373 protein-coding genes, 37 tRNA genes, 1 other RNA gene and 1 pseudogene (2 of these 412 cut by a window edge) are annotated in these 461,373 nt (G+C 43.9%); 290 read left to right on the forward strand and 122 right to left on the reverse strand.

All coding sequences use genetic code 11. The annotated features are described in order from the left end of the window. From SPEA_RS06030 to ettA, 6 genes are all read right to left on the reverse strand, one after another. Window positions 1–175 carry the 5' portion of a hypothetical protein gene (locus SPEA_RS06030; RefSeq protein ID WP_041410862.1) on the reverse strand. 14 nt of this gene lie to the left of the window's left edge, so the window shows 175 of its 189 coding nt (coding positions 1–175); the start codon lies at window positions 173–175; the stop codon falls past the left edge of the window. Window positions 176–340: 165 nt separating this feature from the next. Beyond that, entirely contained in the window at window positions 341–3,451 is a 3,111-nt protein-coding gene (locus SPEA_RS06035) for a multidrug efflux RND transporter permease subunit (protein WP_012154410.1), read from the reverse strand. Next, window positions 3,452–4,564, reverse strand: coding sequence for an efflux RND transporter periplasmic adaptor subunit (locus SPEA_RS06040; RefSeq protein WP_012154411.1), 1,113 nt, complete (start codon window positions 4,562–4,564; stop codon window positions 3,452–3,454). Between the two features lie 438 nt (window positions 4,565–5,002). Further along, a complete protein-coding gene (locus SPEA_RS06045; RefSeq protein WP_012154412.1) occupies window positions 5,003–6,085 on the reverse strand; it encodes a metallophosphoesterase in 1,083 nt (360 codons plus the stop codon). An 88-nt stretch (window positions 6,086–6,173) separates the two neighbouring features. Then, window positions 6,174–7,331, reverse strand: coding sequence for an acyltransferase family protein (locus tag SPEA_RS06050; protein WP_012154413.1), 1,158 nt, complete (start codon window positions 7,329–7,331; stop codon window positions 6,174–6,176). 250 nt (window positions 7,332–7,581) lie between these two features. Beyond that, window positions 7,582–9,249 (reverse strand): energy-dependent translational throttle protein EttA, encoded by a 1,668-nt coding sequence (gene ettA / locus SPEA_RS06055; RefSeq protein WP_012154414.1) that lies wholly within the window; start codon window positions 9,247–9,249, stop codon window positions 7,582–7,584. Window positions 9,250–9,526: 277 nt separating this feature from the next. Between ettA and glyA the strand changes: the two genes are divergently transcribed. The 9 genes from glyA to SPEA_RS06100 all read left to right on the forward strand — a co-directional run bounded on the left by glyA (window position 9,527) and on the right by SPEA_RS06100 (window position 17,190). Next, window positions 9,527–10,783, forward strand: coding sequence for a serine hydroxymethyltransferase (glyA, locus tag SPEA_RS06060; RefSeq protein ID WP_012154415.1), 1,257 nt, complete (start codon window positions 9,527–9,529; stop codon window positions 10,781–10,783). 186 nt (window positions 10,784–10,969) lie between these two features. Next, window positions 10,970–11,419, forward strand: coding sequence for a transcriptional regulator NrdR (gene nrdR, locus SPEA_RS06065; protein WP_012154416.1), 450 nt, complete (start codon window positions 10,970–10,972; stop codon window positions 11,417–11,419). A 68-nt stretch (window positions 11,420–11,487) separates the two neighbouring features. Continuing rightward, complete coding sequence (gene ribD / locus SPEA_RS06070) at window positions 11,488–12,609, forward strand: bifunctional diaminohydroxyphosphoribosylaminopyrimidine deaminase/5-amino-6-(5-phosphoribosylamino)uracil reductase RibD (protein ID WP_012154417.1); 1,122 nt, start codon at window positions 11,488–11,490, stop codon at window positions 12,607–12,609. Window positions 12,610–12,612: 3 nt separating this feature from the next. Then, window positions 12,613–13,278 (forward strand): riboflavin synthase, encoded by a 666-nt coding sequence (locus SPEA_RS06075; protein WP_012154418.1) that lies wholly within the window; start codon window positions 12,613–12,615, stop codon window positions 13,276–13,278. A gap of 137 nt (window positions 13,279–13,415) precedes the next feature. After that, the gene (gene ribBA, locus SPEA_RS06080; RefSeq protein WP_012154419.1) at window positions 13,416–14,519 is read left to right on the forward strand and encodes a bifunctional 3,4-dihydroxy-2-butanone-4-phosphate synthase/GTP cyclohydrolase II; all 1,104 of its coding nucleotides are present in this window, start codon (window positions 13,416–13,418) and stop codon (window positions 14,517–14,519) included. Between the two features lie 145 nt (window positions 14,520–14,664). Then, the gene (gene ribH, locus SPEA_RS06085) at window positions 14,665–15,141 is read left to right on the forward strand and encodes a 6,7-dimethyl-8-ribityllumazine synthase (protein ID WP_012154420.1); all 477 of its coding nucleotides are present in this window, start codon (window positions 14,665–14,667) and stop codon (window positions 15,139–15,141) included. Between the two features lie 14 nt (window positions 15,142–15,155). Then, window positions 15,156–15,563, forward strand: a complete 408-nt coding sequence (gene nusB / locus SPEA_RS06090) for a transcription antitermination factor NusB (protein WP_012154421.1) — start codon at window positions 15,156–15,158, stop codon at window positions 15,561–15,563. 173 nt (window positions 15,564–15,736) lie between these two features. Next, window positions 15,737–16,696 (forward strand): thiamine-phosphate kinase, encoded by a 960-nt coding sequence (gene thiL / locus SPEA_RS06095; RefSeq protein ID WP_012154422.1) that lies wholly within the window; start codon window positions 15,737–15,739, stop codon window positions 16,694–16,696. Further along, window positions 16,696–17,190, forward strand: coding sequence for a phosphatidylglycerophosphatase A family protein (locus SPEA_RS06100; RefSeq protein WP_012154423.1), 495 nt, complete (start codon window positions 16,696–16,698; stop codon window positions 17,188–17,190). The genes thiL and SPEA_RS06100 overlap by 1 nt, the downstream gene beginning before the upstream one ends. 97 nt (window positions 17,191–17,287) lie before the next feature. On the opposite strand, the gene recN is transcribed toward SPEA_RS06100, so the two are convergent. Continuing rightward, complete coding sequence (recN, locus tag SPEA_RS06105) at window positions 17,288–18,949, reverse strand: DNA repair protein RecN (protein ID WP_012154424.1); 1,662 nt, start codon at window positions 18,947–18,949, stop codon at window positions 17,288–17,290. 1,150 nt (window positions 18,950–20,099) lie between these two features. Next, a complete protein-coding gene (locus SPEA_RS06115; protein ID WP_012153491.1) occupies window positions 20,100–21,116 on the reverse strand; it encodes an IS110-like element ISSpe2 family transposase in 1,017 nt (338 codons plus the stop codon). Window positions 21,117–21,638: 522 nt separating this feature from the next. On the opposite strand from SPEA_RS06115, the gene SPEA_RS06120 reads away from it, so the two are divergent. Then, complete coding sequence (locus tag SPEA_RS06120; protein ID WP_012154425.1) at window positions 21,639–24,179, forward strand: ATP-binding protein; 2,541 nt, start codon at window positions 21,639–21,641, stop codon at window positions 24,177–24,179. A gap of 865 nt (window positions 24,180–25,044) precedes the next feature. On the opposite strand, the gene SPEA_RS06125 is transcribed toward SPEA_RS06120, so the two are convergent. From SPEA_RS06125 to SPEA_RS06135, 3 genes are all read right to left on the reverse strand, one after another. After that, the gene (locus SPEA_RS06125) at window positions 25,045–25,806 is read right to left on the reverse strand and encodes a pirin family protein (RefSeq protein ID WP_012154426.1); all 762 of its coding nucleotides are present in this window, start codon (window positions 25,804–25,806) and stop codon (window positions 25,045–25,047) included. Window positions 25,807–25,920: 114 nt separating this feature from the next. Beyond that, a complete protein-coding gene (locus SPEA_RS06130) occupies window positions 25,921–26,904 on the reverse strand; it encodes a glutathione S-transferase family protein (protein WP_012154427.1) in 984 nt (327 codons plus the stop codon). Between the two features lie 62 nt (window positions 26,905–26,966). Then, window positions 26,967–27,416, reverse strand: a complete 450-nt coding sequence (locus SPEA_RS06135) for a DoxX family protein (RefSeq protein WP_012154428.1) — start codon at window positions 27,414–27,416, stop codon at window positions 26,967–26,969. 216 nt (window positions 27,417–27,632) lie between these two features. Between SPEA_RS06135 and SPEA_RS06140 the strand changes: the two genes are divergently transcribed. Continuing rightward, on the forward strand, window positions 27,633–28,547 hold the full coding sequence (locus SPEA_RS06140; RefSeq protein WP_012154429.1) for a LysR substrate-binding domain-containing protein: 915 nt from the start codon (window positions 27,633–27,635) through the stop codon (window positions 28,545–28,547). Between the two features lie 140 nt (window positions 28,548–28,687). On the opposite strand, the gene SPEA_RS06145 is transcribed toward SPEA_RS06140, so the two are convergent. Both SPEA_RS06145 and SPEA_RS06150 read right to left on the reverse strand, forming a co-directional pair. Next, window positions 28,688–30,310 (reverse strand): response regulator, encoded by a 1,623-nt coding sequence (locus SPEA_RS06145; RefSeq protein ID WP_012154430.1) that lies wholly within the window; start codon window positions 30,308–30,310, stop codon window positions 28,688–28,690. A gap of 71 nt (window positions 30,311–30,381) precedes the next feature. Continuing rightward, a complete protein-coding gene (locus SPEA_RS06150) occupies window positions 30,382–32,622 on the reverse strand; it encodes a hybrid sensor histidine kinase/response regulator (RefSeq protein ID WP_012154431.1) in 2,241 nt (746 codons plus the stop codon). A 234-nt stretch (window positions 32,623–32,856) separates the two neighbouring features. Here SPEA_RS06150 and SPEA_RS06155 point away from each other — a divergent pair, with 234 nt between their 5' ends. Continuing rightward, window positions 32,857–33,759 (forward strand): LysR family transcriptional regulator, encoded by a 903-nt coding sequence (locus SPEA_RS06155; protein ID WP_012154432.1) that lies wholly within the window; start codon window positions 32,857–32,859, stop codon window positions 33,757–33,759. 96 nt (window positions 33,760–33,855) lie between these two features. Here the strand turns inward: SPEA_RS06155 and SPEA_RS06160 are convergent, their stop codons facing one another. Continuing rightward, complete coding sequence (locus SPEA_RS06160; RefSeq protein ID WP_012154433.1) at window positions 33,856–34,461, reverse strand: YjaG family protein; 606 nt, start codon at window positions 34,459–34,461, stop codon at window positions 33,856–33,858. Window position 34,462: 1 nt separating this feature from the next. Beyond that, the gene (gene barA, locus SPEA_RS06165; RefSeq protein WP_441295995.1) at window positions 34,463–37,234 is read right to left on the reverse strand and encodes a two-component sensor histidine kinase BarA; all 2,772 of its coding nucleotides are present in this window, start codon (window positions 37,232–37,234) and stop codon (window positions 34,463–34,465) included. Between the two features lie 115 nt (window positions 37,235–37,349). Between barA and rlmD the strand changes: the two genes are divergently transcribed. From rlmD to rpoS, 13 genes are all read left to right on the forward strand, one after another. Next, entirely contained in the window at window positions 37,350–38,687 is a 1,338-nt protein-coding gene (gene rlmD / locus SPEA_RS06170; protein ID WP_012154435.1) for a 23S rRNA (uracil(1939)-C(5))-methyltransferase RlmD, read from the forward strand. Between the two features lie 216 nt (window positions 38,688–38,903). Beyond that, window positions 38,904–41,111, forward strand: a complete 2,208-nt coding sequence (gene relA, locus SPEA_RS06175) for a GTP diphosphokinase (protein WP_012154436.1) — start codon at window positions 38,904–38,906, stop codon at window positions 41,109–41,111. Between the two features lie 98 nt (window positions 41,112–41,209). After that, window positions 41,210–42,013, forward strand: coding sequence for a nucleoside triphosphate pyrophosphohydrolase (mazG, locus tag SPEA_RS06180; protein ID WP_012154437.1), 804 nt, complete (start codon window positions 41,210–41,212; stop codon window positions 42,011–42,013). A gap of 115 nt (window positions 42,014–42,128) precedes the next feature. Then, window positions 42,129–43,769, forward strand: coding sequence for a CTP synthase (gene pyrG, locus SPEA_RS06185; protein ID WP_012154438.1), 1,641 nt, complete (start codon window positions 42,129–42,131; stop codon window positions 43,767–43,769). Between the two features lie 124 nt (window positions 43,770–43,893). Continuing rightward, window positions 43,894–45,189: a phosphopyruvate hydratase gene (eno, locus tag SPEA_RS06190; protein WP_012154439.1), complete on the forward strand. Its 1,296-nt coding sequence runs from the start codon at window positions 43,894–43,896 to the stop codon at window positions 45,187–45,189. 90 nt (window positions 45,190–45,279) lie between these two features. Further along, the gene (gene ftsB, locus SPEA_RS06195) at window positions 45,280–45,576 is read left to right on the forward strand and encodes a cell division protein FtsB (protein ID WP_012154440.1); all 297 of its coding nucleotides are present in this window, start codon (window positions 45,280–45,282) and stop codon (window positions 45,574–45,576) included. A 51-nt stretch (window positions 45,577–45,627) separates the two neighbouring features. After that, a complete protein-coding gene (gene ispD, locus SPEA_RS06200; protein ID WP_012154441.1) occupies window positions 45,628–46,323 on the forward strand; it encodes a 2-C-methyl-D-erythritol 4-phosphate cytidylyltransferase in 696 nt (231 codons plus the stop codon). Between the two features lie 52 nt (window positions 46,324–46,375). After that, on the forward strand, window positions 46,376–46,855 hold the full coding sequence (gene ispF / locus SPEA_RS06205; RefSeq protein WP_012154442.1) for a 2-C-methyl-D-erythritol 2,4-cyclodiphosphate synthase: 480 nt from the start codon (window positions 46,376–46,378) through the stop codon (window positions 46,853–46,855). Window positions 46,856–46,953: 98 nt separating this feature from the next. Next, window positions 46,954–48,018 (forward strand): tRNA pseudouridine(13) synthase TruD, encoded by a 1,065-nt coding sequence (gene truD, locus SPEA_RS06210; protein WP_012154443.1) that lies wholly within the window; start codon window positions 46,954–46,956, stop codon window positions 48,016–48,018. Continuing rightward, window positions 48,015–48,767, forward strand: a complete 753-nt coding sequence (surE, locus tag SPEA_RS06215) for a 5'/3'-nucleotidase SurE (RefSeq protein WP_012154444.1) — start codon at window positions 48,015–48,017, stop codon at window positions 48,765–48,767. Before truD ends, surE begins: the two co-directional genes overlap by 4 nt. Before the next feature lie 477 nt (window positions 48,768–49,244). Then, complete coding sequence (locus SPEA_RS06220) at window positions 49,245–49,880, forward strand: protein-L-isoaspartate(D-aspartate) O-methyltransferase (protein WP_012154445.1); 636 nt, start codon at window positions 49,245–49,247, stop codon at window positions 49,878–49,880. Between the two features lie 87 nt (window positions 49,881–49,967). Then, window positions 49,968–50,858 carry a peptidoglycan DD-metalloendopeptidase family protein gene (locus SPEA_RS06225; RefSeq protein WP_012154446.1) on the forward strand — a complete coding sequence of 297 codons (891 nt, stop codon included), beginning with the start codon at window positions 49,968–49,970 and terminating at the stop codon, window positions 50,856–50,858. 76 nt (window positions 50,859–50,934) lie between these two features. Beyond that, window positions 50,935–51,903, forward strand: a complete 969-nt coding sequence (gene rpoS, locus SPEA_RS06230) for an RNA polymerase sigma factor RpoS (RefSeq protein WP_012154447.1) — start codon at window positions 50,935–50,937, stop codon at window positions 51,901–51,903. A gap of 112 nt (window positions 51,904–52,015) precedes the next feature. Here rpoS and mutS read toward each other — a convergent pair whose 3' ends face one another. After that, window positions 52,016–54,595 (reverse strand): DNA mismatch repair protein MutS, encoded by a 2,580-nt coding sequence (gene mutS, locus SPEA_RS06235; protein WP_012154448.1) that lies wholly within the window; start codon window positions 54,593–54,595, stop codon window positions 52,016–52,018. 320 nt (window positions 54,596–54,915) lie between these two features. On the opposite strand from mutS, the gene recA reads away from it, so the two are divergent. From recA to aguB, 20 genes are all read left to right on the forward strand, one after another. Continuing rightward, window positions 54,916–55,983, forward strand: a complete 1,068-nt coding sequence (gene recA, locus SPEA_RS06240; RefSeq protein WP_012154449.1) for a recombinase RecA — start codon at window positions 54,916–54,918, stop codon at window positions 55,981–55,983. A 431-nt stretch (window positions 55,984–56,414) separates the two neighbouring features. After that, window positions 56,415–59,042 (forward strand): alanine--tRNA ligase, encoded by a 2,628-nt coding sequence (gene alaS, locus SPEA_RS06245; RefSeq protein WP_012154450.1) that lies wholly within the window; start codon window positions 56,415–56,417, stop codon window positions 59,040–59,042. 469 nt (window positions 59,043–59,511) lie between these two features. Beyond that, window positions 59,512–59,709: a carbon storage regulator CsrA gene (csrA, locus tag SPEA_RS06250; protein ID WP_006082602.1), complete on the forward strand. Its 198-nt coding sequence runs from the start codon at window positions 59,512–59,514 to the stop codon at window positions 59,707–59,709. 913 nt (window positions 59,710–60,622) lie between these two features. Then, a tRNA-Ser gene (locus SPEA_RS06255) sits at window positions 60,623–60,714 on the forward strand. A 21-nt stretch (window positions 60,715–60,735) separates the two neighbouring features. Continuing rightward, a tRNA-Arg gene (locus SPEA_RS06260) sits at window positions 60,736–60,812 on the forward strand. 30 nt (window positions 60,813–60,842) lie between these two features. Beyond that, window positions 60,843–60,919: transfer RNA gene (locus SPEA_RS06265), tRNA-Arg, on the forward strand. Between the two features lie 32 nt (window positions 60,920–60,951). Next, window positions 60,952–61,028, forward strand: a tRNA-Arg gene (locus SPEA_RS06270). A gap of 30 nt (window positions 61,029–61,058) precedes the next feature. After that, window positions 61,059–61,135 (forward strand) — tRNA-Arg (locus SPEA_RS06275). 33 nt (window positions 61,136–61,168) lie between these two features. Next, window positions 61,169–61,245: transfer RNA gene (locus SPEA_RS06280), tRNA-Arg, on the forward strand. Between the two features lie 9 nt (window positions 61,246–61,254). Beyond that, window positions 61,255–61,346: transfer RNA gene (locus SPEA_RS06285), tRNA-Ser, on the forward strand. A gap of 76 nt (window positions 61,347–61,422) precedes the next feature. Beyond that, window positions 61,423–61,499: transfer RNA gene (locus tag SPEA_RS06290), tRNA-Arg, on the forward strand. 35 nt (window positions 61,500–61,534) lie between these two features. After that, window positions 61,535–61,611 (forward strand) — tRNA-Arg (locus SPEA_RS06295). A 9-nt stretch (window positions 61,612–61,620) separates the two neighbouring features. Then, window positions 61,621–61,712: transfer RNA gene (locus SPEA_RS06300), tRNA-Ser, on the forward strand. 1,058 nt (window positions 61,713–62,770) lie between these two features. After that, on the forward strand, window positions 62,771–63,016 hold the full coding sequence (locus SPEA_RS06305) for an OadG family protein (protein WP_012154451.1): 246 nt from the start codon (window positions 62,771–62,773) through the stop codon (window positions 63,014–63,016). Between the two features lie 20 nt (window positions 63,017–63,036). Beyond that, on the forward strand, window positions 63,037–64,848 hold the full coding sequence (oadA, locus tag SPEA_RS06310; protein ID WP_012154452.1) for a sodium-extruding oxaloacetate decarboxylase subunit alpha: 1,812 nt from the start codon (window positions 63,037–63,039) through the stop codon (window positions 64,846–64,848). Window positions 64,849–64,856: 8 nt separating this feature from the next. Further along, entirely contained in the window at window positions 64,857–65,987 is a 1,131-nt protein-coding gene (locus SPEA_RS06315) for a sodium ion-translocating decarboxylase subunit beta (RefSeq protein WP_012154453.1), read from the forward strand. A 140-nt stretch (window positions 65,988–66,127) separates the two neighbouring features. Then, window positions 66,128–67,069: a LysR substrate-binding domain-containing protein gene (locus tag SPEA_RS06320; protein WP_012154454.1), complete on the forward strand. Its 942-nt coding sequence runs from the start codon at window positions 66,128–66,130 to the stop codon at window positions 67,067–67,069. 231 nt (window positions 67,070–67,300) lie between these two features. After that, window positions 67,301–68,407, forward strand: coding sequence for an agmatine deiminase (aguA, locus tag SPEA_RS06325; protein WP_012154455.1), 1,107 nt, complete (start codon window positions 67,301–67,303; stop codon window positions 68,405–68,407). Window positions 68,408–68,451: 44 nt separating this feature from the next. After that, complete coding sequence (locus SPEA_RS06330) at window positions 68,452–69,537, forward strand: polyamine ABC transporter substrate-binding protein (RefSeq protein ID WP_012154456.1); 1,086 nt, start codon at window positions 68,452–68,454, stop codon at window positions 69,535–69,537. Window positions 69,538–69,619: 82 nt separating this feature from the next. Continuing rightward, window positions 69,620–70,492: an N-carbamoylputrescine amidase gene (gene aguB, locus SPEA_RS06335; protein ID WP_012154457.1), complete on the forward strand. Its 873-nt coding sequence runs from the start codon at window positions 69,620–69,622 to the stop codon at window positions 70,490–70,492. A 119-nt stretch (window positions 70,493–70,611) separates the two neighbouring features. Here the strand turns inward: aguB and SPEA_RS06340 are convergent, their stop codons facing one another. Next, the gene (locus tag SPEA_RS06340; RefSeq protein ID WP_012154458.1) at window positions 70,612–70,797 is read right to left on the reverse strand and encodes a hypothetical protein; all 186 of its coding nucleotides are present in this window, start codon (window positions 70,795–70,797) and stop codon (window positions 70,612–70,614) included. Between the two features lie 102 nt (window positions 70,798–70,899). Then, entirely contained in the window at window positions 70,900–72,150 is a 1,251-nt protein-coding gene (locus tag SPEA_RS06345; RefSeq protein ID WP_012154459.1) for a dicarboxylate/amino acid:cation symporter, read from the reverse strand. A gap of 742 nt (window positions 72,151–72,892) precedes the next feature. On the opposite strand from SPEA_RS06345, the gene SPEA_RS06350 reads away from it, so the two are divergent. From SPEA_RS06350 to SPEA_RS06380, 7 genes are all read left to right on the forward strand, one after another. Further along, window positions 72,893–75,730, forward strand: coding sequence for a M16 family metallopeptidase (locus tag SPEA_RS06350; RefSeq protein WP_012154460.1), 2,838 nt, complete (start codon window positions 72,893–72,895; stop codon window positions 75,728–75,730). Window positions 75,731–75,906: 176 nt separating this feature from the next. Further along, a complete protein-coding gene (gene gshA / locus SPEA_RS06355) occupies window positions 75,907–77,475 on the forward strand; it encodes a glutamate--cysteine ligase (protein ID WP_012154461.1) in 1,569 nt (522 codons plus the stop codon). A 2-nt stretch (window positions 77,476–77,477) separates the two neighbouring features. Beyond that, window positions 77,478–77,918 carry a hypothetical protein gene (locus SPEA_RS06360; RefSeq protein WP_012154462.1) on the forward strand — a complete coding sequence of 147 codons (441 nt, stop codon included), beginning with the start codon at window positions 77,478–77,480 and terminating at the stop codon, window positions 77,916–77,918. A 123-nt stretch (window positions 77,919–78,041) separates the two neighbouring features. Then, entirely contained in the window at window positions 78,042–78,659 is a 618-nt protein-coding gene (locus tag SPEA_RS06365) for a transglycosylase SLT domain-containing protein (protein WP_012154463.1), read from the forward strand. 548 nt (window positions 78,660–79,207) lie between these two features. Beyond that, the gene (gene purE / locus SPEA_RS06370; RefSeq protein ID WP_012154464.1) at window positions 79,208–79,711 is read left to right on the forward strand and encodes a 5-(carboxyamino)imidazole ribonucleotide mutase; all 504 of its coding nucleotides are present in this window, start codon (window positions 79,208–79,210) and stop codon (window positions 79,709–79,711) included. A 209-nt stretch (window positions 79,712–79,920) separates the two neighbouring features. Beyond that, window positions 79,921–80,478: a sigma-70 family RNA polymerase sigma factor gene (locus SPEA_RS06375; protein ID WP_049767993.1), complete on the forward strand. Its 558-nt coding sequence runs from the start codon at window positions 79,921–79,923 to the stop codon at window positions 80,476–80,478. After that, a complete protein-coding gene (locus SPEA_RS06380; protein WP_012154466.1) occupies window positions 80,468–81,034 on the forward strand; it encodes a hypothetical protein in 567 nt (188 codons plus the stop codon). The genes SPEA_RS06375 and SPEA_RS06380 overlap by 11 nt, the downstream gene beginning before the upstream one ends. Before the next feature lie 159 nt (window positions 81,035–81,193). Here SPEA_RS06380 and SPEA_RS06385 read toward each other — a convergent pair whose 3' ends face one another. Further along, window positions 81,194–81,610, reverse strand: a complete 417-nt coding sequence (locus SPEA_RS06385; RefSeq protein ID WP_012154467.1) for a hypothetical protein — start codon at window positions 81,608–81,610, stop codon at window positions 81,194–81,196. A gap of 218 nt (window positions 81,611–81,828) precedes the next feature. Here SPEA_RS06385 and SPEA_RS06390 point away from each other — a divergent pair, with 218 nt between their 5' ends. The 4 genes from SPEA_RS06390 (at window position 81,829) to SPEA_RS06405 (ending at window position 88,440) form a co-directional block, all read left to right on the forward strand. Beyond that, window positions 81,829–85,107, forward strand: coding sequence for a S41 family peptidase (locus tag SPEA_RS06390; RefSeq protein WP_012154468.1), 3,279 nt, complete (start codon window positions 81,829–81,831; stop codon window positions 85,105–85,107). Window positions 85,108–85,358: 251 nt separating this feature from the next. Then, the gene (locus SPEA_RS06395) at window positions 85,359–86,504 is read left to right on the forward strand and encodes an HlyD family secretion protein (protein ID WP_041410865.1); all 1,146 of its coding nucleotides are present in this window, start codon (window positions 85,359–85,361) and stop codon (window positions 86,502–86,504) included. Further along, window positions 86,494–87,564 (forward strand): DUF2955 domain-containing protein, encoded by a 1,071-nt coding sequence (locus SPEA_RS06400; RefSeq protein WP_012154470.1) that lies wholly within the window; start codon window positions 86,494–86,496, stop codon window positions 87,562–87,564. The genes SPEA_RS06395 and SPEA_RS06400 overlap by 11 nt, the downstream gene beginning before the upstream one ends. A 291-nt stretch (window positions 87,565–87,855) precedes the next feature. Then, window positions 87,856–88,440 carry a lipid-binding SYLF domain-containing protein gene (locus tag SPEA_RS06405; RefSeq protein ID WP_012154471.1) on the forward strand — a complete coding sequence of 195 codons (585 nt, stop codon included), beginning with the start codon at window positions 87,856–87,858 and terminating at the stop codon, window positions 88,438–88,440. Between the two features lie 79 nt (window positions 88,441–88,519). On the opposite strand, the gene SPEA_RS06410 is transcribed toward SPEA_RS06405, so the two are convergent. The 5 genes from SPEA_RS06410 to SPEA_RS06430 all read right to left on the reverse strand — a co-directional run bounded on the left by SPEA_RS06410 (window position 88,520) and on the right by SPEA_RS06430 (window position 92,293). Continuing rightward, entirely contained in the window at window positions 88,520–88,963 is a 444-nt protein-coding gene (locus SPEA_RS06410; protein ID WP_012154472.1) for an OsmC family protein, read from the reverse strand. 276 nt (window positions 88,964–89,239) lie between these two features. Continuing rightward, on the reverse strand, window positions 89,240–89,767 hold the full coding sequence (locus SPEA_RS06415; RefSeq protein WP_012154473.1) for a hypothetical protein: 528 nt from the start codon (window positions 89,765–89,767) through the stop codon (window positions 89,240–89,242). A gap of 249 nt (window positions 89,768–90,016) precedes the next feature. Further along, on the reverse strand, window positions 90,017–90,343 hold the full coding sequence (locus tag SPEA_RS06420) for a DUF3325 domain-containing protein (protein ID WP_012154474.1): 327 nt from the start codon (window positions 90,341–90,343) through the stop codon (window positions 90,017–90,019). Between the two features lie 3 nt (window positions 90,344–90,346). Then, on the reverse strand, window positions 90,347–91,990 hold the full coding sequence (locus SPEA_RS06425; protein WP_012154475.1) for a PepSY-associated TM helix domain-containing protein: 1,644 nt from the start codon (window positions 91,988–91,990) through the stop codon (window positions 90,347–90,349). A 3-nt stretch (window positions 91,991–91,993) separates the two neighbouring features. Beyond that, window positions 91,994–92,293, reverse strand: coding sequence for a hypothetical protein (locus SPEA_RS06430; protein WP_041410866.1), 300 nt, complete (start codon window positions 92,291–92,293; stop codon window positions 91,994–91,996). Window positions 92,294–92,891: 598 nt separating this feature from the next. Between SPEA_RS06430 and hpf the strand changes: the two genes are divergently transcribed. Then, on the forward strand, window positions 92,892–93,248 hold the full coding sequence (gene hpf / locus SPEA_RS06435; protein WP_012154477.1) for a ribosome hibernation-promoting factor, HPF/YfiA family: 357 nt from the start codon (window positions 92,892–92,894) through the stop codon (window positions 93,246–93,248). 104 nt (window positions 93,249–93,352) lie between these two features. Here hpf and SPEA_RS06440 read toward each other — a convergent pair whose 3' ends face one another. Next, the gene (locus tag SPEA_RS06440; protein ID WP_012154478.1) at window positions 93,353–95,281 is read right to left on the reverse strand and encodes a monovalent cation:proton antiporter-2 (CPA2) family protein; all 1,929 of its coding nucleotides are present in this window, start codon (window positions 95,279–95,281) and stop codon (window positions 93,353–93,355) included. Window positions 95,282–95,283: 2 nt separating this feature from the next. Continuing rightward, window positions 95,284–95,904: an NAD(P)H-dependent oxidoreductase gene (locus tag SPEA_RS06445; RefSeq protein WP_012154479.1), complete on the reverse strand. Its 621-nt coding sequence runs from the start codon at window positions 95,902–95,904 to the stop codon at window positions 95,284–95,286. A 360-nt stretch (window positions 95,905–96,264) separates the two neighbouring features. On the opposite strand from SPEA_RS06445, the gene SPEA_RS06450 reads away from it, so the two are divergent. The 5 genes from SPEA_RS06450 (at window position 96,265) to SPEA_RS06470 (ending at window position 102,975) form a co-directional block, all read left to right on the forward strand. After that, window positions 96,265–97,476: an NnrS family protein gene (locus tag SPEA_RS06450; RefSeq protein WP_012154480.1), complete on the forward strand. Its 1,212-nt coding sequence runs from the start codon at window positions 96,265–96,267 to the stop codon at window positions 97,474–97,476. A 92-nt stretch (window positions 97,477–97,568) separates the two neighbouring features. Then, window positions 97,569–98,978 carry an ammonia-forming cytochrome c nitrite reductase subunit c552 gene (locus SPEA_RS06455; RefSeq protein WP_012154481.1) on the forward strand — a complete coding sequence of 470 codons (1,410 nt, stop codon included), beginning with the start codon at window positions 97,569–97,571 and terminating at the stop codon, window positions 98,976–98,978. Between the two features lie 264 nt (window positions 98,979–99,242). Continuing rightward, complete coding sequence (locus SPEA_RS06460) at window positions 99,243–99,731, forward strand: nuclear transport factor 2-like protein (RefSeq protein WP_012154482.1); 489 nt, start codon at window positions 99,243–99,245, stop codon at window positions 99,729–99,731. A gap of 75 nt (window positions 99,732–99,806) precedes the next feature. Beyond that, complete coding sequence (locus SPEA_RS06465) at window positions 99,807–100,829, forward strand: AraC family transcriptional regulator (protein WP_041411313.1); 1,023 nt, start codon at window positions 99,807–99,809, stop codon at window positions 100,827–100,829. Between the two features lie 133 nt (window positions 100,830–100,962). Then, window positions 100,963–102,975 (forward strand): alkyl/aryl-sulfatase, encoded by a 2,013-nt coding sequence (locus SPEA_RS06470; RefSeq protein WP_012154484.1) that lies wholly within the window; start codon window positions 100,963–100,965, stop codon window positions 102,973–102,975. 665 nt (window positions 102,976–103,640) lie between these two features. Here the strand turns inward: SPEA_RS06470 and SPEA_RS06475 are convergent. From SPEA_RS06475 to SPEA_RS06500, 6 genes are all read right to left on the reverse strand, one after another. After that, the gene (locus tag SPEA_RS06475; protein ID WP_012154485.1) at window positions 103,641–104,441 is read right to left on the reverse strand and encodes a hypothetical protein; all 801 of its coding nucleotides are present in this window, start codon (window positions 104,439–104,441) and stop codon (window positions 103,641–103,643) included. After that, a complete protein-coding gene (locus SPEA_RS06480; protein ID WP_012154486.1) occupies window positions 104,434–105,285 on the reverse strand; it encodes a nucleotidyltransferase domain-containing protein in 852 nt (283 codons plus the stop codon). The genes SPEA_RS06475 and SPEA_RS06480 overlap by 8 nt, the downstream gene beginning before the upstream one ends. 926 nt (window positions 105,286–106,211) lie before the next feature. After that, window positions 106,212–108,449, reverse strand: a complete 2,238-nt coding sequence (locus tag SPEA_RS06485; protein ID WP_012154487.1) for an acyl-CoA dehydrogenase — start codon at window positions 108,447–108,449, stop codon at window positions 106,212–106,214. Window positions 108,450–108,892: 443 nt separating this feature from the next. Beyond that, window positions 108,893–110,080, reverse strand: coding sequence for a ribosome small subunit-dependent GTPase A (rsgA, locus tag SPEA_RS06490; protein ID WP_012154488.1), 1,188 nt, complete (start codon window positions 110,078–110,080; stop codon window positions 108,893–108,895). Window positions 110,081–110,691: 611 nt separating this feature from the next. Further along, complete coding sequence (locus SPEA_RS06495; RefSeq protein ID WP_012154489.1) at window positions 110,692–111,219, reverse strand: hypothetical protein; 528 nt, start codon at window positions 111,217–111,219, stop codon at window positions 110,692–110,694. 11 nt (window positions 111,220–111,230) lie between these two features. Then, window positions 111,231–113,390 carry an LruC domain-containing protein gene (locus SPEA_RS06500; protein WP_012154490.1) on the reverse strand — a complete coding sequence of 720 codons (2,160 nt, stop codon included), beginning with the start codon at window positions 113,388–113,390 and terminating at the stop codon, window positions 111,231–111,233. A gap of 435 nt (window positions 113,391–113,825) precedes the next feature. Here SPEA_RS06500 and bshA point away from each other — a divergent pair, with 435 nt between their 5' ends. From bshA to SPEA_RS06515, 3 genes are read left to right on the forward strand one after another with little or no spacing between them, the layout of a single operon-like run. Then, complete coding sequence (bshA, locus tag SPEA_RS06505) at window positions 113,826–115,010, forward strand: N-acetyl-alpha-D-glucosaminyl L-malate synthase BshA (protein WP_012154491.1); 1,185 nt, start codon at window positions 113,826–113,828, stop codon at window positions 115,008–115,010. Beyond that, window positions 115,000–117,210: a cation:dicarboxylate symporter family transporter gene (locus SPEA_RS06510; protein ID WP_012154492.1), complete on the forward strand. Its 2,211-nt coding sequence runs from the start codon at window positions 115,000–115,002 to the stop codon at window positions 117,208–117,210. Before bshA ends, SPEA_RS06510 begins: the two co-directional genes overlap by 11 nt. Before the next feature lie 48 nt (window positions 117,211–117,258). After that, the gene (locus SPEA_RS06515; protein WP_012154493.1) at window positions 117,259–118,080 is read left to right on the forward strand and encodes a hypothetical protein; all 822 of its coding nucleotides are present in this window, start codon (window positions 117,259–117,261) and stop codon (window positions 118,078–118,080) included. Between the two features lie 36 nt (window positions 118,081–118,116). Here the strand turns inward: SPEA_RS06515 and SPEA_RS06520 are convergent, their stop codons facing one another. Further along, entirely contained in the window at window positions 118,117–119,070 is a 954-nt protein-coding gene (locus SPEA_RS06520; protein ID WP_223296572.1) for a lipid A deacylase LpxR family protein, read from the reverse strand. Window positions 119,071–119,532: 462 nt separating this feature from the next. Between SPEA_RS06520 and SPEA_RS06525 the strand changes: the two genes are divergently transcribed. Then, window positions 119,533–120,234, forward strand: a complete 702-nt coding sequence (locus SPEA_RS06525) for a hypothetical protein (protein ID WP_223296573.1) — start codon at window positions 119,533–119,535, stop codon at window positions 120,232–120,234. Between the two features lie 4 nt (window positions 120,235–120,238). Next, entirely contained in the window at window positions 120,239–121,765 is a 1,527-nt protein-coding gene (locus tag SPEA_RS06530) for an EAL domain-containing protein (RefSeq protein WP_012154496.1), read from the forward strand. Window positions 121,766–121,933: 168 nt separating this feature from the next. Here SPEA_RS06530 and SPEA_RS06535 read toward each other — a convergent pair whose 3' ends face one another. Further along, window positions 121,934–122,494, reverse strand: a complete 561-nt coding sequence (locus SPEA_RS06535) for a CBS domain-containing protein (protein WP_012154497.1) — start codon at window positions 122,492–122,494, stop codon at window positions 121,934–121,936. Between the two features lie 311 nt (window positions 122,495–122,805). Between SPEA_RS06535 and nfsA the strand changes: the two genes are divergently transcribed. The 4 genes from nfsA to SPEA_RS06555 all read left to right on the forward strand — a co-directional run bounded on the left by nfsA (window position 122,806) and on the right by SPEA_RS06555 (window position 126,251). Then, on the forward strand, window positions 122,806–123,528 hold the full coding sequence (nfsA, locus tag SPEA_RS06540) for an oxygen-insensitive NADPH nitroreductase (protein WP_041411317.1): 723 nt from the start codon (window positions 122,806–122,808) through the stop codon (window positions 123,526–123,528). A 216-nt stretch (window positions 123,529–123,744) separates the two neighbouring features. Continuing rightward, a complete protein-coding gene (locus SPEA_RS06545) occupies window positions 123,745–124,272 on the forward strand; it encodes a YbhB/YbcL family Raf kinase inhibitor-like protein (protein ID WP_012154499.1) in 528 nt (175 codons plus the stop codon). Between the two features lie 64 nt (window positions 124,273–124,336). Continuing rightward, on the forward strand, window positions 124,337–125,146 hold the full coding sequence (locus SPEA_RS06550) for a helix-turn-helix transcriptional regulator (RefSeq protein WP_012154500.1): 810 nt from the start codon (window positions 124,337–124,339) through the stop codon (window positions 125,144–125,146). 763 nt (window positions 125,147–125,909) lie between these two features. Next, window positions 125,910–126,251: a zinc ribbon domain-containing protein YjdM gene (locus tag SPEA_RS06555; protein WP_012154501.1), complete on the forward strand. Its 342-nt coding sequence runs from the start codon at window positions 125,910–125,912 to the stop codon at window positions 126,249–126,251. A gap of 476 nt (window positions 126,252–126,727) precedes the next feature. Here the strand turns inward: SPEA_RS06555 and SPEA_RS06560 are convergent, their stop codons facing one another. After that, the gene (locus SPEA_RS06560; RefSeq protein ID WP_012154502.1) at window positions 126,728–127,540 is read right to left on the reverse strand and encodes an AraC family transcriptional regulator; all 813 of its coding nucleotides are present in this window, start codon (window positions 127,538–127,540) and stop codon (window positions 126,728–126,730) included. Window positions 127,541–127,641: 101 nt separating this feature from the next. Between SPEA_RS06560 and SPEA_RS06565 the strand changes: the two genes are divergently transcribed. Beyond that, window positions 127,642–128,175, forward strand: coding sequence for a carboxymuconolactone decarboxylase family protein (locus SPEA_RS06565; RefSeq protein WP_012154503.1), 534 nt, complete (start codon window positions 127,642–127,644; stop codon window positions 128,173–128,175). Window positions 128,176–128,193: 18 nt separating this feature from the next. Next, window positions 128,194–128,631, forward strand: a complete 438-nt coding sequence (locus tag SPEA_RS06570) for a DUF417 family protein (RefSeq protein WP_012154504.1) — start codon at window positions 128,194–128,196, stop codon at window positions 128,629–128,631. Between the two features lie 85 nt (window positions 128,632–128,716). On the opposite strand, the gene SPEA_RS06575 is transcribed toward SPEA_RS06570, so the two are convergent. Further along, window positions 128,717–129,415, reverse strand: a complete 699-nt coding sequence (locus tag SPEA_RS06575; RefSeq protein WP_012154505.1) for a RepB family protein — start codon at window positions 129,413–129,415, stop codon at window positions 128,717–128,719. A gap of 188 nt (window positions 129,416–129,603) precedes the next feature. Here SPEA_RS06575 and SPEA_RS06580 point away from each other — a divergent pair, with 188 nt between their 5' ends. Both SPEA_RS06580 and SPEA_RS06585 read left to right on the forward strand, forming a co-directional pair. Next, a complete protein-coding gene (locus tag SPEA_RS06580; protein ID WP_150102209.1) occupies window positions 129,604–131,046 on the forward strand; it encodes a hypothetical protein in 1,443 nt (480 codons plus the stop codon). Between the two features lie 164 nt (window positions 131,047–131,210). Beyond that, on the forward strand, window positions 131,211–131,837 hold the full coding sequence (locus tag SPEA_RS06585) for an inovirus Gp2 family protein (RefSeq protein ID WP_012154507.1): 627 nt from the start codon (window positions 131,211–131,213) through the stop codon (window positions 131,835–131,837). Between the two features lie 54 nt (window positions 131,838–131,891). On the opposite strand, the gene SPEA_RS06590 is transcribed toward SPEA_RS06585, so the two are convergent. The 5 genes from SPEA_RS06590 to radC all read right to left on the reverse strand — a co-directional run bounded on the left by SPEA_RS06590 (window position 131,892) and on the right by radC (window position 134,531). Next, window positions 131,892–132,452: a tyrosine-type recombinase/integrase gene (locus SPEA_RS06590; protein WP_012154508.1), complete on the reverse strand. Its 561-nt coding sequence runs from the start codon at window positions 132,450–132,452 to the stop codon at window positions 131,892–131,894. A 133-nt stretch (window positions 132,453–132,585) separates the two neighbouring features. After that, window positions 132,586–132,999: a DUF2787 domain-containing protein gene (locus tag SPEA_RS06595; protein WP_012154509.1), complete on the reverse strand. Its 414-nt coding sequence runs from the start codon at window positions 132,997–132,999 to the stop codon at window positions 132,586–132,588. A 178-nt stretch (window positions 133,000–133,177) separates the two neighbouring features. Next, complete coding sequence (locus SPEA_RS06600) at window positions 133,178–133,519, reverse strand: type IV toxin-antitoxin system YeeU family antitoxin (RefSeq protein ID WP_012154510.1); 342 nt, start codon at window positions 133,517–133,519, stop codon at window positions 133,178–133,180. Between the two features lie 113 nt (window positions 133,520–133,632). Further along, window positions 133,633–133,995 carry a hypothetical protein gene (locus SPEA_RS06605; protein ID WP_012154511.1) on the reverse strand — a complete coding sequence of 121 codons (363 nt, stop codon included), beginning with the start codon at window positions 133,993–133,995 and terminating at the stop codon, window positions 133,633–133,635. Between the two features lie 59 nt (window positions 133,996–134,054). Beyond that, window positions 134,055–134,531, reverse strand: a complete 477-nt coding sequence (gene radC / locus SPEA_RS06610) for a RadC family protein (protein ID WP_012154512.1) — start codon at window positions 134,529–134,531, stop codon at window positions 134,055–134,057. A gap of 194 nt (window positions 134,532–134,725) precedes the next feature. Between radC and SPEA_RS06615 the strand changes: the two genes are divergently transcribed. Further along, window positions 134,726–134,929: a helix-turn-helix transcriptional regulator gene (locus tag SPEA_RS06615; RefSeq protein ID WP_012154513.1), complete on the forward strand. Its 204-nt coding sequence runs from the start codon at window positions 134,726–134,728 to the stop codon at window positions 134,927–134,929. A 1,329-nt stretch (window positions 134,930–136,258) separates the two neighbouring features. Here SPEA_RS06615 and SPEA_RS06620 read toward each other — a convergent pair. Then, on the reverse strand, window positions 136,259–137,122 hold the full coding sequence (locus tag SPEA_RS06620; protein WP_012154515.1) for a helix-turn-helix transcriptional regulator: 864 nt from the start codon (window positions 137,120–137,122) through the stop codon (window positions 136,259–136,261). Between the two features lie 155 nt (window positions 137,123–137,277). Here SPEA_RS06620 and SPEA_RS06625 point away from each other — a divergent pair, with 155 nt between their 5' ends. The 15 genes from SPEA_RS06625 to SPEA_RS06695 all read left to right on the forward strand — a co-directional run bounded on the left by SPEA_RS06625 (window position 137,278) and on the right by SPEA_RS06695 (window position 166,924). Next, on the forward strand, window positions 137,278–138,555 hold the full coding sequence (locus SPEA_RS06625) for an MksB family condensin complex protein (protein ID WP_012154516.1): 1,278 nt from the start codon (window positions 137,278–137,280) through the stop codon (window positions 138,553–138,555). Continuing rightward, window positions 138,545–139,114, forward strand: a complete 570-nt coding sequence (locus tag SPEA_RS06630) for a condensin complex protein MksE (protein WP_012154517.1) — start codon at window positions 138,545–138,547, stop codon at window positions 139,112–139,114. The genes SPEA_RS06625 and SPEA_RS06630 overlap by 11 nt, the downstream gene beginning before the upstream one ends. Further along, window positions 139,108–141,900 (forward strand): Mks condensin complex protein MksF, encoded by a 2,793-nt coding sequence (locus SPEA_RS06635; RefSeq protein WP_012154518.1) that lies wholly within the window; start codon window positions 139,108–139,110, stop codon window positions 141,898–141,900. The genes SPEA_RS06630 and SPEA_RS06635 overlap by 7 nt, the downstream gene beginning before the upstream one ends. Continuing rightward, entirely contained in the window at window positions 141,897–142,775 is an 879-nt protein-coding gene (locus SPEA_RS06640) for a DUF7281 domain-containing protein (protein WP_012154519.1), read from the forward strand. Before SPEA_RS06635 ends, SPEA_RS06640 begins: the two co-directional genes overlap by 4 nt. 439 nt (window positions 142,776–143,214) lie before the next feature. Continuing rightward, window positions 143,215–144,447, forward strand: coding sequence for a DUF6361 family protein (locus SPEA_RS06645; RefSeq protein ID WP_223296604.1), 1,233 nt, complete (start codon window positions 143,215–143,217; stop codon window positions 144,445–144,447). Continuing rightward, complete coding sequence (locus tag SPEA_RS06650) at window positions 144,434–146,257, forward strand: phospholipase D family protein (protein WP_012154521.1); 1,824 nt, start codon at window positions 144,434–144,436, stop codon at window positions 146,255–146,257. Before SPEA_RS06645 ends, SPEA_RS06650 begins: the two co-directional genes overlap by 14 nt. 41 nt (window positions 146,258–146,298) lie before the next feature. Next, window positions 146,299–149,544, forward strand: a complete 3,246-nt coding sequence (locus SPEA_RS06655; protein ID WP_012154522.1) for a DEAD/DEAH box helicase — start codon at window positions 146,299–146,301, stop codon at window positions 149,542–149,544. 639 nt (window positions 149,545–150,183) lie between these two features. After that, window positions 150,184–151,428 carry a DNA cytosine methyltransferase gene (locus SPEA_RS06660; protein ID WP_223296575.1) on the forward strand — a complete coding sequence of 415 codons (1,245 nt, stop codon included), beginning with the start codon at window positions 150,184–150,186 and terminating at the stop codon, window positions 151,426–151,428. A 38-nt stretch (window positions 151,429–151,466) separates the two neighbouring features. After that, entirely contained in the window at window positions 151,467–155,000 is a 3,534-nt protein-coding gene (drmD, locus tag SPEA_RS06665; protein WP_012154524.1) for a DISARM system SNF2-like helicase DrmD, read from the forward strand. 10 nt (window positions 155,001–155,010) lie between these two features. Further along, window positions 155,011–159,072: a DNA methyltransferase gene (locus SPEA_RS06670; protein ID WP_012154525.1), complete on the forward strand. Its 4,062-nt coding sequence runs from the start codon at window positions 155,011–155,013 to the stop codon at window positions 159,070–159,072. Between the two features lie 65 nt (window positions 159,073–159,137). Next, window positions 159,138–162,704, forward strand: a complete 3,567-nt coding sequence (gene drmA / locus SPEA_RS06675) for a DISARM system helicase DrmA (RefSeq protein WP_012154526.1) — start codon at window positions 159,138–159,140, stop codon at window positions 162,702–162,704. Then, the gene (gene drmB / locus SPEA_RS06680; protein WP_012154527.1) at window positions 162,701–164,524 is read left to right on the forward strand and encodes an MrfA Zn-binding domain-containing protein; all 1,824 of its coding nucleotides are present in this window, start codon (window positions 162,701–162,703) and stop codon (window positions 164,522–164,524) included. The genes drmA and drmB overlap by 4 nt, the downstream gene beginning before the upstream one ends. Next, window positions 164,521–165,360, forward strand: coding sequence for a DISARM system phospholipase D-like protein DrmC (drmC, locus tag SPEA_RS06685; protein ID WP_012154528.1), 840 nt, complete (start codon window positions 164,521–164,523; stop codon window positions 165,358–165,360). The genes drmB and drmC overlap by 4 nt, the downstream gene beginning before the upstream one ends. 90 nt (window positions 165,361–165,450) lie before the next feature. Next, a complete protein-coding gene (locus tag SPEA_RS06690; protein WP_012154529.1) occupies window positions 165,451–166,536 on the forward strand; it encodes a type II toxin-antitoxin system RnlA family toxin in 1,086 nt (361 codons plus the stop codon). Further along, complete coding sequence (locus tag SPEA_RS06695; RefSeq protein ID WP_012154530.1) at window positions 166,529–166,924, forward strand: type II toxin-antitoxin system RnlB family antitoxin; 396 nt, start codon at window positions 166,529–166,531, stop codon at window positions 166,922–166,924. The genes SPEA_RS06690 and SPEA_RS06695 overlap by 8 nt, the downstream gene beginning before the upstream one ends. Window positions 166,925–167,042: 118 nt before the next feature. Here the strand turns inward: SPEA_RS06695 and SPEA_RS06700 are convergent, their stop codons facing one another. Together SPEA_RS06700 and SPEA_RS06705 are read right to left on the reverse strand one after the other, a co-directional pair. Continuing rightward, complete coding sequence (locus tag SPEA_RS06700) at window positions 167,043–167,393, reverse strand: hypothetical protein (protein ID WP_012154531.1); 351 nt, start codon at window positions 167,391–167,393, stop codon at window positions 167,043–167,045. Between the two features lie 232 nt (window positions 167,394–167,625). Beyond that, on the reverse strand, window positions 167,626–167,982 hold the full coding sequence (locus SPEA_RS06705) for a helix-turn-helix domain-containing protein (protein WP_012154532.1): 357 nt from the start codon (window positions 167,980–167,982) through the stop codon (window positions 167,626–167,628). A 118-nt stretch (window positions 167,983–168,100) separates the two neighbouring features. On the opposite strand from SPEA_RS06705, the gene SPEA_RS06710 reads away from it, so the two are divergent. After that, window positions 168,101–168,595 (forward strand): hypothetical protein, encoded by a 495-nt coding sequence (locus SPEA_RS06710; RefSeq protein WP_012154533.1) that lies wholly within the window; start codon window positions 168,101–168,103, stop codon window positions 168,593–168,595. 44 nt (window positions 168,596–168,639) lie between these two features. Here SPEA_RS06710 and SPEA_RS06715 read toward each other — a convergent pair whose 3' ends face one another. From SPEA_RS06715 to smpB, 3 genes are all read right to left on the reverse strand, one after another. Continuing rightward, a complete protein-coding gene (locus SPEA_RS06715; RefSeq protein ID WP_012154534.1) occupies window positions 168,640–169,872 on the reverse strand; it encodes an integrase domain-containing protein in 1,233 nt (410 codons plus the stop codon). A 165-nt stretch (window positions 169,873–170,037) separates the two neighbouring features. Next, window positions 170,038–170,393, reverse strand: a transfer-messenger RNA (tmRNA) gene (gene ssrA, locus SPEA_RS22670). 110 nt (window positions 170,394–170,503) lie between these two features. Then, entirely contained in the window at window positions 170,504–170,998 is a 495-nt protein-coding gene (gene smpB / locus SPEA_RS06720; protein ID WP_012154535.1) for an SsrA-binding protein SmpB, read from the reverse strand. Between the two features lie 193 nt (window positions 170,999–171,191). Between smpB and SPEA_RS06725 the strand changes: the two genes are divergently transcribed. Next, complete coding sequence (locus SPEA_RS06725; protein WP_012154536.1) at window positions 171,192–171,623, forward strand: SRPBCC family protein; 432 nt, start codon at window positions 171,192–171,194, stop codon at window positions 171,621–171,623. Beyond that, a complete protein-coding gene (locus SPEA_RS06730; RefSeq protein ID WP_012154537.1) occupies window positions 171,620–171,952 on the forward strand; it encodes an RnfH family protein in 333 nt (110 codons plus the stop codon). The genes SPEA_RS06725 and SPEA_RS06730 overlap by 4 nt, the downstream gene beginning before the upstream one ends. Before the next feature lie 107 nt (window positions 171,953–172,059). On the opposite strand, the gene SPEA_RS06735 is transcribed toward SPEA_RS06730, so the two are convergent. Continuing rightward, the gene (locus SPEA_RS06735; protein WP_012154538.1) at window positions 172,060–172,554 is read right to left on the reverse strand and encodes an outer membrane protein assembly factor BamE; all 495 of its coding nucleotides are present in this window, start codon (window positions 172,552–172,554) and stop codon (window positions 172,060–172,062) included. A gap of 465 nt (window positions 172,555–173,019) precedes the next feature. Between SPEA_RS06735 and SPEA_RS06740 the strand changes: the two genes are divergently transcribed. From SPEA_RS06740 to SPEA_RS06765, 6 genes are all read left to right on the forward strand, one after another. Continuing rightward, the gene (locus SPEA_RS06740) at window positions 173,020–173,823 is read left to right on the forward strand and encodes an SAM-dependent methyltransferase (RefSeq protein WP_012154539.1); all 804 of its coding nucleotides are present in this window, start codon (window positions 173,020–173,022) and stop codon (window positions 173,821–173,823) included. A gap of 135 nt (window positions 173,824–173,958) precedes the next feature. Then, window positions 173,959–174,123, forward strand: a complete 165-nt coding sequence (locus SPEA_RS06745) for a hypothetical protein (RefSeq protein ID WP_012154540.1) — start codon at window positions 173,959–173,961, stop codon at window positions 174,121–174,123. Between the two features lie 255 nt (window positions 174,124–174,378). Beyond that, window positions 174,379–174,591 (forward strand): hypothetical protein, encoded by a 213-nt coding sequence (locus SPEA_RS06750; RefSeq protein WP_012154541.1) that lies wholly within the window; start codon window positions 174,379–174,381, stop codon window positions 174,589–174,591. Window positions 174,592–174,895: 304 nt separating this feature from the next. Continuing rightward, window positions 174,896–176,389 carry a tetratricopeptide repeat-containing diguanylate cyclase gene (locus tag SPEA_RS06755; RefSeq protein WP_223296576.1) on the forward strand — a complete coding sequence of 498 codons (1,494 nt, stop codon included), beginning with the start codon at window positions 174,896–174,898 and terminating at the stop codon, window positions 176,387–176,389. Between the two features lie 1,178 nt (window positions 176,390–177,567). Further along, window positions 177,568–179,205, forward strand: a complete 1,638-nt coding sequence (gene aceB, locus SPEA_RS06760) for a malate synthase A (RefSeq protein WP_041411322.1) — start codon at window positions 177,568–177,570, stop codon at window positions 179,203–179,205. A 429-nt stretch (window positions 179,206–179,634) separates the two neighbouring features. Continuing rightward, window positions 179,635–181,110, forward strand: a complete 1,476-nt coding sequence (locus SPEA_RS06765) for an HDOD domain-containing protein (protein ID WP_012154544.1) — start codon at window positions 179,635–179,637, stop codon at window positions 181,108–181,110. 52 nt (window positions 181,111–181,162) lie between these two features. On the opposite strand, the gene SPEA_RS06770 is transcribed toward SPEA_RS06765, so the two are convergent. The 4 genes from SPEA_RS06770 to SPEA_RS06785 form a co-directional block, all read right to left on the reverse strand. Beyond that, on the reverse strand, window positions 181,163–181,648 hold the full coding sequence (locus SPEA_RS06770) for a nuclear transport factor 2 family protein (RefSeq protein ID WP_012154545.1): 486 nt from the start codon (window positions 181,646–181,648) through the stop codon (window positions 181,163–181,165). 57 nt (window positions 181,649–181,705) lie between these two features. Further along, the gene (locus SPEA_RS06775; RefSeq protein ID WP_012154546.1) at window positions 181,706–182,530 is read right to left on the reverse strand and encodes a M90 family metallopeptidase; all 825 of its coding nucleotides are present in this window, start codon (window positions 182,528–182,530) and stop codon (window positions 181,706–181,708) included. Window positions 182,531–182,774: 244 nt separating this feature from the next. Further along, a complete protein-coding gene (locus SPEA_RS06780) occupies window positions 182,775–183,218 on the reverse strand; it encodes a hypothetical protein (RefSeq protein ID WP_012154547.1) in 444 nt (147 codons plus the stop codon). Next, on the reverse strand, window positions 183,178–183,921 hold the full coding sequence (locus SPEA_RS06785) for an AAA family ATPase (RefSeq protein WP_012154548.1): 744 nt from the start codon (window positions 183,919–183,921) through the stop codon (window positions 183,178–183,180). The genes SPEA_RS06780 and SPEA_RS06785 overlap by 41 nt, the downstream gene beginning before the upstream one ends. A gap of 565 nt (window positions 183,922–184,486) precedes the next feature. On the opposite strand from SPEA_RS06785, the gene SPEA_RS06790 reads away from it, so the two are divergent. The 4 genes from SPEA_RS06790 to SPEA_RS06805 all read left to right on the forward strand — a co-directional run bounded on the left by SPEA_RS06790 (window position 184,487) and on the right by SPEA_RS06805 (window position 186,529). Next, the gene (locus tag SPEA_RS06790) at window positions 184,487–184,711 is read left to right on the forward strand and encodes a DUF3820 family protein (protein WP_012154549.1); all 225 of its coding nucleotides are present in this window, start codon (window positions 184,487–184,489) and stop codon (window positions 184,709–184,711) included. A 207-nt stretch (window positions 184,712–184,918) separates the two neighbouring features. Beyond that, window positions 184,919–185,221, forward strand: coding sequence for a hypothetical protein (locus tag SPEA_RS06795; protein ID WP_012154550.1), 303 nt, complete (start codon window positions 184,919–184,921; stop codon window positions 185,219–185,221). A gap of 180 nt (window positions 185,222–185,401) precedes the next feature. Continuing rightward, a complete protein-coding gene (locus SPEA_RS06800) occupies window positions 185,402–185,902 on the forward strand; it encodes a GNAT family N-acetyltransferase (protein ID WP_012154551.1) in 501 nt (166 codons plus the stop codon). A gap of 84 nt (window positions 185,903–185,986) precedes the next feature. Then, on the forward strand, window positions 185,987–186,529 hold the full coding sequence (locus SPEA_RS06805) for a GNAT family N-acetyltransferase (protein ID WP_012154552.1): 543 nt from the start codon (window positions 185,987–185,989) through the stop codon (window positions 186,527–186,529). Window positions 186,530–186,593: 64 nt separating this feature from the next. On the opposite strand, the gene SPEA_RS06810 is transcribed toward SPEA_RS06805, so the two are convergent. Together SPEA_RS06810 and SPEA_RS06815 are read right to left on the reverse strand one after the other, a co-directional pair. After that, complete coding sequence (locus tag SPEA_RS06810) at window positions 186,594–188,372, reverse strand: bifunctional metallophosphatase/5'-nucleotidase (RefSeq protein ID WP_012154553.1); 1,779 nt, start codon at window positions 188,370–188,372, stop codon at window positions 186,594–186,596. 507 nt (window positions 188,373–188,879) lie between these two features. Then, a complete protein-coding gene (locus SPEA_RS06815; RefSeq protein WP_012154554.1) occupies window positions 188,880–189,950 on the reverse strand; it encodes a CNNM domain-containing protein in 1,071 nt (356 codons plus the stop codon). Window positions 189,951–190,110: 160 nt separating this feature from the next. On the opposite strand from SPEA_RS06815, the gene rlmN reads away from it, so the two are divergent. The 8 genes from rlmN (at window position 190,111) to der (ending at window position 198,973) form a co-directional block, all read left to right on the forward strand. Then, window positions 190,111–191,232, forward strand: coding sequence for a dual-specificity RNA methyltransferase RlmN (rlmN, locus tag SPEA_RS06820; RefSeq protein WP_012154555.1), 1,122 nt, complete (start codon window positions 190,111–190,113; stop codon window positions 191,230–191,232). Window positions 191,233–191,275: 43 nt separating this feature from the next. Then, window positions 191,276–192,064, forward strand: a complete 789-nt coding sequence (pilW, locus tag SPEA_RS06825) for a type IV pilus biogenesis/stability protein PilW (protein ID WP_041411325.1) — start codon at window positions 191,276–191,278, stop codon at window positions 192,062–192,064. Beyond that, window positions 192,064–193,029 (forward strand): RodZ domain-containing protein, encoded by a 966-nt coding sequence (locus SPEA_RS06830; protein WP_012154557.1) that lies wholly within the window; start codon window positions 192,064–192,066, stop codon window positions 193,027–193,029. The genes pilW and SPEA_RS06830 overlap by 1 nt, the downstream gene beginning before the upstream one ends. 21 nt (window positions 193,030–193,050) lie before the next feature. Beyond that, entirely contained in the window at window positions 193,051–194,166 is a 1,116-nt protein-coding gene (gene ispG / locus SPEA_RS06835; protein ID WP_012154558.1) for a flavodoxin-dependent (E)-4-hydroxy-3-methylbut-2-enyl-diphosphate synthase, read from the forward strand. A 139-nt stretch (window positions 194,167–194,305) separates the two neighbouring features. Then, on the forward strand, window positions 194,306–195,580 hold the full coding sequence (hisS, locus tag SPEA_RS06840) for a histidine--tRNA ligase (protein WP_012154559.1): 1,275 nt from the start codon (window positions 194,306–194,308) through the stop codon (window positions 195,578–195,580). 14 nt (window positions 195,581–195,594) lie between these two features. Further along, a complete protein-coding gene (locus SPEA_RS06845) occupies window positions 195,595–196,215 on the forward strand; it encodes a tetratricopeptide repeat protein (RefSeq protein ID WP_012154560.1) in 621 nt (206 codons plus the stop codon). Between the two features lie 11 nt (window positions 196,216–196,226). Further along, window positions 196,227–197,414: an outer membrane protein assembly factor BamB gene (bamB, locus tag SPEA_RS06850; protein WP_012154561.1), complete on the forward strand. Its 1,188-nt coding sequence runs from the start codon at window positions 196,227–196,229 to the stop codon at window positions 197,412–197,414. A gap of 86 nt (window positions 197,415–197,500) precedes the next feature. Further along, a complete protein-coding gene (gene der, locus SPEA_RS06855; protein WP_012154562.1) occupies window positions 197,501–198,973 on the forward strand; it encodes a ribosome biogenesis GTPase Der in 1,473 nt (490 codons plus the stop codon). A gap of 78 nt (window positions 198,974–199,051) precedes the next feature. Here der and SPEA_RS06860 read toward each other — a convergent pair whose 3' ends face one another. The 3 genes from SPEA_RS06860 to xseA form a co-directional block, all read right to left on the reverse strand. Beyond that, window positions 199,052–199,759 carry a hypothetical protein gene (locus SPEA_RS06860; RefSeq protein WP_150102211.1) on the reverse strand — a complete coding sequence of 236 codons (708 nt, stop codon included), beginning with the start codon at window positions 199,757–199,759 and terminating at the stop codon, window positions 199,052–199,054. Window positions 199,760–200,001: 242 nt separating this feature from the next. Next, the gene (locus SPEA_RS06865; RefSeq protein ID WP_012154564.1) at window positions 200,002–200,904 is read right to left on the reverse strand and encodes a hypothetical protein; all 903 of its coding nucleotides are present in this window, start codon (window positions 200,902–200,904) and stop codon (window positions 200,002–200,004) included. 814 nt (window positions 200,905–201,718) lie between these two features. Continuing rightward, a complete protein-coding gene (xseA, locus tag SPEA_RS06870; RefSeq protein ID WP_012154565.1) occupies window positions 201,719–203,056 on the reverse strand; it encodes an exodeoxyribonuclease VII large subunit in 1,338 nt (445 codons plus the stop codon). A gap of 120 nt (window positions 203,057–203,176) precedes the next feature. Between xseA and guaB the strand changes: the two genes are divergently transcribed. The 3 genes from guaB to tadA all read left to right on the forward strand — a co-directional run bounded on the left by guaB (window position 203,177) and on the right by tadA (window position 206,970). Continuing rightward, window positions 203,177–204,649 carry an IMP dehydrogenase gene (gene guaB / locus SPEA_RS06875; RefSeq protein WP_012154566.1) on the forward strand — a complete coding sequence of 491 codons (1,473 nt, stop codon included), beginning with the start codon at window positions 203,177–203,179 and terminating at the stop codon, window positions 204,647–204,649. A gap of 123 nt (window positions 204,650–204,772) precedes the next feature. Then, window positions 204,773–206,350, forward strand: coding sequence for a glutamine-hydrolyzing GMP synthase (gene guaA / locus SPEA_RS06880; protein WP_012154567.1), 1,578 nt, complete (start codon window positions 204,773–204,775; stop codon window positions 206,348–206,350). A gap of 86 nt (window positions 206,351–206,436) precedes the next feature. Beyond that, the gene (gene tadA / locus SPEA_RS06885; protein WP_223296577.1) at window positions 206,437–206,970 is read left to right on the forward strand and encodes a tRNA adenosine(34) deaminase TadA; all 534 of its coding nucleotides are present in this window, start codon (window positions 206,437–206,439) and stop codon (window positions 206,968–206,970) included. Here tadA and SPEA_RS23420 read toward each other — a convergent pair. Further along, window positions 206,967–207,098: a hypothetical protein gene (locus SPEA_RS23420; protein ID WP_263053339.1), complete on the reverse strand. Its 132-nt coding sequence runs from the start codon at window positions 207,096–207,098 to the stop codon at window positions 206,967–206,969. The genes tadA and SPEA_RS23420 overlap by 4 nt on opposite strands. Window positions 207,099–207,384: 286 nt before the next feature. Continuing rightward, complete coding sequence (gene mltF, locus SPEA_RS06890) at window positions 207,385–208,824, reverse strand: membrane-bound lytic murein transglycosylase MltF (RefSeq protein ID WP_012154569.1); 1,440 nt, start codon at window positions 208,822–208,824, stop codon at window positions 207,385–207,387. A 292-nt stretch (window positions 208,825–209,116) separates the two neighbouring features. Here mltF and purL point away from each other — a divergent pair, with 292 nt between their 5' ends. The 4 genes from purL (at window position 209,117) to cydX (ending at window position 217,067) form a co-directional block, all read left to right on the forward strand. After that, window positions 209,117–212,998, forward strand: a complete 3,882-nt coding sequence (gene purL / locus SPEA_RS06895) for a phosphoribosylformylglycinamidine synthase (protein ID WP_012154570.1) — start codon at window positions 209,117–209,119, stop codon at window positions 212,996–212,998. A 1,225-nt stretch (window positions 212,999–214,223) separates the two neighbouring features. Next, entirely contained in the window at window positions 214,224–215,780 is a 1,557-nt protein-coding gene (locus SPEA_RS06900) for a cytochrome ubiquinol oxidase subunit I (protein WP_012154571.1), read from the forward strand. A 15-nt stretch (window positions 215,781–215,795) separates the two neighbouring features. Continuing rightward, window positions 215,796–216,935, forward strand: a complete 1,140-nt coding sequence (cydB, locus tag SPEA_RS06905) for a cytochrome d ubiquinol oxidase subunit II (RefSeq protein WP_012154572.1) — start codon at window positions 215,796–215,798, stop codon at window positions 216,933–216,935. A gap of 15 nt (window positions 216,936–216,950) precedes the next feature. Next, on the forward strand, window positions 216,951–217,067 hold the full coding sequence (gene cydX, locus SPEA_RS22680; RefSeq protein ID WP_012154573.1) for a cytochrome bd-I oxidase subunit CydX: 117 nt from the start codon (window positions 216,951–216,953) through the stop codon (window positions 217,065–217,067). 502 nt (window positions 217,068–217,569) lie between these two features. On the opposite strand, the gene SPEA_RS06915 is transcribed toward cydX, so the two are convergent. Then, window positions 217,570–218,142, reverse strand: a complete 573-nt coding sequence (locus SPEA_RS06915) for a hypothetical protein (protein WP_012154574.1) — start codon at window positions 218,140–218,142, stop codon at window positions 217,570–217,572. A gap of 222 nt (window positions 218,143–218,364) precedes the next feature. Next, window positions 218,365–220,368, reverse strand: coding sequence for a methyl-accepting chemotaxis protein (locus SPEA_RS06925; RefSeq protein ID WP_012154575.1), 2,004 nt, complete (start codon window positions 220,366–220,368; stop codon window positions 218,365–218,367). 290 nt (window positions 220,369–220,658) lie between these two features. On the opposite strand from SPEA_RS06925, the gene SPEA_RS06930 reads away from it, so the two are divergent. Then, complete coding sequence (locus SPEA_RS06930; RefSeq protein ID WP_012154576.1) at window positions 220,659–220,913, forward strand: HP1242/YdcH family protein; 255 nt, start codon at window positions 220,659–220,661, stop codon at window positions 220,911–220,913. On the opposite strand, the gene SPEA_RS06935 is transcribed toward SPEA_RS06930, so the two are convergent. Both SPEA_RS06935 and SPEA_RS06940 read right to left on the reverse strand, forming a co-directional pair. Next, window positions 220,897–224,013, reverse strand: coding sequence for an efflux RND transporter permease subunit (locus SPEA_RS06935; protein WP_012154577.1), 3,117 nt, complete (start codon window positions 224,011–224,013; stop codon window positions 220,897–220,899). The two genes, SPEA_RS06930 and SPEA_RS06935, sit on opposite strands and share 17 nt — an antisense overlap. A gap of 5 nt (window positions 224,014–224,018) precedes the next feature. After that, window positions 224,019–225,131, reverse strand: coding sequence for an efflux RND transporter periplasmic adaptor subunit (locus SPEA_RS06940; RefSeq protein WP_012154578.1), 1,113 nt, complete (start codon window positions 225,129–225,131; stop codon window positions 224,019–224,021). Between the two features lie 186 nt (window positions 225,132–225,317). On the opposite strand from SPEA_RS06940, the gene SPEA_RS06945 reads away from it, so the two are divergent. Further along, window positions 225,318–225,935 carry a TetR/AcrR family transcriptional regulator gene (locus SPEA_RS06945; RefSeq protein ID WP_012154579.1) on the forward strand — a complete coding sequence of 206 codons (618 nt, stop codon included), beginning with the start codon at window positions 225,318–225,320 and terminating at the stop codon, window positions 225,933–225,935. Between the two features lie 62 nt (window positions 225,936–225,997). Here the strand turns inward: SPEA_RS06945 and SPEA_RS06950 are convergent, their stop codons facing one another. Continuing rightward, window positions 225,998–226,573: a chalcone isomerase family protein gene (locus tag SPEA_RS06950; RefSeq protein WP_012154580.1), complete on the reverse strand. Its 576-nt coding sequence runs from the start codon at window positions 226,571–226,573 to the stop codon at window positions 225,998–226,000. Between the two features lie 31 nt (window positions 226,574–226,604). Next, on the reverse strand, window positions 226,605–227,084 hold the full coding sequence (locus SPEA_RS06955) for a DUF2947 domain-containing protein (RefSeq protein ID WP_012154581.1): 480 nt from the start codon (window positions 227,082–227,084) through the stop codon (window positions 226,605–226,607). Between the two features lie 299 nt (window positions 227,085–227,383). Between SPEA_RS06955 and SPEA_RS06960 the strand changes: the two genes are divergently transcribed. Next, complete coding sequence (locus tag SPEA_RS06960; protein WP_012154582.1) at window positions 227,384–228,136, forward strand: class I SAM-dependent DNA methyltransferase; 753 nt, start codon at window positions 227,384–227,386, stop codon at window positions 228,134–228,136. Window positions 228,137–228,488: 352 nt separating this feature from the next. Further along, window positions 228,489–229,742 carry a dicarboxylate/amino acid:cation symporter gene (locus SPEA_RS06965; RefSeq protein WP_012154583.1) on the forward strand — a complete coding sequence of 418 codons (1,254 nt, stop codon included), beginning with the start codon at window positions 228,489–228,491 and terminating at the stop codon, window positions 229,740–229,742. 107 nt (window positions 229,743–229,849) lie between these two features. Here the strand turns inward: SPEA_RS06965 and SPEA_RS06970 are convergent, their stop codons facing one another. From SPEA_RS06970 to SPEA_RS06980, 3 genes are all read right to left on the reverse strand, one after another. Then, window positions 229,850–230,680 carry a sterol desaturase family protein gene (locus SPEA_RS06970; RefSeq protein ID WP_012154584.1) on the reverse strand — a complete coding sequence of 277 codons (831 nt, stop codon included), beginning with the start codon at window positions 230,678–230,680 and terminating at the stop codon, window positions 229,850–229,852. 581 nt (window positions 230,681–231,261) lie between these two features. Further along, window positions 231,262–231,337, reverse strand: a tRNA-Arg gene (locus tag SPEA_RS06975). Window positions 231,338–231,513: 176 nt separating this feature from the next. Beyond that, complete coding sequence (locus SPEA_RS06980) at window positions 231,514–232,683, reverse strand: flagellar assembly protein FlgT (protein ID WP_012154585.1); 1,170 nt, start codon at window positions 232,681–232,683, stop codon at window positions 231,514–231,516. 307 nt (window positions 232,684–232,990) lie between these two features. Between SPEA_RS06980 and SPEA_RS06985 the strand changes: the two genes are divergently transcribed. Next, window positions 232,991–233,620, forward strand: a complete 630-nt coding sequence (locus tag SPEA_RS06985) for a FlgO family outer membrane protein (protein WP_012154586.1) — start codon at window positions 232,991–232,993, stop codon at window positions 233,618–233,620. Next, on the forward strand, window positions 233,621–234,067 hold the full coding sequence (locus SPEA_RS06990) for an LPP20 family lipoprotein (RefSeq protein ID WP_012154587.1): 447 nt from the start codon (window positions 233,621–233,623) through the stop codon (window positions 234,065–234,067). Between the two features lie 387 nt (window positions 234,068–234,454). Here SPEA_RS06990 and SPEA_RS06995 read toward each other — a convergent pair whose 3' ends face one another. The 3 genes from SPEA_RS06995 to flgA form a co-directional block, all read right to left on the reverse strand. After that, window positions 234,455–234,880 carry a flagella synthesis protein FlgN gene (locus SPEA_RS06995; RefSeq protein ID WP_012154588.1) on the reverse strand — a complete coding sequence of 142 codons (426 nt, stop codon included), beginning with the start codon at window positions 234,878–234,880 and terminating at the stop codon, window positions 234,455–234,457. Between the two features lie 96 nt (window positions 234,881–234,976). Next, on the reverse strand, window positions 234,977–235,294 hold the full coding sequence (gene flgM / locus SPEA_RS07000) for a flagellar biosynthesis anti-sigma factor FlgM (protein ID WP_012154589.1): 318 nt from the start codon (window positions 235,292–235,294) through the stop codon (window positions 234,977–234,979). Between the two features lie 97 nt (window positions 235,295–235,391). Next, entirely contained in the window at window positions 235,392–236,165 is a 774-nt protein-coding gene (gene flgA / locus SPEA_RS07005) for a flagellar basal body P-ring formation chaperone FlgA (protein ID WP_012154590.1), read from the reverse strand. Window positions 236,166–236,375: 210 nt separating this feature from the next. On the opposite strand from flgA, the gene SPEA_RS07010 reads away from it, so the two are divergent. The 36 genes from SPEA_RS07010 (at window position 236,376) to fliR (ending at window position 273,696) form a co-directional block, all read left to right on the forward strand. Continuing rightward, window positions 236,376–237,296: a chemotaxis protein CheV gene (locus tag SPEA_RS07010; RefSeq protein WP_012154591.1), complete on the forward strand. Its 921-nt coding sequence runs from the start codon at window positions 236,376–236,378 to the stop codon at window positions 237,294–237,296. 139 nt (window positions 237,297–237,435) lie between these two features. Next, window positions 237,436–238,269, forward strand: a complete 834-nt coding sequence (locus tag SPEA_RS07015; protein WP_012154592.1) for a CheR family methyltransferase — start codon at window positions 237,436–237,438, stop codon at window positions 238,267–238,269. A 165-nt stretch (window positions 238,270–238,434) separates the two neighbouring features. Next, window positions 238,435–238,833 carry a flagellar basal body rod protein FlgB gene (gene flgB / locus SPEA_RS07020; RefSeq protein ID WP_012154593.1) on the forward strand — a complete coding sequence of 133 codons (399 nt, stop codon included), beginning with the start codon at window positions 238,435–238,437 and terminating at the stop codon, window positions 238,831–238,833. Between the two features lie 2 nt (window positions 238,834–238,835). Beyond that, the gene (gene flgC, locus SPEA_RS07025; protein ID WP_012154594.1) at window positions 238,836–239,252 is read left to right on the forward strand and encodes a flagellar basal body rod protein FlgC; all 417 of its coding nucleotides are present in this window, start codon (window positions 238,836–238,838) and stop codon (window positions 239,250–239,252) included. A 25-nt stretch (window positions 239,253–239,277) separates the two neighbouring features. After that, window positions 239,278–240,090 carry a flagellar hook assembly protein FlgD gene (gene flgD / locus SPEA_RS07030; RefSeq protein WP_012154595.1) on the forward strand — a complete coding sequence of 271 codons (813 nt, stop codon included), beginning with the start codon at window positions 239,278–239,280 and terminating at the stop codon, window positions 240,088–240,090. A gap of 85 nt (window positions 240,091–240,175) precedes the next feature. Further along, the gene (flgE, locus tag SPEA_RS07035; RefSeq protein WP_012154596.1) at window positions 240,176–241,537 is read left to right on the forward strand and encodes a flagellar hook protein FlgE; all 1,362 of its coding nucleotides are present in this window, start codon (window positions 240,176–240,178) and stop codon (window positions 241,535–241,537) included. A gap of 656 nt (window positions 241,538–242,193) precedes the next feature. Next, entirely contained in the window at window positions 242,194–242,937 is a 744-nt protein-coding gene (gene flgF, locus SPEA_RS07040; protein WP_012154597.1) for a flagellar basal-body rod protein FlgF, read from the forward strand. A gap of 10 nt (window positions 242,938–242,947) precedes the next feature. Then, the gene (gene flgG, locus SPEA_RS07045; RefSeq protein ID WP_012154598.1) at window positions 242,948–243,736 is read left to right on the forward strand and encodes a flagellar basal-body rod protein FlgG; all 789 of its coding nucleotides are present in this window, start codon (window positions 242,948–242,950) and stop codon (window positions 243,734–243,736) included. A 22-nt stretch (window positions 243,737–243,758) separates the two neighbouring features. Next, entirely contained in the window at window positions 243,759–244,433 is a 675-nt protein-coding gene (gene flgH, locus SPEA_RS07050) for a flagellar basal body L-ring protein FlgH (protein WP_041410871.1), read from the forward strand. 42 nt (window positions 244,434–244,475) lie between these two features. Then, window positions 244,476–245,567: a flagellar basal body P-ring protein FlgI gene (locus tag SPEA_RS07055; RefSeq protein WP_041411330.1), complete on the forward strand. Its 1,092-nt coding sequence runs from the start codon at window positions 244,476–244,478 to the stop codon at window positions 245,565–245,567. Between the two features lie 28 nt (window positions 245,568–245,595). Continuing rightward, a complete protein-coding gene (gene flgJ / locus SPEA_RS07060; RefSeq protein ID WP_012154601.1) occupies window positions 245,596–246,687 on the forward strand; it encodes a flagellar assembly peptidoglycan hydrolase FlgJ in 1,092 nt (363 codons plus the stop codon). Between the two features lie 43 nt (window positions 246,688–246,730). After that, the gene (gene flgK, locus SPEA_RS07065; RefSeq protein WP_012154602.1) at window positions 246,731–248,653 is read left to right on the forward strand and encodes a flagellar hook-associated protein FlgK; all 1,923 of its coding nucleotides are present in this window, start codon (window positions 246,731–246,733) and stop codon (window positions 248,651–248,653) included. Between the two features lie 84 nt (window positions 248,654–248,737). Then, the gene (flgL, locus tag SPEA_RS07070) at window positions 248,738–249,940 is read left to right on the forward strand and encodes a flagellar hook-associated protein FlgL (protein ID WP_012154603.1); all 1,203 of its coding nucleotides are present in this window, start codon (window positions 248,738–248,740) and stop codon (window positions 249,938–249,940) included. Between the two features lie 306 nt (window positions 249,941–250,246). Beyond that, window positions 250,247–251,431, forward strand: coding sequence for a flagellin (locus SPEA_RS07075; RefSeq protein ID WP_012154604.1), 1,185 nt, complete (start codon window positions 250,247–250,249; stop codon window positions 251,429–251,431). 746 nt (window positions 251,432–252,177) lie between these two features. Further along, entirely contained in the window at window positions 252,178–253,359 is a 1,182-nt protein-coding gene (locus SPEA_RS07085) for a flagellin (protein ID WP_012154605.1), read from the forward strand. 224 nt (window positions 253,360–253,583) lie between these two features. Next, complete coding sequence (locus SPEA_RS22385; protein WP_083766707.1) at window positions 253,584–254,045, forward strand: flagellar protein FlaG; 462 nt, start codon at window positions 253,584–253,586, stop codon at window positions 254,043–254,045. Window positions 254,046–254,139: 94 nt separating this feature from the next. Next, window positions 254,140–255,501 (forward strand): flagellar filament capping protein FliD, encoded by a 1,362-nt coding sequence (fliD, locus tag SPEA_RS07095; protein WP_012154607.1) that lies wholly within the window; start codon window positions 254,140–254,142, stop codon window positions 255,499–255,501. 146 nt (window positions 255,502–255,647) lie between these two features. Then, a complete protein-coding gene (locus SPEA_RS07100) occupies window positions 255,648–256,025 on the forward strand; it encodes a hypothetical protein (protein ID WP_012154608.1) in 378 nt (125 codons plus the stop codon). Window positions 256,026–256,031: 6 nt separating this feature from the next. Continuing rightward, window positions 256,032–256,433 carry a flagellar export chaperone FliS gene (fliS, locus tag SPEA_RS07105; RefSeq protein WP_012154609.1) on the forward strand — a complete coding sequence of 134 codons (402 nt, stop codon included), beginning with the start codon at window positions 256,032–256,034 and terminating at the stop codon, window positions 256,431–256,433. Window positions 256,434–256,746: 313 nt separating this feature from the next. Beyond that, entirely contained in the window at window positions 256,747–258,180 is a 1,434-nt protein-coding gene (locus SPEA_RS07110) for a sigma-54 dependent transcriptional regulator (protein WP_012154610.1), read from the forward strand. 557 nt (window positions 258,181–258,737) lie between these two features. Then, on the forward strand, window positions 258,738–259,853 hold the full coding sequence (locus tag SPEA_RS07115) for a sensor histidine kinase (protein WP_012154611.1): 1,116 nt from the start codon (window positions 258,738–258,740) through the stop codon (window positions 259,851–259,853). Continuing rightward, a complete protein-coding gene (locus SPEA_RS07120) occupies window positions 259,846–261,198 on the forward strand; it encodes a sigma-54-dependent transcriptional regulator (protein ID WP_012154612.1) in 1,353 nt (450 codons plus the stop codon). The genes SPEA_RS07115 and SPEA_RS07120 overlap by 8 nt, the downstream gene beginning before the upstream one ends. 513 nt (window positions 261,199–261,711) lie before the next feature. Next, window positions 261,712–262,044, forward strand: coding sequence for a flagellar hook-basal body complex protein FliE (fliE, locus tag SPEA_RS07125; RefSeq protein WP_012154613.1), 333 nt, complete (start codon window positions 261,712–261,714; stop codon window positions 262,042–262,044). A gap of 42 nt (window positions 262,045–262,086) precedes the next feature. Beyond that, window positions 262,087–263,787 carry a flagellar basal-body MS-ring/collar protein FliF gene (gene fliF / locus SPEA_RS07130; protein ID WP_012154614.1) on the forward strand — a complete coding sequence of 567 codons (1,701 nt, stop codon included), beginning with the start codon at window positions 262,087–262,089 and terminating at the stop codon, window positions 263,785–263,787. Continuing rightward, a complete protein-coding gene (gene fliG / locus SPEA_RS07135; RefSeq protein WP_012154615.1) occupies window positions 263,777–264,826 on the forward strand; it encodes a flagellar motor switch protein FliG in 1,050 nt (349 codons plus the stop codon). The genes fliF and fliG overlap by 11 nt, the downstream gene beginning before the upstream one ends. Further along, window positions 264,826–265,776: a flagellar assembly protein FliH gene (gene fliH / locus SPEA_RS07140; RefSeq protein WP_012154616.1), complete on the forward strand. Its 951-nt coding sequence runs from the start codon at window positions 264,826–264,828 to the stop codon at window positions 265,774–265,776. The genes fliG and fliH overlap by 1 nt, the downstream gene beginning before the upstream one ends. Then, a complete protein-coding gene (gene fliI / locus SPEA_RS07145; RefSeq protein WP_012154617.1) occupies window positions 265,748–267,088 on the forward strand; it encodes a flagellar protein export ATPase FliI in 1,341 nt (446 codons plus the stop codon). The genes fliH and fliI overlap by 29 nt, the downstream gene beginning before the upstream one ends. A 54-nt stretch (window positions 267,089–267,142) precedes the next feature. Further along, a complete protein-coding gene (gene fliJ, locus SPEA_RS07150; RefSeq protein ID WP_012154618.1) occupies window positions 267,143–267,589 on the forward strand; it encodes a flagellar export protein FliJ in 447 nt (148 codons plus the stop codon). 217 nt (window positions 267,590–267,806) lie between these two features. Further along, window positions 267,807–269,333, forward strand: coding sequence for a flagellar hook-length control protein FliK (locus SPEA_RS07155; protein ID WP_012154619.1), 1,527 nt, complete (start codon window positions 267,807–267,809; stop codon window positions 269,331–269,333). A 76-nt stretch (window positions 269,334–269,409) separates the two neighbouring features. Continuing rightward, window positions 269,410–269,928 (forward strand): flagellar basal body-associated protein FliL, encoded by a 519-nt coding sequence (gene fliL, locus SPEA_RS07160; RefSeq protein ID WP_012154620.1) that lies wholly within the window; start codon window positions 269,410–269,412, stop codon window positions 269,926–269,928. Window positions 269,929–269,996: 68 nt separating this feature from the next. Next, window positions 269,997–271,025, forward strand: coding sequence for a flagellar motor switch protein FliM (gene fliM, locus SPEA_RS07165; protein WP_012154621.1), 1,029 nt, complete (start codon window positions 269,997–269,999; stop codon window positions 271,023–271,025). A 12-nt stretch (window positions 271,026–271,037) separates the two neighbouring features. Further along, on the forward strand, window positions 271,038–271,418 hold the full coding sequence (gene fliN / locus SPEA_RS07170; protein WP_012154622.1) for a flagellar motor switch protein FliN: 381 nt from the start codon (window positions 271,038–271,040) through the stop codon (window positions 271,416–271,418). Window positions 271,419–271,445: 27 nt separating this feature from the next. Further along, window positions 271,446–271,820, forward strand: a complete 375-nt coding sequence (gene fliO / locus SPEA_RS07175; protein WP_012154623.1) for a flagellar biosynthetic protein FliO — start codon at window positions 271,446–271,448, stop codon at window positions 271,818–271,820. 10 nt (window positions 271,821–271,830) lie between these two features. Beyond that, window positions 271,831–272,580, forward strand: coding sequence for a flagellar type III secretion system pore protein FliP (fliP, locus tag SPEA_RS07180; protein WP_012154624.1), 750 nt, complete (start codon window positions 271,831–271,833; stop codon window positions 272,578–272,580). 7 nt (window positions 272,581–272,587) lie between these two features. Then, window positions 272,588–272,857 carry a flagellar biosynthesis protein FliQ gene (fliQ, locus tag SPEA_RS07185; protein WP_012154625.1) on the forward strand — a complete coding sequence of 90 codons (270 nt, stop codon included), beginning with the start codon at window positions 272,588–272,590 and terminating at the stop codon, window positions 272,855–272,857. Between the two features lie 38 nt (window positions 272,858–272,895). Continuing rightward, complete coding sequence (fliR, locus tag SPEA_RS07190; protein ID WP_012154626.1) at window positions 272,896–273,696, forward strand: flagellar biosynthetic protein FliR; 801 nt, start codon at window positions 272,896–272,898, stop codon at window positions 273,694–273,696. On the opposite strand, the gene SPEA_RS23425 is transcribed toward fliR, so the two are convergent. Then, window positions 273,689–273,817, reverse strand: coding sequence for a hypothetical protein (locus SPEA_RS23425; protein ID WP_263053340.1), 129 nt, complete (start codon window positions 273,815–273,817; stop codon window positions 273,689–273,691). The two genes, fliR and SPEA_RS23425, sit on opposite strands and share 8 nt — an antisense overlap. A 20-nt stretch (window positions 273,818–273,837) precedes the next feature. Between SPEA_RS23425 and flhB the strand changes: the two genes are divergently transcribed. The 14 genes from flhB to SPEA_RS07260 all read left to right on the forward strand — a co-directional run bounded on the left by flhB (window position 273,838) and on the right by SPEA_RS07260 (window position 289,362). Further along, window positions 273,838–274,971, forward strand: a complete 1,134-nt coding sequence (gene flhB, locus SPEA_RS07195; RefSeq protein ID WP_012154627.1) for a flagellar biosynthesis protein FlhB — start codon at window positions 273,838–273,840, stop codon at window positions 274,969–274,971. Between the two features lie 266 nt (window positions 274,972–275,237). Continuing rightward, window positions 275,238–277,337: a flagellar biosynthesis protein FlhA gene (flhA, locus tag SPEA_RS07200; protein WP_012154628.1), complete on the forward strand. Its 2,100-nt coding sequence runs from the start codon at window positions 275,238–275,240 to the stop codon at window positions 277,335–277,337. 11 nt (window positions 277,338–277,348) lie between these two features. Continuing rightward, a complete protein-coding gene (gene flhF, locus SPEA_RS07205; RefSeq protein ID WP_012154629.1) occupies window positions 277,349–278,761 on the forward strand; it encodes a flagellar biosynthesis GTPase FlhF in 1,413 nt (470 codons plus the stop codon). 4 nt (window positions 278,762–278,765) lie between these two features. After that, window positions 278,766–279,647, forward strand: coding sequence for a MinD/ParA family protein (locus SPEA_RS07210; RefSeq protein ID WP_012154630.1), 882 nt, complete (start codon window positions 278,766–278,768; stop codon window positions 279,645–279,647). Next, window positions 279,640–280,359 carry an RNA polymerase sigma factor FliA gene (locus tag SPEA_RS07215; RefSeq protein WP_012154631.1) on the forward strand — a complete coding sequence of 240 codons (720 nt, stop codon included), beginning with the start codon at window positions 279,640–279,642 and terminating at the stop codon, window positions 280,357–280,359. Before SPEA_RS07210 ends, SPEA_RS07215 begins: the two co-directional genes overlap by 8 nt. 60 nt (window positions 280,360–280,419) lie before the next feature. Next, window positions 280,420–280,803: a chemotaxis response regulator CheY gene (cheY, locus tag SPEA_RS07220; RefSeq protein ID WP_083766708.1), complete on the forward strand. Its 384-nt coding sequence runs from the start codon at window positions 280,420–280,422 to the stop codon at window positions 280,801–280,803. A 13-nt stretch (window positions 280,804–280,816) separates the two neighbouring features. Continuing rightward, entirely contained in the window at window positions 280,817–281,554 is a 738-nt protein-coding gene (locus tag SPEA_RS07225; protein ID WP_012154633.1) for a protein phosphatase CheZ, read from the forward strand. A gap of 12 nt (window positions 281,555–281,566) precedes the next feature. Beyond that, entirely contained in the window at window positions 281,567–283,792 is a 2,226-nt protein-coding gene (locus tag SPEA_RS07230; protein WP_012154634.1) for a chemotaxis protein CheA, read from the forward strand. Between the two features lie 89 nt (window positions 283,793–283,881). Continuing rightward, window positions 283,882–285,063, forward strand: coding sequence for a protein-glutamate methylesterase/protein-glutamine glutaminase (locus SPEA_RS07235; RefSeq protein WP_012154635.1), 1,182 nt, complete (start codon window positions 283,882–283,884; stop codon window positions 285,061–285,063). Continuing rightward, on the forward strand, window positions 285,056–285,742 hold the full coding sequence (locus tag SPEA_RS07240) for a hypothetical protein (protein WP_012154636.1): 687 nt from the start codon (window positions 285,056–285,058) through the stop codon (window positions 285,740–285,742). The genes SPEA_RS07235 and SPEA_RS07240 overlap by 8 nt, the downstream gene beginning before the upstream one ends. Before the next feature lie 140 nt (window positions 285,743–285,882). Beyond that, window positions 285,883–286,674: a ParA family protein gene (locus tag SPEA_RS07245; RefSeq protein WP_012154637.1), complete on the forward strand. Its 792-nt coding sequence runs from the start codon at window positions 285,883–285,885 to the stop codon at window positions 286,672–286,674. Continuing rightward, on the forward strand, window positions 286,658–287,575 hold the full coding sequence (locus SPEA_RS07250) for a chemotaxis protein CheW (protein ID WP_012154638.1): 918 nt from the start codon (window positions 286,658–286,660) through the stop codon (window positions 287,573–287,575). Before SPEA_RS07245 ends, SPEA_RS07250 begins: the two co-directional genes overlap by 17 nt. 508 nt (window positions 287,576–288,083) lie before the next feature. Beyond that, a complete protein-coding gene (locus SPEA_RS07255; protein ID WP_012154639.1) occupies window positions 288,084–288,575 on the forward strand; it encodes a chemotaxis protein CheW in 492 nt (163 codons plus the stop codon). Window positions 288,576–288,957: 382 nt separating this feature from the next. Further along, window positions 288,958–289,362 (forward strand): DUF2802 domain-containing protein, encoded by a 405-nt coding sequence (locus SPEA_RS07260; RefSeq protein WP_012154640.1) that lies wholly within the window; start codon window positions 288,958–288,960, stop codon window positions 289,360–289,362. Window positions 289,363–289,779: 417 nt separating this feature from the next. Here SPEA_RS07260 and SPEA_RS07265 read toward each other — a convergent pair whose 3' ends face one another. Then, a complete protein-coding gene (locus tag SPEA_RS07265) occupies window positions 289,780–290,088 on the reverse strand; it encodes an EscU/YscU/HrcU family type III secretion system export apparatus switch protein (RefSeq protein WP_012154641.1) in 309 nt (102 codons plus the stop codon). A 26-nt stretch (window positions 290,089–290,114) separates the two neighbouring features. Next, window positions 290,115–291,719 (reverse strand): hypothetical protein, encoded by a 1,605-nt coding sequence (locus SPEA_RS07270; protein WP_223296578.1) that lies wholly within the window; start codon window positions 291,717–291,719, stop codon window positions 290,115–290,117. Window positions 291,720–292,113: 394 nt separating this feature from the next. Here SPEA_RS07270 and SPEA_RS07275 point away from each other — a divergent pair, with 394 nt between their 5' ends. The 3 genes and pseudogenes from SPEA_RS07275 (at window position 292,114) to SPEA_RS22690 (ending at window position 294,516) form a co-directional block, all read left to right on the forward strand. Next, on the forward strand, window positions 292,114–292,881 hold the full coding sequence (locus SPEA_RS07275; protein ID WP_012154643.1) for an MlaA family lipoprotein: 768 nt from the start codon (window positions 292,114–292,116) through the stop codon (window positions 292,879–292,881). Between the two features lie 95 nt (window positions 292,882–292,976). Further along, complete coding sequence (locus tag SPEA_RS07280) at window positions 292,977–294,083, forward strand: response regulator (protein ID WP_012154644.1); 1,107 nt, start codon at window positions 292,977–292,979, stop codon at window positions 294,081–294,083. 79 nt (window positions 294,084–294,162) lie between these two features. After that, window positions 294,163–294,516: pseudogene (locus SPEA_RS22690) on the forward strand (four helix bundle protein). A 124-nt stretch (window positions 294,517–294,640) separates the two neighbouring features. Here SPEA_RS22690 and SPEA_RS07285 read toward each other — a convergent pair. Further along, window positions 294,641–296,146, reverse strand: coding sequence for a peptide MFS transporter (locus tag SPEA_RS07285; RefSeq protein ID WP_012154645.1), 1,506 nt, complete (start codon window positions 296,144–296,146; stop codon window positions 294,641–294,643). A 444-nt stretch (window positions 296,147–296,590) separates the two neighbouring features. Here SPEA_RS07285 and rfaH point away from each other — a divergent pair, with 444 nt between their 5' ends. From rfaH to SPEA_RS07395, 22 genes are all read left to right on the forward strand, one after another. Continuing rightward, on the forward strand, window positions 296,591–297,112 hold the full coding sequence (rfaH, locus tag SPEA_RS07290) for a transcription/translation regulatory transformer protein RfaH (RefSeq protein WP_012154646.1): 522 nt from the start codon (window positions 296,591–296,593) through the stop codon (window positions 297,110–297,112). Window positions 297,113–298,601: 1,489 nt separating this feature from the next. Beyond that, entirely contained in the window at window positions 298,602–301,397 is a 2,796-nt protein-coding gene (locus SPEA_RS07295; RefSeq protein WP_012154647.1) for an SLBB domain-containing protein, read from the forward strand. A gap of 90 nt (window positions 301,398–301,487) precedes the next feature. Continuing rightward, window positions 301,488–301,847 (forward strand): four helix bundle protein, encoded by a 360-nt coding sequence (locus SPEA_RS07300; RefSeq protein WP_012154648.1) that lies wholly within the window; start codon window positions 301,488–301,490, stop codon window positions 301,845–301,847. Window positions 301,848–301,946: 99 nt separating this feature from the next. Next, a complete protein-coding gene (locus SPEA_RS07305; RefSeq protein ID WP_012154649.1) occupies window positions 301,947–302,924 on the forward strand; it encodes a Wzz/FepE/Etk N-terminal domain-containing protein in 978 nt (325 codons plus the stop codon). Window positions 302,925–303,167: 243 nt separating this feature from the next. Continuing rightward, on the forward strand, window positions 303,168–304,265 hold the full coding sequence (gene rfbB / locus SPEA_RS07310; protein ID WP_012154650.1) for a dTDP-glucose 4,6-dehydratase: 1,098 nt from the start codon (window positions 303,168–303,170) through the stop codon (window positions 304,263–304,265). Next, complete coding sequence (rfbA, locus tag SPEA_RS07315; protein ID WP_012154651.1) at window positions 304,265–305,137, forward strand: glucose-1-phosphate thymidylyltransferase RfbA; 873 nt, start codon at window positions 304,265–304,267, stop codon at window positions 305,135–305,137. The genes rfbB and rfbA overlap by 1 nt, the downstream gene beginning before the upstream one ends. Then, entirely contained in the window at window positions 305,134–305,532 is a 399-nt protein-coding gene (locus SPEA_RS07320; RefSeq protein ID WP_012154652.1) for a sugar 3,4-ketoisomerase, read from the forward strand. The genes rfbA and SPEA_RS07320 overlap by 4 nt, the downstream gene beginning before the upstream one ends. Then, complete coding sequence (locus SPEA_RS07325) at window positions 305,517–305,975, forward strand: GNAT family N-acetyltransferase (RefSeq protein WP_012154653.1); 459 nt, start codon at window positions 305,517–305,519, stop codon at window positions 305,973–305,975. The genes SPEA_RS07320 and SPEA_RS07325 overlap by 16 nt, the downstream gene beginning before the upstream one ends. Before the next feature lies 1 nt (window position 305,976). Then, window positions 305,977–306,903, forward strand: a complete 927-nt coding sequence (locus SPEA_RS07330; RefSeq protein WP_012154654.1) for a hypothetical protein — start codon at window positions 305,977–305,979, stop codon at window positions 306,901–306,903. Further along, window positions 306,900–308,015 carry a DegT/DnrJ/EryC1/StrS family aminotransferase gene (locus SPEA_RS07335; RefSeq protein ID WP_012154655.1) on the forward strand — a complete coding sequence of 372 codons (1,116 nt, stop codon included), beginning with the start codon at window positions 306,900–306,902 and terminating at the stop codon, window positions 308,013–308,015. The genes SPEA_RS07330 and SPEA_RS07335 overlap by 4 nt, the downstream gene beginning before the upstream one ends. Before the next feature lie 12 nt (window positions 308,016–308,027). After that, window positions 308,028–311,000 (forward strand): PEP/pyruvate-binding domain-containing protein, encoded by a 2,973-nt coding sequence (locus SPEA_RS07340; RefSeq protein WP_012154656.1) that lies wholly within the window; start codon window positions 308,028–308,030, stop codon window positions 310,998–311,000. Then, on the forward strand, window positions 310,997–311,626 hold the full coding sequence (locus tag SPEA_RS07345) for a gamma-glutamyl-gamma-aminobutyrate hydrolase family protein (RefSeq protein WP_012154657.1): 630 nt from the start codon (window positions 310,997–310,999) through the stop codon (window positions 311,624–311,626). Before SPEA_RS07340 ends, SPEA_RS07345 begins: the two co-directional genes overlap by 4 nt. After that, complete coding sequence (locus SPEA_RS07350; protein ID WP_012154658.1) at window positions 311,623–312,414, forward strand: phosphocholine cytidylyltransferase family protein; 792 nt, start codon at window positions 311,623–311,625, stop codon at window positions 312,412–312,414. The genes SPEA_RS07345 and SPEA_RS07350 overlap by 4 nt, the downstream gene beginning before the upstream one ends. Beyond that, entirely contained in the window at window positions 312,404–313,696 is a 1,293-nt protein-coding gene (locus SPEA_RS07355; protein ID WP_041410876.1) for a CDP-glycerol glycerophosphotransferase family protein, read from the forward strand. The genes SPEA_RS07350 and SPEA_RS07355 overlap by 11 nt, the downstream gene beginning before the upstream one ends. Window positions 313,697–313,707: 11 nt before the next feature. Then, on the forward strand, window positions 313,708–315,156 hold the full coding sequence (locus tag SPEA_RS07360) for a lipopolysaccharide biosynthesis protein (protein WP_012154660.1): 1,449 nt from the start codon (window positions 313,708–313,710) through the stop codon (window positions 315,154–315,156). A gap of 107 nt (window positions 315,157–315,263) precedes the next feature. Beyond that, window positions 315,264–316,334: a glycosyltransferase gene (locus tag SPEA_RS22390; RefSeq protein ID WP_012154661.1), complete on the forward strand. Its 1,071-nt coding sequence runs from the start codon at window positions 315,264–315,266 to the stop codon at window positions 316,332–316,334. 60 nt (window positions 316,335–316,394) lie between these two features. Then, window positions 316,395–317,618 (forward strand): hypothetical protein, encoded by a 1,224-nt coding sequence (locus tag SPEA_RS07370; RefSeq protein ID WP_041410877.1) that lies wholly within the window; start codon window positions 316,395–316,397, stop codon window positions 317,616–317,618. Then, window positions 317,608–318,558: a glycosyltransferase family 2 protein gene (locus SPEA_RS07375; protein WP_012154663.1), complete on the forward strand. Its 951-nt coding sequence runs from the start codon at window positions 317,608–317,610 to the stop codon at window positions 318,556–318,558. Before SPEA_RS07370 ends, SPEA_RS07375 begins: the two co-directional genes overlap by 11 nt. Window position 318,559: 1 nt before the next feature. Further along, the gene (locus SPEA_RS07380) at window positions 318,560–319,327 is read left to right on the forward strand and encodes a glycosyltransferase family 2 protein (RefSeq protein ID WP_012154664.1); all 768 of its coding nucleotides are present in this window, start codon (window positions 318,560–318,562) and stop codon (window positions 319,325–319,327) included. 57 nt (window positions 319,328–319,384) lie between these two features. After that, on the forward strand, window positions 319,385–320,548 hold the full coding sequence (locus SPEA_RS07385) for a DegT/DnrJ/EryC1/StrS family aminotransferase (protein WP_012154665.1): 1,164 nt from the start codon (window positions 319,385–319,387) through the stop codon (window positions 320,546–320,548). Further along, entirely contained in the window at window positions 320,541–321,137 is a 597-nt protein-coding gene (locus tag SPEA_RS07390) for a sugar transferase (protein ID WP_012154666.1), read from the forward strand. The genes SPEA_RS07385 and SPEA_RS07390 overlap by 8 nt, the downstream gene beginning before the upstream one ends. A 1,154-nt stretch (window positions 321,138–322,291) precedes the next feature. Further along, entirely contained in the window at window positions 322,292–324,235 is a 1,944-nt protein-coding gene (locus tag SPEA_RS07395; protein ID WP_012154667.1) for a polysaccharide biosynthesis protein, read from the forward strand. A gap of 568 nt (window positions 324,236–324,803) precedes the next feature. Here the strand turns inward: SPEA_RS07395 and SPEA_RS07400 are convergent. Further along, a complete protein-coding gene (locus tag SPEA_RS07400; RefSeq protein ID WP_012154668.1) occupies window positions 324,804–326,312 on the reverse strand; it encodes an MBL fold metallo-hydrolase RNA specificity domain-containing protein in 1,509 nt (502 codons plus the stop codon). A gap of 452 nt (window positions 326,313–326,764) precedes the next feature. Between SPEA_RS07400 and SPEA_RS07405 the strand changes: the two genes are divergently transcribed. The 3 genes from SPEA_RS07405 to rfbC all read left to right on the forward strand — a co-directional run bounded on the left by SPEA_RS07405 (window position 326,765) and on the right by rfbC (window position 330,146). Further along, entirely contained in the window at window positions 326,765–327,931 is a 1,167-nt protein-coding gene (locus SPEA_RS07405; protein WP_012154669.1) for a nucleotide sugar dehydrogenase, read from the forward strand. Window positions 327,932–328,288: 357 nt separating this feature from the next. Continuing rightward, window positions 328,289–329,299, forward strand: a complete 1,011-nt coding sequence (locus SPEA_RS07410) for an NAD-dependent epimerase (protein WP_012154670.1) — start codon at window positions 328,289–328,291, stop codon at window positions 329,297–329,299. Window positions 329,300–329,579: 280 nt separating this feature from the next. Then, complete coding sequence (gene rfbC, locus SPEA_RS07415; RefSeq protein ID WP_041410878.1) at window positions 329,580–330,146, forward strand: dTDP-4-dehydrorhamnose 3,5-epimerase; 567 nt, start codon at window positions 329,580–329,582, stop codon at window positions 330,144–330,146. Between the two features lie 289 nt (window positions 330,147–330,435). Here the strand turns inward: rfbC and SPEA_RS07420 are convergent, their stop codons facing one another. The 12 genes from SPEA_RS07420 to SPEA_RS07475 all read right to left on the reverse strand — a co-directional run bounded on the left by SPEA_RS07420 (window position 330,436) and on the right by SPEA_RS07475 (window position 345,730). After that, the gene (locus SPEA_RS07420) at window positions 330,436–331,692 is read right to left on the reverse strand and encodes a CDP-glycerol glycerophosphotransferase family protein (RefSeq protein ID WP_223296579.1); all 1,257 of its coding nucleotides are present in this window, start codon (window positions 331,690–331,692) and stop codon (window positions 330,436–330,438) included. Continuing rightward, window positions 331,689–332,144, reverse strand: coding sequence for a glycerol-3-phosphate cytidylyltransferase (tagD, locus tag SPEA_RS07425; RefSeq protein WP_012154673.1), 456 nt, complete (start codon window positions 332,142–332,144; stop codon window positions 331,689–331,691). The genes SPEA_RS07420 and tagD overlap by 4 nt, the downstream gene beginning before the upstream one ends. Window positions 332,145–332,213: 69 nt before the next feature. Continuing rightward, entirely contained in the window at window positions 332,214–333,641 is a 1,428-nt protein-coding gene (locus SPEA_RS07430; protein WP_012154674.1) for a sugar phosphate nucleotidyltransferase, read from the reverse strand. 10 nt (window positions 333,642–333,651) lie between these two features. Continuing rightward, the gene (locus SPEA_RS07435; protein WP_012154675.1) at window positions 333,652–335,823 is read right to left on the reverse strand and encodes a WecB/TagA/CpsF family glycosyltransferase; all 2,172 of its coding nucleotides are present in this window, start codon (window positions 335,821–335,823) and stop codon (window positions 333,652–333,654) included. Between the two features lie 252 nt (window positions 335,824–336,075). Beyond that, window positions 336,076–337,149: a glycosyltransferase family 2 protein gene (locus tag SPEA_RS07440; RefSeq protein ID WP_012154676.1), complete on the reverse strand. Its 1,074-nt coding sequence runs from the start codon at window positions 337,147–337,149 to the stop codon at window positions 336,076–336,078. Then, window positions 337,139–338,506 carry an oligosaccharide flippase family protein gene (locus SPEA_RS07445; RefSeq protein WP_012154677.1) on the reverse strand — a complete coding sequence of 456 codons (1,368 nt, stop codon included), beginning with the start codon at window positions 338,504–338,506 and terminating at the stop codon, window positions 337,139–337,141. Before SPEA_RS07445 ends, SPEA_RS07440 begins: the two co-directional genes overlap by 11 nt. Window positions 338,507–339,099: 593 nt before the next feature. Beyond that, a complete protein-coding gene (locus tag SPEA_RS07450; RefSeq protein WP_012154678.1) occupies window positions 339,100–340,347 on the reverse strand; it encodes an O-antigen ligase family protein in 1,248 nt (415 codons plus the stop codon). Next, a complete protein-coding gene (locus SPEA_RS07455) occupies window positions 340,305–341,711 on the reverse strand; it encodes a GumC domain-containing protein (RefSeq protein ID WP_012154679.1) in 1,407 nt (468 codons plus the stop codon). Before SPEA_RS07455 ends, SPEA_RS07450 begins: the two co-directional genes overlap by 43 nt. A 27-nt stretch (window positions 341,712–341,738) precedes the next feature. Then, a complete protein-coding gene (locus SPEA_RS07460) occupies window positions 341,739–343,046 on the reverse strand; it encodes a polysaccharide biosynthesis/export family protein (protein ID WP_012154680.1) in 1,308 nt (435 codons plus the stop codon). 11 nt (window positions 343,047–343,057) lie between these two features. After that, window positions 343,058–343,423 (reverse strand): STAS domain-containing protein, encoded by a 366-nt coding sequence (locus SPEA_RS07465; RefSeq protein ID WP_012154681.1) that lies wholly within the window; start codon window positions 343,421–343,423, stop codon window positions 343,058–343,060. Between the two features lie 678 nt (window positions 343,424–344,101). Beyond that, window positions 344,102–344,491 (reverse strand): ATP-binding protein, encoded by a 390-nt coding sequence (locus tag SPEA_RS07470; RefSeq protein ID WP_012154682.1) that lies wholly within the window; start codon window positions 344,489–344,491, stop codon window positions 344,102–344,104. A gap of 15 nt (window positions 344,492–344,506) precedes the next feature. Then, window positions 344,507–345,730, reverse strand: coding sequence for a SpoIIE family protein phosphatase (locus SPEA_RS07475; RefSeq protein ID WP_012154683.1), 1,224 nt, complete (start codon window positions 345,728–345,730; stop codon window positions 344,507–344,509). Window positions 345,731–345,924: 194 nt separating this feature from the next. On the opposite strand from SPEA_RS07475, the gene SPEA_RS07480 reads away from it, so the two are divergent. The 5 genes from SPEA_RS07480 (at window position 345,925) to rfbD (ending at window position 353,975) form a co-directional block, all read left to right on the forward strand. Further along, on the forward strand, window positions 345,925–346,788 hold the full coding sequence (locus tag SPEA_RS07480) for a phosphate/phosphite/phosphonate ABC transporter substrate-binding protein (RefSeq protein WP_012154684.1): 864 nt from the start codon (window positions 345,925–345,927) through the stop codon (window positions 346,786–346,788). Continuing rightward, window positions 346,788–350,348, forward strand: coding sequence for a PAS domain S-box protein (locus SPEA_RS07485; RefSeq protein WP_012154685.1), 3,561 nt, complete (start codon window positions 346,788–346,790; stop codon window positions 350,346–350,348). The genes SPEA_RS07480 and SPEA_RS07485 overlap by 1 nt, the downstream gene beginning before the upstream one ends. A 108-nt stretch (window positions 350,349–350,456) precedes the next feature. Further along, the gene (locus SPEA_RS07490) at window positions 350,457–351,953 is read left to right on the forward strand and encodes a sigma-54-dependent transcriptional regulator (RefSeq protein WP_012154686.1); all 1,497 of its coding nucleotides are present in this window, start codon (window positions 350,457–350,459) and stop codon (window positions 351,951–351,953) included. Between the two features lie 129 nt (window positions 351,954–352,082). Then, window positions 352,083–352,832 carry a phosphatase gene (locus SPEA_RS07495; RefSeq protein WP_041410879.1) on the forward strand — a complete coding sequence of 250 codons (750 nt, stop codon included), beginning with the start codon at window positions 352,083–352,085 and terminating at the stop codon, window positions 352,830–352,832. A 51-nt stretch (window positions 352,833–352,883) separates the two neighbouring features. Next, on the forward strand, window positions 352,884–353,975 hold the full coding sequence (gene rfbD / locus SPEA_RS07500; RefSeq protein ID WP_012154688.1) for a dTDP-4-dehydrorhamnose reductase: 1,092 nt from the start codon (window positions 352,884–352,886) through the stop codon (window positions 353,973–353,975). Between the two features lie 310 nt (window positions 353,976–354,285). Here the strand turns inward: rfbD and SPEA_RS07505 are convergent, their stop codons facing one another. Continuing rightward, window positions 354,286–355,752, reverse strand: a complete 1,467-nt coding sequence (locus SPEA_RS07505; RefSeq protein ID WP_012154689.1) for a capsule assembly Wzi family protein — start codon at window positions 355,750–355,752, stop codon at window positions 354,286–354,288. 289 nt (window positions 355,753–356,041) lie between these two features. On the opposite strand from SPEA_RS07505, the gene SPEA_RS07510 reads away from it, so the two are divergent. The 5 genes from SPEA_RS07510 to SPEA_RS07530 all read left to right on the forward strand — a co-directional run bounded on the left by SPEA_RS07510 (window position 356,042) and on the right by SPEA_RS07530 (window position 362,463). Next, on the forward strand, window positions 356,042–358,594 hold the full coding sequence (locus SPEA_RS07510) for a glycoside hydrolase family 3 protein (RefSeq protein WP_012154690.1): 2,553 nt from the start codon (window positions 356,042–356,044) through the stop codon (window positions 358,592–358,594). Between the two features lie 138 nt (window positions 358,595–358,732). Then, window positions 358,733–359,521, forward strand: a complete 789-nt coding sequence (gene cysQ / locus SPEA_RS07515) for a 3'(2'),5'-bisphosphate nucleotidase CysQ (protein WP_012154691.1) — start codon at window positions 358,733–358,735, stop codon at window positions 359,519–359,521. Window positions 359,522–359,625: 104 nt separating this feature from the next. Then, complete coding sequence (gene mak, locus SPEA_RS07520; RefSeq protein WP_012154692.1) at window positions 359,626–360,531, forward strand: fructokinase; 906 nt, start codon at window positions 359,626–359,628, stop codon at window positions 360,529–360,531. A 164-nt stretch (window positions 360,532–360,695) separates the two neighbouring features. Continuing rightward, window positions 360,696–361,466 carry a YdcF family protein gene (locus tag SPEA_RS07525; protein WP_012154693.1) on the forward strand — a complete coding sequence of 257 codons (771 nt, stop codon included), beginning with the start codon at window positions 360,696–360,698 and terminating at the stop codon, window positions 361,464–361,466. A gap of 322 nt (window positions 361,467–361,788) precedes the next feature. Then, window positions 361,789–362,463 carry a DUF2982 domain-containing protein gene (locus tag SPEA_RS07530; protein WP_012154694.1) on the forward strand — a complete coding sequence of 225 codons (675 nt, stop codon included), beginning with the start codon at window positions 361,789–361,791 and terminating at the stop codon, window positions 362,461–362,463. Window positions 362,464–362,583: 120 nt separating this feature from the next. Here the strand turns inward: SPEA_RS07530 and SPEA_RS07535 are convergent, their stop codons facing one another. The 4 genes from SPEA_RS07535 to galU form a co-directional block, all read right to left on the reverse strand. Then, entirely contained in the window at window positions 362,584–363,009 is a 426-nt protein-coding gene (locus SPEA_RS07535) for a bactofilin family protein (RefSeq protein ID WP_012154695.1), read from the reverse strand. Between the two features lie 101 nt (window positions 363,010–363,110). Then, window positions 363,111–363,590: a ferredoxin-type protein NapF gene (gene napF / locus SPEA_RS07540; RefSeq protein ID WP_012154696.1), complete on the reverse strand. Its 480-nt coding sequence runs from the start codon at window positions 363,588–363,590 to the stop codon at window positions 363,111–363,113. A 175-nt stretch (window positions 363,591–363,765) separates the two neighbouring features. Continuing rightward, window positions 363,766–364,785: a UDP-glucose 4-epimerase GalE gene (gene galE / locus SPEA_RS07545; RefSeq protein WP_012154697.1), complete on the reverse strand. Its 1,020-nt coding sequence runs from the start codon at window positions 364,783–364,785 to the stop codon at window positions 363,766–363,768. A gap of 83 nt (window positions 364,786–364,868) precedes the next feature. Next, window positions 364,869–365,777 (reverse strand): UTP--glucose-1-phosphate uridylyltransferase GalU, encoded by a 909-nt coding sequence (gene galU, locus SPEA_RS07550; protein ID WP_012154698.1) that lies wholly within the window; start codon window positions 365,775–365,777, stop codon window positions 364,869–364,871. 514 nt (window positions 365,778–366,291) lie between these two features. Here galU and phhA point away from each other — a divergent pair. From phhA to maiA, 5 genes are all read left to right on the forward strand, one after another. Beyond that, a complete protein-coding gene (gene phhA / locus SPEA_RS07555) occupies window positions 366,292–367,083 on the forward strand; it encodes a phenylalanine 4-monooxygenase (RefSeq protein WP_012154699.1) in 792 nt (263 codons plus the stop codon). Between the two features lie 82 nt (window positions 367,084–367,165). Then, the gene (locus tag SPEA_RS07560) at window positions 367,166–367,504 is read left to right on the forward strand and encodes a 4a-hydroxytetrahydrobiopterin dehydratase (RefSeq protein ID WP_012154700.1); all 339 of its coding nucleotides are present in this window, start codon (window positions 367,166–367,168) and stop codon (window positions 367,502–367,504) included. Window positions 367,505–367,784: 280 nt separating this feature from the next. After that, a complete protein-coding gene (tyrR, locus tag SPEA_RS07565) occupies window positions 367,785–369,326 on the forward strand; it encodes a transcriptional regulator TyrR (protein ID WP_012154701.1) in 1,542 nt (513 codons plus the stop codon). Window positions 369,327–369,606: 280 nt separating this feature from the next. Next, entirely contained in the window at window positions 369,607–370,593 is a 987-nt protein-coding gene (locus SPEA_RS07570) for a fumarylacetoacetate hydrolase family protein (protein WP_012154702.1), read from the forward strand. Window positions 370,594–370,709: 116 nt separating this feature from the next. Beyond that, window positions 370,710–371,360: a maleylacetoacetate isomerase gene (maiA, locus tag SPEA_RS07575; protein WP_012154703.1), complete on the forward strand. Its 651-nt coding sequence runs from the start codon at window positions 370,710–370,712 to the stop codon at window positions 371,358–371,360. A gap of 91 nt (window positions 371,361–371,451) precedes the next feature. On the opposite strand, the gene SPEA_RS07580 is transcribed toward maiA, so the two are convergent. Further along, on the reverse strand, window positions 371,452–372,333 hold the full coding sequence (locus SPEA_RS07580; protein WP_012154704.1) for a LysR family transcriptional regulator: 882 nt from the start codon (window positions 372,331–372,333) through the stop codon (window positions 371,452–371,454). Window positions 372,334–372,541: 208 nt separating this feature from the next. On the opposite strand from SPEA_RS07580, the gene SPEA_RS07585 reads away from it, so the two are divergent. Then, window positions 372,542–373,771: an MFS transporter gene (locus tag SPEA_RS07585; RefSeq protein ID WP_012154705.1), complete on the forward strand. Its 1,230-nt coding sequence runs from the start codon at window positions 372,542–372,544 to the stop codon at window positions 373,769–373,771. A gap of 125 nt (window positions 373,772–373,896) precedes the next feature. Here SPEA_RS07585 and SPEA_RS07590 read toward each other — a convergent pair whose 3' ends face one another. The 12 genes from SPEA_RS07590 to SPEA_RS07645 all read right to left on the reverse strand — a co-directional run bounded on the left by SPEA_RS07590 (window position 373,897) and on the right by SPEA_RS07645 (window position 375,589). Further along, the gene (locus SPEA_RS07590; protein WP_041410880.1) at window positions 373,897–374,124 is read right to left on the reverse strand and encodes a hypothetical protein; all 228 of its coding nucleotides are present in this window, start codon (window positions 374,122–374,124) and stop codon (window positions 373,897–373,899) included. A 257-nt stretch (window positions 374,125–374,381) separates the two neighbouring features. Continuing rightward, window positions 374,382–374,457, reverse strand: a tRNA-Val gene (locus SPEA_RS07595). A gap of 37 nt (window positions 374,458–374,494) precedes the next feature. Then, window positions 374,495–374,570, reverse strand: a tRNA-Val gene (locus SPEA_RS07600). 37 nt (window positions 374,571–374,607) lie between these two features. Then, window positions 374,608–374,683: transfer RNA gene (locus tag SPEA_RS07605), tRNA-Val, on the reverse strand. A 37-nt stretch (window positions 374,684–374,720) separates the two neighbouring features. Next, window positions 374,721–374,796: transfer RNA gene (locus tag SPEA_RS07610), tRNA-Val, on the reverse strand. 37 nt (window positions 374,797–374,833) lie between these two features. Beyond that, window positions 374,834–374,909 (reverse strand) — tRNA-Val (locus SPEA_RS07615). A 37-nt stretch (window positions 374,910–374,946) separates the two neighbouring features. Then, a tRNA-Val gene (locus tag SPEA_RS07620) sits at window positions 374,947–375,022 on the reverse strand. A gap of 37 nt (window positions 375,023–375,059) precedes the next feature. Continuing rightward, a tRNA-Val gene (locus tag SPEA_RS07625) sits at window positions 375,060–375,135 on the reverse strand. Between the two features lie 37 nt (window positions 375,136–375,172). After that, window positions 375,173–375,248 (reverse strand) — tRNA-Val (locus SPEA_RS07630). A gap of 37 nt (window positions 375,249–375,285) precedes the next feature. After that, window positions 375,286–375,361: transfer RNA gene (locus tag SPEA_RS07635), tRNA-Val, on the reverse strand. 37 nt (window positions 375,362–375,398) lie between these two features. After that, window positions 375,399–375,474: transfer RNA gene (locus SPEA_RS07640), tRNA-Val, on the reverse strand. A gap of 39 nt (window positions 375,475–375,513) precedes the next feature. Next, window positions 375,514–375,589 (reverse strand) — tRNA-Val (locus SPEA_RS07645). Window positions 375,590–376,294: 705 nt separating this feature from the next. Here SPEA_RS07645 and gltX point away from each other — a divergent pair. The 16 genes from gltX to SPEA_RS07725 all read left to right on the forward strand — a co-directional run bounded on the left by gltX (window position 376,295) and on the right by SPEA_RS07725 (window position 380,450). Next, window positions 376,295–377,704: a glutamate--tRNA ligase gene (gene gltX, locus SPEA_RS07650; RefSeq protein ID WP_012154707.1), complete on the forward strand. Its 1,410-nt coding sequence runs from the start codon at window positions 376,295–376,297 to the stop codon at window positions 377,702–377,704. A 104-nt stretch (window positions 377,705–377,808) separates the two neighbouring features. Then, a tRNA-Ala gene (locus tag SPEA_RS07655) sits at window positions 377,809–377,884 on the forward strand. 80 nt (window positions 377,885–377,964) lie between these two features. Further along, a tRNA-Glu gene (locus tag SPEA_RS07660) sits at window positions 377,965–378,040 on the forward strand. Window positions 378,041–378,142: 102 nt separating this feature from the next. Next, window positions 378,143–378,218: transfer RNA gene (locus SPEA_RS07665), tRNA-Glu, on the forward strand. Window positions 378,219–378,320: 102 nt separating this feature from the next. Beyond that, window positions 378,321–378,396 (forward strand) — tRNA-Glu (locus SPEA_RS07670). Window positions 378,397–378,498: 102 nt separating this feature from the next. Then, window positions 378,499–378,574 (forward strand) — tRNA-Glu (locus SPEA_RS07675). A 102-nt stretch (window positions 378,575–378,676) separates the two neighbouring features. After that, window positions 378,677–378,752: transfer RNA gene (locus SPEA_RS07680), tRNA-Glu, on the forward strand. A gap of 102 nt (window positions 378,753–378,854) precedes the next feature. Next, window positions 378,855–378,930: transfer RNA gene (locus SPEA_RS07685), tRNA-Glu, on the forward strand. 102 nt (window positions 378,931–379,032) lie between these two features. Then, a tRNA-Glu gene (locus tag SPEA_RS07690) sits at window positions 379,033–379,108 on the forward strand. Window positions 379,109–379,210: 102 nt separating this feature from the next. After that, a tRNA-Glu gene (locus SPEA_RS07695) sits at window positions 379,211–379,286 on the forward strand. Between the two features lie 253 nt (window positions 379,287–379,539). Beyond that, window positions 379,540–379,615: transfer RNA gene (locus tag SPEA_RS07700), tRNA-Glu, on the forward strand. Between the two features lie 102 nt (window positions 379,616–379,717). Continuing rightward, a tRNA-Glu gene (locus tag SPEA_RS07705) sits at window positions 379,718–379,793 on the forward strand. Window positions 379,794–379,895: 102 nt separating this feature from the next. Beyond that, window positions 379,896–379,971, forward strand: a tRNA-Glu gene (locus tag SPEA_RS07710). Window positions 379,972–380,073: 102 nt separating this feature from the next. Then, window positions 380,074–380,149 (forward strand) — tRNA-Glu (locus tag SPEA_RS07715). A 102-nt stretch (window positions 380,150–380,251) separates the two neighbouring features. Continuing rightward, window positions 380,252–380,327, forward strand: a tRNA-Glu gene (locus SPEA_RS07720). A 47-nt stretch (window positions 380,328–380,374) separates the two neighbouring features. Continuing rightward, window positions 380,375–380,450: transfer RNA gene (locus SPEA_RS07725), tRNA-Ala, on the forward strand. Between the two features lie 977 nt (window positions 380,451–381,427). Here SPEA_RS07725 and SPEA_RS07730 read toward each other — a convergent pair. Beyond that, entirely contained in the window at window positions 381,428–383,257 is a 1,830-nt protein-coding gene (locus tag SPEA_RS07730) for an ABC transporter ATP-binding protein (RefSeq protein ID WP_012154708.1), read from the reverse strand. A 175-nt stretch (window positions 383,258–383,432) separates the two neighbouring features. Here SPEA_RS07730 and SPEA_RS07735 point away from each other — a divergent pair, with 175 nt between their 5' ends. The 7 genes from SPEA_RS07735 to sstT all read left to right on the forward strand — a co-directional run bounded on the left by SPEA_RS07735 (window position 383,433) and on the right by sstT (window position 391,642). Next, window positions 383,433–384,947, forward strand: a complete 1,515-nt coding sequence (locus SPEA_RS07735) for an AlkA N-terminal domain-containing protein (RefSeq protein WP_012154709.1) — start codon at window positions 383,433–383,435, stop codon at window positions 384,945–384,947. Continuing rightward, window positions 384,944–385,507: a methylated-DNA--[protein]-cysteine S-methyltransferase gene (locus tag SPEA_RS07740; RefSeq protein WP_012154710.1), complete on the forward strand. Its 564-nt coding sequence runs from the start codon at window positions 384,944–384,946 to the stop codon at window positions 385,505–385,507. Before SPEA_RS07735 ends, SPEA_RS07740 begins: the two co-directional genes overlap by 4 nt. 144 nt (window positions 385,508–385,651) lie before the next feature. Continuing rightward, entirely contained in the window at window positions 385,652–386,980 is a 1,329-nt protein-coding gene (locus SPEA_RS07745; protein WP_012154711.1) for a DEAD/DEAH box helicase, read from the forward strand. A gap of 222 nt (window positions 386,981–387,202) precedes the next feature. Continuing rightward, window positions 387,203–387,673 carry a dual specificity protein phosphatase family protein gene (locus tag SPEA_RS07750; RefSeq protein ID WP_012154712.1) on the forward strand — a complete coding sequence of 157 codons (471 nt, stop codon included), beginning with the start codon at window positions 387,203–387,205 and terminating at the stop codon, window positions 387,671–387,673. 26 nt (window positions 387,674–387,699) lie between these two features. Beyond that, window positions 387,700–389,244: a phospholipase D family protein gene (locus tag SPEA_RS07755; RefSeq protein WP_012154713.1), complete on the forward strand. Its 1,545-nt coding sequence runs from the start codon at window positions 387,700–387,702 to the stop codon at window positions 389,242–389,244. Between the two features lie 92 nt (window positions 389,245–389,336). Then, window positions 389,337–390,239, forward strand: coding sequence for a chemotaxis protein (locus SPEA_RS07760; protein ID WP_041410881.1), 903 nt, complete (start codon window positions 389,337–389,339; stop codon window positions 390,237–390,239). 179 nt (window positions 390,240–390,418) lie between these two features. Continuing rightward, entirely contained in the window at window positions 390,419–391,642 is a 1,224-nt protein-coding gene (sstT, locus tag SPEA_RS07765) for a serine/threonine transporter SstT (protein WP_012154715.1), read from the forward strand. A gap of 120 nt (window positions 391,643–391,762) precedes the next feature. Here the strand turns inward: sstT and SPEA_RS07770 are convergent, their stop codons facing one another. Continuing rightward, window positions 391,763–393,133, reverse strand: a complete 1,371-nt coding sequence (locus SPEA_RS07770; RefSeq protein WP_012154716.1) for a Gfo/Idh/MocA family protein — start codon at window positions 393,131–393,133, stop codon at window positions 391,763–391,765. 284 nt (window positions 393,134–393,417) lie between these two features. Between SPEA_RS07770 and SPEA_RS07775 the strand changes: the two genes are divergently transcribed. Beyond that, entirely contained in the window at window positions 393,418–393,828 is a 411-nt protein-coding gene (locus SPEA_RS07775) for a hypothetical protein (RefSeq protein ID WP_012154717.1), read from the forward strand. A gap of 169 nt (window positions 393,829–393,997) precedes the next feature. On the opposite strand, the gene SPEA_RS07780 is transcribed toward SPEA_RS07775, so the two are convergent. Together SPEA_RS07780 and SPEA_RS07785 are read right to left on the reverse strand one after the other, a co-directional pair. Then, window positions 393,998–394,651: an RluA family pseudouridine synthase gene (locus tag SPEA_RS07780; RefSeq protein ID WP_012154718.1), complete on the reverse strand. Its 654-nt coding sequence runs from the start codon at window positions 394,649–394,651 to the stop codon at window positions 393,998–394,000. 136 nt (window positions 394,652–394,787) lie between these two features. Then, window positions 394,788–395,381 (reverse strand): acyl carrier protein phosphodiesterase, encoded by a 594-nt coding sequence (locus tag SPEA_RS07785; protein WP_012154719.1) that lies wholly within the window; start codon window positions 395,379–395,381, stop codon window positions 394,788–394,790. 155 nt (window positions 395,382–395,536) lie between these two features. Between SPEA_RS07785 and SPEA_RS23240 the strand changes: the two genes are divergently transcribed. The 10 genes from SPEA_RS23240 (at window position 395,537) to SPEA_RS07830 (ending at window position 404,384) form a co-directional block, all read left to right on the forward strand. Next, window positions 395,537–395,710, forward strand: coding sequence for a hypothetical protein (locus SPEA_RS23240; protein WP_190272096.1), 174 nt, complete (start codon window positions 395,537–395,539; stop codon window positions 395,708–395,710). 117 nt (window positions 395,711–395,827) lie between these two features. Continuing rightward, entirely contained in the window at window positions 395,828–396,865 is a 1,038-nt protein-coding gene (gene queA / locus SPEA_RS07790) for a tRNA preQ1(34) S-adenosylmethionine ribosyltransferase-isomerase QueA (RefSeq protein WP_012154720.1), read from the forward strand. 185 nt (window positions 396,866–397,050) lie between these two features. Then, window positions 397,051–398,184: a tRNA guanosine(34) transglycosylase Tgt gene (gene tgt, locus SPEA_RS07795; RefSeq protein WP_012154721.1), complete on the forward strand. Its 1,134-nt coding sequence runs from the start codon at window positions 397,051–397,053 to the stop codon at window positions 398,182–398,184. A gap of 30 nt (window positions 398,185–398,214) precedes the next feature. Continuing rightward, a complete protein-coding gene (gene yajC / locus SPEA_RS07800) occupies window positions 398,215–398,547 on the forward strand; it encodes a preprotein translocase subunit YajC (RefSeq protein ID WP_012154722.1) in 333 nt (110 codons plus the stop codon). A gap of 17 nt (window positions 398,548–398,564) precedes the next feature. Beyond that, window positions 398,565–400,415, forward strand: a complete 1,851-nt coding sequence (gene secD / locus SPEA_RS07805; RefSeq protein WP_041410882.1) for a protein translocase subunit SecD — start codon at window positions 398,565–398,567, stop codon at window positions 400,413–400,415. Window positions 400,416–400,427: 12 nt separating this feature from the next. Beyond that, complete coding sequence (gene secF, locus SPEA_RS07810; protein WP_012154724.1) at window positions 400,428–401,375, forward strand: protein translocase subunit SecF; 948 nt, start codon at window positions 400,428–400,430, stop codon at window positions 401,373–401,375. Between the two features lie 265 nt (window positions 401,376–401,640). Next, on the forward strand, window positions 401,641–401,958 hold the full coding sequence (locus SPEA_RS07815) for a putative signal transducing protein (RefSeq protein ID WP_012154725.1): 318 nt from the start codon (window positions 401,641–401,643) through the stop codon (window positions 401,956–401,958). Then, window positions 401,958–402,317: a rhodanese-like domain-containing protein gene (locus SPEA_RS07820; protein ID WP_012154726.1), complete on the forward strand. Its 360-nt coding sequence runs from the start codon at window positions 401,958–401,960 to the stop codon at window positions 402,315–402,317. The genes SPEA_RS07815 and SPEA_RS07820 overlap by 1 nt, the downstream gene beginning before the upstream one ends. 83 nt (window positions 402,318–402,400) lie before the next feature. Then, the gene (locus tag SPEA_RS07825) at window positions 402,401–403,312 is read left to right on the forward strand and encodes a precorrin-2 dehydrogenase/sirohydrochlorin ferrochelatase family protein (protein ID WP_012154727.1); all 912 of its coding nucleotides are present in this window, start codon (window positions 402,401–402,403) and stop codon (window positions 403,310–403,312) included. Between the two features lie 526 nt (window positions 403,313–403,838). Continuing rightward, window positions 403,839–404,384: a YaeQ family protein gene (locus SPEA_RS07830; RefSeq protein ID WP_012154728.1), complete on the forward strand. Its 546-nt coding sequence runs from the start codon at window positions 403,839–403,841 to the stop codon at window positions 404,382–404,384. A gap of 94 nt (window positions 404,385–404,478) precedes the next feature. On the opposite strand, the gene SPEA_RS07835 is transcribed toward SPEA_RS07830, so the two are convergent. The 3 genes from SPEA_RS07835 to SPEA_RS07845 form a co-directional block, all read right to left on the reverse strand. Beyond that, window positions 404,479–405,918: a carbon starvation CstA family protein gene (locus SPEA_RS07835; protein ID WP_012154729.1), complete on the reverse strand. Its 1,440-nt coding sequence runs from the start codon at window positions 405,916–405,918 to the stop codon at window positions 404,479–404,481. A gap of 167 nt (window positions 405,919–406,085) precedes the next feature. Beyond that, window positions 406,086–406,796, reverse strand: coding sequence for a two-component system response regulator BtsR (btsR, locus tag SPEA_RS07840; RefSeq protein ID WP_012154730.1), 711 nt, complete (start codon window positions 406,794–406,796; stop codon window positions 406,086–406,088). Between the two features lie 3 nt (window positions 406,797–406,799). Next, window positions 406,800–408,473 carry a sensor histidine kinase gene (locus SPEA_RS07845; protein ID WP_012154731.1) on the reverse strand — a complete coding sequence of 558 codons (1,674 nt, stop codon included), beginning with the start codon at window positions 408,471–408,473 and terminating at the stop codon, window positions 406,800–406,802. Between the two features lie 185 nt (window positions 408,474–408,658). On the opposite strand from SPEA_RS07845, the gene SPEA_RS07850 reads away from it, so the two are divergent. Further along, the gene (locus tag SPEA_RS07850) at window positions 408,659–408,901 is read left to right on the forward strand and encodes a YecH family metal-binding protein (RefSeq protein WP_012154732.1); all 243 of its coding nucleotides are present in this window, start codon (window positions 408,659–408,661) and stop codon (window positions 408,899–408,901) included. A gap of 71 nt (window positions 408,902–408,972) precedes the next feature. Here the strand turns inward: SPEA_RS07850 and SPEA_RS07855 are convergent, their stop codons facing one another. The 3 genes from SPEA_RS07855 to suhB all read right to left on the reverse strand — a co-directional run bounded on the left by SPEA_RS07855 (window position 408,973) and on the right by suhB (window position 411,277). Continuing rightward, a complete protein-coding gene (locus SPEA_RS07855; protein WP_012154733.1) occupies window positions 408,973–409,269 on the reverse strand; it encodes a PilZ domain-containing protein in 297 nt (98 codons plus the stop codon). A gap of 216 nt (window positions 409,270–409,485) precedes the next feature. Then, on the reverse strand, window positions 409,486–409,893 hold the full coding sequence (locus SPEA_RS07860) for a phosphate-starvation-inducible protein PsiE (RefSeq protein ID WP_012154734.1): 408 nt from the start codon (window positions 409,891–409,893) through the stop codon (window positions 409,486–409,488). 583 nt (window positions 409,894–410,476) lie between these two features. Continuing rightward, a complete protein-coding gene (gene suhB, locus SPEA_RS07865) occupies window positions 410,477–411,277 on the reverse strand; it encodes an inositol-1-monophosphatase (protein ID WP_012154735.1) in 801 nt (266 codons plus the stop codon). 155 nt (window positions 411,278–411,432) lie between these two features. Here suhB and trmJ point away from each other — a divergent pair, with 155 nt between their 5' ends. The 14 genes from trmJ to SPEA_RS07935 all read left to right on the forward strand — a co-directional run bounded on the left by trmJ (window position 411,433) and on the right by SPEA_RS07935 (window position 425,690). After that, window positions 411,433–412,197, forward strand: a complete 765-nt coding sequence (gene trmJ, locus SPEA_RS07870; protein ID WP_012154736.1) for a tRNA (cytosine(32)/uridine(32)-2'-O)-methyltransferase TrmJ — start codon at window positions 411,433–411,435, stop codon at window positions 412,195–412,197. A 27-nt stretch (window positions 412,198–412,224) separates the two neighbouring features. Continuing rightward, complete coding sequence (gene cysE / locus SPEA_RS07875) at window positions 412,225–413,046, forward strand: serine O-acetyltransferase (RefSeq protein WP_012154737.1); 822 nt, start codon at window positions 412,225–412,227, stop codon at window positions 413,044–413,046. Between the two features lie 194 nt (window positions 413,047–413,240). Then, the gene (gene iscR / locus SPEA_RS07880) at window positions 413,241–413,702 is read left to right on the forward strand and encodes a Fe-S cluster assembly transcriptional regulator IscR (RefSeq protein ID WP_012154738.1); all 462 of its coding nucleotides are present in this window, start codon (window positions 413,241–413,243) and stop codon (window positions 413,700–413,702) included. Between the two features lie 83 nt (window positions 413,703–413,785). After that, a complete protein-coding gene (locus tag SPEA_RS07885) occupies window positions 413,786–415,000 on the forward strand; it encodes an IscS subfamily cysteine desulfurase (RefSeq protein ID WP_012154739.1) in 1,215 nt (404 codons plus the stop codon). 40 nt (window positions 415,001–415,040) lie between these two features. After that, window positions 415,041–415,424 carry a Fe-S cluster assembly scaffold IscU gene (gene iscU, locus SPEA_RS07890; protein WP_012154740.1) on the forward strand — a complete coding sequence of 128 codons (384 nt, stop codon included), beginning with the start codon at window positions 415,041–415,043 and terminating at the stop codon, window positions 415,422–415,424. Window positions 415,425–415,438: 14 nt separating this feature from the next. Further along, on the forward strand, window positions 415,439–415,762 hold the full coding sequence (gene iscA / locus SPEA_RS07895; RefSeq protein WP_012154741.1) for an iron-sulfur cluster assembly protein IscA: 324 nt from the start codon (window positions 415,439–415,441) through the stop codon (window positions 415,760–415,762). Between the two features lie 18 nt (window positions 415,763–415,780). After that, window positions 415,781–416,305, forward strand: a complete 525-nt coding sequence (gene hscB, locus SPEA_RS07900) for a co-chaperone HscB (protein ID WP_012154742.1) — start codon at window positions 415,781–415,783, stop codon at window positions 416,303–416,305. A gap of 69 nt (window positions 416,306–416,374) precedes the next feature. Further along, on the forward strand, window positions 416,375–418,237 hold the full coding sequence (gene hscA / locus SPEA_RS07905) for a Fe-S protein assembly chaperone HscA (protein WP_012154743.1): 1,863 nt from the start codon (window positions 416,375–416,377) through the stop codon (window positions 418,235–418,237). A gap of 8 nt (window positions 418,238–418,245) precedes the next feature. After that, window positions 418,246–418,581: an ISC system 2Fe-2S type ferredoxin gene (gene fdx, locus SPEA_RS07910; RefSeq protein WP_012154744.1), complete on the forward strand. Its 336-nt coding sequence runs from the start codon at window positions 418,246–418,248 to the stop codon at window positions 418,579–418,581. Window positions 418,582–418,693: 112 nt separating this feature from the next. Beyond that, window positions 418,694–419,928, forward strand: a protein-coding gene (locus SPEA_RS22710) for an IS3-like element ISSpe1 family transposase (RefSeq protein WP_086024287.1) whose coding sequence is annotated in 2 segments (ribosomal slippage) — window positions 418,694–419,051 and window positions 419,051–419,928 — 1,236 coding nt in all. Because the reading frame shifts where the segments join, the coding sequence is not laid out codon by codon here. A gap of 712 nt (window positions 419,929–420,640) precedes the next feature. Then, window positions 420,641–420,838, forward strand: a complete 198-nt coding sequence (gene iscX / locus SPEA_RS07925; protein WP_012154745.1) for a Fe-S cluster assembly protein IscX — start codon at window positions 420,641–420,643, stop codon at window positions 420,836–420,838. Between the two features lie 181 nt (window positions 420,839–421,019). Continuing rightward, window positions 421,020–421,184 (forward strand): hypothetical protein, encoded by a 165-nt coding sequence (locus tag SPEA_RS23245; protein ID WP_012154746.1) that lies wholly within the window; start codon window positions 421,020–421,022, stop codon window positions 421,182–421,184. Window positions 421,185–421,412: 228 nt separating this feature from the next. Further along, the gene (gene ndk / locus SPEA_RS07930) at window positions 421,413–421,844 is read left to right on the forward strand and encodes a nucleoside-diphosphate kinase (RefSeq protein ID WP_012154747.1); all 432 of its coding nucleotides are present in this window, start codon (window positions 421,413–421,415) and stop codon (window positions 421,842–421,844) included. A 1,161-nt stretch (window positions 421,845–423,005) separates the two neighbouring features. Continuing rightward, the gene (locus SPEA_RS07935) at window positions 423,006–425,690 is read left to right on the forward strand and encodes a TonB-dependent receptor (protein ID WP_012154748.1); all 2,685 of its coding nucleotides are present in this window, start codon (window positions 423,006–423,008) and stop codon (window positions 425,688–425,690) included. A 123-nt stretch (window positions 425,691–425,813) separates the two neighbouring features. Here SPEA_RS07935 and SPEA_RS07940 read toward each other — a convergent pair whose 3' ends face one another. Continuing rightward, entirely contained in the window at window positions 425,814–426,170 is a 357-nt protein-coding gene (locus SPEA_RS07940; protein WP_012154749.1) for a TraR/DksA C4-type zinc finger protein, read from the reverse strand. Between the two features lie 118 nt (window positions 426,171–426,288). After that, the gene (dusC, locus tag SPEA_RS07945; protein WP_041411343.1) at window positions 426,289–427,233 is read right to left on the reverse strand and encodes a tRNA dihydrouridine(16) synthase DusC; all 945 of its coding nucleotides are present in this window, start codon (window positions 427,231–427,233) and stop codon (window positions 426,289–426,291) included. A gap of 383 nt (window positions 427,234–427,616) precedes the next feature. Between dusC and SPEA_RS07950 the strand changes: the two genes are divergently transcribed. The 7 genes from SPEA_RS07950 (at window position 427,617) to SPEA_RS07980 (ending at window position 434,715) form a co-directional block, all read left to right on the forward strand. After that, a complete protein-coding gene (locus SPEA_RS07950) occupies window positions 427,617–428,099 on the forward strand; it encodes an HvfA family oxazolone/thioamide-modified RiPP metallophore (RefSeq protein ID WP_012154751.1) in 483 nt (160 codons plus the stop codon). 79 nt (window positions 428,100–428,178) lie between these two features. Next, window positions 428,179–429,030 (forward strand): HvfB family MNIO-type RiPP peptide maturase, encoded by an 852-nt coding sequence (locus SPEA_RS07955; RefSeq protein WP_012154752.1) that lies wholly within the window; start codon window positions 428,179–428,181, stop codon window positions 429,028–429,030. Continuing rightward, window positions 429,030–429,776, forward strand: a complete 747-nt coding sequence (locus SPEA_RS07960; RefSeq protein ID WP_012154753.1) for an HvfC family RiPP maturation protein — start codon at window positions 429,030–429,032, stop codon at window positions 429,774–429,776. The genes SPEA_RS07955 and SPEA_RS07960 overlap by 1 nt, the downstream gene beginning before the upstream one ends. Window positions 429,777–430,062: 286 nt before the next feature. Next, window positions 430,063–430,431, forward strand: a complete 369-nt coding sequence (locus SPEA_RS07965) for a YbaN family protein (protein ID WP_012154755.1) — start codon at window positions 430,063–430,065, stop codon at window positions 430,429–430,431. Between the two features lie 257 nt (window positions 430,432–430,688). Next, complete coding sequence (apt, locus tag SPEA_RS07970) at window positions 430,689–431,240, forward strand: adenine phosphoribosyltransferase (RefSeq protein ID WP_012154756.1); 552 nt, start codon at window positions 430,689–430,691, stop codon at window positions 431,238–431,240. Between the two features lie 198 nt (window positions 431,241–431,438). Continuing rightward, the gene (dnaX, locus tag SPEA_RS07975; RefSeq protein ID WP_012154757.1) at window positions 431,439–434,285 is read left to right on the forward strand and encodes a DNA polymerase III subunit gamma/tau; all 2,847 of its coding nucleotides are present in this window, start codon (window positions 431,439–431,441) and stop codon (window positions 434,283–434,285) included. A gap of 100 nt (window positions 434,286–434,385) precedes the next feature. Beyond that, a complete protein-coding gene (locus SPEA_RS07980; protein ID WP_012154758.1) occupies window positions 434,386–434,715 on the forward strand; it encodes a YbaB/EbfC family nucleoid-associated protein in 330 nt (109 codons plus the stop codon). Between the two features lie 225 nt (window positions 434,716–434,940). Here SPEA_RS07980 and SPEA_RS07985 read toward each other — a convergent pair whose 3' ends face one another. Then, complete coding sequence (locus SPEA_RS07985) at window positions 434,941–435,501, reverse strand: acyltransferase (RefSeq protein WP_012154759.1); 561 nt, start codon at window positions 435,499–435,501, stop codon at window positions 434,941–434,943. Between the two features lie 468 nt (window positions 435,502–435,969). Between SPEA_RS07985 and SPEA_RS07990 the strand changes: the two genes are divergently transcribed. From SPEA_RS07990 to SPEA_RS08010, 5 genes are all read left to right on the forward strand, one after another. Continuing rightward, window positions 435,970–436,653, forward strand: coding sequence for a tetratricopeptide repeat protein (locus SPEA_RS07990; protein ID WP_012154760.1), 684 nt, complete (start codon window positions 435,970–435,972; stop codon window positions 436,651–436,653). Window positions 436,654–436,655: 2 nt separating this feature from the next. Further along, window positions 436,656–437,576, forward strand: coding sequence for a hypothetical protein (locus SPEA_RS07995; RefSeq protein ID WP_012154761.1), 921 nt, complete (start codon window positions 436,656–436,658; stop codon window positions 437,574–437,576). Between the two features lie 584 nt (window positions 437,577–438,160). Beyond that, a complete protein-coding gene (locus SPEA_RS08000; RefSeq protein WP_012154762.1) occupies window positions 438,161–441,055 on the forward strand; it encodes a TonB-dependent receptor plug domain-containing protein in 2,895 nt (964 codons plus the stop codon). A gap of 117 nt (window positions 441,056–441,172) precedes the next feature. Further along, window positions 441,173–442,357 (forward strand): cyclically-permuted mutarotase family protein, encoded by a 1,185-nt coding sequence (locus SPEA_RS08005; RefSeq protein WP_041410883.1) that lies wholly within the window; start codon window positions 441,173–441,175, stop codon window positions 442,355–442,357. Between the two features lie 523 nt (window positions 442,358–442,880). Then, complete coding sequence (locus SPEA_RS08010) at window positions 442,881–445,730, forward strand: exo-alpha-sialidase (protein WP_012154764.1); 2,850 nt, start codon at window positions 442,881–442,883, stop codon at window positions 445,728–445,730. A 90-nt stretch (window positions 445,731–445,820) separates the two neighbouring features. On the opposite strand, the gene SPEA_RS08015 is transcribed toward SPEA_RS08010, so the two are convergent. Continuing rightward, on the reverse strand, window positions 445,821–446,633 hold the full coding sequence (locus tag SPEA_RS08015; protein WP_012154765.1) for an alpha/beta hydrolase: 813 nt from the start codon (window positions 446,631–446,633) through the stop codon (window positions 445,821–445,823). 200 nt (window positions 446,634–446,833) lie between these two features. Between SPEA_RS08015 and SPEA_RS08020 the strand changes: the two genes are divergently transcribed. The 5 genes from SPEA_RS08020 (at window position 446,834) to nagB (ending at window position 453,031) form a co-directional block, all read left to right on the forward strand. Beyond that, window positions 446,834–447,538: a transcriptional regulator NanR gene (locus tag SPEA_RS08020; protein ID WP_012154766.1), complete on the forward strand. Its 705-nt coding sequence runs from the start codon at window positions 446,834–446,836 to the stop codon at window positions 447,536–447,538. A 254-nt stretch (window positions 447,539–447,792) separates the two neighbouring features. After that, a complete protein-coding gene (locus tag SPEA_RS08025) occupies window positions 447,793–450,471 on the forward strand; it encodes a sodium:solute symporter (protein WP_012154767.1) in 2,679 nt (892 codons plus the stop codon). A gap of 23 nt (window positions 450,472–450,494) precedes the next feature. Then, on the forward strand, window positions 450,495–451,250 hold the full coding sequence (locus SPEA_RS08030; protein WP_012154768.1) for an N-acetylmannosamine-6-phosphate 2-epimerase: 756 nt from the start codon (window positions 450,495–450,497) through the stop codon (window positions 451,248–451,250). After that, complete coding sequence (locus tag SPEA_RS08035) at window positions 451,247–452,119, forward strand: ROK family protein (protein ID WP_012154769.1); 873 nt, start codon at window positions 451,247–451,249, stop codon at window positions 452,117–452,119. The genes SPEA_RS08030 and SPEA_RS08035 overlap by 4 nt, the downstream gene beginning before the upstream one ends. A gap of 105 nt (window positions 452,120–452,224) precedes the next feature. Next, window positions 452,225–453,031, forward strand: a complete 807-nt coding sequence (gene nagB / locus SPEA_RS08040) for a glucosamine-6-phosphate deaminase (RefSeq protein ID WP_041411347.1) — start codon at window positions 452,225–452,227, stop codon at window positions 453,029–453,031. 412 nt (window positions 453,032–453,443) lie between these two features. Here the strand turns inward: nagB and SPEA_RS08045 are convergent, their stop codons facing one another. Continuing rightward, a complete protein-coding gene (locus tag SPEA_RS08045; RefSeq protein WP_012154771.1) occupies window positions 453,444–454,349 on the reverse strand; it encodes a dihydrodipicolinate synthase family protein in 906 nt (301 codons plus the stop codon). Window positions 454,350–454,367: 18 nt separating this feature from the next. After that, window positions 454,368–455,504, reverse strand: a complete 1,137-nt coding sequence (gene nagA, locus SPEA_RS08050) for an N-acetylglucosamine-6-phosphate deacetylase (protein ID WP_012154772.1) — start codon at window positions 455,502–455,504, stop codon at window positions 454,368–454,370. Window positions 455,505–455,922: 418 nt separating this feature from the next. Between nagA and SPEA_RS08055 the strand changes: the two genes are divergently transcribed. The 5 genes from SPEA_RS08055 to adk form a co-directional block, all read left to right on the forward strand. Then, entirely contained in the window at window positions 455,923–456,906 is a 984-nt protein-coding gene (locus SPEA_RS08055; protein WP_012154773.1) for a DUF4862 family protein, read from the forward strand. Between the two features lie 236 nt (window positions 456,907–457,142). After that, window positions 457,143–457,742 carry a recombination mediator RecR gene (gene recR, locus SPEA_RS08060; RefSeq protein ID WP_012154774.1) on the forward strand — a complete coding sequence of 200 codons (600 nt, stop codon included), beginning with the start codon at window positions 457,143–457,145 and terminating at the stop codon, window positions 457,740–457,742. Window positions 457,743–457,967: 225 nt separating this feature from the next. Next, complete coding sequence (gene htpG, locus SPEA_RS08065) at window positions 457,968–459,884, forward strand: molecular chaperone HtpG (RefSeq protein WP_012154775.1); 1,917 nt, start codon at window positions 457,968–457,970, stop codon at window positions 459,882–459,884. 88 nt (window positions 459,885–459,972) lie between these two features. Continuing rightward, entirely contained in the window at window positions 459,973–460,818 is an 846-nt protein-coding gene (locus SPEA_RS08070) for a tetratricopeptide repeat protein (protein WP_012154776.1), read from the forward strand. Between the two features lie 178 nt (window positions 460,819–460,996). Beyond that, on the forward strand, window positions 460,997–461,373 hold the 5' portion of the coding sequence (adk, locus tag SPEA_RS08075) for an adenylate kinase (protein ID WP_041410885.1). The gene runs 268 nt beyond the window's last position; the window shows 377 of its 645 coding nt (coding positions 1–377); the start codon lies at window positions 460,997–460,999; the stop codon falls past the right edge of the window.

Below are 461,373 nucleotides of genomic sequence, written 5' to 3' on the forward strand. Positions count from 1 at the left end.
CGACACTAGGCATGCGTCTTTGATTTGTTTGACGTCTTTCATACAGATCTAAGTAACCGGTTTGCTCGTTTACTCTTCTGTCTAGGGACGTTCGGCGCTCGGTAATATATTGGCCATTGATATTAAAAGTTTCATACAGCATTGGCTCAAGAGTTTTTGGCTGTGGCTTTTGCATAGATATAACCTATGACGATGGCATACATGTGATTAACATAATTATAGATAAGAAAAACGGACTCGTTTGAGAAGCATCTATCGAATAGCAAAGTAGTATCAGAGGGGATTTGACTGGGAGGAAGTCAAGTCAAAGACTTTGACTCCCACCAGTCATAGACTCGCGTTACTGTTTAGCGGCTAAGTTTTGCTGATCTGCAATAGCTTGATTAAGCTGAGACTCAACAAAACCAGGTGACTTTGTCGCAGCAGAGATTAAGCGATACATGGCTGGGATCACCAGTAAGGTTACGAAAGTCGCAAACGCCATACCAAAGAAGACCACAGTACCCACTGATATTCGGCTCTCAGCGCCAGCACCCGTTGATAGAATAAGCGGGATAGCGCCAATCAGTGTGGTAAAGGCCGTCATCAAAATAGGGCGTAAACGTCTTACCGAGGCATCGATAATAGCTTGCTCAATTTCAAGGCCTCTGTCCCGCAGTTGGTTAGCAAACTCGACAATTAAGATGCCGTTCTTGGTTACCATACCAATTAGCATGATCATACCAATCTGGCTGTAGATGTTCAGCCCTTGGCCGGTTAGGTACAAGCCTAAAAATCCTCCGAATACGCCCATAGGCACGGTAAACATCACCACTAGCGGGTTGATGAAACTTTCAAACTGAGCAGCTAATACAAGATAGGCAACCAACAAGGCTAAACCAAATACAATAAAGATACTGCTTTGATTTTCCTTAAAGTCTTTAGACTCGCCGGTATAAGCCACCGAAATATCGCTTGGTAACATCTCAATCGCTTTTTGATCTAAGAAGTCCAGCGCTTCACCTAAGGTATAACCTTCAGCTAAATTCGCCTTTAAGGTGATCGATTTCTGCTTGTTGTTATGGCTCAGTTTGAGCGCCGATGCCACCTCTTCAATATGGGTAATGGTATCTAAAGTAATGAGCTCGCCTTTAGCTGAACGCATATAGATCTGGCTTAAATCAGCCACGTTATTGAAGCTATTCTCATCGCCACGAAGGTAGACATCATACTCTTCACCACGCTCAACAAAGGTGGTTTCACTGCGGCCACCTAGCATGATCTCGAGTGTTTCAGAGACTTCTGCCACGCTAATTCCAAGCTGGGCGGCACGCTCTTTATCGACCGTGACGACAAGCTCAGGTGAAGTTTCTTTATAGTCGATCTCTGGGCTGTCCAGAATAGGGCTATAAAGGGCTTCCTCTTCTAGCATTTGCGCCCATTTGAATAGCTCTTGATAATCTGAGCCGCCGAGTACAAATTGCACCGGCTCACTTGAGCCGCCTCTAAAGCCAGGCAGTAATGGACGCACCATCACATCGGGAATGCCTTTTAATGCCTTGGCCACTATGCCTAATGCTTGCTGAGCATTAACAGTACGTTCATTCCAATCTTCAAGTTGAATAATTACAAAGCCGGTCTGATCGCCTGCACGGCCACCAAAAGCAGGAGCTTGAATGCTGAATGATTTCACTACGCCTTGACCAAGTAACGGCATTAGCTTGTCTTCGACTATCTCCATATTGGCAGCCATACGGTTATAGCTAGTGCCTTCGGCGCCTTTAATAAAGGCAAAAATCACCCCTCTATCTTCTTGTGGCGCAAGTTGCGCAGGTACCTGCTGCATTAACCAGCCGCTTCCCAAGATACAGGCGATAATCACCAGTGGCGCAGCGAGTCTAAGGGTAACGGCTTTAGTCACCATCTTGCGGTAGAAGTTTTCAAGGCGAGTAAAGATTGATTCTACCCAAACGTTAAAACGATTCGGTTTAACGTTCGCCTTGAGAATTTTACTGCCGAGTACCGGGGTTAAGGTGAGGGCAATCAGCGATGAAAATAGCACCGATACGGCCAGCATGACCGAGAATTCAGTGAAGAGCAGGCCGACCATGCCTTCCATAAAGGAGATAGGTAGGAACACCATCACCAAGACGGCAGTTGTCGCCATCACCGCAAAGCCCACTTCTCTTGTACCGTTATAGGCGGCCAAGATTGGCGGCTCGCCCTTTTCAATATGATGGAAGATATTCTCGACAACAACGATGGCATCGTCCACCACTAGGCCGATCGACAAGATAAGTGCCATCAGGGTCAGTAGGTTAATAGAGTAGCCAAACACGTTCGCTGCGATAAAGGCTGAAATCAGTGATACTGGAACCGTGACCGCAGGGATCAGCGTGGCTCTGGCTTGGCCGATGAAGATATACAGCACTAAGATCACCAGCAGTGCCGTTACTGCTAAGGTACTAAAAACCTCATCGATGGAGCGGTCGATAAATACGGTCGAGTCATAGTCGACAATCAGTTTTGTGCCTTCGGGGAGGAACTTCTGTATCTGATCGACCTCTTTATGTACATCTTGTGCGACCTCAAGCGGGTTAGCATCAGATTGAGGCACAATGCCTAAGCTAATATTAACGACGCCATCGCTCTTAAAGGTCGAGTTTTCGTTCTCTGCACCAATAAACACATTGGCGACATCTTTGAGATATACCTGTGAGCCATCGGCGGCGGTGCGAAGTACCAAGTAATTAAAGTCATCTGGAGTTTGATATAAGCGCGCTGTACGCACTGCCATCACAGTGGTGTCGTTACGCACTTCACCGCCAGGCGTCTCAACGTTTTCTCTATTTAATACACTGACAATATCGCTAGCGGTAATATTGCGTCCCGCCATCAGCTCAGGATTGAGTTGCACATACATGACCTTGTATAAACCACCTGATATATCGACGCTACTAACGCCTGAGATAAGGCTAAATCTGTCTTCTAGTACCCGCTGGGCGTAATCGGTTAATTGGGTTCTATCCATAACCGATGAGCTTAAATTGACATAAACCGCAGGCTCACCAGAGCCGTTGTCTTTAGAGACGATAGGATCTTTGGCTTCGTCAGGCAGGCGGCGCTGAGCACGGGCCACTGCGTCACGCACATCGCTGACACCTTCGGTGAGATCCCAGCCCAGCAGGAAGGTCACGGTAATACGTGACATGCCGTTACGGGTGACAGATTCAATTTGATCAACACCACTAATACCGGTCAATTCCGATTCGAGTGCCGTGGTGATCTGACTCTCCATGATGGTCGCCGATGCGCCCTCATAGGTGGTCATCACAGTTACCACAGGGCTTTCTACATCGGGCATCTCGCGCACGGCAAGCTTAGTAAATGACACCGCGCCAAAAACACACAGCAGCAAACTCAGTACGATGGCGACGACAGGGCGTTTTACTGAAACATCAGACAACCACATTTAGATGTTTCCTCTTGCTTGTTGCTCGTCAGCTTTTTTATCTGCGTCTTTTTGTGCCAGTGCTGATCCGCCCAGATCATCGACGCGCAGACCATCACGCATATTGACTAAGCCCTGCACTACCACTTTATCGCCAATAGTGAGGCCATTGCTAATTAGTACTTGGTCTTCGATGCGAGCACCTAGCGTCACCTTGGTACGCTTGGCGATGCCGTCTTTACCAACCACATAAACGAAACGGTTGGTACCCGAATACTCTAACGCTTGCACTGGGATAACTGGCTCCGCAACACTTGGGAACATCAAGGTTGCCGACATCATCATGCCGGGTTTGAGTCGATGGCTAGGGTTGTCAAATTGCACACGAACTCTCAAGTTTAGGGTGTCTTGATTGACACGGGAATCGATGGCTATCACCTTGCCGATAAACTGTTTTTGTGGCCAAGCACGGCTACTAGCCGTTACAGACATGCCAACACTAAGCTGTGAGAGGTAATTCTCCGGTATCTGAAGGTCGAGGCGCATACTCGAAAGGTCATCGAGGGTGAGTAGCTCGGTACCTGCACTGACCATTTTGCCTTGGCTAAAGTCGATAAGACCAGCTGTACCAGAAAAGGGCGCGCTGAGGTAGTGATAATCGAGATCGGCTTGGGCGGCAGCTAAGCGAGCTGTAGCCATATCGACACTGGCTTTTTGAGCATCGATCTCTGTCTTAGTGATCGCGTTTTGATCGATTAGCTTGAGGAACTCTTTGAGTTTACGCTTTTCATCGGCTAGGTAAGCGGCTGATTCGGCTAGGGCGGCTTGTGCTTTAGCATCATCGAGCTGGATTAGGATTTGGCCTTGGGCTATCTCTTGCTCGGTGCTGACTTGAATCGATTTAATCTTGCCGGCAATTTGCGGCGAGATAAATACTGACTGCTCGGCGTCGAGTTTACCAATCAGGGAGAGAGACTGAGTGAGATCATGTTGTTCAACGATACCCGTGACCACTGGAACGGTTCGAACTGGCCTATCTTTTGAGTCGGCACGCTTAGCTTCAGACAGACTACTGAAGGTAAATGCTCCCGCAATAATTAATGCCAGGGGTAAAAGGAAATAGGATGATCTCATGAGTGATTACTTAAACAGCCAAAGTTGGGATTATTCTAGATAAAAATCCAAGCCAGTAGGGTAAAGCAATGTAAAGTAAAGAAAATTAGCATCTGATAATTTACAATTGTCGATCTTATTTTTATCGAATTTTACACTTTGAGTGCTTTTGTGAACATTCTGCTATCAATGTTTGCGCTCGTGTAGTGAGAAGATGGATCAGTTAGACAAAAATAGGCATTGAGCTTGTGGTTAAACCTAGCTAGATGTTAAAGGCTAAATATTAATTGCTAGATATTATTAGCTAGTTAATAGAGAGTCAGTTACTAAGGGCCTCTAAATAAGGACCGCTAAATAAGAACCACTAAATAAGAGTCTGCCGGGTTTGCTGGCTGACTGCGACTCGATGCTATAATAAGTTCTTATTAATAGGCTCTTATTAATAGCCTCTATGCAGATTTATAATGCTTCACGTTCGCCATTAAAAAGACCACGAATAAGTTTATTGTTTTCAATCAGTAGTAACTCTCCCTGTTCACCAAGCTTTATGCTGCTGTCGATTGCGATGAGCTTATTATCAAACAGGCCTAAAACCTGCTTTTGTGAGGTGTGGCCGACGGTGATGTGTTTGACGTCAAAATAGGCGAGAATTTTATCGAGCTCAGCTTCGCTAAAGGCATCTGAAAAATAGCCGCGATACCAAGTCGGGCCGTTACCGTAAAACAGGAAGCTTAATAGCTCGTCCTTTTTTAGCTCGGCCTTAGGTCTGCCAATATTAGCGCGAAATAGCCGGTTAGCCTCTGCGATAGTTAACTGACGCTCTAGCCACTCACTGCTTATACCGCCGTGCATATATAGCACATCATTAACCTTAACTAAGGTGTTCTTGCTTCTTAGCCACTGACCAATCTCAGTGTCTTCACCATAGAGGGCGTCATTACTTCTATCGAGTAATTTACTGGCTAAGTCATAACGTTCATGCACATACCTTAAGTCACCACCGAGTACCATCTGTTCATGGTTGCCCATGAGTAGATGTACCATACCGCCTGCGGCTTTGGCTTGTCTGTCTAGCTGATACATAAACCACAGCACTTCGTTTATCTGATCGCCGCGGTCAAACATGTCGCCAGTCATCACCATATGCCCATCACCAAAGGCCCAGTTGTTATCGGCATTTATAATATCTTGGTTCTTAAGTAGGGTGAGCAGCACGTCAAACTGGCCGTGGACATCACTTAGGGCGACGACTTTTTTTACCTCTGTATAGCTGTCTGGCATCACCTGTTTAACGTCATCTGTGAGGATTGGCTCTGGCAAGTTGCCACAGTTTTCTGGTCGTTTAAGCGAGTGCTCACTAACTTGAGAGCTTGTCAGTTTACTATTACAGATCCAATAAGCAGTTTGTTGGGGGGAGCTTTCAACTGCGCTCTTGTCTTGAATAACATAGGGGCCATCAAACGAATAGTTGCTAGCTTCATTAGCACTAAGCTGGCTTGATAGGCCTGTTAGTACTGCGGCGTAGAGTAGGGCTTTAAACATAATCTTTAGTTTCTTATTAATCGTTATTATTGAGAGTTCTAGCTCTAGTGCTAGTCTATCTTTAGATTTAATTGGTTAATGCCTTGCTTTACCAACCAATCAGATAGCGGCTACGTTTACTTAGCATCTTCTTTATCATTACCGCGATTACGTAAGAGATAGCCACCACTACTAAGGTGACGATTAGTGTAGTGAAGATATTGCCTTTACCGGCTAGACCCAATAGATCCGGGCTATCATAGATCATCCACCAAGGGGTCGTGATCCAAGGGTGAATAAAGTAGATGGCAAAGCTGACCTCGGCCAGTTTTTGCAGAGGCGCTATCGAGATATGCTCAAACTTATTTAAAATCGCCAATATGACTAAGGTCAGTAATATCTTTTGCGGTAGCATCAAGTCAGGCACAGTCATCTCAAACGGTGCCTTATTGAGTACGCCTGCACCAAAATATTCGGCTTGAATCAGTGCCAAGGCAACACCCACAAAAAACATTGGGATCCAATATTTATCGATAAACGGAAACAGTTTATCGCGGTGAGCCGATCCCCAAACGCCTAAAAGATAGACTGGTAAGAAATAGACTAAAGATTGGATAGCATTGAGGTTTGAAATCGGTCTATGCACCATGATGGCAATTAATAACAATGGAATGGCGTAGTAGAGTATTTGCTGCTTTTTAATGAGGTACATGACCCAAGGTGACAAGGCAAACAGCATCATGCCCATGGGAATATACCAATATGCGGTAAGCGTACGGCCGGTGATCACATACCAGCTCGCGGCCTGTGCGGGAGCCGTGATATTGGCAAGCGCTTGATGCATCATAGGATCCGTACCGACGGTCAGGTGCCAGACAATCCAAGGTAGGGAAAGAAGCAGATAGGGCAAAAACACAAATTTGGTTTTACTCTTCATGTATTTCTTGTAATCCCAGCGATGATAAAACACATGGTGGAACAGAAAGCCTGAGATAAATACAAAAAATACCGTGCCATTCATCATCAAATTAAACCAAGCCTTGTCGGCAAAGGTTTCTATCTCCCAGCCTGCAGGTCGGTAGCAGTGGGCCATGACGATAAAGATAATCGCGATGCCACGAAAGTGGTTGATGCTGTTTAAGAAGCCGGTAGATTTTTTCTGCTGGGCTTGAGTTGTTGTGGCTGCCGCCGCTGTTTGTATCTCACTCGACGAGGCATCACTTACGGAACTGTGATTCACCTGAGAGGGGCTCGCTTTATCGTCCATAGCTTTGTTGTCCGTTAGTCACTTTCAAATCTGTTGAAAGCGTTTTTATTATTGTTAGCGATAGCGTCACGGTGTGATTGGCTAATTTATACCAAACGGCATTTTGGCATAATTATCAGCTCTTTTGTTATTGAAATGCGAAATATTTGTGTGATTTAGGGGCGGGATTTTAGATCGCTCCCTGCAGATGTATGGCTTTTGAGGCAATAAAAAAGGAGGCCGAGGCCTCCTTTCTATAGGTGTGATTAATTTACTTAACCATACGCTTGTACTTTAAGCGATGTGGCTCAACTACATCGGTACCCATGGTCTCTTTCAGCCAAGTAGAGTATTCGGTGTAGTTACCTTCGTAGAAGTTAACTTTACCTTCGTCGCGATAATCTAAGATATGAGTCGCGATTCTATCTAGGAACCAACGGTCGTGTGAAATAACCATGGCACAACCAGGAAACTCTAATAGTGCTTCTTCTAGTGCGCGTAAGGTTTCAACGTCTAGGTCGTTAGTTGGTTCATCGAGTAACAGCACGTTGCCGCCTGCTTGCAGCAGCTTAGCCAAATGCACACGGTTACGCTCACCACCCGATAGAGTGCCGATGATTTTTTGCTGATCGCCACCACGGAAGTTAAAGCGGCCAACATAGGCACGACTTGGAATTTCAGTGTTGTTGATACGCATGATATCTTGGCCGTCAGAGATCTCTTGCCAAACCGTGTTCTTATCATTCATCGAATCACGGAACTGCTCGACAGAAGCAATCTGTACCGACTCACCCAGTTCTACTGTGCCGCTATCAGGCTGCTCAGCACCAGAGATCATCTTAAACAGGGTCGATTTACCCGCACCGTTAGCACCGATAATACCGACGATGGCGCCCTTAGGCACAGAGAAGGTCAAGTCATCGATCAGTACGCGGTCGCCATAAGATTTGGTCAGGTTAGTGATTTCAATAACCTTGTCACCTAGGCGTGGCCCAGGTGGAATAAATAGCTCGTTAGTCTCGTTACGCTTTTGGTAGTCGTTGGTATTAAGCTCTTCGAAGCGAGCCATACGCGCCTTACCCTTAGATTGACGGCCTTTAGCACCTTGACGTACCCACTCCAATTCTTTGGCAATGGTTTTTTGGCGTGCGCTTTGAGTGGCTGACTCTTGGGTCAGACGCGCATCCTTTTGCTCAAGCCATGAAGAGTAGTTACCTTCCCATGGAATACCTTCACCACGGTCAAGTTCTAAGATCCAGCCTGCAGCGTTGTCGAGGAAGTATCTATCGTGGGTAATCGCCACAACAGTACCCGTGTACTCTTGTAAGAAGCGCTCTAACCAAGCTACAGATTCCGCATCCAAGTGGTTGGTTGGTTCGTCTAGTAATAGCATGTCAGGCTTTTCAAGTAGCAGACGACAAATCGCCACACGGCGACGCTCACCACCCGATAGAACTTCGATTTTTTCATCCCAATCAGGAAGACGTAAAGCGTTAGCCGCCCTGTCTAATACCACATCTAGGTTGTGGGCATCTTGAGACTGAATAATCGCTTCTAATTGACCCTGCTCTTTAGCTAGTGCGTCAAAATCGGCATCTGGCTCGGCATAAAGTGCATAGACTTCATCTAAGCGTACCAGCGCGTTTTTCGCCTCGGCAACCGCTTCTTCTACCGCTTCGCGCACGGTTTGGTTTGGATCTAGTTTTGGTTCCTGTGGTAGGTAACCAATCTTAAGATCTTGCATTGGGCGCGCTTCACCCTCAATTTCAGTATCTAGACCCGCCATGATGCGCAGCAGGGTAGATTTACCTGAACCGTTTAGACCTAAGACACCGATTTTAGCGCCAGGGAAAAAGCTTAATGAGATATCTTTAAGGATCTGCTTCTTTGGCGGGACAATCTTGCCCACTCTAAGCATGCTATATACAAACTGAGCCATGTTAGTTCTCTTTGACTGTGTTTTTGAATCGGGAATGGGGGCAATTCTACAAGATCCGTTGCAGAACTTAAATCTGAATTAGCACTGTTTAGCGCGAACATGTAGCCGAATTCTATCGAGTTCAAATGAGTCACTCTGTGTCCCGATTAACCCGTTTTACGAAACTCACTCATCTAGAAATGCAAGTAATTTCATGTTGTAAATGCTGGGATTGTGATCGAATGCGCTGTAGAATACCGCGCAACCCTATTACAAGACTTTACAGCTGGAGTGAGTAATGCTGAAAAAAGATATGAATATCGCGGATTATGATCCACAACTATTTGCAGCAATTGAAGATGAAACGCGCCGTCAAGAAGAGCACATCGAACTTATTGCTTCAGAAAACTACTGTAGTCCTCGCGTAATCGAAGCACAAGGTACTCAGCTTACTAACAAGTATGCTGAAGGCTACCCAGGTAAGCGTTACTATGGTGGTTGTGAGCATGTAGATATTGTTGAAGAGTTAGCAATTTCTCGTGCTAAAGAACTATTTGGCGCGACTTATGCCAACGTTCAGCCACACTCAGGCTCTCAAGCTAACGCAGCCGTATTTATGGCACTACTTCAAGGCGGCGACACGGTTCTAGGTATGAGCCTAGCACACGGTGGTCACCTAACTCACGGCTCTCACGTGAGCTTTTCAGGCAAACTATACAACGCAGTTCAGTATGGTATCGACGAAACAACAGGCCAGATTGACTACGCCGAAGTTGAGCGTCTAGCCGTTGAGCACAAGCCAAAGATGATCATCGCAGGTTTCAGTGCCTACTCAGGTATCATCGACTGGGGTAAGTTCCGCGAAATCGCTGACAAAGTTGGCGCATACCTATTCGTTGATATGGCGCACGTTGCAGGTCTTGTTGCTGCAGGTATCTATCCAAACCCAATGCCACACGCGCACGTTGTAACAACAACGACTCATAAGACGCTAGCTGGTCCACGTGGCGGTTTGATCCTTTCATCAATCAATGATGAAGATATCTACAAGAAGCTAAACTCTGCAGTATTTCCAGGCGGCCAAGGCGGTCCTTTGATGCACGTTATTGCTGCTAAAGCAGTTGCATTTAAAGAAGCCCTAGACCCAGAGTTCACGACTTATCAAGAGCAAGTAGTTGTTAACGCAAAGGCAATGGCTCGTACGTTTATCGAACGTGGCTATAATGTAGTTTCTGGTGGTACTGATAACCACCTATTCTTGCTTGATTTGATCAGTAAAGACATCACAGGTAAAGATGCTGACGCGGCCCTAGGCAACGCTAACATCACAGTGAACAAGAACTCAGTACCGAACGATCCACGTTCACCATTTGTGACTTCAGGTCTACGTATCGGTTCTCCTGCAATCACGCGTCGTGGTTTTGGTGAGGAAGAGAGCGTGCAGTTAACTCACTGGATGTGTGATGTACTGGATGATATTTCAGATCTAGCCGTTAGCGAGCGCGTTAAAGGACAGGTTCTGGAATTGTGCGCTAAGTTCCCTGTTTACGGTTAACCTTAAGCGTTAAATAAGTTAGACTCCAATGGCCGCATCTATGCGGCCATTTTTGTATGTAAAGAACATACTTTCTGAGTTTTTAAGTCGTACCAATCACATTTTAATATTTGTCAAAGGTGACATGATTAATAGGTTAGGTATAAATCCAGTGAGTCGTAACATTTTTTTCTAAACGGAGGCTAAATGCATTGTCCATTTTGCAGCGCAACTGACACAAAAGTGATTGATTCGCGATTAGTCGCTGACGGCCATCAGGTGCGTCGACGTAGAGAGTGTGTTCAGTGCCACGAACGTTTTACCACTTTCGAAGGGGCCGAGCTTGTGATGCCTCGTGTGGTGAAACAAGATGGCAGTCGCCAGCCGTTCGATGAAGAGAAGCTGCGCGGCGGTATGTTAAGAGCCGTAGAGAAAAGACCTGTCTCTATGGATCAAATTGAGCAGGCATTGACTAAGATTAAGTCGACTTTGCGCGCCACCGGTGAGCGTGAAGTGAAATCTGAAATGATTGGCAACTTGATGATGGACCAATTAGTTAACCTAGATAAGGTTGCCTATATTCGTTTCGCGTCTGTTTATCGTGCCTTTGAAGATGTTTCAGAGTTTGGTGAAGCGATCGCTAAACTGCAAAAATAAACTACGCAACCGGGGCTAAGCGCTGCGCCTAGCCCTTCATCAATCGAACAATCGGAATTGCCGCCAATATGTGGTCTATCGAAGACAGTCAAATGATGAGCCTTGCCATTGAATTGGCACAAAAGGGCATGTACACCACTCGTCCAAATCCTAGCGTGGGGAGTGTTATCGTTAAAGACGGTGAGATCGTTGGTGAGGGCTACCATATTCGAGCCGGCGGTCCTCATGCGGAAGTTTACGCCTTGAATATGGCGGGCAGTGACGCTAAAGGCGCCACCGCCTACGTAACACTTGAACCTTGTAGCCATTACGGTCGTACGCCACCTTGCGCCAAGGCGTTAATCGAACACGGCGTCAGCCGAGTGGTTATTGCGGTGACCGACCCGAATCCTGAAGTCTCTGGCCGTGGTATTGCTATGTTGCGGGATGCGGGTATTCGAGTCGATGTTGGGCTGATGACCGAAGAAGCTAAGCAGGTCAACCTAGGCTTTTTAAAGCGTATGGAAAAAGGCCTGCCTTGGGTGACAGTTAAACTTGCCGCCAGTCTCGATGGCAAAACGGCCTTGTCTAACGGCGTATCCAAGTGGATTACCGGCCCTGAAGCCCGCCGTGATGTACAGCGTCTTCGTGCTCGCCATTGCGCTTTAGTCACTGGCGTTGAAACCATACTTGCCGATGACCCCAGTTTAAATGTGCGTCACAGTGAGTTAGGCTCACTTGCAAGTCAACTCGCCCCAGCCGAAATTCACCAGCCACTTAGGGTGGTATTAGACAGTCAGGCGCGTTTAGGTCATGAATTAAACCTGTTTAAAATCGACAGTCCGATTTTACTGGTGTCGACTCAAGCTTATCCCGAGAGCGTGCAGGCCGCATGGCCGCCTCATGTGCAGAGTCAGGTATTAGCGGCGGTTGATTCACGTATCGACTTAAATGCGTTATTAAGCCTACTGGGTGAGAGTTGTAACTCTGTGTTGGTTGAAGCTGGTGCGACGCTTGCGGGGGCCTTTGTTAATCAAGGGCTAGCCGATGAGATTGTACTGTATCAGGCGATGAAGATTTTAGGCTCGCAAGGGCGAAACCTGCTGACACTTGATGATTTTCAAGCCATGTCAGAGGTGCCAAAGATTAACCTAATCGATGAGCGCAAAGTGGGGCCAGACACCCGCTTAACGTTAAGAGTGAGTAATTAATTTATGTTTACTGGGATTATTGAATCAGTCGGACACCTACGAAAAGTTGAGCGTCGCGGCGATGATATTCGCTTAACGGTAGCCAGTGGTAAACTGGATCTGTCAGACGTAAAACTGGGTGACAGTATCGCCACCAATGGTGTGTGCCTAACAGTGGTTGAGCTGATGAGCGACGGTTATGTGGCAGATATTTCTGCAGAAACTGTCACTTTGACGGGCTTCTCTCATTATCAAGTAGGAAAAGCCGTTAACCTTGAGAAGGCCGTGACCCCTACAACTCGTTTAGGCGGGCATATGGTCAGTGGTCACGTAGATGGTATCGCTCATGTGGATGATAGACAGTTTCGTGGCCAAGCCATCGAATTTTGGCTAAGCCCACCTGAGGAACTTGGCCGTTATATCGCCCATAAAGGTTCGATTACCATCGATGGTGTGAGTTTGACGGTTAATGAGGTGCAAGGTCATCGTTTTAGACTGACTATCGTGCCGCACACCGCAGGCGAAACCACTTTAGTGAATCTGAAAGCCGGTGATAGCGTGAATATTGAAGTGGACTTGATTGCACGTCACTTAGAAAGGTTGATGAGCTACGGCAGCCAAGAGCAAGACAGCGCTCCTAAGTCGGAAGTGACGATGGAACTGTTAGCTCGCTCAGGATTTTTACGATAAACACTGGCTTAAGATTAGTTTGTCAGTAAAATTTGTCTTATATAAAGAATAGAATAATCATTACATTTACCGCTGATTTTCATCGTGTCTTTAACAGGCGCCCAGTGAGAATACAGTGAAAAAATAAAGGTCTGAACATGGCGTTACATAGTATAGAAGAGATCATTGAAGATATTCGTCTAGGTAAGATGGTCATCTTGATGGATGACGAAGACAGAGAAAATGAAGGCGATCTCATCATGGCAGCCGACATGGTGACGCCAGAAGCGATTAATTTCATGGCGACTTTTGGCCGTGGCCTGATTTGCCAGACATTGACCAAGGCTCGTTGTCAGCAACTTAGCCTGCCTTTGATGGTGACTAACAACAGCGCGCAATTCTCGACTAACTTCACCGTTTCAATTGAAGCGGCCGAGGGCGTAACTACCGGTATTTCGGCGCAAGACCGCGCGGTAACAGTATTAGCGGCGGTAGGTAAAGATGCTAAGCCATCAGATATTGTTCAACCAGGACATATCTTCCCATTGATGGCACAGGAAGGCGGCGTACTCATTCGCGCAGGCCACACCGAAGCTGGCTGTGATATTGCACGTCTTGCAGGCTTTGAGCCTTCATCGGTTATCGTTGAAATCCTTAATGACGACGGTACCATGGCGCGTCGCCCAGATCTTGAAATCTTTGCACAGAAGCACGGTTTGAAGATGGGCACCATTGCCGACCTTATCGAATACCGTAATACCAAAGAAACCACAGTCATTCGTGAAGCCAAATGTAAACTGCCAACTCGTTTTGGTGAGTTTGAGATGCTGACTTACCGCGATACTATCGACAACCAGTTGCATTATGTGTTGGTTAAAGGCGAAGTTTCAGACAACACTTTAGTGCGTGTACACCTGCAAAATACCTTCAATGACTTATTGCACTCAGAGCGCGATCAGCAACGCAGCTGGCCGCTAGAGAAAGCGATGAAGCGCATCAGCGAAGAGGGCGGTGTGTTGGTGTTACTGGGTCATCAGGAACATAGCAGCGATATTCTCGCTAAAGTTAAAGCGTTTGAAGCCGAAGACAACGGCAGTACGCCAGCTGCAGCACCGTGGAAGGGGACTTCGCGCCAAGTAGGTGTTGGCTCGCAAATCTTAGCTGACGTAGGCGTGACATCTATGCGTCTATTGAGCTCGCCGAAGCGTTATCACTCTCTTTCAGGCTTCGGATTAGAAGTAACTGAATATATTGCAGATTAAATTCCTGCCTCAGGTTGTTTTTCAGCCTGAGGCTTAAATTCACACTTTTCTTATTAATTGCATAGAGATCAGTAGGGAGTGCTGTGGTATCATACCGCCTCTTCCGTCCCTATGTAGGGTAATTAAGCTAATTTAGGTAAGATAAATGAACGTAGTTCAAGGTAATATCGAATCGAAAAACGCCAAAGTTGCGATCGTAGTTTCACGTTTTAACAGCTTTGTTGTTGATAGTTTACTCGATGGCGCGGTTGACACTCTTAAGCGTTTTGGCCAAGTTGCAGATGAAAACATCACTGTAGTTAAAGTGCCAGGCGCTGTTGAACTGCCACTGGCTGCACGTCGTGTTGCGGCGAGCGGAAAATTTGACGGAATCATCGCACTAGGTGCGGTAATCCGTGGTGGTACACCTCATTTCGATTTTGTAGCAGGTGAATGTAATAAAGGTTTGGCTCAGGTTGCACTTGAGTTCGATATCCCAGTTTCATTCGGCGTATTAACCACAGATACCATTGAACAAGCTATTGAGCGTTCGGGTACTAAAGCAGGTAACAAGGGCGGTGAAGCTGCACTTGGTCTGCTAGAGATGGTTAACGTTCTGCAAGCACTTGAAGAACAGCTGTAATTTAGGACAATTTAATGAAGCCTTCAGAGCGCCGTAAGGCACGCCGTTTAGCCGTTCAGGCCATCTATTCATGGCAGCTAAGTGGTAACAATATTGCTGATGTTGAGCATGAGTTTCTAACTGAACAAGATGTTGCTGGCGTTGATATCGCTTACTTCCGTGAGCTATTAGGTGGCGTTGCAACTAAGAAGAGTCAATTGGATGAGCTAATTACTCCATTCGTGACTCGTCCACTCGATGAAGTGGATCCAGTTGAAAAAGCGATTGTACGTATCGCAACTTATGAACTGACATTCCGTAAGGATGTGCCTTACAAGGTAGCGATTAACGAAGCTATCGAGCTTGCAAAAGCATTCGGCGCAGAAGATGGACATAAGTTTGTTAACGGCATTCTAGATAAGCTGGTAGCACGCAATAAGTAGTAGAAACGGCATCTTCGGATGCCGTTTTTGTTATATCCGCTAGGGAGCGAAGAACAGTCCGCGTATTCCCACTTTGAGCAAGCCTTATGGCTTCCTTTTTCGCTTGAGTGACGGCCTGAACTACACTTATCTCATTTCTCCCTGAATACTTACTCTTATTTGTGATTGGTATTGTGAAAGAATTTCAATTAATCGAAAGTTTCTTTACTGGGCGTGCCCAGTCCCGCAAAGATGTCGTTGTTGGTATTGGCGATGATTGCGCCATTGTTCAGCCAGCAGACAATAAATCTATTGCCATCTCTTGTGACACCTTAGTGGAAAATGTCCACTTCTTCCCCGATATGCCAGCAGCCGATCTCGGTTATAAGTCCTTGGCGGTGAATCTATCAGATCTAGCCTCTATGGGCGCAGAGCCTGCATGGATGACATTGGCACTGACACTACCTGAGGTCGATGAAACCTGGCTGGCTGAATTCAGTAGCGGCCTGTTTGATATTGCCGAGTATTACGGCGTGGCATTGATAGGGGGGGATACGACGCGTGGTCCTCGCTCAATTACCATCACCATCAACGGCCAACTTCCAAATAATATCGGCTTGACCCGCAGCGGCGCTAAAAATGGTGATTGGATCTATGTGACGGGCACTTTAGGTGATTCAGCACTGGGTTTAGATCTACTGAGAAATAAAGCCGAAGCGAATGCAGAGGACAGAGCCTATCTTATTCAACGTCATTATCGACCGACACCGAGAGTATTAGCTGGTCAGTCGCTTAGAAATATCGCCTCAAGTGCCATCGATATCTCAGATGGCATCATGTCAGATATTCAGCACGTGCTGAAAGCCTCTAATGTGGGCGCAGTAATAAACGTCGACAATATTCCATTGTCTGAGCCACTTAAAGCCAGTGTTTCACCAGAGATGGCACTCAGTTATGCGCTGACAGGCGGTGAAGACTATGAGTTGTTGTTTACCGTCAATGAAGCGCAAAAAGGCATGCTAGAAGTCGCCTTAGCCGAGTCAGGAGTTAAGTTTACTCAGATAGGGCAGGTGTGCACGGGTGGCCAGTTAAAGCTGCTTAGCGACAATAAACCGTTTGAACCGATAAACTTAGGTTTTGAGCACTTTAATTAATGAATCTACTCTCTAAAGACCCAGTGCTTGCAAAGCTATCACTGAAGAATCCTATACACTTCCTTGCGCTGGGTTTTGGCTCAGGCTTAGCAGCCAAAGCGCCGGGTACTTTTGGCACCTTGGCCGCTATTCCTGTTTTTCTGCTGATGGCACCGCTAAGCTTGCCTTGGTATATCGCCCTAACGGTATTGAGTGTGCTGGCGGGTTTTTATATCTGCGACAAAGCCTCGAAAGATATGGGGGTACACGATCATGGCGCCATAGTCTGGGATGAAGTGGCTGGGCTACTGATCACCATGATAGCCGCGCCAGCGGGTTGGCAATGGTTAGTTGTGGGTTTTGTACTGTTTCGTATCTTCGATATCTTAAAGCCATGGCCAATTCGCTGGCTTGATGCCAAGGTTCACGGTGGCTTCGGCATTATGATTGACGATGTCTTAGCGGGTATTTTTTCCATGCTATGTCTACAAGGCTTAGCCTACTACTTTGCTTAATCGCATCTGTTAGCATCAAATAGTTAGCAACATAAAAAATGCAGAGCTTAGCTCTGCATTTTGTTTTATGGGTTTTAGTTTTTATAAGTTTTAAAAATTAACTTAGTAGCAACTCTTTGGCGTTAGCCAAGGTGTTGTTGGTGATGGTGTCGCCGCCTAATAAGCGCGCTAACTCTTCGATACGCTGGGTTTTATCTAGCGCCACCATAGAGGTCTCAGTTTGACCAGCCTTGCTACTCTTATTGACGAACATATGTTGATGGCCGTTACCGGCAACTTGTGGCAAGTGAGTCACACAAAAGACCTGAGTCGACTCGCCAAGGCTACGCAGCATACGCCCAACAACCGCTGCGGTTGGCCCTGAAATTCCCACATCGACTTCATCGAAGATTAACGTAGGCGTCGAGACTTTCTTGGCGGTGATCACCTGAATACCTAAGCCGATGCGTGATAGCTCACCACCAGAGGCAACTTTAGCGATAGGCTGTAGCGGCTGACCAGGGTTCGTTGACACTAAAAACTCAATGCTGTCACAACCTGTTGGGGTGATAACTGCCTCATTGAAGTTCACTGCAATGGTAAACTTGCCCTTAGGCATGTTGAGCTCATGGATAGACTGAGTCACCTGTTTATCTAACTCTTTAGCGTAACGGCTACGGCTTTGGCTGAGCTTTCTAGCGTGTTGCAGGTAAGCTTCGCGATTTGCGTTTAGCTGCTCACGAATATCATCTAGTTTGTCAGAGTCTGAGCCTAAGTCTTCAAGCTCTTCCAATAAACTTTGGTGATGCGTATAAAGCTCATTTGGCATTACTTGATGCTTACGGGCAAGTTGCATGGTCTTAGACAGGCGCTGCTCTAGATGAGCAAAATACTCGGGGTCCAGCTCTAAGCCATCTAAGTAACGCTCAATTTCGCTGCTGCTCTCTTGCACCTGAATGAGGGCGTCATTAAGCATGGCAAGTACACTAGCAAGCTCAGGATCATAACTCTCAAGATCTTGACCCTGACTGATAGAGGTGTTGAGCAACGACTCAACGCTGCCATCATCGTTGTCTTGCAATATATGAAGCTGATTACGGCACAGTTCGATTAATGCAGTGCTGTTAGCCAGCTTCTTATGTTCGGCCTCAATCGACTCAAATTCGCCTTCATTGATAGCAAACTCGTTTAGCTCTTCAACTTGATATTGCAGTAGCTGTTTACGGGCTAAGCGTTCCTGCTGCGACATCTCAAGTTGGTGCAGTTGCTTCTCAGTGGTTTTACATCTGTGGTAACTGGCAGCGACACTGTCGAGCAGCATTTTATGGTTAGCATAGCTATCTAACAGGATCAGTTGATGCTCACTCTTTAGCATAGCGTGGTGAGCATGTTGGCCATGAATACCAATAAGCAACTGACCAAGGGACTTTATCTGCGCCAAAGGTACAGGGTTACCATTGATATAGGCGCGTGAGCGGCCGTCGCTGCTTATGGTGCGGCGCAGGATACATTCATCTCCGAGCTCAAGGTCGTTATCTTCAAGCCAGCGTCTTGCCGCTGGGGTATCATCTAATAAAAAGCGGGCACTTACTTCGGCCTTAGTGGCACCAGGTCTAATGGTATTGGCGTCGGCTCGGTTACCTAAACATAGGCCGAGGGCATCGATAGCAATCGATTTACCCGCACCGGTTTCACCAGTAATACTGGTCATGCCGGCTTTAAAGTCGAGCTCTAAGAAACGCACAATAGCAAAGTTGTTGATGCTGAGTTGGCAAAGCATAGTGATGTCCTTTATCAAAACACTGTATGGTTAAACAGTATATACTGTTTATTCATACAGTAAATACCCTGTTGGTAAATCCGTTGAGGTGAATCACGTTTTCATTCTGGTTTAGCTTTTGGTTTGGCTTTTGGTATTAGCTCAGATTTATATTAGTTTGCAGATGGCGTCTATGGGGTATTTGAAACAGATCTTTGTTATCTTTTTATGAGTGTAGGAATAAAAATTCGGTTTTTCAAAAAACGAAAAGGGGAGGCTAGCCCTAGAACTATCAAGCTTCGTTTGACGAAAGTCGTGGCGCTTTGCCCACACATGAGACTTAAAGCATCAGGCTGGCGCCAGACCAAAATCGTGAGCTTCCAGCTCACACTCGGCCAAGAAGGGGGAAACAGCTACCCCCTCTTGCCTATTTCCTTCATAAAGAGTCCCTAGCCGCCCCGACGAAGTTGTTGATCCTCATACTCCAATAAAAATTGACTAACGGCTCAGATGGGACATCTGATGTGAATGGATTCACAAATGCCGTGATGGCATGGATGCCAAAGAGCGGCCATGTCCCTCCGAGCCTGAGCCATCATCCATGATGGCTCTACAGCATTCTTTTAGGTAATGTGTCATCTGCGTACTTCGGCAACTCCGATGGGGAATGGGTGTTTCCTGTGAGTTTTGTAACTCACTTTTGCCCCAAAGTTGGTTAGTCTTGGAACTATCAAGCTTCGCTTGACCAAAGTCGTGGCGCTTCGCCCACACCCGAGCAAGGAGGACTGCTCGTCCTTATCCTCCTTGCATCCACCATGACGCCCCGACGGAGTTACATGCATTAGAAACGGGCCTCACTCATTTTCGAAAATCGCTATCGCTTCAGAATCGCCATATATGGACCCATCCGGTTTGCAAGATATTTAATATCGACTTTGAGAAGAGTTCATTGCACCCATATATTCGGCCTGTTATTGAGGTACTCCTCTGGCCCTGATGGATATTTGCTTCTACTTTCCTTATCATCCTTACGGCTTCTTTAGAGCCTGTGGCGAAGCAAGGTTTTAAGCAGAACAGTCTGACTGTCTCATCATCAAATCAATTATCTTGGCAACTTGGTGGTTAGCAAAACTTATGATTATCTCGTTAAGTTGACGCGTTAATGATTAATTTATACTGTGATACGGTATTCATCTTCTCTTGCTGCTATAACCCACGCTATTCGTGCAAGCTTATTAGCTACGGCAACACAAGCTCTGTTAAAGCCACGCCTTTCTGCAAGTGCGCTAGCCCAGCAACTAAATCTGTCAGTTTTATTAGAACTATGCTGTAAGACAGTTCTTGCCCCGTGGATAAATAGCGTTCTCAAATAAGCGTTTCCTCGCTTACTAATACCAAGCAAATTATTTTTCCCGCCACTACTATGCTGTTTGGGTACTAGACCGCACCATGCTGAAAAATGTCTCCCATTGGTAAAATCTTTACCTTGCCCAACAGCTGCATAAAATGCTGTGGCAGTCACAGGGCCAATGCCTGGTACGCTTTCTAAGCGCTGGCATACTTGGTTACTTTTCACCTCTTGTTGAACTTGGGCATCACAGTTTTTAAGTCGCTTCTCAATGTCATTAAACTCTTCATATAGTTGATAAAAAACACTTCGGCCTTTGACTGTTAATTCGTTATCGGCATTTTCTAGAATATCTGGTAGCTTTGTCCTAAAAGACGCTTTTCCTTTTGTGATGACAATGCCGTACTCAGCGAGCATACCTCTCACTTGATTTATCAGTGCAGTAGATTGTTTGTTTAGTCTTTCTCTCATTCGATGCAGCATCTGAATATCTTGCTGCTCTACTGGCTTAGGCTCTACAAAGCGCATGTTGGGGCGTTGTGCTGCTTCAGCTATCGCAAGTGCATCGTTATAGTCATTCTTATTTCCTTGTCTGTAGGGAACGACATACTGGGGTGCTATTAACTTAACTTGATGGCCAACTTTCTCGAACTCCCTAGCCCAATAGTTTGCACCGCCACAGGCTTCCATCACAACAAGGCAAGGTTCTATTTGAGCAAGAAAAAGCACTAACTCTTTGCGCTTAATTATCTTCTTTTTGACAAGCTTTCCGGCTTTATTAACGCCAACAAAATGAAAAACGGACTTTGCGATATCAAGACCAATTGTAGTAATGTTCATAGTGGACCCGTCCTCTTTCTGATGAGTTTAAGCAACTACATCGTGGCCCATTGCGAGGCCGATTAAAAGTGGATGGGTCCATTCCATTATCCATGGCTCTACTAAAGCTACCTCGGCATCCCTGCCTCGCTCACGCAGCTAATGTTTACAAGAGTTCTTCAATGACCTCGGCAACTCCGATGGGGGATTAGTGTTTCATGTGAGTTTCGTAACTTTATTTTGCCCCAAAACGTGTTTCAGGTGATAGATCACACTGATAAGTAACAAGCTAGTTGACCGACTTTTACTAATCGTTACAGATTGCTTTCAGCAATACATCACATTTCATACTTACTTTTCAGCTTCTGCTCGTTTATTGAGTATGACTTTGCTAGAGTGTTTATTAATCAATAGCTTCGATAAACTGAAACTTAAACATTAGCTTTACTAAATGTGCATGTGCGTTCAGTCAAACTTTCTACGTATGCTCATTATAGATAGTTACGTGCCGAAGCATCGTTCAAAACTTATTTAGAGGCCAATATGGATGTTAGTAAAATAAAAAAAGAAATTTATGAGGGAATACTAAGTGGTAATGTCTCGAAATCTATTATCGATAACCTTGTTAGGCCAGACGGTTCATTTCTTTCAAAAGAATGTGAGCTTTGGGACTATAAAAAAACTTTCGAAGATACTAAGGATGCAACTCTAAAAACTCTAAAATCAATAATTAGCTTTCATAATACTTATGGGGGCTACTTAATTTTTGGTGTAGATGAGGTTGAGAAGGATACTTCTTTCGTTCTGAGTGGCGTGGAAAAGAATCTAATTGATCAGCAAAAATTGCGAGGACAGTTTGATAGATACTTCAATCAAAGACTTGATCTCACATATGAAGAAATCGTCATTTCTTCCGATAAAGGTGATTTGATTATTGGTTTGCTTCATATCCCTAAAAGAAGTAAAAAAAACCATTCAATAGCTTCGATAGTTGATGGTGTTAACTCCAAGGGAAAAGTGATTTTAGAGAAAGATACCGTCTATATTAGAAAGATAGATGAGTGTAAAAGAGTTGTCTCCCAAGCAGATTTCGAATTTCTTGTTTCTGATAGACATTTTGACGCTGAACACGGTGTGCCAAAGAAAATAAGAAAAAATATAATTGAACACAACCTCCCCGACAAAAACTTCATTTGCCCTGATTTCATCGGGAGATTTGAAATCCTCCAAGAGCTTTGGTCTTGGCTATCTGATGACTTTAAATATACGAATGTCTTAGCAGCTGATGGTGGTAAAGGAAAAACATCAATTGCTTATGAGTTTTCGCAACTGATCATTCAGTCTGGTACTGATCTTTTTGAACAAGTAATATGGCTTACCGCAAAAAAACAACAGTTCAAAGCTGTTTATAATCAATATGTTGGTGTTCCAGAGACACACTATAAAGATCTCGAAACTCTTCTTAAAGAGGTGTGTTTAAGAACTGGATATTTACAAGATGAAGTAAGTGAATTTACTTTGCAGCAATTGCAAAGGGCTGCAAGAGATGGATTAGCTTTGATTCCATCATTTGTTGTTGTGGATGATATTGACTCCAATTCACCTGAAGAGCAAAAGCGTATTATGGAGATCGCTCGCTCTATTTCAAGTACATCATCTAGAGTGTTAATGACCACACGAGCCAATAATATTTACTCTAGTGATTCTTCTATATTAGTCCCAGGCTTAAGAGGTAAAGAGTATATAGAGCTCGTTAACACTTTATGCGATGCTATCGGTCTGCCAAATTTTAATGAGAAAAACATTGGGAAATTGAATGTAGCCTCAGAAGGCTCACCATTGTTTACGGAATCAATACTTAGGTTATGTAAGTTAGGTCTCTCGCTCGAAGGAGCTATTGAAGATTGGTCAGGAAAGAGTGGAGATACCGTTCGCGAAGCTGCATTAAGAAAAGAAGTATCAGAGTTATCTCCAGAAGCAATAAAAATATTATTAACCATTTGCTACGTAGGTGATTTATCCCGTAGCGAACTACATCAATACACTGATTTTGAGAATTCAGAAGTTAACATTGCACTTGAACAGCTCGGAAATCTATTTCTCGTAAGTAGCATGGGATTTATTGAAGAGGAACCTCGGTTTGAAAGTACATCATCAATAAGTAAGTTAGTACTATCAATAGCAAACGAGATCGTTCCCAATTCTGAAGCATACATAAAGAGGATTCGAGAAATTGGTGAAGGTTTAGAAGCAAATACTCGGGTTCACATTCCAGAGGTAGGGGCTGCCGTGAGGCAATGCAATTCTCTTCTTGCAGCAGAAAGATTTAGTGATTCGAGAAATACCGTACGCGCACTTATAAAGAAGCCACGCTTTAAAGAAAATAGTGATCTTTACTTTATTCTTGCTAAAACAGATTATGAAGACCCTTTAGTTAGTGATGAGGTTGCAAGAAAGTCTTTCGTTGAAGCGTTTATTAAAGGGCAAAGGAAGCCTGCTTTTTTTGAAATGTGGTATCAGACAGAAGTTAACAGTGGAAGTAGCCGTTCGATATTGGAAGTTTGTGAAAGTGCGCTTCGTAGTATTGGTAAATTTGATTCTCAATGGGCTGAAAGGTGTGCTGTTGCGAATTACAACCAAGCAAGTAATACTAAAAATTATGAAAACAAGGTTAGATATCTTGTTTCTTGCTACGGACAGCTATCCAAGCTTCTGAAAATTTCAAAGAGAGGTAAGTGGGAAGAACATAAACAATTAAGTGTAAAAGTAGTTGATGCTTTATGGGATGAATCGATGAATAACTCCAAGTATGAAATAGCTGGCAGCGCAATAATAAACGCTGTTAATGGAGGAGATATTAGAAGTGTAAACTTTAACCGAATGATTGAGGTATCCCATTTTTTTGTAGATGAAAAATTGGTTTCTGAGACTGCTTTTCGTGAACTTAGAGATAATCTGGAGTGGGCACCTCAGATTTTACGAAGTGGTGCTGGAAACAGAGAGCCGCTAGCAATAAAGCTTGAGCAAACATATAGAAATATGAAAGGGTCAATGCGTAACAAGAAACTAAAGGTAACAGCCTAGCAGCAATTGATTTGGATGTTAGTGTATGGTTCAACACCATACACTGACTAATCCTACTATGCAGCTCCTAAGTATAAATCCAAGATTAATTGATCAAGGAGCGGAGTGAATAAGGGAGTTTGAGATACTTTTTCTCATCTGAGTCACTAGCGCTAGAGTCAGTACTCTAGCGCATTTTTGTCCAAAAACGAGCTAGGGCTATAGTCATAACTCAAAACCCTAATAGCGCATTTAGGCCTGCAGAAAACACCCTTTCCCCATCGAAGTTGCCGAAATACGTTGAAGAAATAGTCGTAATGCCCACATGGATGTGGGCATAGCTTTCGCGGGGCAGGATGCCCCATCGGAAGCGTTAGACTATTTCGAATAAGTATAAGGCTCGTATCTAATGCATGTAACTTCGTCGGGGCGTCATGGTGGATGCAAGGAGGATAAGGACGAGCAGTCCTCCTTGCTCGGGTGTGGGCGAAGCGCCACGACTTTTATCAAGCACCGCTTGATTGCTTAAAACGCTTTAGAGGTTTTCGAACTAAAAACTTTAAGTCACTTTTGTCCAAAAGTGCGTTAGCGAGAAAGATGAGGTCACCGCATAGCAGCGTATATTGCTTTATCCTTTAGAATCAATTGAATCTCTTTTAATACTGATTAACTCACTGTTTATTTAATAATTAATCCATTTGCTGAGGCTTGCGTTATCGGGGGCTGTATTAGCGAGGCTTATATTAGTGGGGTTAGGATTAGTGAGGCGGTGTCATTTAAGAAGGCTCAATTCCTAAGGGAAATTGAGCTGATAAGGGAGCACTCTTATATGCTGCAGGCAGGTCATGGGCCCGCGGCCGTAAAGTTTAGGCCTGTAGTAACTTGGCTATTCGATTGTATCAATAATGATGATTTCACAATCAGTTGTAGCGCTTAAATTAATGGACTTTGACTGAGTCACTTCAGCACCATCACCTTTATTCATGGTTATATTGTCTATTTGACTACCGGTGGCCGAGGCATCTTCAATGTCGAACATACCATTAGAGGCTAAAATATACGCTTGATGGTTAATGTTATGTTCAATTACTGTACCTTTGGCTAACTTGCCCCCGTAGATACGTGCTTCTTGGTTGATAAAAAGCGCCTGGCTATCTTTCTTACCATCAGCCTCAGTATCGGTTTTGCTCGTATCTTCACTATAGCCTGATGCCAATAGCGTCAGTTCCTCTGTCTGCTGCGTAGGGAATTTTTTACTTTCCCAGCGAGGTTCGACGTTTTGCTTATTGGTCTCAATCCAAATTTGATAAAGGGTTAATGGGTCTTTGGTGCGATTATATTCCGAGTGCACTATGCCTTTGCCTGCACTCATCACTTGTACTTCACCCGCTTCGGTGATGCCTATATTGCCTGTACTGTCTTGATGGGTAATTGCGCCTGAGCGAATAAAGCTGATAATTTCCATATTCCGGTGTGGGTGCGATGCAAAGCCGGTACCTGCTTCAACCCAATCATCATTGACCACACGTAATTTACCAAAGCCCATGCGCGTAGGATTATAATAATTGGCAAAGCTAAAGTGATGTTTAGATTTAAGCCAACCGTGGTTAGCATGACCTAAACGGTTATAGGGATAATGTTTGATCATAAGATTTCCTTGCGCTGTAAATATAAGCCTCATTGATAAATAGCCGCTAACGTCTGCTATCAATGAGCTGTATGAGCATCGAATATTTAAATATGAGCGTTTGCTCGCCAGTTGTTAGCTAAATTGCTCGTCTCTAGTGTGAGCAACCGTCCAATCCTGTTTGTGGGATATTGGCACAATACCGTAGGGGTTGATTGCTAGATGGCTTGCATAGTAATGGCGTTTTATATGTGCTTGATTAACTGTTTTAGCAATATTAGGCATTTGGTACAGCTCTAACATAAAGTGATAAATATTGTTGTATTGCTCAATTAGTTTTAGGTTACATTTAAAGTGCGTATGGTAAACAGAATCGAAACGCACCAAGGTAACCCACAAGCGCCAGTCCGCTTCGGTCAGTTCATTTCCGGTTAAATAACGTTGTGTCGAAAGCTTCTGGTCAAGCTGTTCGAGTGCTGCAAATAACGCAGTGACATTCTTATCGTATGCTTCTTGGGTCGTCGCAAAGCCTGTTTTGTACACGCCATTATTAATCTTGTGGTAAACCAGCTCATTCTCGATATCAATTTTTCCCCGTAAATGCTCTGGGTAAAAATCGAGTGTATTGCCGCTAATGTCATTAAAAGCACTATTGAACATACGAATAATTTCAGATGATTCATTGTTAACTATGACGTTATTTTTCTTGTCCCATAAAATAGGTACGCTGTTCACGCCGCTGTAATCAGGATCTTGAGCCAGGTACTTTTCACCAATAAAGTTATCCCCGTATAAATCATCACCCGTTGTGCCATAAAGCTGTGCTGATGCTTCATCATGCTTAAAGCTCCAACCTTTATCATGCATATCAGGGTGTACAACACTCACGGTAATTAAATTCTCTAAACCTTTTAGCTGACGGAAAACTAAGGTGCGATGCGCCCATGGGCAAGCTAGCGATACGTATAAATGATAACGGTCAGCTTCCGCTTTAAACCCTTCTCGCCCGCTAATACCTGCACTGCCATCGGGGGTTATCCAATTTCTAAATTGTGACTCTTTACGCTGATACTCGCCATTTTTGATACTGCTGTTCCAACTATTTTTTACAGATGTCATGGTCGGTGCCTTTAATTCTGGGGATGAGCAATGTGCTATTTTGGGGGGGTACTCTGTATTGATTAAGCTAAACGCTGCGCGATTGCACTATCTAGAGATAGCTTACCTGCGCCACTAAACATTAATGAAACTGATATAGCGACCAATGTAAGCGCGAATTCATAGCCATTGGTTGCCATGAATAGGCCGTTATCAATATGGACACTAAAAATGGCGACTATCATTGTGATGGCTAAAACAAAGCTGGTTGGTCTGGTCAGCAATCCGACAATTAATAATATACCGCCGAAAAACTCAACGCTGCCAGCCATTAATGCCATTAAGTAACCTGGTGCCAGTCCAATAGATTCCATCCATTGTCCCGTTCCTTCTAAGCCATAGCCACCAAACCAAGCAAAAAGTTTTTGTGCGCCATGAGCCATGAAAAGCATTCCAGCAATTAATCTAAGTGGTAGTGCTGATACTGACTGTTCTGTTTTAGTGACGATGTTAGCAATGTTTTTAATGTTCATATTCTTTTACCTTAGTATTCATCCAATATGGGTTATTAGTGGCGTGTTGATAATGGGTTCTTGTTAATATGTTGCTATTGTATAAGTTGAAAAAATATTGAATAACCCCTAATGTTTGTTCGATATGTTCAAAAAATTTGAACAATTAATGGGTGCTATAAGTGAGTCGCTCATTGTCGACATAAAACTTGGCTTAAAAAAATGAAGGGTTCAACAATGAATACACCTCCGCTTAGTATTGAAGCATTATTGGTCTTAGATGCGATTGAACATCGGGGCAGTTATGCCGCAGCAGCGGAGCAATTAAATAAAGTCCCTTCAGCACTTTCTTACATAGTGCAAAAGCTAGAAGAACAATTAGGCGTAACATTATTTGTGCGACAAGGACGGCGAGCGGTGCTTACACCCGCGGGTAAGCATTTATTAGTGGAAGGCCGTAAGGTCTTATCTGTAATCAATACTTTGTCAGAGCAAACCCAAACCATCGCCAATGGCTGGGAGCCTAAAATTCGCATCGCTTGCGACTCAATTATTGATATCAATCCTATTTTCACTGTCATACAGCAATTTTTATCTGAACATCAAAACATTGAGGTGGATGTGCAAGAAGAGGTCATGAATGGCACTTGGGAAGCGTTAATTGAAGATAGAGTCGATTTAGTGATTGGTGCCCCAGCTCCGGTACCTAATCAAAAAGGGATCAGAGCAATAAAGACTGGGGAATTAAACAGTGTATTGGTTGTTAGCAAATCGCATGAGCTGGCAACCGAGGCGTTGCGCGCTAACGAGCAGACTCAAACAAGCGAACTAAGCAAATATCGAAGCGTGATTGTTCATGATACGGCGAAACATGAAATTCCATGGTCAGCTAATTTGCTCGAAGGCAGCCAACATTTTTATGTGAGCTCTATTACACAAAAGATTGCCGCCATTCTTGCTGGAATAGGAATTGGTCATTTACCAACATCTATGGCCCAGCCATATATTGAGTTAGGCGAGTTGGTTGTGATTGAATTAGAAAATAAACCCGCACCTCAAGATTTATTTATGGCGTGGAAAATCACAAATAAAGGGAAAGGGTTGAACCGGTTAAAGGCGATGTTACTAGAGGAAAATAACCCTAATGCTTAAGTGAGCAAATGATTAAATTCATATGAAATATCATGTATTGCATCTCCCATAGCGTGAATCTCACCACGAAGCGCCACGACGTTAGCTGTTAGATACAGTCTAACGTTATTAGAGGGATTATCAGCGTTTATCCTAAGCGCTTATTTAACTCTGCCTTTGCATTTATCTATCGCCGCTAGGTAGTAATCTTGATAATTGATGTTTACTAATTCCTGTTCTGCGTAAAGCTGTCTGACGACGTTATCGCAGCGGCTTATTATCAACTTTACCTGCACGACACCGGCTCCCTGGGGCCAGACGTAGGAGAGTGACTTGATGATATTTAAGCACACCATCTTCAGCAGTGGTGCTTTCTCGTGGATCGCGAGATAAGTTTCTAGCAACGTTGAGTTGTCTATTTGGTCTTTTTTAATGGTGAGATACTTCTCTTTAAGCCAAGATTTCTTAGACTCATTGCTATTTTTTAATCCGTCCAGCATGGTGACTTTACTCGAAAACACTATCTGACTCTGCTCATAGCCTAAGGTCTGACTACACCACTGTATGGCTTGATTAAACTCATTTTCAACGCTCATGGCATTGAGTAGCCATGCGTAATGATACGCGGCATAAAAATGGCTGAAACATTCCTTGCTATGTAGGTTTTTTAGGATATTAATCGCCGAGCGAAAGAAGCCCAGCTCAAGTGATATATGCGCCTTAATTAGCTCTATCTCATCCTGAATAGATGCATCTTTTGACTCCATTAGTAGCCTGAAGTGATGCTTGGCTTCCTCGATAAGATTGGCCTTATTAGGGCTGGTTTGGCAAGCATATAGCAACACTCTTATAAGGGTGAGTTTGGCAAACTCATTATTGCGATAGGTGTCTTTGTTTATCTCCAGATACAGGCGATAGCGATTTAGCGCCTGTTGGTAGTCCTCAACCGATAGACACAAGTTGACTATGATGAGCTCTCGCTCTGAGTTGCCGGGCACCAGTTGGCTAGCTATTTCTAGATGCGAAATAGCGGCAGGCGTATCGTGGCTTTTCAGTTTTAGATAGGCGGCCTCGGTTCTAATTCGTGTATCGTTAGGCGATGACATGAGTAGCTGGTTGATGATCTTTTCCGCTTCATCGGTTTGACCTAGATTGGCTAAGGAATTTGCTAAGCCGACCTTAGCCCAGTCGAGCTCTTTCTTTGCAAGTGTCGATTCGTAAACCTGTTTAGCCTGTTCATGGCGCTGTAACATGGTGAGAAAAGAGGCGCGAAACCTTTTAACCACGAAGTAATACTCAGGATGAAACGGGGCGAGATCATCACATAGCTGCAAACCTTTCTGAGCATCTAAGGTGCGCTCTGCTGCGTAGAGGCCTGACAATTTTTGTCTGCGCCTAATGGCTACCGAGATCCGCTCTTTTAGAGAAACAGCATTGAAAGGTTTTAATAAGTACTCATCGGGCTTGAGCTCTATGATAGGTCTAACCGTTGCCGCTGAATTATCTCCAGTAACGAGGATAAAAACGGCTTCGTCAGACAATAGATTCAGATGCTTAAACTCTTCAAACAACTGCTTGCCATTCATACCTGTACCAAAGTTATAGTCGCAGATAATTACGTCGAACGGCTTATTGGATACAAGTTCGAGGGCTATCTTGGCCGACTTGCAGGTCTGCACGCTGTTTTCTAAAAAGCCTAGCTTCACCAGCATACTCTTTATGGTAAAGAGGAAGGTCGGTGCGTCATCTACGACTAGCACTTTTAATGATTGAAAAGATTGCATAAAGGGTATTGTCCAAAAAACGAAAGTGTTGATGAGCGGGCTTAATCACTAAGCCTGCGAGCATCAAATAATCATAAATATTGTTTACTGAGCCAGTTGTTAATCGCTGTGATGATGCAGTCAATCTCATCGACGAGTCGCTTAGTTGCCAACGAGGCATTAGCAGCCGACACGGTTTCACAGGCGTAGGCGAGGGAGGCTAACTCATGGAGATTGAGTGCATTCGCGGCCCCTTTGATACGATGACAGATTGCCGCAAGTGGTATCGCTTGTTCTACAAGCTGTGCTTTATCTGCAATGAGCGAGTCTCTAACAACGGCTGAAAACTCAAGTTGCTCTTCTATCTCATATTCATTTAACCAGTCGAGTTTATCCTGACCAGCATCTGTTGGTTGCAATCGGCAATAGCGCCCTAATAGCGTGCTAAGTGTATAGAAGGAGTAGGGCTTATAGATGAGCTCATCCATGCCTACACATTGGGCTTTTTCGGCGACTAAGCGCGAGTCTTCTGCGGTGCAACCTATTATAGGTAAAGCTTTAAACTCGCTTTTAGCTCTAAGCTTGCGCACTAAGTCATAGCCATTTAGGTTAGGCATATGGCAGTCGGTAATAAGCAAGGTTATGGCTCCTAAGTGATGAGTTAAGTAATCGAGTGCCTCCAGGCCATCATTCACTGTCACCACCTCTAAGCCTAACTTTTTAAGTTGTTTCTGAAACAGGAAACGGTTGATGGGATCGTCATCGGCGACTAACACTTTTCCTGCATACTTTAGATTTGTAGGCGTATTGTGCTGCTCGAGCTCATTTGGTAAACAAAGCGCGTTTAACAATAGATCCGGGTAGATATTGCTCGACAGATTAAACTCATCAAGGGGGAGTCCACATGCACCTTGTTGATGTAAGTTCACTCCCCACTGCATGAGCCAGCCTGTTAGCTTGTCATTTTGAGTTTGGACGTCGGGCACGATAGCCTGTGTTAAAGGGTGAAATACAGCGGGTAGGCTCACACAAACTTGAGTACCTTGACCGTGTTGGCTCTGCACCTTTATCTCTCCACCCATTAGCTGCACTAAATGCTCAACGATAGACATGCCTAATCCACTGCCGCCATAGTTTCTGTTAATGCTTGGGTCACCTTGTACAAAGGGTTGAAATAGCGTGAGCAATTGCGCCGACGTCATGCCGCAGCCGCTGTCTTCAATCGACAGGTACAGCTGTTGCTCAGTATTCGATACCGAAACCTTGACTAAGCCCTGTTGGGTGAACTTGATGGCATTACTCACCAAGTTGTTGACCAGTTGGCTGAGTCTGAGCCAATCGAGCTTTGCATGACAGAGCCTTGTGGGTTGCCAGTCGACAATAAACTCGAGCCCTTTGACTCGAGCGCCGGCTTCGAGTGTTCTGAGCATAGAGCCGAGTTCATCAAAGATATTGCCTTGATAAATATCGAGCAGTAACTGATCCGCCTCCATTTTGGAGAAGTCTAAGATATCGTTAACTAAGGCTTTTAAGCGCTCGGCAGAGGCCTGAGCATTTTTCATTAACTCTTGATTTTGCGTCGATTTAAGCTCAGGTTTTAGTAGCTCCATTAAACCTATCATTGCAGCGAGAGGCGTTCTCAGCTCATGGCTGATAATCCCTAAAAATGACTCTCTTGCCTTTAATGCGTCGACAGCCTGTTGCTGAGAAAGCTTGAGTTCTTGCTTGCGCTGCTTTAATTCGGTGAAGTCGGCAAACACTGTGATGTGGTATTCATGACCATCATTATGACGGATGACTTCACGGGAGATGCGGTAATATTTATCTGCTATCGCGTACTCATCACTCTGGCTATTGCCGACACTGATAATTGAGTCGGGATTGGTCGCTGAGCCGCTCTGTACGCAGGTGTTATAGGCCTTGTTGGCTAACATTGGTTTGCCGTTGGCGTCAGAGATCAACACCATGCCGGGAAAATTATCCAGTACGGCCATTAACCACTGCATCTGATCATGACTGGCTTGGCCACTGGCAAGGGCTTGTGATAAAAACACTTTACGTTTTTTACTCCGCAAGAAGTTAAGCGCTAGCACTAGAGAAATAAGCGTAAATAAGATCAACTGGAAAAACCTTGATAGGGTTTCGTCGTACTTAAGTTGGCTAGTGAGTGCGATAGACTCTTGACCTGCCGTAACGGTGGGCGCTGTAACCAGTGTTTTTGGCTGTAGCTGCTCTTGTGGTTTGAGTTCAAAAGAATGTGCTAATAGCGAGCTTGATAAGCCAGTGAATAGCAACAGAAAGACAACAGGTTTAGCCATTTGTTGAGCGGTCATTGAAAAAGGTTGCGCATAATAGTCTAAAACGAGTTTTTGACCAATTTATTTTTATGGCTATTTTTTGTTTAGCCAAATTCAGGGCGATTTATCGCTAACTTCGTATTGACGTTTGTCGATTTTGCCATAGGTCAAAAGCCGATAATATTGAGCTAGAACACTATCCCATTTATGCTTTGGTATAATATTACGGCTAGCTTTAGCTCACTTTTTTTAGTAGCAGGATATATATTGATGAGTACCAACTTTGGATTGGAATTGCAGCTGATCTATCAATTTGTGCATCTGGTGAATGCAGGCAGTTTTTCTCAAGCTGCTAAAGAGCTAGATATGCCAATAGCGACAGTTAGCCGTAAGTTGACCAAGTTGGAAACTGTGTTAGATAAACAGCTGCTGATGCGCAATACCCGTAAGCTTAGGCTAACCGAGGAGGGCATAGCACTGTTTCAGCAATATCAGTCGATTATCTCTCAGTTTGATAGCATTAGCGGGCTCAGTGTGGATAAGCCTGAGGGCACGCTACGCATAGCAGCACCAGTATCGATTGTCTCGATGATTTTTATTAAGACGCTCAATGAGTTCTGCGAGCAGTATCCCGATATTCAGCTACATATTGCACAAAACAATAACGTGATTGACTTGATTGATGAGGGCGTGGATGTCGCCATCGTCGGCGGTACTCAGCCAGATTCTTCTTGGATCTCTAGCTCCTTGGGCGTACTGAATTACGGCTTATTTGCTTCACCTGAGTATATCAACAAGGCGCCGGTATTAACGCATCCTGGTGAGTTGGAAAACCACGATTTGATTAAGGTGTGGCCTCTGTATAACTGGTCGCTTAAGCACCCATCTGGGGAGTCATTTTACTACGATGGTAAGGCTAAGCTGACCTTAAGTGACTTGCATGGTGCGGTTGAGGCTACGGTTGACGATGGTGGCATTCTCTATGGCCCCGAGCTTTTCGTTAAGAAAGAGCTTAAATCGGGCGCGTTACAAGCCTTGCTGCCTCAGTGGATTGGAGAGAAGAGACGCATTTCAATTTTGTATCATCAGCGCAGTCATCAGCCATTAAAGGTGAAACTGTTCATCGAGTTTATGCAGTCAAAGGCTGGTAGTCTGTTTTCGATGACAAGTTAACGGGCTTAAACCTGTTACAAAAAAGCGCACAAGGTGATTAACCTTATGCGCTTTAGAGTGATCGTGCTTCAGACATTTAAGTATGGCTGATTAGACTTATCGGCTCGCTTCGATACCAATATTTGATACACCGATCTCAACGATTTCTTTACGCAAACCTTTAATGAAGTCGGCCTTCATTGATGGGTTTTCCTCGATGATTTGTAAAAGAGATTCTTGCATCTCTTTCTCTTCCTGCATCACTTCGTGGCCGAAGATATAGTCATCGAGCTCGTCTTCGTTTTTGAACTCCTGCTCACAGGTTGCTTCGATGTAGTTAGCAACTGTGGATGAAGATAGTTTACTAATGTTAGTAATATCTTCTTCGACTTTGCTCTGTAGCGCACTGATAAGTGAGGTTAATGCAACTGCGGCATCCATAGCTGGATACACACCGTAAACATCAAAGTCGCTTGGTTCAGGGGTATTGTCTTCAAGGCGTTCAAGGTAGATATCTATGTTCAGCTTGAGCTTGTTATCGTACATCGATTGCCAAAGTAGATTAAGCAAGGTGTCGAGTACTTTTGGATCGCCAAATTCGCACACTTCAGAAAAAAGCTGATAGTTAGGTAGCATGCGTTGGCATAGGGCAACCGCAAAAAGCTTTTTCTGGGGTAACTCTAATGCTTTTAAACGTTTAAAAAATCCCTGTTTGTTTGTCATCTTATATATCCACTGATAGCTGGGAGATCACTTGATTAGCGGCAGATTCTACCTTAGTTAGCTCGTCAAGTAACTCTAGTATTTCCGGTTCTACATCTTCCACCGATACGCCGCGCTTTAAGCTCGACTCAATTTCTTGGCAAAGTGATTGGGTCGTTGGTACCCCGCAGTAACAGCTGGCACCATGAAGCTTATGGATGCTGGCAAGCATTTTGTCATTATCTGAATTCGAGAGTGCTAACTCTATGTGCTCAACAGTCTCAGGTAGCGACTTTAACAACATCTTTAGCATATCCAGTGCTAAGTCTGGCTTGTTATTCGCTTGGGTCAAACAAAGTTCCCAATTAAGTGTGCGCTGTTCGAAATGGGTAAACTTAGGTTTGGTCTTCCAGCGAGTAATGACGCCTTTAAGGGCTGCTTCATCGATAGGCTTTGGCAAGTAACCATCCATGCCGCTGGAGGTGATCCTTTCTCTTTCTTCGGCGATAGCATGAGCGGTGACCGCAATAATGGGGGTGTTACGGTTTGCCGAGTTGGCTCGGATCTGTTTGGTCGCCGTAATTCCATCTGTGCCGGGCATCTGAATATCCATAAAGATTAAGTCGTAGCTGCGCTCTTTTGCGAGCTTTACGGCTAGCTCTCCAGTATCTGCAACCTGTACCTGTGTCACTAATTCTTTTAGTAAGGTATCAATCAGTTTTAGATTAGCCGGATTATCATCGACAGCAAGTACGCTTAAGTTCTCCTGTTTTATAGGGGCGGATAGAGGTGTTAATGCTATTAAGTTATCGTTTAAAACCGAGGAGTGTGGATCCAATAGTGAGCTCGATAATAACTTTTCGCCGACGGGCATCGAAAGCTGTTTATCTATATAAGGCCGAATCTGGGAGAAAACATCCTCTTGTTCGATACAATCGGAGATAAGCAGTAGGTAATCGATCTTTGACTTTGCCAGCTTCAGTGCATTCGCTGGCTGTGAGGTTGTAGTGACAGCGCGGCAGCTCATTAGGCCGAAATCAAAGACATGATTAGATTGAGTAAGGACAAATTCTAATTGTTTGATATTTTTTGCAATAGTGACTTTTAGGCCCCAGCGCAGCAACATACGTTCAATCGCATGCTGTGTAAGGCCGTTAGGCTCAAATAGCATGATACTTTTGCCTTCAAGCGTCGACAGCGGCAAAGTGTCATTGATTGAATATTGGCTAATATTAAGCGGTAGCGAGAACCAGAATGTAGAGCCTTGGTTAGGTTCTGAATAACAGCCTATTTGGCCGCCCATGCGGTTAACTAATCGTTTGGTGATCACCAGCCCTAATCCTGTACCACCGAAACGACGTGATATCGAGGAGTCTGCTTGACCAAAGGCCTGGAATAGAGAGGATTGTTGCTGCTCATCGACCCCTATGCCTGTATCTATGATCTCACAACGTATATGTACCTTTCCGTCTTTGACCTCTTCAAGCTGTAGCTTTAATTGCACGCTGCCTTTATCGGTAAATTTAATCGCATTACCCACTAGGTTGGTAATGATTTGGCTAAAGCGCATGGCGTCGCCAGAGACATCCTCTGGAATACGAGCGTCGACATCGATGACCAAGGCTAACTCTTTCTCCCGTGCGCTGCTCGACAGCATGGTTACCGTTTCTTCTATGGTTTCACGCAGCGAGAAGGGGATATTTTCTAGCACCATCTTACCCGCTTCCAACTTAGAAAAATCGAGAATGTCGTTAATGATACTCAGTAGGTTGGTAGCGCTGCGCTCTATGGTGCGAATATAGTCTTGTTGACTCGAGTGAAGTGGGGTTTTTAGTAGCTGTTTGGCAAAGCCAATCACACCGTTAAGGGGGGTTCTCAGTTCGTGTGACATATTCGCCAAGAACTCAGACTTGATACGACTCGCTTCTTGAGCGCGTTTCTTTGCCATATCCAGTTCGACGTTTTGGATCTCTATCTGTTCCAGTGTTTCACGCAAATCAGAAGTGGCCTGATCGATGTTTTGCTGCATCTCATCGTGGTACTCAGACAAAGAGCCTGCCATGGCGTTAATACCGCGCTTAAGCAGATCCAGCTCACCAATCAAGTTACCCGTTAACCGGGTATCGAGTTTTCCTTCTCGAATTTTGGCCACCACGCGAACCATGTCGGTAATAGGCTGGGTCACGTTTTTAAGTAGGCGGAAGGTGAAGAAGAGGTTTAGCTGCACACCAATTAATACAATAATAAAGGCGGCTACGGCAGCTCTGTGCTGCTGCAGTAGTGCATTTTCCTTATTAATAAGGATGGCGATATAGCCAATTTTTGCGATGTCAGGATTAGCTTGTGGATCCCTATCTAAGTCTTGAACTGGAATATTACTGCTCTTAAAAATGGGAGAGCGCAAAATCATACTGTCGCCGACTTGTTCAAGTTCGGTGCGTAGCATCGAGTCTAAGGGTTTGTCGAAGCGCATGACTTCGTGATTTTTATAATGATGAGAGGTGATGACAACCCGGTTATTAGCATCGAAGATAGCGATAAACTGTACTAATGATGCCTTATTCAATTGTGCAGAGGTGATTAGTCTCTTGGTGGTTTCGAAATCTTTGCTTTCAAGCCCCACCTCGGAGGCAATTGCCAAGGGCTCGATGATATTACTTGCTTGTTCTATGAGCGTATCTTCAAGTTCATAGAATCTATTTATGGTAAAATAGCCACCCAATAAGATACCCACTAAAATTGTAGGGGCTAACGCCAATACCAGAACCCACGAACGAAGGCTGTACTTGGTCATATTCTTGGCATCATTCATTCTTTGTATGGGTTACCATTTAATATAATGTGAGTTATCGATAGACTGCCAGATATTAACCTGTTTTGGCCAGTTTTTTATCTATTTAGAGAGCAAAATGGCACAATTTTTTAAAGCAAAACCAAATAGATCTAAGCAATTATCGTCGAAGTTATCGTTAAAGGTAACGCAGCTGGATCACCTCGGGGCTGGCATTGCTCATCACGACGGTAAGATTGTTTTCATCAATGGCGCCTTGCCAGATGAGACGGTATCGGTGCAGTTAACTGAGCAGAAGAAGAAATTTTCTCGAGGCAAGTTACTCAAAATAGAGAAGCGCTCTACCGAGCGTGTCACTCCGCCGTGTCCACACTTTGATAAATGTGGTGGTTGCGACCTGCAGCACCTCGACATTGAGGCTCAGCGCAAACATAAGGCTAATACGCTCGTCGACTTAGTGAATAAATTTGCTCAAACCCAGGCCAGTGAAGTCTGCGCTCCACTCAGCGGTGACGCTTGGCATTACCGCCGCCGTGCGCGCCTAGCGACCTGGTTCGATAAGAATACTAAGCACATTAGTTTGGGCTTTAGGGCGAGTAGCAGCAGCGATGTGGTGGAGATCCAGTCTTGTGCGGTATTAGCTGAGCCCTTATCGGCCTTAATTCCAGACTTGGCTTTTATGCTTAATCAGTTAAGCGGTAAAAAAGCCTTAGGCCACGTTGAGCTGACTCAAGCCGATAACGGCAATTTTGTTGTGCTACGTGTGACTAAGGTTCTGTCAGATAAAGATAAGGCTCGATTAGTTGAATTTGCGAATAAGCATGAGGTTATTGTGCTGCTGCAAGATGATGATGCTCAGTGCGAACACCTAAATGGCGCGGGTGAGCAACCATTTTATGCCTTATCGGGCAGTGACATTAAGCTTAACTTCTCCCCGGGTAACTTTATTCAAGTAAATGGTCCGGTAAACCAAGCTATGGTGAGCCAGGCTGTTGAATGGTTGTCGCCAAAAGCGGGTGAGCGAGTGCTAGATCTTTTCTGTGGTATTGGTAACTTCAGTTTGCCACTTGCCAAAGATGGCGCCGAAGTGATTGGTGTCGAAGGGGTTGTGGCTATGGTCGAGCAGGCAAGAGTTAATGCCAAGCAGAGCGGTTTAGATAAAGTTGCTTTCTATCATGCCGACTTGAGTGCCGATCTGTCAAAAGAGCCATGGCTAGGCAAGGTCGATAAGATGTTAATCGATCCCGCTCGTGCGGGGGCTTATGAGAGCATGCAATCACTGAAAAAGCTAAAACCTAAAGCCTTAGTCTATGTTTCTTGTAATCCTGCGAGTCTTGCCCGCGACAGTGAAGTGATATTAAAGCAAGGTTACCAGCTTAAAAAAATTGGTTTAATCGATATGTTCCCACAGACACATCACTTAGAGTCGATGGCGTTGTTTGAGTTAGGAAATTAAGCCAAAAGACACAAACAGATACATTTAATGAAACCTTTTGCTTAAATATAACTCATACACTTCAAACTCAGGCGTTATAAGCGTTTTTAGTCGCAATTGTCAGCTTTTGTACATTGACAATAACTGCTGAATGACGAATATAGTGGGTATAAATTAAAAAGATATGGTTAAGCGGCTGTTAACCTCTATCTTGGGTATGTAAAGGAATTAAATACGATGGTATCTGTTCGTGAAGCACATTTTAGCGACCCTGATTTTCAACTTGAAGAATGGGTGCAACGTTATATTAGTGATGCTTCGGAAGCTCAAATTCTTTTGGCCTTAATTGAGCGGGTCGAACTGCTCGTGGGACAAAAGAAAGACGCGAACGTTACTGTCTTAAAACGTGCGCGCGAGATGATAGAAATTCTTGCGCCGCTGAATATGGATATTGAAACACTGCAGGCCGCCATCTTGTTTGTGGTGTTTGATGCTGGGCTCATTACTCAAGAAGATATTGAAGAAGAGTTTGGCGCTAAGCTAGCCGTGTTGGTGTCGAGTGTTGAGACCATGAACGCTATTGGCGCCCTGAAAGTTGATAATCAGACTCGTAGCGGCGAGCCGCAGATCGATAATATTCGTAAGATGTTATTGGCGATGGTGGAAGATGTGCGCGCGGTGGTGATTAAACTTGCCGAACGCATCTGTTTACTTCGTGAGATTAAAAATGCCGATGAGGAGGTAAAAGTCCTTGTCGCCCGCGAGATTGCCGATATCTATGCGCCACTGGCTAACCGTCTTGGTATTGGTCAGCTTAAGTGGGAACTAGAGGATATCTCATTCCGTTACCTGCACCCGCAAACTTATAAAGATATCGCCAAGCAGCTCGATGGTAAGCGCCTCGATAGAGAAACCTTTATCGATGACTTCGTCAGCCAGTTGCAGGCGCGACTCGATAAAGATCTGATCCGCGCAAAGGTCTACGGCCGCCCTAAACATATCTACAGTATCTGGAAGAAGATGAAGGGCAAACAGCTCAAATTTGATGAGCTGTTTGACGTGCGGGCCGTGCGTATCGTGACTGACCGCCTACAAGATTGTTACGGCGCATTAGGCGTAGTGCATACACTTTGGCACCATATTCCACGTGAATTTGATGACTACGTTGCAAACCCTAAGCCAAACGGTTACCAGTCTATTCATACCGTGGTGGTTGGGCCTGAAGATAAAACAGTCGAAATTCAAATTCGCACCGAGCAGATGCATGAAGATGCTGAGCTTGGGGTTGCGGCGCACTGGAAATATAAAGAAGGTAGCGCCAGCGGTAAACAAAGCGGTTATGAAGAAAAGATTAATTGGCTGCGCAAAATCTTGCAGTGGCAAGAAGATGTGGCCGAAAGCGGTAACTTAGTCGATGAAGTTCGTAGTCAGGTATTTGAAGACCGTGTCTATGTGTTTACTCCAAGCGGCGAAGTGGTTGATTTGCCATTAGGCTCAACGGTACTGGATTTTGCTTATTACATTCACTCTCATGTGGGTCATAAGTGTATCGGTGCCAAAGTTGATGGCCGCATCGTGCAATTTACTTATCAGGTTGAGACGGGCGAGCGCATAGAGATCATTACCTCTAAGCATCCTAATCCTAAGCGAGATTGGTTAAATCCCAACTTGGGCTATATTCGTACTTCTCGTGCAAGGTCAAAAATTCTGCACTGGTTTAAACAGCAAGATAGAGATAAAAATATCATTGCTGGGCGTGAGATGCTTGAAACCGAATTAACCAAGAGTCAGTTGCATATTAAAGATGCGCAATCTGCGGTTGAGCGATTTAATCTAGTTAGTATGGACGATCTGCTCGCGGGGATTGGTGGTGGTGATATTCGCCTTAACCAAGTGGTAAATCATGTTCAGAGTCGCCTGCGGACTAAAGAGCTCAGTGATGAAGAGGTGGTTGAAGATTTAGTCAAGAAGAGCCAAAGCAAGTCGGTTAAAAAGGCCAAAGGCCAAGTTGAGGTTAGCGGCGTTGGTAACTTGATGAGCCATATCGCTAAATGTTGTCAGCCCGTACCAGGCGATGAAATTTTTGGCTTTATTACTAAAGGCCGCGGTATTTCAGTACACAGAGCCGATTGTGACCAAGTTAAAGAGTTAGTTCGGGCCTCACCAGAGCGTTCAGTTGAAGTGGTGTGGGGCGAGAACTATTCCGGTGGCTATAAAATTCGCTTAAGTATTTTGGCTAATGACCGCTCAGGACTGCTGCGAGACTTAACCTCAGTGCTAGCGGCAGAGAAAACCCACGTGATGGCGATGAGTTCGACCTCTGATGTGAAAACACAAACCGCCACCATAGAGTTAGAGCTTGAACTATATAATCTAGAGGGTTTATCAAAAGTGTTATCCAAGATAAATCAGGTTGATGGGGTCATGCAGGCCAGAAGACTGTAACTTAAAGATAACGGCAACCATAAGGTTGCCGTTTTTATATGTAATTATTAATCGTGACTTTAGCGTGACAGCGTTAAAGCACTGTATAGGAAAGTGGAATGACTCAACTAGTTGGCGATACCCGCCCTCTACTTAATATTATGCAAAAGCTGCGCGACCCAGAAACAGGTTGCCCTTGGGACAAGGCACAAGACTTTCAAACAATCGTGCCATTTACTATAGAAGAAGCCTATGAGGTCGCCGATACCATAGAGCGCATGGCGCTCGATGAACTGCCTGATGAACTCGGTGACTTGCTGTTTCAGGTGGTTTTTTATTGTCAGCTGGGTAAAGAGCAGGGGCTTTTCGATTTCGATACAGTGGTTAACCGTATTTGTGACAAGCTCACCCGTCGCCATCCCCATGTATTTGAAGGCTTAGCGGCCACTAGCACGGCAGAGATAAAGCATAATTGGGAGCAACTGAAAGCAGATGAACGCAGTCAGCGCGCGTTAAACTCTGTTCTTGATGATATTCCATTGGCGCTACCAGCGTTATCACGCTCGATAAAAATCCAGAAACGAGTGGCTCGGGTTGGATTTGACTGGGCAGAACTTGATCCTGTAGTCGCAAAAATCCATGAAGAGATCGATGAAGTGCTTTATGAAGTGAAGCAAGACACGGTGGATGCAGACAAAGTAAAAGATGAGATGGGGGACTTATTGTTCGCCGTGGTGAATCTTGCTAGGCACTTAGGTGTAGAGCCAGAACAGGCATTAAGGCAAGCAAATCAAAAGTTTGAAAGGCGCTTTCGTGGCGTTGAAGCCTATGCGCAAGCCGACGGTCGATTGATGACCGAACACACATTAACAGAGCTTGATGGCTACTGGGATAAGGTTAAACAGGATGAAGCAAATAAATAACTTAGCTTTTAAGTTAATTGTAGTTTGTCGAATCAAGCTTGCTTTGGTATAATATTGCCCCGTCCTAGTGCTTTCTTACAAGCACATATTTCCAACTCATTTTCTCAGGTTCAGCATGACTACAAGGTATATCTTCGTTACTGGTGGCGTTGTTTCATCACTAGGTAAAGGCATTGCAGCAGCTTCTTTGGCTGCAATATTAGAGGCTCGCGGCCTAAACGTAACCATTATGAAGCTGGATCCATACATTAACGTTGATCCAGGTACCATGAGTCCAACACAGCACGGTGAAGTGTTTGTGACTGAAGACGGCGCTGAAACTGATCTAGATTTAGGTCACTATGAGCGTTTCATCCGTACTAAGATGAATCGTCGTAATAACTTTACTACGGGTCGTATTTACGAAGAAGTACTTCGTAAAGAACGTCGTGGTGACTATTTAGGTGCAACCATTCAGGTTATTCCACACATCACTAACGCTATCAAGGAAAAAGTTCTTGCTGGTGGTGAAGGTCATGATGTGGCTATCGTTGAAATCGGCGGCACGGTAGGTGATATTGAATCTCTACCATTCCTAGAGTCTATCCGTCAGCTAGGCGTTGAGCTTGGCCGTGATAGAACCCTATTTATGCATCTAACGCTTGTACCATTCTTGGGCGCAGCTGGCGAAGTAAAGACTAAGCCTACTCAGCACTCTGTTAAAGAGCTACGCTCAATTGGTATCGCTCCAGATGTGTTGGTTTGTCGTGGTGATCGCGCTATTCCTGCAAACGAGAAAGCTAAGATTTCTCTATTCTGTAACGTTGAAGAACGTGCAGTTATCTCACTAAAAGACGTAGACAGTATCTATAAGATCCCTGCGTTGTTGAAAGCACAAGGTCTAGACCAACTTGTGACTAAGCGTTTCGGCATCGATTGTAAAGAAGCCGATTTAGCCGAGTGGGAAAAGGTTGTATACCAAGAAGCAAACCCTGTGGGTGAAGTGACTATTGGTATGGTTGGTAAGTACATTGAACTACCAGATGCCTATAAGTCGGTTAACGAAGCATTAAAGCACGCGGGTCTATTTAACCGCGTATCAGTTAACATTAAGTATATTGATTCACAAAACGTAGAAGCTAAGGGCGATGAAGTCTTACAAGGCTTAGACGGTATCTTAGTTCCTGGTGGATTCGGTGAGCGTGGTGTTGAAGGTAAGATCATGGCGGCTAAGTTCGCACGTGAAAACAACCTTCCATATTTTGGTATCTGTTTAGGTATGCAAGTTGCGTTGATCGAGTTCGCTCGTCACGTTGCAGGTCTTGAAGGTGCGCATTCAACAGAATTTAAGCCAGAGACTCCACATCCAGTGGTTGGTTTGATCACTGAGTGGATCAACGAAGATGGCCAAGTTGAAGAGCGTCATGAAGAGTCTGACCTAGGCGGTACAATGCGTCTTGGAGCCCAGCTATGTCACCTTGAAGAAGGTACTAAAGCGGCTGCGGCTTATAAGTCTACCACTTGTGTTGAACGTCACCGTCACCGTTACGAAGTGAACAACAACTACAAAGAGCGTCTTGAGAAAGCAGGCCTTATCTTCAGTGGCCTATCATCAGACCGTTCATTGGTTGAAATGATTGAGCTACCAAACCACCCATGGTTCGTAGCTGGTCAGTTCCATCCTGAATTTACATCGACTCCTCGTGATGGTCAGCCGTTATTTGAAGGGTTTGTTGCCGCTGCAGCAGCCTACCAAAAACGTGATTTAGAAGACTAATTACGACAACGCCGCTTCCATTTAATGGGAGCGGCTTTTTTGTTTCTAGCGATGTAATAACTGCACAGAATTTCGTTTTACTTTTATCTTTAAATTTATCTTTAAAACTTAAATCGAGGGCATTATGGCTAAGATTATTAACATTATCGGTCGCGAAATCATGGATTCTCGCGGTAACCCAACTGTTGAAGCTGAAGTTCATTTAGAAGGCGGATTCATGGGAATGGCGGCTGCACCATCAGGCGCATCGACTGGTAGCCGTGAAGCACTAGAACTACGTGACGGCGATAAAGCCCGTTACATGGGTAAAGGTGTATTAAAAGCTGTTGAAAACATCAATGGACTTATCCGTGATGCTTTGATGGGTAAAGACGCAACAGCCCAAGCTGAACTTGATCAAATCATGATCGACGTAGACGGCACTGAAAACAAAGATAAGTTAGGCGCTAACGCGATTCTAGCTGTGTCTTTAGCTGCGGCTAAAGCGGCTGCTGCATTTAAAGGTGTTCCTTTATATGCACATATCGCCGATTTAAATGGCACGCCAGGCCAGTACTCTATGCCAGTTCCTATGATGAACATCTTGAACGGTGGTGAGCATGCAGATAACAACGTCGATATCCAAGAGTTTATGGTTCAGCCTGTTGGCGCTAAGAGCTTCCGTGAAGCACTACGCATGGGCGCTGAAATTTTCCATAGCCTAAAGAGCGTGCTTAAGTCTAAAGGCTTAAGCACTTCAGTGGGTGATGAAGGTGGCTTTGCACCAGATTTGGCTTCAAATGCTGACGCACTTGCAATCATCAAGGTTGCTGTTGAGCAAGCAGGTTACACGCTAGGTACTGACGTAACTCTAGCGCTAGACTGTGCGGCATCTGAATTTTACAAAGATGGCCAATATGACCTATCTGGCGAAGGTAAGGTTTTCTCTGCTAACGGTTTCTCTGACTTCCTTAAGTCGCTAACTGAGCAGTACCCAATAGCTTCAATCGAAGATGGCTTGGATGAGTCAGATTGGGATGGTTGGGCTTACCAGACTCAAATTATGGGTGACAAGATCCAGCTTGTTGGTGACGATCTGTTTGTAACTAACACTAAGATCTTAAAGCGCGGTATCGACAACGGTATTGCTAACTCAATCTTGATTAAGTTTAACCAAATCGGTTCACTAACTGAGACTCTAGCAGCGATTCGCATGGCGAAAGAAGCGGGTTACACAGTTGTGATTTCACACCGTAGTGGTGAAACTGAAGATGCAACGATTGCCGATCTAGCGGTTGCAACTTCTGCAGGTCAAATCAAGACGGGTTCACTATGCCGTAGTGACCGTGTTGCTAAGTACAACCAGCTGCTTCGTATCGAAGAGCAGTTAGGCGAAAAAGCACCTTATAACGGTCTTAAAGAGATCAAAGGTCAAGCGTAAATCGCTATAAACTTTAAAAAGGCCACCACTCGGTGGCCTTTTTTGTTGTACTATCTGTCTAATATTCTCAATTTCTTTCTACTTTGAATCATGAAACGGCTTCTTTTTGTATTAATTGCTCTACTTGCCATGCTTCAGTATCGCCTTTGGTTGGGGGATAAGAGCCTAGCTGACTCTTTTCATCTGCAGGAGCAGATAAAGTTGCAGCAGCAAAGTAATGCGCAATTGGTTGCTCGAAACCAAGTCTTAAGAGAAGAGATCAGTGATCTTCGTAGTGGTACCGAAGCATTAGAAGAGCGTGCTCGCAACGAGCTGGGCATGGTCAAAGAGGGCGAAACCTTCTTTCGCGTCGTTGGAGGCGAACGTGGGGGCGTACCTGAGAACTGATTTTAGCTTAACCAATCTTAGAAAGATGCCGCTATTACATGGAGCTCTATCATGAGCCAAACACCCAAGCACATAATCTCGATAGTCCCCGCTGCTGGTATAGGCAGTCGTATGGGCGCAGAAATTCCAAAGCAATATTTACAACTTAATGAACAAAGCATTTTAGGGCATACGCTGGACTGCTTATTATCGCATCCTAGTATCGAAAAGGTGATCGTGGCGCTTAACCCTGAAGATGAGTTCTTTGCGCGCTTGCCTCAAGCTCAGCATGCCAAACTACAGGCTGTAATTGGTGGTAAAGAGCGCGCAGACTCAGTGCTGTCGGCTTTAACTGTGGCACCAACGGATGCCTGGGCGCTAGTGCATGATGCGGCGCGTCCGTGCTTAAACCATCAAGACATAGATAAGTTAATCGAGTCAGCATCTAGCTTTCCACAAGGCGCTATTCTAGGAGCCCCTGTGCGTGACACCATGAAGCGTAGTAATGCACAGGGCTTAATTACCGAAACGGTTTGCCGCGAAAAGCTGTGGCATGCACTCACACCGCAGTTTTTTCCTGTGCAGAATCTAAAGCAAAATCTCAGTAATGCTTTAGCCGCAGGCGCATTAATTACCGATGAGGCTTCGGCTATGGAGTGGGCTGGTGTTGCTCCAGGCATTGTTGCTGGTCGCGCCGACAATATTAAGGTGACCCATCCAGACGATCTGCAGCTAGCCTCGCTATTTCTTAAAAGTGCAGCTCAATAGGCTAACTTAGAAACTAATTCGCTAAGAATTTAATAGATAAATAGGAACACCGATGAAAATTAGAATTGGTCATGGCTTTGATGTTCACAAGTTTGGTGGCGAGCCACCACTTATTCTCGGTGGCATCACGGTGCCTTATGAGGTCGGTTTAATCGCACACTCTGATGGTGATGTGGTTTTGCATGCTATCTCGGATGCGATTCTTGGCGCGATGGCGCTTGGAGATATCGGTAAGCATTTTCCCGATACTGACCCCGACTTTAAGGGCGCCGATAGCCGAGTGCTATTGAGGCACTGCTATAAATTAGCGATGGATATGGGCTATAGCTTATCAAACCTTGATGTGACCGTAATTGCTCAAGCGCCTAAAATGGCGCCGCATATCGAAGCCATTCGCGCTGTGCTAGCCGAAGATTTGGCATCGGAGATTTGCGATATTAATGTTAAAGCGACCACCACCGAAAAATTAGGTTTTACCGGCAGAAAAGAAGGCATTGCAGTAGAAGCTGTGGTGTTGATGATTAAATCATAATAAAGCTAAGCCATAACAAAGCTAAGTTATAAAAAGATTAAGTCATAAAAAGATTAAGTCATAAAAAGATTAAGTCATAGTAAGAAGATAAACAGATTATGAGCGAACTACATTATTTATACGGCAAGCCGACATCGACAGCCGACCTGCGCACCCACAATAGTGACTTTCAGGTACAAGAAATTCTACCATTTGCCCCTACGGGTGAAGGTGAGCACCATTTACTGCATATTCGCAAAGAGGGACTCAACACAGTTGAAGTGGCTAAAATGCTATCTGGCTTTGCTCATGTGCACCCGAAAGAGGTGACCTACGCAGGGCAAAAAGATAAGCACGCGATCACCGAGCAATGGTTTGGCGTACGTATTCCCGGAAAGGAAACACCAAACTGGGAGCAACTAAATAGCGAACAGATCACTGTACTTAGCTCCTCTAGACACAGTAAGAAGCTACGTATTGGTGCGTTGGCTGGTAATCGTTTTACCTTAACCTTGCGCAATGTCTCTGATATGAGTGATGTGGTTGCGCGCATTGAGAAGATTGGTGAGCAGGGTGTTCCAAACTACTTTGGTGAGCAGCGCTTTGGCCATGACGGCAAAAACCTTATATTTGGTCGTCAGATGTTTACAGGCCGTAAAGTGAAAGACAGAAACAAACGTAGTATGTATCTTTCTGCTGTGCGCTCAAATCTATTCAATATGGCTGTATCCACGCGTTTAGCCCAACATGGTACAGGCACTCTTACTGGCGACTGTGTCATGCTTGCTGGGAGCAAGAGTTATTTTGTGGCTGAGCAGTGGGATGAAACTTTAGTCGAGCGTTTAGCTAAAAAAGACATACAACTGTCGGCGCCATTATGGGGACGTGGTTTACCGCTTGCACAAGCTGAGGCTGCCGAGTGTGAGGCGCAAGCGCTTGAATCACTTGCAACTGATAAAGATGGTTTAGAGCATGCGGGGCTTAGCCAAGAAAGACGCGCATTGTTACTTGAGCCACAACATCTGCAATATGAAGTAGACGAAGATACCATTATTCTAAAATTTGCATTACCATCAGGTTCTTATGCTACATCGGTACTACGAGAGTTATTTGTTTACCAGGATGTTCAGGAAGTCGCTCGAAAGCAGATGCTAGCCGCACAAAATAGCGGCGAGGCACAATGATGAAGATCCTTATCAGTAATGATGATGGAGTGAATGCGATAGGCATTGTTGCTCTGACTCGGTCTTTGAGCCAAATAGCAGAAACACTCACTGTCGGGCCTGATAGAAACTGCTCTGGTGCGAGTAACTCGTTAACCTTGACCAACCCGCTTCGACTCAATACCTTAGACAATGGTTTTATCTCGGTAAGTGGTACACCGACCGACTGCGTTCATTTAGCCATACGAGAATTATATCAAGATGAGCCTGATATGGTGGTATCAGGTATTAATGCTGGGGCGAATATGGGCGATGATACCTTGTATTCAGGCACCGTAGCGGCGGCGATGGAAGGACGCTTTCTTGGTTTTCCTGCGATAGCTATTTCTTTGGTTGGCCATGAGCATTACGAAACTGCGGCTCATTATGCGTTAAAAATCGTTAAAGCCTTGCAGGATAACCCTGTTGCTCAGGATAAGATCTTGAACATCAATGTACCTGACTTGCCATTGTCTGAAGTGAAAGGGATGAAAATCACTCGTCTCGGTGCAAGGCATAGAGCCGAAGGCATGGTGAGAACTCAAGATCCTGCCGGAAAAGAGATTTTTTGGTTAGGACCACCGGGTGATGAACAAGACGCCAGTGATGGCACTGATTTTCACGCTGTCGCTAATGGTTATGTGTCTATCACTCCACTAACTGTTGATTTAACCGCTTTTGAGCAACTCAAGGCTCTGGATAATTGGTTAGCTAACATCAGTGAAAAATAGTGATTATTCGTGGTTAATAGTGGTTTACAGTAGTTAGCCACTCGTCCGTTATATATCACGTGACGCTGAACTTAACCGCTTTTGAACAACTCAAGGCACTGGATAATTGGTTAGCTAACATCAGTGAACAATACTGATTATTCGTGGTTAATAGTGGTTTACAGTAGTTAGCCACTCGTCCGTTATATATCACGTGACGGTGAACTTAACCGCTTTTGAACAACTCAAGGCACTGGATAATTGGTTAGCTAACATCAGTGAACAATACTGATTAATAGTGGTTTACAGTGGTTAGCCACTCGTCTGTTATGCATCTCGTGACGGCGGACCTAACTGCTTTTGAACGGCTCAAGGCATTGGATAAGTGGTTAGCTAAGATCAGCGTTTAACTGTCGAGTGAAAACCTTTATAGATTGCCCTATAGAAACGGGCAATCGAAGCGTTAACAAATTTATTGAAATATTGGAAAAGAGATTTATGAACCCTGTCGCCTCAACATCAGCATTGAACCTTGCAAGAAGTCTGTATGAGGCTGGGATCCGTAATGAAGCTGTATTGCGTGCGGTCGCAAATACTCCGAGGGAGCAGTTTCTTGAACCTGCACTTGGTCATAAAGCTTATGAGAATACTGCGCTGCCGATAGGGCAAGGTCAGACTATTTCTCAGCCTTATATCGTTGCCAGAATGACTGAAATTATCTTGCAGAATAAGCCAAGTAAAGTGCTTGAGATAGGTACGGGATCAGGCTATCAAGCTGCGGTTTTAGCACAGCTAGTTCCACAACTTTGCACGGTGGAACGAATTAAAAGTTTACAGATCCAGGCCAGACAGAGGCTTAAAAAGCTCGATTTACATAATGTCGCTTTCAAATATGGCGATGGTTGGCAAGGATGGCCAAGTAAAGGCCCTTACGACGCGATTATGGTGACTGCAGCTGCAAGTTCAGTTCCTGAAGCCTTAGTGGCGCAATTAGCTGACGGTGGTGTATTAGTCATTCCTGTTGGCGAGTTATCGCAACAGCTGTTGAAGCTTACCCGAGTTGGCAATCAGTTTACCTCCGAGGTGATTGAGAATGTGCGCTTTGTGCCGCTAGTGAGTGGCGAGCTGGCATAGGCATTTTTACACGGGCTTATCGAGCCAGCAATCAAGTAATAATTAAATAGTGTCGACAACAGGGTAATTTGGGGTGAAGAGTTAACAATGAGGTTCGTTTACTATTATTGTGTCTACGTGGTGCTGCTTTCTGGCTGTAGTTTTCAGGCAGATAGACCTGCACCTGTAGAATCTATTAACGGTCCCCAAACTCCGTCGATCACCAAAGGATCGATTACAGGAAGTCGTTATATCGTAAAAAATGGTGATACTCTCTACTCTATCGCCTGGGGAGCAAATAAAGATTTTGTTGATATTGCAAAGCAAAATCGTCTGCCAAAGCCTTATACCATCTACCCTGGACAAGTATTGAGTCTTAGCTCTAAAAGATATGTTACAAATAGCCAAAGCGCCAAAAAAACGACGAATTCAAGCATTAAAACCACTGCCGTTAATAGTAATAATACACAAAAACAAGTGGTTAGTGCTAAACCATCTACCGTCTCCAGCCAGAATCAAGGGTCAAAAAAACAACTTGATCCTGTCGCCAAGCCTGCGTACTCTGTAACAAGTAGTCAACAAGATGCTAACCGAATTATCCACAAGCCTGTCGAGCTTCCAAAGAAAGTAAGCCGCTGGTCATGGCCTGTGAAAGGTAAGGTGATTGGAACTTTCTCCGCCAAAGAGCAGGGAAATAAAGGGATAAAGATCGCAGGTAACCGAGGTGATGTGATTCGAGCTGCTGCAAGTGGTCGAGTCGTTTACGCTGGTAGTGCACTTCGGGGGTACGGTAACTTAGTTATCATTAAGCATAGTGATGATTATCTAAGTGCTTATGCTCATGCTGATAAGATCTCAGTTAAGGAAAAGCAACTTGTTAGTGTTGGACAGACAGTTGCGACAATGGGTAGTACTGGTACAAATCGGGTCATGTTACATTTTGAGATCCGATATCATGGAAAGTCAGTTAATCCTGTTAAATTTTTGCCTAAACAATAGTTGTTGGGCCGCCATTTTGGCAAATCGGAGGATAGTGAAGTGCAGTAATTTAATGTGAAAATTTGGGAGAAATATTATGGGCAGATTAAATAGTGCCGTTGTTGCAGAGCAGCCAAAAAATGACTCTGTAAAAGATTCATCGAATACTCTTACTAAACAGGATGTGAAAGAAGCTGAATTAGAGCAGCAAGTGCAAGATGATTTACAAAAAAACTTAGATGCCACACAGCTGTATCTAGGTGAGATTGGATTTTCCCCTCTCCTCAGTGCCGAGGAAGAAGTGTATTTTTCACGTAAGTCCCTTAAAGGGTGTGAAAAATCTCGTAACCGTATGATTGAAAGTAACCTCAGATTAGTCGTAAAAATTGCACGTCGATATAATAATCGTGGCTTAGCGTTACTCGATCTTATCGAAGAGGGCAATTTAGGCCTTATCCGTGCAGTAGAGAAGTTCGATCCTGAGCGTGGCTTTAGATTTTCAACCTATGCAACATGGTGGATTAGACAGACGATTGAGCGAGCAATTATGAATCAGACTCGTACCATTCGTTTACCCATCCATGTGGTAAAAGAGCTGAATGTTTATCTGCGTACCGCAAGAGAGCTAGCGCATAAATTAGATCACGAGCCTACGGCAGAAGAGATTGCAGATAAGCTAGATTTACCTAGTGCGGATGTAAGCCGTATGCTAAAGCTTAATGAAAGAATCACCTCTGTTGACACCCCCTTAGGTGGCGAAAGTGATAAAGCATTACTAGATGTGCTTGCCGATGATGATAACGTAGGGCCTGACTATAAGGTGCAGGACGAAGACATGTCCAAGTCTGTAGTCAAATGGTTAGATGAGCTTAATACCAAGCAAAGAGAAGTGTTAGCGCGCCGATTTGGTTTATTGGGCTACGAGCCATCTACGCTTGAAAACGTAGGTAAAGAAATTGGCTTAACCCGTGAAAGAGTTCGTCAAATTCAAGTCGAGGCTCTCAAGCGTCTGAAAGATTTACTGGGGGCACAAGGCCTTTCTGTTGAAGCCATTTTTAAAGCATAAAATTAAAGCATAAAATACTGTCTCGTTCTGAGATAAATAAAAAGCGCAGTTGAAATCAACTGCGCTTTTTTTGTGCCTATTGTCTAGTGCCCTAGAGGCTTAATCTTAAATGCTATAAAGCCAATTTTTTAAGATTATATAAGTAGTCCAGTGCTTGTCTTGGGGTCAACTCATCTGGGTTTAGCTTTTGTAGTGCTTCTACAGCTGGGGATGGAGCACTAGGCACAAAGCTCATGTTTTGCTGGGTACCTTGTTGTTCGGTATTTTGTTGTACATCGTGATCGCGGCTCTCAAGTTGATGTAACTTGTGTTTCGCTGCGCTGATGACACAATTTGGCACTCCTGCAAGTGCTGCTACCTGAAGGCCATAACTGCGGCTTGCTGCTCCCTCTTGAACGGCATGCATAAATACTATGCTGTCACCATGTTCGACGGCATCAAGGTGCACATTTTCCACATTGCTAAGCTGTTCAGGTAGTTGTGTTAGCTCAAAGTAATGAGTGGCAAACAGTGTCATTGCCTGTAACTGTTTAGCCAAATACTCGGCAGCAGACCATGCCAGAGATAGGCCGTCATAGGTCGAGGTTCCTCGGCCAATCTCATCCATTAAAACTAAGCTGTTTGGCGTAGCGTTATGCAAGATGTTAGCGGTTTCAGTCATCTCAACCATAAAGGTTGAACGACCCGAGGCCAAGTCATCTGATGCACCAATACGGGTAAATATTCTGTCTACAGGGCCAATGACGGCCTGCTCTGCAGGGACATAACAACCGATATGAGCCATAAGGGTGATCAAGGCTACTTGACGCATATAGGTAGACTTACCGCCCATATTCGGACCTGTGACGATCAGCATCTTACGCTGGGCGTTTAAAGTTACCGGGTTGGCGATAAATGGACTCTGGCTTACTTGTTCTACTACAGGGTGACGACCCGCCTCAATGTGAATACCTGATATGCTCGATAGTTCTGGGCAATGGTAATTAAGGCTCTCGGCTCGTTCGGCAAAGTTACATAATACATCTAGTTCGGCCGATGCTTGGGCGAAGTCTTGTAGTTCATGCAGCTTAGGCAATATAAGATCGAATAGCTGTTCCCATAACTGTTTCTCTAGCGCTAGGGCTCTGCCTTGGCTAGATAGCACTTTTTCCTCATGCTCTTTTAGCTCGGGAATGATATAGCGTTCGGTATTTTTCAGGGTTTGTCTGCGCTGATAGCTCAGTGGCACAAGATCAGACTCACGACGACTGACCTCGATATAGTAGCCATGGACTCGGTTGTAGCCGACTTTTAGTGTTGAAATTCCGGTTTGCTCTTTCTCTCGGGCTTCCAGTTCATGCAAGTAATCTGTGGCGCCTTCGCTCAACTTACGCCATTGATCTAGCTCTTCATTGTAGCCCTCGCGGATCACACCACCATCGCGAATAAGCATGGGTGGATTATCGACAACCGCACGCGAGAGTAGATCAACCTCCTCAGGGAACACACCAATCACTTGCGATAGGTATTTAAGGTGCGGCGCACTGGCGGCGCTTAGTGTTTGTTGTAGCTGAGGCAGTAAGGTCAGAGCTTGACGTAGGCGTGCAAAGTCTCTTGGGCGAGCATTACGCAGTGCAATACGTGCCGTAATGCGCTCTACATCTCCTAGGGCTTTCAGATCTTCTGATAGCGTCTCAAAGTCGCCAGTCATCATCAGTTCTGCTATCGATGCTTGTCTTGCTCGAATAATGTCATGATCGCGAAGAGGCTGGTGGATCCAGCGTTGCAGCATTCGGCTTCCCATAGGTGTAACGGTATTGTCTAGCACTGAAGCTAGGGTGTTTTCGCGGCCGCCCTGCAGGTTTACCGTAAGCTCTAAATTACGGCGGGTCGCGGCATCGAGCACTATGCTGTCTGACTGATTGAAGCGCACGATCGAGTTGATATGCGGCAGTGCTGTACGTTGGGTGTCTTTGACATACTGCATCAAGCAACCCGCAGCCTGTAAAGAAAGCCTCGCGTCTTCGATACCGAAGCCTTTTAGATCTTTAGTGCCAAATTGATTAAGCAGCATACGCTGACAGGTATCGTAATCGAACTCCCACTCGGGCCTGCGTCTTGTGCCATTCATACCCGCGATAAGACTCATCTGCGAGAAGTCTTCGCTATAGAGTAACTCGGCAGGGTTAGTACGTTGTAACTCAGCCTCTAAGGCTTCGGTATTGGCAAGCTCGGTGACAACAAAGCGTCCAGATGCGACATCTAAGGTTGCATAACCGTAACCCGTTTTGCCTTGGTAAAGCGCAGCAAGCAGGTTGTCTTGTCTCTCTTGCAGTAAGGCTTCGTCTGTTAATGTACCAGGGGTTACAATTCGTACGACCTTACGCTCAACCGGACCTTTTGAGGTCGCAGGATCGCCAACTTGCTCGCAAATCGCTACCGATACACGTAGCTGAACGAGCTTAGCTAAATAGCCTTCGACAGCGTGATAGGGGAGGCCTGCCATGGGGATCGGGTCTCCGCCACTTTTACCACGGGCCGTTAACGAGATCCCAAGTAGCTCAGATGCTTTTTTTGCATCTTCATAAAAGAGCTCATAAAAATCGCCCATGCGATAAAAGAGCAACATATCGGGATGCTGGGCTTTTAAGGTCAAATATTGACGCATCATAGGAGTGTGTTTTTCTAAGCTTTGGGGATCAATAGCGGTCATCGATTTGTTTTGCCTGTCATTTACTGTGGCACCTTAAAGTGCCTTACACAATATTGGCTCTAATATTAACAATATTTTGCCCGGTTTAGGCGGAATTCTTACTGTGTTTCAGTAAAAAATTACTGTAGATAAATCCTCTTATCCTAGAAGTGTATGATTTATAGATATTTATAAAATATTTTTACACAGTACTTGATACTGTATGATTGTACAGTATACTAGTTTCATATTGAGGCTCTAGCCAAGGCAAATCGAGTCATCACCCAAATAATAAATCAGTACCGCAAACGTGTTTGCGCTGTGATCCAGAGGATATAGGAATGAAGATAGATCCAAATAAAGAGAAAGCATTGAACGCTGTACTTGGACAGATTGAGAAGCAGTTTGGTAAAGGCTCAATCATGAAGTTAGGTGAAGACCGTTCAATGGACGTAGAGACCATTTCTACTGGCTCATTAGCTTTGGACGTAGCTTTAGGCGCTGGCGGCTTACCTATGGGACGTATCGTTGAGATCTATGGTCCAGAATCTTCAGGTAAAACTACCTTAACATTAGAAGTTATCGCTGCCGCTCAAAAGCAGGGTAAGACCTGTGCCTTTATCGATGCTGAGCATGCTCTTGACCCTATCTACGCTAAAAAGCTAGGTGTTGATATCGATAACTTATTATGTTCACAGCCAGATACTGGTGAGCAGGCGCTTGAAATCTGTGATGCACTAACTCGAAGCGGCGCCGTTGACGTTATCGTCGTCGACTCGGTTGCAGCATTGACACCAAAAGCGGAAATCGAAGGTGAAATCGGTGACTCTCACATGGGCCTTGCGGCGCGTATGATGAGCCAAGCAATGCGTAAGCTTGCTGGTAACCTAAAGCAGTCAAATACACTTCTTATCTTCATTAACCAAATCCGTATGAAGATTGGTGTAATGTTCGGTAACCCAGAAACAACTACGGGTGGTAACGCACTTAAGTTCTATGCTTCTGTTCGTCTAGATATCCGCCGTACAGGTGCGATTAAAGATCGAGAAGAGGTTATTGGTAACGAAACCCGCGTAAAAGTGGTTAAGAACAAGATTGCCGCACCATTTAAACAAGCTGAATTCCAAATCCTTTACGGTCAAGGCATCAACAGCACGGGTGAGTTGGTTGACCTTGGTGTACAGCACAAGTTAATTGAAAAGGCAGGTGCTTGGTACAGCTACAAAGGTGACAAGATCGGTCAAGGCCGTGCAAATGCCGGTAAGTATCTAATCGAAAACCCAGCAATTTCAGATGAAATTGAAACAACACTGCGCGCTATGCTTCTTGGCAACGGTGAGAAGGTGAGTGCAGATTCAGCTGACACCGCTGGCGATAACATCGATTTAGAGACTGGCGAAGTATTTTAAGCTAGATAACAGATAACTCAGTCTGTTGTCTGTGTCGCGGTTGCACTATGACTAATATAAGATGTACAACTTATATTAGTTAGCGCGCCGCGACTCTTCTCATAAGGAGCCTACAGCTCTCGTAAATAGACCTCTGTTCTTGTTAAGAAGCCAAGATCAAACCTTTCCGCTTATTCTTCCCTGTCAAACTTTCGTTATAGGATCATTGTTGTTAAATGCCGTTGCAAGACTCATTTTCATCAGTTTCCGCCTGTAGTACGACTGTCTTTGAAAAGCTCCAATCGTGTTTTAACCTGTTAATTTCAGCTCCTCACGCAGTTTTGTATTAACAGGGCTGGTTGTTAGTCATGACTCTGCTTATAATGCTATCCATAAAAATTTATCACTCAGCTCTTTAGGGCTATTTGCACAATCTAATTCAGGACGGTTTCATGTATCAAACCACTGCAGCACTGCGAAGTGCTTTTTTGGAATATTTCCGCACAAATGGTCACCAGGTAGTAGATAGCAGCTCTCTCGTTCCAGCGAACGATCCAACGCTACTATTTACTAATGCGGGTATGAACCAGTTTAAAGATGTGTTTTTGGGTGCAGATAAACGTAGCTATTCTCGTGCAACGTCTTCACAGCGCTGTGTTCGCGCGGGTGGTAAGCACAACGACTTAGATAACGTGGGCTACACAGCACGTCACCACACTTTCTTTGAAATGTTAGGTAACTTTAGCTTTGGTGATTATTTTAAAGAAGAAGCAATTCATTTCGCATGGACTTTCCTGACCGAAGAGTTGAAGCTACCGAAAGAACGCCTTTGTGTCACCATCTATGACACAGACGACGAAGCATTTGAAATTTGGAATAAGAAAATTGGCGTAGCGGCGGAAAATATTATCCGTATTGGCGACAATAAAGGTGCTGCATATGCGTCAGATAACTTCTGGCAAATGGGTGACACAGGTCCTTGTGGCCCATGTTCTGAAATCTTCTATGATCACGGTGATCATATCTGGGGCGGACGTCCTGGTACACCAGAAGAAGATGGCGACCGTTTCATCGAGATCTGGAACATCGTATTTATGCAGTATAACCGTCAAGCTGACGGTGAGATGAAGCCACTACCAAAGCCATCTGTTGATACCGGTATGGGTATTGAGCGTATTGCTGCCATTATGCAGGGCGTACATTCAAACTACGAAATTGATATTTTCCAAGCTTTGATCAAGAAGGCTGCAGCTATTCTTGGTGTAACGGATCTTGAGAACAAGTCATTACGTGTTATTGCCGATCACATTCGTTCATGTGCCTTCTTAATTGCCGACGGTGTTATGCCATCAAATGAAGGCCGTGGTTATGTGCTTCGTCGTATAATTCGTCGTGCCGTTCGTCATGGTAACAAGCTAGGTGCTACTGAAAGTTTCTTCTACAAGCTGGTTCCAACATTAATTGAAGTGATGGGCGCCGATGCTGCAAAAGGCTTGCAAGAGACTCAAGCTATTGTTGAAAAGTCACTAAAAGCTGAAGAAGAACAATTCGCACGTACACTTGAACGTGGTCTAGGCATTTTAGATGCGGCGCTAAATGAGCTAGCAACTAATGTGTTAGATGGCGAAACAGCATTCAAGCTTTACGATACTTATGGCTTCCCAGTAGATTTAACTGCTGACGTTTGTCGTGAGCGTGATATCACGGTTGATGAAGCAGGATTTGAAGTTGCTATGGCAGCGCAGCGTAGCCGTGCACAAGCAGCTGGTCAATTCGAGACTGACTATAACGAAGGTCTTATAATTGATGAACAAAGCGGCTTTACTGGTTACACCGATCTAAATAATCAAGCGACAGTGACAGCAATCTTTAAAGCGGGTGAGTCAGTTGATAGCATTGTTGCTGGTGATGACGTGGTTATCGTACTCGATAACACACCGTTTTATGGTGAGTCAGGTGGTCAATGTGGCGATGAAGGTGTATTGATTGCCGATGGAATCGAGTTCACTGTGACTGATACACAAAAGTATGGTCAAGCGATTGGTCATATCGGTCGCGTAGCGACTGGTACAGTTAAAGTTGGCCAAGTGGTTACAGCGAATGTTGATAAGAAGCTTCGTCATAGAACCGAGCTAAACCATTCAGTGACACACCTTTTACATGCAGCGCTTCGCCAAGTGTTAGGTACACACGTATCTCAGAAAGGTTCTTTGGTTGACCCAGAGCGTCTACGTTTCGACTTCTCTCATTTCGAAGGTGTTAAAGCTCACGAGCTTAAAGAAGTTGAAGAGCTAGTGAATACCCAAATTCGTCGTAACCACGAATTGACCGCTGAAGTGATGGATATAGAAACGGCCAAAGAAAAAGGTGCTATGGCACTGTTTGGTGAGAAGTATGATTCAGAAGTGCGTGTTGTGACTATGGGCGACTTCTCTATCGAGCTTTGTGGGGGTACTCACGTTGGGCGTACTGGTGATATCGGTTTGTTCAAGATCACTTCAGAGGGCGGTATCGCTGCCGGCATACGTCGTATTGAAGCGGTAACAGGCGCAGCTGCGATGGCTTATGTTGCTAAGCAGCAAGCACAACTTGAAGAAGCGGCTGCATTACTGAAGGGCGATAGTGCTTCTGTGGTTGCTAAGCTTAAAGCACAGCTTGATAAGACTAAGTTACTTGAAAAAGAGCTATCTCAACTAAAAGACAAGTTGGCAGCTGCGACTAGCGCCGATCTTGCTGGCGAAGCTGTTGACGTGAATGGCGTTAAGGTTCTCGTTAAGAAACTTGAGGGTGTTGATGCTGGGGCTCTTCGTGGTCTACAGGATGAGCTCAAGCAAAAGCTGCAGTCAGGTATCGTAGTGCTAGCGATTGCCGGCGAAGATAAAGTTAATATGATCGTTGGTGTGACTAAAGATCTTACTGGTAAGGTTAAAGCGGGTGAGCTTGTAGCCTCTATAGCAGTACAAGTTGGCGGTAAAGGCGGTGGACGTCCTGATATGGCTCAAGCCGGTGGTAGCCAGCCTGAGAACCTAGACGCTGCTTTAGAGCAAGTTATTCCATGGATCTCTGCTAAGCTTGCATAATTGCTAGCGATAACGAGATATTAAGAAGCGCCCTTTAAGGGCGTTTTTTTATGGCATAAACAAAAATACTCTAGAGGGCAGGGGGAGTGGATTGAGGCTTTAGTTAACTTTATTACTATTCATCCAATGCTTTTACTGGCTAAAAGAGCAAGCGAATGAGCAAATAGCTATTTATATAAATGTTGAATTGTTTGGTTAAAGTATCAGCAATGTGGCCTTTGGTTTGGGGAATGTGCGCTTTCATGTTAGTTTAATGTCAATGCTTGATAGTCGTACGACCGAGCAAAGATTAATCTTAATATGGCTAAAAAGGTTTCAGGTAGATAACTGTGATTTATTACTGAAAAAGCTGTAATTATTTGACGCTTTTCTAATAGAAGACTGTTAATTTGTACTAAGCTAACCTTATAATACAGATATAACGGAATTATGCCGTATAAGCAGAACTAGGAACTAAAGGAGCAATGTAATGCTGATATTGACTCGTCGTGTTGGTGAAACACTGATGATTGGTGACGAAGTAACTGTCACTGTATTAGGCGTTAAAGGTAACCAAGTAAGAATTGGTGTAAATGCACCTAAAGAAGTCTCTGTACATCGTGAAGAGATTTACCAACGCATTCAGTCTGAAAAGTCAGGTACCCCATCTGAAGGCGGTAACTTTTGATCTGAATGGATCACTTAAGAATTTTAGAAGCCAGTTTTTAACTGGCTTTTTTATTTTCTGGCTTCTAGCTTCAAGGCTCTGTAGCTCACAGAGTTTAGACTTATATAAATGTACTACTCCAAAAGAAGTCTTCTTTAGTACAGGCTAGAGGCATTTACCCGCGCATTCTGTCTGAGAAAACAGCTCACCAGTCGATAATGGCTATTTTGATCTGAATGAGATCAGTTTGAGGCTATTGGTAAATATGTAGAAGCCAGTTAATAACTGGCTTTTTATTTTCTGGCTTCTGGCTTCTAGCTTCTAGGCTCTGTAGCTCACAGAGTTTAGACTTATGTAAATGTACTACTCTCAAAGAAGTCTTCTTTGTACAGGCTAAAGACATTTACTGCGCATTCAGTCTGAGAAAACAGCTCTCTAGTCGATAATGGTAATTTTGATCTGAATAAGACCAGTTTGAGGCTATTGGTAAATATGTAGAAGCCAGTTAATAACTGGCTTTTTTATTTTCAGGATTTGAAGCTTTGGGGAGAGGGCGCTAGGAGCTAAGTTAGTTTGACTCACTTTGCTCAAGTGAGTGTAAATGCGTCCACTCCCAAGAAGGCGTCCTGTTCTGGGGAAAGGAATTAAGCCGCGTATTTAGCCTGAAAAATCAGCTAAGCCCGCAGGTGGCAGTAATTTTGATCTGAATGAGATCAGTTTTAGCCTTAATAGGTAAATAGCTGAAGCCAGTTTATAGCTAGGTTTTTTATATTTAGGGCTTATGAATTCCAAATGAAATGTCGAAATAAACGCCTTTGAGCCGTAACTTAGACTGTTATACAGACAAGCTGCTTAAAAACAGCTCAAATGGAAATGGTTTCTTAAAAAGGGTTTGACTTATTTTCGGCAGACAGTAATATGTGCGCCAAGAAACGGAGAGGTGGCCGAGTGGCCGAAGGCGCTCCCCTGCTAAGGGAGTATGGGCTTTAACTCCCATCGAGGGTTCGAATCCCTCCTTCTCCGCCATTTCTTACAATAGACAACGATGCGGATGTAGCTCAGCTGGATAGAGTACCTGGCTACGAACCAGGCGGTCGGAGGTTCGAATCCTCCCATCCGCACCATTTCTATTGTCGTGATAAATGTTTTAGTGAGCGGATGTAGCTCAGCTGGATAGAGTACCTGGCTACGAACCAGGCGGTCGGAGGTTCGAATCCTCCCATCCGCACCATTAAATCATTTATAGCAGTAAGCATTCTATATGCGGATGTAGCTCAGCTGGATAGAGTACCTGGCTACGAACCAGGCGGTCGGAGGTTCGAATCCTCCCATCCGCACCATAGAATGAAAGAATTTAAGATTTTATATGAGCGGATGTAGCTCAGCTGGATAGAGTACCTGGCTACGAACCAGGCGGTCGGAGGTTCGAATCCTCCCATCCGCACCATATAAAACGATTGATTTAAGTAGTACCAATTTTGCGCGTGTAGCTCAGCTGGATAGAGTACCTGGCTACGAACCAGGCGGTCGGAGGTTCGAATCCTCCCACGCGCACCATGTATTGACGGAGAGGTGGCCGAGTGGCCGAAGGCGCTCCCCTGCTAAGGGAGTATGGGCTTTAACTCCCATCGAGGGTTCGAATCCCTCCTTCTCCGCCATCATTCGAACAAAAACCGCAACACTGTTGCGGTTTTTTGTCCTCAGAATGATTGTGATGTTTTAAGTTTTATATGAGCGGATGTAGCTCAGCTGGATAGAGTACCTGGCTACGAACCAGGCGGTCGGAGGTTCGAATCCTCCCATCCGCACCATATAAAACAGATTAGATTTAGATTGTACCGAGTTTGCGCGTGTAGCTCAGCTGGATAGAGTACCTGGCTACGAACCAGGCGGTCGGAGGTTCGAATCCTCCCACGCGCACCATGTTTTGCCGGAGAGGTGGCCGAGTGGCCGAAGGCGCTCCCCTGCTAAGGGAGTATGGGCTTTAACTCCCATCGAGGGTTCGAATCCCTCCTTCTCCGCCATTCATACCATACAAAAAAACCGCACCTAGTGCGGTTTTTTTGTATCTGTAATTTAATAAGCTCTTCAACTCTTCAACTCCTAGCCCCCGTATTAGCGTAATATTACAGCCTAGATTAGGCTTTAAATAAGACTATAAGCATCTGCTGAGCCGCACAGCATTAGTTATTTATTATCAAGTTTGCTCGTCACATCCGTAGCCTTGAAATAGAGAATACCAATCAGTATAAAGATTTGGTCGCTCAGCGAGAGTTTAGCGGTTCTGAGACAAGGTCATTAAATGCTCCTCGGTAACTGCTCCTGCGTTACTCTACCTCCTATATTCATATAGTCGTGCTTAAATGACATTCACCACATCAGACCTCCAAGGATGGAGGAAATGTCTTATGTATGTCGGGAACATACAAGACCATGTGGTTTGCAACGAGTGAAAGGCATAGTTGAACTCGGGTTAATCTCCCTCTTGCTTCATAAGAGTCACAGCATCAGAGCCGCTAAAACTCGCCATTCTGGAGCGTTTTTGGCTGCCTACTTCTGTGTTGAACAGCTTCAGAAGGGAGCAACCATTCTTTCAGCTATTCGCCTTGAATTAGTTTGCTAAAACGCTCTGAGTAGATCAACTTCTTAGACTGATTGGTATTACTCTCGTTGCTTGAAATTTGCGCAGAAAACTAACAGTGAAAATTGCATAAAATTTCATTTAGGTTTATTTCTGCTCTATCTGTTCTTTTTTCTGAATTCATTTTCCCGTAAATACGCTGTTAAATTTGGGAAAGTTGCTGTTAAAGCTCGTATATTGTCGGATGTTCAATTTTATCGTTGATTTTATGTGGATTTATTAGTCGCTGGTAATTAATAATTGTTTTTATGGTATGACCAATTTACAACGGGTTCGCTACTTTGTTATAAATTAGTTATTGTTTAAGTCGGCGCTAGCCCTTAGATAGTAAACATGTACCTGAAATGAATGGAATAAATTGCATAATGTGTGAATGAATAGTGAATATTTATTTTTAAAGGTTCAATACTGTTCACAACTTCATACCAATGAGAGGAAGAGATGGCTTCAATATCTGAGCAGTTATATGACGCATTGGGGATCATGATACTAGGCATGTCACTAGTATTTGTTTTTCTAAGTATTCTTATTGTTGCGATGAAATTGGTTGCTCGACAGTTTGGACCTACGCCGCCATGCGCGAGTTCGTTAACAGAGAGTCAGCCGCAATCGAGTCAATCCGCAGTGAGCCCATTAATGGCGGCGGTTATTACTGCTGCAATTCATCAGCACCGTAAAAAAGCATAATAAAAGTAGGGAGTTTTTGTATGAGCAAGCCATTGGCTTTAACTGATGTTGTCTTAAGAGATGCACACCAATCTATTCTCGCTACTCGTTTGCGTACCGAAGATATGTTACCTATTGCGCCACTACTGGATAAGGTGGGCCTTTGGTCTATAGAGTCATGGGGCGGTGCCACTTTTGACTCTTGTATTCGTTATTTAGGTGAAGATCCTTGGGAGAGGATCCGTGAACTCAAGAAGGTTATGCCTAATACACCTCAACAGATGTTATTGCGCGGACAAAACCTCCTAGGTTACCGTCACTATGCAGATGACCTAGTACATCGTTTTGTTGAGCGAGCCCATACCAATGGTGTCGATGTATTCCGTGTCTTCGATGCGATGAACGATGTGCGCAACCTAGAAACTGCGGTTAAAGCTGTTGTCGAAGTCGGCGGCCATGCTCAAGGCACACTATCTTATACTACTAGCCCAGTGCATAACTTGACCACTTGGATCTATATGGCAAAGCGTATCGAAGATATGGGTTGCCATTCTCTGTGTATTAAAGACATGGCTGGGCTATTAAAGCCATTTGAAGCATTTGAGCTTATTAGCCAAATTAAGTCGCAAACCGATCTGGTTTTATCTCTGCACTGTCATGCCACTACAGGCCTAAGTACGGCAACCTATCAAAAAGCCATTGAAGCTGGCATCGATGTCCTCGATACGGCTATCTCTTCAATGAGTCAGACCTATGGACACAGTGCAACTGAAACCTTGGTTGCTATGGTTGAAGGCACTGATAGAGCAACGGGTTACGATATGGCGTTGCTTGAAGAGATCGCGGCTTACTTTAGAATCATACGTAAGAAGTATGCGGCTTTCGAAGGTGAGCTAAAGGGGATCGACTCACGTATCCTGCGTGCTCAAGTGCCTGGTGGAATGCTGACTAATATGGAAAGCCAGCTCAAAGAGCAGGGCGCCGCTGACAAGTTAGATCTTGTACTTGAGGAGATCCCTCGAGTACGAGAAGACTTAGGTTTCTTGCCTTTAGTCACGCCAACCTCACAAATCGTTGGTACTCAGTCTGTTATCAACGTACTAACAGGTGAGCGTTATAAATCAATGACTAAAGAAACTGAAGGGGTATTAAAAGGTGAATACGGTGCAACACCTGCCCCTGTTAATGCCGAACTTCAGCAGCGTGTATTGGCTGGCAAAGAAGCGATTACCTGCCGCCCGGCAGACTTGCTTGAGTCTGAATTAGATAAATTGCGCATCGAGTTAAAAGAGAAAGCCGCTGCCGATGGCATAACGCTTGCTGAAGAGCTCGATGATGACGTTCTGACATACGCATTATTCCCACAGATCGGTCTTAAATTCCTTAGTAATCGTAATAACCCTGATGTGTTTGAGCCAAAGCCTGAGGTGGCGGCTAAAGCACTGGAGGAAGCTAAGAAGGCTGAGATTGCAGCGGCCAATAAGCAAGGGCCAGAAACTTATACTGTTACTGTTCAAGGCCAAAGCTTTGTGGTTGAAGTCGCAGAAGGGGGGGATATCAGTCAGATCACCCCAAGCGAGAATGTAGTGCCGTTTACTGCACCAGTTCAAGCTGCGCCAGTTGTGGATCTATCTGCAGTTAAGCATGAGCAGAATGCGCCGCTTTCGGGCAATATCTTTAAAGTACACGTCTCGCCTGGCGATAGCGTCAAAGAGGGGGATGTTGTGATCATTCTAGAAGCGATGAAGATGGAAACCGAAGTTCGTGCAGAGGCCGATGGGGTGATCTCAAAGGTTTGGGTTAAAGAAGGTGACGCTGTCGCAGTGGGTAGTCAATTGTTGGCATTAGCTTAGGGGTCATCATGGAAGGATTAATCGCGTTTTGGTCTGAATCTGGCATTGCTAACTTTACCTCGGGCCAATTGCTAATGATGGGCGTGGGTTGCCTGTTGTTATATTTAGCAATCGCAAAGAAGTTTGAACCATTATTGCTGTTACCCATAGGCTTTGGTGCCATATTAGCAAACATTCCCAATGGTGGATTTACCGAGGAAGGCGGCCTGCTGTATTTTGCCTACCACGTGGGTATTGAAACAGGAGTGTTTCCGCTGCTTATCTTTATGGGAGTGGGCGCGTTAACAGACTTTGGCGCGCTTATCGCTAATCCTAAGATGTTGCTACTTGGCGCAGCGGCCCAGTTTGGTATTTTTGCCACCTTAATCGGCGCGATTGCACTTAACTGGGTACCGGGTTTTGAGTTCTCCATGACAGATGCGGCGGCGATTGCCATCATTGGTGGCGCGGATGGACCAACGGCTATCTTCTTAGCATCTAAACTGGCACCGGATCTACTCGGGGCAATTGCGGTTGCAGCCTATTCATATATGGCTTTGGTACCACTGATCCAGCCGCCAATCATGCGTCTGCTGACGACCGAGTCTGAGCGTAAAATCAAGATGGAGCAGCTGCGAGAGGTAAGCAAGAAGGAGAAGATTATCTTCCCTCTGATGGTGCTTGGCTTAACTATCTTGTTCCTGCCAGCTGCGACGCCACTGGTTGGTATGTTCTGCCTAGGTAACTTGATGCGCGAATCGGGCGTAGTCGATAGATTATCGAGTACCGCGCAGAATGAGTTGATCAATATAGTGACCATTTTCTTAGGCCTTGCTGTGGGCTCTAAATTATCTGCCGAGCAGTTTCTGCAGATGGAGACCTTAGGGATCTTAGTACTGGGCGCTGTTGCTTTCTCGATTGGTACTGCGGCGGGTGTGTTAATGGCCAAACTGATGAGTAAGCTCTCTGGCGGTAAGATTAACCCTCTGCTAGGGGCGGCAGGTGTCTCTGCAGTTCCTATGGCGGCGCGAGTAGTGAACAAGGTCGGTCTCGAGGCTAATAATCAGAACTTCCTGTTGATGCATGCAATGGGGCCAAACGTGGCCGGAGTACTAGGTAGTGCTGTTGCTGCTGGTGTGTTGTTAGCTGTACTTGGTTAGTCGATGCCTTTTGAAAAATCCCGTATTCAGTATTTGATGCGGGATTTTTTATTAATTGAGCAATGATAAATTGTTGCTGTTAATTTAATCTGTTCTGGCATAGTCTAATTTAGTCACTTTATTAACCAGATTATGAGCTTATGCGTCGCCTTCCGCCATTAAACCCTTTGAGAGCCTTCGAGTCTGCCGCTAGACATGAGCATTTCTCTCGTGCTGCAGATGAACTCTGCGTCACCCATAGCGCGATTAGTCATCAAGTGAAGACTTTAGAAGATGCCTTAGGGATTAGGTTGTTTGAGAAGCAAGGCCGTAACGCAAAATTGACTCAGTCTGGAGCAAATCTATTACCAGCAATTCAAGAAGCATTCGATATCATAGGTCAAGCCTGTGAAAAGGCGATTGAGCCAGGACTCAGTGGTCGCTTGGTCATTTCCGCTCCCCCCGAACTCTCCTCTAAGTGGCTTATTAAACAGATTGGCGATTTTGCCATTCGTTATCCTTCAATCGACGTCAGTCTATTCGTGCACTCTAGTGACGAGACTAACATTAACCCACAGGCCGATCTTTCGATTATCTATGGTGCAGGAGATGCCGATTGGAATCGCTATTGGGTCACTCCGATTAAAAGAATGGAGTTTTTCCCTGTCTGCAGCCCCAAGCTGCTCGAATCGGAAAATAATCTGGGGGGCGCGGCTAAGAAAGAGGATTGTCGCTCTCTAGACTTGAGTGTGCAGCGCCTATTACACGACGATCAAGATGGTAAAACTTGGGCTACTTGGCTTGGAGCTCATGCGCCGCATATCTTAAATACACCGCAAAACTTAAACTTTGCCCATGCTGGTCTGTCTCTAGAAGCGGCAATCGCTGGATATGGGGTTGCTATCGGTGATAATTTTACCGCCAGTACTGAGCTAGAGAGTGGTAAGTTGGTTAGGCCTTTTGAGCACAGTGTTCCTTCATTGGGTAACTATTATTTGGTTGCAGAGAAACGAAAAAAAGGCGATGTAAAACTCATGACTTTTATTGATTGGCTGCTGGCTCAAATCAATACTAAATTCAGCACCGTTAGCCTCCAGGATTAGTCGTTTAGTCAGTTGAATGCTAACTCCTCCCATCAATAAATCCCGTTATTTCCAATCGCAAAATACGGTTAGTTTTTCTCTGAACTTTTGCAGTAGAGAAGCTAGAACTTGTATTATTTGTGAGAAAAACTAACCAATCTATACAAGTTTTCTCAGTAGACCCTCTATTTTTATCTCGTTAGGTTTGGATATATCAAATCAAAACAAATTAGAAGAAACGAGGTTAGGTCTATGTCACGAACATTAAACTCCACTCCTAGAGAAGACGGCTTTCGAATGCCTGGGGAATTTGAACCTAAAAAAGGTTGTTGGTTAGGCTGGCCCGAGCGCAGCGATGTTTGGCGCAATGGGGCTAAACCTGCGCAGAAAGTTTGGGTTGAGATCTGTACTGCCATCGCATCGAGTGAGCTGGTGACGGTATGTGTGTCTCAGGCTCAGTATGAGAATGCACGCAACATGTTGCCTGAAACGGTTCGAGTCGTGGAGATGAGTACCAATGATGCTTGGTTTAGGGATTCAGCTTGCGCCTTTCTCGTTAATGATACGGGGGAGGTCAGAGGTACTGATTGGGAGTTTAACGCTTACGGTGGCTTAAATGGTGGGCTTTATTTTCCATGGGATAAAGATGAGAAAATCGCGCAGAAAATTCTTGAAATAGAAAACCTTGATCGTTACCGCTCAACGCTTATTGCTGAGATGGGGGGGATCCAATGTGATGGTCAAGGAACCTTATTGACCACAGAGCAATGCCTACTCAACGTAAACCGAAATGCACATCTTGGTAAGGCAGAGGTTGAGCAGCAGCTTCGAGACTATATGGGAGTTGAAAAGATTATTTGGTTACCTCGTGGTTGTAAGTTTGATGAGACAGATGGTCATATTGATGATCTTGCTTGTTGGGTCGCTCCTGGAGAACTCTTGTTGCAGTGGACTGATGATAGCAGCGATCCACAATACGAAATCTATCAAGAAGCCTATGAGATCTTAAGTCGAAGCACTGATGCTCGGGGCCGAAAAATTATCATACATAAAATCCCCCAACCTAAGGCACTGGAGTGGACAGAGGAAGAGGCTTCTGGGCTGGATGTTGCACTGGGAACTCATAGCCGGGTAGCAGGTACTAAAATTTGCGCCTCTTATATCAATTACTACATAGGTAACTCAGTCATCATGGTCCCCGCTTATGACGACCCTATGGATGAGACCGCCCAAGCCATACTACGCAAGCTTTTTCCTAATCATAAAGTTATCGGCATTCAAAATGCCCGTGAAATTCTGCTGGGGGGAGGCAATGTCGCCTGTATTACTCAGCCACAGTACGCAGGTATTACCGCATAGAGCATACAGCAGAGATCAGAAACTATCAGCACAGGGAAGATAAGATGAATAACCAATCTAGCATGTTGTTAGCGACATTAGCGCTGTTCACCAGCTCGGTATCGGCGCAGAGTACTCTTAATATTTATAACTGGTCAGATTATATCAGCGAGGCGGCAATAGCCTCATTTGAAGCCAAAACAGGGATTAAAGTGAATTACGATGTTTATGATTCTCAGGAGCTTGCTGAAACCAAATTGCTACTGGGTAAAACTGGCTACGACCTAGTGGTGTCATCAGGTTCATTCTTACAGCGGCAGATTAAGGTAGGAGTATTTCAGCCTTTAGATAAGAGTCGTTTAAAGAACTATTATCACCTCGATCCTAAGGTCCTCAATATCGTTCAATCTTTTGATGAAGATAATCAGTATGCGGTTCCGTACATGTGGGGCACAACAGGTATTGGTTATAACATAGATAAGGCGGCTCAAATATTAGGAGAGCAGCCCTTAAATACATGGGAACTCCTGTTTCAAGCCGAAACGGTTTCAAAGTTTAGTGAGTGTGGTGTCGCCATGGTTGATGCCCCAAGCGAAGTCGTCAGTGCCATGTTGAAGTATCTAGGCAAAAATCCTAACTCGCAGAATTTAGACGATCTAAAGTTGGTTGAGGAGCGGCTTCTTGCGATACGCCCCTATATTACCTATTTTCACAGCTCTTCTTACGTTACCGACCTTGCAAGTGGCAATATCTGCTTAGCTATGGGCTGGAGTGGTGATGTATTTATGGCTGCGAATAGAGCCCTTGAGGCTAACAATGGGGTAAATGTTGACTATGTGATCCCAAAAGAGGGCGCACAAGGTTGGGCGGACACGTTTAATATCACTAATGACTCTAAAAATGTTGATGCAGCTTATGCCTTTTTGGACCATATCTTAGAGCCTAAGGTCATCGCTGAGATCTCTAATTACGTCTGGTATGCCAATGCCAACGCTGACTCGCAGCAGTATGTCGATACCGCTATTACCTCTCATCCAGGTATTTATCCGGATGAAAACACCTTGAGTAACTTGTTTGCTGATGAGGGGCGTAGCTTGAAGTTTGAACGTGCGATGAATCGTATGTGGACTCGTGTCAAGACGGGCCAATAAGCGCTCAAATTCACTGCGAGAGGGCTTCAGCATGAGTCTCTCTTAGCTCCCCCCTATTTTAGGCATTTAAAAGAGGCTTTGTATGTCCAAACTTGTCAAATTTGCAGCTATTCAACTCTCTATCAACTGGGATTTAGAACTTAATCTTTCAGAGGCAACTAAAAGAGTTAAAGAGGCAGCAGCTAATGGTGCTCAAGTCATTTTGCTTCAAGAGTTATTCGCTGCACCTTACTTTTGCAAGCAACAAAGTGCAAAGTATTTTGAATTAGCTGCCGAGATCGCAGAAAGCAGCTTAATACAAAAAATGAGTGAGTTGGCCAAGTCCCTGCAAGTCGTCTTGCCTATCAGCTATTTCGAAAAGTCTGGCAATAACTTCTTTAATTCACTGGTAATGATAGATGCAGATGGCACGATTTTAGATAACTATCGTAAGTCCCATATTCCCGATGGCCCAGGTTATAGTGAGAAGTACTACTTCAGCCCGGGAGACACAGGCTTTAAGGTATGGGACACCCGCTGCGGTCGCTTTGGAGCGGGGATCTGTTGGGATCAATGGTTTCCTGAGTTAGCACGCTGTTTGACTCTGGCAGGGGCTGAGGCAATATTCTACCCAACGGCTATTGGATCAGAGCCTCAAGCGCCAAGCTTAGATTCTAAAGGACATTGGCAGCGAACAATGCAAGGTCATGCTGCCGCAAATTTAATACCCGTTATTGTGGCCAATCGTACTGGTGTTGAAACCGATGACGGAGTTGAAACTCGGTTTTATGGTTCCTCTTTTATCACCGATCACACGGGAGAGTTATTAGCTGAAGCTAGCCGAAATAATGAGGAGGTTATTTATGCAGAAATCGATCTTCACGCGACTCACCTTGCCCGCTATAGTTGGGGAGTATTTAGAGATAGGCGGCCAGATCTATACTCACCACTATTAACATTGACAGGTAAAAGTTAGCAGTAACATTGATAGGCAATGGGCTTAACTAGAACGTTTATTAAGCCTTTAGTCAGTTGTGTACGCTAATTTAACTCAATCAGCTTCGGCACGGTTTGATTACACAGAAGCTGGTTTTACTAATTGCGAATATTTTGGCCTGCTGTGAGCCAAAGTAGAAAAGCGAGTGCAAAAATAACGGTTAGGCTAATGCCGATGATATAGAGAAAACCAGTCTTACCTTGCTTTAAGGGGACGCCGTTATAGTTAAGAAAAAGCGCCCATACCAGTGAAAGCAATATTGGTAGAATGAATAGTTTTGTCATATCCAGCCGCTCCTAAAATAACCTAGTTACCCAGTATAATATTGAAAAGTATAAATTAAAAAGGCCGCAATTGCGGCCTTTTTATTCAGTAAATGTCTGAGTTTAGCTCTTGGCCTGCTCTAGCGAGCCATTCTCTGGAGTGTAAAACTGCGTTTCATCCAGCTGGCCTTCAGACTTACCAATCACCACAGCGGTCATCATATCGCCGGTGACATTGGTGGCGGTGCGGATCATATCGATAATGCGATCGACTGCAGCGATAAAGGCGATGCCTTCAAGTGGCAAACCAACAACGCCCAAGGTGACTGTGAGCATAACCATGGCGCTGCCAGGTACGCCAGCGGTACCAACGGAGGCAACGGTCGCGGTTACGGCAATCAACATATAGTCAGTCATATCAAGTGGAATACCGTAGATTTGCGCAATGAAAATAGCCGCAATCGCTGGGTAAATACCGCCACAGCCATCCATGTTCATGGTGGCACCTAATGGCAGGACGAAAGAGCCATAACGCTTAGAGACACCCATAGACTCGGTGCAACGTGTGCTTGCTGGCAAAGTACCAAAACTTGAAGCCGTGGTGAAAGCCACTATTTGTGCTGGTATCGCTTTACGGAAAAATTGTACTGGACTCAGCTTGGCGACAAACTTAACCAAACCACCGTAGACGAAAATAATATGGATAAGTGCAGCAAGATAAATAGCACCAATAAACTTACCTAAAGGCAGTAACATCGATAAGCCGTATTCGCCAACTACCCAAGCCATTAAACCAAACACACCAATTGGGGTGAGTTGCAGTACCATGCGAGTAAGTTGGAACATCACTTCAGCGCCTGCTTCAATCGTACGCTTTAGCGGGGCTGCTTTTTCGCCGACTTTATTAATCGCAATACCGATAAGTGCAGCGAAGACGATGATCTGTAACACCTTACCTTCGGCAAGCGAAGCAAATGGGTTAACCGGGATCATATCCAATAAAACTTGAGCAAAACCCGGAACATTGCGTTCACGAACCTCAGTAGCAACCAGCTCCATCGAACCGCCCATATCAATCACAGAACCAATGGTTAATCCAATGAGAGAGGCTATAGTGCCAGTAAGCATGAACATGCCTAAGGTTTTAAAGCTCAGTCTTTTTAAACTGACTTCAGAGCCTAAAGAGGTGATGCTGACAACGATGGCGCAGAAAATGAGTGGCGCAACTAACATCTTAATTGCGCTGATAAATAGATCGCCAAGTGGCTTTAATACAGTTGCCGACTCACCGAAAATGACACCAACACCGGCGCCCAATATAAAGGCTGCTAGTACCTTCTGCCAAAATGGGATGTTTTTAATCGCTTGCCACATTATCGAATTCCAATTATTTAATTTTTATCAAGTTACTCTACGGGTGAATCTTTGTTCACTCCAGTATTAGTTTCAGGCAATAACTGTTTAAATTTACATTTAGTTACCCAATTGCCGTTCATTCTATAGATAGCGCTACTTGCAGAACAAACCGATTTAGTTATAACTTATTGTGATAAGTAAGCTTGTTTTAATAACTTTAAATCTTAACCGTGTTGCAACATTGTGGATTTTTTTACGTTTACAGTGTAAAAATGTCTGTTAATTCACAGGTTAAGGAACTTACCTCAGAATTAGACTGTCGATTAAGTTCGAGGTCTTTAAGTGTTAATTGTTATGGAAAACGACATGTTTAATAGCAATTTAATTAAAATTTCAATGCTGGTTGTTTTATCTGTAGTAGGTAATACTAGCTGCATTAATAAACAGCATGGCATCTGATATATCCAAGCTACCTCAAGATGCTCGTTTCAGAGCTCCCGTAGGATAGTTGAACAAGGCAGTGATTGAGGATAATGGTTATTCCCTTACCGATATCACTAACGCAGTGCAGGTATTCTACGGGAACTCCCGTAGGGCACGGCGAGAAGCAACATTTTTCTGTGTTATGAAATATTGAATTAGAATAACTAGTCCTACAATTTCATGCCTTGAACTCTGTCACTTCTCGACATGCTGAATCCTGCATCTTGAAGTTGTTTGGGTATATAAAATACCGCCTGTTGGAAAAAGGAGAAAGTCATTGAAAAAATGGATATTAGCCGCAGCAGTTAGTGCTGCATTAATGGGTTGCGCAGGACAGCAACAGGCCGAAACCTCTTTACCTGAAGGGGTGACTCTATTAGAGACGGTAAGTTTCAGCGGCGAGCAAGTTGGGATCCCTTACCGGAAATACCAGCTGGCCAATGGCTTGACGGTGATCTTGCATGAAGATCACTCCGATCCTTTAGTACATGTGGATGTGACTTACCATGTAGGCTCAGGCCGTGAGCTCGAAGGCCGCAGCGGTTTTGCTCACCTATTCGAGCATATGATGTTTCAAGGCTCACAGAACGTCGGTGATGAGCAGCACTTCAAGATGGTCACCGAGGCGGGGGGCACGTTAAACGGCACGACTAATACCGATCGAACCAACTATTTTGAAACGGTACCTAATAATCAGCTTGAGAAAATGCTCTGGCTAGAGTCGGACCGCATGGGCTTCTTCCTACCGGCATTAACCGAAGAGAAGTTCGAAGTACAGCGTGAGACAGTTAAGAATGAGCGCGCACAACGGGTCGATAACCGCCCTTATGGCCGTATGGGAGAGCGTTTCAATCAAGCATTCTATCCTCAGGGGCACCCATACTCTTGGCCTGTTATTGGCTGGCCTGAAGACTTAAACCGTGCCGATGTTGAAGATGTGAAGCATTTCTTCCAGCGTTGGTATGGCCCTAATAACGCCACTCTTACCATAGGCGGCGATTTTGATGAGATGCAAGTCCTGGCGTGGGTGAATAAGTATTTCGGCGAGATCCCATCGGGGCCTAAAGTCGATGCACCGAAAAAAGAATTAGTGACCCTTGATGAGACGCTTTACCTGTCGATGGAAGACAGAGTCCATTTGCCACTGCTTAGAATCGGTATGCCAACGGTTTATGCCCGCCATGAAGATGAAGCGGCACTGGATCTACTCTCTAATATTTTAGGTGGTGGTAAAACATCACTGTTTTATAAAAATCTCGTTAAAGATGGCTTGGCCGTCCAGGCTGGCGTGAATCACCCATGCCAAGAGCTGGCTTGTCAGTTCTCTATGTATGCATTGGCTAACCCTGCACGAGGCGGTAACTTGGCCGAAGTCGAGCAGGCGATGCGTGACTCGATTAAAGAGTTTGAAAAGCGTGGCGTGACCGATGACGATCTTGAGAAAGTAAAAGTAAACTTTGAGGCGGGCACCATATTTGGTCTGCAAAGCGTACAAGGCAAGGTTGCAAGCTTAGCCTTCAACGAGACCTTTTCTAATAATCCCAACATGATTGGATTTGATCTGTCTCGTTATGCCAATGTCACTAAAGAAGATGTGATGCGAGTCTTTAATAAGTACATCAAAGATAAGCCTATGGTGGTGATGAGCATTGTGCCTCAAGGACAAACTCAGCTTATTGCTAAGGCTGATAACTTTGTTGCACCTGCAGAAAAAGTCGCTAGCGTTGCGGTAGAGGAGTTAACGCTTACGCCGCAGGTAGTTTCATCATTCGATAGAAGTGTTATCCCTGCGGCGGGTCCAGCTCCTGTGCTGACCATGCCTGAACTTTGGAAAGGGAAACTTGCTAACGATATCGAAGTGATAGGTACGCAAACTAGCGAGACGCCGACGGTTGAGATTGTGGTTTATCTTAATGGCGGTCATCGACTACTCGATGTTAGCCAAGCGGGCCTTGCAGGTATGACTGCGGCGATGATGAATGAGTCGAGCCTAAAGCGTAGCTCTGAAGAGTTAACTCAGGCGTTAGAGATGCTGGGAAGTAACGTAAGCTTTAGTGCCAGTGGCTATCAAAGCCAGCTGAAGATCTCGTCACTTACTGCAAACCTCGATAAGACGATGGCGATTGTGCAGGAGAAGTTATTTGATCCGGGCTTTAAGCCTGCTGACTTTGAGCGAGTCAAACAGCAAAAACTTCAGCACTTGCAGCGTGAGTTGACCGAGCCAAACTATTTGGCAAACACGGCATTTAGTGGCTTACTTTATGGCGATAAGAGTCCATTTGGGGTTAGCAGTGGTGGCTCTCTAGAGACTGTCTCGGCAATCACTCTAGATGATGTTAAAGCCTTCTATAAGCAGCAGTACACAGCGGGAAATGCACAAGTTGTGGCTGTGGGTAACCTGAATGAAACGCAAATGTTAGCTAAACTTTCGACTCTTGCAAGTTGGAATGGAGCGGCGACACCATTGCCTGAGCTTGCCGAGTTACCAGAGTTTCAAGGTGGCAAAGTCTTTATTGTAGATAAGCCTGATGCGGCGCAATCGGTTATCAAGATAGGTAAGCGAGCATTACCGTTTGATGCCACAGGCGAGTACTTTGAGTCATACTTGATGAACTATCCGCTAGGTGGTGCGTTCAACAGCCGTATCAACCTTAACCTGCGCGAAGACAAAGGTTACACCTATGGGGCGAGGAGTTATTTCTCCGGTGGGCCTGAGCAAGGTTACTATCAAGCAACAGCAAGTGTGCGCAGCGATGTAACCACAAAGGCATTAATCGAGTTCATAAAAGAGATTAATACGTTCCAAGAGTCAGGAATGACAGATAAAGAGCTAGACTTTATGAAAAGCTCTATCTCTCAGTCAAAGGCACTTGATTATGAAACGCCATATCAAAAGGCGGGGTTGATGCGTAATATTCAACGCTATAATTTGGATGATAACTATAGTGAAAAACAAAGCGAAATCACCAATAGTATCGGTCGTAATGAGTTGAATAAATTGGCTAAAGAGCAGTTGAATATTGATGACATGGTGATCTTAGTTGTAGGGGATCGCGCTAAAATAGAGTCTGAATTATCAACACTTGGTTATCCAATTGAAATTTTACAGTTGTAAAAGACCTCGGTAGGCCATATATCCGAAAGATGGTGCCATGGATATGGCACCATCTCATCGTTTATTAGGCAGGTGGTTGATAAACGCTAATTTGGTACGACTTGAAATTTAAGTAAGTTATAGCGGGTCTACCAGACAAGTTATAAGGTTAGAGTCACGCACTAGAGAATAATGTATTGAAATCTTTCAATGAATTAGTTGGTAAGTTGTCGGATCCGGCAAGTCGGCAAGCGCTAAAATCGATGCAGCGAGGCATTGAGCGTGAAGCGTTAAGAATTGAAAAGTCGGGTCACTTGGCATTGGATAAACATCCTAAAGCACTGGGCTCGGCATTAACGCATTCGCGGATCACTACAGATTATAGTGAATCTCTACTTGAGTTTATTACGCCTGTTTTTGCTGATATCGATGAATTAGTTGAAGATCTCACTCTGACTCATGCTTATAGTGTGCGTCACCTCAACGGCCAACGCTTATGGCCTGTGAGTATGCCTTGTTATCTTGGCGATGGTGCTGATATTCCTATCGCCGATTATGGTAGCTCTAATTCAGGTCAAATGAAGAGTCTGTATCGTAAAGGTCTAACTTATCGATATGGCGCTCAGATGCAGATTATCTCAGGGGTGCACTTTAATTTCTCTGTATCAGATAAGCTTTGGCACAGATTGTATGAGCTTTCAGATAAGTCATTAAGTTTAGATGATTTTATTTCGGATTCCTATTTTGGACTTATCCGTAACTACCGTCGTCTAGTCTGGGTATTACCTTACCTGTTTGGTGCGTCACCAGCGCTGTGCAGCACCTTTATTCAAGACCCAAAGACCAGTAATTTCCCGTTTGAAGTGATTGGCGATGGTACCTTGTTTATGCCTTACGCAACGTCATTGCGTATGAGTGATTTAGGCTATACCAATCAAGAGCAAGATAACTTAAATATTAGTTACAACAGTCTCACCGATTATTTAACGGGCATGCAAGCCGCGATAAATATGCCGTCGGCAAACTTTGCAAAAATTGGCGTTAAAGTTGATGGTGAATACCGTCAGTTGAACGACAATATCTTACAGATAGAAAACGAATTTTACTCTCCAATTCGCGCCAAACGAGTGGCTAAGGGCTCTGAAAAGCCATCTGAGTCGCTAGCACGCGCAGGGGTTGAGTATATTGAAGTTAGAGCGTTAGACGTTAACCCATACAGCGCCGTAGGCATTGAAAAGTCGCAGATCCGCTTCTTAGATCTCTTCCTATTGAACTGTTTACTGCAACCATCGGCACCGTCAGATGCAACTGAAGAGGCTGAAATTGCCGAAAACTTGCAAGCAGTTGTTCTAGAAGGGCGTAAGCCAGGCTTGCTGCTAAAGCGCTCTGGTCAAGAGTTAAGCTTAACTCATTGGCTTGAGTCGTTATTTGGTAATCTAAAGCAGATAGCCCAACTGCTAGACGATGAAGGTCAAGATGACTATCAAGTGGCACTCGCTAAATGGCATAAAGCAGTCGAAAATCCTAATGAAACTCTGTCGGGTAAAATCATGGCAGGGCTAAAGGATGAGCAGGTTGATCATAGTGAGTGGGTGATGGAGCTTGCAGAGCAGTATCATCAGCAGTTAAAAGCTTACCCGCTAACAGAGAATGTAGACAAACGATATCAGCAAGATGCTGTCGAGTCGCTAGAGAAACAGGCGTATCTAGAGTCGCAACCTAGCGTCAGCTTCGATCAGTTTTTAGTCGATTACTTTAAGGTTTAGTTTTGGCGATAAAGGGCTTCAAAAGCGTATTAGGCATAGCTGCATTATTATTGATTGTATCGGGTTGTGCTTCACAATCCGATACCGCTAATCAGTGTGGCATTGTTGCGACTTATATGGAGCCCGACCGTGAGGCCGATACTTATCGAGTGGTAGTGACCCATCTCGATGGAAAACCGGTAATTTCTCAGCCTAACTACCGTTTGAGTGTGGGAGAACATACCTTTACGGTTGCCGAGTTGATTGATGCGCCGAGCTTAATGGTCAAGCTTGCTGCTCGCACGCCTAAACAACTCAAGGTGAATATTGCCTATAACCAGCGCTACCATATAGGCGCTAAACTGAATACCGACAAGGTATACAGAGGCAATGACAGTAATTTTTGGCAGCCTGAAGTGTGGCAACAAGAAGCCCACGATTGCGAATTAATCCCTGAGCTATAGCCACGCTAGTCTATCTTTTCTCTAGTTGATTTATAACACATTTCCCTAAACGCTTAATTGCATCTTTTGCCTATCAATGTGACACTAGCGCTTTGCTTTTACTGTCTATTGGTATTGTTTTTTATGAAATGGCCTGCATTATTTGCGACTGTTATTATGGCTACTCTGTTGACCGGGTGCGCCACTCCTCCACCAAAAGATCCTGAGAACCTCTGCTCTATCTATACCGAAAATCGTTCCTGGTATAGCGCGGCTAAAAATACCCGTGAGAAGTGGGGGGTTCCGGTTCACGTCCCATTGGCCATGATGTACCAAGAAAGCTCCTTTAAACACAATGCTGCGCCTCCTATGGAGTACTTCCTCGGTTTCATTCCTATTGGTCGTGCCAGCGATGCCTATGGTTATGCTCAGGCTAAGACGATGACCTGGGATGATTACGTTAAGGAAACCGGTAACTCTTGGTCGAGTCGTAGCAATTTCGACGATGCCATGGATTTTATGGGCTGGTTTATTTACAAGAGCCACAAGATTAATGGCGTATCTAAGTGGGATGCCCGTAATCAATATCTTAATTATCACGAAGGCTGGGGGGGCTACAAGCGTAAAACCTATAACCAAAAAGCCTGGTTAATTAAGGTGGCAGGTAAGGTGGATTCACGTTCTAAGCGCTATGCGGCTCAATACAGACAGTGTCAGGAAGACCTAGATTCCTCTTGGCTATGGCGACTGTTTTTTGGCTAGATAAATTTTCAATTAGGCCTCTACATCTGTAGGGGCTTTTTGTTTTCAGGCTTTTTAACTCTCCGCTCTAATCGCTAACCAATGTACTGATTTCTACTTCATTTCATATCTATTCAATAATCATATCTTTGTAGAAGTTGTAGCGAAAGGGGGAGCAGTGCTAAGTGTGTTTTTCCTCTTGAATACTTCTCATGATTAGCTAAACATTCAAAATGCCGTCGTTTTCTGCCGGTATATCGGCTTTGCTCAGTCAATAGCTAATTTAAAAGCTAAGTTATTAACGGTTTTTTAATGATGGGAATAGCCCCGTGTTCGTCACAGTCCATAGCGTAACGGGCTTAAGGGGAGAACCTGATTAAACCGTTTAATTAATCATGTGTAATTTTACTGGTTTGTTATACATATGTATGAATAAGTTATTTGCAGTTGAGGCAAACCTTAGGGATAATTGCGCCACAGGCTTGGGGGAAGCCTGTTTACTAAGTGCGCTAAATTTCAGTATAATGCGCGCAAATATAATAATGTACCGCCCTACTCAAGGACTTAAAATGAGCAAACCATTTGTTGCAGTATTAATGGGATCTGATTCAGATCTGCCTACAATGCAAGCCACCCTCGATGTGCTTCGAACTTTCGAAATCAACTTTGAAGCAAAAGTCACTTCAGCGCACCGTACGCCTGCTGCTACGCATGCCTACGTAACTGATGCTGAAGCGCGTGGTTGTAAAGTCTTTATTTGTGCTGCAGGTCTTGCTGCACACTTAGCTGGTGCTGTAGCGGGTATTACTACTCGTCCAGTAATCGGTGTTCCAATTGATTGTGGTCCACTACAAGGCCACGATGCACTTTTATCAACCGTAATGATGCCTGGCGGCGTTCCAGTAGCAACTGTTGCTATCGGTAGTGCTGGCGCTAAAAATGCGGGTTACCTTGCTGCGCAAATGTTAGCTGTAGGTGATGATGCACTTGCTGTAGCCGTTAAAGAAGAGCGTGCTAAGTCTGCTGAAGCTGTTCAAGCTAAAGACGCAGCTCTACAAGCTAAACTAGCTTAATTTAACAGGCACTTAGCCTGTCAATATCAAATGCTGCCTAGATACTTTCTAGGTGGCATTTTTTATGCCTGTTAAACTTGTATAACTAGACAATAGTCTGCCTAGGATGCAGACTCAATAAGCGAAAAAATTAAGCTAAGGAAGATACCGTGGAGCAACCCTTGCCCTCAGATGATAAATCTAGTGAGGTCGATTCTGATCAAGCCTTGATGTTGCAATACGCCGCAGGCAGCACTCGAGCTTTTGAGCTACTTTACAATAAGCACAAAGGTTCGCTATATCGCTATTTCGTTCGGCAAATTTATGATCAACAGTTAGCAGAAGACCTCTATCAGGAAACTTGGAGTCGAGTGATAAAGGCGGCCAGCAGTTATGAAACCAGCGCGAAATTTACCACTTGGCTATATCGTATCGCTCATAACCTCATTATTGACCATGTTAGGGCACTTAAGCCGGTGAATAACTTCAGTGAAGTATTCGAGGCAGAGCAAGACGTTGAGACACAGCTAAGTAACGATGATTTTAACCCTGAAGGGCAAATGTTAGACAATCAAAAAGCAATCTTGCTTAAAGGCTGTGTTGCTAACTTACCTCAAGTGCAGAAAGAGGCGTTTGTGCTAAACGTCGAGATGGGTTTTACCGCTGCGATTATTGCCGATATTGCTGGAGCGACATTAGAAGCAACAAAGAGCCGTATTCGTTATGCCTATAAGGGGCTTAAAGATTGCGTAGACTTAAAATGGCAAGGAGCTGAGCATGACAGATAAAGAGCATGAAGCAGTTGAGGCTGAAATTAAGTCGCTTTATCAACAAATCGATAAAGAGCAGCCTTCGAGTCAGCTAGATGAACAGATCTTAACTATGGCCCGTAGTCGTACAGCTAAGCCTCAGCAGAGCCAGTCTTTTTGGCGTAAATACCGCTGGCCTTTATCTTCAGCCGCCTCCGTTTTCGTGGTGGTAACCCTGTTTGTGATCAACCCTGCTATGAAAAGTGGCGATGTATTAGAGCAAGGTGAGCCAGTGATGATGTCATCTCCGCCTAAGCCACAGATGATGCGCTCTATGGATAGCCCTAACCAAGTGGCAGAACATTTGGATGAGCAGACTCCTCAGACAGTGCAGGGCAATGAGTCTAAGTCTGCAGATCCCGATTTAACTGCACAACTGGATAATATTGAGCAGTTACTTCGAGATAAGGACATTACAGAGGCTAATCGCTTACTAAAATTATTGGCCGAGCAGCAGCCGCAGCTATTGGAGCCGAGCCATCCACTGAATGCAAGGTATATAGCATTGAAAAAGGCGCTGATGTCAGGGCATTAACAAGCCGCACAGATGGCACTGAGTGACGCTAACAATATCTAAGCCCGCATTTGCGGGCTTTTTTTTGGGTTATATTTTACTAAAAGTTTTGCTTAGAGAGTACCACTTAAGGCTCTTTTGATTAGTGCTCTTGGCTATAGCATCTAGCAACCGCTTTTATTAGAGCGATTTAAACCAATCCCAAATACCAAGGGAGGTCCCCTCTAAAATATCGATACCAAGCATAGACTTTAATAGGTAGAGAAGTAGCAATCCAAAAGCGAGTGATATCAAGATAAATGCCAGCACGCTGAGTAAAAACAAGACCAATGAAAGCTGCTTTTCCTTGCGAGTGTAAGCGCGATTGTTACGACCAAGCAGGAATACATAGAAAAAACGCCAACCCAGAAAAGGCAGATAGAAACTACCACGACTATCTATCATATGTTTTTGCCATCTGTTGTTGGTTAATGCTCGCCTTAGGTAGAGTAGCTGAGGTTCTGAAAAACTATCGGCATGGCTCTTAGGCATATTGCTAAGGGCTCGGTTAACACTTGAATCATCTTTAAGAGACGGGCGAAGATAGTCTTTTGGCATTCATTCCTCATGATCATTCATTTTGCGCATGATGGTTAAAAGTTAAGCATAGCAGTTATAGAACTTGGACTATTTTAGTTATTTTGTCTTATGTCGATGAAACACATTTGCTAATAATTATTTGGGACTCTTTTGCTGCTGCTTTGTGAAAAGTTTGCTACCTTGTTGCCTTGAAATTAATTCTTTTAAGAACAATAACAATAGGATTGGTAGCTCAGATGAAACTCCGTCACTCTCTCGCATGCTGCATGCTTGCCTTAGGCACCATTAGTATTTCCCCCTCTTTTGCCGCTGAGTCCACTGTAAAGCCAGGTTACTTTCGTGCGCCAGCTTTGAATCAACAGACTTTAGTCTTTACCGCAGAAGGCGATCTTTGGACCCAATCTTTAGGGGACGCTCAAGCGAAACGCCTGACAAGCCTACCTGCACAAGAATTGGGTGCGACAATCTCCCCCAATGGCAAGTCAGTGGCTTATGTCGCCAACTATGAAGGCTCGACAGAAGTTTACGTTATCCCTATCGCTGGTGGGCAAGCAAAGCGGGTGAGTTTTGAAAATAGCCGGGTTCGGGTTCAAGGCTGGACCGCCGATGGCAAGGTACTTTACTCAACCGACAATGCATTTGGTCCGGCGAACTACTGGGTGCTTAGAACCGTCGAACCCGATACTTTGATAACGGTAGACTTACCGTTAGCCGATGCGATCGAAGGCGCGATAGATGACAAGGGAGAATACCTTTACTTCACTCGATTTGGTCTACAGACCACTGGCGATAACGCCAAGGTTTATCGCGGCGGCGCTAAAGGCGAGCTGTGGAAGTTCAAGTTAGCCAGTAAGCAAGAAGCCACGCCACTGACTCAAACTCATCAAGGTTCTGTTAGGCAGCCAATGCTTTGGCAATCAAGGCTGTATTTTATTAGCGATAGTGACGGCAATGACAACATCTGGTCTATGGCGACCGATGGTAGTGATGCTAAGCAGCATACCCATTACACTGACTGGCAGGTTCGCGGCGCAAGACTAAATCAAGGTCGTATCGTTTTTCAACAGGGAGCTGACATCAAGCTATTTGATATCGCCTCTGGCAAAGAGCAAACCCTTGATATTGAGCTTATCTCCGATTTTGCACAAAAGCGTGAGCATTGGGTTAAAGAGCCGATGAAGTACGCGACTTCGACCACGTTAGCGCCCAAAGGCGACAAGGTGGTGATCACCGCACGTAGCCATGTGGCAATTGCGGGCACCGATGGTCAACGCTTAGTTGAAATTGCACTGCCTAAACACAGCCGAGTTCGCAGTGCGGTAATGAGTCAAGATGGCGCTTGGGTTTACGGTATTAGTGATGCCTCTGGTGAGCAAGAGGTATGGCAGTTTGCCGCCGATGGCAGTGAAGAGTCTAAGCAGCTGACTAAAGACGCTAAAACCTTAAGGCTTAACCTACACCTATCCCCCGATGGTCGCTATCTTGCCCATGATGACTATGACGGCAATGTTTGGATGCTCGATCTTAAAAAGGGGAGTAACAAGAAGATCATCACCCAAGGCGAAGGTCTAGGCCCTTATGCCGATATTGTCTGGTCGGCAGACAGCCGTTTTATTGCTTTAACTAAAGCAGAGATGGGCAAAGCGCGACCACAAATCGTACTGTATTCGCTAAATAAAAATCGTGCAGAGTCTTTGACCAGCGATAAGTATGAGTCCTTTTCGCCAAGCTTTAGTGCCGATGGTGATTGGTTATACTTCCTGTCTAATCGAAAGTTTGTTTCTACCCCGAGCTCACCTTGGGGAGACAGAAACTTAGGCCCTATGTTTGATAAGCGCACCCAAGTTTTTGCTATTGCCCTCAATGACGATGCGCGTTTTGCTTTTCAAAAGCCTAATGAGCTGATGTCTGAACCTCAAAAAGCCGATGACAATGAGGTAGAGACAGAGGTCGAGTGGGGCGGTCTATCTAGTCGTCTATGGCAGGTGCCTATTGCCGCAGGCAATTATGACTCTCTACAGATGGCGAAAGATAAGTTCTATCTACTCGATACGTCGACCAGTGGTAAGTCGACGCTTAAAGTGGTGAAATTCGATGTGCTAAGCCCTAAGGTTGAGACTTTTTCCAAGGATGTTGGCGAGTATCAACTATCTCAAGATGGCGAAAAATTGTTTATCCGTAAGCAGTCTAAGCAGGGTAGCGAAATGCTGATTGTCGATGCGGGTGACAAGTTGCCTAAAGAACTTAACCACGCCAAAGTACAAACCAATCTGTGGCAACTCGCCATCGAACCTGCAGCGGAGTGGCAGCAGATGTTTGAAGATGCCTGGTTGATGCATAGAGACTCTTTCTATGACAAAAATATGCGCGGTCTTGACTGGCAAGCAACTAAGGCTAAGTACCAACCTTTGGTCGATAGGCTCACGGACCGACATGAGTTAAATGATCTCTTTATGCAGATGATGGGCGAGCTAGATTCACTTCATTCGCAGGTGCGTGGTGGCGATGCGCCTAAAGATCCGAGCAAAGCTAAATCGGCAAGCCTAGGGGCGCGACTCGAACAAACCAAGGCTGGCGTCGTTATTGAGCATATCTATCAGGGCGACCCAGAACTACCTGCACAGGCGGCGCCATTAATGCAGATGGGCGTTAACGCAAAGGTGGGAGACCTGATCGTCGCTATTAATGCTAAAAAGCTCAGTAATATTGCCGATGTGACTAAACTTTTGCGCAACCAAGCAGGCAAGCAGGTTTTGCTCACCCTTAAACGCGGCAGTAAAACCCACCAGACCATAGTTAAACCCGTCACGGCGTCTAAAAATGCCAAGCTCAGATATGTTGATTGGGTGCGTCACAATAGTGATGAAGTCAGTGAAAGTAGTGACGCTAAGATAGGTTATCTGCACCTATACGCTATGGGAAGCGGAGATATCGCCAGCTTTGCGCGCGAGTTTTATGCCAATGTCGACAAAGAGGGTTTGATTATCGATGTGCGCCGTAATCGCGGCGGTAATATCGATAGCTGGATCATCGAAAAGTTACTGCGCCGCACCTGGGCATTTTGGGCACCAACTCATGGTACCCCATCGGGTAATATGCAGCAGACCTTTAGGGGCCAGCTGGTGGTGTTGACCGATCAGTTGACCTATTCAGATGGCGAAACTTTCTCGGCAGGGGTAAAGGCGTTAGGGATTGCGCCCTTGATAGGTAAGCAAACCGCGGGTGCAGGTGTCTGGTTGTCTGGCCGTAACTCTTTGACTGACAACGGCATGGCACGGGTTGCTGAGTATCCGCAATATGCTATGGATGGTAGTTGGATTATCGAAGGCCGTGGCGTCAGCCCAGACATTGAAGTGGATAACTTACCCTATGCGACATTTACAGGCCACGATGCGCAGTTAGAAAAAGCGATCAGCTACTTGAAGGGGGCGCTACAGGAGCAACCCGTTCACGAGTTAACGCCCAAGCCAATGCCTACAAAGGGCATGGCTGAAGACGTATATAAGGCGTTTTAATCGTAAGTAACGCCAATCTCCACTTTGTCGAGGTTGGCGTTAAATAGCAGTTTTAGGGCGTTATTAGCTAAGCAGTTCCCAGGTTAATAACGCCTATTTTCTTATAAATTAATTTGATAAAAGTATTGAATGTTAACTGTTTAAGACACTAAACTGATTAAAAACTAGCTGCATTATTTGAGAGTGAACAGGCTTTATGTGCTTGTTCATTTCGGCCAGATGCGAGCTTGTCGGTGACTAAAGGAATGAGTATGACTGAAGAAAAGGGTGTGACTGCGGACGAGGACGTTACAAAAGGTGAGCAGAGTAACGAGCCCGAAAAAGCCGAGAACAACAAGAATACTAAAATTCGCAAAGCCACTAATATCATCTTAATCGTCGTCAGTTTCCTCTTCGTTTTTCATCTTATCGCCGACCGATTTATCCCCTCAACCGATCTCGGTCGCATACGTGGCTATGTGGTTCCTATTGCCCCTCAGGTCTCTGGCGAGATTGTTGATATCTTAGTTGAGCCTAACACCTTAATAAAACAAGGTGATGTACTCGCCAAGATTAATCCACAAGATTATGAAATTGCGCTGCAACAAGCGGAGCAATCACTCAAAAAGGCCGGACAAAATGTCGGTGCTCAAACGGCTAATGTTGCCGCCGCTCAAGCTAAGGTCACCAATGCTCAGGCTAATCTAACCAATGCCCAAGTTCAGTCTAAGCGTATTTTTGCCATGGTTGATAAAGCGGTTATGTCACAAGCTGATGCCGATAATGCCCGCGCCGAGCTGACAAAAGCAGAAGCTGGCGTTGCTAGTGCTAAGGCCGATCTAGCCAAAGCCAAGGAACGTTTAGGCGCCGAAGGCGAGAATAATACTAATGTAAAATCGGCCCTATTGAGTCTAGAAAAAGCCCAGCTGGATCTAACCCGAACTTCTATTACGGCACCGACCAATGGCGTAGCCTCAAACTTTCGATTAAAAGAGGGGATTTACGCCAGTGCAGGCCAGCCAGTCATGACTTTTATCTCGTCGGAAGATGTGTGGATTGAGGCTTACTTTAGAGAAAACAGCTTAGGCAATATGCAGCCAGGTGACAAAGTTGAGTTTGCCCTCGATTATGCCCCAGGAAAGGTCTTTCAAGCGACAGTTGGCAGCATAGATTACGGTATCGACTGGGGACAGAGTGAGCAGACGGGCAAGTTGGCACAAGTGTCAGGCCAAACAGGCTGGTTGCGTCAGGCCCAGCGCTTTCCTGTCACGATCGTATTACCTGCAAAAGAAGCTATGGGCTTAAGGCGCGTGGGTGGGCAGGTTGATGTAATTGTCTACACCAGTGACAGCAGTATCATTAATCTATTTGGTAAATTCTGGATCCGCCTCGTGAGCTGGTTCTCTTATGTCAGATAGTCATCAACACCAGCGCTCATTTGCTTCAGCAAATAGGGGACATGCGACTGAAGAGGCCATTTATACTCGTAGAGTATTGCGTTTCACCCTTGGGATAGGCCTTGCTGTTGCTGTGTCAGCCATTTGGGCCTGGCCGTTGGCCTTTATTGTGCCGGTATTTGTGGCTAAGTTTTTGGTTGATAGGCAAGAGCCCACAATACAGACAGTGTATGAGCTGCTTATCTCGATGATTTGTACCATAGGCTTAGCTTGGTTGGTGAGCTTTGGCCCGACTCATTACCCTATGGTGTTATTGCCATTGCTTGCCATGATGATGCTATGGGGCTATTACCTGTTTAGCGATCCTAAGTGGAATTTCTTTGCCACCATTTTTATTGTGGCGACTCTGCTGCTGCCCTACCTGAGTCTATTGCAGCCCGGTGCAGCGATAATGGTGGGCGTGGGATTGAGCTTTTCAGGCGTAGTTGCAGTCGCTATTTTCGCATTGCTACACGCCTTGCTTCCTGATCTGTCACCGAAGAAAGAGCAGTTAGCCGATGCCCAGCAGAGCCATGATGAGCGAACCCATGAGGCATTTCGTGCGCTAATTATCGCTTTCCCTGTGATCTGTTTTTTCTATTTTCTAGAGATCTCAGGTGCACTGCTGACCATGATCTTTATTGCTATTTTGTCTTTGCAGGCTGCGGGGGCAAAAAGTATCAAGGTGAGCCTGTTTCTATTGGTGACTAATGGGATTGGTGGCGCGTTAGCCGTTGTGTTTTATAACTTACTCACCATAGTGCCCGAGATCCAATTTTATATTGGCATGTCGATGTTAGCTGCCTTGTTCTTTGGCCAAAAAATCTATGCCGACCCGGCAAAAGCCCCTCTCTATGCGGGGATCTTATCTGCATTACTTGTGGTTGTGGGCTCTACAGCATCGTCGACCGATAAAGATGTGACAGTGAATTTTTACCTGAGGATCTTGCAGCTATTTTTAGTGGGTGTTTACATGATTTTTGCCTCTTTCTTTTTAGAGTCCAGAGACTGGAAGTTCTTAAAGAAGCGTAACAGCTTATAAGTCATTGTGGTGTCAGCAAAGGGCAATTAATTAGTTGTGATAAGTAATAGTATGGACACCATATTTACAGCAAGTGCAGTTAGTAGCGCGGCTGTTTATAAACAAGCTTGATTAATTGAGCATGCGCCTCTGAGATAAAGCTTGATAAAGGATTGGTTAAGCAAGATTGTGATATATAACTGAATCAATAACTTGATTCGTATGCTATATGTTCAATGGCGCAGAATCTTAATGAACGGATACGACAAAGAGTGCATCGACCACTCATCATTTATCGATAAGGATGAAACTATGTTTCGACTAAATAAACTTAAGCTTGCAGTAGTGGCTTTACCTGTATTACTAGTTGGTTGTGCGACAGGTGATACCCCAGAAGCTAAGAAGATGCATGCCAGAGAAGAGACACAAGCAGCGCTACAGGAGATCTATACCGAGCATCCAGCGGCTAAGACGGCTGTTTCAAGTTCGGTTGGCTATGTTGTTTGTACTGGTAGTAATAGTTATCTGTTTGCCTTATCGACTGGTGGTGGCATTTGTGTGCTGCATGAAGGCAGCAAGCTTTCTTACTACCGCTTTGCAACCGGTGGTGTTGGCGCGGGTATTGGTTGGAAGCAGATGGCGTTTGTACAGGCGTTTACTCAGCGTGATGCATTGACTCGTTTTAAAGAGTCGGGATATGAGGGCCAAGCTCAGGCTGAAGCGAGCGCCGAATATGAAGGCAGTGGTGAGCAAGCATCGGCAAACCAGTCAGTTGATGTGTCTGGTGTGAAGACCTATCAAGTTAACTTGATGGGCGCGGCAGCTCAGGCAACCGTACAGGGCTACAAGTATTGGCAAACTGACTTTAGCGATGATTTCGTTGAAAACGATGGCTAACACTTAATTTATCAGGCACAAAAAAAGCTAGGTTATCACCTAGCTTTTTTTGTGCCTGATAGAGCCGCTCTAACAGCGCTTATTTGATTTCAAATATTGTCTCAGGGCTTAAGCTATTAGCAATAAAACAATTACTGTGAGACTTTTCATGGATTTTGGCGATAACGTCTTGATCAACTTCGGTAGCAAACTCAACCATTGGGCTCAAGACTATTTTACTGACAAAGATTTTTCCGGCTGCATTCTTACCAAGTTCTGCATAGGCTTTATCTTGATATGAGATTATAGGCAGACGCTTTAGATGCGCAATAGTTAGGAAGGTTAACATATGGCAGGAGCTTAGCGCAGCGAGTAGACTTTCTTCTGGGTTAACATGAACGGCATTGCCGCTATATTCAGGGGCGGATGAGCCCTGGACTTGCTGACCGCTGCCAAATGTGATTTGGTGATCTCGGCAGAAGCTTTGTGGTTCTACAACTGGCTCTGCAGATGTATGCCAACTGAGATTAATATTAAAACTCATACTGATAACTCTTTTAATAGATGAATATACAAATGCTTGCCTATCGACTAGGGAAAAGTATTTAAACTAACCCTTTGAGTCAATAAGTTGCAACTGCAAAAACTACAGGGAGTGTACTCGTAGAAAGGAGATGCTAGTTTGATTTTAATCAACAGGGTGAATTTACGTTGATATGGCCTGAGAACAATAGGATTTTAGAGAAAGAGTAAGTTTGTCCTTACTGTCTTCGAGTGAGTTGCAAAATTTAGTCAGGGTTATACTGATTGGTATTATTTATCATGAGCGTTTTGGCTTGTCTCTACAGTAGGTTTGCATACTTGCTAACTGTAGTTGCTGGGACTTAGCGTTTACCGTCGCCGCTCGAGCATCGTCATTGTTTGATAGATAGTAAGCCGTTATAGGGGAGAGCCCATTGCCGTTTCCTGTGGCAACCCCTGCCATGTCTGCATAAATCTGGTACTGAAGCTTGGCTTTTTTATATTCCACATACCCTTCGACTTTCTCCCCTTGGTTAGGCTGCTTTGGCTGTGCGGGGAGTGTTTGTGGGGGATTGGCGTCTAGAGCTTGCTCGCTAAGAGCTGTAGACTTAGCGCTAAGGGTCACGGTATCGATTTGTACCACGGCGGCACCATTTGATTGAAGAGTTTGCTGGCTGTTAAATGGTGAACTTGAACTTGAACTTTTCTGGACTTGGTTAAGGTTATTTGCCTGTGCCGTGTTGCCTACTTGCTGTGGGCTATGATTTGAAACAAGTGGACTTAAAACAGGCGTATTTAAAGCAGGCGAATTTGAAACAAGCATCATCTTTCCATGTCAGTCTTATTTATAATTATGACCTTAGCGTTTAATAGCTGTACATAAGCTGAACCAGATTTTAAATGCTTCTTTAGAATTGGTATTAGAGCAAAAAATGCCTTTTGCCCTAACTTAAACGTAAGGCAAAAGGCTTATCGATGCTGTGAGCCAGAGAACTAGAACTAGAGAGCCGTGTCCGTTTGTTTTCTGATTAACTCTATGCAGGTTGACGCTATTGTCAGTAGCGTCCAACTATCATCAATTAAACCCAACTAGAATCGAGCTAAATACAGTACTTAATGCCATAGAGTAAGGCAGAAACTTAGCACGATAGCTCAACATTAGAATAACCAACAAGCCTGCAAAAGAAAGCAAACCAAAGAATAGGATGCTGCCGTAAGCGGCACCTAGGTTGGCGATACATCCCCAATAAGTGCCTGCTACCGCAAGCCATCCTGCAATATATAAAACTTTAGCCTGTGTTGGACTCGGAGCCTTGCCAAAAGTGTCTCGATAGTGAGAGAACATAGCTAACGCTAATAAGCCAAATGCGAGGTAGCTAAATCCTAATAGACTTAAGATCACGCTCTATACTCCTTCTTTCGTCGCAGATGAGGTGTTGACTCTCATCCGATTGTTTTCACTGCGTGTATTCACGGTTCTTTTTGGTATGACACCTTGTTTGCTACCAAGTTTCGTTCGCGCAAAAATAAGCGAGAGCCCGAAAAATACGCACATTAAATCAAAGCCCACTAAAGCCCACTGTTTCTGCGCAATGTTAGTTAATAAATCACTATTTGAGGTCAATGCGTTTAAGACTGGAATGGCGATTAAGGCTATTGCCGTCACTGTCATAACAAGGCGCCAGGCGGTGAGCGTACGGTTGATACAGGCTAATAACGCGACACAAGCAAGTGCGATAAAGAAGCTATTAACTTCCCACTGCGCGCGATTAACCAGATCGACAGGTAACAGACGGTTGGCGTAGAAGAAGGCCGCAGTGGCTAAAGGCAAACCTGTGATGAAAGTCAGGTTTAGTCCTTCTACTAGGCGTAAGCCCAAACTGGCTTTCACACCTTGTTTAATCTGCTTTTGTTGTTTCTGGCGAACTTTCACTGCCCAGAGTAATGTTCCCGTTGTAATCATGGCGCAGCCTAAGATGCCACTAATGAAGAATAGTGCGCGCAGCACAGGCTCTGCGAAGCGTCCGGTATGCAAGGCAATTAAGGTATCATGAGTATTATGCGCGCCCGACTCAGGCTCTATGCCTGGGCTGAGCAACTCAGCATTGGTACCGTTAAAGGTAATCGCCGTTCTTCTGTCAGTAACCGCTTCTCCGGTCTCTTTATAGAAATTAACCCGGCTATTTTGATCGCTTGGGTTATTAACAACGACCTGTTTGAGCGGGGCTTGACCCCAGATATCTCTGACCTCGGGTAATAGCGTACTCAAGGATACCGTTTGTGCCTCAATGCCTATAGGGCTAACCTGTACTCTGCTTGGCCTTAACTCCTTACTAAAGGCTTTAAAGTCGCCATCATAGGCCGTAATAACACCCCATGGCATATACATCACCATCAGCGTTACAAGACCTGTGTAAGTGATCATCAGGTGATAAGGCAGGGCAATCACTGAGCTGACATTATGGGCGTCTAACCATGAGCGACTGCCTTTGTTACGTCTAAAGCTGAAAAAATCCTTAAAAATACGCTTATGGATCACTATGCCGCTAATCAGTGCTAAGAGCATAAACATGGTACAAAAGCCGACTATCCAACGAGCGACTTTAGCGGGAATGTAGTGCAGGTCAAAGTGCAAACGATAGAAAAAATGTCCACCTTTCGATTCGCGTACCTCCGTGACCAACTCTTCGGAATCAGTTCTGGCAATATGCTCAATAAACTTACCCCGACGCTGACCCTCTTCAGGCTGTGTTTGCCAGCTGTAGCTCATATAGGGCTTACGGTCGGTAGGGAAGTTAACTCGCCAGTCTCGCGCATCGGGAGCATGTTCTTCTAAATAGCGCTGAGCACGCTCAAGTTCATTGGTTACCTTCGTAGCGTCATACTGCTGGAACACGTTTTTATGCAGCTCTGGCTTGCTCCACAACGTCATCTCATAACGGTAGTAACTGAGTGTGCCAGCAAAAAATACCAGCAATAATATCCAACATACGAGTAAGCCAACCCAAGTGTGCAACCAAGTCATGCTGCGAAAAAAAGTCTCTTTCATTGTTTAACCTATTGCCAGAGTAAGCAGGTAGAAAAGCCCACTAAGTAACACAAGATCGCTTAATGCACGCCAATGGCTCTGTACACTAAAGGCCCATATAGCCGCACAGGCGTAGACTGCGAATGACAACATCATTGCCGTTAGTACGTTGTCTATCGGGGAAAAGGGCAGTGTTAAGGCGAGAACACTCGAAACCGTGGCGGCTAAAAGATAGCCTGCAAAAATAGCAGAAAAGGCGCGGTAGCCAATCTTCACTCTGTCTGAATTCAGAGTTAGATGTAAGTTTGTTTTTGTTGTTTGCACTTCGGCGTACACCTATTTGACGTAAGTTTGAAAAGCACATGAGAAAGTGATGACATTCTACATCAAACGATGTAACTGATAACTGTTTTCATTCGTGTTTACTTTGTCAGCTTGCAAACTTGGGATATAGCTCGCAAATATTTAAGCGTTAAAACGCGCTCCAAGAAACGTTAAACGGACCAAGGTTTGCCTATTGTGACTGCATGGAAATGTGAATGATTTTGCGCGTAAGTGACTGATGCGAGGTAAACATCAAAATAAAATTAAATTTATTTGAGCAAAGAGTGATAAAAATCAAGCCAAAGCAAATTTTTTTGTCTAAATTAGTAGAGGTATAACGAGGTTAGATTGCTGTTTGCTAATACTCAGTATCCTTACGAATGCCACCATTAGCTTATGTTTTAACCATAGTTATTCGGTCGCTTGATTAAAATTATCAATATAACAAAATGTGTACTTCCCCTATATAGACTGGGCTGCAGCGAATTATTAGGATAATTTCTTCAAGAATTTGTATAAATTATTTTTAATAAAGCTTGTAATTTAAAGCGAAAGCCTCAAATGTATTAGGTAGAAGTCATTGTAAAAAGGAAAACCTATGAAAATAAATCTTTCTGGTCACCACGTTGAAATTACAGACGTAGTAAGACAGCATGTCCAAGAGAAGTTTTCGAAGATAGAGAGTCATTTTCCAACCCTGATCGCCCTAGATATTATCGTTTCGAAAGAGCACGGCCAGTTCCAGGTTGAAATTAGAACCAATTATGAGGGAAGTCGAATTTCGGCGTCTGGTAATGATCCCGTTATGTATCCCGCGATTACCAACGCAGCTAAAAAACTCGATGCGGCACTAAAGCATCGTAAAGGTCAACTAAAGGCCGATCTGCATTCTAAGCCTGTTGTGACGACACCTGAGATTGCACATGAGAAAGTTCAAGAGATGAACTTAGTCTAATCTCCAAGATCGATTCTTGTCATTAGACAATAGATAATAAGCCCCCGCTACCTAACGGTGACGGGGGCTTTTTTTGACCGTTTTCTATTGGATATTGTTCCTGGTTAATCGCTTTCAGCTTTAGAAAATTCAGTATGATTTTCCTTAGGAGGTGGCGTCCAGCTGCGCTCCACTTTTGAAAAGCTGCGATAACGCTCGTCTTTCATCGCTTCGCTTAGAGTTTCTTCAAGCTGGATAAACATATCGCGATAATGTACTAGGTATTTATCGTCTTCGGTGAACTGTTTCCAAGCCTCATACAGAGTGTCTTTATGAGTCGTTTCGGTCTCATAGAAAGTTGCACGCTGTTGCTCGGCCTTAAACGGGTGTACGCCAAGTTTTATCAGTGCATGCTTACCTAAATTGAGCGCCGAATGGAAGGTCTCGCTTACCATAAAGTCAGCCCCCGCATTACGAAGACGATACAGGTGCCTTCGATCAAAGGCGCGAGCCATCACGATCACATGGGGATGGGTATGCTTGATATATTCGACTAAACCTACGGCTCGTTCAGGATCATCTATGGCAATGACAAGCATCTTAGCCTGCTCGATACCTGCAGTATGGAGTAAGTCGGGCTGAGTGGCATCGCCGTAATAGCTTTTTGTATTGATTTTCCTTAAGTTTTCGATTTGCTGAACTTCATGATCCAGTACGACTGTTTTAACACCATTGGTCACCAGCAGGCGATTAACTATCTGCCCAAAGCGGCCGACTCCGGCAATAATCACAGTGCCTGTCTCGTCGATATCATCAGGCTCTCGTGTATTTTCTGTTTTTTCATAGCGGGGTAAAATGACTTTATCAAACAGAATGAATAGGCCTGGTGTGAGGAACATGGATATGGCAACCACTAGTGACAGTAACTGAGCAAGCTCGGTAGGGATCACATGGTTTTGCACTGTGTAACTCAGTAGCACGAAACCAAACTCACCCGCTTGCGCTAGGCTCAAGGCAAATAGCCAACGGTCACTGCCCCTGATCTTAAAAATAAAGGCCAGTACCAGTAATACAGCGGCCTTAATCAGAATGACCCCAAGGGTCATTGCCATCACTGGGCCGATATTACTGAGCAGCACATCGAAGTTGATGCCTGCGCCCACGGTAATAAAAAATAACCCGAGTAATAGCCCCTTGAAAGGCTCGATATTGGACTCAAGCTCGTGTCTAAACTCACTGTTTGCCAATACAACGCCCGCAAGGAAGGTGCCTAGTGCGGGAGATAGCCCTACGAGGCTCATGAGTGCAGCAATACCAATAACCAGCATAAGCGCGGTGGCAGTAAAGATCTCCCTAAGTCCTGAGCTGGCGACATAGCGAAATAGCGGACGACTCAAATAATGACCGCCAATCACGACGCTAGCGATGGCCATCAAGACGACCACTCCGTAAGCCCAGCCCGGCAGACCTGCGACGAGCGAAAGCTCCTCATGGTGCTCTGCAGCACTTTGGGTGACAGACTGAGCTTTTTCGACGAGTTCAGGCAAGGCCAAGAGCGGGATAAACGCCAGCATAGGGATCACGGCGATATCTTGAAATAACAGCACCGAAAAGGCATTCTTTCCGCCTTCGGTTTTGGTTAGACTCTTCTCATTGAAGGTCTGCAGTACGATAGCGGTCGATGACAGCGAGAAAATCATTCCCACCGTGAGGGCGATACTCCAGCCATAGCCGAAACTCAGGGCGATACCCATCACCACTAAGGTAGAGAGTCCTACTTGAAGTCCACCTAAACCAATAAGTTTATTGCGCATATTCCAGAGCATCTTGGGCTCAAGTTCGAGACCTACTAGGAATAGCATCATCACCACGCCAAATTCGGCAAAGTGCTGCAGTGTGTTGGTTTCGGCACCGACCAGACCAATAATAGGCCCTATTACTACCCCTGCCATTAAATAGCCCAGCACTGAGCCTAGGCCGAGCCGCTTAGCAATAGGCACGGCGATGACGGCGGCGCATAAATAGATAAAAGCTTGAATAAAATAAGCAGTCATAATTAGTGCTCCCGGATCAATTGGTCGAGGTGACCATTGAGTTTTTCAAGGGATTGAGCCTGTTCGATATCGAATCTGTCCTCACTAAGTGCCTTGAGTGTTCGAACCCACTTTTGCACATGGGTATCGACTCGGTTTTCCTCTGAGGCGCTGCGAGCGCAGAACAGGGCAAAAGGCGCTAAGAACTTCATACCGGTTAAGTTGGCCATCTGCTCAAGGGGGCGAAGTAGCTCTCTTAGGGTAAAGTGATTGTAGCCATCTTCATTGTAGGCGGCTTCACTGCCCCCTGCGCTAAGTGCACACAAAAAGGTTTTGCCACATAGGGTTTTACCTTTAGTACCGTAGGCAAAGTTGTACTCTAAGACCAGATCTTGCCACTCTTTTAAAATGGCTGGAGTGGAGTACCAGTACAGCGGAAACATAAAGACCACTATGTCGTGGTCTCTGAGTCTTTGTTGTTCTTTATCGATATTGATCCTGAAAGTGGGGTATTCACCATAGAGATCAATGGCAGTCACGTTCGGCTGTAATTGGGTCGCTTTAAACAGGGGAGTGTTGATTTCAGATCGTTCTTGGGAGGGATGTGCATACAATACGAGGATTTTTTTTGCCGCGAGTGCCATTTTTTATCCAGTCAGTTGACATAACAGATTGTTATTTAATCTAGCATAGACAGCAAGATGCGCTAAGTTTTTTTGAGATTTGAAGGCTTGCTCTTCCATCACAACGAAGACCAATATCAGCTAAGTAAAATGGGTCCACCTTATCTTTGATAGCGCGACGGCTTGCACTTGGTATGATTAAAGGTGTGTTGTATGGTGAGGTATCTACTCATTAAGATATAGCGTTAAAACAGGCAGATAGCTACATTGGTCACAGAAGCTATAATCTAAACCAATAGTGATTGTTATCACGAATAGGCGCAGATACACTGACGATCAAATTAAAAGCTGTATTTTAAATGCGTGTTTGTGGGGTGGACTATGTTGAATATTGACGATCCAAAAGCGACTGAAAAGATTCCGGCCATTTTTCGCTTGGGATTTAGACCTTTTTTCTTAGGTGGTGCGGCGGTCGCAATGCTATTCGTGCCTCTATGGCTACTCACCTGGTTTTATCCGCAATACAGCCTGTTCCAAACCGACTTCTGGGTGAAGGTCGTGCCGTTGTGGTGGCATCCTCATGAGATGTTATTTGGTTTTGCATTGGCGATAGTGTGTGGGTTCTTGCTGACTTCGGTACAGACATGGACTAATCAGCCCGGAATGAAAGGTTGGGCCTTGGCACTGACTTTCTCTTGCTGGCTATTAGCAAGACTGACCCTACTGTTACCTGTTTCTATTCCTCTGTGGCTACCAGCATTGCTCGACTCTTTGTTTTTAACCTTCACCGCCATCAAGCTTTGGCGCTGCATTTATAAGGTGAAACAGTGGCATAACATCGGCTTTCCTATCATGTTGTTTGTGGCGATGCTGATTAATCTCTTAAGCTATTACGCCCTAAGTGAGAGAGATTTCTCTCTGAGCCAGAATATTTGGCAAGCTATGTTGTGGTGGTTAGGTCTGCTTATCACCATAGTCGGTGGACGTGTGATTCCCTTCTTTACTGCTATGCGTATAAAGGAAACCAAAGCTGAGCCTATCGCACTGCTCGATAGAAGCTTAATCGTTATTATGGTGGCGTTAGTTGTGCAGGCCATTACGCAGTTTATGCCAAAAGAGCTAGAGCAAGTATTACTCTACCTTGCTGGTGGATTACATTTAGTGCGCTGGTCACGTTGGAAGCCGTTGAAGACACTCAAAGAGCCGATGCTCTGGTCGCTGCATATCTCATATGTGCTATTACCTATTACATTATTAGCCATGGCTTGGAGCATAGATGACACCATGGCCTATCGCCACCTGTTGCATCTATTTGCAATCGGCTCGCTCGCAGGGATCTGTCTATCCATGATCTCCAGAGTTTCCCTAGGCCACACCAGCCGCAATATCTACGAAGGGCCTAATATGGCGCTAGCCTTTGCTTGTTTGCCTATAGCGGCAATCCTGCGTGCTGTGATGCCGATAGTTGCACCAGGTCAATATCAGCTTTGGTTATGGCTAGCGGGAGGACTTTGGTCGTTAGCCTTTGCAATGTTCGTATTTAATTATGCCTCGATACTGTCTAAACCGCGTATCGATGGCCGACCAGGATAGTTTTCATCCTTAATATGAAGACAGATAGAAAATAGAAAAAAAACAGTTAGATAAATGCTAAATAAAAAGATGATAAGGTTGATAAAAAACAGATGACAGTCATAAATCTGATGAAAGTTGCTGGTGCGTTCTCTCTAGCTTTGCTGATGCCGATTACGGCTGTACAGGCAGAAGAAAACGCCAATGCACAGACAGCGGCAGCAAAAGAGCAGCAGCTTAGAGATAAATCGCTGCGTGAAAAGTTTCCAGTGCAGTATCAAAGCTGGCAGGAGACCTCTGAGCAGAGCGTGCGTGAAGATATGCTGGCCAGCTATCCTGCGGCGATTATTTTGTGGGCGGGTTCGTCATTTGCCAAAGAGTACAATAGCCCTCGCGGCCATCACTTCGCGGTGGCAGATGTGACTCACACGCTGCGTACTGGGGTGCCGCCAGCGGCAGGAGATAAGGGCTTGTCTGGTAGCTGCTGGACCTGTAAAACCCCCGATGCGCCAAGACTGATGAAAGAGTTAGGTGTTGAAGGTTTTTCTGCCAAAAACTTTACCGATGTTGGCACTGAAGTTAATAGTGTGGTCTATTGCACCGATTGTCACGTTGACGGCAAGGCCGAGCTGGCTCTGCCACGGCCGCATGCCCAAGATGCGATGGCAAAAGTGCACCTGCCTTTCGATAAGCAAGATGCCAATATGCAAGGAGCACAGGTTTGTGGTCAGTGTCATGTGACTTACTATTTCCAACCCGAGCGCAGTGACAAGGTCAATATACCGTGGATCTTCGGTAACAATGTTGACGATATAGAGAAGTATTACGATACCCGTCGCTTCTATGAGTGGATCCATCCTATTTCGAAAACACCCATCTTAAAGGCGCGACACCCTGAGTTTGAGCACTGGGTGAGAAGTGAGCACGCCGAGGCTGGGGTAACCTGTATTACCTGCCATATGCCGGAAGAAACAGATAAGCAAGGCAATAGCTTTACCAGCCATAAAGTGAGTAAAGCACTGGATCATTTCGATTCGGTTTGCCAAAACTGTCACAAGAGCGAAAAAACCATTATCAAGTCCCTTGAAAACAGCAAAGCTAAAATTGATGCTAAAGCGCGAGAAGTGGAAGGACTGCTAGTTAAAGCACACTACGAGGCGCAAGCAGCGTGGGAGGCGGGCGCAACATGGCCGTTGATGAACGATGCCATTATGGCTATTCGTCATTCACAGTGGCGCTGGGATTTTGCCATGGCGTCCCATGGCCTGTACGCCCATAACCCCAAAGAAGGCAATGCGCTTTTAGATATGTCGATCAGACAGGTTAATTATGCCCGTGAGTCATTAGCCGAGATCTTGAAGAAGTTTGCTGTTAGCAAAGTGGACTATCCCGACATTAGCAGCAAAGAGTCGGCTCAAGCTGCTGTTGGCATTAAGCTTGATAAATTGACCCAAGAAAAGCAGGAATTTATTAAGCAAGAGGTTGATAAAAATTGGTCTGAGGTGACTCGCTACGGTTACTAATCGTCTTGCAGCATGACTTAAGTTAGCGGCTTAAGTTAGCGGCTTAAGTTAGTGGCTTAAGTTAAAGGCTCTAAGGTCCTCCTTTGAGCTTTTTTCTTTATTGTTGGTCTGGGTGACAGAGTTAATACAAGCTGATAATCTATTTTGAGTGGATATAATTCGCTCGATATCTTTTTGATGTTAAGTCATCAGGTATTAGATATTAGGTATTAGGTATAGGTTTGAAATTGTCGACTTATCGCTAGCAGACAACAGGGACTGACCATGTGTAATAGGGTGATTTGGTTATTAACGCTATCTTTTGTAAGTTTGTTTTTTTCAACCTTTAGCTTCGCCTTAGATAGTTTGAGTGAAACCCAGCTGAAGCAGAAAGGGCTAGAGTTTGTTGCAGCGAAAAATGCCAGGCAGAGGCTTGATAGTGGGGTCGATGATATCGACCATTACCTTAGCTTGTTATCAGCTAATTTTATCGATGAGTATGTCCACTACAAGGTGACATTTTCTGCCGATAAAGCCAAATTACGCGCTCGTTTGCTAGAGAAAATGAAACATCAAACCTTGGAAAATCAAGTGCAGATCCAGCAGATGATAGTCGGGCCTAACGTAGTCGTAATAAAGCTGGTAGAAAAAGGCAGAATTACACCCACAGGTCAGAGTCTACCGCTGGATATCGATCGTCTCAGTGTAATTAGCTTAGAGTTTGATAAGCATGGGCTTATTAATCATATCCGTCGTCATGGCGAGTCGCTATGAGCCTGACTTTTTGTACTAGCCCTGTTCTCATGGCTGAACGCTAACTTGAGCACGGCTAACATAGACACTGCTAACTTGAACTCAACTAGCTATACTACGATTGCGGCCTGGTCTTTAGCCGTTGCTAGAGCATTAAGCGTTAGCCAAATAGAGCCAAAGTCGCTATTTCATCGAGTTGGTTTAGATCTTGACGCACTGGAAGCGCAGCCTAGTGGTCGAGTCGACATAGATAAAATGACTCGACTCTGGCAAGCGGCTGAGCAGGCGTCAGCATCGGATGCCTTTGGTCTAACCGTTGGTCAATATGCCTTTCCCATGCATTTTCACGCTTTAGGCCAGTTAATGATGAGTAGCGACTCATTAGCGCAGGCCTTTGAAGCACTGCCTGAATACTCTGCACTGGTGAGTAATAGTGGCCAGATCCGCTTACAGCGCACACCTCAGTGGCTTGGATTTACCATTAGCCCGTTAAACGGGGTTGAGATCAGCGAGCTCGCTATCGATGCATTTTTTAGTAGCTTGATGCAGCAGGGTAAGCAGATGGTCGGCCATCGCCAGTTTGTGCGTAGGGTGGAGTTAATGCGTGGTGCGCCGAAATCAATTCAGCCTTGGCAAGACTGCTTCGGTTGCCCTGTTGTGATGAAGGCGGCAGATAATTGCATGTGGATGGACAGGAGCATGCTAGAGCAATCGGCGCTGACTAAAGATCCCTTATTGGCCGAGTCTAATGAACTGGCCGTGCGGCAATATCTCGATAATATGCGGGCATTGAGTTGGCGACAGAAAACCAGCCAAGGGATCCATGCAAGTTTACTTAATAAAGAGCCTACAGCGGCGAAAATCGCCCAGATGTACAATATTAGTGAGCGCAGTTTAGGCCGTTACCTACAGCTTGAAGGAACGGGGTTTAGAGAGTTACTTAAACTTAAGCGCCAAGAGTTAGCACATCACTATCTAGTTAACACCGATATGCCGATCAACACGTTATCCGATATCTTAGGCTATAGCAGCGTAAGTAACTTTACTCGATCATTCAAATCTTGGCAGGGGAGCAGCCCTTCGCAATATCGTCAAAAAAGCCGCACGTTTACTGGCTAACATTTGCTGGTTTGAAAGCGAAACTTATACCCCGCTTATATCGTTGCAGAGAGAGTTGGCGAAAAATGATAACTACAATGTTGGTAAAATGTAATAACTTGGTTCGCAGTGATTAACAATCGAGCTTTTACATATGCTAATAAAAACAAAAAGACAGCCACTCAAGCCTTATTTGGTTGGAGGCGTCACCGCGCTCTTGTTACTGGGATGTCAACCTGAAACCACATCGCCAAAACTTTCCTCGTCAGTCGCTGATAGTGCGGGCTTTACACCAGCAAGTCCCCACACTATTGAGGCAAACCAGCGCCTCTTGTCTCAGCTTCCCTTCGACGATATTCAAGATTTTGAAGACGCCAATCGAGGCTTTATCGCTAGAATGCCGGAGCTTAAGGTGCGAGGCACAAATGGTGATATTATTTGGGACAGAACCGCGTACGACTTTATCGAGGGGGATGCACCTAAGAGTGTTAACCCTAGCCTTTGGCGCCAAGCGAGCCTTAATAATATCGACGGCTTATTTGAAGTGACCAAGGGCGTCTATCAACTTCGGGGCTTTGACTTGGCCAATATGACGGTGATAGAAGGAGAAAAGGGCTGGATCATTGTTGACCCACTTACCACAGCCGAAACGGCGAAGCTTGCCTTCGAGTTTCTCAATAAGACATTGGGACCGCGTCCAGTCTCAGCAATTATCTTCACCCATAGCCATATGGATCACTTCGGCGGCGCACTCGGGTTATTAACTGAGGGAGAGGTATTTTCTGAGGCGGTGGATATCATTGCACCCGCAGGCTTTATGCATGAGGCGACCAGCGAAAACGTTACCGCAGGGACCGCCATGAGTCGCCGCGCCATGTATATGTATGGTAAGCAATTACCACGTTCGGAGCGTGGCCATATCGATTCGGGTCTTGGTAAAGAGCCCGCATTTGGACAGTTTGGGATCTTGAACCCGACCTTAGTCGTCGAACAAGATTCATCTATGATGATTGACGGAGTGCCATTCGAGTTTCAAATCGTTTCTGGCTCAGAAGCGCCTGCCGAATTTACCTTCTACCTGCCTGAGCAGCAAGCCTATTGCGGCGCTGAACTCGTCTCTAAGAACATGCATAACCTGTATACCCTGCGCGGTGCTAAGGTCAGGGACGCGCTGACTTGGAGTCGTGCAATTGATGAGGCATTAATGGCAGAGCGAGACACCAAAGTCTATTTTGGCAGTCACCATTGGCCTATTTGGGGCCAAGAGAGGGTTAATGACTTCTTAGCAAAGCAGCGAGATACCTATAAGTATATTCATGACCAAGCTGTACGAATGCTCAATGCTGGACTCACCCCAGCAGAAATTGCCGAGCAAATTAAAATGCCACCATCGCTTTCTAACACATTTGCTAGTCGAGGCTATTACGGAACGGCTAAGCATAATGCCAAGGCGGTGTACCAAGCCTATTTAGGTTGGTATGACGCCAACCCTGTTAACTTAGATCCTCTGCCAGCAACCGCAACCGCCATTAAGTATGTTGAGCTGATGGGGGGCGCAGACAAGGTGATAGCGGCAACGCAGATGGCGGTGGACTCAGGAGAATATCGCTGGGCAGCCGAGCTGATTAATCACTTGGTGGTTAGTGACGCTAATAACGATGAGGCAAAGGCACTACTTGCACATATCTATGATCAGTTGGGTTATCAAGCGGAATCCGCGCCGTGGCGAGATGTATATCTAACTGCTGCTTATGAGTTACGCCACGGTAGCCCTGAAAAGGGTATAGATCTCGCCTCGATGAAGCAGATATTGCTGCAATCTCCCGTTGATAACTTTATGCAGTCGATGGCAACGCGGGTGATTGGGCCTGAGGTTTTTGGTGAGGAGTTTGTGCTAAATATTCACTTTACCGATCTTAATAAAAATTATGTATTAAGCCTTAATAATGCAGTGTTGCATCATAAGCTCGCCCCTAAGTCTGATAAGGCTAACGCGACACTCAACATCAGTCACGAGCTGTTTGTCGACCTCATCATAGGCAATGCAGGAGTGAAAGAAGTACTGTTCTCTGACGAGCTTGAAATTGAGGGCAGCAAGCTGGATCTGGTGAGTTTCTTCTCCTCTCTCGATAAGCCCAAGGGCGTGTTTAATATTGTGACGCCCTAGCTTGTCACATCATAGTTGGAGCTATGATGATTGGGCGTCATAGCAGGCGCCCTTGTTTTCGAGGCTAACTGTGGGTCTGCGCTTAGCCATCGACCTAAACAATCAAACTTCGTTTGATAGCAAAGACTATACAGACTCAATTTATCTCTAGGCTAAGAGTTCTCTTGCTGCAACAGTGGTTCCAATGGCCTGCGGCCAGCGCATGTGCAGACACTGCCGTGACACGCTATAAATACATCCCTGTAGACACGGCCATGACGTCCATGTCATGGACGGTCACGGCCGTGTCTACACTGAGTTAGAAAAGCATAACCTTTGGAATTTGAAGTTATGACTAAAGACCTAACTCGTTTCTGGACAGAAATTAGTAAGAGGAAGGAGTCTAAATCTGGGTCGTAGGATTAGGAAAAGTATGGTAATCAAATAAAGTTTACCCTGACCCCACATATCTCAAGTCTTCAAAACTTCGGTCATTCGAGGCGACCCAGATAGTTCCAATAATGATCTTGCCAGCTATCTTCAGAAATCATATTTCAATCACTTACGTAGGATTCCAATAATTTACATAACACCTGCATCAGGTGCGGGAAATGCTTGTCTAAAACTAGCATAGAATGAGTATCAGACAAGTGTTGAACGTCACTATTTATGCTCATGTTAGAGCGCTACTTCGCAATCCTTTCAGCCCATAATGTATTTAGCTTTTCTTGCTCTGATTCAAATACTTTTTGCGGAATTAAAGGCGTGTTAGACGTAACAACATTATATTCCGCAAATAATGACAATAAGTTAGGGAACGCCAATTTTGAAGTCCCAAGTTGTTGATCGATACTTGTAAGCTTTGACGTTGCGTTACCAAAACTAATAGCTTTATCAATACCATTCCATAAAGGGAAAAACATCAAAAACAAAAGAGCTAATCTAGGTAAAGAATAGTTGGCATCAGTTGAAGTAACAGATAAACCTGTGACAATTAAAGCAATAATTAACACGGCTAAAAGGATTGAATTTCTAATAGTTCTTTGTTTACAAGCTTGATATAAGTGCTGCGACCAAAAACAGCTTTCTTGAATTATTTCTACCAACCTTACCTCTGGTGCAGAGTCACTTGTAGCGTAATAATTACTATTTTCAAACTTATCAGCTTTTTTGAATTCATCGATTGTTACTTTACTTTTTAAGTAAGCTAAGTCGACAGACATATCTGCCCCATAGGACTTTTGAATGATATTCAACCTAATTAGTTCTTGACCAAGTGATTTTTTGTTATTTGTAGTTTTTGATAGAAGCCACGCAGAAAACTCTGAAACTATTGCTGTTAAAGCAACAATATACAACAAGTTCCCAACCAGAAATATTGACGATGCAGCGCATATAAAGGTTACTAAATGCAGCAAGTTTTCGTATTTTGAATACATCTTTGCATTATCTAATACAGCACTTGATAAACTTTGAATACTAGCCATAAGATGGAAACCTATCTCCAAATAATTTGCCGAATTTCTCAATCGACTCTTTGTCGTTGTTATTGTAGTGAGCAGACCAAGCATCACGGCTTTTGCCCAATGCAGCTTCAATTCGATTGCTCGCTTCTAGCCTATCAGAATCACTCAGATAATCATCAACATAACCGTCGAGTCCAGATGGTGATGGGATGTAGCTTTGTATTTTTGTATGCATGTGCTCAAAAAACTTAAATACATGCCACGCATAATCGCTATAAAAATTCTCATAGCTTAATGCCATAACTTCGATATGAAAGGATGATAAATATGAAGAATGTTTTCTGTTCCATTCTTTGATCATTTTAATCAGATGAATTTTTTGTGCAGACGCTTTCTTCATGTTGTTGATATGAATTTTTGGTCTTGTTTCAATCCATGAGTTGTTATTCGCATTTGGTATTTTGTAGCAATAGAAGCTTCCGTCATCGGAAACTCTGTATGCAGGAACGATATCTACATTAGGCCAGGTTTTAAAATACAACGTCACTGCTTGGCCATTTTTTTTAGCCATACGAGTGTTATATTCGCTTAATTTATCACGTACTGATTGTAAGAATTCCGTTGGTGACTTATTTTCAGCATGCGCTCCATAATGAAGGACTAACATTACATCCGCATCTGCAAATCCGCTCAAAGATGTCCCACTAACCAAAGAACCTAAGGGAAAAGCTTCTAATATATTAAACTCTTTACCCAACAGGTTGACTATAGATTTACATCGAGACTCTGCAATATCTGCCTGATTGCCTGTAATTGATATCCTTTCGATGAATTTATCGAATGAAACAGCGATTGTGTATGGCACCTGAACTCCTTTTGCGCTCTAACGCCTTAATAACGAACAAAAAACAGCCAGCTTTTTTCTTATTAATTAGCTTGTTAGGCATATGATTACATTTTACCTGTAATATCCAGCCCATCTTCAGTGACTCTGCTTGAAGACATTTTTATATCAATTACGGTTCCGTCATCTCTCGTAACAGTTATATCAAACTGCCCAGATTTAAGGTGAGAAAAGACCAAGGAACAAACGCCTAAAAAATTTGATATGTTGGCTTCCGAATCAATATGAATACATTTTTCATTATCAGGAAAGTGTAATCTGATAAATTTTGTTTCAAGTTCTCTGTTAAGTGCTACTACGTCATCTAGTTCTGCGTTGTAGCTTTCAAATTTAATTGTACCGATGGGAATCTCCTATATGCCTAACATTTGTATAGTGCGCATGCTTACGTATTTGGCAAAACGCGCATGCACATTTAACAAACCTATTATTTAAGCTTTGCTAAATAAAAGTCATTGATTTATAAGCACTCTATCAGAATGGCGTCGGATAAACGAGCATGAAAATTTGCAAAGGAAGCATTGATATTGAGGTTGAACATAAAGGGCGGAGCGAATTAGAGACAGATAATTAACTAGCTTGATAGCCATTACTCCGAATCAACAGAATAATGCTTGTCTAACCAAGTGTAGATACGGCTGCGGGCTTCGGTTTCAGGGATGAAACCGCAGAGCGTATAGGGACATATTCACAGCGTCCCGCAGAAGTATCTGCACATACCCCGCTGGAGGCGATTGATAACTGTGAAGCTAAAATGCACATCAGACTTCACCGTAGCCCAAACAAAAATACAATTAGCTTATTTCGAAGCTAAAAAAACCACCTTGCGGTGGCTTTTTAGTGACTGTCTATTACTGCTTCATGGCCAGTTACGACAGAATTAGCAATTAGTTAGCGATCTTCAACTCGGGCTTGTTATCGATAAGGTTCATATCAAAGTCAAACTCATCGACTCGAATAGCACGCTCACGCTTAAGGTTGTAATCTTGCAAAAGCTTGTGCTCGTCGCTGGTGATCACCTTAGCCTCAAGCGCGGCATCTAAGGTCAGTGCGAATCTGACTCCTGGCTTAAACGTCTTGGCGCGAATCGCCTTTTTGACCTTGGCAAGTAGTGGTAAGCAGACCATCTTCGCAAGGTAAGCTTGCTCGTTAATGTCGTTACCGTCACCTGCCACAGGCTTAATAAGATGAGTCAGGTTCTTCTTGAACTCGGTATTAAGCTGAGCCTGCTCTGCTAATTCACGAACTAAATTATCATTGATTTTTGGCATCTTAGCCGAGTAAGTCACAGTGACTAAACGCATAAACTTACGCGTTGCCGATGAAGGGAAGTTATCTAAGAAATCCAACAAGGCTTTCTCTGCCTGACACAGTGACCAGCGCGTAGCGTAATGGAAATAGGGCGCCGCTTCTTTTTGCTCTGCAGCAGTTAATTTCTTTTCATAGTAACGAATCGAGGCCATGGCGGCGTACAAGTAGCTCATCACATCACCTAGGCGGGCTGACAGCATTTCTGCTTGCTTGAGCTTGCCACCTAAAACTAATAACGAGAAGTCTGCATATACCGCTAGCTTAGAGGCTAGCTTATGTACTGATTGCTCATAGGGCTTCACTTCAGCAAGAGTTGAGGCTGCTGATGCGGTAAAAGGTAATAAACCTAGCTTAAAGGCACGTAAGCTGTTGCCAACACTGTAGCTAACTGTTTTACGTAAAATACCGTTAAAGACTTTGTCAGCACTTTTCTCGTTTGAGTGGATAGATTCCACCATAGACTGCAAGTATGGGTGACAACGCATCACACCTTGACCGAAAATCATCAGGTTACGGGTGAGAATGTTGGCGCCTTCTACGGTAATCGCAATCGGTTGGGCCACATAGCCAGAGGCTAAGGTGTTTTGCGGGCCACACTGAATCGCTTTACCTGCCTGAATATCCATTGCCGAGTCGAGGATATCACGGCCAAGCTCTGTCATATGATACTTAGCGATGGCTGTCACAACCGATGGCTTTAACCCAAGGCCTAGGCCTTCAGTTGTTAGCACGCGCATCGCTTCTTGCAGATAGGTTTTACCGGCGATATCGGCAAGCTTCTCTTGAATACCCTCAAACTTACCAATCGATAGGCCAAACTGCTCACGCACTGCTGCATATTCAGCTGAAGATTTAAATGACGCCTGACTCACTGATACACCGAGTGCTGGCAGTGAAATGCCGCGTCCAGCACCGAGACAGGCAACGAGCATTGCCCAGCCGCGGCCGATGTTTTTCTGGCCACCTATGATGAAGTCCATTGGAATAAACACGTTTTCACCACGGGTAGTACCGTTGTAAAAGCGAACCCCCATAGGGTCATGACGATTACCTAGCTGCACACCTGGGTGCGACCTAGGAATAAGCGCGCAGGTGATACCAAGATTTTCTTTGCCACCAAGTAGACCCTTTGGATCTTCTACCTTAAAGGCCAAGCCTAATACACTGGCGATGGGGGCAAGGGTGATATAACGCTTATCCCAAGTTACGCTTAAGCCAAGTACTTTTTCACCTTGGTATTCGCCCATTGTGACTGTACCGATATCCGGAATACCGCCAGCGTCTGAACCTGCCTCAGGGCTAGTTAGTGCAAAACAAGGAATTTCTTGGCCGTTAGCGAGGCGAGGTAACCAGTAATCTTGTTGCTCAGAGGTGCCGTAGTGCATTAACAACTCACCGGGACCGAGTGAGTTTGGCACCATTACAGTGACCGCAACCGCCGAACTTTTAGCGGCAATAGTGGCAACGATAGTCGAGTTTGCGTAGGGACTAAACTCGAGGCCACCGAATGATTTGGGAATAATAAGCGAGAAAAATTTATTTTCTTTTAGGAAGTTAAGAATATTTTCAGGGAGGTGTGTGCTGCGCTGGATCTCAAAGTCATCCACCATCTCTAGTAAGGTCGCCACTGGACCGTCTAGGAATGCCTGCTCGTCGCTAGACAGAGTAGCAACGGGGATATCACGTAGGGCTGCAAAGTCAGGTACACCTTGATAAATCGAACCTTCTAACCACACATCACCGGCATCGAGTGCCTCTTGTTCTGTGGTAGAAATGCTTGGCAATATTTTTTTTAGTTGTGTTCTTATGCTCATATTAAATGCTCGTCCGACCAGAAGTTATGCTTCACATTACGTCATAAAACGAGGCATAGATCAAATTTTCAAACGATAAATTTAAACGTGCGTTTGGATTTTGGCTAAGGTTCTGTTTAGTTTTGATTATTTACGTTAAAAATTTCATAAGCTTACGCGTGTACGCTCGAATGAAATTATTTTTTAATGACGTTACTGCTTACCATAGTGATGATGACTCAATTGAGTCAGCAATAGAGAGGATAGATGGCGTGTTAAATCGATTGGTATTAGAGGAGTTTTGTCGTGGAAGTTGTAAACATACACTAGGGCTATATAGCCCTAGTGTATGTTTGAGAAAGGTATGTTTGAAAAAATATGTTTGAGATAAGTATGTTTAAGTATGCCTGCTATTAGCAATTACCTATGAGGTTCTAGCTTCTAGGTTCTAGATAGTAGGCCTATTATCCTCGTTTATGTACTCGAGCCTCGCCCTGAACTCGCTTGTACATCTTGCTTAAGTTTTTATCTTTTGCTCGTTTCTCGGCAATACTGGCGCCATTTAATGCCTGCTCCCGCATCAGCTTTTGAAAGCTTTGTAAGCGCCGCTCAGTTAGCTGGCCATTTTCAATTGCAGCTTGTACGGCGCAGCCGGGTTCTTGCTCATGCTGACAGTCGATAAAACGGCACTGCTGCGAGTATTCAACAAGATCGGCAAAGGTCTCGTTGAGTCCCTCTTCGCAATCGGCTAGTTGTAGCTCGCGCATACCTGGTGTGTCTAGCAATAGCCCGCCGCTTTGAGTTAAATGCAGTGAACGGCTAGTGGTGGTATGTCGCCCTTTACTATCGTCTTGGCGAATTGCCGATGTTAACTGACTGGTGTCGCCTAATAGAGCGTTAACTAGCGTGGATTTCCCCACACCTGAAGAGCCGATAAATGCCACGGTTTTACCGTCAACGCAATAACTCGATAGCGCCCGAGTGCTTTGCTCATCTAGTCCGTTAACGGTTTCGATGAGTAAGCTTGCATCCAACTCTCTTAGCGCTTCTATGTAGGGCGTAAGATCATCACATAAATCGACTTTTGTCAGTACGATAACGGGTGTGACTTTCGCTTCGTGGACCAGTGCCAAGTAGCGCTCGATGCGATTAATGTTAAAGTCATCGTTGAGTGACGATACGATAAATACCCAGTCAAGATTCGCTGCGATAAGTTGCTGCTCGACCTTAGAACCCGCAGCCTTTCGACTAAACAACGCGCTGCGTTCAAGTACAGCAACAAATTGCTGCTGACTGTCTAACAGTAACCAGTCACCGACCGTCATTTCTGGCATGTTTTGATGGATTGTAAGTGTCGATTCGCCGCTTTCTGTGAGTAATTGATACTGACTACGGTGATGAGCACTCACTCTAGCTACACTTGCGTACTCTTGAGTTTCAATCAGCTGTTGCTGAAAAAACGGACTCCAGCCAAGTTGCTTTAAGTTATATAAAGAGACATTTTCTAGCGGCGTAGATACGCCAGAATTGATTTCTATACTCGTTGTTGAGCTGGCCGCTGACGATTTACTCGATGAGCAGGTACTAGCTGAAGACGTTGTACGTGAAAGAGTACTGGATTTTAGGTGGTTAAAACGGTTTGATTTTGTCATATAAACCCCAGCGCAAAGCGCCTGAATATTAATTCTGGGGGGACTTTTGATAGATAAGACCCCGGTAAAGCGTTTTCACTACCGGGCAAAGCGCTTTATGGCTGCCAAAGCTTAAAAGGCGTAATAGCTATTATCGCTCATTTTAAATCTGTGGCTTACGCTAAATATACTCCTGCGGCTAGCAAGAGGTATGAGATTAAAGCGCTGCAGTTGCCCAGTATGGGTTTACAACAATCATCAAATTCTCCATTAAAATAGTTACGGCATTAATATTATAGTTAGTGGTTAATTTAGCAACTCCTTAGTCACAAGGCCACTTTTGAAGAACAAATCTTGAAAAGCTTGTGGCGACCCTCACAATTTTCCAAGTTGATAGCTATGGCCGAGAGTCGTGGCCTATGGCCTGTTTTTCTGAATTTTACTCAGTTGTTGGCTGTTGTGTTTGCCTCTCTGAAATAGAGCTGCGGCTTACTCCTATGAGCAAAACAAAGCAGCGATAAGTGAAATGGAGATCGCTGCAAGGGCTGCCATACTATGCCATCAATTATGGGGTAATAAGATTATCTCGACGAGAGAGATAATCTTTCATTTAGATGGTTGATTATTTAGCGCTAATTCATGGTTAACACTTGGGTGTCTGAATCTTGCGAATATTGCCACTCTACAAATTGTGGTGCTTGTCCCTCATAAAACCAAATTACCGCGATCAGTTGACTCTCATGATTGGCAACTTTTACCTCTTTGTTGAGCTGACCATCAGTTAACGGGCCTCGAAATAGGCAAGAGTCGAAGTTTACTGAGTAACCATCTCCTTGAGCTTGGTAGTTATCGCACAGTGAAAAATAACCTCTTTCAGTGCTGACTCGGTCGACATCTATCGTTAAAAGATAGGCTGACTCCAGCTTGTTATCGGCATCGACTACAAGGTCGTCCAATGACGTTGAGTCTGCAGCAGGGTCTGGAGTCGGATCTTCCGTCGTAGTTGTATCAGTCGATGTGGTTGTCTCTGTTGGTGTTGCTATAGGGGCCGGAGTATCAGATTCACCATCGCCACCTCCCCCACATGCGCTAAGCAATGCAGTCATAATGAATAATAGGCCTAAGTGATTGTTAATGGATTTCTCATTTTGATTATTCATAACGCTCTCCATTAGTTGTCAAATATCAATGACTCAATGGCATTCTCATACCAAGTCGGGTTGGTGTTACCTGTGCTGTCGGCGGCAAAATCGACGAACTCTGTGTAGGCATTATCTAAGCGCTTTTTCTCTTTCGGGTGCTTCCAAGTGACGGGGATCTCGATGGCCCAGGCCATGCCGTTTTCATCCTGGAAGTATTGTCCTGCACTCGGGTTAGACGCATCGTCTCGAGCACCAAAATAATTAGTTGAGAACTTATCGGTTGGAGCCTGATTCTTAAGGTGGACCTCTAGCTGACGACCGGGAAGAGCACCGACCACATTTTTCGCGGCTAACCCATGGTCAGTATTAGGGGTGGCAAAAATAAATGGATCATAGGGGAATGCAGGGACTAGGTTTTCATCCACTGGGCTTTCAAAGGGGATCTCAAATGACCAAGTGGTTCTATAGGCGCTCTCACAACCTGTCTCTGTTCTAAGGTACTGGCAGCCTTGCTCGAGTGTAACGTACTGCTTTAAGTCTTCAGTGAAAACAAAGACCGCGTTAGATTGTCCTGTTTCGAGAGGGGAGTCTGTTTGAGCTACGCCATCAATTGACCAGCTGATGACAGACTCTTTAATTTTACTGCGGCTGACGCCGGGTAGGTGAATGGCAAAACCATTATGGTAGGCGGCGCCCATAGCGGCTAATTGCGCCTCAAAGCCGATGCGTCTGACTTGATCGTTTTTAACGTACTCGATAAGACGTAATTGAATAACCACGTCATTCATATCAAAGTCACCTTGATCTGGGTAGAGATCTTCGTAGGCGAGAGTGGTGTAGGTGGAAGAGGAGGGATAGTAATTAATGGTCACGCCTGTTTCCGTTAGGGTCACTGCATAATCTTCGACCTCGCCATCGCCGACGCCACCTGTTGGGTTAATCACTTGCTGAGTGCTAAGGCGAAAGCGTGCCCAAGTGGAGCCAGCTCGAGCCCAGCTGGGTACATCGATGCTAATACTATTTTGGCCGTCAGCGAGGCTTTCTCCAATGATAGCCTGCTCTTCGGCGCTAAAGCTGCCGTCTCTATCCCAGTCGAACCAGGCATTTAGATAACCCTCGCTGCCTTTGGCGGTGACCAATAAAATTGCGCTTTCCCCTAGCTCAAACCCTGTCGGCATTGATACCCCATCTTCATCATCGGAGTTGTCGCTGCTGTCATCACTCAGTGGCGATGGATAGCCGTTGGACTCATTATCAACGCTGGCACCCAAGTACAAATCATCACTCATGGTGTGCCTCGCGCCATTTGAGGCTAAGAGGGTACCGTAGCTGTCTGGGGCGTCACCAAAATCTACATCATCGCCGACAACGACTTCGGCGAGGGCACAGCGGGCGCCATCATTACTCGAAGAGGCTGGACCATAGGCGAATAACACGCTAGTGGGTGAGGAGGAATTAACATTCAGTTTGTAAATATAGCCATTGCTGTTGTTACTGACATAGAGGTTGCCATCTGGGTCGAAGAACTGTGCACCGAAGGTAAAGTTATTGCCACTAGAGGTTATCACTGTACCTAAGTCTGTCGCTTCACCTGTGGCGGGGTCTATTCTTAGCAGCTTTCCTGAGGCACCATTACTGATACTGTACAGGTAACCATCGCTGGGATGAAAGGCAAAGTCGGTGATATTGTAGCTGGCAAAATCGATACTATCTGGCACCACTGTCATGCTGTAGTTAGCGGGATTATCCAGTGGGATTTTAAACAGCCCTTTACCTTTTCTATAGCCATACCAAACATTTTCATTGATGGCGATATCACCCACAAAGAAGTTACCTGCCGAGGCTGATGCTGCATCCTTGCTGACGCTCAGTGCCGTTATCTGATAGTCATTCCCCGTGCGTCCGAGTGAGGCACTGGCGTAGTCCCAGCCGTAGAGGTAATTATCATGATAGTTAAAACCTACGCCGTTATAACCATTGCCTGTTCCCATATCTTCCGACAAAACCACATAACTACCCGTAGCCAAGTTAACGCCGTAGCTTTTAGGAATATTTGATTGTTTTTGGATAACAAAGGCTTCTGTAGGGCATGCACTAAAGGGATCTGACGCACTGACATTTTCTGAAATAAATAGCCCGAAAAGTAAGATGGAACCGAAGCTAAATTGAGTTGGCTTGGATATTCTCATAATGCATCTCTCACTATATTGTTATCTGTTGTGAAGAGGTAATGCATAAGATGTGCCGTTAGGTATTACTGCTTTGTTTCAGATGGTTAGCTTCACTTTGCTATGCAGTGTTTTAGGCTGATGATAATTTTTTTGCATTTTGCAAATATGAATTGAGCTCGAAACTAAGTTATGTGAACTCAACTCTAGTGGACCAATATGAGCTAGGAGTTTACTTAGCCGCAATTGGTTATTGGTAACGACAAAGTGAGCTTCATATTATCTATGGCTTTATATTTTTGCGTTAAATACTCCCAGAGCGATTAGGTCTCTTGCGCGCGATTGACCATACTTGTTGTACTGCATTAGTAGGATTAACTTGGAACAAGTGTTTAACAGTGCTAAGTTTTCTTTGTTGTAACATTCTTTTAACTGTTTGCTGATGGTAAGGAATTTATGTCGAAGATGCGCATAGGGATAGTGTGCCACCCCAGTATTGGTGGTTCAGGGCTAGTGGCAACAGAATTGGGGCTTGGGCTTGCTAAGCTTGGCCATGAAGTGCACTTTATATCGAGTGTGCGCCCTTTTAAATTAATCGAAGACTCAGACCGATTATTCTTCCACTCGGTAGAAGCGATTAATTATCCGCTATTTTCAGACCCGTTATACACCTTTGCGTTAACCGCTAAAATTATTGAGGTCGTAGAGCAATTTAAGCTCGATGTTGTGCACGCTCATTACTCGATTCCTCACTCTCTATGCGCCTATCTCGCTGGCGAAATTACAACCCATAAGTTTCCAACTGTGACGACGATTCATGGCACAGATGTCACCATTGTTGGTCAAGATAAGCCGCTTTACCCCCTTAATCGGTTCAGTATTCATAAAAGCACCAGAGTGACGACAGTGTCGAATTTTCAACGCAATTATATCTATAGTCATTTTGACAAGACAAAACCGATAGAGGTCATTCATAACTTCATTGACTTAACCGTTTTCTCACCGGAATTAGCCGATATTGATGTTCGCCGCAAGATGGCGAAAGATGATGAAAAAATTGTCATGCATGTATCAAATTTTAGGGCGTTAAAAAATAGTGACACCGTAATACGCTCCTTTCACTTATTGCGGCGAAAGGTCAAGGCTCGGCTAGTCTTGCTTGGTAGCGGGCCAGATATTGATAACATTAAGCTGCAATGTGAAAAGTTGGGAATTTTAAAGTATGTCACCTTTATGGGGGATGTGACTCATGTTGAGCACTACCTCCCAAATGCAGATTGCATGATCCAACCCAGCTATCGTGAGTCTTTTAGCATGGTACTGCTTGAAGCTATGGCCTGTGGGGTACCGACGGTAAGCAGTAATGTCGATGGGATCCCAGAAGTTGTAGATGAAGGGCAAAGCGGATTTATGTTCGATCCCGATGATGCGATTGCAATGGCTAAGTCGATGGGGCAGATCTTGCTCGACCCTGAGCTACAAAAGCAGATGGGACGTGCGGGTAGGCTGCGGGCTGCTAAGCTTTTTAATCCCGAGAGAAAAGTCGAGCAATACATAGCCTGCTACCGAGAAGCCATTCAGGATTGCCAATGTGCTTGTTCATCAGTGCAGACATTACACGGAGACAGTAATGAGCAGTAAAACGGATACTATAGAGCCAGAAGCGAACGATACCGAGCAACAAAAACCAAAGCAGAAGATGAGTATGTCGACTCTGGTTTTATTGTCGTTTGCGGCAGGTATTATTGCAGGGCTATTTTTTGGTGAGATGTTGGCGTGGATGTCTGTCATTGGTGATGCATTTATTAAACTGCTGCAGATGACGATTATTCCCTACATCATAGTGTCCTTGGTCTCGAGCCTCGGTAGTTTGACCATGGAACAGGCTAAATCTTTGGGGGTGAAGGTTGGTAAGCTAATGTTGGTGATCTGGGCCTTTGGTCTACTGACTATGTATCTTATCAAGTACACCTTTCCCGACTGGCAGGCGGGGGAATTTTTTAGCTTAACAGCTCTAGAAGATCCCAATTCGGTAAACTTACTCGATATCTATATTCCTTCCAACCCGTTCTTTTCATTGTCGAACAGTTATATCCCTGCAATTGTGCTGTTCTGTGTCGCCACGGGTATTGCGCTGATCTCTATCGATAATAAAGACTCGCTTATGAAGCCGATGCAGCTGCTTGGAGAGTCGTTTAATAAGGTGACTCAAAGCATTGTTAAATTAATGCCGATTGGTATCTTCGCCATGACAGCGGCGACAGCGGGCACCATGGACTTTGACGAGTTTCAAAAGTTACAGGTCTATTTTGTAGCCCATGTGGTGATGACTATTATCCTGACTTACTGGGTCTTGCCGGGTATTTTAATGGTGATCACTCCCTTCTCTTATCGAGATATCACGGGGATTGCTAAAGATGCGATGATCACGGCATTTGCTGCGGGCAATATTTTTATCGTTATTCCTATTCTCATTGAGCGTACCAAAGAGTTATTCCATAAATATAATATCGGCAGCCAGCAGAGTGATGACTATGCCAACATCATTATTCCTGTTGTGTTTAGCTTCCCAAATCTAGGCAAATTACTCACCATAGTCTTTGTGCTTTTTGCGGCTTGGTTTTCAGGGGCTGAACTGGATTTTTTAACTTACTTGCCCATGTCATTAAATGGTTTAGTGAGCCTGTTTGGTAGTGTTTATTTGACCATACCTATGCTACTTGATTCTCTAGAGCTTTCCTCCGATCTGTTTCAGTTGTATATGGTCTCTAGTCTGTTCACCAGTCGTTTTACCTCTTTGCTTGCTGCGATGAATATTTTCATCTTGGCTATAGGCGGTACGGCGATGTTGGTCGGTATCGCTAAAGTGAGCATGAAGCGATTAGCAATTGTAAGCCTACTGACTCCAGTGGTGTTCGGTGTGAGTTTACTGGCAACGAGCTGGTTACTGAGCTCTATCGTCGATACCGAGTATGAGATGGATGAAGTCGTGGCGCAGATGAGTGCGGCAGAGAAAGTGCCTGATCAAGTTACCGCCTATAACTGGGCTGACTTAGCTCAAGCTGATGGACCTCGCAACATGCAGCAGATTAGAGAGAGCGGTGTGATCAGAGTCGGCTACAACCCGACGCAGGTTCCTTTCTCTTTTTATAATGCCGATCAACAGCTAGTAGGATTTGATGTTGAGCTAATGAAAAAGTTAGCGCTAGAGTTAGAGCTTAAAATTGCATTTGTACCTTATACCTTCAGTAACGTTTTAGAGGGGATCAATCAAGGTCAGTTTGATATTGCGATATCGGGTTTGCAGATGACAACCAAGCGAATCGAGCTGGTGGGCTTTACCACTCCTGTGCTCGACCTGCACTACGCGTTTGTGGTGAAGGATCATCGCGTTGATGAGTTTAAAACTGACAAGTTAATTCGTGATGCCGACAAGATTCGTATCGCCACAGTGGGTCGTTATTCAATTATTCCGCAGTTAGAAGAGAAGTTTCCCAATATCGAGTTTGTGACTATTCAGTCGGACCGATTGTTTTTTGAAGATGACGGCAAGACCTGGGATGGGCTTATGATAAGTCTCGAAGCGGGTAAAACTTGGACAATCTTATACCCAGATTACGCCACACTTTATAATCGTGAAGAGATTAAGTCGTTTCCCGCTTCCTACGCAGTGGCTCGTGACAACGCCTCGCTACAAACCTTTTTAAATAGCTGGCTTGAGCTACAAAAGTCATCAGGTTATGTCGACAAACTGTATGGTTATTGGATTTTAGGTGAGAATGCCAAGCCCCAAAAGCCACGCTGGTCAGTAATAAAAGATGTGTTACATTGGGTTGATTAAAAATAATAATAACAACGCGATAGTCATAAATGACAAGGAGTATTGTTGGTGAAAATACTTACTGCTGTATTACTCATGATGGTCACTCAATCTGCGGCCTTTGCCAGTGATGAGTATGAGGTTGGGCCCGACTCTTATGATGAGGGCAAAGATGAGTGGAACTATTTAATCGCCTTTCCCATGGTTTGGGCGCCTGATATTTCGGGCTCAATCTCAGCCGATGCAGATAGAGTCGATATCGATGTCCCTTTCAAAAATATCATCGACAACCTTAACTTCGGTGTGATTGGTGAGCTTTACGCACAAAAAGGCGATTGGCTCTATAGCCTTAGGATTAACTATTTAAGAGTTAAAAGCGATAGCCAAACAGAGGGTCTTAAAGGTCCGATTACTGGCGGTATTATCTCACCTGGACATAATATCGAAACCGACATGCACTTAGCCGTTAATGACTTTCTAGCAGGCTATGAAGTTACGCCGGGTTTACGCTTATTTACCGGCGTACGCCATGTATTCAGTAAAATTGATCTTAATGTCAAACCCTTAAGTGACGATGGACTCATTCATATTAATGCTAATATTCCTATTGCTGATGAGCATCTTTTCGATTGGTTAGTAGGTGTGACCTACCGTTACTGGCTATCTGAGTCTTGGGGCGTTTCTGTTGGCGCTGATACTAAGATCTACGGTGATAATGACAGAGACTATGGCTTTAATGCTTCGGCGTTATACCGTTTCGGGGATCTGCATAATGTTTGGATAGGCTATCGCTACTTGCAAATAGGTAACGACAGTGAGGTCGATGGGGTTCAGTATGAGATGGACTTTATTGAGAAAGGCCCACAAATTGGCTGGGCCTTTAGTTTTTAATCTGTAACAAGGTTAGGCTTAGCTGATAGTACAAAGCTATAGTACAAAGCTATAGCTAAGCACCCCATAGCCATGCCAGCTGTTTGGGTCGGGCTCATATTCTGACGTATAAACCTCTACACTCCAACTGACAGACCAAGTGGGAAACGCCCAAATCACTCCTGTGCTGGCTCTGACTTGCTGATGTTTCATCTGCACATGGGAGTCGTAGGGCACATCACCGTCGATGGTGAGATCATTAAAGCGATATCCTAACTGCGCTCGAGAATAAACAGTCCAACTCCCACTTTTGCGAGCAGTCGCACTAAATTGACCATAGTGACCCGCATGGCTACTGAGCTGACCAAATGAATCGGCTAAGTCATCTCCCCAGCGTAGTGTAAAACCAAGATTTGCTTCAGAGCGGAAGTTTCCTAGCATGGTATGACTATGACCACTTAATTCCCATTGGCTATCATCTGTCGCATCTTGGCGAAACGCGAGTGCATCTACCTCGTATGCCATCTGTAGAGTGAGTTGATTCTCGACTTGATATTGCCAGCCCTTAGGCGGCGTTGATGGAGTGATCTTATGCACTAACTCTTGCATAGTTTGAGCCCCTGATGCAGGGCCAATAACGCCAACGCTAAACCAGTTTTTTTGCGCAAAGGATGCACTATAGCTACCTGTAAAGCTTTCTAACTCGAGTAGGCCTGCATAGGGGCGGTCATTTGGTTGGGCGTAATCATATTCAATCTCACTCGGGGTCCACATTCTTTGGTAGATCTTGGCTCCCCATTGTGATGTCTGACTTTGGCTTGAAAATCGTAGCGCTTGTTGCCAGCTAAATGGCCAAGGTGCTGATGAAAAGTCACTCTCGGGCAGTGCTTGCCAGCCAAAGACGAATCCATTGGAGTAGTCGCCATCTTGGCCAATAACCACATCGTTATCAAAACTTAAGTGCCATTGATCGGCATAGGAAGAAAAGGGGGCACAGATAAGTAGGCTCACTAAGCTTAATCTGCTTAGTGTTTTGGAATTCGATAAGAAGGTCAAGGCATGACTCCTCAAAGGTTAGGGATGCATGATTTCAGGCAAAGATCTACATAACACTAACCCGCTCAGCATAGCGTTAAATAATGCCGCGGCGCAAACTTAAATATAACCTGTCACTTTTTCAAAGGATAACGTTAATCATTCTAATACTGATATAGGCATATTCTTAATATGTCGGCATGAATTCTCCCCCCTCAGAGCTCAACTTCCTTGCGCCAATGGCTTTGAATCTGCAGAAAGTAATATGCATTAGTTTTTCTGCTGCAAAACCAACAAGGCTGTGTGGTTTTTATACTAAATAGTTGTTGAATTCCTCTTCGAATAGGCGTAAATTCGCGCTCCACATTTGAGTCATAGGCTCTTTATTTATTTTAAATCAGAAACTTTTAGATGAACTGTATTTTTAAGCAAACGTGTATGCAACCAAGCGGAATACAAAAGCAGAGCTGCTCTCTAGATAGAGAAAGTAATGCGAGGGAAGTATGTTTATATCATTTTAGTGCGAGTGACATCCTTGACAGAACTGGGGCGCTTTATGGGGTAGAGATAAAATCTATCTGGTTAGAAGAGCAGCTTGAGTATCGCCCCTTACCCCATTATTACCTTACTCATATTCATGAGTTGGAAAGTATGCTTGCGAGTCTGAGTGCTCGCTTGGAGCAAGATAGCAATATAAAACAGCAAAATGGTCAAATATTTTTGGCGATTGAGCGTATTTATCTGCTTGATTCTGGTGTGATTAAAGCCTTGATTTCATTAGCTGGTGTTTTACGTCGCGTAGAAATGAAGCTAGTGATAATGCTAAATAACAGTGGTAAAGACCTTAGTCAACATACCCCTCAGATTAAATACTTATTGAATGATGCGGGTATTAAATTTTGTCTGTTCTGTAGGTTTGATGACAACTTGCAGACATCCTATCCATTTGATTACTTAATGTTTGATAATCAAGACTTGAATCAAGCATTAGAGAATCAGAAGGATAATGAAATTGTTGACTCTTTATTTACCATGAGAGAAAGAGGTTTCACTCTGATCCTTTCCGGAGGTTCTGGTGTTGCCTGTAATAGCACAGGGCTCCGTTTACCGTTTAGCTGTTTTCAACCAGTGAAGGCTTAGCTATATGTTAAGCCATGTCTTAAACCAACGACATTCTTCTTGGCTTGTCTTTGCCTTGTTAATGCTGTGCCTGATCGTTTCTTATATTCTGACTCAATATCAGCTATACAAAAAGCTTGAAGTCAGGGTTAATGACTTTGATAACTTTTATAGCGAGCGCCTAGAAAGTGCTGATCGAAGTTTACTTGCCGTAGAACAGGTGTTGAAAAATATAGAGGTGGGTAGATGCTCACAAGGGGTGGTAACGTCTCTTAAAGACTATATCTTAACTTCAGATGCCTTAGCTATAGTTTGGGTAAATTTTATCGATGAGCCAATTCTCTGTTCGGCGCTAGGGGTTTCCCAATTACCAGATCCCAAATATTATCCCGTGATTGCTTCTATGGGAAATGGGTTAAAGATCTATCAAAAGGTGGATAGCGATAACCCAGATGAAAGAAAACCTGTTTATGTGGGACGGCATACGGAGCAATATCGCTGGTTTATCGGAATTGATGTTTTGTCCTATATACAAGAAATATTAAAAAATTGTGAGGACTGTGGGGCATTAAGTATTCAGTTTAATAGTAAGCATGAGCTATTTAGGAAAAACAAAAGTGCTCCATACTGGGGAGCTATGCAATTTAACTCAGAAGTCACGGGGTTGACCTACAGGTTCTCCCTTAATTTATATAGCAAGGCTTTACTGTGGTTAACTCACTTTGTCGGTGTCATTGCTATCTCAAGTATGTTTTTTGTTGGGTGGTTGTTACTTAGAGGTGTGTCAAGGCAATATTATTGGCACCGTCTGTTTTTAAAGGCTCTGAAGAAGAAGGAGTTCAACTTAGTTTATCAGCCAGTGTTCGATAATCTAAAGCAGGAGGTTATTGGTGTTGAGGTGCTATTAAGATGGTTAAGGCCCGATGGCACAACACGTAATACTGGAGAGTTTATTGGGATCCTTGAGAAAGATCCTATTATGCCAGAGGTCACTCGCTGGGTCGTTAAAATGGCATTGAATGAACTTAAAGAGCAATTAGATGGCAAGCTTATAGGCTGGTGCAGTATCAATGTCAGCGCAATGGAAATTGAGCAGGGACAGATGCTTCCATTTTTAAGGGAATTGGTGGAAGAGGGATATCCAGTAGAATACTTGAGCTTCGAGTTGACAGAGCGGATACCAATGAATAACTGGCAGCAACTTGAAGACTTTATTAAAGCATGCCAAGCACTAGGATGTAAGGTCAAACTGGATGATGTGGGAACTGGCTATGGTGGTAGTCTGTGTTTACAGAATTTAGACTTCGATTACCTGAAAATCGATCAACAGTTTGTTGGTCACTTAGGCACGCCAGAAAGTAAGCTATCTCTAATCGAGTCATATATTGCGATTGCTAAAGAATTAAATATTAGTGTCATCGCCGAAGGGGTAGAAACCTTAGAACAGGCTGAGATCCTGAAAACACTCGGTGTTAATCTGCAGCAGGGCTGGCTTTATTCAAAGGCATTGCCAGCTAGAGAGCTTGAAGCGTACTTACTTAAAGCGACTTAATCTCGCTATCGAGACAAAAAGCCTGAGTGTTATTACACTTAGGCTTTTTGTTGTCTGGCGCTCAGGCTTCTGATACTCAAATATCGACTTACTTTGACAATTGAAAGTCAGTAAGCTTTGATTACTCAAAATCAGTAAACTCTTGCAGCTGAAAACAGTAAGCAGGGGTTATCTCGTGGCCTTGAAAATCTGTATAAATGATGGCGGCTGCTGGATATCAATCGGGATATTAAGCTTTCTTGCTACATCACTAGCGGCAATTAAGCCTCTAATATGGTGTAGTTCATGATCGATGACTAACATGTGATGCAAGCCATTTTCTTGTAACGCCCGTACAACATCGCTTACGTTGGCTGTCGTCACTTGATGGTAGTCTAATGCCATTAAGTCTTCTCGTGGCACCATCATATCTGTCACTTGAAGATCGGAAATATGCCCTGAGTTTTTGGTCGCCAATTTCATCATCTTACTATGGGATAATTCATATTGAGTGATAACGCCCAGAAAACGGTTACTTTTATCGACGACCAGTCGCATAAATGCATGGGTCTTCACCATTATGTCAGCGGTATCTACAGCGCTAGCAGAGGAGTCTATAACCATAGGTTGAGAATGGTCAAAATCAGTAAAAATGGACAGGGCTGGGGAGTCGAGGTTTGCTGAATACTCTTTTTGTGACCACATTAAGTGATCGATTGAAGCTGTGCTAAATAGTTCTAGGTTTCTCATCAGAATACTCCATGAATATGAATGGCTGACGGAGATGGCAAAATGTGATCTCTGCACCATATGTTTATTAACCTATTCCTGTAGTAGTAACAGGTCAATAAAGATGAATCACATTTAATTTTAGTTAACCATTTGATGCAATTGTTGGTATTTTGATCTTTTGTTTCATTGTTCTCTGATTCAGCCTGTGTTTATAGGCTAGGTCAAAATGGATTTTACAATAGGAAAGAGGTTTCTTTTTAGTGCTTTAGCTTGCGACTTGCATGAAGGAAAAGTAGGCTATTATTTCAAATGTTATAACTGAAATGACCATGAATCACACCATAGAAACCATTTTACAGCATCGTTCAATTAGGCACTTTACCGAGCAGCAGATCGAAGCTGAAAAATTGAAACTCATCTTACGCTGTGCCAATGCTGCCTCTAGCTCCAGTTTTATACAGTGTAGCAGTATTATCAGGGTTACTTTGCCAAGCGTCAGGGCCAAGCTGGCTGAGCTTGCGGGAGGGCAAGCCTATGTCGAGTCGGCAGCTGAGTTTCTGGTGTTTTGCGCCGACTTTAACCGTCATCAGCAAATCCACCCAGCAGCCCAACTAGGTTTTACTGAGCAAACATTAATCGGTGCAGTCGATACCGCTTTAATGGGGCAAAATGCCATGTTAGCGGCTGAGTCTATGGGGCTCGGTGGTGTGTATATTGGCGGGATCCGCAATGACCCTAAGCTGGTCTCAGAGCTCCTCGCTTTACCTAGGCATGTATTGCCATTATTTGGTATGTGCCTTGGCTATCCGGCTAAAATACCGCAGCCAAAGCCACGCTTACCACTGAGTATCGTGGTCCACCAAGAAAGTTATCAAAGCTTAGATAATGCTGAACTTGAGAAGTACGATCAGCATATACAAGCCTATTACGCCAGCAGAAGCAGTAACAACAAGCAGACCTCTTGGTCCGATCAAATTAGGGCGACCCTGAGTAAGGAGTCAAGACCCTTTATGCAGGCCTATCTAAACGGGCAGGGGTTTAGCACCAAGTGAGTCGTTTGATAGGGTAAAAATATACCGCTCTGTATGCCATCGTTATTGTGCAGCTTTATCTCAAATTTTATGCATGTGTTTATATGGATGTTTACATTTAATACAGAAACTATCACTGCGGCATCTTGAGAGTCTAATTTTGATTGCTTGAGTTAATTATTGTTCTGGGTTTTAACTAAACTAGCTATATACTCACCAAGTCATCTAGGAAATATAATGAAACGTCTTGCTTTATCTATCGCCTTAATTGCTTTTTCGGCTCATAGCTACGCCTTAGAGTTAACCAGTTCAGATATCAGTGAAGGGCAGTTGATGTCGTCAAAGTTTGAATACAAGGGCATGGGCTGTGACGGGGGGAATCTTTCACCTCAGCTTAGCTGGAGTAACGCGCCGAAGGGGACTAAGAGTTTTGCGATTACCGCATTCGATCCAGATGCGCCAACAGGCAGTGGCTGGTGGCACTGGACTGTGCTCAACATTCCCGCCACAACTACATCGTTAGAGCAAGGTGCATCTGGCAAGCTTAAAATCGGTCATGAAACCAGAACTGATTATGGCAAGCCAGGTTACGGTGGCGTTTGTCCACCAGAAGGCGATGGCATGCATCGTTACCAATTCACTATCTGGGCGCTTCCAGAGGCTAAAATTGATCTGCCAACAGATATTTCCCCAGCTGTAGTGGGTTTCACGTTGAATAAAATTGCACTAGATAAAGCTGTACTAACAGCAACTTATGTGCGTTAGCCATATACAGTGTAGTTGAAATAGTTTGTAGTAAATAGATGTGCTATTGAGGGAGAGAGTAAGAGTGACACCACTGGTTAAGATTGAACGTTTCTATGGACAGAAGTCACAGCCTTTACGCAATGTACCTGTGTATACACCGAGTATTATTGCGGTCACATCTGGCGTGAAAGCCCTGCTTTGGCAGGGAGAAACCCTAGTATTCGATCCTAACCATTGGCTGCTTGCCTCTTCCACTCAAGCGCTCACCTTTGTTAATGAGCCTTACCAAAGTAAGTTTCAGTCGATTCAATTGTCATTCTTATCGCCCCCCTCTGAATGGGTTTTAAAGCTGCACGCTAAGTCAGAGATAAGTGATTCGACCTTCTTGAGCTCACCAAGCCTCAAGGTAAACGACAGCCTAAACTTTGCGTTTTTACAGCTTATCGCGATGTCAGAGCAAAGTTTAAGTTCAGCTGTGCAGCAGTGTTACTTAGATGCTTTCTATCTACAGCTCAATGAGCAAGGAGCGCTATCTAGACTGTTTGAGGGAGACTTTCTGTCTCTAAGAGAAAAGGTGAGCCGCTATCTGTCAGCCGACCCAGCTGCCAATCATACGATTGATAATACCTGTAGCCACTTTGCGATGAGCCAAGCTACCTTTATGCGTCACCTAAGCAAAGAGGGAACCTCATTTAGAGTGATTTTAGCTGAAGTTAGAATGCTGTGTGCCATCGGTATTATGCAGTCGATTTCGGCTCGAAACGCTGTCCCACTGTCACAACTTGAGTTAGCGATACGTTGTGGTTATCAATCAGAATCACGTTTTAGCCAACGTTTTAAAACACAGTTTGGGATCTCACTAAAGCAATATATGAAGACAATCAGCGATTAAGTCCTTATTTGAATAGTAGTTTAAATAGTGGTTTAAATCGGGACGATGGCAAGCCATGTTTTCAACGAAAAATATTGCAGAGCTAGCTTAGTCACGGCCTAAATATAGACTATACTGAATAATGAAAAGCGTATTTTAGACAATGACTATTCGTAAGTAAGTAGTAAGTTGGCTAGCCAAGCATTTTAGGTTTGTGTGTTTGTAAGTGTGAAAGTTAGCTATTGTGAGTAGGTAAAAGGTCATGGCTCTAAGAGCAGCAACCGTGTTAGTTTCTGGGCTTATAGCACGGTCAACGAGGGAAACAGCATAACCCTGTGTGACAGTATAGCTACCCCGACGCGCTTTTCACCCATTCTTAAGGCTCGCTATTAGCGAGCTTTTTTTGTGCCTCAGTTTTATTTTTAGCTATTGTTCAGGCGTTATTTGGTGTGACTCTTAGGTTAGATACTGCAGCAAAGCTTGGGTGTGACTTTGGTGCGCACTTGTTAAATGAGCAAACCTAGAGTAGCTGAACTTAAATGAAGCGTATCATTTGTAACTAGTTTGTAAGGTCAAGTTTATCTGAGGCCGATAAAATTGATACCTAGATCAAGTTGAATGAAGTGCAAACTTAGGCGTGCTCACAGGATGGCGGTTTGAACCTAGCTGATATTCAAAATATTGATTATAATATGTCTTTGAAATGCGAGTCGTATTGATGGTCATTTTTACAAGTGGCGTATCAAGTATGACTCAGTAGATTACTTATTAAAGAGAAAATACCATGAGCGCAATGCCACCATGCCCAAAATGTGAGTCTGAATATGTATACGAAGACGGCTCAAACCTAGTTTGCCCAGAATGTGCTCATGAATGGAACCCAAGCGAAGTTATTGTTGATCCAGATGCAATCATCTTAAAAGATGCTGTAGGTAACTTACTTGCTGAAGAAGACAAAGTTACGCTAATCAAAGACCTTAAAGTTAAAGGTTCATCGCTAATCCTGAAAGTAGGTACTAAAGCGGTTATTAAGCGTTTTGTCGATGCGGACCACGATATTGACTGTAAAGTAGATGGTCACGGCCAGATGATGCTTAAGTCTAAGTTTGTAAGAAAGCAAAGCTAATCAATTTGCTTTGAAACATAAGCTGATTGATATGAAAAGACCTGCCTAGTGCAGGTTTTTTTGTAGCTGAAATTGATAGTAGGTTATAGCAATACCTGGAACGACTTAGTATGCATACTTAAGTGTCCATATTTTAAAGTATAGTAAGTTATCTAAAGGGCTGTTTTTCAGTGAGTTACTGGCTTTTTCTTTTATATGGATTCTAAGGTGAGTAAGCAGCAGATACAAAAAAGCCGCTAAATCCGTCTGGTAGGGATTTAGCGGCCTTTGAAGGTTATTGCTAACCTAGTGTTGGTGGAGGCGGCGGGGCTCGATATTAGTCTTTATCTGTTTGTTTTGGTGTATTTTATTTTTTATTTTTTGTTTGGGTGTTACTTTTGGTGTTACATCAAAGTCTAGTCACTTTTAAATAATTTAAAAATATTTTATGTCGCTTAAACGATAAAGCTGAAAACGAAGTGGACAGACATGCTTATTTAAGTTTGTTCCAGATACCAGGCTCGTGGAGTTTCACCGAATTGACGTTGGAATGCGCGAGAAAATGCAACGCTTCCGCTGTACCCTACTTCTAAACTTACTGATTTGATTGGTTCTCCCTTCAGCAGCAACTTCTTAGCTAACAGCAGCCGAGCCTCTGTGACGTAGCTGAGAGGTGGTTGTCCAATGGTTTGATTAAATAATGCTGCAAACCTAGCACGTGACATCCCAACTTTATTTGCTAACTCATCAATGGTCCATGGGTAATCTATTTGTTTGTGGATTATTTCGATGGCTTTTGAGAGCTTGGGATCTGATAAAGCTGATAAAACACCTTCTTGACATATTCTGTTTTCAACTAAATGACGAAGTACCAATAACAGCAGCAGATCAAGTAAAGTTGAGATGATGGCAACTTGAGCAAAACGCGATGTAAAAGCCTCAACAAATAACATGTTGATTGTGTCTGATAAACTATCTAATTCGCTAAGGGGGAGAACTATAGCATCGGGTAGAGCTCGGTATAGTGGCGAATCTTTAAAGGTTAAGTTGGCACATACAACATCACAACCTTCTAAGGTTTGCGGTTGGAGACGATGCGCTTTCCCTTTGGGATAAATAATGAGTGTTGGTTCAGTGATTCTATGCGTTAAGCCATGCTCTTCAAATAGAAGCATCTCACCGGTTCTAACTAAATGCAATATTCCACCAGCAGGGTGCTCAGTACTTGAAGAGCTTCCACATAAATTACCTGAGAAGAATAAGTTCGCTTTGGGTTCTGCATGAGATATTAATGCGGATAAGGTATCCATTTGAGACTCTGGGTATGTATATCGAGATTAATAGTGATAAATCGTATTACTGATAGTGTCAATATCAATATCGTAAATTCACTTAATCAAAGGAGCTCAGCATGAGCCGTATTCTTCCAGTATCAAATCCACCAGGTGATGTAGCGACGACGTTAGCAGCAATCAAAAGTAAGTTAGGAATGGTACCTAACCTTTATGCGACCATTGGTCATTCATCCACGGTGCTTAATGCGTACCTTGCATTTAGTGATGCTTTATCCAAAGGACGTTTAAGCGCGAAACAGCGAGAGTTAATCGCTTTGGCGATAGCTCAGGTAAATCAGTGTCAGTATTGCTTATCTGCTCATACCCTTATTGCTGGTAATACTGGATTAGCAAAACATCATATCAAGGAAGCAAGACAAGCTAAGGCTGATAACGCGTTGGATCAAGCACTGATTACCTTAGCCGTAGATTTGGTTGAGCAGCGTGGAGAGCTCACTACAGAACAATTAGATATAGCTAATGAAAATGGAGTTGATAGCGAGTTGATCTTTGAGGTGCTAGGCCTAGTGACGGCTAATATATTTACCAATTATGCAAATCATTTAGCACAAACAGATATTGATTTTCCAGAAGTAAGCCTTACGGTTTGATATTGAAAGGAGCCATTTATGCAGCAGGAAAGAGGTTATTTAGTCGGTCTAGCAGGTGTTGTACTTACGCTATTATGGATTGGTGTATTTAAGTTTACTCCGACAGAGGCGGAAGCAATTAGGCCACTAGTTGAAAGCCACCCGTTAATGAACTGGATGTTCAGTATTTTAAGTGTCCAAGGGGTGTCAAACCTAATTGGGGTTACTGAAATTATTGTCGCAATAGGTATGGTTGTTGGTATTTGGAAGCCGAAAATTGGTTATTGGAGTGGCCTAGCTGCAATAGTTATCTTTATTACGACATTGAGCTTCCTTTTCACTTTACCCGGAGTTTGGAAAATAGTTGATGGTGTACCTGTAACAGAGTTTTTCATATTTAAAGATGTCGTTTTCTTAGGTATTGCTTGGTTTAGTGTTGAACGAAGTCGAGAACTTATGAATAAAGATAATAACTAAGTCAAGGGTTTTATTAGGCGTCATTATATTATGGCGCCTTTGTTTTGATTTTAAAGCAAAGAGGTTGAGTGGCCCTTTGTATATATCATTTCTGTATGCTGTTATAGTAAATAATTGTCGCGTTATCGTAATCATACCCACTTATAAGAGTTTTCCCATGTTGAGATGCCCTTAATGTCTCGAACAGATTGCTAATATTTTCTTTTAACTCTTCTATAGTAGACTCTTGTTTACCTATGTTTTCCTTTAATCTATATAACTCTTCTTGTTTTATTTTTGAGTTGGACATTGTAGCTTCCAGTTTTTTACTGTCTCGAGTTTGCTTTAATATTAATTCGTTTTGTTGTTTTTCAGACTTTAAATTTTGTTCACCATTAATCAGATGCTGAAGTGAACCCTCAATCATCATTTCTATCACTTTGTTTTTTTGCATTCCTTGGGATTTACAAATGTATTCTAGATTCTGCATATGCTTAGGTGTAATTGCTACATTAAGCATCTTTTTGGCTCCGAGCTTTTTACGGTAAAGGCGAGCCTTATGTGCTTTATACATATTACCTGCAAAGCTTTTAATAAATACAGTCGCTTCAACACTTGAATTACTTGTTTGGTACTGTAGGAAAAGCTGCTCTTTTATTTGGTAAATAGTGAGATTTGCATCAAGCGTAATCAATGCTTTCTTTGAAATATATCCCCTCAACCACGCTAATTCTGCTGGTGTTTCTGATCGCAAAAAATCGAAGAGTTTGTAAAACTCTGCTCTAGTCAAGAAGGTTGATTCCATTGGTATAGCTCCTATTTCTCACTGAGTTTAATGCAGGTATTATCCATGTTGGTAGCCATTTGGTTAATTCAACTAGTTGAAGAACTAGTTGATACTACATCAGGTTTAATGACTATGACTAGGTTTTTGGCGGCTTAATGTGCTATTTATATAGATTGTTGATACTAGTTGCATGGATGTGGTTGAGTATGAAGTTACTGAGAAGCATGACTGGAGCATCGCCCGAAGCTAGGATGATCTTATTGCTATGGATAGCAATGAGGCGAGAGCTTTACGTGGCCTTGCCTTCAGAATATGCCAAGTATCTTGGTGTGAGTAAAAGAAGCCTAATGAAGGCCATTGATTACTTGCTATCAGAAGGATACATAGAAGAAGTGCCTGGCCTATCAAGGCGAAAGGGACGAAGGGGAGGAAGTGGATATGATATTTCTTATACATCATTACAGTGGTTCGAGGAATCAAGAGCTGAGATATTCTTGAAGGATTATTTTGATAGTGCTTTATATTTGAATATGAATGGGAATAGTCAAAAGTTAACCTTAGAGTCTCAGGTTTTACTTTTAGTACTAATATTTTTATCCGATCATTTTTCAAGAATTTACAATGTTGATTATGAGTATGTTAGTCAATTAACAGGGCTTAAGGTTAAAGTTATAAAGGACAATCTATCCACCCTTGTTAAACCATTAGTTGTTGGTTTTAATCCTAATGGACGTTTTTCGGTTGTTGAGCCAATATACAAACTAATTAAGCCTCCATGTTTCAATAGGAGATTCAATTTTGAACCTTCGCTCTTAGGTTGTAACTATGAAAGTAGCTATTTTAACTTTAAGTTGGTGGTAAAGAACTTGTCAGCTATTTATGATTGTTTAACAAAAGAACGGGTGGGGACAGTTTCATTAGAAAGGCACCGAGAATATGCTTTTAGAAAAATCATGAATATAAATGATCGATATCTTCATAGTGACTTTGTAGGTTTTTTTCATTGTTGCTCTAAAATTGGGAGTTTTATTTACAATGATGAAAAGCTTATGGAACACATTACTATTTGTCATAATATTTGTATAGAAAGGCATGCTTTATTAGAACTAACTGATGAGCAGTTTACGAGGAATATTGTATCATTTCTTAAGAGTATATTTCCTTATGACGGAAGGGATGACTTTAAACTAGATATGCTTAACAAAGAAGTCAGTATCTATGATGTGCATAAAAATAAGGTTGGATTTTTAAAACAATACAAAGACGTTAATAGCTTATCAAATATGGGGCTTTTTTATCATTTGTGGGCAGAGTCCATTCTGCCGTTTATCAAGAGTCTTTCGTCTCAATTAAGAGTGCTGTCTGAATCAAAGTCTTTGAAGGTGGAGGCTATAAGGTGTTTGCCTAAATCCAAAGCAATCATTACCCAAAAACTAGTTGTCGAGAGCGATGTGACAGTGGTGGAAAATGTTATAGAGGAAAAAGGATTTATGCAGCACTTAGCTGTTAATGGTGTTGTTGAGTTTTTTTGTGGCAACACAGGCTCAACTAAAGGCAAGTATTGTGTCTTCGGGAGGGATGTCTATGAAAATAACTCCAGAGTAATTATTGGTGAGCAGGAGTATGAGATTGCTATTAAATATAACTAACAACGATTTTATGTGCAGGGATCGCTTAGGCTAGTATGAGCTGGTATGTTTCGGTAATAGTATTATATACATAGCTCTTAAGTTATTACGTGTTGAGACCAACCATCATGTAAAAGATTACTTAGATACATAAACCTATGTAATTAATCATAGGAGTATCAATCATGTTTCAATTCGAGTCATACCATCAGTTAAACACACCATCTCAATATCGATATATAGAAAGCTACTTATCTATCTTTGAAAGAGTATTGCATCAGCAATTAGAATGTAACAACCGTATTACCTGTATAAGATTAGACTTACGATTCCCTAAAGTTTCCAACTATCAGGACCCTAAAGTTATTTCACGCTTTATCGATGCGCTTAAGGCGAGACTTAATGTTTGGAAATCACAACATGCAACCCAAGGTAAACAACATCACCGACTTGGGTTTAGTTATGTCTGGGTCAGGGAACGTGCTGGTTCTCATAACTGGCACTATCATTTAGTGCTGTTCTTCAATAAAGATGCGTTTGCTTATTTAGGTGTTTTAGATTTAAACAGAGACAATATGCGCTCTCGTCTTGTTGAGGCCTGGTCTAGCGCGACTGGGATGGTTGATATCGAAGTTAAGTCTTTAGTACACATTTCCAGCAAAGAGATTAAGTACTTAGATTCAAACTCTGCAGAGTTTTATGACCAGTTAAATAGTTTTTGGCGACAGTTTACCTATTTGGCTAAGGTAGCAACCAAAGATATAAATGACGGTAATCGTAACATTGGTTATAGCCGAATAATGTTCAATTAGACAAAAAATAAAGGAGGACGTTAAAGGTCCTCCGATAACAAAAACAACAAGATTTCATATCTCTAAGTTAATGAAGTCGTTATCAACATCCTCTTGCTCAATCCCTATGTACCTTAGTGTCACGCCTTCAGAACCATGCCTGAGCATCTTCATTACTCTACCAATGTCTTTGGTCTTTTGATAAAGATGATAACCTCTTGTTTTGCGCATGGAGTGCGTGCCTAAGGCTACCTTTAGTTCTTCACCAACGATACGAAAGGCTTTAGTCACTGCGCGTCTTGTTAGTGGTTTAGGCTTAGAGTATTTGGCCTGGGGATTTCGATAAGATTGAAATAGGTAGATATGGTCATGATGGTTTACTTGAATATCCTCTATGGCTTTTATCACTTTAGCATTCAGCTTAATATTGGCTAACTTGCCGGTTTTTGTTTCTTGAATAACTAACCTATCTTGCTGAAGGTCGCTAAACTTAATGGATAGCAGATCAGAAATACGTAAAGCGAGGTTTAACCCGATGTTCCAAATGTCTGCCATCTGCTTACTGTATCGAATCTCAAGCAAGTGACTAATGAGATTAATTGTGTCTAACTTCTTGATTGCTTGGACTTCTGCCATGATAGATTCCTTTTTTGATGTATATCGTTTAATTGGGCCCCTAAGAGGTTCAGGGATAGCGGCCCCCCCATGTAGCCTAGGTTTGCAGGTTCCCGTTTTGGTAAAACGGGAACCTAACGCATTGACTGCAGTACTAATCTAATTGGATGTAAACGGTATAAGCGCCCATCTCTTGATAAGCGATAAAATTTTCGCTAAACATCGAGACCAACTCTCGAGATTCTAGTTCACCAATCCAACCACTGAACAAGCTATACACTTGCTTGGAGTTAAAGCAGATATCAATGTCCTTAACTAGCTCTGGATAGGGATGGCCGTGATAAGCAAAATCAGTGACGTACACGAGTCGCCAAAGATCTTGCTGTTTCTCTAATCTCACCTCTACCGGCTGATAGCCGCCGTTTTCGGCGCTGTAGTCGGGATCGCGAAAGTTCAGCGTGATGGCATTAGCCTCTTTGGGGGGGAGGCTTTGAAGCTGTTGTTCAAGCAATTGATAGAATGCGCGAGACATTTTAGGTATTTGGTTCTTGTCGAGTTGAATAGACATGAGTTATTCCTTAAAGAATTAGATAGTAAGGGGCTGCCACCAGCACAAGGCTTGGTGATATTGAAGCGGTTACGGATGTCGCTAAAGGGCTAGCAGTGTTGAATGTTTCCGCTAAAGTTAGCGTGCGATGATGAGTCTTGAGGGGGGGGGGGCTGTTGTCAGCGTAGCGTTGATTGCCTTAATGGTTAGCTGTGGTTGGATAGATCGCAATATAGAGATATCCGTGACTACCGAGTGTATCGGCCTCACAGGTAAAGCCAGCGTGCTGTAAGGTTATGCTGCGTTGCTGACGCGCATCGAGGTGACCCAGTGATACTTGGTTCTCAAGTTGCTTAATGATCTCTGAGAAGGCGTCGTTGAGTAGCTGACCTTGCGCTGGGGGAAAGCTGCCGACAAAGCCTGAGCGATCCCACAGGAAGTCTAAGCGACTGCCTTGCAGAATAAGCCGCGCACCAAATCGCGGCGTAATATTACGCTGTAAACCCCATTGATAGGGCATAGATGGTTGAATCGTTGTCATGCTGAAACTCCTTTTAATACTTGCTTGAGTTTATGTGTTGCTGGTTGATGTAAGGTAACGCTATAGAACAACAGATAAGTGGTGATGGCAGATGTTTAACTAGGGGAGTGTATTTAGGTATGTACGCTCCAATTGGCTTGCTGATTACTGCCATGGTTGTAATAGACACCGTTGATAGTGCGCTGCCAAACATCGGTAGGTTGACCGTGCTCATTGCAGGTACAACTGTAGCGACAAAAAGCTATCTCGATTGGTAAATGCTCAACCAGATCCCTTGGCGAGACAAACAGTAATGTCTTATGCAAGGTGGGATTTGACTTGATGATAGGTTGACCAGTCTGTTCGCCTACGTCATTAAGTGGCCTGGCAAACATCGGTAAGATCAGTTCAACCATCAAACGTCTTCGTAAGTCTGGAAATGCGGCGCAAGCTTCAGCCACGCAAGCTTGAGAAAAGCTGTCAGTAAATTCGATCATGGTGTACTCCTTATTGATTTGGCAATCAGTTGATATTTGTCAGTGGTGAGTACGCCGCGCTATAGCAAGCCACGTTCAGTAAATGACACTGGTGTTTTACCTACCACTATATGATCGAGTACTCGTACATCGATCAGAGCCAATGCATCCGTTAAACGCTTAGTGATCAGTTTGTCAGCTTGAGAGGGCTCTGCTTCACCAGATGGATGATTGTGGGCCAAGATAACCGCTGCGGCATTAACTGCTAACACGGCTTTTACCACTTCTCTTGGATAGACGCTGGCGGCATCTACGGTGCCAAAAAACAGCTCATTGAATTCAATCAGCCGATGTTGGTTATCGAGCATCATCACCGCAAATACCTCACGCTCGTAATTGGCCATCTTGTAGGTCAAAAACTGCTTGGTTGCTTCGGGATTGGTGAAGGCATCGTTATGAACAAACTTTTCAGCAATGATATTGGCAGCAGTGGCTAGAATTTCACTAGTTGTTTTGGGCCAGGTTATATGGTGAGGAACTAATAATTTTTCGGGCATATTGAGGCTCCTTGTTTGTTTAGTTGGTCTATGTGCAGAGTTGATAAATATGAAAATTTTTTGAGTTGGATAGATAGTTAATGGGTTATTGCGTGAGGGCTGTTGATTGTTGAGAGCAAGCTTAGGGATGGGGGCTGCAAGTTAAAAAATACTGTCACTGGTTATTGAATGAGATTAACTACCAGGACCTCATCATGAAACTAATCAGACTGAAAGACGTAATCGCATGTACAGGCTTAGCACGGTCAACAATCTATAAGTACATAGAAGAAGGAATATTTCCTAAGTCAGTATCTTTAGGTGACCGCGCTGTAGCGTGGGTAGAAAATGAAGTGCAAGAATGGATATTGGAGCGGATTGAAGAACGTGACTTACGGAATGGAAAGGTTAGTGAATGATAGACTGCATAAATGGAGAGCCCAAAAGGCTCTCCATGATATTGAGCTAAAATGCTTTAGCTATCCGATTCAACAGCCCACTTGTAGCCTGCAATAACACCAAGCAAAAATAACTCTGCCATTGGCTTGTGCATCACAAAATTAAACATAGTTCTGCTCCTTTAAAACTTGGTAAATACTCACGCCAACCGCAAAGCCTGCGATAAATGCAATAGGCATAACGCCTCCTTAATGAATCTGTAGAAAGTAAAAAGCAGCTGGTGGCCTTTAGTCCACCAGCTGCTTTACTGTGCTGTTATTGGTTACAGCATAAAGATGATATATATCTGAAATTTATTGGAACTTCGGTTGACTTTCAAAAGCTCAGCTTGTGTTTTGAATTAAATATGAGGGAGGGCTAATAAAGCTAAGAGAAAGTATTGAAGAGTGGGATGTCTACAACTCAAGGTGGAATACAGTGCGTTCTAACTTGGTATTGAGTTGGGTGCACTGTATTACTTTCAAGTTTAACATCATGGTGTTAAAACGAAGTCATAATCTCGTTGAGCGTTAACGATCACACAACCTGCAATGACTCCTACAAGAGCAAGCCAGAGTGTATGCTTCGAATCAGCAGCTTTAGCCTGCATTGTGCAGCCTATCCCTCCCAATACCGCGCTTTTTACTTGAGGACTAGAAGCCACACCATTTACGATCTCCGAAACTAATTTGTTCGCAGTTGAAGCTGACAAAGTTGTAGTTTTTAGCTTGTGTTAGTTTTGCCCTCGCTCTTTGTTAGAACAGTTCAGCCTGCGTTGACGAAAGCTTACTTGGTAAGCCCCTAACTTCTTAGACGCTTAACTGTTTTCATTGGACTGCCCCGAGTCCGATTGGCTAGCTGAGCAGGCTGGTGATAGCTTGAGGGTATTTATCAAGCAGGTGAGAACCAATAGTCAATTACGCCGCTCATTGAAAAGAAAATAGAAGCTAGCCTGCGCAAAGCGTTTGGTTCAAGTGCACTTACAATCCCATTTCCTATACTTAGTTTGGCCATTGCAGCAAATATTCATAGCCAAGTTAAAGCGCTAAAGGAACAGGTTTCAGCAAATGATATTGATCAGTTTATTGATCAATTACACAGGCTAAATCGCGGCTTAATCACCGCCGCTTTGCCACAAGCTTTGTGAATCGTCACAGATAATCGCGGGACTATGGGTACATACCAACTCGATTAATGATTATGACATCTATAACTCAAAAGTTGCTCTAAAAAAATGTGAAACTTGTCAATAATTAATCGATAGAAACCCAATAAGCAATTTACTAAATAAAGGGACTAACAATTTATAATTAGAGGTAGTTTAAGTATCGCTTAATGTCATTGAAGTTTTTGACGATAATTTGCTGGCCAAGAGGATTCGAATCCAAAGTGTGGATGTCGATATTATAAGCATCTAATACATATCTAATTAGTGCAGCATTAGTCGATATTTCAAGCTCGTCCTCCTTCATCCCATAATCATTAGATATTACAGCTGCCTGGTTTACTGTCAGCCTTGAATCGGGCGCTAGTTTTACGGTGATGTGCGTACTCCAAAGTTTGTCCTGTGCTTTACTCATCACTAATTTGTCGTTGATATCTGGTATCCCTCTTATACGGCTTAGTACAAAGTCTCGGTAATCGTTCGCATATTCACAATAGGCTCTGACATGCCAGCGTAGAGCGGTGCAAACTAGTGAATGAGGAGAAATTATTCGCTCGACCTCTTGTCCATCTTTAAGTGACGTGTAGCTAATATCTACACGTTTTTTTTCTCTAATAGCCTGAATCAAAGGATGGAGAACTTGAGGAGAGATATTACGTGTGACCGGACGAATCATTGATGTGTTATCAAATCCCATATTGAGATCAGCAAACGTGACGTTCATGTCTTCACTACGCGAAAGAATATGCAGATATTCATCCGCATGACCACTTGTAAGACTAGGGGTAAAGGTACTGCTTGGTTTATAGCCTTTTAGATACTTGTCATAAACGAGGTTGCCAGGCGCTATATCAGCCAAGTAAGTATTGATATCCTTAGAAGCTTGTTGACGGCCAATACCAAAGTTTTTTATTAGATGGTTAGTTGTTAATCTACCTTCCCACAATGCAATAATCTCAATCATTCGATATCGAAAGAGTAGATCCCACCTTATTGGCCATTTGTTCACTTTAAAGTATTCCTGTCTAGTTAAGCTACGTGTATATGCAGTCAGTATTTACCTGTCGTTATTGGCGTCATAGTATTGTTTCAGGTATCTAGCAGTCAATAGATAAAAGATAAGGCTGGAGATATAGTTAATTTAACAAAGAAGAGTATTAACGCATGGTTGCACCTAAGAGTCTGATCTTTCAATTGCACCAATACTGGGGAGTCGTTGAACAGTTAACTCGGCTCTCTAGAGAGCATCCAGCCTTTGGGCTCCGAACACTTGAGCAAGTGATTACTCAGTACAAAAGCAAGGACACTGATATTAATACGGTATTGGGTAGTTTGATTAATGCAGAGATACTGCAATCGATCAATCGGACCAATGACTATCAGCTCAATACCTTAGTGGTGGACTTCGTCAGAGGACTGACTCAGGAACATGAACTAGGTTTATCGGCAGTGCTCAAGGCTCGTGTTGATGCAATCAAGCATGCTACAAGCCAAGTTTTAAGGGGGTTGGAGGATTCGGATAATGACTTACTTCGCTCAGGGGCTAACCAACTTTCAGAACTAGTCAGAAAGATCGCACAGCAGCTGAGTCAAGACAAACTGGCTATCTTTGAAATTGCTGAATTAGCGAAGTCTGCAGATACTAATGTGCCTATAGAGCGGCGTTATCGCGAAGTATTGGAAGTGTACGACCAATACGTCGAGCCGATGAATGAAATGATGGATAGCGGGCTTGGTGGTAGTTTTTATCCCTTATTAGAGAATGCTGAGTTTACTTTGGATAGAGTTGTAGAGATGCTTTCAATTCGTGGTTCTTTGTACCAACAACGACTTGCAATACGCCAGATTGCTTACCAAGTTAAAGACCTTCGATATCAAGGACGTATCATCGCTCAGCAATGTGCAGACAATCTGCTTCCATTGAGAGAGGAGGCTCGGCAGCACAACCAACTCTCTGCAGCCATCAGCAAGCAAATTAGCGCAGTTCGAAAAAAAGGTCTAGCTCGTGGTCTTGAAGGTAATGGCTTACCAATGTGGAAAAGTGGCCGTTCGACAAAGGTTCAATTGGGAAATGAAGTGCGTGAACTGATGGCTGAGTTTATAAACTTTGAACCTAGCACGATTCCTTTTCCCGATGAAGAAATTGCGCCAAGTAGTCCATTAATCAGCTGGGTAGATGAAGATTATCTCCTGAAACAACTCCTCAACGCACTACCGATATACAATCTTATGGTTTGGCTCAAAGACAATTATCAATATTTGCCAGATGCAGAGCTATTACGTCTTTATCATGAGCTTGTTCGAGATAAGCAATGGGAAAGTATCCTTAGTTCTAATGTAGATACCACTGCGCTGAACACCGTATATGTAACTTATTACCCTCATGAAATAACTCTTTTAGATAGCTCAACAGTTGTAAAGGAGAATGTAAATGCAAGATAGCAAAATCGACTTAAGTGAGCTGGCTTATCTCACAGAGCTTTTTGACCTGTTTAATTCAGGGCGTCATCTTAATCGCTCGTCTGATGCGACGTTGTGGCATGAGCTTGAGCAAAATTCAGCACAATATCAGTGTTTATTTTCTAATTTGGGGTTCGAACTGTGCATTGATGGTCGAGGTTTTGCTTGGTTTCATGATGAAGAAGGCAGTCAGAACGTCAATAAGCAATCGCGCCAGTTAGCGTTATTGCTCATGGTTATTTTTGACTATCAGGCTGATTGTGGTCGCTCTTTTGGTCAGTTCTATCAGTGGACCATTGGGAGCGCGTTACTAGAAGGAGTCTACGAAAGGCATCAAGGATTACTGGATGCGGAAGAGTTGGACCAGGGTGCCTTAATAAAGATACTAGAAAATGCAGTACGGAAAGGTTTCGCTATCCAAGAAAATGATCACTGGCGTTTATTACCTTCTGTTTATCGATACCTAGATCATTTTGAAGCCATTACTGAACAAGCATCAAACAGTGGTGTAGCAACTTATGAGGGAGATGAATCATGTTAAATTATGGCTTTCAACGCCTAGCATTAATTGGCAGTGCAGGGTACCAAAGGGCTGAGTTACCTCTGGATGACTCTGTTTCCTTAATTGCGCCCAATAATCACGGCAAAACAAGTTTGATCAATGCCCTCCAGTTTTTGCTCATAATTGATAAAAGAAGGATGGATTTTGGGTCTCATACACTTGAAAAAGCACGCCGCTTCTATTTTCCAAACAATAGCGCTTATATCCTGCTTGAAGTCATTTTGCCACAAAGCGGTACTGTCGTCTTCGGTTGTGTCGGCAAAGGTGTTGGTTATGACTATGAATTCTTTGCCTACAAAGGTGAATTGAATCTGGATGACTACCGTCTGGCTGATGGCAACATTGTTACCCAACCAAAGCTAGTTAATCACCTAGCTAGTAAGGGGTATATGGCCTATCGTTACAATGATAATGATTTTAGCCATTTGATATACGGTGGCGTGAAAAGTAAAAAAACAAGCGATACTGACTTCACAGTATTTAAGCTCGAACATGCCAGCGATGCGCGCTCATTTCAACAAGTGCTCACTAAGACACTAAGGCTTGATAAGCTTAACTCCAGTGACGTTAAAGACTACTTACTGAAAATTTTTCGTCGAGAACTACCCAACGCCAGCATCGACTTTAAGCAAGAGTGGGAAAAAGCATTTCAGGACATAAATCTAGAACGAGAACAGTATTTTGCTGCACTGAATAATCTACCTATTATTCAGGAGTTAGAGCAGAAGTTTGAGCGTGCTCTTATGCTAAGAGGAAAGGTTGTTGCATACCAGCCTAAAGTTAATGAGTTTCTGCAAGACTGGCATGGTCACGTTAAATCCAGAACAGATAACTATAATCAGCAAAAAGAACAAGTAGCTCAGCAGCAAGTTAATCTGCAAAAGCAGGATAGGGAAAATGTTGAAAAACGAAGTATCCTCAACAGCAAAATTAGCGATATCCTTAAAGCTGATAAACAGCATGAAGAGTTAGATGCTCATTTCGCCTTGGTTCTAGATAGGTCATACCTAGATGAGCAGTTGAAGTTCGCAAAACGAGAATACGAAGCTCAAGCTACATTGTGTGTACGATCACAGCGCTCTTCCTCAAAGGTGCTTAGTAAACAGCGGCAAGAGCGCGAGACGGAACTTATGAGAGTGGAGTCTCAAATTAAAACGCTGGGAGATAACCTATATCTTCACCTTTCTAATCAGCTAGATGCACAAGAGCTTGATAAGCTTAATAAAGTACTAAATTCACAAGTAATGCAGCTTTCAGCTAGTAAATACTCTTTAGATATCAACACGCTTCGTCAGTTATTAAAGAGCGAGGAAACTGAGCAATTCTCACTACTTGGTTTAACTGTATCTCTTGATGAGTTAATTCCTCAGCACATTCAAAAAACAGAACAAGAGCTGTTGGAGGAAAGGCAAAGCCTGACTGAGCAAATAGCTGACCTAAAAGGTTTAGTGGAAGCGAGTAAACAAGGAGAGTTAGCCGAAAAGAAAAAGGACCAATTAGAAAGGGCAGTAAAGAAGTGTGAACAGGACCTTACTGATTACCAACAGCTTCAGAAGCTGAGAGATAAACAGGCAGAACGCTCTGAACAAAAAGAAGTATTTGAGCAAGATTTAAAAGCCATCAATACTGAACTGTCTAATGCGGAGCAAAAGCACAAAGAATTAACTGATCAAATCAATGAGATTGCAGGTAAGCTCACTAAGTTAATAGCGGCTAATGAAAGTGTCGATAATCTGAAAAAACAGAGAATTGATGACCTGGCGATGTTTTCTGCACTATCAGAACAACCTCACACACCTTGGTTAATGACTGAGGAATGGTCCTTGGATCTCTTACCAATCAAGCTTGATTATTTTAATGCTGATTGTAGAGAATTAGAGAAGGTAGCTAAAGATCTGCGTCAGATGAAAAATGAGTTAGTACAAAAAGGGCTAACCAAGTTTCAAATAGCTCAAACTCAGGATGAAGAGCTAAAAGGTATAATTCAGTTTAGTCATTGTTTGGAAGATGAGAAGAAAGCTCTAGAAAGGCGCGCTCGATCTGCAGTGGTTAACGTGACAGCGAGTTTAAGAGAACTCCGTAGTGGTCTCTTGGCACTGCAAAGCAAAATGAAAGAGTTCAATCGATTAATAAGCCACAGGCAGTTGTCAGACTTAAAAACTTTCAAAATTGAGCCTGTCGAGGAAGGTCAGCTTGTTGATGCAATGAACGTGTTGATACAGCAAGCCGAACAGACTGAAAGTGGACAGAGCTTCGAGTTATTTGATCAAGCCAGTATTTTGGATGATGCTGATTTAGACAGAGCAAAGAGTCTGCTTATAGAAGAAGGCAATGCTCGCCAAGGGTTAAGGGTTGCAGACCTGTTTAGACTTGAGTTTGTTGTGGCTAAGCAGGGCCAACAACAAGAGTCGTTTGAGGATATTGATAGCGCCGCTTCTAACGGTACAGTCTTGATGGCTAAGCTTGTAACTGGCCTTGCTATGTTGCACTTAATGCAAGATAAACGTCATCAGATGAAAGCAGTATGCTATCTAGATGAGGCGCTGGCACTAGACACCAGAAACCAAGCTAACTTGATAGAAATTGCTGACCAGTTTGGTTTTGCTTTGATTTTTGCCTCGCCGGCCCCGTTAACAACTGCGAGGTATTGTGTGCCGATCCATCAAGCGAACGGTAAGAATCACATCAGCCGTAATAGCTGGCAGATTTTCGAGGCTATAGAGAACTCGAAAATTGAGCAGTTGCTAGCGGAGTCAATATTATGAGCCAGGCATTAGCTAAAGCACTAATGCGATTGCGGGACGCACACCCTGAATCAGTAGCGGCAAGTACGATGACGCAACCTCAAAGAAAGCAATTGGAAGAGTTTGGTCGTAAGACTCAAAGTATACGAGTTACCCCTAAAGGACGAGGAGTGACCTACAGCATTCAAGAGGTAGAAGTAGTTCAAGTAACTCTTAATCAGTTAGTGCCAGATCGTAACTTGTCGTTTCCAGTCCCTCAAAGAGCGGCGAACATCGCAAGTAGTCGTAGCAGCAAAAAAGGGCTGACTGTTCACAATGTTACGTATGTGTTGGCCAAAACAGTCGCAGACCCACAATGGAAAGTAGGTGAGCTACCAACCAAACACTTACAAGCAGCAACAGAGCTATTTGGTGTGTTTGCGCTAGAGGTCGGGGGGGCAATAAATGGAAATCTGCACAGTATTCACCCTATCTGGTTGGTAGAGAACCAAGCGCTGTTTGACTTACTCGATTGGTTACCTTCAAACGAACCAACTACGATAATTTGGTACAGAGGGCAGTTACACAACAAGTTGATTGATTGGCTATCGATGCCTGAACGGGCGCCAATAGTTTATTTTTTTGCTGACTATGATGGTGTGGGCCTGAATAACTTCAGGCGTTTAAAAGAGAAGCTTGAAGGTAGAGCAGAGTTTTGGTTTATGCCGAACTGGAGAGAGCTGTTGACCCGCTATGGACAGAACCAGCTTTGGGGGGATACTGCGCGAGATTTTGAGTCATTTGAGCGTAACAGTGAAGGTTGGTTAGAGAGCTTAACTGAGTTAAATGAGCTGGTACAATCGATGAAGAAGCAAGGCTTAGCGTTAGAACAAGAGGTTGTCTGGTTGAATGATTAATGTCATAGCTGGGGGCAATTCTAGAAGACCTTAAATAAAGGGGCACCCTCCACCTATCTGTGTAATGATAAACCGCAACTTTAAAACGCTAAACTATTCAATCGGTTGATTATTAGTTTAATTCCATAGTGGAAGCACACTATCTGCGTTACAGCATTACCTTATACTGGAAAAATTGTATTATCAGTCAATAGTTTGTTTATGTCATAGTCGTAATTTATTTGTCATTACCGACGACAAAGTCGGGCTTGAGTTTCTTCGGACTACTGGAGCAAGTGTTTTCAACGCACTGCTATCGGCAGAGCCAGCAATCCTAGTTAAAGCTGACTAAAAGCGGAAGTAGTAAGAATAAGGTTGCGAAGAAGACTTCAGCTTAAAACAGTTTTTTGGGTTAATTTAAATCGTAAAATGTGGAGTAACAGTGAGTCGACAATCCAGTATGATTGGTTGGATAGATTTCTCATCTATAGAACGGGACCGTGTATCGCAAGTGCTATCAATGTTACAAGAGAAAGGTACATTGGATGAGTTAGGCATAGGGCAAATACGAGATGCCTTTGCCGACCAGCTTTTTCCGGGCTTTTCAACTATCCAAACCCGTGCCAAATACTTTGTCACTATCCCGTATATCTTTTATGACTACCGTAAGTTAGAGCTGCATGAGAGACCTCCTCTGGATGAATATATTAACCAGCAGGAAGATAAGCTTGCTATATGTTTAGTTGAAAACCATAGGCATGACATGCCCAAAGGGATCATTGGAAAAGACAGCTTAGAAAAGGGAGTTGCTCGAAAGCCATCTTCGGTCTATTGGAATGGGGTACGCCAGTTGTCTATTGCTAATACGGAGCTTTCTTTACGAGAGTTTACTAACCAGTATCAAGCGTTAGCGAACAAAAAGAGTGAAACTCATGTAGATGACGATGAGCTGCACTCTGATATAGCACATCAAATGACAAAACCTGATGGTTATAATGAATCTTGGTTAAACCAAGTATCAATAGATCTCACCCGTAAAGAAGCTGAATTCCTAAAAAACAAATTACAGCTATCGAGTAAAATTGAACATAGTGTTCCTGCTCAACTATTTAAGCACAACCTAGTTGGTGATGCGTTACAAATGGCTGATATGTTGACCAATGATGCATGGCAGGCCGAAGCCCTTTATGAAAAGTTAAAAGACTCACCAATTTCCTCCCAAACGAAAACATGTTTTGAAAAAGCGCTGCAATTTAGTTTTGTTCTTGAAGGGGCGCATATTCGTTACAACATTCTCATAGCTCATCGCGCCAAAAATACCGAACAGATTGAACTGTTGAGTGAAGAGTTTGATGTTTGGTTGAATCATGCTAGTAAACAGTTGACTAGTTTTGAGCAGCAAAGCATTGATAGTTGGTATGATTTTGCTTTCGGTCCATATAAAAATGCAAACAATCGAACACGTCAGTTTATCGAAAGCTGGTGTAGCTTGATACGTGAGAATGCTTCAGTAGATAAATTGAGTGCATGTGTGAAGCAGCAAGCCATAGCAAATAAAGGGGCTCGGTGTTTGTTGAGAAAAGCGCTTAATGAAAACCAAAAGTGGGTCGGAATGCGCAAACTAGAATTTCGTTGGCCTTCTGCCAAGGTTATTTTACAAGATATCCAGGAGGGACTAGATGTTAGCGCCTGATAAAAATCGCCTGGACTATGGTGAACAGCTTATCGCACCAGAAGGTTATGAGCTTACTCATGCTATCGCGACGACTTATAGCTTGGATTTAAATACCTTGTTGACTGTGCCAATTGCCATGTGTTTTGGCCATACCTTAGAAGGTTCTGTTGAGCACATGAGAATTGCGTTATTAGAAGCTTTAGGAGTGTTAGGCGACAAACTCACGGTTTTCTACCAACAAGGCAATATTAAGTTACCAGACAAGTACAACAGCTTATTTGGACTGTTGGAAGACAGCCTAGTACCTGTAGTCCCAAATGCTGGCGAATCGGACTCAGCGTTTTCGTCATTTCACCCAAAATTGTGGTTGCTTCGATTCAAAAGCCCAGATGAAAATCAAAATGTGAAATACCGTTTAATAGTTTTGTCTCGCAATTTAACTTTTGATCGAAGTTGGGATCTAAGCGCTGTAATTAACGGAGAATCAAGAGGGAAGCGAAAGCCAGCCAATAGACCGTTGATTGACTTTTTTGATGAGATTTATAGTAGTTCATCAACGCAATCATTTGATGATGTGATTGACCGAGAAGAGTTGGTTAGAGTGCTTTGGCAGCGGCCTGATAACATCAACGAACTCGGCTTTCTCTCTACCATTTTTGATGATAGCAATAAACGACAGCACCCCATCCGTTTAGAACATAGTAATCAAACTATGCTTGCTGTTTCTCCTTTTATCCGGGGGGGTGGCAAAGTGGGAGCTTTAGATTGGCTCAGTGCCTTTGCCCCTGATCTGCAGCGTTACTTATTTAGTCGTAAAGAAGAACTCGACATGGCTGGTGAGAAAGCGCTGGATGGTTGGCACTGTTATGCGCTTAATGAGCACCTCGTCGATGCAGAAGAAAATGAGGAAATGGACCAGTCTCCATTTGTAGAAAACGATCTCAACTTACATGCTAAGCTATTAGTTGTCGACGAAACTGATTCAACATCCAGCTGGCACCTTGGTTCGGCAAACACAACTCAAGCGGCTATGGGAGACGCCTTTCATTCCCCGAGAAATAGTGAATTCATGCTTCGTTTAACGGGTTCTAAAGAGAAAATTGGTGTTCATTCACTTATCGAACAATGGGTTAATGAGCACGGTACAGGCTTATTCACAAAGCATGAGTTCAGTGAACTAGAACAAACTGAAGACGAGAGCTCTGACCGAACACTCCGTCTATTAGAGTTCAGCCTAATTAAAGCAGATTGGAAACTTGAAGTTGATACGAGTGATGATGACGAATATCAGTTGACCTTAAACGGTACTCAGGTTGATATCCCCCCGAGCTTTGAGGTTAAGGTTTCTATATTGAGTGCGTCTCAGCCTCGTACATTAGCTCGTGAGATTATCTGGGATAGTCTTAAACCCTCCCAAATTAGTGCGCTAATTCATTTTGAGATATCGGAAAACGATACTGTAGTTAAGAACTTAGTAGTACAAGCTGAAATTACGCTTAATTGTAAATTGGACCGTGGAAAGGCAATTACCAATGAATTACTCGAGAATGGCTCACAGTTCATGAGCTATATAGCGATGCTGTTACATATCGACCCGAGTAAGCAAGATTTGATGAACAGTGCGAGAAAGGAGTTAGGTGAGGGGGCTGGTAGTATGTTCTTTAGTAAAGACAGCGTGATCTACGAAAAACTGATGCGAGCGGCTGCATTAAGTCCGGAGCTGCTAGAAAGAATTGATCGCTTACAAGCGCAAGTCGATGAAAAGATCATTCCAGATGAGTTCAAGTTGTTATGGGATGTGTTCTCATCATTTGTGCCATCTAAGTAGTACTTCATAAATAGTCGCAAGAATAAGAAGATAATTAAGTGATGACACAAGCGATCGTAGAACAACTGAACGGTGTATTAGCTGGTCTTAAAGATTTTCAAAAGGCAACCGTAGACCAAACTTTAAATAAGTATCAAGTAGCAGAACATAGCCACAGAATACTTGTTGCGGATGAGGTGGGGCTAGGAAAAACTATCGTCGCTAAAGGTGTCATCGCTCAATTGCTGAAAAGGTATGTTGAATCCAATATTACTAAACCGATGCGTGTCATCTATATTTGCTCCAATCTTGCATTGGCAGATGAGAACCGTCAAAAACTGGCGCTGTTTTGTGGCAAAGATGCCAAGCGATGGGTGAAGCCGTCGACGTTTGGACGTTTAGTTGAATTGGCTCTCAAGCCTAAGCAATCTGAAATAAACGATGAGCATGTAATTGAAGTGTGTACATTGACACCTTCAACTTCTTTTACGCTTACAGCAGGTGCCGGTAACTATTGGGAAAGAGCGATCTTAGCTGTTCTATTGTCCCAAACGATTAAGTTACATGACTTTGTCAAACCAATTCGCGAGCTATTCAAAACCAACCAAATTACCAAAGAGAGCCGATGGGAAAATGAGTTGGAGTATTTGGAACAGCATTTTGATACAGATCCGTTAGTAGTATCACAACTTGAAAGCAGCTTGACTAAGCCTTGTGAATCTAAAGTGTTAAGAGAACACTTTTCATCGCTTCAGGAGGCTGCACTCTACCTAGTCAATTGTTGGACTAAAGATTCAGGCGAAACCGACAATACTAGCCATCTGTTTTATCACTTTAGAGTGGAGGTGCGTCGACTGGTGGCGCGCTGTTGTGCAGGAAGTTTGCAAGCGGACTTGTTCATCCTAGACGAGTTCCAACGTTTTCAATCGTTAACAGATCAAAGCTCAGACTCCGAAGAGTCATTAATTGCTAGGCAGGTGTTTAGTGATGAAGGTAAATATCAAAATACCAAATCTAAAGTACTTTTGTTATCTGCAACGCCTTTTAAAGCAATGACAACACTCTGTGATGAGGATGATGAAAGCAGTCATCATGAACAGTTACACAAGTTACTAGATTTTTTATCGCACAACGACGTGGATTTTGTTTCCCAATATGAAATGAATCGTAATCTGCTTCATTCTGATATGTTAACTCTGTCGTCCGGCACTGCAGATTTTGAGTCTATCAGCGATACCAATGCACGTTCAGTCGAAAAGTTACTGCGAGAGTATATTGCCAGAACTGAACGGAGCCAAATTAGCAAAGGTTTTGAACAGCTTATTCATTCCAATGAACTCTGTTGTGGTGCTGATTTTGGAGTTGAAGAGGTCCAAGGTTATCGAGCAGTCGAAGCGTTAAACACAGTATTTCCGAAAGGGCGCGGAGGTGTGTCACTGATAGAGTTTGCTAAGTCAGCTCCTTGGGCAATCTCTTTCCTCAATGGTTATGCATTTAAAGAACTATATCACCGAAATATTAATAACCCTGACGTAAGAAAGCTGCTTAGAAAGTCCCAAAGCAGTGAGCAAAATCAGGCTTGGTTATCTCAAAGTAATGTTCAAAACTATAAATTGAACGTTGAAGAAAGTGCCCCGAACGCGAAAATCAAAGCATTAAGTAAAGTTATTTTCGAACGATCGCCGGAGAACTTGCTTTGGTCCCCGCCATGTAAACCTTATTATCAATTCGACGGTGTCTTTAAAGGAAATGAGAATTTTACCAAGACGTTACTGTTTTCATCCTGGGCTCTTGTGCCTAAGGCATTAAGTTGCCTTTGGTCTTATGAGGCGGAGCGTCGAGTATTAAAGGGGAAGGGTAAAAGGCCGCAGTATTATAGCGGTAAAAATACTTCACCTTTACTTCGATTTGAAGGCCAATCTACTCTAAACGTATGGCATTTACTTTATCCTTGTAAGTCTCTAGTTGAAGTGTCGTATTTAGACGAGAGCCTTGATGAGGTTTTGGCTCAACAAACCATGTTAATTCAGAGTAAATTGGCCTGTTTAAAACAATATGAAAGTGAAGAAAGGACTAATAGTGATTGGTACTTACTCGCTCCAATGTTGCTGGATAGGCAAGCCGGTGAGATTGAGCATTTCGAGCAATGGATACAGGTGATTGAGTCTCGTTTGAGCAAAGAAGGCCGTATTAAGCATTTTGCTAAAATTAAACAGTATTTTGAGGGTTGTGATTCGTTATCTTTAGGTAAAATGCCAGATGATTTAGCTAAAGTGCTAGCATATTCAAGCTTGGCTAATCCTGCTACCTGTGCAATGAGGACTATTCAAACTCTGTGGTCAGAAGGTATCTCTGACCATGACTTGGTTAGTTACTCTGTTCAGTTCGCAGAGCTTACAACTAGACTGTTTAATCATGAATACGCAATCCCAATTGTGAAACGCAACATTAAACACACGCTAATATCTGGACAGACGGCTTCACCTGCTTGGTATAAGGTCTTGGTTTATTGTGCACATGGTAATTATCAATCAATGCTTGATGAATACTGCCACTTGCTTGCTACATCAGGTAGTGATGTGCATATAGCAACGAGCAAACTTGAACATGCTATGGGAATACGAAGTTCATCCGAGCAGGTTCATTTTTGGGAAGATAGGACAAAAGCTAAAGATAAATGTTCATCGTCAATGCGTTGTCATTTTGCTGTTCCGCTCGGTAATCAAAAGCTCAATGACGATAGCGGTTTGAAACGAGTGGTGAGTGTGCGTGACGCATTCAACTCCCCATTTCGACCATTTGTTTTGAGTTCTACATCAATAGGTCAAGAAGGGCTCGATTTTCATTGGTATTGCCGTCGAGTTGTTCACTGGAATTTACCCAACAACCCCATCGATATTGAACAACGAGAAGGTCGGGTGAATAGGTATAAGTCGCTTGTGGTTCGCCAACGTATTGCGGAAAACTACACCCCAGACTTAGGAAGCAAAACGGATGTTTGGGAGCAGCTATTTGAAAAAGCAGCCAATGGTGATACGAACAAAACTAGTGATTTAGAACCGTACTGGTTCATACCTAACGGTACTGCCAAAATTGAAAGAATTGTGCCGACATACCCAATGAGTAAAGAGGTTGCGAAATACGCAGAAGTCAAAAGGATACTTGTGCTTTATCGCTTGGCATTTGGGCAACCAAGGCAGCAAGAGCTTTTAGAAAGTTTCACAGATTGTGATATAGAAAATGAAGAATTTAATCGAGTGAAGGACTCCTTGATTATCGACCTTGCTCCTTTGAACTCTCTGACCTAGTAAAATACAACATCCAAGCAAAAAGTTTGGTAGGCCGGAATAGTAAAGACTGAAGGACTAACTCATTCTAAAATAATAGAAGTTTTAGAGTTGGGAATCGACACTGTAAACAGGTAACAGGATAAGTCCAATCAAGGATTTTTAGGGGGACTTTTTAAAGTCCCCCTAGGTTTTAAAAGCTCAATTTTTCTCTTACCTATAAAAGTCGATTGAGAAGGTTGCAACATAGCCCTGTTGATGACCTTAACGATGTTTTTACACGATAAAGCTAAGCATAGTTAGTTTTCTTTAACGCTTAATAGATTGCCAACTCCAACCGCAAAGCCTATAGGCATAAAGCCTCCTTATTTAAAAGCACCAGATAGTCAAAAGGCTATCTGGTGCTAGCTGTGCCGTATATGAGGTGCAGTGTGAAAATGATGTATAAGATAAAAACTGAGTGTAGTGATTTATTCGTTATTAAAAACTCTAAGTCGGTGTTGCAAGGCTCGATATTGACTTGGTTACTATAAAAGCTTATCCGTCAGTTTAGCGTTTTGGCTAAGTTTTTAGTTACAAATCTAGTTGTGAAGCACTAAAATAACCCCCGATAGTAATTTAGTCAGAGTCTTTGAGGTGATAGTTTGAGTGGTGCCGTAAGTGCTTAATAATAGAAAGAAAACAATGATCTCGCTTTTTAGTGGCGCTGGTGGACTAGATATTGGTTTATGTGAGGCCGGGTTTACTAATAGGCTCAGTGTAGAAATTGATGAAGATGCACAAAAAACACTTAAATTGAACCAACCATCGTTGAAGTTGGCAACACCAGGAGATATTCATAAATTAACTCCTAGTGAGTTACTGAGACAGTCAGGATTACAGCCTAAAGAGCTTACTTTATTAGCTGGTGGACCTCCATGCCAACCATTTTCTAAGTCTGGTTACTGGGCTAAAGGGGATACTGACCGATTAACAGACCCTAGGGCTGAAACACTAACTGCATACCTTGATATCGTGAAGGTGGCATTGCCTCAAGTGCTTCTGTTAGAAAATGTAAAAGGCATTGCTTATTCAGATAAAGATGAAGGTTTACAGCTACTCATTACAGAGCTAAACAACATAAATAGTGAAATGAATACTAGCTATATGCCTGAAGTCATCACTGTCAATGCTTCAAGTTATGGTGTTCCACAACATAGAGAACGAGTATTCATTGTTGCTAATAGGGATGGAGGTACTTTCAAGATGCCTTCGCCTACTCATAGTGACAGTAAAGATCCAACCTTGAAAAATACTTTGCGGTGTACAACTGCTTGGGATTCTATTGGTGACTTGGATGTTGAACCGTGGCCTGAAGATATCAAACCTAAAGGAAAATGGGCCGATCTATTACCTACCATTCCTGAAGGGCAAAATTATCTTTGGCATACGGATCGATTTGGGGGCAGTCCGTTGTTTGGTTGGCGAACTCGGTTCTGGTCATTTTTACTAAAGCTAGCAAAAAATCAACCAAGTTGGACCATTCAGGCACAGCCAGGTCCTGCTACGGGACCATTTCACTGGAAAGGTCGTTTATTGTCTATTAGGGAATTAGCCCGTTTACAGACATTTCCCGATTCGTACCAGTTTGTAGGTGATCGACGCTCTGCTCAGAAACAGATTGGAAATGCTGTCCCACCAGCAATGGGTGAGTTATTTGGCTTAGAAATCAGGCGCCAGTTTTTTGGTGAACAAGTACGTAGAAAACTCAGATTAATTCCTGAGGGAAGAGAAGATTGTCCTGTCCCTGAAGTTCCCAAACAGGTGCCTGAAAAGTTCTTAGAAATGGTAGGTAGTCATAAGGCCCATCCCGGAACAGGAAAGGGACCTGGAGCGGTTTTAAGAAATACAAATAACGTAGTCTAGATTTATAGTCCGAAACCTTTCTAATTAAGGAACTGTGAGTGACATCGCACATAATTATTACAACAGGAACATTACTTCGTGAACTCTCTCGCTTCCGACTAGCAGAGATAGCGCGTATGTACGGTATCGCTCTGCCTGATAAGGCTCGTGAGGAACAAGTCGAGCATTTACTTGCAACTATTGAAATTAACTTCAGTGATCTACTTGGACATTTGACGCGTGAAGAACTCAGGCGAGCATGTCGAACTCATAGTTTAGATGATACTGGTCGTTCCCGAGCGAAACTAGCTGAGACATTACTCGCAGTTTTTGACGGTGATAGTAAAGCATACGACGTGTCAGGCCTTTTTGCGTCTAGCCGGATTGATAGAGAGGCTCCTATTTCTGGTGACGTTATTCGACTACGGCATCGTCAGTGGCTGGTTGAAGATGTAATCCCACCACCGGAGCAGAATCAACTAACCTTGATAAAGGCTGTTTGTTTAGATGACGATAATCAGGGCGAAACCATCGACGTTCTCTGGGAGATGGAGCTCGGTGCGAACGTTGTTCAACAAAAAATGGGAGGGCTTGGCGCAAATATAGACGAGCCTCGTCATTTCGCTGCGTACCTTCACGCTCTTAAATGGAACTCGGTAACTGCAACAGATCGTAATTTATTCCAAGCTCCTTTTCGAGCGGGGATCATGTTACAGGCGCATCAACTTGAGCCTCTTCGCCGAGCACTTTCCTTGCCGCGTGCAAATCTGTTTATTGCTGATGATGTAGGTCTTGGTAAGACTATTGAAGCGGGATTGGTACTGCAAGAGCTATTACTTCGTCAGCGAGTGGAGTTCATTCTAATTTCTTGCCCCGCATCAGTCTGTCTCCAATGGCGCGATGAGATGTTTAAGCGCTTTGGTTTGCAGTTTGAGGTGATGAATCGCGCATTAGTGGAGCGTCGCCGACGTGAACGTGGCTTCGGTGTAAATCCTTGGAGTACACACAATCGGTTTATCATCTCACACGATTTGTTGCGACGACCTGAATATCGTGAACCTCTTTTAAACACTTTAGGTGATAAAGCAAAGCGAAGTCTACTCGTCTTGGATGAGGCTCATGTTGCTGCACCATCCTCAGCAAGTAACTACGCAACGGATTCAAATATTACCAAGGTTATTCGTGATGTAGCACCTCGTTTCGAGAACAGGCTGTTTCTTAGTGCGACTCCCCACAACGGTCATTCTAATAGTTTTGCCTCTTTACTAGAGTTGCTAGATCCTCAGCGTTTTACTCGTGGTGTTCCGGTCACAGATTCTAAACAGCGCGATGCAGTCATGGTAAGAAGACTTAAGGAAGACCTTAGAGTTCTAAACCGAGGCTCATATCCATTGCGTAAATTAGTGCGACACAGCCTCAAGCATGACGGTGAAAGGTGGATGGTAGAGGCCGCTGATTGTGATTCCTTATACTCTGCACAATGCATAGGAGCCTCATTTCCCTTCGAACTACAGCTCGTGACGATGCTAAACCAATACTCTGCTCTACGAACAGAAATAGGTAAAGGTGGTAGGCTCGCATTAATAAATCTTCAAAAACGGCTGTTAAGCAGTGTAGCAGCGTTTAGTAAGACATTAAAAAAGCACGCTGAGGGCAAGAGTGGTGTCAATGTTTTAAATGATAGTGAATCATTGAACAAAGTTGAAATCGAACGGGATGATCTCTATGGGGATGAAATCGAAGATGAGACTAAAGAGCTTGAAGCTATAGTCGCAGCGACTGCTAACCTGTCGCCTCCAAATGAGCAAGCGCTTAAGCTTCTCAAGGAAATGAGCAAATTAGCCCAACGACATCAGGATGATCCAGATGCTAAAATTCTCGGCTTTCTTTCTTGGGTGCGACAAAATCAGTGTCCAACAGCGGGATTTGAAATAGATAGCTCAATAAGTAAAGCCTGGAGTGATAGGCGAGTTATCATCTTCACAGAGTCGATGGATACTAAAACTTATATTGAGCGTCAACTTCAGCGCTCATTAGCGCATACCGAAGATGGTCATCGGCGAGTTATGACATTCCATGGTGGCCTCGGTGATGACAAGCGTGCGGAAATTCAACAAGCCTTCAATAGTCCTCCTAACGAGCATCCTGTGCGTATTTTAATCGCAACTGATGCCGCTCGAGAAGGTGTGAACTTACAAGGACATTGTGCAGATCTATTCCATTATGATATCCCTTGGAACCCTGCTCGAATGGAACAGCGTAATGGCCGAATAGATCGAACACTGCAGAGTGAGACTGAAGTACGTTGTCATTACTTCGTTTACGCAGATAGAGATGAAGATATAGTTCTCGATAAGCTCGTACAAAAGGTTAATACCATTCAGCGCGAACTCGGCTCTCTAAGTGCGGTGATTATGGGGCGGATTGAGTCTCAGCTTCAGAAAGAGGGGATTAGTGCGACTACAGCTTCTCTGCTTAATGAAAATGAGCGAGAAAAACGGCAGGTGGCTGTGGCCAAGAAAGAGCTAGAGCAAACACGTGTAACTCAGAAGGAGTTGGCTCATGAATTGGAAAAGTTAGACGAAATTTTAGCTCGCTCCGAGAAAGTAACCTCATTCGAACCAAAGCTGTTGCGCGACGCGATTAATGCAGGGCTTGAACTTAGTGGAGCTGCACCTCTTCAGTTAGCACCCGGCGCAGTTCCTGGCGCTGAAGCCTTTACGCTTCCTGAACTACCAGAGTCTTGGGCCGGAACCATCGATAGTCTACGCCTTCCTCGTGGACGTGATGAATATTTCAGTGATTGGCGAGCAAAGCCACCACTGCCAGTATTGTTTGAGCCCCCACCAAAGATGAACAGTGCTGCTGCACAGCTCCATCTTTCGCATCCCTTTGTAAAGCGGATATTTAGTCGATTCCTTTCCCAAGGTTACTCTGCACATGATCTTAATAGGGTCACAATTGTTCGAAGTAACGATAGTTTTATTCGAGTGATAGCATTTGGTCGCTTATCACTTTTTGGTAAAGGAGCTGCTCGTTTACATGACCAACTAGTGAGTGTTGCCGCTCGTTGGGTGGAGACTAGCAGTGAGCCTTTAAAACCTTTTACTGAAGCCGCCGATAGAAAAGCACTTGAGTCATTAGAGCAAATATTGGTGGAGTCACCAACACTTGAAGGGATTTCAGATAGCGTCAAGAAAAAAGTAATAGAAGCTGCACCAACACTCTTTAGTCAACTGTGGAAGCATGTTGAGACAGAAGCTGATGCACGTGCTAAAGAAGCTTTACTAGAGCTTGAACGAAGAGGTCACGAAGAAGCTGACCAATTAAAAGAGATACTCGAACGACAGCGGGATGCGATTGAAAGTCAGTTACAGTTAAAGACTCCGCAGTTTGAGTTTAATTTTGAACCCCTTACTCGGGGTGAGCAAAAACAAGTCGAAGCTGAAAAAAGGCATATGGAGCACCGTTTACTGATGATTGACCGTGAGATACGAGAGGATCCGGCAGATCTTAAGTCGCTTTATAACGTGAGCCTAAACCGATTACAGCCTGTGGGTCTTGTAGTTCTTTGGCCGAAGACGAGAGGTTGAGATAGTAACAATGGCGACTAAAAGTGAAGAGTTCTTTCATGATAAATGGCTCGGTCATGTACAAACAGAATCAGATGGACTGGTGGTTGCAAAGCCTGTGCTACTTGCAGCGAACTGTGCCCAACGTCAGAGTCCTAATACTCAGGACAAACTTCGTGAACTTTGTCCGCATGGACCGGAAGAACAACCGCGTCGTATTTCTGATTTACTACAATTTTTTTATCAATTACTAGATTTTGATGCAGATCTTTTTGACACTGCAGTTGAAATCCAAGACGAAGTTTCTCTCTATGCACCTGAAGGACCACAGACCGTACGTCCAACTTTAGGTTTATTAAGGCAAGATGAGCTTAGACAACGGGACGGCGCTGGAAGCCCAGCTTCAAATGCTGCAGAAAAATATGTGGCGTTAATTTGGGATATCACAGACATTGATGGCGAAACGAATGAGGAGGCAGTTGGTTTAACACTCGACAAACCAGAAATTATAACTGGAGAGTGGCCTTATTCCGCAGCAGCTAAGTTTGATCGTTTACTCCGTCACTGCCAAGTACCAGTGGGAATATTGACTAACCGTGAAGTTATCCGGCTTGTCTATGCACCACATGGCGAATCTTCCGGATACATTACTTTTAGAATCGATGATATGGCCACAGTTGGTGGTCGTCCAATCCTCGATGCAATGATCATGTTACTTTGCGCTAATCAATGGTTTGGTGTAAGCGATGAGAACTCCTTGCCATCGCTTTTGAGACGCAGCCGTGAGTATCAGGGCACAGTGACTGAGGATTTAGCTGAGCAAGTTTTTAGCGGTTTAGAACAGCTGCTGAACGGTTTTCAAACAGCGGCGGAACGAGATAAAAGTGGACTACTGCTAGAGGCTCTTGAACGGGATGAGGACCATCTCTATAGAGGGTTACTTACCGTTATGTTGCGGATGGTGTTTATCCTTTTTGCCGAGGATAGAAGCCTGCTTCCTGTTGAGCATCCGCTTTACGCCAAGCGTATGAGTTTACTCGGCCTATTTGAAAGGTTACAGCGTGATCATGGTAACTTTCCAGATTCAATGAGCAACCGTTTCGGCGCCTGGGGACATATCATCTCATTGTCTCGTACGATTTACTTAGGTGTTGACCATGGTGATTTTCATATTCCTGCTCGTCAAGGCGATCTCTTTGACCCACATCGTTATGCTTTTTTAGAGGGATGGACCGGCGACAGCTCACCAGTAATAACGCATACCGCTCGCTCAGAAGTTCAGGTCCCAACTGTTGATGATGGGACTGTTTTTGCCTTACTTCAAAGTCTATTAATCTTCCAAGGTCAGCGATTGAGCTACCGAACCTTAGATGTGGAACAGATTGGTAGTGTATATGAAGCATTAATGGGCTATCACGTTTACCAAAGTGAATCTCCTGCGGTAGCAATCAAACTGAATAGCAAGAAAGGGGCAGCAAAGTACTGGTTGGAAGCTTCGGCTGTATTAGCTCGGCCAGCGGGCCAACGTATTAAATGGCTACAAAGCGAATGTGGTTTCGATAAGCCTGTTGCCACCCAAATTAAGAAAGTGCTGGGTGACGCTGAGAAAACAATAGCCGAAAATCCGAATGCAGTCATTGAATCCTTACTAGCTTTAGCCGCTGGGAAAAAAGAAAACAGATATGAGCAGTTAGCGCGAGCAGGCCAGTATATCTTGCAGCCGGGAACGGAACGCCGACGTTCGGGTTCACATTATACCCCGCGTTCATTAACAGCACCTATTGTCAGTAAAACATTACAACCATTACTTCGTTGCTTAGGAGAGACCCCTTCGGCTGAGCAGATTTTAGAACTAAAAATTTGCGATCCTGCTATGGGATCTGGTGCATTTTTAGTGGAGTGTTGTCGTCAATTAGCTGATGAAGTAGTAGCTGCATGGGGGCGCACTCAGGAAATTGAAAATATTGCAGTCAATTGCCCTGAAGGTGATGTTGTTGCCCATGCAAGACGATTGGTTGCTCAGTGTTGCCTATACGGTGTAGATAAAAATATTATGGCCGTTCAGTTGGCCAAACTTTCGCTTTGGTTGTTCACATTAGCTCGCGAGCTGCCGTTTACTTTCTTGGACCATAACTTACGGTATGGTGATTCACTGGTAGGCCTCAACTTTGAACAGATCAAGGCTTTCCATTGGAAGCCAACCCAGCAACTCAGTTTTCTTGAAGATGAAATAACAAGAACTCTTGATGAAGTTGTCAGTATTCGCCAGGAAATTCATCAACTCGCTAAAAACTCAACTCCAGAAGGACAGTGGCTCAAGGCACAACGACTTTTTGATGCCAATGATGCAACGGAAAAAGTGCGTAAAATTGCCGATGTTTGTGTAGGAGCCTTTTTTGCTGAAGATAAAATCAAAGCTCGATTGAATGAACGGCAGGTAAGAGAGGGTGTTATTCGAGCTTGGCTGGAAGGGGATGAGGAATCGAAGCTTCGTGTTAATCAGTGGTCTAAAGATATTCGTGATTTACATGCTCCCTTCCATTGGTGGGTAGAGTTTCCTGAAGTTTTCTATGAGGAGAGATCTGACCCTTTAGCTTCTGACCAAGGCAAGTTGGTCGCCTATATGGATGGCTTTGTTGGAAATCCACCTTTTCTCGGTGGGAGACGAATTTCTGAAAATTATGGAACTGAATATTCCAATTGGATATCCGGTGAGCATTCAGGTTCAATGAACGCAGATTTATCAGCATATTTTTTCCGTCGCTCGGCTCAACTATCAGGTACGCACGGTGTTGTTGGTTTGATTGCAACTAACACTATTGGTCAAGGTGATACACGCCTTACAGGTTTGGCAGCTATGCTAGCAGATGATTGGGTAATTACCGATGCGATAAACTCAATGGCTTGGCCCGGTTCTGCCGCGGTTACAGTGAGTGTTGTGCATGCTGTGCATGGTTCTTTAAAAAAATATCGCGGATGTCAACTGGATGGCGTGGACTGTCAGGCGATTAACTCAAGATTACGGCCTAAACCTGAAAGGGATGATCCTCGCCCTTTAAAGGCGAACTCCGGACAGAGCTTTCAGGGACATATTCTTTTAGGTACTGGTTTCACTCTTTCACAAAAAGAGCGTGATGATATTTGCATTTCATCTCCTTTGAGTACAACTAGGATTTTACCTTTTCTAGGTGGGGCAGAAGTTAATTCGTCTCCGACACAAGATTTCGACAGATATGTAATTGACTTCGAATCTATACCCCTTGAATCTGCAGAAAAAACACCTGAGTTACTTGAGAGAGTCCGACTCTTGGTAAAGCCTGAACGTGATAAACAGAAAAGGAAACACCTGAGGGAACGATGGTGGCAGTTTGCAGAGAATCGCCCAGCTATGCGTGCAGCACTAAATCCACTTGACCGATGCTTGGTAACAGCGCGTGTTACTAAACACCTATGCTTCTCATTTCAGCCTACCGATAGAGTTTTCAACGAAAAGCTTTATATTTTTCCAATGGATACGTTTACTGCTTTTGCTGTTTTGCAATCTCGTATCCATGAATGTTGGACTTGGCTTTTGTCATCGACACTCGAAACGCGACTAAATTATTCAGCCAGCGAGTGTTTTATCACATTTCCATTCCCTCAAGTAAAACCAAGTAGTTGTATTGAAGAATTAGAGCAAAGAGGGAGCGCACTATACTCTGCTCGTGCCAAGTTTATGGTCGACTCTGACGAAGGCCTAACCAAGACTTACAATGCACTCAAAGATCCCGAATGCGACAACGAATGTATTCTCAATCTTCGTCGCCTGCACGAGACTATGGATCGAGCTGTTGTAGACGCGTACGGTTGGTCTGATATTGAAGTGCCGCCTTATTGCCCTATGAACGCTGATGATGAGGCTGCGTTGGAAGCGTTTAACGATGAAATCATCGACCGGCTCTATGTCCTTAATGCAGAGCGAGCGGCTGCAGAAGAGCGTCAGGAACTGATCGATAAGCCACCGAAAAAGAAGGCAGTTAATAAATCAGCATCAATAAAAGCGGACAAACTTCCTAATTCGAGTCTGAACCTATTTGATCAGAATAATGAATAGGGTATAAGTTGTTATAAATAATAATTCAAAGACTTACGTAACAAATAAGTAACGGAAAGGATGCCATGAATAATCATAATACACCTTCAACACCACCAGCCAAGCGGGAGGTACGCGACCAGATGGTCGATGCGTTGCGTCGAGAGCTGATGGGGCCCTGGCATCCAACGGATGACACGGATCCAAGTGAAGAGTTTCCAACAGCGCGCTATATTGTCGGCAGGCTTGCTCCACAGGACTTCGAGATTGATGTCGTGGAGAATGACGCTTTGCCTACTGGAGATAGTGACGATGGGGAAACGGGTGAAGCGAGTTTTGAACCACCGCAAGTGCTTGGCTTTATGCCATCTTCAATGGGCTTGTCTTTTGTTATCAATGATACCTGCGATAAAGTCGATGTGTACATCGAGTGGGGACAATATTACCGTGCTGAAGAGGCTCCTGAACGCAATGAGGTTGGGGACGGTTACGATGAAGATGAGCGAGAATGGAATAGCTCCCAGCGTTCATTATTCATCTGGCGAAGAGAGTCTTGCAAAGGAACAGTGCGTGGTCTTGACCTGTCAAAAAAAGGGCCGATAACCGAAGTAAAGCTTCATCCTAAATTCGCGCCGGCAGATGTTACTGTTGAAGGCCTAGATGAAGCTGAAGTTTGCATACAAGGTATTGTTTATGAGATCCACGGTCAGCGTGCTGTGAGTCTATTTCTAGTGAATCAGCGCCAAAAAGGCGACCCAAAGGATTCAGAAAAAGATAAGCAGTTCCTTATGCAGGCGCAGATGGAAGTTCGAGCCAGTGATGGCAGTGCAGTCTTTCTGGCTAAAGATGATATTGAATTGGAGCATGATGGTTCACAAGACCCTGAGGCGCAAGTCAATAATTTGCTTTATCGCCATGCCCGCGAATTTGCAACCGGACATGGTGTTGCCGCTGAATGGGATGGCCTCACGCCAGATGGTAAAAGCGTCTCCAGTATTCGTACCGAGTTTATCCCATCGTTCGAAGTGCCTAAGGTGATTGCTGCCAACGATATTGCTGGTGGGGCAACACTGGATATGATGGCGCTGGCTAAACTGAACGACCCTGACGCATTATTCAATGCAATCGAACCTCTTGTAAAAAAATACGAAGATTGGATTGAGGACCGCCGTCTTGAAGCTAATGCTCCTGAAATCAAGGATCATGCTCTGCACTACGAGGCGGCAGGGATTCAGTTAGATAACTGTAAGAACGCAGCAACCCGTATGCGGAAAGGCCTAGAGTTGTTAAAGAGTAATCCTAAGGCACGGACTGCATTTTGTTGGGCAAATGAGGCCATGGCCGATCAACGAGTTCATTCCATTTGGGCGAAAGATCATAAAGCTGGAGAGAAAAGAAAGGATATTGCTGAATACTGGAATAAAAGAAATCACACTTGGCGTCCGTTCCAGCTTGGTTTCTTTTTGCTAAATTTGGTGGGTGTTGCAGACGATGAAAGTGAAGACCGTGCTTTGGTTGATCTGCTCTGGTTCCCAACGGGTGGTGGTAAGACGGAGGCCTACTTAGGCCTTGCAGCATTTACATTGTTTTATCGTAGATTAGAAGGTGATCGCGATGGAATGGAAGCCGGTGCTGGCGTGTCGGTTATCATGCGTTATACATTACGGTTGTTAACGGTTCAGCAATTTCAACGTGCCGCAGCTCTGGTGTGTGCTTGTGAGGTAATTCGACGACGCGAAAACCTATTGGGTAAAGAGCCATATCGTATTGGCCTTTGGGTGGGAGATAAAACTGCACCTAACCGCTTCGTTGATGCTAAGAAAGCGATAGAGGATCTTAAATCAAAAAATTACACACACGGAGGCAGTCCGGTTCAGCTATTAAACTGTCCTCGGTGTGGTGAGGCTTTAGCTGATGATAGGGGGATTCCTAACGGAGCGGCTTATACAGTCGATAGTGATGCTCAAAGAATTCGTGTTCTCTGTCCTAATTTTCGCTGCGAGATGTCACAAAAGAAATCAGCTGGTGAAGGTGTACCTGTAGTTGTTGTTGATGAGGAGCTTTACCGAACCTGTCCTTCGATTATCATTGCAACGGTCGATAAGTTTGCACGAATGCCATTTGAAGGACGAACTCAAGCCTTCTTTGGTATTCGAGATCGCTATAGTCCCACTCTTGGGCATATCACTCCTGCTGATGGAGTAAAGCCTGGTGGAAAGTTATGTAAAGATGCCAGAAAGGCCAAAAGGCTATTGCCGCCTGAACTTATAATTCAAGATGAATTACATTTGATCTCCGGTCCACTCGGCACAATGGTAGGGCTTTACGAAACCGCCATAGATTTTTTAAGTCGAGTGCAAAAAGAGTCAGGTGTGACGGTAAGATCTAAGGTCATAGCATCGACGGCGACGATTCGTCGCGCCGCTCAGCAAGTTAGGCAATTGTATGATCGTGACCTTCAAGTGTTCCCACCTAGCGCCCTTAGCTCTAAAGATTCGTTCTTCGCTCGTGAAATTGCAACTCACGATGAAAACGGTCATGCAGGAGACTTTGAAGCTGGCCGCCTATACATTGGGGCAAACGCTAGTGGTTCGAGCTCTAAAACACTTCTTGTAAGGGTTTATGCAGGTTTATTACATGCCGGACTTGATCATCTAGTTGACCCAGTCATTGCTCAATCTGGAGATCCTTACGGGACCTTGGTTGGCTACTTCAATAGTATGCGCGCACTGGGTGGTGCTAAACGTCTGGTGGAAGATGACGTAACGCTTAGGCGACTGTATTATCTTGCAAGGCGAGATCAGTCCGCATTGAAAAGAGAAAAACGAAACCAACGCTATATTAGTGAACCTAAAGAACTTACAAGTCGATTAGCGTCTTGGCAGATCCCACCTTTACTTAAACGAATGGATGTGACATTTCCTCGGCCCGTTAAGGGGGAGAAGAATAAGGTCTATCCAGTGGATGTTCTGCTCGCAACAAATATGATTTCGGTGGGTGTGGATATCGACAGGCTAGGTCTTATGGTCTGTACGGGGCAACCTAAAACGACTGCAGAGTATATCCAGGCGACTAGTCGCGTGGGACGTCAACATCCAGGACTTGTAGTAACAATGTATAACTGGGTTTCACCACGTGACATTTCTCATTATGAGCGATTCAAGAGTTATCACGCTGCACTTTACCGTTATGTAGAGCCTATTAGTGTAACTCCGTTTTCTTCTCGAGCGTTAGATCGTGGTTTGCGCGGCATGTTTGGAGCCACACAGCGACTTGGCCAAACGCAGGCGTCTGAGGAGTTTTCTGCTAATCAGTTTGATCCTACAAACCCTTGGGCAAAAGCCATGATTGAGGGGATTGCGGAACGAGCGACGAATCTAACATCTCACTCACGTCAAGGTGTTGCCCAGGGGGACCACGTAAAAAGAGTATTGAATGAACAGAGTGATAGCTGGAGTCAGCTACAAAACGCATCTGTTTCATATTTCAAGAAAAAGTCGACTAAGAATAAGGATGAGGATGCAGCACATCATCGTCTCTTTCGTAATTTGGGGGAGGCCAAAGGTGGGAAGTGGTCGGCACCGAACTCACTACGTGATGTTGAACCTACTGCCACTTTCTATTTGGTCGACGATGAGGAGTCACAGTCATGAGTAATAAACCAGTAGGAGATGTGCGTCCTAGTCAAGTAATCACTACATTTGGGCCTGGAGCCATAGTCGATCTTCAAACTTTGTCGGTTGTTGTTGCCGGAATTGATGAGTGGCGCAAAAGCGATGCACAGCGAATCCAAGAGCCTCGACTTGAGCGAACTCTTGGAGTCAAATGTTTTTATTCTGCCCCGCCAGCTGAAGGTGAATTCAATAAACGACCCGGGACAATGCCATCTTATCTGTTCCCACGTTATCAGGTTTGCTCTAACGCCCTGTGCGGAACTCTTTCAGAGCCTTCTGAGCATAACTTTAAACGTCACGAGACTAGGCCTATTTTCCTATGTCAACTTTGTGGTGGTAAGGCTCCCGTTAATCCCGCACCATTCATTGTTGCTTGTCCTAGTGGTCACATGGATGATTTCCCATGGCGAGATTTTACTCACCGAGGCCCCACTGACTGTAAGCAACCAATGCAATTGAAATCAATGGGTAAAACAGGAACCGTTCGTGATTTGATGGTGAAATGTAAGTGTGGGCAAGAGCGTAGTGTTGGTGACGCATTTGGGGAAAATAAACACAAAATTGTAGGGGCCTGTAGTAAAAAGCGCCCATGGTTTGGCCCAGATGATGTGGAGGCTACATGCCAACACACTGACAAAGCTGAAACACTTCAGCGTGGGGCAACTAACTCCTGGTTTCCGGTAGTAAAGAGCGCATTATCTATTAAAGATGCCGCTACCCCCGTAGGGAAAGTTATTTCTCAAGCGGATCCGGACATTATTTCTGAGATAAACGATTTAAGTGACCTCAGCACATATTGGAAGCTACTTGTTAAAAAGCTCCCCGAGCTAGAAAGTTATGCCAGTGATCGAGCAGCTATTCTTGAATATATTTTAAAGAATCGTGGTGAAATCGAAACGGATGAAATTGATTTACTCCTGCCAGAGTGGGAGGCTCTAAGAGATCCCGATGGATACAGCCAAGGGGAACGTTCTGATTTTTTCTCACAGAAAACTGAGGTTCCTGAAAAATTAAAGGATGTAATTTCGTCTGTTATTCAAGTACGAAAGCTTCTCGAAGTACGAGCACTTAAGGGGTTTACTCGTATAGAATCGAAAGGAGGCCCCTTTGGTGGTGATGGAGAAGAAGTCGATATAGCACCAATCTCTCGCAATCCGAATTTAGATTGGTTGCCTGCTGTTGAAGTTCGGGGTGAGGGCTTGTTTTTTGAGTTTAACGGGGAAGCGCTGGATACTTGGTCGCAAAACCCTGAAGTGCAGGCTCGCGTTCGAATGATGATTATGACTATACAGAAAGATGGCGATGCTTCAGAGTCGTTGCCACCGACTGAACAGGATATTCGTGACAAGTCACGTTTTATAGTCCTTCATTCATTTGCTCATACCGTTATGAGGTCTTTAGCTCTTGATTGTGGTTATTCAGGCTCTTCGATACGTGAACGTATTTACTCTTCTATTGAAGATGGACGTGAGATGCAAGGGGTGTTGCTGTATACCGCGAGCCCTGACTCCGAAGGGAGCCTTGGTGGTCTCATCGATCTTGGAACCGCTGAACGTCTTGGTACTTTGCTACAAAACGCACTGCGTGATGTCACTCGTTGTTCCTCAGATCCACTCTGTGCGAGTCACGAGCCTAATCGACACCGAAGTACCAATGGGGCTGCTTGTCATGCTTGTGTACTTGTTCCTGAAACAAGTTGTGAGGCATATAACACTTGGTTAGATCGCTCACTTTTAGTACCAACAGTTGCTAATCAGAGTTTATCGTTTTTTACACCAAAGCATCTTGGGTGGCTATGACCTCAAAGGAGATAGATGTTCTCACGGAGGCTTGCTCAAATCTCGTTGGACAAGTGGCAGCTAATCCGTCACTAGCCGATTCGATAATTGTAGCGTTGCAAACAGGTGCAGTGACAGTAACCAGTGGTCCGTTGGCTATTAGCAAAGTGTTAAAAGGTGCTCCTGGTGACCATTACCTGAAAGAGTTTTTAAGGGCTTGGAATTCTAGTGCTTCACATTTAGGTGCACTAGAAGTGACTGCAATGTTGAAGTCTTCTTTGAGCTGTTATCGGTTAGCTTTGAGCAGAGCTCATGCTGTTGAAGCTGTCTGGACTGGACCTGAAGTTGAAAGGTCGGAGATGCGTAGGACTGAGGCTGTTGTTAACGAGATTGTTGCCAGTGCGGAAATAGAGCTTCTTATCGTTGGCTATTGGCTCGTTACAAGTACTGAGCAAATTAAGTCTCTGATTGAGTCTCTAGTTCAAAAAGCCCATAAGGGCATCAGAGTTCGTTTTGTATTTGACCCGAATGAAAAATCAGGTAGTCCAGATAACTTTGCTGCTCTCAACAATTTATGGCCTGTAGACCTGAAAGGAGCTCCGCGAGAGGTTTATAGTTGGAGCGAACATATGGCTAAGGTTATAAGTAAAAGGGGTCATCAATATGACCGCAAGCTCCACGCAAAGGTGATAGTTGCAGACCGAAACGATGCTCTTGTTACATCCGCTAATCTTACTCACGCGGGTATACTGGAGAATCTAGAAATGGGCCTCAGAGTGCAGGGTTATATGGCTGGAGCGCTAGTGCGTCACTTTGATTTATTGATAGAAGAGAACATCTTAGAGAGGCGCATGTGAATTTAACTAAAGGTGATAGGTAAAACTTTTGCCAAAAGAATGTGCAATATTAAAATATTCTAAATTTAAGCATTTAAAAAGGACTGAAAAGTGACTGAAGCACGGAATTATAAAAATTTAAACTTAGTTAGAGCAAACATAGAGGATGTCGTTAACACGTTTATGGATCAGCATGGCTTTACTCTTGAGTCTATTGGAGATATGCCCGGTGCTCAGAATGGAAAAAGAGTTGTATATGGTCAGGCTGGTAGCTTGTATGCGACGGTTGATATCTTCTTCAATAACACTGGCACTTCAACCGTACAGTTTAAAACAGGTAGAAACCAGCTATTAGGGAAGCGACTTGCTGATTGCTTGTACGAAACGATTAATCCAGTTGAATTTGAAAGTGTAAATATGGTTGTAGATGGTTTTATTGAAGAATCGATATCTCCAGTTTTACTTTGTACTGCAGATGAGACCTATATAGAACTGCAGGAACATCATAGAGAGGCTAGCAAGATAGTCTGGAAGCTTATTTCTATTGAGTTTCAAGATGAACTCACGGTAACACTCCATACAACAACTCGACTGTTGCAAATACAGGGTCGCCCTTTATCTTGTTACAGAGCTTTTATATTTAACCTGACAGAGCTACTTGATCTTCAAGGATTAGAGAAGGTTTTATCAAGGCAAGATGATAGTAAAGTTGAAATCATTCAGCAGGAAGTCGCTCGTAGTTATCTTCAAACTGTTATGGGGGATTCCTATCGCCACTTGCATAAAAATGTTGAAAAATTGCTCGTTTCAGGTCTCTGTGTTAAACTCGCCGCCCCTCAACTACCAGACTACTGTATGTTGCTGTACCCGGAGCTACGCTCTATTGAAGGTGCTCTAAAGGGGAAAATGGCACTGTTTGGATTAGTTGTAGGCCGTGATGGTTTTGGGGGGTTCTTCGAAAAAATCCCAGGAAAATACCAATTAGAAGCGTCGCATAGAGCACATTTTCCATCAGATGTGAGTGCAAATATTGTTGAAGATGCTTATACTTTCTACAATAAAGAACGTCATGGCCTCTTCCACATGGAGCCTATTGTGGATACTAGTAGAGTGATGAGTGATATAAGTCATTTAATGACGAAATCAAAGCACTCTTGGGAACATATTAAAAAGTTATATAGTATACAAAATGTATAATATCAGAAAGTTAAATATCAAAAACAACCCTCAAGCTATCGTTACAGCGATAAGCTACGAAAGTCCGTTGTCTTTGATTTCTGAGATTGAACAGGAATTAAGCTCCTTATTTGGGAGTGATTTCTTTGGAGAAGTTATCTTTGATCTTCTTTGCTCTAATGGCTTTGAGTGGAATCGCTTCATGTCTATGGAGTTCGAAGGCTCTGCTCTTAAGAGAAGTTCTGCAAGGATTATGGATGAAAGTGAGCTTTCTCCTTTATTGATTGAACTTCAATCTCAGTTGTTTGCAAGTAAACCCGAATACCTGGTTGATACCATATTAACCAGTCAAGAAATTGCCATTTTAATGAGTTCTGCTTCAAATAAGTCGGTAGCCCTTTATTGTTGATAATAAAGGGTTTTAAGCTTTGTGCTTGTTGTGGGGAAATTATATACCCTAGTTTTTTTGACCAGTATATTCTTTTACTGAAACGTAGGTTTAATCTAAACTCGGTTGTAAAAATGAATTAATTTAATGTCTTGCAATTTTGCATGTTGTTTAGCATTAAGTTATTTAGGAATTCTTCCAACTCCTTTGAGGACTCATTCTCAAAAATGACGCTGCCATTAGAGCTGTAAATTTCGGGGCTAACATCATTTCCCTCATTTATAGCTTCTTGTATGAGGTAGCGGCAGCAAGTATCTTCTCTTTTATGCAGTTCAGCATAATCAACCCATAAAACATAGTACTGTTGATTAACTTTAAAGTAGAAGCTTGGGCTTAGGTCATTATGCCAACTTTTATCATGGAGGTATGGATAATTAGCTAGATTAAAGCCAAGCTCAAAGTCCGTACCAAATTCATTTTTGTATGTCATGCACTGATCTCTTAATTACTTTATGGACTGGTCTCCTCAATCATTACCCCTTTGTATTGGATTATTTTGTATTTCCTACCGCTCAAATAATAGTAATCAGTAGTAAGGATTGAGGCTGAGTTTAACTTTCTTAGATTATCGAAATATTAATGTTGATTACAAATAATTTCAACGACTTCAAATGTGATAGGTTAAGTGTAGAGCCTTAACAGTCAAATTTGGCTGCGATGGTCTATTTACCCTTTGTAAGAAACAGCGTCAATAGTGCTCCAATTGCTGCACCAGTTAATATAGCACCAGATGTACTTGCTTCTTTGGTGGTTGTAACTTTTACAGCTTCTTCGGTGCTAAATGCTTCTACACCTTTTGAAGTTTTCGAAATAATATCTTCAGGTTTTACACCTAGCGCTCCGCAGATTACAAACAATTGATCAATAGTGATCATTGCTTTTCCTTTTTCTAATCTAGATAAAACTGGCTGAGATATGCCTGTAGCCACCGAAACCTCTGACTGTTCCATACCCAATTCTTTTCTAATTTTTTCTAGTTCAAATCCAACTAATCCGTTGTAGGTTATTTGTTGATGCATAGGAAATTCTCAAGTTCAATAATTGACAACTACACACCAAAAGAATATTATCCGCATGCGGCTGTATATTCGGAATGCGAATTTACGTGGTTTTTGGTGTGATATAAGGATAACAGAAATGCTATTAAATGAGAATAATCGTAATGATCGAGTATTAACATCTGTGACTAAAGTGTATAGAAAGAAAGTATCAGGACTAGTTGCCCACGCGGGATTAATGCTTAGCTTTGAGCAAGGTGAGCAGCTGGTTTTGCATACGAACCCTGATAAGAATACTCATCTAAGTACTCTTGAGGAGTTTTTGGAAGGGGAGAAGCTAGTTAAAAAGGCCTGTATCAATGCTACACCGCAAATTGTAGACCGCATAAATAGTCGGCTATCATCCTGCTGTAAATACAGTATTTTTTATAATTGTGAGCATCTAACTAGTGAAGTGCTTACAGGAAGTTCTACAAGCGAACAGCTAAAAACAACATTAACTGTATCTGCATTAGGAACAGCCTTCGTTGCATTTAAACCAGCTAATCGAAACATGATGACACTATCCTTAGCTGCACTAGGTTTTGGGTTGCTTGGGCTCTACATCGAAAAGCAAAACCAGTTATCATCGTAAAATTATTAGTTGCTTTAGGTGGCTGAATATATGAGTTTAAATCCTTACTTGAGGAGTTGTTGGGTAATAACCGAGTTAAGTTGATTTGGAGTTATCTGAACATGCTCACTCCACCAGCACATAAGCTCTCTGCGTCGCTCAATGTAGTCTGCGCGGTTATAGGCTGCTCGAACGGTGTTTTTATCCACGTGAGCTAGTGACACCTCTATTAGTTCAGCATCAAAGCCTTGTTCGTTTAATGTGGTGCTGGCTAACGCACGTAGCCCATGAGCCACTAAGCGGCCTTTGTAGCCCATACGCTTAATAGCCATATTGGCAGTTTCGGTGTTGGTGTGGTGATGTTTGTTTCTATCTGCTGGGAATATGTATTCCAAGTCACCGCTGATTTCATGCATGCGATTTAGCAGCGATATGACCTGTGGCGTGAGTGGGATGATATGTTCACGCTTCATCTTCATGCGTTCAGCTGGAATCGTCCACAGCTGCTTATCAAAATCAATTTCAGTCCACTTCGCTTTTGCTGCTTCTGCTGGGCGGGTCATAGTGTGCAGTTGTATCTCGATCAAGCATCGAGTTGTTTTCTTTATACTAGAGTAGGTTAGTGCTTCAATAAACTCTGGTAGTTCTGCTGGTTTGAGGGTTGGCATTTGTCGCTTCTCTGGGACGCCAAACGCTGCTGCTATGCCAATAAGTGGGTTCGAGTGGATAAGGCCAGTATTGACTGCAAAGGTCATTACTTCGTTTAGCCAGCTGATCACGCGCTTGCAGGTTTCAATATTGCCTTTAGCTTCTGCAGGCTTGAGTACTTGAATAACTTGTGGGGCGGTTAAGACACTGATTGGTGTTCCACCAAGGGCTGGAAACAGGTAAAGCTCAAGTCGACGATACAGCTTTTGACCGTGATTTTCTGAGACCTTCTGCTTTTTAATTTCAAACCATGCGTTGGTTACAGACTTGAGGGTGTTTTCTGCATCGGTTTTTATGGCAGCTTTCTGTTGCTGCTGGTGGTGTTGAGGGTCAATACCTTGAGCAAGAAGTTCACGGGCGGCTTCTCTTCGCTTTCTTGCTTCTGCTAGTGGTACATCTGGGTAGGTACCTAAACCTAGGTTGGCTCGCTTTTGAGTTACAGGCCGAGTGTAGTTCAGTAACCAAAACTTTGAACCTCCGGTTTTGACTCTGAGTGATAACCCTCTGCCGTCAGCAAGGTTGTATTCTTTCTCTTTTGGCTTTGCATTTGAAACTTGTGTTGCGGTGAGCTGCTTAGTGGAATTGGCCATGATTGTAACACCCAGAACTTGATTTGGCTCCGATGTTACATTAGGTGTTACATTAATCTCAAGCTGCTATGAAATGGCAATAGACGTTAAAAGACGCTAAGTTATTGATTTTGGTGTTTTACAGGCAGAAAAAAAGACGTCCTAGGACGTCTTCGTTTCTATATTTGGTGGAGGCGGCGGGGCTCGAACCCGCGTCCAAAAAGCCTACATCCAAGGCGCTACATGCTTAGTCTCTCTTTTGGTTAACCAAGTACACTCCGAAAGACAGGATTGCAATTGGCGAGTTCAGTACTGTTTCGCGGTTCACCCCTGAACGTGGTTCCCTCGCTATCAAATGTAAAGGTGACCATCTTATTACTCTGCCCATTTGATAAACGTGAGCAAGATGGCTAGCTAGCCTAAGCTGCTAGAGAGTAGTTAGAGTCGTTTGCAACTATAACGGTGCGGCTTTTTACGAGGCCAACCGCCCCTCGGCATGCTCCCAGGGTTTCGAGAATCTTGTCGAATCCAGAATCGCCCCCAAGTACAATTTGATTGTAACGCGACCTAGCTTGTTTTACCAAGCATAAAAATCGCATTCACAACCGATTGTTCATTATACATACGTTATTAACAACGTACGTTGTTGAAATTACTGCTGTACCGCCTTCTTTATGGTACGAGCCTTTTCAATTTGCCATTCGCGATCTTTAGTATCGTCGCGCTTATCGTGTTCTTTCTTACCTTTACCTAAACCGATTTCAATTTTAACCCAAGCGCCTTTCTGCCAATACATAGAGATAGGTACGATTGAGTAACCTTTACGGTCAACTAAGCCTTGAAGTTTATCAAGCTCTTTACGTTTTAGTAGTAGCTTGCGCGAGCGTAGCGGGTCACATACTACATGGGAAGATGCAGTATTAAGTGGTGCGATGGTGCAACCAAAAAGATAAGCTTCGCCTTCTCTTAGAAACACATAGCTCTCAGACAAGTTTACCTTGCCCATGCGAATAGACTTCACTTCCCATCCCATTAGGGATAAGCCTGCTTCTAGCTTCTCTTCAAACTTGTAGTCAAAAGTTGCGCGCTTATTGCGTGCAATGGAAGCTGAACTGTTCTTTGAATTTTTTGCGTTTTTCTTAGCCATAGGACGTCATTATACCTGCGCCAAACAAATATGGAATTGGCCAAATCAATTTATTACAGGTTTTATGTCTTTGCTGAGTGAGTTTGTCTACTTTTTAGTCGCTCAATACGCAGGGACAGTATCAAAGATGCGTTTTTTTGTGTTCATGTTAAAATCCACGCTTCGTGTTTAATTACTGAGTACCAATCGTCAGATGCCGCAAATTTCTCGCAGTGTATTAGTTCGCTTCAGCGCGATGCAGATGTATGACCTAGTCAATGATGTTGAGTCTTATAAAGAATTCTTGCCCGGCTGTGTTGGTGGCAAAGTCCTAGAATTTGATGGAAAAACTATGGTGGCCTCGGTTGATGTGGCAAAAGCGGGGATCAGTAAAACCTTTACCACACGTAATCAGGTTGTTCCTGGTAAAAGTATTCAGCTGCAGTTAGAGAACGGCCCTTTTAAAGAGCTGGTTGGTGAGTGGAAGTTTACAGAATTGACCGAAGATGCTTGCAAGGTCGAGTTTGAGTTGAATTTTGAATTCTCAAATTCGATTGCCGACTTAGCCTTCGGTAAGGTATTTAAAGAGCTAATGGCTTCTATGGTCACGGCGTTTACCAGTCGTGCAAAGGTGATATACCAATGAGTACAGAGCAAACCCCATTTCTAGTCGAAGTCATCTATGCCCTGCCAAATCAGCAAAAGCTGATTAAGGTGAACGTCACACCGGGGACTACATGTATTGAGGCGGTCAAGTTAAGTGATATGCAGCTTTACTTCCCTGAGATTGATTTAGAAACTGTCAAGCTCGGGATCTTTAGCCGCTTAGTTAAACATGATGAAGTGTTACTGCCGGGTCAAAGAGTCGAAATTTATCGCCCATTGATTGCCGATCCTAAAGATGTGCGCCGTAAGCGGGCTGAAAAAGCTAAAGAAGATGGCCGAATAAATAAGATTACTGGCGGTAAGCTGTAATCCTAACAATCAGTAAGATTGATTAAAATGCATAAAAATGGCGAGTTTCCTGTAGGAACTCGCCATTTTTCAAGCTAATCGGTTGAACGGTCGCTTGTGTTTAAGAGTTATTCAAACTTTTCAGAAAGTGTCTCTGGTTGAGTTTCTTTCTCTTCTACCAAAGGTTCAGCTTGAGGGCGTTGCTCTGGGATCAGTGGATCACCTTCAGGTGTATTGATCTCAGGTAACTTACTCTCTTCCAATGGCGTATTAAATTCTGAGCTTAACTCGTAATCACCTTTCACTTCGGCGAGCTTATCGCCATCAAAGTTAATAATAAGTTCTTTATGGATGATGCTCGCGTCACGACCACTCTTATAGTGGTAGACATAGTACCAGGTATCATCAGAGAAACTGTCACGCAGCACTGGACGTCCAAGCACGTATTCAACCTGCTCTTTAGTCATGTCTATGCGCAATTTTTCGACTTGTTGTTTTTCCATATAGTTACCCTGAGGGATATCAGGTTTATAGATCAAATAGTCAAAAACACCACAGCCACTAAGTGATAACGAGAGCGCAGCAGCGCCCAAAAGGGTAAGACTTTTCTTTTTAATTGTCATTGAATGCGCTACTTCATAAAAATCTGTCGGTCATAATACCCAAGCGATCCCCCTTATGACAAGGGCTATTGCGTCAAGGCGTGCTTGGAACGTAATTCTTAGTTGATTACAGGATTTAACATTAAACCCTAATTTGTGAATATATGGAGTCCAAAATGCCTAATAAGTTCATTATCTAGCATTATTCAGCTGATTAACGGCTTAGGTTTATCATTTGATTTTAGATAAAATCACTTTGTTATATACCTAAAACAATTCCCTTTATCTTACTGATAAGAAAGCTATAACTATGATTCACTCATGCCACTTTTAGAAACAAGGCACACAAGTCCAATTCAGGTTTAAGTTACGGAAATGTTGTGTTAACTTAACATTGTTTTCTCATCAAGTTTAAGCCTTTAAAGCAGGCGCGATAAACATTGAGTTAGAGCGAGATTAAAACTTACATAGATAGGCATAGAGTTGATGACAATAGAAAAAGGAACTTTGGTTTGTGTCGGCACAGGGCTCAATTTAGCCGGACAAATTAGCGTATTGAGTAAAAGCTACATAGAGCATGCCGACGTGGTGTTTTCTCTGGTACCGGATGGATTTGCCCAGCATTGGCTGGAGTCACTTAATCAAGATGTGCGCAGTCTACAACCCTATTATGCCCAAGAGGGCGAAGTTAAAAGTCGACGCGATACCTATGATCAGATGGTGGATGCTATTTTGGAGCAAGTGCGCTTAGGCAAGCAAGTTGTTTGCGCGCTTTATGGTCACCCAGGGGTATTTGCTTGTGTTTCTCATTTCGCAATTGCTCAGGCAAGAGAAGAGGGCTATAGCGCACAAATGGAGCCGGGTATTTCTGCCGAGGCCTGTTTATGGGCCGACGTAGGTATAGATCCTGGCGCTTCAGGCCATCAAAGCTTCGAAGCCAGTCAATTTATGTTTTATAAGCACACACCTGACCCAACCACCCACCTTTTGCTGTGGCAAATAGGCATTGCCGGCGAGCACACTCTGACCGAGTTTCATACGTCATCAGACAGGTTACAGGTGTTAGTGGAACAACTTAGTGAGTGGTACCCGCTTGAACATGAAATCGTGCTCTATGAGGCGCCAAATTTGCCGACTCAATCTCCAAGAATAGAGAGGGTTGCGTTGAAGCAACTGCCATTTGCGCAGCTTTCATCTATCACCACCTTGCTTATTCCGCCGTCACGGGAGCTTGAGTTTAACCATGAGATATTGGCTAAACTTGGGATCACCGCAGAAGAGCTAGGCTGATAAAACTAGTTTGATTTAGCTAGTTTGATTTAGCTAGTCTCATATGGCGATAACGTGTTTCATTTCATTTAATTTAAGGGAATAGATAATGTCAAAGTTTAATCAGTTTTCGAGAAGTTAAGTTCAAATGCAAAGTTGTTAGCTGAGTATAAGCAAAACCCTCAAGCGGTGGCGCAGGCCAGTGGTCTTAGTGATGATGAGATCCAAGCGGTGATTTCGGGTGATGTCAGCCCGCTAAAGTCAGTGTCGGGCGGCAACAGCATCAGAGGTTTTATGGTTGTATATGCAAACATGAAATAGATTTCGAGCAAAGTCTAATTTAGCAATAACCTCGTAGAGTCAATGGTGCAGCGCTTATGTCTATAGAATTTGGCTGAGGCAAACCCAGTCGGCAGCTATCTGCTAGATTTATAAAGCACTTATAAAAACCTATAAAACAACAGAATAAGAAAGCAGTGCGCTAACAAGTTGATAGGGTCGGAAGCAACAAGTAACTAAATAAGAAGTAAAAAGTAAAACAAACCAAAGATGTTCATTTAATTTAAGGGAATAAAAATGTCAAAGTTTAATAAGTTTTTCGAGAAGTTAGGTTCAGATGCCAAGCTGCTAGAGGAGTATAAGCAAGATCCTCAAGGTGTAATGCAGGCTAATGGCCTAAGTGATGATGAGATCCAAGCTGTGATTTCGGGCGATGATAATAAGCTTAAATCTTTCTCTGATGGTAAAAACTATAGCTCCCTTGTATTGGTGTACGCTTCGGATAAGTGATACTTGAATAATGAGGACTGTTATATCGATCTTTTTCTTGCTCACATTGTATGCATCTTTTCCGTTGTTTGGCGGGCAAGGTGACTTTGATGATGTTTTGGTAAAAATAGAAAAAGCGTTGAGGGCATCTCCTGAACAGGTTGAAAGTTTGATAAATAGATTATTGGTTTCTTGGGATGAACTATCTAAAGAGCAGCAAATTAAATTAATCGTTTATCAGGCTATAAGGAAAAGCTACAACGGCGAATATCGGTCCTCTCAAAATTTTTTGGAGCGTGTAAAAGAGTATAGAGTTAGATCTGATTTGTTAGATGATGTATATCACTATCAAGCGGTTAATTTAATAGGTTTGAGGCAATATACTGATGCATTCCCATTAATGGAACGTTATCTTAAATCGGTAGAAAATATTGGCGATAATAATGTAAAAGCTAAGGCCTATATGAGGATGGCTAACTTAGCATTAAATCTAGAAGCGTATGAGGACCTTCGGAATTATGGTGAAAAGGCGTTAAGTCTGAGCCAAAGTTCTGATAAAAAAGTTTATTGTTTTTCTCTTATATTGATTGCGTTTGCAGATCTTAAGGAATATGAACTTAAAGAAGCGGAAAGAGGCTTTAAGAGTAGTAAATTATTTTGTGATCAAAATGAACTTCCTTTATTCGGTTTCATGTCTGGAAAAGGTTTGGCTGAAATAGCCATGAAAATGGATGATTTTGAAAGCGCCGAAATGCAACTTAATGAGGTCCTTGCCGGATACATTAAGTATGGCTATAAAGCGGAAATAATAAGTGTTCATGCTTTGCTTGCCAAGACGAACCTGCGACTCAAGAAGTATTCTCAAGCTGAAGAGTTTGCTAATAAGGTGATGGGGTTAAGTGATGAGCCCAGTCATACTGAATATAAAGCTATTGCCAGCAAAGTACTGTCGCAGAGATACTTAGAGTCAAAGCAGTACAAACTTGCCCATGATTACCTCGAATCCCATCAACACTATAGTAATTTAATCTTCGATGACACTAAAGCTAAGGCTAATGCCTATCAGATGGCTAAGTTTAAACACCAAGAACAGGCGCGCGAAATAGCCTTGCTCAATCAGGAGCGGCAATTGGTGGAAACTCAGAAAGAGTTAGACCGTTCCGACCGGACTAATAATGTCATGATAATGACCATGTTGGCGGGCAGTGTGATTTTCTTGTCGCTATTTTTGCTATACAGCCACAGACAAAAGGTGCGTTACCGTAGGCTGGCATTAACTGATAGGTTAACCAGTGTTTATAATCGCGGTGCCGGGCAGGATTTTGCCGAAAATGAGTTCGTACAGGTCAGCATGCGAAAAGCTGATTACGCTGTGATAGTGTTTGATTTAGATCTGTTTAAAAACATCAATGATAGTTTTGGTCATGCAACCGGTGACTGGACGTTAAAACATGTGGTGTCGGTGATTAGGCCGCTTATCCGCGATAGCGATATTTTTACTCGAATGGGAGGTGAAGAGTTTGCATTATTCTTACCTTATTCTAGCGAGCAGACCGCACTTAAAATAGCCGAGCGCTGTAAACTGGCGGTAGCTGCAATCGATACCAAGTATTCTGGCCATGTGTTTAACATTAGTGCTAGCTTTGGCGTATCGTGTAGCACTAGTGAAGATCTCAGTTTAGATCCGTTATTAAAGCGTGCCGATATCGCGCTCTATGCTTCGAAGCACTCGGGCCGTAATAGAGTGACGTTATACACACCTGAGCTTAAGCTACAGCGCCCGACCGATGAGACTCAGCGTTCACTGGTGTTTAATTAGGCAAAATTAATCACCTAGTGTACCTAGTGTATTAGCTTGTACTAGTTGTACTAGCGGTCTTAGCTGTATTAGTCGTCTTAACCCGGACTCAAGCTGAACTAATTAGCAATAATTGTCGTTTGTAAATGCCACCTATCAAGGCTATTTATCAACTTGATGCTTTACTTGGGGCATTCTTGATGCCAGCCTTTACAGTCGCCTAAGCGACGTCCTTTCATCCAGCCCCTATTGCTAGCCTAAACTCTTGATTAATTGCTTCAAGGCTATAGAACTACGGATACTTTATTTAGCCCCATGTACACAATAATGGTGTAAAGGCATAGGCGAAACTAGGCTAGTGGAACTGATTGCGTGCTGGAATGTTTGCTTGGGGCTGACTGATAACGCCGTTGAATAGGCTAAAACTCGACTTTTAGGATCGTTTTGGCTGGTTACTTTTGCGTTGAACGACTTCAAATGTTCTCTGTTGTAGCGCCTTTTTTTGCAAAACTTAAACTTTTTTAGGATTGAACCAATGTTTTTTCTAATGTTGGTCAATATTTATCGTGCAGAGGCTAATAACAAGAGTAGATCGCTTTTGTTACGTTTCCGTAAACGTCAGATTGAAACGTTCGTTTGAATTGGTGCTTGTGCATAGCGCGGTCAAGCTGTTGTTTTTATTGCTATTGCTGGCTTAACCATAAGGTGAGTTATAAACGCTTTGCTAAATCAATGCGGTGTTAGCTGAAGCTTTTTGGTGGCAATAATTGTTAACGATGTGAAATATAATAACGAACTTTATTTCGGTTCGTTCTCTCTGGTCAATTTGTCTTACAAGTTGCAGTTCATAAATATCAATTAATTTTCGATTGAATTATTTTAATTACAAATCAGTTGTTTAGCTGTGTTGTTGTGATTCGTTTTAAGTGGGTTTACGCCATCCTAGCTACTTGGTAATAGCAGGCGCCTACATGCCGTATGCTTGCAACCGAATCTTTTAGTCAGTAGGTTTTGTTGTAAATCAACATATGCTTACTTAGAAACCTTACCGCTAATTAAGTCATAAGTTTGAAGGTTCAGGTTAAGCACGACTTTATGAAAGGCATGCTAGGGAACTGGATTAATTGAGCGCTGACGGCCTAAAGCAACCAATGCTAGGTGTCATCAAGGATATGAGCAAAGTTTTGGGAGATAAAATGATGACAGAGCAATTAACAGCGCTAGATACTTGCGACGCACTGGTATCGAGTCAAGAGTTACAGATAAAAGGGCAAGCTGTTGCAGGGCAGGAGCAGGTATTAACTGAAGGCACACTGTGCTTGTTAAAGGCATTGTGTAAGCAGTTTGCGCCACAGGTGCCAGATTTACTTGCTAATAGGCAGGCAAAGCAAAAGCGTATTGATTTAGGTGAGTTGCCCGATTTTTTGGAGGAGACCAAGGAGATCCGTCAAGGGAATTGGCAGATCCGAGGTATTCCTGAAGACTTACAAGATAGGCGCGTAGAGATCACCGGGCCTGTTGAGCGCAAGATGGTGATCAATGCGCTTAATGCTAATGCCAAAGTGTTTATGGCCGATTTTGAGGATTCACTGGCGCCAAGCTGGCACAAGGTGGTGCAAGGTCAAATCAACCTGCGGGATGCGGTGAACGGTGATATTGGCTATACGGCGCCAGAAACAGGCAAGCATTATTCATTAAATGACAATCCTGCGGTGCTTATTTGCCGAGTCCGTGGTCTACATATGCAAGAGCAGCATGTGCAGTTTGGCGGCGTCGCCATTCCTGCTGGCTTGTTCGATTTTTGTGTCTATTTCTACAATAACTACTGTAAGTTATTGAGTAAGGGCAGCGGGCCGTATTTTTATATTCCTAAGCTAGAAAGCCATCTAGAGGCCAAGTGGTGGGCAAGAGTGTTTGCTTTTGTTGAGGCGCGTTTCTGTTTACAGCCTGGCACCATAAAATGTACCTGCCTAATTGAAACCCTACCCGCCGTCTTTGAGATGGATGAGATCTTGTATGAACTGCGCTCTAACATCGTTGCGCTTAATTGCGGTCGTTGGGACTATATATTTAGCTATATTAAAACCCTAAATAACCATAGCGACAGAGTGCTGCCCGACAGGCAGTCGGTCACCATGGATAAGCCATTTTTAAGTGCTTACTCTCGCTTATTGATCAAGACCTGCCACAAGCGTGGTGCGTTAGCTATGGGCGGCATGGCAGCCTTTATTCCAGCAAAAGATACTGAGCTCAATCAACAAGTGCTAGCTAAGGTTAAACAGGATAAGCAACTCGAAGCGCGAAATGGCCATGATGGCACTTGGGTAGCACATCCTGGGCTGGCCGATACTGCGATGGCAATTTTTAATGAATACATAGGTGAAGACCATATTAATCAACTACACATTACCCGTGATGTTGACGCCCCTATTCATGCTAGAGAGTTACTCGAACCTGCAAAGGGGCAATGTACAGAAGCTGGCATGCGCCTCAATATTAGAATTGCACTGCAATACATAGAGTCGTGGATTAACGGCAATGGCTGCGTGCCTATCTATGGCTTAATGGAGGATGCGGCTACGGCTGAAATATCTCGCACTTCAATTTGGCAGTGGATTAAGCATCGTCAGCAGCTTACCTCTGGGGCTGTGGTCACTAAGGCACTATTTAAGGATATGTTGGTAGAAGAGCTCGCCCACGTTAAAGATGAGGTAGGGGCCGATCGTTTTACTCACGGCAGTTTTACTCAGGCCGCAGTCTTGCTAGAGCAGATCACTACAGCAGACGAGTTGGTCGATTTTTTAACTGAGCCGGGATATCAACTGTTGGTGGAGTAATACCAATTAGATATTGAGTATGCTTTTTATAAAATCTGCCTTGTTATAAAACCTGCCTTGGTAAAAGTTTGGCTACATCTTGTAGCTTGTGTCCCCCGCACTGTATTCCTACGTGCTGTGCGGGTTTTTAATTTTTGTCCCTCACCCTTCCAGTGAGTGGCTTAGTTGTGATTGGCGACTCTTCGGAGTCGTTTTTTTTTGAACATTAATAGAGTTTGGCAAAGGTATGTGTGTTAACGAACTGTAAAGGCTTTATTGTTGGCTATTAACGTATAGAATGTAGTAATAGATTTTATACTTGATGTTTTGAGCACTTTCTTGGTGATCATTGTCATAGTGAGCATTGTGTATTTTCAGGCAAGAGAACTGAGCATGATATCTGTAGCCTGTACAGCCTGATGGGTGTAACCGTCATAAGATGAGAGTGACTTGAAAGTAAGTAATATAGAAAACAGTCGATATAAGGGCGTCGAATACTGGACTAATCGTATCAGTGATCAAGAGATGCCTGCTCTTTGCTCTACAGTGAAAACCCTCGAAAAGCTTGCAAAGGACGACGTCTCCTCTTTATCGATCCTAGGTAAGAGTGTCATGCATGATAATGCATTGACCTCCAGAATTTTGCGAGTGGCAAATAGCGTAACTTACAGTAAAGGGATTAGCCAAGTGACTACGGTAAGCCGTGCCGCTGTGGTGCTTGGTTTTGATACCATAAAGAATATTTGTATTACGGCTAAATTACTCAGCAGTTTGCTTGAAGCTGAGGGGCTCTCAGAAGGCGTTTACCACAGAATGCTCAAGCTGATGGCACAAGCTTTTCAAGCTGCAATGCTAACGAAAATGCTACTCAAGGGCTACGACGAAGAGTTGCAAGAGGAGGTCTTTATAGCCTCTTTACTGTATCACTTAGGAGAAAGCGCTTTTTGGAGTACAGGCTGCGCCGAAACCTTAGTGCTTGATAATAAACTAAATCAATGTGATTCGTCGCAACAGATGAATCAAGTCGTGCGAGAGGTGCTTGGTACCACGTTTGAGCAGCTATCCTTAGGGCTCGCAAGGAGCTGGGGACTCGGTCATTTACTGATAAAATCATTGAGCCAACCAGATCAGCGTACCCCAGAGATCCGCAGTATTTTTCTCGCTAATAAGCTCAGCGAGATCTTGTGTCAGAACTCGCCTAACATGGCGGAGTTGTCGAAACGGCTACAACAAACAGCAGGTATGTTAGGTCTAGAGGTTGACGAGCTAAAGGGGCGGATTATTCGCTGCCATAAAGCGACTAAAACCATGGCTGATGCCTATGGTGCGCGGATATTAGTTGAGCATTTACCTGATCCCAAATACCTTCAGGAGGAAATTCACGAGAGTCAGCCTGCCCCTGTTATTTATGTTAGCGATGCTAACCGTCAGTTGCAGTGTTTGCGAGAGCTCACTCAATGCGCATTAAATAAACAAGATTTTAATCAGGTACTCTCTATTACATTAAACGGGATTCTAACAGGTGTTGGTGTAGACCGCTGCTGTGTACTGTTGATGGCTCCGAATCGAAAGTCATTGATCCCTAGGATTGTTCATGGCGAGGGCGTAGAGCAAATGAAAGCGTCGTTTAAGATTTCATTGAACAGTACCAAAAGCGTATTTCAAGATTGTATTTCACTGAAAAAAGGTTTGTTTGTTGATAACCCAAGCTCATCTAAGTGGCGTTTATTTATGGATGATGACATTAAAGCTATCACCTCTGCAACGGGCTTCATGCTTGCCCCACTGATTATGGATCAAACCGCGATAGGTGTGGTGTATGCCGATAGAGAGAGCTCAGGAAGGCGTTTGTCCGAAGGTGATTTTACTAGCTTTAGTCATTTGGTTGATATGGCCAATGTCTGTTTCACTACCTCAACAAAATAACGGGCTAACTGATTAGCTCCTTAAGTTGCTAAAGCACTGCCTTGCAGCGCTTTTAATTTTCGACTGCTTTTATCTGCTTGGTAATCGATTTTGCTATAGCGTTGGGGATCGGAAAGCTTAAGTGGTATTGAGCTATTTTCCAGCCTTGTACGGTTTTGATTAAGGTACCCGTGCCGCGACTCACGCCATAAGAGGGGCTAGATAAAATCTCGTCAAACAAAATCACATCGCCGTGTTGTGTCATCTTTCTACTGGTTAAATCGTAACGCCATCCTTTCGTTGGCCTAGCGTATTGCTCAAATTCAGCTTTTCCCCAATGTTCATTTACATCTGTACCAATAAAAATGCCTTTATCATCGTATAGTGCAAAGTAGCTATCCCAGTCAGCATTAGATGAATATTGGTTTAGTGCATCCAACACTTTGGCAGCCTGCTGCTTGTCACTCTCAGGACTGTCACTGGCGAGTGCATTGATTGAAACAGAGCTTGAGACTAGCCATATAATGCATAAGGCCTTCGAGGCGCTTAGATTAAACATATCTATCCTTGTCATGATGTTGGCTCTACTGACACTAATACTATAGAGGTCCAAGGGTTAATGCCAATTCACCGGATCGAGCTGGTAAAAAGCGCTTAGCTCTCGGTAAAGCGCTGGATGTAATGCGATAAAGTCATGGGGCTGCTCGAAAAAAACTTCACTCACAACGGCAAAAAATTCCGCTGGGTTAGTGGCGCCATAATAGCTAAAAAGTGAATGTTCACCGTATTGACTCGCCCTTACTAACGCTTGAAATTCCTGCATTAATACTTCAGACCAAGAAGCGTAATCCTTGCTATGTTGCAGAATAGGAGCCCCGTTTGCACTGCCATCTTCTTGATCTAATTGGTGGGCAAACTCATGGATGACTACATTACTGCCATCATCAGGTACAGCGGCGTCGTGCTTAGTGGTTTGCCAAGACAATATTACACGGCCATGTTGCCATGATTCACCCGATAGGACTCTTCGCTGCTCTGACACCACTCCTGCACCATGATGCTGCTGGTTTTCGACAATAAATACCGATGGATAAATGAGGATCTCTTTTAATCTTGGATAAAAATCGGTTGTTCTATTGAGTAATAATAAACAGGCTTGAGCGGCCACCGTGACACGAATATCATCGGTAATTTTTAAATCATCGCAGCCGACAAAGCGTTTTTCTGCGATAAATACTTGAATGTGTTTCTTCAGTTGTAGCTGCAGATCTGCGGGTAATGTCCTAAAAAAAGGAATACGACGTTTTAAGATCTCTCGCCATTCATGGGGGAAAGGCTGTTGGCTAATTAATTTCCGTCGACGACGAGCACGCCATGACGCACTAGCAATCCATGCTATGGCGCTAATACTGAACAGTAGGATAAGAAAGATCGCCAACATAGGTTCCCTGGATTTATTTGCGTTAATAATGATATATGGACGCAGTGAGCAAGATTCAACCGTTGCAATAATTCGAGTCGATTATCTTTGAGATTAAAAGTGCAGAGGTTTAGGAGTCAAGAATACTAAATCGTGATTAGAAAATGGGCAGTTTGGGGAGCGTCGCGGATAGAGAAAAAATGCTGGCAGTGCAATACTTCAAAATTGTTAGTTTACTGCCAGCTAAGGGAAGGGAGATTTATACTTATTCAACGATAATACTTTTTTCCTTTTGCTTTCTTTGCTCGGGGCTTAAATTAAAGTGATGCTCAATTAAGAAGCGAATTAACTTTGATTTTGCTACATCGCAGTCATCGGCTAATGTTGCTAAGTGAGCAATCGCAGATTCAGTTAAGGTGAAGGTTGCCTTTCTGACAGGGCAATTTCCTTTTTTCACCGTTAATACTGTTTCGCTTTGTTGTCTGTTCAGTAAGTTACTTCTATATTCAGGCTGAAACCGGGCTTTCTGTCGTTCTAAATCAATGACTTTATGTTGTTTAGACGCGAGCACTTCTTGGCCTGAAGCATAACGGCTCGCATCGTTAATAAAATCATCAATTAAATCATCGAGTGCTAGCTGGCTTGTTTGGATCTGCCTATGGGTTGAACTAGACGGCGTAGAGTTTTTCTTGAGATCTGCCAGACCCATAATTACCTCTCATCTTGTTCATCTGTTTTTCAGCAAGGCGATTGCGAATTTCAGTGGCACTGTTTACTTGTAGCATTTCACAGGCAATGCCCCTTATCTCCCCAGCGGCTTTTCCATTAGGTTCAATCTCGAGTACTGACAGGCCAGATTCTTCGCTGTCATCGTAGATATTGCGGCTATAGGTAATCGCATCTAACACATTGATGTCGTATGTCTTACAAACTTCTTTAGCTTCAAAGATCCGGTTTGCCTGATTAGGCAGGCTAGGGCATTGGGTAATAACAAAAGTGGCACGCATTTTAGGGTTTATCATCATACAAGTAGCGACGATATCATCCATATGACTGACTGTTTTCAGATCTCGACGTTTAGGACGCAGAGGCATAAGCACGTGTGACGCGACCGACATCGTTGCGCGCAGCGCTAAGTTATCTTGGCCACCACAATCTACGATTACATAATCATAATGCTGCTCTAAACTAAGGAGATCATTACGGATTTTTCCGTAAAGTTGCACACAATTAATACTGGGTAAGTCAGAGTTATTATTGCGGGCATGGATCCAATCTGAAGTCGTACGTTGAGGATCGCAATCAACCATAATAACTGAGGCTTGGCATTCTGCTGTTAGAAATACAGCGACATTTTGGGCTAGGCAACTTTTACCACTACCACCTTTTTCGCCACCGACGAGTATGATCATTTTGTTTTCCTCTTGTACGCGGTGAATTTATATTTCTTATTATATGAATGGAGTTAAGTAACAGTTTGCGTACTTATTGATACCGGATTTGTTAATAACGCAATCCACATATATCTTCTGTCACTGTGAACTTAATCTAGGTCGATACATCGTATTCGTCAACTGTATGATAATTGACGGTTTTATTGCAATTGACGCTGAGCAAATTTTTGACGTTTTAGGTGTGTGGGGCGGTTTTTTGGCGCTAAGTTAAAAGTGTTGCAGTTGTGGGTTATTTGTTAGGTTAATTAGGTGTTTAGCTTTTATTTGAAATAAGTAATCTTTTTAACTGAATAGATAACGGTCTATTTTCCGGTTTTAGCCGCTTACTGGCCTGCTTGCTTATTTCAATGTGATATATTTAATCTTATTGTTATTTAAAATTGATATATACAGTTTTACACTTGAGCTCATGATTTTTGAATCATCGTTGTTGCTGGCGCGAGTCAAAGTGCAGTATTTCTATGAGAACTTGATAGAATGTGGCGCTAGAATATTTTTTTGATAATAATGAGGTTAATCTGTGATGGATGAAAAACTTCTATTTGAAGCCGTTACTCAAAAGATGCCTTTTGGTAAATATGCAGGAAGGTATTTACTCGAACTACCTGAACCTTATTTAGTCTGGTTCCATTCAAAAGGCTTCCCTGAAGGAAAACTGGGCCAGCAATTAGCGTTAATGTATGAGGTCAAGTTAAATGGTCTTGAAGGTATGTTGCAGCCTATATTAGATGAGGCAAAGCGTTCTTAACTGGCTTTAGGTTGGTATTAGTCCATTTGAGCAATAAATCGACTGTAATTAATAAAGTTCCGTGATAGGGATTAAAATACTTGGTTATGAGAGTTGGATCTAATAGTTGGATATTAGCTAGCTTATACTTGTGACTAATTAGAGATTTATCAGCTATTGCATGTTTTAATACTTATGAATTGATAACTTATTTAAAGGAAATTTCCGATGATAGCTAAATTAGTGAAATTGGCTGCAGCTGCAACTCTAGCACTCGGTATCTCAAGCGCATGGGCACAAGGTGTTATGCATGAAGGTACTGTCATGGATACCATGAATGGCGGCGGTTATACCTACGTTCAGATTAAAGAAGCTGACAAGACTTTTTGGGCTGCAGGTCCACAGATTGAAGTTAAGAAAGGCGACACTGTTGTTGTTCAAGAGCAGATGTGGATGAACGATTTCAGCAGCAAAACTCTAAATCGTACTTTCGATGAGTTGTTATTTGTTGGCCGTATCGATAAAAAGTAATTGTCACTTTAACGCCATAAGCAGAACTGCTTGGCTTTAAAGAGTGAACTTTTAGAAAGAATGCTAAATGGCGTAGACTGAGTCTACGCCATTTTCTTTTGTGTAAAACTACTGCAAAATATGGGCAGCAAAGCCTTACCTCTCGTAATCATCAATCGCCTAAGTAAGTGAATATTATCAATGCTTAAACTGATCCCATATCAAAAATGTTATGCCGTTGAGGTCTCAATGCTGGCGCATATTTCGATTTGCGGCATAAGCGAGGACGTTTATTGCGAAGAAGAAAAGTCGGCATGGTCTTTTGCACCAAGATCAGCATATCACTGGCATAAGAGGCTATCTAAATCTCAAACTTGGTTGGTGGTGGATGACAAGCGTATAGAGTCTGACAAGGCTTTTTGCTGCGGCTTTATTAATCTTGAGACTCAATTTGAGAGTCGTGGCTATATTGATAGTTTATATGTGCATCCAGCCTATCAGCGGCGCGGTATTGCAAGTCAGTTATATACAGCGTTAGAGCAATGGGCGAGGCAGCAAAAATTTGATGAGCTATCGGTCGATGCCTCAAAGGTGTCGAAACCGCTCTTCGAATCAATGGGCTTTAAAGTTAGACATCGTAGCTATCAAGAGAAGCGGGGTGTGGTCATCATGGGCTATTACATGCTTAAGGGGCTGATTTAGTTTTGCAAAGTTAACGTTGCTTGAGCCAGTCAGTCTTTCGCGAAAATGAGCCAGTCTATAGCAAGCTTTAAAAGGATTTACCCTATGAAACAACCAGTATTCACAGTCAGACCATTCGTGATTAACGACGTCACCGAGCTGGCTCAGGTGTTTCACTTGAGCATTAAACAGGGCGCAGCCTCTCATTACAGTGAGCAAGAGCGCGCGGTTTGGTCACCTAACTTGCGTAGCGATGAGGTTTGGCTTGAGCGTTTATCAGGGACGTTAACTTGGGTCGCTGAAGCAAACCAACGTATTATCGGTTTTATCAATCTCAAGAAACCAAGCGATTTAAATGGCGATAGTCATATCGATATTGAACAGGCTACTGCAGGCTTTTTAACTCAAGCAGAGGTTGATTGCTTGTTTACTCATCCTGAGTTTGTGGGTATGGGAGTAGCTAAAGCTTTATATCTTGAACTTGAAAAAAAGGCGCTAACACTCGGGGTTAAGCAGTTAGCGGTACAGGCCTCATATTTGGCTAAGCCCGTGTTTGAACGGTTTGCGTTTCAAACTATTAAACAAAATAGCCATAATAAAGGGGACCAAGTACTGGTCAACTTCAGTATGGTAAAGCCGTTAGCCTAAAATAATCTGCTTTGTTGTGGGGGCAAGACTGAAGTTCAGCCCTTGCCCACTCAATTGCATTTAATTACAGTGGCGCGAGATTATGGCTGGTGTAGTGAACCTGTGGTTCGAGCACTTCATCTAAGCTTTGGGCTTTACTGATAAAGCGAATGAAAGCTTGTGGCAGACTCAAGCCATCGACATCTTTTTGCCAATTTGCTTTCAATATCGGGTGATAACCTTCCTTACCCGATGCGGTATAGGAAGAGGAGACCCCTTTATAATGAGCCTTCGCATCGACTTCTCGCCACTGCATTGTACCTTCTACATCACTGAGGACTTCAAGCTTGATGATGCGTTGTCCTAAAGCCTGTTTACCATCATAAAAGTATTTCAAGCCATAGGTGTAAGGGAAGCTTCCCGCACCAGTGCCAATCACACTGTTATTGGTTGCCGCATTTATCGCAGACTCTAGCATCTGAAATAGATACTGGCCTTGGATCTCATAGGTCACTAATGGGATGTCGAAAGGTAAAATGCGTCCTAAGATCTCCGCCAAACTCACATCACCTTTATCGAGAGACTGACGTACGCCACCGGCATTATGCAGTGCGAAGTCGACCTCAACCCCTAGCTCTCTGGTTTCCTGATACATGCTACGGCTGACCCATGGCGCAATTTCACTGCCGTGGGGCAGAGCTTTGCTGGGCAAGCGTGTATGAACCAAGCTTTTAGGGACAAAGCCCAAGATTTTATTATTTAGCGCATCGAGACTAGGTCGGTATTTTTGCTGAATTCTTGTCTGCACCAAGCTATCTTCACCATCCCATAAGATCAGTGGATGGGATTGTAGTTGTTGACGAACATTTAGATAATCTTGAGGACTGACATCATCGGAAGCCTGCAGGATAAACTGCTGATCTAACATGAAGTAATTGCCACCCATGAGCGTTAATACCTTACCTTTAGAGTCAAAAGTGATGTCGGCAATACCTAAGGTTTCGGCATACTTACCTGCGTGTACTATCGCGGTATCGTTAATACGCTCACCATAGGGCATATTAGATAAGCCAAGCTCACTAAAGTCACCTTGTAGGGTATGTGAGTGACCACCAACAATGAGGCTAATGCCATCGACTTCACTGGCTAAGACTTTATCTTGATCCAGCCCTAGGTGACTCAATACGATAATGTGGTCAATGCCCTGAGCCTTTAGCTGAGCAACCGTGCGCCGAGTAGTGGCGATAGCGTTAATAAAATGGGTGTCTTCATCAGGGCCTGCAATTTCACTCATTTGGTCGAGCGTGATGCCAAAGCAGGCGATTTGCTTATCAGCTAATGGCTTTAGCAGTACTTTGGCAGTTTGTGACTCAGGGTTAAAGTCGAGTAAGTTTCGGTGATTAGCTAGGCGCGCACTTTTATTTAGGCACTCTTGGCTAAGATCCATGTTGCCAGCCATTAGGGGAAACTTAATATCATTAAGAAAGTCGAGTACTGGCTCGTTACCCGCGTCTATTTCATGATTGCCTAGCACCATGGCATCAGGCTGGAGCATGTTCAACAGGTCTGAGTTGGCTTTACCTTTGAACTCATTGAAGTAAAGCGTGCCTTGGAAACTGTCTCCGCCGTGCAAGAATAAAAATTCCTGCCGTTCTTTTTTGGCTGTGTTTCTTGCTTGTTTGAGCTGGTAAGCGATACGAGCATAACCACCTGTGTGGCTATAGAGAGTCAGCTCTTTTTGCTGCTCACAAATCGTAAATTGAATACGGTTTGCATCGAAGTGTGAGTGAGTGTCATTGATGTGGGCAAGTTTTAACTTGTATTGCGCTTTTGTCGCCACTGATTTAGGTAGGGTGGTTGTCATCTTATTCCTCGGGACCAAACAAGGAGTATAGCACAGCGAGGCTAATTATTAACAAGCCGAATTTGCTTTTAAGCAAGGGCAGATTTTAAGGCTGGGCTGACTTTGAGGAGGTGGCCAGCTTTAATCGATTTATTTAGAGCTTGATTGGTATAATACCAATCAGTATAAGAAGTTGATCTACTCAGAGCGTTTTTGGCAAACTAATTCAAGGCGAATAACTGAAAGAATGGTTGCTCCCTTGTGAAGTTGTTCAACGCAGAAGTAGGCAGCCAAAAACGCTCCAGAATGGCGAGTTTTAGCGGCTCTGATACTGCGTTAACAAGCTTAAACGTAGAATAACTATGCTCTTCACTCGTTGCCTTGCCTCAGAACCGCTAAACTCTCGCTGAGCGACCAAATCTTTATACTGATTGGTATAACTGCCGAATATTGCTAGCGATAGAGTTTAGATATTAAAAAAGGGAGCCAAGCTCCCTTTTTAGTAACCAACAATTTGGTTAACAGATATTAGCGCTCTTCTTTTTCGAAATCGCCATCATCAGATAATACTATGCCTTTGTCTTTCATGCGGCGACTCCATAACTTACGTGCAAATTGCTGCATGTCTGTTACAGGGTCGTTTGAATCGACAATCTCAAGGCCGAGTAATGATTCAACGATATCTTCTAAGGTAACAATACCTTCGTGAGAACCGTATTCATCTACTACCATAGCAATCTTAGTATTTCGCTTAATCATTAGCTCAAATAGAGGCAAAATCTTGGCGGTCTCTGGGATCACCAATAGGCTCTTCTTAAGCACGGCGATCGACTCTTTTGGAGTGTTACGCTCAGCAAGCAAAATATCGTTTCTATTCACGTAACCAATAATGTTATCTGGCTCTTGGTCATAGACAGGAATTCGAGTAAAAGGTTTTGCCATGTACTGACGTGTAAACTGATCCTGAGTTAAGTCGGTAGGCAGTCTAAACAATACTGTTCTTGGCGTCATGATAGCGGTTACAGGCATTTCTTTAACCGACAGCATCTGAGTCAAAATCTTTGACTCTTGCTCATCAAGCTCTCCAGATGCACGACCAATCTCTGCCATCGCACTCATCTCTTGACGAATGTACTGACCTTCATCGCCTTTGCCCATCAGTTTAGTAACTTGATTAGACATCCAGATAAGAGGCAAGGTACTTCGTTCCATCCAAACCAAGGCGATAGATACAGTTGGAGCGAGTGAACGCCAGTAGTTTGCACCTAGGGTCTTAGGGATGATCTCTGAGAAGAAGAGAATTAAGAAGGTAAGAACACCAGAAAATACGCCTAACATCTCATCGCCAAATACCTTAGCCGCTTGCGCACCAGCAACTGCAGCACCGACGGTGTGAGCGATAGTGTTTAAGGTCAGGATTGAAACGAGTGGAGATTCAACATTCTCTTTTTGCTTACGTAATCTATTAGCTGCACCTGGATTGGTTTTAGTTAATGAGGCTATGTAACTTGGTGTCACTGAAAGCAATACGGCTTCAAACACACTACAAAGAAAAGAGACGGTTATCGCGACAAATATTATAATGATAAGGGTTATCATAAAGGTGAAATTACACCTCCAAATGGCAGACCAAAAGTAGTCTGCGCGGATTCTAGCACAGCTTTTTAACTTTGGTGATAGCCCACTGGCTAATATTTGTTAAGATCTGTATAATTCGCCGCCCGCAAGCAGGTTTTAGGTTTTTTTGAGGTTAGACTAAATGAGTGAAAAGAAGATCAATTTATTGGATCTTGATCGTAAAGCATTAAGAGCGCTATTTACCGAAATGGGTGAAAAGCCATTCCGTGCTGATCAATTGATGAAATGGATTTATCATTTTGGCGTTAGTGACTTCGAAGAAATGACGAACATTAACAAAGTATTGCGCGCTAAACTTGCCGCGAAATGCGAAATCGTCGCCCCTGAAATTTCAAGTTATCAAAAGTCTGTTGATGGCACAATTAAGTTCGCTATCAACGTTGGTGATGGTCAAGAAGTTGAAACGGTTTATATCCCTGAAGATGACCGTGCCACGCTATGTGTATCGTCGCAAGTGGGTTGTGCCCTAGAGTGTACTTTCTGCTCAACGGCGCAGCAAGGCTTTAACCGTAACCTAACGGTTGCAGAGATCGTAGGCCAAATTTGGCGCGTTGCCGACTTTATCGGTTTCGTGAAAGACACAGGTGAACGTCCAATCACAAACGTTGTGATGATGGGCATGGGTGAACCATTACTCAACTTAAAGAATGTGATCCCAGCGATGGATATCATGTTGGATGATTTTGGTTTCAGCCTATCTAAGCGCCGTGTAACCTTATCGACATCAGGTGTTGTACCAGCTCTTGATAAATTGGGTGATGTACTAGACGTCGCATTAGCCGTGAGTATTCACGCACCTAATGATGAGCTGCGTGACGTATTGGTTCCAGTTAACAAAAAATATCCACTAGAAGAGTTCTTAGGGGGTATTCGTCGCTATATCGCTAAATCTAATGCTAACCGCGGTCGCGTCACCGTTGAGTACGTCATGCTAGATCATATTAATGACAGTACAGATCAGGCTCATGAGTTAGCTAAGCTGATGAAAGATACGCCGTGTAAGGTTAACCTTATTCCGTTTAACCCATACCCGGGTTCTCCATATGGGCGTTCATCGAACTCTCGTATCGATAGATTCTCGAAAGTCTTGATGGAATATGGCCTAACCGTTATCGTTCGTAAGACTCGTGGTGACGATATCGATGCTGCATGTGGTCAGTTAGCGGGTGACATTCGCGATAGAACCAAACGTTTAGCAAAAAAACAAATGCAACAAAATCAAATTTCAGTCACAATAAACTAACTCTTTGTATCTACTGATAGATGACTGTTAGATGGGCTTAAAAATGAATCAGAGTAAGCTGGTATTGCCGCTGGTATTAATCCTGTCGTCAGTGATGACAACAGGGTGTGTTACCCAAGATACCTATGCGGGTACCGATACGCCAGTCTCTGAAAGAAAAGTGGATAAAGTTGCCGCTGCACGTCAGCGAATACAACTTGGTCTGACCTATCTACAAAAAGGCAATAGTGAACAAGCCAAAGCCAACCTCGATCGAGCATTGGCTTTTGCACCCAATTTGGAAGAAGTGCACATTGCTTTTGCTTATTACTACCAGTCTGTCGGTGAATTAGAAAAAACAGAGCAAGCATACAGAGAAGCGATCGACTCAAGTGATGCAACGGGTGATTCATACAATAACTTCGGTGCATTTTTGTGTCAGCAAGGTAAATATGCTGAGTCTGAGAAGATGTTTCTAAAAGCTGTTGACCAGCCTCTGTATACCCGTTCGGCTTCAACCTATGAAAACCTCGGTATTTGTAGCCGTAAAGCCGGACAAATGAGTAAAGCGCAGTCTTATTTTGCGATGGCACTAAACTACGATCCTAGAAGACGTACCTCACTAATCGAGCTGACAGAGATCGATTATGAAGAGGGCAAATATGCCGAGGCGAGAGAACAACTTTCTCGCTATCATAGAGTGGCTGCAGAATCTGCAGGCAGTTTGGCACTCGGGATTAAAATTGAACAAGGTTTGAATGACCAAGAAGCGGTTAGACGGTTCGGTATCTTACTACTGGCAAAGTTTCCGCAGTCTGTTCAGGCCAAAGAATATCGGGCTAGTATGCATTAATGAAAAATGAACAGAATCAAGAGCCCAATGTAGATAATGAAAGCCTAGTGGATGAGCCGACGCTCACACTGGGCGTTTTGCTAAAAACAGCCCGCGAAAATAAGGGGCTGTCGATAGAGGCGATTGCAGCACAATTGCATTTACGTCCCACTATCGTGCAAGAGATTGAGGCCGATAATTTAGAGGCAGTTGGCGCAGCAACTTATGTGCGCGGCTATGTGAAAAACTACGCTCGGGCAGTGCAGGCCGACCCGTTTACCGTACAAGAGTGCTTAAATAAGCAACTTGCGAATGACGATGAGCCATCGATGCAGAGTTTTTCTCGCAAGACCACACGTCAGGCTCGTGATGGCCGCTTGATGGCGTTGACCTATCTTATCGTGTTTGTGCTGTTAGCATTAATGGTCTGGTGGTGGTTCCAAAAGTCTTCGCTAGAGACTGCGGTTGATTATTCACAACCAACGGCAGAAGAGGTGGCAGCATCGGTACAGCTACCTGATTCGAGCCCTGCTGAGCCATTGCTGGTTGCTCATCAAGATTCTGCTGTTGAACAGTTCTCAGAAGCTGTTGATGAGGCATCGCAACTTGCGAATGAGGGCAGCCAAGCTGAAACTGATTTTACAGCGGTGCTCTCTGAGCCTGTTTTAGCTGAAACGGTTCAATCAGATACTTCTTCTGCAGACATAGCACCGTCTGTTACAACAGATGCCACAGCAGGCTCATCGCTAAAATTAAGCCTAACAGGAGACTGCTGGATTAAAATCGCCGATGCGACAGGCAAGACCCTAGTCAGCGATCTTAGGAAAGCCGGTAGCGAGATTAACTTAGTTGGGGCAGAGCCGTTTTCGGTGACGTTAGGCGCCCCTCAAGTAGTCAATATCCAACTAAATGGTAAAGCGATTAGTTTGGAGCAGTATCCTAGCGGTAAGGTGGCGAGATTAACGTTGCCACTCGCAGGACAATAACGGATCACAGAGCACAAAACGATGTATAACGAATCTCCTATTATCAGACGCAAATCAAGCCGCATTTATGTAGGCAATGTACCTATTGGTGATGGTGCCCCAATCGCGGTACAGTCAATGACCAATACTCGTACAACAGATGTTGAAGCGACGGTTGCGCAAATTAAGGCGTTAGAAAATGTTGGTGCAGACATTGTTCGCGTTTCAGTGCCAACCATGGACGCGGCCGAAGCCTTTAAGCTGATCAAACAGCAAACATCAATACCTTTAATCGCCGATATTCATTTTGACTACCGTATCGCCCTTAAAGTAGCTGAATATGGCGTGGACTGCTTGCGTATTAATCCAGGTAATATCGGTAACGAAGAGCGTATTCGTAGCGTAGTTGAATGTGCGCGCGATATGAATATTCCTATTCGTATCGGTGTGAACGGCGGTTCATTAGAGAAAGATCTGATGGATAAATACAAAGAGCCAACACCAGAAGCTCTACTTGAGTCAGCAATGCGTCACGTAGATATTCTTGACCGTTTGAACTTCGATCAGTTTAAGGTCAGTGTTAAGGCATCGGACGTGTTCTTAGCGGTAGAGTCATACCGTTTACTGGCTAAGCAAATCGTGCAGCCATTGCACCTTGGTATTACCGAAGCGGGCGGCGCGCGTGCTGGTTCAGTGAAGTCTGCCGTAGGTCTAGGCATGCTACTTGCCGATGGTATAGGTGACACGCTACGTATTTCATTGGCGGCCGATCCAGTCGAAGAGATCAAAGTCGGCTTCGACATCCTAAAGTCGCTACGTATTCGCTCACGCGGGATTAACTTTATCGCTTGCCCATCGTGTTCGCGCCAAGAGTTTGATGTGATCTCAACGGTAAACGAGTTAGAGCAGCGCCTAGAAGATATCGTGACGCCTATGGATGTATCTATCATTGGCTGTGTAGTCAATGGCCCAGGTGAAGCCTTGGTATCAGATATCGGTCTTACTGGTGGTAACCGCATGAGCGGTTATTACGACGATGGTGTGCGCCAGAAAGAGCGTTTTGACAATACCAATATTGTCGATTCGTTAGAGGCAAAGATCCGCGCTAAAGCGGCCATTGTTGCGGGTCGCATTCCGGCTCAAGATTTAAATAAGTAACGACAATTGCATCACAACCCTGCAGCGTGGGCTTGTGATTTTTTTATGGCTGAATGCACCTGTTGTACGTTTAGTCTCGAAACGCCTATAATGCGAGGCGTTTTTTAATTTTTATATAGCAAACTTGACGAGTCGAATAGTGGCAAAACAGATCCAAGCGATTCGCGGAATGAATGACATTCTGCCTACCCAAAGTCCTTTATGGCAAAAACTTGAAACCGTATTACGTGACACTGTTGGGTCATATGGTTACAGCGAAATTCGTACTCCTATCGTTGAAAGTACAGATCTCTTTAAGCGCTCTATCGGTGAAGTAACTGATATCGTTGAAAAAGAGATGTATACCTTTGAAGATCGAAACGGTGACAGCTTAACCCTACGTCCAGAAGGCACTGCCTCTACGGTACGTGCGGGTAACGAACACGGTTTGCTATACAACCAAGAGCAGCGTCTTTGGTATATGGGACCAATGTTCCGCCACGAACGCCCACAAAAAGGCCGTTACCGTCAATTCCACCAATTTGGTGTTGAAGTTTACGGCATTCCTACTGCCGATATCGACGCTGAAGTCTTGATGCTATCAGCCAAGCTTTGGGAAAAACTCGGTATTACTGAGCATGTGACCCTAGAGCTAAATACTTTAGGTGATACTGAAGAGCGCGCCGCATACCGTGATGCCTTGATTGCTTTCTTAGAGCAACACAAAGAGGTGTTAGACGAAGATAGCCAGCGCCGCATGTACAGTAACCCACTGCGCGTTTTGGACTCTAAGAATGCCGATGTACAGGCACTTCTAGCCGATGCGCCAGTGCTAATGGATTATTTCGGTGAAGACACGCGTTCACATTTTTCACATTTATGTGAACTCTTAGAGGCTGTCGGCATCCAATACACAATCAATCCTCGCCTAGTGCGCGGTTTAGATTATTATAATCGCACGGTTTTTGAGTGGGTGACATCGAGCCTAGGTTCGCAAGGTACAGTATTGGCCGGTGGTCGTTACGATGGTCTTGTTGGCCAGCTAGGTGGTAAGCCAACACCGGCAGTCGGTTTTGCAATGGGCCTTGAGCGCATCGTATTACTACTGCAAACACTTGAGCTCGACAAAGATATCGGTCCAGCTGTTGACGTATACGTGACAGCGATGGGTGATAACTGCAAAGTTGAAGCGATTAAGATTGCGCAAGAACTAAGAGCTAGCTTGCCAACTGCTAAAGTGATGAGCCATTGTGGTGGCGGTAACTTTAAGAAGCAGATGAAGCGAGCCGATAAGAGCGGTGCCTGCGTTGCACTGGTGATTGGTGAAGATGAACTTGCCAATAATCAAGTTGCAGTGAAACACCTTCGCGAAGATAAAGCACAAGAATTAGTTGCCCGTGATGCGTTGGCGACATATATTGCAGAGCTGATTTAAAAGGGGAAGAGTAAGTGGAAATTTATAGCACAGAAGATCAACAAGTAGATGCTATCAAACAGTTCTGGAAAGATTACGGTACCTCAATTGTTGTTGGCGCCGTTGTCGGTTTAGGTGGATTATTCGGTTGGAATTATTATTCTGACTACCAAGTAGCGCAAGCAGAAGCGGCATCAGAGTCATTTCAGGCACTGAGCAGCCAAAACACTGCCGATACGGCGATGTTAACTGCGGCGGAGAACTTTGCCAAACAACATGGCCAGAAAGGTTATCAGTCTCTGCTTGAGTTGTTAGTGGCTAAATCTGCGGTAGAAAGTGGTGATCTAGCAAAAGGGGAAGTGACCCTTAAAAATGTTATCGCGACTAATGTTGATAACAGCATTGTGTTGATTGCCACTATGCGTCTTGCACGTGTACAGGCAGAGCTTGGTCAATATGCGACTGCGATCACCACCCTTGAACAAATTACCGATCCAGCATCGAAGGCTCAAAGAGATGAGCTAAAAGGTGATTTCTTAGTTCGCCAAGGTGAAACAGAGAAGGCAAAGGTTGCCTATCAAACTGCGGTAGACAATGGTGGCACTATGACAAGTCCAACATTACAAATGAAGCTTGATAATCTGAACAAGGCATAAGGAATCTGCCCATGAAGTCTTGGTGCAAAACACTACTAGCATGCGGCATGAGCATAGGCATCTTGTCTGCTTGTTCTTCGAGTGATGTAGAGGAAGATCCAGTTACACCACTTACTGAGATAGAAGCCAGCGTATTTCCAGAAGTAAACTGGAGTGCAAACGTCGGTAACGGCGTCGGTGATTACTACTCTCGCTTACGCCCAGCAGCAAATTACGGCAAACTGTTTGTTGCAGACCGTTACGGTAAAGTTGAAGCGTTCGACGAAGTGACCGGTGAGCGTATTTGGCAAAATGATTTTAGCTCTGCATTTAGAGATAATGCATTAGCTAAAAACAAAGGTGCACGTTTAGCCGGTGGTGTAACAGCGTCACGTAACAAGGTATTTGTGGGCGGAGAAAGCGGCCTTCTAGCGGCTTTTGATGAAGCAACTGGTGAAGCTGTTTGGCATGTCGTTGCTGGTGGTGAGCTGTTATCGGCACCTACAGTAGGCGAAGATGTGGTTGTGGTTAATACCGGTGCGGGTACGTTAGAAGCGTTTGACGTGGAAGACGGAACTCAACAATGGGTATATGAAAACCAACTACCGACCCTAACCCTGCGTGGTACGGGCGCCGCTTCTTATGAGGCCGGTGGTTTCTTTGTTGGCACCGCCGATGGTAAAATTGCTGTTGTGATCAAAAACAATGGCCAGGCTGCATGGGAGCAGGCTATTTACACCCCAACGGGAGGCAATGAGTTCTCACGTATGGCCGATGTAGATATGAAGCCATTGCTTGTAGGTGAAAACCTATATGCCGTTAGTTACAACGGTAACTTAGTGTCTATGGAGATGCGCACTGGTCGTATCGTATGGTCACGCAGTTATTCGAGCTTCAATGAGTTAGCTTATTCGGGCGCAAGCCTATTTGTGGTCGACGATCACAGTCGTATTTATTCTGTTGATAGACGAAATGGTCTAGAGTTATGGAATAATGCAGAACTTGCTAACCGTAATTTAACCGCACCCGTGTCATTTAAAGATTACGTGGTTGTGGGTGATTTTGAGGGGTATCTACACTTCTTAAACAAGTCTGATGGTCAAATCGTTGGACGTGTAGAAGTTGATAGCTCAGGTTTATACAGTCAGCCATTAGTTGTTAATGACAACCTATATGTGCAGACTCGTGGTGGAAAAGTGGTTCGAGTCACACTTCCGTAAGCCAAATCGTTAGACATGATAAGGCCCCTGGATGTGTATGCCGGGGGCTTTTTAGTTATTAGAAAATGAGTAATAGAGGCAATTAAATGATTCCTGTTGTGGCCCTAGTTGGGCGACCAAACGTTGGTAAGTCGACCCTTTTTAACCGACTTACCCGTACCAGAGATGCGCTTGTCGCTGACTTTCCTGGGCTAACTCGGGATCGTAAATACGGCCGAGCACATCTTGCAGGTTACGAGTTCATCGTGGTCGATACCGGCGGTATTGATGGCACCGAAGAAGGGATTGAGACTCGCATGGCCGAGCAATCTCTCGCTGCGATTGAAGAAGCAGATGTGGTGCTATTTTTGACCGACGCTCGCGCTGGCTTAACGGCTGCCGATCTTGCGATTGCTCAACATTTACGTAGTCGTGAAAAAACCACTTTCGTGGTGGCCAACAAAGTTGACGGTATCGATGCTGATTCAGCTTGTGCTGAATTCTGGTCACTAGGCCTTGGTGAAGTTTACCAAATGGCTGCGGCTCAAGGCCGTGGTGTAACCAACATGATCGAGTATTCGTTAGCGCCATACGCAGAAGCGATGGGCATCGTTAAGCAAGAAGACGGTGACGATGACGAAGAAGAGCGCGAATACACCGAAGAGCAAGCAGAAGCGGAGCAGAAGCGTCTGCAAGACTTGCCTATTAAGCTTGCTATCATCGGTAAGCCTAACGTTGGTAAATCAACGCTAACTAACCGTATTTTGGGCGAAGAGCGCGTTGTAGTATATGACGAGCCAGGCACCACTCGTGACAGTATTTACATTCCTATGGAACGTCAGGGCCGTGAATACGTATTGATTGACACCGCGGGTGTACGTCGTCGTAGTAAGGTTCATGAAACTGTTGAGAAGTTCTCAGTTATTAAGACCCTTAAAGCGGTTGAAGACAGTAACGTAGTATTACTTGTTATCGATGCCCGTGAAGGTATTGCCGAGCAAGACCTAGGTCTATTAGGCTTCGTGCTAAACGCTGGCCGTGCATTGGTTATCGCCATCAACAAGTGGGATGGTATCGACCAAAACATTAAAGACCGTGTGAAGACAGAGCTTGACCGTCGTCTAGGCTTTATCGATTTTGCGCGTATTCACTTTATCTCTGCACTTCATGGTACAGGTGTGGGTCACTTGTTCGAGTCAATCGAAGAAGCCTATGACAGTGCGACGCGCCGCGTAAGTACGTCAATGCTGACTCGTATCATGCAGATGTCACAAGACGATCACCAGCCACCATTGGTTAACGGTCGCCGCGTTAAGCTTAAATATGCTCACGCCGGTGGTTACAACCCTCCAATCGTGGTTGTACACGGTAACCAGGTTAAGAAGCTTCCTGATTCTTACAAGCGTTATATGATGAACTACTTCCGTCGTTCATTGAAGGTGATTGGTACACCAATCCAGTTACGTTTCCAAGAGGGTGGTAATCCGTTTGAGGGTATGAACTCTAAGAAGCTAACTGTGAGCCAAGAGCGTCGTCGTAAGCGTATGGTTGGCCATATTCGCGATAAGAATAAAGATTAATTCTTGTTCTTGATTGAAATAAGCAAAATAGCTTAAAAAAGGAACCTCAGGGTTCCTTTTTTGTTGTAGCCGTTCAGATTACTTTTCGCTCTGTTGCATCACATCTATGAGTCGTTGCTTCAGAGGTTCACTCATCGGAAACGTAAAACTGGCACCTTGCATAATTTCTACGGGCTCAATAACCTGATCTTCTTTATAGGCTACGACATAGTCATTGTCGCTAACCATTTTTTGGTAATGTTTTATTGCGTCAATGGCTTGTTTTAGATCTTGGTATTTGTAGGCGAATTCAGAGGTGTGAGTTAACTCATATTCAGTGTCTCTTTGTTGTTGAAATCTTCTGTCTGTGCGATTGACAGAGCCTTTCATGGCGCCGGTTTCAATATAAGAGTGGCTGGTACCTTCAATTCTGTTTACGCTTATACGGTCTGGCGTGGTTATTTGATGGCCACTGCAGAAGTCAATTTGCTTATGTTTTAAATCGATTCGAATGTCGTTTAACTCTGTATGCTTATACATTTCATGTTCAGTCACACGACTATTGTAACGATATTGCACAATCAAGTTTTCAAATGGCCCATCTTCGCCTGAATGGTGACAAGTAACACTGACAATATCAGGCAGAGGCTCGCATAAACGATTTAGCAATTCTGGTTTGAATCCATGCTTTAACGCCGCAGCTGTAAAACTGTCAGAGATAACAACTTCGCTCTCTGGTGCTGCATTTACATTTAGGTTTAATGCAGCCAATATTAGGCCAGCTGACCATTTTATCGTTCTACTCATATTTATTTGCATGTAATTTATTTTATCTTTTGCTAGATGGCTTTTGTGATTTTGACGTTTATTTTCCTATAGAAGAGATAAAAATTCAGTGAATCATGTCACTGCAAGTAAAGTGTAAACCTCTGTAAATGTTAGATTTGCATGGTGTTGTGGCATTTTGCTTCATTTACGTAATTGACATCAATATTTTGTCATTTCGATGGGGGTCGGTGTTTTTTGCGGAGTGAAGTATATTTTTTACTCTATATAGTCTTACTTTTCGAAAAGTGAATAATCACGTCTATCAGTCGTGACCTCTGTTTAGGAGAAACCCACTGCAAATTGAACAGGTAACAAGTGGACTCCGCCAGTGTTATTTGATGTAGATTTCTCTGCGAGTTAATTAGAAGTTCAAAGCAGGCGGACTCTAAAGTTTGTTTTGATACGTCATTAGCACCAGAACAGCTAATTTTAGGTTTATCTGTATCATCTTCAAACTTCCAATAGCACTGTTCATGTAGATTAGTTAACAGTTGTATGAACATCGTTTCAGGCATTTCCCCTTTAGAACGCATAATCGAGGCTAAAGCTATGAGGTTATGCCCCCAGAAACCTGGGTGTTTTAAGGCGCTTGAAAATACTATTTTTACGTCAATATTATCGGGTTTAGCGTAATCACCTGTTACTGGATAGGATTGGTGGTTATTGCCATAAAATGTGGCTGTAACGAACTCACAGAAACGCTCAATAAATCGCAGCTTTTGTTTTTCTGTTTTTATTAATGACCAAGCCTGCTTAAAAGCAATCAGTACTGAAATATTATGGCTGAGATACTCATTTTTCTCTGTGCATTGTTCGAAGTAATAGGCAAAAATTTCACTCGCATCACTTTGGTTAAACCAGTCTTGCATGGTGAAATAGGCGTAGGGATAGATAGCATGGGCTAAAATCCAATGCCTTCTTCGCTCTATAGGTTTGAAAGGCATGGAGCCGGATTGGAGCATGGCTACATTAAAAGTGGGCTCTTCTAGCTCTATTAACCTTTCTACTTTTAACCAGTCGTTAGCAGGCCAATCATACTGACGTTTCAATGATTTTATTGCGAGGTAGCATTTTAGTGCGTGCTGCTGGTGTATGGCTGCAATTCTTGTCAGTACTTCATCCATGTTTGTCTATTCCTTTTAAGCTACTTTATTACCATTTTTGCTAGGTTAGCCTAAATCTTGCAGTCGTTTAGTTCAATATTAATGCTGAGGAACGGAGTGGATAAATAATAAAAAATATAAATTAGTCGGGTCAGAATTAAAAATTTATATAGAAGATGATAGTAGTATCTATTGATTAAGGGTTATCGCATAACTGATTGATATACATTTCTGGCTGTTCTGCGTTTACATGAGCTTGAGTCAAGTTACTAGCTCATTTTTGTCGATTAATCATCTCGTCGAATGTTTTACTCTAATCATATCTCTTAAACTTTCCAACTATACTCCATTCACAGAAAACATCTGTTCCCCATCGAAGTTGCCGAAGTGCGTAGATGAAAATGCCGTGAAACCATCATGGATGATAGTTCAGGCTCGGGGGACATGGATGTCCTATCTGAGTCGATAGGCTATTTTTATTGGAGCATGAGGCCCGTATCAAATGCATGTAACTTCGTCGGGGCGTCATGGTGGATACAAGGGCGAAGTCCATGAATATTGACTCTTTGAACGAGACCCAAGGACGGCGAGCTGGCCGTTGAACAATGATGTTCTTGATAAGGACGAGCAGTCCTCCTTGCCCGAGTGTGAGCTAGAAGCTCACGACTTTAGTTGTTAGACGAAGTCTAACTAAGACCTTGTGTAGGCGCAGCCAGATGCTCTAGCAATGTAGACGAAGCGCCACGACGATAATTTTCTAACGAAGTTTGAATCGCCACTTTCAAACGAAGCTTGAACCCATAGTGAAACTATTGTTATTAGCTATAGAAGTGAACTAACTGACCTCAACCACAGTAGAAGTCACACTGCCATCCCGCAGGCGAGTGGTCAGCGTATCGCCCACACAAGTATCCGATGGTGCCTGCACCACTTTGCCACTACCAGTTAGGGTAATGCTGTAACCACGGCTTAATGTCGCTAACGGACTCACAGTGTCTAATTGCTGCGCACGGTGGGCAAGGCGCTGTTCACTCATCTTTAACTTGTCATCCATGGCGTCATTGAGCTTGGCGCTGAGGTAACTCAAACGCTGGGCTTCGAGGGTGAGTCTATGCTGTGGAGACTGATTAGCTAAGCGGCTGCTTAAGTTCTGCTGCTTTAAGGCATAAGCATGTAACTTGGTTTGCATCGCTTGTTGCAGGCGCAGCTGCATTTCGTCAAAGCTTTGCTCATACATCTGTAGTCGGCGCTGTGGATCTTGCTTTTGTAGACGATGCTCAATGGTTTGAACTTGGCTTTGTTTCTTTAATTGATAATGCTGCCAAGCTTGCTTGAGGCGAGATAATTGCGATAATAACTTTTGCGCTTTATTGTCGGCATCTTTCGATAATAGCTCTGCGCCTGCCGATGGCGTTGGCGCGCGCAGATCGGCAACATAATCGCTGATGGTCATATCCACTTCGTGGCCAACGGCTGACACCACAGGAATGCCACTGTTATAGATGGTGTGGGCGAGTCCTTCGTCGTTAAAACTCCATAAGTCCTCTAACGAGCCCCCGCCTCGGGTTACTAGCAATACGTCAACTTCGGCGCGGCTGTTAGCAAGGTTAATGGCATCGCAAATACTTTTTGCTGCGTCACTGCCTTGTACGGGAGTCGGATAGATGATGACTTCGATTGAGGAGTCGCGGCGGGCTAATACATGCAAGATATCGCGAATCGCCGCGCCAGTGGGCGAGGTGACCACACCAATTTTTTGGATGTTGGCGGGAAGTGGGCGCTTGGTGTCGCTGGCAAATAGGCCCTCGGCGGCAAGCTTCATCTTCAATGCTTCATATTGCTGAGCTAGCAGACCGTCTCCTGCTGGTAGCATAGATTCAATCAGTAATTGATAATCACCGCGGGGCTCATACACGCTGATATTGCCCTTAACTAAAACTTGCTGGCCGTTAGCAGGGCGAAAGGTTACCGCTTGGTTGCGGCCCTTAAACATGGCGCAGCGAATTTGTGAGAAATTATCTTTGAGGGTTAAATACCAGTGGCCAGAGCCGGGCGCCGCAAAGTTTGAAATTTCAGCATTTAACCAAATCCGGCCAAGCTGACCCTCTAAAAGCTGCCTCACTTCGCCATTGAGACGAGAGACGGTATAAACATCATTTTTTGGGGTTTTCATAATTTTTTTACACACAAATGCGAATTAGTGTCTATTTTCCATTTACCAACCCCGATATGCAAGGTATAATCTCGCCGCAATATTTCACCTCTAATTCCTAATCTCTTGGGGAGATGTTGCATGTTAAGATTGAAAAAAGAAGCGTTAACTTTTGATGATGTGTTGCTGGTTCCAGCGCACTCTACCGTCCTCCCAAATACAGCTGTTTTAAAAACACGCCTGACGAATAAGATTGAGTTGAATACTCCAATCGTTTCTGCTGCTATGGATACCGTTACTGAAGCTCGCTTGGCAATTGCTATTGCTCAAGAAGGTGGCCTTGGCTTTATCCATAAGAACATGACGATTGAGCAACAAGCTGAAGAAGTTCGCAAAGTAAAAATTTACGAAGCGGGTATCGTTCAGCAACCTGTGACAGTCACCCCTGCAACGACACTAGCCGATGTTAAGGTTCTGACTGAAAGAAATGGTTTCGCAGGTTACCCAGTGGTAAATGAAGCAAACGAGTTAGTGGGTATTATCACTGGCCGTGACGTACGCTTTATCACTGACTGGTCGCGTACCGTTGATCAAGTGATGACACCAAAAGAGCGCCTTGTGACAGTGCCAGAAGGGACTAAGCTAGATGAAGTTCAAAAACTGATGCATTCTCACCGTGTTGAGAAAGTATTGGTTGTTGATGACAACTTCAAGCTAAAGGGTCTTATCACTGTAAAAGACTTCCAAAAAGCAGAGCGTAAGCCAAACGCATGTAAAGACGAGTTAGGTCGTTTACGTGTAGGTGCGGCTGTTGGTGCAGGTCCAGGTAACGAAGAGCGTGTTGATGCACTTGTGCTAGCTGGCGTTGACGTCTTACTTATCGACTCATCTCACGGCCATTCAGAAGGCGTTTTACAACGTATTCGTGATACTCGTGCTAAATACCCGGACTTACAAATCGTTGGCGGTAACGTTGCAACAGCTGAAGGTGCAATTGCACTCGTTGAAGCGGGCGTTAACGCAGTTAAAGTCGGTATTGGCCCTGGTTCAATCTGTACCACGCGTATCGTAACGGGTGTGGGTGTACCACAAATTACAGCGGTATCTGATGCCGCTGCTGCCGTTAAGCACTTAGACATTCCAGTTATTGCCGATGGCGGTATTCGCTTCTCTGGCGACCTAGCAAAAGCATTGGCTGCTGGCGCGTCGTGCATCATGGCAGGCTCTATGTTTGCAGGTACCGATGAAGCGCCAGGTGAAACTGAGCTTTATAACGGCCGTGCTTATAAGTCATACCGCGGTATGGGTTCACTAGGCGCTATGACCCAAACTCAAGGTTCGTCTGATCGTTATTTCCAAAGCGATAACGCTGCAGACAAGCTAGTACCTGAAGGTATTGAAGGTCGCGTTGCTTACAAAGGTAAGCTAAAAGAGATCATTCACCAGCATATGGGCGGTCTACGTTCATGCATGGGTCTAACTGGCTGCGCAACGATTAAAGAACTAAACGAGAAGGCTGAGTTTGTGAAAATCACTGCAGCGGGCATGGGCGAGTCTCATGTTCACGATGTGACGATTAGTAAAGAAGCACCTAACTACAGCACTCGTTCTTAAATAGTGTTCTAAATCTTAAAGGCGACATATAATGTCGCCTTTAAATTAAGCCAAGTAGTAGATTCGCAGAGTACTCACTGCTTGGTTAGTTAACAATAAAGAAAAATAGAGATAAGGTACCCCATGAGCAACATTCATGAGCATAAGATCCTCATATTAGATTTTGGATCGCAATACACTCAACTGATCGCCCGTCGTATTCGTGAAATCGGTGTGTATTGTGAACTTTGGGCTTGGGATGTTTCTGAAGAGCAAATTCGTGAATTCGCTCCAAACGGCATTATCTTAGCGGGTGGCCCTGAAAGTGTTACCGCTGAGAACTCACCTCGAGCTCCAGAATATGTGTTTAACGCTGGCGTACCAGTACTAGGTATTTGTTACGGCATGCAAACCATGTCTGAGCAGCTTGGTGGTAAAGTTATTCAAGGTGTGGGTGAAGGTGAGTTTGGCTACGCACAAGTTGAGGTGCAAACTGAGTCTGCACTGTTTAAAGCTATCGAAGACGCGGTAAGCGAAACCGGTAAGCCGTTGCTTGACGTGTGGATGAGCCACGGTGATAAGGTTTCTGCAATTCCTGAAGGGTTTGTTGCTGTCGCTAAGACTGAAACATGTCCGTTTGCCGCTATGGCGAATGAAGACAAGCAGTTCTACGGCGTGCAGTTCCACCCAGAAGTGACTCACACTCGTCAAGGTAAGCGTATGCTTGAGCATTTCGCCCTTGAGATCTGTGGCTGTCCAGCAAACTGGAAGCCATCTTCAATCATTGAAGATGCGATTGAGCGTTTAAAAGAGCAGATCGGTGATGACGAAGTTATCTTAGGTCTATCGGGTGGTGTTGACTCATCAGTTGTTGCTATGCTTTTGCACCGCGCAATTGGCGACAAGCTAACATGTGTGTTTGTTGATAACGGTCTACTACGTCTAAACGAAGCGCAGCAAGTAATGGATATGTTTGGCGACCACTTTGGTCTAAACATCGTTCATGTCGATGCCGAGAACCGTTTCTTAGATGCAATGGCTGGTGAAGCTGAGCCTGAAGCAAAGCGTAAGATCATCGGCCGCGTATTCGTTGAGATCTTCGATGAAGAATCAAAGAAATGCGTTAATGCTAAATGGCTTGCACAGGGCACCATCTACCCAGACGTTATCGAGTCTGCAGGTAGCGCTACAGGTAAGGCACACTGCATTAAGTCACACCATAACGTTGGCGGTTTGCCAGATGATATGGCAATGGGTCTGGTTGAGCCATTACGTGAACTGTTTAAAGATGAAGTACGTAAGATTGGCCTAGAGCTAGGTCTTCCATACGACATGCTTTACCGTCACCCGTTCCCAGGACCAGGTCTTGGTGTACGTGTGCTTGGCGAAGTGAAGAAAGAATACTGTGACTTGCTACGTCTAGCCGATGCGATTTTCATCGAAGAGCTACATAAAGCTGACCTTTATAACAAGGTAAGCCAAGCATTTACTGTGTTCCTACCAGTACGCTCTGTTGGCGTAATGGGCGATGGTCGTAAGTACGACTGGGTTGTATCACTACGTGCAGTTGAAACTATCGACTTTATGACGGCGCATTGGGCACACCTACCTTATGATTTCCTAGGTCGTGTATCTAATCGTATCATCAACGAAGTAGACGGTATTTCACGTGTGGTTTACGACATTTCTGGTAAGCCACCTGCAACAATTGAGTGGGAATAATCTTAGGATTATAATGACTCTAGAATAAAGGTGCTTCGGCACCTTTTTTATTGGCGCTAGCGTCAACATTATCTTTGGAGCTTGATTTGTCAAAGTTTGAATCATCACAACAGCAAGATATCCATTTCATGAAAATGGCGATGGATATGGCGATAAAAGCGGAAGAAAAGGGTGAAGTGCCTGTCGGAGCCGTGCTGGTTAAAGACGGAGAAGTCGTCAGCGCCGGATTCAATTTTAGTATTGGTTTGCACGACCCAAGCGCACATGCAGAGATGCAGTGTTTGCGCCAAGCAGGTCAGATAATGCAAAACTACCGCTTACTCGACACGACCTTGTATGTGACGCTGGAACCCTGTGCAATGTGCGCAGGAGCTATTGTACACTCTCGAATTAATCGCTTGGTATTTGGCGCGAGAGATGAAAAAACCGGCGCAGCAGGCACTGTGATCGACATAGTGCGACACAGTGCTTTTAATCATCAGGTTGATGTTAGCTCTGGCGTGCTAGAAACTGAGTGTAGCGAACAGCTCAGCGCATTTTTCAAGCGGAGAAGAAAAGAGAAAAAAGCCGCTAAAGCCTTGGCAAAGCAACAAGCCTTGTTATCGACTCCTAAGAGTTAAAAAAAAGCATCATCCGAAGGCTTAATAAATGCGAAGAACTGTTTGTGTCTGTTAAGTACTTTTAGGTGGCGTGTTTTCAATTGGCTACGACGACGCGCCGCGACATTATTAATGGTTTTTTTTCTCATATAGACCTCTCTGATATTTACACTTAAGACCTTTATCAACTTACTGTATAAAAGTCTACGTGAGTATGATTAATCTTTGATGAATTCGTTCAAAATTAAATAAATAGCTTGTCACGTGGCGATAAAATGTTCGAAGACGGAGTTCATACTTTCGCATGGAGCGAGTGAGTTTGTTAGCCAAACTTTATGGCCTATTCAATTGGATCAAGGTTGTATAGCTATTTTTAAAACCTCAAGGCTGTCTATAATCGGGCTAAGCTCAAGGCTATCTATAATCAGACCTTGCTTAAGGCTGTTGCGGCTGGATTGCGTCAGTCTGGGGTTTCTCTTCAGTCTCTTTAGCCTCGGCGGTTTGAAGCGGCTTCTGTTTGAGCTCAAGCAGCATATTCTGATTATCGATCCACACTAGCGTGTCATAGTAACGACGAATACTATCGACGTAATGCACCGCCTCATTGCCTCTTGCGTAACCATAGCGGGTTTTTTGGTAGTACTTTCGCTTTTGCAGCAGTGGTAATACCGATTTCACATCTCGCCAAGCACTCGGGTTCAATCCTTGAGACTGTGCCAGCTTGCGCGCATCTTCCACATGACCTAAGCCTATGTTGTAGGAGGCGAGGGCGAACCACATACGCTGACTCTCTGGGATGGAATCTGGCAGACGCTCAAGCATGCTGTTGAGGTACTTTGCGCCGCCCTTGATGCTCTGGTAAGGATCGAGACGGTTTTTGATACCAACTTGTTTTGCGGTTGGCAGGGTCAACATCATCAAACCGCGCACACCCGTCGGTGAACGAGCATTAGGGTTCCAATGGGACTCCTGGTATGCGGTTGCGGCAAGCTTACGCCAGTCTATGCCCTCGGCATATTTTTCAAACGTGGCTTGATATTTAGGTAGCTTGTTATCGATGGCACGAATAAAGGCGCGGGTGTCGACATAATCGAAACGCTCAACGTGAGCAAAGTATTTCTCATTGAGGTGAGCCAAGGTGCCACTGCGTTTTTCTATATGCCAAAACGACAATAGCTCACTCATCAGCTTGTCGCTGTTGGTGGGTGGTAATAACCATACAACTGGCTGTTTACGTTTTAGAACAAGGCCTTCTCGTAGCTCAGGCATAAAACGTCTGTTGATGTCTAAACTGGTCGAGTCGGCGATAGTGTAGGGGATCTCTCCGGCGGCAATCATGGTGAGTAGCTCTTCGGCGTCCTTATCTTTTTCCTGATTCCACACCAGATCCGGATTGGACTTTTGCAGCTCTGTTAAGGTGTCGACAAAAGAGGAGTCAGTGGTTACCGTGATTTCGCCTTTAAGTGTGTCGACACTTCTAGGTATGGGTGTACCTTGGCGATAAACCAACACTTGGTTAACTCGATAGAGTGGCGGGCCGAGTCTAAACTGCTCGCGTCTTGCAGGCGTATCGGCTAAACCCGCGGCAATAATATCGATTTCTCCACTATGCATCGCGCTATAAAGCTCGCTGATATTGGCGAAAGGCTTCATCTTTAACTCGAGATCGAGGTAATTGGCGAAGCGCTCGGCCATCTCATAGTCATAACCAGAGTCCCCTTGCCCTGAGGTAAAGTAAATTTGTGGACCATATAAAGTACCGACAATTAATTGAGTCGGCTTTAATGGGGGAGTGGTTTTTTCTTGCTCCACGACAACCTTCTGGCAGCCAGCCAGTAGGGTGATATAGCATAGAACAAGCAGGAGTCTTTTCATCGATTATTTTTTATTAGCACTTAAATTTTAACGAAATTGTCGTCGATTATACCACAATCTTGCTTGGCGTAAAAAAACTGAATTTTTATTGAAAAGTATTGATTTTAGTATGAACCCAAATGAAGTTTTTGCTGGGAATTTCCTCTTGAGAGTTGAAAACTTTTCAAGTCGCTTTTTCCTGTACAGGAAACACTGTTTTCAATAGCGACGGCTGATGATTTGTGACAAACATTTCCCTATAATAGCGCCCAGATCTGACCCTGCAATTATAAATATAAGGTGAAAAGACGTGATGGAGATCATCCGCGGAGCCCCTGCACTTTCGGCGTTTAGAGTACAGAAGCTGATGCAAGCTTGTGAATCGGCAGCACTGCCAGTGCGCCAAATCTATGCCGAGTTTGTCCATTTAGCCGATTTAAACGAGTCGCTAAATGAAAAAGAAAGTCAACAGCTTGAAAAAATCCTCACCTACGGCCCCGCTATCGAAGCGCATACGCCAGAAGGTCATCTCCACTTCGTTACACCCCGTCCCGGTACCATCTCTCCCTGGTCATCAAAAGCAACTGATATTGCCCACAACTGCGGCCTGAATAAGGTTAAGCGTTTAGAGCGTGGTATTGCTTACTATGTTGTGAGTGATGAACTGACTGGCGAACAGCTTAAAACATTAAACGCATTGCTGCATGACCGCATGGTAGAAGTGATCTTACCAAGCTTCGATGCCGCTAGCGTGTTATTTGCCCGCACTGAGCCTGCACAGTTCACTAGCGTTGATGTTCTGAACCAAGGCCGGGCTGCGCTTGAGCAAGCTAACACTAAGCTGGGTTTGGCTTTGGCCGATGATGAAATTGACTACCTAGTTGAGAATTTTACTCGTCTAGGTCGCAACCCGAACGATATCGAGCTGATGATGTTTGCTCAAGCAAACTCTGAGCATTGTCGTCATAAGATCTTTAACGCAGATTGGACAATCGACGGTGAAGTTCAGCCAAAATCATTGTTCAAGATGATTAAAAATACCTTCGAGAAGACACCAGACAACGTGTTATCTGCCTATAAAGATAACGCCGCGGTAATGACTGGCTCTACAGCGGGTCGCTTCTTCCCGAAACAAGATGGCGTTTATGGCTACCACACTGAGCCAATGCATATCTTAATGAAGGTAGAAACTCACAATCACCCGACTGCAATTAGCCCATATCCAGGTGCGGCGACAGGCAGCGGCGGTGAGATCCGTGATGAAGGCGCAACAGGGCGCGGCTCTAAGCCAAAGGCTGGCCTAACAGGCTTTAGCGTATCCAATCTTAAGATCCCAGGCTTTGTTCAGCCATGGGAAGCCGATTATGGCAAACCTGATCGCATCGTGACTGCGCTCGATATTATGACCGAAGGCCCACTAGGCGGCGCGGCATTTAACAATGAGTTTGGTCGTCCGGCACTTGTGGGTTACTTCCGTACTTACGAGCAGGAAGTTAATAGCCATAACGGCGTTGAAGTGCGTGGTTACCATAAGCCAATTATGCTTGCTGGTGGTTTAGGTAATATCCGCGAAGACCATGTACAAAAAGGTGAGATCACCGTTGGCGCTAAGCTAGTTGTACTTGGCGGTCCAGCGATGAACATCGGTTTGGGCGGCGGCGCGGCGTCATCAATGACATCGGGTCAGTCGAGTGAAGACTTAGACTTTGCTTCTGTGCAGCGTGAAAATCCAGAAATGGAGCGTCGTTGCCAGGAAGTGATCGACCGCTGCTGGCAGATGGGCGATGACAACCCAATCCAATTTATCCACGATGTGGGCGCGGGTGGTTTATCAAATGCCTTCCCTGAGCTTGTCAATGACGGCGAGCGTGGCGGTAAGTTTGAGTTACGTAAAGTACCATCTGATGAGCCAGGAATGAGCCCATTAGAAATTTGGTGTAACGAGTCACAAGAGCGTTATGTGATGTCAATCGCACCAGAGAATATCGAGCTATTCAGCCAGATTTGTCAGCGTGAACGTGCACCATTTGCAGTAGTCGGTGTGGCAACTGAAGAAAAAGAACTCGTCCTTAGTGATGAGCACTTTGAGAATCACCCAATCGACTTGCCACTCGAAGTACTATTAGGCAAAGCGCCTAAGATGAGCCGCGATGTGATCAGCGCTAAAGCTAATTCTGCAGCACTGGACCAATCGGGTATCGAAGTACAAGAAGCGGCGCACCGTTTACTGCGTTTACCAACGATTGCTGAGAAGACCTTCCTAATCACCATAGGTGATAGAACGGTAACCGGCTTAGTTAACCGCGACCAAATGGTGGGTCCATGGCAGGTTCCGGTAGCCGATTGTGCGGTTACTGCATCAAGCTACGACTCATACACGGGTGAAGCCATGTCTTTGGGTGAGCGCACGCCGCTTGCACTACTCGACTTTGGCGCATCTGCACGTATGGCGGTTGCCGAGTCAATCATGAATATCGCCGGTACTGATATCGGTTCATTCAAGCGCATCAAGCTATCTGCTAACTGGATGTCTCCAGCGGGTCACCCAGGTGAAGACGCTGGTCTCTATCAAGCGGTAAAAGCGATTGGTGAAGAGTTATGCCCTGACTTGTCGCTGACAATTCCAGTGGGTAAAGACTCAATGTCAATGAAGACGGCTTGGGAAGATAACGGTGTACAGAAAACCGTGACTTCACCAATGTCACTGGTTATTACCGCATTTGGCGTAGTCCAAGATGTGCGTAACACTGTGACGCCAGAGCTTCGCACCGACAAAGGTGACACCGACCTGTTACTGCTTGACCTTGGTCTAGGGCAAAATCGCTTAGGTGGCTCTTGTTTAGCACAGGTTTACAGTGAGCTAGGTGATATTGCGCCGGATCTTGATAACTCAGCGACTCTGAAAGGTTTCTTCGAAACTATTCAACCAATGATTGCCGATAAGTCGATTATTGCTTACCACGACAGAAGCGACGGCGGCCTATACACCACACTAGTTGAAATGGCGTTTGCAGGTCACACTGGCTTAAATGTTGATTTAAGCGCATTAAGTGGTAATGACATTGAGCGTTTGTTTAACGAAGAGCTTGGCGCTGTGATTCAAGTTCGTCGTCAAGACGCTGCGATTATCAGCGATAAGTTTGCAGCAGCTGGCGTACCTTGTCATAAGGTGGCAGAGCTCACCGATACCGATCAAATTGCTATCTTCGATGGTGCTCGTGAAGTATTAACCGAGACGCGTACCTCTCTACGCACTATTTGGGCTGAAACCACGTACCGCATGCAGGCGCTACGCGATAACCCTGAGTGTGCTAAAGAAGAGTTCGAGCTTAAGCAAGACAGCAAGGACTTAGGTCTAACGGTCGATTTAAGTTTCGATCCAAGTGAAGACGTTGCCGCGCCATTTATCTTAAAAGGCGTCGCACCTAAGATGGCTATCTTGCGTGAGCAGGGCGTTAACTCGCATATCGAAATGGCGGCGGCATTTGACCGTGCAGGTTTCGAGTCTCGCGATGTGCACATGAGTGACATCCTAAGCGGCCGTATTAGCCTAGAAGAGTTCCAAGGCCTAGTGGCTTGTGGTGGCTTCTCATATGGTGACGTCTTGGGCGCGGGTGAAGGTTGGGCTAAGTCTATTCTGTTTAACGACCGTGCTCGTGAGCAGTTTAGTCAGTTCTTCGAACGTAATGACAGCTTCTCACTAGGTGTGTGTAACGGTTGTCAGATGTTGTCTAACCTTAAAGATATCATCCCTGGCACAGAATTATGGCCACACTTCGTGCGTAACCGCTCTGAGCGTTTCGAGGCGCGTTTCAGCCTAGTTGAAGTGCAGAAGAGTCCTTCATTATTCTTCCAAGGCATGGAAGGCTCACGCATGCCAATCGCTGTGTCACACGGTGAAGGTCGCGCTGAGTTTGCTACGCCAGAGGCTCTAGCCGCAGCAGAAGCGTCAGGTACAATTGCACTACGCTACGTTGATGGTAACGGACAGATTGCGACTCAGTACCCACAAAACCCGAACGGTTCGCCTAATGCGATTACGGCATTGAGCTCAACCGACGGTCGAGTGACGATTATGATGCCGCATCCTGAGCGTGTATTTAGAACGGTTGCTAACTCGTGGCATCCTGAATCTTGGGGTGAAGACAGCCCTTGGATGAGAATGTTCCGCAACGTGAGAAAGTCAGTCGGCTAATATACTTACTGCTGATATGACGTTAGCCTTGCTAACGAAAAGCCCCTATTTTTAGGGGCTTTTTTTTGCCTGAAATATTTGATAGCGGCAGAGTTTGCTAAACAAGGGTGATTAAACAATAGATTAGAGAGCACTTACTGCTTCATTGAATGCTAAACAAATTGTTTTAAGCCGCTATTCGTCATTTTATTGATAAGCTGAAGTTATCCATAATCAACAAGGTTGGCGGTTAGCGTTTATTTGGGGTGCACGATTAACGAACAGACATAAAAAAGCCCTCCTTATTACTAAGGAGGGCCGCTTTGCGCTAACAAAACTTCAAGATTAATCTTGCATTAGAAAGTCTTACTTACAGCTCTCTAGATGTATAAAGTTCAACAAAAACACGCTGATAGCTAACAACTAGACGCTCGAATAATTTTGTCATAATGGTATCTCCACATAGATTGATGATTTAAGCGGAGTTAGTCTTTACCGGGCTACTTCACCGGATTAGCTAGACTGTCTCCTTAACTTGGTGCTCATTTTAGGCGAGAGTAGGCGTTTCATCAAACGAGAAAAATTGTATTTTATTATTAGTAAATCTAATGTGACTGAAGTTTGTTCCTTTTTATTTGTGTGAGCACTATTTTTTAGTCGGCTGTATTTAAAGAGTATTTTATTTTTATGTGATTTCGATCTCGTTGATTTGGGCTATTATTATTATCGCTTTAATTGTTAACAAATGGTTTTTTGGCGTCTCGGGTGTAAATAATTTGTTTAGAGGACTTTTAAACTTGTTTAGTTTAAAAAGTGAGCGCTCCTAGCATGAGTGTTTTATGCTGTCAAGCGTGCGGTTAGTGGAACTGTGTGCTAAGGCTCAAAACCCATTGAAACCGAATGGATTGATTGATTTGAATCAATTTTGAATGTTATAAAATCCCCGGAGACAACACTATTTCGTATTGCAAGTGGCTGATATTAACTAATTTGTTTGTTTTTTATCCGCGCATTCGGGATGGGTGTCACAAAGGTCTGTAAAAACGTGAAGGCAAGCTGTTTTTTGCTAGGGTTTTAGACTTTAAATTACAAAATTTAAGAATTAAACAATCAAGCGCGGTTAAGTCGATTTATTGTTAACAAAAGTCGGCTGAGTTTACTGCATTACTATTCCTATATAGGCAATCACAATTCGTTGATGGGGATCTAACGATTGTGATTTGACACACCACCTAAGGAGTCACAAATGATTTTAGAAGAGGTTGTTGAGCTGTCGCGTTTCCAGTTTGCGATGACGGCCATGTATCACTTCCTATTTGTTCCCTTGACCTTGGGGTTAGCATTCTTGCTAGCCATTATGGAATCACTTTATGTGATGACCAATAAGCAAATCTATAAAGATATGACCAAGTTCTGGGGTAAGTTATTCGGTATCAACTTTGCACTTGGCGTTGCAACCGGTTTGGCCATGGAGTTCCAGTTCGGAACTAACTGGTCATACTATTCGCATTACGTCGGTGACATTTTTGGTGCACCACTTGCTATTGAAGGCCTGATGGCATTCTTCCTAGAATCGACTCTAGTGGGTATGTTCTTCTTTGGTTGGGACCGTTTCAGCAAGCGTCAGCATTTAGCTGTAACTTGGTTAGTTGCGCTAGGTTCTAACATGTCTGCATTATGGATCTTAGTGGCTAACGGCTGGATGCAAAACCCAGTAGGTAGCACATTCAACTACGAAACCATGCGAATGGAAATGACCAGCTGGGGTGAAGTGTTATTTAACCCCGTTGCACAGGTGAAGTTTGTTCACACTGTGGCGTCAGGCTACGTAGCGGGTGCGATGTTCGTTCTAGCTATCAGTGCTTACTACATTCTGAAGAAGCGTGACCTACCGTTTGCACGTCGCTCATTTGCGATTGCAGCAAGTTTCGGTATGGCATCGATCTTGTCTGTAATCGTTCTTGGTGACGAATCTGGCTACAAGGTGGGTGAAGTTCAGCGTGTTAAGTTAGCGGCAATTGAAGCTGAATGGCACACTGAGCCAGCTCCAGCAGCATTTACTGCAGTTGGTTTCCCAAATCAAGAAACTCAAGAAACAGACTTCGCGGTTAAAATTCCTTATGCAATGGGTATCATTGCGACTCGTTCACTTGATGAGCAAGTAACAGGTATTAAGGATCTGATTGCTGAGCACGAAGTGCGTATTCGTAATGGTATGGTGGCATACGGTCTACTTGAGCAATTACGTAACGGTAATGAAACTCCAGAGATCCGCGCGGCATTTGAAGAAGCAAAAGTTGACCTAGGTTACGGTCTACTACTGAAGCGTTATACCGATAAAGTGGTTGATGCGACAGATGAGCAGATTAAAGCTGCAGCTGATGATTCTATTCCAAACGTAGCACCTATGTTCTGGTCTTTCCGCGTCATGGTTGGTGCGGGTATGGTGATGTTATTCGTGTTTGCTGCAGCATTCTGGCAGAGCACGCGTCATCAAATCGAAGAGAAACCATGGGTTCTAAAAGCGGCACTTTACAGCTTACCACTACCGTGGATTGCAATTGAGTGTGGTTGGTTTGTGGCTGAATACGGTCGTCAACCTTGGACGATTTCTGAAGTGTTACCGACATTCATGTCAGCCTCTAGCTTGTCAGTGGGCGACCTAATGTTCAGTATCGTTTCTATCATGCTGTTCTATACCATCTTGCTAGTGATTGAACTGTTCTTAATGATTAAGTTCGCACGTATTGGCCCAAGCTGTTTGAAGACGGGTCGCTATCACTTTGAAAAGCTTGATGCCTAAACTGGAGATCTGATTATGTTTGATTATGAAATGTTAAGATTCATCTGGTGGGCACTGATTGGTGTGCTTTTCATCGGATTCGCTGTTACCGACGGCTTCGATATGGGTGTAGGTGCCTTATTACCGATTATCGGTAAAGACGACACCGACCGCCGTATTATGATTAACTCGATTGCGCCGCACTGGGATGGCAACCAAGTTTGGTTGATCACCGCTGGTGGTGCATTGTTCGCAGCTTGGCCTATGGTCTACGGTGTGTCTTTCTCAGGCTTCTACGTGGCAATGATGCTGACTCTGTTTGCATTGTTCCTACGTCCTGTAGGCTTTGACTACCGTTCAAAGATTGAAGATCCAAGATGGCGTAAGTCTTGGGACTGGGCACTGTTTGTGGGTGGTTTTGTTCCGCCGCTAATTATCGGTGTTGCCTTTGGTAACTTGCTACAAGGTGTTCCGTTTAACTTCGACGAATACTTACGTGCAACCTACCACGGTGGTTTCTTCGGTCTACTTAATGGCTTTGGTATTCTAGCTGGCTTAGTGAGCGTGAGCATGTTTATGCTACAAGGTTCAACTTGGTTACAGATGAAGACTGAAGGCGAGCTACGCGTTCGTGCTGCTAAGATGTCGCAGCTGCTATCAGTAGCGCTATTCGTATTCTTTGGCGCTGCTGGTGTATGGCTAGTTAACGGTATTGACGGTTACGTGATTACCTCTGCTATCGATACGTATGGCGTTTCTGACCCAACCCTTAAAACGGTTTCAGTTGAAGCGGGTGCTTGGTTAGTGAACTACGATAAGTACCCACTTACAATGGCGTTCCCTGTGATTGGCCTACTTATGCCTATCTTAGTGTTGCTATGTAGCCGCTTGAACCGCTCAGGTTTTGCGTTCTTCTTTAGCTCATTAGGCATTGCAGCGGTAATTCTAACGTGTGGCGCAGCTATGTTCCCATTCGTTATGCCATCATCTCTAGAGCCAAACGTGAGTTTGACTATGTGGGATGCTACTGCGAGTGAGATGTCATTAACTGTAATGACATGGGCTGCAATTATCTTTGTACCGATTGTACTTAGCTATACTGTTTGGACTTACTTGAAGATGTTTGGTCGCTTATCTCGCGATTTCATCCAAAAGAACAAGACCTCACTTTACTAATAAGGAGCCTAGATTATGTGGTATTTCGCTTGGATTTTAGGCGTATTGTTAGCCTGTTCTTTTGGTATTATCAACGCCCTATGGCTTGAGACGACTGAGAACATGGACCGTGATGCAGAGACTGAAGATTAATCTTTAATCCGCTAAATGGTTAAGTAAGAGCCCCGCAAATGCGGGGCTTTTTGTTTTTGAAGAAGGTAAACGCAGGTCCTAGGTCCTAGGAGCTAGGAAAAGCGAAGATCAAAGAAGGTAAAAGCCGAACGGCCTGCGGCCTTACGGAACGTTCGCAGGCTCATTCACGGAAAAGAAGGAGGGACTAGGGCGTGGCTTCGCCACTTCGAGAGCGCTTTGCTTCTAGAAAAAAGCTGAGACGGTTAGAAGCAGGAAAAACAAAGATAGGAAAACCGAGCGGCCTTACGGAACAGTTCAAAAGGAGGTTTGAGGTTCTAGGTGGAAGCCGTTTCTGTTTGTTGTAGGTTGGGGTTTAGCCCATCAATTTTTTAATGATAGCACTAGACGGTAAGACACGGTAAGAGTTTGAAATACTGTAGCTGATGAGCGCTTTGGCTAGGCCTCTTTAGAAGCCTAGCGCAAGACAAGCACTTTTAGCTATGTGGCTAGAATTGCAGTTAGGTTACAGCTCAGAGCGGTAGATAAATAGCGCTGTGTCGGTGACCATTTCAGACACTGGGGTGTCGTTAAAGCTTTGTGTTGCTTGATCCACGACTAAATGTTTTCTGTCACCGATTTTGTCGAGTGTTTTAACGCTGTAACAGTTTTTTGAAGTACGTAGATCGCAGCCTTTAGTCATTAGGTCTGTAGTAAAGTAAGTCGCATAAATTGCGATTTCATTGACCTTTGCATCTTTGGTATGCAGCACCTTGATTTCGGCGACACCATCTATGGTTTCGTCAGTCATTAAACGGTTTACTGCGCGTTGATATTGCTGTTTATAGGTCGCCGCATCCTTACTGACAAACAGATAAGATTCAAATCCAAACTCCTCCAGTTTATTGCCAAGGTCGGTGGCAAAAGTTTCACCTACTTCAAAAAGAAAACCATTCGCGGCAGGGCTATCTTCATAGGTGGTGTTGAGTCCGTTTCCGGCGACAATCAATAATTTTTTCCCTTGCACGGTATTGGTCTGCGGACTGGCACAGCCTGTCATGATAATGATGAAGGTCACTAAGAATAAGTTGCGTAACATATTTGTACTCGTAATGGGGTTGAGGTTGGTATTTTTAAAATACGAAATCGGCGCGATTATAATTCGAGGTCAGCTAATAAAACTAGCTGTGATAACTATAAATTGTCTTAAAATCATTGGCATAGTTAAATTTTCGGGTCTTATTGTAAATATAAAAGGCAACAGTCATCTCACTGTTGCCTTTATGGACTTATCTATAGATAGGGTGGTTTAGGCGAAGGATTACGCCTTAAACACGCTGATCTTAGCATTAATCTCGTTAGCTATTGTCGCTAGGCTTTCTGCCGAATCGACACTCTCTCCAGCACGTTGCTCACCGTCTCTTGCAAGCTCGGTGATTTGATGCAGATTACGGGTGATCTCTTCCGCGACGGCGCTTTGCTGCTCAGTGGCACTGGCGATACTGGTTGAGGTTGCTGCGAGCTCTGCGATACTGGTGTTGATCTCTAGCAGCTGAGCAATCGCTTCGTTGCCTTGCGCCGCAGATACATCCCCCAGTTCATTACTTTGATTCATCTGCTCAGTAGTGAACTTTACTTGGGATTGCAGCTGAGTGATGGTTTGAGAGATCTCGGCGATAGAGGTTTGCGTGCGTTGGGCGAGAGTGCGCACCTCATCGGCGACTACGGCAAAGCCACGGCCTTGCTCGCCTGCTCTAGCGGCTTCAATTGCCGCATTTAGCGCAAGAAGATTGGTTTGCTCGGCAATGCTGTTAATCACCTCGGTTATCTTACTAATTGCTTGGCTCTCTTTATTGACGATCTCTACACTATTGTGGCTGTCGGTTAACTGGTTACTCAAGCTTTGTAGGCCATTAACCAGATCGTTTAAGTTTGTCTGGCCTCCTTTAGCCGCATCGTCCACCCGTTGGCTCATTGTCGCGCCTTCACTGGCATGGTTTGCTACGTCACGTACCGAAGCTGACATCTCCTCGATGGCAGTGGCTATCTGATCTGTTTGTGCCATTAGCGACTGCGCCTCTTCACCATTAAGACGGGCAGTTTCTTGGGTATGGTTAGAGTGAGCCTGCAGCGCGGTAACAGATTGCTGTAGTGCTAGGATCAGCTCTCTTAAGTTGGTTGCCATCTTAGAGGTGCTATTGGTGATCAGATCGACCTCGTTTTTGCTATTGGTATTGATTGCGGTAAAGGTTTGAGAAAGATCGCCAGCTCCTAACTTCTCTAATTGACCTTGCAAGCAGCCTAGAGGTTTAAGTGCTCTTATCAATACTTGCGATAGCAGTAACGTTATCACTATCATGCCAATCACAGAGACGGCCATGTTGATATTAAGTAGGCTGACGCTCTCTTCATTAAGCTCTGCGGCATCGACTTGACCGATTAGCGACCAATCCCAACCCGGAATATTAATGGTGTAGGCGTATGCCTTAGCGCCATGGTTGTTGGTGTATTCCCATGAGCCTTGGTGAGTTAGCGCTTGTTCTATACTGAGGCCGCCGAGCAGTTCAGTTGAGACCTTTTCACCGGGTTGATGCTGAGGGTGAGAAATAACCGTTAAATCTGACTTATGAACCAGCAGGTAACTGCCAGATTCTTCCAGTTGTAGTTTATTAATAGCCTCGCGTAATTGAATTAACGAGCTACTGATATCGAACCCGATATACAAGATGCCGATCGTTTCGCCGCCACTGTTTTTAATCGGGCGGTAAATGGTCATGTAATCTTTGCCAAATAGCTGGGCGTAACCTTCGTAGCTCTGACCTTTCAAGGCGGCGCTGTAGGCTGGGTGATCTTTATCTAAGTTAGTGCCAAGAGCACGTTTGCCGTCTGATTTCTTAAGCGAGGTGGAGATGCGGATAAAGTTATCACCGTCTCGGACAAATACGGTCGCGTTGCCGCCAGTAAGGTTGGAGTAACGATCGACCTTACTTTTTGATGCGTTGATCTGCTCTTTTTTATGCCTCAGTGCTGGAGTCTCTACTCCCATCACTCTGACGGTTTTATTCGGTTTATAGAAGTCACCTGGGTACATAGAGCGAAATACATCGGCATTACGTTTGGCGAGTGAAAGTAGGCTTTCATATTGCAGCTCAATCAAGTCTGCAGTGCCTTCCGTTTGCGCTTTCATAGCGCTGATCCCTTTATCTCTTAGTACATCGGAGGCGGTTAAGTAGGAGACGCAACCGAGAAAACCAAAAACGACTACGGTTAGTAGTAAAGCGAGTAAGCCTATTTGTTTGGCTATTGGCCAATTTTTATAATTCATTATTAATTCAAACTTGCTAGTGGTGCTTATAATGTAATTGATATTAATCAGAAATTGGTTGATGAATGTCTAATATGTGAGCTTAAGTTTGTTAGAAAGAAAAAACAGAAAATAGCGGCTGTGAACGCAAAATAACCAATATTAGTAGCTAAGGGTAAACCGAATAGCGATAATAGGTATCACCATTGCTAGCCATAGATTGAAATGTCTTCGAGGCTTAGATTGAAACGTCTTCTAGACTTGGTTAAACACGATTCAATATGGCTGGCTTGAATGAATAGGAGAAGCATATGTTGGGCGAAAATCACCTACTTACCCATGAGTTTCCAGAATACTTGTCCGCTATTATCGAACTCAAAACCAGCAATTATAAGTTTTGCGAGTTGGCGAAACGCTATCATCAACTCGATCATCAAATTCGTGGACTAGAAAAAAATGAAGTGCCCACCAGTGATGAGCACTTCATCGAATTAAAAGCCGAGCGTGCTGTGCTTAAAGACGAGCTTTACCGCTTGCTAGTGGCTCACTCTAAACAGGCTGGTTAAGGCCCTGTTGACTAAGGTGTTGTTGCCTAAGTTGCTGTTTATTCTGGCTCTGTTGATTAAGACGTTTGGGTCTCATCAGCAGATGGTACATAGTCGGTACCCAGATAAGAGACAGTAATGTGGTAAGTAAAGTGCCGCCGGCAATGGCAATAGCAAAGGGTGGCCAGAAACCGCCACCTGCAATAATCAGCGGCAAAAACCCGCCTATCGTGGTAATGGTTGTGGAGCCGATATGACGACCACAGCTGGTAACCAAGTCAACTATCGTCTGTTTGTCTCCGGCTCGCGCCTTAGGCACCTCTTCAAGCTCGGCTAAAATCACAATCGCCGCATTAATCGCTAGCCCCATAAGACCCAACAAGCCAATTATCACGGTGAAACCAAACGGATATCCAAAGCTGTATACCGCCAGTAAACCTAAGCCCGCAGATTGCATGGCACTGAATAAGATAATTGCGGTAAGCCTAAACGAATTAAACGACAACACGACCGTGGCCAGCAGTAAAGTGACCACCAGTACCAGGTTCGACATGAGATTGCCGACGGCCTCGTTGCGTTTAGCGCTCTCACCACCTAGCTCTAAGCGATAACCGCTGGGTAGGGCAATGTCTGACAATTTTGCACTCACGCTATCCACCACGGTTTGTGGCAATACGCCTGAGGTGATATAGGCCTCAATGGTATTGACTCGCTGGCCATCACGCCTAGGAATAGCGCCGCGACTGACCTCTATTTCGCTGCTTGAGATTGCTGACAGTGGAATGCCTTTACCTTGGCTAGAAACTAAGGTGATTTCGGCCAGTTTGGTCTGTTCTTCTCGGGTGCTGTCATTGAGTCTGACTCTTACGGGCAAGGACTCAGTTTGCTCTAAGATACTGCCGCCGTTAATGCCTGTGGTGGCCATCTCCACTTGTTTGGCAATATCGGTCAAAGACAGGCCGCTCATCAGGCTTGCATCCTCATCAATCTGTAGCCAAACCTTAGGAGCGCCAGCACTTAAGGTGGCGCGAGTGTGGATCACATCTGCAGTCTCTGACAGCAACTTGCGTACTTGCTCGCCTAGCAGTTTGAGTTGATCGAGATTGGGGCCAAAAATGCGTACCTCAACAGGAGCATTAAAGGGCGGGCCCTGCTCAAGTTTACGCACAATAATTTGCGCCTGTGGGTAGCGTATGTCTAATGTCTTTTGTAACTGAGGGATTAACTTGTTAGCCGTATCAAAATCGCTGACTTTGACCATGGCCTGAGCGTAATGGCTCGCGCCTTGCTGACGCTGGAGTAGGTTGTAATAAAAAGAGGGCGCATTGCCGCCCACGACCCAATCAATGCGGGTTATGCCAGCGGTTGCGCGTAGGTCGGCATCAATCTGGCTAACTTGCTCTCGGGTATTGGCGATGCTAGCGTGAGGCGCTAAGTAGACCTCAATCTGAAACATGTCTCTATCTGATGGCGGAAAGAATTGCTCGGTCATCTTGCCAGCGGCAATAAAGCCCATAACAGGCAGAACGCCAATGACGATGGCCGCAAGTAACGGCCGTGCTAACGCCAATGTCAGCGTTTGCCTAAAGGCGTCGCTGAGCCATGGCAAATTGATGCCATGCTGATACCAATGCTGGCTCTTACCGTCGACACCGAAGCGACCCGCGAGTCCGGCAATAATGGTATGCGAGATAATAAACGAGCCGAGTAGGGCAAACATCACCGAGATGGCTATCCCGCCGACAAACTCACCGGCAGCGCCTGGCATCAACACGATTGGCGCAAAGGCGAGCATGGTGGTAATCGTCGAGCCGGCTAAAGGTAACCAAAGGTGCTGTAAGGTTTCTTTTACCGCTGTGAGTCTATCCGTGCCTTTTTGGCGGCGCTGAGAAATCGCATCGACGATGACAATGGCGTTATCGACCATAATTCCCAGTGCGACCACAAGTCCTGTGACCGACATTTGATGGATAGGCAAGCCGATATATTTCATACAGGCTAAGGTAAATAGCGCTGTGAGCGGTAGAGATAGCGCGACGATGAGCGCGTTTCTTAATCCCAGTGTCAGCATCAGTACGGCTAAGATAATTAAGAAGCCGAGCAGTAGACTACCCACGAGATCGCTTAGGCGTTCGGTGGTGTATCCCTCCTGATCGAACAGCCACTGGATCTCGATGTTTGCCGGAATACTGGTTTGTAGCTCTTCAACGGCAGTTCTGACTTTTTCAAGCCAGAGATCGACGCGGGTATTGCTCAGCATTCTTGCCGCAACCATTACCCCTTGCTCTTGGTCGATGAGTGCAATGCTATTGGCTGGCTCTTTTGGTTGACGGCTGATAGTCGCTATATCGGCGAGGCGGATTATTTGGCCGCTAGCAGTGACTTTAAGTGGAACCTGGCTAATACGGGCGAGAGAGTCGAGTTCGCCAGAGACTTCGACTAAGGCGCGAAACTGCTGATTATTGATCTCACCGGCAGACACCTTAGCGTCAGCATTTTGCAATATTTGCGCGATGGTTTTAGCCGATAACTGCAGTTGATTGACCTTGTTTCCATCGAGCTGAACCAAGATCTCTTCGGCCGGCTGGCCATAGAGATTGACAAAATCGGTGCCACTGAGCAGACGAAGCCGACTCTGTAGCTCCTTAGCATATCGATTCAACATATCGGTACGCACCACGCCGCTGCCGCGCCAAACAACGCCCAATATCGCGGTATTGGCATAGCCGAGTTGGTCATCTAATGTGGTGTTTTGCGCCGATTGTGGCAACAAGCCTTTGGCATCGGCAATTAAGTCACGCGCCCGTGACCATACCGGCGCTGTTTCAATTACATCATCTTTGAGCTCTAACTGGATAACAGAGATCCCCGGCCGAGAGGTGGATTGCACTAACTTGAGCTCTTCTAATCGCCTGAGTTCGCTTTCTAGCACCTCAGTAACCAAGGCTTCGACACGTTCGGCAGAGGCGCCGGGGTAATGGGTAATCACCGATGCAAAACGGTTGGTGATCTCAGGATCTTCCATGCGGGGTAGGCTAGATATGGCGCCAAACCCGGCAACAATCAACAGCGCAATGACGAGGCTTATCAGGCGGCCGTTCTCAACTAATGATTTTACCATCTGCTCTACCTCGTCGCTAATTTTGCTTGTCGAGTCACAAGCTGGCCTGCAACGAGTTTATGTAATCCCTGTGAAACATACTGCTCATCAGGACTAATAGCTCCCTTGATAAAGGCTTTATCTTTGGCGGCATAGACAATCTCAACATCGCGGCGCTCGATACTAAAGAGTTGCTCATCCGATGGGCTAATGATGTAAATATTCCACAGCCCACGTACGCCATCGGTTAGCGCCGAAAGCGGCACCCAGTAGCCTTGGGTATCTATCACTTTATTGTAATTAAGGTAGCTAAGCTCACCGTTTATCAGCTTGGCATTGGTTGGCAGGGTTAATCTCAACTCGACGGTTCGTGTTACTGGATCGAGCTCGGCGCCAATACCGGCAATGCTAGCCTGGTAATCTCGCTGCCTTACCGTTACAGCAACGGTTTGCCCGGTTTTTAACTGCGCCGCGATTTCAACGGGTACGCCAATATAGGCTTGTACATTGTTGTGCTCAATTAAGGTATAAACGGGGCTGCCAACATTGATCACTTCTCCTAAGTTATGGCTGCGCTTGCTGATAACGCCATCGAATGGAGCCAGTAGATCCGATTTCTCGATTTTTAACTGATTGGCAAGTAATGAGGCATTGAGTCGAGTCTTAGCGGCTTGCAAGCTGCTCAACTGACCTTTGAGTTCATCGAGTTGTTGCTCTGATACATAACCTTGTTTCTGTAGGCCTAAGCTGCGATCTAATGTTGCTTTGGCTAAATCCAAGTCGGCCTTATTTTGCGCTAGGCTGGCTGTTAGCTCATTTTTTTCGGCCATCAATAGTCGGGTATCAAGTTTTGCCAGTAGCTGGCCTTGTTTAACCTTGTCACCACTATCGACGCCGAGGGCTTTAATCTTCCCCGCTAACTCAAAGCCAATTCCAGTGGTATTACCGGCTCGAACACTGCCAGAGAACACTTGGCTGAACTGGTACCCTTGTTTAAGGCTAAGTGACTCTGCATTAACAGATTGGTAACTTGGCGCTGAAGTTTGCTCGTCTGGCGACTCTTGGCATCCAGGCAAAAAAGTAACTGCTACCAAGCTTATGAGCAGCTTTTGACGAGTGATAACGCGCTTGATATTCATTCGGTTCAGCCTATGTTGTTTATGCAAAAGTGACTGCAGGGTAAATAATTTGTTAAGCTGGACTGTCTAGTCTAGTGCGACAAAACTAGACTGTCCAGTCTAGTTTGATGAAATAGACTGAGTAATCTATTTTGTGCTTAAATAGAAATAGATAGCAGATTATGGCTAAACGCAGGAGTGCAGCCCTTGATTAATTCACCAGTATTGAGTCGAAGCGAGCAGAAGAGAGGGCAGATCTTACAGGCTGCGAAGGAGCTTTTTTGTGAGCATGGCTTTCCCAATACCAGCATGGATGAAGTGGCTAAATTAGCCGGTGTATCAAAGCAGACGGTTTATTCTCACTTTGGCTGTAAAGACGATCTGTTTGTGGCATCGATTGAATCTAAGTGTTTGGTCCATGGCGTCAACCAAGAGGTGTTTGCCGATCCCAAGGCGCCAGAACAGAGCCTGATGTTATTCGCTAAGCACTTTGGCGAGGTGATCACCAGTCCCGAAGCGGTTACCGTATTTAAAGCCTGTGTTTCACAAGCAGACACTCATCCAGAGATCTCTGAGCTGTTCTATAGCGCCGGACCTCAGCATATTTTAGGCTTGTTGCGGGATTATCTAACAAGGGTGTCTTTGCTCGGTAATTATCAGTTTACTCAGCCCCATGACTGCGCGGTAAGGCTCTGTCTGATGATATTTGGAGAAGTGCGAATGAGATTGGATCTCGGACTAGATGTGAGCGAGCTACTCGATGGAAGAGAGCGCTATATCAATGAAACTGTAGAGATGTTTTTAAGGGCCTATAAAGTCTGTTAGTGATTAGAATCATAAAAAAAGGAGCGAATAGCTCCTTTTTTTGATCATCTTTTTGGCTAAGCTTACTCGCCTAACATGGCTTCTTTTAAGCTGTCTTGGGCAGGCTGCTCACCTAACCAGATCTTAAGCAGTGCTTGGCGGAAGTCTTCGCCAGCGATTGTCGCTTGTGCCTGACCATTCTTATAAGCCGTTACGCCGGTCGCTTTATCTGCAAGTAGGGTAAACTGGTCACCCTCAACAATCTCAGCGCTAAATAGCCCCATAAACTGCTCAATTTTTGCGGCAATCGGCGTTGTATTGCCATCGGTTGCATCATCAAAACCTTGTGTTATCGCATCTTTCATCTTATCGGCAGTGATCATGCCTGAAGTGATATTAAGACGGACGGCGGCGCTTGGCGCATCAATTACCGCTTGGGCTGAATCTAGAGCAGTAGGTACATATAAGCTACCAACGTACAAATCGATAAAAAACTTACTGCGCACACCTGCACCATTAAGGATAAGTGTTTGGCCGTCGAGTTGCACTGAATCATCTAGTTGTACGCCCGAGACTTCTTTGGCCTGTAGTGACGACGAAACTAACACGCTTGTTGCTAGCACACTGGTTGCTAATAGTAGGGTAGAGAGGGACTTCATTAAAACCTCAAAATAATAGTAAACGCAGTAATTAACCGCGAGAGCCTAACTGGAATTGGCCGCTTTGGTGGAATATTGCAGCTTGTTTTTGTTTTGGAGAGATAAGCAATGGACCATCATCGAAGAACAGGAAGCACTTCCAGTTACGTACAAAAACATCCCAGCGTGTTTCGATCACTTGGTATTTTTCATAGCAAAAGTAAACGGGTGCGTCATCTGCCCAATCAAAGTGCTTGCTAAAGCCTTCAGGTAGCGCGGCTTCTTCACTGTCCCAAGCACTCTGCCAATGTTCGGTTAATACCCAAGCACTGTCTTTGGCTGCCCAGTCACCTTTAGTGAACTGTTCGGTGCGGCTACTCTTGTTGCTAATCCATTTATTCCATACTTCCATCGACGACTTTTGATCGAGTGGTGAGATCAACGCTTTATCTTCATCGCTAACCGGAAGATCTTTATGATTAAAAATCCATTTACGTTTGTACTGTTCAAATGGAATATACGTATGTGCCAAGCGATGCTCTCCAGAGTGTTTGAGTTGTTTACAGCGAATTAAACTAGAGCGGTATTATACGGATCCGCTTTGTTTTTGGGAAATAAAACTAGGGGGAGTGAGTTGAAAGTGCACTCAATATGCTTGCCTTGGTGTGTCTTATTGGAATTTACCCTGGTCTAATTATCTAGCAAACAAGGTGCAATCGTTTTAGTAACAATGTTTTATGAATCCAATCGTCAAAAGGTGGATTTATCTGCTTCGCAAATTTGAGCAATTAGTATAGTATGCGCCACCCAAAAAATTCACGGTAAACCCCCTTGCTTACAACGCAAACCAATGCCTTATACACTGACCTGTCTGGTTATTACGATTTAATGTGTGCCGACATTAACTATCAAGCCCAGAGTGACTGTATTCGCCGTCTGCATCAGCTTTTCGGAAACAGAGGCGTACGTCACCTAGACTTGGCCTGTGGTACCGGTCCGCATGTTCGATACTTCATTGAAAATGGCTATCAAAGTAGCGGTCTCGATATCAACCAGCCTATGCTAGATATTGCTAAGCTACGCTGCCCTGATGCAGAGTTTGTCTGCCACGATATGGCGAACTTCACGGTCGATGAGCCATTGGATCTGATCACTTGTTTTCTCTATTCAATTCACTACAGTGATGGAATAGAAAAGCTCAAAGAGTGTATCAGCAGCGTACATGCAGCGCTGAGCCCTGGCGGCATGTTTTGCTTTAACTCCGTCAAGAAGAGCAGAATTGACAACAGTTCAGTGGTGAGTCATAGCGCAGTTCACGAAGACAGTCAGTTTGTGTTTAGCTCGGGTTGGTATTACTCGGGAGATGGTGAGAAGCAGGCACTGAAACTCAGCATTGAAAAAACGACAGCGGGCATCACTCAGTCTTGGCAAGATGAGCACCCTATGGTTGCGGTCGGCTTCGCTGAATTACAATCGTTACTGCAACCTTACTTCGATGTGCATATTCTTGAGCATGACTATGACAGGTTAATGCCTTGGGATGGTGTCTCAGGCAATGCCATATTTGCCTGTGTCAAAATCTAATCTCTATGTTTGATACCTATCAGCATAAGAAGTTGAGAGCTTAGATGACAGATCAGTATCATTGAATCAAACACGCCAGTGAATGAACAATGATACTGATGCTAGCAAGGGGTTAATCTACCTCTGTGTAAGTTCTATCGCACAAAAATTAATTATTACCAGCAGGTAATAGTTAATTACTAAATTAGATGATTATCATTTTTTAGTTCTTCCCTATAATCCCGCCCCCGACTCACTCACTAGGCACACTCATTAGGTGCGCAATCGCTTGAACCGCGATTGACTACCTATTCGTCGCTATAGAGCATTAGTTCATAGCTCGCTAACCCATTAAGTCAATTTGGAATGCCCTATGTGGAATAAAATTCGCAGTTCTTTGCCACTGCAGCTCATCATAGCTGCGGGCGCAGCTTGGCTATTTGCAACCTCGCTAACCTCTCTTGCTCAGCCTAACGTGATAGCCGACGTTGATCAGCAAGCTTGGTATCAATTTCTAATGCTAGGCAAAACCGTCTATATCGGTTTACTCAAGATGGTCGTCGGCATAATGGTGATGCTGTCGCTTATCGAGGGGATCAGCAACATAGGCGCGATAACCAAATTAAAAACATTGGGTATGCGTACGCTTGGCTTTTACACCTTCACTACCACGATAGCGGTATCTCTTGGTTTGGGAGCATCTTTACTCTTGCCAGTTTGGCAACCATTAACTCAAGCCGTTCCTTTAGCCGAAGGGGCTACGCTTATTGGTGAGCAGGCAGCATCGGGCGGCGCTATCGCCACTAAGCTATTGAATATGGCGCTAGTAAACCCGGTTGCCGCTATTGTTAATGGCAACCTGCTCGCTGTGGTGGTGTTTTCAATTATGTTTGGAATCGCACTGTTAACCGCGTTACCTGAAAAGCACCTGCTGTTTGAGGTGATCGCTGGTCTTAACAAGGGCATTAACGCCATGATTGGCGGCATTATTCGCCTCTCCCCCTTGGCTATCTTTGCCATCGTATTCGAGTTTTCCCTCACGGGAGCTGAGGCGCTATTTAGTCAATTAGCCCTATTTGCACTATTGGTCTTTGTGTTAACAGTGATCCATGGGCTGGTGGTACTGCCAGGTCTGGCTAAGTTGTTTACTGGGATTAAAATAACCACCTTATTTAAAGGTATTAGCGCGCCGTTAGCGATGGCCTTTGCTACCTCATCGAGCGCCGCGACTCTACCCTTATCGATGCGAAGCGCCGAGGAGCTTGGGGTTTCCCCCGCGACCAGCAGCATGGTTTTACCGCTAGGTTCGGTGATGAATATGGATGGTACTGCACTATTTGAAGGGGTCGCCGCTATATTTTTGGCTCAACTGTTTGGCGTGGATCTGACTACAACAGGCATGGTGATGATTTTTATCATGGCCATGGTGTCTTCAATCGGCGCACCGGGCATGCCATCAGGATCTATGTCGGGCATGCAATTAGTGCTGTTAGCTGCAGGGATCCCCCTAGAAGCTATCGCAATCTTGCTGATAATCGAGAGGCCACTTGATACCTTCCGCACCGCAGTGAATGTTGAGGGCGATATCATCGCCGCGCTAGTGGTAGATAAATGGCAGAAAGGCTAAGAGGTTGCTGATGTGGGCGCTAGAATGGCAGCGCGTATGAATGCCTGTGTAAGTAACGGACTGTGTAAGTAACGGACTGTGTAAAAAATAGAAAGCTACAAGTTGCATTAAGTATCGATTGATTTTGCTTGTGGCGCTTTAGATTTTTTCAAATAAGAACTCAGTTTAAAGGGGTAAAGTAATTGACCTAAAATATTCCCTCCAACATTGTAAGGTACGCCAAGAGGAATATGGCAAAGGCCGGGCACTCTGTATGTACCGAAAGCACGGTCAAAGATTGAGAATATAGTTGCGAAATTAGTATTGTAGGCGGCAGGTTCTGCAGCGTGATGCCATTGATGCATCACTGGTGATACAAAGACTTTATTCCACGCACCATAATTCCACGGCAGATCTGCATGGATAAAGTAGCCATAATAGTGACGAATAAGATTATTGGCGACGAGTGCATAGGGTGGAAAACCTAGACACATTAATAAACCCGTATCAATAATCAGTGTAGACATGCGATTAAATGGGTGAAACCTTTGTAGAGTCAGCCAACTCATTTGAGTATCAGAATGATGCATTGCATGGGAAGGCCAGAGTATTCGAGAATGCTCAAATCTGTGCCGCCAATAGCCGATAAAGTCACCACAAAAAGTAGCCGATAGAATCACTAGCCACTCGGGAAGTGATGCCCAAATCTGAGATAAATTCTCCCCAATATCTATCGAATATAGCCACTTAAGGTGACTCGAAATTAATGAGATAAAAATCAAGTTAAAACACATGATACTAATATTGAAAATACTATTGGGTAAACAGGTTCGAAATGCTGTTACTGCTTGTTTTCTTTTAAGAAGGTAGGCGAATAGGAAAAAAAATAACATTGGGAAAATTAAGTGCTGTAGTGCTGTTCCCACATTTCCAATAATGTTATAGAACTCATCTATCATTGAGCTTCCCTAATCAATTTTTAATGTGTGGGTTAATTATCTATTTAAGTTAAGCATATCTGATACATCTTGCTAATAATCTTTAAAGGGGGATTGCGCTTCTCGTGGTCTTCTTGCATAAACCTGATGCTTGCTACGATTTCAATCCTAGGATAAAGGAAGTATTATACCAATCAGTATAAGAAGTTGATCTACTCAGAACGTTTTTTGGCAAACTAATTCAAGGCGAATAACTGAAAGAATGGTTGCTCCCTTGTGAAGTTGTTCAACGCAGAAGTAGGTAGCCAAAAACGCTCCAGAATGGCGAGTTTTAGCGGTTCTGATACTGTGTTACCGAGCTTGAACGTAGAATAACTATGCTCTTCACTCGCTGCCTTATCTCAGAACCGCTAAACTCTCGCTGAGCGACCAAATCTTTATACTGATTGGTATTAAGGGAAGGTATTGAGAGTTCAGGCTCTGGTAACTCTAAAACTGGCGCAGGTTTAGCTGATTTAACGGTTTTATATCGTAAGCAGTTTGGCTACAACGTAGAGTAACGGATTAAAACTTATTGAATTGCATATACAAAGGCATGTATATGGTCTCCCCACAGGGACTCGAACCCCGATCGATCGCTTAGGAGGCGACTGCTCTATCCTGTTGAGCTATAGGGAGACGTGACTGATTATACTGGTTTTACTCTAGATGAAAAGAGCTGATGAAAAGTCTTTAAATTTAGTTGCTTATTAAATGTTCGCAATCTGGTGTTTTGCAGGCTAATCGTCATGAATTAGCTTTAGCTTGTAACTCTTGCTTGTCATGCGAGCCTGCAACTTTACTCAATACTTTAGTTATAACTTTATGGCTAGGTCATTGATTTGGATGTTTAGCGATGCGGCTATGCCATCTAATACCGCGGTTGCGCTCTCTTCAGTGACTTGATCTATGGTAATGCTTGCTTTGCTTTTACCTACCACTGCGCGCATGTTATCCAGCCTGTCAGGCATATTTTGCTGTAATACTAACTGCAAGGTATCACCAACCCGAATGCCATGACGCCTGCCCAGATTAAGGATGATTCTATTGGCTTGTCTTGAGACAACCTGACCCAGCAAGGGGCGACAATTTAGACTGCTGTCGATATCGTGACTCACCTTGGCGAGTACTTGATCGATTGCCTGTCCGTACTCACTGCTCCAGAAGTTTTCACTGTTTGAATTTACCGTTTGCTGGCGCTTAAACTCCCACTCTGCAGATTGGCTATATTGCTGGCTCCAAATCTTTTCGCCGCTTATGCCGTGGAACAAAGAGACGCGAATATGGAAGTTGCGCATAGGGTCATTGTCCCAAAGCCCCAAGGTCGTCGTGAATGGCTCGGTTGAGATATCGATGATCTCTGGGAGTAAAATATACTGACTATCGGTGATTTCACTTAGCCAACTGGGTAAGCGATAGCCTCGCACATCCACTAAGGCCTGATCTATGTCTAAGCGTTCATTGGCGTGAGTCTGTGGAAAGCTGTTACTGGCGTTCTGCTCTAGGGTGCTAGCGAGTCGCTCAGATAAGTTTTGTTCGAAAAGGCCAATGTTGCCGTATCTAAGCTGGGTTCTATCTTTAATCAGTGCCTGGGGGATGAGGATTGCCGCTTTGAGTTGAGTAGCTTGGCATGTGTCGTTGAGCGGTTCCATCATATCGATGCGTACGTTAACCGTGATTTGACCGTCTTCAATAAGCTCACTCACCAGTTCAACATTCTGGCTTTGTGCTTGCTGCTCTAGGATAAAAGAGTCGTTAACCAGTTGGCCATTTCTGACTGTCTGTTGGCTGCTGAAACGTGCACCAGATTGCAATGTTGCATAGCTAACCGCTTGATGAATAGCATTTTCTCTAGCCTGGTTAACATTGTTATCTGTGATTGTGGCTTGACCGCTGGCGCTGATCCATTTTGCTTGCACAGGTAAAGTTAGTCCAGATGACGCTAAGCATAGGAGTGCGGTTGTAAAATATTGCGCTGATTTCATCTTACCTTTCCAGTTTTAGAAATTGATAACCGAAGAATGCATATGTCGGATAACTGACGAACTTACATGCTTAGCTTAGTGTTAAGCAATTTATGTGCCTTTTCTAGCGTTTTCGGTCGATTTCTTAAGGTGAAAAGCGATAAAGTTATTAGCTTATTTGCCGATAAGAGTTAATAGCACTCACTTTGCCAATAAATCTTGTGTCAAAAACGGGCCGAGATAAAGCTTGAGATTGAGATTTAGCTCGATACTGAGATTTAGACTGAGATTAACCGCGGCTATGACAGCCCATCAGGAAGATTAAAAAATGTATAAACTAATCATTTTTTTACCTATGTTATTTGCTTTAGGCTGCGCAAGCACCGAAGCCGATAATCAGGCTGAACTACAGATGGCTAACGGCCATGGCTTGCCGCATACTGAGGCGATCAATCACTTATCGCAGCAGATGGTCAATGAGTTGGTGCGTCAAAACGATGGGCTACGTCCAGACCAACCTTTACTAGTTACCACGCCTGTGTTGCTGTCAGATATGAAGTCGACCAATGCGTTAGGGCTGCAGTTTCAGCAAGGCCTGATTGCTAGCTTGCATGACCATCAGTTTAATCTTGTTGATATCAATGTGAGCGACACACTTAAGGTAACTCAGTCAGGGGAATTTATATTGACTCGAGATTGGCAGCAGTTGCCGGTAGATGTTCCAATTGAAAATGTGGTCGTGTCGACCATGAGCTTATCGACTCAAGGTGTCGCCTTAAATAGCCGTATCGTTAATATCAGCAATAACCGCGTGATATCGGCGGCGCAGGGTTTTATTAATGCGAGTGCAATGCCTGGCTACATCAGCCATTCTGAAAAAGTCGTTTCACAAAATGGCTTACTCTATAGGGATGCACAAGCTGGTCAGCACACAGTTCAATTAGTAGGGGATAAATAGATGAAGGCCGTTATCTTATTTGCTGCGTTAGCACTTAGCGCATGCTCTGCGCAAGACAGGTATGTGCAATACGAAACCGAGGCTCCTAGCTCTTTCCCTAAATTGACTGCCATAGGTTATGCACCACTGGATACTCAGCCAGCAACAGAGCAATCCCAGCGGGTATTAATGGCAATGCAGGCATCAAAGATTGCCGCTTACCGTGAACTTGCTGAGCAGGTCTATGGTCAGCAACTTAGCGCTACTAGCCAGGTTCGAGATTGGATGTTGGCGGCGGATGAAATTCAGGCATCAGTGTCAGGTGTGATCCGCGGTGCTAAGGTCGTGAAGAGTTATCCCGCAGGCGAGCACTATGTGACAGAGCTTGAGCTGGATTTCGAACAGGTGTGGGCGCTGTATCAGCAGCAAAATCGCTCACAAAGAGTCAAAGAGATTACGTATTTTTAAGGCTGAGAAGGGCGCTTCGCTTCTAGGAGCTAGGGCGTTCGCAGGCTCACTTTTTGATTCTAGGACGTTCGCTGGCTCACTTCGAGGACCTAGGGCGGACTTCGTCCTTCTAGGTTCTAGGAAAAGCACAAGAAAAGACAAACGCTGCGCTGACGGTATAAGCTAAGAAGAGTCTAGGACGCTTCGCTTCTAGGACCTAGGAAAAGCACAAGAAAAGTCAAAAGCTTGCATTGGTTTTATTTATGCAATTGCTTTGATATTTATGCTTTCCTAGCACCTTCTTTATCTTTAACCTAGGATCTAGAAGTCGCAACGCGACGCCCTCGAAGTGACATTCAATTGAGACAAAGTCACGTCCTCGCAGCGCAGCGTCCTTGTTTTAAACATTTAAGCTTTTAAATTATTACCTAGAGTGGAGATACTTGAGGTTTTGCCTTTACCGTCATAGGTTAGGCTAGAGGAGTTTCTGCTGACTTGCAGTGCCTGCGAGAATCGATTTAAGCTGGCTAAACTTAATTCAATCAAGGATTCATTTTCGGCATTGAGCTGTTGGCATTCGGCTAATAATTGCTTGGTATTAGCTACTTGCTGCGATAGCTCTGGGTCGGTCTTTAACAAGGCTAGATCGGGCTGCTGTGCAATTATCTCATCATTTTGTTTAAGACTCGCCAATAGATTTGCCTTAGTGCTAGCTAACGACAATAAAACATCGGCCTGCTGTGCGTGCAAAGCCTGTTTCTCTTGGCTGATCAATTCTTTTAGCTCGGTCAGCACTTGGTGTTGTGAGCTAATGAGTTGAGATAAATTAGTCATAATGGCCTGTCTATTTTGAGTCAAACGTGTTGGTTACTTTTTATTTTGTAGAGCCCAGTGACCGCGACGTTGTAAACGAAAGCTGGAACACAGGGCTTAACTTAAATCTTTAAGATCATTCTCAAAGCTAGCGATGTTAGTTGCCAGTTTTTCAGGATCGATTTTATAACGACCTTCAGCTATTGCCGCTTTGATTGCATCTACTTTCTTTTGATCGATTTCAGGCATGTCAGCCATCTTAGTCTGTACGTTTTGGATTTGCTGAGCCTGCGCCGTAATCGACACTGAATCAGTTTTCTGTGCGCTTTGAGCCGGCGCCGACGGTGCGGTTTGAGCCGGTGCACCTTTCGCATTCATACCCATGCCAATACGAGTATTGGCATGGGTATTTACTTGTTTAATATCAATAGCCATTTTGAGATCCAACAGTTAATAAAGAGAGTTTATTACACATGCTATCGGCAGCATGACTCAATACTTTAGGATTTTTTCATTCATACACTCTTACATTTTACATTCTTACTTCGACTTGGCCAACGCCAGTGACACGTGCATCGAGTTTTTTATGTGAATGACTATTTTTAATCCGAATTTTATCGCCAACGTTACCATCATGCAGTGCTTCACCGACGGTTTTAATCTCAAAATTTTCAGAACGTGCATATATCGATACACTGTCGCCCTTGCAAACGATACAGAGTTGATTAGCAAAAATAGGCTGTCCCGGTGCGACACGTCTTTTTAGTCTTGCACCTACAACTTGAGATATCTCCTCAAATTGCTGACCGCGAAGATTGCTCTGCTCGATATATTCGATCTCAATATCACCGCGAGCGAGCAAGTCTCCGGGGCCCATGGTCGACTTTGCCACAACGATGGGATAGAGGATATCGACTCGAACCGAGAGAAAAATCTGCCATGGGTAGCTTAAATCAGGGCTGTTACAGCTAATTCTAACGGTATTGTTACGGCGGATAGCGCGGTCACTGGCTATCTCTGCTTTAATTGGCAGGTAACAATTAGGTAAATTGACTCGGGTATCTAGACTTTGCGGAGTGATATTTATCCGAGCTTTTTCAGGAGCCTCTATTTTTTGTTCTACTGCGGCTATAGCTAATCGAGATATGGTCGATATAGAAGGAATACTGGCAGGTTCAGCTGCAAGTGCTAGAGTTGGCATCACAAGTATGATGAAAAACGAGCCAATAAAAGCTTTTATAATGAATGCAGTAGCTTGATTCGCTAGAATGCGCGTATATTTGGGGATGTGTTGGACCGCAGTCATCTCTATCCTTTTGCATCGGTGGGCGTCATTAGTTTGACTGAAATTGCTTTGTTTAACTCAGATATGCCTTAGTTAAGCAAGTAGTATGCCTAAAAAGGAAAGATGTATGGAATTGATCGGTAGAGACCTGAATTCAGTATTTATTTGCGCAGTTCTTTTAATTTTAATTAGATATAAGCCTATGAGATGTAGGTACAAGGCAAAAAATTTATGTCGACTATTCTTGAATCAGTAAACAAACGGACCCAATTGGTAGGTCAGAATCGATTGGAGTTATTGTTATTTAAACTAAATGGACGTCAACGATTCGGAATTAACGTGTTTAAAGTTAAAGAGGTATTGCAGTGTCCTCCATTAACTACTCTGCCTAAGTTGAACTCAAAAGTACGCGGTATCGCCCATGTACGTGGTATGACAATTTCGGTGATTGATTTGAGTGCTGCAACAGGTGGGCGTCCAATAGAGGATGTTAGTAACTGTTTCATTATCATCTCCGAGTATAATCGCAGCGTACAAGGCTTTTTGGTGAGTTCGGTTGAGCGTATCATCAACATGAACTGGGAAGCCATTATGCCGCCGCCTCAAGGGGCTGGGAAATACTCTTATCTTACTGCGGTGACAGAGATTGATAATGAACTAGTTGAAATTTTAGACGTTGAGAAAATTCTCGATGAGATCTCGCCTGTTAATACTGAAACCAGTAAAGAACTGAATGATGCTTTAACCCTTGATACGAATCAGCACTACCATATTATGGTTATTGATGATTCTTCGGTGGCACGTAAACAGATAATTAGGGCGTTGACTTCGCTGGATCTACAAATCGATACCGCAAAAGATGGCAAAGAGGCGTTAGAAAAGCTCAGAGCCATAGCAGTGGGATGTGAAGATGTTTCAACGGAAATTCCTTTGATTATTTCAGACATTGAGATGCCAGAGATGGACGGTTATACCTTAACGGCTGAGATCCGAGATGACCCTAAGCTTAAGAATATCAAAGTGGTATTACACACTTCACTCAGTGGCGTGTTTAATCAGGCTATGGTGCAAAAAGTCGGTGCAAATGATTTTATCGCGAAATTTAATCCCGATGAGTTAGCGGCTGCGGTGAACAAGCACTTAAGTCTTTAGTAGGGGAATTTAGCGAAGTCGGAAACATCTCTTGCTTGTGTTTCCTTTGCTGCTAAGGTATAACGCTGCGTTCGTTTTTTGGCTGTATTTAACCTTGTTGGGTCGAAGCGGTTTGTTTTATTGATATTAGGATAATAGAGTGTCAAATAAGTCTCTTGCAGAGAATGAGTACAAGCAATTTAGATTATTCCTAGAGCAGCACAGCGGTATCGTGCTGGGAGAGAACAAGCTGTATTTGGTGCGAAGCCGATTAGCGCCTCTAATGGGTAAGTATAACTTGCCCTCCTTATCAGAAGTGGTAAAGCAGTCGATGAAGCCGACAGAGCGTCAGTTGCGCACTGAGGTTATCGATGCCATGACCACAAACGAAACATTATGGTTTCGAGACCGTTATCCTTTCGAGTTGTTATCGAACACTATATTACCGACATTCAGCCGTTTAGGGCGTCCGGTAAAGATCTGGTCGGCTGCTTGTTCATCAGGGCAAGAGCCATATTCTTTGGCGATGACCATCTTAGAGCACCAACAACGTAAGCCTGGGAGTTTGCCGGGTAATGCCAGTATTTTGGCAACCGATCTGTCACCATCTATGCTAGAACGTTGTAAAGGTGCTGAGTATGATAATCTCGCTTTAGGCAGAGGCTTGTCAGACGAACGTAAGCGTCAGTTTTTTGATACTTTGCCTTCGGGTAACATGGTGGTTAAAGATAACGTTAAGCGTTTGGTTAACTTCCGAGCGCATAACTTACTCGAGAGTTATACCTTACTCGGCAAGTTCGATATTATTTTTTGCCGCAATGTATTGATCTATTTCTCTCCTGAGGCAAAGCGGAAAATACTGCGGCAATTTGCTGCCGCATTAAATCCTAACGGCATTCTGTTTCTTGGCGCATCTGAGTCTATAGCTGGCTTGTCCGATGAATTTGATATGATCCGTTGTAATCCTGGGATCTATTATCAGAAGCGAGTTTAATCTCGGCCTGAACAGCACTCTGTAAAGCAAACGCGTCTCTCTAGACGCGTTTTTTGTTTCTGACTAAACCTACTTGAACTCATTCTCTCCATAAACTTCTATTTATTATATTAATTTGGCATAACTATTGCTTTATTTCAGCCATAGAGCTGAGGAGGCAATTTTATGGCGATTAGTTTTGATAAAGCGTTAGGAGTTCACCAACACACTTTGGGCGTTCGTTCCCAACGTGCAGAGATCCTATCTTCAAATATTGCTAACGCCGATACGCCTGGCTACAAGGCTCGCGATGTTGATTTTTCAAAAGCAATGAACGCGGCCCAATCTCAGCAAACAGGTTTAGCTATGGCGAAAAGTGACAGTAAGCACTTCGATATGGCGGCGTTAACTCAGCAGCATTTAGGCTATAGAGTGCCAAATCAGCCAGATACCGGTGACGGTAACACTGTCGATATTCAGCAAGAGCAGTCTGCATTTATGCAAAATGCGCTTGAATATCAGATGTCACTGGGTTTTCTAGACAGTAAGTTCTCTGGTATGAAAAAAGCGATTAGAGGCGATTAATTATGAGCTTATTTAATATTTTCAATGTTGCAGGGTCTGGAATGTCGGCTCAGTCGGTCAGACTCAATACCACTGCCAGTAACATAGCTAACGCCGATTCAGTATCGAGCAGTGTTGGAGAGACCTACCGCGCTCGTCATCCAATCTTTGAAGCCGAAATGAGTAAAGCGCAGCAGCATCAAAGCGCTGCGCAATCGGTGGCAGTTAAAGGGATTGTAGAAAGTGACTTACCCCTAAATAAAGAGTTTTCGCCAGATCACCCAATGGCGGACACCGACGGCTTTATCTATAAGCCAAATGTCAATGTGATGGAAGAGATGGCGAATATGATCTCAGCCTCTCGTTCTTATCAAATGAATGTTCAAGTCACTGAAGCCGCTAAATCTATGCTTCAGCAGACACTTAGAATAGGCAAATAAACTCAGTGAAAGCTGGAGGTAAATTTTGAGCCTTATTAATCCGCTAACCGCAACGCAGACGGCGCCGAGTCAGACTCCGCAGGCGAATGCTATTTCGCCGCAAACAGCTGCTACAGCGACCCAGAGTTCGACTGCATCGGCAACGAACACTGAACAGACATCCACAGGGAATCCATTTCTTGATGGCTTACGTCTGCCAGAAGAAAATCCTATTCCTGAACCTAATAGTCAGGAGTTGACCCAAGAGGATTTCTTTTCGCTGTTAAGCCAACAGTTGTCTATGCAAGATCCGTTTAAGCCTGTTGAAAATGATCAGATGATCCAGCAGATGGCTTCTTTTTCAACCGTAGATGGGATCAGCAAGCTCAATGAAGAGATTATTAATCTCAATGCATTAACCAGTTCGAGTCAGGCGTTACAGGCATCAGGTCTTGTTGGCCAAAAGGTGCTGATCCCGTCTGACACCGCACATATATCGGCTGAAGATCCGAGTATGAAGGGCATCATAAGTACGCCAGAGCCTATTGAATCTGTCATTGTTCGTATTGAGGACGAAAAAGGTCAGCTCATCACAACTTACAATGTGGATGGCAGTGCTGGTGGCAATATCGATGTGAGCTGGGATGGTTTAGATAAGAACGGTGAGCCTGTTGCGGAGGGGAACTATACCTTCAAAGCCAGCGGCAAGGTAGGTGGTACAAGCGAAGAGCTACCTGTATCGACTTATGCTCATGTTACTAGTGTTTCACTTGGAACCGCAGCTACGGGCGCTATTTTAAATTTACGTGGTGTCGGCGGTATTAAGATCAGCGATGTACTAGCTGTATCTGAAACCTAAACTAGAACTCATTTTGCGAGATATTTGCGCTCAATATGAGCAGCAAACGTCTTGAAATAGAATTAAACAAGGATTGAGGTGAATCATGTCATTTAACATTGCATTGAGCGGTATATCGTCTGCACAAAAAGACCTAAATACAACGGCAAACAACATCGCTAACGTTAACACCACAGGCTTTAAAGAATCTCGTGCTGAATTTGCTGATGTTTATGCGAGTTCTATATTTGCCAATAGTAAAACCACTGTGGGCGGCGGCGTGGCAACCAGTCAAGTCGCTCAGCAGTTTCATCAAGGCAGCATGCAGTTTACCAATAACTCGCTCGACATGGCGATTAATGGTGGTGGCTTCTTCGTGACTTCATCTGAAGTAGGTTCGCAAGATCACTCATTTACTCGTGCAGGTGCATTTAAGTTTGACTCAAACAACTATATCGTTGATTCTGCAGGTAACTTCTTACAGACCTTCCCGGTAGATAAAGATGGAAATTCTACATCTGTAAGTTTAACTACCACTAAGCCTGTACAAATTCCAGATACCGCAGGTAGCCCGGTTAAGACAGATCAAGTCGGTATTCAGATGAACCTCAACGCGGGTGAGTCTACATTGGATCCTGCTGCTTTCGATCCCGATGATCCTGAGACCTTTAACAACTCAACATCGGTGACCATATACGACTCTCTCGGCGAGCCACATATTCTTACCTCTTACTTCGTACGACCACCTAATGCAGCCCATATAGGTGAGAGTAACTGGGTAGCGTTTTATGCCGTGGACGGTAAGCCTGTTGATTTGGACCCAGCTGCTGGTGAGTATGATATCGATACCGATGGCGATGGCGCAGTTGATGGACAAGCAAGTGCTGAGAACGCGGCGGGTTGGAAAGGCGCTGCAGTTTCTTTCAATGACACTGGGGCGTATACAGGTAGTAATCCAGCCGTTATCACTACTGAAGCCCTTGGTGTTGGCGGCGCTAACGTATTAGGCCCAGGTGCAGACGGTAGCCAGACGCTAACGCTTGATTTCAATAATCCAACTCAGTATGCATCGCCATTTGAGGTCACGGAGTTGAATCAAAATGGTACAACAGTTGGCCGTTTGACCAACGTTGAAGTCGGCGCAGATGGTCTGATTAACGCAAGCTACAGTAACGGCTCTACGGTACCTCTAGCACGCGTTGCTTTGGTAAGCTTTGCTAACGAGCAGGGGTTGTCTCAGGCGGGTAACACCTCTTGGAAAGCCAGCTTAGATTCGGGCCCAGCACTAGCGGGTGAAGCGAACAGTGGTACCTTTGGTAGCATTCGCTCATCGGCGCTTGAGCAGTCAAACGTTGATTTGACTACCGAGTTAGTCGACTTGATCTCGGCGCAGCGTAACTTCCAGGCGAACTCAAGAACCCTAGAAGTGAATAACACGCTACAACAGACAGTGTTGCAAATTCGATAAGCGTTAAAAGCTAAGAAGGGCGGACTCCGTCCTTCTAGGTCGCTTCGCTTCTAGGACGTTCGCAGGCTCACTGCGAGGTCCTAGGAAAAGCACAATCAAATGCAAAGGCTGAGATGAACGCTTCGCTCACGGAAGACAGAACGTTCGCAGGCTTACTCTCAGAACGCTGCGCTGACGGTATAAGCGAAGAAGAATCTAGAACGCTTCGCTTCGAGGTCGCCCTTCGGGCTTCTAGGACCTAGGAAAAGCACATGCAAAGGCTGGGATGAACGCTTCGCTTACGGAAAACAGAACGCTGTGCTGACGGTGCAAGCTAAGATGATTTAAGCTGAGACGGTTAAAGCTAAGACGGTTAAAGCTAAGATCTTTCGCGAATAAGCCAGAAGCTGAGTCTTCTGGTTTTTTATTGCCTTCGTTTTAATCTTTTAAGCTTTCCGTAAGCGAAGCCACGTGCCGTAAGGCCGCTGGCCGTTCGTCTTTGCTCTTCCTAGAACCTGCTTTTCCTAGCACCTAGCGCCTTCTTTATCTTTAAGTCGCAACGCGACGCCCTCGAAGTGACGTAGTCACGTCCTAGCAGCGGAGCGCCCTTCCTTTTCTCTATCTTGGCACGATGTTTGCTATTTATTTCGTTAGACGGAAGTTTGACGGAGTATCAAGTGGACAAATTGCTCTATGTCGCGATGAGCGGCGCTAAACAAAATATGAACTCATTGGCGGTTAGTGCTAACAATTTAGCCAACGCTAATACCGATGGCTTTAAATCCTCCCTCGCTCAAGCTCGCTCAATGCAAGCATTTGGCGAAGGTTTGCCTACGCGTGTGTTCTCAATGACCGAAACTCCGTCAGCTAATTTTGCCAGTGGTCCGATAAAGACCACCGGGCGCGATTTGGATATTGCCGTAAAAGGTGATGGCTGGATTGCGGTGCAAGCCGAAAATGGCGGTGAAGCTTATACCCGCTCAGGCAGCTTGCGTTTCGATAACTCCGGTGTGCTACGTAACGACAAAGGCACGGCAGTGATGGGTGACAATGGTCCTATTGTATTGCCGCTGCCGATTGAAAAGGTCGAAATTTCTCAGGACGGTATTGTCTCAGTTCGGCCCTCTGGTGCTACAGCAGAAGTTATCGAAGAGGTGGCTCGTATTAAACTGGTCAACCCGGGTAATCAAAATTTAATGCGCGGGGAAGACGGTCTGTTCCGTTTGATGTCTGGTGAAAATGCTCCAGCCGATCCTAGCGTGGGTCTGTTAAGTGGTGCGGTTGAAGGCAGTAACGTCAATGCAGTCCATGAGATGGTATCTATGATTGACCTGCAGCGTCAGTTCGAGATGCAAGTGAAAATGATGAAAACAGCTGAAGAGAACGATCGCGCGTCCTCTTCCTTAATGCGCATAAGCTAGGAGAGATACTATGCATCCCGCTTTATGGATTAGTAAGACTGGTTTAGACGCTCAGCAAACTGATATTTCGGTAATTTCTAACAACGTGGCTAACGCCAGCACCGTAGGCTTTAAAAAGAGTCGTGCGGTTTTTGAAGACTTGCTTTATCAAAACGTTAATCAAGCAGGCGGTATTAGTGCGTCGAATACGAAACTGCCAAATGGTTTAAGTATTGGTTCGGGTACCAAAGTAGTCGCAACCCAAGAGATCTTTACTCAGGGTAACATGCTGACCACAGATAACTCGTTGGATCTATTGGTTGAAGGCCCTGGCTTTTTTGAAGTGCAACTTCCAGATGGTACCGCCGCTTATACCCGTAATGGTCAATTTAGTTTAGATGACACAGGGCAGATAGTAACTCCTGGCTCAGGCTATGTGGTGCAACCAGCAATCACAATCCCAGAAGATGCTACAAGCATTACCGTGTCTGCAGAAGGTGAAGTGTCAGTTAAAACACCGGGTAATGCAGAAAACCAGGTGGTGGGGCAGTTAGCAATATCGGATTTTATTAACCCGTCAGGACTCGATCCTATGGGGCAAAATTTGTATATGGAAACTGGCGCGAGCGGTACGCCAATCCAAGGTACCGCTTCGCTTGATGGCATGGGCGCCATTCGTCAAGGTGCACTCGAAACGTCAAATGTTAACGTGACCGAAGAGCTAGTTAACTTGATTGAAAGCCAGCGTATTTACGAGATGAACTCAAAGGTAATCTCGGCGGTTGACCAGATGTTGTCTTACGTTAACCAAAATCTTTAAGCATTTTTAAGAGGCTTTTTATATGAAGCGTTTGTGGGTTTTTATGCTGATGGCAGCCATATCAGGCTGTAACTCTACTAACGGTAAGCCGATTGCTGACGATCCTTATTACGCGCCAGTGTATCCAGAGGCGCCGCCAACAAAAATCGCAGCGACAGGCTCTATGTATCAAGATAGCCAAGCATCTAGCCTCTACTCTGACATTAAAGCACTCAAAGTCGGTGACATCATTACAGTACTGTTGATGGAGCAGACTCAGGCGAAGAAAAGTGCTAATAACGAAATTTCCAAGGGAACGGATCTATCACTTGATCCGATTTATGCTGGCGGCGGCAACGTCACCATTGGCGGTAATCCAATCGATCTTCGCTACAAAGACAGCATGAATACTAAGCGTGAATCAGATGCTGACCAAAGCAACAGCTTGTCTGGCAGTATTTCAGCTAACGTGATGCAGGTGCTAAATAACGGTAACTTGGTTATTCGAGGCGAAAAATGGATAAGCATCAACAACGGTGACGAGTTTGTTCGCATCACAGGCATTGTGCGTGCCCAAGACATTCGCCCTGATAATACGATTGACTCACAGCGAGTGGCAAATGCCCGTATTCAGTACAGTGGAACCGGTACATTTGCCGAAGTGCAAAAAGTAGGTTGGTTAGCTTCGTTCTTTATGGGTAGCTGGTGGCCATTCTAGGCCAACGTTATGGGTATGAGCCTAGGTTAAGGATTTAGGATGATGAAATTAAAATTGGTTTTGCTCTGTGCAATCTTAGCCTTGAGCGCCCCTGTGCACGCACAGCGAATTAAAGACATTGCTAACGTACAAGGCGTACGTAGTAACCAGTTAATCGGCTACGGTTTAGTGGTAGGTTTGCCGGGTACGGGTGAGAAAACCCGTTATACCGAGCAGACCTTTAAGACCATGCTGAAAAACTTCGGCATTAATCTGCCGGATAACTTCAGACCTAAGATTAAAAACATTGCGGTTGTTGCCGTGAGCGCGGAAATGCCGCCATTTATCAAACCGGGTCAAACCTTAGATGTGACGGTTTCTAGCCTAGGTGAGGCAAAAAGCCTACGTGGTGGCATGTTGTTACAGACCTTTTTAAAAGGTGTCGACGGTAATGTTTACGCGATAGCCCAAGGCAGCATGGTGGTCAGTGGTTTTAGTGCTGAAGGCATGGATGGCTCGAAGGTCGTGCAAAACACGCCAACAGTTGGGCGCATTCCAAACGGAGCCATTATTGAACGTACGGTGGCAACACCATTTTCAACTGGCGATCACTTAACCTTTAACTTACGCCGCGCCGATTTTTCTACTGCAAAGCGTTTGGCTGACTCGATTAATGATCTGTTAGGCCCAGGTATGGCAAGGCCGCTAGACGCTGCATCTGTGCAGGTCAGTGCCCCGCGAGATGTATCGCAGCGCGTGTCATTTTTGGCAACACTTGAGAATATCGAAGTTGAGCCTGCTGCAGAGTCAGCCAAAGTGATTGTTAACTCTCGAACAGGTACGATTGTCGTCGGTCAAAACGTCAAATTATTGCCAGCTGCGGTGACCCACGGTGGCTTAACAGTGACAATTGCAGAGGCGACGCAGGTTTCACAGCCTAACGCATTCGGTAATGGACAAACTGTGGTCACTACCGACAGTACAATCGATGTGGCAGAAGAAGACAGTCGCATGTTTATGTTTAACCCTGGAACCACGCTAGACGAGCTAGTTAGGGCGGTTAACTTAGTGGGTGCGGCTCCGTCAGACGTACTGGCGATACTCGAAGCGTTAAAGATGGCAGGCGCTTTGCATGGTGAATTGATAATTATCTAAATATTGTCAGTTTTATTGGAAAGGTGTCATGGAGAAGTTGTCGAACGCATCGCAATTTCTGGATCTTGGAGGCTTGGACTCATTAAGATCCAGAGCTCAAAAAGATGAAACCAGTGCATTAAAAGAAGTTGCCCAGCAATTCGAGGGGATCTTCGTGCAAATGCTGATGAAAAGCATGCGTGATGCTAATGCTGTGTTTGAGTCTGACAGCCCAATGAATAGCCAGTACACCAAGTTTTATGAGCAGATGCATGATCAGCAGATGTCGCTCAACCTTTCTGGTGAAGGCATGTTGGGCTTAGCCGATCTAATGGTGCAGCAACTTGACCCCGCTAATAGTCCGATGACTCCAGCCTCTGTGCTCCGTGGTGATATCAACGGCGGCTCTAAGGCTGCAGCATTGACCATGGATAGACCGGATATGCTGCAGATGCCGAGCTCACGTATTGCTAGCCCTGACACTATTACCGATCACGTTCCAAAAAATCAGAATAGTTTCGCTAGTAATAGCCAAGCATCAGCACCACAAGCAATTACAAGCAGTGTTCAATCACAAACATTAGATTCGGTATTGAGTGGCAAAATATTGCCGTCGGCGGCAGTCAACGCCGATAAGTCTCAGGCAAACTTTACCAGCCAAGATGAGTTCGTGGCGCGTCTATATCCCCATGCCCAAAAAGCGGCTCAAACCTTAGGTACCACACCAGAAGTATTGATTGCTCAATCGGCGCTAGAAACAGGTTGGGGCCAGAAAATGGTCAAAGGCCATCAAGGGCAGCAGAGTAATAACCTGTTTAACATTAAGGCCGACAATCGTTGGCAAGGTGAGAAAGCCTCAGTTAGCACCCTAGAATATGAGCAAGGTATTGCCGTTAAGCAGCAAGCGAATTTCAGAGTCTATGAGGATATTGGTCAAAGCTTTAATGACTTTGTTTCATTCGTTTCCAATGGTGAGCGTTATCAAGACGCGATGAAACAAGCCGCTAATCCGCAAGCCTTTATCCGATCCTTGCAAGAGGCTGGCTACGCAACCGACCCTAAATATGCCGATAAGGTTATTCAGGTGATGAAAACCATTACTCGAGACTTTAAAGATGTCTTACAAGGGGTTAAGCAATGAAGATTAGTGTTGTTCAACCACTTGAAGCAGGGAGTCAGTACGCATGTCTTTAGATTTAATGAATATAGCTCGCACAGGCGTGCTGGCCTCTCAATCGCAACTGGCGATAACCAGTAATAACATCGCTAATGCTAATACTGCAGGCTATAACCGTCAGGTGGTTTCACAGTCGGCGCTTGATTCACAGCGCATGGGCAATGACTTTTATGGTGCGGGTACCTATGTCTCTGATGTTAAACGCGTCTATAACGACTACGCCACAAGAGAGTTGCGTATTGGCTCTACTGCTGTCAGTGAGACGCAAACAACGTTTGGCAAGATGAGTGAGTTAGATCAGCTGTTCTCACAAATCGGTAAAGGGGTACCAGAAGGGCTAAACAATTTCTTTGCCAGCATGAACGCCTTATCTGATATCCCTGGTGATTTGGGAATGCGAGGTTCAATGCTGACCAGCGCTAACCAATTAGCCGACAGCATTAATCAAATGCAAGGGCACCTTGATAGCCAGATGACTCAGACCAATGACCAGATTGCCGCAGTAACGACTCGTATCAATGAGATCAGTAAAGAATTAGGCAATATCAACAGAGAGCTGATGAAGTCTCAGGGCGAAGACATGCAGCTCTTAGACAAACAAGATGCACTGATTTTAGAGCTGAGTGAGTATGCCTCTGTTAACGTAGTGCCACTCGATTCAGGAGCCAAGAGTGTGATGCTTGGCGGTTCTATGATGTTGGTATCGGGCGAAGTCTCGATGCAAATGGGCACAGTGCAAGGTGACCCTTACCCTAATGAGTTACAGATCACCGCACAGTCGGGCAATAAGAGCATGATTGTTGATGCAACCAAACTGGGAGGTCAGTTAGGTGCATTAGTTAACTACCGCGATGAAACTTTGACCCCATCGCAGATGGAGTTTGGTCAATACGCATTAGGTGTAGCCGATGCGTTTAATCAGGCGCAGGCACAAGGTTTTGACTTAAATGGTCAAGTCGGCGCCAATATCTTTACCGATATTAACGACCCATCAATGCAGATTGGCCGTGTCGGTGCACTATCGAGCAATACGGGCACTGCAAATCTAAGCGTTAATATTGACGATGTTGGCAGTTTAACTGGCAGCAGTTATGAGCTTAAGTTTACCGCTCCATCAACCTATGAGCTAAAAGATGCCGCCAGCGGCAATATTACGCCGCTGACGTTAAACGGCACTAAGCTCGAGGGCGCTGATGGCTTTAGCATCGACATCGACGCGGGGGCACTCGCCTCTGGTGACACCTTTGAGATTCGTCCAACTTCGGGGGCGGCGGCCTCAATATCGGTCGAGATGACAGACGGTAAAGGCATTGCCGCGGCGGGAACTAAAATTACTGCCGATGCGGCAAACACCGGTAATAGCCAAGTCAAGCTTGTGAGTATCGATGACAGAACGGACACCAATTTCCCGGTTACAGGTTCAGAGCTCACCTTTGAAATCGATCCTGCTGCCACGCCGCCCACATTTGAAGTGTTTGACGTTGATGGCACATCGCTTGGCGCCGCCGCAGCTTATACACCCCCGAATATCAGCGCTCATGGTTTTACCTTCGAGATTGATTCTACCGCAGCGACTGCGGAGAAGTTTACCTTCGACTTATCATTTGCTGAAGGTGATAACACTAACATGGTGAACATGGCCAAGCTCAATGAAGCTAAATTGATGAATGGTGGCAAAACAACGTTAAATGACGTGTATGAAAACACTAAGTTTGATGTGGGCAGCAAGACTAAAGCTGCTGAGGTTGCTATGGGGTCTGCTGATGCAATATACACTCAAGCCTATACCCGAGTACAAAGTGTGTCAGGGGTTAATCTTGATGAAGAGGCGGCAAACTTGATGCGTTTTCAACAGTCTTATCAGGCGTCGGCACGGATCATGACCACAGCCAATGAAATATTCAACACACTATTTAGTTCTCTGCGTTAGCACTGAAGACTTCAAGGTTTGAGATAGGATTAGGGACAGAGCTTAGGGCTTAGGGCTTAGGGCTTAAGAATAGGAATTAAGATTATGCGAATTTCAACAGCGCAAATGTTTCATCAAACTAGCAGTAATGTCTTAAAAGGTCAGTCTGCTACCAGCCAGATCTTGGAGCAGTTGGCGTCAGGAAAAAAAGTGAATACCGCTGGTGATGACCCTATCGCCGCAGCAGGGATCGATAACCTAAATCAGCAAAGCGCGTTAACCAATCAGTTTTTAAAGAATATTGATTATGCGAGTAACCGACTCGCAGTAAGTGAAAGTAAGATTGGCAGCGCCGAAACGTTAATACAAAGTATGCACGAGGGCATGCTGCGTTCGGTAAACGGCACTTTGAATGATGCCGACCGGCAAGCTATTGCCGATGAGATGCGCAGTAGTCTAGAAGAGCTGATGTCTATCGCCAACAGTAAAGATGAATCGGGTAATAGTTTGTTTGCCGGTTTTGCAACAGATACAACCCCCTTCGCCTTCGATAATAGCGGTAATGTAGTTTACAGCGGCGACTCAGGGGTTAGAGACTCCATCGTGGCATCGGGAATAACCGTAGGCAGTAATATCGCTGGAGACAGTATTTTTATGAATGCCGCCAATGCCATAGGTGATTATAGCGTCAATTATTCGGCATCTCAAACCGGCAGTTTTACAGTTGAAAGCGCCAAAGTTACAGATGCAAGTTTGCCTGTCGTCGGAGATTACACCTTTGACTTCGTCGATAATGGTGCCGGCGGATTGGATCTGAATGTGACTGATTCATCAGGCGGTGTCGACACTATTCCTAATTTTGACCCAAGCCAGCCCGTGACTGTTGACGGCATTGAATTGCAGTTTAAGGGGACACCAGTTGCCGGGGATACTTTTTCAATGTCGCCAGAAACTCAATCAAACATCTTTGACACCTTAAATAGTGCGATCTCTCTGCTTGAAGATGGCGCAAAGCTGAATAGCCCTCAAGGCCAGTCTGAAATGGCACAGTTATTAAATAATGTAACTAGCGGTCAAGAACAGATGGCAATGAGCCGCAGTGTCGCAGGTAATAGTCTCAAAAGCTTAGAGAGCTATACCGATACCCATAAAGAAGAGCAGTTGGTTAACCAATCAGCGCTATCACTACTGGAAGACCTCGATTACGCCGAAGCGATTACCGAGTTTGAAAAACAGCAATTAGCGTTGAATGCCGTTTCGAGTGTGTTTAGCAAGGTGGGCTCGACTTCACTGTTTGACTATATCTGACTTGGTTTTTTTCGATTTTTTAACAAAGTTGGCACGAAAAAAGCATTAAAACATTAAAGGGTTTGTCTATTTAAAATATTTGACACCCGCAGCTTAAATTTAACTTTAGCTGCTTGTTGATTGCTGCAGTGCTCCGTGCTTAACGCAGACTCATAGCGTATAAGTGCACTGCGTTAAATGCACAGGGCTTAATGATGAGACAAGGGAGTCGAAATCATTTTAAACAGCAGTAATCGAAAAATTTTACTATTAACAATTTTAGCCAAGTATCTAGTCTTGGCGACAAACTAAGAAGAGGATTACAACATGGCTATTAGCGTTAATACTAACGTCACATCGATGAGAGCACAGAACAACCTAAACAGTGCTAACTCAAGCACGCAAACATCGATGGAACGTTTATCATCGGGTCTGCGAATTAATAGCGCCAAAGATGATGCTGCAGGGCTGCAGATCTCTAACCGTATGACCAGCCAAATTAACGGCATCGGCGTTGCAATGCGTAACGCTAACGACGGAATCTCTATTGCACAGACAGCTGAAGGTGCGATGCAAGAGTCGACTAACATCTTACAGCGTATGCGTGACCTGTCTTTACAATCGGCTAACGGTTCTAACTCCGCGGATGATCGCGCTGCGATGCAAAAAGAGATGACCTCACTGCAGGCGGAATTGACTCGTATCTCTGATACCACCTCTTTCGGTGGCCAGAAGTTACTCAATGGTGATTATGGTACGCAGAACTTCCAGGTGGGAGCTAACGCCAATGAGACTATTTCATTAACACTATCAGATATTTCAGCCGATCAACTTGGTTCATCTGGTCAATCGGTAGATGGTGCGCTAACTGCAGCGGAAATTACTGCAACTGTTGCAGGTGGTACGGGAAGTGGTGAGATTTCATTCTCTTATACGCCTTTGGATGGCTCCGCTGAAACACTAACCGCCGATCTAACGGGTGTGACTGATGCGGATGGCATGGCTGCAGCAATTAATACAGCCCTAGCAGGAGCAAGTATTAGTACAGGTGTCATAGCATCTTCTGATGGTACAGATGTGACTTTTGGTGGCATAGGTAACAATGGCGATGTGCTAACGTTAACAAGAAAAATCGACGATGGTACGACTACGGCTCCGGCAACAGCTTTTGCGTTAGGCGGAGATGATTCACAAGTTATTTCGGTTGATGATATCGACTTAACCACTGAAGCTGGCGCTCAAAGTGCAATATCAACGATTGATGCGGCGATCATACAAATTGATAGTCAACGTGCCGACTTAGGTGCGGTGCAAAACCGTATGAGCTTTACCATCAACAACTTGAGCAATATTCAATCAAATGTTACTGATGCCCGAAGCCGAATTCAAGATGTGGACTTCGCAAAAGAAACTGCCGAGCTGACTAAACAGCAAATTCTGTCACAAACCTCTTCTGCCATGCTTGCACAGGCGAACCAGTTACCGCAAACAGCCTTATCACTGCTTGGTTAAAGCAGGCCGGTTAAGGCAAAGATGGTTTAAAAACGGCTAAAAGACGAACGGCCTGCGGCCTTACGGATGACGGAACGCTGCGCTTACGCAAAGCAGGTCAAGAGCGTCACAGGAAAAGCAACAGCAAGACCCAAGTGGGCCTAGCTGTTGCTTTTTTATTTGCATGGCAACAGCCCATTCCTAGCTTTTATCTCTTAACACCTCACACCTTAGCTGACTTAATCTTGTCACTGCCTTTCTTCGCTTTCACGGAGGACACGGAGAAGTGCGTAGAGCAAAAGATTGAAACTGCTTTGTTATTTGGCTTTGCTGTTGCTTGTCTTGTTATTGCTTTTCTCCGTGTAGCGCAGCGCTTTCACGAAGGGCACGAAGTAGAGCAGAAGAGATGGTCATTCTATTGCTTTTCTTAGTCGGAGGGCCAGTAGCCTTTGCTTGTATGGCTGGGCGGAGCCCACTATAGCCGTGGCGAAGCCGCGTCCTAGCAGCGAAGCGCTCTAGCGTCTGGTTACTCAAGCTTGCGTGGGTAACTGATTGTTTGTGTTTGGTTTAATTCTGTTGAAGTAGTCTCTTTCGTTAAAAAAACAACTAAATTCAAAAAAAAGTCTAAAGCTTAAACCTCCTCTGCCGTTATATGTATTGTAACCAAGATGATTCGCCTGACTTTACCAAGACAGGCATTAATTAAAGCACTGTAATTAAACAATTGTTTTTAGTGCAGTCTAAAGTAAGGTAAGAGGGAATTAATAATGGCTATTTCAGTAAATACTAACGTTACTTCAATGCGAGCACAGGGCAACCTAAACAGTGCTAACTCAAGTGTTCAAACCTCAATGGAGCGTTTGTCTTCGGGTCTGCGTATTAACAGTGCAAAAGACGATGCTGCAGGTCTGCAAATCTCTAACCGTATGACCAGCCAAATTAACGGTATCGGTGTCGCTATGCGTAACGCTAACGACGGTATCTCTATCGCGCAAACTGCTGAAGGTGCGATGCAAGAATCGACTAACATCCTGCAGCGTATGCGTGATCTTTCTCTACAGTCGGCTAACGGCTCAAACTCTGCTGATGACCGCGCGGCGATGCAGAAAGAGATTACATCACTTAATGCTGAATTGACCCGTATCTCGGATACCACTTCATTCGGTGGCCAGAAATTACTCGATGGTAACTATGGCACCCAGAACTTTCAGGTCGGTGCTAATGCCAATGAGACCATCTCATTAACACTATCAGATATTTCTGCTGATCAACTCGGTTCATCTGGTCAATCGGTAGATGGTGCGCTAACTGCAGCGGAAATTACTGCAACTGTTGCAGGTGGTACGGGAAGTGGTGAAATTTCATTCTCTTATACGCCTTTGGATGGCTCCGCTGAAACACTAACCGCCGATCTAACGGGTGTGACTGATGCGGATGGCATGGCTGCAGCAATTAATACAGCCCTAGCAGGAGCAAGTATTAGTACAGGTGTAGTAGCATCTTCTGATGGTACAGATGTGACTTTTGGTGGCATAGGTAACAATGGCGATGTGCTAACGTTAACAAGAAAAATCGACGATGGTACGACTACGGCTCCGGCAACAGCTTTTGCGTTAGGCGGAGATGATTCACAAGTTAATTCGGTTAATGATATCGACCTAACCACAGAAGCTGGTTCGCAAAGCGCAATATCGACTATCGATGCGGCTATTTCACAAATCGATAGCCAACGTGCCGACTTAGGTGCGGTACAAAACCGTATGAACTTCACCATTAACAACTTGAGCAACATTCAGTCTAACGTGTCAGATGCACGTAGCCGTATTCAAGATGTCGATTTTGCCAAAGAAACTGCCGAGCTGACTAAGCAGCAGATTCTGTCGCAAACTTCATCTGCGATGCTGGCTCAGGCTAACCAGTTACCACAAGCTGCATTATCACTGTTATAAGACTTATTAAGTCAAAATCAGCGATGAGTAAGGCTAACAGGTTTAGCTAATTGGATAATAAGGGGAGAGGCGGTAACGTCTCTCCCCTTGCTGTTTAAAATCAGTGATAACGGTACGCTTTTTAGTGTAAAAGTATAACGTCATATTGACTGAGAGACGATTAGCAACTTGTGCACGACTCACTAAAAATGGATAGCAACAGGAGTGATGAAATGGAACTTAACATGACTGCTAGTCTTGCGCCTGTGTCAAATGATGGGGCTCAGGAACAAATTAAAAGCTTGAATCAAGCCATGCTAAAAGCAGAGCCAAGCTCTGAACAACGTGGGCTAGCGATAGATACTAATAGTGCAGGGCTATCGCAGGTCACAGACAAAATCAGTATGCTTGAAAACAGCAAAATTACAGATGAAAATGCTCAACTTAATAAGCTTGAGCCTGTCAATCAGTCTCCCGAAGAGATGGAGGAGGTTGCAAGCAAATTATCTGACCTGATGGCTATGCTGCGTAAGGGATTATCTTTTTCGGTCGATGAATCGCTCGGAAAGCAAGTGATCAGTGTGCTCGATATCGACACTGGGGAGTTAATAAGACAGATCCCAAATGAAGAAGCATTAGAGTTGGCAATAAAATTGCAAGAGAAAATGGCAGAAATGGATGGTTTATTGATGTCGACAGAAGTATAACTGGGCGCTTTGTAATAAATTAACTATTACAGACTCTATTTCTAGTTTATGAAGTATTAGATTGATATTTGGCTAATCACTTAATGAGGTTTTTATGGGATTAACATCGGTTGGTATTGGTTCTGGAATGGATATCAATGGCATTGTGTCGGCGCTAGTGGGAGCCGAAAACGATCCAAAGGTTGCCAAGTTTGATGCTGATGAAGGCAAGATTAACGCGCAGATATCGGGTATTGGCTCACTAAAGAGTGCATTGACTGAATTTCAAGACAGTTTAGAGAAGTTAACCGACCCAGATACTTTTATTGCACGTAAGGTCGAGCTGTCTAATAAAGACTTTATTAGTGCGACCGCAGACGAAACCGCTGTTTCCGGTAGTTATAAAATTGAAGTTGAGCAGTTAGCCGAAAGTCAAAAGATTGGCTCTGCTGCCGTGGCTGATGCTACAGCGGCATTAGGAGAGGGGTCGTTAACTTTTGGTGTTGATGGCAAAGACTTTACCGTTGCTGTTGAAGCGGGGGATTCACTTGAAACAGTGATGAAAAAAATCAACGATGCGGAAGATAACGTTGGTGTGACAGCAACCATCATTAACGGTGATAATGGCCCTCAACTGGTAATGACGTCAGATAAAACGGGTACTGCTAATAACATTACCGTTGCCGCAACCGACACCGATGGTGGTACAGGCTTAGCAAAGACCTTTACTATGACCGAACTTAGCGCGGCAAAAGATGCGGTGTTGTATGTAGATGGCTTGAAGGTGACATCAGCTAGCAATGAAGTCGAGAACGTGATTACCGGGGTTAGTTTAACCCTCAAAGATGAAGATTTATCTAAAAGCACTACGCTAACGATCTCACCCGATACGGATTCTGTAAAGAAGAGCGTGGAGGGTTTTGTTGAGGCTTACAATGCCTTGATGGGAACAGTGTCTGATCTGTCTAGTTATGATGCTGAAACAGAGCAAGCTGGAATTTTGCAAGGCGACTCGATGATCCGCAGTCTTCAGAGCCAGTTGCGTGGTGTGTTATCCAGTAGTTTTGATACCTCAGAAGGTACGACCATGCTGGCTAATATAGGCATAAAGACCACTCAGCAAGGTACACTTGAGATTGATGAGGATATTTTAGATAAAGCGCTAAACTCTGATATGTCGCAAATTCGAGAAATGTTTAGCGCAGAAGATACAGGTTTAGCGGCGAGATTAGACGGATTGGCCGAAACCTACGTACAATCTGGGGGCACGTTAGATAGTCGTGATGAAACTTTAGATAACCAGATATCACGACTCACTGATAGCCGAGAGCTATTCGCTCGGAAAATGGCTGCATACGAAACTCGACTGTTTAATCAGTTTAATGCCATGGACTTGATGGTCGCTAGTCTGAATCAGCAATCTAGCGATTTGTTCAATCGTCTCGATTCTCTGCCAGGTATGGTGCCGCAAAATTAGTTACTTTGACTTACTTATTTTATAGCCTTGCTTTGACTGTTTTTGTCACTGCAGGCTTTTGCTTGATAACATCAGAATGAGTAAAAGGCGTTAGTAATGGCAGCACCAGCCTTGCTATTCATCCCCCTCAATAAGAGAGCTGCTAGATGTCAAATTCACAGATAAACGCACAGACAAGCTCACAGTTAAGCACGGAAGCATTGGCCATCGAGTTAGCAAAACTGGATGAGGCTTTATCACAATTGCTAGGTAGGTTAGAAAATACTCTGTTTGAAGACGACGAAAGTGACACCTTGGTATCTAAATTGCAAGATGCTATTGGTGCCCGTCAAATTTTGATTGCTCAGCTAGTGAATGATGATCAGATCCAAGATAGGTCTTATCTACAACAGCTTGCACAGAGCACTAAAAACTTTGAAGTTCGAGCACGTAACGTTCTTGCCGATAGGGAAGCTTTGTTAGGGGCGCTTCGCAAGGGCAGACGACAAACAAATCTTTACAAGACAATAGATTCGAATAGGTAGGTATTTATGAGAGGTTCGCTTCAATCATATCGTAAGGTCTCATTAGATAGCAGTATTGCTGTGGCTTCACCGCATAAGGTCATTCAGATGATGTTTGCCGGAGCTTTAGAGCGCTTAGCTCAGGGCCGTTATGCCATAGAGCAGAATAACCTAGAACTAAAGGGTGTGAGTTTAGGTAAAGCTGTGAGTATTGTTGCTGGATTAAATAGTAGCTTGAATATGGAAGCTGAGGGTGATGTTGCTGGCAACCTAAGCGCTCTTTATGATTTTATGCTGCAGAGGATCACCGATGCAAACATCAACAATGATACTAAAGCGATAGATGATGCAACCGATATTCTACGTGTTATTAAAGAGGCGTGGGATGCAATACCTAGCGAATTGCATGAGCTATCTTCACAAAACTAATTACTTTGTTAATAAGTTGGCTTAGGTTTCTGGCCTGTTGTTTTATAGGAGTGTTAACGCACTCCTTTTTGTCACCCGTCAAAAATACGTCTTACAGTTGATTGTAAAGTAGAGATTTTAACCTAAAACTTACTAAGCTCCTCATAAAACTCATCAGGGGCTTGCTAATAACGGGCTGATAATACACTATTCTATAAGGTAGATATTTGAGATTAAATTTCAGATAACTACTGGCTGAACAATTAGCTTGAGAAAAGCAACGAACACTAATAATTAATGCGCTGAAAATATTTGAGCCTATACGGCCTTCGGAATGATGCAAACAGATCAACGAATTCTACTTGTCGGTAACCAGTCAGAGCGAATTAATCGCTTGTCGTGTGTATTTGAGTTCTTAGGAGAGCAGGTCGAACTGATCGACTTCGATAAACTCGAGACGTACACTAAGCAGACGCGCTTTCGCGCGATTGTTTTACCTTCTGAGAACCAATCGAAAGAACTTATCCAGTCTTTGACTGGTACGCTTCCTTGGCAGCCTTTTTTAATGTTAGGGGAAAGAGGCGACATTAAAACGTCGAATATTCTCGGCTGCATCGAAGAACCCTTAAACTACCCACAATTAACTGAGTTACTCCACTTTTGTCAGGTCTATGGTCAAGTTAAACGTCCAGAGATCCCAACTAGCGCAAATCAGACTAAATTATTTAGAAGTTTAGTGGGTCGTAGCGAGGGTATTGCCAATGTTCGTCACCTCATTAATCAGGTGGCAGGTTCTGACGCTACAGTATTAGTACTTGGGCAATCAGGAACGGGTAAAGAAGTGGTTGCTCGTAATATTCACTATATTTCAGAACGTCGCAATGGACCGTTTATTCCGGTAAATTGCGGTGCGATTCCTCCAGAATTACTGGAGAGTGAACTTTTTGGTCATGAGAAGGGTTCATTCACCGGGGCAATCAGTGCACGTAAAGGTCGTTTCGAACTTGCGGAAAAAGGCACCTTATTCCTCGATGAGATTGGCGATATGCCATTGCAGATGCAAGTTAAATTATTACGTGTACTGCAAGAGCGTATGTTTGAGCGTGTTGGTGGCAGTAAGTCTATTTCAGCCGATGTTCGCGTTGTTGCTGCAACCCATAGAAACTTAGAAACCATGATAGAGAAGGGAGATTTTAGAGAAGATCTCTATTACCGCCTCAATGTTTTCCCAATCGAAATGCCTGCTTTGTGCGAACGCAAAGAAGATATCCCCCTGTTACTGCAAGAATTAGTCAGCCGTGTTTATAACGAAGGCCGCGGCCGAGTTCGTTTCACTCAACGTGCAATCGAGTCTCTTAAAGAGCACTTATGGTCAGGTAACGTTCGTGAACTGTCTAACTTGGTTGAACGTTTAACGATTCTTTATCCGGGTGGACTGGTCGATGTCAATGACTTACCTATCAAGTACCGTCATATCGATGTTCCTGAATACTGTGTCGAAATCAGTGAAGAGCAGCAAGAGCGTGACGCTTTAGCCTCTATCTTCAACGATGAAGAGCCTATCGAGATCCCAGAGACGCGATTCCCGAGTGAGTTGCCACCAGAAGGGGTCAACTTAAAAGACTTATTGGCAGAGCTTGAGATCGATATGATCAGACAAGCACTAGATCAACAAGATAGCGTGGTTGCCCGTGCAGCAGAAATGCTAGGCATTCGTCGTACCACCTTAGTTGAAAAAATGCGTAAGTACGGATTGAGTAAAGATTAAAGCTAAGACGAACGCTTCGCTCACGGAAGACGGAAGACGGAATCTTCGCAGGCTCAAAGCCGAGAAGGACGCCCTTCGGGCTGCTAGGGCGTTCGCAGGCTTACTTCGAGGGCGCTGCGCTTCTAGGTTCTAGGAAAAGCATAAGCTGAGACAAATCGGAACGCTTCGCTTACGGAAGACGGAACGTTCCCAAGCTCACTTACAGCACGCTGCGCTGACAGGTCAAGCAAAGATATTTCGCGAATAAGCCAGAAGCTGAGTCTTCTGGTTTTTTATTGCCTTCGTTTTAATCTTTTAGCTTTTCCGTAAGCGAAGCGTTCCGTAGTGGCCTGCAATTCAATTAAATAGCCACGTGCCGTAAGGCCGCAGGCCGTTCCATCTCTGCATTTCCGTCTCAGATTTAACGTCTTAGCTTTTCCCTAGAACCTAGAAGTCACGAAGTGACGCTCTCGTAGTGGCGTAGTCACGTCCTCGCAGCGCAGCGTCCTTCTTTTAAAGATAACTGGCATAATTCCTGCTTGAACTCATTCAAATGCAGTTTTTTTGACGGGGTTACCATGTCAGCAATTCCACAATCACAAGTCGATGCCAGCGATTCAACTAACGCAATAGCGGCGAAGCGTCCGCACTTGGTTGACGTTCAGCAAGCCGCAAATATGTCCAATCGTATGGATCATATTCTGCAGGCTATGCCATCTGGCGTGGTGATTATCAGCGGTGATGGCATTGTTACCGAGGCTAACCCTGTGGCTGTTGAACTCTTAGGTAGCCCATTAGAAGGGCTGCGCTGGCTACAAATCATCAATCGAGCGTTTTCTCCACAAGATGATGATGGTCACGAGGTCTCATTGCGTAACGGTCGCCGGGTAAAACTCGCTATTACGCCGCTTACGCCAGAGCCTGGTCAACTTATCGTGCTGACGGATTTGACCGAAACTCGTTTACTGCAAAAGAACTTATCGCATCTGCAAAGATTATCGGCGCTAGGGAAGATGGTGGCGACACTTGCCCATCAAGTGAGAACCCCTCTAAGTGCGGCTCTTTTATATGCCTCAAACTTGGCTAGCCCTAAAATATCAGAAGATTCGCGTAAGCGCTTTCAAGGCAAGTTAGTCGACAGACTCAATGAATTAGAGCATCAAGTGAACGATATGCTGCTGATGGCAAAGGGTCGTCAACAGGAGCTAGACTCAATCCTGGTTATCGATGAAGTGGTTGATAATGTACTGAGTAACTGTCAGCCGATAGCGGAGCAAAAAGGCTGTCAGTTGATATTTAACAATCAATCAAAACAAAAAATTCGTGCTAATGACGCGGCGCTTTGCTCGGCAATCAATAACCTTGTGATGAACAGTTTAGAAGCTGAGGCTAGCCAAATCACCTTGCATGCATATGACACTCAAACCGCATTACACCTAGACGTGATCGATAATGGTAAGGGGCTCGATGCCAACATGCAGCAAAAGGTACTAGAGCCATTTTTTACTACTAAGTCTCAAGGTACGGGTTTGGGTTTAGCCGTGGTTCAAGCGGTGGTCAATAACCATGGGGGAATGATGCAGTTTAGCTGTCATCCCGGTAATGGCTGCACTGCGTCATTAAAGTTTCCGTTGATCACGACCATTAATAACCATAATAACAATGAAGTGCTTGGAGATAATCAGCATGTCTGAAGGTAAGTTATTACTTGTAGAAGATGATGCTTCACTGCGTGAAGCACTGCTCGATACCTTGATGTTAGCGCATTATGATTGTGTCGATGTCGCTTCGGCAGAAGAAGCTATCCTTTCTCTAAAAGCCAACAGATACGATATGGTGATAAGCGACGTGCAAATGGAGGGCGTAGGAGGCATAGGCCTGCTCAACTATATGCAGCAACATCACCCGAAAATTCCAGTATTGTTGATGACCGCATATGCGACCATAGATAACGCGGTAAATGCGATGAAACTTGGCGCGGTCGATTATTTGGCTAAGCCGTTTTCGTCAGAGGTTCTACTCAATCAAGTCTCTCGTTATTTGCCAGCTAAAGTGGTTGAAGGCACGCCAATCGTTGCTGATGAAAAGAGTATTGCACTGTTAGCATTGGCGCAGCGGGTGGCTGCATCCGATGCCTCTGTGATGATTATGGGGCCGAGCGGCAGCGGTAAAGAGGTATTAGCGCGTTATATTCATCAGAACAGCCAACGCGTCGACCAGCCGTTTGTCGCCATTAACTGCGCGGCAATTCCTGAAAACATGCTTGAGGCGACACTGTTTGGCTATGAGAAGGGCGCCTTTACCGGGGCTTATCAAGCCTGTCCTGGCAAGTTTGAACAGGCGCAAGGTGGTACTTTGCTGCTTGATGAAATATCTGAGATGGAAGTCGGCTTGCAAGCAAAATTGTTGCGGGTATTGCAAGAGCGTGAAGTGGAGCGTTTAGGCGGCCGTAAAACGATTAAGCTTAATGTGCGGGTGCTGGCCACCTCGAATCGCGACCTAAAAGCGATGGCATCATCGGGAGAATTTAGGGAAGACTTGTACTACCGAATTAACGTCTTCCCGCTGACTTGGCCGTCATTAAACCAACGCCCTGCGGATATCTTGCCACTAGCAAGGCACTTGCTGCAGCGCCATGCCTTAATTGCCAACCGTAGTGAAATCCCTGAGTTCAGTGAGTGCGCGACTCGCCGTTTATTGACTCATCGCTGGCCTGGCAATGTACGCGAACTCGATAATGTGGTGCAAAGAGCACTTATCTTGTCAGTATCAGCTGAAGTGACTGCGGCAGATATTATAATCGACTCACAAGAGTTAGGTTTTACCGCCGAGGTAATACCTATGGTTGAGAGTAAACCTGCCGAGCTCGATGGTTTAGGTGACGAATTAAAGGCGCAAGAGCATGTGATTATTTTAGAAACCTTAACTCAATGTGACGGTAGTCGTAAGCTTGTCGCCGAGAAGTTAGGGATCAGTGCCAGAACTCTGCGTTACAAGATGGCTAAAATGCGTGAATTAGGCATACAAATACCGGCTTAGAGCTAAGAAGGACGCCCTGCGGGCTGATGGGACCAAGAACCTAGGACGTTCGGCAGGCTCACTGCGAGGACGCTTCGCTACTAGGGCCTAGGAAAAGCATAAGCAAAATCAAAGGCTGAGACGAACGCTTCGCTCACGGAAGACGGAACGTTCGCTGGCTCACTCACAGAACGCTGCGCTGACGGTACAAGCTGAGACGGTACAAGCTAAGATGGTACAAGCTAAGACGGTACAAGCTAAGACGGTACAAGCTAAGACGGCTTTTTCGTCTCGGCTCTAAATCGTTTATGCTTTAATCGGTTTTTCCGTAAGCGAAGCGTTCCGTGAGGCCATAGGCCGTTCGTCTTTGTTTGTCCGCATCTGTTTTCCGTCTTAGCTTTTACCTAGGACCTTTCTTTGCCTTTCCTAGCAGCGTAGCGTCCTTCTCAGTCTTAACCTTCTCAAACTGGCAAGCTATTTGCATTGTCTAGCTATATCAACAATTTCGTCAAGAAATCGACATGGGAGATAGCTATGCAAATTGGTGCGAATTCATTACTGCAAGAGATGCAGTCACTCAATGGTCAAATCGGCACTTCAAGCATTCAAACAGGGATCACCCGTCAGGTACAAAACACCTCGGGTAGTGATTTCAGTCAGTTGCTATCCCAAGCTGTTGGAAATGTAAGCGAACTTCAATCAAATGCTGCTAATCTCGCCACTCGACTCGATATGGGAGATACCACGGTGACGTTATCTGATACCGTGATTGCCAGAGAAAAATCCAGTGTTGCTTTTGAGGCAACCGTACAAGTACGCAATAAGCTTGTAGAAGCTTATAAAGAAATTATGAGTATGCCTGTTTAGGCCTTTATCACTTAAACGCAGGGTACAACAGTGAGTACAGAAATGGTCGTAGGAACAGGCTCAGGTTTAGCATCGAGCCCACAAACATCAGGTGTTCAAGAAGAACATAAGCCAGGCATAATGGGCGCTCTCGGTGGCGTCGATATGCTGCGCCAATTGACGATGATCTTGGCCCTTGCCATCTGTTTAGCCGTGGCCGTTTTTGTCATGATTTGGGCGCAAGAACCAGAGTATCGTCCTCTTGGCCAGATGAGCACCGCAGAAATGGTGCAAGTGTTGGATGCACTTGATAAAAATCAGGTTAAGTACGAAATCCAAGGCGATGTAGTCAAAGTTCCTGAAGATAAATACCAAGATGTGAAGATGTTATTGAGCCGTGAAGGGCTAGATAACCAAGAAGCAAATAATGACTTTTTAAATAAAGACAGTGGTTTTGGTGTGAGTCAGCGCATGGAGCAGGCACGTCTCAAGCACAGCCAAGAGCAAAACCTTGCCCGCGTTATCGAAGAGCTAAAGAGTGTCACTCGTGCGAAAGTTATTTTAGCCTTACCGAGAGAGAATGTGTTTGCCCGCAACCGCTCTAAGCCAAGTGCTACCGTAGTGGTTAGCACTCGTCGCAGTGGTTTAAGTCAAGAAGAGGTCGACTCGATTGTCGATATCGTCGCCTCAGCGGTACATAACCTCGAACCGAACAAGGTCACAGTTACCGATGCTAATGGCCGCCTGCTAAATTCTGGTACCCAAGATGGTGCCTCAGCCATCGCCCGTCGTGAGCTTGAAATTGTCCAGCAAAAAGAGTCTGAATATCGCACTAAAGTCGAATCGATTCTTATGCCAATTTTAGGTCCTGAGAATTTTACCTCCCAGGTCGATGTCAGCATGGACTTTACCGCCGTTGAGCAAACCGCTAAGCGTTATAACCCTGACTTACCGGCACTAAGAAGCGAGATGGTGGTTGAGAATAACTCTGCTGGAGGTACGAGTGGCGGTATTCCTGGCGCATTGTCTAATCAACCTCCTATGGCGGCAGATATACCTCAGGAAGTGAATGCAGAAGAAAGCCTTGCGGTTTCATCGGGTACTAGTCACAAAGAAGCGACACGTAACTTTGAGTTAAACACCACTATTAGCCACACTCGTCAGCAAGTGGGCACCCTAAGACGGGTGAGCGTATCGGTTGCGGTTGATTTCAAAAATGGTCCTGTATCGGAAGATGGCAGCGTTAACCGCGTACCACGCACAGAGCAAGAGCTAGCCAATATCCGTCGATTACTCGAAGGGGCGGTCGGTTTTAATACTCAGCGCGGCGATATTATTGAAGTGGTTAGTGTGCCATTTATGGATCAGCTTATCGAGGATGCACCACCGCAAGAGATGTGGGAACAGCCCTGGTTCTGGCGCGCGGTAAAGTTGGTGCTCGGTGCGTTGGTTGTTCTTGTGTTGATCCTAGCTGTTGTTCGCCCAATGCTGAAGAGGCTGGTTTACCCTGATAGTGTCAAAATGCCAGATGAGCCACAAACTGGTGGTGAGCTAGCAGAAATTGAAGATCAGTATGCAGCCGATACCTTAGGCATGTTACAACGCCCCGAAGCAGAATACAGTTATGCAGATGATGGCTCTATCTTGATCCCTAATCTGCATAAAGACGATGACATGATTAAGGCTATTCGTGCACTAGTGGCTAATGAGCCTGAACTATCGACACAAGTCGTGAAAAACTGGTTACTTGAAGATGACAAATAATACCAATGTAGAAGCTAAGCCTGAAGCTGCGGCCTTAAAGACAAGTGATTTAAGTGGCATCGAGAAAACCGCCATTTTGCTATTAAGCCTGAGTGAGAGTGATGCGGCGTCTATCTTAAAGCACCTTGAGCCTAAACAGGTGCAAAAAGTGGGTATGGCGATGGCGGCGATGCAAGACTTTGGTCAAGAGAAAGTCATTGGCGTTCACAAGCTGTTTCTCGATGAAATTCAAAAATACTCATCCATCGGTTTTAACAGCGAAGAGTTTGTCCGTAAGGCACTAACTGCGGCATTAGGCGAAGACAAAGCCGGTAACCTGATTGAGCAGATTATCATGGGGGGCGGCGCCAAAGGCCTAGATTCACTTAAGTGGATGGACGCTCGTCAAGTGGCGACGATTATTCAAAATGAACATCCTCAAATTCAAACTATCGTACTATCTTACCTTGAGCCCGATCAGGCGGCAGAGATTTTTGGTCAGTTCCCTGAAAATACCCGTTTAGACCTGATGATGCGAATTGCTAACCTTGAAGAGGTGCAGCCGGCGGCATTGCAAGAACTTAACGATATCATGGAGAAGCAGTTTGCCGGTCAAGGTGGTGCACAGGCCGCTAAGATGGGTGGCTTGAAAGCCGCGGCAAATATCATGAACTACCTCGATACCGGTGTTGAGAGTCACTTGATGGAGACGATGCGTGAATCTGATGAAGAGATGGCGCAACAGATCCAAGACTTGATGTTTGTATTTGAGAACCTCAGTGAGGTTGATGATATGGGCATTCAGGTACTACTGCGTGAAGTACAGCAAGATGTATTGATTAAGGCACTGAAAGGCGCAGATGATCAGCTAAAAGAGAAGCTTCTCAGTAATATGTCTAAGCGTGCCGCAGAGTTGCTTAGAGATGACTTAGAAGCCATGGGCCCAATTAGAATTAGTGAAGTTGAAGTCGCTCAGAAAGAGATCTTATCTATTGCTCGTCGTTTGAGCGACAGTGGAGAGATCATGCTTGGCGGTGGAGGCGGTGAAGAGTTTCTATAATGACTGACCCTAAAAAGCCTCAAGGCGCCAGCATCAACACTAGCGATGAGTTTGAACATTGGGAACTGCCGGAGATCCATAAAGCGAAGGCTCCCTCTTCATTGAATATGTTCGGTCGTCACAGCTTACAATTGCAGGCCGAGGAACAAACCGAGGTCGAGTCTATACTGCCGCCGACCTTGAGCGAGATTGAAGATATTCGCGCTCATGCAGAGCAAGAGGGTTTTGGCGAAGGGCTAGAGAAAGGTCATAGTGAAGGCTTAGAGAAAGGCCGTTTAGAGGGACTTGAGCAAGGGCACAGTGAGGGCTTTAGCCAAGGTCAGCAGCAAGGGTACCTAGAGGGACTACAAGCGGCATCTGAGATGCTGCAGCGTTTCGAAAGTCTTTTGAGCCAGTTTGAAGCCCCCTTATCCATTCTAGATACCGAAATCGAGAAAGAATTGCTCAATACCTCAATGGTGTTGGCAAAGGCTGTTATTGGCCATGAGCTAAAAACTTATCCCGAGCATATTTTAGCGGCGCTGCGTCAGGGCGTTGACTCCTTGCCGATAAAAGATCAGAAGATTAATGTTCGGGTCACGCCCAGTGATGAGATACTGATTTCAGAGCTCTACTCTCAAGCTCAGCTAGAGCGAAATCGCTGGGAAATTGAAGCCGATCCAAGCTTAACTGCGGGAGATTGCATCATTGACTGTGGCCGCAGCCATATTGATATGACTGTCGAGACCCGCATTCAGAGCGTCTTTCTAGATTTAGATAAGCACCAGCAAGATCTGTTGCAGTTAAAAGAGCAGCAAGAAGATGCGCTGCTTACACAAAGACAGGCCAAAGCCCAACAGCATGCTGCGACGTTAGAGCCAACAGATGACGCAGTAGATAATCAACTAGCCACAGCTTGTTTAAATGCCAACGAAGGTGAGCATGCCGACCCGTCAGCACCAACTGCGTAATAAGCTGGCTCAACACCAGCAAAAAGTACATCCATTCCTAGTTGAGGCAAGTGGTCAACTGGTGCGAGTGGTGGGCTTGACCTTAGAAGCGACAGGCTGCCGAGCAGCCATTGGTAGCCTGTGCGCCATCGAAACCATGGCTGGCGATCTTATCGCCGAGGTTATCGGTTTTGACGATCAGCTGCTCTACCTCATGCCGATTGAGGAGCTGCGTGGCGTACTCCCAGGCGCCAAGGTGACGCCTCTTGGTGAACAATCGGGTTTAAATGTCGGCCTATCACTACTCGGGAGAGTGCTTGATGGCAGTGGTTTACCTATCGATGGCTTAGGAAATTTAAAGACAGATCAGAAAGCCTCTAGCCATGCCCCCGCCATTAACCCCTTAGCAAGACGTGCCATCAGTGAGCCATTAGATGTTGGCGTGAGAGCCATTAACTCTATGCTAACCGTGGGTAAGGGGCAGCGTATGGGCTTATTCGCAGGCTCGGGTGTGGGTAAGAGTGTGCTGCTGGGCATGATGACAAGAGGCACCACGGCTGACATTATTGTTGTTGGACTCGTGGGAGAACGTGGCCGAGAAGTAAAAGAATTTATCGAAGAGATTTTAGGGCCAGAAGGGCGAGCGCGATCCGTCGTCGTCGCAGCACCAGCCGACACATCCCCCTTGATGCGCCTTCGCGCCTGTGAAACGTCGACCCGTATTGCCGAGTATTTTCGAGACTTGGGTTATAACGTACTGCTACTCATGGATAGCTTAACCCGCTATGCCCAGGCGCAGCGTGAAATTGCGCTGGCTGTCGGTGAACCGCCAGCCACAAAAGGCTATCCGCCATCGGTCTTTGCCAAGCTGCCTAAGTTGGTCGAGCGAGCTGGTAACGGCGGTGGAAAGCAAGGTTCTATTACTGCGTTTTATACCGTATTAACCGAGGGAGATGACTTACAAGATCCTATCGCCGACGCCTCAAGAGCGATCCTCGATGGCCATATCGTATTGTCACGAAGTCTTGCCGACTCGGGCCACTATCCAGCCATCGATATCGAAGCCTCTATCAGTCGTGTTGCGCCTATGGTGATAAGCCCTGAGCATCTAGAAGCCATGCGCAAAGTTAAGCAGGTTTACTCACTTTACCAGCAAAATAAAGACTTGATCTCCATTGGAGCCTATAGCCAAGGCAGCGATCCGCGTATCGACAATGCGATTCGTTTGCAGCCAGCTATGAACGCTTTTTTACGCCAGACCATGAAAGACTCCGTTACCTTTGATAGCAGTACCTTGATGTTGAGCCAGTTAGGGGCCCAATGCCAAGCCTAACCATATTTCGCTTAATCATAATTAGCATAGTGCTAAATAACGAGACCACTTATCATGGCTAGAGCCGATCCGTTATTGATGGTGTTAAAGCTTGCCGAAGACGCGGAAGAGCAGGCGTCACTGCAGCTTCGCTCGGCACAGCTTGAACTGCAAAGACGTCAAAATCAGTTAGATGCGCTGCAAAATTATCGCCTCGATTATATGAAACAGATGGAGCAGCAACAGGGGCAAAGTATCAGCGCCAGCCACTACCATCAGTTTCATCAATTTGTGCGTCAAATCGATACGGCGATTATACAGCAGGTCAATACGGTGCAAGATGCCGATAATCAGCGCCAGCACCGGCAGGTATATTGGCAAGAGAAGCAGCAGAAGCGTAAAGCGGTTGAGCTGTTATTAGCAAATAAAGCCGAAAAGGCGCAGCTCGCCGAGTTACGCGCCGAGCAGAAGATGGTTGACGAGTTTGCGTCACAGCAGTTTTATCGTAAAAGGCAGCGTTAACTATTTATTTACTCAGGGCTCAAACGGGCTTAACTAGTTGATTTTTTTTTAACCGCTTCCAACCCTACCTTTTCCTCCCTAGTTAGAACCTGAGGTTTTTAATACGCCTACTTTTGGCATTATTATTGCTATAAATATTCTTAATTGGCCAAATTTAGCGGTATTTTGACATTCGGTTGAGTTGCCGAGTGTTAATTGATGAGTGAATGGAGATGGAATGCAGCAGGTGAACAATGTTTTACTCAGTAGCCCTGACTCGAATAGCAAGCTTGCCGATCGTCAGAGTCAGTCCACTGAACCTAAGACTAATTCCGAAGGTGACAGTTTTTCTGTCGCACTGGAAAAAGCGGCAAGCCAAGCTCGTGATAAACAAACTATAGATAGGCAAACAGCTGACAATCATTCGACTCGTGAGCCGTCATCAGCGAAAGATGAGTTAGTCGATGCTGCAGATAAGGCGATCACAGCTTCAGTTACATCTTCTGATGATAAAGAATTTGAAGATGCTGGCTCAGATGATGTAAGCCAAGTGTTCGCACAGATCAATTTAGCTAACAATTTTGCTGGAGACTCACAACTTGCCGTCAACGGCGAAAGTTTGCCGTTATCAGATGAGTCAGTGGCAACGGAATCTCTTGAGCAAGAGCTAGTCAGTGATGATTTAATCGCTAGTCAGCTGTCAGATGAGGCACTGTTGGCACTTAGCCAACAAACAGGGCTATCAGAGCAGGAATTGAGTCAGCTCTCATCCTTAGAATTGAAAGCTCTGCTACAGCAAGGCCAAATGCTTGATGCTAATGGCGCCTTAAAATCAGAGTTCGCACAGAGCTCCTCGCTGCAGGCCACCCCTGCAGAAATGGATGCAGACGTGACTAAAGCTGAACTCGCATCGACAGCCGATAAAACTGCGATGAGCAGCGCAGTAACTGACACAAAGAGTCTTAATGGTGCCGATGTAAAGGGAACTAATACTGGTCGAGACATTTTTGGTAAAGAGATCGCTGGGCAAATAACAGCGAGTAATGTCAGTAGCGATCAAGTTAAGTCTGCTCAAAATGCCGATGGCGCCAATTCAACCGCTATTACAACTAACACTGCAACTTCGGTAGAGCAGCTTAAAGGGGCTGAGTTATCGGTTCGCACCACGGCAATGAATGCCGGACTGGAAGCAAACCTTACAGGAGTGAGTGAAGAGGGCACATCTGAGCTGAAATCCTTTGCAGGTCTGCAGAGTCAAGCACTACAGCAGCAATCAGCAGCAAATCGTCAGGAGTTGCCTCAGTTCAATTTATCGCTGAAACAAGGTGGTGAACAGACGCCGCAAATGCAGCAGATGATCCAGCGTTTCGCACCTGTTATGAATCAGCAGCTGATCACCATGGTCAGTAATGGTATTCAGCAGGCTGAAATTCGCCTAGATCCACCTGAGTTAGGCCAGATGATGGTGCGTATTCAAGTTCAAGGGGATACCACACAGGTGCAATTTCAGGTGAGCCAGCATCAGACTCGCGATCTTGTAGAACAAGCGATGCCCAGATTACGTGAAATGTTAGCCGAACAAGGTATGCAGCTCACCGATGGTCAAGTGTCTCAAGGTGACGGTAGAAACAGTCAAGGTGAACAGGGCTCAGGCGCCGGAAATGGCACCGCCACAGCTGAAACGGATGAAATTTCATCAGAAGAGTTGCTGACAAGGTCAAATCTTTCAACAAGTTCGGCCTCAGGTATAGATTATTATGCATAAGCAGGTAACCTATAGTGCAATGGGAATATTGATAAAGAGTGTTGAGTTTATTTAGCACTGCAGCTAGGGAAGATATATGGCAGAAGAAGCGGCTTTAGAGCTAGAAGACAGCGTCAAACCAAAAAGTAAAAACAAACTGATTATATTCGGTGTGAGCGGCGGCGTTCTACTGATTGCCATTGTACTTACTGCGTGGATGTTGTTGGGATCGGAACCGGTTTCTGAGTCTGGAAGTGCTGCAGAGGGGGCCGTGACTGAGCAAGCGGTTAGAACGGGTGAAGCCTATTATGCGGCGATGCCAAGGCCTTTCCTATTTAATCTGTCAGATAACGGCCGTACTCGCTTAGTTGAGATCAAAGTTCAGTTGATGGTTCGTGGTAACGATGACGATACCCTGATTAGGAAACATATCCCGCTGATTGAGGATGCATTGTTGACCACTTTTAGTGGATCGGATGTGCAAAAATTGACTTCTCCTGCGGGCAAAGATGAATTACGTCAGTTAGCGCTGCGTAATGTACAAAATACCCTGCAGCCAGTAACGGGTCGTACAGTGGTTGAGAAAGTATTGTTTACCGGCTTTGTGATGCAATAACGCCCTTAGGTTTTACTAGGGATTATTAGTTGCAATAAAAGCGATTATTTTTAAATAAAGGCGATATCGTGAGTGATTTATTAAGCCAAGACGAAATTGATGCACTGCTCCACGGAGTCGATGATGTCGAAGAGGACATGATTGACGACAATGAGCTAGACGCCCGTTCTTATGATTTCTCGTCCCAAGACAGAATCGTACGTGGTCGTATGCCAACGCTTGAGATCGTCAATGAGCGTTTTGCTCGCCACTTGCGGATAAGCATGTTTAATATGATGCGCCGCGCCGCGGAAGTGTCAATTAATGGCGTTCAAATGCTTAAGTTTGGTGAGTACGTACATACCCTGTTTGTACCTACCAGTCTGAACATGGTGCGCTTTAGTCCACTAAAAGGCACGGCGTTAATTACCATGGAAGCGCGGCTAGTATTTATTTTGGTGGATAACTTCTTCGGTGGTGACGGTCGTTTTCATGCCAAGATCGAGGGGCGTGAATTTACCCCGACAGAACGTCGTATCGTACAGCTGTTATTAAAGATTATTTTCGAAGACTATAAAGAAGCCTGGGCGCCAGTGATGGAAGTTCAGTTCGACTATCTAGACTCTGAAGTTAACCCGGCAATGGCTAATATTGTTAGCCCAACAGAAGTGGTTGTGGTGAGCTCATTCCATATTGAAGTCGATGGTGGTGGCGGCGATTTCCATATCACCATGCCGTACTCCATGATTGAGCCTATCCGTGAACTGCTTGATGCCGGTGTGCAGAGTGATACTCAAGATACCGACATGCGTTGGTCTCAGGCACTACGTGATGAGATCATGGATGTTGATGTGGGGATCGATGCCACCATAGTCGAGCACAAGTTAACCCTAAGAGAAGTGCTCGAGTTTAAAGCGGGGGACGTGATTCCCGTAGAGCTTCCAGAGCATATTATCTTGAAGGTTGAAGACTTACCAACTTACCGCTGTAAGATGGGTAAAGCCAAAGATAACTTAGCATTAAAAATTTGCGAAAAAATTCCAAGACCTGAAACGGTTAAGACAGAGTTGCAGCTCGTGACCCATAAGGGCCGTGCTCGTGAGCGTTCTGAGATATAAGGTGAAGAGTAAATGAGTACAGATAGCGGTGATGATTGGGCTGCAGCGATGGCTGAGCAAGCAATAGAAGAGGCCAAAGCGGTTGAATTAGATGAGTTTAACAGCGACGGAGCACCTTTGAGTGAAGAGGAAGCATCAAAGTTAGATGCGATTATGGATATTCCGGTCACTATTTCTATGGAAGTGGGTCGTAGCTTTATCAATATTCGTAACCTACTGCAGTTAAACCAAGGATCAGTGGTGGAGCTTGACCGCGTAGCGGGTGAGCCGTTAGATGTTATGGTTAACGGTACCTTGATCGCCCATGGTGAGGTGGTTGTGGTGAATGACAAATTTGGTATTCGTCTAACGGATGTGATCAGCCAAACTGAGCGCATCAAAAAGCTCAAGTAATAAGAACGTTAGTTGAGAGGACGTTAGATGAGTTTCCAATTGGTTTTAGCCAATGCCAGTGCTGTGGCTTCTCAAGCAGAAGCCCCCGCTTCGCCAACGAGCATAGCCACGCTTTCGAGTATGGTTGGCGGCTTGATAGTCGTTTTGTTGTTAATTTTCTTGCTTGCTTATCTTGTTAGGCGTTTTAATTTAGTGCCAAGCAGTCAAGGGGTGTTAAAGACGATTGCCGTGACCCCATTAGGCCAGAAAGAGAAGCTGGTGCTGATAGAGGTTGCTGGTCAACAATACCTGCTAGGTGTAACACCACAGCAAGTCAGTTTAGTCGATAAATTAGCGACACCTGTCGAGGTATCGACAGAGTCTTTTGCCAGCCGACTACGTCAAGTCAAGGCGTCACAATGAAGACATCACAATGATGAAATGGATTTTAGTTATTGTCGGTTTGACTCTGTGTTTGGCTGCACCAGCAGCCTTTGCTGAAAATGGCATTTTGCCAGCGGTAACAGTGTCGACTGGCGCGGACGGTTCTACGCAATATTCTGTCACCATGCAGATCTTGCTGTTGATGACGGCGTTAAGCTTCATTCCCGCGATGGTCATTATGTTGACCTCGTTTACCCGAATTATTGTGGTGTTATCGATTCTGCGCCAAGCAATTGGCTTGCAACAAACGCCTTCTAATCAGGTGTTAATCGGCATCAGCATGTTTATGACATTTTTTATTATGTCGCCGGTATTTGACAAGATTTATGATCAAGCCGTACAGCCCTATATCGAACAAGGCATGCCCTTGCAAGATGCATTTACTAAGGGGCAGGGGCCGCTTAAAGACTTTATGCTGGCGCAGACGCGCTTAACCGATCTCGATACCTTCATTGAGATCTCTGGCTATCAAAATATCAATGAACCAGAAGATGCACCAATGACTGTCATCATTCCGGCATTCATTACCAGTGAACTCAAGACCGCTTTTCAGATTGGTTTTATGCTGTTTGTGCCATTTTTGGTACTAGATTTGGTGGTAGCTAGTATCTTAATGGCCATGGGTATGATGATGTTATCGCCTATGATTGTGTCATTGCCTTTTAAGATCATGCTATTTGTATTAGTCGATGGTTGGAGCCTAGTAATGGGCACCTTAGCTAACAGTTTTGGATTATAGGTAAGCCATGAGTCCTGAATCACTCGTTGATATCTTTCGAGAAGCTTTGGCCGTTATCGTCATAATCGTGTCGATGATTATTGTGCCTGGTCTTATCATAGGTCTAGTAGTAGCGGTGTTTCAGGCTGCGACCTCAATTAACGAGCAAACCTTGAGTTTTCTTCCGCGCTTGCTAACAACCTTATTAGCGCTGATGTTGATGGGCCACCTTTTAATCCAGATGATGATGGACTTCTTCATGCAGATGGTCGATATGATCCCTCAGGTGATAGGTTAAGTATGAGCCTTTACCACAGCGTTTATCGAACTCGTTAAATGGAGATCTTACTCGAGACCATCATGGGCGGGATCGCAGGTTATCTGTGGCCACTCACCCGAATTTCTAGCATGTTTATGGTGATGGCGGTCTTTGGGGCAACCACCACGCCGACGCGAGTGAGACTCTTGCTGTCGGTGACCGTCACAGCTGCTGTAGCGCCCGTTTTACCTGCCATGCCAAATATTGATCTATTTTCCTTAAGCGCTGCATTTGTGACCGCTCAGCAGATCATTATCGGTGTCGCTATGGGCTTTGCTACCTTATTATTGATGCAAACCTTTGTGCTTACCGGTCAGATCATTGGTATGCAGACCAGCCTTGGTTTTGCGTCAATGGTCGATCCGAGTTCTGGCCAGCAGACCCCGGTCGTGGGTAACTTCTTCTTGCTATTGACCACAATGATTTTCTTGGCGGTAGATGGTCATCTTCTGTTAATTAAAATGGTCATCGCCAGCTTCGAGTCGATCCCTGTGTCGATGCAGGGCTTAAGTCTGGCAAGTTACCGCTTATTTACCGAATTCGTGGGTTATATGTTTGGCGCCGCATTAACGATGTCACTTTCTGCGATTGTGGCACTATTGACGATTAACCTCTCCTTTGGTGTGATGACTCGTGCCTCACCTCAGTTAAATATTTTCGCTATTGGTTTCCCTGTCACCATGGTGGCGGGCTTATTTATCTTATGGCTAACCCTATCGCCAATCATGTCTCACTTTGACGAGGTATGGCGTGAAACCCAAATTCTGCTATGTAATGCACTTGAGCTGCAATGTAGTGTCGATGGTGGGCTTAATTGATGGCGTCGTATTCTGGCTCATTGATGGTGCCGTACTTTGGAATATTGATGGTGCCGTACTCAGAAACATTGATGGTGTCGTATTCTGGCTCATCGATAGATGACTCGCTGGTTACCTTCAATTGTAGGAGGGCGGTTATAGATGGCTGAAAACGATAGTAGTCAAGAAAAAACAGAGGAAGCCACCTCCAGGAAGTTGCAACAGGCCAAAGACAAAGGGCAGGTTGCACGTTCCAAAGATCTGGGCACTTCTGCTGTGCTCATTGCTGCCTCGGTGGGGCTGTTAATGACCGGCCCTAACATTGCTCAGGCTATGTTTAACATCATGAACAAAATGTATACCTTAAGTCGTGATGAGATCTTCGATACTAACCAGATGATGAATGTTTGGGGTGTGGTGGGCAGTGAGTTAGCCTTTCCTCTACTGGGTTTTATTGTGTTCCTTGCCCTCATCGCCTTTGCGGGCAACATCGCACTAGGGGGGATCTCCTTCTCCGTGAGTGCTTTTATGCCAAAGGCCAGCAAAATGAGTCCAGTAGCTGGTTTTAAGCGGATGTTCGGTGTGCAGGCGGTGGTTGAGTTAGCCAAAGGCATCGCCAAATTTTCGGTCGTGGCGATTACCGCCTACCTTTTATTGAGCATTTATCTCAACGACATCTTGTTACTGTCTCAAGAGCATCTGCCGGGCAATATTTATCATGCTCTGGACTTAATCGTGTGGATTTTTATATTGCTCTGCGCGTCGACCTTGCTGATTGTGATGATAGATGTACCGTTTCAGATCTGGAACCATGCTAAGCAGTTAAAGATGACCAAACAGGAAATCAAAGACGAATACAAGGATACCGAGGGTAAGCCTGAGGTAAAGGGACGTATTCGCCAGTTACAACGTGAAATGGCCCAGAGGCGTATGATGGGTGAAGTGCCTAATGCCGATGTGATTGTGGTTAACCCAGAGCACTATGCCGTAGCGGTCAAATATGACGCAGGTCGCTCAACGGCGCCTTTCGTCGTTGCGAAAGGGGTCGATGAAGTTGCCTTTAAAATTCGCGAGATCGCTCGTGAACATGACGTGGCAATTGTGTCGGCACCGCCGCTTGCTCGCGCGATTTACCACACCACCAAAATAGATCAAGAGATCCCTGAGGGGCTGTTTACCGCAGTTGCTCAGGTGCTTGCCTATGTATTTCAATTACGCCAATACCAAAAAGGCAAAGGCCGCAAACCTAATGCTATCCCTACCAAGCAACCCATCCCAGACGATCTACAGCATTAATAATCGGCATAACAAAGTTATCTGTTAAGACTGATTTTTTGAAATACTGATTTAAGGTTTATGGATAGATTGTCGCTTATAAGTTTATAATCATTAACTTATACTGATTGGTATTGCTTGTTATCTATGCCTAAAAATACAACATTTGAATCGTCAAGCATTCTTTGTTAATGGCTTTCAGGTTATAGTCCTTAAATATTAATAAAAATAATTGGTACAGTAATTGCTGTATTGACGCTAGACGTCAAAGATCGGACTCAGGGTGAATGGAACTTAAAGCAAGTCTAGGCCAATTAAAACAGATAAAGCCTGCACATTTAAAAGGTATTGGTACGCCTTTATTGGTCTTAGCCGCACTGGCTATGATTATTTTACCTATGCCAGCGTTCCTGCTCGATATCCTTTTCACCTTCAATATTGCACTGGCGTTAGTGGTGCTTTTGGTGGCGATTTACAGCGACCGACCACTTGATTTCGCCGCATTCCCTACCGTTTTACTGGTCGCTACCTTACTCCGGCTCGCCCTAAACGTTGCCTCCACCCGTGTGGTACTGCTAGAAGGCCATAACGGTGGTGATGCCGCCGGTAAAGTGATTGAAGCGTTCGGCTCGGTGGTGATTGGTGGCAACTATGCCGTGGGTCTAGTGGTGTTTTTAATCCTTATTATCATCAACTTTGCGGTGGTAACAAAAGGTGCTGGGCGAATATCTGAGGTGAGTGCTCGCTTCACCCTCGACGCCATGCCGGGCAAGCAGATGGCAATCGATGCCGACTTAAATGCCGGGCTACTCTCCCAAGAAGAAGCTAGGGCCCGCCGCGCCGAAGTGACCCGTGAAGCCGACTTTTACGGTGCCATGGATGGTGCGTCAAAATTTGTAAAAGGCGATGCGGTCGCCGGTATCTTAATTCTGGTTATTAATATCGTCGGCGGCTTTATCATTGGTATCGCTCAGCATGACCTGTCTTTCTCTTCTGCCGTTGAAATTTATACCCTATTAACGATTGGTGATGGCCTAGTGGCGCAGATCCCCGGTCTGCTCTTATCTATTGCAGCGGCTTTGATGGTGACCCGTCAAAATGAATCGGGCGACATGGGCGAGATGGTAATGGGACAGATGTTTGACAGTCCCAAGTCTCTAGCTATTGCTTCGGCAGTGATGTTAGTGATGGGAATAGTGCCTGGTATGCCGCATCTTGTGTTCTTATCATGCGCTGCTGTATCTGGCGCCGCGGCTTATTTTATTAAGAAAAAGAAAGACACCGACCGAGAACGTGCCCTAGAGCTTGCGAAGAGTGGCCCTGTAGAGCCAAGAGACATTCAGCCAAAAGAGTTGAGTTGGGACGATGTGCAGCATGTCGACACCATTGGCCTAGAAGTGGGCTACCGCTTAATTCCACTAGTTGATAAAGGCCAAGGCGGCGAGCTACTTGGCCGTATTAAAGGGGTGCGTAAGAAGCTGTCGCAGGAGTTAGGCTTCTTGGTGCCAGCGGTGCATATTCGCGATAATTTAGATCTGTCCCCCAATGCCTATCGGATCTCTCTTATGGGCGTAAGCTCGGGTGAGGCAGAAATTCGTCATGACTGTGAACTGGCGATTAACCCGGGTCAAGTTTATGGCAAGCTCGACGGTATCGAAACCAAAGATCCGGCTTTTGGCCTAGATGCGGTTTGGATTGCCCCAGAGATGCGCGAGCATGCACAGACCTTAGGTTATACCGTCGTGGATGCATCCACGGTAGTGGCTACACACATCAGTCAGCTGCTGACCAATAATGCTGCTAAGCTACTTGGTTATGAAGAAGTACAGCAGTTACTTGAGATGCTAGGCAAGCATTCACCTAAGTTGGTTGATGGATTTATTCCCGATGTGATGCCACTTGGGACAGTCGTGAAGGTGATGCAGAACCTGCTGAATGAAGGGGTGTCAATTCGCGACATGAAGACCATAGTACAAACTTTGCTTGAGTATGGAACCAAGAGTAGTGACACCGAGGTGTTGACCGCTGCCGTTCGTATTGCGCTAAAACGTATGATAGTGCAAGAGATCAGTGGACCAGAGCTTGAAATCCCCGTCATAACTTTGGCGCCAGAGTTGGAACAGATGTTGCATCAGTCTATGCAGGCGACGGGAGGAGATGGTCCAAATATCGAACCAAGCCTCGCAGAACGCATGCAGAAGTCATTAGTGGACGCCACACAGCGTCAAGAAATGGTGGGGCAACCTGCGATTTTACTGACATCAGGCATGTTACGTTCAACCTTATCGCGATTCGTTAAGCATACGATCCCTAATTTACGGGTGATTTCATATCAGGAAGTCCCCGACGAGAAGCAGATACGCATCGTCTCGGCAGTGGGTCAGTAGAGGTCGAATAATTGAAAATTAAAAGATTTTTAGCAAAAGATATGCGATCGGCCTTAGCCCAAGTTAAAGAAACCTTGGGATCTGATGCTGTGATCATGTCTAACAAGAAAGTGACGGGTGGCATTGAGATTGTTGCGGCTGTTGATTATGACGAGCCTAAGCCAAAGATTGCAGAGACTAAGCCGTCGTCAGCTATGTTCACCGATCTTGCAGAAGAGAGAGTGACCTTAGGCGTGCAGTCGGGTGGTAGAGCGCCGAATGTAAGGGCTGAAAGTCGTGCTAATCCCACGCCAGCACCCGATTCACTGCAAGCGCTACTTGAGCGTCAGCAGAGTCGCATAAGTCAGCAAACTCAATCTAGAAGCAGTGACGAACTGGATATGCCTGAATGGGCCAAAGGACTGCAGGCGCAGGTGAAAAAAAACGAGCCTGTTAAAGCCGAGTTTACCCCAAACCGTGCCCCAGACAGTTTCAATGGTCAGAAGCAAAACAACACTGCAGAAATTGACGCGATGAAACAAGAATTAGCGTCAATTCGTAATTTATTGACGCATCAAGTCAGTAGTTTGATGGTTGAACAGAAAAACCGTATTGACCCTGTTGGGGCAATGCTTGAGAGCAAATTGTTAGACGCAGAGTTTTCGCCTGCGATTGCAAAGAAGTTATCGAGCCTCAGTGAGCATTACTCTCCAGCGGAATTAGTCGCCTCTTTGCCACGAAGTTTAGCTAATATGCTGGACAATCAAGGTGATGATATTGTGCGCCAAGGTGGTGTGGTGGCGTTTGTTGGGCCAACAGGAGTCGGTAAGACAACGACTGTGGCTAAATTGGCAGCGCGTTTTGCCGCTTATCATGGCTCAGATCAAGTTGCTCTCATTACAACGGACCATTATCGCATTGGAGCCTTTGAGCAATTAGCAACTTATGGCAAGATAATGGGATGCCCTGTAAAACAGGCTCATGATTTTAATGAGTTAGAACAAATACTCTATCAATTTAGGAACCGTAAGTTGGTCCTTATCGATACGGCAGGTATGGGGCAAAGAGATCAACGTTTATTCCAACAACTCGATAGTTTAGCTGCAAATAGCAGATTACCAATACGCAGTTATCTGGTAATGTCTGCAACAGGGCAACGTCGTGTATTAGAAGATGCTGTAAAACAGTTTACGCGTATTCCACTTTCGGGTGCGGTACTAACAAAATTAGATGAATCAATTTCTTTAGCGCCAGCGTTAAGTGTCTTGATTCAAAGTGGGTTACCTTTAAGTTATGTAACGGACGGACAAAGAGTTCCTGAAGATATGCAGGTGGCAGATACTCTATCTTTAGCCAATCGTGCATTAGCAGCATTAGATAACAACCCCATAGAACCATTACATAATAGCGAAGGGTCACAAGAAGTGACCTATGCATTTGAGTGAAGCCATGACTCCGGATCAAGCAAGCGGTTTACGTATGATGAATCAGCCAAATAATGAAAAAGTAAAAGTAATCGCCGTATCAGGTGGTAAAGGTGGCGTTGGTAAAACCAGCGTATCGATTAATACAGCTGTTGCGTTAGCCGAAAAGGGCAAACGTGTACTGGTACTGGACGCCGATTTAGGTCTAGCGAACGTCGATGTGATGTTAGGTTTGCGCGCAGAGCGAAATTTATCTCATGTTTTGTCGGGAGATGCCGAATTAGATGATGTGATCCTTCGAGGACCTAAAGGTATTGGTATTATTCCTGCCACTTCGGGTACTCAGGCCATGGTAGAACTGACTCAAGCTCAGCATGCCGGTCTTATTCGTGCTTTCAGTGAGATGAGAACCCAATTTGATATCCTCATCGTCGATACGGCGGCCGGGATCTCAGATATGGTGCTAAGCTTCTCTCGTGCGTCACAAGATGTATTGATTGTGGTGTGTGACGAACCAACATCGATTACCGACGCATATGCGCTAATTAAGATCTTGAGTCGCGAACACGGTGTGTTCCGCTTTAAGATTGTGGCTAACATGGTACGTAGCTTACGTGAAGGAATGGAGCTGTTTGCTAAATTGAGCAAGGTGACAGACAGATTCCTCGATGTGGCATTAGAGCTCGTTGCCACAGTGCCATTTGATGAGAATTTACGTAAATCGGTGCGAAAGCAAAAGTTGATTGTAGAGGCATTCCCTAAGTCACCGGCAGCGATTGCATACCAAGGTTTAGCGAACAAGATCATGAGCTGGCCAGTGCCGTCTCAGCCAGGCGGTCATTTAGAGTTTTTCGTTGAGCGTCTAGTTCAGCGTCCTGATTATCAAGAGGATAAATCGGGTGAATAAAGCGGCTGCGTATACTCGTTTTGATAATAAGACGTCTATCGTTGAACAGTATGCACCGCTTGTAAAAAGAATAGCCCATCATCTTTTGGCTCGTTTACCTGCATCAGTCCAGTTAGATGACTTGTTGCAGGCCGGCATGATGGGGCTACTCGAAGCGTCATCAAACTTTGATGGTAGTAAGGGCGCCAAATTCGAAACCTTTGCCGGTATTCGAATTCGGGGCTCTATGTTAGATGAAATCAGGCGAGGCGACTGGGTACCCCGTTCGGTACACCGTAATCAGCGCCGCGTGGCCCAAGTTATAGATGAACTTGAGCAGGAGTTAGGCCGTGATGCTCGTGATGGCGAAATCGCCGAGCGACTCGAGGTTTCACTCGAAGAGTATCATGCAATTTTAAACGATGTTTCAGTCGGAAAAGTTGTTGGTATAGAAGATTTAGGCGTAGCCGCAGATGGGATAAACCCAGAAGATGGCCACGAAGACGATGCTTATGAATCACTCGCTGAAGTTGAGTTTCATTCAGCGCTCGTCGCAGCGATTAAATTATTACCAGAAAGAGATGCGCTGGTTTTGTCGCTTTATTACGATGAAGCATTAAATTTAAAAGAGATTGGGGCCATTCTTGAGGTCAGTGAGTCTAGAGTCAGCCAGATCCATAGTCAGGCGATGCTCAGGCTCAAGGGTAAACTCAAGCATTGGACGCAAGAATAAAATCATAATCATTGATAGCACATTACACGCGCATATATGGCGCGCTCCGCGGAGGAAACCTTGGACAAGAATATGAAGATTCTTGTTGTTGACGATTTTTCAACAATGAGACGTATCATTAAGAACTTGTTACGCGACTTGGGGTTTAATAATACCCAAGAAGCCGATGACGGCTCTACAGCCCTACCTATGCTACAAAAAGGCGATTTCGATTTTGTTGTAACCGACTGGAACATGCCTGGCATGCAGGGGATCGATCTATTAAAGGCTATTCGTGCCGATGATAACCTCAAACACCTTCCTGTATTGATGGTGACGGCTGAAGCTAAGCGTGAGCAGATCATTACCGCAGCTCAAGCTGGCGTAAACGGCTATGTAGTTAAGCCATTTACTGCAGCCACACTAAAAGAGAAGTTAGAGAAAATTTTTGAGAGACTCGGCTAAGCAGGGATGAGCTATGCAGCAACAATCGTCAAGCCTGATTACTCTTGAACAAGCAGAGAGTTTAGTTGCACTTCTCAGTCAGGGTGAGCAAGAAAAAGCGGATGAATTGGTTAGGGAGATTTCCGCACCAATTCAAAAAGATCTCTTTGATGAAGTCGGGCGTTTAACCCGTCAACTTCATAGTGCTATTGCAGATTTTCAATTTGACAGTCGTCTTATTGAATTAGCCAACATAGAGATCCCAGATGCAAAAGAGCGTTTGACTTATGTTATTGATATGACAGAGCAAGCGGCAAATAAAACCATGGATGCAGTGGAAGAGTGCTTACCTCTTGCTAATGCACTAAACGACAATATTCAAGCAATAAAACCTGCATGGGATAAGCTGATGCGTCGTGAGTTGCCACTGACAGAATTTAAAGCCTTATGCCATGATATTCATCAGTTTGTTGAAAGAAGTGAATCGGATTCAAGCCGAGTCAAAGAGCTTCTAAATCAAATTTTATTGGCACAAGACTTTCAAGATTTAACCGGACAGATGATCCGTCGAGTGATTGAACTCGTCAGAGAAGTCGAGAATAGCTTAGTGTCCATGCTAACAGTATTTGGTGAGCACCCTCATGATACTGTTGATAACAAGCCAAAGCTAAACGTTGAAGCTGAAGGTCCTATTATGAACGCAGAGCACCGCCAGGACGTGGTGACGGGTCAAGATGAAGTTGACGATCTGCTTTCGAGCTTAGGTTTTTAAGGGAGTCAAAGAATGTCCTTTGATGTTGATGAAGAGATACTGCAGGACTTTTTGATCGAAGCTGGTGAGATTTTAGAGCTTCTACAAGAACAACTAGTCACGTTAGAAAATAATCCGGATGATACCGAACTGCTAAATGCGATATTTAGAGGTTTCCATACGGTTAAAGGCGGCGCGGGCTTCTTAGGTTTATCTCCAATGGTAGATGTTTGCCATGAAGCAGAAAATACCTTCGATCTTTTGCGTACTGGGAAGCGTGAAGTTTCTGCTAATTTGATGGATGTCATTTTACAAGCGGTCGACTCAATCAACTCAATGTTTGCTGAAACTCAAGCAGGGCAGACTCAATCTCCAGCTGAGCCAACATTGTTAGCTCAGCTGAAAACCTTAAGCGCAGGTGAGCTACTGCCATCTGAGATGGAACAAACAGTCGCCTCTCCTGCCGCTGTAGAGCCCACCGTCAGCGTTCAAGAACCGACTATTGAAGCCGTGGCGCCGCAAGAGACGCAGGTGATAGAACAGGCTACAGCAACTACTGGTAGCATAGATGATATTGATGATATCGAATTTGAAGCCTTACTCGATGCTCTGCATGGTTCGGGTAACGGTCCTGGTAAGCCTGTTGAGTCGACTTCTATCTCCTCTTTACCTGCATCAGATGATATTAGCGATGATGAATTTGAATCTTTACTCGATGAGTTACATGGCTCTGGTCAGTTTAAAGTTCAGTCGGCAGCGCCTGCGGTTATCGAACCAAGTGGTTCTCAAGTCGATTCTGATGAAATAACCGATGATGAGTTTGAACGTTTGCTGGATGAATTGCACGGTTCAGGCACTGGCCCAGGAAAGTCAGCTAATGTGAACGATACCAGTGAAGCGGTTTCTGAACTGCCTGAAGTCAATCAATCTCAGCCTGTAGTGCAAGCGATAACAACATCGCAGCAGGTGCCTGCTGTTAACGCTGAAGTTAAAACCGAGATAAAGCCACATCCTAAACCAGACGTTAAACCTGCAGCAGCTAAAGTTGCGCCAAAGGCGGCTGGCAATAATGCGCCTCAAGCTGAAACCACAGTGCGGGTTGATACTTCAAGACTCGATCAAATCATGAATATGGTTGGTGAATTGGTATTAGTGCGCAATCGTCTACTCAGCCTAGGCGTAGCACGTGAAGATGAGGATATGTCAAAGGCTTTAGCCAACCTTGACTTAGTCACAGCTGACCTTCAAGGCGCAGTGATGAAAACTCGCATGCAGCCAATTAAGAAAGTTTTCGGCCGCTTCCCTCGCGTTGTTCGTGATTTAGCCCGTAGCTTAAACAAAGAAATTGACCTTGTTATGATCGGTGAAGATACCGATTTAGATAAGAATCTCGTCGAAGCGTTAGCCGATCCCTTAGTTCACTTAGTGAGGAACTCGGTCGATCATGGTATTGAAATGCCAGATGCTCGTGAAGAGAACGGTAAAACACGCACGGGCACAATTACTTTATCAGCGAGTCAAGAAGGCGACCATATCCTGCTTAAGATTGAGGATGATGGGGCAGGTATGGATCCTGACAAGCTTAAAGGGATCGCAATCAGTCGAGGCGTTCTCGATGAAGATTCCGCCGCGCGTATGAGCGACGAAGAAGCCTATAACCTTATTTTTGCCCCAGGCTTCTCGACTAAAGTTGAGGTTTCTGATATCTCGGGTCGTGGCGTAGGCATGGATGTGGTGAAAACCCGCATTACCCAGTTAAATGGTTCGGTTCATATCGACTCACAACTAGGTAAGGGCACGCGTCTAGAGATTAAGGTGCCGTTGACCCTTGCGATAATGCCGACCTTAATGGTTGAAGTTGCCGAGCAGGTGTTTGCTTTACCGCTGTCGAGTGTCAATGAAATTTTCCATTTAGACTTGACTAAGACTAACGTGGTTGATGGCCAATTGACGGTTATTGTTCGTAATAAAGCGGTGCCATTATTTTATTTAGAGCAGTGGCTATCTCGTAAGCAATTGAGCTTTAAGCATGGTGATAAACAGCATGGGCACGTCGTCATCGTTCAGTTAGGCACGATGCAGATTGGCTTTGTGGTGGATTCACTTATAGGCCAAGAAGAGGTGGTGATTAAGCCACTAGGAACATTGCTTCATGGTACACCGGGCATGGCGGGAGCCACCATTACTTCAGATGGCGGCATCGCACTGATTTTAGATGTACCAGGACTACTTAAGCATTACGCACGTAACAGGAGCTAACACTGGTTAGCATAGGGAATAACGCAGCTTGTTATTCCCTTTTTTACATACAGCATTGAGCAGGCCTGTGGTGCAGTAAAGGAATTTGAATGGGCATTAAAGTTTTAGTCGTTGATGATTCGAGTTTTTTTAGACGACGTGTTAGTGAGATAGTGAATCAAGACCCTGAGCTTGAGGTGGTGGGGACTGCCTGTAATGGTGCAGAGGCGGTGAAGATGGCTGCAGAGCTGAACCCGCAAGTGATCACCATGGATATCGAAATGCCTGTCATGGATGGGATCACTGCGGTTAAAGAGATCATGGCGAGTAAGCCAATTCCAATCTTGATGTTTTCATCATTGACGCACGATGGTGCTAAGGCAACGTTAGAAGCGTTGGATGCCGGCGCTTTAGATTTCTTACCAAAACGCTTTGAAGATATCGCAAGTAACAAAGATGACGCTATAGCGCTGTTACAGCAACGTATTCGAGCATTAGGCCGCCGTCGCTTGTTTAGACCCATAACTCGAACATTGTCGAGTAACGATAGAGCGCTTTCAGGCAATGAAAGAGCTCAATCTGTCACAGATAGATCTCGCCCAATCTCAAGTTTTTCTCGAACGAGTGTTAATGCACCAGCAACTAGCGGTCACTCGTTAACTGCTAGCGATAAGCCCGTGAGTCGTTCTAGTGTTGTGACCCGTAGTAGTGGAAAACAATACAAGACGTTATTAATCGGTACCTCTACAGGTGGGCCTGTTGCTTTACAAAAGGTGTTAACTCAATTCCCTGCCAATTATCCACATCCTATTTTGCTTATCCAACATATGCCTGCTGCCTTTACGCCAACATTTGCGGCTAGGCTTAATGGCTTGTGTAAGATAGAAGTTAAAGAGGCGGTGAGCGGAGACCAGTTAAGGCCGGGTTGTGCATATCTTGCCCCTGGAGGTATGCAGATGATGCTAGAGCGAGGCGGAGCCTATGGCAGAGTTAAGATCATTGCTGGTAAGGCGGATATGAACTACAAGCCTTGTGTCGATATTACTTTTGCCTCAGCTTCGAAGGTGCTTGGTGGTGATGTGTTGGCCGTAGTGCTCACGGGCATGGGAGCCGATGGCCGTGAAGGGGCCAGAATGCTCAAGAGTATCGGTGCGACCATTTGGGCGCAAGATGAGGCCAGCTGTGTGGTTTATGGCATGCCTCAAGCCGTCGCGGCTGCGGGTATTGCAACCAAATCAATTGCGTTAGAGCATATGGCTGAATCGATTTTAAAAGAGACCGTTAATGGCTAAGGCAGCTTTGAAGCAGAGTGTCATTCAGCAACGGGGAGAAATCAATACGCTGGCGCTGCTGTTAATGTTTTTGCTGAGTATTGCGTCATTTACCTTCGGCTCACTCTATTTTGAATCACTGCATAAAAACAAGCTGTTAACTAACGAAGTTCAAAATCTTAAAAATAGCCAAGTATTACTCATGGTGCCAGATGAACAAGCTGAAGTGATGGCGAATTGGATGGCTGAAAATCCGCACTTTGTGCGCTCTTTTGTCGATAACGCTAAGCAAGGTGAATCAACGATTTTACCCATAGGTCCGGGAGCGCAGCAACAGTCCTCAAGCCAGGCTGTAAATTTAAAATCGAGTGATTTAGTCGTTGATGAGTCCAAAGCTGAAAGTGGTAGCCGACAAGAGCCAGTTAAAGTTAACTCTCTTTTAGAGCCTGAGCAGAAAAAAGCTTCAAATAACGTCATAGCTAATGCTGAGCAACAAGCTGTAGCATCGGAGCGGGATATAACTGCAGGGCTATCAGATAAACCAGAAGAGCGTAATACTCCTTCAAATATGAATGCTGCTTTTAGCAGCAAACGTGTTCCTAAGCATGCTGTAACACTGACCGAGACGCCTGATGGCGTAAAGCTTATCAGTTTGCCCCATGGTGGGATCAGGGTAACAACTAGAGAGCCTGAAAAGTAATTATACTTCTAGCTCATTTGTGAACGGGTATATCATTCAGTATGTAAGATTATTAGCCTAGCCCAATGATTTATCACTGAATTGATAGTAATCTGAGTTTAACTCGTATCTTATTAGCTTAATAAACCTAAGGGTATTTCTTGAAGATCTGGACCATAGCAAACCAAAAAGGCGGAGTGGGTAAAACAACAACAGTTGCCAGTCTTGCTGGTGCGTTTGTAAAACGTGGCCAACGAGTGTTAATGATTGATACCGATCCTCATGCATCCCTTGGCTATTACTTAGGTATAGATAGCGAGCAATTGCCTTGTTCCCTTTACGATCTATTTCTAGCTCACAAGAGCCTAACTCACGAAACTGTTCAAACCCATATTGTACCGACGAATGTACAAGGGTTAGATCTGATGCCCTCTACCATGGCCTTGGCGACTTTAGATCGCAGCCTAGGTCACGAAGCGGGAATGGGACTTGTTTTAAAAAGAGCCCTAAAGCTCATCGAAGGACAGTACGATATTGTGCTAATAGATTGTCCTCCTGTACTCGGTGTGTTGATGGTAAATGCACTAGCCGCAAGTGAGCACATTATTGTACCCGTTCAAACAGAGTTTCTGGCCTTAAAAGGGCTAGACCGTATGGTAAAAACTATGTTGTTGATGGGACGTTCAAAAAAAATTAATTATAGCTACACCATAGTGCCAACCATGTTTGACAAACGTACTCGCGCGGCCTCAGCCGCTTTGTTGCAACTTAATGAAGATTATAACGAAGAGCTGTGGCAGGACGTGATCCCTGTTGATACCAAATTTCGAGATGCAAGTTTGAGCCATTTACCCGCCTCCCATTATGCCCCAAGTAGCCGTGGCGTGAAGGCTTACAATAGATTACTAGATTATTTACTCGCGAAGGATCTATCCCATGTCAAAATCAGTTGATGATGCGGTATGTGATTATTTTTCGTTGTTGCTTAATGAGCCAGTGGCAGAAGCTGTGAAAAGTGAGCCGTCACAAGATGCTCAATTATCTGAAACGTTAGAAGTTGATCCACGTTTTAGTCGTCAGGCTCTTGAGTTACTGTTTACACGGGCTAACCAGACGGCAAGTCAGCAAGACGCACAGACGCTTTCACGTACAGAAGCCAGCGTTGCTAGCGTACAGCAAGGCGTTGTCGATGCTATTGAACCCGTTGAAGTTAAAGTCGTTGCTCAGGCTCAGCAGCCCAAAATTCAGGTTGTAGAACCACAAGATAAAGTCACAAGGCTATCGAGTTCGACACTCGATGCTTCAGAGGTTGATTCAGCTTCACAAGTGAGTGCTGTGGTAACAAGCGAACAGTCTGAGCAAGAGGCTTTAGTGTCGACTCAAACACTATTAGAACAGCTTGATGAGGAGTTTCAGGTACTTTTTTTCAATGTTGCAGGTTTAACGCTCGCAGTGCCTTTAGTCAGTCTTGGTGGGATCGTCAATTTAGATAAAGTTACTCGACTCATGGGGCGGCCTGAGTGGTATATGGGCGTGCAGCAATATCGTGAGGCGCAACTTAATGTCGTCAATACCTGCGCTTGGGTGATGCCAGAGAAGTATGATGAGCAGTTAGCTCAGAAAGTGAATTATCAATATGTTGTCGTACTTAAAGATAGCGGCTGGGGCCTTGGGTGTGAGTCGTTAGTAGATACGATATCAATTAAGAAGTCTGATATTAATTGGCGCAGTCAAGCAGGCAAGCGTCCATGGTTAGCTGGTGTAGTAAAAGAGCAGATGTGCGGCATTTTAAATGTTGATGCCTTGGTTCAAATGTTGGCTTCAGGCTTAGGTTGCCAAGATGCGCTCATATAGCGCTCATATAGCAAAACGCTATAGCGTGCTAATAGAGCCTAGTTGGCTCAGTTCAAATCGTTAAGTTAGAAATTTGGCTTGGTCTTGGTATGTGATGTACTGGGTTAAAGAGAGCCATTTAGCTGCCGATACATATAGCAAAGCGTGAAACTCGTTGGGTTGGAAACGATTAAGTAATGTTTTACCGCATGGGTTATTGCTTGTGAGCAAGTTAGCCATTAATAACAATCATAGATAATAGGTTTATTTATTAATGGGTAAAAATGGTCTATATATTGTATTGGATTAAGTAACTACCTATTCTAATTCAAATTTTACGCAACTAGCCTACTTAGTGGCATTTAGGCGTTGATTTTAGGCAGTTAGACATAGTTAGATTGAGCTAGACGTAAATAGTTAGACGCAGTTAAACATAGCAAGACAGTTAGTTTTATTGGCAAAAGTACTAACAATAAGTATTCACAAATAGTTTAGAAATATAGCTGCAAAGCTATTGATTGAGGCGATTATGACAAGTTCAAACAGTGTAGCCGTAGCAGCGGGAACCGAAGATGCAGTTTTACAGTGGGTAACATTTAAGCTGGATAACGAAACTTATGGTATCAACGTTATGCAGGTTCAAGAAGTGTTGCGTTATACCGAGATAGCACCAGTACCCGGTGCACCTCATTATGTGTTAGGTATCATTAACTTACGTGGAAACGTTGTAACCGTTATTGATACTCGCTCACGCTTTGGCTTAGCTTCAGCCGATGTTAACGACTCGACACGTATTGTGATTATTGAAGCTGAAAAGCAGGTAATCGGTATTCTAGTCGACAGTGTGGCAGAGGTTGTTTACCTGCGTGGTTCGGAAATTGATAATGCACCGAATGTGGGTACAGAAGAGAGCGCTAAGTTCATTCAGGGCGTTAGCAATCGAGATGGTGAATTATTGATTTTGGTTGATTTAGACAAGTTACTATCAGATGAAGAGTGGATAGAGCTGACGCAGATTTAATTTAACAGAAGATCCTAGGGCGCTTTGCTTATAGAGCGGACTTCGTCCTGCTAGGTCCTAGGAAATGCAAATGCAAAAGTTTGTATCGATTAAGTGTAGAGTTTCTTTTGCCGAAGCTAGAACTTTCTTTTAAAGTAGGTCGGCATTTATGCCGTCGCTTCTATAGATGACATAAATATTTGATGGGCTAAAGCCCAGCCTACAAAACATAACTTGCTGAATTTAAAAGTGACTCAGTCTGTTCGTTTTAATTTGTTGATGTTCCTAGAACCTGCTTTTCCTAGGACCTAGCTCCTTCTTAGCTTTAACGCCCTCGAAGTGATGCAGTCACGCTCTAGCAGCGCAGTGTCCTTCTTAGATATTTTTATAATAAGAGTCATTAATGATTGTCGAAGAAATTTTAATTGCTACTGCGTTGCTGTTTATCATTGCTTGTCTTGCATTGGTGCTTTATTTACAAAAGCAAACGAGTAAGTTGCGTGCAAAAGTCGATGCACTGACCGTGTTAGTGAAAGAAAGCGATAAGCAAAGAGAAGCCGTTAAGCGTGAGCTACAGGAGCTAAGAAGCGGTACGATTGGTGTTGGGCGTCGTATGTTAGAGTTAGAGAAAAAGCTTGCACAACAAGACGCTAAATTTGAAGAGAGCAGCCAGCAAGACCCACAGGCTAGGCTGTATTCTCGCGCAATGAAGATGGTTGCCTTGGGCGCCGGCGTTGCAGAGCTTATTGAAGAGTGTGAGTTACCTAAAGCCGAAGCTGAGCTGTTGATCCGATTGCATGGGAAATAAGAAGGGCGGACTGCGTCCTTCTAGGTTCTAGGGCGTTCGCAGGCTCACTTCGAGGACGCTTCGCTTCTAGATCCTAGGGCGGACTTTGTCCTTCTATAAAGTCAAAGGCTGAGACAAACGCTTCGCTCACGGAAGATTGAACGTTCGCTGGCTCACTCACAGAACGCTGCGCTGACAGTTCAAACTGAGACAGTTCAAGCTAAGACAATTCAGGTTTTTTATCTTTTTCGTTTTTTCGGCTTTGTTTCCGTAAGCGAAGCGTTCTGTAGTGACCTTCTATTAAAATAAATAGTCACGTGCCGTAGGCCGCAGGCCGTTCGTCTTAGCTTGTTCGTCCCTGCTTTCCCATCTTAGCTTTCACCTAGGACCTAGGACCTTTCTTCGCTTTTACCTCGCAGCGCAGCGTCCTTCCTAGCTCTACGCCTCTTCCATAATCTTCTGATGCATATTGTTCCACTTTTCAGGAAACTTACCGTCTAGCACATACACAAAAGCAATGAGTTCAGCGATGAGCAGGTAGAGCTCACTTGGGATCTCGTCTCCGACTTCTAAACGCTGCAAAAAATCACATAAGTACTCATCTTGATGTATCGGGATCCCGGCTTGCTGCGCTAAGGCGATGATTTCCTCTGCCAGTCTATCTTCACCCTTAGCCGAGACTTTGGGTGCGGTCCCTGGCTGATAGCTGAGCGCAACAGCCTTTTTGGGGTTCTCTGTTTCAGTCATCTTTTCTCCCTTTCAATCGCTCTTCACTATACATCTATCTTCACCAAGTAGTGCTCTCCTGGCAAGATGCTAGCAGGAACGCTCTCCGTTTTTGTATTAACTGTTACTTGACCAAAACCGATATTCTCAAGCTTCTTAGCCAGTGACGGTTTAAGGAGTTCAATTTTGCTGATGACAGTTTCATTGGCAGATGAAAAATTTAACTTAAGTGGCGAGTTGACCTGCGGTTTATCCTGTTTAAGCACTTGAGCGTTAATGAGTAGAGGGCCGCTAGCCAAATTGAATTTTAATTGTAATCTCCAAATATCATTGTTTGCGCTACTTGACTGCTTTTCCTTTTGAACATGCCCCTCTAATTGTTCTTGATAATGATTAATTGAATAAGGCAATGCAAAATAGTAGTTAGTTGCTTGGTCGTTTTTACTTGAGGCGTGTTGATAAAGGCTTAGGTTACTTAATAGCTTAGATATTGAGCTCTGGCTAGCAGAAGACTCGAGTAGCTGTAATAGTGGCTCTGGCAGCGCTAAGTGCTCTTGCAGCATAGATAGTTTCAGGGCCAGTTCTGGAGATATTTTTGACGCAGATGCCCGGCCTAGCAACAACTGAAACAATAAGCTGATGGTGTTGATATGGCTATTAAGAGGTCTGCTGAGCCAGTCATTAGGCGAGGGACTGGTGCTGATTGTGGCTAAAATGCTCTGTTTAAGTCTTTGTGGTTGGCTTAATTCAATTAAGGTTTCAGGGGTTAACATAGGTAGCAACCTTAACAATGCAGTAGCAAGCGTTTCTTTTACTTGTGGCATAGTCGGTGTGCTTCTAGGTAACCCGCCAGCTTTTTCAAGTGCATCCGCTAATAGAAGCGTTGATGTGACCGGCCTAGGAGCTGCGTCTTCTTCGAAACGGCTTTGAATTAACTCTTGTTTGTTAAAAGGCAAGCCTTCAGCATCAATACTTTCTAATGACTTGAATAGTTGCCCATATTGGAAGTTAACATCGGTTTTTTGAGTTAGCCTCCGGTTTGACGGCTCAGAAGTCTCTCCCGTCACCTCATCCTCGATTGGCTTGCTAGTGTCTAGCGCCGAAATTAAATTGACTTTAGTTTTGAGCTGAATAGGGGCGAGTTCAAGAAAAAGCTGATTGTTTTTGCTTTTTATTGAAGCTGAATACTCACCTTGATTGATTAGGTGCAGCATTTCTAATTTAATTTTGAAGCCTGTATTAAACAGTAATTGCCCATCTTTAACTTTTGCTGTGGGTAATGGATAGCCGCCATTACGCTTTGCAAGGTGATGTAGTGTCTTTTGTTGATCCTTGTTACGGCTCACAGCAGATAATAAGGCTTGAGGTAAGGGGATACTATGGGCCTGACCTAATGCCAATAAGGTGCTTTGCGTTATGGCACCGTTAATTTGCACTATATTTAAAAGAAAGTTTTGAGCCTGTTTGAGCTGTTGAAGAGAGGTAGCATGGATAGTTTTAAACCTATATTCTTGCCCTGAAAGATTGATGCTAAATCCAGATTTAGTCATCTGTAGTGCGACAGGCACTAGGGAGCTAACAGTCTTTTCATTAGTAAAAGATCCACTTTTTAATTGATTGGGCGGCGTAGTGAAATTGGTTACTGTATCCAAAATGTACTCTTAAAGTTTCTCAATTAGTTAAAACAACTATCTCGATATGTTTGGTCACAAAGTTTTGTTTGACCTTGTTGTCTTACTTAGTATCCTTAGCCATCTTCAGGACGTTAATGAAAATATTCGACTGGCTATGCACTATTTTTGTGGGGCCTTATTGACTGTATCGACACAAGGTCTATACGACTTTAGTTAGAATTTAGCTATATGGTAAACCTTTAGAACTATTCATTAGATCTAGGTATAAGCTCTAGACTGTTTTTATTCAATTGAAACAGACTTATAGAGGTTAAATCGTTGAGATTTATGTGTGAATATTTATACTCTAGTCAGTGAGTCGGAATGGGCAGGCAACGACTAGTACAACGAACTCCTTTTCAAAGAGACAATTATGAAGTTTAAATGGATTGTGCTTTCTCTGGCGATATTTGGAATGCCTTCAATTGAAGCTGCAGAAGATACCACTACGGACGGTGAGCAACAGATAACGGTAACCTATAATGACCCACGAGATCCGATAGAGGGCTTTAACCGAGCCATGTGGGACTTTAACTATCTGTTTATGGACCGTTATTTTTACCGCCCCGTTGCCCATGGCTATAATGATTACATTCCTCATCCAGTAAAAAGTGGGGTTAATAATTTTGTACTAAACCTCGAAGAGCCTTCAACCTTAGTTAACAATACATTACAAGGAAATTGGGGCTGGGCTGCTAATGCTGGCGGCCGATTTACGGTCAATACCACATTAGGCCTGTTAGGGGTGATTGATGTTGCCGAGATGATGGGGATGACTCGTAAGCAAGATGCTTTTAACGAAGTGCTTGGTTATTATGGTGTACCGAATGGCCCGTACTTCATGGCGCCATTTTTCGGTCCTTATGTTACTCGTGAGCTCGCGTCAGACTGGGTTGATGATCTATACTTCCCTCTGTCTGAGCTGACGTTCTGGCAGTCAGTCTTAAAATGGGGTCTTAAAAACTTGCATACGCGAGCGTCTGCAATCGATCAGGAACGATTGGTTGATAATGCGCTCGACCCATATACTTTTGTGAAGGATGCATACTTTCAGCACATGGACTACAAGGTATATGACGGTGACATTCCTCAAAGTGACGACGATGAGTTACTTGATGAGTACATGCAGGAATTAGAATAGCATTAGAATAAGTGGACAAATAATAATAACTGCTCCGCTTAAAGCGTAAACAAGACACAAGGACGTCGGTTTTCGCTGTTGTCAAAGGGCAGCTTATGGCGTTAAAAGAGCTAACGATACTTTTTGTGGAAGACGACCCTGTCTTTCGTAAACTTGTCACATCTTATCTAGAAAGCCGCGGTGCAGACGTAACAGAAGCAGAGAATGGTGAGCAAGGGCTAATTAGTTTCAAATCACAGCAGTTTGATATTGTAATTGCAGATTTAAGCATGCCGAAACTGGGCGGCTTAGACATGCTTGAGGCGATGAATCAACACAGTCCCAGTACACCATCAATCATTATTTCGGGTAACCAGGCGATGTCTGATGTGATTGAAGCGTTAAGACGTGGTGCCAGTGATTACCTTGTCAAACCGGTATCCGATCTATATCTAATTGAAAACTCAATTCGTGAATGTTTGAATAGCTCGCTAGAAGAGTCCTTGAACCTTGATGATCAAGAGTCTTTGTCCTATTTAGAACTCAATGAGAACTTAGCTCTTTTAGAGCAAAGCAGCGAAGCGGCAAAGAGTGTCCAGCAACAACTGTTTCCTCCAAGCCGTGTTGAATATAGCGATGTCGTTATCGATTACAGCCTATTTAACACCGATGAGGTAAGTGCCCACTTTATCGATACCGCCATGATAGATGAAAAACATGTGATGATGTACATGGCACATTTCCATCCCCATGATAACCGAGCGGCGTTTGCTTCAGTTTTATTGAAGAGTTTCGTTAACCATAAGCTTAAGCTCTTCAGGAACGGCGTGTCACAGGTCGTTATCGACCCTTTTAATATGCTGGTTTATCTTAATGACCGAATGACGAAGTCTGGGCTTGGTATTGTCGTCGATATGACCTATATCGTTGTCGATTTAACTAATTACCGGGCATCAATAGCCAAAGCTGGAAACGAATTTCGCTGTTACTTAAAAAATAGCGAGGGGCTGTCTCCTATCGCACTAGCAGACTCTTTACAGCTAGGAATGGCAAATTGGAGCAAGCCCAGTGTTCAGTTTAGAACTTTACTCTTTGGTGAAAAGTTGTGTATTTCAACGCTAGTGAGTGAACACAAACAACTGCTTTTAGACAACCAATTCCATGGACTAATTCATCAGCCAGAAACCGAGCCTGGTGGGTATATGCAGCTTTCTTTAAAATAAGGTTCTAGGAGGAGCAGGTTATAGGCTCTAGGAAGAGCTTTATAGATTGTACTCGTTTTGTTTATTCAAGGATGAATGTATGAAAACTCTAACTTTTGAGAACTTAGATGTTTGGAAGAGAACGTCAAGACTTAGCTGCGATATTTACCATTTATTTTAAGGCTGTAATGATTTCGGTTTTAAAGATCAAATAACCCGTGCGGCTCTTTCAATTCCGTCAAATATCGCTGAAGGTGAAGAAAGGCAAACGTCTAAAGAGTCTGCTCGTTTTCTATAATATTCAAAGGGCTCTGCAGGCGAGTTGGTTACTCAACTATATATCGCAATTGAAGTTGGGCTCGTGAATAAGAATGAGGCAATAAAGTTAATTGATGGAGCTAAGCAGATATCATCAATGCTAGCGGCCCTCATTTTAATTCGAAAAAGACTGTGAAGATCTTGAACTAATTCTCCCTTAAACAAAAAATGCTTCGTATTACTACGAAGCATTTTATTGTATTGCTAGAACCTAGAACCTAGAACCTAGAACCTAGAACCTAGAACCTAGAACCTAGAACCTATCTTCTAATAGCTTCATGCTCTGCAGTAATAGCGATTTCTTCTGTCAAAGCTTCTTCTTCAGTATGCGGGCCACCTTCAGCGCCATGCATCCAGTCAACAAGCTTGTCAGCAAGGAAGTAAAGAACAACACCAGAAATTGCAGCTACAATCGCGATACCTGCGAAGATAGACATTGCATTAGCAAGTTGCTCTTCTTTAGCGCCACTGTGACCAATCATAGAGCCCACAACACCGGCAACAAAGTTAGCTGCGGCGATGAATAGGAACCATGCGCCCATCATTAACGATGCAATACGCAGTGGAGCAAGCTTGGTCACCATAGATAGACCAATAGGTGATAGACATAATTCACCCATTGTATGGAAGAAGTATGCACCCACTAACCACCACATGCTTGATTTAGCACTAGCGTCACCGTCCATTTGTAAAACGGCACCGATCATGAATAGGAAACCAATACCTAGTAGTACTAGACCTAGTGCAAATTTCACTGGAGAGTTTGGTTCATTTTTGCCTAAACGGATCCAGATAGAGGCAATCACAGGAGCAAATAAAACAATAAAGATAGCGTTTAAAGATTGGAAGTAAGTGGTTGGGACTTCCCAGCCGCCAATCATACGATCAGTAAAGTCGTTAGTGAATAGGTTCATCAGGCCGCCGGCCTGTTCAAAACCTGCCCAGAATATGATGGTAAACAGACCCATAACCATAATCACTTTAATGCGATCGCGTTCAATCTTAGTTAAAGGTTCTTTACGCACTTGACCAGATTCAGCAGCTTTCTGCTTTTCTAGTTTTGCAGCAGGAACGGTACCGATATCGCCAAGTAATTTTTGAGCAAATACAAATTGAATGATTAGCGAAAGAATCATACCAATACCAGCACAGAAGAAACCTGCCTGCCAGTTATTGATGAAAACTTCTTTACCGTCAACGATAGCGCTATGACCAAAGTTAGTATAAGCCCAGGCTACTACAAAACCAGATAATGCCGCGCCTAAGTTAATACCCATGTAGAAGATAGTGAATGCGCCGTCACGACGGTGATCACCTTCTTCATATAAGTCACCTACCATGGTTGAGATGTTTGGCTTGAAAAGACCATTACCAATGATCAGGGTACCTAAACCAATGTAGAATACCATGGTTGCAGAGCCTGGAACCCACTCATGTGGAGCAGCTAACAAGAACTGACCAGCAGCCATCAATGCGCCACCGATATAAATCGATTTACGTTGGCCCAAAATATTATCGGCTAACCAACCGCCGAAAAGTGGCGTAAGGTAAACTAGCGCGGTAAATGTTCCGTATAGCGAAAGGGCATCAGCCTGTGTCCAACCAAGACCACCACCACCTTGATTACTGACTTGGTCTACTAGATAAAGCACCAAGATCGCGCGCATTGCGTAATAACTAAAACGTTCCCATAACTCTGTTGTAAACAACAGGAATAGTCCCGTTGGATGCCCGAGCATCGTCCCCTTGGGTTTTGCTGCGTTCATGTATTGTTCCACCTTCGCTTGTGATTGCCTGCAGTTCAATGATCACTACAGAAATTTGATTTACTTAAATTATTACAGCTTTGAATGCACACAATCAGTTAAGAGTGTTAAATCTAGCGTGATTTTGTAATCCAATAAGCTGTTTTATTGTGGGCTTGTATTCTAGTTTTTATCATTTGGCGTTAAAAATAGCGTCAAATGCGATAAAGCCTACCTTATATACCCTTTATAGACGGCTAAAGTCAATTTTGAAAAAGTAACTGTCGACTTAATGACCACTTAAGACTTGCCTACTGAGTGGGTGGTTGGAAATGAGACTTCTAATCTCTGCTTTGGTCTGTCACCACTTCCAATTAAGGCAACAAATTTGTTAGTATTCGTGCGGTGAATGGGAAGTCCCGACTGTGTAAGTGCAGTTGTTGAATTTAAAGATGAGAGAGTGAAATGAAGGCTTGGTATCTATTATATTGCAAGTCTCGAGGCGAGTCCCGAGCGCAGCAAAACCTGGCTCTTCAGCAGATTGATACCTATCTGCCTACCTACCCAGAAGAAAAGTTAGTAAAAGGACAATCTACAGTAAGGCGAGTCTTGCTGTTCCCTAGTTATTTATTTGTTCATTTCGACCCCGAAATTACTAGCGTAGCTAAGATCCATAACACCAGAGGTGTGATCAGGATCGTTGGCTGTAAAGAACTCATGACGCCTATCGATGACAGTATTATTCACGCCATTAAAATGCGTGAACATAGATTGATGTCAGAACTTTCCCCCATAGAGGCAGCGCCAACAATCGAGCCAGAGATGGAACGAGGAGATAAAGTGTGCTTTACCGAAGGGCCATTTGCAGAACTCGAAGGGATCTTCGATGAGGCTAATGGTGAGAAGCGTTGCTTTGTTCTGTTTGACCTAATGGGTAAGCAACAGCGAGTTGCAATAAAGAAAGACTCAATAAAACCGGTTAAATAGCAGTAATGCTTGTTCAGTTTAAGCTTAACGAATTCGGTGTGCGAATCTTACTATCTATTGTGTAAGATATTTGCCATGGCGCATTATTATCGTGAAAGTTTTTTGGTGGTTATTTGATAGATAATCCTGGTTTTTATCTGTTTACTTGAGTCGTGAGGCTTGTGCTTAAACGATCAGAAAAATCAAACGTTTTTGGATGAATAGAGCGAATAATCTAACGGCATAGGGCTCAGACGACGAGATAAACCGCAGACGAAAATGTTGTTCGTTTGAGGCCATAAGTCGCAAAAGCTTAATTAGTAAAGTTCACAACTGTGTAAAGAATCGGCAACTGAATCTAGCTAAGGGTTAGAGTTACTGCTCAAGTGAAGCCATTAGTGTATAATTCCGCGCTGCTTGAGTCGGAGTTGTAGGTATACTCAGTTGTTATCTTGTAGTTGAAATATTAGTTACACGGTAATTACGTAGAGCTTAATGTACGTAATCGTCTCACGGCACGAGAGGTACCGTCAGTTGCTAAGGCTGAGGAGTACTGTAGCCTGAGTAGAAAATGAACATGAAATAAGAGTAGTAGCAAGCCTAGTACATAAACTGCTGAGTAACAAATAGCCAAAGTTAAAGTAAGCAGAATTTTAGCAAGCAGCAGAGTAACAAAGTTAATTTAAGTTAGGCGCACGAGCTGAATTTAACTTAAATTAATTTGAAAATGACACAAAATCAGACATATCCGCAACGCGGATGGGCACTTTGGAAGCCGCAATCCATGGGCGGTAGCGTGTCTGAAAGCTAAGAAGAGCGCTGCGCTTCTAGATCCTAGGACGTTCGCAGGCTCACTTAATAGGACGCTTTGCTGCTAGGAAAGGCAAAAGAAAGATCAACAGAAAATACTATTTGGCTTTTGATGTTGTGATTTTCCTAGGTTCTAGAACCTAGGATCTATCTTTTACCTAGGACCTTCTTTAAGTAGGTTGGGCTTTAGCCCATCAGCACATGTTACAAAATCAAAAGAATTGACGGCATAAATGCCGACCTACAATGATTCTTACGCTTTTCCTAGGATCTCAAACCTAGGATCTATCTTTTACCTAGTACCTTCTTTAAGTAGGTTGGGCTTTAGCCCATCAGCACTTGTTACAAAATCAAAATAATCGACGGCATAAATGCCGACCTACAATGATTAACACGCTTTCCTAGGACCTAGAACCTAGAAGGAGCAACGCGACGCTCTCGCAGTGACATTCAATTGATACAAACAGTCACGTCCTAGCAGCGCAGCGTCCTTCTTTGTTTACCGTAAGCGAAGCGTTCTGTATGACATTCATTTAGACAAACAGTCACGTGCCGTGAGGCCGTAGGCCGTTCGTCTTAGCTTTAAGATTTTGCTTTTCCTAGGACCTCGAACCTAGGATCTTTTATTTAAACCTAGGACCTAGGACCTGTCTTTCACCTAGGACCTTTTCTGATTTTAACCCTCTCTCGGAGATTACTGGTGCTTAACAAGACTAAAAAATTCATCATTGCTGGTATGTCAGCGCTGATATTGCTATCAGGGCAGGCGAGTGCTATCACGCCTTCTCCACAAATGATGGAACAATTTAAAAATCTTCCAGCATCTGAGCAGCAACGCTTAGCTAAACAGTATGGTATCGATCCTTCAATGCTTGGCGGTGGCAGTAGCTCACAGCCACAGCTTGAAAATCCAAACTTAGTTAATCAACGCGCCCAGTACGACGAGAATGGTCAGTTAATTCAAACAGATCAGTTTGGTAATCCAGTTGATGCATTTGGCAAACCGCTAAAGGATAAGTCCGATGAGCAACTTAAGTTCGAAGAAGATGCAGCTAAAAAAGAGTTAAAGCGTTTTGGCTATGACTTGTTTGCAGGCGAACCAACCACTTTTGCGCCAGTATCAGATGTCCCAGTACCGAGCGAATATTTAGTCGGCCCTGGCGACAACATAAAAGTACAGCTTTTTGGCAAAGACAATAAAGAGTACGACCTTGTTATTAATCGTGAAGGTGTAATCCAATTTCCAGAGCTTGGTCCAATCACTGTTGCAGGGTTAACCTTTAGCGAACTGCGCGAAACCTTATCAGAGCGTATCAATCAGCAGATGATTGGTATTCAGTCAAATATCACCATGGGTGAATTACGCTCAATCCGTATTTTTGTTGCGGGTGATGCCTACAAACCTGGTTCTTACACAGTATCTAGCCTTTCTACTATCACCCAAGCTTTGTTTGTAGCTGGTGGTGTAAACGAAATCGGTTCGCTACGAAATATTCAAGTCAAACGTAACGGCAAGCTAGTCGGTAGTATGGACTTATATGATCTGCTACTTCGTGGTGATGCTTCTGGCGATATCAATTTACGTTCTGGCGATGTGGTATTTATCCCTGCTGTAGGCGGCTTAGTCAGCGTAACTGGTGAAGTACGTCGCCCAGCCATCTATGAGCTTAAAAAGCATGAAACAATGGCGCAAGTCATTGAGATGGCAGCAGGCATAAAGCCTGGTGCTTATCCAAGACGCAGCAGCGTTGAACGTTTTAATGCAAATAGCCTTAAGACGATTCTAAATGTTGATTTAACTACTCAAGCTGGTAAAGCGACTAAAGCTGTTGCTGGCGATGTTATCCGTGTTAAAAGCGCGACAACGCAATATGAAGATGCAATCACTGTAGTGGGCGCCGTTGTAAGACCAGGTAAATACCAGTGGTATCAAGGGCAGAAAGTCAGTGATTTGGTGCCTTCAATTTGGGGCGACTTATCAGTGTCGGCCGACCTTGAATACGCAATCATCGTACGTGAAATCAATAAGCAAGGTGACATTCAGGTTTATCAATTCTCTCCAGCAAAAGCTATTAACGGTAAGGTCGCTTCACAAGACTTAACTTTGCAGGCTCGAGATAAAGTTATCTTCTTTAACTTTAGCGACCTAACTCAAAACCGTTATGAGCTAAATAAGCTAGTAAAAGATCGAGTTCAGAAGGTTCAGTCATTAGCGGGCAATTCATTAATTGGTAACGATCTGTTTGAAGCTGGGTTTTCACAATTAAACCAGAAAAAGTTTGCCGATCGCTCAGAACTAGGTGGCGTGGCCATTAACAGTCAAGGCGTAGAGCAAGACCCAACAGCCAAAGCGATAAAAGGCGAAGTCAACAAGATGTTGGTTAACCTGTTTGAAGACAGTGACCTAATCAAGCTAAGTGGTGAGATGAATCGTGGTGAATTACTTTACCCCATCATTATGAAGCTCAATAGCCAAGGGCGTGCAGGTAACGGTGTTGCCGCTGTTGCAGTTAACGGCCGAGTGAATAATCCAGGCATCTACCCACTAACAGTTAATGCACGTATTAAAGACCTGATCACTGCTGCTGGCGGACTGGAAGAAGGTGCCTATACGCCGCGTGCAGAATTAACCAGTACCTATACAACGGTTGATGGTTCAGCGATTAAGCATACCAATATTGCTTTAGAAGCTGCACTGCAAGGTGACGAAACCCAGAATATTGCAATCAAAGGTCGTGATATTTTAACCGTGATGACAACACCAGACTGGCAAGAGAATAAGTCGGTTGAAATTCGCGGTGAAGTTAAGTTCCCTGGTACCTACAACATTCGCCGTGGTGAAACCCTAGCCGATGTATTAAAGCGTGCTGGTGGTTTTACCGAATATGCCTATTTACCTTCTTCTGTATTTGTGCGCGAATCTGTGCGTCAACAAGAGCAGTTAGAGATTAAAAAGTTGGCAGACCAACTACGCCGTGATATCGCCACTCGTGGTGTATCAAAAGACGGTAATGTTGTTAATTATACCGACGCTCAATTGATGTTAACCGACTTGGAAACAATCCAAGCGGTAGGGCGTTTGGTAGTTGATTTATCAGCTATATCTGTTGGTATTAAGCAGGCAGACCTCCAGCTAGAAGATCAAGACGTACTCTATATTCCATCAACTAAGCAGACTATTGCGGTTATGGGCGAAGTACAGCACGCAGCAACCCATAGATTTAAAGAAGGTCAAACTCTCGACCAATACTTAGCCATGTCAGGTGGTGCAAGAGAACGCGCCGATGATGACAGAACCTATGTGATAAAGGCAGACGGTTCAGTAATGCTACCAAACCGTTCTATCTGGTTCAGTAATGAGTCAAGCCTACAGCCAGGCGACACCATCATTGTGCCACTCGATACCGAGTACAAAGACAACCTAACACTTTGGACGCAAGTCACCAGTATCATCTACAACACAGCAGTAGCATTCGCCACAGTCGCAAATCTTTAAAAATAAGGTTTGAGGAACAGCAGGTCCTAGGTCCTAAAACCTGGGCTTTAAAAGCAGCAGCCTAAACCTAATAGCCAAGGATGGTGTTCGGTGAAATTATTTGCATTTCAAGATTTGGAAGTATGGAAGCGGGCAAGTCGTTTAGCTTGCGAGATATACAAAGAGCTGAATACTTGCCGCGATTTCGGTTTAAAAGACCAAATTACCCGAGCCGCGGTTTCGATTGCCTCTAATATTGCAGAGGGTGAAGAGAGGGAATCTAAGGCCGAGTCAGCAAGATTTCTTTACTTCGCAAAAGGCTCTTCAGGTGAGCTTGCAACTCAAATTTACATCGCCATAGAAATAGGCGTAATCGAAAAGCAAATTGGCTTGAAGCTAATTAAAGAAGCTAGAGAAATTTCAGCAATGTTAGGTGCTTTGATAAAGATTAGAAAAGGCTGTGTTAGATAAACTTCAGCTGATTACAATATCAAACCTAACATCTAATTTTAAATTACATGCGGAACCTGCACCTAGGAACTAGAACCTAGGACCTAGGACCTTTATATAATGAATAAGCAAGTACAACAAAATCACACAGACGCACAGTTTCCGCATATGAACCCCGTTCATAATCCGGTCGAAGATGAAATCGATCTTCGCGAACTCTTTTCAGTCATCTGGCAGGGCAAATGGCTAATCATTGCCATCACAGCTATTTTCGCTATTGGCTCCGTTATCTTCGCCCTAATGCAGCCAAATACCTATAAATCTGAGGCCTTACTTGCACCAGCAAGTGAAGAGCAAGGTGGTGGACTAAGCGCATTAGCAGGTCAGTTTGGGGGGCTTGCAAGCATGGCAGGCATAAACCTTGGCGGTGGTGGTGGTGTTGATAAGACTCAAATGGCTATAGAGGTGATGAAATCACGCCAATTCGCAAGTCAATTCATCCAAAGCCACAATATCTTGCCGGAGCTTATGGCTGCAGATAAGTGGGATATGGCAACTGATGCGCTTGTTTATGACAGCGAGCTTTATAACCCGCAAACTAAAACTTGGTTGCGTGAAGTAAAAGCGCCATTCAAGCCAGAACCTTCAATGCAAGAAGCATTTAAAGAGTTCACTAAAGTTATAGCGGTTAATTCTGCAAAAGATACTGGCATGGTCACAATCTCAGTTGAACATCTATCACCTAGCGTTGCACAGCAGTGGGTGACTTGGTTAGTCGAAGATATTAACAAGGTGATGAAAGAGCGAGATGTTACAGAAGCTCATCGCAGTAGTGAGTTTTTGGAAACTCAAATCGCTAAAACCAACGTAGCTGACATTCGTACTATTCTCTATCAACTTATTGAAGAGCAAACCAAGACTATTATGTTTGCTGAAGTACGCGACGAATATGTATTTAAAACGATTGATCCAGCTTTAGTTCCTGAAGAAAAAGCTGGCCCTAAGCGTGCGTTGATATGCGTCTTAGGTACCATGCTTGGTGGCATGCTAGCCGTAATGATTGTCCTAATAAGACATTTTGTAAGGAAAGAAGATTAGGGCTCTTTCTCTTATAGTTTCTAGCAGCGAAGCGCTCTAGCATTCTAGAGTCTTCTTTGAAACTTAAACCTAAGGCTTCAAGGGAAGGCGCGCATTTAAGTGAATATGAGCGACTGTCTCTAAATGGATTTAAAGTGTCTCAGCTTGGTTCTACAGGCTGAGATTGGAAAGTGTGATTATTCAATTCACAACGTCTAAATTGAACTTGTTTTTAGACAAGTAATACATCTTGGAAACATAAAAATGAAAATTTTAGTCACAGGTGGAGCTGGTTTCATCGGCTCTGCAGTCGTGCGTCATATCATCAATAATACACAAGATAGTGTTATCAATGTCGATAAATTAACTTACGCTGGTAACCTCGAATCTTTATCAAGCATTGAGTCAAATGAACGTTATGTCTTCGAACAAGTTGATATTTGTGACCGCGCCGAATTAGACCGAGTTTTCGCACAATGCCAACCCAATGCTGTTATGCATTTAGCTGCAGAATCTCATGTTGATCGTTCTATCACCGGTCCCGCTGATTTCATCCAGACGAATATCGTCGGCACCTATACGCTTCTTGAAGCAACAAGAGCGTATTGGAACACATTGTCAAAAGGTGCTAAGCAAGCATTTCGTTTCCATCATATATCAACCGATGAAGTCTATGGCGATTTACCGCACCCTGACGAAGTCGAAAGTGGAAAAGAGTTACCGTTATTTACAGAAACGACAGCATACGAACCTTCAAGCCCTTACTCTGCATCTAAGGCTAGTTCTGATCATCTTGTTCGTGCTTGGTTAAGAACTTATGGCTTACCAACGATAGTAACCAACTGTTCAAATAACTATGGTCCATACCACTTCCCTGAAAAGCTTATTCCATTAGTTATTTTAAATGCATTAGAAGGAAAACCACTACCTATCTACGGTAAAGGCGATCAAATTCGAGATTGGTTATATGTTGAAGACCACGCTAGAGCACTTTATAAAGTCGTTACAGAGGGGCTTGTAGGCGAAACATACAATATCGGTGGTCATAACGAAAAACAGAACTTAGAAGTCGTTCAAACCATTTGTTCAATCTTGGATTTTTTAGTTCCAAAGGAAACTAAGTATAGCCAACAAATTACTTATGTAACTGATAGACCGGGACATGACAGACGGTATGCGATAGATTCAAGTAAAATGCAACGTGAACTCGGATGGACGCCAGTAGAAACTTTTGAAACCGGCCTTAGAAAGACTATTGAATGGTATTTGACTAATAAAGAGTGGTGTCAACACGTGCAAGATGGAAGTTACCAGCGTGAACGTCTAGGTGTAGAGTCAATGACTACAAAGGAAAAAGTGTAATGAAAGGTTTAGTATTAGCGGGAGGCAGTGGCACACGTTTATATCCCATCACAATGGGAATATCTAAACAATTGTTGCCAGTATACGACAAACCGATGATTTACTATCCGATCTCAGTATTAATGTTGGCTGGTATTCGCGAGATCTTAATCATTACTACGCCAGAGGATAATGCAAGTTTTAAAAGATTATTAGGAGATGGTAGTCAGTTTGGTATTGAAATTGAGTATGCAATTCAACATAGTCCTGATGGTTTAGCACAAGCCTTTATTATTGGTGAAGAGTTTATCGGAGAAGACTCTGTTTGTTTAGTCCTTGGTGATAATATTTTTTATGGTCAAGGCTTTTCGCCAATGCTTATTGACGCTTCAAAAAAAGAAGTCGGGGCTACAGTATTTGGCTATAAAGTAAAAGATCCAGAACGTTTTGGTGTTGTTGATTTCAACACAGATATGAAAGCAGTATCGATTGAAGAAAAACCCGCAAAGCCAAAATCAAATTACGCTGTAACAGGTTTATACTTCTATGATAATCAAGTTGTAAATATTGCCAAAACAATTAAACCTTCTGAGCGCGGAGAGTTGGAAATAACTTCTATTAACCAAGTTTACTTAGAAAAAGGTGAATTGAATGTTGAGTTATTAGGAAGGGGCTTCGCTTGGTTGGATACTGGAACTTATGAAAGTTTATTAGAGGCGGGACAGTTTGTAGCGACTGTTGAGCACCGTCAAGGGAATAAAATAGCTTGTCTTGAAGAGATTGCATTAAATAATAATTGGTTGAACACTAAACAGGTTATAGCCCTTGCTGACCCTTTAAGAAAAAATAGCTATGGTCAATATCTACTGGACTTGTGCAGGAATGAATTATGAGTTTAATAAAAACAATACAATTTAATAAGTTCGGTGATGAACGAGGGAGCTTGGTCTCACTAGAAAGTTTTGAGAATATTCCTTTCGATATCAAACGAGTTTATTACCTTTATGGGATGAGTAGTCATTTGCCTCGAGGTTTTCATGCACATAAAGAACTAGTTCAGGTAGCGGTTTGTGTTAAAGGGTCTTGCTCAATTTTAATGGATGATGGCAAAAGTAAAGATTCTATAAAATTAGACGATCCCAGTCTAGGATTATTAATTGATGCTATGCAATGGCATGAAATGAGCGGTTTTTCTGAAGACTGCGTATTAATGGTTTTGGCTAGTGAAAATTATAATGAAGCTGATTATATTCGAAATTATAAGGATTATTTATGTTTGATGGAATAATATCTTTTGTAGAATATGATGAACTATTCTTGGATAAGTCATGGCTTTGGTTAAATGATCCAGAAATTAAAGAATTGACATTAACCCCTAATTTCACCAAAAAACAACAGCAAACATTCTTTGATAATCTTTCTGAACGAGAAGATTATAAAATTTGGGGAGTAAAGCATGATGGTTATGCTATTGGTGTTGTAGGCTTAAAAAATATAACAGAATATGATGTGGAATATTTTGGTTATATAGGTGAAAAGCAATATTGGGACAGAGGTATGTTTAAATATCTCTTTAAACATATATTGGAAGAATGTCTGCTGTTGAATTTATCAACTATTTACCTTCATGTTTCGTCAAATAATAAACGTGCGATAAAAGCCTATGTTAATAAAGGGTTTTATGAAGTTGAAACATTAAACGAAATTATGAAATTGGAATTTAAGTTATAACATGATTACAAATAATGAACTTACATCATTAAAAAACATCAATGAAGGACAATCTGTTAAAAGTGAAATCCTTTATTCATCTCGAAAGTTTAATTTCTTTAATAGAAATAAATGCGATTATGTCTATACACATTTTGACTCTAAAATGTCAATGTTCTTCGGTGTAAAGGACAATGTGCTTATAGCTCCTTTTAGCGCGCCTTTTGCTCTTCCTCGATATGTAACAGATTTTGTTAAATATAGTCATGTTTACGATTTTTTTGAAGCGTTAAAAAATGATATTGAAGAATCGAATATTGAAAAGGTAAAGTTAACTATTCCTCCTGGATTTTACAATGAAAATATTATTTCAAAAATGTCTCATAGTTTAAATTCGTTAGGTTTTGAATTGCTATATAAAGATTTAAACTCTCATATTTCGCTGAAAAATGAACCATTCGAAAACTTACCTTCTAAATGTAGAAACAAAATACGCGCTAGTGAAAAGCATAATAACAGCATTGTTCATGCAGTTACATTAGAAGAAAAAGAACGTGCATATAATATAATAAAAGAAAATAGAGTGTTAAAAGGATACCCTCTTAGATTGAGTTGGGAACAAGTTAAGGACACAATCACTAACGTAGCTAAGGCAGAGTTTTTTATTTCAGTGACAAATGACGTTGATTCGGCTGCTGCGATGATTTTTGAAGTGAGTGATAATGTTGCTCAGGTTATATATTGGGGGGCAAACCAGTCCGGCGAAAAAAGTCATTCAATGTATTACTTACCATTCAAGGTAATTGAATATTACAAATCAAGAGGATTTGATTATTTAGATATTGGCCCTAGTAGTGAAGAAGGAGTTATCAATGCAGGACTTAATGAATATAAACAAATGATAGGCTGTATCAATACTTTGAAAGAAACATGGGTATACAATAAATGATTGATTTTTTAAACCTTAAAGACATTAATGCTCGATATGCAAAAGATTTAAAAGAAGCTTGCTCTAGGGTTATTGACTCTGGCTGGTACGTGTTAGGTAATGAAGTAAGTGAATTTGAAAAAGAGTTCTCTAATTATTGTCAGACAAAGTATTGTTTGGGAGTTGCCAATGGACTGGATGCCTTAATATTAATTATTCGAGCTTACATTGAGTTAGGCGTTTTCAAAAAAGGCGACGAAATTATTGTGCCTTCAAATACCTATATAGCATCCATTTTAGCCATTTCAGAAAATGGCTTGACTCCTGTTTTAGTCGAGCCAGACATAGATACTTTTAATTTAGACCCCAAAGGTATTGAGGTTGCTATAACCCCTAAAACCAAAGCCATTTTAACGGTACATTTGTATGGACAAGTTACTGGGATGGACGAAATCAATTCAATTGCTAAAAAGTATGACTTGAAGGTTATTGAAGATTGTGCACAGGCTCACGGCGCTTTGTATACTAATAAAAAAAGCGAAGTCAAGAAAGTCGGTTGCTTAGGTGACGCCGCAGGATTCAGCTTTTATCCAGGTAAAAATTTAGGAGCATTGGGAGATGCCGGAGCAATAACTACGAGTGATACTGAACTTGCAAATACTATCGCTGCTCTGCGAAACTACGGTTCTCATGAAAAGTACATGAACCTTTATAAAGGGGTTAACAGTAGATTGGATGAAATTCAAGCCGCTATGTTACGCGTTAAGTTGCGTTATTTGGACAGAGAAATCGTTGCTAGAAAGGCTGTTGCTGATGCGTACTTAAAGGGAATATATAATCCGCTTATTAAATTGCCTATGGTAGAACAGCCTGATTCTCACGTTTGGCATTTGTTCGTTATTACAACTAACGAACGCGAAAAATTATCTAAATACCTGACTGATAATAAAATACAGTCGTTAATTCATTATCCGATACCTCCACATAAGCAAGAAGCATATAAAGAGCTTAATAATTATAACTTTCCAATTTCAGAAAAGATTCATGAGCAGGTAATTAGTATTCCTATTAGTTCAGCAATAACAAATGAACAAATTAATAGGGTTATAGAAACTCTTAATAATTTCAAGTGATTAGAGGCGAGTATGCAATTGTTTTTATTGGGTGCTGGGCGTCCTGCAAATGGCAATAAACCATCAGCTTTAAAGTCCATAGCAAGAAATACTAAAGCTATGGACTGGCAGCTTCATGGCTTTGAAACTGTAATAAATTCGAACGATATTCATTTTCTTGGCGGATACCATGTCGATGAAGTTAAAGATTGTTATCCAAATTTGAATATTTCTATAATTCCAGACTGGGAGAATAAGAGTGTTCTTCAAACTTTATTAAATGCTCCATTTAACCATAGTTCAGTTTTCGTTACTTATTCTGATACGGTCTTTAGAAAAAGCACTATTGATAAGATTTGTAATCTTGAAGCAGATGTTGTCTTTGGAGTAGACTTTAATTGGAAAGACCGTTTTGATTCACGTTCTCAAAAAGATATTGATTCCGCAGAAGTATTAACCTTGAATGGCCAAGAAGTTGAGTTTACCGGATTGGTTAAATTTAGTTCAAGAGCCGCTCTTATCATTTCTGAGTTAAAAGAACATAAAATAAATGGTAATTTAATCGATCTTATATGGTTGTTACGCGATAATGGCTTGAAAGTAGTTCATTATGATGTTGGCAATAATTGGGCTGAATTCAACTCTCAGGATGATATCGCACATTTTATCCTAGGAACGAAGGCCGAAACACTCGCTAGACTTGAGCCTGTAGTTAGGAAAAGTCATATTGGAAGGCAAATTAGCTTTTCAACTCGAGAATGGCTTGATAATAAGCAATCAATTATTGAGTTAATTTGTAAGGAATTTGAAGGACAGAAGCTAGTTGTTCGCAGTAGTTCAAAGGGTGAAGATAATTGGTTTTCTTCAAATGCAGGTGGTTTTGAGAGTCTATTAAATGTCAATGTCAATAGTGACGATATCATAGAGGCTGTTGAAACAGTAATAGAATCTTACGGTACAAAAAGAGCCGGTGATGATCAAGTTTTGGTCCAAGAGTTTTTAAGTGATGTTAAACTCTCCGGAGTAATTTTTACCTGTGGGCTAGAATCAGGATCGCCATACTATCGGTTCAACTTTGATGATAAAACATCTTCAACTGAATCTGTAACCGCAGGAATACAAGCAGATTTAAGAACAGTTCTTGTCAGTAAAATTAAATCTGGCGGTCTTTTTACCGTTGCGCCTGAATTGAAGCCAGTTTTGGAAGCTGTACAAGAATTAGAGCAATTGCTTAATTATGACAAGTTAGATATTGAGTTTGCCATTGATGAATCGAATATAGTACATATATTTCAAATTAGGCCCGTGACAGTTAATCATGTTGGCTTAGAAGTCGATGTTAAGGATGTGGAACAGTATTTAAAAGAATCTGTGAGTAGATTCAAAACACAACAACATGCAGTTTCTTCTATTTATGGCGACAGAACTTTGTTTGCTAATATGCCAGACTGGAATCCTGCTGAAATAATTGGAACGAGACCGAAACCTTTTGCATTCAGTCTCTACAGGCAATTGATAACAAATGATATATGGGCGCAACAGCGTGCTGAATTTGGTTATCGTGATGTTCGTCCATATCCATTATTAGTTTCCTTTTCTGGACAACCATATGTAGACGCTAGAGCTAGTTTAAACTCATTCATTCCTAAAGCACTTTCAGAAAACTGTGCGGAAAGAATAGCGAAAGCTTACATTAGTATACTTGCAAGTAACCCCCATTATCATGATAAAATCGAATTTGAGGTTGCGTTTACGATTTGGACTCCTGATTTTGTAGATGAGGCTTCGAAACGCTTAATTCCGTACGGCGTAACTCAACAGGATATAGAAGAATTAGAAGTAGCATTGAAATTGATAACATCTAATGCTTTAGTAAGGCTTTCGGATGATATCAAGTCAATCAATAAGATTACATGTGCCAGCTTGAATGATTTACAAAAAAATATCGTTCCTTTAGATAAAGCATATAATCTTCTTTATGATTGTAAAAGATATGGTACGTTAGCATTTGCACATGCAGCAAGGGCTGGTTTTGTTGCGACTACGTTCTTAAAGTCTTTAGTTTCAACAAACGTATTCACAGATGTTCGTAGATTAGAATTCCTGAAAAGTTTTGATACAGTTGCGGGGATATTTGAAAAAGATAAATATAAATTTTATTGTGGTGAATTATCTCTTGAAAATGTAGTAAGTAAATATGGGCATTTACGGCCTGGTACTTATGAAATAACAACAAACGCGTACTGGGAAAATCCACAGAAGTATATTGTATCCAATATTGATGGTAATGAACCTTCCGAAGAAATAGAATTTATTTTAACAGAAGAGGAATTAAAAGGTATATCAGGTCTACTGTTAGAGCTTGGTACTAATATTTCACCAGTTGATTTTATTCGTTATTTAAAAGAGGCTACACAAGCGCGGGAGTTCGTAAAATTTGAGTTTACTAAAAATTTAAGCAAAGCGCTAGATATGTGCGTTTTGTTTGGTATGGCAGCTGGTATTAGTAGGGATGACCTATCTTTCTTAGAGTTTAGTGACTTAGAGCAGTTAAAACTTAATACCGTATCATTAGAGACTGTTAAGTCTTTAATTAAAAGAAGGAAGCAAGAATATAGTATCACATGCTCAATAGAATTACCTTCTTTGATAAAATCTGAATTTGATTTTTATAGTTTTGAACGATTTGCATCGCAACCTAATTTTGTAACAATTGGTAAAGCAGAAGGAACTCTTAAGATCCTCGATAATGAGACGGCTGATGCTTTGAAGGGAGTTATTGTAATGATTCCTCAGGCTGATCCTGGTTATGATTGGTTATTTGGTCATGAAATCGGTGGGTTAATAACAAAATATGGAGGAGCAAACTCTCATATGGCTATTAGGGCTGCCGAGATTGGTTTGCCTGCTGCAATAGGGGTTGGTGAAAAGTTGTATGAAAAAATTACAATGATGAAGAGAGTTGAGCTTGACTGTGCTAATCAAACTATTAGAGAAGTAGAATGAAACTTGTAGGCGTTACGCAGCGAGTTGATAATATTGAGCATTATTTTGAGCGAAGAGATTGTTTAGATCAAAGATGGTCAGACTTCTTTAATCGACTAGGCTATTTAGTAATCCCACTTCCTAATATAGCTAAAGAGCGAGTTTCAAAACTTTGTGATAAGTTACAACTTGACGCTATTCTCTTGAGTGGAGGGAATTCTATAGCTGAATTAAACCCATCTGCAAAAGATTCGGCTCCAGAAAGAGATGAATTTGAAAAAGAAATAGTCAACTATGCGATTCAAAACAATATTCCTCTAGTAGGTGTTTGTAGAGGGATGCAGCTTCTTAATATTCATTTAGGTGGAAGTCTATGTGCACTTGACGGACATATTGCCACCAGACACGCTATAGAATCTCCAGAAAATAATCAATTATTTAATCGTATAGTGAATAGTTATCATGCTTGGGGTATTAGGCCTCAAGACTTAGCTTTGTCTTTAAATCCATTGGCATACGACGATAAAGGAAACGTTGAGGCATTTTATTCTACATCAGAAAAGCAGCTTGGTTTGATGTGGCACCCTGAAAGAGAAGAACAATTTAATCAGTTCGATATTCAAATCATAAGTGAGTTTTTAAAATGACAAAAGTACTAATTTTAGCGGCTGGGCAAGGCTCTCGGCTTCGTCCTATAACCAATGACAGACCGAAGTGTTTAGTACCTTTACTAGGAAAGTCTTTATTACAAAGGCAGACGGACGTGTTAAAGAGTGCAGGTTTAAATAATATCCATATAGCAACAGGCTATAGGGCAGATCAGATTGAAAAGCTTGGGTATGAAACTTCTTTTAATCCATTATTCGATCAAACAAACATGGTTGAGTCATTATTTTCTGCACAGTCGTTTATCGAAGGTGAGGAAGATTTAGTTATTGCATACGGTGATATAGTGTATCAGAAAGATAATCTTGATAAACTATTAAGCTCTAACGACGAAATTGCTTTAATGATAGATAGAGAGTGGAGAGCATTTTGGTCATTGCGCTTAGAAAACCCACTTGATGATGCGGAAACATTAAAGTTAGATAGCTCTGATTTTGTAGTAGAGCTTGGTAAGAAAACAGAGTCATATGATGATGTGCAAGGTCAATATACAGGTCTAATTAAAATACGTGGAGATAAGGTAAGTGACTTTATTTCGTTCTACAACTCGCTTGATAGAAGTAGAAATTATGACGGGCAAAATTTTATTAACATGTATATGACTAGTTTCCTCCAGATGATGATTGATTCTGGTTGGAAAGCGAGAGCTATATTGGTCAATAATGGCTGGTTAGAAATAGATACAGTTGAAGATCTTGAACTGTACGAGAATATGCATAATAGCGGTCGTTTATCTCATTTCTACAAGTATGACTCTAATGATTCGTAAGTATTTAAAAAGTATTTCTTGGCTTAGGATTCTAGTTATTAAATGTCGAAGGGTTTCCTATTACTTTCGTGTCAAATTTCTTATTAGGTTAGCAAAGTTATATCAAGAAAGAGAAATTAAGAGGATTCAGAATAATACTATAGAAGGTAAGAAAATAAATGTTGTTTTTTTAGTTTTGTATCGGAGTATTTGGAAGGTAGACCTAGTTTTCAAAGAGATGATGAAGGATGAACGGTATAATCCGTGCATCGTTGTTATACCAAGAACTAACACGGTAGACCCTCTATCGGAAGCTAAAGAAACGTACGAATATTTCAAAAGTAAAGGCTATAAAACTAAGCTTGCATATCAAGATGGTAAATGGCAAGACTTAGAGTTGGTTAATAAAATAGATTTGGTTTTTTTTAGCATCCCTTATAAAAACACTGAAGATAAGTATTTAATAAACTCTCTTTATAGGAAAGTGTGTTGTTACGTTCCATATTTTGAACAAATAGATAAAGATTATGACGTTCATTTTAATGGGCTTACTGAGAATCTGTGTTGGAAAATATTTCAAATCAATAAAATTCACAAAGATATCGCAGCGAAGTTTTCTTATAATAAAGGTATGAATATAGATGTCGTAGGCTATACTGCTACCGAGCCTTTATATAATGACTCCATAGTAGAAAGTAATCCGTGGAAGTGTAAGAATCTTAAAAAAATCATTATAGCTCCACATCATAGTATCGATAAAAATACAGATCTAAGTAACGCTACGTTCTTAGAAACATACAAAACTTTACAATTGCTACCTAAATTATATGAAAATTATGCGTGTTTCGCCTTTAAACCCCATCCTTTATTAAAAGAGAAGTTATATGAGCACCCAGAGTGGGGGATAGAGAGAACAAATAAATATTGGAAGTTTTGGGAAGAACAGCATAATACGCAAATTGAAAATGCTGGTTACATCGACCTATTTAAATCTTCTGATGCAATGATTCATGACTGTTCATCTTTTATTATTGAGTACTTATATGTAAATAAACCCTGCTTGTATCTGAACCCTAATGTTAGAAATCAGTTGAATGCTTATGGAGTGATAGGCTTTGATGCAATAACAAAGTCCTACTGTAATAATGATATTATCGATTTTGTTGAAAAAGTTATTTCAGGAGTTGCAGATGCGCCTCAATATGAACAAAATGTTAGCTTGATACCTCAGGCGTCTCCATCAAAGAGTGTTATGCGCATATTAAATTCAGAGCTTTTTAAGATAAAAGATAACGAAATATAGATTGGTAGAAAATGTCACTTAAAAGCAAAGCCCTTTATGGCGTAGCTTGGAGTATATTTGATAAACTTGTTAATCATTTGGGGAGTTTTCTACTCCTTATATACTTATCGAGGGTATTAACTCCGTCAGATTTTGGTTTGATTGCTATGCTTGCCGTTTTTTTGGCGGTGGCTCAATCTCTTACGGATTCAGGTTTCTCGCAAGCATTGATTCAGAAAAGCAATAGTGCTACTGAAGATGATTTTTCTACAGTTTTTTATGTAAATTTAATATTATCTTCTTCTTTATATTTGTTGCTTTATATCTCGGCCCCTACTATAGCAGACTTTTATAGTAGTCCGGTTTTAGTTGACTTATCACGTATACTTTTTATTATAGTTATTATCGATGCCATAGCCTTGGTTCCTCGCTCTAAGTTAGCTATAGTTCTTGATTTTAAAACTCTTGGTTTAGTGAATAGTGTTTCTACAATAATTAGTGCTTTAGTCGCCATTATTATGGTTAATAGTGGGTTGGGATATTGGTCTCTTGTTGGACTGAGTTTAACTAAATCAATAATAACATCTTTATTGTTAGTAATAGTTACTCGATGGTGTCCGAAACTTAAATTCTCAAGAGTATCCTTTTCAAGCTTATTTTCTTTCAGTTCAAACTTATTGATTGCGGGTACGGTAGCGAGAATTGTTCAAAATTTGTATGCCGTTATGATTGGTCGGTATTTTAATGCAACTCAAGCCGGTTATTTTCAGCAAGCATTTAGTTATACTGAAATGCTTTCATCTGCTGTAACTTCTGTCACGCAAGGGGTAAGTTATCCTTTGATGACTTCAATCAAGGATGATAGAGATCGATTGATCGGAATTTACAAGAAAGTGATGGGGGTTATAACATTTGTAGCATTTCCAGTTTTTATAGGATTCGCGGCAGTCGCTGAAGAGTTTGTCTTAATTTTATTAGGTGAGAAGTGGAAAGAAGTAATTCCTATTTTGATGGTTATGTCTTTATCTCGCTTATTCACTCCGATAAGTAGCTTGAATTTAGGTATTCTAAATGCAAGTGGCCGTTCAGATTTATTTCTTAAAACGGACTTAAGTAAGGTCCCTATGGTTGTTGGAGCGTTATTTATCGCTATTCCTTATGGGATTTTTTGGGTAGCTTGCGCGCACCTCACGACTACTTTCATTTCCTTTTTTATCAATGCATATTACCCGGGTAAAATGTTTGGATTTGGAGCTTTGAAGCAAATAAAGCAAATGTTGCCTATAGCAGGTATTTCAGTAGTAATGTTTTTTAGCATATACTTTATTAAGTTCGACAACTTATTGTTTCAATTCATAATTAAAATTATTGTCGGTATCTTCATCTTCGTGCTCTTTTGTTTAATATTCAAACCGGCCGCATTCATAGATATTAGGTCTTTATTAGGTGGAGGAAACAAATCTGGGAGAGGTTTAGTGTAATAATAGTTTGAAGTAGTCTAAATTTTAAACAAGTTTATATTTGTAAATTAAATTTTCTTTGTGAATTTTAGTTAAGAACAGATTTTAGTTTAGAGATAGGTTTAATTATGAAAATATTGTTTATACAAAACTCTATGGATGCCGGTGGAGTTTCAAAAGTTAACGCCATTTTAGCTAACGAGTTTATACGGAAAAATTACAAGGTAGAATTTTTATCTTTTAAGAAATCTAGCGACAGTAGGTTTCATGTTCATAGCTTTAACTTCAAAAAATATAAAGTCTTAGAATTGTTTGTCTCTTTTTTTAAGCTTATGTTCTTCTTAAGCGGTAATAAGTATGATTTAATTATTTCATCTTCCGATTTAATTTCTCTACCTGTCTGTTTGGCAAACTCATTTTATAAAAATAGGTTGATTGTTAATAGTCACACTAATGTTGTAGAACATTTGAAATCCGCTTCGACTGGAAAGGTTTTGCTATACCGGTTTTGCGGATTAGCTCACAGGTACGCAACGGTTGTTGCGAATGTTTCTTCTGGAGCTGTTTTGGCATCTCAAGACTTTTACAAAAATATAAATATTATTGAGTTGCATAATCCAGTTGAACCTTTGGTTGAAAGAAAAATTAGTGAATTGAAGCATGAGTGGTTTGAGAATAACCGAGTTATTGTAGCGTGTGGCAGATTAACAAAAAGCAAGAACTACGAATTAATGATAGACGTTATGAAGTTGGTAGCCACTAGATTATCAGATGTACGTTTAATTATTCTTGGTGATGGTGAGCTATACGAGTCTTTAAGTTTTAAGGTAAAGGAATTAAAATTAGAAAACTATGTATGCTTGCTAGGAAAGGTTAATAATCCTGTTGATTATATGAGCAGTAGCGAGTTTTTATTACATACATCTTTTTATGAAGGTTCTCCAGCTGTTCTTTTGGAGGCAATGTCTGCGGGAATTCCTGCTGTAACAACCAGATTTAAGTCTGGGGCTGAAGAGATTATAGGTAATGATGTTTATGGTATAATTTCCAACTCCTTTAAGGCAGATGATGTTTTTGATTCTATTTTGAAAATGCTAGAAAGGGAAAAACTACCTAAGTCATTCTACCAAAATAGTGTTAAGCAATACTCCCCGGTTGCATGTTGCAATAGTTATCTTAATTCTGTTGGCTTGTCGTGATTGGTTTCTATCGCTTTAATCTTCTGAGTTTCTGTTGTTTGACTATTAATGGTTTTTGACATGTTATTTAAAGCTTTAGTGTTTCTTTTTCTGATGTACAACATTAAGTTTACATTTTTAAGCGGTATTGGCTCTTCTTACATTGCTTTATTATTTCTTTTGGTTCTAGTGATTCTTCGTGGAAAACTAGTGAACTTGGAACTTTTAGCTTTAGGTGCTGCTACTGGGTTATGCTTTCTTTCTATCAGCATGTTTTCATTACTTCATCCATCTTCAGACTTTGGTTTGATAAAGTTCTCTATTATTGCTTTTATCTCAATAGCTATCAGTGGAGCTGTGTTCAAAAGTTTTTTTTATTCTAGGCCAATTGAATTGTTTGGGGTTTTTGGGCTTGCAGGTTTAATTAATGCTTTTTTGATTATATTAATGTCACTATCTTCAACTTTTCAGGATTTATATTTATCACTTCTGATCGTCGAGGCGGAAGAGTTATATGGTGATGGTATTTCTGATGGTTTCTTTTCCCTTAGAATGGTCGGTAGTACCGGGTTTGCAACTTATTCAACTGCTTTTACGCAGTGTGTTTGTGTATTTTCTTATTATATTTATGTAAGTTATTGCTCTAGTGTGAATAACACAAAGATTAGTGTTTATAACTATCTGGCTATGACGGTAGTTCTCATATCTGCTGTAATAGCTGCTAGGACAGCATTTGTTGGTATTGCCATTCTTTTTGTAATGATGATGTTCGATGTAAAAAATAGAAGAGGGAATCTTTTATTTTTGTTTGTTTGTGTCTTAATATTTACCGTGATCATTAGTGTTGTATCCTTTTATTTTTCTTCTGAGCGAACCGATTTTTTCGTTAATTGGGTGACTGAGGTTTTTTATAAAGGTTTACAAGTTGGCTCTGTTCAAAAAATGGGCGGGATGTTTCATTTTTCTTATTATGATTTTTCTATATTAGGTGAGTCCAAATTAAACAATCCCGCTGGTGGGTATTACATGGGAGTTGATATTGGATATTTGAGGGTTCTTTTTTCAGCTGGTTATTTTGGAACTTTATTAATAGCTTTGTTGTTTATTACTTCCGTAAGGATTTATAACTTTGACCGAATATATATTGTTTATACATTTTTTCTGTTTGCTATTATTTTAGTTTTTATGATTAAAGGGCTTATTATCTTTGATGCCTTTTATATTTTGTTATATGTTGGCTTGATGAGTCATGCTTTTAAAGCACTTAGTGCTACTGGTTTTAGGAGAGGACACCTTGAGAGTTAATAACCGTCCGTTAGTTTCTGTTGTTTTACTTAGTTATAATTCAAGTAGTACTATACTTGATACATTAAATAGTGTTGTAAATCAATCTTACGGTGCTTGTAATATTGAATTAATAATTAGCGATGATTGTTCTCAAGATGATTCAGTTATAGTTATTTCTAAGTGGTTGGAAAGTAATAAAGATTCATTTTTTTGTTGTCATACCTTTTTTAATAAAATCAATTTAGGCGTATGTGCTAATACAAACCAGGCTTGGGCTAGTGTTTCAGCTTCTTGGGTTAAAACGATAGCGGCCGACGATATACTGTTTAAAGATTCTATCAAAATTTTCTCGACAAAAGCCTGTTTAGTAGATTCAAATGTAGCTTGTATTTTCTCAAATGTTAGAAGGTTTCGGGAAGATGTTCTTTTCGATTCCATTGACAGAACGTGGCTAAATAGTGTTTTTGACAAAGGGGCTTCATTTGTTTATAGAGCTTTACTTACCAAAAATTTTTTAGATGCTCCTGGAAGTTTTATTAGATATTCTGCTCTAAAGAGTATCGGATTTGTTGATGTAGAGAACAGGTTCGTTGAAGATTACCCTCTTTGGTTAAGATTGTCAGCGAACGGTTATTCTTTTCAGTTTATAGATAACGAATTAGTTTATTATCGCGTCGGTAATGGAGTCTCAACAAGCACAGACGCTTTAATTAACAAAAACATCCTCCCTGAGGTTAGGGAAATCCTGATAAAATCAGCAAGTAACAATTTGAAAAAGAGTGACTATTTGTATTGGGTTGTTAGGTTCGACTGTTTTATTACAAGAATCATAATGTTGTTGGCTCAGAATTTGTTTGATAACAAAAGGAGCTTTATAAGTGTTAACTTGTTGAGGTTAGTTAAAGTTTTTTACATTCGACCTGTTTTTCATATGTTCAAATTTTGGATGGTAAAGTAAAATGAGTGATCCTAATAGTCCTTTAATCAGCATAGTTATGCCTTTATTTAACGTCGAAAAATATGTTGAGGAATCAATAGATAGTGTTGTAAATCAATCGTATTCTAATTGGGAGTTGTTGTTGGTTGACGACTGCTCAACAGATGATACGTGTAAAATTATTGAGAGTAAATTCTCTACAGATAGTCGGATTAAACTATTTCATAATGAGATGAATTCTGGTGCTGGTGTTTCACGTAATGTCGGCCTAGCTAATTCAAGTGGTATATATATTGCTTTTTTAGATTCTGATGATCTCTGGTGTGATAATAAGCTAAAACTTCAGGTCAGTTTTATGCTTAATAATAAGGCTGCTATATCCCATACTAGTTACAGTTTCATTAATGAGTTAGGCATAGATATTCCTGGGCGAGTTACAGCATCAAAAGTGTTGGATTTAGATTCTTATATGCGAACAACCGAAATTGGCATGTCAACTTCCCTAATTTGTAGAACAACTGTCGGTGATTTTACTTTTGACTCTATGCGTACAAGGCAAGATACAAAGCTTTGGTTAACATTGTTAGGTCGAGGTTTTGTTTCGAAGGGATTGAATGAACAGTTAGTAAAATATAGAGCTAGAGATGGGCAGATTAGTAAAAATAAGCTTGCTGCTGCTCGAACGACACTAAAGGTATACCTTTCAGTTAAAGAGATTTCAGTAGCAAGGCGTCTTTTGAATTTTTCATATTATTGTATTAATGCTACATTGAAAAGGATAAAAAGATAAACTTTATATTCTTTATTTATTTTTCATTCATTTATATAAATATTTTTTAGGATCGGTATGTCTAATAATTTTCTTCCTTTTGCATTACCTGAAATTGGTAATGAAGAAATAGCTGAAGTGGTAGATTCATTAAAAAGTGGTTGGGTAACTACTGGGCCAAAGACAAAGCGTTTTGAATTAGAGTTTGTAGACTTTCTTGGTGATTCTAGTTTAGAAGCGATTGCGGTTAATTCCGCGACTTCTGGATTACATTTAGCCCTAGAAGCGTTTGGTGTAGGGGAAGGTGATGAAGTTATTGTTCCTACTTATACATTTACTGCAACAGCCGAAATTGTCCGTTATTTAGGTGCAACACCTATTATGGTTGATGTTGATCCTCATACGTTTAACATGACGCATGAATCTTTTGCGAACGCCATTTCTGAGAGAACAAAGGCTGTTATTCCTGTGCATTTTGCGGGTTTGTCGTGTGATATGGATTCAATACTGTCTGTAGCTAAGGCTAATAATATTTATGTTGTTGAAGATGCTGCACATGCGCTGCCAACTAAATATAAAGGTAAGTTAATAGGTACTTTAGAAAGTGATGTAACAGTTTTTAGCTTCTATGCAAATAAAACTATGACTACTGGTGAAGGCGGTATGGTTGTCACTCGTAATCGTGAGATAGCTAAACGCTGTAAAATCATGAGATTACACGGGATAAGTAGAGATGCCTTTGACCGGTATACTTCAACTAAGCCTGCATGGGCGTATGAAGTTATTGCACCCGGTTATAAATATAATATGCCAGATATTTCAGCTGCGATTGGTATTCACCAATTAGTTAAGTTGCCTGCTTTTCAAAAGAAGCGGGAAGCAATGGCTGAATATTATAACGAAGAGTTACAAAACTTACCTATCACTTTGCCTTCTTTACCGAAGGAGAGAGATACTCATGCATGGCATTTGTATCCAATTAAACTTGATACAACGTTAGCAATATCAAGAGAGGTTTTCATAGAAAAAATGGCTGATTTAGGTATTGGGTGTTCAGTTCACTTTATACCTCTGCATTTGCATCCATATTGGAGAGATACGTATAAGCTTTGCCCAGAAATGTATCCTATTGCACAAGATATTTATGAGAGAGAAGTATCATTACCTTTGTATACAAAGATGGTAGAGTCTGATTTGAAAAGAGTTGTTGATGCAGTTAAGAAGGTATTATTAGGTGATTAAACGGACTTTTGATTTTCTTCTATCTGGTGTCGGGTTATTATTTTTATCGCCTTTATTTTTAATCGTTGCTATATGGATTAAAGTTGACTCTCCTGGGCCTATTTTTTTTAGACAGAGTAGGGTTGGTTTATTCGGAAGGGATTTTCTAATTCATAAGTTCAGAACAATGAGGGTTGATTCTGAATCATCTGGGCGTTTAACAGTTGGTAAAGATAGTCGAATCACACGTTCAGGCCATTTTCTCAGGAAATCTAAAATTGACGAGTTACCACAATTGATAGATGTTCTGCTAGGCACAATGAGTTTGGTTGGGCCTAGGCCTGAAGTTAGGGAGTTTATTGATTGTTATCCAGATGATGTTAAAGAAAAAGTTCTCTCTGTTAGGCCTGGTATTACAGATAGAGCTTCTATAGAGATGGTCGATGAAAATGAGATTTTGTCAAAGTATGAAGATCCCAGACAAGCTTATATAGAGCATATATTACCAATTAAACAGAATTATTATATTGAATATGTAAAAAATAATACGTTACTTCTGGATGTTACTCTTATTTTTCAAACTTTGTTGAAAATTATTGGGAAGAGGTAATTGTATTTGTAGCTAAATATGGTCTTTTGTGAAGACGTCGTGTTTTTCGGCGTTTTCACCGTTGGCTGTCATTTATCGCTTTTAAACGTATCTAAAATTTTATCCCCCGTATTCCTTAAAACCTAGGCTATGCACTTATTGTTAGATAACCCCTTAATTTTACATTAGCGAATCAAAAGTATTAACTACTTGAAGGCACATATACGTTGAAAAGTAATCGTTTGTTACTGTGGCCTAGCATTTGGCTCAAATTCCGAGATGTATAAAGTAGATTTTCATGGAAATCAATCTGTGAACGTTCGTGATGTGTGTTCCATATGGACGGCGATGTTTAAGCCCTTCCTTTTTAAGCACGGGCACGATAGCTTTCTACTAATAAAAATGGGTTTATAACGATATACCTTATGAGCCGGAAAGTATGAAGTTTGAATGAGCAAGTTTTTCCTCTTTAAACCGTTTAAATGCCTTAAACACTGAATCACACATATTAAGTTCGTAGCGTTGCTCTTCCTAAATACTATGGTTTTTTTGCATCACATGTTTCACCTTTTACCCTGTTTAACAATTATGGCTGAGTTGATGATTAAATCAATACGTTGTCATTCTAATTCATGCACTTAACAACTTCTCATTCCAGTCATGGGTTGTGACTCTGCTTTTTCACTCTTTGAATGAGCGGTATCAGCTTAATGAATAATCAAACCTGTATTCTTCGGCTGCAAGACTCACTATTACGACCAAAGTACATTATTGGTTCACCGATTGGGTTGTTGCCTAGTGCCATACTTTTCTCTTCCTCCATTCACCCCTGGCGAAAAAATCAACTTGAGCGAAGGTCACCTTGTTGACTAACATTTTGCTAAACTTTAGGAGTAAGTATCTATTAAGTGTATTACGCACTGTATCACGGTAACTATTTTTTCATTTTGCTTTTTCTTGAAAAATTAGTGAAATTTTTCTGGCCCATATACTTGAATTTAGCTATCTTTTTTAGCTTATGGATTCATATTTAAAACTTGTTATCTTGAAAGTTAGTAAGATTAGTAGCAGCATATCTCCATCGATATATGTTATTCTCTTTCGCGTTATATAATCATTTTTTAGTCTTGTAGTAGTCATATCATATGAAGCCTTCTTGCCAAATGGAGCAAAAAATGGACTTTTTGCAGTGCTTGTTTTCATTAAAACGAGTGGAAAAACGAATAGTTAGCGTATTAATTGACTCGTTATTTTTATTGATAGCGTTTTGGGGAGCAGTTCTTGTCCGTGTTGATGATATCAGTACGCTGACGAATGGCTCATATTGGTTACTTATTGCAAGTGTGGTGCCGCTTAGTATTCTAGGTTTTGCAAAACTGGGGCTATATCGTGCTGTGTTGCGTTATATGGGGTTGCAAGCACTGAGCGCTATTTTATTGGGCGTAGTCGTATCTACGGTCAGTTTAGTATTGGCCGCTTATTATTTCGATTCACAACTTCCTAGAACCGTACCGGTTATTTACTCTGCATTTGCACTGGTTTTTATTGGTGGCACGCGTACGATGGTGCGCGCTTTTGTTGGCACGGGAATGAAGCGCATCGGTGAGCCAGTGATTATATATGGTGCAGGAGTGAGTGGTCGCCAACTGGTAACGGCGTTAGTACAAAGCCACGAATATTATCCGTTTGCCTTTGTCGACGACGATAAGTCATTGCATGGCACTGTCATTCAAGGTGTACACGTGCATTCACCATCGATTATGCGTAAGCTCATAAGAGAAAAGCAGGCGACCAAGGTGCTGCTAGCACTGCCTAGCGCGTCGCGTTCGCGCCGCAAAGAGATTTTATTATCATTAGAACAACTCGCTGTGCAGGTACTCACCTTACCGGCCATGGCCGATCTAGTTAGTGGTAATAAGCTTTATAGTGATATTAAAGAAGTCGAGATTGATGATCTTCTCGGTCGCGACAGTGTTAGACCTCGTGATGATTTAATGACTGCTAATATCAAAAATAAAGTGGTGATGGTGACAGGCGCGGGTGGGTCTATAGGTTCGGAGTTATGTCGACAGATTATTAAGCAATCGCCAAGGAAACTGGTGTTATTTGAGCTGTCTGAGTTTGGATTATATTCAATAGAGCGTGAGCTATCAGCTTTGGCTTCAGGGCTTGGGCTAGATGTTGAAATCTACCCAATGTTGGGTTCTGTACAGAGAAAGAACCGTATAAAGGCTGTTATGGAAGCGTTTGAGGTGCAAACTGTTTACCATGCGGCTGCTTATAAACACGTGCCGTTAGTTGAACATAACGTAGTAGAAGGTGTGCGTAACAATGTGTTTGGTACGCTTTATACCGCACAAGCTGCAATAGCGGCAAAAGTGGAAACATTTGTACTTATTTCTACTGATAAAGCCGTTCGCCCAACCAATGTAATGGGCACGACTAAACGCCTAGCAGAGCTCGCGTTGCAAGCATTAGCGAACGAATCGCATTCAACACGTTTTTGTATGGTGCGTTTTGGTAATGTGCTTGGCTCATCGGGTTCTGTAGTGCCATTGTTTAGAAAGCAGATTGCAGCTGGCGGTCCTGTTACGGTAACGCATCCTGAGATCACCCGCTTTTTCATGACGATCCCGGAAGCGTCTCAATTGGTGATTCAAGCTGGAGCGATGGGCAAAGGCGGAGATGTGTTTGTTTTGGACATGGGCAGTTCAGTTAAAATTGTCGATCTTGCCGCAAAAATGATCCGTTTAAGTGGCTTTGATGTTAAGGATGATATTAATCCTGAAGGTGATATTAGCATCGAATATAGTGGCCTTCGTCCAGGCGAAAAGCTTTATGAAGAGCTGTTAATTGGCGATGACGTGACCGGTACGAATCACGAACGCATTATGACTGCCAATGAATTATGTTTACCTTGGCATGAGCTTGAAGTTATCCTTAAGCGACTCGATGCAGCTTGTCATGAGTTCCAGCATGAAGCGATCAGGGAGATCTTACTGAGTGCTCCTACCGGTTTTAATCCTACTGATGGCATATGTGATTTAGTGTGGCAACAACGTGAAAGTGAGCCTCAGCAGAGTATTAAAGAGGAAAATGTGCTTTCTATTGTTTCTTAAATCAATTGATATATTCTGACAAAGCCAGCTCATACAGCTGGCTTTGTTGTTTTTAGGCGAAATTATTTGATCGTTGAGGCCTACTTATGGATGCTTTGTTGACGGTTGGGAACTGGTAAAAGCTAAGACTGTACAGGCTAAGTAGGATAAGCCGGAACGACCTGCGACCTTACAGATAACGGAACGTTCGCAAGCTCACTTACAGAGCGCTTTGCTGACGGTTAAGGCAAAGAAGATCCTAGGCCCTAGGAAAGGCAGGTTCTAGGTACAAGCTAAGACGGTAAAGCTAACAGAAGCTAAATAAGCAGAGACGGAAAAGCGTCTTAATCATTGTAGGTCGGCATTTATGCCGTCAATTCCTTTGTTTTTGATTTCCTAGTAGACTGAAGGACGTCCTCGGAGCGAAGCGTCCTAGAACCTTATTTTAAAGTAGGTCGGCATTAATGGCGTCAGCTTGTTATCGTTTAGAGTGTTCTCGAATCATGTGTTTAATTTAATTCCCAACGGTCTTTCTCCGTGTAGCGCAGCGCATCGCTCCGTGCCCTCTGTGGTGAATAGCTTTATAGCTCTAGCTTGTTCCTATTTCAATCTCTGTGTTAGGTAAGAGTTGGCGGTATTTATCCGCTAACGTTTGTTTTGCCTCGGTGTCGCCGTGAACGATGCGGATATGTTTTGGTTTATGTTTGATGCCTTCGACAAAATCAATCAGATCTTGTTGATCTGCATGGGCGGAATAGCCACTGATGGTGTGAATTCCTGCTTTGATATCGATTTTATCCCCTTCAATATATACATAACCTCCGCGTGGTCCGTATTCTTGAATATCTCGTCCGATAGTTCCAGTTGCTTGGTATCCCACAAATAGCACATCTGCAGTCGGTTCAGATAGAAATCGCTGTAGATAGTTGACGATTCGCCCGCCTGTGCACATCCCGCTTGCTGCAATTACAACAGTTGGCTTTTGTCTGCTGGCTAGGTAGTTGATTACCGCTAGGTGATCTTGGTGGCTATCTATGGTGTAAAGCTGACTAAAGTCGAGCGGATGGCGTTGCTCCGCTAGTACTGCTTTGGCTTCTGTGTCCCACAAGTGTTTATAATCTATATATTGCTCGGTAAAATTGGCTGCCATAGGGGAGTCGACAATGATGTCTATACTCTGCCACATCGGGTTTTGTTGTTGGCTAAAGATAATTTGCTCTAATTCATACAGTAACTCTTGGGTTCGGCCAATGCTAAAGGCCGGAATAAGAACAACACCGTTGTCGTTTACTGCTCTCTCTATCACTTGGCGTAAGCTTTCGGCTCTGTGCTCACGATTATGGTGATTTTTATCACCATAGGTCGACTCTATTACTAATGTGTCGGCGCGCAATGGGCTTTTAGGGCTTGGCAATAGCGGGGTGTTAGTTGCGCCTAAGTCACCAGAAAATACAACCATATGGCTGTCTTTTTTCTTGTCTGCATCACAGTCATGACTGTTGTCGCTGTGAATACCAGTGTTCTGGTGAGTGCTTTTATGAGTATTATTGCGAGTATAGTTGTGAGTACAGTTGTGAGTTAGCGATGCGTCACTTAGTTCTATTTCAACATAGGCCGAGCCTAGAATATGTCCTGCTACGTTAAACCTAGCTTTGGCGTGTTGGTAGCCGCAGTCGCTATTATTCACCTCTAAATTAAACCACTTTTGGTAATCAATAGGCTTAATTATCTGCTGTAAGCGTTTTAGATATAAACTGATTAAACGCTGATTTCTGGTGACGCCGACCTTAAGCGCATCTTTGATGACCAACGGGAGTAATGCTGCTGTTGCCGTTGTTGCGTAAATAGGGCCATTAAAGCCTGCGGCAAGTAGATATGGGACCCTGCCAACGTGATCAATATGGCAGTGGGTAACAATTAACGCTGTAATATGGCTTAAGTCAAATTCTATCTTAAGTTGGTCTACGGCGTTTCTACCAGCTGTTTCTGCTCCTTGAAACAGGCCGCAATCGATTAGAATGCTGGATTGTGGATTGATATCTAACTGATGGCATGAGCCTGTTACTCCATTAACAGCACCATGATGGATAATTTGCATGTACGACTTCCTTATCGTTGTTATTAATTGTAGTGACTAGAACGTCGCTCCGTCACGGCTAGAGCGTCGCTATGCTCCTGCTAGACTCTATATGAGCTTAAAGCAAGAAGGCTCTAGGTTAAAGCAAAGCCGATAAAATCCGTTAAAGGGAAGACGGTGTAAGCCAAGACGGAAAACGAAACGGCCTGTGGCCTTACGGTATGCTGGCTCACTTACGGAGCGCTGCGCTGGCGGTGAAAGGCTGAGAAGGTTACAGGCCGAGAAATAAGGAGGCAAAGAAGTGGGGGCTATGATGCTTTGTTCTTTGCTTTTCCTAGCAGGCCGAAGGCCGTCCTCGAAGCGAAGCGTCCTAGGATCTCGTTTCTTCATCGCGGTAAAAATGTGAGCCCAAAACAAGACATTTTCCTAGTTGAGTGGTATTTTACGCGGATATATTTTTTTAAGGTTTAAAGATGAAAATTGCTATAGCAGGGACAGGCTATGTTGGTCTGTCAAACGCGGTATTGTTAGCACAAAAGAACACCGTAATGGCTGTTGATATTGTTGCTGAAAAAGTGGAGATGATTAACCTAGGTCAATCACCTATAGCAGATGTAGAGATAGAAGATTACCTACAAAATCATAAGCTAAATTTAACTGCAACGCTTGATAAGCAATTAGCCTATCAAGATGCAGATTATGTGGTTATTGCCACACCGACAGATTACGACACTGAATCAAATTATTTTAATACATCGTCGGTTGAAGCCGTTATTCAAGATGTGTTAGCTATTAATCCAAATGCAGTTATGGTGATTAAGTCGACTGTACCAGTCGGTTATACGGAGTCGGTGAAACAAAAGTTCGATACTCAAAATATTATTTTCTCACCTGAGTTTTTACGGGAAGGCCGAGCGCTTTACGATAACTTGCATCCATCGCGTATTATCATTGGTGAGCGCTCTGATCGCGCTGAAGTGTTTGCTAACTTACTTGCAAGTGCGGCGATTAAAGAAAATATCGATATTCTTTTTACTGACTCGACCGAAGCCGAAGCGGTTAAGCTTTTTTCGAATACCTACCTTGCAATGCGAGTCGCCTACTTTAATGAGTTAGACAGTTATGCCGAGTCTCACGGTTTGGATTCACGCCAAATTATTGAAGGCGTTGGTCTAGACCCTCGTATTGGTAGCCATTATAACAATCCATCATTTGGCTATGGTGGCTATTGCCTACCAAAAGACACTAAACAGCTTCGTGCAAACTATGCGGACGTACCGAATAGTCTTATTAGCGCGATTGTTGATGCTAACTCTACCCGTAAAGATTTTATTGCAGATTCTATTATTAATAAGCAACCGAAAGTTGTTGGTATCTACCGTTTAATCATGAAGTCGGGTTCAGATAACTTCCGTGCATCTTCTATTCAGGGCATTATGAAGCGCATTAAAGCTAAGGGTATTGAGGTTGTAGTATTTGAGCCCGTACTTAACGAGCCTGAGTTCTTTAACTCTCGAGTGATGCAAGATCTGAATGAATTTAAACAGATCTCAGATGTCATAGTATCAAACCGTATGGTTGACGAGCTGGCCGATGTCGCGGCTAAAGTTTATACCCGCGACTTGTTTGGTTCGGATTAATAACAAGCTAAGAAGGTCCTAGGTTCTAGGAAAGCAGGTTCTAGGAAAAGGCTAAGATGGTACAAGCTAAGAAGAGCGCTGCGCTTCTAGGACGTGACAGAGTCACTGCGAGAGCGTCGCATGGCTCCTTCTAGGTCCTAGGAAAAGCAGGTTCTAAGAAAGCAAAGTGATAAAATCCAAACAAACTGAGATGGTTAAAAGCCGAGCAAGCCAAGGCGGAACGGCCTGCAGCCTTATGGAAAAGCGTTTTAGTCATTGTTGGTCGGCATTTATGTTGTCGTTTCTTTTGATTTTGTTTTCCTAGCAGGCCAGAAGCCTTCCTAGAATCTAGGGTCTTCTTTAACAAAAGAGAATTTTATGAAGTATTTAGTCACAGGTGCGGCAGGTTTTATTGGCGCAAAAGTGAGTGAGCGCTTATGTGCTGCTGGTCATGAAGTGGTTGGTATCGACAATATTAACGACTATTACGATGTTAACTTAAAACTGGACCGCCTTAAAAATTTGGAGCCTCTGGCTCTTTTTTCATTTAAAAAATTAGACTTAGCAGATAGAGAGGGCATTGCCGCACTATTTGCTGAGCAAAGTTTTGATCGAGTGATTCATTTAGCCGCTCAAGCCGGAGTTCGTTATTCTATTGATAACCCAATGGCCTATGCCGACAGTAACTTGGTCGGGCATTTGACTATATTAGAAGGCTGTCGCCACCATAAGATTCAGCATTTAGTCTACGCTTCATCTAGCTCTGTTTATGGCCTTAACTCTAAAATGCCATTCTCAACTGATGATAGTGTGGATCATCCTATCTCTCTATATGCGGCGACTAAGAAAGCCAATGAGCTGATGTCACATACCTATTCTCATCTTTATAGTGTGCCAACGACTGGCTTGCGTTTCTTTACTGTTTACGGCCCTTGGAGCCGACCAGATATGGCACTGCTCAAGTTCACCAATAAGATAGTAAAAGGTGAGGCCATTGATGTTTATAACCACGGTAATTTGAGCCGAGATTTTACCTATATCGATGATATCGTTGAAGGCATCATTCGTATTCAAGATAGTATTCCAAGTGCTAATGCAGAATGGAATGCGGCTGAGGCAACACCAGCAACAAGCTCTGCACCGTATCGCGTATTTAACATAGGTAACGGCAGTCCGGTTAAGCTGATGGATTATATCTCTGCACTTGAGAAATCATTGGGGATTGAAGCCATTAAAAACATGATGGACATGCAACCAGGTGACGTGCATTCAACATGGGCTGATACTGAAGACTTGTTTAAGACTGTTGGTTACAAGCCACAAACTAGCGTCGAAGAAGGCGTACAAAAGTTTGTTGAATGGTATAAAGAATATTACATGAAAGGCTGAGAAGCCCCTAGGTTAAAGCAAAGACGGTATAAGCTAAGACGGACAAGCTGAATTACGGTATACGGAACGTTCGCAGGCTCACTCACGGAACGCTGCGCTGACGGTTAAAAGCAGGAAAGAGCTGCAAGGTTGAAGGCAACGCTGTTTTGCTTTTGATTTCCTCGGAGCGGAGCGTCCTAGGTCCTAGAACCTTGTTTATTCAGTGAGCTAGCGAACGCTCCGTAGTCTGTAAGCGAAGCGTTCGTCTTCGCTTTCTTTAACCTTATTTTAAAAGAACATGATGAAACTCATACCTACTTCTATTCCTGATGTGTTGCTGTTTGAGCCGCAAGTATTTGGTGATGCTCGTGGTTTTTTTATGGAAACCTTTCGTCAATCAGAGTTTGAGGCGCTGTTTGCTGAAGTGGGCATGGTTTGCCCGAGCTTTGTGCAAGAGAATATGAGTCGTTCGGCTAAAAATGTACTACGTGGGCTGCATTATCAAACGCTGCAACCGCAAGGTAAATTGATCCGAGTTACTGCAGGTAGCATTTTCGATGTTGCCGTCGACCTTCGTAAAGGTTCTAAAACCTATGGCCAGTGGTTTGGGCAAACCTTATCTGCTGAAAATAGGCTGCAATTGTATATTCCTCCGGGGTTCGCCCACGGCTTTTTAACCTTAAGCGATCATGCTGACATTATCTATAAATGCACCGATTACTATGCACCCGAGCATGAAAGAACCATTGCGTGGAATGATCCTCAATTAAACATCCAATGGCCGATAGGCGAGGGCGTGAAGCCGATTTTGTCGGAAAAAGATGGGAAAGCTGAGAAGGTCCTAGGTTCTAGGGAAAGCAGGTCCTAGGTTAAAGCAAAGACGTTACAAGCTAAGACGGAAAAGCGGAGCGGCCTGCGGCCTACAGAACGCTACGCTGACGGTTAAAGCATAGAAGGTCCTAGATCCTAGGAAAGGCAGGTCCTAGGTAAGAGCAAAGACGGTTAAGAGCAGAAAAGCTAAGCGAAAGCTGAAGGTGGCGCTTTTTGGCTTTTGATTTCCTAGCAGGACGTAGTCCGTCCTCGAAGCGGAGCGTCCTAGGTCCTAGAACCTTGTTTATTCAATGAGCTTGCGAACGTCCTAGAACCTAGGATCTTGTTTATTCAGTCCTAGGACCTATCTTCTCCTCTAAAGCTTCAAATGCATTTGGTGTCTCTCTGCCCCAAAAAAGCTCGCTTACGTTTCGATAACCTTCTTGGTAGTCTTTTTGCTGCTTAGCGATTGTCTCTGGCATTAGCTGCGTTAATAACTCATCAAAATATGTGCACTTTGGCGCTATATCTGGCAGCTTTGCAGCGTAGTCGTACATGTCGCGGCAATCTTGTTGGTAATGCGCCTCATCAAAACGATAGAAGCATATCGGTGTGTTTAGCGGTAGTGCATCAATAAATAATGACGAGTAATCGGTGATGAGTAGGTCAACCTGTTGTAAGAAGCCATATACATCTTCTAACTGTGAAATATTAATGATATTGGCGTACTCAGTTAGCTCATCTGCCAAGCTTGCTTCATTCGGATGTAGCCGCAATAGAAACAGTTGGTTATTGGCCACTAAGTGATTCGATAACTGTTGCCAGTCAAAAGCACTGTTGTATGGATTCCCTTGTTTATGGCTATCTCTCCACGAGGGAACATATAAAATGATGCTCGGTTGAGGCGCTTGCTTGGAGGCGTCATTGCCATTTTGCTGCATGCTATCAAATTTGTTTGAGGTAAAAATCTTATCGAGCGGTTGGCGCTTACTTGTGTAGAGCGCGTAGTAATCTGTTCTTGGGTTCGTGGCTCGTATAAGTTGTGTTTTATCAAGCTTAAATGCGCTACTAAACAGAGAGTCGATAAGCGCACTTGGGCTTAGCATTAAATCTGGTGTGATGCGTTGCTGGTGGGCAAATAGCCATTGCTTACATGTCTCCAACTTTCCCTTAGGGTTAAACACTTGCGCCATGGGGCCTGTGTTTATGTCGAATTCAATTTTCTTCATCGGCAGTCCATGCCATAGGTTTACTTTGGTTGAACCATTGGCGAGCCACTGGTTAATATCCCCAATATAGCTGTTATAGAAATAATACTTAGCGGTTAGGGCATGATAAATCCCTCTCAGTGACCAGCGGTAGTACACCTCTAGATTTTTACTCTGTAGCTGCTTGATCACCTGCGGGTTGCCAGTTATCCAGATACAACGGATAAATTGTGTCTGTTGCCAGTGTAGATACAAGTATTTACTGTTATCGCAAAAGCCTTCTTTATAACTGCCACACAGTGCCTTGTTTGCGCTGCGAGGGGAGAGGGCTGCAAGCATATAAATCAGCTTCCTGATAATGGCCTTTGTCCAGTCAATAGCAGAATGCTTCATCATTTATTTATCTTCTTTGCCGGTGCTGAATTGCTAGCAGAGCTGCCACTTTTATTTCCGACTTGTTTAGGCTGGGCTAAGTTATTCTTTATCTCGGTGGTTGAGATCTCGCCGGTTCTATCTAAATACACCACTTCACATAGCACCGATAGTTCATCAAATTCGCCTTTCCAGTCATCTCCCATGCCAAAGATGCTCACGTCATACTTGCAGATATCTTTTGCTTTCTGGTTCCAGTGGGTTTCAGGCACGACCATATCGACATATTGGCAGGCTTCAACAATCTCTGCGCGCTGGAAGTAGCTAAAAAATGCGGCTTTTCCTTTCAAGGCGTTAAATTCATCGGTTGAAACCGCAACTATCAGTTTGTCGCCCAGTGCTTTTAAACGCTTAAACAAACGCACATGGCCATAGTGGAAAAGATCGAAGGTGCCGTAGGTGATAATTGTTTTCATAATGACTCTCCACTTACTAATGACTCTGTGCTATCGAATCGGATGGATCTTGTTAAGGTATGGTCGTTCCTAGTTTTTTGTCGCTTCGGAAGTTGCTTGTGGCTCTGGTGGTGAATAGCTAAATGATTGCTTGATGAGTTTCCAGCGCTGACTCTTTTGCTTATTCAGCATGAACTCAGTTTCGACTAGCTGTCTTTCCTCCTCAAGAACGACATCGCGGCGGAGCTGCAACGGCCCATATAGTCCGAATTCGTTATCGTTAAAGCCCTGGTCTTGCTTTAAAAAAGGAGTACGGCCAAATAAGTGCAACCTCCCCAACACCACAAGATAGAGTTGTGGCAATCTGCTAAGAAAGAGTGAGTTGAGGTTCCAGCGCCAGCAGGCAAAATTTGTGTTATTCAGGGTAATGATATCTTTTATAAATGTTTTTTTATTCGAGCTTGCAAGGCTGGCAACTAATAGAACCGGGGAGATTAAAATCCCTAAGATAAACAGCAAAAAAGCACAGAGTTTATCGAGCAGCTTGACCTTGCGATTAGCAGCCTTGTTGTGATTTTTTGCTATGATACTGTCATCGTTTAGTCTTATAGCACCGCCAGTACTCGGCGTGAGTAGCATGTTATTGCAGATAATGGCATTACTCACATTAAGGCCTTGGCCTACATAAGAGTCATCCAGAATAATGCAGTTTTTGAGGCTAGATCTAGCATCGATTAAGCAGTTTTTACCCACAATAACACTTTGCTGCATGTTAACGCTTTCATCTATCCAAGTGTTGTCGCCTATGATCCCCCAGGCATTTTGCATCCGCAGTTGACCGGTTTTTGTTTGGGCACCAACATAGAAGCCATTTGCTTCATCGGCGCTGCTGCAGAAACGCCCTTTGGGCTCGGCTCCTATCACTTTTCTCAGCGCCATCGCTTGATTGGCTCGCATATATTCATCAAGGGTGGTTAGCATAAAGCAATCGCCATGCAGTACTTGAGTAACGATGTTGTGTTTGTTACCTGTATGCTCGGCGTCATTGCACAGAGGCCAGTTAAGCTCCTCTGTGTAGGAGACCGCAGCGGGTAGCATCATCAAGCCTGCATTTTGCTCATCTAACTTTGCAATGACAAAGCTTTGGCTCATCTGCTGACTAAACTGCACAAAATTTTTGATGCAAGGACTCCTCAACATGTCTCCTCGGGCAAGTAAAATCGACTCGGTTTTATCGAGTGCGAGCCTTGGAATGATCTTTGAAATATCTTCCTGCTGCTTACTCAGAAAATACTCGACCTCTAATCCCCAACGCTCACCGTTACCGACTAATACTTTGATTTCGCTAACTTGTGTAGAAACAACTAGCTTGACTCGTTCTATTCCTGCCTCGGCAAGATCTTCTAATGTGTATTCGATAATGCTTTTATTACTAATAGGCAATAAAGCCGGGCAGTAATAGCTATCGAGTGGCGCCAGTTCTTTACCATCACGGTTTGCAAATATAATCGCTTGCATATCTCGCTCCTTAATACGCGCCACGGGCAAAAATAACTGCGGGGATTGTTTTCAGTAGCAGTAACAGATCGGCAGAAAATGACTGTTGGTAGATATAATCGATATCGAGTTCAACTTGCTGCTCAAACGGAATAGTTGAACGGCCTGAGACTTGCCAAATGCAGGTGATCCCAGGCTTTATCACTAAACGGTTTCTATGATGTAACTTGTACTGTTTAACCTCACTGACTAGCGCAGGACGTGGGCCGACTAACGACATGTCACCTTTTAATACATTCCATAACTGGGGCAGCTCATCGATAGAGGTTTTACGGATTAACCGTCCGACTAAAGTGATCCTAGGATCGTTCTTCATCTTAAAAATGACCCCTCCATGCATTTCATTACTGTGGTTTAATGTTGCCAGCCGCTGCTCAGCATCCTGGTACATGGAGCGAAATTTCCACATGGTAAACGAACGATTATTGAGGCCCGCTCTTGGTTGGCTGAATAAAGCAGCACCTTTAGACTCCAAGCGGATAAGCACTGCAATGCTTAACAGCAATGGTGATAACAAGATCAAAAGACAAGCCGAGATTATGATGTCGAGCAAGCGCTTGCAGCTGCGAGCGAAATGCCTATTGAGATTAAACATTGCGCGGCGAAGATTGGCTTGCCTAACGTCAAATTGAGGGACTTTTCGGTTTTTAAGCGTCGCTTTATTTAATTCGGTTTGAAGCTGCAGTTTTGTTAGGCTGTGATTATTGTTTGCTGTCGATGTTTGTGAGTTAACCAGTAACTTCTTTAGTTGACGGTTTTCACGCCAAACTCGATAGAGAAAGCTCGGGTTACCAATAATATAGCGTTTCCACATTCTTTTCGGCTCTTGCAGTAAACGGTAGCACCACTCAAAACCCATCTGTCTTAGCCACAACGGCGCACGTTTAATGCGCTTAGCATAAAAATCGAAGAGACCTCCCACCCCAATCCCGATAGAGCAGGTCAGATGTTGCTTATTGGCTTGTAGCCACAGCTCTTGTTTGGGCGCTCCCATGGCCACCAGTAAAATATCGGCATTAGACTGGTTGATTGTATCTATAACATCTTGGTTCTCTTCGTTAATTGATTCACTACTTGACTCGCTATCAAAATAACCATGATGGCAGCCTGCAATTTTGAGCTTTGGATACCGCTGTTGCATGTTGTCTGCAGCTGATTGGGCAATATCAGGGGCGCCGCCCAACATAAAGATAGACAGATTATTATTTGCAGCAAGCTGGCACAGGCGTGGAAACATATCGGTGCCATTGAGATTATCTTGCAGGGCTTTCTCTTTACTGATACAGGCTAAGCGCACTCCTATGCCATCGGCAAAAATGTGCTTGGTCTGCTTTAGGCACTGACGGTAAGACTCATTTTTAGTGCTGATGTTGAGGCAGTCGGCATTGATAAAGGCATACTGCTGCATAGGTTGTGCTCGATGCTGGCACTGTTGTAACACTTCGTCTAATAGTTGTTTCATGGTCCAGTTATCGAACGGGATGCCAAATACTGAGATCTTAGGTGTGTTTCTGCTTGGCTTATTAAAGGCGATGCGGGTGACGATATAGACAATTACAAGTCTTAGCAGAGCGAGCTGATAGCGGGCTAGGCTACGATGTGCTTTAGCGAGTGAGCTTGGTGCAGCCTCAAAACGCAGACCTGTAGCAGCATTCATCTGCTCGATAGAGGTCAAGCCAGGTTTTATACGATAGGCCTTTTTAGCTCTTGTATGAGCTCTTGTATGGGCTCTTGTATGAGTGTGCTTGCTGGTGGCCTTGTCGCTAATTTTAGGCAGTGCAAAAGTTTGCACTGTGCCTAAGATTGAAAGCTCTCCCTTTAATAGGCTGAGCAACACAGGTAGTTTTTTAAACCAGCCCGAATAGGACAACTGTTTTAAGCCTATTACCTGCTCATCGAGACCGTGAATATACACAGTTTCAAATGCACGGGGTTGGCTCAAAGCGCTTCTAAGATATGCATATAAGAATAAGGGGGATGTAAGCGATAGCATTAACAAGGCGCTGATAAAGTCGAAGCAGCGAATGCTGAAACATGAATAACCATAATGAGTGGCTTGTGGCTTAGGCTCTTTATTAGAGATGGTATTCGACTCTACTCTCGACCGGCCATTTGACTCTGTATTCAAGTTGGTATTTTTCATTATAGAGTCCTTATTAATAGTGAAGCTGTATTGTGCAAACCCTTAATACTTATTGTTAACTAAGCATATAGCAGGCCAATATTGATAACCCTTGTTATTCAAATGGTTAGTTTTATTTTGGTGAGATAACTTACTTTGTTTTCAGTCGTGCTAGAGGCCATTTGCATCTTGCAAGGCAGGCTGCAAATGGCTTGGAGGAAGGATTTGAACTGTTTCTTGAGGTGTGCCGAGCTTATTTTAAGAGTGCAGGATTTACTTTAAGAGTGCAGGGCTGACTCCATCTCTATTTATTTTAGCGGCCTGAATACGCCCGAGTAAAAGCTGTGCCAGCTCCTCAAAAACCTTATAGAGGCTAAGTGGTAGCAGTTTTAGTAAATAAGCCGCCGCCATGGTGGCCAAGGTGCGCCCGGTTTCAGCCTGAATGATCTCTGGGGCGGTTTTTAGAGCTAGATGCAGGTACTTAACCGCTTCTTTGCCGTCTTTATTTCGAATGGCTTGTCTTGCAATATACCTAAGCTGGTAAGCCCTCGCTCTCGCTTCATGTTGTGCTAGCAATTCAGGTGCATAGCCTTTTGCCTTGTTAATCATATTCTCCCAAGAGGCATACTGTTTTTTTAGATCTGCAGACAACCCTTGGGCATTTAATCGATAGAAGGTGAGCGGAGCGGGGATCCCCTCGATTTTCCAGTGGGTGGTAGTGACTATTCTTAACCAACACTCGATATCTTCCGACTGGCGAAAGTTTTCATCGAAATAACAACTATGGGGGTGGCTCTTGTTTAACGCCTTAAACCGAATATCTGATAGGGTTTCTCGGCGAATGACAGGGGCGGAACCATTACCTACCGGATTACGACACAGCAGGTCGCTTGCCTTGATATTAGTGAGCCGAGGCATTTGGTATAGATGAATTTTTTGTCCCTGAAAGTTCATAAACAAGGAGCGGCAAAAGCTAATGCCGACTTCGGGAGCTTGGTCGAGGTGGGTGACATGGTGCATTAGCTTTTCTCTGTGCCACATATCATCAGAATCGATAAATGCCACATACTGACCGATGGCATGACGAATGCCTGTATTTCGCGCAGCCGCTAGACCTTGGTTTTGCTTATGCTCAATTATCTTGATCCTAGGGTCGCTGAATTTTTTGCAGATTGCTAAGCTGTTATCCGGTGAGCAATCGTTAATTAACAACAGTTCAAAGTGTTTAAAGCTCTGGGTGAGAACCGAGATAATCGCATCTTCAACAAAGGCTTCGACATTATAGATAGGCATCACCACCGAAACCTTTGTGGTTGCGACTTTCTTATAGGTTAAATTAGCAGTCATAGTGTGCCTCCGAGCGACAATGAGGAGCGTCTGTAGTGGTTTGAGTCAGCTTTAAGTAGAGTGTGAAACTGGGCATAACAAAAAGGTGTGACAATAAGATCCCTAGGGCGACGGCCTGTAGCCCCCAGCTGCTAGAGATAGCGATTGTGACTGCCAAAATGAAAGTGAATACACTGTTATACAACAGGTTAAATTGGCTTCTACCGGCACTAATAAGATATTGACTGGCTGCTTCTCCTAGTGGCCTCACGAGGCCGCTTAGGCAAAGCAAGATAAACACTGGCAGTGCGCCAGCATCTAACCATTTCTGACCGTACACCCAAGGGACATAGAGTGGTGCGAGTGCTGCTTGCAGGCTAATTACGGGTACTGTCAGTAACATGATGAACTTAAGTGACTTAAAGTATTTTTGCTCTAATGTAAGCAGTGTGGGTTCAGCATCTTTATCTTTTTGACAAAGATAGGAATAAAGCGCGGTGCCATAACTTTGTACTAGCCCTAAACTAATGCCTAAACTGGCGTTGAAGGCAAAGAAGTACACTCCTAGGGCTTCTATCCCAAGAAAATAGCCCACCAAGATGTAATCAATATTTTGCCTTAGAGCGATAGCCAAGTCACCTAGGCCAACTTGTATGCCAAACTTAAGTATTGTTTTGGATTTTGCTGGCAACAGAGGAAGTGGCTGCCATCGCTGTTCTTGGGACGGGGGTAAGGAATTTGCGCTCGATGAGGCCTCAGGCAAGGGATTGTGGTATCTATGAACCCCAATCCATATAAATACCACAATGACTTTGGGCAAAATAATCGCCCAAATCCCAAACCCGAGTAAAGCGAAGCAGCCCGTTAGCAGTGCATCAAATACCGTCTGCCATAGTACGGCCCTACCAACGACTCGCATTCGGTTTAAGCGCAGATTGAGTGCGGCATAGAGCATGCCAAAAGGCAGCAGTAAATAGCTTGTTGCCATGAGTATCATAGGAAGAATTAGCTGCAAGTCATCGTAGTAGATTGCAAGCGGCCAGCTGAGTAAGCTCATGGCAACGAAGGCGGTGATAGCGGCTAACCAGTTAACTCGATTGGCCGCAGTAAGAGATTGTTTAACTTGGTTGTCATCCATTTTAATCAGTGCCGCGCTAGAGATGCGACGCGTTGGGGTGCAGATGATCTCAAAACAGGTGAGTATGATGGCAACCTGACCAAAGACTTCGGGTGTCAGTAAGCGCGCAATAATAATGCTAGAGCCTAGGCGAACGATGCGGCCAAGCACTTGAGCCGAACCTAGCCAAAATAGGCCTTTGGCTAGCACGCCGTTTAAGGCTGTGGATAAAGAGTCTCGGTATGACACATAGCTTTGCATAGGAGTACCTGTTTAAGAGGCCGCTGCGAATCACATCTATTTGAGTGATGACATCACCAGTCATTGGTTATTAGTGACGAGTTATAAGGTTAAATACAGGGATCATGCCAACCTGTAGCAATAAAACGCATAAGGTTAAAGTTGCTGATTTTAAATAGGTTTTTTATAAAGGCTGACGGTACAGTATCTTTGAACCTCGATAAAAACAGTGCATTTGCATATTGCGAATCAGAATGAAAAGCAGGTTAAAGGCTGAAAAGGGCGCTGCGCTTTGAGGTTCTAGGACCTAGGAAAAGCTGAGACGATATGAGCAAAGACGGTAAAGCTAACAGAACCGAAATAAGCTGAGACGGAAAAGCGGAACGGCCTGCGGCCTTACGGATAACGGAACGTTCGCAAGCTCATTCACAGAACGCTGCGCTGACGGGAAAAGCTGGGAAAAGCAAAGACGAATAAGCAAAAGCTGTTGCTTTTTGGCTTTTGATTTTTCTAGCAGGACGTAGTCCGTCCTCGGAGCGAAGCGTCCTAGGCCCTAGAACCTTTGCTTATTCTGTGAGCCTGCGAAGCGTCCTAGAACCTAGAAGCATAGCGCCCTATAACCTAGCCCCTTCTTTTAAAGCCACACCAACAACGACGAGCCCTGGCCAGAAAAGGTAGGCGAGGATCTCGAGGTTTTCACCGAAGGTATACATGAAGAGTTGGAGGATCACCGCAACCGCTACAGCACTGAGGGCTGAGCTAAAGAGGGTCTTAAGTAATACAAGCAGGCTTACAAGTAACGGGATCGCTAGGGCGATAGCGCCCACCACTCCCTTTACAAACAGTAGCCCATACCAAGTGTGATGCGAACCTATCGGCATATATTCTACTAAGTGCGGACCGCGCTCTACAATGCCATGCCCCCACACCACAGCCTCATTGGCCCAGCGTTCTAGGGCAATATTCGCCAGTTCTTGGCGTACACGGGTTGAGCCTGCTCGGGCAGCTTTAAAGGCTTGCACGCTTTGCTGCATTTTGTCGATGACATACATTCCTGAAATCCCAAGCAGTATAAATAGAGGAGTCGCTGCGAAGTAAATCCATGGGGATCTACACCAGCGGATAAACATAAAAAAGCCTGCTAGCAGCAGGTAGCACACTAAGGCCAGGCGCGACTGCGACAGTAAGATCATGCAGAAACTGCCTGCAATACCATAAAACTTAAATTGTTTAGATTTTTCTTGGATGGCAAAAGTAAAGAACAGATTGCCAAGCATTCCCAGAGCAGGTGCCCACGGGGTGAATAGTCGCCATCTTGGCAGACCACTCGCAGGATCGATTTCATAGAGACTGACGCTGAAAAACTCGGGGCCCGGGCCGCCAATGATACTCAATGGCGAGGTGTATAGAGTGCTGGGAAGACGAATAGCCCAAGCGAGTATGAAGACGGGTAACAAGATAAGTGTATGTTTACAGACGATACAGCAGGCGCGGTAAATAAGCTCTGGCCGGATCTGTAGGCTGCCGAGTAATGGGAATATTGCTAATAGTGCCCAGCCTTTCGCCCAGCCAATACTCGACTTGATGAGTTTGGCTACGCCTAAATCGTGTGTTAGGTGGCCTATCACCAGTGTGAGTAGCATGACTGCCATCGCCACTAGCCAGCAGGTTTGTGTATTGCTGACGGTATAACGCTGCTTATCCAGCAGGACTCGCTTCACCATCCGCAGGAGTAATATCCATGCGATGACGGGGGCGACTAAATACATGGCGCCTAAAAGCCAAAACAGATAGGTACCAGTGATAGCGCGCCAGATGATTAACTCGTCAGAATTTTCTGGAGTATAGGTTTGCGGATCCATAGCATTCCCATTCCTGCAACCAGTGAAATTGAAGCGGCAATACCGCCGACAATGGCTAGCAGGGTGCGTAGATTGTCGGACTCTTCCGGCAATGTAGGCGCAGCCATTAGCTGTAGCAGCGGATAGGCTGCATAGATGTCGGCCTTTCCTATGTCCATTTTTGCCAGTGCGGAAGTAAATACCGCAGTCGCGACTTGATGCTCTCGCTGCAGGCCTTCGAGTTTAGCTGCATCGTCATTGCTGTCATTGAACCTATGATCCCAATCGTGGATCTGCTCGGACAGGGCATCAATTCGATGCCTAAGCCCCTCGGCTTTGGTGTTGAGTGACAGTAATTCCTGCATGAGTTGAGCGCGACCATCTAAGTCATCTGCCGATAACATCAACATCAGACGTTTATTGTTATAACCGAGCAGTACCTTGCAGCGGCGGCTCAGTGCATTGAGTACCGATTTTTGCTCATCTTGCAGGGTGACCACTTTGGGGTGGCGCTTGCCAAAACGACTGCGGTATTCGGCTAAGGTGGCTGTTACATTGGTATAGCTGATCAGCAGTTGCTGGAATAGCTGATCATTTTTGAGCGTCAACAATCCCGCTGCCTGTTTTGGCGTTAGGCTTAAATGGATCTCGAGCATCTTTTGGCTGGCTTTCACACCTTGTAGCTCAGAGACTAAATTGACCTTGTTATGTCTCAGTCTCTCCATGGTCAAGGCGAGCTCTTTAAACTGATCGAGTGACACAAGGCCGTGTATCGATTGAAATTCGAGTAATTTCTGTTGGGTTAAACTGACTTTATTAGCAAAAGTAGCCATGCCAACGCGAATAGCATCTTCACGTTGCTCAATTTCATCACGACGTAACTGTGCCAGTAATGCTTGTAAGCTGTGATAATGGGCCCACGCTTTTTGCTGTGCAGCCTTGGCTGTTGTTGCCTTGATACTAAACTGCATCAGTCCCGTTTGATTAGGCATCTTCAACTTTGGCGTGCCAAACTCGCTTGCCTTTAGGTGTAGTGTCTTAGCGGCGGCATTGATAAGGGTCTTGCTCATTGAAATTGACTTGTAGTTAACTCTTGGATCGATTGCGCTACTGGCGTAGGGGGAGGTGGTTGAGCTATTGGCTTGCCCCACACTGTCTAGACTGACTAAGGCTCCAGCCCCAGCTCCTGGAAGTATTAGAGTCCAATTACTGAGGTAGCGGTCTGGACTTAAGGTTGTAAATAACAAGACCAGAAACCAGATCAGCAGTAATAGCAGCGATGTGACAACCAGATAGGCATGCTTTCTCTTTTTTGCTGATAGCTGACTGCCATTTACAATGTAGTGCTTTAGCCATAGAAGAGGTCTGTAGGAGTGTTTAGTCATTGTCGGCCTCCTATAAGCATTTTTGTTTTACAGCAACTCAAGAAGAGTCGCTGGAACAAGCACCTCAGTAATGGTGCGTGCGATTTCTCGGATATTGGTGACACGAGAGTCGTAACAAGCGATGCCATCTCCAGGCATTAATATTGGGTTCATGCCTGTTTCCCAAGAATGTCTGATCAAACTATCCATTGAGCGTTCAACCACATCGACTTGAGCGGTTAATGGATTCTTGGTGATCAGTAGCAAGTAGCGACTGGCATTAGTAGACTGCGCGCCGCCGACACAGTTTGCGGCTATAGCACCGCTTAACAGGCGAGTACCGTAAGGAAAGCGAGTTGCGTCGGTGTCAACGGCAGATTGGGCGTTACTCGAAGCGGGTTGGGTCAAGTTCGATATGAACACCCGAATACCCGGTGCGGTAATTTGCGATGGCCGAGCGAGGGCGTCATCGAAGTAATCGTGTTGCGGTACGTGGATATGATCCCCTGACATTAATGTTATTCGTGGTACTGGGTAGCCGTGGATCACACCGGATAAATCGAGAGTAAAACTATGTTGACCTCTTATCACCGTAATGGCCGATATATCCGCATCGGGACGCACTCCGCCAGATGCTCTTAGCGCCGCCTCGATAGTACGTTGATCTGCCTGATCGCCGCTGTGGTCACCGTCATCGTCGATGATCTCAATGTCTGATTTTTTATTGATCTGATGTTGCCCCGGCTCAAATACTCCACCAGATACCGTGATTTCGACCGGTGCCCACTTTAATGGAGTAATGCTCAGGCGGGCGCTGTTTTTAAGCATAAACTCCTCATCGACTAGGTATTGCTCAATTGTGTTTGTTAACTGGGAAATATTTAAGCCTTTTGCATGGATAGGCTCTAAGTAGGGGAGATAGATATAGCCGTCATTGTTAACTTCAACATCACCGCTGAACTCTTCTCCGTTAAACACTCGGATCTTGAGCTTATCACCCACGGATAAACGAATATGTTGCGGTTGGTGTAGTGGCTGCTGCGCTTGCCCGGCGTACATCAACCAAGTGTTTCCCATAAGATTAGTTGGGGCTTGAGGGGCAATATTCATCGCCTGAGCAGATTTATTGCTGCGCATATAAGGCGTATCGCGATCATAGAAGTGGCACTGAGTCATGTTGTCATCACTGTTGCCAGCACAGATTACCGCTTTTTCAGGACGATGCGGGGTGACGCAAGCCGTTAGCAGCAATAAAGACAGACAGATGCTCATCACAAGGGCAAAAGCCTTGTAGGCTTTACCTGCTTGGCAGTGCATCTTTTGAGTTGTGAACAGTATGCCGTGAATATGACCCATAGTCGTGTCCCTTACTGCGCTGCTTGCTCGTTAGTCAGCTCATTGCAGATGTAGTCTATTGCCGCGGTTTCGTCTTCATAGATAGCGAAGATCTGATGTAACCGAGTCAATTCAATGAGTGAGCGTACACCAGCCGTTGGAGAGAGTAATACGATTTCACCATTGACTTTTTCAACTCGCTTTAAGGCTGAGATAAGCACTGACAGACCACTAGAATCGATATATTCGACCTTGTGTAGGTCAATTATGAGTTGGCTCATCCCAGCGTCTATTTGTTGTAAGATCGCCGCTCTGAGCGTGGGAGTTTGTGTCATTATGACCTCAACAGGCAGAGTGATTTTACAGGCATTATTTTGTGCTAATTGAGAGAAAGTCATATTGCCGTCCTTAAAAATGCACTGGGCATTTTGTTTGGTTATCTGAATTGTTACTGGAGCTTGTTGAGCTGCTATTCACTGACTGTTTTTGCTTATCTTCTTACTTATATTATGCATTGCAACTCTAAGGCCAAGTTTTATCCTGTTGTATTTAATGGGTTTTAGTGGTTTTTAGTCGGCGGGTACGTTTGCTTGTTGGCTGTCTTCTTTATTTGCGATGCAAAATGGGAAAAGCAGGGGGAAAGGTCGAGAAGGTCGCTTTGCTTCGAGGTTCTAGGACCTAGGAAAAGCAAAGGCGATTAAAGCTGAGACGGCAAAGCTAACAGAACCGAAATAAGCTGGGATGGAAAAGCGGAACGGCTTGCAGCCTTACGGTAAACGGAACGTTCGCAAGCTCACTGACGGAACGCTGTACTTTACGAAAAAGCTAAAAAGAAGGTTCTAGGTCCTAGGGAAAGCAGGTTCTAGGGAAGACCCAAGACGGTTAAAAGCCGGAACAAGCTAAGACGGAAGAGCCGAGAGTAACAGAGATAAAAAGCAAAATCTGGGAAGACCAATAAGCTTTAAGGTGGTGCCTGTTTCGCTTTTGATTTCCTAGCAGCGAAGCGTCCTCGCAGTGAGCTTGCGAACGTCCTAGGTCCTAGGTCCTAGTACCTTCTTTAAACCTAGTACCTTCTTTTAAACCGCAATACTAAATTGCAAATGGGTACCCGCAACGGTTTCTTGTATACGAACCCTGTCCATCCAATTATTGATGATCCAAAGGCCTCTCCCAGATGTTGCGTTGGCTGGGGGACAATCTGTTGGGGCTGTTTGGGGCTGCATAGGTGAGTTATCGAGTAGATCGATGACAATTTGTTGATGATCACAGTGCAGAATGATGATCAGAGAATTTAGTTTGGGGGCTGCATGGGTAAAAACGTTGGAGACAGCCTCCAAAACGCAAGTAATGACCTTGAATCGCTTGGTATCGGACACCTGATTTTGCAGCATAAATTGCTCTATTTCTCTGCTTATGGAGTGTTTTGCCATAATATTTCTATCGAGGTTAAACTGTAGGCTATTCATAGTGTTTCCTTACATTTAAGAATCACAATGGGCTAAGTGAGTTGTGGTTGAGATTAGCATCAGAGAGATATCGTCCTGAGCTTGTTTTTCTTGCCAAAGCTCAGTGCTATAGCTGAGATAGTGCAATAACTTTTCTGCAGGTAGCTCTCTGGCATCACTGATATTTTTCAGTAGTTTTGCTAAGCCAAAACTACCAAATTTACTGTTGCGACATTCATAAATGCCATCAGAATAGAGCAGTAGCTGCTCTTCTTTCTCTAAGGTGAAATGTTGGCTGTGGTAACTGTGCTGTTTGTTGATGCCAATTGGTAGCTGTGATCCAAGGTGGTTATCATCGACAAATCTAGCGCCTTGTGGGCCCACTATGATAGGAGAGGGGTGCCCAGCGTTGATAATCTCAACCTCTCCGCTGTTAGTGTCTGCGATGCCAATAAGTAGTGTTGCAAAGCGTCCACACTGCTCTGGGTCGTCAAACTCTCGATTGAGTTTGTTAGTTATCTGTGCCAAATCAAGTGACTGCCAAATTTGCTGGCTGCTAGATAAGTGGTGCGCTAGGGTAAAGCTTAGCATCGATGCCGCCGTACCATGACCGCTGACATCCAATAGGTAAAAGCCGATATGCTGCTTGTCGATATTGAAGCATTGGAACAGATCGCCTGCGAGATCTTGGGCTGGTTTAAATTCCGTTGTGACTCGCCAGCCTTGGCTTAAATCTGAGTTCTTGGGAAGTAGAGCGCGTTGCAGCTGAGCGGCGAGAGACAGGTCATGTTTAAGATTATTAAGGTAACCTTGCTCTTTTAGCAGCATATTATTGAGCGCTTGATTGTGACTTTCTAATTTCTGTTGCATCGCGATGATCCGTAAGCCTGCAAGAATTCTTACTTTCAGGACGCCGCTATGAAAGGGCTTTGCAATAAAGTCATCGGCGCCAGATTCGATCCCTTCTATTAGATGAGCATTCTGGCTATTACCCGTGAGTAATATGGTATATGGCGAGCAAGGCATTGATTTTATAGTTTTACATAGCTCAATACCGCTGATCTTAGGCATCATCCAATCGGTGATCACCATGTCGACATGCTCACGCTGAAGCAGTTCTATGGCCTCTTGGGCATTAGAAAAACCTTGAGCCGTAAACCCCATTGACTCGAGTAAAGTCAGTAGCAAACAACGCTCGCTATAGCAGTCTTCTACGACGATGATTTTATGCTGGCTGATGAGCTTCAATGTTAAAGGCATTGTCATAGCCTCCTCTTGTTATCGGTCGTTTCAGGGGTACTTTGTAATAAAGCAAACTCTGTGCCAGACAAATGAAAATATTTATTTCTGTTTTAGGTTCACTCAACTGACCAGTAAATCAAGCCTTTAGGATTTTGGTATAGATATTGCTGAGATTAACTCATGGACTTCAGCTGAAACGGGGAGTGAATGTGATGTCTACCCTTAAATCCTTTACTAAAGTGCTTGTTCTATATTGGTTTATATTGATACCTAGTTATAGTTCGGCAACGGCTATTGCTAGCATAGAGCCTAAGGTGCTGACCTTTGGTGTGGTGCCGCAGCAGGCGGCGAGTGTGTTAGCCAAGGTCTGGGCGCCAGTGCTCGCTGAACTGTCGCAAAACGCGAATGTTGAATTGCAATTTGCAACTGCGCGAGATATTCCCACCTTTGAGCAGCGTTTGGCTCAGGGGGAATATGATATTGCCTATATGAACCCCTATCATTTTACGGTATTTCACGAATCCCCTGGTTATCTTGCGTTAGCAAAAGAGCAAGATAAGTATTTAAGAGGCCTGATTGTTGTACGTAAAGAGTCACCTATATCCGCGCTGACAGAGCTTGATGGCAAATCGTTTGCCTTTCCTGCCCCGGCGGCGTTTGCTGCGAGTGTGATCCCCAGAGCTATTTTGAAACAGCAAGGCGTTGTTCACAGTACTAAGTACGTCGGCTCCCATGACTCTGTTTATCTTGCTGTCGCTCAAGGACTTGTCGATGCTGGTGGCGGGGTGGGGCGTACCTTCAAAAATATGGATACGGATGTGACAAAACAATTAAAGGTCCTATGGCGAACGCCCGGTTACACTCCCCATGCTATCGCCACTCATCCCCGTGTTTCTCAGGAACTACGCGAAGTATTGTTAACTCAGTTACAGGCTCTATCTAGCACGAGTAAAGGTCGAGCCCTGTTAGACGGTCTAGGCTTCAAAGCAATGGAAGCTGCGCAAAGTAGTGATTGGGATGATGTGCGTGCGTTATCTTTAAGTGAGCTAGACGAGCCGTTAAAGGAGAGTAACTAGTGTCATTTCGGATAAAGACGATCCTCGGGATTGCTGTCATCGAAGGTGTGCTGCTAATGCTGCTGGTGTATACCAGTGTCGATTATTTGAAAACCTCGAATCAAGCAGAGATCGAAAAACGTGCCAGCTCTACCGCTTCTCTATTTGCTGCGGCTGCAAAGGATGCGGTGATCAGTACCGACCTATCAACCCTAAATGTGCTTGCTAATGAGCTGTTAACGACTTCCCAGGTCCTCTATGTCAATATTTACGATCAAAGCCGATTATTGGTCAGTGTCGGTAGCATTAACGGCGGCTCAGTCGCCTCGTTAGATAGCGGCATTGGCAATGTTGATGACGGTATCTTAGACATTGAAAGGGATGTACAAGAGTCGGGCTTTACCTATGGCAAGGTTGAGCTGGGTTTTGATACCGCGGCGCTAGATAGTTTTATTACCGATGCCAGAACACGTTTCCTGACCATTGCGGGTATCGAGATGTTTTTGGTGGCGCTGTTCTCTTGGCTATTAGGCCACTATTTGACCCGCAATTTGGCGCTGCTAAAGAGCGCATCTCAACGAATTTTACAAGGAGAATCTAAAGTTCAGATCCCCGTCAGTAGTGATGATGAGATAGGTAAAACCATGTTGGCGTTTAATCAAATGGTTAAAAAAGTCGCCGACAAGAATCAGGCCTTAGTGAGTGCCAATGTTCGACTCAATGCCATATTACAGACTGCTGTAGATGGCTTTGTGGTCGTTGATACTCAGGGTGTCATTGAAGAGGTTAACCCAGCAGTTAGTCGCCTGTTTGGTTACAGTCCCTCAGAACTGATAGGGCGAAATGTTTCATTATTGATGCCATCGAATGAACGCAATATGCATGATGAATATATTCAGCACTACCTAAAAAGTGCAGATGATAAAACAGTAGGCAAAGGACGCGAGCTGTTAGCACAGAAAAAAGATGGCAGCCTGTTCTCTATTGAGCTGTCTATATCAAAAATGCGTATCGATGATGAGGTGCTTTTCTTAGGCTTAGTGAAGGACTTAAGTGATGTAAAGTGTGCTCAGGCAGCGGCTCAAAGAACGGAGTCTATTTTATTGGCAACTCTTGAAGGCAGTAAAGATGCGTTAGTGACGATAGATACGAGTGGTGCCATTCAAGAAGTGAATGACGCTGCATGTTTGCTGTTTAAGTTTCACTCTGAACAGATGATAGGCCAACGATTAGAAGAGGTGCTCTTTAGAGCTGATGAGAGGGATTGTTTTCATAATATCTTAGAAGAGTACCGTGCGACAGGCGAAGGGTTAGCGGTTAAACATTCTACTCAGATGAAAGCGACTCGCTCCGATGGTGAGAAGGTGGCCATTGAGCTGACGCTCATTCCTGTACAGTTAGGGCAAGAAATGTTGCTGACGGCATTTATTCGAGATATTTCACGTCGGATGGAATACGAAACTCAATTGAAATTGGCAAAAGAGCAAGCAGAGCAGGGCAGCGAGGCTAAATCTCGTTTTCTCGCGACCATGAGCCATGAGATCCGCTCTCCCCTCAATGCCGTGTTAGGGAGCGTCGAATTAATATTGGAGTCGACACTAAACAAAGAGCAGCGAATATATGCTGATACTGCCAAAGAGGCCGGTACGGCCCTGTTGAGTACAATTAATGACATTCTGGACTTTTCTAAAATTGAAGCGGGGCAAATAGTGCTAGAAGAGAGTGCTTTCAGCCCTGCTAAGCTTGCCACTCAAGTGCTACAAGTGTTATCGCCCAAGGCGCAGGATAAAGGGATTGCACTGGCGATTTATGTTAATCGTAATGTACCTGAGAGTTTGATTGGAGACGGTCAAAGGCTTAGGCAGGTGCTGCATAACTTGGTCGATAATGCGATTAAGTTTTCATTTGGTGGATGCGTTGCCATAGAGATGTGGTTAGCAGATGTTGATGAGGCACGGCTGTGTTGTAAGATCTCAGATCAAGGTATTGGGATAAGTGAAGAGTCTCAATTGACATTATTTGAAGAGTTTAGTCAGGTACATGATACCCATAATACCAACTACAGTGGTACAGGACTTGGCTTGGCTATTTGTGCTGAGCTCATTGCTCAGATGGGGGGGCACATAGGGGTTGATAGTCAGCAAGGTCAGGGAAGCTGCTTTAGTTTCGACCTTTTGCTGAAACGTGATGAAAAGGAGAAACATAGTTATGCGCCTTTGCCAATACACGCTAGGGTGCTCCTTGTGCACCCAAATGCGACCTATTGTAAGTTCATTAGCAGACAGTATAAGCAGTATGGTGTGACAGCAATTTGTGTCGACAGCATCGAGGCGATTTTCACGGCTTCGCAGGTACAAGGTCGCTTTAATCTGGTGTTGATTGATGAGCACTGCCTATTGGAGCTAAACGCTATGCGCGTTAATAGCGTCAAACAAGACTATCTGCTCGAAGAGGGCATGATGGCCGCATTAATGACGGTAGTTGTACCTGAGGCTTCGGCACAGTTAAGAGAGATAGGTTTAGAGCAGGTGATCAACAAACCTCTGAGCCGAGATATGATGCTAGGCATGCTAAGAGGAGAGCATGAGTCATCGGCTCATCAGGCTCAGGGTGAGCCTGTAGTGTCAACTTGTGATGAGCAACACTTGCCAATCTTGTTGGCCGAGGATAGCCCTGCAAATCAAATTGTTGCAAGTGCGTTGCTGAGTAAGGCCGGTTTTAAGGTTGAGATTGCTAATAACGGGATTGAAGCATTGAAAATGGCTAGCGCTAAAGACTATGGTTTGATCTTAATGGATATGAGAATGCCCGAGATGGACGGTATTGAAGCCACGCAAAAGATATTACAGCGTAATCCATCTCAGGTTGTTATCGCTATGACTGCCAATGTGCAAAAAGAAGACGTTGAGCAGTGCATGAATGCAGGAATGAAAGCCTTTGTTCCTAAGCCTGTTAATCGAGTGAACCTTGTTAATGTGGTAAATCAATGGATTGTATCGGCCAAGGAAGAGGCTATAGTTAGCTATAAAGCTATGGGGAAAGGTACAGAAGAGCCTTGTTCAGACAGTAATAATGTTAACCATGATAATGGCGAGAGTATCGATGACGATAAGGTTGTGCCATTTATGCAAACTAAGAGAAAAAGCAAAGTGAGCGCTTTCAATGGGACTAAAGCGCCATTACAAACAAGTTCTCAGGGGAGTGAGGAGCTGGTGACTATCATAGATGAGGCTGTACTTGACGAGTTAACGGATATGTTAGGTGGGGAAGCAATAGATAGAATGATGAGCGTTTTCTTGACCGAGGCGCAAGAACGGCTGAGCATATTGCAGCTCTTGCTTTTGGAATATCAAAATGGAAATGGACTCGATTTGTCTGAGATTGATATTCAGGCCCATACACTTAAGAGCAGCTCAGGAAGTTTTGGAGCGGCGGGCTTATCTATTGCGGCTAAAGAATTAGAGTTAAGCGCTAAAGCTAAAGAGGTGGAGCGAGTTCCGCTATTGTTAGATGAGGTGATTGAGACGGCTCTGTTAACCCTCAAGGTATTTAAACAACGTTTTGAACTAACAAACGAGTAGTAATTACTGCTAGACTTAGCAATATGCTCATGCGAGTCATGCTAGTTTAATTCTTTGATATTAGGCAAGTTATCGCGATAGTTGTTCTTATTAATAGGCTGACCTTATATGGATATAGCAAGCTCATTTACCACCTTGCTCGTCGAAGACAGTATGTCTCTCGGGGCGCTTTATACAGAATACCTTCGCACGGAGGGGGCGCGAGTCACTCATGTTAATCATGGGAGTGATGCGTTGAATGAGCTTAAACGCTGGCAACCGGATCTATTAGTGCTCGATATTCAGCTACCAGATATGTCTGGGATGGATATTTTGGAGATCGTACAGTCAGAGTACCCAGATGTTACCGTCATAATGATCACTGCCCACGGCAGCATTGATATCGCTGTCGATGCCATGCGCTCGGGGGCGTTTGATTTTCTTATTAAACCTTTCGATGCAAAACGTTTATCCATTACCGTACGTAATGCATTAAAACAGCGTCAGCTTGTTAATCTTGTCGCCAAGTACGAGAGTAGCCTGCCTAAGCCACATTATATGGGGTTCATTGGAGAGTCGTTGGCGATGCAAACCGTATATAAAACTATCGATTGTGTAGCGAGCAGCAAAGCTTCGGCCTTTATCATTGGTGAAAGTGGTACGGGTAAAGAGGTGTGTGCTCATGCGATACACAATGCGGGTAACCGTAGCGATGGGCCATTTGTGGCTTTAAACTGTGCGTCAATCCCAAAGGATTTGATTGAAAGTGAGATTTTTGGTCACACCAAAGGGGCGTTTACTGGCGCGATAGCCAATAGAGATGGCGCGGCGACACGGGCGCATAAGGGCACGCTTTTTCTTGATGAGATCTGCGAGATGGATTTGGAGCTGCAGAGTAAGCTACTGCGCTTTATTCAAACCGGTGTGTTTCAACGTGTTGGGGCTACAAAAGAAGAAAAGGTCGATGTACGCTTTGTCAGTGCGACTAACCGTATGCCTTGGGATGAAGTTAAAGCGGGGCGTTTTAGAGAGGATCTATTCTACCGTTTACATGTGATCCCAATTGAGCTGCCGCCGCTGAGAATGCGCGGCAAAGATATTTTGCTGCTGGCATCCTCTTTACTCAAAGAGTACAACAAAGAAGAGGGTAAGACGTTTAAGGGATTTAGCCCTGAAGCTAAGCAATGCTTAAAGTCTTACCCATGGCCCGGTAATGTTAGGCAATTACAGAACGTTATTAGGCAGATAGTGGTATTGAATGACAGCGAAACGATTGAGATTGATATGTTACCAATACAGCTGACATCGACTTCAGCGATTAAATCTGAAGTCGCTAAGCCACAGGCGGCGGTTGTTAAGTCTCAGTCTCTCCGAGGTGACTCTGACGCCTCCTCTTTTCTTGATGGAATAGAGCGCGCGGCTTTTTCTGGTTCCGAGCAATATGCTAAATCTGCCAATGAAAAAAGTGATGATATTGTACCGCTATGGAAGACAGAGAAGCAGACCATTGAAAATGCTATAGCACGTTGTGATGGCAATGTGCCTAAGGCCGCAGCATTATTGGATATCAGTGCATCGACTATCTATCGAAAACGCCAGTCATGGGATGAGTTAGAAAAAGCTTAAGTCACTAAAACCTTAACTAATGTTTTAGTATTAAGTAATCAAGCTTATCGATAGAGCTCAGCAAATGAAAAGAGTAGACTGAGGGTCTACTCTTTTTTGTTTCAAACTTTTTGTAATGAAGAGACCGCCATGAAATATCTTGTTGATACCCATACTCATACGATTGCTTCGACCCATGCTTATAGTACGTTGCAAGAATATATTGCGATGGCCAAGCATAAAGGCATTAAGTTATTTGCCACTACCGACCATGGGCCCGATATGGCCGACGCCCCCCACTTTTGGCATTTTGTGAACTTACGAGTATTACCACGAATTGTTGATGGCGTGGGCATTTTACGAGGCATCGAAGCCAATATTAAAAATGTGGTCGGAGAGATAGACTTCTTTGGTGATTACCTGCAAGAGTTAGATATTGTTCTCGCCGGTTTTCATGAACCCGTTTTTGCGCCAAGCAATAAAGAAACTCATACTGCTGCACTTATAAACTGTATCATGAGTGGTCATGTCGATATCATTACTCATCCAGGCAACCCAGCTTACCCAATAGACATTGCTGCCGTTGCCAAGGCAGCCGCCGAGAATAATGTCGCCCTTGAGATCAATAACTCCTCTTTTTTAACTTCTCGAAAAGGCAGTGAACATAACTGTTTGGCCATTGCCAAGGCGGTTAAAGAGGCGGGCGGGCTATTGGTGATGGGCTCTGATTCTCACGTGGCATACAGCCTAGGAGATTTCACTCAGGCCGAGCAGATTATCGAGCAAGCCGATTTTCCCATTGAGCGTTTGCTCAACCGTAGCCCCGAGGCTTTACTGGCATTTTTGTCAGCAAGAGGCCATGGCTCGCTCGATGAATATTCGGCGCTACTCGAAAACTAAAACCAAAACTAAAACTAAAACCAAAAAGATAGCAGAGATAATTAAAGTAAGATGAGAATTCTTATCACAGGAGCCGCAGGTCAACTTGGACAGGCATTGCTATCGATAGCGGGGCTTACACAGGTTAATTTGGCAGAGCGAACCGTCGCTCAGCAAATGCTGGTGGCTTTGTTACCCGAAGCGTTAGAGTGCATCGAAACAACAGATGAAGTGATTGGTGTTTCTCATCAAGCGCTCGATATTTGCGATATAGATTCAATACGTAAAGCATTCGATACTATAGCTCCCGATGTTGTGATTAACTGCGCCGCCTATAACGCAGTTGATAAGGCTGAGTTTGATATCGACAAGGCAATGCTTATTAATGCCGAAGGGCCTAAATTACTCGCCGGTGAGTGTCAGCGCCACAATATAAGACTCGTGCATATCTCAACTGACTTTGTGTTCGATGGTGAGTTATTACGTGCATACACAGAGCAAGATAGCCCCGCGCCGCTGTCGGTTTATGGCAAGAGTAAGCTAGAAGGGGAGCGCTGGGTCAGTGATATCTTGGGCTCAAAGGCAACGATTATTCGTACCTCTTGGCTCTACAGTTGTTATGGCCATAATTTTGTTAAAACCATGCAGAGTTTGTTTAAGGTCAAAGAGAGCCTGTCGGTAATAAACGATCAATATGGTAGCCCTACTTGGTGTGAAGCCTTAGCCGTAGCAATTTTTATGCTCGTAAAGCAAACTCAGGCGACAATTTTGACTCGCCCGTCAGTATGCGAGGATAAACCCGCTAAAGGCTTAGCTGATTTATACCACTATGCTGCTAGTGCTAGCGCTTCATGGTATGAGTTTGCCTGTGAAATTCAACGTCAGGCAGGCTCTGTCACAGAGCTCGCACCAAGCACAAAATTATCACAAAACAAAGAATTCGCACCAAACAGTGCTGATTGTTCAATACTGCCCATTACGACTAAAGCTTGGCAAGAGTTACATGATAACCGATTAGCATTAAGGCCAAAGCAAAGTGCTTTGAATACGCAAAAGTTGTGTCATCAGTTAGCTATCGAGCCGGGGAGTCTACTCACTGCAACTTGGCAGCAACAGTTAGCAGCCATGGTTAGCTATCAAAAGGTTAAAAGCCGGGAAAGCTGAGAAGGTCCTAGGAAAAGCAGGTCCTAGGTTAAAGCTAAGATGGAAAAGCGGATCGCCCTGCGGCCTTACGGTAAACGGAAGGTTCGCATACTCACTCACGGTAGCGGCATGGAAGGGCGCTTTGCTTCTAGGGGAAGCTCAGACGAAAAAGAAGAGAAAGCCGGAAAAAGCAGGAAAAGCAGAAAAACAAAGAAGTGGACGATACGGTGCTTTGTTTTTTGCTTTTCCTAGCAGGGCGTAGCCCGCCCTAGCAGTGAGCTTGCGAACGTCCTAGGATCATCTTTTAGACCTAGGACCTTCTTTGCAAATATTAGAAACGTCTTTCCCAGCCAGCGTAAATCGTGGTGTCCCAGTCATCGCCACCTGATGTGACATATTTGCTGTAGCCAACTGTGCCACCAACCTTTAAAGTACCTTGATAGAAAGGTCTGTGGTAGCTGGTATCAAACTGGTATACGCGCTCGTACTCGCCAGGAGACACAGGATTGCCACCTTCAGGGTTACCTGTATCTGTACCGTCGGTATTGAGTCTTAACCAGCGGAACTTGTTGCTAATGTTCTGTCCGCCGCCAAGTTGGGTTATTCCACCTACCACTAAGGTGGTGGCATCGTTATCATAGGTGCTGCCTAGACTTTTGCCGTAGTAACGGTAACCATCTTTATAGAAACCATGCTCATAGAGGCAGTTATAAGCGTTAGAGTCGATACCACAGGCCACTTGAGTATCTGAATACTCAACAAATACACGGGTATTGATATCGGCTAAAAAGAAGTCAACGCCGCCCATGTTAGCCGAGTTAATCAGCTTGTTTTTGCCGTTGTGGTAATCTTCGTGAATACGCTCGTAGTAGATACCGTATGGAATGCCAAAAGCGGTATCTGACCAGCGGAAATCATAGCCAGCCAGCATGTTCTCTTGGCCGTTTGTGACTTCGCCTTCGCTCATGCCGCCATTAAATAAGCCATCCCACCAGTCGCCTAGGCTATTACCGTAACCTTCACCGCCCCACTGCATGGTCCAAGAGAAGCCGACTTCTAGTTTAGAGATAGGTCTTAATGTACCGCGAGCGCCCCAATGCTTGGCATCTGGCACATAACGGCCGCTTTCCATCTGACTAAATGAGGTGGTAAAGGTCCAAGGGCCAATCCAGTTAAGCCATGGGGTTTCAAATGCTTGGCTGTTATTGCGGCTAAGGGTCATTCCTGGCATAGGTCGAGCATTGGTGGTTTGAATTAAACCGCTGTCCCAACCTGGTCCCCAATACTTTTGCTGTGCGCCAGCACTAACAATCCAGTTACCAAGCATCACTGCGGCAAAACTGTCATCTAAACGTGTGCTGTTACCATCAATCGGGTCGTAGTGGTAACTGGTCGCCAAGCGGCCACTAAACCAGTCTTTAGTCACTTCGGCTGATACAGCGACCTCTGCTTTGTCACGGTAGTCTTGGCCAAAACCAATAAAGCGTGTGGTATCCGAGCCGCCAGCAAGTTCGATTTTGCTGCTCATGCCGCGGTGATCATGCTCATAAGCACTTATGACTCTCTCGAATGCATCTCGTTGCACGCTGGATAAGCCAGTTTGATCTGCCTTGTCCATATCTTGCTTAATACCATCCCACATCAGTGGGTAAGTGGTGATTGGCTGAACAATCACGCCCGTATCAGACAGCAGTTGAATATCGGCTCTTAGGGGTAAGTCAGTCGGTTCAACCCACCATGCGGCTTGTGCCGTGCTGCAACCAAGCAATAATAAACTAGATAGTAATTTAAGTTTCATTGGGATCCCTTTTGTCAATGCAGCGCATTTTAGAGGAATTCACTGCATGGCGATAGTAGCGGGTTATATCAAAGATAAAATAGACACAAAGTGTGACATATCTCGATATACATAGCTGATGCACGGCTCTGAAAGCTAAGCTTTATTTAGGTTTTTGCCAGTGTAAAACGGGATTTTATTCTATGGTTTAAGGGGAGACCAAATAGAGTTGGTTTCTAACATGGAATTAGCGTGATGAAACCGGAGTGATGACTTAAGTTTTCATATCGCCTTTACAGGGAGTTTATCTATGTCTAACAGTGATAATAGCGTTTCTATATGGCCGCTTACACCTTCTGTTAAGCTGATTGCGATTGTTATTTTGTTTGTAGCAGCTGCGTATTGGATAGCAGGAGTGGGATCTAAGGAGCGTAGAGATGCGTCAAAGATCTGGCCTGTTTTAGAGCTGGAGGTGAAGCAAGACGCTGGGATTGAACGCAAAATTTCGCAGCTATTGGCAGACATGACATTGGAGCAGAAAATTGCGCAGATGATCCAACCTGAGATCGGTGATATTAGCGTTGAAGACATGAGGCGGTATGGCTTTGGCTCCTATCTTAATGGTGGAGGCTCTTTTCCAAACGGCAACAAGCATGCAACGCCGAGCGATTGGATTGCACTAGCAGAAGCCATGTATCAAGCGTCAGTAGATGATTCTATAGATGGCTCGACCATTCCAACAATGTGGGGCACGGATGCTGTGCACGGTCATAACAATGTGATTGGCGCGACGCTGTTTCCCCATAACATAGGGTTAGGGGCGGCAAATAACCCCGAACTTATTGAAAAAATTGCAACCATAACGGCTAAAGAAGTGATGGTTACCGGTATTGATTGGGTATTTGCGCCAACGGTTGCTGTGGTGCGAGACGATCGCTGGGGCAGAACGTATGAGGGCTATTCAGAAGATCCGCAGATAGTTAAGGCTTACGCTGGCGCAATCGTTAGAGGGTTACAGGGGCGTGCGAATGCCGATTTTCTTGGTGACGAGCGGGTTATCGCAACCGTTAAACATTTCTTAGGGGACGGAGGCACGACTGATGGTGTTGATCAGGGAGATAATACCTTTGCAGAGCAGCAACTCTTCGACATTCATGCCCAAGGCTATGTGGGAGGAATATCGGTAGGGGCGCAAACGGTAATGGCGTCATTCAACAGTTGGAATGGCGTTAAGAATCACGGTAATCGCTATCTGCTGACATCAGTTTTAAAAGATCAAATGGGGTTCGACGGGCTTGTGGTGGGTGATTGGAACGGTCATGGCCAGATTTATGATTGTAGTAATGAGAGCTGTCCCCAGGCAGTCAATGCGGGCCTGGATGTATATATGGTACCGACAAAGGCTTGGAAACCTCTTTTTGATAATACCCTTGCACAAGTAAATAGTGGTGTCATCCCCATTGAGCGTATCGATGATGCGGTAACGCGGGTTTTACGTGTAAAAATGCGTGCCGGCTTATTCGATAAACCGAGTCCAGCTAAACGCGCATTATCGGGTAACACGGCATTAATTGGTGCTAAGGCGCATCGTGATGTGGCAAGGCAAGCGGTAAGGGAGTCACTAGTGCTGCTTAAGAATGAAGGGGGAGTATTACCTTTGTCGCCCACGCAGACTGTGATGGTGGCTGGTGATGGCGCAGATAACATAGGTAAACAATCTGGTGGTTGGTCAATAACTTGGCAAGGCACTTATAATACCAATGCCGATTTTCCCGGTGGCAGTTCTATCTATAGCGGTATTCAAGCACATGTGACTCAGGCTGGTGGTAAGGCATTACTAAGCCCTAATGGTGATTATGCGGTAAAGCCTGATGTGGCGATTGTGGTGTTTGGAGAGAACCCATACGCAGAGGGTCATGGCGATCTCGATAATCTTGAGTATCAGCGAGGCAATAAACATGATCTTGCCTTGCTACAAAAGTTAAAGGCACAAGGGATCCCTGTGGTCGCGGTGTTTATCAGTGGCCGACCTATGTGGGTGAATGCAGAGATTAATGCCGCAGACGCCTTTGTGGCTGCTTGGTTGCCCGGTAGTGAGGGCGAGGGGGTTGCAGAGGTTCTGTTTAGGGATGCGAGTGAAGGCGTTCAATTCGATTTCAGCGGTAAGCTATCTTTTTCATGGCCTAGTAGTCCTACGCAAACAGCTATTAACCGATTCGATAATGATACCCCTCTATTTCCCTACGGATACGGATTAACCTATGCCGACAGTGCGAGGTCAATGGTGCTTAATGAGAAGGCCGATTTTGTGACGGTTCAGAATCAATACATGGCGATTTTTGATCGGGCAGTACAAGCGCCATGGGTGATGATGATAGGCAGTAAGAATGAACAGTTATCAGTAGATGGCAGTGAAACTCAAGCTGAGGTCGTATATTTGCGAAGCATAGACAAAAATGTACAAGAAGATGCGCGCTTATTTAAGTTTAATGGGCAAGGGGAGGGGGTTGTTCGTTTTAGAAGTAATTTCCCTCGTGATTTAAGGGCATTTATAGAGCGTCCATCGATGTTATCGTTTGCGGTGAACATTGAGCAGTTAGGTGAGCAGGCTGTTAATTTGAGCATGGGTTGTGAAGCGGACTGCGGTGAACCTATCGATATCTCAACGCTGCTTGCCAAGCAGCCGATTGGACAGTGGCAAACGGTGACAGTGCCGCTAAACTGTTTTGCCAAATCAGGGGTTAATTTTGCGAAAGTAAACTCCCCATTCTCACTGAGCAGCGCAAGTAAAATGAGTCTCAGTTTAGCTGATATTGAGTTTGCTCCTATTACGGATGAAAAGCCTTCAATGTCTTGCCTTTAGCAGTTTTAGGTAGATATTTAATGATCAAACTTGCTTAGTCTGTTTTCGACATTAAATGATTATTTGGTTATTAATTTTTATCGTTAAATACTGGCATAATGAAGCTATAACCTTCGTAAATTATAGAGATAACTTACATTGAACCATGTATTTAAACAGGAGTGGTTAGGACCTCTTCTCGATATTGCGACTGAAGCTGGAGAGGCCATTATGGCCATATATAAGCAGGATGATCTAGGTGTGTTGACTAAGTCTGATGACAGTCCTGTAACGGCAGCTGATTTGGCGAGCCATCAGGTAATTGTTGAAAGGCTGAAGCAATTAACCCCTGATATCCCTGTCATGTCGGAAGAGTCGACGGATATTGATTGGCAGCAGAGGCGTCATTGGCAATCATATTGGCTGATTGACCCACTCGATGGCACCAAAGAGTTTATTAAGCGCAATGGCGAGTTCACAGTCAATATCGCCTTCATCCACCATGATACCGCCGTCGCAGGCGTTGTATATGCCCCTGTTCTGGATAAATGCTTTTATGGTGAACTGGAAAGTGGAGCTTGGTTAAAACATGCTGGAGAACGAATCGAGTTACCTAAAGTGAATAGCTCGAAAGCGCTTGTTCCTCGAATTGTTGGTAGTCGATCTCACGCTAGCCCTGGTTTACAAGCATTCTTGCAAGAGCTTGGCGAGCATGAGATGAAGAGTGTTGGTAGTTCGCTTAAGTTTTGTCTTTTGGCTGAAGGAGAGGCCGATATTTACCCAAGGTTGGGGCTAACCAGTGAGTGGGATACCGCAGCTGCGCAGGCTGTGCTGGAAAGTGCTGGTGGTCGAGTGGTGCAATATGACACTAATATTCCTCTTAATTACAATCAAAAATCTGACATACTGAATCCCTATTTTATTGCGTATGCGCCACACTGGCATTGAAGCAAGTTGACTTTAGCTGTGTTGGTGAGAGTAGGCGAGTCTGAGTAAAAGGCTACTCTCGGTTTAAATGTTAAAACGAATTAAAAATACTTTTGGAGCGGGAAATGTTGCGGATTGGTGTTGATCTTGGTGGTTCAAAAATTGAAGTTGTAGCACTTAACGAGCAGGGCACAGAGCTATTTCGTAAACGTCTTCAGACACCAAGAGAATATAATGCAACGCTTGATGCGATAGAGGCTCTAGTGACTGAAGCCGAACTGCAATTAGGGCAAAAAGGCACTGTGGGCGTTGGGATCCCCGGCGTTGTGTCGCCATTTTCAGGTTTAGTTAAAAATGCCAATTCCACCTGGATTAACGGTCACCCACTCGATATCGATTTAGGTCGGCGTTTAAACAGAGAAGTCAGAGTGGCAAACGATGCCAATTGCTTTGCGGTCTCAGAGGCTATCGATGGTGCCGCGGCCGGAAAAACCGTGGTTTTTGGGGTGATTATAGGTACTGGATGCGGGGCTGGCATTGCCATTAACGGTAAAGTACATGGCGGTGGCAATGGTATTGGTGGTGAGTGGGGGCATAATCCTTTGCCTTGGATGACCCCAGATGAGTTCAACTCAACCAGTTGTTTCTGCGGTAATAAAGATTGCATTGAGACTTTTATTTCTGGTACTGGTTTTGTGAGGGACTATCAACTTGCAGGGGGGCTCGCGACAAATGGTGCTGAGATAGTTTCGTCTATGCAAGAAGGTGATGTTATAGCTTGTGCTGCATTTGAGCGTTATGTCGATAGGTTGGCCCGTTCACTCGCTCATGTTATCAATGTGCTGGATCCTGACATAATTGTGCTTGGCGGCGGCGTCTCGAATATTGAGGCTATTTACCCGTTATTGCCTGACTTCTTACCTAAATATGTATTGGGCGGAGAGTGTCGAACCCCTGTAGTGCAAAACATGTATGGTAGCGCTTCAGGCGTACGCGGAGCAGCTTGGTTGTGGAGTAAAGATGAGACTTAGTAATCTTGACTGCTGCACTTATCCACTACAGTTTGATATTCTGGTTAGGCATGTAGCTTGCTCACTACTGAGGCTATCTATTTATGGTGTAGGCACGAATAACATTAATAAATAGAATGACATGCTACACTTTGTGAATATTTTCATCTGACTTTGGCTGCTTTATGTTTTGGTTAAAAAAGATAGTGTCGCAGTTTTTCATGCCAGTCCCTTTACTGCTGCTGCTTATTGCGCTTGCTTACTTAGTTATTCGTAATCGTCAGTCCTCGAGAGCGATATTAGCGATAGCGGCCGCTTTACTGATCACTTTGAGCAGTAGTTGGGGCAGTAATTGGTTACTCGCGCCATTGGAAGAGCAATATTCAGTTAACAATCAGCCTATAGCCAATAGCTGCTTGGTGATGGTGCTTGGCAGTGGTCATGATGAAAACGCTAATTTTACTGCGGTGCAACAGCTCTCAAATACCGCTTTAGCCCGATTGACAGAGGGCGTGCGTCAATTGTCTCTAGGTCAAAATTGTAAACTCGTGGTGAGTGGTTGGAGCGGTGGGCTCTCAACTCGCTCGCATGCCGATGTGATGTTTGATGCTGCCGTGGAGTTAGGCGTATCGCCTAAGGCCATTATTAAGCTCCCATTGGCGCAAGATACCATAGAAGAAGCACAATTTATGAAGTGGGAGGTCGAAGATGCGCCTTTTCGCTTAGTCACATCAGCAAGCCATATGCCGCGTGCAATGGCCATTTTTACCAATGCCAAGCTTAATGTGGTTGCAGCTCCTACCGATTTTGCTCAACGAGCTAGTTATTGGTGGCGTTTCGATGCCCAGAGCCTGTTATCGTCGCAAAGGGCAATTCATGAATACCTTGGTTTACTCTGGTTTAAGCTTAAATATGAGAAAGAAGGTGCTAGGAGCTCAGAAGGTTCTAGGACCTAGGAAAAGTAGGTTCTAGGTTTTAGGAAAGCAGGTCCTAGGTACAAGCTGAGACGGAACGGCCTACGGCCTTACGGAACGTTCGCTGGCTCACTCACTCACGCAACGGATAAGAAGGGCGCTGCACTTCTAGGTTTAACAGCTGGTGAGGCGCTATGGTTAATGCAGTTTTTGGTTTTTGATTTCCTCGTAGGCCGAAGGCCGTCCTAGCAGTGAGCCCGCGAACGCCCTAGAATCTAGGTCCTTGTTTATTCCGTCCTAGAACCTTCTTTGGTAAGCTGCTAGGCTCCGAGTTAGCATCCTAATTATATAGAGTACGCAGACCTTGATAAATGAAGCTGTTCTGATCCGCCCCATCATTAAACGCAATGGATTAACACTGACCTTTGCTGGTGGCCTAGGTTTAGCCACAGGATTAGGGCTCTTCTTATCGGGGAGTCATCTATTTGCACCAGGAATTATTTGTTTTGCATCTGGCGCAATCGCACTGGTTCTCGGGGGAGCTAAATTGGTTGAGCCTGAGGTGACGGTTAAACTGACTGACGAGGGGCTGACGTATTTTCATCGCCGTGGTCAGGTTGTAATTGAATGGCAGAATATTCAACGTTTTGATCAGCCGCGAGTGTCTCAGGGGCTTGATACCCTGAATCTGCCTTATATTGGGATTAAGTTAAAACAGGTTAGCCCTGTTTTAGAGTGTATTTCACTGCGGTTAGCTGCGGGCTTATTAACTGAGCAGCGTCCTTTACTGATGACGGCTTCAGTTCAAGATGAAGACCTATCTGTATTAGAGGATCAGATGAGTGCAGAGTTTTCGCCTTTTATTGAAAACGATGACCGATATAAGGGCGTGCTAGCGATGTTTGGTCACCGTTGTCGGCTATTGAATTCACACTTAGGCTATCACCTGTTCATTTCAACAGATGCACTGGATAGGTCAGAAATTGAGTTTCTCGCTCTACTGAGAGAGTATAAAAAGCAAAGTGTAGAGCAGTTGTAGGCTAGTTGTTGAGCAGAATATTGGTTTTAAAGGCAAATATTCTGCTCTTCGGCTAGCTAGGATAAAGCTGCTAGCATTAACCCCCTAGCAATAAACCTCTAGCATTAAAAAACGATGGGGTTAACTCATACTGAGTTCAGCATCTTCAATCGTTTCTTCTTTAGCCGATTTGCTGCGTTCCTGTTTAGGTGCTGAATTTGAGGGTAAAAAGGCAATATCGTCTCTTACGCGCATTCCGATAAATTGACCTCCTTCAAAAATTTCCATCGACTGGCAGTTCACCTCACCATCGACAAGACCCGTGCTGGTAATGTTAAGCTTTTCACAAGTCAGTTTACCGCGGAAAGTACCTGAGACTCTTAGCTCAGCACAGTGAAGTTTACCATCGATAAGGCCACCCTGTTCGATAGTGATATTGCTACTGGAACTTACTTTTCCAAAGAGCTCGCCAGCAATAAGTGCTTCAGCTGAAAACTCAGTTTCACCAGTAAACTTGGTGCCTTGAGCAATAAATGTTAACCCGCCGCTTCTTTTTTTTCTAAACATAATGGTGTCATTGTCAGTCTAAGTTGCTTAGATGTTACCTTGAAATTAGAGGAAACAAAACCACTTAAATTTGGCGCTAACATGTCATATTTTTGGCTATTTTACGCGGTGCGAATGATGATCGCGCCCGATGGACAAGGGGCTACGCAAGCTCCGCATCCAGTACAGGCTTCAGTATCGATTTGAGGTAGGGGCGCTTTACCCACAGCAAGGGTGAAGCTGATTGCGCGGGAGTCACAGGAGTCTTTACAGCTTTGGCACCAGATCCCTTGATATGCCATACAGCTATCTTGGATCTTGGCCTTAACTTGCCATGGCGTGGTATCAGTATCTTCAAAGAGGTTTTCTGGGCAGGCATTGGCACATTCTTGGCAGAAGGTGCACTCATCAATCTTAAAGTCTACTTCAGGAAAACCGCCATCACCCTTGACAATGATTTGCGTCTCACAGGCTGAAATGCATTTATTGCAGCGAGTGCATTCGTCGGTAAACTCGATTGACAGTTTCACCCAAGGAGGACGAACAGCATCATTCTTTTTGCGGTTGAAAAGTCTTCTTCTGCTTTGATTAATGCTGCTCATCTGTTTACTCTTTTAAAAGAAGGTACGAGGGCGGCCTGCGGCCTCCTAGGGAGATCAAGATAAAAGCAAAACAGTTTTGCCTTTGATTCTTACTTTTCTTGGCGCTTTCGTCTCAGATTTAACCGTCTTTGCTTTACCTAGGATCTGCTTTTCCTAGGACCTAGGTCCTAAGATTTTAGACTTCGCTCTGGTAACCATTTGGGTTACTTGATTGCCAGTGCCAGCTGCTTTGCGCCATATCATCTATGCTGTGAGTCGCTTGCCAGTTTAACTCTTTCTGCGCTTTCTCTGGGTTTGCGTAGCATGCTGCTATGTCGCCAGGTCTGCGTTCAACTAACTGATATTTAATAGTGGTGCCGCTGGCTTTTTCAAAGGCTTTAACCATCTCAAGTACGCTGTAACCTTGGCCTGTACCTAAGTTATAGGTCACCAAGCCTGATTGGGTGTGTAGCTTATCAAGAGCTCGCAAGTGACCGATAGCGAGATCGACCACATGGATGTAATCGCGTACTCCCGTACCATCGACCGTATCATAATCACTGCCAAACACACTTAATTGCTCACGTTTACCAACGGCAACCTGAGTAATGAAAGGCATCAGGTTATTCGGAATATCATTGGGATCTTCACCGATTAGGCCGCTCTTATGAGCCCCTACAGGGTTAAAGTATCTTAATCGGGCGATATTCCAGCTGTTGTCTGAGTGATAAAGGTCGGCAAGTATATGCTCTACCATTAGTTTAGACTGACCGTAGGGGTTGGTTGCCCCTGTAGGAAAGTCTTCTGTGATAGGTAGGCTCGCAGGATCACCATAGACGGTGGCTGATGAGCTAAAGACTAAGTTCTTAACGTTAAATTCAGCCATGACTTCACATAAGACGATGGTGCCAGTGACGTTATTTTCATAGTAACGTAGCGGCTGCGCTACAGACTCACCGACAGCCTTTAGGCCTGCGAAGTGAATGACTGATTTAATATCATGATCTGTAAATAGCTTCTGCAAGAAAGCTCTATTGAGTACATCGCCTTGATAAAAGGTAACCCTTTTGCCTGTGATCTGTTCGACTCTTTCTAAGGCCGTAACACTTGAGTTGCTGAGGTTATCTAAGATAACGACGTTATTGCCGTTATTAAGCAGCTCAACAACGGTATGGGTTCCGATATAACCAGCGCCGCCGGTAACTAAAATCGTCATTTTTTTAAATCCTTTAATCTTGGCAGATGTTCAACAGGCTGTCGCTATTGTCGATTAGTTAAGTGTCTATTACTAAGTGTCTATTACTTAAGTGTCTTAACGATAGCTTTGAGGTATTCAGCGAATTCTGAGCCAATTTCCTTATGACGCAGAGCATGCTCTACATGAGCTTGCATATAACCTAATTTATTACCGCAGTCATGACTCTTGCCTTGCATGTAATATGCATTGACGGTTTGGTTTTCCATTAACATAGCAATTGCGTCAGTGAGCTGGATTTCATCACCGGCCCCTGCTGGTGTCTTAGCTAGATATGACCAGATTTCGGCTGGTAACACATAGCGGCCTACAACGGCTAAGTTAGATGGTGCATCTTCAATACTTGGTTTCTCTACCAGCTGAGTAAGTGGCAGTGACTCACCAGGCTTGAGCTCTGCACCATTAATATCGGCAATACCGTACTGGTTAACAAGCTCATGAGGGACGCCTTCAACCATGATTTGGCCAACTTCAGTCTGATTATAAAGGGCAACCATATCGGCAAGATTTTCTTTAGTTAGATCGCTACTAGCATCATCGATCAGTACATCTGGTAGTAGTACGGCAAAGGGGGCGTCACCTATGATGCTTTTTGCGCATAAAATTGCGTGACCTAAGCCCTTAGCTTGTGACTGACGTACACTGATAATGGTGACGTCAGCTGGGCAAATGGCTTGTACTTCGGCCAATAGTTGACGTTTAACGCGACGCTCGAGCTGAGTCTCTAACTCAAAGCTGGTATCGAAATGGTTTTCAACTGAGTTCTTACTGGCGTGAGTGACTAAGACAATTTCTTTAATTCCCGCAGCGATAGCCTCGCTGACAACATACTGGATCAGTGGTTTGTCCATAACCGGCAGCATCTCTTTTGGGATAGCTTTGGTGGCTGGAAGCATTCGAGTTCCAAGGCCTGCTACAGGGATAACTGCTTTGCGAATTTTATGTTGTTTCATTCTAATCCTATCTACTCTAAGTCAGGAGTTGCCATATAAACCTATATTCTATACTGAAATAAAGCTCGATTGGTGAAGATTTGTTTAAAGCGAGTTGTAAAATAAGCTTATTTGCTATTTTGTGGAAAAGTTGAGGTTTTTTTCAGCTTTGAGGCAATAGCAACGAAAACAAAATAGACTTTCTGGTGTTAAGTTCAGGTGTTAATGCCTGCTGATTAAAATTGAGCGATGTTATTGATGCCGAAAATATAACTGTAGGACGATTGAGTTAGCTTGTGTCAATTTCTATATACGCTTCAAGGTTAGGCATGGACTCGATTTGGAGAGGTGAGTGCCTTTGCGTGTAACATTAGCATTACACTTGGTGGCTCTTTGCTCGCGAAGAATAAACTGTGATCGGGTTAACAATTCTGTTGCTTTAGTTAAGTATGAAGTAAGCACTCTTTTATCAGTTGTCGAGCATTTGTTTGAACTTTTGTTCTGCGTTACTGGTTAGAATCATGAGTAAATAACTATGAGTAAACCGCAAAACTATACAGCACGCTTGCCTGATGCAAATGGGTATATTGACTACCCTCAAGCTGAGCATGAAATTTGGTCAGAACTTTATCAAAGACAGAAAATCAATCTACCTGGGCGCGCCTGTCAAGAATATCTCGATGGGCTAAATAAGCTTGGACTTGCGAGCGATAGAGTCCCGCAACTCTCTGAGGTTGACGATGTCTTACTACAAACAACGGGGTGGAAGACTGCCGCGGTTCCTGCGCTGATCTCATTTGCTAAGTTCTTTGAGCTTCTGGCTAATAAGTCATTTCCGGTGGCAACTTTTATTCGCAGCCGCGAAGAGCTTGATTACCTACAAGAGCCCGATATTTTTCATGAGGTATTTGGGCACTGTCCATTACTGACTAACCCATCTTTCGCTCACTTTTCTCACCTTTATGGTCAGTTAGGGCTTGCTGCGAGTAAAGAGCAGCGGGTCTTCTTAGCAAGGCTATACTGGTTTACTGTGGAGTTTGGCCTCCTAAAGTCTAAGAGCGATGAACTGAGGATTTACGGCGGAGGGATTTTAAGCTCTCCTGGTGAGACTCTGTATGTTATGGGCACTGAGCCTGATATTAGGCCATTTGATTTAATCGATGTGCTACGTACACCTTACCGAATAGATATTATGCAGCCAATCTACTACGCCATTGAAGAGATTAGCGACCTAGGCGCAATAGCCGAGATGGATATTATGGCTGCAGTAAACAAGGCACAAGAATTAGGATTATTTATAGCGACATTCCCAGCTAAAGCGGGTTAGCTAAATCGGAGAGCGAAAGCCGGTTTAGTATTAAAAATAGAGTAACTAATAGCGTATTAGTAGCAATAATTAAGGAAGAGAGATGACTGAATTAGCGCAAATGAAATGTGAAGCATGCCAGGCGGATGCGCCAAAAGTGACCGATGAGGAGCTGGCACAGTTGATCGCCAAAATTCCTGACTGGGGTGTTGAGGTTCGCGGCGGCGTTATGCAGTTGGAGCGCGTCTATAAGTTTAAAAACTTTAAGTTAGCGATGGAGTTTACTAACAAGCTTGCCGACTTAGCCGAAGCCGATTTCCATCATCCCGGCATTTTAACTGAATGGGGTAAGGTGACGGTAACTTGGTGGTCGCATTCAATAAAGGGTCTACATAAGAACGATTTTATCATGGCAGCCAAGACTGACACGTTATTTCAATAAGCTTGTAGATCTTTAAAGGCTAAAAGTACTGTTATATTATGGAGTAATTACACTAAACCTCCAGCATTGCAGGCGTGTTAGTACAGCTGGCACGCTTTTATTTTCTTTATGTTACAAATCCTCTGTAAACAAGTCTTGCCACAGCAAAGATAAACTTCTAACGTATAGTCGATTACAGAAGTGGATGTTGCTTTTAAGCTGCCCCCTAAACCGTGCGAATTCCCTTCTGATGGTTGTTTTATCCCAATAACGAGTATTTAGAAAAGGGAATTGCAATAGTATGCGCTTGGAAGTCAGCTGTTTAGACCGAGTGGGTCTCGCCAAAGATATCTTATTGATTATGGAAGACTATGGGATTAATTTGTTTGCTATTGACGCAAGCAACCAAGGTTTTCTTTATCTACAATTTGCTGAAGTGAGTTTCGATACTCTCAGTGAATTGCTCCCCCTTATACGAAAAGTAGAAGGCGTACATGATGTGCGGACGGTGTCATTTATGCCGTCTGAGCAGGAACACTACGCACTAAAAACGCTTTTAAAAACCTTACCAGACTCTGTGTTCTCACTCGATGTGAAAGGACGGATCCGCATCGTTAATGAATCGGCCTTACACACAGTCGGTATGGCCGAACATGAAGTGATAGATGAGCCTATAAATCATTGGGTGCAGGGATTCAGCTTTAGCCGTTGGTTAAGCGAATCAACCGTACTGGCTCAAGCGACACGGGTGAATATCGGAGAGAATGAATACTTAGCCGAGATGTTACCTATTTATTTACCCGATAGTGGTAGTGAGACGCCCATTTTAGCGGGTGCAGTGGTATCGCTAAAATCGCCAGCACGTTTAGGTAAACAATTTAACGCCCTGCAAAATCAATCTAGTGGCTTTGAGAATGTGCTTGCAACCAGTGACAAGATGAAAGAGGTCCTCGTTCAGGCTCGCCGTATGGCACAGCTCGATGCGCCTTTGTTGATTACGGGTGAAACGGGGACGGGAAAAGAGCTAATGTCTCGTGCTTGCCATGATGCCAGTATGCGCCGTGAACATCCTTTTATCGCAATTAACTGTGCAGCTATGCCAGACAGTGCTGCCGAAGAAGAGCTTTTTGGTTTTGTTAGTAATGGCAACGTGGCCAAGCGTGGCTTTATTGAGGAAGCTAAGGGCGGAACGATTTTTCTTGATGAGATAGCCGAGATGTCAAAGTCTGCTCAGGTCAAGTTGTTACGATTCATACAAGACGGTACCTTTAGACGGGTAGGGGGCGATGAGGAGATCCGCAGTGACGTGCGTATTATCTGCTCGACGCAGAAGAATCTTGCCGAGCTATGCCAAAATGGCGAGTTTAGAGAAGATCTTTATTACCGTATCCATGTATTGAGTTTTCATGTGCCTTCCTTGCGTGAACGTAAAGTGGATATCATTCCGCTGACAGAAATGTTTTTAGAGCATTACAGCCAGCAACTATCAATCCCTATTCGCCGCATATCAGGTGAGTGTCGCGAGCACCTGTTAGCTTATGCATGGCCAGGCAATGTACGTCAGCTTAAAAATGCTATCTTTAGAGCCGTATCTATGTGGGATGGAAGTGCAGAACTCACGGTTGAACAACTAAAGTTACCCTCATACGCCGAAGGTTTTGGCTATTTCGATCATCAGTTCGAAGGCAGTCTTGAGCAAGCGATGAAACAGTTTGAAGCGAGTCTCTTACGAAGATTGTATCCGGCTTACCCAAGTACTCGACAACTAGCTAAGAAGTTAGGTGTATCTCATACCGCAATCGCTAACAAACTACGAGAATATAAGATCAACAAACCCAAGTAGCTGTAAATGAGGTTTGCCGTCGATTGCTGTTTAGATAGGCAGCTTTCGACCTAAACTATTACTTTTAGCCTATTATTTATGGGGTGTATCTATAAGTTTACACTGACGAGGTTAAAGTGGTTAAGTGTGATTTCGTTCACACTATTCCACTGGGGAGTGAGTTGATGTCATTCTATGGCCAAGTTTTGAATTATGACCAAGTTTCGATTTTGGTTAACGCTCGCTGCAAACGCAAAATAACAACAACTCGCAGCCATGCCACAATTTATTAGGAGTGACGATGAAGTTAGCAAGTTATGATAATGGACGCCGTGACGGTCAACTGATGTTGGTCAGCAAAGATTTGACTAAGGCGGTTGCCGTGCCTGCTATTGCTCATACTATGCAACAACTGATGGATGCATGGGAACTGCTTAACCCACAATTAGTTGAACTTTACGATGCATTAAACAAGGGCATGATGGATAACGCTGTTGATTTTGATGAATCTAAATGTTTGTCTCCGTTACCAAGAGCTTACCAATGGGCCGATGGCAGCGCGTACGTTAACCATGTTGAGCTAGTGCGTAAAGCCCGTGGCGCAGAGATGCCAGAAACATTCTGGACAGATCCACTGGTTTACCAAGGTGGCTCTGACTGCTTTATTGCCCCTAAGGCTGATATCCCACTAGGTAGTGAGGAGTGGGGCATCGACTTTGAGTCGGAAATTGCGGTGATCACCGACGATGTGCCAATGGGCGTAACGGTTGATAATGCCGCGAAGCACATTAAATTACTGATGCTAGTGAATGACGTTTCACTAAGAAACCTTATACCAGGTGAGCTTGCAAAAGGTTTTGGCTTCTTCCAGTCAAAGCCATCGAGTAGCTTTTCACCAGTGGCGGTGACACCTGATGAGTTAGACGATAAATGGCAGGATTCTAAAATCCATCTGCCACTAATAACGCATTTAAACAGTGAGCTTTTTGGGCGCCCAAATGCGGGTGTTGATATGACGTTTAACTTCAGCCAACTGGTTTCTCATGTGGCTAAGACCCGTCCATTAGGCGCGGGCGCTATTATCGGCTCAGGCACCATCTCAAATTATGATCGCAGTGCTGGTTCAAGTTGTCTTGCTGAGACTCGCATGCTTGAAACGATAGCTGACGGAAAACCATCGACCTCATTTATGGGCTTTGGTGATCGCGTACGCATCGAAATGCTCGATGAAGACAATAACAGCATCTTCGGGTCGATTGACCAGCAAGTGGTGCAATATAAGGCCTGATGGTTTTAGGGTGATTCTATTGCATAGAAGGCTAATTCTTAGGAGTTAGCCTTTTTTCTAAATACGCTCTCTAGTTATATCGGATATTTCGATTTTAAAATAAGGATGGTACTCAGATGAAGCTTTATGGTTATTGGCGCTCCAGCGCCGCTTATCGCGTGCGGATCGCGATGAATCTTAAGTCGCTTGCAGCCGAACAAGTTTCAGTACACTTGGTGAAAGATGGTGGTGAGCAGCATAGTCGCGAGTATCAACAGATAAATACTCAAGAGTTGGTACCAAGCTTAATGATTGACGACAATGGCCAGCAGCGCGTGTTAACGCAGTCATTGGCAATAATCGAGTACATGGAGGAGGTTTATCCTGAGGTTGCCTTACTGCCTAGTGCGCCATTTGATAAGTCGATAGTGCGTGCGATGGCATTAACGGTTGCGTGTGAGGTTCATCCGCTAAATAACTTAAAAGTACTACAGTATTTGGCGAATGAACTCGATACTACAGATGAAAAGAAAGCGGCCTGGTACCATCATTGGGTTCAAGAAGGTTTTAGCGCATTAGAAAAGCAATTAGAGCAGCATAGCGGGCTTTTCTGCTTTGGTGATACCCCAAGTCTTGCCGACATCTGTTTAGTGCCTCAGGTGTATAATGCTAAGCGTTTTAAGGTCGATATGAGCCCATATCCAAATATTGAGCGCATAAACGTACACTGTTTGACTCAACAAGCCTTTATTGATGCGATACCAGAAAACCAACTGGATGCCAGCTAGCAGTGTCGCATAGAAACTCAATGAGCGCTTTTATCAGCTAGGGCGATATATAGCACTTAATGCAGCATAACAGGGATCTGTAATTACCTAGCTAACGGTTTTGCATCAGAAACTCAACGAACGCCTTGTCGGCTTGACTGATAGGGCGTTGTTTCTTCCAAGCAATATGCAAATCCAAAAAGATAGGTGGGTTGAAGGGCTTGGCGCAAATGTTGTCGTGTTTTTCTATCACCATTTCAAGCACACTGGTTATTCCATACTCCTGTGCAACAACTTGTTTAATGAGATTAATCAGGTTGGTTTCAAAGGCGATATTTGCCTTAAGGCCTAATTTCTCCGCCTGTTCAAGCATCCAATCACGGTGAAAGTAACCCGGTTTAAAGAATACCAGTTCATGCTGGAAAAACGCTTGAAGCGTCACCGTATCTAATTTGGCTAAAGGGTGTTCTTTACCCACTGCGACGACCATCTGCTCCTGCAGTAGTAGGTGACTGTCAAACTCATCGGTCAGATCGTTGGCGGTAATGATGGCGATATCGACATCTTCATTCTGTAGCATTCTGAGGGTGTCTCGAGTACCGCCTTCAAACAGGGATAATTTAAGTTCTGAATGTTGGTGGCGAAATGCCATTAATCGCCTAGGTAGATAATAAGACCCTAGCATACCAGGCACTGCAACTCTGACTTCGCCCATCGTCAGGTTTGCCATCGATTTTATGTGCGCTTCAGCTTGCGCCATATTTTTGATTATCAGCTTGGCATGCTGATGTAGAGCGCTGCCTTCAGCAGTTAGCGAAAGTGTTTTACTGCTTTTATTCGCCCCTCTATCAACTAGGGTGACGCCGAGCTCCTGCTCTAAGCGCTTAATGCTTTGACTCAACGCTGGCTGCGCCATATTGAGCCGCTCGGCGGCTTTAGTGAAGCTACCCGCTGTAATTAAGGCATCTAAGTATTTTAGCTGTTTAATATCCATCTTTGCTCTACTGAGTTTTGCTAAATAAGCAGGTCGCACTGAAGTGAGATGGACCTATTGCTATTGGTGTATGTTTACCAGTCTATAGGAGTTCTAGATTAAAACTTGTATAACAAAAATCAATAACTATTGTGTTTTTTAGTTGTTATTCCTATGGGGTGCTCGCTGTTATTCTATCTTACAATGAGATAACTTGAGTTAGTCCCCCATGAATACCCGCAGTCAGGCGAAACAAGACGGCAGTGAAATCCGCTTAATCATTGGCTTATCTATTGCCTCAATGGTTATTTTTATTAACTTGTACCTAGTCCAAGGCATGCTGCCGCTTATTGCGGACTCTTTTTCTGTATCAAAAAGTCATGCAACACTCTTGTTGTCGGTAACCAGCTTTACCATGGCGTTCTCACTGTTACTATTTGCGGTGTTGTCCGATCGAGTTGGTCGTAAAAAGCCAATTCTAGTCAGCTTATACCTGTTAGTTATTCTCGATTTTTGTGCATTTTTTATTACTGAGTTTAACCAGCTAATTTTACTGAGAATGCTACAGGGAGCTTTGCTCGCATCAGTACCTGCTATGGCGATGGCTTATTTTAAAGATGAGCTCGGTAATAATGCATTATTGAAAGCTGGTGCAATCTATATTGCCGCTAACAGTGTTGGTGGGATAGCCGGACGCTTGCTAGGTGGTGGCATGGCGCAGTATTTAGATTGGCAGCAAGCGATGGCACTACTTACCCTAGTGTCATTAATTGGGACACTTGTTGTGACTTATTTGCTACCAAAGAGCCATTTTGTAAAACCAGAGGCTGAACTCGGTAGGTGGCCGCTGAAGAAAGCTGACTTTAACGGTTTTTGCCACCATCTAGCGGATCCTAAATTACGGCTTATTTACCTTATTGGCGGCTTGGCCTTTATGGTGATGGTAAATCAGTTTAGTTATATTCAGCTGCACTTGATGGATAATCCTTTTAAGTTAGGCCGCTTTGAAGTGACACTCATTTTCCTTTGTTACCTCAGCGGGACCTATGCTTCTTATTGTTCGGCTAAATGGCTCGGAAGATTTGGACTCAATAAAGTCTTTATCTGCTCGGTGTCGGCGTTACTTGCTGGAACCTTGCTTACCTTATTCGATACTTTAGCGGCAATCTTTGCTGGTTTTTTACTTTCAGCATTTGGCTTCTTCTTAATTCATAGTAGCTGTAACGCTTGGGTAGCCTATAGAGCTAAACAGCATCGCGCTAAAGCCACGGCACTGTATCTGTGTAGCTATTACTTAGGCGCTGCGATGGGGGGGCCTTATTTACTGCCATTTTGGCTGGTATGGGGTTGGCAAGGCGTAGTGCTAGGATCTGTACTTGGATTAATGGTGTTGGTATTCGTCGTATTTAAGCTTGTCCAACCTAAGTCGGCATCAAGTTCATTATTGATGGATCTGTAACGGCAAAATACCTTGGAAAGGTTTGAGGGGAAGGGCGGAATCATTATCGATTTTTACCGCAAGTAATGAGTGGGCTTTAACTTTATGTTTATCCTGCTTTAAACTCCATACTTGACCCTTCCTCTTTATTTATTGGGAGAGATCTGCTGCATGATCTGGTCACTGGGTAACAATTCAAGGTGACCATTTTCATCAAAATACCAACCTGTTATAAAGCCTTTCTGGCGCATTTGAACTAAATTTTTCATAACTGATTTAGCTTCCACCAGTGCAGTATCTTGATCGTATTGGCAAGTGAGTTTCAAGTAGGCCGCAATACTTGCTAATGAAGCGGATTGGCTGACATCTGCCATAAGGTTTGTCCAAAGAAGGGTTATCCTAAAAGGATAGTAGACAACACTCATGAGTGACAAAAATACTAAGTAAATAGTTTAGCGCAAAAGAGCGTTAACTTGAGAGTGGCTATAGCTTTCGAGTGTTACTTTTCGGAAGTTACCTAGATTTTGGGTTTGACTAAGGCTAGTTGGAATAATCGTTTGGTGTGGATAACAAAAGAGTTAATAACTGGGTAAATATTGATGAGGTAAAACTGAAAAGGGTAGTAAAAGAATGGTGGTCGATACTGGGCTCGAACCAGTGACCCCCTCCTTGTAAGGGAGGTGCTCTCCCAGCTGAGCTAATCGACCTGGGATTTCATAATGTTTTAATTCTTTATGAAAAGAATGGTGGTCGATACTGGGCTCGAACCAGTGACCCCCTCCTTGTAAGGGAGGTGCTCTCCCAGCTGAGCTAATCGACCTGGGATTTCATAATGTTTTAATTCTTTATGAAAAGAATGGTGGTCGATACTGGGCTCGAACCAGTGACCCCCTCCTTGTAAGGGAGGTGCTCTCCCAGCTGAGCTAATCGACCTGGGATCTCATAATGTTTTAATTCTTTATGAAAAGAATGGTGGTCGATACTGGGCTCGAACCAGTGACCCCCTCCTTGTAAGGGAGGTGCTCTCCCAGCTGAGCTAATCGACCTGGGATTTCATAATGTTTTAATTCTTTATGAAAAGAATGGTGGTCGATACTGGGCTCGAACCAGTGACCCCCTCCTTGTAAGGGAGGTGCTCTCCCAGCTGAGCTAATCGACCTGGGATTTCATAATGTTTTAATTCTTTACGAAAAGAATGGTGGTCGATACTGGGCTCGAACCAGTGACCCCCTCCTTGTAAGGGAGGTGCTCTCCCAGCTGAGCTAATCGACCTGGGATCTCATAATGTTTTAATTCTTTATGAAAAGAATGGTGGTCGATACTGGGCTCGAACCAGTGACCCCCTCCTTGTAAGGGAGGTGCTCTCCCAGCTGAGCTAATCGACCTGGGATTTCATAATGTTTTAATTCTTTACGAAAAGAATGGTGGTCGATACTGGGCTCGAACCAGTGACCCCCTCCTTGTAAGGGAGGTGCTCTCCCAGCTGAGCTAATCGACCTGGGATCTCATAATGTTTTAATTCTTTACGAAAAGAATGGTGGTCGATACTGGGCTCGAACCAGTGACCCCCTCCTTGTAAGGGAGGTGCTCTCCCAGCTGAGCTAATCGACCTGGGATTTCATAATGTTTTAATTCTTTATGAAAAGAATGGTGGTCGATACTGGGCTCGAACCAGTGACCCCCTCCTTGTAAGGGAGGTGCTCTCCCAGCTGAGCTAATCGACCTGGGATTTACACAATGATTTAATTCTTTATAAAAAAGAATGGTGGTCGATACTGGGCTCGAACCAGTGACCCCCTCCTTGTAAGGGAGGTGCTCTCCCAGCTGAGCTAATCGACCTCGCTGTGTGGGGCCGTATTATAGGGAGGAACGATCCACTGTCAACGCTTTTTTTAGATAAAAGAACGAGTACGGTTCAATTTTGCGCGTGTTGCTGCATAGTTAATCAGAGCTGGGCCGTTATAGCAAAAAAAGGTTAAAAATTAGCTTGAAAATATGATGACATGCTCGATCTACTTCTCCAACCTAGGCAACGAATATAGTAGGGAACTCTTCTATAATTGCTTATTTCTCAATTTTATCGGTTTTCTACTCTTTGAAAATTGAAGTTTATGGATATCTAAATCTGGGTAGGGAGATTTAAGTTGATAGTGTGAATGTTAACAAGGGCTGGCCATGAGGCGCACCCTTAAAGATCAATCTCAAATGCATGCTTTCTATATAGAGCCTCTAGGTTTTAGATTTTGGTTCTGTCTTTCGGCCTCATTCTAAGTATTGCCTTTACTAGCCGTTATTACTAACTCCCCAGTAACTCCTCTATATTGAAGTGTTGTGCTTGTTACATCTGCTTTTTGAAGTAGGGGGGAGAGTCGCTACTGCTATACAATAGATAAAATTATAAACCGCAGAAAGACAGGTTTTTCCCACAAAATTGGCCATATAGTAGTAGATCTATTTTCCCTAGCCCTTTTGGCTGTTAGAATATGCGCCACATTCATTAGTACAGTCTATTATTTAGGCTTTCTACATAGGTCAATGTCCATTATGACAGTTAAGACGCGTTTTGCTCCAAGCCCTACCGGCTTTTTGCACGTTGGTGGTGCTCGTACAGCACTTTATTCATGGTTATATGCACGCGCAAACCAAGGTGAGTTTGTTTTACGTATCGAAGATACCGATCTTGAGCGTTCGACTCCAGAAGCATGCGCCGCAATTTTAGAAGGCATGGAATGGCTTAACCTGAATTGGGACGAAGGTCCTTACTATCAAACCAAGCGTTTTGATCGTTACAACGAAATCATTGCACAGATGCTAGAGCAGGGCACTGCATATAAGTGTTACTGTAGCCGTGAACGCATTGAAACAATGCGTGAAGAGCAAGCCGCGAAAGGTGAGCAACAAAAGTATGACGGTTGCTGCCGCGATAAAGCACCGCGTGATACTGATGAGCCATTTGTTGTGCGTTTCAAAAACCCAACAGAAGGTAGCGTTGTATTTGACGACCACGTACGTGGCCGTATTGAATTTGCAAACAGCACATTAGATGATTTGATCATCGCACGTACTGAAGGTACGCCTACTTACAACTTCTGTGTAGTTGTAGACGATTGGGATATGGGAATTACCTGCGTTGTTCGTGGTGAAGACCATATCAACAATACACCTCGTCAGATCAACATACTTAAAGCATTAGGTGCACCAGTACCAGAATATGCTCACGTATCGATGATCTTAGGCGATGACGGCGCTAAGCTATCTAAACGTCATGGTGCGGTAGGGGTGATGCAGTATCGTGATGACGGTTATTTACCAGAAGCGCTACTTAACTACTTAGTTCGCCTTGGCTGGTCTCATGGCGATCAAGAAGTCTTCTCTATTGATGAGATGAAGCAATTCTTCAACCTTGATGATATCAACAAGGCGGCGTCTGCTTTTAATACCGATAAACTGATTTGGTTAAACCAGCACTATATTAAAGAATCTGATCCGGAATATGTGGCTTCTCACCTTGAGTGGCACATGGCTGATCAAAATATTGATACAAGCAATGGTCCAAAACTGTCTGAAGTGGTTTCTGCATTGTCTGAACGTGCAAAGACATTAAAAGAACTTGCTGCATCTAGCCGCTACTTCTTTGAAGATTTTGCAGAGTTTGATGAAACTGCCGCTAAAAAGCATCTAAGAGGTGTTGCACTTGAGCCACTAACTTTGTTCCAGACTAAATTAGCTGGATTAAATGATTGGACTTTAGAAGCTATTCATCAAGCAATTGAAGATACAGCAACTGAATTAGAAGTAGGAATGGGTAAAGTCGGTATGCCATTACGCGTAGCCGTAACGGGCGCTGGTATGTCTCCTGCTGTCGATTTAACCATATTCTTGGTTGGAAAGGCCCGTACAGAGCAAAGAATCTCCAAAGCGATTGAATTTGTAGCAAATAGAATAAATTCGTAAAAAACGGGTTGACTCTTTTGGGTGCGCTGCATAGAATGCGCCACGCAGTTGAGACACAGCCAACGAATAGTTCGCGGTGCACTCAAAAGTGATTTAGTTAGTGAGGGGCCTTAGCTCAGCTGGGAGAGCGCAACACTGGCAGTGTTGAGGTCAGCGGTTCGATCCCGCTAGGCTCCACCAACTAACTGAATGTAAGCGTTAAGTTCTAGCCTACAGGACTTAATGAGTATTCACTCTTTGCAGAGTCTAATGCAGTCCGGGTCCCCATCGTCTAGAGGCCTAGGACACCGCCCTTTCACGGCGGTAACAGGGGTTCGAATCCCCTTGGGGATACCACTATTTATAATAATTAGACTTCGGTCTGGTTGTTCAAGCGTTAAACCTTAGCCTACAGGGTTTAATGAGTATTCACTCTTTGCAGAGTCTAATGCAGTCCGGGTCCCCATCGTCTAGAGGCCTAGGACACCGCCCTTTCACGGCGGTAACAGGGGTTCGAATCCCCTTGGGGATACCACTATTTATAATGATTAGACTTCGGTCTGGTTATTCAAGCGTTAAGTACTAGCCTACAGAACTTAACGAGTATTCACTCTTTGCAGAGTCTAATGCAGTCCGGGTCCCCATCGTCTAGAGGCCTAGGACACCGCCCTTTCACGGCGGTAACAGGGGTTCGAATCCCCTTGGGGATACCACTATTTATAATAATTAGACTTCGGTCTGGTTGTTCAAGCGTTAAGTACTAGCCTACAGAACTTAACGAGTATTCACTCTTTGCAGAGTCTAATGCAGTCCGGGTCCCCATCGTCTAGAGGCCTAGGACACCGCCCTTTCACGGCGGTAACAGGGGTTCGAATCCCCTTGGGGATACCACTATTTATAATGATTAGACTTCGGTCTGGTTGTTCAAGCGTTAAACCTTAGCCTACAGGGTTTAATGAGTATTCACTCTTTGCAGAGTCTAATGCAGTCCGGGTCCCCATCGTCTAGAGGCCTAGGACACCGCCCTTTCACGGCGGTAACAGGGGTTCGAATCCCCTTGGGGATACCACTATTTATAATAATTAGACTTCGGTCTGGTTATTCAAGCGTTAAACCTTAGCCTACAGGGTTTAATGAGTATTCACTCTTTGCAGAGTCTAATGCAGTCCGGGTCCCCATCGTCTAGAGGCCTAGGACACCGCCCTTTCACGGCGGTAACAGGGGTTCGAATCCCCTTGGGGATACCACTATTTATAATAATTAGACTTCGGTCTGGTTGTTCAAGCGTTAAACCTTAGCCTACAGGGTTTAATGAGTATTCACTCTTTGCAGAGTCTAATGCAGTCCGGGTCCCCATCGTCTAGAGGCCTAGGACACCGCCCTTTCACGGCGGTAACAGGGGTTCGAATCCCCTTGGGGATACCACTATTTATAATGATTAGACTTCGGTCTGGTTATTCAAGCGTTAAGTACTAGCCTACAGAACTTAACGAGTATTCACTCTTTGCAGAGTCTAATGCAGTCCGGGTCCCCATCGTCTAGAGGCCTAGGACACCGCCCTTTCACGGCGGTAACAGGGGTTCGAATCCCCTTGGGGATACCACTATTTATAATAATTAGACTTGAGTCTGGTTATTCAAGCGTTAAACCTTAGCCTACAGGGTTTAATGAGTATTCACTCTTTGCAGAGTCTAATGCAGTCCTAGCTCTTGTTTATAAAGAGTCATCGTCTAGATGATAATACCTAGGACACCGCGCTATTCTTGTTAAGAACAGCACGGCGGTTTCACTTTAATAGCCTTCTAAAGTGTTACTTATAGGTCTTCGTTATATTAGAAGTAAAACAATATGTCCGGGTCCCCATCGTCTAGAGGCCTAGGACACCGCCCTTTCACGGCGGTAACAGGGGTTCGAATCCCCTTGGGGATACCACTATTTATAATGATTAGACTTCGGTCTGGTTATTCAAGCGTTAAGTACTAGCCTACAGAACTTAATGAGTATTCACTCTTTGCAGAGTCTAATGCAGTCCGGGTCCCCATCGTCTAGAGGCCTAGGACACCGCCCTTTCACGGCGGTAACAGGGGTTCGAATCCCCTTGGGGATACCACTATTTATAATGATTAGACTTCGGTCTGGTTGTTCAAGCGTTAAACCTTAGCCTACAGGGTTTAATGAGTATTCACTCTTTGCAGAGTCTAATGCAGTCCGGGTCCCCATCGTCTAGAGGCCTAGGACACCGCCCTTTCACGGCGGTAACAGGGGTTCGAATCCCCTTGGGGATACCACTATTTATAATGATTAGACTTCGGTCTGGTTGTTTAAGCGTTAAGTACTAGCCTACAGAACTTAATGAGTATTCACTCTTTGCAGAGTCTAATGCAGTCCGGGTCCCCATCGTCTAGAGGCCTAGGACACCGCCCTTTCACGGCGGTAACAGGGGTTCGAATCCCCTTGGGGATACCACTATTTATAATGATTAGACTTCGGTCTGGTTATTCAAGCGTTAAGTACTAGCCTACAGAACTTAATGAGTATTCACTCTTTGCAGAGTCTAATGCAGTCCGGGTCCCCATCGTCTAGAGGCCTAGGACACCGCCCTTTCACGGCGGTAACAGGGGTTCGAATCCCCTTGGGGATACCACTATTTACAAATTCGTGTTAGAAATAACATGAATATTTACCAGAAATGGGGCCTTAGCTCAGCTGGGAGAGCGCAACACTGGCAGTGTTGAGGTCAGCGGTTCGATCCCGCTAGGCTCCACCATTTTACTGATTTAAATTAGTAAGTAATTAAACCACCTTTGGGTGGTTTTTTTATGCCTGTAATTTGTAGCCATTCTTATACCAATCAATATAAAGATTTGGTTGCTCAACGAGGTTTAGCGGTTATGAGGGGAGGTCATTAAGTGCTCCTCGGTAACAGCCCCTGCGTTACTCTCGATAATAGCTCCTGCATTATCCTACTTTCGGTCATCCTTGGTCTCGTACCTCCGATATCCATATAGTCTTGCATTAATGAGATTCGCAGCATCTGACCTCCAAGGATGGAGGAAATGTCTTATGTATGTCTGGAACATACAAGACCATGCTTCTCGCAACGAGTGAAGATCACAGTTGTACTATGGTTTAGCTCGTTAGCACTGCATCAAAGCCGTAAAGATTAGCCATTCTGGAGCGTTTTTGTCTGCCTACTTCTGCGTGAACTGCTTTACAAGGGAATAACCTTTCTTTCAACTATTCGCCTTGAATTAGTTTGCCAAAAACATTCTGAGTAGATCAACTTCTTATACTGATTGGTATTAAGAGCAGCAGGGCGTTTATGGCGAGTAGAGAGTACGTAGTGATTACAGATACTGTGAATAACTAGCAATAAGTTATACCAATCAGTATAAAGATTTGGTCGCTCAGCGAGAGTTTAGCGGCACTGAGGCAAGGCAACGAGTGAAGAGCATAGTTATTCTACGTTTAAGCTCGTTAACGCAGTATCAGAGCCGCTAAAACTCGCCATTCTGGAGCGTTTTTGGCTGCCTACTTCTACGTTGAACAACTTCACAAGGGAACAACCATTCTGTCAGTTATTCACCTTGAATTAGTTTGCCAAAAAACGCTCTGAGTAGATCAACTTCTTATACTGATTGGTATTAGTCTGGGCTAACGTATAAAAACCATCATCACTGATGGCTTTTGTACTGAACACTTGAAGCGTAAAGAGTGAGAAGTGTAAAAACTTGACTACTAATACTAATCGACACCAAGAAACCCACCAGTTTGGTGGGCCCAAAGCTGTGCGTAGATCCCACCTGAGCTAATTAACTCTTGGTGTGTGCCTTGCTCAACGATTTTACCTTCATCCAAAACAATTAATCTGTCCATAGCGGCAATAGTGGATAATCGGTGTGCGATAGCAATGACCGTTTTACCTTGCATCAGCTGATATAAGCTTTCTTGAATTGCGGCTTCTACTTCTGAATCGAGCGCTGATGTGGCCTCGTCCAGAAGTAGGATAGGGGCATTCTTTAGTAAAACGCGTGCAATAGCAATGCGTTGACGTTGTCCTCCTGAGAGTTTAACCCCGCGTTCTCCTACTTGAGCGTCGAGTCCGATATTACCTTCAGGATCGCTCAAGGTCTGAATAAATTCATACGCTTGGGAGTGTCTGATTGCCGCGTCAAGCTCCTCTTCGTTTGCGTCAGGATTACCATAGAGGATGTTTTCGCGAATAGAGCGGTGTAATAACGAGGTATCTTGCGTCACCATACCAATGTGCGCACGCAAAGAGTCTTGCTTAACTTGGGTAATGTTTTGCTTGTCGATAGCAATACTACCTGACTCAACATCATGAAAACGCATTAAAAGATTCACAAGAGTAGACTTACCAGCCCCCGATCGGCCCACTAAGCCTACTTTTTCCCCTGGCTTGATATTAAGGTTTAAATTATCGATAACGCCGGTATTCTCGCCATAGTGAAAGCATACGTTATCAAAATCGATCCTACCTTTACTGACGTTAAGCTCTGGAGCATTGTCGATATCATTAATATCGGTTGGCTTTGATAATGTATTCATACCGTCAGCCACAGTGCCAATATTTTCAAATAATGAGCTAATCTCCCACATGATCCATTGCGACATACCATTGAGTCGAAGTGCAAGACTGATTGCAATCGCAATAGCACCGACGGTGATAGCATCACCTTGCCATAGCCAAATCGACACTGCTGCAATTGAAAAAGCCAGTATGTAATTGATGACTTGAACACTGACATTTATCCAAGTGACCAAGCGCATTTGTCTATACACTGTTTCTAAAAAGGTGCGCATGCTGCCTTTGGCATATTCCGCTTCTTTTTGGGTATGTGAAAACAACTTTACCGTTGCAATATTGGTGTAACTGTCGACGATACGACCAGTCATGGTTGAGCGTGCATCAGCTTGTTCAGTCGATACCTTTTTGAGCTGAGGTAAAAAGCGCATTTGCAAAGCCACATATACTGCTAACCAGATCAGCATAGGTACCATCAGGCGTAAATCGGCTTTGGCTATCATCACCACCATAGAGGTGAAATAGACTAGGATATAAACCAGCACATCTAATAACTTAGTAACCGTTTCCCGAACCGCAAGCGAGGTTTGCATTACTTTAGTAGCGACTCTGCCTGCAAAGTCATTTTGGTAAAATGAAACACTCTGCTTTAACAGGTAGCGATGAGCTAGCCATCTAATTGACATGGGGTAATTACCCAATAGCCCTTGATAAACAATTAACGCATGTAACAAGGTGAGCAGTGGGATCACCACGAGAACCAGCAGGGTCATGCCAAGTAATCGTGCACCTTCTTGTTCGAACAAGGTCTCAGGTTCATGTTTAACCAGCAAATCCACCAGATCGCCCATAAAACCAAAAAGTGACACTTCAAGGATCGCCAACATTGCGGTGAGAATTGACATAATAACCAGCGGGACTTCAAAGCCACGAGTGTAATGGCGGCAAAATGCATAGATCCCTTTAGGGGGCTGTTGTGGCTCTTCGCTTGGGAGCGGGTCAACCCAAGACTCAAATCGTTTGAACATGTTTTTACTCAATGATTAAATGCGCGTTAGAAAACTCTAATGAAAGACAGCATATAGGAATAGCAGGCTTAAGTGTAAATAAAGCAATGAATTAATATAGAGTTCCGTTTTCCGCTAGTGATGCAAAGGCTTGTTGCGTAAGATTGGTGTTATCAACCTAATTGTAGGACTGTAAATGTTAGTTCAAGAGTGCCAGCTTGATAAAGACGCTTGCCGTAAAGCAAGGCTTGCTCGAGATCCGCGATTTGACGGCCAGTTTTTTATTGGCGTGCTTACAACTAAAATTTATTGCAGACCAATATGCCCGGCAGTCAGTCCGAAAGAGCAAAATGTTCGCTATTTTGATAATGCGATACAAGCTGCAAATGCCGGACTACGCCCGTGTTTACGTTGCCGACCAGATTCAGCCCCCAAGTCTTATGCATGGCAAGGCACACAAACTACCTTAGACAGAGCTAAAGCATTAATTGATGCAGGCACGTTGTCAGGCACAGAAGGGCAGAGTGTAGAAGCCTTATCTGAACGTCTTGGGATAAGTAGTCGCTACTTGCGTAGACTGTTTAACGATAAAATGGGGATTTCCGTAAAAGGGTATAACCAGTATCGACAACTTCTGCTTGCGAAACAGTTATTACATCAGACTGAGTTACCAATCACCCAAGTGGCATTTGCGGCTGGCTTTACTAGTATTCGACGCTTTAATGAAGCTTTCCAGCAAACATTGCAGCTAACCCCATCAGAATTACGAAAAGAAAATGCTAAGCCTAATAGGGAACATCGAGTAAGTACTGAGCTAACACCTAATAGCACCAACCAGAATAAAGGGTTAGTGGCGTTGAAACTACAGATGAGTTTCAGGCCACCTTTTTCATGGGCTAAGCAGCATCATTTTTATCAGGTGCGTGCCGTCACTCATATGGAGTGGCTAGCTGATGAACTTAGCTATGGTCGTAGCTTTACGATTAACGGGGTAAGTGGTTATTTTTCCGCAAAGCTCGATGCTAGCAAGCATCAGTTTAACGTCGAGATTGTACTCGAGAATGAATCTGGGCTGGTGCAGCTTAGTGCAGTCATTAATGGCATTCGCCGAGTGTTGGATCTTGATGCCAATATTAGTCAGATTGACAATGTGCTCGAAACCATTACACCCCTAGCAGGACAAATGACTCAAGGGCTGAGACTACCTGGTGTTTGGTCTGTGTTTGAGGCTGGCTGCAGGGCGGTTTTAGGTCAGCAAGTCAGTATTGTACAAGCTTCGAAGTTACTTAATCAGTTAGTGCTCGCTTATGGTGAAGAGCGCCTTATTGGTGACAAACGTGTTAAGTTATTTCCAACGCCAGAAGTGATAGCCAAAGCGGAACTGACAGAGTTAAAAATCCCTGGTGCTAGAAGAAACGCCCTTAATGCGTTAGCTCAATTTGTCTATGAGCATCCGGATGCAGTACCTGATTCATGGCTCACAATCAAAGGTATAGGGCCGTGGACTATTGCCTATGCAAAAATGCGTGGATTGAGCGATCCCAATATTCTGTTGTGCGGCGATCTTGTCGTGAAAAAGCGAGTGTTGGCCTTATATTCTGAGCATAGTGAAAATAGTGGTAGTGATTACTCAGCCATTAGCCAAAAGCTCGCTCAAATTAGTACCCCTTGGGGGAGCTATTTAACTTTTCAGTTGTGGAACTTGTCATGAATAAACAATCACAACCTTTGGTGAAACTCAATTTTGAATCAGATTATGGAGTGATTTCCTTATGCGCAAATGAAACAGGGATCACTCATTTAAATTTTATTCCTCAAATTGATAGTGAATGGCAGTCTAGGGAAGTTGATAACCAGTTGCTTGAAAATAATCGTGTCCAAAGCTCGATTGGCTCAGTGAGTGAGCCGGCATTAGAGCAAAGAGCAAGTGCGCATCTATTACAGGCAAAACAGGAGCTTTGTGAGTATTTTTCCGGTACGCGACGTCACTTTGATGTAGCCTTAGCGCCTAAGGGCACCGAGTTTCAACAGCAAGTATGGCACGCGTTAACAGAGCTAGATTATGGGCAAAGTTGCAGCTACGCCGATATCGCGATGAAAATCGCAAGGCCAAAAGCTGTGCGCGCAGTGGGTACGGCAAACGGCGCTAATCCTATTGCGATTATTGTGCCTTGCCATAGAGTGATAGGGAAAAATGGCACGTTAACCGGTTATGCTTACGGGCTAGAGCTAAAACAAAAATTACTCAGTCTTGAGGGCTTATCAGTTTAGAATAAATGGTTTATTTTCCTTTTAAACATAACTTGTAAGGCTCGGGAAGTTCCCTCAAGCTGCACACTAAGAAAGATAAGCTTTTAAAGTGATATTAGCGTAGAATAAGCGCCTTATTTTTGATTAGGCGTTTACCCGTAAATTATGACTCAGCCAGTATCTTCAACCGACCAAGTAGCAACGCAAACTGTAGCGGACACACAAGCTCACAGTGACTTTACCCAACTAGGGCTAATCCCTGAGTTGCTTGAAACACTTAAACTGCTGAGTTATACAAAGCCGACAGCGATTCAATCGCATATTATTCCGGCGGTTTTGGACGGGAAAGATGTGCTAGGCGGCGCTAAAACGGGTTCGGGTAAAACAGCTGCTTTTGCTCTACCTATCATTCAAAAGCTTGCTAAGGCATCACCTCGTAAAGCGGGCGGTAATTTTGTCTCTTGTTTGGTGTTAGTGCCTACTCGTGAGCTAGCACAGCAAGTTGCCGACAGCTTTATGCGCTATTCGCAGTTGATTAAACCTAACCTAAAAACCCTTGCGGTTTATGGTGGCGTGTCAACTAATGTGCAAATGCAAAGCTTACGTGGCGGCGCCGATATTGTTGTGGCTACACCGGGGCGTTTAATCGATCTGATTTCAAGTAATGCGCTTAAGCTAGATAACACCACGACTTTGGTTTTGGATGAAGCCGATCGCATGTTGAGCCTAGGTTTTACTGAAGAGCTGAACGAGCTTTTAGCTAAGCTACCTAAAACTAAGCAAACCTTATTGTTCTCAGCCACTTTCCCTGAAGAAGTGCGCGAGCTTACCGATTCGCTATTGAATAACCCTGTAGAAGTACAGTTACAAAGTAGCGAAGAGAGCACACTGGTTCAACGCGTTATTACCGTTAATCGTAACCGTAAAACGGCTTTGTTAGCTCAATTGATTAAAGATAATCAGTGGCAACAGGTGCTTATCTTTGCTAGCGCAAAATATAGCTGTAACCGTTTGGCGCAAAAATTAGAAAATGCAGGCATTACTGCCGAAGTATTTCATAGTGATAAAGGGCAGGGTGCCCGTAACCGTGTACTTGAGGAGTTCAAGTCAGGCGAAATAAGCGTGCTTATCGCGACGGATATCGCTGCCCGTGGTATCGATATTGAAAAACTACCAATAGTGATTAACTTCGAATTACCTAGAAGTCCTGTTGATTATATGCACCGTATCGGTCGAAGCGGTCGTGCGGGTGAAGCGGGCTTAGCAATGAGCTTGATTTCTCACGATGAATATCAGCACTTTAAGTTGATCGAGAAGAAAAATAAGCTGAGATTAGAGCGCGAGCAGATCCCTGGCTTTGAAGCCGATCTTGAAGCGCCAGAAGACTGCCCATCACGTGAAGTTAAGCCGATGGCAAAGCCTGCTGGCACGGGGAAAAAACACCGTAATAAATTACCGAAAGCCAATGCCGAACTTTGGGGCAAGAAGTCTTAAATCTCGCTATTAATGGCGTAAAACCTTCTAGCGACTGAACATGAAATGGACTCTATACGAGTCCATTTTTTTAGCAAATAAGTCTGGTTTTGTGGTTTAGCGCCATTTTTTGACAATATCCACTTAGCTCAGTAATAAAGCGATAGCACAAGATATAGGCTTTAGGTATTCTCTTGGCGATTAAACCTTATTTGAAACTCAAAATATATTTTAGGAAAAACTATGCAGCACCTATTTTGGTTAGTTGAGGGACAAATTGCAGGACGCAGTGGACCCAATAAAGATCCTTGGGATCTGCTCGAGTTAAAGGCTGCCGGTTTCGATGCCATTTTATCTGTTAATAACGGTGAAGATTGTATTGAGGCTGAATTGACCGCCGCTGGATTAGATTACTTATGCGTACCTTTCTCTCGCAATATACCGCCTAAGGCGGAAGACTTAGATTATTGTGTTGAACAGGTTCCAAAAGCATTGGCGTTTATCCGTGAATGCGAAGCGCAGGATAAAACGGTACTCATTCATTGCCGCTCGGGTAAAGATAGAACGGGCCTCATCATGGCTTATTACTTGATGGATAATGGTGCCGCTCCACTTCATGCCGTAAGTCAAGTTAGAGCCATACGTGACATCGCATTTAGCGCCGAAGGTTGGGATCAATTTGCTTTTGATGTGCTTTATGCGCTACAAGAGTAATTAATACCCAGCAATAGAATAAAAGAATGAATGCAAATGGATTGCAGTCGCTTATCTTTTTAAGAAGTGTTTTTCTTTGGGCAGCTATTACTGTGCTAGTTGGCTGCCAATCTTCTCCTGTTTACCCCGATAAACCTATTACCACTAAGCTAACCGCTCAAGCTGAGTGGCCGTTGGTTCAATATGTTCAAGCCGATGTAGAAGCGCACCCCGAGCAAACTGGTGTGCTGCCCCTCGCCGACGGTATTGATGCCTTTATCGCACGTCTCGCCTTAGTTAATGCCGCTACAGCCAGTATCGATCTGCAGTACTACATTTACCGTGGAGATGATACTGGTAGATTATTAATTTGGCATTTAATAGAGGCCGCTGACCGCGGTGTCAGAGTCCGTATTCTGCTCGATGATATGGCTGTTAAAGATGCCGATGAAGCGCTAGTGATGCTTGCTGAGCATGACAATATTCAGGTGCGCTTATATAACCCCTCGTTCGAGAGAGATTTTCGCAACATCGCCTTCGTTGCAGGTTTTTCCAGATTGAACCATCGCATGCACAATAAGTCGTTAACGGTAGATAACACCATTAGCGTGGTAGGAGGGCGTAATATTGGCAATGAGTATTTTTCAAATGATACAGATGTTGAATTTGGCGATTTTGATTTAATGGCGATAGGAGGTGCCGTCGATGAGGTGTCTCAACAGTTTGATCTGTATTGGAATGCACCATTAACAGTAGAGATTAATGCGCTGAGCTCCCACAGTGTGACAGCAGAAGATATCGCCGATGCCTTGGAAGCTGTTGAGTCAGAAAAAGCAGATTATCAATCTAATCCATATATAGCTCGTTTGCTAAATAGCCAATTGATAAGTCAAATGCAGAATCATTCATTGCATTGGTTCTGGGGGCCTGCAAAGCTGGTTTATGATCTGCCGGATAAGCAAAATCATCAGTCTCAAGAAGACAATATTCTCTCTGATCTTGGGGAGTATTTAGAGCTGGCAACAGATGAAGTACTAATTGTATCGCCTTACTTTGTACCCACTCGAATAGGTACAAAAAGTATTGTTGAATCGGCTAAATCTGGGATTGATATTACTATATTGACTAATAGCTTAGCTGCTACCGATGTATTGGCTGTTCACGCTGGTTACCGGCAATATCGCCAGCCGTTATTGGAGGCCGGTGTAAAGATTTATGAAGTGAAAGCTAACCCCAAGCAGAAGAAAAACAGTAGTTGGAGCGGCAGCTCTAAGAGTAGCTTACATGCCAAAACGTTTGTCACAGATAGGTTATCAGTTTTTGTCGGGTCCTTTAACTTCGATCCTCGGTCTGCATGGTTGAATACCGAGATGGGGTTGATCATAGATAACCAAGAGCTAGCAGCTGGTGTGGTCGACGCGATAGAAGCAAGCTTAGCAAAAAATACCTATCGCTTAGGGATTGAGAGGGGGGAAATCGTCTGGTTCGATGATTTTAGTCAACGAAAAGTTTACACAGAGCCTGATGCAGGCCTGTGGCGAAAGTTTCTAGTGGATTGCATCGCATTATTGCCGATTGAGTCCCAGCTTTAATTGTTTGCGTATGGTGATTGAGTTAGAGTTTGCTCAAACTATTATAGATAGCGAGTGGCAGGATTTAAATGGATGCAATAACGGGGAAAAAAATGAAGAGTAAGGCGAGCCAATCTCAAGGTTTACTCCTGTTTCAGCTTTCTCTGACACAGTTATTTGCACTGGGCACTTTGAAAATACGCGAGTTGGTTCCTTATACACCATTAAGCGTGATCCCTCATTCTCACCCTACCATTTTAGGTGCGGCCAACATACGCGGTACTACCATCCCTATCGTCGATATGGCTGCCGCAGTGGGATATCGACCGATTAGCGACGAGGAACTGAAAGATAGCTATATTATCATTACCGATTGCCAAAGAATGGTGATTGGCTTTCTTGTGCGTTCAATCGATAAGATTATCGAGTGTAACTGGCGTGATATTGAGAAACCACCGAGTAATTTAGGCAAGAATGCTTACCTGACAGGGGTGACAAAAATTGATGGTAAGTTGGTGCAATTACTGGATGTGGAATTACTCCTTTCTAAAGTCTTCCCGGCCAGTCCTGAAACGACTCGCGCTATTTTGACGGATGTTCAGCGTGAATATTTAAAGCCGCTCAATATTTTACTGGTTGACGACTCTAAAGTGGCCCGTAAACAACTGAGCGACGCATTAGAAAGTATCAATATTCCTTATCAGGTCACTGCCGATGGTAAGGAAGCCTTATTGATAATGGAGCAAGCAGAGCGTGAAAACAGGGCTATCGATATCCTAGTCAGCGATATTGAAATGCCAGGACTTGATGGCTATGAGCTTGCCTTCGAAGTTAAGAACAACCCTGCAATTGCACCCGCTTATATCATTTTACACACTTCGCTATCCAGTGAAATTAGTGTCAGCCAGGCTCATCAAGTGGGGGCCAACGAAGCACTCACCAAATTTGATGCTCACGAGTTGATCGAAGCCATGTTGCGAGGAGCCGAAAAAGCAACAGCGATGACTAATGTTTAGGGTCTTATTAGCAGTATGTTATCAGTGAGTAATAACCGAGCTTATTTGTCTGGTAAAGGTAGACAATACTTGCCACATCCGATACAAACTGTTTCGAAGGAAGATTAATTTTATTTAAGGTTCGCCTAATGGTGGCTTAAATAGGATTACCACATATTATAAAAACGACAGGTCAAGTAATGAATCAAAAACCATCTTTGTTTGCCCGTTTGGCAGACGGCAGTTTAGTGTTACAAATTCTTGTAGGTATTATCGCTGGCGTTATTTTAGCAACCGTATCTAAATCCGGTGCTGAAAGTGTTGCGTTTTTAGGTCAGCTTTTTGTTGGTGCCTTAAAAGCAATCGCACCGATTTTAGTCTTTATCTTAGTAGCGGCATCGATTGCCAACCAAAAGAAAAATGCTAAAACCAATATGCGTCCAATTGTGATTCTGTATCTATTTGGTACTTTTTCGGCTGCGGTCACCGCTGTGTTGATGAGCTTTGCATTTCCGACCACACTAGCATTAACGCTAGATGCTGCTCAGGCAAGCCCACCAGAAGGGATCGGTGAAGTGATTCATACCTTGTTGTTTCAGCTAGTCGATAACCCAGTTAATGCGGTAATAACGGGTAACTATATCGGTATTCTAGCCTGGGGTGTAGGTCTAGGTTTAGCGCTACACCATGCAACAGATTCTACTAAGCTTGTGTTCGCCGATGTGAGCCATGGTGTATCGCAGATGGTGCGCTTTATTATTCGTTTAGCACCTATTGGTATTTTTGGTTTAGTATCATCAACATTTGCTACCACAGGCTTTAGCGCAATAGCGGGTTATATGCATCTGCTTCTCGTTCTTCTTGGGGCAATGGCGATCATGGCGCTGATCATAAACCCTGCGATTGTGTTTTTTAAAATACGCCGTAACCCATATCCACTAGTGTTTACTTGTCTTCGTGAAAGTGGCGTAACAGCCTTCTTCACTCGCTCAAGTGCGGCGAATATTCCAGTGAATATGGCGTTATGTGAAAAGCTAAAACTGCATGAAGATACATACTCGGTTTCTATCCCTCTAGGCGCAACCATCAACATGGGTGGCGCAGCGATTACGATTACTATCCTAACGCTTGCGGCAGCCAACTCTATGGGCATTCAAGTGGATATTCTTACTGCCATTTTGCTAAGTGTTGTAGCGGGTGTTTCTGCTTGTGGTGCATCGGGTGTTGCTGGTGGCTCACTGTTACTGATTCCATTGGCATGTAGCCTGTTTGGTATTTCAAATGATGTAGCCATGCAGGTTGTTGCAGTAGGCTTTATCATTGGTGTTATCCAAGATTCGGCTGAAACGGGTCTTAACAGTTCGACAGACGTTATCTTTACCGCGGCAGCTTGTGAAGCGGCAGAGAGAAAAGAAAACGCTTAAATCTGCGAAGCGATTAATAACGAAAAGCCCGCTCACTATGTGAGCGGGCTTTTTTTTTGTTTGCGAGTCTATCAGCTGTAGGGCATAAGAGTTTTATATTGAAAGGAACACTTCGCTTGCTTAAGTGCCGATAATACCGAGAGGCTTCCCCGTTTTCCATGCTCCGCGAGTGAAGTCTGGAAAATTCACCGAGTTACTGCGGTTATTGACCGACTCTTGGCTGAGAATATTCACTACAGACCAAGCTGTACCGTCATAAACATCTTGATCTAATGGTTCGCTATTTCTTAAGCAATAGACCATGCGCCACAGCATTAAAAAGTCCATGCCGCCATGCCCCCCATTACGCTCAGCTTCTTGTCCCATCTGTAGCCATAGAGGGTGATCATACTTGGCATACCATTTTGCCATATCCATATCCCACTTGTGGTAGCTATCAGAGCCTGCCTGTTCAATAGCGATGCGGTTAGGAAAGCCCGCAAACACGCCATTAGTGCCTTGAATAAGGTTGTGACGACTATAGGGGCGTGGGGTCGTAGTATCGTGCTGAACCATGATGGTACGGCCTTTTACCGTTTTTATAAGAGAGGTATTGATATCACCGTTGATGTAGTCGAGCTGGTTGCGTTCATGATCGGCTGGGAATTCACGCTTTGCGTATAAGCCACGACCCAGAGCTGGGGAGCTCATCGAAGTCAGATAATCGAATCTGTCACCGCGATTAATATTCATATACTGGGAAACTGGGCCTAAACCATGGGTTGGATACAGGTTGCCATTTCGTTTAGTGTGCCAGTATGTACGCCAAGAACCCGTTTTGCTGTCGATCTCCTTCATCTGCCAGCGAAGTTCATGGATATAAGCGGCCTCTCCATGGAGCAATTCGCCAAATAAGCCCTGACGAACCATATTGAGTACCATCAATTCGTCTCTTCCGTAGTTAACGTTTTCCATCATCATGCAATTCTTCTGGGTACGTTCTGCGGTGTCGACGATTTGCCAGCACTCATCGACGGTCAACGCTAGGGGCACCTCAACAAAGGCGTGCTTGCCACTCTCCATGGTGTTGATGGCCATGGGAGCATGCCACTCCCATGGGGTCGAGATAATCACAATATCGATGTCATCGCGATTAAGTAAATCTTTATAGGCTTGTTCACTGCCCGTATATTGGGCTGGCTTAGGGAGTCCTTGAGTCGTTACGAATTGAATCGATTCGTCTAATACTTGGGGATCGGTATCGCAAATGGCTTTGATCTCAACCCCATCTAGATGACAAAAATGTTTTACATGGCCCGAACCGCGTTGACCTACACCGATAAAGCCAACTCTAACAGTATCCATTTTGGGCACGACTAAACCCATTACTGACGGGCCAGCAGCGGGCTTTTTGGGAACAGCTTCTGCAGATGATAATGGAAGTTGCGAGGTGAGGATCCCTGCTGCTGAGAGACCGGCTGTTTTCAAAAAATGTCGGCGATTAAGTTTCATCTTAAGTCCTGGGCGATTTTATTAGAATAGGTTTGACCCTAAGAGTTATATCAAATTCGGTAGATAAAAGGTTAAAAGCAAGTATATCAATTTGTAGCACTTGTCTTTTTATGCGGATTTACTAAAGTAATGCATAGAAAGTGATTTATATCGCGTTTTTAATTTTTGATTGCGATACACTTTTTACTAAAAGGTGGCTGTATCATTGTGATTGCTTTCTTTGTTTACAACTGATTTGTCTAACAAAAATATTACAAACGCTTTTTAATGGAGAAGACTAACAGATGACACTTGTGCGCAATAGGACAGAAGAAGTTATTCAAATTGAGAGAGAAGCGAAACTCAAGGAGATGGAAATGTCAGTAGTTGAAAAGCGTAGACGTCTGTCTTGGCGAGAGGATGAACTCAGCTCTCGTGAAGTGCTAGGCCGTTGGATAGATGAACGGCCACTGCTGGGTGATAAAATTACCCTGTATAAACAAGCCGGTAAGTATTACCTTGAAACTTGGTATCTAGATGGTTGCCATAGCTTGGATGAGATGATCTCTGAAGAGACGGAAGAAGGCATAAAACTTGAGGACAAGGGCGGCAATATTTTTGGTGAATACTTTATGTTGACGACAGAGAATGAGCTTAAATTCTGTAATTCAGCTAATTGTTATTACACCGCAAAAATTAACGTCGAGGCGGCTTAACCTTTTAACTGAACCTCAACATTGAGTGGCTAAGTAGTAAAAACTTGCATTAGATTGTTTAAAGCATAAAAGGGGCATAAGCCCCTTTTTCGTGATTAAATTTAGCTATGACTACAATGCGAGTACTCGTTGAATGGTAACTAAATTGTTAGTATTCAATGAGTAGGGGTTAGAATGGATGCACACTGTTAAAGTGCATCGCTTTACCTGAGTAAGGGTGAGTAAAGCTTAAGCTTTGTGCATGCAGTTGCAAACGTTTCGCGGCACTCATCACTTGCTCAGAACCATAAAAATCATCACCTAAAATGGGGTGTCCTATAGCTAACATATGCACCCTTAGTTGGTGGGTTCTCCCCGTGACAGGTTTGAGTTCGACAAGAGTGCTGTGAGGTTTTTGTTGTAAAACTTTATAATGTGTTATCGCAGCCTTGCCTAACTCACTGACCATCTGCTTTGGTGGATTGAGTTTATCTGCAGCAATAGACAATTCAATCACACCACTTTGCAGTTTGAATATACCATCAACCTCTGCGATGTAAGTCTTCTGTGTTTGTCTATCTTGAAACTGGGTTTTTAGGTTTGACTCGGCTTTCTTGTTACGAGCAAATACCATGATGCCTGACGTTGCGCAGTCTAAGCGGTGCACAAGTATGCAGTCTTTAAATCGCTGTTGCAGGCGTGTGAGTGCACAATCGTGGGTGTATTCAGCGATCCCTGGATTTGATAGCAAACCTGATGGCTTATTGATTACGATAATATCTCGGTCGAGATAACGGATATCTAACCAAGGAATACTGGGGGGCTTATAGCTAAATATTTGCATGAGTTCTCCTATTGCGGCGCAATTCTAGCAAAATACTCAGCGTTAAGACATGCACTTAATTTAGAGGATGAGTTGTAAAGTGGCTCAAATTAATCTGGCGATCCAATCTAAGCCCCTTAAGAAAGACAATAACTGCTTACAGATACTCTGGTGGGGTGTTACGTGTCCATAAACGGCTATATGCCATCAGCTGAGGATAGAAGGTACGAAAGGCTATTTCTATTTCAGTATCAAGTTTTTTCACGCATTCTTGAGCCCCGTTGAAAATCTCAGGCTTAGAGACTCGTTTAGCAACAGACGCGAGGGTTTGATTGAGACCTTTACGGGTTTGATAAGCCACAAGCCAGTCCTCTTGACGGATCTTAGGGGCTATTGATACCAATTGCTCGGGGAGATCTTTACACTCATCAATGGCGTCATAGGCTTTAATAGCGAACTCCTCAAGACTTTGGTGATGATATTCGTCCCAATATTTAGCCAGCATATGGTCGAAACTTAAGTCAATAATAATCGGTGCAGCACGAGTTAATGTCTTGGGGAAAAGAGTGAGTAGCTCTTTGGTGATTTCATGGCTATCGGTAAGCTGATCTATTTGTCGATGTAGCCATATTCCTTGCTGAAGATGTTTAGGGAAATGTTCGATGCTGCCTTTTGCAAAGTCGCCGGCAATATTGGCTGCCAATGAGGTTTGGCTATTGTCTGCTAGGTGCAGGTGTGCAAGAAAGTTCATATTTTATACTTGGTGATTCGCGTACTTCACGTTATCATGCAGGGCGATGCGAAGGAAATTCTTTCTTGAGATTATTCAATATTTAAGGCTTTCCAAAAGGATGTGCATCTTAAAACAGCAATATATCCACCAATAAAACGGTTTGAGGATCAAGGATGATGTGGAACTGGTTAACCCAAAAATTACGCCGTCGCGCTCAAGTTAGACGAAAAAAAGTCGAAATTGATATTCCCTACGCTCAACACCGCTATCGTATTGAAGATTTAGATAGCAAAAAAACTGTCAATACTACTCAGAAGCAGCCGAGTAAATATAAATCGTTTAATTAATATTCTGGTTTTATCGCATTAAACACGGATATTGGGCGTTTTTTAGGATTGGATTGTTGATCTTCTTTAGCTCTAGCCATAGACTAGCGGCCGATTTAGACACAGTAGAGACTTTCCATGCGCGTTGCAGATTATTCTTTCGAACTCCCAGATGAGTTAATTGCCCGTTACCCAACGGCAGAGCGGACAGCGTCCCGGCTGCTATCTCTTGACGGTAATAGTGGTCAGTTGGCAGATCTGCAATTTACCGATATTTTGGAGCAAGTCAATCCAGGCGATTTAATGGTGTTCAATAATACCCGGGTTATTCCTGCGCGTATGTTTGGCACTAAGCAGTCGGGTGGTAAATTGGAGATCTTAGTCGAGCGTATGCTTGATGATAAAAGAGTTCTTGCCCATGTTCGTTGTTCTAAGTCGCCTAAAGTCGATTCAATTGTCTGCCTTGATGGTGGCTACGAGATGGTCATGCTCGCTAGACATGACGCTTTATTTGAACTGTCGCTGCAAAGTGATAAGACCATCTTAGAAGTACTCGAAGAAGTCGGCCATATGCCGCTACCACCTTATATCGATAGACCGGATGAAGATGCGGATAAAGAGCGCTATCAAACGGTTTACAACCAAAACCCTGGTGCGGTTGCAGCGCCGACAGCCGGTCTGCACTTTGATGATGCTATACTTGCAGCACTGAAAGCAAAGGGCGTAAACACTGCATTTGTCACCTTGCATGTTGGCGCAGGTACCTTCCAGCCAGTGCGAGTCGATAATATTCTCGATCATAAAATGCATTCTGAGTGGGCCGAAGTGCCACAAACTGTGGTGGATTTAATTGGTGAGACAAAAGCGAGAGGCAATCGCGTCATTGCCGTTGGCACTACATCGGTGCGTTCACTAGAAAGTGCAGCTAAAGCATCACAAGGTGTATTACAGTCATTTAGTGGTGACACAGATATCTTTATTTATCCTGGATATCAGTTCCAAGTGGTCGATGCCATGGTGACAAACTTCCACCTACCAGAGTCGACACTCATCATGTTGCTGAGTGCCTTTGCTGGCTTCGATGAGGTAAAAAACGCCTATCAGCACGCGATTGCTCAAAAATACCGCTTCTTTAGCTATGGTGACGCCATGTTTGTGACCAAAAAAGCGAACTAATTATCCAAATTGCTTTAAAATACCCAGTTCATAATATGAAGTGGGTATTTTTTTATCCGCGGATTTAATGCATATTTTGGCACTTTAGGGTTGATACTGAATTGTTTGCCCTTATGTTTGTCATAATCTTAGACTCAAATACTTGAGTTAACTCAGGTCAGACTGTTTATCTGGCGAGGTGAAAAATGAAATTTGAATTAGATACAACTCAAGGCCGCGCACGTCGTGGTCGTTTGATTTTTGAACGTGGTACGGTTGAAACGCCAGCGTTTATGCCTGTCGGTACTTACGGTACCGTTAAAGGTATGACGCCTGAAGAAGTGCGCGAAACTGGCGCAGACATTCTGCTTGGTAATACTTTCCACCTTTGGTTACGTCCAGGTGAAGAGATTATGCGTAAGCATGGCGACTTGCATGACTTCATGAATTGGCAACGTCCTATTTTGACCGACTCGGGTGGATTCCAGGTTTTTAGCTTGGGTGATATTCGTAAGATCACTGAAGAAGGCGTTCATTTCCGCTCACCAATTAACGGTGAAAAGATTTTCTTGGACCCAGAAAAGTCGATGCAAATTCAAGACTCATTAGGCAGCGATGTAGTAATGATTTTTGACGAATGCACCCCGTACCCGGCAACTGAGGACGAAGCTCGTAAATCGATGCAGATGTCACTTCGTTGGGCGCAGCGTTCACGCGATGAGTTTGACAGACTTGAAAACCCGAACTCTTTGTTCGGTATTATTCAAGGCGGTGTTTATGAAGACCTTCGTGACGAAAGCCTAAATGGCTTAGTCGACATTGGTTTTGATGGATACGCTGTTGGTGGTTTAGCAGTTGGCGAGCCAAAGGAAGACATGCACCGCATTCTTGAGCATGTTTGTCCAAAAATTCCAGCTGATAAACCTCGTTATTTGATGGGGGTCGGTAAGCCAGAAGATTTAGTTGAAGGCGTACGTCGCGGCGTGGACATGTTCGATTGTGTTATGCCAACACGAAATGCTCGTAACGGTCATCTGTTTACCAGTGAAGGTGTTATTAAGATCCGTAATGCACGTCATCGCGATGATACTTCACCACTCGATGATAAGTGTGATTGTTATACCTGTAAGAACTACTCTCGGGCATACCTTTACCACTTAGATCGTTGTAATGAGATTCTAGGTGCTCGATTAAACACCATTCATAACCTTCGCTATTACCAAAGATTGATGGAAGGTTTGCGTGGCGCTATCGAGACAGGTACATTAGACGCCTTTGTTACGGAATTCTATACCAGCCAAGGTCGAGAAGTACCTGAAGTTCCTGAATTATCCGATTAATTTTTACTCAGACAATTAGAAGAGAATACTATGTTTATTTCAAACGCATATGCAGCTGATGCACCTGTTGGTGGCGCTGGTGGTACGATGGAACTGATTTTCATGTTGGTCATCTTTGGCCTAATTTTTTACTTCATGATTTTCCGTCCACAATCTAAGCGCGTTAAAGAGCACAAGAACCTAATGAGCTCTTTGAGCAAAGGTGATGAAGTGCTAACAAGCGGTGGTATTTTAGGTAAGATCGCCAAAATTAGTGATGAAAACGACTACGTTTTGTTGACTATCAACGAGACGAGTGAAATCACGATTAAGAAGGATTATATTGCGGCCGTATTGCCAAAAGGCTCTATTAAGTCACTTTAAGCCAAGAGGGCGATGGCGTGTTGAATAAATACCCGATGTGGAAAAACCTAATGGTGATAATCATTATCTCCATAGGTGCATTCTATGCGATACCAAACCTTTTCGGTGAAGACCACGCAGTTCAAGTGGTAGCCACACGAGGAGCAGAGGTCTCAGCGTCGACAATGTCGACAGTAAATGAAGTATTAAAGAGCAAAGGAATCGCTGTTAAGCGTTCTGAGCTTGAAAATGGTCAGTTGTTAGTACGTGTAAATAATGGTGAAGAGCAATTACTTGCTAAAGAAGCGATTAGCGATGCGTTAGGCGACAAGTACACCGTAGCACTAAACTTAGCTCCAGCGACTCCAGAGTGGCTTGAGGCCATGGGCGGTTCGCCGATGAAACTAGGTTTGGACTTACGTGGTGGTGTTCACTTCTTAATGGAAGTGGATATGGGCGAAGCGATTCGTAAGATGACCGAAGCCAAGGTTGCAGACTTCAGAACTGATTTACGAGCTGAGAAAATTCGCTACGCGGGTATTCGTAATGGCGCCAAAGGCATCGAGATTAAGTTTCGCGATGCCGAGACTTTAACGAAAGCTGAAAACTTTCTTAAGTCTCGCAGCAATGACATGGTCTTCCAAGACAAGACTGTTGGCGATGACTATGTCCTTGTTGCTAATCCAAGTGAAGCTTATTTAAAGCAGATTAAAGAGGAAGCACTACAGCAAAACATCACTACACTACGTAACCGTGTAAACGAGCTAGGTGTGGCTGAACCTGTTGTGCAACGTCAAGGTGCTGAACGTATTATCGTTGAGCTACCAGGTGTTCAAGATACTGCTCGCGCGAAAGAAATTTTGAGTGCGACAGCATCGATTGAATTCCATATGGTTGACGAGAAAGCCGATGTTCAAGCTGCAATGAGTGGCCGTGTGCCTGCGGGGTCTGAGCTTTATCAGCGCCGTACCGGTGGTCCAGTTGTCTTGAAAAAAGCGGTTATGTTGACCGGTGATCATATTCAAGGTGCGCAGCCTAGCTTTGACGAATATAGCCGTCCGCAAGTCGCAATTAACCTTGATGCGAAAGGTGGTTCAATTTTCTCTAACGTGACTAAAGACAACATCGGTAAGCCGATGGCAACGCTATTTATCGAGTATAAAGATACCGGTGAAAAGAATGCTGACGGTAGCGTTAAGATGAAGAAGATTGAGGAAGTGATTTCGGTTGCTACCATTCAAGCGCGTCTTGGTCGTAACTTTGTTATCACAGGTCTTGAGCATGCTGAAGCACAGAACCTAGCGTTATTGCTACGTGCTGGTGCGCTAATTGCTCCTGTTTATATCGTTGAAGAACGTACCATTGGTCCAAGCCTTGGTAAGGAAAACATCGACAACGGTATGCAAGCCATGATCTGGGGTATGGCTGTTGTACTTATCTTCATGTTGGTTTATTACCGTGGCTTTGGTCTTATTGCTAACTTAGCGCTAACCGCTAACTTAGTGATGGTTGTGGGCGTAATGTCTATGATCCCTGGCGCAGTATTAACCCTACCTGGTATTGCTGGTATGGTGTTAACTGTAGGTATGGCGGTTGATGGTAACGTACTGATTTACGAGCGTATTCGTGAAGAACTTCGTAACGGTCGTAGCGTACAGCAAGCGATTCATGAAGGATACGGTAACGCATTCTCAACTATCGCCGATGCGAACATCACTACCTTTATGACGGCGCTTATCTTATTTGCCGTAGGTACGGGAGCTGTGAAAGGCTTCGCGGTGACCTTAATGATCGGTATCGCCACTTCTATGTTTACTTGTATCGTAGGTACACGCTCAATCGTGAATGCGATATGGGGTGGTAAACGCGTGAAGAAACTGTCTATTTAAGGGGAAGTTGAAATGTTACAGGTTTTAAATGTTAAAGGTACAGTCAACTTCCTGCGTCACGCACTTCCTATCAGTATTTTATCTGCTGTGTTAGTGCTAGGTTCGATTGTGACCTTAGCAACAAAAGGTATTAACTGGGGATTAGACTTCACCGGTGGTACCGTTGTTGAGCTTGAATTTTCTAAGCCCGCTGATTTGAATGCAATTCGCACGAATCTCTCAAGTGAGTCGGTAGCTGGTGCATTGGTACAGAACTTCGGTTCTAGCCGCGATGTGCTTATTCGTCTTCCTGTTAAAGATGACTTTAAGAGTGAAGATCAAGTCAATGACGTAATGGCTGCAGTGACTCAGCTTGACTCTGCTGTTATTCAAAAGCGTGTCGAGTTTGTTGGGCCTCAAGTAGGTAAAGAACTTGCAGAGCAGGGTGGACTAGCGGTTTTAGTCGCTTTGATATGTATTCTTATCTACGTATCTTTCCGTTTCGAATGGCGTCTAGCCTTAGGTTCGGTTGCTGCTTTGGCGCATGACGTCATTGTCACTCTGGGTGTGTTCTCGCTATTGCAGTTAGAGTTCGATCTAACCGTATTAGCTGGTCTGCTAACGGTTGTCGGTTACTCGCTTAACGATACCATCGTTGTATTTGACCGAATTCGAGAGAACTTCCTTAAGCTACGTAAGAGCTTGCCAGAAGAAGTGGTTAATATTTCGATCACTCAGACAATGAGTCGTACCATTATCACAACCGGTACCACTTTGGTTGTGGTTGTAGCCTTGTTCCTTAAAGGCGGCACCATGATCCACGGCTTCGCGACTGCATTGTTGATGGGTATTTTTGTCGGTACTTTCTCATCAATCTATGTGGCGAGCTTCTTGGCTATCAAGCTAGGGATCAATCGTGAGCACATGATGCCAGTTGAAATTGAGAAAGAAGGTGCAGATCAAGACACATTAATGCCTTAATCTGTACTTAGTTAATAAAGCCACCGAAAGGTGGCTTTTTTATGGGTTCACCAATATCGCTTATCTTTGATTTTCTGCGAAAATGAATAGAAACCTTCGCCCCGTGAACCTAGAACAAGTGTTTTATGTTGTTTGAAAAACAGCCCTCGACAGGCTTGTAGATTTAGCTGTAGCATGTAAAAACACTTTTGAAGTGAGCTAAAATTGAGCTAATTGAAGTATTACCCCTTAATTTGCCAACAGAGCAATAGCAGTAGGAAATAACATGGAAGAGCAAACACGTTTGGTTGCAGCAGGGAATCTGCTAGAGGCTCATACTTGGAAAGGCATGCTGGAGGCTAGCGGCATACAAGTCGAGTTAAAAGGGGAGGCTTTGCTAGGTGGTGTTGGTGAGTTGCCTACGGGTATTCAAAATGTCGAGCTTTGGGTTGCAGAGAGTCAATATGAGTTAGCAAAGCAACAGATGGCATCGTTAAATGCACACTGTCCACAATGGAAGTGCGTTAATTGCCATGAAATCAATGAATCAAGTTTCGAGCTCTGCTGGAATTGCAGCGCCGAACGCAGTGAGAAGTACAGTTAATGAAACACAATCCCGCATTTTTAGCGTTAGTTGAAAGTATTTTGCCTTTAGTGACAGAGGTGAATGTTGAGCAATATCAAACGATGAATGACTGGACGTTACTTGACGTTCGTGAAGATTCTGAGTGGTTGAAAGGGCGTTTACCTAACGCGCTACATCTTGGTCGTGGCATTATTGAAAGAGACATCGAGACACTTTTCCCTGAAAAAGATACCCCGCTAGTTTTGTACTGTGGTGGCGGATATCGTTCAGCGTTAGCGGCGAACAACCTTCAGGTTATGGGTTATACCAAAGTGGTATCCTTAGCCGGTGGTTATAAAGCGTGGCTTGAGCGACAATTGCCGATAGAAAATGACTAAGCTTGCCTGTATTCGTCGATAACTAAGGCTACGGGTCGCTAGTCGGTTAATATCGTTATTATTCGAAAAGGTGTAACTGCTCAATGCAATATTTTCCGCTGTTTGTTGATACCCATTCACTTAAGGTGCTTGTTGTTGGCGCGGGTGATGTTGCCAGCCGCAAGCTCGACTTGCTTAGTCGCACAGAGGCGAGTATTCATGTCATCGCTGTCGATATTTGCCCTGATACGCTCAATTATGTAAAGCAGAGTCGTATTACTCTTGAGCAGCGAGCCGTGAGTGACACAGATATTCAGGGGTATGATCTCGTTTATCTCTGCACTGCGGATAAGCGCCTTAATGAGCGCTTAGCTGGTATCGCCAAAGAGCAGGGAGTTTGGGCAAATGTGGTCGATAATCCAAAGTACTGCCGTTTTATTACCCCTTCAATAGTCGATAGAGGCCGCTTACAGATTGCGATCAGTACAGCGGGCGCGGCCCCTGTTTATGCTCGCGAACTCAGGGCTCGACTTGAATCTTGGTTACCACAGTCTATAACGCCGCTCTTCGATTTTATTGCTGAGCGTCGTCAAGAGGTTCAGCAGCGGTTACCCGTGTTTAAACACAGAAGGGTGTTTTGGGAGCAGTTTTTCAGCCGTAATGACTCTCGGTTTGATGAGAATACACAAAGCCACTATGACGCCAGTTTTCTAATGCAAAAACAGAACGGTGAGCTGCTGTTAATTGATTCATCAACCGCAGTCGATTTACTCCCTATTGGCGCCATGCCTTATCTACAAAAAATTGAAGTAACTTATTCACGGTTAGCCATTCCCTTTGAACTTAATGAGTTATTAAGAAGGGATGCAAGCTTTAGTGATTGTTTTGATGAGGCGACTATAGCCCAGCAATTAGCAGAAGGAGAGTCATGCCTAGTGTACGGTGAGCTTGATGATATAACTTATCTCGCTAAGCGATTCCCAAAGGCCAAATATCTACAAGCTGGTAGCTTCTAGCTCATACCAATCAGTATAAAGATTTGGTCGCTCAGCGAGAGTTTAGCGGCACTGAGACAAGGTCATTAAATACTCCTCGGTAACTGCTCCTGCGTTACTCTACCTCCTATATCCATATAGTCGTGCATTAATGACATTCACACATCAGACCTCCAAGGATGGAGGAAATGTCTTATGTATGTCGGGAACATACAAGACCATGTGGTTTGCAACGAGTGAAGAGCATAGTGAAACTAGGTTTAAGCTCCCTTTTATTCCTTAAGAGTCGCAGTATCAGAGCCGCTAAAACTCGCCATTCTGGAACGTTTTTGGCTGCCTACTTCTGCGTTGAACAACTTCACAAGGGAGCAACCATTCTTTCAGTTATTCGCCTTGAATTAGTTTGTCAAAAACGTTCTGAGTAGATCAACTTCTTATACTGATTGGTATCATACTAACCAGTCGATTTACTTTTTAGTGACGTGATTATGTGTTGCGCCACTAAATTGAGGTAAACTTGGCGCAAATCCTCTTGTGAAAAACACTAATGGCTAAGAAAGCTACCGTATACAAAATCGCAATCCAAATCGCAGATATGGATCGTGGCTATTATCAAGATCATCAATTAACGGTTGCTCAGCACCCATCAGAAACCGATGAACGTATGATGGTGAGACTCCTTGCTTTTGCCATGAATGCCAGTGATTCTCTGACGTTTAGTAAAGGACTTTGCGTCGATGATGAACCCGAGCTTTGGGATAAATCGTTATCAGATGAAATTAACCTCTGGGTTGAATTCGGTCAAAGTGATGAGAAATGGCTGCGTAAAGCGTGCGGTCGTGCCAAACAAGTGCAATTGATCACTTATGGTGGTCGCAGCGTACCGATTTGGTGGAAGCAAAATGAAGCTGCACTTGAGCGTTATGACAATTTAACGATTTGGAATATTCCAGAAGACGCAGTTAAAGCCATGGGGCAGCTGGTCGGTCGCAATATGTCTTTGCAGTTTAATATCTGTGAAGGGCAGATCTGGATCTCAGATAACGACAATAGTGTATTAGTTGAGCCTGAGCTACTAAAAGGCGATAAATAGCGTTTTGGTAATGGTTTTGTATAGGCCGCAACTTTAACACGTAAAAAAAGCCAGTCATTAGACTGGCTTTTTTGTTTGTGTAAAACCTAGCAGGTTATGACTCTTCAGCTACGGCTTCAATTTCGCCTTTGCCTTTGGTCCTAATCATCACCAAACCTGTGATCACTAAGGTCGATACGATACCCGCAATTGTCGATAACATTATTGGTAGACCAGCGCCAAGAGTTGGAGAGCTAAGCATAAAGCTAATCACAACTGTGGTCATAAACATGGCTGGAATCGTACAGATCCAGTGGAACTTGTTTAGACGCAGTAGGTAAGCAGACGCAGTCCATAACATCATTACAGCAGTCGCTTGGTTTGCCACGCCGAAGTAGCGCCAAATTACACCAAAGTCTACTTGAGTTAATACTGCGCCAGCTGCAAACAGTGGAATAGCAAACATCAAACGCTTTGGTAGCTCAGTTTGTGGCATTTTGAAGAATTCAGCTAAAATCAAACGCGCACTACGGAAAGCCGTGTCGCCAGAGGTAATTGGCAATACGATTACACCTAATACCGCCAGGAAACCACCTACAGCGCCTAGAAGACCAGTAGATGCTTCATAAACCACGTTTGCAGGGTTACCCGCCATACCTGCGTTTAGACCTTCAACACCGCCAAAGAACGATAATGCAATAGCACACCAGATAAGCGCGATAATACCTTCACCAATCATTGCACCAAAGAACACAAAGCGGCCATTTGATTCATTTTCAACACAACGTGCCATCAACGGTGACTGAGTTGCATGGAAGCCTGAAATCGCACCACAAGCAATAGTGATGAATAGCGCTGGCCATAGTGGCATGTCATTCGGGTTAAGGTTTGTTAGGAAGTCGCCGATTTCAACGCCAGGCAATAAGCTGTGCTCACTAGAGACGATTAATGCGATGGTTAAACCAACCGACATAAACACTAATAATGCACCGAAGAACGGGTAGAGGCGGCCAATAATCTTGTCTACAGGTACGATAGTCGCAATTAAATAATAGAAGAAGATAATGCCAACGAAAATGCTCAAATCCCAACCTGTTAGCTTAGCTAAAAGGCCCGCTGGAGCAGAGATAAATACCACACCAACTAACAGCAGTAAGATAATAGCAAACACGTTCATAAAGTGCTTAGCGCCTTTACCTAAGTATTTACCAGCAAGACTTGGCACTGACTCGCCGTTGTTGCGAACCGACAACATACCAGAGAAGTAGTCGTGGACAGCACCTGCGAAGATACAACCTAGTACGATCCATAGCATGGCCGCTGGGCCATAAAGTGCACCAAGGATTGGACCAAAGATTGGGCCCACACCTGCGATGTTGAGTAGCTGAATTAAGTACACTTTACCTTTTGACATAGGAACGTAATCGACGCCGTCTGTCTTTGTAAAAGCGGGGGTTTGGCGCTTGGCATTGATGCCGAAAACTTTTTCTACAAATGCACCATAAATAAAGTAGCCACCGATCAACAGACCGACACAAAGGAAAAACCACGACATAATAAATAACTCTCCAAACTTAGAATGTTCGGGAGTGTAAACGTATTTATTTAACGGGAAAGTGGCAAATGGCTAAGCGGTCAAATAGCTAAGGTCAGCGGTTATATGCTGTCCTTAGCGGTTGAACTTTTTAGAGCTGTTGGGACGTCAGTTTATGGGGCCCCAGCCTATTGAAACCCAAATAGCTGCTTTAGTTGTTTTAAGTAACGTCTAGAAACTGGAACCTTAGCGCCTGAGCGGGTTGTCACCTCTGCGCCTCCATCTTGAATTTCAATTTCAGCAATGGCAGCTGGGGCAATTAAGTACTGCCTGTGACAATAGATAAGTGTTGTTTTTTCTGCTAGCACTCTTAATGTCATATGAGTGTGCACTAATTCACTGTCCGTCGCCACATGTACACCACTTACATCGCTATAGACATATTGCACGGCTTCAGTTGCTATAACCTTTAATTTGTTACCACAGAAGCAGGGAATATGTGCCAGATTTACTGCCGTAATAGGTGTTAATATCTTCGGGGTTAAGTCTTTGCGCAGTCTGGCTATCGTGCTGGCAAAGCGCGCGTCATCAATAGGTTTTAATAGGTAATCAAAAGCCTGTTTTTCAAATGCTGTAATTGCATATTCATCAAACGCTGTGATAAACACTATGCGTGGTAAGTGCTCGGGATCTAGCATCGCGGCGAGTTCAAGTCCCGATATCTTCGGCATCTGAATATCTAAGAAAATAAGCTGAGGCTTTAACTTGGTAATCGCTTGTATCGCCTCTACCGCATTACTGCATTGGGCCAGAACTTCGAAATCGGGTTCGTTCTCAAGTAAGATTGCAATCTCATCTCTGGCATAAGGTTCATCGTCAATAATGATGCAGCTAATCAAGGTTTAATTTCCCGTTATTGGTAGGTGGATACTGATTGTCGTGTAGCGGTTAGGCTCACAATCTATAGCTATGCCGAACTGCTGACCAAACATATTTTGAATACGCTTATCGACAATATTCATGCCTAAGCCTTCGCTGTTCGTTGTTGGCTTATATAGGCCTGCATTATCAGTGACTGATAGAAGTAAAGTCTCATCGGCTAGTTGCTCACCTTTAACTGTGATCACACCAGAGCTTAGCATGTTCGAGGTGCCGTGTTTGACCGCATTCTCAATAATGGGTTGCAGGGTGAAGGCCGGAAGCTTGCTGTGCAATAGCGACTCTGGAATATCGATATGGACCGTTAGCTTATCAATAAAGCGGGCTTTCTCAATCGTCAGGTATGAATCTATGTGTTCTAACTCATCGGCGAGTGTGACTAGGCCTGTGGTGCGCTTTAAATTGATCCTTAAAAACTGCGATAAATTTTGAATAAGCTGGCGCGCGGTGTTGGGATCTCGGCGAATAATGGCCGCAATAGTGTTTAAGGCATTAAACAGAAAATGCGGGTTAACTTGGGCTTGCAGGAGCTTTAGCTCTGCTTGAGTAAGTAAGTTTTGTTGAGCGGCAAATCGGCCATAGAGGATCTGATTCGACAATAGGCGGCCCAGGCCTTCGCCTAAGGTACGGTTAATATTCAAAAATAGCTTTTTCTTGGGCTCGTATAGTTTAATAGTACCTATCACCTCAGCGTCGGATCGCAGGGGGATAACTAAACTTGATCCTAGCTGACAATTGCCTGAAATTGAGCAGGCGTAGGGCATGTTGACCCCATCGGCGAACATGACTCTGTCTTGCTCAATGGCATCTTGGGTGATTTTGGATGAGATCGGTGTGCCGGCGATATGGTGGTCGTCGCCAATACCAATAAAGGCGAGTAGCTTTTCAGTGTCGGTTATTGCCACTGCACCGACTTGGGTCTCTTCTTTGACTATCCGCGCGACTTGTTTGCTGGTTTCTTCGTTAAAGCCCGTCGATAAAATGCCCACGCTGCGCTCTGCAATCCTTAATGACTGAGTCGAAAATACCGATGACATCTTGTCATACATGGCTTTTTGATCGCGAATGATACTCATAAATAGCGCCGCGCCGATAGAGTTAATGACTAGCATAGGTAGAGCAATTTGCTCTACAAGGACCCAGGCATCACCGAACGGTTTAGCGACAGTTAGAATAATTAGCATCTGCATGACTTCGGCGGCAAAGGTAACCATGCAGACCATTAATGGCGAGTAGATCAGCTCTTGTTGGCCGATTCGGCGTAGGTAATAGCTCACCATGCCCGCAGATAAGCCTTCAAGGGTTGTCGATATAGCGCAGGCCAAATCGGTAAAGCCGCCCATGCTATAGCGGTGCAGCCCACCGGTTAATCCAACTAAAAATCCAGTGACAGGCCCTCCGAGTAACCCACCGAGTACAGCCCCCATAGCCCGAGTATTGGCAATAGCATCATTGGTCTGCTCACCAAAGTAGGTCGCCATGATACAAAAGCTAGAGAAGATGAAGTAGATATAAACTTTATGGGGCAGACGGGTCGCAGCTTCGGTAAAGACTTTAAAGAGTGGTGTTTTACTAACAAGGTAGACAATCACCATGTAGAGGCTCATCTGTTGTGTTAGTAATAATATTAGGGACATGGAAGACTCACTTTAGAAGAGTGGCTTAGCACAAGCTTAATCAAATGCTTAATATAGTGCGCATCTAGGCTAGTTTCCTACAAAAAATTATGGATAATGACGCGACTGCTAAGCAGATCAAAGTTTTGAGCCTATGGATAGCGTATAAAGTTGCTTAAAATATACAGCTTATTAATAGAGGCAATATGTCAGATTCGATTCATGGTCATCAGGTAATGGAACTTATGCTTGCGCACGGGCAATCTCTAACTAAAGAGGCGCTCAAATCGCTTATGCATAAAGAATTTGGTGAGCAGGCGCGTTTTCACACTTGTTCCGCAAAAGAGATGGATGCCGATGAGTTGATTGCTTTTCTAGAGAAGAAAGGTAAGTTTATTCACTCCGAAGACGGTATCGAAACGGCTGCAGATAGAATTTGCAGTCACTAGTTATACTGATTGGAATTATTGAATACAGTAAAAATAAAGCCTGCATCTGCAGGCTTTATTTTTTATCATATTTATATGAGCTGAAGCGCAACATGGAAGCTAGACTCATTAAGGCGAGCGCAACGGCAGACTTGTCCTTTAACGGTATTTTCATTGTCTTGATTGGCGTTAAAGGTAATTGTCATTAAGGTTCCTAATGGCATGTTTTGTTGGCACTTTAATAGTGCCCCTCTTCGAGATAGGTCGATACAGATGGCTTTAGCAGGTTTGGTGATGGTATCTACATCACTCTGCACGGCAATAACAACTGATTCGCCTTCCATATCCACTCGTGCTGAGTTGCGTCTTTCTTCCCGATAGCTTTCCATACTGTTAGTCCCTTATTCGGTTTAGCGCCATAACTTCGTTCAACTTCTTACACTGACTGGTATTAGTTGATTGAAATAGCTTAAAGCTCTTAACAGGACAATAAAAGTTAAAATTACTCAGAGGAAGGATTAAAAAGACAATTTTGGTTATTTGAGTAGAAGTGGCGGAGCAGCAGGTAGTAAAAACGCCCGAAGTGAACACTTCGGGCGTAGTCGTTATAGATCGTCTTCTTTAGGGCGCGGATAAGGCAATTTCAGCTGCCCCCAACGGATCACTATCACCGTCGCGGCAAGTGTGAGAGTCGATAGCGATATCGCAATAATTCGCCAATCATCCATTGCCTTCATATCTAAGATTAAATATCGGGCCAGTGCGACGATGGCAATATAAAGTGGCATACGGATTGGCAGTTTGCCAGATTCAGCGTAATGCGACACCATTGCCAGTACTTCGAGGTAAATAAACAATAATAAGAGATCGGCTAGCGTAACAGCACCGACATCAAAAATGTGTTTAATCTCTTGGCCAATTGCTACAACAGTGGCAATTGCAATAATAATCAATACTAGATGTTCGATGGCTTTGATACTTGTAATGCCATATTTTCGATACATTTTATCCATGATGTTCCCTAATGCAGTCGTTTGATAAAGGGTACCAGTAAATTGAAGAATTGTGATGTTCGCTGTGTGACGTTATTCACAATTACGTTTGATAATTTCTCTTCAAGAAGCAAATATTCAATCATATAGAGGAATTTACACACGGCTAGCGATTGTTTTCAACCTTAATTAAGCATAGCAATAACTTGTAATACAGGGTGTTATTATATTTTTCACTGTAACAGCTTGAATAGAGGAGGGGGGCTCATACCAATCAGTATAAGAAGTTGAGCTACTCAGAGTGCTTTTTGGCAAACTAATTTAAGGTGAATGGACGACATAATGGTTGTTCCCTTATGAGTTCATTCAACGCAGAATTAGGCAGCCAAAAACACTCCTTACAGGCGAGTCTTAGCGGTTCTGATGCTGTGTTAACGAGCTTAAACGTAGAATAACTATGCTCTTCACTCGCTGCCTTGCCTCAGGACCGCTAAACTCTCGCTGAGCGATCAAATCTTTATACTGATTGGTATCATTAACAGACTCAGGATAACAGGCATAAAAAAACCGCCTATAAAGGCGGCTTTTGAATGTCTTAAGCAAATTAACGCTTAAGTGCTTCGCTCAATAATGGGCGGAATGACTTAACTAGTGCAGTTGTCGTCTTTGGAGTACCTGCAACTATGTTGCCTGAAACTAGGTAGTTGTGGTTACCTGTAAAGTCAGTAACGGTACCACCGGCTTCACGTACGATTAGGTCACCAGCAGCGATATCCCATGGCTTTAGACCGATTTCGAAGAAACCATCAACACGGCCAGCAGCAAGGTATGCTAGATCAAGTGCAGCTGAACCTGCACGGCGTACGTCAGCAGATTGAGTAAATGCAGTTGCGAACAACTTCATGTAAGTTTCAGTGTGCTGCTTAGCTTTGAATGGGAAACCTGTAGCTATGATTGTTTCGCTTAATTCTTTGTTCGCAACACGGATGCGGAAATCATTAAGCTTAGCGAATTTACCACGTACAGCAGAGAATAGTTCATCACGGATTGGGTCGTAAACAACAGCGACTTCAGTTTTGCCTTTGAATTGCATCGCAATTGAAACTGCAAAGTGAGGAATACCTCTAACGAAGTTATTAGTGCCATCCAGTGGGTCAACAATCCAAACGTAATCTTTATTTGTTCCTTTATTCTCGCCGCTTTCCTCACAAACGATTGTGTGGTCTGGGTAAGATTTACGGATCTGATACGTGATTGCAGCTTCAGCTTCCTTGTCTACGTTAGTGACGTAGTCGTTAACACCTTTTGAAGTAACTTCAACTCGGTCTAGTTCCGCATAGGCGCGCAGAATAGTTTGGCCGGCAGCGCGAGCAGCGCGCACAGCAATAGTATGCATTGGAAGCATTGCAAATCCCCTGGATGTAAAAGAACGGATATAAATTATCGGAGGCGGATTATACTCTATTTGACGGTTATATCAAATGCTGATTTTTGTATAAGCAAAATGAGTCGCCTGTGGTAACATCTTGTCACGTGTTTTCTCAAAAATTAAGTAGTTTCATGCTCAGCAATATTCGCGTCGTTCTTGTCGGTACTTCCCATCCAGGGAATATAGGTTCTACAGCCCGTGCTATGAAAACCATGGGGTTATCCACTTTATATTTGGCAGAGCCAAAGGTTGAGCCAGATGGCCACTCTATTGCGTTAGCCGCTGGTGCTTCAGATATTCTTAAACATGCTATTACCGTTAGCTCTGTAGAAGAAGCCATCGCCGATTGTAGCCTTGTTATCGCAACCAGTGCTCGTAGTCGCACTTTGGACTGGCCAATGCTTGAGCCACGTGAAGCGGGTGAGAAGCTAGTGGGTTCTGCGCTTAATGGCCCTGTGGCGATTGTATTTGGTCGTGAGAATAACGGTTTGACTAATGAAGAGCTACAGCGCTGTGATTACCACGTCGCTATTCCGGCAAACCCTGAATATACTTCTTTGAATCTGGCCCAAGCGGTACAGATTATCTGTTATGAGGCGCGAGTGGCACATCTTGCTCAAGTGCAAAACTCTGCAGAAGCTGTGATCGAAACAGAAAGTGAAGAGGCTCAAGAAGACTTTCCATCATCAAAAGAGCGTGAGAATTTCTTCGAGCATCTAGAGAATACGCTTTTTTCGACAAACTTTATCGTCAAAAACCATCCTGGCCAGATAATGACTAAGTTACGTCGCCTATTTAGCCGTACCCGAATTGAACGCCAAGAGATGAATATCTTGCGCGGTATATTGACCTCGATTGATAAAGTCGTCGCTAAAAGTGAGACTAAAGATAAGTAAACAGCGTTAAGCAAAGGAAGTAGCTAAATGGGTGTTATCGCAAGACTGAAAGACGACATAGCCTCTATTTACCATAGAGATCCAGCCGCAAATGGAACCATTGAAATTCTATTCAATTATCCAGGAATGCAGGCGATTTGGATACACAGAGTAAGTAATAAACTCTGGGTGAGAAATTGGCGACTTTCGGCACGATGTTTATCGACGTTTTCTCGTTGGTTAACTGGGGTTGAAATCCATCCAGGTGCAACCATAGGCGATCGCTTCTTTATCGACCATGGCATGGGCGTTGTGATCGGTGAAACCGCAGAGATCGGTAACGATTGCACCCTTTACCATGGTGTCACCCTAGGTGGTACGACTTGGCAGTCGGGTAAACGTCATCCCACATTAGGTAATAATGTGGTGATTGGTGCAGGGGCAAAGATCTTAGGTCCAATCACTATGAATGATGGTGCCCGGGTGGGTTCTAACTCAGTGGTAGTTAAAGATGTCCCTGTCGACACCACTGTAGTGGGTATTCCTGGCCGCGTGGTGGCTACGCCATCAGCACAATCAAAAGAAACGTCTCAGCGCCGCACCGAAATGGCCAAGAAATATGGTTTCGATGCCTATGCGGTATCGCCAGACAATCCAGACCCGGTTGCCAATGCCATTGGCCAGATGCTAGATCATATGCATCTAATGGACTCAAAAGTGCAAGAGGTCTGTCAGGCTGTACAAACTTTGGGCGGAAGTGTCTGTACTGAGAAGCTGCCAGAGCTTGATGTTGAAGACTTTAGTGATGCAGAAAATGCGGCAGCGCAGAAACGTCAGAAGTCTTTAGATGAGTTTGATCCCATTATCTAGAATAATGTGCGTTTAAAATCTTAAATGCCATTGAATCTTGCCTAATAAACAGGTTAAATACCCCAGCAAAATGACAGGGTATTTAACCTGTCATGATCCTTTTAATACTTGACCGAATTGCTAGGCTTTATACTTGACTAAAATAGTCGGGTATGTTGAAATTAGCTTATGCTTTTTTGGGAGACGTAGTAGCCATGAAACTTACATCGAAAGGTCGGTACGCAGTAACTGCAATGTTAGACGTTGCCATGCATTCAACCAATGGTCCTGTACCATTGGCCGATATTTCCGAGCGCCAAGGGATCTCTCTATCTTACCTCGAACAACTTTTCGCAAAACTCAGAAAAAACGGCTTGGTCTCAAGCGTACGTGGCCCAGGTGGTGGATATCGCCTTGGGACAGATGCTTGCGATATTTCCGTTGGGATGGTTGTACGTGCGGTTGATGAGTCTGTTGATGCAACACGCTGCCAAGGTCAAGGTAACTGCCAGAGTGGAACACGATGTTTAACCCATTCTCTCTGGGGAGATTTAAGTAGTCAGATTTCTGATTTCTTAAATGGCATATCATTAGCAGGATTGATGCATAAAAGAGATGTGCAGTTTATCTCCGTTAAACAGGATAAATTGCAGCAGGAACAAAGGCTAAGTATTTAATAGCTTTTGTTATGAATATAAAAATTATTTTTTGTACGTTGTTAAGTGGCCTCCATTAGAGGCTACAAAGTACGGAGTGTGTGATGAAGCTACCTATCTATCTAGATTATGCTGCGACGACGCCGGTTGACCCTCGTGTCGCAGAGAAAATGATGCAATGCCTGACTATGGACGGCATTTTCGGCAATCCAGCGTCTCGTTCTCACCGTTACGGTTGGCAAGCTGAAGAAGCTGTCGATATCGCTCGTAACCAAGTTGCAGAGCTGATTAATGCCGACCCGCGTGAAATCGTGTTTACTTCAGGTGCGACAGAGTCTGACAACCTTGCAATTAAAGGTGTTGCTCACTTCTACCATAAGAAGGGTAAGCACATCATCACTAGCAAGACTGAACATAAGGCCGTATTAGATACTTGTCGCCAACTTGAGCGTGAAGGTTATGAAGTGACTTATCTTCAGCCTGAGCCAAGTGGTTTGATCCCTGTATCTATGATTGAAGCCGCTATGCGTGAAGACACAATTTTAGTGAGCATCATGCAAGTGAACAACGAGATTGGTGTTATTCAAGATATCGATGCTATCGGCGAGCTTTGTCGTTCACGTAAAATCATATTCCACGTCGATGCGGCGCAAAGCGCGGGTAAATTACCTATCGATGTGCAAACGACAAAAGTTGATCTAATGTCTATCTCTGGGCACAAGATGTATGGCCCTAAAGGTATCGGTGCGCTTTATGTCAGCCGTAAGCCGCGTATTCGCCTAGAAGCAGCAATGCATGGTGGCGGACATGAACGCGGTATGCGTAGTGGTACTCTTGCGACTCACCAAATTGTGGGTATGGGCGAAGCTGCTGCTATTGCTAAAGCTGATATGGAAGTTGATAACGAACGTATTCGTCGTTTACGCGATAAGTTATGGAACGGCATCAATCACATCGAAGAAACCTATATTAATGGTGACGTGGAAAAAAGAGCCTGCGGTAGCTTAAACGTGAGCTTTAACTTCGTTGAAGGTGAATCATTGATGATGGCACTGAAAGACCTAGCGGTTTCATCGGGCTCAGCATGTACTTCAGCAAGTCTTGAACCAAGTTATGTTCTACGTGCACTTGGTCTAAATGACGAAATGGCTCATAGCTCAATTCGATTCTCAATCGGTCGCTTTACGACAGATGAAGAGATCGACCATGCAATAGAAACGATTAAAGAATCTATTGGTAATTTAAGGGAGATGTCTCCGCTTTGGGAAATGTTCAAAGACGGTATCGATCTGGACTCTGTCCAGTGGGCACATCACTAACCTTAACTTAATTCACGAATAGATAAATTGGAGTAGTATCATGGCTTATAGCGAAAAAGTAATCGATCATTATGAAAATCCGCGTAACGTCGGTTCGTTTGATAAAAACGACCCGTCAGTTGTGACTGGCATGGTTGGTGCACCAGCTTGTGGTGACGTAATGAAGCTACAATTGCGCATCGACGATAACGGTATTATCGAAGACGCTAAGTTCAAGACATACGGTTGTGGTAGCGCAATCGCTTCTAGCTCGCTGGTAACTGAGTGGGTAAAAGGCAAGACAGTTGCTGAAGCGCTAGCAATTAAAAACACTGATATTGCAGAAGAGCTAGCATTGCCACCAGTTAAAATCCATTGTTCGATTTTGGCTGAAGATGCGATCAAAGCCGCTCTAGATGAGTACAAAACAAAGCAATCTAAGTAATACCTGGAGTTAAGATGGCAATTAGTATCACTCCCGCCGCGGCAGACCGAGTTAGAAGTTTTTTAGCTAGCCGTGGCAAAGGTCTGGGATTACGTCTAGGGCTTAAGACATCAGGTTGTTCTGGTATGGCTTACGTACTGGAGTTTGTTGATGATCTTAATGACGACGATGAGCTTTATGATGTCGATGGTGTAAAAATCATCATTGATGCCAAAAGCTTTATCTATCTTCAAGGGATTGAGTTGGACTTTGTAAAAGAAGGTCTAAACGAAGGTTTCCAATTTAATAACCCTAATGCGAAAGGTGAATGTGGCTGCGGTGAGAGTTTTACCGTATAAGCCATTAAAAGTTAAACTATGAATTATTTCGAGCTGTTTAGTTTACTTCCTTCCTATGATGTCGACACCGCCTTACTTGCAGATCGCTACCGCGAACTGCAAAGGGCGGTTCATCCTGACAAATTTGCTAACGCAAGTGAGCAAGATAAACGTCTTTCTGTGCAGCGTACCGCACAAATCAATGATGCTTTTCAAACACTCAAAAATCCCATTCAAAGAGCCGAGCATTTGCTTGCGTTGAAAGGGCTAGAGTTAAGCCACGAATCTACCACATTGAAAGATACTCAATTTTTAATGCAGCAGATGGATTGGCGAGAGTCACTTGAAGAGATCAAGCATAGCGATGATCCCGACTCTGAGATTGCCGAGCTCTACGATTCCTTCGAGCAATACGCTAAGCACATTACTGCAGAGTTAAAGCTTTTGCTGGTGAGTGAGCTTGAAGCAGACCATTTGCAGGCGGCAGATCAAATTCGTAAACTTAAGTTTATGGCAAAATTACAAGATGAGTTGACCAGAGTGGAAGACGCACTCTTAGATTAGTCAACGGTCTTAATTTTTAATACTGTTGGCTCAAGACATTGAGCCAACATTTTTTTAAGTTGGATATATATGGCACTTTTGCAGATAGCAGAGCCTGGACAGAGCGCTGCTCCCCACCAACATCGTCTCGCAGTCGGGATTGATTTAGGCACCACTAACTCTCTTGTTGCTGCGGTACGTAGCGGCGTGGCGAATACTTTACCCGATGAAGATTCACAGCATTCATTGCCTTCTGTCGTCCGATATACCCAAGACAGTGTTTTAGTTGGCCGTGAAGCGGAAGCATTCTCTGCTCAAGACCCACAAAATACCATAGTGTCGATTAAGCGCTTTATGGGTCGTAGTCTCGAAGATATTCAGTCGGGCGATCAGACTCTGCCGTACATTTTCGAAGCCAGTGAAAACGGTTTACCCATTTTTGTTACTCCAAGCGGCAAAGTTAATCCGGTTCAGATTTCATCAGAGATCTTAAAGCCGCTGGTGGCACGAGCTGAGTTGACGTTAGGTGGCACGCTAGAAGGTGTGGTGATCACCGTTCCTGCTTATTTTGATGATGCACAACGTCAAGGCACTAAAGATGCAGCATCCTTAACAGGCGTTAAAGTGTTACGCCTGTTAAACGAGCCGACTGCAGCGGCAATTGCTTATGGCTTAGACTCAGGCCAAGAAGGCGTGATTGCAGTCTACGACTTAGGCGGCGGCACATTTGATATTTCAATTTTACGTTTGAACAAAGGCGTGTTTGAGGTGTTAGCTACCGGCGGTGATTCAGCCTTAGGTGGAGATGACTTCGACCATATGCTGCAAGCATATTTCGCCGAGCAATGGCAGGTTAGCTCTGCTAGCGCCAGTATGAACCGTAAAATGCAAATTGAAGCGAGACGCGTAAAAGAAGCATTAACAGAGTCTGCTGAGACGACGGCTTCAGTGGTTGATGATGCTGGTACAAAACTGACGTTAACGGTTACGCGTGAGCTGTTTGATAGCTTAATAGCTAAGTTAGTTAAAAAGACTATCAGTAGCTGTCGCCGCGCATTGCGTGATGCTGGCGTGAGTAACGACGAAGTGCTGGAAACCGTGATGGTCGGCGGCTCGACACGTGTGCCTTTAGTACGCCAAGAAGTTGAAAGCTTCATGGGGAAGACCCCGCTAACGTCTATTGACCCTGATCGCGTAGTTGCCATTGGCGCCGCCATTCAAGCCGATATTTTAGTCGGTAATAAGCCAGAGTCTGACTTGTTATTGCTCGATGTGATCCCGCTGTCATTGGGTATTGAGACCATGGGCGGACTAGTTGAGAAAGTTGTCTCCCGCAATACCACTATCCCAGTAGCCAGAGCGCAAGAGTTTACCACCTTCAAAGATGGGCAAACTGCGATGGCATTCCATGTGGTTCAAGGTGAGCGTGAGTTAGTGGCAGATTGTCGCTCACTTGCTAGGTTTACCTTAAAGGGAATTCCACCGCTTGCGGCTGGTGCGGCGCATATTCGAGTGACCTTCCAAGTGGATGCTGATGGCTTGTTAAGTGTAACAGCCATGGAGAAGTCGACGGGTGTTCAGGCAAGTATTCAGGTTAAGCCATCATTTGGTTTAAGCGATGAAGAAATTGGTAGCATGCTAAAAGACTCAATGGCAAATGCCAAAGAGGATATTACTCGCCGTATGCTGGCCGAGAAACAAGTTGAAGCCGCTCGCGTGCTTGAGTCATTAAACGCAGCGTTAAGTAAAGATAGTGACTTGCTGTCTGTTGATGAGCGAGGCGTTATTGAAGCCAATATGGCATCGCTTGCACAGATTGCTAGCGAAGACGATGCCGATGCTATCGAAGCGGCTATAGAAGTATTAGATACAGCGACGCAGGACTTTGCTGCTAAGCGTATGGATAATTCAATTCGACTCGCTCTAAAAGGGCAGTCGGTTGACAATATATAGGTAAGGTTATGCCACAAATTGTATTTTTACCCCATGAAGAATTATGCCCAGACGGAGCTGTTGTAGAGGCAAACGAAGGCGAAACTGTTTTAGACGTTGCACTGCGTAACGGTATACATATCGAGCACGCATGTGAAAAATCATGTGCTTGCACTACTTGTCACGTCGTGATCCGTGAAGGCTTTGACGAGCTAGAAGAAAGTGATGAGCTTGAAGATGATATGCTTGATAAAGCTTGGGGCTTAGAGCCTGAAAGCCGTCTTTCTTGTCAAGCAAAAGTGCCAGCTTCAGATATTGTCGTTGATATCCCTAAATACACGATTAATATGGTGAGCGAAGGCTAAAAGCTTCTCTCTGCGTGAAACGTTTTGTTGTAAAAGCCAGTAGCTAAGTCTACTGGCTTTTTTGTTTGCGATGTCTTGTCCTGAAATGTGTTTACACATTTAGGACTTTATAATGACTACACCAATACCAGCCCGCGTTAAGCGAACACAGCGAGATTATTCGTTAGGCTTTAAATTACAAGTTGTAGCTGCCGTAGAAAAAGGCGATATGACTTATAAACAAGCTCAAACAACCTATGGCATCCAAGGTCGCTCCACGGTACTTACTTGGCTTAGAAAGCACGGTAAGATGGACTGGACTCAACCAGTGAGAATGACTATGCCAAAAACAACTAAAGCTAAAGAAACCCCAGCTCAAAAGATTAAGCGCCTTGAAAAAGAGCTGGAAGATGAGCACTTACGTAATCTATTACTCAATGAAGCCGTTGATATTATTGATGCAGAATATGGAGCTGGCCTTAGAAAAAAGTACTTAGCCAGGGAGCGAGAAGTCTTCAAAAACAGAAAGTAACGAGCTTAAATCGCGCTTGTAAGCTTCTGGGTATAACAAGACAAGCTATCTATCAAAGAGAACGAAGAGCGAATTGTAGAGCAATGGAGTTAGCCCCTGTAAGAGCGATGATACTAGATATCCGTCGGTTTATGCCTCGGATTGGTGGCAAGAAACTCTACTTTTTACTTAAACCTAAGTTCATCGAGAAAGGGATTAAACTTGGGCGCGATAACTTCTTTAGTTACTTGAAAAGTGAAGGCTTGTTAGTCAAACCTAAGCGTAATTATACCAAGACGACTAACAGTAAACATTGGATGAAGAAACATCCAAATTTACTGAAAGAGTTAGTGCCAACAGCACCTGAAGAGGTGTTTGTTAGTGATATAACATATGTGCAATCAGAGCAAGGCATACATTATCTATCATTGGTAACTGACGCGTTCAGTCGTAAAATAATGGGATATGAATTAAGTAATGAAATGAAAGCTACAGACGTAGTCAAAGCGTTAGAAATGACGATAAGTAATCGGCAGTATCAACATCGAGCAGTGCATCACTCAGACAGAGGGTTACAGTATTGCTCTGCCGTTTATCAGTTAGCGTTGCAAAGAAGTGACATCCGCGCATCAATGACCGATGGATATGACTGCTACCAAAACGCACTAGCAGAACGTATAAATGGGATATTAAAGCAAGAGTTTCTATTATCTCCTTGCTGCAACCTTAATGAGTTAAAGCAACTCGTTGAGGAGTCAATTTTTATATACAATGAGCTGAGACCGCACTTAAGCTTGGGTATGAAAACACCTAATCAAGTGCATAAAAAAGACCAGCAGCAGAAGCTACTGGTCTAGTAAAAACCGTCAACCTATTTCAGGACGGGACACGACCCTAAACTCTCAAACATTGGATTCGGTAGAGTGGGATAATCATTAATTATTCTTTTGCTGGATTAGATAAATTTTTAGGTAAGCAGTGATTTATAACTACGCTAACTTCTTATACCAATCAGTATAAATATTTGGTCGCTCAGCGAGAGTTTATCGGCTCTGAGACAAGGTCATAAAATGATCCTCGGTAACAGCTTCTGCGTTACCCTCGATAATCGCTCCTGGATTATTCTACCTTCGACCATCCTTGGTCTCGTGCCTCCTATATCTATATAGTCGTCCATTAATGACATTCAGTACATCAGACCTCCAAGGGGGGAGGAAATGGCTTATGTATGTCGGGATCATACAAGACCATGTGGTTTGCAACGAGTGAAGAGCATAGTTGTTCTAGGGTTAAGCTCTCTTTTGTTCCTTAAGAGTCACAGCGTCAGAGTCGGTAAAACTCACCATTCTAGAGCTTTTTGGCTGCCTAATTCTGCATTGAACAACCTCACAAGGGAGCAACTATTCTTTCAGCTATTCGCCTTGAATTAGTTTGCTAAAAACGCTCTGAGTAGACCAACCTCTTATACTGATTGGTATTATTCAATTGAGTGTTAACCAGTCATAGGTATTTCACCAACGAGTCGCTATCGATGTTTTATACTCAATTAAAGCGGAAAGGAGAGCTAATATGAAACTTAAGTGGATTGATTCACTAGAAATTGCGCTGCAATTAATAGATAAGTATCCAGATATCGAGCCTGAAAAAATACGTTTCACCGATCTTAGTGAGTGGGTATTAGAACTAGAGTGTTTTGATGACGACCCAAATCATTGTAATGAAAGGGTGCTTGAGGCGATTCAAGCAAACTGGATTGCTGAAAAATAAGTCTAACTATCTCGATGTGGTTAAAGTGTGAACTCTGTCTTATCTTGCTGGCTTAGTGAACATAAAACCGCCTTGTTTTGATCCGTATCAAGAGGCTCTAGACTGATTAACCTTAGTTTAGAGTCAAGTTTTATGGACTCTAAGCTCAAACACTCATTACAACAAATAAAGGGAAGTACCTATGCGTAAGTTACTATTAGCGATCTTGTTTTTACCCATGACAGTTATGGCGCATGAAGGCCATGGAGGCATTGGTTTATTCCATCACTTTGTCGATGTAGCGCCAGCAATTGCCTTGCTAGCAGTGATAGCCGCAGGCTTTATTTGGGTAAAAAAGCGTAAGTAGCATGCTTTGATGTGATTGGCCTCTATTGCTATTCAATTGTTTAGCTAATGCTGTTTTATCTAATTAAATCGGTTGTGATTGGCGGGAAGTGTGACTTGGTCGAGGTTTTCTTGTTTGGCTACCGGACTTATCTCAACTAGTTTGCGGCTTAAGGGTAGGCAATGGGGCTTTAATTTCGTATAATCCGCGCGAAAATTAAAACCCGTTTATATAAGAAGGAAGCTTTTCATGGCTATCGAACGTACTTTTTCTATCATTAAGCCTGATGCAGTTGCAAAAAACCACATTGGCGCTATCTACAACCGTTTTGAAACGGCTGGCCTGAAAATCATCGCTTCTAAAATGATTCACCTAAGCAAAGAACAAGCTGAAGGTTTCTACGCTGAGCACAGCGAGCGTCCATTCTTTGGTGCACTAGTTGCATTCATGACGTCTGGTCCAATCATGGTGCAAACTCTTGAAGGCGAAAACGCCGTTCTAGCTCACCGTGAAATCTTAGGTGCAACTAACCCTGCTGAAGCGGCTGAAGGTACTATCCGTGCTGATTTCGCAGAAAGCATCGATGAGAACGCTGCTCATGGTTCTGATTCTGTAGCATCTGCAGAGCGTGAAGTTGCTTACTTCTTCAGCGCTGAAGAGCTATGCCCACGCACTCGTTAATTCGAACGCGTAAAAAAGGAGCCGAATGGCTCCTTTTTTTTGCTTTAAATTCTGCAAACTCTCCTTAATCCAATCGTTATCATTAACACTTAATTGTCCTTATCACTAGCCGCTCACTCGTTGTAAGCTGCATGGTCTTGTATGTTCCAGAGAGGCATAAGATATTTTCTTCACTAACCTGTGGATATATGGCGAATCAAATGCTTAAGACTATGGCGGTCTGATAGTACGAATGTCATAAATGCATGAGTATATGGCTTCAGGAGGTACGACACTAAGGGGGGCAAGGAGAGAATAATACAGAAGCTATTAGCGAGTGCAACACAGGAACAGTTACTGAGGACGCTAGAACCTATGAGCAATTAATGGCCTTGCCTCATAAGCATGAAACACTCGCTGAGCGTTCAGATCTTAAATTAAGCTAGGCCAAGCTGCTATTTGGTTAACAGGCCGCTCTCAATCTAGTGTCACGTTACTTTACTAACGCACTATAGATGAATCCTCCCAGTCGCATTGTTTAATCAATCGCGTTATTAGAGTTGTTGTCACTTAGTAAGTACTAATAAATATCTTCATTAAACACCTTTGTTTTAGTATTAAACGTCTAATTGAGTTTACCTTTAAGATTAATTGTTTGTATGAGGTGGAGGCGTAGATGTTAATCGTTTTATACTCTTAAATACAAACCAACGATACATCTTGTTACTTGGTGTTAATATTGTGTGAACACCACTATTTAGGTCGTTAATCCCTTCTTAATCCTCCGGATAATAAGCTCGGCCTGCTTGGTTGCTAGCTTTTAAATTAACTTTGTCGTTGTCTTGTGTATTCGGAAAGCTTAATTACATACCGATTTCTATTTACGTATTTAATAAGGTGTTAACAATGTTTCACTCGGGTGATACATTATTTGTTTTAAGTTTGTTAACTGTTGCTGCGCCTGTAGCTTGCTGTTTTTAAAGGGTGTTTCTGTTTGTTGACTTATTGGGTATCGCCGGACTTGTATCAAATAATCTCTTTTACGTTATTTTTATGTGATGACTGTTGACTTAAAAGTTAAATTTAAACAGTATTTATTACGAAGTGTTTAACTTCCTTTTAAAAATAATAACTAAATACAACTGTTCCGACGTTATAATATTGGAATATGAGGGGAAAAATATGAGCTCAGTAACCTTAACCGCAAAAGCAGTACGTCGTAGCTTTATAGCCGCTGCAGCGACAAGTGTTGCTTTATCTGGATTTGCATTTGCAGAAGAAGCTGCAGATGAAAAAGTAGAACGTATCGAAGTAACCGGTTCGCGTATTAAGCAAGTCGATATGGAAACTGTTTCTCCTGTTACAGTTATCAGTGCTGCTGATATCGCTATGACAGGTGAGAAAACAGTTGCAGATGTTTTAAACAACTCTGCAGTAAATAGCTTTGGTTCTTGGCGTGGCATGTCTGGCTACGGCTCAGGCGGTAGCGCAACAAGTAGTGTTAACCTGCGTGGTCTAGGTTCTTCTGCAACACTTGTTTTGCTAGACGGCCGTCGTATGCCGGGTACTAGCTCAAGTTCTGGAGCGGTAGCCGATACATCTCAGATCCCAATGGCGATTGTTGAACGTATTGAAATTCTACGTGATGGTGCATCGGCTGTTTATGGTTCTGATGCTGTTGCTGGTGTAATTAACATTATCACTAAGAAAGATTTCGATGGTGTTCAATTAGATTTTAGTACTGAGCAGCCAAGTATTGAAGGCGGTGATGCTAACCGTTTCTCATTAGCGACGGGTTTTAACACCGACAAAGGTAACATCACTTTTACTTATGAGTATTATGATACTAAGAACGTGATGGACCGTGATGTTTGGGACATGAATGACCCAACTTACAGCGATTATAGCTCTTTCAGCTCAGTACCTAACGGTTATTACAACACTGGCGAGAAGAATGATGATGGTAAAGACATCTATGCATTCTATTCAAACTCAGATATGTGTGAGCAGACTGAAAACGTATCTAACGGTACCGATGGTGAGAATAACGGTCGTTGTTACTACAGCTATGGTGAAGTGACTAAGTTATTTGGTGATGTGACTCGTAACTCATTTATGACTAATTTTAGTTACGAAGTTGCAGAAGATATTCAGTTCCGTGGTCGTGGTTCTGCATCATTTACTGAAACCCATACCCGTTATGCTGGTACGCCTGTATCGACAAACTACCCTGTGATGGACGCAGAAAACCAGTATAACCCTACTGGTGAAGATATGACTATCTACATGCGCTCAGTACAGATTGGTGAGCGTGACACACTGACTGAAACAAATAACTTCGATATCTTAGGCGGACTCGTTGGATTCAGTGATGTTGCTAATGGTGTTGATTGGGAAGTAAACCTACAGCATTCAGCTTCTACCACTAATTCATTTAACTATAATCTTATCAATGACAATATCATCCAGAGTGAAATTGACACAGGTGAGTACGACATCTTTAACACTCAAGGCTTAGCTTATGATGAGTGGGAACAGCAGATGGGAGCGCTATATGGCGCCGCTGCTCACACAGGTGTTTACCAGGGTAAATTTGAAAGTACACAAATTGACGCACTTGCTTCAACATTAATTTTCGAAAATGATGCAGTATCACTAGCTATGGTTGGTGGTGTTGAATATGAAATGATTAGCTTTGAGCAAACCAGTGATCCAGAGTCTGCTGCGGGTATAATCTCAGGTGGTTCAGGTGGTGATGATGTTGATGCAACACGTGACCGTACAGCAGGTTATGTAGAATTCCAGATGGGGCTGCCTGCCAATGTTGAGCTTTCAGCAGCTGTTCGTTATGAACGTTATGAGCAAGAAGGTAACCTAACTGGTGCAACTGGTGAAGTGACTGAGTCATCTACATTTGATGCAGTAGTTCCTAAGTTTGGTTTGAGCTGGCGCCCAGTAGATTCACTATTACTACGTGCGAGCTACGGTGATTCATTCCGCGCACCAAACATGGGCGAGATGTTCTCTTCACAGTCACTAAGTTTCGAAAGCGGCTATGATCCAGTTTGGTGTGGTGCCAACGGCGACGATGCTGACGCAGATTACTGTTCACCAACCAACCAATATAAAACTTGGTACGGTGGTAACCCAGATCTAGAAGCTGAAGAAGGTAACTCGTTAACACTTGGTGGTGTGTGGAACGTAACTGATGAGTGGAACATTGAGCTTTCTTACTATTCAATCGTTTATGATAATAAGATTGAATCAGTCGGTATTGATGATCTTTTATATGATGAGCAGATCAATGGTGGTTCAGATAAGATTCATCGTGGAGCAGACGGTAAGATTGAGTACATTGAAGCGGGTGTAGAAAACATCGCCTCAGTTGAAACATCAGGTCTAGATTTTGTGACAGCCTATAACCTAGAGACAGGTTTTGGTGACTTCAACTTCAAGCTAGATGTGTCACATGTAATGGCATTCGATAAGCAAGCCGATGCAACATCAGAAATGGTTGAGTATGCAGGTACTCAGGATTACCCAGATTGGCGTGGTAACTTCGCTGCTAGTTGGTACTTAAACGACTTCAGCGCTGCTTGGACAACTGTTTATATCGGTAGTCAGTCAGGTCAAGATCTTCGTGATGAAGGCTATGACTACATCGTTGACATACCTAGTTACATGAAGCACAACTTCCAGGTGGGTTACACCCATGATTGGAACGGCAGCATCACAGTTGGTGTGAACAATATCTTTGATGAAGAAGCGCCAAGCATGTATGACTTCGCGGGTTACCGTGACACAAATACGGGTTTATATGATGTCTTAGGACGCACTTATTACCTAAGATTGAACCAGAAGTTCTAATCTTTTTGTAAATCAATAGATGAGTTAGCTAGATAGTAAAAAACCTCCGTCATGCGGAGGTTTTTTTATGGCTAAGTCAGCAACATTGGCTGCTGGCGAGCAACTAATGGCTAGCTATGGCTATTAATGATTGAGTCTTAATTCTTGACGATGTTGACGGCGATATTGGCCACTGCAACTTGCACAGCGTTGCTCGAGCGGATCTTCGGCTAAGCGCTCTGCTTCTATTTCGTTTTCACAATCACTGCACACGCCGTATAAACCAATTTCAAGTTGACAGCGCGCCGCATCTAGGCTCATCAACTGAATAAATAATGGATGCTCGCATAGGTGAACATCAGTCATGACTTGAATGAGCTCACAAAGAGAATAATTTTGCTGGTCCATTAGCTTGGCTTGCATTTCGGGGAGTGCACCAATCTTCGCTCTTAGTTCCGACTCTATAGCGGATAAGGTTTGTTTGATTTGGTTAGTACTCACTAGATTGCCTGCAATTATTGACTTTACGGCTTGTTAGTCTAAACCTGCAGGCGTGATGCGTTATGACTAAGATCAATTCAGCGCTATATTTTGCCGATATAGCGCAATAAAATGCTAGTTATTTGGCTAAATTGTCTTGTGCACGTTGTAGCACGTCGATAATCTCTTCCGCCGTTTTAAACACTCTTAGCTCTCTAAATAGTTCATCAGCTTCGCTATATTGACGATTCAGATAACCGAACCACTGTTTGATCCGAGCCGGGTAATAAGTACTCTTTCTTCCCTCTAATTCGCGATTAGTATATTCAAGCATGAGATTGAGTGATTGTTCCCAAGTGTAAGTGTCATCGCCTTTAATGTGCGCGGCAAGGTTTGGCAGTGAAATGGCTCCGCGCCCGACCATGATATTGTCACACCCAGTTACGCTCATACAGCGCTCGGCATCATCTCGATTCCAGATCTCGCCATTGGCAATGACGGGGATGGGTAACTTGGCATTGATGTCGGTGATATATTCCCAATAAGCAGGAGGCTTATAGCCATCGACCTTGCTGCGAGCATGGACTGCAAGTTCACTTGCGCCTGCTTCATAAATGGCAAGGGCGTTCTCCATATATAACGACTTATCGTTAAAGCCTAGACGTATCTTTGCCGTAACAGGCTGCTCGCTTGGCACTGCATCACGCATCGCTTTAACAACGTTATAGAGTTGCTCAGGGTATTGCAGCATGACGGCGCCGCCATTGCTACGATTAACCATCTTTGCGGGGCAGCCAAAATTCACATCCACACCATTTGAGCCCAGTTCAATTGCCCTTACAGCGTTTTCTGCCATCCAGTCAGGATTTTGGCCCAGTAGCTGCACTCGAACAGGCGTGCCCGACAATGTTTGACCACCGGTCTGCAGCTCAGGGCAAAGGCGATGGAACACTTTTTCAGGCAGCAGTTGATCCACCACACGAACAAACTCGGTGACCATGAGATCATAAGGGTTGATGGCAGAGAGGATCTCTCGCATTAAATCATCTACAACGCCTTCCATAGGCGCCAAAATTATTCGCACTGAACAGTCCAACATATCGGTATTTTAAAGGCGCTGCATTCTACCTCATCCTAAACAGCCGGCCAAATAGACTTAATCATTTTATCTACAGCCCATCAATGACAACTTTATTGTGACGGTAAATGTTAATGGATTTATGCGTAATTGATTAATGTGAGTGAACGACAATCGATGGCATTTCAGGAAGAAGTGCGTGTAAACATTCAAATATGCTCAGTTTGTATAAAGATGATTATTTGACCTATCAGTTTTATTGGGTCATAAATGTGATGAATGTAAGATTTGTGAAATTTATTTGTTTCTGAGCGGGTCTAATTTAGCAAGCCAACAAAATGCTTTGTTGGTAACCGATACTGTATTGATTATGTAAGAGGGAAGATATTATGAAATTAGTAAATAAAACTGCAATCACTGTCGCTGTAGGTGCTGTTGTAATGGGAAGTGCTTTAGCGACCAGTGTACAAGCAAATCCATTTGGCTACAGTGAGATGCAAGCCGGTTACCAGCTAGTCGAAGGCGAAGGTAAGTGTGGTGAAGGTAAATGCGGTGCCGATAAGAAAAAGGCTAAAGAAGGCAAGTGCGGCGAAGGTAAATGTGGCGCCGACAAGATGAAGGCTAAAGAAGGTAAGTGCGGCGAAGGTAAATGTGGCGCCGACAAGATGAAGGCCAAAGAAGGTAAGTGTGGGGAAGGTAAATGTGGCGCCGACAAAATGAAAGCCAAAGAAGGTAAATGCGGTGAAGGTAAATGTGGTGCCGACAAGATGAAGGCCAAAGAGGGTAAATGCGGCGAAGGTAAATGTGGTGGCGACAAGAAAGCCAAAAAAGAGGGTAAGTGCGGCGAAGGTAAGTGTGGCGGCGCTAAATAAGTTGTCTTGGTAGTTATGCGGGGTCAGCATGTGCTGGCCCTGCTTGTTTAACTGATTGAAATGTAAATGGGTGCGCAGTATGACACATAGCAGTAAGGTGAATAACGGGCAGGTTGGCTTAGGCCTTAGACGAGAAATGCTGGATGAAATGTGCCAGTCCGTACCCAGTGCCATCGATTTTTTTGAAATAGCTCCAGAGAACTGGATGACGTTAGGCGGTAAATTTGGCCGTCAGTTTAGAGAACTAACTGAAAAACATGAGTTCTATTGTCACGGTCTATCTTTGTCGATCGGCAGTCCTGCGTCACTGGATATTCAGTTTGTTAGAAGCGTCAAAGATTTTTTAGATCTGCACCAGATAGAGATCTATTCAGAACATCTGAGTTACTGTTCCGGCAGCGGGCATATGTATGACTTAATGCCAATACCATTTACCTCTGAAGCCGTTATGCACGTAGCTCAACGCGTAAAGCAAGTCGAGGACATTATTGAGCGTCCTTTAGTACTTGAGAATGTGTCGTTTTATGCCGCTCCTGGGGCCGAAATGTCTGAAGCAGAATTTGTTACGGCAGTCATGCAAGAGGCTAATTGTAAAATGCTTTTAGATGTTAATAACATTTATGTTAATTCGATTAATCATCAATATGATGCAGTTGAATTTTTAAAAGCGATGCCAACCGACAAAATCGCGTACTTACATATCGCGGGGCACTATGAAGAAGCTGAGGATTTAATCGTCGATACCCATGGCGCAGATATAGTCGATCCCGTTTGGAAGTTACTCGAGGCTTGTCACCAGTACCACGGTGTGTTTCCAACCTTGCTCGAACGTGATTTTAATATCCCACAAACCAGCGAGTTATTACTCGAAATCAACCAGATCCATGACTATCAAAATCGACATTTAGACAGTTTGAAAAGGAGTGCCTAATGAGCTTTGTTAAGGTACAGCAGAATTTTATGGACTGTATTAAAGATCCTTCTCTCCAGCCTCCTGAGGGGATAGAAGCGCGGCGAATGAAAATTTATCGTGAGCTATTTTTCAATAATATCGATGGTTTTATTTCAAATGCTTTTCCTGTGTTAAAGAGCTTGTACAAAGAGCATGATTGGTTAGATTTAGTGCAAAAGTTTTTTATCACACATGACTGCCATAGCCCCATTTTCTTAGAGATCTCTCAAGAGTTTCTGTTATTTCTGCAAACGGAGTATGAAGCCACAGAAATCGATCCGCCCTTTATGCTTGAATTAGCACATTATGAATGGCTGGAGTTAGTAGTAGCCGTTGCCCAAGACAATGCGAAGCACCGACTCATTACCTCTAGCGACATTGAGAATAAAACCCTATGTATTGCAGCAACCGCTAAAATTGCTCAGTATGCTTATGATGTTCAACATATTAGCCCTAAATACCAACCTCAGCAGCCGGCAGAACAAGCCCAATTCTTTTGCATTTACCGCGATGAGAACGATGACGTCAGCTTTTTACATTTAAACCCGTTAACAGCTCAGGTGCTTGCTTACCTGTCGCTCCACGAGAGTTTGGATTATAAGGCGCTGCTAGAGTGGTTAGTTCGAACCTTTAGCCACATCGACTCGGATGTTTTAACGCAAGGCTGCTTACAGCTGCTAACAGACCTGAGTCATAAGGGAATTATTAAGGGGTTTATTACTTAAATAGGCTTTCTATTCATAAGACTGATCTCTATAATGAACGCAAAAATTGATCTAGATCAATAAATGCAGTTAGCAATAATAAGAGAGGAAGTCATGAGTCAGCCGTTTAAAGACCCATTTAACATTGTTTATTTTATTGGTTTTATTCTTGTAATGCTTATCCCTACACTGCCCGCAAGCCTTTCTTGGTTAAAGATAGTGGGATTAATTTAATCCGCCTTTAAGCCAAGCTCGGGTATACTAGCCACTCAATACAGAGTGGCTTTTTGTTTTTTAGGATTGATTGATGGCGTTAAAGCGTGGCTTTTTTCTTATTATCGGACTTTGCAGTCTAGTCTTAGGCTTGTTAGGAATATTGCTACCTATATTGCCAACTGTGCCGTTTATTTTATTGGCCGCATATTGTTTTGCTCGCTCTAGTGATAGGCTTTACCAGTGGTTGATGAGTCACCCTTGGTTTGCCGATGCACTGAAAAATTGGCAGTCGCAGGGTGCTATTCGCAGAAGTTTAAAGAAGAAGGCCTATATAGTAAGTAGCCTGAGTTTTTTAACCAGTATTGTGATTGTTCCGCTAATTTGGGTAAAAGTGATGCTGGCATGTCTTGGAACAGGCTTAATTATTTATCTGAGAAGCATTCCTGAAATTGACGGTTAACTTCCCACTGTATTGATTCATCATATTGAAAATTAAGCCCTATTGTGGCTTTTCTTCAAAAGCCTCCCCACATAAAAACAATTGAAACACAAAATAGCTTAGATTGAGACTACACTTCTGGCGTTACTAGGTTGCAACTCAGTATAAAGCGGCTTAAGCTTGATGCCGATTTTTACACTTCGATGACATCTATACCGGCATAATCAAATTTTGGGGCTGGGGATGTCAGCAAACTAAAGTAGATTAAGTAAAGAATTATGGTAATGAATACTGACAGCTTGGCACTAATAAAGAACAGCATTAAAACCATCCCTAATTATCCTAAAGAAGGGATCCTGTTTAGAGATGTGACTAGCTTATTAGAAGATCCACAAGCCTATAAACTCACCATTGGCCTTTTAGTTGAGCACTATAAAGACCAAGGGTTTACTAAGGTTGTCGGTACTGAAGCGCGCGGCTTTTTGTTTGGCGCACCTTTAGCCCTTGAGCTAGGCATAGGCTTTGTACCTGTTCGTAAGCCTGGTAAATTACCAAGAGAAACGATTTCAGAAAGCTATGAGCTTGAATATGGTCATGATGTATTAGAGATCCATGTTGATGCGATCAATGCTGACGACAAAGTACTGGTAATCGATGACTTACTTGCAACTGGCGGTACAATCGAAGCGACTGTTAAGCTTATCCGTAAATTAGGCGGAAGCGTAAACGATGCCGCTTTTGTTATTTCATTACCTGACTTAGGTGGTGAAGAGCGTCTAAAAGCGATGGATCTTAAGCTAATCAGTCTTTGTGAGTTTGAAGGCGAATAAGTCTATAGGCTGCTGCGATAAACAGTAGCAATAAGGAGTTGGCAAAACTGTCGATTCTTTATCTTAAAAGGTGAATTAATCACCGCCAAATCGCTCCTAAGACGCTTGAGATAGCATGTAAAACCGTTGCATGCTATTGTTCAACGATGTCGAGGAGCGTGCTCCCGAAACCATATTCATGACACGTTGGGGAGTTCCATGTCATATCAGGTGTTGGCCAGAAAATGGCGCCCTGCCACTTTTGAGCAAATGGTTGGTCAATCTCATGTTTTACATGCATTAACCAATGCGCTTACTCAGCAAAGATTGCACCATGCTTATCTGTTTTCCGGTACTCGCGGTGTGGGTAAAACCAGTCTTGCACGTCTTTTTGCTAAGGGTTTAAACTGCGAACAAGGTGTCACAGCCACGCCATGTGGCCAATGTTCAGCGTGCGTTGAAATTGCCGAAGGCCGTTTTGTCGACTTGATTGAAGTAGATGCCGCCTCAAGAACTAAAGTCGATGACACCCGAGAACTGCTCGATAACGTGCAGTATAGACCGAGCCGTGGTCGCTATAAGGTGTACCTAATCGATGAAGTGCACATGCTTTCTCGCAGCAGTTTTAATGCCTTGCTTAAGACGCTTGAAGAACCCCCTGAGCACGTAAAATTCTTACTGGCGACAACCGATCCACAGCGCTTGCCTGTGACGGTTCTCTCTCGTTGTTTACAGTTTAATCTTAAGAGTCTGACTCAAGATGAGATTGGCGCGCAGCTAAACCATATTTTAACGGCAGAGCAACTGACTTTTGAAGAGTCAGCTTTAACCTTGCTTGCTAAAGCGGCGAACGGCAGTATGCGTGATGCCTTGAGCTTGACCGATCAAGCCATTGCATTCGGTGCCGGACAAGTCAAACTTGAGCAAGTGCAAACCATGCTCGGTAGCATCGATGAAAAGCATGTTATTGCACTGCTTGAAGCACTCGCTAAAGCCGATGTGATGGACTTGATGCGAGTGACGGCCAAAGTGCTGTCATTTGGCGCAGAACCAGAAGAGGTACTGCGCAGCTTACTTGAGTTGTTGCACCAAATTACCTTAACTCAATTTGCACCAGCAGCCGCGCAAATGTCACTGTATAGCGAGCAGATAAAAGCGTTTGCACAGCAGCTATCAGCAGAGCAGGTACAGCTTTACTATCAGTTGCTACTGACAGGGCGTAAAGACTTACCCCATGCGCCTGATCCAAAGTCAGGACTCGAAATGGCACTGCTTCGAGCGGTGACCTTCGTACCAGAAAAGCCTGTGACGCGCTGGGCAGTGGAGTCGAAAGCTGAGGTGAGTATACCGAAAGCCGATAAGACTCAAGCTTTAGCCGCTCAAGCTGCTGTAGCTGTTGCGCCAGTTAATCCAGTATCAACAAGTCACGCTCAAGCGGCGGTAGACTCAGCTCCTGCTGCTTTAAACCCAGTAGTCTCAACTTCGGCGAACGCTTCAGCTCATGTGACGGAGCCGAACAGCGAGCAATTAGCCCAAGATAGTGCGGCGTTAGAAGAGCCTGATGCAAGCCTTAACAGCGAGATGGCCATGATAATGAGCCAGGCTCAGAGTCAGGGCTTTAATCAAGCTGAAATGACGACAGTGGTTGATACAGAGGTAGCTACCGCAGATGTTCCTGAAGTAGCTGATAATGTTGAAAAGGCGAGTGAGACTTCAACACTAAAAGAGCCTTCAGCGCAATTAGAGTCTTCACTTCAGGTTGAGCCTTCAGCTCAATCAGCTCAATCAGAGCATTCACATCAAGCAAAGTCTGAGCCTCAAAGTCTTACTGAGACTGAGACTACTCCAGCTCCTGAATTTAAGTCTGAGTCTGAGAATTTTACAGCCAGAGAACAAGATAGCACTTCCAGCGATAACGCGAGCTATGCAGATTACAGCGATGATGATTTAGCATCATATGCCGATTATGCCGGAGCCTTCGATGGCTCTAGCCATGATTACAGTTTCGATAATGGTAACGATCTCAGTTATCAGGTCAATCAAGACCCATCTGCGCTATCTCAAGGTGATGAAGCCGTTGAGCAGACTCAATCAGCGACTTTGCCTGTTAGCTCAACGACCGATGCAAGTTCTGTTTCGAGTGATGACATTTTGGACGCAGTGCTAGCAGCCAGAGCCAGTTTACTCGATGGACTAGGAGAGGATGATCCTAAGGAGGAATCCTCAAAAAAGTCTTTAGAGGTTCGTAAACCTTTTTCACCTCCGGCGCGAAAGCAGCCTGATGTAAAGAGTAGCGATATCTCTTCGCCTGATAGCCTTGAATCTAGAGAAGATCAAATTCAGGATCTAGCTGAGGACAATGAGTCTGAAATTATCGACAGGCCGCCTTGGGAAGAGCCCCACGAGCAGGATCCTTGTGCGCGATTTGATGACCCGAATGCTGAGACCCAGGTCAGTGAGGCTAAAACCACACATGAAGAAGTAAAGCATGCCGAATTTAATTCTGAGCAAGATGAGGCGAGGGCTGAGCAAACAGCAGTTGATTCATCTCCTGTTCAGGATGCTGAGCTAAACTTACCAGTATTACCCAGTGGTGAATTGACAGGAAATGAAGTGGACCTTAAATGGTATCGCTTTATGTCAGAGCTTGAAGTTGGCGGCCGAGTGCGTCAGTTGGCGGTGAACTCAGTCTGCCATCAGTTTGCGCAACCCTTGTCACTCTTGCTTAAACCCGATCAGAAGCATTTAGCTGCGGATGTGGCTATTAAGCAGTTAGAAGAGGCTATGAGTGACTCTCTAGGTGAGCAATGCAGTGTGAGTGTGACAGTTGGCGCCGATCACGATAGAGAAACGCCACTTGAAGTCAGGCGACGCTTCAACAAAGAGATCTTAGTGCAGGCACATCACGATCTTATGACCGATGATAATGTGCGCTGGCTAACCCAGAATATGGGGGCTCAGATGACGGACGATTCGTTAACTTATGCACCAGAGCTATTAGTACAGAAAGGAAAACAGATTGAGTTGATCGATATTGCGAACTTTAAGCGGTTAACTGAGTCATAATTTTTACAATTGAATTTCAGCTTTCATTGCTAATCATTGGTTTTTTAGTAAGATTAGCCCACTTTATTTGTTGTGATAAATAATAGAAGAGAATTAGAGTATGTTTGGAAAAGGCGGTATGGGCAACTTGATGAAGCAAGCCCAGATGATGCAAGACAAAATGGCTAAAGTGCAAGAAGAAATCGCACGTATGGAAGTGACTGGCGAAGCCGGTGCTGGCCTAGTAAAAGTCACTATGACAGGTTCTCACAGCGTACGTAAAGTTGATATCGACGCAAGCCTGCTTGAAGACGACAAAGAGATGCTAGAAGATCTTATCGCAGCAGCTTGTAACGATGCAGCGCGCCGCGTAGAAGAGAATCAAAAAGAGAAAATGGCTGAAGTGACTGGCGGTATGCAACTACCACCAGGCATGAAGATGCCGTTCTAGTTTTAAGTTGCTGTTTTAACGGTGTATTTGCACGGTTTGATTGGGGGGGGGGCAAATAGGGGCCAAATCCGAGCGACTAAAAACAAAAAAAGCTCAAGCAATTTGCTTGAGCTTTTTTGTTAGTCGTGCCGCTGAGTTTACTTGGACAGCTATGAAACTAACATATTAATACATGGCTACGAATGTCTATAGCGTTGGTGTTTACGAGTTTAATTTCCAAATGTTTTATTGTCTCAGCCAACCATCTGGAATATTGAGTGACTTTATCACTTTTGCTGGGGTACCTGCTGCTAAGCAATTTGGTGGTATTTCTCCAACAACTATCGAACCTGCAGCAATGACAGAGTTATCCCCAATAGAAGAACCAGCAAGGATCATTGAATTTGCACCAACCCACACATTATTGCCAATCACTACCGAGGCCTTTTTTACATCACGGTCTGGAGATAATTGGTGAAAGTCGGTGTCGAAAACGTAAGTCATATCGCCAATTTTGGCGTTACGCCCGATTTTTATAGATTGTGATGCACAGATGTTAACCCCGTCATTAAAGAATGAGCCTTCACCAATTTCTAATGTTGCCTCTGCTTGTACGGTAATGGTTTGATGCAAACGGAAAGAGCGAAAACTACATTGTCCGCCAAGTCGTATTACACCTTTATTACTAATATATGGCCATGCACCACTAAATGAAGGCGTATCTGTAATCGTAATCTTCTTTCTTTTACAGAATAACTTAATGGAAAGGCCTTTCAATTTTCGACGAAGGCTTGTTTTTTTGAACATGTTTTGTTCCAGAGAATGAGCACGAGAAGATCAATTTGTATAGAGTCATGATTTACTGTTACTTGCCCATTTGGAATTATTAATGCACGCGACCAAGTATTAACTTACGTGGCTGAAACGTTTTGGGCTTAAGGATAAAACAGGTGCTTTTTACATTAAGTATTTGCAATCTGCAAGTAGTATATATGACAGATTCGGCCTGAATTTGATGTTGTTAAGGGTTTGTTTTGTAAGGGTAAGTAAGTTTCCTTCGCAAAGTGGTTCCATGTCTATGATTTTGCAGTTTATACATCAGGACGGTGGGAGGCTGGTAACATTTAGTGTCTTTTTTTTGATTTAGCTTTTCTCTGGGTAAATTGTAATTAAGCGCGTTTTCTATGTGGTTGCTGCTCTAGTTGCTTTATGTCAAACTTCAGCCGTTTTAAGCGCCCACTTCACGTATGCAGTTAACTTAAATGGATCGATAGTGTGAAAGAAAAACTTAAAGGGCTGGGGTTCTCCTTAGTCATATTCATCGCCATTATTATCTTCAATACGCTGTTTGGTGCGCCGCCAGTTGCCCTTAGCGGTATCGAGAAGTACAGCGCAAAAGTATCAGTTGAAGAGGCTAGAGAGTTAGGCTTTATCCTCTTTAACAATAAGCACTACTCAGATGCGCGTGCATTTTTTACTCCCTCTGCTCAGCAAGGCGATGTAGGCAGCCAACTGGTACTGGCTACACTCTATTTTTACGATCTGACAACAGTTAACAATTATCAGCAGGCATATCGCTGGTTTAGTAAGAATAGCGATAATGCTTTTGCTCAATACTATTTAAGCTTGTTATATCACTTTGGCCATTACGTACCTCAAAGTCAGGTTAAATCCTTATTTTGGATTGAAAAATCCGCCGTGCAATCTTTCCCTGCTGGCCAACATAATTTGGCTGTTCACTACTTTAACCTTGGTGATTATAGCCAAGCGTACCTTTGGGGCTTGTACGCTAGAGCTAATGATTTTTCTCAGTCTCGAAGCTTAGTTAAACAAGCCGCAGGACACTTGACGCCACAAGAGAAAGCCAACGCTGATCAAACCTTTAGAAACACTAATGCCAAGCATTCTTGGGATGATGACAACAATCAGATTAGCGCACTGTTAGAGCAGGTATTTTAACCATGAAGATAAGTTCGCTGTCATTGGAGTTAGCATCTGGTCAAACTCAAGAGTTTGGGGCGGTGACAAGCCGCACTAACTTAAAGCATCGTCTCAAGGAGGTGCTTGATTGTGTCGTATTTGAAGAACCGAGCGTTGATGGGAGTGGAGCGCTCACCATGCCGATGCTAATCGTACAGATAAAGATGAAACAGTGTGAGATCACTTTTACTTATGATCTGCTGAGTAAAGAGGAAGGTTTATTGGCGTTGTATTACACCAGTGCGAAAGGAGGCCGAGAGCGGCAAAAGGAATTTGGCTTTGTGAGCTTTGGCGAACTAGAAGATCATTTGCAGAGACTCTTGAGCGAGAGTGAGACCAAGTTTGTTGAATACTATTTCCCTAAGCAAACCCAAGTCAGCCAAGCGATTAAATATCTTGGTTTAGCCTATATCACAGCCGCTTGTCTTGGCTTATTGTCCTTCATCTTTTTATCGGATGTAATTTGGCATGATGATATTTTTAATTCAGCCTACATCGCAGTGGGCGTGATTTATGCTCTTACGCTGCCGATATTGCTGCTTAAAGCCTTGTCGCAGGAGGGAAGGGAGCGTGCAGAGCAAGTCGGCCAGAGCACGAGTAAACAAGTGTTTGCCATATTAGTGGGTAATATAATATTGAGCTTTGCTCTCGTTGCTGGTGGCTGTAATTTATGGCACGTTATCAGCGCCAAGCCCACAGAACTAGACATTACTTTTTCCGATAAGAACCAAGATTATTGGGGAAAAAACTGTAAGGGCGGCGTCAATATCGAACACTTCTCAGGGACAGTCTGCTTGGAGGATAGAGCTTATTGGAAGATTATTCATCCCGGTATGCGAGCTGTTGCACTGGGAGAGTCATCGGCGATCGCTTTTAAGGTAAAAGCCATAGCGCTTAAATAATCGCAGTTAAGACCAGTAGGGTATTTATTTAGTCTGCACTTTGTACTATCCACTACCTAACTATTCCCTCAATCATTATTGCCCCTTCAAAACTGATTCATCAGAGTATCAGACTTATGAATCAAGTCTTGAGGGTTCCCTCATGGAAAAGTGCTCATTTAGCGATATCTGCTACCTCACACTGTTTAATTTATCAGTTACAACCGCTAGTTTTATTTTAAATCTTCTTTTAATCAATTCAGTTCATGAAAATGCTTCCTATGCATTTCCGCTCTGGTTCAAACATCTGTTTTACATATACAAAGCCAAATAACTAATTGAAAATGTTTGGTTTGTAAGTATGTTTGGTTTTTTGTTTAGCCCCTACTTTTAGCGTAGCATTAGTTAGGTATGTTGCGTGGTTGTGATTAATCTGTTTGTTTTTGGGTTGTTAATGTTGCTACGTGTATACTGGTATGATAGGTTGACTGCATGATGTCGAGATAGCTAGATATTACTTGCTTTAAAATTTATCGATTTAAACCTTAGTTACATCAGAAACAGTTGCACATTGAATAAAACTATAAAACTCAGAGAGGGAAGTTATGAATACCAATCAAAGGATGTTTTGCCGCAGCGCACTGTCATTATGTATTGCTGGATTATTTAGTTCTGCAGCTATAGCAAATGACGCGGAGCAAGAAAGTGACAATGTTGAAAGAATTGTTGTCACTGGTTCTAATATTTTTAAGGGCAGCGCTAACGCTTCATCTTCAGCGCCGATTACTGAGATTGGTAAAGACGCCATTGAAGGTGTTGCAGCTATTTCTATTGGTGATGTACTGAATAAAATCCCTTCTGTTACTGCATCGATAAATGGTTCAAGCGATAACGTATCACTGGGTGGTGCGGGTAGTAATGTTGGTGTTTCAACCACTTCACTGCGTAACTTAGGCTCTGCGCGTACATTGGTTTTGGTTAATGGACGCCGTTATGTATCTGGTGTTTCCGCTAATACTGGTTACGGTGTTGACTTAAACTCCATCCCAACCGCAATTATCGAGCGTGTCGATGTATTGACTGGTGGTCAATCTGCAATTTACGGTTCTGATGCGATTGCAGGTGTGATTAATATTATTACTAAGCAAGATTATGATGGCTTAGAGTTTAACGCCTTTGCCGCTGATTCAACCGAAGGCGGTGGAGGTCGACAGAATGTCGATTTTACTTATGGTCAGAATTTCGATTCAGGTAATGCATGGGTATCAGTTGGTTATTCTAATCAAGACGTACTAAATTCTTCAGACCGTGACTTTTCTAAGTATGAAATGCGTTTTCTCGATACAAACGGAGACGGTATTAGAGACTCGATTGCTAGACGAGATGGCCCTGGCCACGTTGACGGTGCCTCACTGGGTTATGGTGACTTAAAAATCTTTGGTAATGGCGATCCGTTCAATACTAATCAGCCTTTACTCGATGGTAACTATCAACCAATGGGAGAGTCTGACTGGGATAACCAGCACGCAAACCGTACTCTTGTTACGCCATTCGAACGTTTTAATGTCGCTTCCGGTATTAGCTTCGATGTATCTGAAAACTCGGCTTTTGAGGTTGAAATTAATTACGCACAAACAAAAGCACGTGTTGATCTAGAAGAAGCGCCAATCGATGTAGTAAACAATATTTTTAGAAAAGGTGATGGCGGAACAACAGGTATCGATGTCGCAACAAGTCCTTTCTTCGTGGGAAGTAGTGCAGGGCAGCAACTTCTTGCGGTTATGGGGTCGGATACTTCCCTTGATGGCGTATCCACTAACCGTCGTACCTTTGAGTTCGGCAATCGACTCACAGAGAACCATCGTGAAACATTCCGTATTGCGGGCAGTTATAGCTACTATTTTGACAATGATTTAGATTGGAAAACAAGTGCGACATACGGTATTACCTCACAGCAACAAAATAACAGTGGTGACTTTAGTATTCCGCATATGCAGCAAGCGGTTACGATTGAAGAAGATGGTAATGGTGGTTACCAGTGTGCTGATGAAATAGCACGTATTTACGGATGTTTACCGGTTAATCCATTTGGTACAACAGACAGCTTAGCCGGACAAGCAGGGATTGTCGGTTTTTCTGATGAAGCCAGAAAGTACCTTGCCGTTGCTACCGGCCAGACCGGCAAAGTTGAGCAATTTGTTGCTACTAGTGTAGTTTCTGGTGAGCTGGATTTGTCAGTTGGTCACGACAATATGGGCTTTGCTGCGGGTCTTGAGTACCGTAAAGAGTCAGCTGTTGAAAACCCAGATAGTTTCCGTCAGCTAGGCATTACACGTGAAGGTGCGGTTCAGCCCATCGACGGTAGTTTCGATGTCGCCGAAATTTTTGGTGAGCTTTATATTCCAGTCGCTGATTGGCTGAATGTGAGTTTAGCGGGCCGTGTGGGCGACTACTCTACAATCGGTACCACATCAACTTATCGACTCGGTCTAGATGCACCCATTAATGATGTGATTCGTCTTCGTGCGAGTCAATCAAGCTCTGTGCGCGCGCCAAACATTAATGATATCTTTTCTACAGGAACAACCAGCGTCGCTAACCCTACCATTGATGTTTGTAACGGTACGACTAATTCGGGCACGTCGAATAGAGATGTAAACTGTAGCTCGATTGCCGCTATCTCCAACCGAATGGCGACCGATCCAAATGGTGAGTATGTATTGGTTGGCTCAGAAACCAATAATACTTTAGTAATGCAGAGCGGCTCTCCAGATCTTAAAGAGGAGACTGCTGATTCATTAACTTTAGGATTTGTTGTAACGCCGATAGATAATTTATACGTTTCACTCGATTATTATGATATCGAAATTGAAGATGGTATTACCACAATCACTCCCGATATTATGGTTGAGCGTTGTTATGACGCTGACCCATCACAATTTGATGCAAGCTGTGGCGGCAAAGTCGTGCGTGACGTAAAAGACGGTCCAATTCTAAATATTTACTCTACATCAATTAATGCCGACACCATTTCAACTAGCGGTTTAGATCTTGAGATAGGTTACTCGCTTGAAGATTTACATTTGAATTTAATCGCTAACTACCTTGGTGAATACGAAATCGATACACCTGGTGGAAAAATTGATAATTTAGGAAAAACCCTATTCCCTGAGTATCGTTATACGATGAATGCCTCTTATGACATTACTGATGCTTTTAACTTATATGCACAGTTGACTTACCGCTCTGAAACTAAGGGTGTGCTTGGTGAAACGACGCTGTCGGATGATCTTAATACCATGGATGCGGTTTACTATGTTGATCTTAGAGCTAGTTACCAAATAAATGATGCTGTTAATGTTTATCTTGGCTCAAATAATTTATTTGATGAGCAGCCAGATATTCAGGCGACAAGTGCGGCAGTAGGTACTAATACTACGCCTCAAGCTTATGATGTTATTGGTCGTCAAATCTTTGCTGGTGTTAAATTGACATTCTAATAGCTGGGAAAGGCATGCTCTTTTTATAACAATAAATGCCTTGTTGTCGGTGTAATGTCCTAAAACCTAATCAATGTTGATTAGGTTTTATTTTACTTAAAAGTTAAGGAGTTCCGCTTGAAGCCTACTCAGTTATTTTTCCTACTTATGCCGCTTGTCGCGCTTGTTTGTGGGCCAGCGTTAGCTGTGGAAAGTCAAACAAAAGTACCTGTTCAGGCCAAGGTGAGTTGGGTAAAAGCAGGGCAACTACCAGCTCCTAAAGGCTTTAATCAATCTATCGGTATAGCTGGTGCCTATAGCGCATTTGTCGGTGATTACCTTGTGGTTGCTGGCGGGGCTAATTTTCCTAAGGGCCACCCTTTTTTTGATAAGGGGGTTAAGCAGTATTATTCAGATATTTTTGTTTTTGATACCGCAAATAATCAATTTGAGCTAGTAGCTCATGGTCACTTACCCTCCGCAAGAGGGCATGGTGCAACTGTCGTTGTTGGCAATAGTCTGTATCTTGTTGGAGGTAAAAATAACGACCAAGCCTTCGACTCTATTCTAAAGCTGACACTAGATGATAACTCTCAACCTGTGGTGAATGCTGTTAATCAACTGCCTTTTACTTGGGATTCTGGCGCGGCGGCCTGGCAAGACGACTCACTGTTTTTATTTGCTGGTAAGCATAACGGCGTAGTGAGTAATGCTGTGTGTCAGTTTTCTTTGAAACAGCAAAAATGCATCAATAAAGATAAGATAGCGCCAATCCCGGGGCTTGCGAGAGCCGATTTCCCTTCCATAAAGCATCACAAACAATTTTATGTATTTGGTGGTGCCAATGTGTTGGCAGGAAAAGGACGTTATGTTCTAACCGACGCTTATGCGTTTGACTTTGAAGCACTAAGCTGGAGAACACTTACGCCGATTACGGTTAAAGACCAACCCTATTCTGTCGCTGGTGGAGGGGTTGCGGTGATTAACGATGAGCAGTTCATTTTGCTTGGTGGTGTAAACAGGCAAGTGTTTAACGATGCTATTTTTCAATTGACCACGAGTGCACAGGATAGGCTATCTAAGTTCAAACAATATTATTTTAGTTTGAATGAGCAAGAGGTTAACTTTAGCCGCCAACAGCTTATTTATGATCTCAATAAAGATAACTGGTCAACTTTAAGTAAGGAAGTGCCTTTTACGGGGGGAGCGGGCCCCCTTGCGATATCGCAAAAAGAGAACCAAATATATTGGATTTCTGGCGAGATAAGGCCGGTGATCCGTACCCCTAATGTCTATCAAGCCACAATCGAACCTGTTCAATAACACTGGCGTCTATTTCACTATCTTGTTTAGTACATTGATATTTTTTAGCAGAGTCTGGATCTGAGACTCGCTTATCCCCTCAACTTGCTAAACCAATAATCACTTAAATTAGTTAAAAGCTTTCTACAATGGTTTACCTAGTTGCACCTTATTTGAAGGTGTAACTTGTAAGCCGCTTTCCTGTACCCAGCAATATTAACTCCTACGACTATCACTAGCACTACCGATTATCTAGTTATACTGTTATACCATAAAGTTCTTGTCCATTTTTTGTACACATGTTTGTATTGATGGTGTGACAGGTTGATATGTGAAACCGTGGATCAGATATTTGAGTCGCTACTACAGGACTCATTGAGTTCGCGTAAGACCTCAACAAGATAAGAACATGGGTACTTAAGCTGTTTGTAGCGTTAAGATTAGGTGGTTCAGGATGTATAACGTGAGTAAAGGCACCTTTAAATTATCAGCCACTTATTGCTGGCTTTGTCATGGATAACACTTAATTTATAAAGGTGACATTATGCTGAGAACAATTACATTAACGGCGCTATTCATTACTTTATGCTCAATGGGCTTTAGTAGTGGATATGCGCAAGCAAATACATTGGTCGCAAATTTTGATGCGATGAATGAAACAAGCCCAACGATCCAAGGTTGGAGTGATTTCCTTTCGGGGCAAGCAACAGGCTCAGTTGCGCAAGATTTAAATGCCGCAAGTTGGAAGTCAACGGGAAGCAGCGGCAGAGCGCAATGGAATATGGTTCCAACTACCGAGCTTAATAATGAGGCTAGTCTAAAAGGTTGGCGAATGAGCTGGACTAGTCGCGTTGAGTCTGGCGGCTATATCACTGATTACTATGCAAATGGTGCTTTGCGTTTTCTACCAATATTGAGTATTAGTGCGTCGGGAGATTTAGTCGTAAACCTAGTTGGGGGAGGTGAACATACATTAGTTTCAGGAACGGGAGCGGATAGCTATCATCAATACGTTGTTGAGTATGATCCACTTACTCAACTTGCTAGTTTCAGCTTTGATGGAGTGATAATTGATCCTGCCTGGGTTGGTGAGGCCAGCAACCAAAATATGATTGCATGGGGAAATGGTTCATCAAACATTAATGGCGTTGCTTATTATAGAGCTGTCACCTTTGAGACGCTCAGCGAAACCGTGCCAGAAGAAGCTAAGATTATTGCAGCGTGGGACTCATCTGGGGTCACCTTTGATGGCGAAAGCCAATTTATATCGATTAATACCGAGCTTGCATCTGTACAGCAACTGGCCCGAGGTAGCATATTTACCAAGTTTAAAGCCACTGGTACAACAGCAACTCTTTTTAGTGCTTCCAATTCAGCCGTAGGTTCAAGTGAATTTGCAATACTGATTAACGGTGATGGCACATTACGGGTGCATGCTCGAGAGAACGGCAGTTTTGTCAATGACTCAAAAACCGTCACCACATTCAATAATAATCAAGAGCACAAAGCACTGATTATGGTAGATGCAAACGGTACCCAAATCTATGTCGATGGCCGGTTAGCATTCAGTGGTAATGCAACTAGCTTTCTTAGCGCCATTGCGGGATTAGATAGCATGAATATTGGTCGTAACCATGATAGTAATGGTGGCCAATGGTATTTCAGCGGCACCATCGATGAAACTCGTATTTATGACAATGTACTGACGGCAGAGCAAGCTGAGGATCTCACTCGGTTATCGACTGTGGTGGCGACTTTTGATAGTAACCTCAATACCGATCCCCTCTTGGCTGGCTGGACAAATGATAGTGTGGACTCTGGCGCAGGCAGCTTAGTTAACGAACAAGGTCAAGCTGCTTGGCAGGCTAGAGGTATAAATGGCCGAGCTGAGTGGGAAATACAGCCTAGCGTGCAAGTTAATCGAGATGCGACAACCTTAGGCTGGAAAATGACCACCACAAGTCGAATCGTGTCGGGCAGTGCGATTTCTGATTACTACGCAAATGGTAATAAACGCTTTTTAGCTTTGTTAAGTATCAATGGCAATGGTGACTTAGTCGCAGCGTTGGAGGGAGGCAGTAGTCATACATTAGTGCCGATGACTGGTGCAGATAAGTACCATACCTATGAAGTGACTTACGATGTTGAAACGAGCTTAGCGACGTTTTATTTTGACGGTATTGCAATCGAAACTTGGGCTGGTTCTGCTACCAGTCAGAATGTCATAGTGTGGGGAAATGGCTCTTCTGGCACAAATGGTGTTGCCAATTACCGTTATGTCAACTTTGAGACCTTTGGTAGTGGTCCGGCTATCTTTGAAAGTATTGTTTTTCAAGGAGGTCAAGAAGGCGATGATGGTATGAGTCATTATCGAATCCCTTCCATGGTCCAATCTGCAGATGGCTCAATACTGGCGTTTATTGAAGGCCGTCCAAGTGGTGGAGATCCTGGGCAAGTGGGTCAGATTAACATCTCTTTAAAACGTTCAATTGATAATGGACGTAGCTGGCTACCTGTGCAGATTATTCATCAAGATCCAGCGTTTGATTATTCAGATCCCCGTCCATTTGTTGATAAATCGACAAATACGGTTTATGTATTTTATGTGCAGTGGCCAGACTTATGTGCGCAAAATGGCAACTGTGTCGCCCCTGATGATGCCAACTATTTGTATTATCGAAAAAGTATTGATAATGGACTGACATGGTCAGCCGCAGTAGATGTTACTTCGCAAGTTAAAGATCCGACTTGGCGATCAATAAACCCAGGCCCAGGACAAGGGATCCAATTGCAATGGCAGACTTTAGCTCAAGGTGAGCACAATGGCAGAATGATTTTTCCAGCCATAGTGCGTGCTGGTAATAGCCTTTTTTATGTTGCGACAGTGTTTAGTGACGACAATGGCTTAACTTGGCATAAAGGTGAGTTTACGCCTGTTTCTGGACCGACCGAAGCTGATATGGTTGAGCTTAATGATGGAACATTATTATTGTCCGCTCGCAATGATGGGGGGGCAGCAGGTACTCGTTATCACTTCTTGAGTCATGATGGCGGGATCACCTGGACGCAAACAAGTCATGACTTGGCTGTTTCTAAGGTTGATATTGGGCTCACCCGATTTTCAGCGATAAGAGCGGGAGATGCTGAAGATCTTATCATTGCTACTGCGCCCATAGGTACAACATCAGGCCCTAATCGTAATAACTTGGGGATTTGGGTCAGTACCGATGAAGGGGCTAATTTTGGCACTCCTCATCAATTAGTTTATGGCATGAGTGCCTATTCTGATGTGGTAAGGTTAAATGACGGCTCTATTGGTGTGATTTATGAGGCGACGGGAAGCACGCTGTTGAAGTTTCTAAACTTTGAGCTGAGCAGCCTTGAGCGGCAGTAGGCTGGCTGTTTTACAGTGCTATCCATGGCTATGAAATAGAAACTTAGACTGTTAGCTATAAGTATGGCTAACAGTCTAGATTTCGAGCCGTTAAGCTAAGGCGTCGATTTCATCTGCTATAAGCTGTTTGATAACCACCCAGTGAGACTCTTGCCAGTTCCCCTCATGGGGTAACATCGAGAAATGATCTGCATTTGGTATGCTAATTTGCTTTATATCTTGGCTTGTTTGCTCTTTATAGCGCTTGAGCTGAGCAATTTTGACACAAGTGTCGAGCTCACCATGCACTAATGTTAGGTTAAGGTGCATTGCGGGTAAGTCGCTTGGGTTGCATGCTTGGTAACGCTCAGGAAAATCTTTTGGCGTTCCTCCCATTAGCCTATGTATTTGCTGAGGCTGTTCAAGATCATCGGCAGCGGTTAAATCTAGTATGCCGCTAATAGAAATAACGTTTCGAATAGCAAGTGCTTGTGGGCTGAAGAGGGGACTGCTTGGAGATATCTTCGCTCTAGAAGCCGCCCAAGTTGCCAAATGTCCGCCGGCAGAATGCCCGATTAATAGGATCCGGCTTAAGTCCAAACCCTCCTCAAGGCTAATATGTTGAAGCATGTCTATGCCTGCTGCAATATCCTTAAATGTTGCGGGCCATGGCGCTTTGATATTGTCGCCTACACTATCCATTCTACGATATTCTAAGTTCCATATTGCGACATTAAAGCCTTGCAAGTAATCAACAATGGCACTGGTAGCATATGTTTCAAGAGTATGATTATCCTTCCAATAACCACCATGAATCACGATAACAACAGCTGTTAGTTTCTCTTTATGACTCGGTGTATAAAGGTGGGCAAACTGTTGACTATCGTTGCCATAATGCACTTTCTTTAGCTGATGCTTATTCATAGTCTTGTATTGGTGTGGTTGATAATTGCTCAACGGTATAATAGGTGTACCAAAGGATCAATGTTTAATGAAAGTAAGCCCAAAGTTTACTTTTGCTATCGATGTGGCATCTATTTGGGATAATTTTGTATACATTTATTGCACCACTGGTATGATAGCTAGATAGGTATAAAACTTGTTAGGTGCTAAAGGAACTTCGAATGCCAATTACTATTAAACGTCCTGTTGAACGAAAAAAACTTTCAGAAACCGTTGAAGAAGAATTGGAACAGATGATACGCCAAGGTGAAATAGCCGAAGGTGAAGCGCTGCCGTCTGAAAGAGAGTTAATGGCGGCATTTGGAGTGGGCAGGCCTTCAATTCGCGATGCCTTGTCAGCACTTGCACGCAAAGGCTTAGTTAAAATTAGCAGCGGTGAACGAACTCGTGTGAGTAGACCTTCTCCTGAAACCATTATTTCTGAGCTATCAGGAATGTCAAAAGACTTTCTATCGCAGCCTAACGGATTGCAATATTTTGATCAGCTAAGAAGCTTCTTTGAATCGAGCTTAGTGCGCCATGCGGCAGAGTTTGCAACAAGTGAACAAATTGAAGAGTTAGAAAAAGCGGTCGCATTAAATGGCAAAGCAATAGATAACGAAAGCCAATTTAAAAAAACCGATATCTATTTTCACCATGTCATAGCATCTATACCTGGCAACCCCATTTTTTTGGCCATTCACCAAGCGCTAGTTGATTGGGTTATTGATGCTAGACCGGCTAAAACCAACGTTAAAGAGTTAAACGCTAAAAGCCATCAAGACCATGTCGATATTTTAGAATGCATTAAAAATCGTGATGTAGAGGGAGCGGATAAAAAGTTAACTCAACACATACAATATGTATTTGATAAGTATTACGATTAGTAGATAAATATTTTCATGCTCAAGCAGTCTTTTCAGTAAAGGTTGCTTATCTATTTTTGAGCTTAATTAAAACATGAATTATTCATTCTAAGGGCTATCTTACGATAGCCCTTTTTTATTGCGCGCAGTTTGAGCGCTTTTGAAAATCGAAGCATAAGGTTGCTTTGGTGTTAAATTAATTGTTGTTTTTTGTGGCTCTGCTGTTTTTATGGTGGTATAACAGGTATACAGCTAGCCACTAATATTTGAAACATATGACCAACAAACTAATAAAGTTAGCATTCTGTTTGATGTTAATGATGCCGCTATTTGCCGTCGCTGAAACGTTTGTCAGCTGGCAAAAGGTTGAGACGGAGCTCTCTGGACCATTTCGTTTAGGTGCTGGTGCGTTCATAGCTGAGCAAGGTGAGCATGTCATTATCTCCTCAGGGCTGGAATTTGAGCCGTTCACTCAATCGTTAATTCAAGAGCAACCATTAATCGTTGAAAACATGCTGCTAACCGCTAAGCAACCTCAGCTTGTTTATATTGTTACCCCCTATAGTGCAGTGGTATCGACTTCTTTATCGGCTAACGATGGCAATAGAGCCTATGCTGCTACAGCTCCTTTTGCCGGGGGAACACTTGTTATTGGTGGCATTAATGCGCAGCAAGCATCGAATCGAGTCAATTTACTTGTATGGCAACAGAGCGCTTCTGTATTAGAGAGCTTTTTATTACCGCCACTCCCCGTCGCCGCAAAATCGCCATCAGCTGTCATTGTCGAAAACACTGTGTATGTATTAACGGGGAAGGATGCAAATAACCAGTTTTTCGCTTTGGATTTGAGCGCGTTAACAGCAGATAAAAACTTGCTTTCAAACAATCAATTTGATTTTGAACGCTTCGCAGCCAAGAGTGCTTGGCGCGCTTTACCGGCATTACCAATTGAAAGTACCAGTTATCAAAATGGTGTGCAGTTAGCGGTTCAAAATGATGGCAGTGGTGAAAAAATATATGCGATAGGGGGCTATCGTCTATTAAACCAAGAGCCGAATTCAAGTCATATACCTTTGCCCTTAACGGCTTTTTGGAAGTTTAATCCAGCCATTGAAACTCTCGCTAATCAATGGCAAAAACTCGGCGATATTTCAGAGACGAATAATGACTTTAATCAGCAAGTAAATAGCCTAGCGACATTCGGCCATTCACACATACTGGCCTTTACCGATAAGGGCGATACTCTATCATTTAATGCGATAACTAATGGTTGGACGCAATATTTAACGGCGAATGACAATCGCAATACTCCAGCAGGTTTTAGTGGCGGGATCACTGACAGCACCATGACTGCAAACGGTTATTTCTATGCACTAAGTCCTAGTCTTGATAACCGCTCTGCATCTACATTATGGCAAGCCTCATTAAAGCGACCTGCTAAGGATTTTGGTTGGATCAACATGACGGTCCTAGTGACATATTTAGTATTTGTCGTTTTGGTTGGCTTGTTCTTCGTCTTCAAAAATAGAACCACTAATGATTATTTTCGTGGTGGTCAATCGATTCCTTGGTGGGCCGCAGCCTGTTCAATTTATGCCACCATGCTGAGTTCGTTGACTTACGTTGCGTTACCCGCAGTGGTTTTTCAGAGCAACTGGTTATTGTTATTGGGGATCTGGATGATTATTGCTGTCGCCCCTATTGCTATTTATGTTGCTATGCCGTTTTTCCGTCAAATTGATGCAACGAGCGCCTACGAATACCTTTCAAAACGCTTCAACATGAGCGTCAGATTATTTGCGAGTGGTTTATTTACGCTATTCCATGTTGGACGAATGGGCATTGTTATGGCACTTACTGCGTTAGCTTTGTCAGCCGTTACGCCGTTATCTCCGAGTGAGAGCGTATTGATAATGGGAGTTCTTTGTCTCATCTATTGCACTATGGGCGGGATTGAAGCGGTGATTTGGACTGATACCTTACAAACCATAGTGTTACTTATTGGCGCCGTGCTGTGCTTTATTATCATCATTGCAGGGTTAGACGGAGGTATGGCTGAGTTTATTAGTATTGGCCTTACGGATAATAAATTTACCATGGTGGATGTTGATTTTAGCCTAGATAGCATAACGACTTTGTCTATTTGGGTCGTTGTCATTGGTGGTATTGGCCAGAATCTATCAAGTTATACGGCAGATCAAGCCGTAGTGCAGCGTTACATGGTGACTAAGAACCCGAAAGAAGCCAGCCGTTCTATCTGGGCAAATGCCATTATTGCCGCGCCTGCAGCGCTATTGTTTTTCTGTATTGGTACTGGGCTGTATGCGTTTTACCAAACCCACCCTGAGAAGTTAGATCCTACGATTCAAATAGATCAAATATTCCCAACCTTTATTGCAACAGAGCTGCCCGTGGGGCTAGCAGGCTTAATTGTGGCCGGGATATTCGCCGCCGCACAATCTACCGTGTCAACTAGCATGAACTCCATTGCCACGACTCTTGTGACTGACTTTATACGCCCCTTTAATTTGGTAAAAACAGAGCAAGGCTATATGAGCGCCGCACGTTGGCTGACGTTTATTATGGGCGTATTGGGAACCTTAGCGGGCCTTATCTTTATTGACCCTGAAATTCGCTCCTTAATGGAGGCGTATTTTAAGGTAATAGGCATGTTTATGGGAGCGTTAGGAGGTTTATTTGTGCTGGGAGCATTGACTAAAAAAGCCAATTCATTTGGCGCGATAGTCGGAATTTTAGCTGGCGTTGCAACCATGGTTTCAGCTTGGCAGTTGGGATGGGCAAATGGTTACTTGTACGCCACGATAGGAATCGTGTCTTGTTTAGTGTTTGGCTACCTTGCCAGCTTACTGACACAAAACACGAAAGCAGCGAATAAAGACTTAACTGGGTTAACACTTTACACAATGGACTCAGTCGCCATCAAACCATCGTAAACATCAGGCTTTAACAAGGGGATATGTCAGTGGTAAATAGAGAGTTAGAAAAGCAATTATTATTGTCGTTGAAGCACTCTTTGATTGTTTCTTGTCAGCCAGTAGATGATGGTCCTATGGACAAGGTCGAACACGTTGTGGCGATGGCGTTGGCTGCCGTGAATGGTGGAGCCAAAGGGCTAAGAATCGAAGGTGTCGAGAATGTACGGGCGGTGGCCAAGGTAAGCCCTGTGCCAATTGTCGGTATTATAAAAAGAGATTTAGCTGATAGCGCTGTGCGTATCACGCCATATGTTGATGATGTCAATGCGCTAGCAAAGGCTGGAGCAAGTATTATTGCATTTGATGGAACAGACAGGAGGCGTCCTGCATCAATGTTACAGCTATTAGATGCAATCCACATGTCAGGTTGTGTTGCTATGGCAGATTGTGCTGACTATGAGGTTGGCTTAATGCTGGCTCAACATGGCTGCACTTTTATTGGCAGTACATTGTCTGGTTACACAGATAACTCAGCCCCTCCTTTTGAGCCTGATTATAACTTGGTGAGCCGCTGGGTAAGTCAGGGGCTGAATGTGATTGCAGAAGGGCGTTATAACTCACCTGAGCGGGCTGCATATGCCATAGGGCTTGGTGCGTTTTCAGTTACTGTTGGATCCGCAATCACGCGTGTGGAACACATTACTCAGTGGTTTGTCGCTGGTGTTGAAGCCGGTGGTAATACTAGTACCGTCGAGAATGAAAATGCCCAAGATGGTATAGGAGCCTTGGCTACATGATTATCACAATTGATGTTGGCGGCACCAAGATATCGGCTGCGTTAATCAAGGGGACTAAAGTCATTAAGGTTAGGAAAGTTGATTCAATTATCCATCAAGACTTAGCTAACCTTGCAAGTTACCTTGTTAACTTATGTGAAGGTTGGGCAGAGCAGGCGTTTACGGTTGCGGTAGCCTGTACTGGGCTTGTGGGAGCAGAGCGAGTTAACTTTTTATCTGCAAACGATTCGCTACCGCTAAAGCAGCAACTTGAAATAGGCTTTGGTTTACCTGTTGTTATGTTAAACGATGCTGCCGCTGCAGCCTGGGCTGAATATACCTTAAGGCTTGATAGAACAGACAATACTTTGGCCTACATTACCGTTTCAACCGGTGTGGGTGGTGGCATTGTTCAAAATGGCAAGTTAGTGATGGCCGATGATGGGTTTTGTGCGCACATTGGGCATATGTCAGTTAGTCGGCCAGACTTGCCTGTAATTGAGTGTCATTGTGGCAGGTTTAACTGTGTAGAGGCCCTATCTTCAGGGACGGCTATCGCTAATCAAGCGTCAAGTATTTTAAATAAAGGTGTTAGCTGCAAAACCGTTTTTAATGAGCATTTATCCCATCCAGAAATAGCCCTGTTACTAGAGCAGGCAACTGATAGCATTGTTGAGCTTATCGCTAACATTAGAGCCTTAACAGGAACACGAGTCGTGGTGTTAGGCGGCAGTGTCGGCTCTACAAACTTATTCCAAGAGCGAATAAAAACCAAATTAAAGGCACTTCCTAAAATCTACCACGTCGAACTCCTTGCCCCTGTCTCTGGAGAGCATGCCGACCTTATTGGCGCAGCTTTGTACGCCGGTTCGGTAATCGGTTGTGATTAATAGATGCCAGTGTTTTACCTTGATATTGTGATTAATAGATGCCGGTGTTTTACCTTGATATTGTGATTAATGATGCCTGTGTTTTACCTTGATATTGGAATTGATATGCAAGTAATTATTTTAGATACCCCAGAGCAAGTTGCCGAAAAGTCAGCGCAATGGGTAACAGAAGTCATTAAACAAAAGCCAGCGGCTGTTTTGGGTTTAGCAACCGGAAGCACGCCAATTAGTCTATATGAGCTGCTGGTGGAGCAATACCGACATGGCGACTTAAGCTTTGCCGATATCACTACATTTAATCTTGATGAGTACCACAATATTGCGGCTGATAATCCTCAAAGTTACCGTAGTTTTATGCAAAAGCAATTATTTGATCATGTTGATATTGCGCCTAGTCGGACGTATTTACCTACATGTAGCTCAGAGCAAAATCCTCGCCTCCAAGGCGAAGCGTATGAGCAAAAGATAAAAGATAAAGGTGGAATCGATCTGCAAATATTGGGTATAGGTGCAAATGGTCATATAGGTTTTAACGAGCCAACATCGAGTCTGTCATCACGCACCAGAATAAAAACCTTAACCAAGCAAACGTTAACAGATAACAGCCGTTTATTTGGTCAAGGTGAATTTCAACCAACAATGGCTATGACTATGGGGATTGCCACTATTTTAGAAGCTAGTTATGTGTTGTTAATGGCAACGGGGGAAAATAAAGCGTCGGCAGTGAAGCAAATGGTCACCGGACCATTAAATGCCATGTGTCCCGCATCAGCGCTACAGTTACATCAGCATGCGGTTATTCTTATCGATAAGGCCGCCGCTAGCGAGCTAACTGAACAAGATTACTTTTTGTGGGCCGATAAAGAGCAGCAAAAAGTGACTGATAGTCACGGACTATTAACAATGTGCTAGCCTGTGTGCGGCAGTTAATTTGAGTGCTTCTTTATAAAGCCATATTGTTTAATATGGCTTTTTTATTGCCACAGAATAAGAATAATCAATCGAAAGCGAGTCAACTCTATGAGTTTAAAGAGGGGGGATAAATCAATTTTAAATTGAGTCGGTATAGATAAAGAAAAACCATCATCAAGATGATGATGGTTTGATATATAGTGCATTAAATGCGACCTCACTATAAAACACTTAAAATATCGGCAAAATATTGGTGTTTTGCTATATATCGAAAGTCTAAGGAAATCTAGGTGTTAACGAGTTCGGCTTACTATTACTTATTGGGTTGGCCAAATGGGTGGTTAAAGCTACCAACTTGGCCTTTAAACATAAATATAAGTAAGAAATAAGCGATAGCATCAGCATCATGGTGTTATGAAGCTGTATGCTCCATAAAGCCGGCGGCTTTCATTTTCACTATGACATCTTCTTTTTCTTGTGGTGATAGGGCTCGAATTGGCATACGAGGATCGCCAACATCAATCCCATGCAGTTGCATCGCCGCTTTCCCCGCCGCGACTCCGCCATATTGCACAAGAGGTCGAATAAGGCCAATAACTTTATTCATTAAGCGAGTGACAGTTTGTTGCTCTCCTTTGTTAAACGCATCAATTATGTCCAAATACAGCGAGGCTGCGTAATTATAGGTACTACCAACAGCGCCGATAGCGCCTACTGCGAGCCCGCCTGGCAGTGACTCATCGACACCAAATGGAATATCGAATTTACCATTGGCTACTCGCTTACAGCGCTGAAACTCATATAAATCGACATGGTTAAATTTTATACCTGCAAGGTTATCGATGACTTTATCTGCTTTGATAAGAAACTGTTCCATATCAAACATGACATTCGACATTCCTGAGTGGTAGTAATAAAAAGCTTTACTTGGCGCCGCGGCCGCGACGGTTGCGCAGTATTTGACAAGGCAATCGACTGAACTGGGTTTAAAAAAGCAAGGTGCAATAACGGATGTTGCAAATACATCAAGAGTATCGGCGTGCTTAGTTAGTTCTAGCGTGTCAACAATTGATAGAGCGCCAGTATGAACTGTAATACTTAGTTTACCTTGTGCGGCCTTAACCCAGCGCTCTGCCACCGCTTTTCGCTCATTGACGGAGCAATTGAGGCCTTCGCCTGTTGTGCCGCAAATATAAACACCTTTAACATTTTGTTTGATGAGCAGTGCGGCAATTTGATCGATAACAGGCAGATTAACATCACCATTAATATCAAATGGAGTATGTGGTGCTGCGATTAACCCAGTTAGTTTTTGCATGGTAATCCTTTATTTAAATTAAAATATTTGTTTGCCATCAATCCATGTTTGGCTTACGTGTAAACTTGTTTGACTACTCTTTTCAAGTACGGTGAAGTCTGCATTTGCGCCTATTGCAAGTAATTGCGTGGCTGTATTAATGCCGAGAAAGTCTGCTGGATACACACTTGCCATTCTTAGAGACTCTTCTAGTGAAATATCTAGCATGGTTTGGGCGTTGTTGACCGCCGTTATCATATCTAATGCTGAGCCTGCTAATTGACCGGTTTGGCTGGTTAACTTATTAGTGCTGAGTTGTATTTGATGACCATCAAACTCAAATGTTTGTTGGTTGCTACCAATGGTAGACATTGCATCTGTCACTAACATCATTTTTCCATTGCTTTTAACTTTGGTAGCAAGCTTTGCCGATGCAGGATGCACGTGATGGCCGTCTAAGATAAGGCCACACCAGCTATTCTTATCAAGAAGTGCAGCGCCGAGCATATTGGGGTCTCGGGATGTGAGTGGCGACATAGCATTAAATAGATGAGTAAACCCGATTGCGCCAGCATCAAGCGCTGCTTGAGTGAGTTCAAAGCTTGCATTGGAGTGGCCTAAACATACTTTAACATTGTGTGCTATTAGCGATTTTACTTGCTCTGTTGTCACACACTCTGGTGCGATGGTGACCACTTTGATACCTAGGTCGTTACGGCAATACACTGCCATTTCTTGATCACTTAGGGCCCTAATGTGCTGGCTATTGTGGATCCCTTTTTTTGGCTCGCTGATATGCGGTCCTTCAAAGTGAACACCTATAACGCCTGGAAGCCGTTTTTTAATGGCGTCAGCGATAGTATTTGCGGCATTGTTTAATGTGGTTAAATCACTGGTAATTAGCGTTGGAAGTAGCCATGTGGTGCCATAACGACTGTGGGCATGCACCATAGCTTCGAGAGCCGTTAAGTGAGTTTGCTGATTAAACAAATAGCCGCCACCACCATTAACTTGAACGTCAATAAAGCCTGGGGTTAATAATCCCGAAATTTTGAATTCTTTTGCATTATTTACGCTATCAAAAGCGATCACTTTGCCATCTTGGAAAGTGATTGGCTGATCTTTCAAGATCTCTCGACCATTAAATACTTGCTCGGCTATCACTGTCGTAATCATTATTAATTAGGCTCTATTGCTGAAGATAATCCCACTTGATGCGGTTCTATGATCCGGCGCTGAGTGAGTGTAAGGCTAACCTGTTGTGCTATCCGTTGTGATAGGTATCTCATTAACCTGTTATACCAATGTACCAGTTGTTTGTTTTTTGTCAAAGAAAAGTTTCATGTTGATGTGGCTTATGCTTGTAGCGGGAGTGAATTGCGCACGAGTCTATTTTGGATTGATGTTGTCTCTGTGAGGGTCAAACCCGCAGGCTGATTAGTTAAGCGAGGTATTGACGTGCAAAACGGTGATGCTCTTGAGGCGCAGTACTAGCACTGCAAACGCATGTTCACAAACAAAATTGCATCTGTACTTACATGGTGGTGTAATAGGTATACCTGTTAGGTTTTTATTATGATAAGGAAAACGATTGATGGAATATATTGTAGGCGCATATGCCACTGCACCTTCGGCTGAAGGTTGGGAGCCAGAGCTTGAGTCTCTGTATTATCAGCATTTAAAGTCCGAAGATAACATTATTGGTATTGAGCATCCTTTTGTCGGTAAGTTACATCCTTATGATGATGAATGGTTTTTAAGTAATGTCAGTAAGGACTGGCAGTTTGTATTTACCTCAATTCCAGGTGTGATGGGACAGTTAGCGAATAATCCCCACTTTGGTATAGCGTCAACAAATGAAGCCGGTAGACAAGCCGCATTAGTTTTTTATCAGCAGGCTCAACAAGCGATTATGACATTAAATAATCATCTTGGACGGGAGGCGGTCAGTTTTCTTAAGATTCATACTGCTCCAAAAATATCAAAAAATTCAACATCATCTATTGCTGCCTTACAATCTTCATTAGAGACAATGTTGTCGTGGGATTGGCACGGAGCAAAACTGGTTATTGAGCATTGTGATGCCTACATAGAAGGCCAAGATGCAGAAAAAGGCTTTATGCGTCTAGAAGATGAGATCTCGGCTGCACAATACGTTAATAACAAACTACAGAGTGACCTAGGTATTAGTATTAACTGGGGGCGCTCGGCAATTGAGGCGCGCAGTACTAACGGACCTTTGCAGCACATTGAACTGGCTAAGCAAAGCGGATTACTGAAAGGCATTATATTTTCGGGTGCCAGTGATATTGAAGGGCCGTATGGCAAGTGGAAGGATACCCATATGCCTCCGGCTAAAGCTCTCTATATTCCAAGTTATGCACAAGGTTCATTATTGACCTTTAAAGAGATCGAAAATTCAATTCAAGCGTGTCAACCGCAAAGCTTGAGCTTTATCGGCGGTAAAATTTCTTTGCAACCAAACCGAGCCGATGTTGAGCAACGTGTTTCATATATAAAAAGTTTACTGACCTTGTTGGATCATGCTTTAGAACCAAATGAAACGTCAGTTTCTTAAAATGGGACGCGGTACTGTTAGATTTCAAATTAAAGTTCAGTGTTTTTAACGGCAAATTTAGCCGTGAAGCGGTGGGGATTTTAGAGATTATGTCTGGTTTTATTTAACATGAAATCACGCTCAAATTCAGGCTTTCTATGTTAACATCCCCAACCAATCTATTTAGCAAAGCTTTTTCCTTTGGCTATTTAATTCAATTTTAGAGGTGTGCAGCACCTTGTTATGCGGAACGTTAAATGAAATTTAGTCCACTCGTAGATGAGCTGATCCAGTCACTTCGTTGTTTACCAGGCGTTGGCCCAAAATCTGCCCAAAGAATGGCGTTTCAACTGCTAGAGCGTGATCGTAAAGCGGGCGCTAAGTTGGCTGATTCGCTAGCTAAAGCTATGTCTGAGGTGGGTCACTGTCAGTCATGCCGTACCTTCACCGAAGAAACCTATTGCCCGATTTGTGTCAGCACTAAGCGTGGCCACTCAGAAGTGATCTGTGTGGTTGAAACCCCCGCCGATGTATTAGCAATCGAAGCGGGTGGCCATTTTTCTGGGCGTTACTTCGTGTTGTTAGGACACCTGTCACCGCTTGATGGTGTGGGGCCTGATGAGCTTGGACTTGATTTACTTGAGCAGCATTTAGCGACTGGTGATGTCAGTGAGCTTATTTTAGCAACCAATCCAACCGTAGAAGGTGACGCGACTGCGCACTACATTGCCGATATGGCAAAACGCCATCAATTGACTGTCAGTCGTATTGCCCACGGCGTCCCCGTTGGTGGCGAGCTAGAGTACGTTGATAGCACAACACTTGCGCTTTCTTTTAACGGCCGTTTACCTATGTAATATTCTTGCCTGTTTAGTCGGTATTGATTAGCTAGTTAAACTTATGAAGTTAAATACTGCTTTTGAACAACAACTTATTTTAAAATCCAGTTTACGAATATTCGCAAACTGGATTTTTTTTGTGCAATTGAAGGCAATGCACTCTTTATCCCTTGAAAAGCATTTTTCTAGCCCCATCTCTTAAGCAAGCGTTACTTAAACTGATTTTTTTAAAGGGAACATTTCATGTCACAACAAGAGACTCATGGCTTTCAAACTGAAGTCAAACAACTACTACATTTGATGATCCACTCTCTGTACTCAAACAAAGAGATCTTTTTGCGTGAGTTAGTATCGAATGCTGCCGATGCCGCCGATAAACTACGCTATGAAGCCCTAACAAACGATAACCTTTATGAAGGTGACGGCGAGCTACGTGTTCGCATTAGTGCAGATAAAGAGAAAGGTACCGTAACTATTGAAGATAATGGTATCGGTATGACTCGCGACGGTGTGATTGAACACTTAGGGACAATCGCTAAATCGGGCACTGCTGATTTCTTCAAGAAGCTTTCTGGTGATGAGTCAAAAGACTCACAATTGATTGGTCAGTTCGGTGTCGGTTTCTACTCTTCATTTATTGTTGCAGACAGAGTGACTGTTCGCACCCGTGCTGCTGGCCATAGCGCCGATGAAGCGGTACTTTGGGAGTCAGCCGGTGAAGGTGACTTCACTGTTGAGACCATTTCTAAGCAAACTCGTGGTACAGAAATTACCCTACATCTTCGTGATGATGAAAAAGAGTTTGCAGACGACTATCGTCTACGCTCAATCATCACTAAGTATTCAGATCATATCTCAGTACCTGTAGAGATGTTTGAAGCTGGAACGCCAGCAGTTGAAGCCACTGAAGATACAGAAGCTGTAGCTGCTACTGAAGGTAGCTGGAAGCCAATGAACAAGGCGACAGCGCTTTGGACTCGTAACAAAAGTGATGTGTCTGATGAAGAGTATCAAGAGTTTTACAAGCATATCTCTCATGACTTTACTGACCCACTACTATGGAGCCACAACCGCGTAGAAGGTAAGCAAGAGTATACTAGCCTGCTTTATATCCCAGCTAAAGCACCTTGGGATATGTGGAACCGTGACCGCAAGCATGGCTTAAAACTATTCGTTCAGCGTGTATTCGTGATGGACGATGCCGAGCAGTTTATGCCGAGCTACCTGCGTTTTGTGCAAGGTCTAATCGACTCGAACGACCTGCCGCTAAACGTATCTCGTGAAATCCTGCAAGATAACAAGGTGACAACGGCACTGCGAACCGCTGTGACTAAGCGTGTATTGGGTATGCTTGAAAAGCTAGCTAAGAATGACGCTGAAAAGTACCAGTCTTTCTGGACTGAATTTGGTCAAGTTCTGAAAGAAGGTCCTGCTGAAGACTTCGCTAACAAAGAGCGCATTGCAGGTCTATTGCGTTTTGCATCGACTCATACAGGTGAGGCGACGCCGAATGTTTCACTAGCTGATTATATCGAGCGCATGCAAGAAGGTCAGTCTAAGATCTACTACATCGTTGCCGATAGCCATGAAGCTGCAGCCAATAGCCCACATCTTGAATTGCTACGTAAGAAAGGCATTGAAGTATTATTGATGTCTGAGCGCATCGATGAGTGGTTGATTAACCACTTAACTGAGTTCGATGGCAAGAAGCTGCACTCGGTAACTCGCGGTGATCTTGAGCTAGGTGAGCTTGAAGATGATGATGAAAAAGAGGCGCAAGAGAAGTTACAAACTGAATCTGAAGGCCTAGTTAAGCGCGTTAAAGACAGCTTAGGCGACAAAGTTTCAGAGGTTAAGGTGACGACGCGTCTAACAGATACGCCTGCTTGTGTGGTTGCAGGTGAAGGCGAGATGTCGACCCAGATGATCAAGTTGATGCAAGCAGCAGGACAAGACGTACCTGAGCCTAAGCCGACATTTGAGCTAAACCCTGAACACCCATTGGTTGCCCGTTTAAATGACGAGCAAGATGAGCAGCAATTTGCTCAATGGTCAGAGCTATTACTACAGCAAGCATTGTTGTCAGAGAAAGGCAGCCTCGCAGACCCATCTGCATTCATTAAGCTGATGAACCAAATGCTATTAGCTAGCGTTAAGTAATCAACAACTATGATTAAAGGGGCAGTTATACTGATTGGTATTACTGCCTCTTTCTTTATGGTCACTCGCTAAAAGCGAAGGAAAAGTTATGCAATCGATTCTAGAGCTGACGAAAGAAAATATACAGCAAGTGGTCGACGCTTCGATGGAGAAGGTCGTCGTGATGGCATTTTGGGCGAATCAAAGTCCAGAAAGCTTAGGCTTAATGCAAACTCTTGAAAGTATCGCACAGCAACAAAATGGCCGTTTTGTGTTAGCTAAAGTGAACTGCGAACATGAGATGGAGATCGCTAATTACTTTCAGATCCAGAGTCTGCCGACTACTTTAGTACTTCACGAAGGTAAACCAGTCGATGGCTTTGCTGGTGTGCAAGAGGCGCTGCAAATCATTGAGATGCTCGATAAGCATTTACCTGCCGAGTGGCAATTGAAGCTTAATCAAGCGCGAGTATTTTTAGCTGAAAACAATGCTATTGCTGCTTTGCCATTGTTAAAAGAAGCATATAGCGACAAGCCTTTAGCTGAAATAGCGTTAGCATTAGCCGATGTGTACTTGTCACTCGGGGTACTTGACGATGCTAAGGGACTGCTCGATTCTGTGGGGCTAGCCGATCAAGACAGTTATTACCAAAGCCTTAAGGCGAAGCTTGCGTTAGCGTTAGATGCTGCCGATACACCAGAGATAAGAAAGCTGCAGCAAGCAGTAGACAATGCGCCTGATGATTTGGCATTCGTGTTAGATTTGGCCAAAGCGCTGCATCAAGCAGGGCGTAACGATGAAGCCTTACCTTTATTATTTACCCCGTTGCAAAAAGATGTTTCTGTTTTCGATGGCAAGGTGAAGGCGCTATTTCTTGAGATCTTAACTGCACTAAGCCAAGGCAACGCTCTAGCCAATCAATATAGACGTAAGCTTTACACCTTACTTTACTGAGTAGTGCCAAAGTTTTTATCGTGACTGATGCTAAAGTCGAATGAAAATAACTTCAAAATAGCGGCTATTTGTGCGAAGATCGCCGCCCTAAACAGAATAATACCCATCATCTAGGCGGCTTTAGGGTCGCCCACGAGAGATGTTGGTATCACAGTGCGAAATTAAGAGGAAGATTCAGATGCGCATTATGCTATTAGGTGCCCCAGGTGCCGGTAAAGGTACCCAAGCCCAATTCATCATGGAAAAGTACGGTATTCCTCAAATTTCAACTGGCGACATGCTACGTGCAGCGGTTAAAGCGGGCACACCACTAGGCTTAGAAGCTAAGAAAGTGATGGATGCTGGTCAGTTGGTTTCTGATGAGCTAATTATTGGCCTAGTAAAAGAGCGCGTTGCACAAGATGATTGCGCTGCTGGTTTCCTATTAGACGGTTTCCCACGCACTATCCCACAAGCCGATGCTATGGCTTCAAGCGGTATCGCTCTTGATCACGTGATTGAAATCGATGTGCCAGACGAAGAGATCGTTAAGCGTATGAGCGGTCGTCGTGTTCA

The sequence above is a fragment of the Shewanella pealeana ATCC 700345 genome (assembly GCF_000018285.1).
Taxonomy (GTDB): Bacteria; Pseudomonadota; Gammaproteobacteria; order Enterobacterales; family Shewanellaceae; genus Shewanella; species Shewanella pealeana.

Excerpts from the sequence above, each read along its gene's own strand:
- SPEA_RS06035 (WP_012154410.1), bottom strand. The coding sequence starts at position 3,451 with ATGTGGTTGTCTGATGTTTCAGTAAAACGCCCTGTCGTCGCCATCGTA.
- SPEA_RS06040 (WP_012154411.1), bottom strand. The coding sequence starts at position 4,564 with ATGAGATCATCCTATTTCCTTTTACCCCTGGCATTAATTATTGCGGGA.
- SPEA_RS06045 (WP_012154412.1), bottom strand. The coding sequence starts at position 6,085 with ATGTTTAAAGCCCTACTCTACGCCGCAGTACTAACAGGCCTATCAAGC.
- SPEA_RS06050 (WP_012154413.1), bottom strand. The coding sequence starts at position 7,331 with ATGGACGATAAAGCGAGCCCCTCTCAGGTGAATCACAGTTCCGTAAGT.
- ettA (WP_012154414.1), bottom strand. The coding sequence starts at position 9,249 with ATGGCTCAGTTTGTATATAGCATGCTTAGAGTGGGCAAGATTGTCCCG.
- glyA (WP_012154415.1), top strand. The coding sequence starts at position 9,527 with ATGCTGAAAAAAGATATGAATATCGCGGATTATGATCCACAACTATTT.
- nrdR (WP_012154416.1), top strand. The coding sequence starts at position 10,970 with ATGCATTGTCCATTTTGCAGCGCAACTGACACAAAAGTGATTGATTCG.
- ribD (WP_012154417.1), top strand. The coding sequence starts at position 11,488 with ATGTGGTCTATCGAAGACAGTCAAATGATGAGCCTTGCCATTGAATTG.
- SPEA_RS06075 (WP_012154418.1), top strand. The coding sequence starts at position 12,613 with ATGTTTACTGGGATTATTGAATCAGTCGGACACCTACGAAAAGTTGAG.
- ribBA (WP_012154419.1), top strand. The coding sequence starts at position 13,416 with ATGGCGTTACATAGTATAGAAGAGATCATTGAAGATATTCGTCTAGGT.
- ribH (WP_012154420.1), top strand. The coding sequence starts at position 14,665 with ATGAACGTAGTTCAAGGTAATATCGAATCGAAAAACGCCAAAGTTGCG.
- nusB (WP_012154421.1), top strand. The coding sequence starts at position 15,156 with ATGAAGCCTTCAGAGCGCCGTAAGGCACGCCGTTTAGCCGTTCAGGCC.
- SPEA_RS06100 (WP_012154423.1), top strand. The coding sequence starts at position 16,696 with ATGAATCTACTCTCTAAAGACCCAGTGCTTGCAAAGCTATCACTGAAG.
- recN (WP_012154424.1), bottom strand. The coding sequence starts at position 18,949 with ATGCTTTGCCAACTCAGCATCAACAACTTTGCTATTGTGCGTTTCTTA.
- SPEA_RS06115 (WP_012153491.1), bottom strand. The coding sequence starts at position 21,116 with ATGAACATTACTACAATTGGTCTTGATATCGCAAAGTCCGTTTTTCAT.
- SPEA_RS06120 (WP_012154425.1), top strand. The coding sequence starts at position 21,639 with ATGGATGTTAGTAAAATAAAAAAAGAAATTTATGAGGGAATACTAAGT.
- SPEA_RS06125 (WP_012154426.1), bottom strand. The coding sequence starts at position 25,806 with ATGATCAAACATTATCCCTATAACCGTTTAGGTCATGCTAACCACGGT.
- SPEA_RS06130 (WP_012154427.1), bottom strand. The coding sequence starts at position 26,904 with ATGACATCTGTAAAAAATAGTTGGAACAGCAGTATCAAAAATGGCGAG.
- SPEA_RS06135 (WP_012154428.1), bottom strand. The coding sequence starts at position 27,416 with ATGAACATTAAAAACATTGCTAACATCGTCACTAAAACAGAACAGTCA.
- SPEA_RS06140 (WP_012154429.1), top strand. The coding sequence starts at position 27,633 with ATGAATACACCTCCGCTTAGTATTGAAGCATTATTGGTCTTAGATGCG.
- SPEA_RS06145 (WP_012154430.1), bottom strand. The coding sequence starts at position 30,310 with ATGCAATCTTTTCAATCATTAAAAGTGCTAGTCGTAGATGACGCACCG.
- SPEA_RS06150 (WP_012154431.1), bottom strand. The coding sequence starts at position 32,622 with ATGACCGCTCAACAAATGGCTAAACCTGTTGTCTTTCTGTTGCTATTC.
- SPEA_RS06155 (WP_012154432.1), top strand. The coding sequence starts at position 32,857 with ATGAGTACCAACTTTGGATTGGAATTGCAGCTGATCTATCAATTTGTG.
- SPEA_RS06160 (WP_012154433.1), bottom strand. The coding sequence starts at position 34,461 with ATGACAAACAAACAGGGATTTTTTAAACGTTTAAAAGCATTAGAGTTA.
- barA (WP_441295995.1), bottom strand. The coding sequence starts at position 37,234 with ATGACCAAGTACAGCCTTCGTTCGTGGGTTCTGGTATTGGCGTTAGCC.
- rlmD (WP_012154435.1), top strand. The coding sequence starts at position 37,350 with ATGGCACAATTTTTTAAAGCAAAACCAAATAGATCTAAGCAATTATCG.
- relA (WP_012154436.1), top strand. The coding sequence starts at position 38,904 with ATGGTATCTGTTCGTGAAGCACATTTTAGCGACCCTGATTTTCAACTT.
- mazG (WP_012154437.1), top strand. The coding sequence starts at position 41,210 with ATGACTCAACTAGTTGGCGATACCCGCCCTCTACTTAATATTATGCAA.
- pyrG (WP_012154438.1), top strand. The coding sequence starts at position 42,129 with ATGACTACAAGGTATATCTTCGTTACTGGTGGCGTTGTTTCATCACTA.
- eno (WP_012154439.1), top strand. The coding sequence starts at position 43,894 with ATGGCTAAGATTATTAACATTATCGGTCGCGAAATCATGGATTCTCGC.
- ftsB (WP_012154440.1), top strand. The coding sequence starts at position 45,280 with ATGAAACGGCTTCTTTTTGTATTAATTGCTCTACTTGCCATGCTTCAG.
- ispD (WP_012154441.1), top strand. The coding sequence starts at position 45,628 with ATGAGCCAAACACCCAAGCACATAATCTCGATAGTCCCCGCTGCTGGT.
- ispF (WP_012154442.1), top strand. The coding sequence starts at position 46,376 with ATGAAAATTAGAATTGGTCATGGCTTTGATGTTCACAAGTTTGGTGGC.
- truD (WP_012154443.1), top strand. The coding sequence starts at position 46,954 with ATGAGCGAACTACATTATTTATACGGCAAGCCGACATCGACAGCCGAC.
- surE (WP_012154444.1), top strand. The coding sequence starts at position 48,015 with ATGATGAAGATCCTTATCAGTAATGATGATGGAGTGAATGCGATAGGC.
- SPEA_RS06220 (WP_012154445.1), top strand. The coding sequence starts at position 49,245 with ATGAACCCTGTCGCCTCAACATCAGCATTGAACCTTGCAAGAAGTCTG.
- SPEA_RS06225 (WP_012154446.1), top strand. The coding sequence starts at position 49,968 with ATGAGGTTCGTTTACTATTATTGTGTCTACGTGGTGCTGCTTTCTGGC.
- rpoS (WP_012154447.1), top strand. The coding sequence starts at position 50,935 with ATGGGCAGATTAAATAGTGCCGTTGTTGCAGAGCAGCCAAAAAATGAC.
- mutS (WP_012154448.1), bottom strand. The coding sequence starts at position 54,595 with ATGACCGCTATTGATCCCCAAAGCTTAGAAAAACACACTCCTATGATG.
- recA (WP_012154449.1), top strand. The coding sequence starts at position 54,916 with ATGAAGATAGATCCAAATAAAGAGAAAGCATTGAACGCTGTACTTGGA.
- alaS (WP_012154450.1), top strand. The coding sequence starts at position 56,415 with ATGTATCAAACCACTGCAGCACTGCGAAGTGCTTTTTTGGAATATTTC.
- csrA (WP_006082602.1), top strand. The coding sequence starts at position 59,512 with ATGCTGATATTGACTCGTCGTGTTGGTGAAACACTGATGATTGGTGAC.
- SPEA_RS06305 (WP_012154451.1), top strand. The coding sequence starts at position 62,771 with ATGGCTTCAATATCTGAGCAGTTATATGACGCATTGGGGATCATGATA.
- oadA (WP_012154452.1), top strand. The coding sequence starts at position 63,037 with ATGAGCAAGCCATTGGCTTTAACTGATGTTGTCTTAAGAGATGCACAC.
- SPEA_RS06315 (WP_012154453.1), top strand. The coding sequence starts at position 64,857 with ATGGAAGGATTAATCGCGTTTTGGTCTGAATCTGGCATTGCTAACTTT.
- SPEA_RS06320 (WP_012154454.1), top strand. The coding sequence starts at position 66,128 with ATGCGTCGCCTTCCGCCATTAAACCCTTTGAGAGCCTTCGAGTCTGCC.
- aguA (WP_012154455.1), top strand. The coding sequence starts at position 67,301 with ATGTCACGAACATTAAACTCCACTCCTAGAGAAGACGGCTTTCGAATG.
- SPEA_RS06330 (WP_012154456.1), top strand. The coding sequence starts at position 68,452 with ATGAATAACCAATCTAGCATGTTGTTAGCGACATTAGCGCTGTTCACC.
- aguB (WP_012154457.1), top strand. The coding sequence starts at position 69,620 with ATGTCCAAACTTGTCAAATTTGCAGCTATTCAACTCTCTATCAACTGG.
- SPEA_RS06340 (WP_012154458.1), bottom strand. The coding sequence starts at position 70,797 with ATGACAAAACTATTCATTCTACCAATATTGCTTTCACTGGTATGGGCG.
- SPEA_RS06345 (WP_012154459.1), bottom strand. The coding sequence starts at position 72,150 with ATGTGGCAAGCGATTAAAAACATCCCATTTTGGCAGAAGGTACTAGCA.
- SPEA_RS06365 (WP_012154463.1), top strand. The coding sequence starts at position 78,042 with ATGAAATGGCCTGCATTATTTGCGACTGTTATTATGGCTACTCTGTTG.
- purE (WP_012154464.1), top strand. The coding sequence starts at position 79,208 with ATGAGCAAACCATTTGTTGCAGTATTAATGGGATCTGATTCAGATCTG.
- SPEA_RS06375 (WP_049767993.1), top strand. The coding sequence starts at position 79,921 with ATGTTGCAATACGCCGCAGGCAGCACTCGAGCTTTTGAGCTACTTTAC.
- SPEA_RS06380 (WP_012154466.1), top strand. The coding sequence starts at position 80,468 with ATGACAGATAAAGAGCATGAAGCAGTTGAGGCTGAAATTAAGTCGCTT.
- SPEA_RS06385 (WP_012154467.1), bottom strand. The coding sequence starts at position 81,610 with ATGCCAAAAGACTATCTTCGCCCGTCTCTTAAAGATGATTCAAGTGTT.
- SPEA_RS06390 (WP_012154468.1), top strand. The coding sequence starts at position 81,829 with ATGAAACTCCGTCACTCTCTCGCATGCTGCATGCTTGCCTTAGGCACC.
- SPEA_RS06395 (WP_041410865.1), top strand. The coding sequence starts at position 85,359 with ATGACTGAAGAAAAGGGTGTGACTGCGGACGAGGACGTTACAAAAGGT.
- SPEA_RS06400 (WP_012154470.1), top strand. The coding sequence starts at position 86,494 with ATGTCAGATAGTCATCAACACCAGCGCTCATTTGCTTCAGCAAATAGG.
- SPEA_RS06405 (WP_012154471.1), top strand. The coding sequence starts at position 87,856 with ATGTTTCGACTAAATAAACTTAAGCTTGCAGTAGTGGCTTTACCTGTA.
- SPEA_RS06410 (WP_012154472.1), bottom strand. The coding sequence starts at position 88,963 with ATGAGTTTTAATATTAATCTCAGTTGGCATACATCTGCAGAGCCAGTT.
- SPEA_RS06415 (WP_012154473.1), bottom strand. The coding sequence starts at position 89,767 with ATGATGCTTGTTTCAAATTCGCCTGCTTTAAATACGCCTGTTTTAAGT.
- SPEA_RS06425 (WP_012154475.1), bottom strand. The coding sequence starts at position 91,990 with ATGAAAGAGACTTTTTTTCGCAGCATGACTTGGTTGCACACTTGGGTT.
- hpf (WP_012154477.1), top strand. The coding sequence starts at position 92,892 with ATGAAAATAAATCTTTCTGGTCACCACGTTGAAATTACAGACGTAGTA.
- SPEA_RS06440 (WP_012154478.1), bottom strand. The coding sequence starts at position 95,281 with ATGACTGCTTATTTTATTCAAGCTTTTATCTATTTATGCGCCGCCGTC.
- SPEA_RS06445 (WP_012154479.1), bottom strand. The coding sequence starts at position 95,904 with ATGGCACTCGCGGCAAAAAAAATCCTCGTATTGTATGCACATCCCTCC.
- SPEA_RS06450 (WP_012154480.1), top strand. The coding sequence starts at position 96,265 with ATGTTGAATATTGACGATCCAAAAGCGACTGAAAAGATTCCGGCCATT.
- SPEA_RS06455 (WP_012154481.1), top strand. The coding sequence starts at position 97,569 with ATGACAGTCATAAATCTGATGAAAGTTGCTGGTGCGTTCTCTCTAGCT.
- SPEA_RS06460 (WP_012154482.1), top strand. The coding sequence starts at position 99,243 with ATGTGTAATAGGGTGATTTGGTTATTAACGCTATCTTTTGTAAGTTTG.
- SPEA_RS06470 (WP_012154484.1), top strand. The coding sequence starts at position 100,963 with ATGCTAATAAAAACAAAAAGACAGCCACTCAAGCCTTATTTGGTTGGA.
- SPEA_RS06475 (WP_012154485.1), bottom strand. The coding sequence starts at position 104,441 with ATGGCTAGTATTCAAAGTTTATCAAGTGCTGTATTAGATAATGCAAAG.
- SPEA_RS06485 (WP_012154487.1), bottom strand. The coding sequence starts at position 108,449 with ATGAGCATAAGAACACAACTAAAAAAAATATTGCCAAGCATTTCTACC.
- rsgA (WP_012154488.1), bottom strand. The coding sequence starts at position 110,080 with ATGACAAAATCAAACCGTTTTAACCACCTAAAATCCAGTACTCTTTCA.
- SPEA_RS06495 (WP_012154489.1), bottom strand. The coding sequence starts at position 111,219 with ATGAATAATCAAAATGAGAAATCCATTAACAATCACTTAGGCCTATTA.
- SPEA_RS06500 (WP_012154490.1), bottom strand. The coding sequence starts at position 113,390 with ATGAGAATATCCAAGCCAACTCAATTTAGCTTCGGTTCCATCTTACTT.
- bshA (WP_012154491.1), top strand. The coding sequence starts at position 113,826 with ATGTCGAAGATGCGCATAGGGATAGTGTGCCACCCCAGTATTGGTGGT.
- SPEA_RS06510 (WP_012154492.1), top strand. The coding sequence starts at position 115,000 with ATGAGCAGTAAAACGGATACTATAGAGCCAGAAGCGAACGATACCGAG.
- SPEA_RS06525 (WP_223296573.1), top strand. The coding sequence starts at position 119,533 with ATGCAACCAAGCGGAATACAAAAGCAGAGCTGCTCTCTAGATAGAGAA.
- SPEA_RS06530 (WP_012154496.1), top strand. The coding sequence starts at position 120,239 with ATGTTAAGCCATGTCTTAAACCAACGACATTCTTCTTGGCTTGTCTTT.
- SPEA_RS06535 (WP_012154497.1), bottom strand. The coding sequence starts at position 122,494 with ATGAGAAACCTAGAACTATTTAGCACAGCTTCAATCGATCACTTAATG.
- nfsA (WP_041411317.1), top strand. The coding sequence starts at position 122,806 with ATGAATCACACCATAGAAACCATTTTACAGCATCGTTCAATTAGGCAC.
- SPEA_RS06545 (WP_012154499.1), top strand. The coding sequence starts at position 123,745 with ATGAAACGTCTTGCTTTATCTATCGCCTTAATTGCTTTTTCGGCTCAT.
- SPEA_RS06555 (WP_012154501.1), top strand. The coding sequence starts at position 125,910 with ATGAGCGCAATGCCACCATGCCCAAAATGTGAGTCTGAATATGTATAC.
- SPEA_RS06560 (WP_012154502.1), bottom strand. The coding sequence starts at position 127,540 with ATGGATACCTTATCCGCATTAATATCTCATGCAGAACCCAAAGCGAAC.
- SPEA_RS06565 (WP_012154503.1), top strand. The coding sequence starts at position 127,642 with ATGAGCCGTATTCTTCCAGTATCAAATCCACCAGGTGATGTAGCGACG.
- SPEA_RS06570 (WP_012154504.1), top strand. The coding sequence starts at position 128,194 with ATGCAGCAGGAAAGAGGTTATTTAGTCGGTCTAGCAGGTGTTGTACTT.
- SPEA_RS06575 (WP_012154505.1), bottom strand. The coding sequence starts at position 129,415 with ATGGAATCAACCTTCTTGACTAGAGCAGAGTTTTACAAACTCTTCGAT.
- SPEA_RS06580 (WP_150102209.1), top strand. The coding sequence starts at position 129,604 with ATGAAGTTACTGAGAAGCATGACTGGAGCATCGCCCGAAGCTAGGATG.
- SPEA_RS06585 (WP_012154507.1), top strand. The coding sequence starts at position 131,211 with ATGTTTCAATTCGAGTCATACCATCAGTTAAACACACCATCTCAATAT.
- SPEA_RS06590 (WP_012154508.1), bottom strand. The coding sequence starts at position 132,452 with ATGGCAGAAGTCCAAGCAATCAAGAAGTTAGACACAATTAATCTCATT.
- SPEA_RS06595 (WP_012154509.1), bottom strand. The coding sequence starts at position 132,999 with ATGTCTATTCAACTCGACAAGAACCAAATACCTAAAATGTCTCGCGCA.
- SPEA_RS06600 (WP_012154510.1), bottom strand. The coding sequence starts at position 133,519 with ATGACAACGATTCAACCATCTATGCCCTATCAATGGGGTTTACAGCGT.
- SPEA_RS06605 (WP_012154511.1), bottom strand. The coding sequence starts at position 133,995 with ATGATCGAATTTACTGACAGCTTTTCTCAAGCTTGCGTGGCTGAAGCT.
- radC (WP_012154512.1), bottom strand. The coding sequence starts at position 134,531 with ATGCCCGAAAAATTATTAGTTCCTCACCATATAACCTGGCCCAAAACA.
- SPEA_RS06615 (WP_012154513.1), top strand. The coding sequence starts at position 134,726 with ATGAAACTAATCAGACTGAAAGACGTAATCGCATGTACAGGCTTAGCA.
- SPEA_RS06625 (WP_012154516.1), top strand. The coding sequence starts at position 137,278 with ATGGTTGCACCTAAGAGTCTGATCTTTCAATTGCACCAATACTGGGGA.
- SPEA_RS06630 (WP_012154517.1), top strand. The coding sequence starts at position 138,545 with ATGCAAGATAGCAAAATCGACTTAAGTGAGCTGGCTTATCTCACAGAG.
- SPEA_RS06635 (WP_012154518.1), top strand. The coding sequence starts at position 139,108 with ATGTTAAATTATGGCTTTCAACGCCTAGCATTAATTGGCAGTGCAGGG.
- SPEA_RS06640 (WP_012154519.1), top strand. The coding sequence starts at position 141,897 with ATGAGCCAGGCATTAGCTAAAGCACTAATGCGATTGCGGGACGCACAC.
- SPEA_RS06645 (WP_223296604.1), top strand. The coding sequence starts at position 143,215 with ATGATTGGTTGGATAGATTTCTCATCTATAGAACGGGACCGTGTATCG.
- SPEA_RS06650 (WP_012154521.1), top strand. The coding sequence starts at position 144,434 with ATGTTAGCGCCTGATAAAAATCGCCTGGACTATGGTGAACAGCTTATC.
- SPEA_RS06655 (WP_012154522.1), top strand. The coding sequence starts at position 146,299 with ATGACACAAGCGATCGTAGAACAACTGAACGGTGTATTAGCTGGTCTT.
- SPEA_RS06670 (WP_012154525.1), top strand. The coding sequence starts at position 155,011 with ATGGCGACTAAAAGTGAAGAGTTCTTTCATGATAAATGGCTCGGTCAT.
- drmA (WP_012154526.1), top strand. The coding sequence starts at position 159,138 with ATGAATAATCATAATACACCTTCAACACCACCAGCCAAGCGGGAGGTA.
- drmB (WP_012154527.1), top strand. The coding sequence starts at position 162,701 with ATGAGTAATAAACCAGTAGGAGATGTGCGTCCTAGTCAAGTAATCACT.
- drmC (WP_012154528.1), top strand. The coding sequence starts at position 164,521 with ATGACCTCAAAGGAGATAGATGTTCTCACGGAGGCTTGCTCAAATCTC.
- SPEA_RS06695 (WP_012154530.1), top strand. The coding sequence starts at position 166,529 with ATGTATAATATCAGAAAGTTAAATATCAAAAACAACCCTCAAGCTATC.
- SPEA_RS06700 (WP_012154531.1), bottom strand. The coding sequence starts at position 167,393 with ATGACATACAAAAATGAATTTGGTACGGACTTTGAGCTTGGCTTTAAT.
- SPEA_RS06705 (WP_012154532.1), bottom strand. The coding sequence starts at position 167,982 with ATGCATCAACAAATAACCTACAACGGATTAGTTGGATTTGAACTAGAA.
- SPEA_RS06710 (WP_012154533.1), top strand. The coding sequence starts at position 168,101 with ATGCTATTAAATGAGAATAATCGTAATGATCGAGTATTAACATCTGTG.
- SPEA_RS06715 (WP_012154534.1), bottom strand. The coding sequence starts at position 169,872 with ATGGCCAATTCCACTAAGCAGCTCACCGCAACACAAGTTTCAAATGCA.
- smpB (WP_012154535.1), bottom strand. The coding sequence starts at position 170,998 with ATGGCTAAGAAAAACGCAAAAAATTCAAAGAACAGTTCAGCTTCCATT.
- SPEA_RS06725 (WP_012154536.1), top strand. The coding sequence starts at position 171,192 with ATGCCGCAAATTTCTCGCAGTGTATTAGTTCGCTTCAGCGCGATGCAG.
- SPEA_RS06730 (WP_012154537.1), top strand. The coding sequence starts at position 171,620 with ATGAGTACAGAGCAAACCCCATTTCTAGTCGAAGTCATCTATGCCCTG.
- SPEA_RS06735 (WP_012154538.1), bottom strand. The coding sequence starts at position 172,554 with ATGACAATTAAAAAGAAAAGTCTTACCCTTTTGGGCGCTGCTGCGCTC.
- SPEA_RS06740 (WP_012154539.1), top strand. The coding sequence starts at position 173,020 with ATGACAATAGAAAAAGGAACTTTGGTTTGTGTCGGCACAGGGCTCAAT.
- SPEA_RS06750 (WP_012154541.1), top strand. The coding sequence starts at position 174,379 with ATGTCAAAGTTTAATAAGTTTTTCGAGAAGTTAGGTTCAGATGCCAAG.
- aceB (WP_041411322.1), top strand. The coding sequence starts at position 177,568 with ATGACAGAGCAATTAACAGCGCTAGATACTTGCGACGCACTGGTATCG.
- SPEA_RS06770 (WP_012154545.1), bottom strand. The coding sequence starts at position 181,648 with ATGTTTAATCTAAGCGCCTCGAAGGCCTTATGCATTATATGGCTAGTC.
- SPEA_RS06775 (WP_012154546.1), bottom strand. The coding sequence starts at position 182,530 with ATGTTGGCGATCTTTCTTATCCTACTGTTCAGTATTAGCGCCATAGCA.
- SPEA_RS06780 (WP_012154547.1), bottom strand. The coding sequence starts at position 183,218 with ATGGGTCTGGCAGATCTCAAGAAAAACTCTACGCCGTCTAGTTCAACC.
- SPEA_RS06785 (WP_012154548.1), bottom strand. The coding sequence starts at position 183,921 with ATGATCATACTCGTCGGTGGCGAAAAAGGTGGTAGTGGTAAAAGTTGC.
- SPEA_RS06790 (WP_012154549.1), top strand. The coding sequence starts at position 184,487 with ATGGATGAAAAACTTCTATTTGAAGCCGTTACTCAAAAGATGCCTTTT.
- SPEA_RS06795 (WP_012154550.1), top strand. The coding sequence starts at position 184,919 with ATGATAGCTAAATTAGTGAAATTGGCTGCAGCTGCAACTCTAGCACTC.
- SPEA_RS06800 (WP_012154551.1), top strand. The coding sequence starts at position 185,402 with ATGCTTAAACTGATCCCATATCAAAAATGTTATGCCGTTGAGGTCTCA.
- SPEA_RS06805 (WP_012154552.1), top strand. The coding sequence starts at position 185,987 with ATGAAACAACCAGTATTCACAGTCAGACCATTCGTGATTAACGACGTC.
- SPEA_RS06810 (WP_012154553.1), bottom strand. The coding sequence starts at position 188,372 with ATGACAACCACCCTACCTAAATCAGTGGCGACAAAAGCGCAATACAAG.
- SPEA_RS06815 (WP_012154554.1), bottom strand. The coding sequence starts at position 189,950 with ATGATAACCCTTATCATTATAATATTTGTCGCGATAACCGTCTCTTTT.
- rlmN (WP_012154555.1), top strand. The coding sequence starts at position 190,111 with ATGAGTGAAAAGAAGATCAATTTATTGGATCTTGATCGTAAAGCATTA.
- pilW (WP_041411325.1), top strand. The coding sequence starts at position 191,276 with ATGAATCAGAGTAAGCTGGTATTGCCGCTGGTATTAATCCTGTCGTCA.
- SPEA_RS06830 (WP_012154557.1), top strand. The coding sequence starts at position 192,064 with ATGAAAAATGAACAGAATCAAGAGCCCAATGTAGATAATGAAAGCCTA.
- ispG (WP_012154558.1), top strand. The coding sequence starts at position 193,051 with ATGTATAACGAATCTCCTATTATCAGACGCAAATCAAGCCGCATTTAT.
- bamB (WP_012154561.1), top strand. The coding sequence starts at position 196,227 with ATGAAGTCTTGGTGCAAAACACTACTAGCATGCGGCATGAGCATAGGC.
- der (WP_012154562.1), top strand. The coding sequence starts at position 197,501 with ATGATTCCTGTTGTGGCCCTAGTTGGGCGACCAAACGTTGGTAAGTCG.
- SPEA_RS06860 (WP_150102211.1), bottom strand. The coding sequence starts at position 199,759 with ATGAGTAGAACGATAAAATGGTCAGCTGGCCTAATATTGGCTGCATTA.
- SPEA_RS06865 (WP_012154564.1), bottom strand. The coding sequence starts at position 200,904 with ATGGATGAAGTACTGACAAGAATTGCAGCCATACACCAGCAGCACGCA.
- xseA (WP_012154565.1), bottom strand. The coding sequence starts at position 203,056 with ATGAAAACCCCAAAAAATGATGTTTATACCGTCTCTCGTCTCAATGGC.
- guaB (WP_012154566.1), top strand. The coding sequence starts at position 203,177 with ATGTTAAGATTGAAAAAAGAAGCGTTAACTTTTGATGATGTGTTGCTG.
- guaA (WP_012154567.1), top strand. The coding sequence starts at position 204,773 with ATGAGCAACATTCATGAGCATAAGATCCTCATATTAGATTTTGGATCG.
- SPEA_RS23420 (WP_263053339.1), bottom strand. The coding sequence starts at position 207,098 with ATGAGAAAAAAAACCATTAATAATGTCGCGGCGCGTCGTCGTAGCCAA.
- mltF (WP_012154569.1), bottom strand. The coding sequence starts at position 208,824 with ATGAAAAGACTCCTGCTTGTTCTATGCTATATCACCCTACTGGCTGGC.
- purL (WP_012154570.1), top strand. The coding sequence starts at position 209,117 with ATGGAGATCATCCGCGGAGCCCCTGCACTTTCGGCGTTTAGAGTACAG.
- SPEA_RS06900 (WP_012154571.1), top strand. The coding sequence starts at position 214,224 with ATGATTTTAGAAGAGGTTGTTGAGCTGTCGCGTTTCCAGTTTGCGATG.
- cydB (WP_012154572.1), top strand. The coding sequence starts at position 215,796 with ATGTTTGATTATGAAATGTTAAGATTCATCTGGTGGGCACTGATTGGT.
- cydX (WP_012154573.1), top strand. The coding sequence starts at position 216,951 with ATGTGGTATTTCGCTTGGATTTTAGGCGTATTGTTAGCCTGTTCTTTT.
- SPEA_RS06915 (WP_012154574.1), bottom strand. The coding sequence starts at position 218,142 with ATGTTACGCAACTTATTCTTAGTGACCTTCATCATTATCATGACAGGC.
- SPEA_RS06925 (WP_012154575.1), bottom strand. The coding sequence starts at position 220,368 with ATGAATTATAAAAATTGGCCAATAGCCAAACAAATAGGCTTACTCGCT.
- SPEA_RS06930 (WP_012154576.1), top strand. The coding sequence starts at position 220,659 with ATGTTGGGCGAAAATCACCTACTTACCCATGAGTTTCCAGAATACTTG.
- SPEA_RS06935 (WP_012154577.1), bottom strand. The coding sequence starts at position 224,013 with ATGGTAAAATCATTAGTTGAGAACGGCCGCCTGATAAGCCTCGTCATT.
- SPEA_RS06940 (WP_012154578.1), bottom strand. The coding sequence starts at position 225,131 with ATGAATATCAAGCGCGTTATCACTCGTCAAAAGCTGCTCATAAGCTTG.
- SPEA_RS06950 (WP_012154580.1), bottom strand. The coding sequence starts at position 226,573 with ATGAAGTCCCTCTCTACCCTACTATTAGCAACCAGTGTGCTAGCAACA.
- SPEA_RS06965 (WP_012154583.1), top strand. The coding sequence starts at position 228,489 with ATGTGGAATAAAATTCGCAGTTCTTTGCCACTGCAGCTCATCATAGCT.
- SPEA_RS06970 (WP_012154584.1), bottom strand. The coding sequence starts at position 230,680 with ATGATAGATGAGTTCTATAACATTATTGGAAATGTGGGAACAGCACTA.
- SPEA_RS06980 (WP_012154585.1), bottom strand. The coding sequence starts at position 232,683 with ATGAAATCAGCGCAATATTTTACAACCGCACTCCTATGCTTAGCGTCA.
- SPEA_RS06985 (WP_012154586.1), top strand. The coding sequence starts at position 232,991 with ATGTATAAACTAATCATTTTTTTACCTATGTTATTTGCTTTAGGCTGC.
- SPEA_RS06990 (WP_012154587.1), top strand. The coding sequence starts at position 233,621 with ATGAAGGCCGTTATCTTATTTGCTGCGTTAGCACTTAGCGCATGCTCT.
- SPEA_RS06995 (WP_012154588.1), bottom strand. The coding sequence starts at position 234,880 with ATGACTAATTTATCTCAACTCATTAGCTCACAACACCAAGTGCTGACC.
- flgM (WP_012154589.1), bottom strand. The coding sequence starts at position 235,294 with ATGGCTATTGATATTAAACAAGTAAATACCCATGCCAATACTCGTATT.
- flgA (WP_012154590.1), bottom strand. The coding sequence starts at position 236,165 with ATGACTGCGGTCCAACACATCCCCAAATATACGCGCATTCTAGCGAAT.
- SPEA_RS07010 (WP_012154591.1), top strand. The coding sequence starts at position 236,376 with ATGTCGACTATTCTTGAATCAGTAAACAAACGGACCCAATTGGTAGGT.
- flgB (WP_012154593.1), top strand. The coding sequence starts at position 238,435 with ATGGCGATTAGTTTTGATAAAGCGTTAGGAGTTCACCAACACACTTTG.
- flgC (WP_012154594.1), top strand. The coding sequence starts at position 238,836 with ATGAGCTTATTTAATATTTTCAATGTTGCAGGGTCTGGAATGTCGGCT.
- flgE (WP_012154596.1), top strand. The coding sequence starts at position 240,176 with ATGTCATTTAACATTGCATTGAGCGGTATATCGTCTGCACAAAAAGAC.
- flgG (WP_012154598.1), top strand. The coding sequence starts at position 242,948 with ATGCATCCCGCTTTATGGATTAGTAAGACTGGTTTAGACGCTCAGCAA.
- flgH (WP_041410871.1), top strand. The coding sequence starts at position 243,759 with ATGAAGCGTTTGTGGGTTTTTATGCTGATGGCAGCCATATCAGGCTGT.
- SPEA_RS07055 (WP_041411330.1), top strand. The coding sequence starts at position 244,476 with ATGAAATTAAAATTGGTTTTGCTCTGTGCAATCTTAGCCTTGAGCGCC.
- flgJ (WP_012154601.1), top strand. The coding sequence starts at position 245,596 with ATGGAGAAGTTGTCGAACGCATCGCAATTTCTGGATCTTGGAGGCTTG.
- flgK (WP_012154602.1), top strand. The coding sequence starts at position 246,731 with ATGTCTTTAGATTTAATGAATATAGCTCGCACAGGCGTGCTGGCCTCT.
- flgL (WP_012154603.1), top strand. The coding sequence starts at position 248,738 with ATGCGAATTTCAACAGCGCAAATGTTTCATCAAACTAGCAGTAATGTC.
- SPEA_RS07075 (WP_012154604.1), top strand. The coding sequence starts at position 250,247 with ATGGCTATTAGCGTTAATACTAACGTCACATCGATGAGAGCACAGAAC.
- SPEA_RS07085 (WP_012154605.1), top strand. The coding sequence starts at position 252,178 with ATGGCTATTTCAGTAAATACTAACGTTACTTCAATGCGAGCACAGGGC.
- SPEA_RS22385 (WP_083766707.1), top strand. The coding sequence starts at position 253,584 with ATGACTGCTAGTCTTGCGCCTGTGTCAAATGATGGGGCTCAGGAACAA.
- fliD (WP_012154607.1), top strand. The coding sequence starts at position 254,140 with ATGGGATTAACATCGGTTGGTATTGGTTCTGGAATGGATATCAATGGC.
- SPEA_RS07100 (WP_012154608.1), top strand. The coding sequence starts at position 255,648 with ATGTCAAATTCACAGATAAACGCACAGACAAGCTCACAGTTAAGCACG.
- fliS (WP_012154609.1), top strand. The coding sequence starts at position 256,032 with ATGAGAGGTTCGCTTCAATCATATCGTAAGGTCTCATTAGATAGCAGT.
- SPEA_RS07110 (WP_012154610.1), top strand. The coding sequence starts at position 256,747 with ATGATGCAAACAGATCAACGAATTCTACTTGTCGGTAACCAGTCAGAG.
- SPEA_RS07115 (WP_012154611.1), top strand. The coding sequence starts at position 258,738 with ATGTCAGCAATTCCACAATCACAAGTCGATGCCAGCGATTCAACTAAC.
- SPEA_RS07120 (WP_012154612.1), top strand. The coding sequence starts at position 259,846 with ATGTCTGAAGGTAAGTTATTACTTGTAGAAGATGATGCTTCACTGCGT.
- fliE (WP_012154613.1), top strand. The coding sequence starts at position 261,712 with ATGCAAATTGGTGCGAATTCATTACTGCAAGAGATGCAGTCACTCAAT.
- fliF (WP_012154614.1), top strand. The coding sequence starts at position 262,087 with ATGGTCGTAGGAACAGGCTCAGGTTTAGCATCGAGCCCACAAACATCA.
- fliG (WP_012154615.1), top strand. The coding sequence starts at position 263,777 with ATGACAAATAATACCAATGTAGAAGCTAAGCCTGAAGCTGCGGCCTTA.
- fliH (WP_012154616.1), top strand. The coding sequence starts at position 264,826 with ATGACTGACCCTAAAAAGCCTCAAGGCGCCAGCATCAACACTAGCGAT.
- fliI (WP_012154617.1), top strand. The coding sequence starts at position 265,748 with ATGCCGACCCGTCAGCACCAACTGCGTAATAAGCTGGCTCAACACCAG.
- fliJ (WP_012154618.1), top strand. The coding sequence starts at position 267,143 with ATGGCTAGAGCCGATCCGTTATTGATGGTGTTAAAGCTTGCCGAAGAC.
- SPEA_RS07155 (WP_012154619.1), top strand. The coding sequence starts at position 267,807 with ATGCAGCAGGTGAACAATGTTTTACTCAGTAGCCCTGACTCGAATAGC.
- fliL (WP_012154620.1), top strand. The coding sequence starts at position 269,410 with ATGGCAGAAGAAGCGGCTTTAGAGCTAGAAGACAGCGTCAAACCAAAA.
- fliN (WP_012154622.1), top strand. The coding sequence starts at position 271,038 with ATGAGTACAGATAGCGGTGATGATTGGGCTGCAGCGATGGCTGAGCAA.
- fliO (WP_012154623.1), top strand. The coding sequence starts at position 271,446 with ATGAGTTTCCAATTGGTTTTAGCCAATGCCAGTGCTGTGGCTTCTCAA.
- fliP (WP_012154624.1), top strand. The coding sequence starts at position 271,831 with ATGATGAAATGGATTTTAGTTATTGTCGGTTTGACTCTGTGTTTGGCT.
- fliQ (WP_012154625.1), top strand. The coding sequence starts at position 272,588 with ATGAGTCCTGAATCACTCGTTGATATCTTTCGAGAAGCTTTGGCCGTT.
- fliR (WP_012154626.1), top strand. The coding sequence starts at position 272,896 with ATGGAGATCTTACTCGAGACCATCATGGGCGGGATCGCAGGTTATCTG.
- flhB (WP_012154627.1), top strand. The coding sequence starts at position 273,838 with ATGGCTGAAAACGATAGTAGTCAAGAAAAAACAGAGGAAGCCACCTCC.
- flhA (WP_012154628.1), top strand. The coding sequence starts at position 275,238 with ATGGAACTTAAAGCAAGTCTAGGCCAATTAAAACAGATAAAGCCTGCA.
- SPEA_RS07210 (WP_012154630.1), top strand. The coding sequence starts at position 278,766 with ATGACTCCGGATCAAGCAAGCGGTTTACGTATGATGAATCAGCCAAAT.
- SPEA_RS07225 (WP_012154633.1), top strand. The coding sequence starts at position 280,817 with ATGCAGCAACAATCGTCAAGCCTGATTACTCTTGAACAAGCAGAGAGT.
- SPEA_RS07230 (WP_012154634.1), top strand. The coding sequence starts at position 281,567 with ATGTCCTTTGATGTTGATGAAGAGATACTGCAGGACTTTTTGATCGAA.
- SPEA_RS07235 (WP_012154635.1), top strand. The coding sequence starts at position 283,882 with ATGGGCATTAAAGTTTTAGTCGTTGATGATTCGAGTTTTTTTAGACGA.
- SPEA_RS07240 (WP_012154636.1), top strand. The coding sequence starts at position 285,056 with ATGGCTAAGGCAGCTTTGAAGCAGAGTGTCATTCAGCAACGGGGAGAA.
- SPEA_RS07250 (WP_012154638.1), top strand. The coding sequence starts at position 286,658 with ATGTCAAAATCAGTTGATGATGCGGTATGTGATTATTTTTCGTTGTTG.
- SPEA_RS07255 (WP_012154639.1), top strand. The coding sequence starts at position 288,084 with ATGACAAGTTCAAACAGTGTAGCCGTAGCAGCGGGAACCGAAGATGCA.
- SPEA_RS07260 (WP_012154640.1), top strand. The coding sequence starts at position 288,958 with ATGATTGTCGAAGAAATTTTAATTGCTACTGCGTTGCTGTTTATCATT.
- SPEA_RS07265 (WP_012154641.1), bottom strand. The coding sequence starts at position 290,088 with ATGACTGAAACAGAGAACCCCAAAAAGGCTGTTGCGCTCAGCTATCAG.
- SPEA_RS07275 (WP_012154643.1), top strand. The coding sequence starts at position 292,114 with ATGAAGTTTAAATGGATTGTGCTTTCTCTGGCGATATTTGGAATGCCT.
- SPEA_RS07280 (WP_012154644.1), top strand. The coding sequence starts at position 292,977 with ATGGCGTTAAAAGAGCTAACGATACTTTTTGTGGAAGACGACCCTGTC.
- SPEA_RS07285 (WP_012154645.1), bottom strand. The coding sequence starts at position 296,146 with ATGAACGCAGCAAAACCCAAGGGGACGATGCTCGGGCATCCAACGGGA.
- rfaH (WP_012154646.1), top strand. The coding sequence starts at position 296,591 with ATGAAGGCTTGGTATCTATTATATTGCAAGTCTCGAGGCGAGTCCCGA.
- SPEA_RS07305 (WP_012154649.1), top strand. The coding sequence starts at position 301,947 with ATGAATAAGCAAGTACAACAAAATCACACAGACGCACAGTTTCCGCAT.
- rfbB (WP_012154650.1), top strand. The coding sequence starts at position 303,168 with ATGAAAATTTTAGTCACAGGTGGAGCTGGTTTCATCGGCTCTGCAGTC.
- rfbA (WP_012154651.1), top strand. The coding sequence starts at position 304,265 with ATGAAAGGTTTAGTATTAGCGGGAGGCAGTGGCACACGTTTATATCCC.
- SPEA_RS07320 (WP_012154652.1), top strand. The coding sequence starts at position 305,134 with ATGAGTTTAATAAAAACAATACAATTTAATAAGTTCGGTGATGAACGA.
- SPEA_RS07325 (WP_012154653.1), top strand. The coding sequence starts at position 305,517 with ATGTTTGATGGAATAATATCTTTTGTAGAATATGATGAACTATTCTTG.
- SPEA_RS07330 (WP_012154654.1), top strand. The coding sequence starts at position 305,977 with ATGATTACAAATAATGAACTTACATCATTAAAAAACATCAATGAAGGA.
- SPEA_RS07335 (WP_012154655.1), top strand. The coding sequence starts at position 306,900 with ATGATTGATTTTTTAAACCTTAAAGACATTAATGCTCGATATGCAAAA.
- SPEA_RS07340 (WP_012154656.1), top strand. The coding sequence starts at position 308,028 with ATGCAATTGTTTTTATTGGGTGCTGGGCGTCCTGCAAATGGCAATAAA.
- SPEA_RS07345 (WP_012154657.1), top strand. The coding sequence starts at position 310,997 with ATGAAACTTGTAGGCGTTACGCAGCGAGTTGATAATATTGAGCATTAT.
- SPEA_RS07350 (WP_012154658.1), top strand. The coding sequence starts at position 311,623 with ATGACAAAAGTACTAATTTTAGCGGCTGGGCAAGGCTCTCGGCTTCGT.
- SPEA_RS07355 (WP_041410876.1), top strand. The coding sequence starts at position 312,404 with ATGATTCGTAAGTATTTAAAAAGTATTTCTTGGCTTAGGATTCTAGTT.
- SPEA_RS07360 (WP_012154660.1), top strand. The coding sequence starts at position 313,708 with ATGTCACTTAAAAGCAAAGCCCTTTATGGCGTAGCTTGGAGTATATTT.
- SPEA_RS22390 (WP_012154661.1), top strand. The coding sequence starts at position 315,264 with ATGAAAATATTGTTTATACAAAACTCTATGGATGCCGGTGGAGTTTCA.
- SPEA_RS07370 (WP_041410877.1), top strand. The coding sequence starts at position 316,395 with ATGTTATTTAAAGCTTTAGTGTTTCTTTTTCTGATGTACAACATTAAG.
- SPEA_RS07380 (WP_012154664.1), top strand. The coding sequence starts at position 318,560 with ATGAGTGATCCTAATAGTCCTTTAATCAGCATAGTTATGCCTTTATTT.
- SPEA_RS07385 (WP_012154665.1), top strand. The coding sequence starts at position 319,385 with ATGTCTAATAATTTTCTTCCTTTTGCATTACCTGAAATTGGTAATGAA.
- SPEA_RS07395 (WP_012154667.1), top strand. The coding sequence starts at position 322,292 with ATGGACTTTTTGCAGTGCTTGTTTTCATTAAAACGAGTGGAAAAACGA.
- SPEA_RS07400 (WP_012154668.1), bottom strand. The coding sequence starts at position 326,312 with ATGCAAATTATCCATCATGGTGCTGTTAATGGAGTAACAGGCTCATGC.
- SPEA_RS07405 (WP_012154669.1), top strand. The coding sequence starts at position 326,765 with ATGAAAATTGCTATAGCAGGGACAGGCTATGTTGGTCTGTCAAACGCG.
- SPEA_RS07410 (WP_012154670.1), top strand. The coding sequence starts at position 328,289 with ATGAAGTATTTAGTCACAGGTGCGGCAGGTTTTATTGGCGCAAAAGTG.
- rfbC (WP_041410878.1), top strand. The coding sequence starts at position 329,580 with ATGAAACTCATACCTACTTCTATTCCTGATGTGTTGCTGTTTGAGCCG.
- SPEA_RS07420 (WP_223296579.1), bottom strand. The coding sequence starts at position 331,692 with ATGATGAAGCATTCTGCTATTGACTGGACAAAGGCCATTATCAGGAAG.
- tagD (WP_012154673.1), bottom strand. The coding sequence starts at position 332,144 with ATGAAAACAATTATCACCTACGGCACCTTCGATCTTTTCCACTATGGC.
- SPEA_RS07430 (WP_012154674.1), bottom strand. The coding sequence starts at position 333,641 with ATGCAAGCGATTATATTTGCAAACCGTGATGGTAAAGAACTGGCGCCA.
- SPEA_RS07435 (WP_012154675.1), bottom strand. The coding sequence starts at position 335,823 with ATGAAAAATACCAACTTGAATACAGAGTCAAATGGCCGGTCGAGAGTA.
- SPEA_RS07440 (WP_012154676.1), bottom strand. The coding sequence starts at position 337,149 with ATGACTGCTAATTTAACCTATAAGAAAGTCGCAACCACAAAGGTTTCG.
- SPEA_RS07445 (WP_012154677.1), bottom strand. The coding sequence starts at position 338,506 with ATGCAAAGCTATGTGTCATACCGAGACTCTTTATCCACAGCCTTAAAC.
- SPEA_RS07450 (WP_012154678.1), bottom strand. The coding sequence starts at position 340,347 with ATGGATCCGCAAACCTATACTCCAGAAAATTCTGACGAGTTAATCATC.
- SPEA_RS07455 (WP_012154679.1), bottom strand. The coding sequence starts at position 341,711 with ATGACTAAACACTCCTACAGACCTCTTCTATGGCTAAAGCACTACATT.
- SPEA_RS07460 (WP_012154680.1), bottom strand. The coding sequence starts at position 343,046 with ATGGGTCATATTCACGGCATACTGTTCACAACTCAAAAGATGCACTGC.
- SPEA_RS07465 (WP_012154681.1), bottom strand. The coding sequence starts at position 343,423 with ATGACTTTCTCTCAATTAGCACAAAATAATGCCTGTAAAATCACTCTG.
- SPEA_RS07470 (WP_012154682.1), bottom strand. The coding sequence starts at position 344,491 with ATGAATAGCCTACAGTTTAACCTCGATAGAAATATTATGGCAAAACAC.
- SPEA_RS07475 (WP_012154683.1), bottom strand. The coding sequence starts at position 345,730 with ATGCCTTTAACATTGAAGCTCATCAGCCAGCATAAAATCATCGTCGTA.
- SPEA_RS07480 (WP_012154684.1), top strand. The coding sequence starts at position 345,925 with ATGTCTACCCTTAAATCCTTTACTAAAGTGCTTGTTCTATATTGGTTT.
- SPEA_RS07490 (WP_012154686.1), top strand. The coding sequence starts at position 350,457 with ATGGATATAGCAAGCTCATTTACCACCTTGCTCGTCGAAGACAGTATG.
- SPEA_RS07495 (WP_041410879.1), top strand. The coding sequence starts at position 352,083 with ATGAAATATCTTGTTGATACCCATACTCATACGATTGCTTCGACCCAT.
- rfbD (WP_012154688.1), top strand. The coding sequence starts at position 352,884 with ATGAGAATTCTTATCACAGGAGCCGCAGGTCAACTTGGACAGGCATTG.
- SPEA_RS07505 (WP_012154689.1), bottom strand. The coding sequence starts at position 355,752 with ATGAAACTTAAATTACTATCTAGTTTATTATTGCTTGGTTGCAGCACG.
- SPEA_RS07510 (WP_012154690.1), top strand. The coding sequence starts at position 356,042 with ATGTCTAACAGTGATAATAGCGTTTCTATATGGCCGCTTACACCTTCT.
- mak (WP_012154692.1), top strand. The coding sequence starts at position 359,626 with ATGTTGCGGATTGGTGTTGATCTTGGTGGTTCAAAAATTGAAGTTGTA.
- SPEA_RS07525 (WP_012154693.1), top strand. The coding sequence starts at position 360,696 with ATGTTTTGGTTAAAAAAGATAGTGTCGCAGTTTTTCATGCCAGTCCCT.
- SPEA_RS07535 (WP_012154695.1), bottom strand. The coding sequence starts at position 363,009 with ATGTTTAGAAAAAAAAGAAGCGGCGGGTTAACATTTATTGCTCAAGGC.
- napF (WP_012154696.1), bottom strand. The coding sequence starts at position 363,590 with ATGAGCAGCATTAATCAAAGCAGAAGAAGACTTTTCAACCGCAAAAAG.
- galE (WP_012154697.1), bottom strand. The coding sequence starts at position 364,785 with ATGACGATTTTAGTTACCGGCGGCGCTGGTTATATCGGAACCCATACC.
- galU (WP_012154698.1), bottom strand. The coding sequence starts at position 365,777 with ATGAAACAACATAAAATTCGCAAAGCAGTTATCCCTGTAGCAGGCCTT.
- phhA (WP_012154699.1), top strand. The coding sequence starts at position 366,292 with ATGAGTAAACCGCAAAACTATACAGCACGCTTGCCTGATGCAAATGGG.
- SPEA_RS07560 (WP_012154700.1), top strand. The coding sequence starts at position 367,166 with ATGACTGAATTAGCGCAAATGAAATGTGAAGCATGCCAGGCGGATGCG.
- tyrR (WP_012154701.1), top strand. The coding sequence starts at position 367,785 with ATGCGCTTGGAAGTCAGCTGTTTAGACCGAGTGGGTCTCGCCAAAGAT.
- SPEA_RS07570 (WP_012154702.1), top strand. The coding sequence starts at position 369,607 with ATGAAGTTAGCAAGTTATGATAATGGACGCCGTGACGGTCAACTGATG.
- maiA (WP_012154703.1), top strand. The coding sequence starts at position 370,710 with ATGAAGCTTTATGGTTATTGGCGCTCCAGCGCCGCTTATCGCGTGCGG.
- SPEA_RS07580 (WP_012154704.1), bottom strand. The coding sequence starts at position 372,333 with ATGGATATTAAACAGCTAAAATACTTAGATGCCTTAATTACAGCGGGT.
- SPEA_RS07585 (WP_012154705.1), top strand. The coding sequence starts at position 372,542 with ATGAATACCCGCAGTCAGGCGAAACAAGACGGCAGTGAAATCCGCTTA.
- SPEA_RS07590 (WP_041410880.1), bottom strand. The coding sequence starts at position 374,124 with ATGGCAGATGTCAGCCAATCCGCTTCATTAGCAAGTATTGCGGCCTAC.
- gltX (WP_012154707.1), top strand. The coding sequence starts at position 376,295 with ATGACAGTTAAGACGCGTTTTGCTCCAAGCCCTACCGGCTTTTTGCAC.
- SPEA_RS07730 (WP_012154708.1), bottom strand. The coding sequence starts at position 383,257 with ATGTTCAAACGATTTGAGTCTTGGGTTGACCCGCTCCCAAGCGAAGAG.
- SPEA_RS07735 (WP_012154709.1), top strand. The coding sequence starts at position 383,433 with ATGTTAGTTCAAGAGTGCCAGCTTGATAAAGACGCTTGCCGTAAAGCA.
- SPEA_RS07740 (WP_012154710.1), top strand. The coding sequence starts at position 384,944 with ATGAATAAACAATCACAACCTTTGGTGAAACTCAATTTTGAATCAGAT.
- SPEA_RS07745 (WP_012154711.1), top strand. The coding sequence starts at position 385,652 with ATGACTCAGCCAGTATCTTCAACCGACCAAGTAGCAACGCAAACTGTA.
- SPEA_RS07750 (WP_012154712.1), top strand. The coding sequence starts at position 387,203 with ATGCAGCACCTATTTTGGTTAGTTGAGGGACAAATTGCAGGACGCAGT.
- SPEA_RS07755 (WP_012154713.1), top strand. The coding sequence starts at position 387,700 with ATGAATGCAAATGGATTGCAGTCGCTTATCTTTTTAAGAAGTGTTTTT.
- SPEA_RS07760 (WP_041410881.1), top strand. The coding sequence starts at position 389,337 with ATGAAGAGTAAGGCGAGCCAATCTCAAGGTTTACTCCTGTTTCAGCTT.
- sstT (WP_012154715.1), top strand. The coding sequence starts at position 390,419 with ATGAATCAAAAACCATCTTTGTTTGCCCGTTTGGCAGACGGCAGTTTA.
- SPEA_RS07770 (WP_012154716.1), bottom strand. The coding sequence starts at position 393,133 with ATGAAACTTAATCGCCGACATTTTTTGAAAACAGCCGGTCTCTCAGCA.
- SPEA_RS07775 (WP_012154717.1), top strand. The coding sequence starts at position 393,418 with ATGACACTTGTGCGCAATAGGACAGAAGAAGTTATTCAAATTGAGAGA.
- SPEA_RS07780 (WP_012154718.1), bottom strand. The coding sequence starts at position 394,651 with ATGCAAATATTTAGCTATAAGCCCCCCAGTATTCCTTGGTTAGATATC.
- SPEA_RS07785 (WP_012154719.1), bottom strand. The coding sequence starts at position 395,381 with ATGAACTTTCTTGCACACCTGCACCTAGCAGACAATAGCCAAACCTCA.
- SPEA_RS23240 (WP_190272096.1), top strand. The coding sequence starts at position 395,537 with ATGATGTGGAACTGGTTAACCCAAAAATTACGCCGTCGCGCTCAAGTT.
- queA (WP_012154720.1), top strand. The coding sequence starts at position 395,828 with ATGCGCGTTGCAGATTATTCTTTCGAACTCCCAGATGAGTTAATTGCC.
- tgt (WP_012154721.1), top strand. The coding sequence starts at position 397,051 with ATGAAATTTGAATTAGATACAACTCAAGGCCGCGCACGTCGTGGTCGT.
- yajC (WP_012154722.1), top strand. The coding sequence starts at position 398,215 with ATGTTTATTTCAAACGCATATGCAGCTGATGCACCTGTTGGTGGCGCT.
- secF (WP_012154724.1), top strand. The coding sequence starts at position 400,428 with ATGTTACAGGTTTTAAATGTTAAAGGTACAGTCAACTTCCTGCGTCAC.
- SPEA_RS07815 (WP_012154725.1), top strand. The coding sequence starts at position 401,641 with ATGGAAGAGCAAACACGTTTGGTTGCAGCAGGGAATCTGCTAGAGGCT.
- SPEA_RS07820 (WP_012154726.1), top strand. The coding sequence starts at position 401,958 with ATGAAACACAATCCCGCATTTTTAGCGTTAGTTGAAAGTATTTTGCCT.
- SPEA_RS07825 (WP_012154727.1), top strand. The coding sequence starts at position 402,401 with ATGCAATATTTTCCGCTGTTTGTTGATACCCATTCACTTAAGGTGCTT.
- SPEA_RS07830 (WP_012154728.1), top strand. The coding sequence starts at position 403,839 with ATGGCTAAGAAAGCTACCGTATACAAAATCGCAATCCAAATCGCAGAT.
- SPEA_RS07835 (WP_012154729.1), bottom strand. The coding sequence starts at position 405,918 with ATGTCGTGGTTTTTCCTTTGTGTCGGTCTGTTGATCGGTGGCTACTTT.
- SPEA_RS07845 (WP_012154731.1), bottom strand. The coding sequence starts at position 408,473 with ATGTCCCTAATATTATTACTAACACAACAGATGAGCCTCTACATGGTG.
- SPEA_RS07850 (WP_012154732.1), top strand. The coding sequence starts at position 408,659 with ATGTCAGATTCGATTCATGGTCATCAGGTAATGGAACTTATGCTTGCG.
- SPEA_RS07855 (WP_012154733.1), bottom strand. The coding sequence starts at position 409,269 with ATGGAAAGCTATCGGGAAGAAAGACGCAACTCAGCACGAGTGGATATG.
- SPEA_RS07860 (WP_012154734.1), bottom strand. The coding sequence starts at position 409,893 with ATGGATAAAATGTATCGAAAATATGGCATTACAAGTATCAAAGCCATC.
- suhB (WP_012154735.1), bottom strand. The coding sequence starts at position 411,277 with ATGCTTCCAATGCATACTATTGCTGTGCGCGCTGCTCGCGCTGCCGGC.
- trmJ (WP_012154736.1), top strand. The coding sequence starts at position 411,433 with ATGCTCAGCAATATTCGCGTCGTTCTTGTCGGTACTTCCCATCCAGGG.
- cysE (WP_012154737.1), top strand. The coding sequence starts at position 412,225 with ATGGGTGTTATCGCAAGACTGAAAGACGACATAGCCTCTATTTACCAT.
- iscR (WP_012154738.1), top strand. The coding sequence starts at position 413,241 with ATGAAACTTACATCGAAAGGTCGGTACGCAGTAACTGCAATGTTAGAC.
- SPEA_RS07885 (WP_012154739.1), top strand. The coding sequence starts at position 413,786 with ATGAAGCTACCTATCTATCTAGATTATGCTGCGACGACGCCGGTTGAC.
- iscU (WP_012154740.1), top strand. The coding sequence starts at position 415,041 with ATGGCTTATAGCGAAAAAGTAATCGATCATTATGAAAATCCGCGTAAC.
- iscA (WP_012154741.1), top strand. The coding sequence starts at position 415,439 with ATGGCAATTAGTATCACTCCCGCCGCGGCAGACCGAGTTAGAAGTTTT.
- hscB (WP_012154742.1), top strand. The coding sequence starts at position 415,781 with ATGAATTATTTCGAGCTGTTTAGTTTACTTCCTTCCTATGATGTCGAC.
- hscA (WP_012154743.1), top strand. The coding sequence starts at position 416,375 with ATGGCACTTTTGCAGATAGCAGAGCCTGGACAGAGCGCTGCTCCCCAC.
- fdx (WP_012154744.1), top strand. The coding sequence starts at position 418,246 with ATGCCACAAATTGTATTTTTACCCCATGAAGAATTATGCCCAGACGGA.
- iscX (WP_012154745.1), top strand. The coding sequence starts at position 420,641 with ATGAAACTTAAGTGGATTGATTCACTAGAAATTGCGCTGCAATTAATA.
- SPEA_RS23245 (WP_012154746.1), top strand. The coding sequence starts at position 421,020 with ATGCGTAAGTTACTATTAGCGATCTTGTTTTTACCCATGACAGTTATG.
- ndk (WP_012154747.1), top strand. The coding sequence starts at position 421,413 with ATGGCTATCGAACGTACTTTTTCTATCATTAAGCCTGATGCAGTTGCA.
- SPEA_RS07935 (WP_012154748.1), top strand. The coding sequence starts at position 423,006 with ATGAGCTCAGTAACCTTAACCGCAAAAGCAGTACGTCGTAGCTTTATA.
- SPEA_RS07950 (WP_012154751.1), top strand. The coding sequence starts at position 427,617 with ATGAAATTAGTAAATAAAACTGCAATCACTGTCGCTGTAGGTGCTGTT.
- SPEA_RS07955 (WP_012154752.1), top strand. The coding sequence starts at position 428,179 with ATGACACATAGCAGTAAGGTGAATAACGGGCAGGTTGGCTTAGGCCTT.
- SPEA_RS07960 (WP_012154753.1), top strand. The coding sequence starts at position 429,030 with ATGAGCTTTGTTAAGGTACAGCAGAATTTTATGGACTGTATTAAAGAT.
- SPEA_RS07965 (WP_012154755.1), top strand. The coding sequence starts at position 430,063 with ATGGCGTTAAAGCGTGGCTTTTTTCTTATTATCGGACTTTGCAGTCTA.
- apt (WP_012154756.1), top strand. The coding sequence starts at position 430,689 with ATGGTAATGAATACTGACAGCTTGGCACTAATAAAGAACAGCATTAAA.
- dnaX (WP_012154757.1), top strand. The coding sequence starts at position 431,439 with ATGTCATATCAGGTGTTGGCCAGAAAATGGCGCCCTGCCACTTTTGAG.
- SPEA_RS07980 (WP_012154758.1), top strand. The coding sequence starts at position 434,386 with ATGTTTGGAAAAGGCGGTATGGGCAACTTGATGAAGCAAGCCCAGATG.
- SPEA_RS07985 (WP_012154759.1), bottom strand. The coding sequence starts at position 435,501 with ATGTTCAAAAAAACAAGCCTTCGTCGAAAATTGAAAGGCCTTTCCATT.
- SPEA_RS07995 (WP_012154761.1), top strand. The coding sequence starts at position 436,656 with ATGAAGATAAGTTCGCTGTCATTGGAGTTAGCATCTGGTCAAACTCAA.
- SPEA_RS08000 (WP_012154762.1), top strand. The coding sequence starts at position 438,161 with ATGAATACCAATCAAAGGATGTTTTGCCGCAGCGCACTGTCATTATGT.
- SPEA_RS08010 (WP_012154764.1), top strand. The coding sequence starts at position 442,881 with ATGCTGAGAACAATTACATTAACGGCGCTATTCATTACTTTATGCTCA.
- SPEA_RS08015 (WP_012154765.1), bottom strand. The coding sequence starts at position 446,633 with ATGAATAAGCATCAGCTAAAGAAAGTGCATTATGGCAACGATAGTCAA.
- SPEA_RS08020 (WP_012154766.1), top strand. The coding sequence starts at position 446,834 with ATGCCAATTACTATTAAACGTCCTGTTGAACGAAAAAAACTTTCAGAA.
- SPEA_RS08025 (WP_012154767.1), top strand. The coding sequence starts at position 447,793 with ATGACCAACAAACTAATAAAGTTAGCATTCTGTTTGATGTTAATGATG.
- SPEA_RS08030 (WP_012154768.1), top strand. The coding sequence starts at position 450,495 with ATGTCAGTGGTAAATAGAGAGTTAGAAAAGCAATTATTATTGTCGTTG.
- SPEA_RS08035 (WP_012154769.1), top strand. The coding sequence starts at position 451,247 with ATGATTATCACAATTGATGTTGGCGGCACCAAGATATCGGCTGCGTTA.
- nagB (WP_041411347.1), top strand. The coding sequence starts at position 452,225 with ATGCAAGTAATTATTTTAGATACCCCAGAGCAAGTTGCCGAAAAGTCA.
- SPEA_RS08045 (WP_012154771.1), bottom strand. The coding sequence starts at position 454,349 with ATGCAAAAACTAACTGGGTTAATCGCAGCACCACATACTCCATTTGAT.
- nagA (WP_012154772.1), bottom strand. The coding sequence starts at position 455,504 with ATGATTACGACAGTGATAGCCGAGCAAGTATTTAATGGTCGAGAGATC.
- SPEA_RS08055 (WP_012154773.1), top strand. The coding sequence starts at position 455,923 with ATGGAATATATTGTAGGCGCATATGCCACTGCACCTTCGGCTGAAGGT.
- recR (WP_012154774.1), top strand. The coding sequence starts at position 457,143 with ATGAAATTTAGTCCACTCGTAGATGAGCTGATCCAGTCACTTCGTTGT.
- htpG (WP_012154775.1), top strand. The coding sequence starts at position 457,968 with ATGTCACAACAAGAGACTCATGGCTTTCAAACTGAAGTCAAACAACTA.
- SPEA_RS08070 (WP_012154776.1), top strand. The coding sequence starts at position 459,973 with ATGCAATCGATTCTAGAGCTGACGAAAGAAAATATACAGCAAGTGGTC.